The sequence below is a fragment of the Promicromonospora sp. NPDC110617 genome, assembly GCF_055598465.1.
The window spans coordinates 1,909,198-2,365,235 of the sequence record NZ_JBVKBM010000001.1 but is presented as its reverse complement, the minus strand read 5'-3'; the positions used below and the strand labels follow the sequence as shown (position 1 = coordinate 2,365,235).

At 73.1% G+C, this 456,038-nt stretch carries 393 protein-coding genes, 2 tRNA genes, 1 pseudogene and 2 riboswitches (2 of these 398 only partly in view); of the genes and pseudogenes, 149 read left to right on the top strand and 247 right to left on the bottom strand.

Annotated elements, in window-relative coordinates; all coding sequences use genetic code 11:
- Together ACZ7LE_RS10360 and ACZ7LE_RS10355 are read right to left on the bottom strand one after the other, a co-directional pair.
- Window positions 1-488 carry the 5' portion of a RecQ family ATP-dependent DNA helicase gene (locus tag ACZ7LE_RS10360; RefSeq protein ID WP_470403175.1) on the bottom strand. 2,038 nt of this gene lie to the left of the window's left edge, so 488 of the gene's 2,526 nt are visible here — the first part of the coding sequence; it begins with the start codon at window positions 486-488; its stop codon lies beyond the left edge, outside the window.
- A gap of 67 nt (window positions 489-555) precedes the next feature.
- On the bottom strand, window positions 556-1,446 hold the full coding sequence (locus tag ACZ7LE_RS10355; protein WP_470403174.1) for a helix-turn-helix domain-containing protein: 891 nt from the start codon (window positions 1,444-1,446) through the stop codon (window positions 556-558).
- A gap of 102 nt (window positions 1,447-1,548) precedes the next feature.
- Between ACZ7LE_RS10355 and ACZ7LE_RS10350 the strand changes: the two genes are divergently transcribed.
- Window positions 1,549-2,418 carry an oxidoreductase gene (locus ACZ7LE_RS10350; RefSeq protein ID WP_470403173.1) on the top strand — a complete coding sequence of 290 codons (870 nt, stop codon included), beginning with the start codon at window positions 1,549-1,551 and terminating at the stop codon, window positions 2,416-2,418.
- A gap of 68 nt (window positions 2,419-2,486) precedes the next feature.
- Here ACZ7LE_RS10350 and ACZ7LE_RS10345 read toward each other — a convergent pair whose 3' ends face one another.
- Complete coding sequence (locus tag ACZ7LE_RS10345; RefSeq protein WP_470403172.1) at window positions 2,487-3,800, bottom strand: carbohydrate-binding protein; 1,314 nt, start codon at window positions 3,798-3,800, stop codon at window positions 2,487-2,489.
- 130 nt (window positions 3,801-3,930) lie between these two features.
- Here ACZ7LE_RS10345 and ACZ7LE_RS10340 point away from each other — a divergent pair, with 130 nt between their 5' ends.
- The gene (locus ACZ7LE_RS10340) at window positions 3,931-4,335 is read left to right on the top strand and encodes a pyridoxamine 5'-phosphate oxidase family protein (RefSeq protein ID WP_470403171.1); all 405 of its coding nucleotides are present in this window, start codon (window positions 3,931-3,933) and stop codon (window positions 4,333-4,335) included.
- A gap of 92 nt (window positions 4,336-4,427) precedes the next feature.
- Here ACZ7LE_RS10340 and ACZ7LE_RS10335 read toward each other — a convergent pair whose 3' ends face one another.
- Window positions 4,428-4,670 carry an RNA-binding S4 domain-containing protein gene (locus ACZ7LE_RS10335; protein WP_470403170.1) on the bottom strand — a complete coding sequence of 81 codons (243 nt, stop codon included), beginning with the start codon at window positions 4,668-4,670 and terminating at the stop codon, window positions 4,428-4,430.
- 36 nt (window positions 4,671-4,706) lie between these two features.
- Here ACZ7LE_RS10335 and hisD point away from each other — a divergent pair, with 36 nt between their 5' ends.
- The gene (gene hisD / locus ACZ7LE_RS10330; RefSeq protein ID WP_470403169.1) at window positions 4,707-6,032 is read left to right on the top strand and encodes a histidinol dehydrogenase; all 1,326 of its coding nucleotides are present in this window, start codon (window positions 4,707-4,709) and stop codon (window positions 6,030-6,032) included.
- An 85-nt stretch (window positions 6,033-6,117) separates the two neighbouring features.
- Here the strand turns inward: hisD and ACZ7LE_RS10325 are convergent, their stop codons facing one another.
- Window positions 6,118-6,570 (bottom strand): cupin domain-containing protein, encoded by a 453-nt coding sequence (locus ACZ7LE_RS10325; RefSeq protein ID WP_470403168.1) that lies wholly within the window; start codon window positions 6,568-6,570, stop codon window positions 6,118-6,120.
- Window positions 6,571-6,740: 170 nt separating this feature from the next.
- On the opposite strand from ACZ7LE_RS10325, the gene ACZ7LE_RS10320 reads away from it, so the two are divergent.
- Window positions 6,741-11,162 (top strand): S8 family serine peptidase, encoded by a 4,422-nt coding sequence (locus tag ACZ7LE_RS10320; RefSeq protein WP_470403167.1) that lies wholly within the window; start codon window positions 6,741-6,743, stop codon window positions 11,160-11,162.
- A gap of 73 nt (window positions 11,163-11,235) precedes the next feature.
- On the opposite strand, the gene ACZ7LE_RS10315 is transcribed toward ACZ7LE_RS10320, so the two are convergent.
- From ACZ7LE_RS10315 to ACZ7LE_RS10190, 26 genes are all read right to left on the bottom strand, one after another.
- On the bottom strand, window positions 11,236-11,760 hold the full coding sequence (locus ACZ7LE_RS10315) for an NUDIX hydrolase (RefSeq protein ID WP_470403166.1): 525 nt from the start codon (window positions 11,758-11,760) through the stop codon (window positions 11,236-11,238).
- Window positions 11,757-15,305: a DNA polymerase III subunit alpha gene (gene dnaE / locus ACZ7LE_RS10310; RefSeq protein ID WP_470403165.1), complete on the bottom strand. Its 3,549-nt coding sequence runs from the start codon at window positions 15,303-15,305 to the stop codon at window positions 11,757-11,759. Before dnaE ends, ACZ7LE_RS10315 begins: the two co-directional genes overlap by 4 nt.
- Window positions 15,306-15,366: 61 nt before the next feature.
- Window positions 15,367-16,296 (bottom strand): RluA family pseudouridine synthase, encoded by a 930-nt coding sequence (locus ACZ7LE_RS10305; protein WP_470403164.1) that lies wholly within the window; start codon window positions 16,294-16,296, stop codon window positions 15,367-15,369.
- Complete coding sequence (locus ACZ7LE_RS10300; protein ID WP_470403163.1) at window positions 16,296-16,964, bottom strand: signal peptidase II; 669 nt, start codon at window positions 16,962-16,964, stop codon at window positions 16,296-16,298. Before ACZ7LE_RS10300 ends, ACZ7LE_RS10305 begins: the two co-directional genes overlap by 1 nt.
- Window positions 16,965-17,215: 251 nt before the next feature.
- The gene (locus ACZ7LE_RS10295) at window positions 17,216-17,722 is read right to left on the bottom strand and encodes a hypothetical protein (protein ID WP_470403162.1); all 507 of its coding nucleotides are present in this window, start codon (window positions 17,720-17,722) and stop codon (window positions 17,216-17,218) included.
- Window positions 17,723-18,031: 309 nt separating this feature from the next.
- Window positions 18,032-18,499: a TraR/DksA family transcriptional regulator gene (locus ACZ7LE_RS10290; protein ID WP_036966460.1), complete on the bottom strand. Its 468-nt coding sequence runs from the start codon at window positions 18,497-18,499 to the stop codon at window positions 18,032-18,034.
- Between the two features lie 198 nt (window positions 18,500-18,697).
- Window positions 18,698-19,339: a DivIVA domain-containing protein gene (locus ACZ7LE_RS10285; protein ID WP_020016671.1), complete on the bottom strand. Its 642-nt coding sequence runs from the start codon at window positions 19,337-19,339 to the stop codon at window positions 18,698-18,700.
- Between the two features lie 264 nt (window positions 19,340-19,603).
- On the bottom strand, window positions 19,604-19,900 hold the full coding sequence (locus ACZ7LE_RS10280; protein WP_470403161.1) for a YggT family protein: 297 nt from the start codon (window positions 19,898-19,900) through the stop codon (window positions 19,604-19,606).
- 123 nt (window positions 19,901-20,023) lie between these two features.
- A complete protein-coding gene (locus tag ACZ7LE_RS10275; protein ID WP_182614681.1) occupies window positions 20,024-20,494 on the bottom strand; it encodes a cell division protein SepF in 471 nt (156 codons plus the stop codon).
- 270 nt (window positions 20,495-20,764) lie between these two features.
- Window positions 20,765-21,559 (bottom strand): peptidoglycan editing factor PgeF, encoded by a 795-nt coding sequence (gene pgeF / locus ACZ7LE_RS10270; protein WP_470403160.1) that lies wholly within the window; start codon window positions 21,557-21,559, stop codon window positions 20,765-20,767.
- A gap of 22 nt (window positions 21,560-21,581) precedes the next feature.
- The gene (gene ftsZ, locus ACZ7LE_RS10265) at window positions 21,582-22,922 is read right to left on the bottom strand and encodes a cell division protein FtsZ (RefSeq protein WP_470403159.1); all 1,341 of its coding nucleotides are present in this window, start codon (window positions 22,920-22,922) and stop codon (window positions 21,582-21,584) included.
- Between the two features lie 250 nt (window positions 22,923-23,172).
- Complete coding sequence (locus tag ACZ7LE_RS10260) at window positions 23,173-24,264, bottom strand: cell division protein FtsQ/DivIB (protein ID WP_470403158.1); 1,092 nt, start codon at window positions 24,262-24,264, stop codon at window positions 23,173-23,175.
- Complete coding sequence (gene murC / locus ACZ7LE_RS10255; RefSeq protein ID WP_470403157.1) at window positions 24,264-25,766, bottom strand: UDP-N-acetylmuramate--L-alanine ligase; 1,503 nt, start codon at window positions 25,764-25,766, stop codon at window positions 24,264-24,266. Before murC ends, ACZ7LE_RS10260 begins: the two co-directional genes overlap by 1 nt.
- Window positions 25,763-26,917: an undecaprenyldiphospho-muramoylpentapeptide beta-N-acetylglucosaminyltransferase gene (murG, locus tag ACZ7LE_RS10250; RefSeq protein ID WP_470403156.1), complete on the bottom strand. Its 1,155-nt coding sequence runs from the start codon at window positions 26,915-26,917 to the stop codon at window positions 25,763-25,765. The genes murC and murG overlap by 4 nt, the downstream gene beginning before the upstream one ends.
- A 93-nt stretch (window positions 26,918-27,010) precedes the next feature.
- Complete coding sequence (locus ACZ7LE_RS10245; protein ID WP_470403155.1) at window positions 27,011-28,258, bottom strand: FtsW/RodA/SpoVE family cell cycle protein; 1,248 nt, start codon at window positions 28,256-28,258, stop codon at window positions 27,011-27,013.
- 20 nt (window positions 28,259-28,278) lie between these two features.
- Window positions 28,279-29,772, bottom strand: a complete 1,494-nt coding sequence (murD, locus tag ACZ7LE_RS10240) for a UDP-N-acetylmuramoyl-L-alanine--D-glutamate ligase (protein ID WP_470403154.1) — start codon at window positions 29,770-29,772, stop codon at window positions 28,279-28,281.
- Window positions 29,769-30,851 carry a phospho-N-acetylmuramoyl-pentapeptide-transferase gene (gene mraY / locus ACZ7LE_RS10235; protein WP_470403153.1) on the bottom strand — a complete coding sequence of 361 codons (1,083 nt, stop codon included), beginning with the start codon at window positions 30,849-30,851 and terminating at the stop codon, window positions 29,769-29,771. Before mraY ends, murD begins: the two co-directional genes overlap by 4 nt.
- Entirely contained in the window at window positions 30,848-32,320 is a 1,473-nt protein-coding gene (locus tag ACZ7LE_RS10230) for a UDP-N-acetylmuramoyl-tripeptide--D-alanyl-D-alanine ligase (RefSeq protein ID WP_470403152.1), read from the bottom strand. The genes mraY and ACZ7LE_RS10230 overlap by 4 nt, the downstream gene beginning before the upstream one ends.
- Before the next feature lie 88 nt (window positions 32,321-32,408).
- Complete coding sequence (locus ACZ7LE_RS10225; protein ID WP_470403151.1) at window positions 32,409-34,013, bottom strand: UDP-N-acetylmuramoyl-L-alanyl-D-glutamate--2,6-diaminopimelate ligase; 1,605 nt, start codon at window positions 34,011-34,013, stop codon at window positions 32,409-32,411.
- A gap of 187 nt (window positions 34,014-34,200) precedes the next feature.
- Window positions 34,201-34,440: a hypothetical protein gene (locus ACZ7LE_RS10220; protein WP_470403150.1), complete on the bottom strand. Its 240-nt coding sequence runs from the start codon at window positions 34,438-34,440 to the stop codon at window positions 34,201-34,203.
- 222 nt (window positions 34,441-34,662) lie between these two features.
- Complete coding sequence (locus tag ACZ7LE_RS10215) at window positions 34,663-35,751, bottom strand: ABC transporter ATP-binding protein (RefSeq protein ID WP_470403149.1); 1,089 nt, start codon at window positions 35,749-35,751, stop codon at window positions 34,663-34,665.
- Entirely contained in the window at window positions 35,748-36,665 is a 918-nt protein-coding gene (locus tag ACZ7LE_RS10210; RefSeq protein ID WP_470403148.1) for an ABC transporter permease, read from the bottom strand. The genes ACZ7LE_RS10215 and ACZ7LE_RS10210 overlap by 4 nt, the downstream gene beginning before the upstream one ends.
- Entirely contained in the window at window positions 36,662-37,645 is a 984-nt protein-coding gene (locus ACZ7LE_RS10205) for an ABC transporter permease (protein WP_470403147.1), read from the bottom strand. Before ACZ7LE_RS10205 ends, ACZ7LE_RS10210 begins: the two co-directional genes overlap by 4 nt.
- Window positions 37,642-38,754, bottom strand: a complete 1,113-nt coding sequence (locus ACZ7LE_RS10200; RefSeq protein WP_470403146.1) for an ABC transporter ATP-binding protein — start codon at window positions 38,752-38,754, stop codon at window positions 37,642-37,644. The genes ACZ7LE_RS10205 and ACZ7LE_RS10200 overlap by 4 nt, the downstream gene beginning before the upstream one ends.
- Window positions 38,754-40,424, bottom strand: a complete 1,671-nt coding sequence (locus tag ACZ7LE_RS10195; RefSeq protein WP_470403145.1) for an ABC transporter substrate-binding protein — start codon at window positions 40,422-40,424, stop codon at window positions 38,754-38,756. The genes ACZ7LE_RS10200 and ACZ7LE_RS10195 overlap by 1 nt, the downstream gene beginning before the upstream one ends.
- 46 nt (window positions 40,425-40,470) lie before the next feature.
- The gene (locus ACZ7LE_RS10190) at window positions 40,471-43,071 is read right to left on the bottom strand and encodes a beta-d-glucosidase (RefSeq protein ID WP_470403144.1); all 2,601 of its coding nucleotides are present in this window, start codon (window positions 43,069-43,071) and stop codon (window positions 40,471-40,473) included.
- A gap of 91 nt (window positions 43,072-43,162) precedes the next feature.
- Here ACZ7LE_RS10190 and ACZ7LE_RS10185 point away from each other — a divergent pair, with 91 nt between their 5' ends.
- On the top strand, window positions 43,163-43,807 hold the full coding sequence (locus ACZ7LE_RS10185; RefSeq protein WP_470403143.1) for a TetR/AcrR family transcriptional regulator: 645 nt from the start codon (window positions 43,163-43,165) through the stop codon (window positions 43,805-43,807).
- 12 nt (window positions 43,808-43,819) lie between these two features.
- Here ACZ7LE_RS10185 and ACZ7LE_RS10180 read toward each other — a convergent pair whose 3' ends face one another.
- The 4 genes from ACZ7LE_RS10180 to mraZ all read right to left on the bottom strand — a co-directional run bounded on the left by ACZ7LE_RS10180 (window position 43,820) and on the right by mraZ (window position 48,098).
- Entirely contained in the window at window positions 43,820-46,000 is a 2,181-nt protein-coding gene (locus tag ACZ7LE_RS10180; RefSeq protein ID WP_470403142.1) for a peptidoglycan D,D-transpeptidase FtsI family protein, read from the bottom strand.
- On the bottom strand, window positions 45,997-46,425 hold the full coding sequence (ftsL, locus tag ACZ7LE_RS10175) for a cell division protein FtsL (protein ID WP_470403141.1): 429 nt from the start codon (window positions 46,423-46,425) through the stop codon (window positions 45,997-45,999). The genes ACZ7LE_RS10180 and ftsL overlap by 4 nt, the downstream gene beginning before the upstream one ends.
- Window positions 46,422-47,465, bottom strand: a complete 1,044-nt coding sequence (gene rsmH, locus ACZ7LE_RS10170) for a 16S rRNA (cytosine(1402)-N(4))-methyltransferase RsmH (protein WP_470403140.1) — start codon at window positions 47,463-47,465, stop codon at window positions 46,422-46,424. The genes ftsL and rsmH overlap by 4 nt, the downstream gene beginning before the upstream one ends.
- Window positions 47,466-47,627: 162 nt before the next feature.
- Complete coding sequence (gene mraZ, locus ACZ7LE_RS10165; protein ID WP_357484605.1) at window positions 47,628-48,098, bottom strand: division/cell wall cluster transcriptional repressor MraZ; 471 nt, start codon at window positions 48,096-48,098, stop codon at window positions 47,628-47,630.
- Window positions 48,099-48,495: 397 nt separating this feature from the next.
- Between mraZ and ACZ7LE_RS10160 the strand changes: the two genes are divergently transcribed.
- Genes ACZ7LE_RS10160 through ACZ7LE_RS10150 form a run of 3 tightly spaced genes read left to right on the top strand, consistent with a single transcriptional unit; the run spans window position 48,496 to window position 53,167 of the window.
- Complete coding sequence (locus tag ACZ7LE_RS10160) at window positions 48,496-49,545, top strand: AAA family ATPase (protein WP_470403139.1); 1,050 nt, start codon at window positions 48,496-48,498, stop codon at window positions 49,543-49,545.
- Window positions 49,546-49,565: 20 nt separating this feature from the next.
- Complete coding sequence (locus ACZ7LE_RS10155) at window positions 49,566-50,879, top strand: DUF58 domain-containing protein (RefSeq protein ID WP_397393533.1); 1,314 nt, start codon at window positions 49,566-49,568, stop codon at window positions 50,877-50,879.
- Window positions 50,876-53,167, top strand: a complete 2,292-nt coding sequence (locus ACZ7LE_RS10150) for a transglutaminase TgpA family protein (protein ID WP_470403138.1) — start codon at window positions 50,876-50,878, stop codon at window positions 53,165-53,167. Before ACZ7LE_RS10155 ends, ACZ7LE_RS10150 begins: the two co-directional genes overlap by 4 nt.
- A gap of 120 nt (window positions 53,168-53,287) precedes the next feature.
- Here the strand turns inward: ACZ7LE_RS10150 and ACZ7LE_RS10145 are convergent, their stop codons facing one another.
- The 3 genes from ACZ7LE_RS10145 to ACZ7LE_RS10135 all read right to left on the bottom strand — a co-directional run bounded on the left by ACZ7LE_RS10145 (window position 53,288) and on the right by ACZ7LE_RS10135 (window position 55,589).
- Window positions 53,288-53,713 carry a DUF3040 domain-containing protein gene (locus tag ACZ7LE_RS10145; protein ID WP_377231349.1) on the bottom strand — a complete coding sequence of 142 codons (426 nt, stop codon included), beginning with the start codon at window positions 53,711-53,713 and terminating at the stop codon, window positions 53,288-53,290.
- A 106-nt stretch (window positions 53,714-53,819) separates the two neighbouring features.
- Window positions 53,820-55,061 (bottom strand): DNA polymerase IV, encoded by a 1,242-nt coding sequence (locus tag ACZ7LE_RS10140; protein WP_470403137.1) that lies wholly within the window; start codon window positions 55,059-55,061, stop codon window positions 53,820-53,822.
- Window positions 55,062-55,121: 60 nt separating this feature from the next.
- Window positions 55,122-55,589, bottom strand: coding sequence for an SAV_6107 family HEPN domain-containing protein (locus ACZ7LE_RS10135; RefSeq protein WP_470403136.1), 468 nt, complete (start codon window positions 55,587-55,589; stop codon window positions 55,122-55,124).
- Between the two features lie 100 nt (window positions 55,590-55,689).
- On the opposite strand from ACZ7LE_RS10135, the gene ACZ7LE_RS10130 reads away from it, so the two are divergent.
- Window positions 55,690-56,763, top strand: coding sequence for a spermidine synthase (locus ACZ7LE_RS10130; protein ID WP_470403135.1), 1,074 nt, complete (start codon window positions 55,690-55,692; stop codon window positions 56,761-56,763).
- Between the two features lie 73 nt (window positions 56,764-56,836).
- On the opposite strand, the gene ACZ7LE_RS10125 is transcribed toward ACZ7LE_RS10130, so the two are convergent.
- The 5 genes from ACZ7LE_RS10125 to ACZ7LE_RS10105 form a co-directional block, all read right to left on the bottom strand.
- Window positions 56,837-57,040 (bottom strand): cold-shock protein, encoded by a 204-nt coding sequence (locus ACZ7LE_RS10125; protein ID WP_020016705.1) that lies wholly within the window; start codon window positions 57,038-57,040, stop codon window positions 56,837-56,839.
- Between the two features lie 400 nt (window positions 57,041-57,440).
- Window positions 57,441-58,370: a proteasome assembly chaperone family protein gene (locus ACZ7LE_RS10120; RefSeq protein ID WP_285101457.1), complete on the bottom strand. Its 930-nt coding sequence runs from the start codon at window positions 58,368-58,370 to the stop codon at window positions 57,441-57,443.
- 126 nt (window positions 58,371-58,496) lie between these two features.
- Window positions 58,497-58,916, bottom strand: coding sequence for a response regulator (locus ACZ7LE_RS10115; RefSeq protein ID WP_285101664.1), 420 nt, complete (start codon window positions 58,914-58,916; stop codon window positions 58,497-58,499).
- A 106-nt stretch (window positions 58,917-59,022) separates the two neighbouring features.
- Window positions 59,023-60,672, bottom strand: a complete 1,650-nt coding sequence (locus ACZ7LE_RS10110; RefSeq protein WP_470403134.1) for a sensor histidine kinase — start codon at window positions 60,670-60,672, stop codon at window positions 59,023-59,025.
- Entirely contained in the window at window positions 60,669-62,048 is a 1,380-nt protein-coding gene (locus ACZ7LE_RS10105) for a PP2C family protein-serine/threonine phosphatase (protein WP_470403133.1), read from the bottom strand. Before ACZ7LE_RS10105 ends, ACZ7LE_RS10110 begins: the two co-directional genes overlap by 4 nt.
- A gap of 120 nt (window positions 62,049-62,168) precedes the next feature.
- Here ACZ7LE_RS10105 and ACZ7LE_RS10100 point away from each other — a divergent pair, with 120 nt between their 5' ends.
- Both ACZ7LE_RS10100 and serA read left to right on the top strand, forming a co-directional pair.
- Entirely contained in the window at window positions 62,169-64,439 is a 2,271-nt protein-coding gene (locus tag ACZ7LE_RS10100; protein WP_470403132.1) for a HelD family protein, read from the top strand.
- Window positions 64,440-64,578: 139 nt separating this feature from the next.
- On the top strand, window positions 64,579-65,817 hold the full coding sequence (gene serA, locus ACZ7LE_RS10095; protein WP_397393515.1) for a phosphoglycerate dehydrogenase: 1,239 nt from the start codon (window positions 64,579-64,581) through the stop codon (window positions 65,815-65,817).
- Window positions 65,818-65,862: 45 nt separating this feature from the next.
- Here the strand turns inward: serA and ACZ7LE_RS10090 are convergent, their stop codons facing one another.
- Window positions 65,863-66,471 carry a TetR/AcrR family transcriptional regulator gene (locus ACZ7LE_RS10090; protein ID WP_470403131.1) on the bottom strand — a complete coding sequence of 203 codons (609 nt, stop codon included), beginning with the start codon at window positions 66,469-66,471 and terminating at the stop codon, window positions 65,863-65,865.
- A gap of 176 nt (window positions 66,472-66,647) precedes the next feature.
- Here ACZ7LE_RS10090 and ACZ7LE_RS10085 point away from each other — a divergent pair, with 176 nt between their 5' ends.
- A complete protein-coding gene (locus ACZ7LE_RS10085; RefSeq protein ID WP_470403130.1) occupies window positions 66,648-67,583 on the top strand; it encodes an SDR family oxidoreductase in 936 nt (311 codons plus the stop codon).
- On the opposite strand, the gene ACZ7LE_RS10080 is transcribed toward ACZ7LE_RS10085, so the two are convergent.
- A complete protein-coding gene (locus tag ACZ7LE_RS10080) occupies window positions 67,553-68,752 on the bottom strand; it encodes a sulfotransferase family protein (protein ID WP_470403129.1) in 1,200 nt (399 codons plus the stop codon). The two genes, ACZ7LE_RS10085 and ACZ7LE_RS10080, sit on opposite strands and share 31 nt — an antisense overlap.
- Window positions 68,753-68,929: 177 nt before the next feature.
- On the opposite strand from ACZ7LE_RS10080, the gene ACZ7LE_RS10075 reads away from it, so the two are divergent.
- From ACZ7LE_RS10075 to ACZ7LE_RS10045, 7 genes are all read left to right on the top strand, one after another.
- A complete protein-coding gene (locus ACZ7LE_RS10075) occupies window positions 68,930-70,225 on the top strand; it encodes a cytochrome P450 (RefSeq protein ID WP_470403128.1) in 1,296 nt (431 codons plus the stop codon).
- Window positions 70,226-70,443: 218 nt separating this feature from the next.
- Window positions 70,444-71,370: a carbohydrate ABC transporter permease gene (locus ACZ7LE_RS10070; protein WP_470403127.1), complete on the top strand. Its 927-nt coding sequence runs from the start codon at window positions 70,444-70,446 to the stop codon at window positions 71,368-71,370.
- Entirely contained in the window at window positions 71,367-72,296 is a 930-nt protein-coding gene (locus tag ACZ7LE_RS10065) for a carbohydrate ABC transporter permease (protein ID WP_470403126.1), read from the top strand. Before ACZ7LE_RS10070 ends, ACZ7LE_RS10065 begins: the two co-directional genes overlap by 4 nt.
- Window positions 72,297-72,376: 80 nt before the next feature.
- Window positions 72,377-73,690, top strand: a complete 1,314-nt coding sequence (locus ACZ7LE_RS10060; RefSeq protein WP_470403125.1) for an extracellular solute-binding protein — start codon at window positions 72,377-72,379, stop codon at window positions 73,688-73,690.
- Entirely contained in the window at window positions 73,690-75,558 is a 1,869-nt protein-coding gene (locus ACZ7LE_RS10055; RefSeq protein ID WP_470403124.1) for a BNR-4 repeat-containing protein, read from the top strand. The genes ACZ7LE_RS10060 and ACZ7LE_RS10055 overlap by 1 nt, the downstream gene beginning before the upstream one ends.
- 88 nt (window positions 75,559-75,646) lie before the next feature.
- Window positions 75,647-77,932, top strand: a complete 2,286-nt coding sequence (locus tag ACZ7LE_RS10050) for an FAD-dependent oxidoreductase (protein WP_470403123.1) — start codon at window positions 75,647-75,649, stop codon at window positions 77,930-77,932.
- Between the two features lie 47 nt (window positions 77,933-77,979).
- The gene (locus tag ACZ7LE_RS10045; protein ID WP_470403122.1) at window positions 77,980-78,834 is read left to right on the top strand and encodes a LacI family DNA-binding transcriptional regulator; all 855 of its coding nucleotides are present in this window, start codon (window positions 77,980-77,982) and stop codon (window positions 78,832-78,834) included.
- A 31-nt stretch (window positions 78,835-78,865) separates the two neighbouring features.
- Here the strand turns inward: ACZ7LE_RS10045 and ACZ7LE_RS10040 are convergent, their stop codons facing one another.
- Window positions 78,866-79,657: a DeoR/GlpR family DNA-binding transcription regulator gene (locus ACZ7LE_RS10040; protein WP_470403121.1), complete on the bottom strand. Its 792-nt coding sequence runs from the start codon at window positions 79,655-79,657 to the stop codon at window positions 78,866-78,868.
- Between the two features lie 89 nt (window positions 79,658-79,746).
- Between ACZ7LE_RS10040 and ACZ7LE_RS10035 the strand changes: the two genes are divergently transcribed.
- On the top strand, window positions 79,747-80,799 hold the full coding sequence (locus ACZ7LE_RS10035; protein ID WP_470403299.1) for an acetylxylan esterase family protein: 1,053 nt from the start codon (window positions 79,747-79,749) through the stop codon (window positions 80,797-80,799).
- On the opposite strand, the gene map is transcribed toward ACZ7LE_RS10035, so the two are convergent.
- Window positions 80,783-81,559 carry a type I methionyl aminopeptidase gene (map, locus tag ACZ7LE_RS10030; protein ID WP_470403120.1) on the bottom strand — a complete coding sequence of 259 codons (777 nt, stop codon included), beginning with the start codon at window positions 81,557-81,559 and terminating at the stop codon, window positions 80,783-80,785. The two genes, ACZ7LE_RS10035 and map, sit on opposite strands and share 17 nt — an antisense overlap.
- A 67-nt stretch (window positions 81,560-81,626) precedes the next feature.
- Here map and ACZ7LE_RS10025 point away from each other — a divergent pair, with 67 nt between their 5' ends.
- Window positions 81,627-81,899: a helix-turn-helix domain-containing protein gene (locus tag ACZ7LE_RS10025; RefSeq protein WP_470403119.1), complete on the top strand. Its 273-nt coding sequence runs from the start codon at window positions 81,627-81,629 to the stop codon at window positions 81,897-81,899.
- A gap of 199 nt (window positions 81,900-82,098) precedes the next feature.
- Here ACZ7LE_RS10025 and ACZ7LE_RS10020 read toward each other — a convergent pair whose 3' ends face one another.
- The 5 genes from ACZ7LE_RS10020 to ACZ7LE_RS10000 all read right to left on the bottom strand — a co-directional run bounded on the left by ACZ7LE_RS10020 (window position 82,099) and on the right by ACZ7LE_RS10000 (window position 92,978).
- The gene (locus ACZ7LE_RS10020; protein ID WP_470403118.1) at window positions 82,099-83,232 is read right to left on the bottom strand and encodes a hypothetical protein; all 1,134 of its coding nucleotides are present in this window, start codon (window positions 83,230-83,232) and stop codon (window positions 82,099-82,101) included.
- Between the two features lie 87 nt (window positions 83,233-83,319).
- Window positions 83,320-83,955, bottom strand: a complete 636-nt coding sequence (locus ACZ7LE_RS10015) for a hypothetical protein (RefSeq protein ID WP_470403117.1) — start codon at window positions 83,953-83,955, stop codon at window positions 83,320-83,322.
- A 52-nt stretch (window positions 83,956-84,007) separates the two neighbouring features.
- Entirely contained in the window at window positions 84,008-85,951 is a 1,944-nt protein-coding gene (locus tag ACZ7LE_RS10010) for an OmpL47-type beta-barrel domain-containing protein (protein WP_470403116.1), read from the bottom strand.
- Window positions 85,948-88,221 (bottom strand): glycoside hydrolase family 127 protein, encoded by a 2,274-nt coding sequence (locus tag ACZ7LE_RS10005; RefSeq protein ID WP_470403115.1) that lies wholly within the window; start codon window positions 88,219-88,221, stop codon window positions 85,948-85,950. The genes ACZ7LE_RS10010 and ACZ7LE_RS10005 overlap by 4 nt, the downstream gene beginning before the upstream one ends.
- 14 nt (window positions 88,222-88,235) lie before the next feature.
- The gene (locus tag ACZ7LE_RS10000) at window positions 88,236-92,978 is read right to left on the bottom strand and encodes a galactose-binding domain-containing protein (protein ID WP_470403114.1); all 4,743 of its coding nucleotides are present in this window, start codon (window positions 92,976-92,978) and stop codon (window positions 88,236-88,238) included.
- 335 nt (window positions 92,979-93,313) lie between these two features.
- Here ACZ7LE_RS10000 and ACZ7LE_RS09995 point away from each other — a divergent pair, with 335 nt between their 5' ends.
- Window positions 93,314-96,502 carry a family 43 glycosylhydrolase gene (locus ACZ7LE_RS09995; protein ID WP_470403113.1) on the top strand — a complete coding sequence of 1,063 codons (3,189 nt, stop codon included), beginning with the start codon at window positions 93,314-93,316 and terminating at the stop codon, window positions 96,500-96,502.
- A gap of 408 nt (window positions 96,503-96,910) precedes the next feature.
- Here ACZ7LE_RS09995 and ACZ7LE_RS09990 read toward each other — a convergent pair whose 3' ends face one another.
- From ACZ7LE_RS09990 to ACZ7LE_RS09975, 4 genes are all read right to left on the bottom strand, one after another.
- Entirely contained in the window at window positions 96,911-98,905 is a 1,995-nt protein-coding gene (locus ACZ7LE_RS09990) for a glycoside hydrolase family 127 protein (protein WP_470403112.1), read from the bottom strand.
- A 48-nt stretch (window positions 98,906-98,953) separates the two neighbouring features.
- Entirely contained in the window at window positions 98,954-99,847 is an 894-nt protein-coding gene (locus tag ACZ7LE_RS09985) for a carbohydrate ABC transporter permease (RefSeq protein WP_470403111.1), read from the bottom strand.
- Between the two features lies 1 nt (window position 99,848).
- Entirely contained in the window at window positions 99,849-100,778 is a 930-nt protein-coding gene (locus ACZ7LE_RS09980) for a carbohydrate ABC transporter permease (RefSeq protein ID WP_470403110.1), read from the bottom strand.
- 109 nt (window positions 100,779-100,887) lie between these two features.
- Window positions 100,888-102,192, bottom strand: a complete 1,305-nt coding sequence (locus tag ACZ7LE_RS09975; protein WP_470403109.1) for an ABC transporter substrate-binding protein — start codon at window positions 102,190-102,192, stop codon at window positions 100,888-100,890.
- Window positions 102,193-102,386: 194 nt separating this feature from the next.
- Between ACZ7LE_RS09975 and ACZ7LE_RS09970 the strand changes: the two genes are divergently transcribed.
- The 3 genes from ACZ7LE_RS09970 to ACZ7LE_RS09960 all read left to right on the top strand — a co-directional run bounded on the left by ACZ7LE_RS09970 (window position 102,387) and on the right by ACZ7LE_RS09960 (window position 105,205).
- A complete protein-coding gene (locus ACZ7LE_RS09970) occupies window positions 102,387-103,409 on the top strand; it encodes a LacI family DNA-binding transcriptional regulator (protein ID WP_470403108.1) in 1,023 nt (340 codons plus the stop codon).
- Between the two features lie 27 nt (window positions 103,410-103,436).
- Window positions 103,437-104,060, top strand: coding sequence for a trimeric intracellular cation channel family protein (locus ACZ7LE_RS09965; protein ID WP_470403107.1), 624 nt, complete (start codon window positions 103,437-103,439; stop codon window positions 104,058-104,060).
- An 89-nt stretch (window positions 104,061-104,149) separates the two neighbouring features.
- Window positions 104,150-105,205: a hypothetical protein gene (locus ACZ7LE_RS09960; protein WP_470403106.1), complete on the top strand. Its 1,056-nt coding sequence runs from the start codon at window positions 104,150-104,152 to the stop codon at window positions 105,203-105,205.
- Between the two features lie 21 nt (window positions 105,206-105,226).
- Here ACZ7LE_RS09960 and ACZ7LE_RS09955 read toward each other — a convergent pair whose 3' ends face one another.
- Window positions 105,227-106,093, bottom strand: a complete 867-nt coding sequence (locus ACZ7LE_RS09955; protein WP_470403105.1) for an HAD family hydrolase — start codon at window positions 106,091-106,093, stop codon at window positions 105,227-105,229.
- Between the two features lie 69 nt (window positions 106,094-106,162).
- On the opposite strand from ACZ7LE_RS09955, the gene ACZ7LE_RS09950 reads away from it, so the two are divergent.
- Complete coding sequence (locus tag ACZ7LE_RS09950) at window positions 106,163-106,570, top strand: hypothetical protein (RefSeq protein WP_470403104.1); 408 nt, start codon at window positions 106,163-106,165, stop codon at window positions 106,568-106,570.
- Window positions 106,571-106,598: 28 nt separating this feature from the next.
- Here the strand turns inward: ACZ7LE_RS09950 and ACZ7LE_RS09945 are convergent, their stop codons facing one another.
- From ACZ7LE_RS09945 to ACZ7LE_RS09890, 12 genes are all read right to left on the bottom strand, one after another.
- Window positions 106,599-107,792, bottom strand: a complete 1,194-nt coding sequence (locus ACZ7LE_RS09945) for an MFS transporter (RefSeq protein ID WP_470403103.1) — start codon at window positions 107,790-107,792, stop codon at window positions 106,599-106,601.
- Window positions 107,789-108,769, bottom strand: coding sequence for an acetylxylan esterase (locus ACZ7LE_RS09940; protein ID WP_470403102.1), 981 nt, complete (start codon window positions 108,767-108,769; stop codon window positions 107,789-107,791). The genes ACZ7LE_RS09945 and ACZ7LE_RS09940 overlap by 4 nt, the downstream gene beginning before the upstream one ends.
- Before the next feature lie 36 nt (window positions 108,770-108,805).
- On the bottom strand, window positions 108,806-110,365 hold the full coding sequence (locus ACZ7LE_RS09935) for a polysaccharide lyase 6 family protein (RefSeq protein ID WP_470403101.1): 1,560 nt from the start codon (window positions 110,363-110,365) through the stop codon (window positions 108,806-108,808).
- 58 nt (window positions 110,366-110,423) lie between these two features.
- A complete protein-coding gene (locus ACZ7LE_RS09930; protein ID WP_470403100.1) occupies window positions 110,424-112,907 on the bottom strand; it encodes a polysaccharide lyase 8 family protein in 2,484 nt (827 codons plus the stop codon).
- Between the two features lie 131 nt (window positions 112,908-113,038).
- Window positions 113,039-114,373 (bottom strand): GDSL-type esterase/lipase family protein, encoded by a 1,335-nt coding sequence (locus tag ACZ7LE_RS09925; RefSeq protein ID WP_470403099.1) that lies wholly within the window; start codon window positions 114,371-114,373, stop codon window positions 113,039-113,041.
- Window positions 114,370-115,029, bottom strand: a complete 660-nt coding sequence (locus ACZ7LE_RS09920) for a hypothetical protein (protein WP_470403098.1) — start codon at window positions 115,027-115,029, stop codon at window positions 114,370-114,372. The genes ACZ7LE_RS09925 and ACZ7LE_RS09920 overlap by 4 nt, the downstream gene beginning before the upstream one ends.
- A complete protein-coding gene (locus tag ACZ7LE_RS09915) occupies window positions 115,026-117,179 on the bottom strand; it encodes a DUF4962 domain-containing protein (RefSeq protein WP_470403097.1) in 2,154 nt (717 codons plus the stop codon). Before ACZ7LE_RS09915 ends, ACZ7LE_RS09920 begins: the two co-directional genes overlap by 4 nt.
- On the bottom strand, window positions 117,172-119,085 hold the full coding sequence (locus ACZ7LE_RS09910) for a heparinase II/III domain-containing protein (RefSeq protein ID WP_470403096.1): 1,914 nt from the start codon (window positions 119,083-119,085) through the stop codon (window positions 117,172-117,174). The genes ACZ7LE_RS09915 and ACZ7LE_RS09910 overlap by 8 nt, the downstream gene beginning before the upstream one ends.
- Window positions 119,082-119,834: an SDR family NAD(P)-dependent oxidoreductase gene (locus tag ACZ7LE_RS09905; RefSeq protein WP_470403095.1), complete on the bottom strand. Its 753-nt coding sequence runs from the start codon at window positions 119,832-119,834 to the stop codon at window positions 119,082-119,084. Before ACZ7LE_RS09905 ends, ACZ7LE_RS09910 begins: the two co-directional genes overlap by 4 nt.
- Before the next feature lie 89 nt (window positions 119,835-119,923).
- The gene (locus tag ACZ7LE_RS09900) at window positions 119,924-120,871 is read right to left on the bottom strand and encodes a carbohydrate ABC transporter permease (protein ID WP_470403094.1); all 948 of its coding nucleotides are present in this window, start codon (window positions 120,869-120,871) and stop codon (window positions 119,924-119,926) included.
- Complete coding sequence (locus ACZ7LE_RS09895) at window positions 120,858-121,808, bottom strand: carbohydrate ABC transporter permease (protein ID WP_470403093.1); 951 nt, start codon at window positions 121,806-121,808, stop codon at window positions 120,858-120,860. Before ACZ7LE_RS09895 ends, ACZ7LE_RS09900 begins: the two co-directional genes overlap by 14 nt.
- A gap of 34 nt (window positions 121,809-121,842) precedes the next feature.
- On the bottom strand, window positions 121,843-123,129 hold the full coding sequence (locus ACZ7LE_RS09890) for an ABC transporter substrate-binding protein (RefSeq protein ID WP_470403092.1): 1,287 nt from the start codon (window positions 123,127-123,129) through the stop codon (window positions 121,843-121,845).
- A 199-nt stretch (window positions 123,130-123,328) separates the two neighbouring features.
- Between ACZ7LE_RS09890 and ACZ7LE_RS09885 the strand changes: the two genes are divergently transcribed.
- A complete protein-coding gene (locus tag ACZ7LE_RS09885) occupies window positions 123,329-124,381 on the top strand; it encodes a LacI family DNA-binding transcriptional regulator (protein WP_470403091.1) in 1,053 nt (350 codons plus the stop codon).
- Window positions 124,382-124,403: 22 nt separating this feature from the next.
- Here ACZ7LE_RS09885 and ACZ7LE_RS09880 read toward each other — a convergent pair whose 3' ends face one another.
- The 5 genes from ACZ7LE_RS09880 to ACZ7LE_RS09860 all read right to left on the bottom strand — a co-directional run bounded on the left by ACZ7LE_RS09880 (window position 124,404) and on the right by ACZ7LE_RS09860 (window position 128,020).
- Window positions 124,404-125,459 (bottom strand): sulfate/molybdate ABC transporter ATP-binding protein, encoded by a 1,056-nt coding sequence (locus tag ACZ7LE_RS09880; protein WP_470403090.1) that lies wholly within the window; start codon window positions 125,457-125,459, stop codon window positions 124,404-124,406.
- On the bottom strand, window positions 125,456-126,247 hold the full coding sequence (locus ACZ7LE_RS09875) for an ABC transporter permease (protein ID WP_470403089.1): 792 nt from the start codon (window positions 126,245-126,247) through the stop codon (window positions 125,456-125,458). Before ACZ7LE_RS09875 ends, ACZ7LE_RS09880 begins: the two co-directional genes overlap by 4 nt.
- A 1-nt stretch (window position 126,248) precedes the next feature.
- Complete coding sequence (gene modA, locus ACZ7LE_RS09870) at window positions 126,249-127,037, bottom strand: molybdate ABC transporter substrate-binding protein (protein ID WP_470403088.1); 789 nt, start codon at window positions 127,035-127,037, stop codon at window positions 126,249-126,251.
- Window positions 127,037-127,438 carry a TOBE domain-containing protein gene (locus ACZ7LE_RS09865; protein ID WP_470403087.1) on the bottom strand — a complete coding sequence of 134 codons (402 nt, stop codon included), beginning with the start codon at window positions 127,436-127,438 and terminating at the stop codon, window positions 127,037-127,039. The genes modA and ACZ7LE_RS09865 overlap by 1 nt, the downstream gene beginning before the upstream one ends.
- A gap of 69 nt (window positions 127,439-127,507) precedes the next feature.
- On the bottom strand, window positions 127,508-128,020 hold the full coding sequence (locus tag ACZ7LE_RS09860) for a CGNR zinc finger domain-containing protein (RefSeq protein WP_470403086.1): 513 nt from the start codon (window positions 128,018-128,020) through the stop codon (window positions 127,508-127,510).
- Window positions 128,021-128,104: 84 nt separating this feature from the next.
- On the opposite strand from ACZ7LE_RS09860, the gene ACZ7LE_RS09855 reads away from it, so the two are divergent.
- A complete protein-coding gene (locus ACZ7LE_RS09855) occupies window positions 128,105-128,974 on the top strand; it encodes an alpha/beta fold hydrolase (protein WP_470403085.1) in 870 nt (289 codons plus the stop codon).
- Between the two features lie 31 nt (window positions 128,975-129,005).
- On the opposite strand, the gene ACZ7LE_RS09850 is transcribed toward ACZ7LE_RS09855, so the two are convergent.
- The 5 genes from ACZ7LE_RS09850 to ACZ7LE_RS09830 form a co-directional block, all read right to left on the bottom strand.
- The gene (locus tag ACZ7LE_RS09850; protein WP_470403084.1) at window positions 129,006-129,851 is read right to left on the bottom strand and encodes an MBL fold metallo-hydrolase; all 846 of its coding nucleotides are present in this window, start codon (window positions 129,849-129,851) and stop codon (window positions 129,006-129,008) included.
- Complete coding sequence (locus ACZ7LE_RS09845; RefSeq protein ID WP_470403083.1) at window positions 129,734-130,693, bottom strand: FAD-dependent oxidoreductase; 960 nt, start codon at window positions 130,691-130,693, stop codon at window positions 129,734-129,736. Before ACZ7LE_RS09845 ends, ACZ7LE_RS09850 begins: the two co-directional genes overlap by 118 nt.
- 57 nt (window positions 130,694-130,750) lie before the next feature.
- A complete protein-coding gene (locus ACZ7LE_RS09840; protein WP_470403082.1) occupies window positions 130,751-131,629 on the bottom strand; it encodes a cyclase family protein in 879 nt (292 codons plus the stop codon).
- 9 nt (window positions 131,630-131,638) lie between these two features.
- Entirely contained in the window at window positions 131,639-132,286 is a 648-nt protein-coding gene (locus tag ACZ7LE_RS09835; RefSeq protein ID WP_470403081.1) for a cysteine hydrolase family protein, read from the bottom strand.
- Window positions 132,287-132,442: 156 nt separating this feature from the next.
- On the bottom strand, window positions 132,443-133,003 hold the full coding sequence (locus ACZ7LE_RS09830) for a TetR/AcrR family transcriptional regulator (RefSeq protein ID WP_470403080.1): 561 nt from the start codon (window positions 133,001-133,003) through the stop codon (window positions 132,443-132,445).
- Window positions 133,004-133,129: 126 nt separating this feature from the next.
- Between ACZ7LE_RS09830 and ACZ7LE_RS09825 the strand changes: the two genes are divergently transcribed.
- Window positions 133,130-133,855 (top strand): SDR family oxidoreductase, encoded by a 726-nt coding sequence (locus ACZ7LE_RS09825; RefSeq protein ID WP_470403079.1) that lies wholly within the window; start codon window positions 133,130-133,132, stop codon window positions 133,853-133,855.
- Between the two features lie 85 nt (window positions 133,856-133,940).
- Window positions 133,941-135,005 carry an aldo/keto reductase gene (locus ACZ7LE_RS09820; RefSeq protein WP_470403078.1) on the top strand — a complete coding sequence of 355 codons (1,065 nt, stop codon included), beginning with the start codon at window positions 133,941-133,943 and terminating at the stop codon, window positions 135,003-135,005.
- 65 nt (window positions 135,006-135,070) lie between these two features.
- Here the strand turns inward: ACZ7LE_RS09820 and ACZ7LE_RS09815 are convergent, their stop codons facing one another.
- From ACZ7LE_RS09815 to ACZ7LE_RS09795, 5 genes are all read right to left on the bottom strand, one after another.
- Window positions 135,071-135,547, bottom strand: a complete 477-nt coding sequence (locus ACZ7LE_RS09815; RefSeq protein WP_470403077.1) for a flavin reductase family protein — start codon at window positions 135,545-135,547, stop codon at window positions 135,071-135,073.
- Between the two features lie 2 nt (window positions 135,548-135,549).
- The gene (locus tag ACZ7LE_RS09810) at window positions 135,550-136,752 is read right to left on the bottom strand and encodes an acyl-CoA dehydrogenase family protein (RefSeq protein WP_470403076.1); all 1,203 of its coding nucleotides are present in this window, start codon (window positions 136,750-136,752) and stop codon (window positions 135,550-135,552) included.
- A 175-nt stretch (window positions 136,753-136,927) separates the two neighbouring features.
- Window positions 136,928-137,518 carry a TetR/AcrR family transcriptional regulator gene (locus ACZ7LE_RS09805; RefSeq protein ID WP_470403075.1) on the bottom strand — a complete coding sequence of 197 codons (591 nt, stop codon included), beginning with the start codon at window positions 137,516-137,518 and terminating at the stop codon, window positions 136,928-136,930.
- Window positions 137,519-137,584: 66 nt separating this feature from the next.
- Complete coding sequence (locus tag ACZ7LE_RS09800) at window positions 137,585-138,556, bottom strand: class I SAM-dependent methyltransferase (RefSeq protein WP_470403074.1); 972 nt, start codon at window positions 138,554-138,556, stop codon at window positions 137,585-137,587.
- 130 nt (window positions 138,557-138,686) lie between these two features.
- Window positions 138,687-139,337, bottom strand: coding sequence for a TetR/AcrR family transcriptional regulator (locus ACZ7LE_RS09795; protein WP_470403073.1), 651 nt, complete (start codon window positions 139,335-139,337; stop codon window positions 138,687-138,689).
- 236 nt (window positions 139,338-139,573) lie between these two features.
- Between ACZ7LE_RS09795 and ACZ7LE_RS09790 the strand changes: the two genes are divergently transcribed.
- On the top strand, window positions 139,574-140,137 hold the full coding sequence (locus ACZ7LE_RS09790; RefSeq protein ID WP_470403072.1) for a GNAT family N-acetyltransferase: 564 nt from the start codon (window positions 139,574-139,576) through the stop codon (window positions 140,135-140,137).
- 13 nt (window positions 140,138-140,150) lie between these two features.
- Here the strand turns inward: ACZ7LE_RS09790 and msrA are convergent, their stop codons facing one another.
- Together msrA and msrB are read right to left on the bottom strand one after the other, a co-directional pair.
- Window positions 140,151-140,705, bottom strand: coding sequence for a peptide-methionine (S)-S-oxide reductase MsrA (gene msrA / locus ACZ7LE_RS09785; protein ID WP_470403071.1), 555 nt, complete (start codon window positions 140,703-140,705; stop codon window positions 140,151-140,153).
- Complete coding sequence (gene msrB, locus ACZ7LE_RS09780; RefSeq protein WP_470403070.1) at window positions 140,705-141,187, bottom strand: peptide-methionine (R)-S-oxide reductase MsrB; 483 nt, start codon at window positions 141,185-141,187, stop codon at window positions 140,705-140,707. Before msrB ends, msrA begins: the two co-directional genes overlap by 1 nt.
- A 183-nt stretch (window positions 141,188-141,370) precedes the next feature.
- Between msrB and ACZ7LE_RS09775 the strand changes: the two genes are divergently transcribed.
- Window positions 141,371-141,592 carry a hypothetical protein gene (locus ACZ7LE_RS09775; protein WP_470403069.1) on the top strand — a complete coding sequence of 74 codons (222 nt, stop codon included), beginning with the start codon at window positions 141,371-141,373 and terminating at the stop codon, window positions 141,590-141,592.
- 132 nt (window positions 141,593-141,724) lie between these two features.
- Entirely contained in the window at window positions 141,725-142,684 is a 960-nt protein-coding gene (locus ACZ7LE_RS09770) for a DUF389 domain-containing protein (protein ID WP_470403298.1), read from the top strand.
- A gap of 232 nt (window positions 142,685-142,916) precedes the next feature.
- Here ACZ7LE_RS09770 and ACZ7LE_RS09765 read toward each other — a convergent pair whose 3' ends face one another.
- Window positions 142,917-144,209 carry an MFS transporter gene (locus ACZ7LE_RS09765; RefSeq protein WP_470403068.1) on the bottom strand — a complete coding sequence of 431 codons (1,293 nt, stop codon included), beginning with the start codon at window positions 144,207-144,209 and terminating at the stop codon, window positions 142,917-142,919.
- Between the two features lie 55 nt (window positions 144,210-144,264).
- On the opposite strand from ACZ7LE_RS09765, the gene ACZ7LE_RS09760 reads away from it, so the two are divergent.
- A complete protein-coding gene (locus ACZ7LE_RS09760) occupies window positions 144,265-145,269 on the top strand; it encodes an ArsR/SmtB family transcription factor (protein WP_470403067.1) in 1,005 nt (334 codons plus the stop codon).
- A 110-nt stretch (window positions 145,270-145,379) separates the two neighbouring features.
- On the opposite strand, the gene ACZ7LE_RS09755 is transcribed toward ACZ7LE_RS09760, so the two are convergent.
- The 3 genes from ACZ7LE_RS09755 to ACZ7LE_RS09745 all read right to left on the bottom strand — a co-directional run bounded on the left by ACZ7LE_RS09755 (window position 145,380) and on the right by ACZ7LE_RS09745 (window position 146,855).
- Complete coding sequence (locus tag ACZ7LE_RS09755) at window positions 145,380-145,607, bottom strand: DUF5302 domain-containing protein (protein ID WP_470403066.1); 228 nt, start codon at window positions 145,605-145,607, stop codon at window positions 145,380-145,382.
- A 120-nt stretch (window positions 145,608-145,727) separates the two neighbouring features.
- Window positions 145,728-146,198 carry a transcriptional regulator NrdR gene (gene nrdR, locus ACZ7LE_RS09750; RefSeq protein ID WP_357463254.1) on the bottom strand — a complete coding sequence of 157 codons (471 nt, stop codon included), beginning with the start codon at window positions 146,196-146,198 and terminating at the stop codon, window positions 145,728-145,730.
- A 162-nt stretch (window positions 146,199-146,360) separates the two neighbouring features.
- Window positions 146,361-146,855 (bottom strand): LysM peptidoglycan-binding domain-containing protein, encoded by a 495-nt coding sequence (locus ACZ7LE_RS09745; protein ID WP_470403065.1) that lies wholly within the window; start codon window positions 146,853-146,855, stop codon window positions 146,361-146,363.
- A 191-nt stretch (window positions 146,856-147,046) separates the two neighbouring features.
- Between ACZ7LE_RS09745 and lexA the strand changes: the two genes are divergently transcribed.
- Entirely contained in the window at window positions 147,047-147,862 is an 816-nt protein-coding gene (gene lexA, locus ACZ7LE_RS09740) for a transcriptional repressor LexA (protein WP_376770121.1), read from the top strand.
- An 85-nt stretch (window positions 147,863-147,947) separates the two neighbouring features.
- Here the strand turns inward: lexA and ACZ7LE_RS09735 are convergent, their stop codons facing one another.
- From ACZ7LE_RS09735 to hflX, 8 genes are all read right to left on the bottom strand, one after another.
- On the bottom strand, window positions 147,948-148,937 hold the full coding sequence (locus tag ACZ7LE_RS09735) for an L-lactate dehydrogenase (protein WP_470403064.1): 990 nt from the start codon (window positions 148,935-148,937) through the stop codon (window positions 147,948-147,950).
- Between the two features lie 9 nt (window positions 148,938-148,946).
- The gene (locus ACZ7LE_RS09730) at window positions 148,947-151,052 is read right to left on the bottom strand and encodes an ATP-dependent DNA helicase (RefSeq protein WP_470403063.1); all 2,106 of its coding nucleotides are present in this window, start codon (window positions 151,050-151,052) and stop codon (window positions 148,947-148,949) included.
- A gap of 49 nt (window positions 151,053-151,101) precedes the next feature.
- On the bottom strand, window positions 151,102-152,010 hold the full coding sequence (locus ACZ7LE_RS09725) for a carbohydrate ABC transporter permease (protein ID WP_470403062.1): 909 nt from the start codon (window positions 152,008-152,010) through the stop codon (window positions 151,102-151,104).
- Window position 152,011: 1 nt separating this feature from the next.
- Window positions 152,012-152,983: a carbohydrate ABC transporter permease gene (locus ACZ7LE_RS09720; RefSeq protein ID WP_470403061.1), complete on the bottom strand. Its 972-nt coding sequence runs from the start codon at window positions 152,981-152,983 to the stop codon at window positions 152,012-152,014.
- Window positions 152,984-152,990: 7 nt separating this feature from the next.
- Window positions 152,991-154,364 carry an ABC transporter substrate-binding protein gene (locus tag ACZ7LE_RS09715; RefSeq protein WP_470403060.1) on the bottom strand — a complete coding sequence of 458 codons (1,374 nt, stop codon included), beginning with the start codon at window positions 154,362-154,364 and terminating at the stop codon, window positions 152,991-152,993.
- Window positions 154,365-154,439: 75 nt separating this feature from the next.
- Window positions 154,440-156,098, bottom strand: a complete 1,659-nt coding sequence (locus ACZ7LE_RS09710) for a glycoside hydrolase family 13 protein (RefSeq protein ID WP_470403059.1) — start codon at window positions 156,096-156,098, stop codon at window positions 154,440-154,442.
- Window positions 156,099-156,151: 53 nt separating this feature from the next.
- On the bottom strand, window positions 156,152-157,171 hold the full coding sequence (locus ACZ7LE_RS09705; protein WP_285104940.1) for a LacI family DNA-binding transcriptional regulator: 1,020 nt from the start codon (window positions 157,169-157,171) through the stop codon (window positions 156,152-156,154).
- A gap of 164 nt (window positions 157,172-157,335) precedes the next feature.
- Window positions 157,336-158,877 carry a GTPase HflX gene (gene hflX, locus ACZ7LE_RS09700; protein WP_470403058.1) on the bottom strand — a complete coding sequence of 514 codons (1,542 nt, stop codon included), beginning with the start codon at window positions 158,875-158,877 and terminating at the stop codon, window positions 157,336-157,338.
- A 188-nt stretch (window positions 158,878-159,065) separates the two neighbouring features.
- Between hflX and ACZ7LE_RS09695 the strand changes: the two genes are divergently transcribed.
- Complete coding sequence (locus ACZ7LE_RS09695; RefSeq protein WP_470403057.1) at window positions 159,066-159,650, top strand: hypothetical protein; 585 nt, start codon at window positions 159,066-159,068, stop codon at window positions 159,648-159,650.
- A gap of 39 nt (window positions 159,651-159,689) precedes the next feature.
- Here ACZ7LE_RS09695 and ACZ7LE_RS09690 read toward each other — a convergent pair whose 3' ends face one another.
- Window positions 159,690-160,274 (bottom strand): GNAT family N-acetyltransferase, encoded by a 585-nt coding sequence (locus ACZ7LE_RS09690; protein ID WP_470403056.1) that lies wholly within the window; start codon window positions 160,272-160,274, stop codon window positions 159,690-159,692.
- Window positions 160,275-160,326: 52 nt separating this feature from the next.
- On the opposite strand from ACZ7LE_RS09690, the gene ACZ7LE_RS09685 reads away from it, so the two are divergent.
- Entirely contained in the window at window positions 160,327-160,926 is a 600-nt protein-coding gene (locus ACZ7LE_RS09685; RefSeq protein WP_470403055.1) for a class I SAM-dependent methyltransferase, read from the top strand.
- Window positions 160,927-160,949: 23 nt separating this feature from the next.
- On the opposite strand, the gene dapF is transcribed toward ACZ7LE_RS09685, so the two are convergent.
- The 3 genes from dapF to ACZ7LE_RS09670 are packed head-to-tail and all read right to left on the bottom strand — an operon-like array spanning window position 160,950 to window position 163,597.
- Window positions 160,950-161,915, bottom strand: a complete 966-nt coding sequence (dapF, locus tag ACZ7LE_RS09680) for a diaminopimelate epimerase (RefSeq protein WP_470403054.1) — start codon at window positions 161,913-161,915, stop codon at window positions 160,950-160,952.
- Window positions 161,912-162,916, bottom strand: a complete 1,005-nt coding sequence (gene miaA, locus ACZ7LE_RS09675; RefSeq protein WP_470403053.1) for a tRNA (adenosine(37)-N6)-dimethylallyltransferase MiaA — start codon at window positions 162,914-162,916, stop codon at window positions 161,912-161,914. The genes dapF and miaA overlap by 4 nt, the downstream gene beginning before the upstream one ends.
- Window positions 162,917-162,925: 9 nt before the next feature.
- Complete coding sequence (locus ACZ7LE_RS09670; protein ID WP_470403052.1) at window positions 162,926-163,597, bottom strand: hypothetical protein; 672 nt, start codon at window positions 163,595-163,597, stop codon at window positions 162,926-162,928.
- Window positions 163,598-163,655: 58 nt separating this feature from the next.
- Between ACZ7LE_RS09670 and ACZ7LE_RS09665 the strand changes: the two genes are divergently transcribed.
- From ACZ7LE_RS09665 to ACZ7LE_RS09645, 5 genes are all read left to right on the top strand, one after another.
- Window positions 163,656-164,255, top strand: coding sequence for a type III secretion system chaperone family protein (locus ACZ7LE_RS09665; protein ID WP_285104952.1), 600 nt, complete (start codon window positions 163,656-163,658; stop codon window positions 164,253-164,255).
- Window positions 164,252-164,827 carry a type III secretion system chaperone family protein gene (locus ACZ7LE_RS09660; protein WP_470403051.1) on the top strand — a complete coding sequence of 192 codons (576 nt, stop codon included), beginning with the start codon at window positions 164,252-164,254 and terminating at the stop codon, window positions 164,825-164,827. Before ACZ7LE_RS09665 ends, ACZ7LE_RS09660 begins: the two co-directional genes overlap by 4 nt.
- A gap of 112 nt (window positions 164,828-164,939) precedes the next feature.
- The gene (locus ACZ7LE_RS09655; protein WP_470403050.1) at window positions 164,940-165,848 is read left to right on the top strand and encodes a WXG100 family type VII secretion target; all 909 of its coding nucleotides are present in this window, start codon (window positions 164,940-164,942) and stop codon (window positions 165,846-165,848) included.
- 73 nt (window positions 165,849-165,921) lie between these two features.
- Window positions 165,922-166,584, top strand: a complete 663-nt coding sequence (locus ACZ7LE_RS09650; protein WP_470403049.1) for a hypothetical protein — start codon at window positions 165,922-165,924, stop codon at window positions 166,582-166,584.
- The gene (locus ACZ7LE_RS09645; protein ID WP_470403048.1) at window positions 166,581-166,874 is read left to right on the top strand and encodes a hypothetical protein; all 294 of its coding nucleotides are present in this window, start codon (window positions 166,581-166,583) and stop codon (window positions 166,872-166,874) included. The genes ACZ7LE_RS09650 and ACZ7LE_RS09645 overlap by 4 nt, the downstream gene beginning before the upstream one ends.
- A 74-nt stretch (window positions 166,875-166,948) precedes the next feature.
- Here the strand turns inward: ACZ7LE_RS09645 and miaB are convergent, their stop codons facing one another.
- The gene (gene miaB, locus ACZ7LE_RS09640) at window positions 166,949-168,610 is read right to left on the bottom strand and encodes a tRNA (N6-isopentenyl adenosine(37)-C2)-methylthiotransferase MiaB (RefSeq protein ID WP_470403047.1); all 1,662 of its coding nucleotides are present in this window, start codon (window positions 168,608-168,610) and stop codon (window positions 166,949-166,951) included.
- Window positions 168,611-168,748: 138 nt separating this feature from the next.
- On the opposite strand from miaB, the gene ACZ7LE_RS09635 reads away from it, so the two are divergent.
- The 4 genes from ACZ7LE_RS09635 (at window position 168,749) to ACZ7LE_RS09620 (ending at window position 172,210) form a co-directional block, all read left to right on the top strand.
- On the top strand, window positions 168,749-169,564 hold the full coding sequence (locus tag ACZ7LE_RS09635; RefSeq protein WP_470403046.1) for an amino acid ABC transporter ATP-binding protein: 816 nt from the start codon (window positions 168,749-168,751) through the stop codon (window positions 169,562-169,564).
- A 64-nt stretch (window positions 169,565-169,628) separates the two neighbouring features.
- Complete coding sequence (locus ACZ7LE_RS09630; protein WP_470403045.1) at window positions 169,629-170,483, top strand: glutamate ABC transporter substrate-binding protein; 855 nt, start codon at window positions 169,629-169,631, stop codon at window positions 170,481-170,483.
- Between the two features lie 141 nt (window positions 170,484-170,624).
- The gene (locus tag ACZ7LE_RS09625) at window positions 170,625-171,314 is read left to right on the top strand and encodes an amino acid ABC transporter permease (RefSeq protein WP_470403297.1); all 690 of its coding nucleotides are present in this window, start codon (window positions 170,625-170,627) and stop codon (window positions 171,312-171,314) included.
- A complete protein-coding gene (locus ACZ7LE_RS09620) occupies window positions 171,311-172,210 on the top strand; it encodes an amino acid ABC transporter permease (RefSeq protein ID WP_470403044.1) in 900 nt (299 codons plus the stop codon). The genes ACZ7LE_RS09625 and ACZ7LE_RS09620 overlap by 4 nt, the downstream gene beginning before the upstream one ends.
- A 191-nt stretch (window positions 172,211-172,401) precedes the next feature.
- Here the strand turns inward: ACZ7LE_RS09620 and ACZ7LE_RS09615 are convergent, their stop codons facing one another.
- The 3 genes from ACZ7LE_RS09615 to ACZ7LE_RS09605 form a co-directional block, all read right to left on the bottom strand.
- Window positions 172,402-173,067 (bottom strand): regulatory protein RecX, encoded by a 666-nt coding sequence (locus tag ACZ7LE_RS09615; protein ID WP_470403043.1) that lies wholly within the window; start codon window positions 173,065-173,067, stop codon window positions 172,402-172,404.
- Between the two features lie 34 nt (window positions 173,068-173,101).
- A complete protein-coding gene (gene recA, locus ACZ7LE_RS09610) occupies window positions 173,102-174,322 on the bottom strand; it encodes a recombinase RecA (protein WP_470403042.1) in 1,221 nt (406 codons plus the stop codon).
- A 261-nt stretch (window positions 174,323-174,583) separates the two neighbouring features.
- The gene (locus tag ACZ7LE_RS09605) at window positions 174,584-174,820 is read right to left on the bottom strand and encodes a DUF3046 domain-containing protein (RefSeq protein WP_285104967.1); all 237 of its coding nucleotides are present in this window, start codon (window positions 174,818-174,820) and stop codon (window positions 174,584-174,586) included.
- Between the two features lie 59 nt (window positions 174,821-174,879).
- On the opposite strand from ACZ7LE_RS09605, the gene ACZ7LE_RS09600 reads away from it, so the two are divergent.
- Window positions 174,880-180,009 (top strand): Lhr family helicase, encoded by a 5,130-nt coding sequence (locus ACZ7LE_RS09600; protein WP_470403041.1) that lies wholly within the window; start codon window positions 174,880-174,882, stop codon window positions 180,007-180,009.
- Here the strand turns inward: ACZ7LE_RS09600 and ACZ7LE_RS09595 are convergent.
- The gene (locus tag ACZ7LE_RS09595) at window positions 179,975-180,751 is read right to left on the bottom strand and encodes a DUF998 domain-containing protein (protein ID WP_470403040.1); all 777 of its coding nucleotides are present in this window, start codon (window positions 180,749-180,751) and stop codon (window positions 179,975-179,977) included. The genes ACZ7LE_RS09600 and ACZ7LE_RS09595 overlap by 35 nt on opposite strands.
- Before the next feature lie 211 nt (window positions 180,752-180,962).
- On the opposite strand from ACZ7LE_RS09595, the gene ACZ7LE_RS09590 reads away from it, so the two are divergent.
- Entirely contained in the window at window positions 180,963-181,757 is a 795-nt protein-coding gene (locus ACZ7LE_RS09590) for a DNA-formamidopyrimidine glycosylase family protein (RefSeq protein WP_470403039.1), read from the top strand.
- A 118-nt stretch (window positions 181,758-181,875) separates the two neighbouring features.
- On the opposite strand, the gene ACZ7LE_RS09585 is transcribed toward ACZ7LE_RS09590, so the two are convergent.
- From ACZ7LE_RS09585 to pgsA, 3 genes are all read right to left on the bottom strand, one after another.
- Complete coding sequence (locus ACZ7LE_RS09585) at window positions 181,876-182,229, bottom strand: helix-turn-helix domain-containing protein (RefSeq protein WP_182614568.1); 354 nt, start codon at window positions 182,227-182,229, stop codon at window positions 181,876-181,878.
- Window positions 182,230-182,476: 247 nt separating this feature from the next.
- Complete coding sequence (locus ACZ7LE_RS09580) at window positions 182,477-182,998, bottom strand: CinA family protein (protein WP_470403038.1); 522 nt, start codon at window positions 182,996-182,998, stop codon at window positions 182,477-182,479.
- Window positions 182,995-183,585 carry a CDP-diacylglycerol--glycerol-3-phosphate 3-phosphatidyltransferase gene (pgsA, locus tag ACZ7LE_RS09575; RefSeq protein WP_470403037.1) on the bottom strand — a complete coding sequence of 197 codons (591 nt, stop codon included), beginning with the start codon at window positions 183,583-183,585 and terminating at the stop codon, window positions 182,995-182,997. The genes ACZ7LE_RS09580 and pgsA overlap by 4 nt, the downstream gene beginning before the upstream one ends.
- Window positions 183,586-183,677: 92 nt before the next feature.
- On the opposite strand from pgsA, the gene ACZ7LE_RS09570 reads away from it, so the two are divergent.
- On the top strand, window positions 183,678-184,967 hold the full coding sequence (locus tag ACZ7LE_RS09570; RefSeq protein ID WP_470403036.1) for a CapA family protein: 1,290 nt from the start codon (window positions 183,678-183,680) through the stop codon (window positions 184,965-184,967).
- A 3-nt stretch (window positions 184,968-184,970) separates the two neighbouring features.
- Here ACZ7LE_RS09570 and ACZ7LE_RS09565 read toward each other — a convergent pair whose 3' ends face one another.
- Window positions 184,971-187,580, bottom strand: a complete 2,610-nt coding sequence (locus ACZ7LE_RS09565; RefSeq protein ID WP_470403035.1) for an FtsK/SpoIIIE family DNA translocase — start codon at window positions 187,578-187,580, stop codon at window positions 184,971-184,973.
- Between the two features lie 287 nt (window positions 187,581-187,867).
- Window positions 187,868-188,278 (bottom strand): hypothetical protein, encoded by a 411-nt coding sequence (locus tag ACZ7LE_RS09560; RefSeq protein ID WP_470403034.1) that lies wholly within the window; start codon window positions 188,276-188,278, stop codon window positions 187,868-187,870.
- A gap of 88 nt (window positions 188,279-188,366) precedes the next feature.
- Here ACZ7LE_RS09560 and ACZ7LE_RS09555 point away from each other — a divergent pair, with 88 nt between their 5' ends.
- Window positions 188,367-188,954, top strand: coding sequence for a TetR/AcrR family transcriptional regulator (locus tag ACZ7LE_RS09555; RefSeq protein ID WP_470403033.1), 588 nt, complete (start codon window positions 188,367-188,369; stop codon window positions 188,952-188,954).
- Window positions 188,955-188,988: 34 nt separating this feature from the next.
- Here the strand turns inward: ACZ7LE_RS09555 and add are convergent, their stop codons facing one another.
- Complete coding sequence (add, locus tag ACZ7LE_RS09550; RefSeq protein ID WP_470403032.1) at window positions 188,989-190,002, bottom strand: adenosine deaminase; 1,014 nt, start codon at window positions 190,000-190,002, stop codon at window positions 188,989-188,991.
- Between the two features lie 66 nt (window positions 190,003-190,068).
- Between add and ACZ7LE_RS09545 the strand changes: the two genes are divergently transcribed.
- On the top strand, window positions 190,069-191,928 hold the full coding sequence (locus ACZ7LE_RS09545) for an HSP90 family protein (RefSeq protein WP_470403031.1): 1,860 nt from the start codon (window positions 190,069-190,071) through the stop codon (window positions 191,926-191,928).
- Window positions 191,925-194,294, top strand: coding sequence for a hypothetical protein (locus ACZ7LE_RS09540; RefSeq protein WP_470403030.1), 2,370 nt, complete (start codon window positions 191,925-191,927; stop codon window positions 194,292-194,294). The genes ACZ7LE_RS09545 and ACZ7LE_RS09540 overlap by 4 nt, the downstream gene beginning before the upstream one ends.
- 60 nt (window positions 194,295-194,354) lie before the next feature.
- Here ACZ7LE_RS09540 and ACZ7LE_RS09535 read toward each other — a convergent pair whose 3' ends face one another.
- The 5 genes from ACZ7LE_RS09535 to ACZ7LE_RS09515 form a co-directional block, all read right to left on the bottom strand.
- Window positions 194,355-195,011 (bottom strand): DUF998 domain-containing protein, encoded by a 657-nt coding sequence (locus ACZ7LE_RS09535; RefSeq protein WP_470403029.1) that lies wholly within the window; start codon window positions 195,009-195,011, stop codon window positions 194,355-194,357.
- 41 nt (window positions 195,012-195,052) lie between these two features.
- Entirely contained in the window at window positions 195,053-195,820 is a 768-nt protein-coding gene (locus tag ACZ7LE_RS09530) for a DUF4328 domain-containing protein (protein ID WP_470403028.1), read from the bottom strand.
- Between the two features lie 243 nt (window positions 195,821-196,063).
- Complete coding sequence (locus tag ACZ7LE_RS09525; RefSeq protein WP_470403027.1) at window positions 196,064-197,749, bottom strand: ribonuclease J; 1,686 nt, start codon at window positions 197,747-197,749, stop codon at window positions 196,064-196,066.
- Window positions 197,750-197,782: 33 nt separating this feature from the next.
- Window positions 197,783-198,751, bottom strand: coding sequence for a 4-hydroxy-tetrahydrodipicolinate synthase (dapA, locus tag ACZ7LE_RS09520; protein ID WP_470403026.1), 969 nt, complete (start codon window positions 198,749-198,751; stop codon window positions 197,783-197,785).
- A gap of 27 nt (window positions 198,752-198,778) precedes the next feature.
- The gene (locus ACZ7LE_RS09515; protein WP_470403025.1) at window positions 198,779-199,288 is read right to left on the bottom strand and encodes a P-loop nucleotide/nucleoside kinase family protein; all 510 of its coding nucleotides are present in this window, start codon (window positions 199,286-199,288) and stop codon (window positions 198,779-198,781) included.
- An 80-nt stretch (window positions 199,289-199,368) separates the two neighbouring features.
- Here ACZ7LE_RS09515 and ACZ7LE_RS09510 point away from each other — a divergent pair, with 80 nt between their 5' ends.
- The 7 genes from ACZ7LE_RS09510 (at window position 199,369) to ACZ7LE_RS09480 (ending at window position 205,166) form a co-directional block, all read left to right on the top strand.
- Entirely contained in the window at window positions 199,369-200,841 is a 1,473-nt protein-coding gene (locus ACZ7LE_RS09510) for an NAD-dependent succinate-semialdehyde dehydrogenase (RefSeq protein ID WP_470403024.1), read from the top strand.
- Window positions 200,842-200,931: 90 nt separating this feature from the next.
- Window positions 200,932-201,723, top strand: a complete 792-nt coding sequence (locus ACZ7LE_RS09505; RefSeq protein WP_470403023.1) for an AzlC family ABC transporter permease — start codon at window positions 200,932-200,934, stop codon at window positions 201,721-201,723.
- On the top strand, window positions 201,720-202,040 hold the full coding sequence (locus ACZ7LE_RS09500; RefSeq protein WP_397393302.1) for an AzlD domain-containing protein: 321 nt from the start codon (window positions 201,720-201,722) through the stop codon (window positions 202,038-202,040). Before ACZ7LE_RS09505 ends, ACZ7LE_RS09500 begins: the two co-directional genes overlap by 4 nt.
- Window positions 202,041-202,154: 114 nt before the next feature.
- On the top strand, window positions 202,155-202,658 hold the full coding sequence (locus ACZ7LE_RS09495; protein ID WP_470403022.1) for a GNAT family N-acetyltransferase: 504 nt from the start codon (window positions 202,155-202,157) through the stop codon (window positions 202,656-202,658).
- Between the two features lie 103 nt (window positions 202,659-202,761).
- Window positions 202,762-203,229, top strand: a complete 468-nt coding sequence (locus ACZ7LE_RS09490) for a hypothetical protein (protein ID WP_470403021.1) — start codon at window positions 202,762-202,764, stop codon at window positions 203,227-203,229.
- 75 nt (window positions 203,230-203,304) lie between these two features.
- Window positions 203,305-203,871 carry a GNAT family N-acetyltransferase gene (locus tag ACZ7LE_RS09485; RefSeq protein ID WP_470403020.1) on the top strand — a complete coding sequence of 189 codons (567 nt, stop codon included), beginning with the start codon at window positions 203,305-203,307 and terminating at the stop codon, window positions 203,869-203,871.
- Entirely contained in the window at window positions 203,868-205,166 is a 1,299-nt protein-coding gene (locus ACZ7LE_RS09480) for an MFS transporter (RefSeq protein WP_470403019.1), read from the top strand. Before ACZ7LE_RS09485 ends, ACZ7LE_RS09480 begins: the two co-directional genes overlap by 4 nt.
- A gap of 89 nt (window positions 205,167-205,255) precedes the next feature.
- Here the strand turns inward: ACZ7LE_RS09480 and ACZ7LE_RS09475 are convergent, their stop codons facing one another.
- The 11 genes from ACZ7LE_RS09475 to ACZ7LE_RS09425 form a co-directional block, all read right to left on the bottom strand.
- The gene (locus ACZ7LE_RS09475) at window positions 205,256-205,699 is read right to left on the bottom strand and encodes a hypothetical protein (RefSeq protein ID WP_397393847.1); all 444 of its coding nucleotides are present in this window, start codon (window positions 205,697-205,699) and stop codon (window positions 205,256-205,258) included.
- A 119-nt stretch (window positions 205,700-205,818) separates the two neighbouring features.
- Window positions 205,819-206,592: a 4-hydroxy-tetrahydrodipicolinate reductase gene (gene dapB, locus ACZ7LE_RS09470; protein ID WP_470403018.1), complete on the bottom strand. Its 774-nt coding sequence runs from the start codon at window positions 206,590-206,592 to the stop codon at window positions 205,819-205,821.
- A gap of 89 nt (window positions 206,593-206,681) precedes the next feature.
- Entirely contained in the window at window positions 206,682-208,010 is a 1,329-nt protein-coding gene (locus ACZ7LE_RS09465; RefSeq protein WP_470403017.1) for a M16 family metallopeptidase, read from the bottom strand.
- A 1-nt stretch (window position 208,011) separates the two neighbouring features.
- Entirely contained in the window at window positions 208,012-210,258 is a 2,247-nt protein-coding gene (locus ACZ7LE_RS09460; protein ID WP_470403016.1) for a polyribonucleotide nucleotidyltransferase, read from the bottom strand.
- A 221-nt stretch (window positions 210,259-210,479) separates the two neighbouring features.
- A complete protein-coding gene (gene rpsO / locus ACZ7LE_RS09455) occupies window positions 210,480-210,749 on the bottom strand; it encodes a 30S ribosomal protein S15 (protein WP_020016810.1) in 270 nt (89 codons plus the stop codon).
- 248 nt (window positions 210,750-210,997) lie between these two features.
- Window positions 210,998-212,911 carry a peroxidase family protein gene (locus ACZ7LE_RS09450; protein WP_470403015.1) on the bottom strand — a complete coding sequence of 638 codons (1,914 nt, stop codon included), beginning with the start codon at window positions 212,909-212,911 and terminating at the stop codon, window positions 210,998-211,000.
- A gap of 107 nt (window positions 212,912-213,018) precedes the next feature.
- On the bottom strand, window positions 213,019-214,590 hold the full coding sequence (locus tag ACZ7LE_RS09445; RefSeq protein ID WP_470403014.1) for a DUF6297 family protein: 1,572 nt from the start codon (window positions 214,588-214,590) through the stop codon (window positions 213,019-213,021).
- Window positions 214,587-215,267, bottom strand: a complete 681-nt coding sequence (locus tag ACZ7LE_RS09440; RefSeq protein WP_470403013.1) for an ABC transporter ATP-binding protein — start codon at window positions 215,265-215,267, stop codon at window positions 214,587-214,589. The genes ACZ7LE_RS09445 and ACZ7LE_RS09440 overlap by 4 nt, the downstream gene beginning before the upstream one ends.
- Window positions 215,268-215,314: 47 nt before the next feature.
- Window positions 215,315-216,748 carry an ATP-binding protein gene (locus ACZ7LE_RS09435; RefSeq protein WP_470403012.1) on the bottom strand — a complete coding sequence of 478 codons (1,434 nt, stop codon included), beginning with the start codon at window positions 216,746-216,748 and terminating at the stop codon, window positions 215,315-215,317.
- 70 nt (window positions 216,749-216,818) lie between these two features.
- Complete coding sequence (locus ACZ7LE_RS09430) at window positions 216,819-217,838, bottom strand: bifunctional riboflavin kinase/FAD synthetase (protein ID WP_470403011.1); 1,020 nt, start codon at window positions 217,836-217,838, stop codon at window positions 216,819-216,821.
- A 122-nt stretch (window positions 217,839-217,960) separates the two neighbouring features.
- Entirely contained in the window at window positions 217,961-218,554 is a 594-nt protein-coding gene (locus ACZ7LE_RS09425) for a TetR/AcrR family transcriptional regulator (RefSeq protein ID WP_470403010.1), read from the bottom strand.
- 116 nt (window positions 218,555-218,670) lie between these two features.
- On the opposite strand from ACZ7LE_RS09425, the gene ACZ7LE_RS09420 reads away from it, so the two are divergent.
- Window positions 218,671-219,849: an ABC transporter permease gene (locus tag ACZ7LE_RS09420; protein ID WP_470403009.1), complete on the top strand. Its 1,179-nt coding sequence runs from the start codon at window positions 218,671-218,673 to the stop codon at window positions 219,847-219,849.
- A 25-nt stretch (window positions 219,850-219,874) separates the two neighbouring features.
- On the opposite strand, the gene truB is transcribed toward ACZ7LE_RS09420, so the two are convergent.
- The 7 genes from truB to ACZ7LE_RS09385 form a co-directional block, all read right to left on the bottom strand.
- Window positions 219,875-220,942 carry a tRNA pseudouridine(55) synthase TruB gene (gene truB, locus ACZ7LE_RS09415; protein ID WP_470403008.1) on the bottom strand — a complete coding sequence of 356 codons (1,068 nt, stop codon included), beginning with the start codon at window positions 220,940-220,942 and terminating at the stop codon, window positions 219,875-219,877.
- A 5-nt stretch (window positions 220,943-220,947) separates the two neighbouring features.
- Window positions 220,948-221,496 carry an orotate phosphoribosyltransferase gene (gene pyrE / locus ACZ7LE_RS09410; RefSeq protein WP_470403007.1) on the bottom strand — a complete coding sequence of 183 codons (549 nt, stop codon included), beginning with the start codon at window positions 221,494-221,496 and terminating at the stop codon, window positions 220,948-220,950.
- On the bottom strand, window positions 221,493-221,933 hold the full coding sequence (rbfA, locus tag ACZ7LE_RS09405; protein ID WP_470403006.1) for a 30S ribosome-binding factor RbfA: 441 nt from the start codon (window positions 221,931-221,933) through the stop codon (window positions 221,493-221,495). The genes pyrE and rbfA overlap by 4 nt, the downstream gene beginning before the upstream one ends.
- A 106-nt stretch (window positions 221,934-222,039) precedes the next feature.
- Window positions 222,040-225,015, bottom strand: a complete 2,976-nt coding sequence (gene infB, locus ACZ7LE_RS09400) for a translation initiation factor IF-2 (RefSeq protein ID WP_470403005.1) — start codon at window positions 225,013-225,015, stop codon at window positions 222,040-222,042.
- Window positions 225,016-225,192: 177 nt separating this feature from the next.
- Complete coding sequence (locus ACZ7LE_RS09395) at window positions 225,193-225,468, bottom strand: YlxR family protein (protein ID WP_182614532.1); 276 nt, start codon at window positions 225,466-225,468, stop codon at window positions 225,193-225,195.
- Window positions 225,469-225,546: 78 nt separating this feature from the next.
- Window positions 225,547-226,596, bottom strand: a complete 1,050-nt coding sequence (gene nusA, locus ACZ7LE_RS09390; protein ID WP_470403004.1) for a transcription termination factor NusA — start codon at window positions 226,594-226,596, stop codon at window positions 225,547-225,549.
- Window position 226,597: 1 nt separating this feature from the next.
- Window positions 226,598-227,191, bottom strand: coding sequence for a ribosome maturation factor RimP (locus tag ACZ7LE_RS09385; protein WP_470403003.1), 594 nt, complete (start codon window positions 227,189-227,191; stop codon window positions 226,598-226,600).
- Between the two features lie 195 nt (window positions 227,192-227,386).
- Here ACZ7LE_RS09385 and ACZ7LE_RS09380 point away from each other — a divergent pair, with 195 nt between their 5' ends.
- Entirely contained in the window at window positions 227,387-228,448 is a 1,062-nt protein-coding gene (locus tag ACZ7LE_RS09380; RefSeq protein ID WP_470403002.1) for a DUF4439 domain-containing protein, read from the top strand.
- A gap of 21 nt (window positions 228,449-228,469) precedes the next feature.
- Here ACZ7LE_RS09380 and ACZ7LE_RS09375 read toward each other — a convergent pair whose 3' ends face one another.
- Entirely contained in the window at window positions 228,470-230,296 is a 1,827-nt protein-coding gene (locus ACZ7LE_RS09375; protein ID WP_470403001.1) for a proline--tRNA ligase, read from the bottom strand.
- 93 nt (window positions 230,297-230,389) lie between these two features.
- Between ACZ7LE_RS09375 and ACZ7LE_RS09370 the strand changes: the two genes are divergently transcribed.
- Complete coding sequence (locus ACZ7LE_RS09370; protein ID WP_470403000.1) at window positions 230,390-231,304, top strand: Fpg/Nei family DNA glycosylase; 915 nt, start codon at window positions 230,390-230,392, stop codon at window positions 231,302-231,304.
- Between the two features lie 11 nt (window positions 231,305-231,315).
- On the opposite strand, the gene ACZ7LE_RS09365 is transcribed toward ACZ7LE_RS09370, so the two are convergent.
- From ACZ7LE_RS09365 to ACZ7LE_RS09355, 3 genes are all read right to left on the bottom strand, one after another.
- Window positions 231,316-232,278, bottom strand: coding sequence for a GNAT family N-acetyltransferase (locus ACZ7LE_RS09365; RefSeq protein WP_470402999.1), 963 nt, complete (start codon window positions 232,276-232,278; stop codon window positions 231,316-231,318).
- Between the two features lie 60 nt (window positions 232,279-232,338).
- On the bottom strand, window positions 232,339-233,481 hold the full coding sequence (gene ispG / locus ACZ7LE_RS09360; RefSeq protein WP_285105307.1) for a flavodoxin-dependent (E)-4-hydroxy-3-methylbut-2-enyl-diphosphate synthase: 1,143 nt from the start codon (window positions 233,479-233,481) through the stop codon (window positions 232,339-232,341).
- A 72-nt stretch (window positions 233,482-233,553) separates the two neighbouring features.
- Window positions 233,554-234,876, bottom strand: coding sequence for a M50 family metallopeptidase (locus tag ACZ7LE_RS09355; RefSeq protein WP_470402998.1), 1,323 nt, complete (start codon window positions 234,874-234,876; stop codon window positions 233,554-233,556).
- A 139-nt stretch (window positions 234,877-235,015) separates the two neighbouring features.
- Here ACZ7LE_RS09355 and ACZ7LE_RS09350 point away from each other — a divergent pair, with 139 nt between their 5' ends.
- Both ACZ7LE_RS09350 and ACZ7LE_RS09345 read left to right on the top strand, forming a co-directional pair.
- Window positions 235,016-237,322, top strand: a complete 2,307-nt coding sequence (locus ACZ7LE_RS09350; protein ID WP_470402997.1) for a hypothetical protein — start codon at window positions 235,016-235,018, stop codon at window positions 237,320-237,322.
- 47 nt (window positions 237,323-237,369) lie between these two features.
- Window positions 237,370-238,773 carry an aspartate aminotransferase family protein gene (locus ACZ7LE_RS09345; RefSeq protein ID WP_470402996.1) on the top strand — a complete coding sequence of 468 codons (1,404 nt, stop codon included), beginning with the start codon at window positions 237,370-237,372 and terminating at the stop codon, window positions 238,771-238,773.
- Between the two features lie 27 nt (window positions 238,774-238,800).
- On the opposite strand, the gene ACZ7LE_RS09340 is transcribed toward ACZ7LE_RS09345, so the two are convergent.
- Together ACZ7LE_RS09340 and ACZ7LE_RS09335 are read right to left on the bottom strand one after the other, a co-directional pair.
- On the bottom strand, window positions 238,801-239,799 hold the full coding sequence (locus tag ACZ7LE_RS09340; protein WP_470402995.1) for an SDR family NAD(P)-dependent oxidoreductase: 999 nt from the start codon (window positions 239,797-239,799) through the stop codon (window positions 238,801-238,803).
- Between the two features lie 34 nt (window positions 239,800-239,833).
- Entirely contained in the window at window positions 239,834-240,862 is a 1,029-nt protein-coding gene (locus ACZ7LE_RS09335; protein WP_470402994.1) for an aldo/keto reductase, read from the bottom strand.
- Window positions 240,863-240,986: 124 nt separating this feature from the next.
- Between ACZ7LE_RS09335 and ACZ7LE_RS09330 the strand changes: the two genes are divergently transcribed.
- The 5 genes from ACZ7LE_RS09330 (at window position 240,987) to thiD (ending at window position 244,850) form a co-directional block, all read left to right on the top strand.
- Window positions 240,987-241,592, top strand: coding sequence for a TetR/AcrR family transcriptional regulator (locus tag ACZ7LE_RS09330; RefSeq protein ID WP_470402993.1), 606 nt, complete (start codon window positions 240,987-240,989; stop codon window positions 241,590-241,592).
- Window positions 241,589-242,185: a GNAT family N-acetyltransferase gene (locus ACZ7LE_RS09325; protein WP_470402992.1), complete on the top strand. Its 597-nt coding sequence runs from the start codon at window positions 241,589-241,591 to the stop codon at window positions 242,183-242,185. The genes ACZ7LE_RS09330 and ACZ7LE_RS09325 overlap by 4 nt, the downstream gene beginning before the upstream one ends.
- 54 nt (window positions 242,186-242,239) lie before the next feature.
- Window positions 242,240-242,337: riboswitch (TPP riboswitch) on the top strand.
- A complete protein-coding gene (gene thiM, locus ACZ7LE_RS09320) occupies window positions 242,327-243,160 on the top strand; it encodes a hydroxyethylthiazole kinase (RefSeq protein WP_470402991.1) in 834 nt (277 codons plus the stop codon). (Overlaps the previous riboswitch by 11 nt.)
- Entirely contained in the window at window positions 243,157-243,861 is a 705-nt protein-coding gene (thiE, locus tag ACZ7LE_RS09315; RefSeq protein ID WP_470402990.1) for a thiamine phosphate synthase, read from the top strand. The genes thiM and thiE overlap by 4 nt, the downstream gene beginning before the upstream one ends.
- 122 nt (window positions 243,862-243,983) lie before the next feature.
- A complete protein-coding gene (gene thiD / locus ACZ7LE_RS09310) occupies window positions 243,984-244,850 on the top strand; it encodes a bifunctional hydroxymethylpyrimidine kinase/phosphomethylpyrimidine kinase (protein ID WP_470402989.1) in 867 nt (288 codons plus the stop codon).
- 60 nt (window positions 244,851-244,910) lie between these two features.
- On the opposite strand, the gene dxr is transcribed toward thiD, so the two are convergent.
- On the bottom strand, window positions 244,911-246,080 hold the full coding sequence (gene dxr, locus ACZ7LE_RS09305; RefSeq protein WP_470402988.1) for a 1-deoxy-D-xylulose-5-phosphate reductoisomerase: 1,170 nt from the start codon (window positions 246,078-246,080) through the stop codon (window positions 244,911-244,913).
- A 38-nt stretch (window positions 246,081-246,118) separates the two neighbouring features.
- Entirely contained in the window at window positions 246,119-247,915 is a 1,797-nt protein-coding gene (locus ACZ7LE_RS09300) for a RyR domain-containing protein (protein WP_470402987.1), read from the bottom strand.
- Window positions 247,916-248,069: 154 nt separating this feature from the next.
- On the opposite strand from ACZ7LE_RS09300, the gene ACZ7LE_RS09295 reads away from it, so the two are divergent.
- Window positions 248,070-251,102: a TIR domain-containing protein gene (locus ACZ7LE_RS09295; RefSeq protein ID WP_470402986.1), complete on the top strand. Its 3,033-nt coding sequence runs from the start codon at window positions 248,070-248,072 to the stop codon at window positions 251,100-251,102.
- Between the two features lie 78 nt (window positions 251,103-251,180).
- On the opposite strand, the gene ACZ7LE_RS09290 is transcribed toward ACZ7LE_RS09295, so the two are convergent.
- The gene (locus ACZ7LE_RS09290; protein ID WP_470402985.1) at window positions 251,181-251,855 is read right to left on the bottom strand and encodes a hypothetical protein; all 675 of its coding nucleotides are present in this window, start codon (window positions 251,853-251,855) and stop codon (window positions 251,181-251,183) included.
- Between the two features lie 127 nt (window positions 251,856-251,982).
- Between ACZ7LE_RS09290 and ACZ7LE_RS09285 the strand changes: the two genes are divergently transcribed.
- Window positions 251,983-254,133: a DEAD/DEAH box helicase gene (locus tag ACZ7LE_RS09285; RefSeq protein WP_470402984.1), complete on the top strand. Its 2,151-nt coding sequence runs from the start codon at window positions 251,983-251,985 to the stop codon at window positions 254,131-254,133.
- Window positions 254,134-254,176: 43 nt separating this feature from the next.
- A complete protein-coding gene (locus ACZ7LE_RS09280; RefSeq protein ID WP_470402983.1) occupies window positions 254,177-255,460 on the top strand; it encodes a DUF418 domain-containing protein in 1,284 nt (427 codons plus the stop codon).
- Window positions 255,461-255,479: 19 nt separating this feature from the next.
- Here ACZ7LE_RS09280 and ACZ7LE_RS09275 read toward each other — a convergent pair whose 3' ends face one another.
- Window positions 255,480-255,752: a hypothetical protein gene (locus ACZ7LE_RS09275; RefSeq protein WP_470402982.1), complete on the bottom strand. Its 273-nt coding sequence runs from the start codon at window positions 255,750-255,752 to the stop codon at window positions 255,480-255,482.
- A gap of 198 nt (window positions 255,753-255,950) precedes the next feature.
- Here ACZ7LE_RS09275 and ACZ7LE_RS09270 point away from each other — a divergent pair, with 198 nt between their 5' ends.
- Window positions 255,951-257,237: a hypothetical protein gene (locus ACZ7LE_RS09270; protein WP_470402981.1), complete on the top strand. Its 1,287-nt coding sequence runs from the start codon at window positions 255,951-255,953 to the stop codon at window positions 257,235-257,237.
- Between the two features lie 60 nt (window positions 257,238-257,297).
- Here ACZ7LE_RS09270 and ACZ7LE_RS09265 read toward each other — a convergent pair whose 3' ends face one another.
- Entirely contained in the window at window positions 257,298-258,551 is a 1,254-nt protein-coding gene (locus ACZ7LE_RS09265) for an MFS transporter (protein WP_470402980.1), read from the bottom strand.
- Window positions 258,552-258,611: 60 nt separating this feature from the next.
- On the opposite strand from ACZ7LE_RS09265, the gene ACZ7LE_RS09260 reads away from it, so the two are divergent.
- Entirely contained in the window at window positions 258,612-259,010 is a 399-nt protein-coding gene (locus ACZ7LE_RS09260; protein ID WP_397393260.1) for a MerR family transcriptional regulator, read from the top strand.
- Between the two features lie 60 nt (window positions 259,011-259,070).
- On the opposite strand, the gene ACZ7LE_RS09255 is transcribed toward ACZ7LE_RS09260, so the two are convergent.
- The 7 genes from ACZ7LE_RS09255 to rpsB form a co-directional block, all read right to left on the bottom strand.
- The gene (locus tag ACZ7LE_RS09255) at window positions 259,071-259,613 is read right to left on the bottom strand and encodes a DivIVA domain-containing protein (protein ID WP_285105094.1); all 543 of its coding nucleotides are present in this window, start codon (window positions 259,611-259,613) and stop codon (window positions 259,071-259,073) included.
- Between the two features lie 5 nt (window positions 259,614-259,618).
- Entirely contained in the window at window positions 259,619-260,779 is a 1,161-nt protein-coding gene (gene rlmN / locus ACZ7LE_RS09250; RefSeq protein WP_470402979.1) for a dual-specificity RNA methyltransferase RlmN, read from the bottom strand.
- Complete coding sequence (locus ACZ7LE_RS09245; RefSeq protein ID WP_470402978.1) at window positions 260,779-261,615, bottom strand: phosphatidate cytidylyltransferase; 837 nt, start codon at window positions 261,613-261,615, stop codon at window positions 260,779-260,781. Before ACZ7LE_RS09245 ends, rlmN begins: the two co-directional genes overlap by 1 nt.
- A 50-nt stretch (window positions 261,616-261,665) precedes the next feature.
- A complete protein-coding gene (frr, locus tag ACZ7LE_RS09240; protein ID WP_397393258.1) occupies window positions 261,666-262,223 on the bottom strand; it encodes a ribosome recycling factor in 558 nt (185 codons plus the stop codon).
- A 107-nt stretch (window positions 262,224-262,330) separates the two neighbouring features.
- Window positions 262,331-263,086 carry a UMP kinase gene (gene pyrH, locus ACZ7LE_RS09235; protein ID WP_182614512.1) on the bottom strand — a complete coding sequence of 252 codons (756 nt, stop codon included), beginning with the start codon at window positions 263,084-263,086 and terminating at the stop codon, window positions 262,331-262,333.
- Between the two features lie 289 nt (window positions 263,087-263,375).
- Window positions 263,376-264,215, bottom strand: a complete 840-nt coding sequence (gene tsf / locus ACZ7LE_RS09230) for a translation elongation factor Ts (protein ID WP_470402977.1) — start codon at window positions 264,213-264,215, stop codon at window positions 263,376-263,378.
- A gap of 105 nt (window positions 264,216-264,320) precedes the next feature.
- Window positions 264,321-265,268, bottom strand: coding sequence for a 30S ribosomal protein S2 (gene rpsB, locus ACZ7LE_RS09225; protein WP_397393255.1), 948 nt, complete (start codon window positions 265,266-265,268; stop codon window positions 264,321-264,323).
- A 556-nt stretch (window positions 265,269-265,824) separates the two neighbouring features.
- Between rpsB and ACZ7LE_RS09220 the strand changes: the two genes are divergently transcribed.
- Window positions 265,825-266,577, top strand: coding sequence for a murein hydrolase activator EnvC family protein (locus ACZ7LE_RS09220; RefSeq protein WP_470402976.1), 753 nt, complete (start codon window positions 265,825-265,827; stop codon window positions 266,575-266,577).
- A 97-nt stretch (window positions 266,578-266,674) separates the two neighbouring features.
- On the opposite strand, the gene ACZ7LE_RS09215 is transcribed toward ACZ7LE_RS09220, so the two are convergent.
- Window positions 266,675-267,628, bottom strand: a complete 954-nt coding sequence (locus ACZ7LE_RS09215) for a tyrosine recombinase XerC (protein WP_470402975.1) — start codon at window positions 267,626-267,628, stop codon at window positions 266,675-266,677.
- A gap of 153 nt (window positions 267,629-267,781) precedes the next feature.
- Here ACZ7LE_RS09215 and ACZ7LE_RS09210 point away from each other — a divergent pair, with 153 nt between their 5' ends.
- On the top strand, window positions 267,782-268,741 hold the full coding sequence (locus ACZ7LE_RS09210) for a quinone oxidoreductase family protein (protein ID WP_470402974.1): 960 nt from the start codon (window positions 267,782-267,784) through the stop codon (window positions 268,739-268,741).
- Between the two features lie 155 nt (window positions 268,742-268,896).
- Here ACZ7LE_RS09210 and dprA read toward each other — a convergent pair whose 3' ends face one another.
- From dprA to ftsY, 17 genes are all read right to left on the bottom strand, one after another.
- On the bottom strand, window positions 268,897-270,183 hold the full coding sequence (gene dprA, locus ACZ7LE_RS09205) for a DNA-processing protein DprA (protein ID WP_470402973.1): 1,287 nt from the start codon (window positions 270,181-270,183) through the stop codon (window positions 268,897-268,899).
- The gene (locus ACZ7LE_RS09200) at window positions 270,176-271,723 is read right to left on the bottom strand and encodes a YifB family Mg chelatase-like AAA ATPase (protein ID WP_470403296.1); all 1,548 of its coding nucleotides are present in this window, start codon (window positions 271,721-271,723) and stop codon (window positions 270,176-270,178) included. The genes dprA and ACZ7LE_RS09200 overlap by 8 nt, the downstream gene beginning before the upstream one ends.
- Complete coding sequence (locus tag ACZ7LE_RS09195) at window positions 271,723-272,169, bottom strand: YraN family protein (protein ID WP_470402972.1); 447 nt, start codon at window positions 272,167-272,169, stop codon at window positions 271,723-271,725. The genes ACZ7LE_RS09200 and ACZ7LE_RS09195 overlap by 1 nt, the downstream gene beginning before the upstream one ends.
- 182 nt (window positions 272,170-272,351) lie before the next feature.
- Complete coding sequence (locus ACZ7LE_RS09190) at window positions 272,352-272,651, bottom strand: DUF2469 domain-containing protein (protein ID WP_020016858.1); 300 nt, start codon at window positions 272,649-272,651, stop codon at window positions 272,352-272,354.
- Window positions 272,652-272,658: 7 nt separating this feature from the next.
- The gene (locus ACZ7LE_RS09185) at window positions 272,659-273,348 is read right to left on the bottom strand and encodes a ribonuclease HII (protein WP_470402971.1); all 690 of its coding nucleotides are present in this window, start codon (window positions 273,346-273,348) and stop codon (window positions 272,659-272,661) included.
- Window positions 273,349-273,351: 3 nt separating this feature from the next.
- Window positions 273,352-274,020: a signal peptidase I gene (gene lepB, locus ACZ7LE_RS09180; protein WP_397393248.1), complete on the bottom strand. Its 669-nt coding sequence runs from the start codon at window positions 274,018-274,020 to the stop codon at window positions 273,352-273,354.
- A gap of 317 nt (window positions 274,021-274,337) precedes the next feature.
- On the bottom strand, window positions 274,338-274,685 hold the full coding sequence (rplS, locus tag ACZ7LE_RS09175; RefSeq protein WP_397393247.1) for a 50S ribosomal protein L19: 348 nt from the start codon (window positions 274,683-274,685) through the stop codon (window positions 274,338-274,340).
- A 259-nt stretch (window positions 274,686-274,944) separates the two neighbouring features.
- Window positions 274,945-275,733: a tRNA (guanosine(37)-N1)-methyltransferase TrmD gene (gene trmD / locus ACZ7LE_RS09170; RefSeq protein WP_470402970.1), complete on the bottom strand. Its 789-nt coding sequence runs from the start codon at window positions 275,731-275,733 to the stop codon at window positions 274,945-274,947.
- A gap of 1 nt (window position 275,734) precedes the next feature.
- Window positions 275,735-276,310, bottom strand: a complete 576-nt coding sequence (rimM, locus tag ACZ7LE_RS09165; protein WP_470402969.1) for a ribosome maturation factor RimM — start codon at window positions 276,308-276,310, stop codon at window positions 275,735-275,737.
- 145 nt (window positions 276,311-276,455) lie between these two features.
- Window positions 276,456-276,695, bottom strand: a complete 240-nt coding sequence (locus ACZ7LE_RS09160) for an RNA-binding protein (RefSeq protein ID WP_020016864.1) — start codon at window positions 276,693-276,695, stop codon at window positions 276,456-276,458.
- Window positions 276,695-277,120 carry a 30S ribosomal protein S16 gene (gene rpsP / locus ACZ7LE_RS09155; protein WP_285105130.1) on the bottom strand — a complete coding sequence of 142 codons (426 nt, stop codon included), beginning with the start codon at window positions 277,118-277,120 and terminating at the stop codon, window positions 276,695-276,697. The genes ACZ7LE_RS09160 and rpsP overlap by 1 nt, the downstream gene beginning before the upstream one ends.
- A gap of 178 nt (window positions 277,121-277,298) precedes the next feature.
- Entirely contained in the window at window positions 277,299-278,420 is a 1,122-nt protein-coding gene (locus ACZ7LE_RS09150; RefSeq protein ID WP_470402968.1) for an amidohydrolase family protein, read from the bottom strand.
- A gap of 145 nt (window positions 278,421-278,565) precedes the next feature.
- Entirely contained in the window at window positions 278,566-280,206 is a 1,641-nt protein-coding gene (gene ffh, locus ACZ7LE_RS09145; protein WP_470402967.1) for a signal recognition particle protein, read from the bottom strand.
- 34 nt (window positions 280,207-280,240) lie between these two features.
- Complete coding sequence (locus tag ACZ7LE_RS09140) at window positions 280,241-282,046, bottom strand: [protein-PII] uridylyltransferase family protein (protein ID WP_470402966.1); 1,806 nt, start codon at window positions 282,044-282,046, stop codon at window positions 280,241-280,243.
- A gap of 21 nt (window positions 282,047-282,067) precedes the next feature.
- Window positions 282,068-282,406, bottom strand: coding sequence for a P-II family nitrogen regulator (locus tag ACZ7LE_RS09135; protein ID WP_357484250.1), 339 nt, complete (start codon window positions 282,404-282,406; stop codon window positions 282,068-282,070).
- Window positions 282,407-282,448: 42 nt separating this feature from the next.
- On the bottom strand, window positions 282,449-283,747 hold the full coding sequence (locus ACZ7LE_RS09130; protein WP_470402965.1) for an ammonium transporter: 1,299 nt from the start codon (window positions 283,745-283,747) through the stop codon (window positions 282,449-282,451).
- Window positions 283,748-284,036: 289 nt separating this feature from the next.
- Window positions 284,037-285,206, bottom strand: a complete 1,170-nt coding sequence (ftsY, locus tag ACZ7LE_RS09125) for a signal recognition particle-docking protein FtsY (RefSeq protein ID WP_470402964.1) — start codon at window positions 285,204-285,206, stop codon at window positions 284,037-284,039.
- A 193-nt stretch (window positions 285,207-285,399) separates the two neighbouring features.
- Here ftsY and ACZ7LE_RS09120 point away from each other — a divergent pair, with 193 nt between their 5' ends.
- Genes ACZ7LE_RS09120 through ACZ7LE_RS09105 form a run of 4 tightly spaced genes read left to right on the top strand, consistent with a single transcriptional unit; the run spans window position 285,400 to window position 289,341 of the window.
- Entirely contained in the window at window positions 285,400-286,449 is a 1,050-nt protein-coding gene (locus ACZ7LE_RS09120; RefSeq protein ID WP_470402963.1) for an ABC transporter substrate-binding protein, read from the top strand.
- Window positions 286,446-287,465 (top strand): FecCD family ABC transporter permease, encoded by a 1,020-nt coding sequence (locus ACZ7LE_RS09115; RefSeq protein ID WP_470402962.1) that lies wholly within the window; start codon window positions 286,446-286,448, stop codon window positions 287,463-287,465. Before ACZ7LE_RS09120 ends, ACZ7LE_RS09115 begins: the two co-directional genes overlap by 4 nt.
- Window positions 287,462-288,532, top strand: coding sequence for a FecCD family ABC transporter permease (locus tag ACZ7LE_RS09110; protein WP_470402961.1), 1,071 nt, complete (start codon window positions 287,462-287,464; stop codon window positions 288,530-288,532). The genes ACZ7LE_RS09115 and ACZ7LE_RS09110 overlap by 4 nt, the downstream gene beginning before the upstream one ends.
- Entirely contained in the window at window positions 288,532-289,341 is an 810-nt protein-coding gene (locus tag ACZ7LE_RS09105) for an ABC transporter ATP-binding protein (RefSeq protein WP_470402960.1), read from the top strand. Before ACZ7LE_RS09110 ends, ACZ7LE_RS09105 begins: the two co-directional genes overlap by 1 nt.
- 28 nt (window positions 289,342-289,369) lie before the next feature.
- Here ACZ7LE_RS09105 and ACZ7LE_RS09100 read toward each other — a convergent pair whose 3' ends face one another.
- The 10 genes from ACZ7LE_RS09100 to ACZ7LE_RS09055 form a co-directional block, all read right to left on the bottom strand.
- Entirely contained in the window at window positions 289,370-289,900 is a 531-nt protein-coding gene (locus ACZ7LE_RS09100) for a hypothetical protein (RefSeq protein ID WP_470402959.1), read from the bottom strand.
- Between the two features lie 170 nt (window positions 289,901-290,070).
- Window positions 290,071-293,907, bottom strand: a complete 3,837-nt coding sequence (smc, locus tag ACZ7LE_RS09095) for a chromosome segregation protein SMC (protein WP_470402958.1) — start codon at window positions 293,905-293,907, stop codon at window positions 290,071-290,073.
- 118 nt (window positions 293,908-294,025) lie between these two features.
- A complete protein-coding gene (ndk, locus tag ACZ7LE_RS09090) occupies window positions 294,026-294,499 on the bottom strand; it encodes a nucleoside-diphosphate kinase (RefSeq protein WP_285105149.1) in 474 nt (157 codons plus the stop codon).
- A gap of 87 nt (window positions 294,500-294,586) precedes the next feature.
- Complete coding sequence (locus ACZ7LE_RS09085) at window positions 294,587-295,027, bottom strand: DUF4233 domain-containing protein (RefSeq protein WP_470402957.1); 441 nt, start codon at window positions 295,025-295,027, stop codon at window positions 294,587-294,589.
- Window positions 295,024-296,721: an MDR family MFS transporter gene (locus ACZ7LE_RS09080; protein ID WP_470402956.1), complete on the bottom strand. Its 1,698-nt coding sequence runs from the start codon at window positions 296,719-296,721 to the stop codon at window positions 295,024-295,026. Before ACZ7LE_RS09080 ends, ACZ7LE_RS09085 begins: the two co-directional genes overlap by 4 nt.
- A 57-nt stretch (window positions 296,722-296,778) precedes the next feature.
- Window positions 296,779-297,477 (bottom strand): TetR/AcrR family transcriptional regulator, encoded by a 699-nt coding sequence (locus tag ACZ7LE_RS09075; RefSeq protein WP_470402955.1) that lies wholly within the window; start codon window positions 297,475-297,477, stop codon window positions 296,779-296,781.
- A gap of 58 nt (window positions 297,478-297,535) precedes the next feature.
- On the bottom strand, window positions 297,536-298,282 hold the full coding sequence (locus tag ACZ7LE_RS09070) for an HPr family phosphocarrier protein (RefSeq protein ID WP_470402954.1): 747 nt from the start codon (window positions 298,280-298,282) through the stop codon (window positions 297,536-297,538).
- The gene (dhaL, locus tag ACZ7LE_RS09065) at window positions 298,279-298,962 is read right to left on the bottom strand and encodes a dihydroxyacetone kinase subunit DhaL (RefSeq protein WP_470402953.1); all 684 of its coding nucleotides are present in this window, start codon (window positions 298,960-298,962) and stop codon (window positions 298,279-298,281) included. Before dhaL ends, ACZ7LE_RS09070 begins: the two co-directional genes overlap by 4 nt.
- 20 nt (window positions 298,963-298,982) lie before the next feature.
- Complete coding sequence (gene dhaK / locus ACZ7LE_RS09060) at window positions 298,983-299,978, bottom strand: dihydroxyacetone kinase subunit DhaK (protein WP_470402952.1); 996 nt, start codon at window positions 299,976-299,978, stop codon at window positions 298,983-298,985.
- Window positions 299,979-300,172: 194 nt separating this feature from the next.
- Window positions 300,173-301,417, bottom strand: coding sequence for a bifunctional folylpolyglutamate synthase/dihydrofolate synthase (locus ACZ7LE_RS09055; RefSeq protein WP_470403295.1), 1,245 nt, complete (start codon window positions 301,415-301,417; stop codon window positions 300,173-300,175).
- On the opposite strand from ACZ7LE_RS09055, the gene ACZ7LE_RS09050 reads away from it, so the two are divergent.
- The 3 genes from ACZ7LE_RS09050 to ACZ7LE_RS09040 all read left to right on the top strand — a co-directional run bounded on the left by ACZ7LE_RS09050 (window position 301,316) and on the right by ACZ7LE_RS09040 (window position 306,176).
- Window positions 301,316-303,481: a hypothetical protein gene (locus ACZ7LE_RS09050; RefSeq protein WP_470402951.1), complete on the top strand. Its 2,166-nt coding sequence runs from the start codon at window positions 301,316-301,318 to the stop codon at window positions 303,479-303,481. The genes ACZ7LE_RS09055 and ACZ7LE_RS09050 overlap by 102 nt on opposite strands.
- Window positions 303,478-304,743 (top strand): folylpolyglutamate synthase/dihydrofolate synthase family protein, encoded by a 1,266-nt coding sequence (locus ACZ7LE_RS09045; protein ID WP_470402950.1) that lies wholly within the window; start codon window positions 303,478-303,480, stop codon window positions 304,741-304,743. Before ACZ7LE_RS09050 ends, ACZ7LE_RS09045 begins: the two co-directional genes overlap by 4 nt.
- A gap of 200 nt (window positions 304,744-304,943) precedes the next feature.
- Window positions 304,944-306,176 carry a chymotrypsin family serine protease gene (locus ACZ7LE_RS09040; RefSeq protein ID WP_470402949.1) on the top strand — a complete coding sequence of 411 codons (1,233 nt, stop codon included), beginning with the start codon at window positions 304,944-304,946 and terminating at the stop codon, window positions 306,174-306,176.
- Between the two features lie 39 nt (window positions 306,177-306,215).
- Here the strand turns inward: ACZ7LE_RS09040 and ileS are convergent, their stop codons facing one another.
- Complete coding sequence (gene ileS / locus ACZ7LE_RS09035) at window positions 306,216-309,527, bottom strand: isoleucine--tRNA ligase (RefSeq protein ID WP_470402948.1); 3,312 nt, start codon at window positions 309,525-309,527, stop codon at window positions 306,216-306,218.
- Window positions 309,528-309,853: 326 nt separating this feature from the next.
- Here ileS and ACZ7LE_RS09030 point away from each other — a divergent pair, with 326 nt between their 5' ends.
- The 5 genes from ACZ7LE_RS09030 to ACZ7LE_RS09010 all read left to right on the top strand — a co-directional run bounded on the left by ACZ7LE_RS09030 (window position 309,854) and on the right by ACZ7LE_RS09010 (window position 313,788).
- The gene (locus tag ACZ7LE_RS09030; RefSeq protein WP_470402947.1) at window positions 309,854-310,489 is read left to right on the top strand and encodes a SigE family RNA polymerase sigma factor; all 636 of its coding nucleotides are present in this window, start codon (window positions 309,854-309,856) and stop codon (window positions 310,487-310,489) included.
- Entirely contained in the window at window positions 310,486-311,280 is a 795-nt protein-coding gene (locus tag ACZ7LE_RS09025) for a hypothetical protein (RefSeq protein WP_470402946.1), read from the top strand. The genes ACZ7LE_RS09030 and ACZ7LE_RS09025 overlap by 4 nt, the downstream gene beginning before the upstream one ends.
- A 152-nt stretch (window positions 311,281-311,432) precedes the next feature.
- The gene (locus tag ACZ7LE_RS09020; RefSeq protein ID WP_470402945.1) at window positions 311,433-312,434 is read left to right on the top strand and encodes a type IV toxin-antitoxin system AbiEi family antitoxin domain-containing protein; all 1,002 of its coding nucleotides are present in this window, start codon (window positions 311,433-311,435) and stop codon (window positions 312,432-312,434) included.
- A 168-nt stretch (window positions 312,435-312,602) separates the two neighbouring features.
- Window positions 312,603-313,250, top strand: a complete 648-nt coding sequence (locus ACZ7LE_RS09015; protein WP_470402944.1) for an FMN-dependent NADH-azoreductase — start codon at window positions 312,603-312,605, stop codon at window positions 313,248-313,250.
- An 85-nt stretch (window positions 313,251-313,335) separates the two neighbouring features.
- A complete protein-coding gene (locus tag ACZ7LE_RS09010) occupies window positions 313,336-313,788 on the top strand; it encodes a MarR family winged helix-turn-helix transcriptional regulator (protein WP_470402943.1) in 453 nt (150 codons plus the stop codon).
- 57 nt (window positions 313,789-313,845) lie between these two features.
- Here ACZ7LE_RS09010 and ACZ7LE_RS09005 read toward each other — a convergent pair whose 3' ends face one another.
- The gene (locus ACZ7LE_RS09005) at window positions 313,846-315,435 is read right to left on the bottom strand and encodes a molybdopterin-dependent oxidoreductase (RefSeq protein WP_470402942.1); all 1,590 of its coding nucleotides are present in this window, start codon (window positions 315,433-315,435) and stop codon (window positions 313,846-313,848) included.
- Window positions 315,436-315,538: 103 nt separating this feature from the next.
- Window positions 315,539-316,342 (bottom strand): SDR family oxidoreductase, encoded by an 804-nt coding sequence (locus ACZ7LE_RS09000; protein WP_470402941.1) that lies wholly within the window; start codon window positions 316,340-316,342, stop codon window positions 315,539-315,541.
- Between the two features lie 239 nt (window positions 316,343-316,581).
- Here ACZ7LE_RS09000 and ACZ7LE_RS08995 point away from each other — a divergent pair, with 239 nt between their 5' ends.
- The 6 genes from ACZ7LE_RS08995 to ACZ7LE_RS08970 all read left to right on the top strand — a co-directional run bounded on the left by ACZ7LE_RS08995 (window position 316,582) and on the right by ACZ7LE_RS08970 (window position 321,019).
- The gene (locus ACZ7LE_RS08995; protein WP_470402940.1) at window positions 316,582-317,592 is read left to right on the top strand and encodes a putative F420-0 ABC transporter substrate-binding protein; all 1,011 of its coding nucleotides are present in this window, start codon (window positions 316,582-316,584) and stop codon (window positions 317,590-317,592) included.
- Window positions 317,589-318,638: a putative F420-0 ABC transporter permease subunit gene (locus tag ACZ7LE_RS08990; RefSeq protein ID WP_470402939.1), complete on the top strand. Its 1,050-nt coding sequence runs from the start codon at window positions 317,589-317,591 to the stop codon at window positions 318,636-318,638. Before ACZ7LE_RS08995 ends, ACZ7LE_RS08990 begins: the two co-directional genes overlap by 4 nt.
- Before the next feature lie 80 nt (window positions 318,639-318,718).
- Window positions 318,719-319,483, top strand: a complete 765-nt coding sequence (locus ACZ7LE_RS08985) for an ATP-binding cassette domain-containing protein (protein ID WP_470403294.1) — start codon at window positions 318,719-318,721, stop codon at window positions 319,481-319,483.
- Between the two features lie 58 nt (window positions 319,484-319,541).
- The gene (locus tag ACZ7LE_RS08980) at window positions 319,542-319,937 is read left to right on the top strand and encodes a PNPOx family protein (RefSeq protein ID WP_470402938.1); all 396 of its coding nucleotides are present in this window, start codon (window positions 319,542-319,544) and stop codon (window positions 319,935-319,937) included.
- Window positions 319,938-320,028: 91 nt separating this feature from the next.
- A complete protein-coding gene (locus ACZ7LE_RS08975) occupies window positions 320,029-320,511 on the top strand; it encodes a GNAT family N-acetyltransferase (protein ID WP_470402937.1) in 483 nt (160 codons plus the stop codon).
- Between the two features lie 19 nt (window positions 320,512-320,530).
- Window positions 320,531-321,019 (top strand): GNAT family N-acetyltransferase, encoded by a 489-nt coding sequence (locus tag ACZ7LE_RS08970; protein ID WP_285105181.1) that lies wholly within the window; start codon window positions 320,531-320,533, stop codon window positions 321,017-321,019.
- 301 nt (window positions 321,020-321,320) lie between these two features.
- Here the strand turns inward: ACZ7LE_RS08970 and ACZ7LE_RS08965 are convergent, their stop codons facing one another.
- Window positions 321,321-321,599 (bottom strand): hypothetical protein, encoded by a 279-nt coding sequence (locus ACZ7LE_RS08965; RefSeq protein WP_470402936.1) that lies wholly within the window; start codon window positions 321,597-321,599, stop codon window positions 321,321-321,323.
- A gap of 36 nt (window positions 321,600-321,635) precedes the next feature.
- On the opposite strand from ACZ7LE_RS08965, the gene ACZ7LE_RS08960 reads away from it, so the two are divergent.
- From ACZ7LE_RS08960 to ACZ7LE_RS08940, 5 genes are all read left to right on the top strand, one after another.
- On the top strand, window positions 321,636-322,133 hold the full coding sequence (locus tag ACZ7LE_RS08960) for a GNAT family N-acetyltransferase (RefSeq protein ID WP_470402935.1): 498 nt from the start codon (window positions 321,636-321,638) through the stop codon (window positions 322,131-322,133).
- A 76-nt stretch (window positions 322,134-322,209) separates the two neighbouring features.
- Window positions 322,210-322,731 (top strand): alpha/beta fold hydrolase, encoded by a 522-nt coding sequence (locus tag ACZ7LE_RS08955; protein ID WP_470402934.1) that lies wholly within the window; start codon window positions 322,210-322,212, stop codon window positions 322,729-322,731.
- Between the two features lie 152 nt (window positions 322,732-322,883).
- A complete protein-coding gene (locus tag ACZ7LE_RS08950) occupies window positions 322,884-324,425 on the top strand; it encodes a hypothetical protein (protein ID WP_470402933.1) in 1,542 nt (513 codons plus the stop codon).
- Between the two features lie 76 nt (window positions 324,426-324,501).
- Window positions 324,502-325,131, top strand: a complete 630-nt coding sequence (locus tag ACZ7LE_RS08945; RefSeq protein WP_470402932.1) for a ClpP family protease — start codon at window positions 324,502-324,504, stop codon at window positions 325,129-325,131.
- A complete protein-coding gene (locus tag ACZ7LE_RS08940; protein ID WP_470402931.1) occupies window positions 325,128-325,715 on the top strand; it encodes a ClpP family protease in 588 nt (195 codons plus the stop codon). The genes ACZ7LE_RS08945 and ACZ7LE_RS08940 overlap by 4 nt, the downstream gene beginning before the upstream one ends.
- 79 nt (window positions 325,716-325,794) lie before the next feature.
- Here the strand turns inward: ACZ7LE_RS08940 and ACZ7LE_RS08935 are convergent, their stop codons facing one another.
- Complete coding sequence (locus tag ACZ7LE_RS08935; RefSeq protein ID WP_470402930.1) at window positions 325,795-326,166, bottom strand: helix-turn-helix domain-containing protein; 372 nt, start codon at window positions 326,164-326,166, stop codon at window positions 325,795-325,797.
- 324 nt (window positions 326,167-326,490) lie between these two features.
- On the opposite strand from ACZ7LE_RS08935, the gene ACZ7LE_RS08930 reads away from it, so the two are divergent.
- Both ACZ7LE_RS08930 and ACZ7LE_RS08925 read left to right on the top strand, forming a co-directional pair.
- Complete coding sequence (locus ACZ7LE_RS08930) at window positions 326,491-326,970, top strand: DUF4265 domain-containing protein (RefSeq protein WP_470402929.1); 480 nt, start codon at window positions 326,491-326,493, stop codon at window positions 326,968-326,970.
- A 19-nt stretch (window positions 326,971-326,989) separates the two neighbouring features.
- Complete coding sequence (locus ACZ7LE_RS08925; RefSeq protein ID WP_470402928.1) at window positions 326,990-327,583, top strand: HhH-GPD-type base excision DNA repair protein; 594 nt, start codon at window positions 326,990-326,992, stop codon at window positions 327,581-327,583.
- 46 nt (window positions 327,584-327,629) lie between these two features.
- Here ACZ7LE_RS08925 and ACZ7LE_RS08920 read toward each other — a convergent pair whose 3' ends face one another.
- Entirely contained in the window at window positions 327,630-328,733 is a 1,104-nt protein-coding gene (locus ACZ7LE_RS08920) for a pentapeptide repeat-containing protein (RefSeq protein WP_470402927.1), read from the bottom strand.
- Between the two features lie 201 nt (window positions 328,734-328,934).
- On the opposite strand from ACZ7LE_RS08920, the gene ACZ7LE_RS08915 reads away from it, so the two are divergent.
- Window positions 328,935-329,582: a TetR/AcrR family transcriptional regulator gene (locus ACZ7LE_RS08915; protein ID WP_470402926.1), complete on the top strand. Its 648-nt coding sequence runs from the start codon at window positions 328,935-328,937 to the stop codon at window positions 329,580-329,582.
- 32 nt (window positions 329,583-329,614) lie between these two features.
- Complete coding sequence (locus tag ACZ7LE_RS08910; RefSeq protein ID WP_470402925.1) at window positions 329,615-330,901, top strand: glycosyltransferase; 1,287 nt, start codon at window positions 329,615-329,617, stop codon at window positions 330,899-330,901.
- Window positions 330,902-330,920: 19 nt separating this feature from the next.
- On the opposite strand, the gene ACZ7LE_RS08905 is transcribed toward ACZ7LE_RS08910, so the two are convergent.
- The 6 genes from ACZ7LE_RS08905 to ACZ7LE_RS08880 form a co-directional block, all read right to left on the bottom strand.
- Window positions 330,921-332,024, bottom strand: coding sequence for an alpha/beta hydrolase (locus ACZ7LE_RS08905; RefSeq protein ID WP_470402924.1), 1,104 nt, complete (start codon window positions 332,022-332,024; stop codon window positions 330,921-330,923).
- A 140-nt stretch (window positions 332,025-332,164) separates the two neighbouring features.
- Entirely contained in the window at window positions 332,165-332,587 is a 423-nt protein-coding gene (locus ACZ7LE_RS08900) for a PIN domain-containing protein (protein ID WP_470402923.1), read from the bottom strand.
- A complete protein-coding gene (locus ACZ7LE_RS08895; protein WP_470402922.1) occupies window positions 332,584-332,751 on the bottom strand; it encodes a CopG family transcriptional regulator in 168 nt (55 codons plus the stop codon). The genes ACZ7LE_RS08900 and ACZ7LE_RS08895 overlap by 4 nt, the downstream gene beginning before the upstream one ends.
- A 4-nt stretch (window positions 332,752-332,755) precedes the next feature.
- A complete protein-coding gene (locus ACZ7LE_RS08890; protein WP_470402921.1) occupies window positions 332,756-333,622 on the bottom strand; it encodes a putative RNA methyltransferase in 867 nt (288 codons plus the stop codon).
- A gap of 37 nt (window positions 333,623-333,659) precedes the next feature.
- Window positions 333,660-334,730 carry a diaminopropionate ammonia-lyase gene (locus ACZ7LE_RS08885; RefSeq protein ID WP_470402920.1) on the bottom strand — a complete coding sequence of 357 codons (1,071 nt, stop codon included), beginning with the start codon at window positions 334,728-334,730 and terminating at the stop codon, window positions 333,660-333,662.
- A 41-nt stretch (window positions 334,731-334,771) separates the two neighbouring features.
- A complete protein-coding gene (locus tag ACZ7LE_RS08880; protein WP_470402919.1) occupies window positions 334,772-335,227 on the bottom strand; it encodes an anthrone oxygenase family protein in 456 nt (151 codons plus the stop codon).
- Between the two features lie 181 nt (window positions 335,228-335,408).
- On the opposite strand from ACZ7LE_RS08880, the gene ACZ7LE_RS08875 reads away from it, so the two are divergent.
- The 3 genes from ACZ7LE_RS08875 (at window position 335,409) to ACZ7LE_RS08865 (ending at window position 337,875) form a co-directional block, all read left to right on the top strand.
- A complete protein-coding gene (locus ACZ7LE_RS08875) occupies window positions 335,409-336,032 on the top strand; it encodes a DUF4126 domain-containing protein (RefSeq protein ID WP_470402918.1) in 624 nt (207 codons plus the stop codon).
- On the top strand, window positions 336,016-337,119 hold the full coding sequence (locus tag ACZ7LE_RS08870) for a winged helix DNA-binding domain-containing protein (protein ID WP_470402917.1): 1,104 nt from the start codon (window positions 336,016-336,018) through the stop codon (window positions 337,117-337,119). The genes ACZ7LE_RS08875 and ACZ7LE_RS08870 overlap by 17 nt, the downstream gene beginning before the upstream one ends.
- Window positions 337,120-337,191: 72 nt before the next feature.
- Complete coding sequence (locus ACZ7LE_RS08865) at window positions 337,192-337,875, top strand: SIMPL domain-containing protein (protein WP_470402916.1); 684 nt, start codon at window positions 337,192-337,194, stop codon at window positions 337,873-337,875.
- Here ACZ7LE_RS08865 and ACZ7LE_RS08860 read toward each other — a convergent pair.
- Complete coding sequence (locus tag ACZ7LE_RS08860) at window positions 337,845-338,933, bottom strand: P1 family peptidase (protein WP_470402915.1); 1,089 nt, start codon at window positions 338,931-338,933, stop codon at window positions 337,845-337,847. The genes ACZ7LE_RS08865 and ACZ7LE_RS08860 overlap by 31 nt on opposite strands.
- Before the next feature lie 87 nt (window positions 338,934-339,020).
- Between ACZ7LE_RS08860 and ACZ7LE_RS08855 the strand changes: the two genes are divergently transcribed.
- A complete protein-coding gene (locus tag ACZ7LE_RS08855) occupies window positions 339,021-339,470 on the top strand; it encodes a TIGR03668 family PPOX class F420-dependent oxidoreductase (protein ID WP_470402914.1) in 450 nt (149 codons plus the stop codon).
- Window positions 339,471-339,601: 131 nt separating this feature from the next.
- On the opposite strand, the gene ACZ7LE_RS08850 is transcribed toward ACZ7LE_RS08855, so the two are convergent.
- A complete protein-coding gene (locus ACZ7LE_RS08850) occupies window positions 339,602-339,979 on the bottom strand; it encodes a VOC family protein (RefSeq protein WP_470402913.1) in 378 nt (125 codons plus the stop codon).
- 91 nt (window positions 339,980-340,070) lie between these two features.
- On the opposite strand from ACZ7LE_RS08850, the gene ACZ7LE_RS08845 reads away from it, so the two are divergent.
- A complete protein-coding gene (locus ACZ7LE_RS08845) occupies window positions 340,071-340,793 on the top strand; it encodes a TetR/AcrR family transcriptional regulator (RefSeq protein ID WP_470402912.1) in 723 nt (240 codons plus the stop codon).
- A gap of 64 nt (window positions 340,794-340,857) precedes the next feature.
- On the opposite strand, the gene ACZ7LE_RS08840 is transcribed toward ACZ7LE_RS08845, so the two are convergent.
- The 5 genes from ACZ7LE_RS08840 to ACZ7LE_RS08820 form a co-directional block, all read right to left on the bottom strand.
- Window positions 340,858-341,442, bottom strand: a complete 585-nt coding sequence (locus tag ACZ7LE_RS08840) for a 1-acyl-sn-glycerol-3-phosphate acyltransferase (protein ID WP_470402911.1) — start codon at window positions 341,440-341,442, stop codon at window positions 340,858-340,860.
- Window positions 341,443-341,556: 114 nt separating this feature from the next.
- Complete coding sequence (locus ACZ7LE_RS08835) at window positions 341,557-342,825, bottom strand: NAD(P)/FAD-dependent oxidoreductase (protein ID WP_470402910.1); 1,269 nt, start codon at window positions 342,823-342,825, stop codon at window positions 341,557-341,559.
- 51 nt (window positions 342,826-342,876) lie between these two features.
- A complete protein-coding gene (locus ACZ7LE_RS08830; protein ID WP_470402909.1) occupies window positions 342,877-343,260 on the bottom strand; it encodes a DUF1232 domain-containing protein in 384 nt (127 codons plus the stop codon).
- An 81-nt stretch (window positions 343,261-343,341) separates the two neighbouring features.
- Window positions 343,342-344,025 carry a YdcF family protein gene (locus ACZ7LE_RS08825; RefSeq protein ID WP_470402908.1) on the bottom strand — a complete coding sequence of 228 codons (684 nt, stop codon included), beginning with the start codon at window positions 344,023-344,025 and terminating at the stop codon, window positions 343,342-343,344.
- 189 nt (window positions 344,026-344,214) lie between these two features.
- Window positions 344,215-344,502: a helix-turn-helix domain-containing protein gene (locus ACZ7LE_RS08820; RefSeq protein ID WP_470402907.1), complete on the bottom strand. Its 288-nt coding sequence runs from the start codon at window positions 344,500-344,502 to the stop codon at window positions 344,215-344,217.
- A 206-nt stretch (window positions 344,503-344,708) separates the two neighbouring features.
- Between ACZ7LE_RS08820 and ACZ7LE_RS08815 the strand changes: the two genes are divergently transcribed.
- The 3 genes from ACZ7LE_RS08815 to ACZ7LE_RS08805 are packed head-to-tail and all read left to right on the top strand — an operon-like array spanning window position 344,709 to window position 350,985.
- Window positions 344,709-346,223: a DUF3375 domain-containing protein gene (locus tag ACZ7LE_RS08815; protein WP_470402906.1), complete on the top strand. Its 1,515-nt coding sequence runs from the start codon at window positions 344,709-344,711 to the stop codon at window positions 346,221-346,223.
- Window positions 346,220-346,945, top strand: coding sequence for a DUF4194 domain-containing protein (locus tag ACZ7LE_RS08810; RefSeq protein WP_470402905.1), 726 nt, complete (start codon window positions 346,220-346,222; stop codon window positions 346,943-346,945). The genes ACZ7LE_RS08815 and ACZ7LE_RS08810 overlap by 4 nt, the downstream gene beginning before the upstream one ends.
- A complete protein-coding gene (locus ACZ7LE_RS08805) occupies window positions 346,942-350,985 on the top strand; it encodes an ATP-binding protein (RefSeq protein WP_470402904.1) in 4,044 nt (1,347 codons plus the stop codon). Before ACZ7LE_RS08810 ends, ACZ7LE_RS08805 begins: the two co-directional genes overlap by 4 nt.
- A 116-nt stretch (window positions 350,986-351,101) precedes the next feature.
- Here the strand turns inward: ACZ7LE_RS08805 and cofE are convergent, their stop codons facing one another.
- Window positions 351,102-351,890: a coenzyme F420-0:L-glutamate ligase gene (gene cofE, locus ACZ7LE_RS08800; protein WP_470402903.1), complete on the bottom strand. Its 789-nt coding sequence runs from the start codon at window positions 351,888-351,890 to the stop codon at window positions 351,102-351,104.
- A 107-nt stretch (window positions 351,891-351,997) separates the two neighbouring features.
- On the opposite strand from cofE, the gene ACZ7LE_RS08795 reads away from it, so the two are divergent.
- The gene (locus tag ACZ7LE_RS08795) at window positions 351,998-353,566 is read left to right on the top strand and encodes a protein kinase domain-containing protein (RefSeq protein ID WP_470402902.1); all 1,569 of its coding nucleotides are present in this window, start codon (window positions 351,998-352,000) and stop codon (window positions 353,564-353,566) included.
- Between the two features lie 42 nt (window positions 353,567-353,608).
- Here the strand turns inward: ACZ7LE_RS08795 and ACZ7LE_RS08790 are convergent, their stop codons facing one another.
- From ACZ7LE_RS08790 to ACZ7LE_RS08780, 3 genes are read right to left on the bottom strand one after another with little or no spacing between them, the layout of a single operon-like run.
- Entirely contained in the window at window positions 353,609-354,601 is a 993-nt protein-coding gene (locus ACZ7LE_RS08790; RefSeq protein WP_470402901.1) for a TIGR03557 family F420-dependent LLM class oxidoreductase, read from the bottom strand.
- Between the two features lie 32 nt (window positions 354,602-354,633).
- Window positions 354,634-355,509 carry a hypothetical protein gene (locus ACZ7LE_RS08785; protein WP_470402900.1) on the bottom strand — a complete coding sequence of 292 codons (876 nt, stop codon included), beginning with the start codon at window positions 355,507-355,509 and terminating at the stop codon, window positions 354,634-354,636.
- 10 nt (window positions 355,510-355,519) lie between these two features.
- The gene (locus tag ACZ7LE_RS08780; protein WP_470402899.1) at window positions 355,520-356,248 is read right to left on the bottom strand and encodes an AraC family transcriptional regulator; all 729 of its coding nucleotides are present in this window, start codon (window positions 356,246-356,248) and stop codon (window positions 355,520-355,522) included.
- Between the two features lie 125 nt (window positions 356,249-356,373).
- Between ACZ7LE_RS08780 and ACZ7LE_RS08775 the strand changes: the two genes are divergently transcribed.
- Window positions 356,374-359,946, top strand: coding sequence for an ATP-binding cassette domain-containing protein (locus ACZ7LE_RS08775; protein ID WP_470402898.1), 3,573 nt, complete (start codon window positions 356,374-356,376; stop codon window positions 359,944-359,946).
- A gap of 72 nt (window positions 359,947-360,018) precedes the next feature.
- Here ACZ7LE_RS08775 and ACZ7LE_RS08770 read toward each other — a convergent pair whose 3' ends face one another.
- The 4 genes from ACZ7LE_RS08770 to ACZ7LE_RS08755 form a co-directional block, all read right to left on the bottom strand.
- Window positions 360,019-361,779 carry a dipeptide ABC transporter ATP-binding protein gene (locus tag ACZ7LE_RS08770; protein ID WP_470402897.1) on the bottom strand — a complete coding sequence of 587 codons (1,761 nt, stop codon included), beginning with the start codon at window positions 361,777-361,779 and terminating at the stop codon, window positions 360,019-360,021.
- Window positions 361,776-363,482, bottom strand: coding sequence for an ABC transporter substrate-binding protein (locus tag ACZ7LE_RS08765; RefSeq protein ID WP_470402896.1), 1,707 nt, complete (start codon window positions 363,480-363,482; stop codon window positions 361,776-361,778). The genes ACZ7LE_RS08770 and ACZ7LE_RS08765 overlap by 4 nt, the downstream gene beginning before the upstream one ends.
- A 105-nt stretch (window positions 363,483-363,587) precedes the next feature.
- Window positions 363,588-364,595, bottom strand: coding sequence for an ABC transporter permease (locus tag ACZ7LE_RS08760; RefSeq protein WP_470402895.1), 1,008 nt, complete (start codon window positions 364,593-364,595; stop codon window positions 363,588-363,590).
- Window positions 364,592-365,575 (bottom strand): ABC transporter permease, encoded by a 984-nt coding sequence (locus ACZ7LE_RS08755; RefSeq protein WP_470402894.1) that lies wholly within the window; start codon window positions 365,573-365,575, stop codon window positions 364,592-364,594. Before ACZ7LE_RS08755 ends, ACZ7LE_RS08760 begins: the two co-directional genes overlap by 4 nt.
- A 285-nt stretch (window positions 365,576-365,860) precedes the next feature.
- On the opposite strand from ACZ7LE_RS08755, the gene valS reads away from it, so the two are divergent.
- Window positions 365,861-368,626 carry a valine--tRNA ligase gene (gene valS / locus ACZ7LE_RS08750; RefSeq protein WP_470402893.1) on the top strand — a complete coding sequence of 922 codons (2,766 nt, stop codon included), beginning with the start codon at window positions 365,861-365,863 and terminating at the stop codon, window positions 368,624-368,626.
- Window positions 368,627-368,705: 79 nt separating this feature from the next.
- Here valS and ACZ7LE_RS08745 read toward each other — a convergent pair whose 3' ends face one another.
- From ACZ7LE_RS08745 to ACZ7LE_RS08735, 3 genes are all read right to left on the bottom strand, one after another.
- Window positions 368,706-369,212 (bottom strand): DUF1877 family protein, encoded by a 507-nt coding sequence (locus tag ACZ7LE_RS08745; RefSeq protein WP_377235377.1) that lies wholly within the window; start codon window positions 369,210-369,212, stop codon window positions 368,706-368,708.
- Between the two features lie 175 nt (window positions 369,213-369,387).
- Window positions 369,388-370,566 carry a baeRF2 domain-containing protein gene (locus ACZ7LE_RS08740; RefSeq protein WP_470402892.1) on the bottom strand — a complete coding sequence of 393 codons (1,179 nt, stop codon included), beginning with the start codon at window positions 370,564-370,566 and terminating at the stop codon, window positions 369,388-369,390.
- 201 nt (window positions 370,567-370,767) lie between these two features.
- Window positions 370,768-371,115, bottom strand: a complete 348-nt coding sequence (locus ACZ7LE_RS08735; RefSeq protein ID WP_470402891.1) for a chorismate mutase — start codon at window positions 371,113-371,115, stop codon at window positions 370,768-370,770.
- Window positions 371,116-371,267: 152 nt separating this feature from the next.
- Here ACZ7LE_RS08735 and ACZ7LE_RS08730 point away from each other — a divergent pair, with 152 nt between their 5' ends.
- A complete protein-coding gene (locus ACZ7LE_RS08730; RefSeq protein WP_470402890.1) occupies window positions 371,268-373,100 on the top strand; it encodes an AMP-dependent synthetase/ligase in 1,833 nt (610 codons plus the stop codon).
- Between the two features lie 106 nt (window positions 373,101-373,206).
- Here the strand turns inward: ACZ7LE_RS08730 and clpX are convergent, their stop codons facing one another.
- From clpX to ACZ7LE_RS08690, 8 genes are all read right to left on the bottom strand, one after another.
- Window positions 373,207-374,496, bottom strand: a complete 1,290-nt coding sequence (clpX, locus tag ACZ7LE_RS08725) for an ATP-dependent Clp protease ATP-binding subunit ClpX (RefSeq protein ID WP_397393154.1) — start codon at window positions 374,494-374,496, stop codon at window positions 373,207-373,209.
- A 289-nt stretch (window positions 374,497-374,785) separates the two neighbouring features.
- On the bottom strand, window positions 374,786-375,499 hold the full coding sequence (locus ACZ7LE_RS08720) for an ATP-dependent Clp protease proteolytic subunit (protein ID WP_377232454.1): 714 nt from the start codon (window positions 375,497-375,499) through the stop codon (window positions 374,786-374,788).
- A gap of 43 nt (window positions 375,500-375,542) precedes the next feature.
- The gene (locus ACZ7LE_RS08715) at window positions 375,543-376,178 is read right to left on the bottom strand and encodes an ATP-dependent Clp protease proteolytic subunit (RefSeq protein WP_377232455.1); all 636 of its coding nucleotides are present in this window, start codon (window positions 376,176-376,178) and stop codon (window positions 375,543-375,545) included.
- A 231-nt stretch (window positions 376,179-376,409) separates the two neighbouring features.
- Window positions 376,410-377,798 (bottom strand): trigger factor, encoded by a 1,389-nt coding sequence (tig, locus tag ACZ7LE_RS08710; RefSeq protein ID WP_397393150.1) that lies wholly within the window; start codon window positions 377,796-377,798, stop codon window positions 376,410-376,412.
- Between the two features lie 202 nt (window positions 377,799-378,000).
- Window positions 378,001-378,810 (bottom strand): carbohydrate ABC transporter permease, encoded by an 810-nt coding sequence (locus ACZ7LE_RS08705; protein WP_400539717.1) that lies wholly within the window; start codon window positions 378,808-378,810, stop codon window positions 378,001-378,003.
- A complete protein-coding gene (locus ACZ7LE_RS08700; protein WP_470402889.1) occupies window positions 378,807-379,730 on the bottom strand; it encodes a carbohydrate ABC transporter permease in 924 nt (307 codons plus the stop codon). The genes ACZ7LE_RS08705 and ACZ7LE_RS08700 overlap by 4 nt, the downstream gene beginning before the upstream one ends.
- On the bottom strand, window positions 379,727-381,031 hold the full coding sequence (locus ACZ7LE_RS08695) for an ABC transporter substrate-binding protein (protein WP_470402888.1): 1,305 nt from the start codon (window positions 381,029-381,031) through the stop codon (window positions 379,727-379,729). The genes ACZ7LE_RS08700 and ACZ7LE_RS08695 overlap by 4 nt, the downstream gene beginning before the upstream one ends.
- Before the next feature lie 73 nt (window positions 381,032-381,104).
- Window positions 381,105-382,247 carry a flavin-containing monooxygenase gene (locus tag ACZ7LE_RS08690; RefSeq protein WP_470402887.1) on the bottom strand — a complete coding sequence of 381 codons (1,143 nt, stop codon included), beginning with the start codon at window positions 382,245-382,247 and terminating at the stop codon, window positions 381,105-381,107.
- A gap of 65 nt (window positions 382,248-382,312) precedes the next feature.
- On the opposite strand from ACZ7LE_RS08690, the gene ACZ7LE_RS08685 reads away from it, so the two are divergent.
- Window positions 382,313-382,993, top strand: a complete 681-nt coding sequence (locus ACZ7LE_RS08685; RefSeq protein ID WP_470402886.1) for a hypothetical protein — start codon at window positions 382,313-382,315, stop codon at window positions 382,991-382,993.
- A gap of 9 nt (window positions 382,994-383,002) precedes the next feature.
- Here the strand turns inward: ACZ7LE_RS08685 and ACZ7LE_RS08680 are convergent, their stop codons facing one another.
- Window positions 383,003-383,392, bottom strand: coding sequence for a cupin domain-containing protein (locus ACZ7LE_RS08680; protein WP_470402885.1), 390 nt, complete (start codon window positions 383,390-383,392; stop codon window positions 383,003-383,005).
- A gap of 361 nt (window positions 383,393-383,753) precedes the next feature.
- Window positions 383,754-384,860, bottom strand: a complete 1,107-nt coding sequence (locus ACZ7LE_RS08675; RefSeq protein ID WP_470402884.1) for a glycoside hydrolase family 5 protein — start codon at window positions 384,858-384,860, stop codon at window positions 383,754-383,756.
- Window positions 384,861-385,049: 189 nt separating this feature from the next.
- On the opposite strand from ACZ7LE_RS08675, the gene ACZ7LE_RS08670 reads away from it, so the two are divergent.
- The 3 genes from ACZ7LE_RS08670 to ACZ7LE_RS08660 all read left to right on the top strand — a co-directional run bounded on the left by ACZ7LE_RS08670 (window position 385,050) and on the right by ACZ7LE_RS08660 (window position 389,351).
- The gene (locus tag ACZ7LE_RS08670) at window positions 385,050-385,346 is read left to right on the top strand and encodes a hypothetical protein (protein ID WP_470402883.1); all 297 of its coding nucleotides are present in this window, start codon (window positions 385,050-385,052) and stop codon (window positions 385,344-385,346) included.
- Window positions 385,347-385,419: 73 nt separating this feature from the next.
- Window positions 385,420-387,828 (top strand): 7,8-didemethyl-8-hydroxy-5-deazariboflavin synthase CofG, encoded by a 2,409-nt coding sequence (gene cofG / locus ACZ7LE_RS08665; protein ID WP_470402882.1) that lies wholly within the window; start codon window positions 385,420-385,422, stop codon window positions 387,826-387,828.
- Between the two features lie 5 nt (window positions 387,829-387,833).
- A complete protein-coding gene (locus tag ACZ7LE_RS08660; protein WP_470402881.1) occupies window positions 387,834-389,351 on the top strand; it encodes a flavin-containing monooxygenase in 1,518 nt (505 codons plus the stop codon).
- Here ACZ7LE_RS08660 and ACZ7LE_RS08655 read toward each other — a convergent pair.
- From ACZ7LE_RS08655 to ACZ7LE_RS08645, 3 genes are read right to left on the bottom strand one after another with little or no spacing between them, the layout of a single operon-like run.
- Window positions 389,324-389,983 (bottom strand): response regulator transcription factor, encoded by a 660-nt coding sequence (locus ACZ7LE_RS08655; RefSeq protein ID WP_470402880.1) that lies wholly within the window; start codon window positions 389,981-389,983, stop codon window positions 389,324-389,326. The two genes, ACZ7LE_RS08660 and ACZ7LE_RS08655, sit on opposite strands and share 28 nt — an antisense overlap.
- Window positions 389,980-391,347 carry a sensor histidine kinase gene (locus ACZ7LE_RS08650; RefSeq protein WP_470402879.1) on the bottom strand — a complete coding sequence of 456 codons (1,368 nt, stop codon included), beginning with the start codon at window positions 391,345-391,347 and terminating at the stop codon, window positions 389,980-389,982. Before ACZ7LE_RS08650 ends, ACZ7LE_RS08655 begins: the two co-directional genes overlap by 4 nt.
- A gap of 9 nt (window positions 391,348-391,356) precedes the next feature.
- The gene (locus tag ACZ7LE_RS08645; protein ID WP_470402878.1) at window positions 391,357-393,408 is read right to left on the bottom strand and encodes a serine hydrolase domain-containing protein; all 2,052 of its coding nucleotides are present in this window, start codon (window positions 393,406-393,408) and stop codon (window positions 391,357-391,359) included.
- Window positions 393,409-393,707: 299 nt separating this feature from the next.
- On the opposite strand from ACZ7LE_RS08645, the gene ACZ7LE_RS08640 reads away from it, so the two are divergent.
- Window positions 393,708-394,244 carry a hypothetical protein gene (locus ACZ7LE_RS08640; protein ID WP_470402877.1) on the top strand — a complete coding sequence of 179 codons (537 nt, stop codon included), beginning with the start codon at window positions 393,708-393,710 and terminating at the stop codon, window positions 394,242-394,244.
- A gap of 21 nt (window positions 394,245-394,265) precedes the next feature.
- Here ACZ7LE_RS08640 and ACZ7LE_RS08635 read toward each other — a convergent pair whose 3' ends face one another.
- Window positions 394,266-395,024 carry an SDR family NAD(P)-dependent oxidoreductase gene (locus ACZ7LE_RS08635; protein ID WP_470402876.1) on the bottom strand — a complete coding sequence of 253 codons (759 nt, stop codon included), beginning with the start codon at window positions 395,022-395,024 and terminating at the stop codon, window positions 394,266-394,268.
- Between the two features lie 248 nt (window positions 395,025-395,272).
- Here ACZ7LE_RS08635 and ACZ7LE_RS08630 point away from each other — a divergent pair, with 248 nt between their 5' ends.
- From ACZ7LE_RS08630 to ACZ7LE_RS08585, 10 genes and pseudogenes are all read left to right on the top strand, one after another.
- Window positions 395,273-395,710, top strand: coding sequence for a helix-turn-helix domain-containing protein (locus ACZ7LE_RS08630; protein ID WP_470402875.1), 438 nt, complete (start codon window positions 395,273-395,275; stop codon window positions 395,708-395,710).
- Between the two features lie 369 nt (window positions 395,711-396,079).
- On the top strand, window positions 396,080-397,102 hold the full coding sequence (locus tag ACZ7LE_RS08625) for a proline racemase family protein (protein ID WP_470402874.1): 1,023 nt from the start codon (window positions 396,080-396,082) through the stop codon (window positions 397,100-397,102).
- A complete protein-coding gene (locus tag ACZ7LE_RS08620) occupies window positions 397,099-398,073 on the top strand; it encodes an ornithine cyclodeaminase family protein (RefSeq protein WP_470402873.1) in 975 nt (324 codons plus the stop codon). Before ACZ7LE_RS08625 ends, ACZ7LE_RS08620 begins: the two co-directional genes overlap by 4 nt.
- Before the next feature lie 109 nt (window positions 398,074-398,182).
- Window positions 398,183-399,532 (top strand): FAD-binding oxidoreductase, encoded by a 1,350-nt coding sequence (locus ACZ7LE_RS08615; RefSeq protein ID WP_470402872.1) that lies wholly within the window; start codon window positions 398,183-398,185, stop codon window positions 399,530-399,532.
- Window positions 399,533-399,750: 218 nt separating this feature from the next.
- Window positions 399,751-399,904, top strand: a riboswitch (cyclic di-AMP (ydaO/yuaA leader).
- Between the two features lie 3 nt (window positions 399,905-399,907).
- Window positions 399,908-400,747, top strand: coding sequence for a C40 family peptidase (locus tag ACZ7LE_RS08610; RefSeq protein ID WP_470402871.1), 840 nt, complete (start codon window positions 399,908-399,910; stop codon window positions 400,745-400,747).
- Between the two features lie 87 nt (window positions 400,748-400,834).
- Complete coding sequence (locus ACZ7LE_RS08605; protein WP_470402870.1) at window positions 400,835-402,262, top strand: purine-cytosine permease family protein; 1,428 nt, start codon at window positions 400,835-400,837, stop codon at window positions 402,260-402,262.
- Window positions 402,259-402,870, top strand: coding sequence for a cysteine hydrolase family protein (locus ACZ7LE_RS08600; protein ID WP_470402869.1), 612 nt, complete (start codon window positions 402,259-402,261; stop codon window positions 402,868-402,870). The genes ACZ7LE_RS08605 and ACZ7LE_RS08600 overlap by 4 nt, the downstream gene beginning before the upstream one ends.
- A 31-nt stretch (window positions 402,871-402,901) precedes the next feature.
- Window positions 402,902-403,836, top strand: a pseudogene (locus tag ACZ7LE_RS08595) (SMP-30/gluconolactonase/LRE family protein).
- A gap of 166 nt (window positions 403,837-404,002) precedes the next feature.
- Complete coding sequence (locus ACZ7LE_RS08590) at window positions 404,003-404,554, top strand: hypothetical protein (protein WP_470402868.1); 552 nt, start codon at window positions 404,003-404,005, stop codon at window positions 404,552-404,554.
- A 37-nt stretch (window positions 404,555-404,591) separates the two neighbouring features.
- Entirely contained in the window at window positions 404,592-405,101 is a 510-nt protein-coding gene (locus tag ACZ7LE_RS08585) for a hypothetical protein (protein WP_470402867.1), read from the top strand.
- Between the two features lie 27 nt (window positions 405,102-405,128).
- Here the strand turns inward: ACZ7LE_RS08585 and ACZ7LE_RS08580 are convergent, their stop codons facing one another.
- Together ACZ7LE_RS08580 and ACZ7LE_RS08575 are read right to left on the bottom strand one after the other, a co-directional pair.
- Window positions 405,129-405,623, bottom strand: a complete 495-nt coding sequence (locus ACZ7LE_RS08580) for a YbaK/EbsC family protein (RefSeq protein WP_470402866.1) — start codon at window positions 405,621-405,623, stop codon at window positions 405,129-405,131.
- A gap of 90 nt (window positions 405,624-405,713) precedes the next feature.
- Complete coding sequence (locus ACZ7LE_RS08575; RefSeq protein ID WP_470402865.1) at window positions 405,714-406,916, bottom strand: alpha/beta hydrolase family protein; 1,203 nt, start codon at window positions 406,914-406,916, stop codon at window positions 405,714-405,716.
- A 401-nt stretch (window positions 406,917-407,317) separates the two neighbouring features.
- Between ACZ7LE_RS08575 and ACZ7LE_RS08570 the strand changes: the two genes are divergently transcribed.
- Window positions 407,318-408,820, top strand: coding sequence for an RNA polymerase sigma factor (locus tag ACZ7LE_RS08570; RefSeq protein WP_470402864.1), 1,503 nt, complete (start codon window positions 407,318-407,320; stop codon window positions 408,818-408,820).
- A gap of 18 nt (window positions 408,821-408,838) precedes the next feature.
- Here ACZ7LE_RS08570 and ACZ7LE_RS08565 read toward each other — a convergent pair whose 3' ends face one another.
- Window positions 408,839-409,969 carry an AI-2E family transporter gene (locus ACZ7LE_RS08565; protein WP_470402863.1) on the bottom strand — a complete coding sequence of 377 codons (1,131 nt, stop codon included), beginning with the start codon at window positions 409,967-409,969 and terminating at the stop codon, window positions 408,839-408,841.
- 126 nt (window positions 409,970-410,095) lie between these two features.
- Window positions 410,096-411,319, bottom strand: coding sequence for an ROK family protein (locus ACZ7LE_RS08560; protein ID WP_470402862.1), 1,224 nt, complete (start codon window positions 411,317-411,319; stop codon window positions 410,096-410,098).
- Between the two features lie 88 nt (window positions 411,320-411,407).
- Between ACZ7LE_RS08560 and ACZ7LE_RS08555 the strand changes: the two genes are divergently transcribed.
- Window positions 411,408-413,090 carry a glycoside hydrolase family 13 protein gene (locus ACZ7LE_RS08555; RefSeq protein ID WP_470402861.1) on the top strand — a complete coding sequence of 561 codons (1,683 nt, stop codon included), beginning with the start codon at window positions 411,408-411,410 and terminating at the stop codon, window positions 413,088-413,090.
- Window positions 413,091-413,190: 100 nt separating this feature from the next.
- On the opposite strand, the gene ACZ7LE_RS08550 is transcribed toward ACZ7LE_RS08555, so the two are convergent.
- The 6 genes from ACZ7LE_RS08550 to ACZ7LE_RS08525 form a co-directional block, all read right to left on the bottom strand.
- Window positions 413,191-414,177, bottom strand: coding sequence for a glycoside hydrolase family 130 protein (locus tag ACZ7LE_RS08550; protein ID WP_470402860.1), 987 nt, complete (start codon window positions 414,175-414,177; stop codon window positions 413,191-413,193).
- An 8-nt stretch (window positions 414,178-414,185) separates the two neighbouring features.
- On the bottom strand, window positions 414,186-415,019 hold the full coding sequence (locus ACZ7LE_RS08545) for a carbohydrate ABC transporter permease (protein WP_470402859.1): 834 nt from the start codon (window positions 415,017-415,019) through the stop codon (window positions 414,186-414,188).
- A gap of 1 nt (window position 415,020) precedes the next feature.
- Complete coding sequence (locus tag ACZ7LE_RS08540; RefSeq protein ID WP_470402858.1) at window positions 415,021-415,944, bottom strand: carbohydrate ABC transporter permease; 924 nt, start codon at window positions 415,942-415,944, stop codon at window positions 415,021-415,023.
- Between the two features lie 5 nt (window positions 415,945-415,949).
- Complete coding sequence (locus tag ACZ7LE_RS08535) at window positions 415,950-417,236, bottom strand: extracellular solute-binding protein (protein WP_470402857.1); 1,287 nt, start codon at window positions 417,234-417,236, stop codon at window positions 415,950-415,952.
- Window positions 417,233-418,270, bottom strand: a complete 1,038-nt coding sequence (locus ACZ7LE_RS08530; RefSeq protein WP_470402856.1) for a LacI family DNA-binding transcriptional regulator — start codon at window positions 418,268-418,270, stop codon at window positions 417,233-417,235. The genes ACZ7LE_RS08535 and ACZ7LE_RS08530 overlap by 4 nt, the downstream gene beginning before the upstream one ends.
- A 203-nt stretch (window positions 418,271-418,473) precedes the next feature.
- On the bottom strand, window positions 418,474-421,383 hold the full coding sequence (locus ACZ7LE_RS08525; protein ID WP_470402855.1) for an ATP-binding protein: 2,910 nt from the start codon (window positions 421,381-421,383) through the stop codon (window positions 418,474-418,476).
- A gap of 148 nt (window positions 421,384-421,531) precedes the next feature.
- Between ACZ7LE_RS08525 and ACZ7LE_RS08520 the strand changes: the two genes are divergently transcribed.
- Entirely contained in the window at window positions 421,532-425,383 is a 3,852-nt protein-coding gene (locus tag ACZ7LE_RS08520) for a S8 family serine peptidase (RefSeq protein WP_470402854.1), read from the top strand.
- Window positions 425,384-425,489: 106 nt separating this feature from the next.
- Here ACZ7LE_RS08520 and ACZ7LE_RS08515 read toward each other — a convergent pair whose 3' ends face one another.
- From ACZ7LE_RS08515 to ACZ7LE_RS08505, 3 genes are all read right to left on the bottom strand, one after another.
- Window positions 425,490-428,900, bottom strand: coding sequence for a S8 family peptidase (locus tag ACZ7LE_RS08515; protein WP_470402853.1), 3,411 nt, complete (start codon window positions 428,898-428,900; stop codon window positions 425,490-425,492).
- Window positions 428,901-429,202: 302 nt separating this feature from the next.
- Window positions 429,203-431,437, bottom strand: a complete 2,235-nt coding sequence (locus ACZ7LE_RS08510) for a YhgE/Pip family protein (RefSeq protein ID WP_470402852.1) — start codon at window positions 431,435-431,437, stop codon at window positions 429,203-429,205.
- Window positions 431,437-434,157, bottom strand: coding sequence for an MMPL family transporter (locus ACZ7LE_RS08505; RefSeq protein WP_470402851.1), 2,721 nt, complete (start codon window positions 434,155-434,157; stop codon window positions 431,437-431,439). The genes ACZ7LE_RS08510 and ACZ7LE_RS08505 overlap by 1 nt, the downstream gene beginning before the upstream one ends.
- A 107-nt stretch (window positions 434,158-434,264) precedes the next feature.
- Between ACZ7LE_RS08505 and ACZ7LE_RS08500 the strand changes: the two genes are divergently transcribed.
- Window positions 434,265-434,867 carry a response regulator gene (locus ACZ7LE_RS08500; RefSeq protein WP_470402850.1) on the top strand — a complete coding sequence of 201 codons (603 nt, stop codon included), beginning with the start codon at window positions 434,265-434,267 and terminating at the stop codon, window positions 434,865-434,867.
- 37 nt (window positions 434,868-434,904) lie between these two features.
- Here the strand turns inward: ACZ7LE_RS08500 and ACZ7LE_RS08495 are convergent, their stop codons facing one another.
- Window positions 434,905-435,774, bottom strand: a complete 870-nt coding sequence (locus tag ACZ7LE_RS08495) for a hypothetical protein (RefSeq protein WP_470402849.1) — start codon at window positions 435,772-435,774, stop codon at window positions 434,905-434,907.
- 185 nt (window positions 435,775-435,959) lie between these two features.
- Here ACZ7LE_RS08495 and ACZ7LE_RS08490 point away from each other — a divergent pair, with 185 nt between their 5' ends.
- Window positions 435,960-436,484 (top strand): MarR family winged helix-turn-helix transcriptional regulator, encoded by a 525-nt coding sequence (locus tag ACZ7LE_RS08490; protein ID WP_470402848.1) that lies wholly within the window; start codon window positions 435,960-435,962, stop codon window positions 436,482-436,484.
- A 91-nt stretch (window positions 436,485-436,575) separates the two neighbouring features.
- Window positions 436,576-437,334 (top strand): Atu4866 domain-containing protein, encoded by a 759-nt coding sequence (locus ACZ7LE_RS08485; RefSeq protein WP_470402847.1) that lies wholly within the window; start codon window positions 436,576-436,578, stop codon window positions 437,332-437,334.
- 46 nt (window positions 437,335-437,380) lie between these two features.
- Here ACZ7LE_RS08485 and ACZ7LE_RS08480 read toward each other — a convergent pair whose 3' ends face one another.
- Together ACZ7LE_RS08480 and ACZ7LE_RS08475 are read right to left on the bottom strand one after the other, a co-directional pair.
- A complete protein-coding gene (locus tag ACZ7LE_RS08480; protein WP_470402846.1) occupies window positions 437,381-437,770 on the bottom strand; it encodes a DUF2255 family protein in 390 nt (129 codons plus the stop codon).
- Window positions 437,767-438,240, bottom strand: coding sequence for a MarR family winged helix-turn-helix transcriptional regulator (locus ACZ7LE_RS08475; RefSeq protein WP_470402845.1), 474 nt, complete (start codon window positions 438,238-438,240; stop codon window positions 437,767-437,769). The genes ACZ7LE_RS08480 and ACZ7LE_RS08475 overlap by 4 nt, the downstream gene beginning before the upstream one ends.
- A 101-nt stretch (window positions 438,241-438,341) precedes the next feature.
- Between ACZ7LE_RS08475 and ACZ7LE_RS08470 the strand changes: the two genes are divergently transcribed.
- A complete protein-coding gene (locus ACZ7LE_RS08470) occupies window positions 438,342-439,253 on the top strand; it encodes an alpha/beta hydrolase (RefSeq protein ID WP_470402844.1) in 912 nt (303 codons plus the stop codon).
- A gap of 407 nt (window positions 439,254-439,660) precedes the next feature.
- On the opposite strand, the gene ACZ7LE_RS08465 is transcribed toward ACZ7LE_RS08470, so the two are convergent.
- Window positions 439,661-439,737, bottom strand: a tRNA-Pro gene (locus tag ACZ7LE_RS08465).
- A gap of 191 nt (window positions 439,738-439,928) precedes the next feature.
- Between ACZ7LE_RS08465 and ACZ7LE_RS08460 the strand changes: the two genes are divergently transcribed.
- Window positions 439,929-440,429, top strand: a complete 501-nt coding sequence (locus ACZ7LE_RS08460; protein ID WP_470402843.1) for a hypothetical protein — start codon at window positions 439,929-439,931, stop codon at window positions 440,427-440,429.
- Here ACZ7LE_RS08460 and ACZ7LE_RS08455 read toward each other — a convergent pair.
- Complete coding sequence (locus ACZ7LE_RS08455) at window positions 440,424-440,972, bottom strand: VOC family protein (protein ID WP_470402842.1); 549 nt, start codon at window positions 440,970-440,972, stop codon at window positions 440,424-440,426. The genes ACZ7LE_RS08460 and ACZ7LE_RS08455 overlap by 6 nt on opposite strands.
- Window positions 440,973-441,082: 110 nt before the next feature.
- Between ACZ7LE_RS08455 and ACZ7LE_RS08450 the strand changes: the two genes are divergently transcribed.
- On the top strand, window positions 441,083-442,051 hold the full coding sequence (locus tag ACZ7LE_RS08450; protein ID WP_470402841.1) for a helix-turn-helix transcriptional regulator: 969 nt from the start codon (window positions 441,083-441,085) through the stop codon (window positions 442,049-442,051).
- A 49-nt stretch (window positions 442,052-442,100) separates the two neighbouring features.
- Here ACZ7LE_RS08450 and ACZ7LE_RS08445 read toward each other — a convergent pair whose 3' ends face one another.
- Together ACZ7LE_RS08445 and ACZ7LE_RS08440 are read right to left on the bottom strand one after the other, a co-directional pair.
- Window positions 442,101-443,093, bottom strand: a complete 993-nt coding sequence (locus tag ACZ7LE_RS08445; RefSeq protein WP_470402840.1) for a family 43 glycosylhydrolase — start codon at window positions 443,091-443,093, stop codon at window positions 442,101-442,103.
- A gap of 275 nt (window positions 443,094-443,368) precedes the next feature.
- On the bottom strand, window positions 443,369-444,400 hold the full coding sequence (locus tag ACZ7LE_RS08440) for a LacI family DNA-binding transcriptional regulator (protein WP_470402839.1): 1,032 nt from the start codon (window positions 444,398-444,400) through the stop codon (window positions 443,369-443,371).
- Window positions 444,401-444,606: 206 nt separating this feature from the next.
- Between ACZ7LE_RS08440 and ACZ7LE_RS08435 the strand changes: the two genes are divergently transcribed.
- From ACZ7LE_RS08435 to ACZ7LE_RS08420, 4 genes are all read left to right on the top strand, one after another.
- On the top strand, window positions 444,607-446,538 hold the full coding sequence (locus ACZ7LE_RS08435) for a glycoside hydrolase family 127 protein (RefSeq protein ID WP_470402838.1): 1,932 nt from the start codon (window positions 444,607-444,609) through the stop codon (window positions 446,536-446,538).
- A gap of 158 nt (window positions 446,539-446,696) precedes the next feature.
- Window positions 446,697-448,010: an ABC transporter substrate-binding protein gene (locus ACZ7LE_RS08430; RefSeq protein ID WP_470402837.1), complete on the top strand. Its 1,314-nt coding sequence runs from the start codon at window positions 446,697-446,699 to the stop codon at window positions 448,008-448,010.
- On the top strand, window positions 448,007-448,960 hold the full coding sequence (locus ACZ7LE_RS08425; RefSeq protein ID WP_470402836.1) for a carbohydrate ABC transporter permease: 954 nt from the start codon (window positions 448,007-448,009) through the stop codon (window positions 448,958-448,960). The genes ACZ7LE_RS08430 and ACZ7LE_RS08425 overlap by 4 nt, the downstream gene beginning before the upstream one ends.
- A gap of 1 nt (window position 448,961) precedes the next feature.
- Window positions 448,962-449,879, top strand: coding sequence for a carbohydrate ABC transporter permease (locus ACZ7LE_RS08420; protein ID WP_470402835.1), 918 nt, complete (start codon window positions 448,962-448,964; stop codon window positions 449,877-449,879).
- A gap of 5 nt (window positions 449,880-449,884) precedes the next feature.
- Here the strand turns inward: ACZ7LE_RS08420 and ACZ7LE_RS08415 are convergent, their stop codons facing one another.
- Window positions 449,885-450,832, bottom strand: a complete 948-nt coding sequence (locus tag ACZ7LE_RS08415; RefSeq protein WP_470402834.1) for an EamA family transporter — start codon at window positions 450,830-450,832, stop codon at window positions 449,885-449,887.
- Between the two features lie 70 nt (window positions 450,833-450,902).
- Here ACZ7LE_RS08415 and ACZ7LE_RS08410 point away from each other — a divergent pair, with 70 nt between their 5' ends.
- The 6 genes from ACZ7LE_RS08410 to ACZ7LE_RS08385 form a co-directional block, all read left to right on the top strand.
- The gene (locus tag ACZ7LE_RS08410; RefSeq protein WP_470402833.1) at window positions 450,903-451,823 is read left to right on the top strand and encodes a LysR family transcriptional regulator; all 921 of its coding nucleotides are present in this window, start codon (window positions 450,903-450,905) and stop codon (window positions 451,821-451,823) included.
- Window positions 451,824-451,835: 12 nt separating this feature from the next.
- Window positions 451,836-452,204, top strand: coding sequence for a nuclear transport factor 2 family protein (locus ACZ7LE_RS08405; RefSeq protein ID WP_470402832.1), 369 nt, complete (start codon window positions 451,836-451,838; stop codon window positions 452,202-452,204).
- 131 nt (window positions 452,205-452,335) lie between these two features.
- Window positions 452,336-452,406, top strand: a tRNA-Gly gene (locus ACZ7LE_RS08400).
- Window positions 452,407-452,598: 192 nt separating this feature from the next.
- Entirely contained in the window at window positions 452,599-453,984 is a 1,386-nt protein-coding gene (locus ACZ7LE_RS08395) for a tyrosine-type recombinase/integrase (protein ID WP_470402831.1), read from the top strand.
- A 95-nt stretch (window positions 453,985-454,079) separates the two neighbouring features.
- Window positions 454,080-454,454, top strand: a complete 375-nt coding sequence (locus ACZ7LE_RS08390; RefSeq protein WP_470402830.1) for a helix-turn-helix domain-containing protein — start codon at window positions 454,080-454,082, stop codon at window positions 454,452-454,454.
- A gap of 1,299 nt (window positions 454,455-455,753) precedes the next feature.
- Window positions 455,754-456,038: the start of a helix-turn-helix domain-containing protein gene (locus ACZ7LE_RS08385; protein WP_470402829.1), read on the top strand. The gene runs 3,801 nt beyond the window's last position; only the first 285 of its 4,086 coding nucleotides appear in the window; it begins with the start codon at window positions 455,754-455,756; its stop codon lies beyond the right edge, outside the window.

Sequence of the window (456,038 nt, the reverse complement as noted above, 5' to 3'; positions counted from 1 at the left end):
GCCACGAAGTACACGGCCGACTTGCCCCACCCGGTGCGCTGCACCACGAGCGCCCGACGGTGGAACGCCGCGAGCGCCTCGATCGCCGTCCACTGGTCGTCCCGCAGCCGTGCGTCGTCGCGGCCGACCAGCTCCCGCAGCGCGGCCTCGGCCTCCTCGCGGAGCGAGGCGCCGGGCGTCGCGGCCGGGATCGCGCGGACCTCCGGGGCGACTTCCTCGGCCTCGGCCCCGGCACTGCCCTCGGGCACGTCCGGCGCCTCCGCACCCGGCTCGTCCGCCTCGGCCGGCGGCCACCGGCGCACGGGCGCCGCGGCCGCCACGCCGCCGTCGGGCAGCAGGCCCCGCAGCATCTGCAGCTTGGCCGCCTGCGCCTCGGGCGTGTTGCGCGCCGACGGGGGCAGCCCCGGGTCACCGACGTCGATCAGGTGGGCGTCGTCCGGCGGCTCCTCCATGGCGAAGGGCAGGTCTGCGAAGGGGTCCTTGGTCACGTCATCGATCCTAGGAGCAGCCACCGACACCGCGAGCCGGTTATCCACAGCCGACGCGCTTGGCACACTATTCGCCGGAGGTTCCCGACGACGTCCCGGCGCGCGCCGCCGCCGCGTCGTCGGGCCCACCGGCCGGAGCCACCGACGCCGCGAGCGACGCGAGCAGCGCCAGCCGCTCCCCGCTCGGCGAGTCGGGGGCGGCGTGCAGCAGGACGACCATCTGCCGGTCGGTGCCCATGATGGCGAGCTTCTCCATGTCGAGCTCCAGCTCGCCGACCTGCGGGTGCAGCATGTGGGTCACATGCGGCCGTCCGAGGTTCACGTCGTGCCGCGCCCAGAGGGTACGGAACCGCTCCGAGGCGAGCGAGAGCTCCCCGACGAGCCGTTCGGCGCGCTCGTCGTCCGTGTCCGTGCCGACCGCCTCGCGGAACCGGGCGACGATCTGGGGCGCCACGTCGGGCCAGTCCGGGTGCATCGCCTGCTCGGCCGGGTCGAGGAACAGGTCGCGGAGCCGGTTACGCCCCACCCGCAGGGTCGGCGACAGCGCCTGCGCCAGGTCGTTGACCGCGAGCACGTCGAAGTAGCGCCCCTCGACGTACCCCGGGATGCCCACCCGCTCCAGGAGCCGCAGCGTCCCGGCGGGCACCACCTCGCGGCGCGGCCGACGACGCCGCCTCCGCGGCGCGGGCGCCGCCAGGTCGAGCAGGTGCCGCGTGGCCGGCTCGTCCAGGAGCAGCACGCGGGCCAGCGACTCCAGCACCTGCGCCGACGGGTTGCGGTCACGGCCCTGCTCCAGCCGCAGGTAGTAGTCGGCGCTGATGCCCGCGAGCAGCGCCACCTCCTCGCGGCGCAGGCCCGGCACGCGCCGCACGCCGCCCTCCGGCAGCCCGACATCGGCGGGCCGCACCAGCTCGCGGCGCGCCCGCAGGTACTCGCTCAGCTGGGTCTCCCTGCTCATGCCCACCACGGTAGGCCGGGCGGCACGCGCGTGCCTGGTCCCCGTACTCCCAGGATCGCCCGGGCACTGCCTGTCCGCGCCGGGCCGCCGCACCGTGGAGCCATGACCACACAGACGCTCCCCGGCGGCACCTTCACGCTCGCCGACCACCTGACCCTCAACCGCGTCGGCTACGGCGCCATGCAGCTCGCCGGCCCCGGTGTCTTCGGCCCGCCCGCCGACCGCGCGGCGGCCGTCGCCGTCCTGCGCGAGGCCGTCGCGCTCGGCGTCAACCACATCGACACCGCCGACTTCTACGGCCCGTACGTCACCAACGAGATCATCCGCGAGGCCCTGCACCCCTACGCCGCGGACCTGCACATCGTCACCAAGGTGGGGGCGGTGCGCGACGCCGAGGGGCACTGGGTGCTGGACCGCGAGCCCGGCCAGCTCCGGCGCCAGGTGGAGCAGAACCTGGAGCACCTCGGCCTGGACCGCCTCGACGTGGTGAACCTGCGCGTCGGCGGGCTGGAGTCCCCGGAGCCGGGCTCGCTCGCCCCGCAGTTCACCGAGCTGGCACGGATGCGCGACGAGGGCCTGATCAGTCACCTGGGGGTCAGCACCGTCACGGCGGAGCAGGTCGCCGAGGCGCAGTCGATCGCGCCGGTCGTGGGCGTGCAGAACATGTACAACATCGCCAACCGGCACGACGACGCGCTGATCGACTCGCTGGCCGAGCAGGGCATCGCCTACGTGCCGTACTTCCCGCTCGGCGGCTTCTCTCCGCTGCAGTCGGCGGAGCTGAACGCCGTGGCGGCCCGGCTGGGCAGCACCCCGGCCGCCGTCGCGCAGGCCTGGCTCCTGCAGCGCTCGCCGAACATCCTGCTGATCCCGGGGACGTCGTCGGTGGCGCACCTGCGCGAGAACGTCGCGGCGGCGGGGCTCACACTGCCCGCCGACGAGGTCGCCGTGCTGGACGCGATCGGCGCCTGACACCCTCGCGGCGTCGGGCGGGCGGACCCCCGAGGTCCGCCCGCCCGGCGCCGTCGTCCCGACGGGCCCTACCGGCCCTGCAGGGCCTTGACGTTGTCGGCGAAGGTCCAGCCGCGCGACCCGTCCCAGTTGATGGACCAGGTCATGAGGCCCTTGAGCGCCCCGTTGTACGAGCCGTACGCCTGCGAGACCAGCGCGGGCGCCATGTACCCGCCGCCCGCGCCCTGCTGGGCGGGCAGCCCAGGCACCTGCTTCTCGTACGGCACGCGGATCGTGGTGCCCTGGATGACGAGGCCGTCGTCCAGGCAGTCGGTCTGGGCCTGGAAACCGGCCACGGTCCCGGCCGCGTACGAGTTGCCGGAGCAGTCGTACATCGAGCCGTTGTAGTACTGCATGTTGAGCCACCAGAGGCGGCCGTTGTCCGCGTACTTCTTGATGATCGGCAGGTAGGAGCCCCAGATCGAGCCGTAGGTGACGCTGCCGCCGGTCACGTACGCGGTCTCGGGCGCCATCGTCAGGCCGAAGCCGGCCGGCATCCCGGCGAGCACCCCGTCGATGATCCGGATCAGGTTGGCCTGCGACGTCGAGAGCTGCGTGATGGAGCCGCTGCCCGTCAGGCCCGTCTCGATGTCGATGTCGATGCCGTCGAAGTTGTACTCCCGCAGGATCGGCACGATGGTGGCGACGAACCGGTCCGCCACGGCCTGCGAGGACAGGTCGATCCCGGCCGTCGCGCCGCCGATCGACATGAGGATGGTCAGTCCGGCCTCCTTGGCGGCGCACATCTCCTCGGGGCTGGGCACCTGGACGCCGGAGTCCATGCCGTCCTCCCACAGCACCGTGCCGTCGGAGCGGATCACCGGGAACGCCAGGGTGGCCACGTTGTAGCCGTGCTGCGTGATGCGCGCGTCGGTGACCGGGATCCAGCCGAGGCCGGGGTGCACGCCGTTGCTCGCGCCGTCCCAGTTCTCCCAGTAGCCCTGCAGCACCTTGCCCGACGGGCGCGGACGCTGGCTGCAGTCCGTCGGCGTGGGCTCGGGGTCGGGCGTCGGGTTGGTGGGGTCGGGCGTGGGATCGGTCGGGTCGGGGTCGGGCTGCGTGGCGCACGCGCCGTCGTCCGACCAGAGGCTGGGCGTGGTGTCCGGGCTCCAGCCCGCGCCCACGTACGCGGTGTGCGCCACGAGGGCCGTGTAGGCCCGGCCGCGGTGCGTCACGTGCGCACCGGCGGCGTAGGAGCTGCCCTCCGCCCAGGCGGACGCCGCGCAGTCGGCGGCCGCGGCCTGGGCCACCGGCCCGGCCTGCGCGACGACGACCGGTACCGCCAGTCCGGACACCAGCAGAGCGGCGATCCCCGCCGCCAGGAACGATGTACGCCGTCTCATGGCACTCCCTAGGGCCGTGGTATTTGTCAGGAACGCTAGCCAAATACCGGACCTCCGGGAATACGGGGAACCCACACCCCGACCACACGCCGACGCCGGGCACTCACCCGCCCCGACCTAGACTCGCGGCGTGATCCGACTCAACCCCGAGCAGCTCGTCTTCGTCACCGAGCGCCACCTCGCGACCCTCACCACCCTGCGCCCCGACGGGACGCCGCACGTGGTCCCGGTGGCCTTCACCTGGGACGCCGACGCCGGGGTCGCGCGCATCACCACCAACCGCGCGTCCTTCAAGGCGCGCCACTCGGCCCCAGGGCCCGACGGCGGGGCGCCCCGCGCCGCCCTGTGCCAGGTCTCCGGCGGCCGGTGGATCACGCTGGAGGGCACGATCGCCGTCAGCGAGGACGAGGCCGAGATCGCCGACGCCGTCGCCCGCTACGCACGCCGCTACCGCGAGCTGGGACCGAACCCGGACCGGATCGTGCTGCGCGTGACCGTCGACAAGGTGATGGCGTCGACGTACATGGCGTCCTGACGCTCAGCTCTACCTTCTGTCGGCCGAGCCTGCGGTTCCGCTCCGGGCGCGTGCCTCGTTCCTCGGCCCGCACCCTGCGCTGCACCTCCGGTTCAGCCGACCTGGGCCGACTCCTCGCCGGCAGGCATCAGCACGCTGACGCGGTCGCCGCGCACGAGCTGGCGGCCGCGGCGCGTCTCGACCTCGCCGTTGACCCGCACCTCGCCGTCGGCGATCAGGTCGCGGGCCTGCGCGCCGTCCTCGGCGAGGTCGGCGAGCTTCAGGAACTGGCCGAGGCGGATGACCTCGTCGCGGATCGGGACCTCAGGGACGTTCGACTCAGAGTTGGACACCACAGCATTGTCTCCCGCCCGCCGCCATAGACTGGCCGGGTGATCCAACGTATCGACCTGCGCGGCCGGTCCCTGGGCCGCCGCGCCCTCCTCGACGTCCTTCCCCGTGCCGAGGTCGGAGTGGACGAGGCCATCCATGCGGTCGAGCCGCTGCTGCGCCAGGTCCGCGAGGGCGGCGCCGCCGCCCTGCGCGAGATCGCGCTGCGGTTCGACGGGATCGCACCCGAGCACCTGCGGGTTCCCGCGAGCGCCCTGACCGACGCGCTCGACAGCCTGACGCCGCTGGTCCGCGCCGGCCTGGAAGAGGCGATCCGCCGCGTGCGCCGGGTGCACGCCGAACAGCTCCCGGCCAACCACGTCACCGAGCTCGCGCCGGGCGCCGTCGTGCGCCAGCGCTGGATCCCGGTCCAGCGGGTCGGCCTGTACGCGCCGGGCGGGCTCGCGGTCTACCCGTCGTCCGTGGTGATGAACGTGGTCGCGGCCCAGGAGGCGGGCGTGCCCGGCCTCGCGGTGGCGTCCCCGCCGCAGAAGGACAACGGCGGCCTGCCGCACCCGACCATCCTGGCGGCGTGCGCCCTGCTGGGGGTCGACGAGGTCTACGCCGTGGGCGGTGCGCAGGCCGTGGCGATGTTCGCCTACGGCGCCGCGGGCAGCGCGGAGCAGGACGGCGAGACCCTGTGCGAGCCCGTCGACGTCATCACCGGCCCGGGCAACGTGTACGTCGCGGCGGCCAAGCGCCTGGTGCGCGGCGTCGTGGGCATCGACTCCGAGGCGGGGCCCACCGAGATCGCCGTCCTCGCCGACGCCACGGCTGACGCCGGGCACGTGGCCCTCGACCTGATCAGCCAGGCCGAGCACGACCCGATGGCAGCGTCCGTGCTGGTCACCGACTCGGTGGAGCTCGCCGCCGCGGTCGAGGCCAGGGTGGTTGACCTCGCGTCGGCCACCAAGCACTCCACCCGCGTGGCGCGCGCCCTGGACGGCCCGCAGTCCGCGATCGTCCTGGTGGACGACGTCGAGGCCGGGCTCGCCGTCGTGAACGCGTACGGCGCGGAGCACCTGGAGATCCAGACGGCCGACGCCGCCGCCGTGGCCGCGCGGGTGCACAGCGCCGGCGCGATCTTCGTGGGCCCGTGGTCGCCGGTGTCGCTCGGCGACTACATGGCCGGGTCCAACCACGTGCTGCCGACGGGCGGCACCGCGCACTTCGCGAGCGGCCTGGGCGTGCACGCCTTCCTCAAGTCGGTGCAGCAGATCGAGTACACGCGCGACGCGCTCGAGGAGCTCGCCGACCGCATCGTGGCCGTGGCCAACGACGAGGACCTGCCCGCGCACGGCGAAGCGGTCCGGGGCCGGTTCCACTAGCAGCTCTGCCCTTTGAGGCCCGGGTTTCTTCGCTTTGGCGTGCGCCAAAGCGAAGAAACCCGGGCCTCAAAGGCGAGCAGCGAAATCAGGCCCCCGGCCGCGGCGCGCGCAGGTGTGCCCGCTCCGCCAGCTCCGACTCGGAGACCAGCTCCAGCATCGGCTTACCCGGGGCGCACATCATGGTCACCACGAACTCGGTGCGCGCGTCGTCCAGCGCGTTGCCGTCCTGGTAGTGGATGACGTCGCCGCCCGGCTCCCAGAACGTCCCGCCGGCCTCGACGACCCGCTCGGGCTCGCCCTCCAGCTCGAACCGGACCGCGCCCTGGATGACGTACCCGAAGGCCGGCCCGGAGTGCCGGTGCGGCGGGGTGCCCGGGTCGCCCGGCTCCCACTGGACGTGGATCGTCATCGCCGAGGCGCCCTCGGGGACGGTGATCGGCTTCGCGTCCTGCAGCATCGTGGCGGCTTTCATCCAGCTCGCCACCGGGCCGGAGTGCTCGCCCGCCCCGTGCAGGTGCTCCGCGTGGTTCTCAGTCATGGTGCTGCGCCTTTCGTCGTGGTCGTCTCGACGTCTCGACCGCGCACCCTCCTGATCTGTGACTGGGTGAATCCTGTACAGAAGCATTGACATGGCACCGGGCGGTAAGCGAGGAATGTCGCACACCTGCACGTTGCTCGTTCCATCGCTGCCGTACCGAGGGAGCCTCCATGTCATACAGGTCCAGAACGCCCCTGCTCGCCGTAGCCGCGGTCACGGCTCTCGCGGCGGCGTTCACGCCCGCGGCCGCCGCCGTGATACCCGCGGCGCCGCCGTCCACCGACAAGGTCGATCCCCGCGACCTCCTTGCCGAGGACCTGGTGCCGGCGGAGACCACGCCGCAGGCCGGGGTCGAGCGGGACGCCGGGATCCAGAAGTTCGCGCTCGGCCGCGGCAAGGCGGAGCGCACCTACCTCATCCGCCTGGCCGACGCCGCCGTGCCCACTTACACCGGTGGCGTCGAGGGCCTGGCCGCCACGGCGCCTCGCGCGGGCCGGACGCTCGACCCGTCGGCCACCCGGGTGCGCGAGTACACGGAGTTCCTGGAGGCGGAGCAGGACGACTTCGTCACCCGCATGGAGCGGAAGGTCGGCCACGACGTCGACGTGCCGTTCACGTACCAGTACGCCGCCAACGGCCTGTCCGCCGTCCTGACGCCGCAGGAGGCGGCGGAGGTCGCCAAGGACCCGGCCGTCGCGTACATCGCGCTCGACAAGGAGCACGAGCTGCACACGGACGCCGGTCCGGCCTGGAGCAACGCCGACGCCCTGTGGAACGCCGTCGAGGAGCTCGACCTGCCGGAGAACTACCAGGGCGAGGGTGTCGTGATCGGCACCATCGACACCGGCATCCACCCCTCCAGCCCCTCGTTCGCCGAGACCGGTGACGACGGCTACACGCACACCAACCCGCTCGGCGCGGGCAACTACCTGGGTGTCTGCGACCCGGCGAACACCGACCAGTACGACCCCGACTTCCCGTGCAACGGCAAGCTCATCGGCGCCTACGGGTTCCTGAGCGCCGCCGACCGCAGCGCCCTGGACGAGGACGGCCACGGTTCGCACACGGCCTCCACCTCGGGCGGCAACGTGGTCGACGACGTGACGCCGACGGCGCCGGAGGGCACGAACCCGCCGACGTTCGACGTCTCGGGCGTGGCCCCGCACGCCAACGTGATCAGCTACCGCGGCTGCTGCACCACCGCGGGCCTGACGGCGTCGATCGACCAGGCCATCGCTGACGGCGTCGACGTCATCAACTACTCGATCGGCTCCTCGTCGCCGTCGGACCTGTGGAACGACTTCGACGCGCTCGGCTTCCTCAACGCGCGCGCCGCGGGCATCTTCGTGGCCACCTCCAACGGCAACGACGGCCCCGGGTTCGCCACGACGGGCTCCCCCGCCGACGCACCGTGGCTCACGTCGGTCGGCGCCTCGACGCACAACCGGCACATGCTCAACACCCTGGGCGACCTGACCAGCAGCGCGGGTGACCTGGCGGACCTGAGGGGCAAGTCCCTGACCGGCCCGCTGCCCGCGACCGGGATCATCGACGCGGCCTCCGTGGGCGACCCGCAGTGCACCACGACCACGGGCCACGAGGCGGACTACGCCGACAAGATCGTGGTCTGCGCCCGTGGCGGCAACGGCCGCGTCGAGAAGTCGGCCAACGTCGCGGCGCAGGGCGCCACCGGCTTCGTGCTGACGAACGACGAGGTCAACGGCGGCTCCCTGCTCGGCGACGCGTTCGCCGTCCCGGGTGTGGCGATCAGCTTCGCCGACGGCGAGACCCTGCGCGACTGGCTCGCGGAGGGCTCGGACCACACCGGCACGATCGCCGGCACCACGTTCATCACGGACGACGCGCTGGGCGACACCATGTCCAGCTTCTCCTCGCGCGGCCCCAACCGGGCCGTCGACACGATCGTCCCGTCCATCACCGCACCCGGCGTCGACATCCTCGCCGCGTACGGCGTGGCCGACGGCGCGTACGACCACGTCGAGTACGGCATCATCTCGGGCACCTCGATGTCGAGCCCGCACGTGGCCGGCGCCGGCGCCCTGCTCACGCAGGCCCGGCCCGAGTGGACCCCGGCGCAGCAGCAGTCGGCCCTCATGACCACGGCGCGCACCACCGTCAAGGACTTCGACGGCTCGCCCGCCACCCCGTACGAGCAGGGCAGCGGCCACATGGACATCGGGGCGGCCGTGCAGGCTGCCCTGCTGTTCGACGAGACCGGCGCCAACTACCTGGCCGCCGACCCGGAACAGGGCGGCGACCCGAGCACGCTCAACCTGCCGTCCTTCGCCGACACCCAGTGCCTCGCCACCTGCTCCTGGGAGCGGACGGCGGTCGCGCCGCCGTCGGCCCCGGCGGACGTCACGTGGACGGCGTCCGCCGTCTCCGACGACGGGCTGTCGCTCTCCGTCGACCTGTCGGCGGAGACCGTCTCCCCCGGCGACTCGCTCGGCATCTCCGTCACGGCGGACGTCGACGGCGCCCCCGACGGCGAGACGCTGTTCGGGCGCATCACGCTCACCCCGAGCAACGAGGACGTCCCCGCGGTGACCCTGCCGGTCGCCGTCGTCCCGTCCGGCGCGATCCTGCCGAGCGAGATCGACGTGACCACGCGCCGGGACACCGGCTCCCAGGCCGTGACCGGCCTGAAGTCCATCGCGGTCAGCGACTTCACCGGCTCGGTGAAGGGTCTCGTCGAGGCCGACCTGCACGAGGGTTCGCTCAGCCAGGACCCGACCAACGCCGACGCGTTCGACGACCTGAGCCAGGTCGAGGTCACCACGCTGGAGGTGCCCGACGGCGCCGCGCGGCTCGTGGCCGAGATCACCGCGGCCGAGGCGCCGGACCTCGACATGTTCGTCGGCACCGGGGACACGCCGAGCCCGGCGACCCAGGTGTGCGCCTCCACGACGTCGTCCGCCGCCGAGGCGTGCGACATCCCCGACCCGGAGGCCGGGACGTGGTGGGTGCTGGTCCAGAACTGGACCGGCACCGGCGACCAGCCGGACGCGCACACGCTGGCGACCGCCGTCGTCCCGACCGAGGACCTCGGCAACGCCGGAGTGGCCGGGCCCGACGGCGAGGTGCCGGTGGGCGAGCCGTACGACGTGCGGCTGCACTGGAACCTGCCCACGGCCGCCGCGGGCGACCTGTTCTTCGGCACCGCGGTGCTCGGCACGTCGCCCGACAGCCCGGGTGACATCGGCGAGATCCCGGTCCGTATCTCCCGGGTGGCCGACGACGTGACCAAGACGGCCTCGGTCGAGGCCGCCGGGATCGGCGACACCATCGGGTACGACATCACCGTCCAGCCGAACGTGACGCCCGAGGACCTCAGCTACACGGTCACCGACACGGTGCCGGACGGGCTGAGCATCGACGAGGCGTCGGTGACCGGCGACGGCGTCGTCGACGGGCAGACGATCACGTGGGAGGTCGACCTGCCCACCCAGGTGGGCGCGGTGGGCGCCTATGAGGCGTCCACGCCGGCGGACGACCCGCAGTGTGCGGCGTGGGCGGGGTTCCTCGATCTGGCCACCGTCAACAACGGCGAAGGCATCCCGTTCAGCTCGCTCGACGGCGACACCGTCGCCGTGAACACGTTCGCCGAGATCGGCCCGTTCTCGCACTACGACCAGCAGTCGCCGGGCCTCATCGTCTCCGACGACGGCCTGATCACGATCGCGGGCGGATACGGAGGGAGCCCCTGGGAGCCGCAGGAACTGCCGAGCACGGCCGCACCGAGTGGTGTCATCGCGCCCCTCTGGTCGGACCTGTCGCTGTCGGTGGCGAACAACCGCGGCGTCCGGCTGGCGACCACCCCGGACGGCGAGGCCGCGGTGGCCCAGTGGGACGACCCGTTCCCGTACGGCGCGGATCCGGCCGACCTGTCCAACTCCGTCGGTACGTTCCAGGCCTGGATCTACAAGTCCGTGTCGGACGACCGGCCTGAGATCACGTTCGAGTACGGCGAGGTCGGCGATCTTCCCGACCTGACCACGATCGGGATCGAGAACCTCGCGGGCACGCTCGGCACCGCCGTCGTGAACGCGGGCGACCCGTCGTCGGCTCTGACCGAGGGTGGCTCGATCTGCCTCGACTACGTGGCGCCGGATCTCGACCCGGTCGCCCTGTCGTACGAGGTCACGGTGGCCCCGGACGCCGTCACGGGCACGTACACCAACTCCGCCGAGCACGTCACCGACAACCCGTTCGACGAGCCGGCCGTGACCTCGGTCGACGTCGACGTGACGGGTGTGCCGGACATCCCGGCCTGGGACCGCAAGGCGATCTACACCGCTGGTGACGAGGTCCTCTACGACGGCTCCGTGTGGGTCGCGCAGTGGTGGACCAAGGGCCAGAAGCCGGGCGCCACGCCGTGGGGCCCGTGGGCCGAGGTCGGGGCCGACGTCGTCTGCGGCGACGAGACGTACCAGGCCTGGACCGACTCGTGGATCTACACGGGCGGCGAGACCGTCGAGCACGAGGGCAAGCTCTGGCGGGCCAAGTACTGGACCCGCAACCAGGAGCCGGGCATCCCGTGGGGCCCCTGGCAGAAGGTGGGCACCTGCTGACGTAGCCCACCCGTGATGTGTCAGGCGCTCAGGTCACCCCGGTGACCTGAGCGTCTGACATGTGGGGCGAGGCTCAAAAGCCGAACGTCATGAGTCGTGGCATCTCGGTGCCGTGGCGGCCCGCGTCGTGGACCGCACGCAGCACCGCGAGCTCGTGCGGCACGACCGGGTCCGGCAGCCCCACGAACGGGAACCACGCCAGGTCGGCGGCCTTGTCGGGCTCCTGGATCGACGGCGTCCCGGTCCAGCGGGTCACCTCGAACATGAAGTCGACCCGCTGCTCGATTGCGGGCCCGCCCGGCTCGCCGCGGTGCAGCACGGTGAGCGGCCGGACATCCTCGGGCGCGACCTCGACACCGAGCTCCTCACGAGCCTCGCGGACGGCGGTCTCGACGACCGACTCGCCCTCCTCGACGTGGCCGGCGGCCGCGCAGGCCCAGTGGCCGTCGCGGTAGCCGGTGCCCTGCCGGAGCTGGAGCAGCACCTGGCCCTCGCGCCGGAAGTAGAGGTAGGCCGCCGGTACGAGCGTGAACCGCTCGTGGTCACGCTCGTCGTAGCGGTCGGTCTCGGCCGGCGCTGCGCCGGGAGCCTCGGTCACGACAGGCAGCCCTGGCCGAGCAGCGCCTTGAGGTCACCGAACAGCGCGGGCGACTTCTCCACCCGCAGGGTGTCGGCGGCGCGCACGATGGTCCTCTTGCCCGGCTCCGCTACCGCGATGTGCACCTCGGCCGATCCGGGGTGGGTGGCCAGCACCTCGCGCAGCCGCACGATGACGGGCTCGACCGCACGGGTGTGCGGCACGGTCACGGCGAGCGGCGAGTCGGACCCCGCCGTGATGTCGGGCAGAGCCACCTCCATGGCCTGCAGCGACATCGACTCGTCACGGCGCCGGACCTTGCCGCGCAGCACCACGACCTGGTCCTCGGCGAGCATCGTCGAGTACGCCAGGTAGGTCTCGCCGAAGAACATGACCTCGACGGCGCCCTCCAGGTCCTCGACCGTCACCGCGGCCCAGGGGTTGCCGTTCTTGCTCATCTTGCGCTGCACCGAGGTAAGGAGGCCGGCCACGGTCACCACCGAGTTGTCCGGCCGGTGCTCGTCGGCGAGCAGCGACGCGATCGAGGTGTCGGCGGACCGCTGCAGCACGTGCTCCAGCCCGGACAGCGGGTGGTCGCTCACGTACAGGCCGAGCATCTCGCGCTCGAACTGGAGCTTCTGCTTCTTCTCCCAGTCCGGCAGGTCCGGCACGTCGACGGAGAAGCCCATGCCCTCGTCGTCGCCCCCGCCGCCGAAGTCGGCGAAGAGGTCGAACTGGCCCTCGGCCTCCTTGCGCTTCACGCCGATCACGGAGTCGACGGCCTGCTCGTGGATCACGAGCAGCGAGCGCCGCGTGTGGCCGAGGGAGTCGAACGCGCCGGCCTTGATGAGCGACTCGATGGTGCGCTTGTTGCAGACGGGCGCCGGGACCTTGTCCAGGAAGTCCTGGAAGGACGTGTAGGTGCCCTTCTCCTCGCGCGCCTCGACGATCGCGTCCACGACGTTGCGGCCGACGTTCCGCACGCCGGTGAGCCCGAAGCGGATGTCGCCGCCGACGGCCGTGAACTTGGCGGCGGAGTCGTTGACGTCCGGCGGGAGCACCGTGATGCCCATGCGACGGCACTCGTTGAGGTAGAGCGCCATCTTGTCCTTGTTGTCACCCACCGACTGCAGCAGGCCGGCCATGTACTCGGCTGGGTAGTTCGCCTTGAGGAACGCGGTCCAGTAGGCGACGAGGCCGTAGCCGGCGGAGTGCGCCTTGTTGAACGCGTAGCCGGCGAACGGGACCAGGGTGTCCCACACCGCCTTGATCGCGGCCGCGCTGTAGCCCTTGTCCTTGGCGCCCTTCTCGAAGTTGACGTACTCCTTGGCCAGCACCTCGGGCTTCTTCTTGCCCATGGCGCGGCGCAGCAGGTCGGCCTGGCCGAGCGAGTAGCCGGCCATGATCTGGGCGGCGCGCTGGACCTGCTCCTGGTAGACGATCAGGCCGTAGGTCTCGTCGAGGATCTCCGCGAAGTCCTTGACGACCTCCGAGTGGATCGCCTCGATCTGCTGCTGCCCGTTCTTGCGCATCGCGTAGTTGATGTGCGAGTTCATGCCCATCGGCCCGGGCCGGTACAGGGCGATGACGGCGGAGACGTCCTCGAAGTTGTCGGGCCGCATCTGACGCAGCAGGGCGCGCATGGCGCCGCCGTCGAGCTGGAACACGCCCAGCGTGTTGCCGCTGGCGAGCAGGTCGTAGGTGGGCTTGTCGTCGAGCGCCACCTTCTCGATGTCGATCGGGTCCTTGCCGTTCATCACGATGTTCTCGAGCGCGTCGTCGAGGATCGTGAGGTTGCGCAGACCCAGGAAGTCCATCTTGATCAGTCCGAGGCCCTCGGACGTCGGGTAGTCGAACTGCGTGATGATCGCGCCGTCCTGCGGGCGCTTCATGATCGGGATGATGTCGATCAGCGGGTCGCTCGACATGATGACGCCGGCCGCGTGCACGCCCCACTGGCGCTTCAGGCCCTCGATACCGCGCGCGAGCTCGACGACGCGCTGCGCCTCGGGGTCGGCCTCGTGCACCTGGCGGAACTCCGCCGCCTCCGAGTACCGCTTGTCCTTGGGGTCGAAGATGCCGCCGAGCGAGATGTCCTTGCCCATGACGGCGGGCGGCATGGCCTTGGTGAGCTTCTCGCCCATGGCGTACGGCATGCCGAGCAGCCGCGCGGAGTCCTTGAGGGCCTGCTTGGCCTTGATGGTGCCGTAGGTGACGATCTGGGCCACGCGGTCGTCGCCGTACTTCTCCGTCACATACCGGATGGCCTCACCGCGCCGGCGCTCGTCGAAGTCCACGTCGACGTCGGGCATGGAGACGCGCTCCGGGTTGAGGAAGCGCTCGAAGATGAGGCCGTGCTCCAGCGGGTCCAGCTCGGTGATGCCCATCAGGTAGGACACCATCGACCCGGCGGCCGAACCACGGCCCGGTCCCACGCGGATGCCCTGATCCTTGGACCAGTTGATGAAGTCGGCGACCACGAGGAAGTACCCCGGGAAGCCCATCTGGATGATGATCTCGACCTCGTAGTCGGCCCGCTTGCGCACCTCGTCCGAGTACCCGTTCGGGTACCGGCGGCGCAGGCCGGACTCGACCTCCTTGATGAACCAGGAGATCTCGTCCTCGCCGTCCGGCACGGGGAAGCGCGGCATGTAGTTGGCCGAGGTGTCGAACGAGACCTCGCACTGCTCGGCGATGAGCAGCGTGTTGTCGCACGCCTCGGGCAGCTCCTTGAAGACCTTGCGCATCTCGGCGGCGGACTTCACGTAGTAGCCCGAGCCGTCGAACTTGAAGCGGTTCGGGTCGTCCAGCGTGGAGCCGGAGTTGATCGCCAGCAGCGCCTCCTGGCTGGTCGAGTCCTCCTCGCGCACGTAGTGCAGGTCGTTCGTCGCGACGAGCTTGGCGCCGATCACCTTGGACAGCTCGAGGAGCTCCTTGGTCACCCGGGTCTCGATGTCGAGCCCGTGGTCCATCAGCTCGACGTAGTAGTTCTCCTTGCCGAAGATGTCCTGCAACTCGCCGGCCTGCCGGACCGCCTCGTCCCACTGCCCCAGCCGCAGCCGCGTCTGGATCTCGCCCGACGGGCAGCCGGTCGTCGCGATGAGCCCGTCGGAGTACTTCTCCAGCAGCTCCCGGTCCATGCGGGGCCACTTGCCCATCTGGCCCTCCAGGGAGGCCAGGGAGGACGCCCGGAACAGGTTGTGCATGCCGGTGTTGTTCTTGCTCAGCAGCGTCATGTGCGTGTACGCACCGCGCGCCGAGACGTCGTCCGACTCCTGGCCCGCCTCGCCGTAGCGCACGCGCGTCTGGTCGAACCGGCTGGTGCCCGGCGTGATGTACGCCTCGACGCCGATGATCGGCTTGATGCCCGCCTTCTGCGCCTGCGCCCAGAACTCGTGCGCGCCGAACAGGTACCCGTGGTCCGTCGTCGCGATGGCGTGCTGTCCCTGCCGCGCGACCTCCCCCATGAGGTCGCCGATTCTCGCCGCGCCGTCCAGCATCGAGAACTCGGTGTGGACGTGGAGGTGGACGAAGTCGTCGCTCTTCGAGGCGGTGGCGGTGGGCATGTCCAGATCTTAGGCACGGGACACTGACACTCCGACGCCAAACGCCGAGCGGAACCTCACATCACGTGTACGCGCCCCGCACCACGTCCAGCGCGGCCTCCAGATCGGCCGGGTACGGCGACTCCACCTCGACCCAGCGGCCGGTCACGGGATGCTCGAAACCCAACCGATGCGCGTGCAGCCACTGCCGCGTGAGCCCCACCCTGGAGGCCAGCACCGGGTCCGCGCCGTAGGTCAGGTCGCCCACGAGCGGGTGGCGCAGCGCCGCGAAGTGCACCCGGATCTGGTGGGTGCGCCCGGTCTCCAGGTGCACCTCCAGCAGCGACGCCGCGGACAGCATCTCCAGCGTCTCGTAGTGCGTCACCGACGGCTTGCCGTCCGCCGTGACCGCGAACTTCCAGTCCGAGCTGGGGTGCCGACCGATCGGCGCGTCGATCGTGCCCGTCGTCGGGTCGGGGTGGCCCTGCGCGAGCGCGTGGTAGACCTTGTCGACCGTGCGCTCCTTGAAGGCGCGCTTGAGGCCCGTGTACGCGACCTCCGACTTCGCCACGACCATCAGGCCCGAGGTCCCGACGTCGAGCCGGTGCACGATCCCCTGCCGCTCCGCCGCGCCCGAGGTGGAGACGCGGTAGCCCGCGGCGATCAGGGCCCCGACCACGGTGGGCCCGGTCCAGCCCGGCGACGGGTGCGCCGCCACGCCGACGGGCTTGTCGATCACGACCAGGTCGTCGTCGTCGTACACGATGCCCATGCCGGGCACGGGCTCGGCCACGACCTCGACGGCGGGGCGCTCCTCCGGCATGTCCACCTCGAGCCAGCCGCCTGCGACCACGCGGTCCGACTTGCCCACCTGCCGACCGTCGAGCGACACGGCTCCCGCCTCGGCGAGCTCCGCGGCGCGCGTCCGCGAGAAGCCGAGCATGCGGGCCAGCGCCGCGTCGACGCGGTCGCCGGCGAGCCCGTCGGGGACGGGCAGGGTGCGCAGCGCCATCAGGCGGGGTCGCCCTGCTCGCCGGCGGGCTTCGGGGAGGGCTTGTCGGACGCCGCGTCCGGCGCATCGTCCGGCACGTCGTCCGCCGATGCCTCCGCGGCCTCGTCACCCGTGTGCTGCTTGCCGTCCAGGCCGATCCCCCGCAGCGAGAGCAGCGCGATCAGCACGGCCGCGGCGACGACGGCGATGTCCGCCACGTTGCCCACGAAGAAGCCGGCGTAGTCGATGAAGTCCACGACGTGCCCACGCGCGAACCCGGGCTCGCGCGCCAGGCGGTCGATCAGGTTGCCGACCGCGCCACCGAGCAGCAGGCCGAGGGCGACGGCCCAGCCCCGCGACCCGAGGCGGCCGATCGCCCGGACGATGAAGATCACGACGACCGTCACGACGATGGTCAGGATCCACGTGTAGCCCGAGGCGATCGACAGGGCGGCGCCCGGGTTGTAGATGAGGCGCAGGCCGAGGAGGTCGCCCACGAGCGGGATCGGCTCGGCGTTCGGCGTCAGCGCGGACTCGGCCCACCACTTCGTGAGCTGGTCTGCGGCCAGGACGAGGGCCGCGAGCACGCCGGTCCAGGCAACGAGCCTTCGGCTGCCGGACGGCGAGGGCGTGGCTGCGGGACTCGTCTCGTCGCCGGCCACGGCGGAGGGTTCAGCGGGAGTAGACATCAGGCAAAGTCTCCCATGCCGCGGGCCCTGCCCGACCCAGCGTCCGACGCCGCGCCGGAGAACCGCGGAAGGGCGCGGAAAGATCACGCGCCGCACACCTCGAAAAACGGAGCCTATGGACAAAGATCCGCAAATGCGCAACGACGGCACAAAAATCAGCGAGGCCCTTTCCCGAAGATCCGGGAAAGGGCCTCGCCAGGTGTGACATCACCGCGTCACCGCGCGGCGACAGTCACTATGACGTCAGAGCGTCAGCAAGCGGTGTAGCCGGTCACGTTGCCGGTCTGGAACAGGTTCAGCGGGCCGTCCCAGTGCCACGGCGCGACGCACACGTTGTTCAGGACGTTGACCGAGCCGTCGCCACCGATGACGGCGTCGCCGTCGTCGCAGGCCATGTAGTCGGTCAGGTTCGCGGTGCTGCCCACGTTGCCCGGGCCCTCCCAGTACCAGGGAGCGACGCACACGTTGTTCAGCGCGTTGAAGCTGCCGTCGCCACCGATCTCGACGACTTCACCAGCCGTGGCGACCTCCTCGGGGACCATCACGCCGTCGATCCCCTCGGGGAGCTCCGCGTTCTGGGTCGCGCCGAGCACGTCCAGCGCACCGTCGGCGCCGACGACGCCGACGGCACCGTCGATCCCGCCGAGCACCTCGCTGGTCTCGGCCGAGCTGATCACGTGCGCCTCGGGCGAGTCGCCCTGGGTCAGCGCGCTGGCGCCCGTCGCCGCGGCGACGACCAGACCGGCCGACATGGCCACGGCCGCACCCGCACGACACGTTGCACGGAATCCTCGGATCATTGTGTTTTCCCCCTCGAATAGCGTCCGTCGAAATAGCGGTGAACCACACGTGTGTGATTCACCTGGACGAGCATCCGGGGTGAAATTCACCCTGTCAATCGGAACGTGACGTGCCGCACGGAGCGCCCGGAGCGGGAAATGCGACATTCCAGGATCGAACTCCATGGCAATGCATGAGGTATGCACGTAACTCAGACATCACAGCGTTGATATCCGGTGCAGGATCCAGTGCAAGGTCCGGCGCGACCCCCTCGTCACGCCGGCCGCTCAGGCCCCGCGGCGCTCCTCGCGCGCCTTCGCCTCGACCGACAGCGTGGCCCTCGGGAACGCCTGCAGCCGGGCCTTGCCGATCGGCAGGTCCGTCAGCTCGCACGTGGCGTAGGTGCCCTTCCGGATCCGGTCGAGCGCGTGGTTCGTCTGGTCCAGGAGGTCACGCATGTTGTTGACGAGCGTCAGCTCCTGCTCGCGCTCCAGGGCGCTCGAGCCGTAGTCGGCCTGGTCGTCGCCCGCGCCGTCGCCCGAGTTGCGCAACAGGTCCGACAGCTCACGGTCGGCGACGTGCAGCTCGCGCTCCAGCCGCTCCTTGTCCTCAAGGAGCAGCGCCGCCAGCTCCTCCGCCTCGCGGACGGTCCAGGGTTCTTCACCGTCACGGACGGGAAACTTCTTCACGTCTCGTGTCAGGTTCGGGAACTCCTGCTTGATCGCCGCTCGCGTCGCAGTCGAGATCTTGGTCATGGGTTCCCCTTCGCGGTCGCCCCCGGTGGTCAAGTGCACGAAGCGTAAGCACAAGCGGCCAGACGCACAACGGGGCGCGCCGGTGTGGCGCGCCCCCATGATGTGCGCATGCCGCACAACTCGCACGGCGGCCGGACGTGAGGTGGGGACGTCCGGGCCGCCGTGCGTGTCGAGCGGTGCTCTGCTGTCAGATCGCCGTCAGATGCCCTGGGCCATCTCGGCCGGCCGGCCGGACTGCTGGTTGTTCCGCGGCGGCAGGGCCGAGCCCCGCGCGTCCAGGTCGCCCAGCAGGTTCTGCAGGAAGCTCTTCAGGCGGGTGCGGTAGTCGCGCTCGAACAGGCGCAGCTCGTCGATCTTGCGCTCCAGCAGCGAACGCTCCTGCTCGAGCTGCGACAGCGTGCGATGCGACGTCTCCTCGGCGTCGCGCACGATCCGCGCGCCCTCGGTCTTGGCCTCCGTGATGAGGCGGTCGCCCTCCTCCTGGCCGGAGCGCACGTAGTCGTCGTGCAGCTTCTGGGCCAGCTGGAGCATGCCGGTCGCCGACTCGGGCTCCGGGCCGTTGCCCTTGGGGCCGGCGGGGCCGGTCGGCATGACGGGCGCCGCGACCGGCGCGGCCTGCGCGCGGGCGGGGGCGGCGGCGTCGCTGCGCGACAGCTCCGCGATGCGCCGCTCGGCGGCCGCGACCTTCTGCCGCAGGCCTTCGTTCTCCTCCTGGACGTTGGTCAGCGTCCGCACGACCTCGTCGAGGAAGTCGTCGACCTCCTCGACGTCGTAGCCCTCGCGGAACTTCGTCGCGGAGAACTTCTTGTTGAGGATGTCCTCTGCTGTAAGCAGTGCCATCGTGTCACCTCGAAAGTTAGAACGTAGGAACGCTGAACTCGGACGTCGGCGCTAGCAAGCCGCGCGCCCTTCGCCGAAGCCCACGGTAGCGGACGACATCGGCCCGGGACACCGGGAGCACCCCCGGGCACGATTTCCTCACAGAGTGTGCCGTGTCACCCCAGCCCGGATCCATGCATCGGTCAATATTCTTGCGCCTCACCTCGGCAGATCGTGGACCACCCCGCCGAGAACCGGCACATCTCCAACACTTTTCCGACGGCGTCAGACCATCCTCGCCCAGGATCCGACGAGCTGGGACAGGATCGAGACGCCGAAGAACAGGACGATGAAGGCCAGGTCGAGCTGGATCTGGCCCAGCCGCAGCGGCGGGATCAGCCGGCGCAGGAACCGCAGGGGCGGATCCGTGACCGTGTAGACCGCCTCGGCGACCACGAGCAGAACACCACGCGGCCGCCAGTCCCGGGCAAAGAACTGCACCCAGTCGAAGATCAGCCGTCCGATGAGGAACAGGATGAAGAGCCACAGCAGGAAGCCGATGAACTGCAGGATCAGAGTCACACGCACAACTTAACGTGTTCGCACCCCGGATCCCATGAGCCCGTGCGGATGCGATGTACGGACAGACGTGAGCGGGGAGCGTTCGCCGTGTGGCGACCGCCCCCCGCTCAGGTCTCGTGGTGATCAGCTCTGGTTGTAGAAGCCGCCGCGTCCGTTCGGCTTCTCGGTGGCGACCTGCTCCTCGGCCGCGATCTCCACGTGCTCGGGAGAGAGCAGGAAGACCTTGTTGGTCACCCGCTCGATCGAGCCGTGCAGGCCGAAGATGAGGCCGGCCGAGAAGTCGACCAGGCGCTTGGCGTCGGCGTCGTCCATGTCGGAGAGGTTCATGATGACGGGAGTGCCGGCGCGGAAAGCCTCGCCGATGCTCCGTGCGTCGTTGTACGAGCGCGGGTGCACGGTCGTGATGCGGCGCAGCTCCCCGGTGGAGAGCGCCTGGTGGGGCACGCCATCGCGGTGCAGCGGCGTGACCTGCGCGTGTCGGTGGTCCTCCACGTTCTCCTCCAGGCCCTCGTCGTACTCGTCGAGGTACTCCTGCTCGCCCTGATCGTCGGCGAGGCCCAGATACAGCATGGTCTTGCGAAGCGCTCCGGCCATCGCTCACTCTCCGTTCGTCGCCTGCTGTGCGTCCTTCTGTCTGTGTCCCAGCGGGCCCGTACAACAGGTCCGACCTTGACCTCCGACCGAGGTCGTCTTGACAAAAGTAGCCCGGCGCAATCCGACCCGGAAGTGCGACACGCCGTGCCACGAACAACTTTGCCAAAGTTGTTCAGCGATTGCTCGCTAAAAACGACATCCGTGTGATTTCGCAGGTCAGGGCACTGTTATCGGCGTGTCGTGGAGCTGGCGGAAATCCGCCACAGCGGCTCAGGACAGCGCCACGACGCCCGCCTGCCGGCCGGTCGTGACGCCGGTCACGCTCGCGCGGCGGTGGGAGAACAGCTCCGGGTCCTCCAGCGTGCAGCGCTCGACCCGCGTCACCGCCACCCCCCGGGAGGCGAGCTGGGCGACCACCCCGGCGGGCAGGTCGAGGCCAGGTGTGCCGTCGCTCGTGGTCGCGAACGTCTCGGGGACGGCGGCGGCCACCTCGTCGCGCATCGCCGCGGGCACCTCGTAGCACCGCCCGCACACCGCGGGCCCGACGGCGGCGTGCACGCGTGCGGGATCCGCACCCCGAGCGACCAGCGAGTCCAGGGCCCGGTGCACCACGCCGGCCAGCACCCCCTTGCGCCCGGCGTGCGCGACGGCGACGACGCGGGCGACCGGGTCGGCGAGCAGCACCGGGACGCAGTCCGCGACCAGCACCCCGAGGCCCAGCCCGCGCTCGGCGGTGACGAGCGCGTCGCCCTCCCCCGCGGAGGCCGGCGGCCGGGACGCGGCCCACAGCGCGCGCTCGGCCGCGCCGAGCTCCAGCACGACGTCGCCGTGCACCTGGGTGGCGAACGCGACGGGCGCGCCGAGGTGCTCGGCGGCCCGGGACCGGTTGACCGCGACCCGCGCGTCGTCGTCGGACACGTTCAGTCCCAGGTTGAGGCCGCCGCCGCCGTCCGCCGCCGCCCACGGGGCGGGCGAGACGCCGCCCGCGCTGGACGTGAAGAAGGCGTGCACCCCGTCGCCCAGGTCGACGGGGTGCACGCCTGCAAGAGTCCGGGTTTCGCTCACGGGTGTGAGGTTACCCGGCCGGTCACTTCAGGAAGTCGGGGACGTCCAGGTCCTCGGCCGTACGGCGCGGGTTCTCGTCGTACAGCGGCGGGACCTCGACACGCTCGCCCTGCTCGCGGTGCACGTCCTGCCGGTTGAACGAGCCCTGCACCACGACCGCCGGCTCGTCCAGCGTGCGCGGCACGTCGTCCGAGCCCTCGTCGTCGATCACCCGCGGGAGCGTCGAGACGGGCGCGGGCTGGTGCGCCGGCGGCACCGACGGCGGCATGCCGTTCACCCCGGTGTGCTCGGGCGCGCGGCGGGCGGCGTCCGACACGTCGGGCAGCGGGACCGGCGCCGTCGCGGGGCTGCGCGAGCCCGTCCCGACCGCACCGGCGACCTGGCCGAGCGCCCGGTTGTCCTTGCGCTCCTTGGGCAGGCCGCCGTCGAAGCCGGCAGCGATGACGGTGACCCGCACCTCGTCGCCCAGCGCGTCGTCGATGACCGTACCGAAGATGATGTTCGCCTCCGGGTGCGCGGCCTCCTGCACCAGGCGAGCGGCCTCGTGCACCTCGAACAGGCCGAGGTCGCTGCCACCCTGGATCGAGAGGAGGACGCCGTGCGCGCCGTCGATCGAGGCCTCGAGCAGCGGCGACGAGATCGCCAGCTCGGCGGCCTGCACCGCGCGGTCCTCGCCGCGTGCGGAACCGATGCCCATGAGCGCCGAGCCCGCACCCTGCATGACCGACTTCACGTCGGCGAAGTCGAGGTTGATCAGGCCGGGCGTGGTGATGAGGTCGGTGATGCCCTGCACACCGGAGTGCAGCACCTGGTCCGCCGAGTGGAACGCCGCGATGGCGGAGACGTTCCGGTCCGACATCGACAGGAGCCGGTCGTTCGGGATCACGATCAGCGTGTCGACCTCGTCGCGGAGGTTCTCGATGCCGCTCTCGGCCTGGACCGCGCGACGCCGGCCCTCGAACGTGAACGGGCGCGTCACCACGCCGACGGTCAGCGCGCCGAGCGAGCGCGCGATGCGCGCCACGACCGGGGCGCCACCCGTACCGGTGCCGCCGCCCTCGCCCGCGGTGACGAAGACCATGTCGGCGCCGCGCAGGACGTCCTCGATCTCCTCGGCGTGGTCCTCGGCGGCCTTCTTGCCGACCTCGGGGTCCGCGCCGGCGCCGAGGCCGCGCGTGAGCTCCCGGCCGACGTCGAGCTTGACGTCGGCGTCCGACATCAGGAGTGCCTGTGCGTCGGTGTTGATCGCGATGAACTCGACGCCCTTGAGGCCGACCTCGATCATGCGGTTGACGGCGTTCACACCACCGCCGCCGATACCGACCACCTTGATTACTGCCAGGTAGTTCTGCGGAGTTGCCACGTCGTCGCCTTTCGATTCGGGTCCCGAGTCCCGACTCTCATCCCTCCCAAAGTCTCAGGTTGAGGTAGAGGGTTAGAGTTATGTCAGGTTGTTGCTGAGTTCGACGGTAGGTGTGCCGCCGGGGTGTGTCGAAGACATCGTTGCGCGTGTCGCGCAACGATGCACGCGAGAAATCACAGCGATGTTATTCCTGGTCGCCGCGTGCGTCGGTGCGTGGGTTCGTACGCGTCCCGCCCGGCACGTGACCTGGTCAGTGCGTGACCGGCAGACCGGGCGACGACACGTCGACGGTCGTCGCCGTCGGCTCCGCCCGCAGCAGCGTCTGCGCGACCTTCGTCTTGAGCGGCACGTCCGCGCCGCTCCCCCACCGGATCACGCGCCCGTCGGACAGCGTGGTCCGCACGTCGTCCTGCGTCGCCGCGCTCACCGTCGTGATGTCGGCCGCCAGCTTCGGCGGCAGCGCGCCGAGCACCGCGAGGGCCGCGTCCAGGGCGCGGCGGCCGGCACCGGCGTCGGACAGCGAGGTCACGATCGAGGGCAGTCCCTCGGGCACCTCCTCGGCGGTCGCGACGCGGACGCCCTCGGCGTCCATCAGGGCGTACACGTCGCCCGGCTGCGGCACTGCGGCGACCGGCTCGCGCGAGGTGAGCTCGACCGTGAGCCCGTCCGGCCAGGCCCGCGTGATCCGCACGTTCTTGACGGCGTTCATCGCGAGGATCTCCTCGCGCAGGCCCACGGTGTCCAGGCGCGGCAGCGGCACGCCCGCCTCGTCGGTCACTGCCTCGCGCACCTCGCCGACGTCGACCGTGGTGCCCTCCCCCGTGACCCGGACCTGCTCCGCGTCGAGCGCGAACAACGGCGAGAAGAACGTCGCCCACGCGAGGCCCGCGGCGACCGCGACCGCGAACGTGGTCCAGCCGATCCGACGCCACACGCGGTAGCGCGCCATCGCGGTGCGCTCCGCGAGGCGGTCGGCGAGCTGGTCCGAGACCACGCCCACCCGTCCGCCCGCCGACGGCGTCGCGCCGGTCGCGGGACGCTCCTGCCCGTCCGGACGCGGCCGGGCGGAGCCGGCCTCGGCGGGACCTCGCTCGGCCGAGCCGCTCCGCGCCCGCCCGGCCGGCCCGGTACCTGGCTGGGCCGAACCCGCTCGGGCCGATCGCGCCCGGCCGGACTCGGGCCTCTCGCCCGCCGGCCGGTCCCGCCGGGCCTCGTCCTGCAGGTCCCGGCCCCGCCGGGCCTCGTCACCCGCGATCCGGGCCTGGTCCTGTGCGGCCGCGCCCTGGTCCGCCGGGCGCGGCCGTGCCGTGCCCGCGGCGCGAGGGCGCGCGGGCGGGCGCATCAGTCCTCGCCCAGCCCCGGCGTACCGGTCGCCACGCGGCCCGCGAGGCGCGCCAGGACGGCGGGTCCGAGCTGGGTGACGTCGCCGGCGCCCACCGTGAGCACCACGTCGCCCGGCCGGGCGAGGTCGGCGACGACGTGCGCGGCGTCGAGGCGGTCCGGCACCGCGTAGGCGGCGCCGTGCTCGGTCATGAGGTCGGTGATCGTGTTCGGCGTGACCGTCGGGTCGAGCTCCTCGCGCGCCCCGTAGATGTTCGTGACCACCACCTCGTCGGCGGCGGACAGCTCCTGCGCGAACCGGTCGGCGAACGTCTTGGTGCGCGAGTACAGGTGCGGCTGGAAGAGCACGAGCACGCGGCCGCCGTCGGCGATCTCGCGGGCGGCGGTCAGCACGGCCTTGATCTCCGTGGGGTGGTGGGCGTAGTCGTCGACGACGAGGACGCCGTCGGCCCGGCCCTTCTCCTCGAAGCGGCGGCCCGTGCCGATGAAGGCCTCGACCCCGGCGACCGCCTGCTCGGCGGGCACGCCCAGCAGCACCGACGCGATGACGGCGGCGGTCGCGTTGAGCACGTTGTGCTTGCCCGGGACCGACAGGCGCATCGGGATGCCGGGGACGGTGCCGGACACGCCGGCGCCGTCCGCCACCTGCTCGTTGGTGCCGAGCACGTCGCCGCGCAGCACTGCCGTGGTGCCCTCCGGCGTCGTCGAGATGTCGGTGACCCGCACGCGGGCGGTGTCGTTGGTGCCGTAGGTGATGACGTGGCCGCCGGTGGCGCAGATCGTGGCGCCCACGGACAGCGAGCCCTCGTCGTCGGCGCAGGCGATGAGCCAGCCCTCGGGCACCAAGCGGCGCGCGAACCGGATGAACGCGCCGTTGAACGCCTCCGGGGTGCCGTAGTGGTCCAGGTGGTCGGCCTCGACGTTGGTCACCACGGCGATGGTCGGCGTGTAGTTGAGGAACGAACCGTCCGACTCGTCGGCCTCCGCCACGAGCACGTCGGACGAGCCCAGGTGGCCGCCCGGCGTCGAGCCGTTGGCCGTGCGCACCGTGCTGCCGATCGCGTACGACGGGTCCAGGCCCGCCTCGCGCAGGATGGTGGCGACCATGGCGGACGTCGTCGTCTTGCCGTGCGCGCCCGCGACCGCGACGCCGCGCGAGCCCTCCATCAGCGCGGCCAGGGCCTGCGACCGGTGCAGCACGTTGAGGCGGCGGGACCGGGCCGCGGAGAGCTCCGGGTTGTCCTCGTGCACGGCGCTGGAGATCACCACGGTGTCGACGCCGCTCAGGTGGGCCGGGTCGTGGCCGACCCACACCTGGACTCCCTCGGCGCGCAGGGCGGCGAGCGTGTCCGACTCGGCGGCGTCGGAGCCCTGCACGGCGACCCCGCGCCCCGCGAGCAGCCGCGCGACGACGGACATGCCCGCCCCGCCGATGCCGATCATGTGGACGCGGCCGAGCTTCGCGACCTGATCCGCCATCTGATCCGTGACCGTGGTGCTCATGACCTGACCTCCGTGGTGTCGGTACCTGCTGACCGTACGGCTTGCTCGACGAGATCGACGACACGAGCCGCGCCGTCGCTGGTGCCGGCCGACCCCGCGGCCTTCGCCATGACACCGAGCCGCTCGCGGTCCGCGAGCAGCGTGGGAACGTTCTGGGCCACCCAGGCGGGCGTGACGTCGGCGTCGTCCACCAGGAGGCCGCCCCCGGCCTCGACCAGCGGGGCCGCGTTCAGCCGCTGCTCGCCGTTGCCGATCGGGAGCGGGACGTAGACGGCGGGGATGCCGAGCGCGGCCAGCTCGGCGACGGAGCCGGCGCCGGAGCGGCAGACGACGAGGTCGGCCACGGCGTAGGCGTGCTCCATCTGCTCGAGGTACTCGCGCACCTGGTAGCGCGCCGCGTCGACGCCGGCCACCGTCTCGAGCACCTCGTCGCTCTTGCCCTTGCCCGTCAGGTGCAGCACCTGCGCGCCCGCCGCGAGGATCTGGGCAGCGGCGCCCGAGACGGCACGGTTCAGGCTCAGGGCGCCCAGCGAGCCGCCGGTGACCACGAGGGTCGGCAGCGTCGGGTTGAGGCCGAGCTCGACGGCGGCCCGGGCGCGCACACCCGCGGCGTCGGCCTCGCGCGCCTGGACCAGGCCCGCGATGGCCTGCCGCAGCGGCAGGCCGGTGAGGATGCCGCCGCGCAGCGGCGTGCCGGCGAAGGTGAGGCCCACCCGCGAGGCCCACCGCGCGCCGAGGCGGTTGGCGAGGCCCGGCCGGGCGTTCTGCTCGTGGATCACGATGGGCACGCCCTTGCGCTTGGCCGCGAGGTAGGCCGGGGTGGCGACGTACCCGCCGAACCCGATCACGGCCTGCGCGTCGATCTCGTCGATCGCGTCCTCCGCGGCGCGCACGGCGGCCGTCAGCCGGCCGGGCAGCCGCAGCAGCTCGGGGCTGGGGCGGCGCGGCAGCGGCACGCGCGGGATCGGGCGCAGCTCGTAGCCGCGCGACGGCACGAGGTCGGCCTCCAGGCCGGTCGTGGTGCCGAGCGCGAGCACGCGCGCGCCGGGCTGGCGGCGCCGCACCTCGTAGGCCACCGCGAGCAGGGGGTTCACGTGTCCCGCGGTGCCGCCTCCGGCAAGCACCACCGACACAACTGCTGAGCTCATCATCACCTTCTCGTCGTCGCCCGGGCCCGGGCGAATCGATCGCGACGCGGCCTGCCGTGCAGGATCTGTTCACAGATCAGGCCGCCGTGCACCTTTCTACCGTCTCCGGACCGCGCCGCCCAGCACGGCCAGTGACTTGCGGACGACGCTACCGCGTGCAGCGAGGGCCTTGGCAGCCCCCGGCTCCGTCCTGGCGAAGGATATGACCATCCCGAGCGCGGCCATCGTCGTGATCAGCGCCGAACCACCCGCGGACACCAGGGGTAGGGGCACACCGATCACCGGCAGCACCCCGATGACCACGCCGATGTTCACGAACGCCTGGCCCACGATCCAGCAGCCGACGGCGGCCGTGGTCACCTTGACGAACGGGTCCTTGTGCCGCTGGATCACGCGGCTCATCGCCAGGCCCAGCACGGCGAACAGTGCGAGCACCAGCACCGTGCCGAACAGGCCGAGCTCCTCGCCGATCACGGCGAAGATGAAGTCGTTGTGCGCCTCGGGCAGGTAGTTCCACTTCTCGCGGCTGCCGCCCAGCCCCACGCCCCACAGTCCACCGGTGCCCAGGCCGAACAGGCCGTGCAGGGACTGGTAGCACTCCGAGGCCGCGTCGCACTCGGCGCCGTAGGTCGCGATGATGCGCTGCAGCCGGTCCCCGCCGTCCTGCTGCAGGATGAACACGTACCCGACGACGAACGCCGCGATCGCACTGCCGAGCCCCATCAGCGAGAGGGGGACGCCCGCGACGAGGAACGCGCCGGCCACGAGCAGACCGATCACCAGGGCCGTACCCAGGTCGCCGCCGCCCAGCACCAGGCCCATGACCACGACCGCCCCGGGCACCGCGGGCATGATCGCGTGCGACCAGCTCCCCAGCAGCGCCTGCTTGCGGCCCAGCACGGTGCCCAGCCAGACGGCGAGCGCGAGCTTGGCCAGCTCGGAGGGCTGGAAGCGGACCGGCCCGAAGGAGAGCCAGTTCTGCTGGCCGTTGGTGACCTCACCCATGAAGATCACGGCGACGAGCAGCACCAGCGCAACCAGGAGCGCGGGCAGCGCGAGCCGCTTGTACCAGCGGATCGGCAGGTGGGCGGCGACCAGCAGCACGGGCAGGCCCATCAGCGCGTACTGCGCCTGGACCAGGAACGCCGCGTACGGCGACTGCCCCTCCGCGATGGAGGTCACCGTCGAGCTGGAGAGCACCATGATCAGGCCGATCACGGTCAGGAGGCCGGTGGTGCCCACCAGGAGGTAGTAGCTGGTCACCGTCGAGTTCCACTGGCCGAGCCAGGGCCTGTCGGGCGTCTTCCGGTCGGGCGCCCTGCGGCTCGTGGTCGTCGTGGCCATCCCCTGCCCCCTCCCCGCGCTCAGCGCGTGGCGGTGAGGTCACGCACCACGCGGACGAACTCCTCGCCGCGCTGGGCGTACGAGACGAACTGGTCCTGCGACGCGCCCGCCGGGGCCAGCAGCACGGTGTCCCCCGCCTGGGCGAGGTCGCGTGCGGCCGTCACCGCCCGGCGCATCACGGTCTCAGTGTCACCGGGATCGATCACCACAACCGGGACCTTGGGCGCGTGTCGGGCCAGCGTGTCGGCCAGCGGTCCCGGGTCGGCGCCGATCACGACGGCGGCGCGCATCCGGTCCGCACGCGAGGAGACGAGGTCGTCGAAGGTGGCGCCCTTGGCCAGGCCGCCGGCGATCCACACGACGGTGCCGTGCGCGAAGCCCGCCAGGGACGCGGCCGCGGAGTGGGCGTTGGTCGCCTTCGAGTCGTTCACGTAGGTGACGCCGCCCGACTCCGCGACGCGCTGGATCCGGTGCTCGCTGGGCCCGAAGGACCGCAGGCCGTCGCGGACGGCGGACGCGGGCACGCCGTGCGCCCGGGCCAGCGCGGCGGCGGCCAGGGCGTCCGCGACGATGTGCGTGGGCACGACGCCGTTGTGGTCGCCGAGCTGCTTGAGGTCCGCGAGCGTGCCGAGCTCCGCGGCGCTCTTGCGGCGGTCCGGGTCGTCGTGCTCGGCGTGGAAGGCGCGGTCCACGAGGACGTCGTCGACCAGCCCGAGGTCGCCCGGCCCGGGCGTGCCCACCGCGAAGCCGACGGCGCGTGCGCCCTCGACCACGTCGGCCTCGCGCACCAGGTCCTCGGTCGTCGGGTCCGCGACGTTGTAGACGCAGGCGACCTGGACGCGCTCGAAGATGCGGCCCTTGTCGCGGGTGTAGGCCTCGAGCGAGCCGTGCCAGTCGAGGTGGTCGGCCGACACGTTCAGCACGGCGCCGGCCTGGAGCGACATGGTGTGCGTGAAGTGGAGCTGGAAGCTGGACAGCTCCACGGCGATCACGTCGAGCGCGGGGTCCAGGGCCGCCTCCACCAGCGAGCGGCCCACGTTGCCGACGGCGGCGGTGCGCAGGCCCGCGGCACGCAGGATCGCGGCCAGCATCTCGACGGTGGTCGTCTTGCCGTTGGAGCCGGTGATCCCGAGCCATGCGGCCGGCTCGTCGGCGCCCAGGCGGTTCGTGCGCAGGCGCCAGGCGAGCTCGACCTCGCTCCAGACGGGCACGCCCGCGGCGAGCGCCGCGGCGACCAGCGGGTGGTGCGGGGGGAAGCCGGGCGAGGCGACGAGCAGGTCGGCCTGCGCGATGACGGCGGCCGCGCCGTCGGCGTCGAGCCGTCCGTGGTCGGCGTCGTGCGCCTTGTCGTCGACGGTGACCAGGGAGGCCACGCGCGGTTCGAGCACGCGCTGGAGCGACCGGCCGGTGACGCCGAGGCCCGCCAGGACCGTGCGGGCCTCCGCGAGGGGGACGCGCGGCTCGACCGTGCCGTAGGTGTCGGCCGTGCCGTCGGCGCCGGGGGCCTCGGTCACGAGGCCACCCACTCGGCGTAGAAGATGCCCATGCCCAGGCCCGCGAGCAGGCCCGCGATGAGCCAGAACCGGATGACGATGGTCACCTCGCCCCACCCGGACAGCTCGAAGTGGTGCTGCAGCGGCGCCATCTTGAACACGCGCCGGCCGGTCATCTTGAAGAAGCCGACCTGGATCACCACGGACGAGACGATCAGCACGAACATGCCGCCCAGCAGCACGGCCAGCAGCTCGGTACGGCTCAGGATCGACAGGCCGGCCAGCGCGCCACCCAGGGCGAGCGAGCCGGTGTCGCCCATGAAGATCTTGGCGGGGTTGGCGTTCCACCACAGGAAGCCGACGCAGGCACCCGTCACGGCGGCGGCGACGATCGCGAGGTCCTGCGGGTCGCGCACCTCGTAACACCGTGGTCCGGCCGTGGCCAGGAACTGGCAGGACTGGTTGAGCTGCCAGATGCCGACCAGCACGTAGGCGCCGAAGGTGATGATCGAGACGCCGGTGGCCAGGCCGTCCAGGCCGTCGGTCAGGTTCACCGCGTTGGACCAGGCGGAGACCAGGAGGTTGGCCCAGATCACGAAGAGGATCAGGCCCACGGTCGCGCCGGCGAACGCCAGGTCGAACTCGGTGTCGCGCAGGAACGAGATCTTGGTCGACGCGGGGGTGCGCGAGTTCTCGTTGGGGAACTGCAGCGCGAGCACGGCGAACGAGATGCCGACGATGCCCTGGCCGATCAGCTTGGCGCGCGCCGTCAGGCCGAGCGAGCGCTGCTTGCGGATCTTGGTGAAGTCGTCGAGGAACCCGACCAGGCCGAGGCCCGCCATGAGGTAGAGCGCGAGCAGCGCGGAGACGCTCGGCAGCCGCCCCGACACCAGCATGGAGGCCGCGACACCGATCAGGGTGGCCGCGATCATGACGACGCCGCCCATGGTGGGGGTGCCACGCTTGGTGAAGTGCCCCGTGGGGCCGTCCTCGCGGACGAACTGGCCGTAGTTCTTGTGGACCAGGAACCGGATGAAGACCGGCGTGCCCAGCAGGGCCACGAGCAGCGCCACCGCGGCGCTGACCAGGATCGCGATCACTTGTTGTTGTCCTTAGCGGTCAGAGCCATCGACAGGTGGTCGCCGAGCTCCCAGAGTCCGGAGCCGAGCGAGGACTTCACGAGCACGACGTCGCCGGGCTCCAGCGACTCGTCCAGCAGGGTGCGGGCGGCGTCCAGGTCGGGCACGAAGATCGACTCCGACCCCCAGGACCCCTCCTGCATGGCGCCCTCATGGATGTGATAGGCGCCGTCGCCCACGACGACGAGCTGCTTGATGTTCAGCCGTACCACGAGGCGGCCGATCTCGTCGTGCGCGGCGCGCGCGCCTTCACCGAGCTCACGCATCTCGCCGAGCACCGCGACGGAGCGGCGGGTGCGCCCGGCCATCACGGCGAGCGTGCGCAGGGCGGCCTTCATCGAGTCCGGGTTCGCGTTGTACGCGTCGTCGATCACGGTGACGCCGTCGGGCCGCTCGGTGACGGCCATGCGGTGCGGGCTGCGGGCGGTCGCGGCGGAGAGCCGCTGCGCGACGTCGGCCACGGACACCCCGAGACGCAGGGCGACCGTCGCCGCCGCGAGCGCGTTGCTCACGTGGTGGGGGCCGACGAGCTGGAGGGCGACGTCGGCGCGCTGCTCGCCGTCCCCGGACGGCGCGGCACCCGGCGCGACGCGGAGCGTGAAGCTGGCGCGGCCCGTGGCGTCGACCGTGATGTCCTCGGCGCGGACGTCGGCGGCCGGGATGGTGCCGAAGGTCTGCAGCGTCGTGCCGGGCGCGGTCTGGCCGGCCATCGCGGCGACGCGCAGGTCGTCGGCGTTGAGCACCACGGTGCCGCCGTCGACGACGCCGGAGACCATCTCGGCCTTGGTCTTGGCGATGGCCTCGACGCTGCCGAAGTGACCCACGTGCGCCACGCCCACGGCGAGCACGACGCCGACGTCGGGCGGCGCGATGCGCGTGAGGTAGGCGATGTTGCCGATGTGGTCGGCGCCCATCTCGGCCACCAGGTACCGGGTGTGCCCGGTGACGCGGAGCACCGTGAGCGGCAGGCCGATCTCGTTGTTGAACGAGCCGGTGGGGACGATGATCGCGTCCTCGCCCGCGCCTGCCTCGGGCGTGAGGAGCTGGCCCAGCAGGTCCTTGGTGGTGGTCTTGCCGACCGAACCGGTCACGCCGATCACCCGCGGCGCCTCGCCGTCGGACGCGGTCTCGCGGACCGTCGCCAGGACGTATCGGGCGAGCTCGCCCAGGGCCGCCTGCGGGTCGTCCACCACGACGGTCGGCAGGCCGTCGAGCTCGCGGGCCGCCAGCACCAGCGCGGCACCCGCCGCGACGGCCCGGCCCGCGAAGTCGTGCCCGTCCACCCGCTCCCCCGGCAGAGCCACGAACAGCGCCCCCGGCCCGGCCTCGCGCGAGTCGATGATCACCGCCCCCGTGACCGTGACGTCCGGGTCGGCATGCAGCCGCCCGCCGGTGGCTGCGGCGACCTGTGCCGCAGTCAGCTCGATCATGCCTGTGTCGTCCTCTCCTGCGTGGGTCCTGCTGGGGTTGCACGTCCTACTGCTGCGCCGACGGTACGCACGGCGCGTCCTGCTCGGGTCACGCGCCGCGGGCCGCCAGCGCGGCGCGCGCCTCGACCCGGTCGTCGAGCACGTGGTCCACGCCGGCGATCTCCTGGATCGTCTCGTGCCCGCGACCCGCCACCAGCACGGTGTCGTCCGGGCCGGCCGCCAGGATCGCGGTGCGGATGGCATCCGCGCGCGGGGCGACCTCGTGGACCTCCACCGTACGCGAGCCGCCGTCGTCCCCCGTCTCGACGGTGCCGGGCGTGCCGCTGCCGGGGGTGCCGTCGCCCGGCTCGTCGACGCCGGTGCCGGCCAGGACCTCGGTCCGCACCTTGGCGGGGTCCTCGTCGTGCGGGTCGTCGTCCGTGACATAGACGACGTCGGCGCCGTGCACCGCTGCCGCGCCCATGAAGGGGCGCTTGCCGGGGTCGCGGTCGCCGGTGGCGCCGAAGACGACGGCCAGCTTGCCCGCCGTCGTCGGGCGCAGGGCCGCCAGGGCGAGCTCCAGGGCCTCGGTGTTGTGCGCGAAGTCCACGACCACGCGCGGGGCGGTGGCCAGCACCTCCATCCGGCCGGGCACGGTGGCGCTCAGGCCGTCGGCGGCCGCCAGCGCGTCGGTGACGTCGCGGATGTCCGAGCCGCCCTCCAGCACCATCGCGACGGCGAGGGCCGCGTTGGCCACGTTGTAGCCGCCCGGCAGCGAGGTGGAGGTGCGCAGCGTGCGGCCGTCGCGGTGCGTCAGCGTGAAGGCGGACCCGGTGCCGTGCGGCGCGACGTCGGTCACGACCCAGTCGGCGGCCTTGCCCGGCAGCGTGGTCAGTGTGGCGACGGGGATCTGGGCCTCGTTCGCCATGCGCTCGCCCCAGGCGTCGTCGACGGTGACGACGCCGCGACGGGCACGGGCGGGCGTGAACAGCTCGGCCTTGGTGGCGAAGTACGACTCGAAGTCGCCGTGGAAGTCCAGGTGGTCCTGGGTCAGGTTGGTGAACCCGGCGACGCCGAACACGATGCCGTCGACGCGGTGCTGCGCCAGGGCGTGGGAGGAGACCTCCATGGCGAGGGTGCGCACGTGGTCCTCGCGCATCGCGGCCAGGAGCGCCTGGAGGTCGGCGGCCTCGGGCGTGGTGAGCGTGCTGGCGATCACGCGGTCGCCGGAGCGGGTCTCGACGGTGCCGATCAGGCCGCCCGTCCAGCCCAGGGCCCGCAGCAGGTGGTCGAGCTGGTAGGTCGTGGTGGTCTTGCCGTTGGTGCCGGTGACGCCGAACGTCATCAGATCCTCGGCCGGGTTGCCCAGCACCCAGGCGGCGACCTGGCCGAGGATGCCGCGGGGGTCGTCGGCGACGAGTACCGGGGTGGTGCTGTCGGCCCCGATCAGCTCCGCCCCGCGCGCGTCCGTGAGGACGGCGACGGCCCCGCGCCCGACGGCGTCCGCGGCGAACTGCGCGCCGTGCGCGCGGGCGCCGGGCAGGGCCACGAACAGGTCCCCGTCCTGGACCACCCGGTTGTCCGAGGCCACGCAGGTGACCGCGGCGTCGGCGCCGTGACCTGGGGCGATGGTGAGGCCGAAGGCGACGGCGAGGTCCGAGACCTGGCGCGCTGTCGTGGCGGCCGGGCGGATCCGGTCGATCGGGGATGTCACGGAGAAGAACCTACCGTCTCCAGCGACGGGGTCTCGTCCTGGGTGTGGGCCTTGGGTGGTGGTTGTGGGGTGGTCCGGTTGCCCTCCGGGCAAAGGTGAGGTGATCTGTCGATCCTGAAGCCGACAAGCGAAAACGACACCGACGTCGTCGCCCGTCATTCTCACGATGCCCTCGGGCCCGTTCGAACTACAGAGCTGTGCGAGCCAATTCGGCCGCCCACTCAACGACAGACAACGGTATCGCCCGGGACAGCGGATCGATCATCAACTGCGCCTCGTCCGCCGGCTCATCCTCGCCTCTGAAGATCGCGAACCAGAGCTTCTGACCAGCCCCGTCACTCACCTGGAACTCCAGGGAGAGCTCGTCGCCACCGGCAGGCCCGACGCTCTCGATGGGCTGAACCTCAATCTCGAGCCCAGAAACCATGTATGCCATCTCGCCCCCCACCAGAATGAGCGCTCACGGCACCGCGAGAACCGCGATGAGATCGAATGTCAGGTGCCGGGGAAACGCGATGTGTACCGCGAGCGCCGCAGCCGGAGGGAGCGTACGCGAGCAGGGTGTGTTGCCGTGCGTAGACATTGTCCACGCACGGCAACACACCCCCGTGACCAACCTTTTTCCTGGCTGGTCAACCTACCCAGACCACTACCGCGCCACCAGGTCCGGCAGCTTCTCTCCCGCGGACAGCGAGGTGTGCAGGTGGCACGCCACCAGCCGCCCCTCCTCGGCCTGCGCCGTCCGCCCCAGCACCGGCAGCTCCGTGCGGCACACGTCCATCGCGTGCGGGCACCGCGGCGCGAACGGGCAGCCTGGCTCGCGCTGGGACAGGTCCGGCGGGGCGCCGGGGATGCCCGAGAGGTCGCGGCGTGGCCCGTGCAGGGGAGGGAACGACCCGAGCAGCCCCGCGGAGTACGGGTGCCGCGGGTGCGTGTACACGTCACGCGCCGCCGCCGTCTCCACGATCTCGCCCGCGTACATGACCGCGATGCGGTCGGCGACCTCCACCAGCAGGGACACGTCGTGCGTGATGAGCACCACGGAGAAGCCCAGCCGCTCGCGCAGCTCCATCACCTGCTCCAGGATTTGGCGCTGCATCACCACGTCGAGTGCCGTGGTGGGCTCGTCCATGATGAGCACCTGCGGCTCCAGGGCCAGCGCCATCGCGATCATCACGCGCTGGCGCATGCCGCCGGAGAGCTGGTGCGGGTAGGCCCGCAGCCGGTCGGCCGAGATGCCGACGAGGCGCAGCAGCTCCGCCGCCCGCTCCCGGGCCTCCCCGCGTCCCATCCTGGGCCGGTGCGCCAGGATGCCGTCGACGAGCTGCTTCTCCACCCGGAACACCGGGTTGAGCGAGCTCATCGCGCCCTGGAACACGATCGCGATGTCGCTCCAGCGGGCGGCCCGCAGCTCGGCGTCGGACAGGGCGAGCAGGTCCGCCCGCTTGCCGTCGCGGTTCGTGAGCCACACCTCGCCGCCCGTGATGAGGCCGGGCGGGGCGAGCAGCCGCGTCGCGGCGTAGGCGAGGGTCGACTTGCCGCAGCCCGACTCCCCCGCCAGCCCCAGCACCTCGCCGCGGCGCAGGGTCAGGGAGACGTCGCGCAGCACGTGCGTCGGGTCGTCGCCGAACCCGTAGTCGACGCTCAGGTTCCGGATCTCGAGGACCGGGTCCTCCGCCGTCGGCCCGACGCCGGAAGCAGCGCCCACGACCGGATCGGTAACTGCGCCTGCGCTCATGACCGCACCTCCCGCACCACCGGGGTGAACCCCACGCGCGGCCGGATGCCCCGGCGGCGCAGCGAGCGCGCGTGCAGGCCGGTGGACCGCAGGCGGGGGTTGACGATCTCGTCGATACCGAAGTTGACCAGGGTCAGCGCCATGCCGAGCAGCGCGATGCACGCCCCGGCCGGCACGAACCACCACCACGCGCCACGCTGCAGCGCGAGGTTGTTCTGCGCCCAGAACAGGATGGTGCCCCAGTTCCAGTCGCTGACCGGCGTGATGCCGATGAACGACAGCGTGACCTGGGACAGCACCGCGAACGTCACGGTGCCCACGAACCCGGAGGCGATGACGGCCGTCAGGTTCGGCATGACCTCGGCGAGCACGAGGCGCCACGTGCGCTCCCCGTTGGCCCGGGCCGCCTCGACGAAGTCGCGCTTGCGCAGCGACAGCGTCTGGGCGCGCAGCACGCGAGCACCCCAGGCCCAGCCGGTCGCCCCGATGACCAGCGCGACGGTGAGCCCGCCGGCGGACGGGAGCTGCGCGGCGATCAGGATGATCAGCGGCAGCTGCGGGATGACCAGGAACATGTTCGACAGCGCGGACAGCGACTCGTCACCGATGCCGCCGACGAACCCGGCGGTCACACCGACGAGCACGCCCACCACGGTGGCGCTCACGCCGGCCACCAGGCCGACGACGAGCACGCCGCGAGCGCCCACGATGATCTGGGACAGGATGTCGCGCCCGGTGTGGTCGGTGCCGAGCCAGTGGGTGGCGGACGGCGGGCTGAGCAGCGCGTCGCTCACCTGGTTGGGGTCGTACGGCGAGAGCCAGGGACCCACCAGGGCGAGCAGCGTGAAGAAGCCGAGGATGACCAGGCCGGTGACGACCTTGCCGTTGCGCAGGAACAGCAGCTGGTTCTTCATCGGTCCTCCGTCCGGGTGCGGGGGTCGAGCAGGGCGTAGGCGAGGTCGGCCACCATGTTCGCCACGAGGACGGACAGGGTGATGACCAGGAAGCAGCCCTGCATCAGCGGGTAGTCGTGCGTGGAGACCGCCTGGTAGAGCGTGTAGCCGATGCCCTGGTAGGAGAAGACCATCTCCATGATCAGCGTGCCGCCGACGACGAAGCCGAGGGACAGCGCGAAGCTGGAGACCTGCGGCAGCACGGCGTTGCGCGCGGCGTAGCCGAGCATGACCTGCCGCTCGGGCAGGCCCTTGGCGTGCGCGACGGTGACGTAGTCCTCGGACGAGACGGTCACCATCATGTTGCGCATGCCGAGCACCCAGCCGGCCACGGACGACAGCACCACGGTCAGGGCGGGCAGGAACCCGTAGTAGACGACGGACCCGATGAACTCACCGGTGAACGCCGGCACGAGCCCGCGGTCGTAGCTGCCGCTGGACGGGAACCAGCCGAGGTTGACCGACAGCACGGCGATGGTGATCAGGCCCAGCCAGAAGTACGGCACGGCCTGGAAGAACGTCGCCACGGGCAGCAGCCCGTCGGCCCAGGTGCCGCGGCGCCAGCCGAGGAACGTGCCGATGAGCGAGCCGATCACGAAGGCGACGATCGTGGCGACGCCGACCAGTCCCACGGTCCACGGCAGCGACTGGGCCACGATGTCGGCCACGGGCGTCGGGAAGTGCGTGAAGGACAGCCCGAGGTCGCCCCGCAGGAGCAGGCCCCAGTAGTCGACGTACTGCTGCCAGAGGCTGGTGTCCTGGTCCAGGCCGAACAGCACGCGCAGCGAGTGCTCGGCGTTGCTGTCGATCCGGCCCTGCATGCGGCCCAACAGGGCCGTCACGGGGTCGCCCGGCAGCAGGCGCGGGATGAAGAAGTTGATGGTGATCGCGGCCCACGCGGTCAGCGCGTAGAACACGATCCTGCGCAGCAGGAACCTCATGCGGCCACCTCCCCGTTCCCGGTCGCATTCCCGCCGGCCCCGTGACCGGCGTGGCGGACGGCGGGCCCGACGTCGGGCCGCCCCTCCCGCCGGCTGTACCCCCAGCACGCGGCGGACCGCCCGGGGGCGACCTCGATGAGCTCGGGGGTCTCGGTGCGGCACAGGTCGGTCGCGTACGGGCAGCGCGGTGCGAACCGGCAGCCGGGCGGCGGGTCCACGAGGCTCGGCGGCTCGCCGCCGGTCCCCTGCTCCCGGACGGCGGCGGCGCCGGTGCCCGCCAGGTCGTCGGGGTCGGGCGCGGAGGCGATGAGCAGCCGCGTGTAGGGGTGCAGCGGCTCCTGGGTCACGGACTCGGAGTCGCCGGTCTCCATGACCTGCCCCGCGTACAGCACGGTGGTGCGGTCGGCGAAGTACCGCGCCGACGCGATGTCGTGCGTGATGTACAGGACGGCGATCCCGAGCCGGTCGCGCAGGTCGGCCAGCAGGTTGAGGATGCCCAGCCGGATCGAGACGTCGAGCATGGAGACGGGCTCGTCGGCGAGCAGCACCTCGGGGTCGGCGGCCAGGGCCCGCGCGATGGCGATGCGCTGCCGCTGCCCGCCGGACAGCTCGTGCGGGTACTTGTCCACGTACCGCGCCGCGGGCGTGAGGTGCACGCGCTCCAGCAGCTCGGTCAGCGCCGCCTCCAGCTCGGGCCCGCGCAGCGTGCCCCCGCTGGACTGCTTGCGGTGCAACCGCAGCGCCCGGGTCAGCGTGTAGCGCACGGGGTGCACCGGGTTCAGGGAGCCGAACGGGTCCTGGAAGATCATCTGCACGCGTCGCACGTACGCGCGGAAGGCCCGGCGGCCCCGCAGGCGGGCCTCGGCGCCGTCGAGCAGCACCTGCCCGCCCGTGATCGGGATCAGTCCGGCCAGCAGCCGGGCGACCGTGGACTTGCCGGACCCCGACTCCCCCACCACGGCCAGGACCTGGCCGCGGTGGAGCTCGAGGTCCACGCCGTCCACGGCGTGGATCGCCCGGGCGGGCGAGCGGCCGCTGACGCGGCGCCCGCCCGCTCGGAAGTGCTTGGTGAGGCCGTGCGCGGCCAGCACCGGTGTCGTCTCGCTCATCAGCCTTCCGCAGGCTTGAGGTGCATCAGGATCTGGGCGGCCTGCACACCGGTGGGCTGGGGCTGGTTGTACGGGTCCTCCTCGGACGGCCAGCCCACGTAGTTCTGCGTCGAGTACTGCGCGGTGGCCGGGCGGGTCCAGATGGCGATGCCCGGCACCTCCTCGACGAACACCTTCTGGATGGTGTCCAGCGCCTCGGTGCGCGTGGCGTCGTCCGGCGCGGCGGCGTAGTCGGCGAGCGCCTGGGTGGCGTCGTCGTTCTGGAAGCGGCCGAAGTTCCAGGTGGCCGGCTCGCCGAGCTTCTTGTAGTGGGCGCCGTCCAGGATGTCGGAGTACATGTCCCAGGGGGTGGCGCCGCCGTCGGTCCAGTGCAGGGTGGCCTGGAAGTCACCGCCGGGGATGATGTCGGCGAACCAGCCGTCCTGGTTGACGGGGTTGACGGTGGCGGTGGCGCCGAGCTCGGCGGCGGAGTTCTTGATGAGGTCCAGGGCGGTCAGGTAGTCGTTCCAGCCGGCCGGGTTGACCAGCTCGAACGTCACCTCGTCGCCGTCGGGGTCGACGAGCTTCTCGCCCTCCCAGGTGTAGCCGGCGTCCTCCAGCAGGGCGCGGGCGCCCTCGACGTCGACCGCGTACTCCTGGTCGGCGTAGTCGGCGGAGAGGAACTCCTCGCCGGCGGGCAGCGGCAGGCCGGTGACGCTGGTCAGGGCGGGGTTGACGCCGGAGGTGGCGACGTCGACGAGCTCCTGGCGGTCGATGACCATGTTGAGGGCCTGGCGGAACGCCTTGTCGTCGAACGGCTTGGTCTCGTTGTTCAGGTAGAGCACGTCGATGCCGAGGCCGCCGGCGGCGTACTGGTGGTAGTGCTCGGGGTCCTGGGCGATGTAGACGTTCTCGTAGTCGGCGATGAACGTCCAGCCCCACTGCGCCTCACCGGTGGTCAGGGCCGTGGTCAGGGCGTTGTTGTCGTTGTACGACGAGTACCGGATCTCGGGGACGGCGGGCTTGCCGCCCCAGTAGTCGTCGCGGGCCACGACGGTGGCGGCCTGCGGTGTCCAGGACTCCAGCGTGTACGGGCCGGTGCCCACGGGGTCGGGGTTGGTGTCGGTGGTCGGGTCCTTCACGTCGGCCCAGATGTGCTCGGGCACCATGACCAGGTCGTACAGCTTGGACTGGTTGACGAACTGCCCGGCGGTGAACGTGACGGTCACGGTGGACCCGTCGGTCTCGACGGTGTCGTAGGGCAGGGCGCCGGTGTTGAGCGCCTCGAAGTCCTTGCGGAGCTGGATGGAGAACGCGACGTCGTCGGCGGTGAACTCCTCCCCGTCCGACCAGGTGACGCCCTCGCGGGGCGTGATGACGGCCTCGGTGAAGTCCTCGTTCCACTCGATGCTGTCGGCGAGCCAGGGCTCCGGGTCCTCGGAGGGCCGGGCCTGGTTGCGCATCATCAGCGGCTCGTAGATCGTGAACGCGTAGCCCAGCGAGAGCGCGGACGAGCCCGTGGCGAACGGGCTGTGGTTCTCGGTCTGGACGCCGTTCGGCATGCCGACGGTCAGGGTCTCCCCGCCGCCCGCCTGGGTGGCGGTGCCGCCACCACCACCGCCGCTGCAGGCTGCCAGCAGCGCGACGGCTGCCGCGGCCGCCACGACGGCGACGTGCTTGTGAATCCTCACGGTGTGCCTCCTTGCACTCGTCCCGGTCGGGACAGATGGGGTCTGATCAGTGGGCTCCGGCGCCGGGTTCCTCCCCGGGCCGGACGGTCAGCTCGTTGGTCAGGCGCAGGTCCGCGACGGACCTGCCCGTACGCAGCCGGTAGATTCCCGGCGGCGTGGTCCAGCCCTTGGCCTGCGGGTCCCAGACCTGCAGCGCCCGGGTGGGAACTGGTACGCGCACGGTGGCGCTGCCCATGGCGGGCACGTCCGCCACGGCGAAGCCGCCGAGCCACCGCACGGGGCGGCTCGGTCCGCCCGCGGGTGCCTCGACGTAGACCTGGACCACCTCGCGGCCCGCGCGGGACCCGGTGTTCCGGACGGTCACGTACGCGGTCAGGGTCGCGGGCGCGTCGTGGGACTGGCCCCAGGCGAGGACGGCGTCCTCGTACTCCCAGGTGGTCCAGCCCAGGCCGTGCCCGAAGGGCGCGGCGGGCACGGGCGCGCCGGCCCCCGCGGCGTCCGGCCCGGCGGCCAGGCGCCGCTCCCAGGCGCGGTAGCCGACGTCGGTCCCCTCGGTGTAGTCGACGACGCCGTCCACCGGCCGCGCGTGCGGCACCGGGACGTCCTCGAAGCGTGCGGGGAGCGTCCACGGCAGGCGGCCGGACGGCTCGGTGACGCCGGTCAGCACGTCGGCGAGCGCCGTGCCCGCCTCCTGCCCGGGCAGCCAGCCCCACAGCGCGGTGGGCACCTCGTCCAGCCAGGGCAGCAGCACGGGCGCGCCCGCATTGACGACGACGACGGTGCGCGGGTTGGCCGCCGCGACGCGCCGCACGAGCTCGTCCTGGTTGCCGGGCAGGTCCAGGTCCGGCCGGTCGTAGCCCTCGGACTCGACCTCGGCGGTGGTGCCGACGAGCACCACGGCGACGTCGGCGGCGGCAGCGGCCTCGACGGCGGCGGCCAGCTCGTCGGCGGACGAGGGGCCGGGCAGCCGGTGCACGAGGGCGGCGCGCACGAAGTGCCCGTAGCCCACGGCGTGCACCACCTGGACGGTCGCGTCCAGCGCGGCGGTGCCGCTCGCCTGCGCGAGGGCCGCGATCGGGTGGTTGTGCCCGGAGGAGAGCACCACGTCCTCGTTCACGACGGTGCTACCCGTGGCGACCTCGGCGCCGTCGACGAGCACGCGGTGCACGCCGACGGTGCCGACGCCCAGCTCGTGGGCGCCCGGCTCGTCCAGCCGGACGGTCGCCCGCAGGCGGACGGCGTCGGCGTCGGGCCGCACGTCCTCCAGCCAGCCGGTCCACTCCCGGGCGGTGCGCTCCTCGAGCGTGCTGCCGTCGGCGGCCAGGAGCTCGACGCGCAGGCCGGGCTCGCCGGTGACCGGGTCGGTGCATCGGTCGACGTCGAGCTCCGGCGGGTTGTGCAGGGCGCGGGCGCCGGCCAGCACGGTCAGCTCGGAGCCGGCCGGCAGCGCGGCACGCAGCTCGTCGGCGGGGTAGGTCAGATGGTCGGGCTGCACGAACGAGGAACCGCCGCCCTGGAAGAACGGCTCGATCGCGGCCGGCCCGAGCAGCGCGACCCGCAGCGGCCGGGTGCCGTCCTGCACCGGCACCAGGCCGGCGTCGTCCTTGAGCACCACCACGGACCGGGCCGCCAGCTCGCGCAGGAGCTCGCTCGACGCCGCGGCCGGGGCGGCCGCCTGGTCGGGCACCGCCTGGAGTGCGAGGTGCGCGACGCCGTTGCCGGTGCCGGTGCCGTCGGCGGCGCCGGGCAGCACGAGGCGACCGGTGCGGTGGGCGAGCCGCAGCAGACGCAGCACCTTGTCGTCCAGCTCCGACTCGGCGACCTCGCCGGAGCGGACGGCGTCGAGCAGTCCGTCGCCCCACGCGCCGTCGGGCCCGGGCATCTGCAGGTCCAGGCCGCCGCGCACGGCGGGCACCACGGACTGGGTGGCGACCCAGTCGCTCACGAACAGGCCGTCGTAGCCCCACTCCTCCTTGAGCAGGTCGACCACGAGCGGCCGGTGCTCCAGCAGGGGCGCCGCGAGGCCCTCAGTGTCGGCGCCGTTGTAGGCGCCCATGACGGACCACGGGTTGACGTCGCGCACGAGGCGCTCGAAGGGCGCCAGGTAGGCCTCGCGCAGCGTCCGCTCGTCGAGGCGCGCGAAGTAGCGCGTGCGCTCGGTCTCGGAGTCGTTGGCGACGTAGTGCTTGACGCACATCCCGACGCCCCGCTCCTGCGCGGCGCCCACGAGCGCCACCGCGATCTCGGCCGTCAGGTGCGGGTCCTCGGAGTAGCACTCGAAGTGGCGGCCGCCCACGGGGGTGCGCTGGAGGTTGACCTGCGGGGCCAGCACCACGTCGACGCCGTGGCGCCGGGCCTCGGCCGCGAACAGCGACCCGGCGCGGCGGGCCAGCTCCAGGTCCCAGGTCGCGGCCAGCGCGGACGGCGCGGGGAACATCGCGGACGTCCCGCCGTTCGGACCACGCACGCCGACCGGACCGTCGGACAGCACCACCGGCTCCAGCCCGATCCGCGGCACCCCCGTGGTGGTCCACATGGACGCGCCCACGACGAGCGACACCTTCTCCTCGGCGGAGAGCCCGTCACGGAGCCGGAGCAGCTCGGGCTCCGTTGCGACGACCTGCGCGGTAACTGCCTGCGATGACAAGTGCTTCTCCGTTCGGCGGTGGACGGCTGAGCGCATTCAACCACACTTACTTACTGGTTAGTAAGCCCGGATTCTCGGCTATCGTGAGCCCATGCCAGAAGCGACCGGGCAGGCTGCCCCCAAGGCCAAGCGGCCCACGCGCGACCAGCGGCGGGAGGAGATCCTCGCCGCCGCGACGCGCGTGTTCGGCTCCAAGGGCTACCACCAGGGCTCGCTCGTCGACGTCGCCGCCCAGGTGGGCATCACGCACGCCGGGGTGCTGCACCACTTCGGCAGCAAGGACAAGCTGCTGTGGGAGGTGCTCGAGTACCGCGACCGCGTGGACGTGCAGCACCTGGAGGGCAAGCACATCCCGGGCGGCATGGAGCTGTTCCGCCACCTGGTCACCACCGCGCGGCTGAACGCCGACCGGCGCGGCATCGTGCAGGCCTACGCGGTGCTCACCGGCGAGTCCGTGACCGACGGGCACCCGGCGTCCACCTGGGTCGCCGAGCGGTTCTCCGTGCTGCGCGGCGAGATCTCCCAGGCCGTCCGCGAGCTGGCCGCCGAGCGGGACGTGACCCTGCCCGAGGGCGAGCCCGAGCGCGCCGCCGCCGCGGTGATCGCCGTCATGGACGGCCTCCAGCTCCAGTGGCTGCTGGACCCCGCGGCGGTGGACCTGGCGTCGGCCACGGAGTTCGCCATCGAGTCGATCCTGACCGCGACCCTGGGCGCCGCGGTGCGGATCACGACCTGACCCGCGACCGCCTCACCACTCGGTCTTGAGCCGCCGCTTCGGGTCCTCGCTGGGCGGCACGTCCATCTTCTGCAGCGTGAAGCCCATGACGTCGCTGAACACCGGCGCCGCGACGTCGCCGCCGAAGATCGAGCTGTGCGGGCTCTTGAGAAACACTGCCACGGTGTACCGGGGGTCGTCGGCCGGCGCGACGCCGATGAACGACGCCATGTACGTCCAGCCGCCCCCCGCGGGCATCTGCGCGGTACCGGTCTTGCCGGCCACACGGTAGCCCGGCACGGCCGCGTTGGTACCCGTACCGCCGTCCTCGGTCACGGTCTCCATCATCTCGACCAGGGTGTCCGCGGTCTTCTGCGAGATGACCCGCTCCCCCGGCTCGCGCTCGGCCGGCGTCGTGACGCCGTCGGGGCTCGTGGAGCCCTCGAAGAGCGTCGGCGTCATCCGCACGCCGCCGTTCGCCACGGTCGAGAACACGCTCGTGGCCTGCATCGCGTTGACGGACAGGCCCTGCCCGAACAGCACCGCGTACTGCGTGCGGCCGTCCCAGTCGGCGACGTCGGCGGGCGGCATCAGGCCCACGGACTCGCCAGGCAGGCCCAGGCCGGTCGGCTCGCCGAACCCGAACTTGTACAGGTAGTCCTGCCGGGTCTGCAGCGGGATCTTCTCCCCGGCCTGCACGGTGCCCGTGTTCGACGACTGCGCCAGCACGCCTGTCAGCGTGAGCTTCTGCACGGGGTGCTCGTGCGAGTCACGGAAGGTCTGGCCGTTCGGCGTCGTGTAGGTGTACGGCACGGTGAACCGGCTGTTCGGGTTCCAGTAGCCGCCCTCCAGTGCCGCGGCCATGGTGACCACCTTGCCGGTCGAGCCCGGGTCGAACACGTCCTTCACGGCGCGCGAGCCGCCCGCGACGGCCGACGTCGACCGGTCGTTCGGGTTCACCGCCCCCGAGTCCGCGAGCGCCACGATCTCGCCCGTGCGCACGTCCTGCACGATGGCGATGCCGTACTCGGCCCCGGTGGACCGCTTGGCCTCGTCGATGGAGTCCTGCGCCTTCCACTGGATGTCGTGCACCAGCGAGAGCTGGATGCTGTCGCCCGGGACCGCCGGGACCGACTCCTGGCCGGCGGCCGGGATGCGCAGGCCGTCGAGGCTGCGCTCGTAGGTGTCCGAGCCCGCGGTGCCCGCCAGCAGGTCGTCGTACGCGGCCTCGATGCCGCCCTGCCCGGTCTGCTCGTCGTCCACGAAGCCGACCAGCGAGCCCGCGACCGTGCCGGACGGGTAGGTGCGCCGGGAGGTGAGGTCGGTCCGGATGTACGCCCTGATCTGCAGGTCCGCGATGGCGCGCTGCACCTGCGGCACCACGTTCTTGGCGAGCACCTTGTAGCGGGACTCGCCCACGAGCTTGGCCGCCAGCTCGTTCTTGGGCTCGTCCAGGATCGGCGCGAGGAGCTGGGCGATGCCCAGGGCGCCGTCCTGCACCTTGTGGCCGTCCGCGTCCACCCGGCCAGAGCCGCGGAAGTCCTCGATCGCCACCGGGTCGCCCACCACCGTGTACCGGTCCACCGAGGTCGCGAGCACGACACCGTTCGCGTCGGTGATGTCGCCCCGGTGCGCGGGCGTGACCGCGGTGGCCGTGCGCGCGGCCTCGGCCTCGGCGGCCAGGCTCGGCCCCTCGATGAGCTGCACGTGCACCAGCCGCACCAGGAAGACGAGCACCACCACGGCCGCGATGCCGACCAGCCAGCGCTGCCGCACCTCCGGCCGGCCCGGCCGCGGCGGCAGCGGGCGCGCCACCCGGGACCGGGCGGGGCGGGACGGGGCGGACGCCGGGCGCGGGGCGCCGGGTGCCTGAAGGCCCAGCCGGGTGCTGGTCGCACGGGGCTGGGCCTGGGCGGGCCGGGTCTTCGCCGGCCGGGCCTTGGCCGGCTGAGCCTTGCCCGGCTGAGCCTTGGCCTGGGTGGCGCGGGCCTTGGCCGGCTGGGGCTTGGCCGCGCGGGCCTTCTGCGGCGGCGCACCGCCCTGCTTGCGCTGCGGGCTCCCGCCCTGTGCCGGCTTGCCCTGTGCCGGCTTGCCCCGTGCCGGACTACCCTGCGCCGCCTTGCCCTGCCCGCGGGCGGGCTGGGCGGAACGCGGGCCGGCAGCGCGCCCCGACGGGGTGCGCTGCCGGCCCGAGCCCGACGTCTGACCCGTCACTGGTCCGTACCCTTCACCACCTTGCCGGTAAGGACACTGACCATGGTCGGGTTCTCCGCGGGCACCATGCCGAGGCTGCGGGCCTTCTCCGGGAGGTCCGTGTGGGCGGCGCTCAGGTCCTCCTGCAGCACCTGGACGTCCTGGGCGGTCTGCGCCACGTCGCCCTGGAGCTGCGACATCTCGTAGGAGCCGCGCGCGAGCGTGGTGTTGAGCACCAGCACGGCCACGAGGGAACCGACCATCAGCGTGGCGCACAGCACGAAGAAGGGCACCCGGCTCTTCGCGTGCAGCGGCGCGCGGACCACGTCCAGGCGGCGGCCGCGCTGCGCGGCGCCCCCGGAGATCGCGGTCAGCGGTGCCCTGCGGGTGCGGGGCAGCTCGGCCGGACGGACTGCGCGGGCCGTCGCGGCGTGGGTAGCACTCATCGGCGGTCCTCCTTCGCTGTGTGGTGCCTGTTGGTGCGGTTCAGCAGGTGCTCGGGCGTGGGGCGCACGCGCCGGGCGGCGCGCAGCCGGACCGATGCCGAGCGCGGGTTGCGCTCCAGCTCGGCGGCGTCCGCCTCCTCCGCGCCCCGGGTGAGCGCCTCGAGATAGGGCCGGTGGGTCTCGGGCTCGACGGGCAGGCCGGGCGGGGCCGACGACGTGGTGCCCTGCGCGATGGCCCGCTTGACGATCCGGTCCTCAAGGGACTGGTACGACTCCACGACGATGCGGCCGTCCACCGCGAGCGCCTCGATCGCGGCGGGTACGGCCCGCTCGAGCACCTCGAGCTCGCCGTTCACCTCGATGCGCAGCGCCTGGAAGGTGCGCTTGCCCGGGTGGCCGCCGGTCTTGCGGGTCGCGGCAGGGATGACGGCGCGCAGCAGGTCGACGAGCTCCCCGCTGCGGTCCCACTCCCGCTCGGCCCGACGCCGGACGATCGCCCGCGCGATCTTGCCCGCGAAGCGCTCCTCGCCGTACTCCCGCAGGATCCGCGCGAGGTCGCGCTCGTCGTACGTGTTGAGCACGACGGCCGCCGTCAGCTCCTGGGTGGAGTCCATGCGCATGTCGAGCGGGGCGTCCTGCGCGTAGGCGAAACCACGGTCGGTCTCGTCGAGCTGCAGCGAGGACACCCCGAGGTCCATGAGCACGCCCTGCACGGCGCCGCCGGCGTGCGCGTCGACCACCTCGGTGATCTCGTCGTACACCGCGTGCACCGGCGTGAACCGGTCGCCGAACCGGGCCAGCCGCTCGCCCGCGAGGGCGAGGGCCTGGGGGTCGCGGTCGATGCCGATGACGCGGGCCGCCGGGAGCTGCTTGAGCACGGCCTCGGTGTGGCCGCCCATGCCGAGCGTGCAGTCCACCAGGACCGAGCCGGGCTCGGCGAGCGCGGGGGCCAGCAGGTCGACGCAGCGCTGGAGCAGCACCGGGAGGTGGCGGTCGGCGGCGTCACTGCCGGTGCCGGGGCGGTCGTCGGTCGCGTTCATCGGTGTCTCCCTCCTGCGTGGTGCTGGCCCTGCGTCGTGCTGGTCGTGCTCCGGCGGGCGGGGCCGCCCGGTCAGGTCTCCCTCCGCACGGTTCCGGCGGCGGGGAAGTGCGCCGGATCCTGCGGGAGGAGGCCTGGCCGTACGGCCGTCCCCTCGCCCTGCCTAGAAGCTCAGCCCGGGGAAGATCTCCTCGGCCTGATCGATGTAGTCGGGTTCGGTCTGTTCCTGATATGTGGCCCACGCCTGCGCATCCCACACCTCCACGCGGGTTCCCACCCCGATCACGACCACATCGCGGTCGAGACCGGCGTACGCCCGCAGGTGCGTCGGGATGGAGACCCGGCCCTGCTTGTCCGGGACCTCGTCGCTCGCTCCCGCCAGGAAGTTTCGCGTGTAGTCCCGTGCTGCCTTGCTCGTCACCGGCGCCTGCCGGATCTGGGTGTAGATCTGCTGGAACTCGTCCATCGGAAGAAGAAAGAGGCACCGCTCCTGCCCTTTGGTCATCACCAGTCCGCCGGACAGTCGCCCCCGGAACTTGGCGGGAAGGATCAGGCGCCCCTTCTCGTCGAGCTTCGGGGTGTACGTGCCGAGGAGCAGACCCAGACCTGCGAAACCTTCTGCCATCGCAGTCATGGGCCGACACCTCCTTCCGCTCCCGCATACTCCACGCTACTCCACTTTCCACCACCACACTCGGAAAAACCATGGGGAGAACTGCCCACCGGCCCTCAATGCGCAGGTCAAAGAGGTAAAGAGCAGGTGGAGTAAATTCATGTCCGGCGTGGCGTGGAATGTCCCGGTAGGCACCTCCGGTCCGCGGTCTCGCGCGGGTCCCCCGCCGGGCGAGACGTCGTTTCACCAGGGCGAAACAAGCCCTGGGATGTGTGAAGACCGCGTGATGCACACAACAGAGTGCTTTACATCTCTACTAGGCTGGTCCAGCCGGGCGAGCGACAGTCGCCCCGGCTTCCGAAGAGCGCGTACACGCGCGAGATACCGGCCTGACTCCCGGCCCGATGGAGGTCCCCCAGTGCACACGGAACGCGCCACGTCCGGCCTCACGGATCCTCGGTTCGGCGGAGTACCCGCTCCCCAGGGAGCGCCCGGACCAGCCGCGCTCGACGAGCTCGTGGAGACCATGGCCCGCGTCCGGGGCGCCGTGGAGTCCGTCGTGACGGGCCGGCCCGGCCTGGCCGACATCACCCTCGCCGTCCTGCTGGCCGAGGGCCACCTGCTCGTCGAGGACGTGCCCGGCGTCGGCAAGACCACCCTCGCCAAGGCCGTCGCGCGCAGCATCGACTGCCACGTGGGCCGTATCCAGTTCACGCCCGACCTGCTGCCGAGCGACCTCACGGGCGTCAACATCTTCCGCACCGGCAGCCACGAGTTCGAGTTCCGGCCGGGGCCGGTGTTCAGCAACATCGTGATCGGCGACGAGATCAACCGCGCCTCGCCCAAGACGCAGTCCGCGCTGCTGGAGTGCATGGAGGAGGGCCAGACCACGGTCGACGGCACGACCCACCAGCTCCCCCGGCCGTTCCTCGTGGTCGCCACCCAGAACCCGGTGGAGATGGAGGGCACCTACCCGCTGCCCGAGGCGCAGCGCGACCGCTTCATGGCCCGCATCACCGTGGGGTACCCGGACATCGACGCCGAGATGCTCATGCTCGACCGGCAGGAGGCCAGCACGCCGCTGGCGCACCTGGAGGCCGTGACCGACGGGCACACGCTGCTGCGGTTCGCGCAGCTCGTGCGGTCGCTGTACGCGTCACCCTCGGTCAAGCGGTACGTCGTCGGGCTCGTCGGCGCCACGCGTGAGCACCCGGGCCTGCGGCTGGGCGCCTCGCCGCGCGCCTCGCTGCAGCTCCTGCGCGCCGCCAAGGCCATCGCCGCCATGGCGGGCCGCGACCACGTGCTGCCCGACGACATCCAGCGGCTCGCCCGGCCCGTGCTGGCCCACCGCCTCATCCTCACCACCGAGTCGCGGCTCGGCGGGGTCACCCCCGAGACGCTCGTCGACGAGATCGTGCAGCGCACCCCGGTGCCGGCGCTCGAGCCCGCTGACCGGCGCCAGTTCTGAGCGGCCGGGACGGCACGGTCATGAAGTGGCGTGACACGCTCGCACGGATCAGCCGGGTCCGGCTCACCCCGCGGGGCATCGGGGCGGCCTGCGTGGGCGGGGTGCTGATCCCGCTCGGGCTGGTCCTCACCCTGCCCGACCTCGTCGGCCTGGGTGCCGCGGCGCTCATCGCGGTGGCCGTGGCCTGGCTGGTGATCGGCACCCAGCGGCTGGAGTCCGGCCGGGGCGCCCTGCACGTGACGCGGTCCGTCGCGCCCAACCCCGTGGTGCGCGACCGGACGGCGGACGTGAGCCTCCTGGTCGCCGCGCACCAGGCCTCCGGCGCGGCGTACGAGCGGCTGTCCCGCCTGCGCCTGTCCGAGCAGGCGGCGCACGAGCTCGCCGGGCACCAGGGCATCCGCGCCCGGGTCTCCGCGCGGGCCGACCGGATCACCGTGCACTACTCGCTCACGCCGATGCGGCGCGGGCGCTGGTCGCTCGGCCCGCTGCTGACCACCCGGACCGACGTGTTCGGCCTGGTCCGCGCCACCCAGCCCCTCGGCGCCGCCACGCACGTGCCCGTGTGGCCCCGGACCGTCGAGCTCGCCGTGCGCACCCGGTCGGTGGGCGACGTCGACCACTCCGCCACGGGCGCGCGCCTGCAGTCCAGCGACGACTCCGTGCTGCGGGAGTACGTCGCGGGCGACGACCCGCGCCGCGTCCACTGGGCGAGCGCGGCACGCCGCGGACAGCTCATGGTCCGCGCCGACGAGAGCGCCGGGGTGCGCCCCGTGACCGTCCTGCTCGACCGCTCCCTCCTGCCCCACTGGCAGGAGTCCGGGAGCCTGCGCCGTCCCGCGGCGGTCGACGACGGCGAGTGGGCAGTCGAGCTCGCCGCGTCGATCGCCACCTCGTTCCTCGACGCCGGTCACCCGTCCCGCCTGGTGACCACCAGCGTGGCACCCAGCGTGGACGGCGTCCGCTTCGCCATCACCCGCGCGAGCCGGTCCGCCCTGCTGGACGCCTGCGTCGACATCCGCGGGCACCGCGGCGCGTCGGAGGGACAGCACGCGACGAGCACCACCGCGCGGGCGCTCCGGCTCGCCCGCGCCCCGGGCGAGATCGTCGTGGCGGTGCTCGGCCCGCAGGGACCCGACGCGAGGCACGACCTCGCCGCGCTCGGCGCCGAGGGCACCTGCTGGGGGTTGCTGGTGGCGCCGCGCGGCGCCGGGTTCCAGCACGAGCTGGACCAGACGGCCGCCGAGCTGCGCGCCTCCGGCTGGCACGTCAGCACCTGCGAGGCCCGCACCGACCCGGAGCGCGCCTGGGCCCTGCTCGCGGAGCGTGCGCCGTGATCCCCGCGCACCGCGGCCCGCTGGTCCGCACCGTCGCGTCCGGAGTGCTCGTCGCGATCGCCGTGATCGCCTCCATGCACGCGCTCACGCTCGTCATCGACCCCGGGCCCTGGCTCACGGCCGGCACCACCGGCGTCGTCCTCGTCTCCGCCACCACCTGCGTGGTGCGGTACCTGCTGCTGCGCAACGCCGTCGACCGCGCCGCCGCCCGGCGGGCGGCGGGTCAGGGGCCGAGCGCGGACCGGGCCGCCGACCGCGCGGCCGGCAGCGCCTCGTTCTTCGCGACGGCGGCGGGCCTCCTCGTCGCCGTCTGGTTCGTCCTGGCCCGCTACGGCGGACCGGGCCAGCGGTTCGAGCCCTTCGTGGGGCCCGACTCCGTGGAGCAGGCCCTCGAACGGTTCCGCCAGGCCACCGAGCTGATGAGCACGCAGGTCGCTCCCGTCGACCCCGGCCCGGCCATCAGCATGGTCGCCGTCGGCGGCACGCTGCTGGTGCTGCTCGTGGTGGACTCCCTCGCCGGCGCCCGCATGCCGGGCTTCGCCGGGGTGCCGCTGCTGCTCCTGTGGACGCCGTCCCTGACGATCATCGGGGACGTGCAGTGGCCGGTCTTCGTCATCAGCGTCACCGCGATGCTCCTGCTGCTCACCGTCGACCCGGTGGGGCTGACCCCGGGCCGGCGCAGCGACGCCGACTCCGCGGCGGTGCGGCGGGCGCAGCGGTTCCGCTCCGGGATCACGGCCCTGACGTCGGTGGCGGTCGCCGCCACCTCGCTCGGCGTCGCGACGGGCATGGCGGCCCTCCCTGCGCTGGCCGGGACGTGGAACCAGCTCATCTCCACGCCGTCCGACACGGTGGAGCTGTCCTCCGAGCTGGACATGCGCCAGCCGCTGAGCGCCCGGTCCTCCAACACCGTGCTGACGTACACGATGGCCGAGGGCGAGCCCGCCGGCCCCCTGCGCGTCATGACCCTCACGGCCTTCGACGGCGTCCAGACCAACCGGAACGTGCCCACCGGGGGCCTGGCCGAGTTCGACCCGTCGACGGTGCTCGCGCCGCCCGGCGAGGGCGCCGACGGCGAGCGCCGCCGGATGAACCTGCGGATCGGGCAGCTCGACGGCGCGGAGCTGCCGCTGCCGCTCGAGCCCCGCACCGTCGACGTCGAGGGCGACTGGGCCTACGACGCGCTGCGGGACGAGGTGCGCAGCGGCGAGGGCACCCAGCAGGGCGCCCCGTACACCGTCGAGATCGTCGACCGCGGGCTCACCCCCGAGCTGCTGCGGGCCACGCCCACGGCGGGCGACCCCCGGTCGGCCGGCTACACGGAGGTGCCGGACACCGAGCACCGGGACGACATCGCCACCTACGCCCAGGACATCGCCGGCGACGCGCCCACCCGGTTCGACGCCGTGGTCGCGCTCCAGAACCACCTGCGCTCGGGCGCCGGGTTCGTGTACAACCCGGACGCCGACTACCGCGGCTCGTCGGACACCGTCTGGGACTTCCTGCAGAACAAGGAGGGGTACTGCACGCAGTACGCCCTCTCGATGATGGTGATGGCCCGCAGCCTCGACATCCCTGCCCGGATCGGCGTCGGCTGGCTGCCCGGCCGGCCCGACGGCGACGGCAGCTACCGGGTCACCGGCCAGGACTCGCACGCCTGGCCCGAGATCTACTTCCCGTCCGTCGGCTGGGTCCGCTTCGAGCCGACGCCGCAGGTCCAGACCGGCCCGCTGCCCTCGTACGCGAACCCCGGCACGGGCACGGCACCCAGCGCCTCGCCCACGCCGTCGCGCGCCAACGAGGTGCCCCCGCAGCAGCCGACCCAGCGGCCGGAACAGTCCGAGGCGGGCGCCACGGACGACGCGTCGTCCGGCAGCCAGGTGTCCGACCGGACCCTGCCCGGCTGGGCCTGGGTGGTCGCGGTCATCGTCGCCCTCGGGGTGCTCGGGGGCGCCGCGTGGCTGCTGCTGCGCCGTCGGACGGAGGTCGAGGAGCTCGACCCCGAGCGGGCGTGGGCCCGTGTGCTGGCGCTGCTCGCCGAGCGGGAGGTGCGGCTCGGCCCGTCGGTCACGCTGCGCCGCGCGCCGGAGGTCATCGCCGACCAGGTGCGTGCCAGGACGGGCACGCCCCTGCCCGACGACGTCGCCGAACGGCTCACGGCCCTGGCCGACGCCGCCGAGGACGAGCGCTACGCCCGCGACTCGACACCGCCGACGGCCGCCGAGCTCGAGGAGCTCACGGCCACGGTGACGGCGGAGCTGACGGAGGTGCTGGCCCGCAAGCCCTGACGATCCTGGTCGAGTACCGGAAGTCGAGTACCGGGACGAAAGACAGGAGCCGGGCCCCGCGGGGCCCGGCTCCTGTCATGTGCGGTCGTCCGGTCAGGACCACCGGGAACGGTCGGCCGGCTAGCGGCCGCCCTGGTTGCGCCGGTTCTCCCAGCGCTCTTCGAGGCGGGCGAGGAAGCCGGAACGACCACCACCACCCTGCCGCTTGCGGGCCTTGCGTGCTCCCCCGTTCGAGGGCTGGACGGTGCCGTCTTCGCCGACGACGCCGACCGGACCCTCCTGCTGCTTCTTGCGCGGTCCGAGGAACGCGAAGACCACACCCGCGAACATCAGCACGAAGCCGATGGCCCCGAGCCACGTACGCGACGTCGCTGCACCGACGACAAGAAGAAGCAGGCCGACGACTACGCCGGCCCCGGACAGCACATAACGGAGCGCGTTACCACGGCCTGTGGACTGGAGCGTGTTCGCCAGCCGCGGGTCGTCTGACGTCAGAGCACGCTCCATCTGCTCCAGCACCCGCTGCTCGTACTCGGACAGAGGCATCGAGACCCCCGGATCTCGCAAAGGAACAGTGTCCCTTCCAGGATAGGACGACCCGGCCGTCGGTGGTAGTCGACATCCCGGGCATACCCATGACTATAGGGGCAGATCAGTAAAGATGCGTGCCGTTCTTGCGATGTACACCCAGGTCGATTGCTGTTTTTCCAAACTTCTCCCGCACCGCGTCGAGCGCGAGCTCGGCCTCGCGTTGCGCCCCGGAGCGTGGATCGACTGCTTCCTCGAGCGTCGGCTGCTGCATGGACCCGTCCCGTTCCCGGAGGTTTTCACCCCGCACGCCGACCAGCCGCACCGGGAGACCGCCCAGATCGACCGCCGCCACGAGCTCGCGCGCCACCAGATAGATGTCCCGTGCGACGTCCGTGGGCCCGTCCAGCGTGCGGGACCGGGTGAACGTCGCGAAGTCGCTGGAGCGCACCTTCACCGACACCGTGCGCGCCAGCACGCCCTGGTGCCGCAGCCGCGCCGCCACCCGGTCGGACAGCTCCAGCACCCGGCGGTTCACCGCGTCGGCGTCGTCCTGGTCGGTGCCGAAGGTGGTCTCGGCGCCGATGCTGTGCTCGCGCTGCTCGGGGACGACGGGGCGCGGGTCGCGGCCCCAGGAGAGGTCGTGCAGGTGCGCGCCGCTGACCCGGCCGACGGCCGCCTGCAGGCTCGGCAGGTCCGTGCGGGCCAGCTCCGCGACCGTGGTGATCCCCCACGCGGCGAGCGACTTCTCGGTCTTCTCCCCCACCCCCCACAGGGCGCCGACAGGCAGCGTGTGCAGGAAGTCGACGGTGGCGTCCACGGGAACGAGCATCAGGCCGTCCGGCTTGGCGTGCGTGGAGGCCAGCTTGGCCACGAACTTGTTCCGGGCGATACCCACCGAGGCCGTCACGCCGTGCTCGGCCTCGATGCGGCGGCGCAGCTCGGCGCCGATCATCGTGGGCGGGCCGAGGCGCCGCCTGGCCCCGCTGACGTCCAGGAAGGCCTCGTCCACGCTGATCTGCTCCACGAGCGGCGTGACCTCCTGCAGCAGGCCCATGACCGAGCGGGACACGTCGCGGTACAGCTCGTGGTCGGGCCGGACCACGACAGCCTGCGGGCACAGCAGGCGCGCTCGCGTCATCGGCATCGCGGACCGGACGCCGAACGCGCGCGCCTCGTAGGTCGCGGCCAGCACGACGCCGCGCTCCTGCGCGCCGACGATGACCGGCAGGCCACGCAGCTCCGGCCGCCGGGCCAGCTCGCAGGACGCGAAGAACGCGTCCATGTCCAGGTGCAGCACCGAGCAGCCGGACTCGTCCGACCCCCAGTCCCGCCTCGCCGCCGCTGACCGCGGCCCCTTGCTCACGAACGTGCTCCGTTCCCGTTCTTGCCCAGTGCTTCTCTGCCGGCACCCGCCGGCGGCCGGTCAGGACGCCTCGGGCACCAGGGACAGGCGCTGCGTCGCGAACCCCGTCTGCGGGTCCACGAGCATCGCCACCTCGTCCCGGAAGTCCTCGGCGCACGCGAGCAGCTCGTCCGCCCGCGCGGGCTCGACCTGCTCCGGGCGCCCGGCGTCCACCGCGGCCCGCAGGGGTGCGCCGGACGCGAAGTAGCCCGACCAGGCCGCGAGGTCCGGCTCCGCGTGCGCGAGCATGTCCCACACCGTCCGCGCGCCGGAGCGCGCCGACGGGCGGCCTCGCAGGGCCACGACGGCCGCGGCGGACCGGATGGCCGCGAGGTGCGCGTGCACGAACCGGTCGCCCGGGTCGGCCGCACGCGCGGCCTCGGCGAGCTCCGCGTCCGCCTTGCGCAGCAGGGCGCTGACGCCCGGCGGGACGGCGCGTGGCACGAGCATGCGTGCCGAGACCACGTCCCGCCCGCTCTGAGACTGCATGGTGCCCATCTCGAACCTCCGATCGAACCCCTTGTGCGACACTATCGAACATACGTTCTATCCTGTCAAGCGCACCGCCGGCCCGGGAGACACTGTGCTCATGGCCCGCCGCCCCGCCCGACGCCGCCCATCCTCCTCCGCACCACTGACACTCCCCGCCGAGCTGCCCGTCGGCCCCGTGCCGATCAGCACCGGCACCGCCGAGGTGGTCCGCGACCCCGACTTCCCTCAGCGGGTGACGCTGCACGTCAACGGCGTGCCGAGCTCCAGCCTCGACCTCGCCGACCCCGGTTTTCTCGACTTCGAGTACATGCAGCAGATGGCCACGTTCGTGGCGCTCCTGCCGCCCGGGCCGCTGCGGGTGCTGCACCTCGGGGCGGCCGGCAGCGCCTTCGCGCGGCACGTGGAGCACGAGCGGCCCGGCTCCCGCCAGCTCGGCGTCGACCTCGACCCCCGCCTCCTGGAGCTCGTGCGCGAGTGGTTCGCCCTGCCGCGCTCGCCCCTGCTGCGCCTGCGCGCCGACGACGCGGGGCGCGCCCTGGCCTCCGCCCGCGACGCGTCCTACGACGTGGTGGTCCGCGACGTGTTCGCGGGCGACCGCACGCCCGCCCACCTCGTAGGCACGGGCTTCGCCGCCGAGGCGCACCGCGTGCTGCGCCCCGGCGGCATCCTCCTGGTGAACTGCGCCGACCGTCCACCGCTGACCACCGCGCGCCGCGAGGTCGCGAGCCTCGCGGAGGCCTTCGGGCCGGACGCCGCGGCGCAGGGCCGGCTCGCCGCCGTCGCCGAGCCCGCGATCCTCAAGGGGCGCCGGTACGGCAACCTGGTCCTCGCGGCCGTCCGAGCGCAGCCCGCGGACCCGCCGCAGGACGACGGCCGATCGGACGGCAGGGACGGCCGCCGCGAAGGAGACCAGGACAGCAGCCGCGAGGACAGCCAGGGCGGCACCCAGGACGACGCCGGGGCGGAGAGTGCCCACGAGGGCGCCCAGGACGCCGCACAGGGCCCCCTGGAGGCCCGCGACGCCGTCGAGCTCCCGGACCTGCGGAACGCCCGCCTGGGGCGCGCCCTGCGCACCCTGGCGGTGCCCGCCACCCTCCTGGCCGGCGACGACGCTGCGGCGTTCGCCGGCACGGCGGCCCCGCTGGAGACACCCGCGCCCGACCCGGCCTGACCGCCCACACGTGCTGGAGGGCGCGAAGAAGGCCGCCCTCCCCGGAGGGAGGACGGCCTTCTCACGAGTTACGTCAGAGCGGCACGACTGCTTCCGCCTGCGGACCCTTGGGACCCTGCGTGATCTCGAACTCGACCCGCTGGGCCTCCTCGAGAGACCGGTACCCGTTGGACTGGATTGCGGAGTAGTGCACGAAGACGTCGGCGCCGCCGCCGTCCTGGGCGATGAACCCGTACCCCTTCTCCGCGTTGAACCACTTCACAGAACCCTGCGCCATGCTGTCCTTCGACCTTCCGTCCGGGATCCGACGGCGAGCCCGTTGCCCGCCCCCGTGCCGCAATGCTTTCCCGACTTGCTCACGACACGGCGGACGTGGCCTTGGTACGTCACTGCAACGTGCGCCAGTGTGGCATGGACCACTCAAATGTGCCACGGAACACGCACATTTCTGCCGCAGCTATGACACACCGGGCCGCAGAGTTACCCGAAACACCCCTCGCGACCAGCGGCGTTGTACGGTTCCGCCACCGTCTCGGAGGGCCGTTGTGCGGCATGCAACCCAGCTCAGCAGGTCGGCAGTTTCCGCTGAGGTCGGCACTCTGCGTCGAGGTCGGCACAGGCCTGGCCCGACCTCGATGCAGACTGCCGCCTCGGAGGATCGGGGTCCCGCTGCGGGCTCAGTCGCCGTTCTGCTGTGCGAGGAACCGCTCGAACTCCGCGCCCAGCTCCTCCGCGCTCGGGATCGGCGTGGTCTCCGCGAGGAGGCTCGGCCGGCCGATCGACCGGGCGAAGGCGTCGTACTGCTCCTCCAGCGCCTTGACCACGGCGGCGATCTCGGTCGACTCCGCGACCTGCTTCTCCACCTCGATCTTGGCGTCGGTGGCGGCCTCCTCCAGGGCAGGGACCGCCAGGTCGAGCCCGGTCGCCCGCTCCGTGTGGTGCAGCGCGACCACCGTGGCCGGCGGGTACTGCGACTGCGCCAGGTAGTGCGGCACGTGCACCGTGAAGCCGAGCGCGTCGTGCCCCGCCTCACCGAGCCGGTACTCGAGGAGCGCGGACAGCGAGCCCGGCACCTTCACGCTGCCGAACCACGACGTGTAGTCGTCGACCAGCCCGGGCCGGGTGGCGTGCGCCGTGAGCGACAGCGGGCGGGTGTGGGGCAGCCCCATCGGGATGCCCTGGATGCCCACCACGAGGCTCACGCCGAACCGCTCGACGAGCTGGATCAGCCCGGCCACGACGCGTTCCCACTGCAGGTCCGGCTCGGCGCCGTGCAGCAGCAGGAAGCCCGTGCCCTCGGCGTCGGTCAGGTGGTCGACCGCGAGGTAGGGGGCCTGGTAGTCGGCCCACCGGTCGGAGTCGAAGGTCATGGTCGCCCGCTTGGAGCGGTAGTCCAGCAGCTGGTCGACGTCGAACGTCACCAGACGCTCCACGCGGAACTCGTCGATCAGGTGCTCGACAGCGAGGTCGCCCGCGCTGCCGGCGTCCACGAAACCGCGGACGGCGTGCAGGAGGACGGGCCCGTCGGAGCTGCCGGGCACGCTGCGACCCAACGTGCGCTCCACCGCTGCCTCGTCGACGTCGTAGATGCCCTGGGGGTCAAGCACGTGCGCTCCCTCGCTCGTCGGAGTACTGCCGATCACCCGATCCGAAAGGGGTGTCTGCTCTGGTCCAACGTCGGGACGGCCGGGTGTCTTCCCGTTACGCCCACAGCGTCGCGAGCAGTTCCGACCTCACCTGCCGGGCAGGCGCACCACGGACACGAAGAAGTCGTCGATCTGGCGCACCACGTCGATGAACCGGTCGAAGTCCACCGGCTTGGTCACGTAGGCGTTGGCGTGCAGGGAGTAGGAGCCCACCACGTCCTCCTGGGCGTCCGACGTGGTCAGCACCACCACGGGGATGTGCCGCAGCATGGGGTCGCCCTTGGCGACGGCGAGCACCTCGAGGCCGTCCATCTTCGGCAGGTTGAGGTCGAGCAGCACCAGGTCAGGGGTCGGCACCTTGGCGTACTGCCCCTGCTTGCGCAGGAACTCCAGCGCGCTCACGCCGTCGCCGACCACGGAGACGTTGTTCGCGACCCGGTGGTCCTCGAACGCCTCACGCGTCATCAGGACGTCGCCCGGATCGTCCTCCACGAGGAGGATCTCCATCACCTTCTGACCGCTCACGTTGACCACCCGGCCCGTACCTGTCCCATGGAGTCCTCACCGGCGGGCCCCTTCGTCGCGCCCCGCCGTCGGCCCTGGTCAGGCCGCTTCATTGAAGCGTAGTCGACTGGGCCCGTTCGGTCGAAAGGCGCCCCGTGGCAGGTTGCCCCTGCCGCCGGGCCAGGGTGAACCGCACGATGGTGCCGCCGCCGTCCGCCGGCTCGATCCAGATGCGGCCCTTGTGGTACTCGACGATCCGTTTGACCAGCGAGAGGCCGATGCCGGTGCCCGCGTACTGCTCGCGCGAGTGCAGGCGCTGGAAGATGACGAACACCCGCTCCGCGTACTGGGCGTCGATGCCGATGCCGTTGTCCACCACGGAGATCTCCCAGTGCGCGCGCATGCTGCGCACCTCGATCCGGACGTTCGGTGTGCGCTCGGGGTCGCGGAACTTGAGCGAGTTCCCGATCAGGTTGACGAAGATCTGCTGCAGCAGGGCGCGCTCGCCGTGCACCACGGGCATCGGGTCGTGGACGATCTCGGCCCCCGACTCCGCGATCCGCTCCGACAGCTCGGACAGCGCCGCCGTGAGCACGCCCTCCAGCTCCACGTCCTCGCGCGGCACGCCCGTGCGGCCCACGCGCGAGAAGCTCAGGAGGTCCTGGATGAGCCGCTGCATGCGCTTCGCGCCGTCCACGGCGAACTCGATGTACTGGTCGGCGCGCTCGTCGAGCGACCCGCCGTAGCGCTTCTGCAGGAGCTGCGTGAAGCTCGCGACCTTGCGCAGCGGCTCCTGCAGGTCGTGCGAGGCCACGTACGCGAACTGCTCCAGGTCGCGGTTGGACCGCTCCAGCTCGCGCGCCTGCTCGCTGAGCAGCGTGTGCGCGTTCTCCACCTCCTGGTGCGACAGGCGGATCTCCTCCACCTGGTGCACCAGCTCGCGGCGCATCGTCTCCACGTGCATGGCGAGCAGGGCCACCTCGCCCGTGCCGGCGGGCCGGATCTCGCGCCCGAGCACGCCGCTGCTCACCACCCGGACGGCGGCCGTCAGCTCGGTCAACGGCCGGATCACCCAGGACTCCAGGGCGAGCCACATCATCGTGCCCATCAGCACGACCACGAGCACCAGCGTGGCGACGGCACCGAGCAGCAGCCTCTCCCAGACGGTCCGGGTCTCCACGATCGCGTCCCGCTGCGCCCCCAGCACGGCCAGGTAGTGGACGACGGCGGCGTTGGCGTCCGCGTACAGGGCGTCGCCCTCGACGGTGGGCGGGGCCGTGCTCAGCAGCTCCGTGCGGCAGGCCACCTGGCCCGACGGCGCCGCCTCGACGGCCGCCACCACGGGTTCGGCGTACTCGTCGAACCAGGCGTCGGTGCGCCGCACCGCCTCCTCGTAGGCCAGCGTCACCTCGGCGTCCGACTCCAGGGCGCGCCGCTCGACGGGGGCCAGGAGCATGATGCGGCCGGTCGAACCGACGGCGCGCGTCCAGGGTTCGAGGGCGGCCTCGTCGCACGTGGCACGGTAGGCACGCAGCGACGAGTCGGCGTCGGCGAGGGCCAGGGAGGCCCGCTCGCCGTCGACCAGGGCCCGGTAGTACGGGCCGTCGGCCCGGGCGTCCAGGCCGCGGGACTGGACCAGGGCGAGCACCGCGACGGCGAGCGCCAGCACGAGCATGGCGGCGACCGCGCCGAGCAGCCGCGCGAGGCGGCGACGCATCGACACACCGGTGAACCGGTGCTCGTCCGGCACCAGAGTCATGCCCGCGACCACTCCACCGAGTCGGCCAGGGTCGAGGTGCGTTCGCCGGGCTCCGTGGCGCCGGCGCCGGCCCAGCCGACGAAGAGCAGCGCGGCGTCGTCGACCAGGGGGCCGCCGTGCAGCGAGCGCACCCGGCGCAGCACCCGGGTCACCACCTCGTCGGTGCCCTGGTCCATCTCGTGCTCCACGACGGAGCGCAGGCCGTGCGCGCCGAGGCGCGGCATGCGGCCGTGGGCGCTGGGCGGCAGGACGGGCGTGCCCCCGGGGTCGGCGCCGACGGCCGCCTCCACGAGCCCGTCGGTGTAGAGCACCGCGGTCCACACCTCGGGCAGGCGGACGCGGTGCGCGGTCCAGGTGCCCTCGACGGGGATGCCGAGCGCGCGGCCGCGGTCGGACGAGGGCAGCTCCTCGCAGCGGTGGGTGGCGGTGGTCCCGCCGTCCGGCGCCTGCGGCACGACGAGCAGCGGCGGGAGGTGTCCGGCGAGGTAGACGTCCATGTGCGCGCGGTCGGCCGAGATCACGGCCTGGCAGATGGTGACGAACACCTCGGGGCGGCCGCGTTCGGCCAGGAGCACGCGCTCCAGCAGGGGCAGGACGTCGTCCGCGGGCGTGTCGGCGAGCACGAGGGTGCGCCACGCCGTCCGCATGGCGGCACCGAGGGCGGCCTCGTCCGGACCGTGCCCGGCGACGTCGCCGATGACCGTGACCAGGGTGCCGTCGGGGCGCTCGACCGTGTCGAAGAAGTCGCCGCCGAGCAGGCCGTTGCCGCCCGGCAGGTAGCCGACCATCACCGAGACCCGCTCGTCGGTGACGAGCTCCTTGGGCAACAGCGCGCGCTCCAGCCGCGTGGTCTCGGCCGCACGGACCTCGCTGCGGAACAGCGCGATCTGCTGGGCGGCGGAGCGGCGGCGCAGCGTCGCGTAGCGCAGGCAGCGGGCGAGCCCGTCGCCGTCGACGTCGCCCTTGACCAGGTAGTCGTCGGCGCCGTTCGCGACGGCGGCGGAGCCCAGGTCGTTCGACGTGTTCCCGGTCAGCACCACGACGGCGGGCTGGACGGGCAGCACCTCGATGCCCTCGATGACGCGGCGCAGGGCCTCCAGCCCCTCGGCGTCGGGCAGGCCCAGGTCCAGCAGCAGGCAGTCCACGGAGACCATGGACAGGATGCCGAGCGCCTCGTCCACGGAGCGGGCGCGGTGCAGGTCGGCGCGGAGGTCGGCCTCGACGTCCGCGTCGGCCAGCAGCTCGCTCACGAGGAACGCGTCGGCGTCGTCGTCCTCGACCAGGAGCACCGAGATGGGGCCGTCGAGCCGGGCCGGGCGCGCCTCGGGTCCGGGCCCGCCTCCGGGCCTCGCCGATCCTGCCCCGCCCAGTGCCATGGCGGCGATCCTATCCAGCGAGATGACGCCGTGTCAGCGGACAGGCCGACGGGTGGGCAATAATGGTCGGCCGGTTGATTACGACCGGAGTTTCTCGCTGGTGGAACACGGAGGTAGGGCGTGACGGGAATCGCGGGCGAGCTCGCCCACGAGCAAGCAGTCGTCGACACGATGTACGTCCGCTTGGACACCCTGCGCGGCACCACCGCGAACCGCCTGCGGGACGTGCGCCTGGCGGGGGCCTCGGGCACGCACCAGAACCGTTCCGAGCGGGACGCGTTCGCCACGCTGTACGAGGACCGGGCCGCGCAGCTCGACGCCGTCGAGGACCGGCTGGTCTTCGGCCGGCTCGACCTCGCCGAGGGGTCCGGCGACGGGACGGTGACCCGGTACGTGGGGCGCATCGGGCTGACCGACGCCGAGCACAGGTCGATGCTCACCGACTGGCGCGCCCCGGCCGCCGAGGCCTTCTACCGGGCCACGGCGCTGCACCCGGGCGACGTGCGGCGGCGGCGGCACCTGGTGACCAAGGGCCGTTCGGTCACGGGCCTGGAGGACGAGGTCCTGGACCTCGACGGCGACATCGACGCGGACGCGCTGTCCGGCGAGGGCGCGCTGCTGGCGGCGATGGCCCAGGGCCGCACCGGCCGGATGACGGACATCGTCGCGACCATCCAGGCCGAGCAGGACCGCATCATCCGCTCCGACCTCAGCGGGGCGCTGGTGGTCCAGGGCGGTCCCGGCACCGGCAAGACGGCGGTCGCGCTGCACCGCGCGGCGTACCTGCTGTACGCCCACCGGCGCCTGCTGGAGCGCTCCGGCGTGCTGGTGGTCGGCCCGTCGAGCGCGTTCCTGCGGTACATCGACCAGGTGCTCCCCTCGCTGGGCGAGACCGGCGTGGTGTCCACGACGATCGGCAGCCTGCTGCCGGGCGTCCGCGCGACCGGCGTGGACGAGGGGCAGGTGGCGCGGCTCAAGGGCCTGCTGCTGTGGCGCAAGGTGATCCGCCGGGCGGTACGGGCCCGCGAGCGCGTGCCCCGGCACGACGTCGAGGTGCGGGTCGAGGGGCACGACTTCGTGATCCGCCCGCGCGACGTCGCCGACGCGATCGCGCGCGCCCGCCGCACGCACAAGCCGCACAACCTGGCCCGTGCGTCGTTCGTGCGCGACATGCTCGGCCGGCTGGCCGACCAGTACCGCGACTTCGACGGCGCACCGCTGTCGTCCGAGGACCGCGCCTCGGTGACCGAGGACCTGCGCTCCGACCGCGACGTCCGTGTCGCGCTCAACCTCGCCTGGCTGCCGATCACGCCGGAGAAGCTCGTCGCGGACCTGTACGCCAAGCCGCACCGGCTGGCCGAGGCCGCACCGGAGCTGTCCGAGCGCGAGCGGCGCCTGCTGGTCCGGGAGCCGGGCGCGCCGTGGACGGAGTCGGACGTGCCGATCCTCGACGAGGCGTACGAGCTGCTGGGCGAGGACGACTCCCTGGCCCGGGCCGAAGCCCAGCTCCGCGATGCCGAGCAGGCGCGCGAGGTCGAGTACGCGCGCAGCGTGCTCTCGGCCACCGGCGCGGGCGGCGGCCTGGTCGACGCCGAGACGCTCGCGTCCCGCTTCGCCGCGAGCGGCCCGTCCCTGACGACGGCGGAGCGCGCGGCCGGCGACCGCTCCTGGACCTACGGCCACGTGGTGGTCGACGAGGCCCAGGAGCTCTCCCCGATGGCCTGGCGGGCGCTGGTGCGCCGGGTGCCGACGCGGTCGATGACCATCGTCGGCGACGTGGCCCAGACGTCGTCGGCGGCCGGCGCGCGCAGCTGGGACCGCATGCTCACCCCGCTGCTGCGCGACGGCTGGCGCCTGTCGGAGCTCACGGTCTCCTACCGCACGCCGGCCACGGTGGCCGACACCGCCCAGCGGGTCGCGCGGGCCGCGCGGCTGCCCGTCTCGGACCTGCGGGCCGCGCGCGACGTCGAGGGCTCCCTCGACGTCGTCCCCACGCCGGCCGGCCCGGACGGCCTGCCGGACGACGGCGTCGTGGTCGCCCAGGCGCTCGGCCTCGTCAAGGAGCTGGTGGGCCCCGACGCCGGCCGGGTGGCCGTCGTCGCGCCGGCGGACGGCGTCGCGCGCCTGGCCGACGCCGTGTCCGCGGCGCTGGCCTCCGCCGTCGGCGCCGAGGAGGCCGCGCGCCTGTCGGCCCAGCGGCCGGAGGACGCGCAGGTGACCGTCCTGGCGCCGCGCGAGACCAAGGGCCTGGAGTTCGACGCCGTGGTCCTGGTGGAGCCGGCGGCGATCGCCGAGGGCGCCGGCGGGACCAGCGACCTGTACGTGGCGATGACCCGCCCCACGCAGCGCCTCGTGGTGGTGCACGCGCGCGACCTGCCCGAAGGGTTCTGACCCGCGTCCACCGCGAACGGCCGGCCGTCGGCCCGCGCCCGCCTGCCGTCCCACCTGCCGTCCCACCTGCCGTCCCAGCAGGCGGGACGCGGGCCCGATCCGTTTGTCGCCACCGCTCCCCCTGGCGCACCATGGGTGCGTGCAGCGAGCCCTTCTCCTCGAGAACGTCCACCCCACCTCCGTCCCGATCCTCGAGTCGGCCGGGTACGAGGTCGACTACCGCAAGGGAGCGCTCGACGAGGACGAGCTCATCGCGGCGCTCGACGGCGTCCAGCTCCTGGGCATCCGGTCCAAGACCGAGGTGACGGCGCGGGTGCTGGCCGAGTCCGACAGCCTGGTCGGCGTCGGCGCCTTCAGCATCGGCACCAACCAGATCAACCTGACGGCGGCCGCGCACCGCGGCGTCGCGGTGTTCAACGCGCCGTTCTCCAACACCCGCTCCGTGGTGGAGCTGGCGATCGCGGAGATCATCTCCCTGACGCGCCGCATGACGGAGCGCGACCGCGCCCTGCACGCGGGCGTGTGGGACAAGTCGGCGGACGGCTCGCACGAGGTGCGGGGCCGCACCCTCGGCATCATCGGCTACGGCAACATCGGCTCGCAGCTCTCCGTGCTCGCCGAGAACCTGGGCATGTCCGTCGTCTTCTACGACACCGCGGAGAAGCTGGCGCTCGGCAACGCGCGGCGGCTGGAGACCCTGGACGAGCTCCTGGAGACCGCCGACATCGTCACGCTGCACGTGGACGGCCGCTCCGGCAACGCCGGCCTGTTCGGCGAGAAGCAGTTCGCCCGCATGAAGCCGGGCGCGATCTTCCTCAACCTGTGCCGCGGGTTCGTGGTCGACGTCGACTCGCTGGCCGAGCACATCACGTCGGGGCACCTGTCGGGCGCCGCGGTCGACGTCTTCCCGGAGGAGCCCAAGAAGCGCGGCGACACCTTCGAGTCCGTGCTGCGCGGCCTGCCGAACGTGATCCTCACGCCCCACGTCGGCGGCTCCACCGAGGAGGCGCAGGAGGCGATCGGCCAGTTCGTGGCCAAGAAGCTGAGCGACTACGTGACGACCGGCTCGACGATGCTCAGCGTCAACCTGCCCAACCTCCAGCTCGAGCACACGGGCGTGGGCCGCATCAAGCTGCTGCACCGCAACGTGCCGGGCGTGCTGGCCACCGTGAACCAGATCTTCGCCGACCACGGGGCCAACATCGAGGGCCAGATGCTCGCCACGCGCGGCGACATCGGCTACGTGGTCACGGACATCTCGGACGTGACCGAGCGCGGCGCCTCGAAGAAGCTCCAGGCCCTGGAGTCGACCATCCGCCTGCGGATCCGTGACGCCTTCGAGCGCCCCGAGTTCCCGCCGGGGCCGGCCGCCCGCTGACCCTCCCGGCGGCGCCCCTGGCGCCGCCGGAACCGTTCGCACCGGTCAGGCCGACGACCCGGGCACCGGCAGCGGCCGCACGCCGTCGATCGCGAGGGAGACGAGGCGCACGGCCTCGTCGGCCGCGTCGACGGCCCCCTCGGTGACCAGCGAGACCGCGTTGACGAGCGTCAACAGGTCGATCATCGACGTCTCGCGCCGCACGGCACCGGCGTCCTGGGCGCGCCGCAGCAGCTCGCCGCCGGCGTCGAGCAGCATCTCCCCGCACCCCGGGCCCGACGGCGGGTGCGGCGGCCCCATCATCAGCGACGCCGCCAGGCCGCGGGTGGTCGCGCCGTAGACGGCGACCGCGCGCAGCCACGTCACGAGCGCCTCCCCCGGATCGTCGCCCGCCGCGAGGACGCGGGCCTGGGCGCACAGCGCCTCGACGCGGTCGTGGAAGACCTCCTCGAGCAGCGCCTGCCGGGTCGGGAAGTGGCGGTGCAGGGTGGCGGAGCCGACGCCTGCCTGCCGCGCGATCTCCTCGAGCGACGCGTTCGCCCCGGAGCGCGCCACCTCGGCCTCGGCGGCCGCGAGGATGCGGTCGTAGTTGCGCCGGGCGTCGGCCCGCAGCGGTCGTGCCGACGCCGCCGAGGCGGCCGTGGTGTCTGCCACACGAGCTCCAACCAGTGATCGACCGGGGTGACCCTCCACATCGTAGCCGGGCCGCTCGTTGACAAACGGGGTGCCCCTCCATATGTTGGAGACAACTGGGGTGTCACCCCACTTGAGCGACGGAGATCCCGGCGACGGAGATCTCGGCGAAGGAGATACCTGCGATGGAGATGCTGATGAGCGATGTGACCACCGAACCGCGCGTGGTGCTGGTGACCGGGGCGAGCTCCGGGTTCGGCCGCCTGACCGTGGAGTCCCTGGCCCGGCGCGGCCACCGGGTGATCGCCGCGCTGCGCGACGCGAGCGGCAGGAACGAGCGGGCCGCCGCCGAGCTGACCGCGTTCGCGGACGCCGAGGGGCTGGATCTCCGGGTCGTCGAGCTCGACGTGACGGACCAGGGCTCCGCCGACCGTGCCGTCGCCGACGCCCTGCGGACGGCGGGGCGGATCGACGTGGTCGTCAACAACGCCGGTGCGATCTTCCCCGGACCCGTCGAGGCGTTCTCGGCCGACGAGGCGCAGCGGCAGCTCGACGTCAACGTGCTCGGCGCCCTCCGGGTGAACCGGGCCGCCCTCCCGCACCTCCGGGAACAGGGACACGGTGTGCTCGTCCAGATCGGCTCGGTCTCGAGCCGGGCGACCCTCCCGTACAGCGGCCTGTACGCCGCGAGCAAGGCAGCGCTCGGCAGCCTCACGGAGGCGTGGCGCCACGAGCTGGCACCCTTCGGCGTCGAGTCGGTCGTGGTCGAGCCCGCCCCCTACCCGACCAGCATCGGGACGAACGCCATGCCGCCCGCGGACCCGGACCGGATGGCGGCCTACGGCGACGGCATGGGCCGCTTCGTCGCGGAGCTGACCGGGCGCCAGACCGAGACGGCGGAGGACCCGCGGGCGGTCGCCGACGCCGTGGTCGAGCTCGTCGAGCTGCCCGCCGGCACCCGGCCGTGGCGCACGGTCGTCGCGCCCGAGGCGCAGCGCCAGGCCGTCGAGGCCGCCGGCCGGGCGGCGGACGACGCCACCCGGGCCGTCAGCTCGGACATGGGCGTCGCCGCCTTCCTGGCCTCCGGTCAGCCGACCAACGGTCAGCCGAGGACGGAGGCCGGGATCTTGTAGGCCGAGAACGCGTCGGCCACCTGCGCCTCGTCCAGGCCGTACCGCTCCAGCGTGTACGCGTGCGGACGGTGGCCGCTGCGGTCGAGGGCCGCGGCGAGGTTGGCGTCGTCCGTCGCACCCCAGTCGAGGCCCAGGGTCTCGAACAGCCCGTGCACCACCGCCCCGGGGTCCTTCATCAGGTCGTCGTAGACGACGTCGATCACGGCGTCGTCGGGGAGCTGCTCGCGCAGCGCGACGGCGCGCTCCACCCCGCGGGCGGAGATCTCCAGCCACTCCTGACCGATCCGCTCCAGGTCGATGCGGCCGGGCTTGATGTACATGACCTGCGTCGCCTCGGCCATGGAGCAGCCGGAGGCGACGGTCGCGCCCGGCGCGCGGTGCGTCCAGACAAAGCGCGCGCCGGGGAACGCCCGCAGGATCTCCGGCATCCGCCACAGGTCCATGGGGTGCTTGAGCACCCAACGGTCCGGCGCCTCACCGGCGGCCATGATCTGCAGCGCGTCGTGCAGGAACCGGTAGTCCTCGGTGAGGTCGGCGGACCCGACCCAGTCGAGGTAGCGCGGCGCCGGACCCCAGGTGGCGAACATCTCGGTGTGCGCGCGCAGCATGAAGTCCTCCTCCTCGCTGTCGGCGACCAGCGGGTGCAGGTGACCCCAGGTGGGGCTGAGCTTGGCCACCGTGGCATACCGCTTGCGGGCCTGCGCGATCAGCTTCTCGCGCTCCGCCGCGGGGCGCGGGAGGCCCAGGTTGTCCATCTCCCACAGCTGGGGGCCGCGGTGGCCGGGGTGCCGGGCGATCAGGTTGTACGTGAGCGTCGTGCCGGTACGCGGCAGCCCGACGACGAACACGGGCGCCGTCACCGGCTCGTCCCGCACCTCGGGGCGGCTCGCCTGGATGTCGCGGACGATCGCGCGGTTGGTCAGCCGGGTCCGGATCTGGTCCTGCGTGCTCGACCAGCCCATACCGCTCAGGTCGGGGTTGGCGGCGTGGTCGGCCAGGAGCAGGCGCAGGGCGTCGAGCGCCGCGAGCTCGTCGGCACCGAGCGCGACGCGCCCGCGCTGGGCGTCGGCGAGCAGGCTCGCGAAGACGGCGTCGGGGTCCTTGCGGGTGCGCAGGCCGGGGGCGAGCAGCACGTTGAGGATACGGAGCAGAGGTGTGGCCTGGGGCATAGCGCACATCCTGCCGAGGTGACCGGGCGTCGACAAGCGCCGTGGAGCCCCTTGCCGGATCGTGACCTGCGGCATTGCCACTGGCAAACTCCGACCGCTCGCCGTTAGCATCCCGAGCGAGGGCTTGTGCCCGGCGTCACGAACGACCCGGGGCCGGCCGCCGACGAGAGGGGAAACGTGACCGCATCACCGCCGTCGGGTCCAACGGTGCGCCTGGACGACGTGGCCGACCGTACGCTGCTCGTGGAGACGACGGCGGCGGCCGACGCGAACGCGGTGTACGAACGCCTGCGGGAACGGTGGGGCTCGGTCGCGCCGGTCGACCTGGAGCCCGGGGTGCCGGCCTGGCTGGTGCTGGGGCACTCCGCGGCCGTGGGCGTGCTGCGGGACGACCACACGTTCATCAAGGACCCGTCGATCTGGAACGGGCACGGCAAGGACCTGCTCGGCCCGGCGTCGACGCTGCATCTCGTGCTGGCGAAGACCCCCAAACCCACGCTGGCCGACGCCGACGGCCCCAAGCACGCCCGCCTGCGGCCCCCGGTCGACGACGCCCTGGAGCAGATCGACGAGACCCGGGCCGGTGCGATCACCCGCCGGCTGTGCGGCATGCTCATCGACCGGTTCCAGGACCGCGGCCGCGCCGACCTGGTCGCCGAGTACGCAGCGGTGGTGCCGTTCCTCGTGCTGTCGGAGCTGGACGGTCTGGAGCCTACCCAGGCGCAGCGGCTGCAGGAGATCACCCGGGCGATCTTCGAGGCGGGCGCGGACGCCCGCGCCCTGACCGACGAGCTGCGCGAGATCGTCACCGGCCACATCGCCTTCAGCCGCGAGCGCGGCACACGCGACATCGCCGGCGTCCTGTCCGTGCACGACAACTTCGAGAACGACCTCGAACGGGCCCAGACGCTGACGGCCATCACCGCCGCGGCGACCGAGGCGCTCATGGCGTGGATCGCCCAGACGCTCGTGCTGGTGCTGAGCGACCCGCGGTTCTCGCACCGGATCTCGGGCGGCCGCCTGCACATCGACGACGCGCTCGACGAGGTGCTGTGGCGCTCCACGACCAACCCGAACCTGATGCCACGGTTCGCGGTGCGCGACGTAATGATCGACGACAAGCTGATCCAGCGGGGCGACACCGTCGTGGTCGCCGTGCACGCGGCCAACCACGACCCGCTGGTGCAGTCCGACGACCCGTGGGACACCGTCGGCAACCGCGCCTACCTCTCCTTCGGCGCCGGCGTGCACCGCTGCCCCGCACCACGGCTGGGCCGGGTGGTCTCGCGGATCGCGGTCGCCGAGCTGCTGCAGCGCCTCCAGGTCACGCTCGTCGGCGACCCGGACGACGTCGAGTGGGCCACCAGCCCGTGGATGCGGTTCCCCGCGCGGCTGCCGGTCACGTTCCCCTCCCCGCGCGAGCAGGCACCGCCTCGGCCCCTCTTCCCGACGACGGCGCCGCCGCGCGGGTAGCGCGGACAGACCCGCAGGTCAGCCCGTCGCGCCGGTGATCAGCCGGCACGGCGGGCTCCTCTTTGTTCAGATCATCTGATCGCTTGTGTGATCTTCTGTGACGTCTTCAGTTCCGCAGTTCGGAACGTTCGCGCACGCCGATTGACAGAACCGCACAGAGTCGGCCATTGTTGCGCTCACATCCGGCAGCCCGCCCTCGACGACGAGGAACATCAGCGATGTCCGCTTCACAACTTGAAACTCTTCAGCACACTAGTTCACATTCCCCACCACGGCGGCTCAGCGACGGCCAGTTCGCCCTGCTCCTGCTCCTGCCCGGCGGCGCCCTCCTGCTGGGCGTGGTGCTCTACCCGCTCGTCGCGGCGCTGGTCGCGGCGTTCTTCGAGCAGAGCCTGGTCGTGCCGGGCCGCACGTTCGTGGGCCTGGCGAACATCGTCGACGTCCTGACCGGCGACTTCCCCCGCCTGCTGGGGCAGACCCTGGTGTTCACGGTCGGCACGACGATCTTCCCGTTCGTCATCGGCTTCGCGCTGGCCCTCGCCCTGAACACCCGCATCCGCGGCGCCAAGGTGCTGCGCGGCCTCATGCTCATCCCCTGGCTGGTGCCCGGCGTCGTCGTCTCGTTCCTGTGGATGTGGATCTTCAACGCCAACTACGGCGTGCTGAACGCGCTCCTGGAGACGCTCGGCCTGATCGACGGCGCCGTGCCCTGGCTGGCCCAGCCCGGCACCGCCATGACGGCGGTGATCGTGGCCAAGACCTGGCAGTCCTTCCCCTGGATGATGGTCATGCTCCTGGCCGGCCTGCAGACCGTGCCGCGCGAGCTGCACGAGGCCGCGGAGATGGACGGCGCCGGCACCGTGCGGCGCTTCTTCTCGATCACGCTGCCGCAGGTCAAGGGCATCGTCGGCCTGGTGCTGCTGCTGGAGCTCATCTGGAACTTCCAGCACTTCGACATCATCTACGTGCTCACCGGCGGCGGGCCGGCCGGCTCCACCCAGACCTTCGCGACCGCCGTCTACGAGACCGCCTTCCACGGGTTCGACCTCGGCCACGCCGGCGCGCTCGGCCTGCTCTGGATGGTGCTGCTGATGGGCCTCGTCGTCGTCTACATCCGCTTCTCGGAGAAGGGAGAGGCGAAGTGAGCGCGCTGACGCCGACCCGCACGCCCGCCCCCCGCACGCCGGCCGACGCCGACGCCGCGACGCCCGCGCGGCGCGCCGTCCGTCGGAGCCCGCTGCGCTCCGAGCGCCGCGGCGTACGGATCGCGGCATGGACCACCGTGGTGGTCTTCGGCGGCTTCGCCCTGGCGCCCGTCTACTGGCTGCTCGCCACCGCGCTGACCCCGCGCGACCAGGTGTTCGCCTACCCGCCCCGGCTGTTCCCCGCGACGCCGACGCTCGACGCGTTCGCCGCGCTGGCCGGCAACGAGCAGCTGTTCGTGTACCTGCGCAACAGCCTGCTGGTCTCGGTGCTCACCGCCGTGCTTTCCGTGCTGGTCTCCGCGTACATGGGCTACTCGTTCTCGAAGTTCCGCTACCGTGGGCGCCGGTCCCTGATGTACTTCGTGCTCGCGTCGCAGATGTTCCCGCAAGCCCTGCTGCTGGTGACGCTCTACTCGCTGTTCAGCGCGTACGGGCTGCTCAACACCTACACGGCGCTGGTCCTGAGCTTCACCACGTTCACGCTGCCGCTGTGCGTGTGGATGCTCAAGGGGTTCTTCGACACCATCCCCGACGAGCTGATCGAGGCGGCCCGGGTCGACGGCGCCTCACGGCTGCGGATCATCCACTCGATCGTGCTCCCGCTGTCGGCCCCCGGGCTCATCGCGGCCGGGCTGTTCGCCTTCGTGCGCGGCTGGAACGACTTCATCTTCGCCCTGACGCTCGCCGGCCCTGAGAAGCAGACCCTGCCGCCCGGCCTCGTGAACACCTTCGTCGGCGAGGCGTCCACCGCCTGGCCGGAGCTCATGGCGGCGTCCCTGGTGGTCTCGCTGCCCGTGGCCATCGCCTTCATCGCCCTGCAGAAGTACCTGGTCGGCGGCCTCACCGCCGGCGCGGTCAAGGGCTGACGGCGCGGGTGGCCCCGCCGCCCGCGCCCCGGCCCGTCAGCACCCTCTCGTTCGCCCACCCCTCATCGTGGAGGATCCCCATGCCCGTCTACCCCGCAACCGACACCAACCTGTCCCGCCGCCGCCTGCTGCAGCTCCTCGGCCTCGGCGCGGGCACCCTGACCCTCGCGGCCTGCGTCCCCGAGGCCGGTCCCGCCGCCCCGGAGGCCGCGAGCACCGCGGCGGCCGGGGCCAGGACCGACTTCAGCTTCGCCTCCTGGTCGCTCACGGAGGAGACGGCGGCGCCCGCGATCCGCGAGCTGCTCGGCCAGTACGCGACCGACAACGACGTCACGGTCCGCGAGGTCTCCTACCCGTACAACGAGTACATCAGCCAGCTCACGCTGCAGGTCAAGGGCGGCCAGGTCACGGGTGCCGTGCACGTGGACGTGGCGTGGCTCGGCTCGCTGGCCGCGCTGAACAAGCTGCAGGACCTCGGCCCGCTCGCGCAGGGGGTCGACTACACGCAGGCGGGCCTGCAGGCCGCGTCGTTCGACGGCGTGCAGTACGGCCTGCCGTGGAACATCGGCGCGATCGGGCTGCTCGCCAACGCCGAGCTGCTGGAGAAGGCGGGGATCGCCGAGCCGCCGACCACGATCGAACAGTTCGAGGCGGCGCTGAAGGACCTCAAGAAGCTCGGGGGTGGCGTGGTCCCGTACGCGGCGTCCACCAAGGCGGCCCAGCTGAAGGACGTGCTGATCTGGATGGAGACGTTCGGCAGCCCGCTGCTGGACGGCGGCACGGTCACCATCGGCGACGCCGCCAGCGTGGAGGCCGTCACCTGGTACAAGTCGCTCTACGACCAGGGCCTCATCGCGCCCGACGTCGACCGGTTCGACGCCCGGTCCCTGTTCGCGCAGGGCCGGGCCGCGATCTACGACGACGCGATCGTCGGGCGCGACGCCGTGGTCACCGAGTCGCCCGACAAGAAGCTCGCCGACAAGCTGACCGCCTGGTCGCGCCCGGTCCTGGCGGCGGGCGACACCCCGCGTGCCCTGGTCTGGGGCGGCGCGCTCGTCGTGGTCGACGGTGACGGCGCCGGGACCGCCGCCGACTTCGCGAAGTGGATGACGTCGGACGTCGACGTGGCCAAGCAGTACTTCGCGGCCCGTGGCCTGCCGCCGGCCACGGAGTCGGCGCTGGCCCTGCCGGAGGTGGGGGCCGACGCGTTCGGCGCGCAGTTCGCCGAGCGGATCACCGCCACGGCCACCACCAACCCGTTCTGGGTCTACCCGCAGTACGCCCAGATCGAGACCGTGATCGCCGAGCAGATCCAGGCGGTCCTGGTGGGCAGCGCGGAGCCGCAGGCCGCGATGGAGAAGGCCGGCGCGGCCGCCCAGAAGCTGGTCGACTGATGCGGCGGCCCCACACCCCCGGCCCCCGCGCCGTCACGGCCGCCCTCGCGGCCGCCGTGACCCTCGGCACCGCCCTGCCGGCGTCCGCCGCCGGAGCCGCCGCCGGACCGGTCGACGCGGCCGCGGCGCGGCACGCGGCGCAGGTCGACGAGCTGCCCTTCACGGTCGACTCGTCCAACCAGGCGGGCTGGTGGAAGCCGATCGACGTCGTCGGCGGCGTCACCTACGTGGCGTTCAACGCCCCCGGCCCCACGGCCGCGACGCACGAGGTCCACGTGGCCGCGCGGGGCGCGGACGGCGTCTGGACCGACGGCTGCCTGCGGGCGGCCGACGGCTCGTGCGCCACGTTCGTGGACGACAACGGGCACAACCAGCCCTCGATCGTGGTGGACGGCGCAGGCAACGTGCACGCGTTCGTCTCGATGCACCACGAGCAGTGGAACTACTTCCGCACGACGACGCCGGGCGACGTCACGTCTCTCGTGGACGTCTCGGCGCAGATGCCGGACCAGGACCTGGCCATCACCTACCCGGTGACGGCCCGCGGCGCGGACGGCGACGTCTACGTCATGGCCCGTGCGGGCGCGGACCAGCGCCAGGCCCGCACCGGCAACCTGTACCGCTTCGACACCGCGGCCGGCAGCTGGTCGCGGGTCGCCGTCGTCGCCGACGCCGTGGGGCACTCCTTCTACCCGGACGACCTCAAGGTGGGCACCGACGGGCGCGTGCACGTGCTGTGGGAGTGGGGCCCGTGGCCCGCCGACCCGTCGCGGCACCTGGGCTCGTACGCCGTGTACGACCCGGCCGACGGCTCGTTCCGCGACGTCGCGGGCGCCGCCCTGGCGACGCCGATCACGCCGTCGACGCCGGGGGCCGTCGCCTACCAGCCGTACACGGCGGGCGAGGACATCGGCTCCTACTGGCCCGCCCTGCAGACCGCGAAGCTGTCCGTGCACGGCGACCAGCTCGACGGGATCGCCTACCGGTTCCGCACCGAGGGCGTCACCGCGTTCGACGGCTACGACGTGCGGTTCGCGCACTGGGACGGCGCCGCGTGGCAGCGCGAGACGGTGCTCGACGTCGCGGAGCTCGGGCCGGGCGTCGAGACGTCGGCGGCCATCGAGACGACGTCGGCCGGCGCCACGACGCGGGTCTTCGCCGTGGTGGAGACGACCTCGTGCGTCACGGGCCAGCAGAGCGCCGTCGTGCGCGCCGAGCGGGTGCGCGGCGGGAGCACGTGGCGGTTCGGCACGGTCGGCGAGCCCCGGACGGGAGCCCAGCGGCTGAGCGCCGTGACGGCACCGACCGGCACGGACCAGCTCTACGTCACGGTGCCGAGCGCCGGGCAGCTCTTCCACGCCACGCTCCCCCGCACGGGCGGCACCCCGGCCGGCACCACCGCGGCCGAGGTCGTGGCGGACCTGCGCGGCGAGGCCACCGGAGTGAACGTCGCCCGCGGCGCCGCCGTCACCGTCTCCTCGACGCTGCGCGCCGACACCGGCGGCGAGCTCGCCGTCGACGGCTCCTGCACGGACGCCAGCCGGTGGATCTCCGCCCTCGGCGACACCCAGCCGGTGCTCACCGCCGACTGGGGCACCGCGACCGCCGTCGACACGGTGCGCGTGCGCAGCGGCTACAGCAAGGCGACCGGCACGGCCGACGTGCTGCGGGACTTCTCGGTCGAGCTGCACACGGCCGCCGGCTGGGTGCCCGTGGGCCAGGTCACGGGGAACACGCAGGGCACGGTGACCCTCACGTTCCCGGCCGCCCCGGCGGACCAGGTCCGACTGCTGGTCACCGACCCGTCGGCGTCGGCCACCGACGTCGCCCGCGTCTACGAGGTCGAGGTGCTCGCCGTGGACGGCTAGACCCGCTCCGCCCCCGCACGCCCGCCCCGCACAGCCACCAGCACGCCTGAACAGCACGCCTGAACAGCACTGAGGAAACAAGGAGAACATGCGCACCCAGACGGTAGAAGCCGACATCGTGGTCGTCGGAGGGGGCCTGGCCGGCGTCTGCGCCGCCGTCGCGGCCGCCCGCATGGGCCGGCAGGTCGTGCTGATCAACAACCGGCCCGTGCTCGGCGGCAACTCGTCGTCCGAGGTGCGGGTGTGGGTGTGCGGGGCGACCGCCCACGGCAACCAGCGGTGGGCCCGGGAGACCGGGATCGTCGGCGAGATGTACGTGGAGAACCAGTACCGCAACCCCGAGGGGAACCCGGTCTACTGGGACGACGTGGTGCTGGACACGGTGCGGCGTGAGCAGAACATCCGGCTCTTCCTCAACACGGACGTCCGCGAGGTGCGCGCCTCGGGCCCGGACGACGCCCGACGCATCGAGTCGGTGACCGGCTGGACCATGGCGTCGGAGATCCTGACGACGTTCACCGCCCCGGTCTTCCTGGACTGCACCGGCGACGGGCTCGTGGGGCACCTCGCGGGCGCCCGGTACCGGCTGGGCAAGGAGAGCCACGCCGAGTTCGGCGAGGAATGGGCCCCGCCGGAGGCCGTGCGGGAGTTCCTGGGCTCCACGCTCCTGTTCTACACGAAGGACCTCGGGCACCCGGTGAAGTACGTGGCGCCCGAGAGCGCCATCGACATCACGAACACCCCCATCCCCGAGCACCGCATCATCCGCAGCGGCGACTCCGGCGCGCACTACTGGTGGATCGAGTGGGGCGGCGAGCTCGACACGGTCGACGACAACGAGCGGATCCGCGACGAGCTGCGCGGCGTCATCCTCGGCATCTGGGACCACATCAAGAACTCGGGAAAGTTCGACGCCGACAACCTCACCCTGGAGTGGATCGGCAACGTGCCCGGCAAGCGCGAGTACCGCCGGTTCGTGGGCGACTACACGCTGCACCAGGGCGACATCGTGGACCAGACGCGGTTCGACGACGGCGTCGCGTTCGGCGGCTGGTCCATCGACCTCCACCCCGCGCAGGGCATGTACGCGCAGGGCGCGGGCGCGCTCCAGCGCTTCTCCGACGGCGTCTTCGAGATCCCCTACCGGTCCCTGTACTCGGTCAACGTGGAGAACATGCTCTTCGCGGGCCGGGACGTCTCGGCCACGCACATCGCGTTCGGCGCCGCCCGCGTCATGGCCACGTGCGGCGCGATGGGCCAGGCGGCGGGCACCGCGGCGGCCCTGTGCGTCGAGCACGGCACCACGCCGCGCGGCGTGTACACCGATCACCTCGACGAGCTGCGGCAGACGCTGCTCGCCTGGGACGCGCCCGTCGTCGGCGTGGCGAACACCGACCCGCGCGACCTGGCACGGCGCGCCCGCGTCACGGCGTCGAGCACCACGACGAGCATCGCCGCCCCCGTCTCCGGCTCGACCGGCGACCCCTACGACGACTTCGACGTGCACGACCTCGACGTCGACCTCGGTATCGCACTCCCCGTCGACCCGCGCCTGGACAGCGTGGACCTGCTGGTCTCCGCCCGGCGCGACACGACCCTGGCCGTCGAGGTGTGGTCCACGGGCAAGCCGCAGAACGTGGTGCCCGCCCGCCTGGAGGGCAAGACCGACGTGGCCGTGCCCGCGGGCGACCACCGCTGGGTCACGGCACACGTGCCGTTCGCCCCGGACACCCCGCAGAACGCCGTCGTCGTGCTCCGGGCCAACCCCGACCTCGCCGTGCACACCACCGCGCCGCTGCCGCCCGGGGTGCTCACCCTGGTGCACCGCGTCGACAGCGACGACCAGAACGTGCAGGTCAGCACCGACGAGCTGCTCGTGCAGTGGCCCACCAAGCCGCTGCGCGGCCGCTCGGTCGTGTTCCGGAGCGCGCCGGAGACGCGCGCCCTGGCACCCGAGCGGGCGACGTCCGGCCACCACCGCAACCACGGCGGGCCGAACATGTGGGCCTCCGCGCCCCTGTCCCCGGGGCGCGAGGAGTGGCTGCGCCTCGACTGGGACGAGCCCGTCACCGCGCGCGAGGCCCGGATCGTGTTCGACGACGACCTCGACGTCGAGCTCAACACGCTGCACCACCACCGCACCCCGGACGAGGTGCTGCCGACCCTGGTGAAGGACTACCGCGTCGACGTGCGGCCCGACGGGCCCGGCCAGGACTGGGTGACCGTCGCCGCCGTCACCGACAACCGGCAGCGGCTGCGCGTGCACCCCCTGCCGGACGACCTCGGGCCCCTGCGGTCCGCGCGCCTCGTCGTGGGCGCCACCAACGGCGCCGCCCAGGCGCGCGTCGTGGCGTTCCGGGTGCAGGAGCGATGATGGCCGCGACGCCGCGCCGGCGGGCCGGCACCACTACGCTGTCGGTCGTGCACAGGAAAGAGCGCACCGGCATCGTGGCGCTCGCCGTGCCCGACCTGGAGGAGCCGTACTTCGCCGAGCTGACGGCGCTGCTCGTGCGCCGCGCCGACCAGCGCGGCCTGTCGGTGCTCATCCAGCTCACCGCGGGCGACCACGAGCGCGAGGTGAACGTCGCCAACGGCACGGGCCTGCCGCCGACGGACGGGCTGATCCACATCCCGCGGGCGCTGTCGGTCGCCGACCTGACCCGGCGCGCCACGCCCGGGCCGCTCGTGCTGCTGGGCGAGCACATCCTGGTCAGCCCGTTCACGCACGTCACCATCGACAACCGCGCCGCGTCCTACGCCGCGACCGAGCATCTCGCGCAGGTCGGCTGCACCCGTGTGGCCTACGTCGGCACACGGGACGCGCGCCCGTCCGACGCCGCCGACCGGCGGTACACGGGCTACCGCGACGCCGTGGCCGCCCTCGGGCTGGCGGCGGACGCCGAACTGGTCGCTCAGGTGGACGCGTTCACCCCGGACGAGGGCCTGCGCGCGGTCGCGGACCTCGTGCGGCGCGGGATCGCGTTCGACGGGCTGGTGTGCGCCAACGACTCCGTGGCCTTCGGCGCGCTCGTGGCGCTGCAGGCGGCAGGACGCGCGGTGCCGGACGACGTCGCGGTGGTCGGCATCGACGACGTGCGCGGCGCGCGGTTCACGGCGCCCGCGCTCACCTCGGTCGCCCCGGACAAGGAGGCCCTGGTCGAGCGCGCGCTGAGCGAGCTCGAGCGCCAGATCGCCACCCCGCCCGGCGCGAACCTGCCCGTCGAGCACGTGGTGGTCGGGGCGCACGTCGTGCCCCGGGCCAGCACGGCCCGGTGAGCCCGGGCTCAGACCCGGCCCCGACGACGGCTCAGCCGACCGCGACCACCTGGAGGTCGCCGACCTGGCCCGCGAGGGTCGTGCGCGCCTCCGCGTCGAGGCCGTCGTCCACGACGAGCCGCTCGACGTCGCGCAGGTCGACCACGGTGGTCAGCCCGACGACGCCCCACTTGGAGTGGTCGGCCAGCACCACGGCCCGGCCGCCCGCCGCGAGCAGCGCGCGGTCGGTCTCGGCCTCCAGGAGGTTGGGCGTGGTCAGGCCGGCCTGGAGGTCGATGCCGTGGGCGCCGAGGAACGCGATGTCCAGGTGCAGGTGCTCCAGCGAGCGCACGGCGACCGGCCCCACCAGGGAGTCGGACGGCGTCCGCACGCCGCCGGTCAGCACCACGGACTGCGTGTACGGCTCGTCGGAGCGGTCCGGACGCCGGAAGACCTCGGCCACCGGGAGGGAGTTGGTCACCACGGTCAGCTCCGGGACCTCGCGCAGCTCCTGGGCCAGCACCCACGCCGTCGTCCCGCCGGACAGGCCGACCGCCATGCCGGGCTCGACCCACGCCGCGGCGTGCTGCGCGATGGCGCGCTTCTCCGCGACCTGGCGGTGCATGCGCGTCACGAAGGTGCGGTCCTGCCGGGTCGTGTCGGTCTGCCGAGCCGTGGCGCCGCCGCGCACCTTGTCGAGCCGGCCGTGGTCCGCGAGCACCTCGATGTCTCGGCGCACCGTCATGGCGCTCACCCCGAGCTCGTCGGCGAGCTCGGCGATGCTCGCGGCTCCGCGGCGCGCCACCTCGTCGACGATCCGCGCCCTGCGCTCAGCGACCAGCACACCTACCCCTTTCGACGACCGGCTCAGTGTGCCACGAGCCACGCGCCACGCCGTCGAACCGCGCCCTGCCCGAGGAGTTCCGTGTGACCATGACCGCCCCCGCCGGCCTGCCGAGCCCGTACGACCGGTGGTTCCCCGGCAGCCTGATCGACGGCACCTATGGGTACGACCGGGACGCGCTGCTCGGCGTCGAGCCGGCCGCTGAGCCGGACAGCTTCGCCGACCTGTGGCGGTCCTGGTACGCGGCGGCACGCGACGTCGCGTCCGACGTGGTGGCCGGGCCCCCCGTGCGTCAGGGTGCGCACGACGTCTCGGTCGTCACGTTCACGGCTGACGGCGGCCTGCGGCTGCGCGCCTGGGTGGCGTTGCCCGTCGGCCTCGAGCCGCGGGTGGGCGTGGTGCACAGCCACGGGTACGGCGGCCGGCAGGCGCCGAGCTTCGAGCGGGTGCCGAGCGACGCCGCCGTCATCTTCCCCGTCGCGCGGGGGCTCGGCGCGCTCAACGCGGGCGTCGGCGCCCCGGACACGAGCGCGCGGCACGTGCTGCACGGTTTCGGGTCGGTCGAGACGTACACGGTGGGCCGCAGCGCCGTGGACCTGTGGCACGCGGCGTCAGCCCTGCTGGACGTGCTGGCCAGGCGTGACGCCGCCCTGGGCGGCCTGCCGCTGTACTTCGTGGGCACGAGCTTCGGCGGCGGCATCGGCGCGCTCGCCGTGCCGTGGGACGACCGGTTCGTCGGTGCCACGCTGGAGGTGCCGACCTTCGGGCAGCACGACCTGCGCCTGCGCATGCCGTGCACCGGGAGCGGCGAGGCGGTGCGCCACCACGTGGCCGAGCACCCCGAGGCCCGCGCGGTGCTCGCGTTCCACGACGCGTCCGTCGCTGCCAGCCACCTGCGGGTGCCGACCCGTGTCGAGTGCGCCCTGTGGGACGTGCACGTGCCGCCGCCGGGACAGTTCGCCGTCGCGGCCGGGGTTGCACGGGCCGAGGCCGCGGGCACGGGGGCGAGCCTGGAGCTCGCGGTGCACTCCGCCGGGCACGCGGAGTACCCGGGCATGGCGCGCGAGCTGGCCACGGCGTTCGCGGCGACGCGGGCGCACATCGGGGCTTCTGTCGCTGCCGCCGCTACCTCGGGAGGGTGAGGATCTCGGCGCCGTCGTCCGTGACGGCGATGGTGTGCTCGCTGTGCGCGGTGCGGCAGCCGGTGGCGCTGCGCAGGGTCCAGCCGTCGGCGTCGACCACGAGCTCGTCGGTGTCGGTCATGACCCACGGCTCCAGCGCCAGCAGCAGCCCCGGGCGCAGCCGGTAGCCGCGGCCGGGCCGCCCCGTGTTCGTGATGTGCGGGTCCTGGTGCATGGTCGACCCGATGCCGTGCCCGCCGAACTCGGTGTTGATCGGGTACCCCGCCCCGCCGAGCACGGTGCCGATGGCGTGCGAGAGGTCGCCGATGCGCGCCCCGGGCCCGGCGGCGGCGATGCCCGCGGCGAGCGCACGCTCCGTCACCTCGATGAGCGCGCGGCTCTCGGCGTCGGCTGCCTGCGCCCCGCCCACGACGAAGCTGATCGCGGAGTCCGCGGCGATCCCGTCCAGGGACACGGCCAGGTCGAGCGTGAGCAGGTCGCCGTCGGCGAGCCGGTAGTCGTGCGGCATCCCGTGCAGCACGGCGTCGTTCACGGCCGTGCAGATGTAATGGCCGAACGGCCCGCGGCCGAAGGACGGCGCGTAGTCGACGTAGCAGGACTGCGCCCCGGCATCGGCGATGAGGTCCCGGGTCCAGCGGTCGATGTCCAGGAGGTTGGTGCCGGGCGTGGCGCGGTCGCGCAGCGTCCGCAAGAAGCCGCCGACGAGGGCGCCCGTCTCCCTGGCGCGGTCCAGCTCGGTGGGGTTGAGGATCTCGATCATGGGGTGCCCTTCGCACGCGTACCAATAACTATCCCGGCAATGTTATACCGGTATTAGAATCGGTGTCATGGTCAGGCTGCCGCTCACCCCCGCCGACGTCGAGCGCGGACAGCGCCTCGGCGCCCTCCTGCGCCGTGCCCGCGGGGACCGCTCGATGTTGGAGACCGCGCTCGACGCCCGCGTCTCCCCCGAAACCCTGCGCAAGATCGAGTCGGGCCGGGTCGCCACGCCCGCGTTCTCGACGATCGCGGCGATCGCCGATGTGCTGGGCCTCTCCCTCGACGAGGTGTGGGCCGAGATCAGCCGCCCCGAGGACGCCCGGAACCGCCTGGTCTCCTAGGCGCGCAACGGCCGCGCGCGACGCCCGCGCACGACGCCCGCGCACGTGATCGGTAAGAGGTCAGGTGGTCGGTAACTCGAGTTGCCGACCACCTGACCTTTTGCCGATCACCTGGGTGCACGGCGCGGGACGCAGGACGCACGACGCATGACCCGTGGCACCAGACATCGAGCAACCGGACCCCGCCCGGGCCGAGCGCTCAGCCCCGCGCGGCGAGCACCTCCGCCCGCCCCTCCGCGCGGGCACGCTCGATGAGCCGGTCCAGCCGCGTCCGGCGCGCGCGCAGCGCCCGGCGCACCGCCCAGCCCGCCAGCACCAGCACGAGCAGCACCAGGACGTGCAGCAGCGGCAGCGCCCACGCCGTGTCCGTCAGCGTGACGTCGGCGGGCACGTCGCCGCCGCCCGCCCCATCGCCCGCCCCACCGACCCCACCGACCCCGCCAGCCGCACCAGCCCCATCGGCCACGACCGCACCAACCACCGCCTCCACACCGAACGGTCCGAGCGGCCACACCCCGGGCACCTCGACGCTGACCTCGCGCCGCCCGCCGGGCAGCACCTCCAGGGCCTCCCCCTGCGGCGCGGAGGCGTCCGGCCCGCCCAACCCGCTGTCCGCGTCGACCCGCGCGGTGGTGTCCAGCGCGACCGTCCCGTCGTTGACGACGGCGTACCGCACCACGAGCGACCCGGGCTCCAACAGGCCAGCCCCCTGGGTGAACGACACCCCGAGCAGCTCGGCGTCCAGGGCGGCGACCACCTCCCCCGGGACCCGCAGGTTCACGCGGACGCCGACCCGCGACTCGACCTGCATCTCCCCGCCCGAGCGCACCGAGGCGGCGACGCCGGCCGGGTGGTCGCCGGGCAGGGCGTCGTCGGGCGCCACGACCTCGAACGGCACCACCTCGGTCTCGCCCGGGCCCACCACGACCTCGTCGGGCAGCGTGACCCACGCGCCGCCGTCGACCGGCGGGACCGACGAAGGCCGCATGTCGAAGCTGCCCCGGTCGGTCAGGTAGCCGTCGTTGGCCGACAGCGCGAACGTCACCTCCTGCGCCGAGTGGTTGCTCACGGCCACGTGCTCGGTCGCCCGCTCGCCGGGCGCGAGCTCCAGGTCGACGACGCGGCGCCCGTCCGGTCCCGCGGCGTCGGCGGGCACGACGGACCAGGTGACCCGGCCGTCGCCGTCCGCCGCGAACGCGGCCGCCGTCACGACAGCAGGCGGCACGACGGCAGGCGTCACGACGGCAGACCCAGTGGCAGCAGGCGCCGACCAGGCGGTGGGCGCGAGGGTGGCGAGGGCGAGGATCGTCGCGACCTTCGTGGGGATGCGCATGCACGGATCTTCCTGGGTTGGTCGGTACAGGCGACGTGTCAGACGCACAGATCACCCGGGTGACCTGTGCGTCTGACACGGCGGGGGTCAGCCCTCGAAGAGGGACAGGGTCAGCACCGAGCTGTAGTCGCCCGGCGCCACGTCCGCGGGGGTGCGCAGCGTGAGGTCCGCGTTCACGCCCCACGGCCCCGCCTCGGAGCCTGCGGCCCACGTGGACAGGAGCAGCTCCTGTCCCTCCAGGCCGACGGCGGCGCCGCCCGATCCGTCGGGGAGCACGCTGGACACGGGCTCGCCCGCGGCCACGTCCCCCGACGGCGACGGCGTCAGCAGGCGCGGCGCCCACCCGAGGTACTCGGGCCCGATCGGGTCCCGGCCCTCGGCCGTGAACTCGCTCGCCTGGCCGACGACGGCCCAGTACGAACCCTCGGGGACCTCCTCGGCGTCGCGGGTGTCAGCCACGGTGACCGTGGGCAGGGTGCCGACGAACTGGCGCGCCTCGGCGTCGGAACCGTCCTCGGCGAGGACGACGCCGTCGTTCGGCGCCACGGACATCGTCAGGGCGCCCGGGGTGTTGTCCTCGATGGACACGGACAGGTCGACGCCGGTCTCGTCGCCGTCGGCGGCCGTGGCCGTGGTGGCCGTGACCGCGAGCGCCCCGACCGTCGCGACGGCCAGGCCCGCGGCGGCCGCCGCGATCCGCTGGGTGGTGCGGTGGTTGTTCATGTCGTCTCTTCTCTTTCGTGCTGGTTCTCGGTCAGGTGCGTGTCAGGTGCAGTCACGAGCAGGACAGGGCGGGGACGGTGAGGTCGTGGCGCACGGTGACCTCCTCGCCGTCGACGGTGCCGGTGGCGGTCACCGAGGCGGCGCCCTCGGGGACCGACGCGGCGCGGGTGGCGAACGACTGGTACGCGGCGGCGCCCGGCTCGACCCCGGCGAGCCGGCGCGTCCCGTGCTCGGTGGTGAGCACCACGTCGACCGGGACGTCCGAGCCGTTGACGGCGCGGACGGCGACGTGCACCGTGCCCGCCACGCAGCGGGCGGAGGCCTCCGCCGTCACGGGCAGGTCCGCCCCGGCGGCCGGCAGGGTCAGCGACCGGCGTTCCTCGGTGTTGCCCGCGGTGTCGGTGGCGGCGAACTCGATGACCTGCTCGGTCTCCGTCAGCGCCCGGGTGAACGGCCCGGTGTAGGTGCCCCAGAACGTCCCGGGGCCCTCCCACTGGATGCGGTCGACGCCGGAGCCGGAGGCGTCGGTGGCCGCCAGCGTGATCTCGACGCTCGCGCCCAGGTTCTCGACGGACGCCGTGGTCACGGGCGCGGCCGAGTCGACGCGCAGCTCGCGCTCCGCCTCGCCGGTGTTGCCCGCCGCGTCGGTGGCCACCACACGGACGGTGTGCGTGCCGTCCTCCAGCGTGAACGGCCCCTCGTACGGGACGGGCGCGCCGCCGTCGAGCGCCACCTCGACCCGCGGGTCCGGATCGCGGTTGTCGCTCGCCCGCACGGTGACCGTGACGGGCTCCAGGTACCAGCCCGACGGCGCGGCGGCCGGCGTCGTGGTCACCGTGACGGACGGCGGCGCGGTGTCCTCGGCGTCGTCGGGCTCCAGCACGAACACCACGGCCTCGGCCGGGACGTCCGTGCCCTCGACCTCGCCCGCCACCAGGAACAGGCCGCCGGCCTCCGCGAAGTCCGCGGGGTCGACGTCGGCCCAGGTGACGGGGATGCGGCTGTCCCGCGTGCCGTCCGCGTACTCGGCGGTGACGGCGGGCGGCAGCACGGGCGCGGTGCCCGCGAGGGTGACCACGGCGACGTTGTCGACCCCGACGACGTCGCCGGGCGCGCCGTCGCGCACGTACACGGTGCCGGTCACGGGCTCCACGAGGTCGGGCGAGGTGCCCGTGACCTCGAACGAGCCGGGCTCGGCGACGTCGTCGGCCGTGACCTCGGCCCAGGTCACCGCGACCCGGACTACGCGCCCGTCCTCGTAGACGGCGTCGAGCCGGTCCGGCAGGTCCGGCAGCTCGCCCACCCGCGTGGGGATGTGCACCGGCGTGTGGTCGATCGGCCCGAACGGGTCCTCCGGCTCCGGCTCGACCACGCCGCCCGTGCCCCAGACCTTCCACTCGGAGACGCCGACGGCGGAGTAGGTGTTCTCGGCCCCGCCCCGCAGGGCCTGGAACGTGGCCCGCAGGCGGGTGGTCTCCACGGGCTCGAAGGTGGTCGCGTTGACGCCGAGCCGGTCGGTCGGGAACCCGCTGGGCGTGGGCAGGTCGGCGAACGCCCCGGCGTCGGCGTCCCAGTACTGGATGGTCCAGGACGCGGGGACACGCACGTTGTCGCCGTTGGCGTCCGCGCCGTCGGACCAGAACCGCAGGGCCGACCGGTCGACCCGGACCGGCGCCTCCCACGTGTACTCCAGCCACTGGCTGGCGGGTCGCGGGTCCTCGCCCCAGGTGGCCCAGGTGGCGTCGTGCGCGCCGCCGGTGCTGACGCCGGCGCCGTCGTTCACGGCGGCGACGCGGTTCCAGGACGCGGTGTAGCTGGCGGTGGGCACGGCCAGGGGTGCGACGTTGGCGGGTTCGGCGTCCGCGGCCGCGGCGGGCGCCAGGCCCGCGGAGGCCGGCACCAGGCCCGCCAGGGCCAGGACCAGCGCCCCGACGACGGCGGCGGCGGCGCGGAGGCCCCGGACCCGACGCCCGGGCAGCATGCGTGTGGTCGTCATGCCATGTCCGCCTTTCCCGCGGTGAGCAGGACGCGCTGCGCGTCCCGGCGGCTGAGCAGCCCGTCGGCGGTGAACCGCTCGGTGGTGCGCTGCACCTGGGCGAGGAAGTCCGCCCGGGTGGCGAACCCGCCGTCGGCCCAGACGGCATCGAGCAGGGTGGTGCCGTCGGGGCGGGCCGCGTTGGCCACCCCGCTGTCGAGGCCCGCGAACACGACGCGCGGCTCCGCCCGCCGCACGTACATGTGGTAGGTCGTGTGGTCGCCGGACCAGGCGGGTTCCAGCACGCGGTCGCCGAGCCGGAAGTAGCCGTCGCCGGTGGCCTCGAACGCGCTGTCGAGGGTGCCGTCCAGGCCCATGTGCCCGTACAGGGAGATGTCGAGGTAGCTGGTCGACGGGTCCCGCACGAGCAGCACCGTCGGGCCCCACTCGATGCTCTGCACCGCCGGGTCGTCGATCGTCGGCACGGCTCGGATGCTGAACGGCATGTCGACGTCGACCACGTCGCCGGACGCCCAGGTGCGGTCGACGCTCACGTACGTGCCGGGGACGGCGTCCACCTCCTGGGCCACCCCGTTGACCGTGACCGTGAACCCCTTGCGCACCCAACCCGGCACCCGCAGCCGCAGGTCGAGCTCGCCCGAGCCCTCGATCGTCAGCCGCGAGGACCCGGCCTTCGGGTACTGCGTCTCCTGGACCACGCGCAGCCCGCGCTCGGGCCAGTCCAGGGTCGAGGCGAGGTAGAGGTTGACGTGCAGCGCGGCGCCGTCGGCGGACCGCAGGTACACCGTGTCGGCGTACTTCACGTGGTTCTCCAGCCCGGTGCCGCCGCAGCACGTGCCGGTGTTGCCGTACTCGCGGCGGGTGCCGGGGTTGACGCCGTACATGTAGGTGACGTCGGGGCTGGTGTCGGACTGCGTGTTCCGCTTGGAGCCGACGATGTGGTTGAGCAGGCCGCGCTCGTAGAACTCCATGTACTTCGGGTCGAGCGTGTGCAGGTACAGCAGCCGCGACAGCTTGAGCATGTTGTACGTGCCGCACGTCTCGGCGTTGCGCGCCCCGATGTCGCCCGCGACGGTGCCGGGCGGGCCGAACAGCTCACCCTCCCCGTGCCCGCCGTGGGCGTAGGTGCGGCCGGGCACGACCATGCCCCAGAACCCGGTGACGGCGTCCAGGTACCGCTCCTCGCCGGTGTGCTCGTAGGCCTTGAGGTAGCCGGGGAACTGCGGGATGTGCTGGTTGGCGTGCTTGCCGTTCAGGGTGTCCCGCCCCTCGGCGCAGGCGTCGACCAGCGGGTTCAGGTCGAACTTCCGGGCCGTGGCGAGGTACTTCTCCTCCCCCGTGATCGACGCGAGGTCGCACAGCACCTCGTTCATGCCGCCGTACTCGCCCGCGATGTAGATGCCCCACATCCGTTCGAGCTGGTCGGCGGGCAGCGGGTCGAGGCGGCCGGAGACCCAGTCGGCCATCGGAGCCCAGATCTCCAGCGCCTGGTCGCTGTCGGCGAGCTGGTAGGCGTCCCGCAGGCCCGCCATGATCTTGTGGCAGGTGTAGTACGGCGCCCAGATCTCGCCGTACGGCGCGTACCCCTCCAGCCGGCTGAACTGCCACTCGCCGTACGCGGCGAGGAAGCCCGGGTGGCTGAACCGGTCCATGGCCGCGAGCGCCGCCTGCACCTCGCCCAGCCCGGCGACGACCTGGTCCACCTTGTCCTTGAACGTCTGCTCCCCGGTGGACGCCCACGCGAGCGCGAGCGCGGACAGGAAGTGGCCGCCGTAGTGGCCACGCAGCAGGTTGGCGGTCTGCACGTTGGCCCGGCCGGGGTAGTCGTCGGGGCCCCAGGGCTGCTCGTTGGCGTGGCCGAAGCCCTCCCAGCCGCCCGGCGGGTTGGCGCCCCGGGTGTCGAGGCCCGCGTTCCGGCGGAAGACCGCCAGCACCCGGTCGACGGGGTAGACGCGCAGCAGGTGCAGGAGCTGGTCCTGCGACCGGGTGGCCACGCTGGGCGCGAGGTTCACGTCGGCGAGCGGGAACGGGGTGGCGAGCCAGCGGTCGGACGCCGGGGTCCGGTCCAGCAGGCGCAGGTACCGGCGCGGCAGCCGGGCGGCGGCCGCGGCCAGGCCGGTCCCGGCGGGGCCGGCCCCCAGCGGGGCGGCCGAGGCCGCCCCGCCGGTGAGCCCGAGGGCGGCGACGCCCCCGGCGAGGCCGGCCGCTCCGAGGCGGAGCAGGGACCGGCGGGAGACCTCGGTGGTCGTGCTGCGGATGTCGCGGTGCATGGTGCTCCCTTCCGTCAGCCGCACGTGAGCGCGGGGTACTCGACGCTGATCTGCGTGGTGCGGCCGGCGGCGTCGGACGCCGTGACCGTGACGGTGCCCGCCGTGACCGACGCCGCGCGCGTGGCGAGCGACTGGTAGGCCGCACCGCCCGGGGCGACGCCGGTGAACGACTTGTCGCCGAACGCGGAGGCGAATCCGATGTCCAGCGGCTCGTCCTCGTCGTTCACCGCGCGGACCGCGAGCGTGGCCCGGCCCGCGAGGCAGCGTGGTTCGGCGGTGGCGGTGACCACCGGGCCCTCGGCGGGGTCGCCGAGCACGGTGAGCGTGAGCGTGGTCTGCGTGGTGCCGGCCTCGCTCACGTAGTCGGGCAGGATCAGCCGCCCGGTGATCACGTGCACACCCGGCGTCTCGACGAGCGACTCGTCGAAGTCCCACTCGACGCCGATGGCCTGGTTGTCGCGCGACCCGTCGTTGTAGGACACGGCCACGCGGGTGGGCAGGTGCGGCAGCTCGCCCACCTGGACCTCCCGCTCGAACTGCTCCGCGCCCTGGATGGCGATGCCGTCCTGCGCCGTCTCGGGCCGCACGTACACCTGCGCCTGGGCGATGAGCCCGTGCTCGGCGTTGGTGCCGTAGACCGTGAACGGCTCGACGTTGGTCTCGGCGACCATCGCCGGGGTGACCTCCTGCCAGGTGAACGGCAGGGTCCCGCGGGTACCGCCCGAGTAGACGACGTCGAGCGCGCCGGGCAGGTCGGGCACGACGCCGACCGTGGTGCGCAGGACCACCGGGCTCGCGACCGTGTCGACCGTGTCGCCGCCCACCCGCCAGCGCAGCACGCCGGTGCCCGCGCCGCCGGACTGCACGCCCGAGATCCGGATGCGCAGCGCGCTGGCCTCCACCGGCTCGAACGCGAGGTGGTTGTACGCGTTGCGGGCGAGCGCGCCCGCGTAGGTGGAGCCGTCGGTGAGGGTGACCGGCGTCCAGGTCGTGCCGTCCGTCGTGTACTCGACCACGTACGTGTCGGCGCGCGGGGTGCGGGTGCCGCCGTTGTCGTCGTACCAGTAGATGTCCGTCGAGCTGAGCAGCACCGGTGCGCCCCACGAGTAGCGGATCCACGCGGCCTGCGCCGCGCTGGTGCCGTTCTGGGTCTGGCCCCAGGTGCCCCAGCCGTTGCCCGCGCCAGGGTTCGAGCTCGCCGGCGTGCTCTCCGCGTTGACCCGGGCCGGGTTCTCCCACGACGCCGAACCGCTCGTCGTGATGGTGGCCAGCCGCCCGAACTCGGCGGTGGTCTCGCGCTCGGCCAGCGTCACCGTGACGTCGCGCGACGTGCTGAGCGCCCCGTCGGTCGCGGTGAGGCGGAAGGTGTACTCGCCCTCGACGGTGCCGGTCACCCGGGTGGTCAGGGCCGCGTCGTCGGCGAAGATCACGCCCGCGCCCTCGGGCGCCGACACGGTCTCCCAGCCGTAGGTGAGCTCGCCGTCCTCCGGCACGCCGTCGTCGGTGGCGGTGGCCACCAGCACGGCGGACAGGTTGCCGTTCGCGGCGTCGTCCGACGTCGCGGTGACCGTCGGCGGGTCGTTCTGCACCGGCGGCACGGGCCGGCCGGAGTCGAACACCTGGACCTCGGAGATCGCCGTCCACCGGCCGGGGGCGTTGGTGAACGCGACCCGCACCTTGTCGGTGGTCGCCTCCGGGAAGAGCGCCTCGTTCGCCTTGGGGCCGGGCACCTTGGGCGCCTTGGCCTGCTCGGGCACCGCCGTCCAGCCGCCGTCGCCGTCCGGCACCTGGATCGAGTACCGGCGCGGCGGGCCGTAGCCGTTCGCCTGCCGGTCGTCGACGAACCAGACCTTGACATTGTCGACCGGGACGGCCTCGCCCAGGTCGAGCTCCACGTACCCGGTGTCGCCGTCGGTGCCGTAGTTGCCCCAGTAGGGCTCGTTGACCGTGACGCCGTCCGTGACCGCGTCCAGGGACACGGGCCGCTCGGTGGTCGCGATCGCGCCCGGCGTGTAGTTCATCGAGCTGGTGGAGAAGCCGGGCGTGTGGAAGTTCCGCCACGCGGCGGGGCGGGCGCCGTCCTGCGTCGCGGACGAGCTCAGGGTCGCGCCCTGGGCCAGGTTGTCGGCGTCCTGGGTGAGGTCGATGCCCGCGGTCTTCAGGTACGAGACCACGCGCTCGTCCTCGATCGGCGTGTCGACCGCGGACGGCAGGTCGGCCCCCTCGTCCGCCACGACCGTGACGTCCAGGCCGTCGTCGGACCCGACGATCTCGTTGGCGGCCGGGTCGTAGACGAAGCCGCCGATCGCGTCGGCGCTCGCCTTGCGGTCACCGTCGACGAACAGAGAGTAGCCGGCGCCGAGCCCATAGTGCGTGCCGTCCGGGTCCCAGACGATCGTCAGGTCGTGCCCGTGGTAGCGCAGGTTGTTCACCATGAAGTGCTCGTAGCCCAGGTCGATCGGGTCGAGCTCGATCAGGTCGTCGGACCGGGGCTGGATGCCGCCCATGTCCTCGACGAAGATGTAGCTCATGTTGCCGAGCATCACGTGGTTCGGGTTGTTGCGGTTGAAGGTCTGGTTGGCCGCGTTCCAGCCCGAGTAGTACTCGGCCTGGTTCGCCACCCGCGCGTCACCGTTCGGGTAGATGCTCCACGCCATCCAGTCGAGCAGCTTGGCCGCGTACTCCGGCGTGATGTAGCGCCCCTCCGGGTCGTAGTCGCGGAGCGCGGCGCGCACCCCGCGGTACTGGACCGTGAAGTTGATGTTCGAGAAGTTGTTGGACCCGCCGATCGAGAACTTGGACCGGTCGTACTGGTTGGCCGTGTAGAACGGGAACACCGGGAAGTTGTCGCCGTAGCGCAGGAACCGGAACCCGTCGACGTACGTCTCCCACTCGTCCGCGGGGATCAGGTTCTCCGCGTAGACGTCGTACAGGTTGGACTCCTTGGCCGGGATCAGGTCCCGCTCGCCCGCGGGCAGCGGGTTCGCGCTTCCGCCGGACGACGCCGCCGACGTCGCGCCGTGCGACGTGCCCGCGAGGAACATCTGCGTCTCCTCGCTCCACAGGCGGTCGAGCACGGCCGCCTGGATGCGGTCGGCCTCGGCCGCCGTGCTGCTCACGCGCTCGGGGTCCGCCCCGGCGATCTCGTAGAGCTTGCTCGCGGCGTCGAACGCGCCCCACACGTACGCCGACTCGGGCCGCTCGATCGTGCGCGCACCGGGCGCGCCTCCGTTCGCCTTCGGGTAGCCGAAGCTGATCGCGTCGGCGTCGTTGCCCGGCATGTAGTTGGTGTCGTAGGCGATCAGGCCGTCGTCGTTGCCGTCGTAGTGCTCGAGCTGGCCCACGCCGTCCTGCTCGAAGTAGTAGGCGAACCGCTCGGCGACGTCGGCGCCACCGCCGTGCACGTTGTACGCCTCCAGCCCGGCGGTGCCGAGGTACTGGGAGTAGTGGTTGTTCCAGCTCGTGTGGCCCGGGCTGTCCAGGAACGCCGACGAGCCGGACAGCTCGCCGACGTTCAGCACCTGCCCGTAGGCGAGGTACGGGTTGCGGATCCACTTGGTGTCCTGCAGGTGCATCGGCTGCGTGAGCACCACCGAGTTCTGGTAGAGGTTCACACCCTCGATGGTGGTCGGGTACTGGTAGACGTAGCCGGGCTCGTTCGCGTCCAGGCTGTTGTACCGCTCGCCCCACCAGCGGTACACGATCGCCTTCTCGATGGCCGGGTCCGGCACGTCGATGTACGGGATGTCCTGCGCCCAGCGCTCGTTGAACGCCGTCACGCCGGTGCGGAACGCCTCGTCCGGGGTCAGGGCCGCGTACTCGCGGAGCTGGTCCTGCCCGGCGGGCAGGCCCGCCGAGTACAGGGAACCGACGACGGAGAGGTCCACCGTGCCGCCGGCCGGCACCGTGACCTCGCGGTCCAGGGTGGTGCCGTTGCGCGCGAAGCCGTCGGCCTTGAGGCCCACCGTCACGGACGACCACGGCGTGTCGACCAGCCCGTTGTTGGCGCCGCTGGTCAGGGTGCGCGTGCCGGTCAGCTCGTCGTCGGCGTCCGCGGCGCCCCGGGCGGTCGGCGAGGCGGCCCGCACCGTGAAGGTGACGTCGGCGGCGCCCGGGTTGGTGAACGTGAGCGCGGACAGCGCGGTGTTGTCGTAGGTGATGAGCTTGCGCAGGTCCGCCGTCACGCCCGTGGAGCCGATCGTGTAGCGGGCCTTGGCGTGGCTCGGCGCGTTGAACCGCGCGCTGCCCACCTCGGCCACGGTCTGCCCCGGCACGGTGATCGTGTAGAGGGCGCCCAGGTCGTTGGGGCCGCCCGCGAACGCGTTGCCGCCGAAGCCCATGGTGCTCCAGCTCGCGCCGCCGGCGCCGCGCAGGTACAGGGTGCGGCCGCGGGTCTGCAGCACGTTGTTGCCGGAGGCCCCGGTCACGCCGAGCACCCGGTCGAGGTAGAAGTCGGTGCCGCCCGCCGCCACGTCGGCGTCGAAGATCGAGCGGTACATGCTGTCCGCGGTGTATGGGACACCGGGTTCCAGCGCGTCCTCGACCGCGTCCAGGTTGCGGTAGACCGGGTCGCCGATGTCGAGGGAGTCCGTCAGGCCGTCCGTGTAGACGCCGACGTCGTCCTCGTTGCCGGGCAGCACCGCCGCGCGGACCGCGGGTGCCGCGTGGGCCGCGGGCAGCACCGCCGCGCCCCCGCAGACGACCATCGCGGCCGCGGCGAACGCCGCCACCGCGCCTCTTCGTGTTCGTGCCGACATCACATGTCCTCTCCGTCGACGGCCAGGCACTCGGACGGACGAGGTGTGCCGCACGGGCGGAGGCGGCGCATCGCTGCGCACCCCACCCTGGCTCGCGACGTTGTCCGCCAGGTGGTGGTTCCCGCCGGCCCGCTCACCATCGAGGGGCCCGGCGCGGACCAGTGAAGCATCACCCCTCCGGCTCCGGCAATGGTTTTCGGTGTTTTCGGTATGAGATCACCCATTGCAGCCTCATCCATACCGAAAAACACCGAAACCCATTGTTGGCCGCACGGCCGTGTGGGAAGGTCGGCCCGTCAGTGCGCCACGACGAAGTGCCACGACTGGAGGACAGGATGAGACAGGTCCGAGCAGGACGGCCGGCCGCTGCCGGCACGCTGGCGGTGGCGGTGGTCGCCGCCGCACTCACCGTTCCGGGGGCCCCGGCGAGCGCCGCGGACTCGTACGACTTCACGAGCACGCAGAACCCGATCCTGGCCGACGGGAGCTATTACTCCGCCGACCCCGCCCCGCTGGTCGTCCCGGCCGGCGCCCCCGGCAACGACACCGGGGCCGACCAGCTCTACGTCTACACCGGCCACGACGAGGCCGGCGAGACGCGCAACGACTTCATCATGAACGAGTGGGGCGCCTTCGTGACGGCCGACCCCGACGCGGGCGAGTGGACCCACCACCCGTCCCTGATGCGCCCCGAGGACGTCTTCGACTGGGCGAGCCCGGGCCGCGCGTACGCGGGCGAGGTCCAGGAGGGCTTGGACGGCCGCTACTACTGGTACGTCCCGGTGCACGAGGCGGCCAGCCCGGCGAGCGACAAGTTCGGCATCGGCGTGGCCGTGTCCGACTCCCCCACCGGCCCCTGGACCGACCACGCGGGTGGGCCGATCGTCTCGCAGCGGCTGCCGACGTCCAACACCATCCACAACATCGACCCGACCGTGATCGTGGACGGCACCGGCGCCGACGCCCGCGTGTTCATGTACTGGGGCAGCTTCGGCAACCTCCGCCGCGTCGAGCTGGCGCAGGACATGCGGACCACCGTGGGCGACGTCCGGACCGTCACGGGCCTGACCGGGTTCTTCGAGGCGCCTTGGCTCTTCGAGCGGAACGGTACCTACTACCTGGCGTACGCGGGCAACAACGCGGGCCCAACCAGCGCGTGCACCCCGGCCAACTACCACGCGTGCATCGCCTACGCGACGGCGCCGTCGGCCGAGGGGCCGTGGACCTACCGGGGCACCGTCCTGCGGCCGGTCTCGTCCACGACGAGCCATCCGGGCATCGTCGAGCTCGACGGCCAGTGGTGGATCGCGTACCACACGGCCGACGCCGTCGGGGGCAACCACTTCCGCCGCTCGGTCGCGCTCGACAAGGTCGAGTGGGACGACACCCAGACCCCGCCGCGGATGCTCCCGGTGACGATCACGCCGGAGCGGCAGCCCGACCGCACGCCGCGCGCGAACGTCGCGCAGGAGGCGCGCGTCACGGTCTCCAACGACCCCGTGCCGACGCAGTACTGGATCAAGGCGCTGAACGACGAGATCGTGCGGCCCAACCCGCTGCCCCCGGACATGTGGGGCACGTGGACCGGCAACAACCCGCCGCAGCAGTGGGTGCAGTACACCTGGGACCAGCCCGTGCGGGTCTCCGGGTCGCAGATCGAGTTCTGGAACGACCAGCCGCGAGGCTCGGGGGTGGGCGTGGCCGCGCCGGACTCCTGGCGCATCCAGTTCTGGGACGCCGACGACGGCGCCTGGGCGGACGTCCCGGGTGCCTCCGGGTATCCCACCGGTACCGCGGGCTTCCAGTCGACGTCGTTCGACCCGGTGAACACCACCCAGGTCCGCGCGGTGTTCGACGCGTCGACCAACGGGTCCACGTACTCCGCCGTCGCCGTGGAGGAGTGGAAGGTGCTGGCCGAGCAGGCCGACGCGGTGGTGCCTGGCCGGATGACCGTGGAGGTGGGCGAGACCGACCTGCCCGGCACGGTGCGCGCCGACTATCCGGGCGGTGTGTCCCTGCAGGTGCCGGCGTACTGGGACGTGCTCACCGCGGACGACGTCGCCTCGCCGGGTTCGCTGGAGGTCGAGGGCTCGGTGCTCGGGTACGCCGCAGGGCGCGTGACGGCGACGGTGACCGTCGTCGACCCGTCGGGGACGGCCGGTGACGAGACGCCGCCGGAGGTGACCCTCACCCCGAGCGGCAGCGCCGGCACGGGCGGCTGGTTCCGTTCGGCGGTACGCGTCCGGGTCGCGGGCGCCGACGACGGCGGCGGCCGGGTCACGCTCGCGACGACGGTCGACGACGGGGAGCCGGTCGTCACCGACCCCGTCCGGTACACCGACGTCGAGGTCGCGGGCGACGGCGAGCACACCGTCACGGCGACGGCCACCGACCGCGCAGGGAATGCGTCGGCCGAGGCTGCGCTGGACGTGCGGATCGACGCGACGGCGCCGCGCAGTACGGCAACCGTGGACGAGCGAGCGCGTTCCGTGGCGGTGACGGCCGCCGACGCGACGTCCGGCGTCGCCCGGATCGAGGTCGCGGTGGACGGCGGCGGGTTCGAGCCGTACTCCGGCGCGGTCTCCGCCCCGGACGGCGACCGGCACGACGTGCGGTACCGCGCCGTCGACCGGGCGGGCAACGCCGAGACCGCCCGCACGGTCACGATCCCCGCGGACCTGAGCGGGCCGCTGACCGGCAACGTCGCAGGTCTGGCCACGCCCACGGCGTCGTACACCGCGGGCTGGAACTCGGTGCTCGCGCTCAACGACGGGCTGGATCCCACGAGCCCGCCGCAGGCGCAGCTCTGGGGCACGTGGTCGGGCAACCACCCGGCGACCCAGTGGGTGCAGTACGTCTGGCCCCGGGCCATCCGGCTGACGGCCGCCGAGATCAAGTTCTGGAGCGACCAGCCGCAGGGCACCGGAGCGGGCGTGGCCGAGCCGGACTCCTGGGGGCTGTCGTACTGGGACGAGGCGGCGCAGGAGTGGGCGCCGGTGCCCGACCCGTCGGCGGCCGGGACCAGCACCACGGCGTTCAACCGCATGTCGTTCGCGCCGGTCACGACGTCACGCCTGCGGGCGACGATCCAGGCGAACGGCGACGGCTCGCAGTACGCCGCCGTGGCCGCGACCGAGTGGCGCGTGATCGCGGACGACCCGGGGTCCGGGCCGGCGGGGCCCGCCGTGACCGTTACCGCCGATGCGCGCTGCGTGGGCGGCAGCGCCGCCCTGGCCGTGCGGGCGGTGAACGACCACGACGGGCCCGTGGACATCACGCTCAGCACGCCGTTCGGGACGCGTTCGTTCAGTGGTGTGGCGTCGGGCGCGGCGGCGTACCAGTCGTTCGCGGTGCGGGCGGCGTCGGCCGAGGCGGGGGCGGTGACGGTGCGGGCGGCCGTGGCCGGCGGTGCCGGCGGTGGCGGCGGTGCTGGCGGTGCTGGCGGGGCTGGTGCTGATGCGGGTGTCGCGGCACTGTCGAACGAGGTCACGGTGGAGTACGAGGCGGTGAACTGCCACCCCTGACCCGCGGACGGAAGGGACGGTTCGACCAGGTGGGGCGGGGCGGGCGGGCCGGGCGAACGTAGGTCGTCGGGGTGTGTTGCTCTGAGTCGACAACGTCTACGCAGAGCAACACACCCTGCGCGCGAAGGTCCTCCCCGCCAAGCTCCCGGCCCGATCGCTGTGGACGGCAGCACAACGGACGTGCTCGGCTCGGGGTGACTGTAGATCCCCGGGGTGTGTTGCTCTGAGTCGACAATGTCCACGCAGAGCAACACAACTCGCGCGCGAAGGTTCTCCCCGGCGCGTGGGGCGGCCAACCGGGGACCGGGCTGGCTGGCGTCATCCGGCGCGCATGTGCCCGACGTCGTGGCTGCCCCGAGTCCGGTGCGTCGCCGGAGCCCGGGGACAGGGCTGACCTGCCAGGGGTTGTCAGAGGGCCGGGAGCCAGACGCGCATCGTGGCCGGGCCTCGGTTGGCCCAGTCGTGGTACGCGACCAGCGGCACGTCGTGGAGCTCGGGACGCGGTGCCGGGTCGACGTCGGCGGCCGTTGCGTACGGCCAGCCGACGACGTTGGTGTCACCGCTGTCACCAGCACCAGCACCCCGGCGTCCCGCGCGGACGTGCACCACACCGTCCACCTCCCAGGGCGGGACCGAGGCGTCGACCACGATGTCGTCCACACCGCCGTCCGCACCACCGCCGTCAAGACCACCGCCGGCAGACCCCAGCCCCACCGCCTCAAGATCCACGGACTCCAGGCACAGCACCTCCGGGCCGCGCTGCACCGCGACGCAGCCTCGGACGGCGTCGATGTGCGGGTCGGGCACCACGAACCGCGGGGCAGCGTCGAGGTCGAGCACGACCACGCCGCCGGTCCGCGGGCCGGCCACCTCGACCAGCCCGGGCCCCACCTCGCGCACGGCCCCGTCGTCCACGCGCACGCGCGCCGAAGCCGACCACGCCGGCACCCGCAGCGTCAGCGTCCAGTCGCCCGCGGGCGCGGCCACGACCCGCACCTCGACGCGCCCCTCGGCCGGATAGTCCGTGACCACATCGAGCCCCACCCGCTCCCCCGACGGCAGCTCGGCCCGGATCTCGGCGGGGGCGTACTGGTGGAGCTGGACCCCGCCGTCGTCCACCGTGGCGACGTATGCCGCGAGGCTCGCGAACGTGCGCGCCACGTTGGGCGGGCAGCACGAGACCTCGAACCACGGCGCGCGCAGCGACGCCTCGGCGCGCTTGCTGACCACGTCGTCGGCGACGTGCTCGGCCGGGACTCGCTGGTGCAGGGTGTTGGCGTAGAAGAACGACTGCCCGTCGTGGGCCGGCGAGGTCGCGACCACGTTGGTCAGGGCGCGCTCGATCGCGTCGGCGTACTCGGCGCCGCCGCGGGCCAGCAGGAGCCGCCACGACACCATGACCGAGCCGACGCTCGCGCAGGTCTCCGAGTACGCGCGGTCCGGGGGCAGCACCCAGTCGTCACCGAACGCCTCGTCCTGGTGGTGCGAGCCCTGCCCGCCCGTCACGTAGGTGCGCCGGGCCTGGGCGCGGGCCCACTGGCCGGCGACGGCGTCGAGCAGCTCGGCGTCGCCAGTCTCGACCGCGACGTCGACCGCGCCGGCCGCGAGGTAGTTGGCCCGGACGGCGTGCCCGTGCAGCACCTCCGACTGCCGCACCGGCACGACGTCCTGGTAGTAGGAGCGGCCGAACTCGATGTCGGCGAGCACGCCGTGCCCGTGCCGCTCGACGAACAGCGCCGCCTGCGCGAGGTACCGCGGCTCGCCGAGCGCCCGGCCGAGCTCGGCCAGTCCGACCTCGACCTCGGAGTGCCCGCAGATCCCCTGGTTGCCGTCGGGACCGAAGGTGGCGCACACGTGGTCGGCGCTGCGCCGGGCGACGTCGACCAGGAGGTCGTCGGGCTTGCCGGTGCGGGCCCGGGCCGCGGCGGCCTGGTACAGGTGGCCCTGGCAGTAGAGCTCGTGGCCCCACTCCAGGTCGGTGTACCGCGGCTGCTGCCCCGGGCGGCCGAACCGCGTGCCGATGTACCCGTCCGGCTCCTGGGCGGCCGAGACCCGGAGCACGATCGCGTCGAACCGGCTCCTCAGCTCGTCGTCGGGCTGCCGGCCGAGCTCCCAGGCCATGGCCTCCAGCAGCTTGTACACCTCGGAGTCGCTGAACTCCCGGCCGCGCCGCCCCTCCGCGAGGCCGCCGGACACCGCCAGGTCGAAGTTGCCCAGCCAGCCCTCGCGCTCGAGCCAGTGCTCGATGTGCGCCAGGGTGGCGGTCGCGTTCACCTCCTGACGGCGGGCCCAGGGACCCCCGGTGATGCGCACCTGGTCGAGGCCGAGGGGCGTCAGGCGGCCGGTCGAGGGCACGACGGGCGTGGGCGTGGCGGCGCCACGGTGTCCGGTCGGGAAGAGCATGCGGAGACCTCCGGGAAGTGGTGGACGGGCTGAACGGGGCACGGGCGGTCAGCCCTTGAGCGCACCGGACATGAACCCGCGGACGTAGTGCCGCTGGAGCAGGAGGAACAGGACGACGCACGGCAGGGCCATGACGACGACGCCGGCCTCGGTGGCGCCGTAGTCGACGATGCCCATGACCTGCGCCCGGAGGTTCGCCACGGCGAGCGGGAGCGGGATCTTGGTGGAGTCGGAGATGAGGATGAGCGGTGCCACGAAGTCGTTCCACGCCGCGAGGAAGGCGAACAGGCCGACGGTGATGATCCCGGGCTTGACCGCCGGGAGCAGCACGGTGCGCAGCGCGCGGAACGAGGAACAGCCGTCGACGAGGGCGGCCTCGTCGAGCTCGCGCGGGACGGCGTCGAACGAGATGCGCATCATGAACGTCGCGAACGGGAGCTGGAACACCGTGAGCACCAGCGCGAGGCCCACCAGGGTGTTCTGCAGGCCGATCGCGTTGAGCATCACGTACAGCGGGATGAGCAGCGTGGCGTACGGGACCATCAGGATCGCGAGCGTCAGCAGGAAGAGCACGTCGCGGCCCGGGAACGTGAAGCGCGAGAACGCGTACCCGCCGAGCACCGACGCGACCAGCGTGAAGAGCACCGTCATCCCGGACACCAGCGTGGAGTTGAGCAGGTACTGGGGCAGCCCGGCCTGGTACTCCATGAGGGTGGCGTAGTTGCCGAGCCCCCAGCCGTCGACCTGGCTGCTGCCGGGCTGGGGCGCGACGGACGCGACCCCGGCCCAGATCAACGGGAAGACGAAGACGACGGCGAGCGCGCCGGTCAGCACCCAGTAGGGCGTGCGCAGGGCGATCCCCACGAGGCGGGCCCGGGGCGCGCGCGGCCGGCGCCGCACCTGCGGCCGGGGCGGGCTGACGGGGAGTGCGGTCGTGGTCATGTCAGTCCTCCTGGCCTGCGCGCATGGCACGCATCTGGGCCACGTTCACGACGACGAGCACGACCAGGACGACGATCGACAGCGCGGCGGCGACGCCGAGGTCGTTCTGGCCCTGGAAGGCCACGTTGTAGATGAGCTGGACGACCGTGAGCGTGCTGTTGTCCGGCCCGCCCTTGGTCAGGATGTAGAACTGGTCGAACGCCAGCAGCGAACCCGTGACGCACAGGACCGTGCACAGCGCGAGCGACGGGCGCAGCAGCGGCAGCGTGACGCTCAGGAAGGTCTGCCACCGGTTCGCGCCGTCCATCCGGGCGGCCTCGATCACCTCGTGCGGGATGCCCTGGAGCCCCACCATGAGGAGCAGCATGTAGAAGCCGGCGAACCGCCACACCACCAGGAACACGGTGGACCAGAGCGCGCTGTCGGGGGTGCCGAGGAACGACACCGGGCCGTCGGCCAGCCCCAGGCGCTGCAGCAGCGGGGACAGAGGGCCGACCTGCGGCGAGTACAGCGCGTAGAAGAGCAGCGACGCCGACGCGAGGCCGAGCGCGCTGGGCACCAGGATGGACGTGCGCAGCACCGCGGACCAGCGGCCCGACTCCTGGACGAGCAGCGCAAGGCCCAGGCCGAGGCCGATGAGCAGCACGGTGGCGATCACCGTGTACTTCAGCGTGAAGACCACGGAGTCCCAGAAGAACCGGTGCGTCAGGGCGTCCGCGTAGTTCTGCGGCGCGTTGATCCCCTGGTTGCCGGCCAGGAGCGGCCAGTCGGACAGCGACATCTGGCCCACCAGCAGCACGGGCAGCACGAACAGGCCCACCACGAGCAGGGCGGTCGGCGCGGCGTAGGCCCAGCCGTGCAGGGCACTGCGACGCGCGACAGCGACGACGGCGGGTCTGGTGGGCGGACGGGCGGAGGTTTTCGCGGGCACGGCAAGGCTCCTTGTTCACACGGCGAGGTTCACGCGGCGAGCTCACGGGGGGCGCGTGGTCCCGCCGCCCGGTGCGGCGGCGGGACCACGCTGACGTCGGCCGGGGCGGCTACTGCCCCAGCACGGCGGTGATCTCCTCGTTGTCCGGCTCCACGGTGCCTCCGGGGCCGAACACCTCGTTGCGGATCATGGTCATCCACGGGCTGCCGGGGGCGTTGAACGCCTGCTGGAAGTTGATCGCCAGCGGGGTCCTGCCCTGGGCCGCGACCTCGTTGACGGCCAGGACGCGCGGGTCCTGGGACGAGTACTCGTTCTCCGCCAGGTCGGCGCGCGAGACCACGTCACCGTTCTTGGCCAGCACCTGGACCTGCGCCTCCTCCGACATCAGCCAGGACATGAAGTTCCAGGCCTGGTCGGCGTTCTCCGAGTCCTTGGAGATGCCGATGCCGTCGCCGCCCACGAAGGTGGACGCCCCGCCGTCGGGCCCCGGGATGGGGGCCACGCCCACCTCGCCGAGCGCCTCGTCCGCGGTGGCGAGCATGGTGGCCGGGAACGGCATCACGCCCACCTCGCCCTCCAGGAACGGTCCGGTCCAGGTCGCGCCGGTCTCCTCCTTGGAGCCCTCGCCCACGGCGTCGGAGTCCACGAGGTCCTTCCAGACGCCGTACACCTCCTGGGCCGTGTCGCCCGCCAGGAGCGACTCGGTGCCCTCGGCGTTCATCACGTCCTCTCCCCCGGCCCAGATCTGGGGGAACCACGTGAACACGAGGCAGCCGCCGCAGTTGCCGCCGAAGTAGGTGCCGTTCACGCTGCCGCCGAGCTCGTCGACGGCCTTGGCCTGCTCGGAGAACTCGGCCAGCGTCGTCGGCCCCTGCTCGGGGTCCAGGCCGGCCTGCTCGTAGAGGTCCTTGTTGTAGAACATGACCGAGACGTCGAGCACGAACGGCAGCACGTGCTGCCGGCCGTCCAGCGTGCCCCCGGCCAGGTGCCCCTGGTTGATCTGGTCGGCGTGGTCGAGCTCGGCGATCGCGTCGGTCACGTCCGCGAACAGGCCCTGCTGCACCCAGTTGGGCACGTACACGATGTCGGCGGCGAACAGGTCGGGCAGGCCGCCGCTGCCGGCGGCGGCGCCGACCTTGGCCACGTAGTCGTCGTTCGGCACGACCGTGAGCTCGACCTGGTTCTCGTGCGACGCGTTGTACGCCTCGACCAGCAGGTTCGCCTGCTGCTCCAGCGGGGCGCGGGTCCAGAGCGTGAGCTCGGTGCCGTCGTCCACACCCTCGGCCGAGACCTGCGCCTCCTGTGCGGCGCCGTCGCCGTCCGACGCGCTGCAGGCGGCGAGCGCGGTGCTCGCCAGGCCGGCCGCGAGGAACGAGGCCACGAGCCTCGCGCTCGCCCTGCGGTGGGTAGCCATCATCCGTCTCCTTGACTTCGTCGTCACTCGGCCGTTCGACGAGGATGGGACACCCGTTGCCGAAACCGTCCGAAAAGGCTTTCTGCGACTGTAGGGTGGGCGTGCCACCGCGTCAAGGACGAACCTTCGTCACGTTTGTGTTACACCTTTTCGGTATTCGGTACTGTTCGACATCGACACTCCAGGAGGAAGCCATGGCCTCGGGCGAAACGCCGCGCAACGCCACACTGACCGACGTCGCCCGGCTCGCGGGCGTCTCGATCGCCACCGCGTCCAAGGCGATCAATGGTCGTGCCCAGGTGCGCGCCGAGACCCGCACCCGGGTGCTCGAGGCCGCCGAGCAGCTCTCGTTCGCGCCCAACGCGCTGGCCCGCGGGCTGCTCCAGGGCCGCACGGGGACGGTCGGCCTGCTCACGTCCGACCTGGAGGGCCGGTTCTCGATCCCCGTGCTGATGGGCGCGGAGGACGCGTTCGGCGCCGGCCAGGTCTCCGTCTTCCTGTGCGACGCGCGGGGCGACGCGATCCGCGAGCAGCACCACATCCGTGCGCTGCTGTCCCGCCGCGTCGAGGGGCTGATCGTCGTGGGCTCGCGCACCGACCCGCGTCCGCCGCTGGCCGGCGACCTCCCGGTGCCCGTGGTCTACGCGTACGCGCCGTCCGAGAACCCCGAGGACATCTCCATCACGGCGAACAACGTGGAGGCCGGCGGGCTGGCGATCGACCACCTGATGGCGTGCGGACGCCGCAAGATCGCGCACGTCACGGGCGACGCCTCCTACGCGGCGGCGCAGGACCGCAGCCGCGGCGCCGAACGCGCGATGGCGGAGGCCGGGCTGGAGCTCGTGGGCGGCCGCACGTTCTTCGGGTCGTGGAGCGAGGGCTGGGGCCGCGGGGTGGCGGCCATGATCCTGGACCAGTACCCGGACGTCGACGGCTTCTTCTGCGGCAGCGACCAGATCGCCCGGGGCGTGCTCGACACGCTGCGCGAGTCGGGCCGCGACGTGCCCCGGGACATCTCCGTGATCGGGTTCGACAACTGGGCGGTGCTGACCACGAACACCCGGCCGCAGCTCACGAGCGTCGACATGAACCTGGAGCAGGTGGGCCGGGTGGCCGCCCGCCGGCTGTTCGAGGCCATCGAGGGACAGGCGGCCTCGGGCATCGAGGAGCTACCGTGCCGCATAGTGACCCGGGAGTCGTCGGTCCCGGTCCCGTGACCTCGCTGCCGCCGGAAGGAACCTGACGTGGAGTGGACGCAGCTCGCCGGGGACCTCCTGGGCGTCTTCTTCTTCGCCGTCTCGGGCTCGCTGCTCGCCGCCCAGCGGCAGTTCGACATCGTCGGGTCGCTGCTGCTCGGTACCTGCGTGGGCCTGGGCGGCGGCATCCTGCGCGACGTGATCCTCGACGTCGGCGTGCCGCGGGCCTTCGACTCACCCGTCTACCTGGTCCCGCCCGTGGTCGCCGCGGTGGTCGTGTACTTCTTCGCGCACGTCGTGCGCCGCTTCCACGACCTGCTGATCACGTTCGACGCCGCCGGCATGGCGCTCTTCGCGGTCACCGGCACGCTCGTCTCGCTGGCCGCGGGCATGAACCCGGTGGCGTCCGCGATCCTCGGCCTGGTGACGGCGGTGGGCGGCGGCGTCATCCGCGACGTCATCGCCAACGACGTGCCGCAGATCTTCCGCGCCCGCGGCCTGTACGCCATCCCGGCGCTGCTCGGGGCCGCGCTGACCAGCGCGCTGGTGTGGGCGGGCTGGTTCAGCCTCGGCACGGGCGCGGCCGTCGCGGCGCTGGTGTTCGCGCTGCGGATGGTCTCGCTGCGCTACCGCTGGCAGGCGCCGCCGGCGGGCAGCCCGGGCACCGTCTGAGCCGACCGGCCTCCGCCCACGGGCGCGCCGCGGTACGGAAGGATGGACCCGGAGCCGGCGCGACCCGTGCCGGGCCGAGGGGAGGCGGCATGACGAACGATCGCACGACCGGGACGGGCGGCCTGGCGGGCCGCGGCCACCTGCTGCGGCTCGGGGCGCCGCGCGACACGGCGGCGGTGCGCCACCTGGTGACATTCCTCGTGGCGAGCGTCGTGACCGTGCTCGCCACCCGGGCGTACCTGGCCGCCACGGGCTACCCGCAGATCGGCGGCGGCGGGCTGCACCTGGCCCACGTGCTGTGGGGCGGGCTTCTCATGGCCCTGGCGATGATGCTCCTGCTGTCCTACGTCGGTCCGGTGCCGCGCTCGCTCGGCGCCCTGCTCGGCGGCGTGGGCTTCGGGCTGTTCATCGACGAGGTCGGCAAGTTCGTCACCTCCGACAACGACTACTTCTACGCGCCCACCGCCGCCATCATCTATTTCGTCACGGTGGTGCTCGTGCTGGTCGTCGAGGGCCTGCACGGCCGCCGGGCGCACCACCCCGCCGAGTACCTCGCCGTGGCCGCCGACCGGCTCGCCGCGGGCCTGGCCGGCGGCTTCACGCCCGCCGCGCGGGACGAGGCCCGCGGGCTCGCGGCGAAGGGCGCCGGAGAGCCCGGCGCCCGGCTGGTCGCCGACCTGGTCGAGACCGTGCCCGCCGACGACGCCGACGTGCCCGACCCGGTCCGCGCCGGGGTCCGGGGCGTCGTCCGGTGGCTGGACGCGCTCGTGGACCGGGCGTGGGCCGCGTGGCTGGTCATCGTGCTGCTCCTGGCGGTCGGCGCGGCCGAGGCGACCGTCGGCGTGCGCGTCCTGGCCGGGCAGGTCCCCGGCGTGCCCACGTGGACGGGCGCCGCGATCCTCGCGGCCGTGGGCGTGTCCGTCGTGCTGCTGGGCGTCGGCGTCGTGGTGGGCCGCCGCAACCACCTCCAGGGCGCCGTCTGGGTGCGCCGGGCCGTGCTCGTGAGTCTCCTGTTCACGCAGCTCCTGGTGTTCCGGGCCGTGCGGTGGACGGCGGCCTTCGGCCTGGTCCTGGACGTGCTGGCCTTCGTGGCGCTGGAGGTCCTGCTGCGTGAGGAGCGCGGGGTGCGGGCCCGCACGGCGTGACCCGCACCCGTCGGACAGACCTCACCTCAAGGTGCTCAGGACCGCCACCACGCCGTGTTCCTCGATCCGCCCGGTCACCTCGTCCGCGGCGTCGAGCACGGCCGCCGGGGCGTGCCCCATCGCGACGCCGCGCGCGGCCCAGGCGATCATCTCCAGGTCGTTGACGCCGTCCCCCACCGCGAGGGTCGCGCCCGGGGCCACCCCGACCCGCTCGCGGATGCGTTCGAGCGCCGTCGCCTTGCTCAGGGACCGCGGCGTGACGTCGACCCAGTCGGGTCCGGCGGGGGTCGCCGTCACGCCCAGCTCGCGCAGCGGCTCCAGCAGGGTCAGGACGCCGTCCCCGCGCAGGATCACGCGGGCGGACGGCACGTTCCACAGCTCCGTGTCCGAGACCTGGCGCTGCTCGCCGTTGACCAGCCCGCGCTCGAAGACCCGGTTGACCCGGTACCCCCAGCCCACCTCCTCCACCCCGACCTGGACCGCGGGCAGGGCGGCGCGCGCGAGCCGGACCACCGGCCCGACGTCGAACGAGTGCATCGTCTCGATCCGGTAGCCGCTGGGCAGAGCGGTGTCGACACGGGCGACGACCGCGCCGTTGGATGCGACGGCCCAGCCACGGTCGATGCCGAGCTGCCCGGCGACGGGGAGCACCCCCACCAGCGACCGGCCCGAGGCGAGAACCACGTGGTGTCCCGAGCGCCGCACCCCCTGGACGGCTCCGACGGTCACGGCCGGGACGATCCCGTCGGCCCCCAGGAGCGTTCCGTCGATGTCGAGAGCGACCAGGGTGCGGGTCACGGTGCTCTCGTGGGGAGCGGCCACGGGGGCCGTCCGCAGGTCGGTAGCGGTGGTGGAGGACGACGTCACGGTGCCGGTCGTGTGGGTCATGCACCTCAGACGCGCGGCGCGCCGGGATGTCACAGCATTTTCGTGACCAGTTGTTGGCAGAGTGGAAAGATGACACGGACACCTCCCCGCACCCTCACCACGCTCGCGCTCGTCCTGCTGACCGTCGCGGCCTGGTGGATCTTCCTGGGCCGCGACACCGTGCGGGACGTCGACCCCGCGACGGGCGCCGTCACCGGCCCCTACGGGGCGCCCCAGGTGGTGGCGTGCGCGCTCGTGCTCGTCGCGCTCGTGGTGGTCGGCGCGCTGACCGTCCCCGCGTGGGTGGCGGTGCTCGCGGTGGCCCTGCCGTTCACGGTCGCGTGGACCGTGCAGGCGGCGTCGGACGACGACTCCGGGCTCTGGGCCGTGGGCGCGCTGCTCGTGCTGGTGGGCACCCTCGCCGGGGGCGCCGTGGTCGCCGCCGTCACGCGGGCCGTGGCACGTGGCCGGGCGCCCGGGGGCACGACCGCGCCGTAGCCCGGCCGCGCCGTAGCCCGGCCGCGCCCTACCCGATCCGCGCCCGCGCGTACCCCGCCGCGAGCAGGGCGCCGGCCACGGCGAAGCCCGCCCAGGCCCAGCCGTCGCCGGCGAGCGGCCCGGCCAGCAGCGCCCCGACCAGGGACGATCCGACGACGCCGCCGAGCGCGAGCGCGAGCCCGTTGACGCCGAACCGGGTCGCGACCGACCCCGCCGGCGCACCTGCGGCGACCACGGCGCTCATCGCCGGCTGGAACACCATCTGCCCGAGCGTGAACACCGTCATCCCGGCCACCAGGGACGCGAGCCCCGGGCCGCCCCCGAGCAGGGCGATCCCGGCGCCCATCGTCCCGGTGCCGAGCGCGAGCACCACGGGCAGGCGGAGCCGCGCCTGGAGCCACCGGGTCACCGGCACGGTCGTGGCGAGCACGAGCACGGCCGCCGCCGCGTAGGCCGCCCCGACGCCGACGCTGCTGCCGAGCGCGCTCTCCAGCCGCAGCGGCACCACGAGCTGGAGCTGGGTGAAGATCGCCCACGACCCCGCGTTGAGCAGCAGCAGGACGACGAGCCCGCGGCGCGCGTCGCGCATCGCCCCGCCGCCGGGTCGCCCGGCGGGTCGACCCGCGGGCGATGTCCCGGTCGGGCCCGGTTCCACCGCCCGCCCGAGCCCCCACCAGGTGAGCGGCGCGGCGGCGAGGAACAGCGCCGCCGCCACCGCGCACACGACGTCGAACCCGGCCGTGACCAGCAGCCCGCCGAGCAGCGGGCCCACGACGAACCCGGCGTTGCTCAGCGCCTCCCGGCGTGCGAAGACGTCCGGCCGCGCGCTGCCGAGCCGGGCGTACGCCGCGTAGCTCGCCGGGTGGAACAGCGCGCCCCCGAGCCCGATCGCCAGCCCGGCCGCGCCGACCGCGAGCGGCGTCGTCGCGAGGGCCAGCGCGCCGAAGCCCGCCGCCCGCACGAGCACTCCGGCCACGATGGTCCGGCGCACGCCCCACCGGTCGGCCAGCATCCCGGCGGGGAGCTGGAGCCCCTGCTGCGCGGCGGCACGGATCCCCGCGAGCAGGCCCACCAGCGCGAGCCCGAAGCCGAGCCGTCCGGAGAGGTGCACGGCGAGCAGCGGGACCAGCAGGTAGAAGCCCGTCGCCATGACGAACGTGTTGACGTACAGGGCCACCAGCACGCGCGGCGCGGCGGACGGGGACCCGGGAAAGGAGGTCACCGGGGGCCGAGCACCTCCGCGAGCGCCGCGAGCTTGCGGGGCGTGTCGTACGCCCCACCCCCCTCGTGCTCGTTGTAGGGGAACACCTCGATCTGCGCGGGCCCGCCGTACCGGTGGTAGGCCGCGAAGACGGTGGACGGCGGGCAGACCTTGTCCATCAGCGCCACGGAGAACCAGCCCGGGCAGCTGGCGCGGGCGGCGAAGTTCGTGGCGTCGAAGTAGGAGAGCGTGCGCATCGCCGTCTCGATCTCGAACCGGTGGCCCTTGAGCCAGCGCGCGATCTCGGAGTAGGGGCCGAGGTCCGTGATCTGGGAGGCGCGCCGGTAGTGGCTCAGGAACGGCACGTCCGCGATCATCCCGGCCAGGTCGTCGCGCAGGCCGGCGACGGCGAGCGCGAGCCCGCCACCCTGGCTGCCGCCCAGCACGGCGACCCGCTCGGGGTCCACCTCGGGGAGCTGCCTGACGGCGTCCACGGCCCGGACGGCGTCGGTGATCAGCCGCCGGTAGTAGTGCTTGGCGGGGTCCTCGATGCCGCGCGTGAGGAACCCGGGCGACGAGGACCCGTGGCCGTCGGGCGCGACGTCGGGCGTGTCGGCCGTCGTCTTGCCGCCGCCGCCCTGCCCGCGGTTGTCCATGACCAGGTGGGCGTACCCGGCGGCGCTCCACGTGAGCCACTCCCACGGGACGCCGCGCCCGCCGTTGTACCCGATGTACTGCACGACGGCGGGCAGCGGCCGGGTGCGGTGGCGCGGCAGCAGCAGCCACGCCTTGACGGGTTGGCCCGCCCACCCGGAGAAGGTCACGTCGTGCACCTCGACGGTCGCCAGCCCGGCGTCGTGCGGCACGGTGACGGGCTCGGTCGCGACGGCCGCGGCGGCGTCGAGCGTCTGCTTCCAGAACGCGTCGAAGTCCGCCGGTTCCTCGGGCTCGGGGCGGTAGGCGCGCAGCTCGTCGAGCGGCTTGTCGAAGAGGGCCATGGATCTCCTCCGGAGGGTGGGTCGGGGTGGGGGTGGTCAGAGGTCGGACGCCGGCCCGACGTCGGACGTCGTCAGGGGGTGCCGCAGCACGGGCGCGGTCGACACCTCGTCCGCGCCGACGTCGGGGCGCTGGTCGCGCGGCTGCCCGTCCAGGTCCTCGACGACGAAGGGGTAGGTGCCCACGGCGGTGTCGACGGCCGGGCCCTGGCGCAGCCGCCAGAGCCCGCCCGACCGGACCAGGAGCGGGTCGGCGACCCGGATCTGGCCGGGCTGGGCCGCGATGCCGAGGGTAGCGCTGCCCTGCGGGTACGCGATGTTGCCGGCCAGGGTCAGCCCGTCGGTCGCCTTGTGCTCGGCGAACAGCTGCCCGGTCGAGCCGACCACCACGTTGTTCGCGAGGGTCACGTCGGCGGGCGGGTAGACGTAGTTGGCGCCGAGCTCGACGTTCGAGACGTTGTCGACGAACGTGTTGTGCACGATCGTCGCCCGGTGCACGCGCCAGTGGGCCGAGGTGGAGCCGGACCCGTCGACGTCGCCGCCGTCGACCTGGAGGGCCGCCGTCCAGCCGGAGCCCGCGAGGCCCTCGAAGTAGTTGTCGAACACCCGCTGGTCGTCGCCGTACAGGCGCACCCCGCCGGTGCCGGCCTTGCCCCCGCCGAGGAACACGTTGCCGTGGATGGCGTTGCGGTCCCCGCGGCGGGCGACGACGGAGCCCGCCGAGGCGCGGAACGTGTTGTACCGGACGGTGTTGTCGTCGCTCTTCAGCGAGACGATCTCCGGGTCGGAGTCGCAGTTCTCGAACAGGTTGTGCTCCACGACGGCGAACGAGCTGGAGTCCGACAGCGCGGAGACGCCGAGGCGGATCGCCTCGCCGCCGTTGACGGGCTGGGCGGGGCTGTCCGAGAAGTAGTTGTGGTCGATCCGGTCGTGCTGCGAGATCTGGGTCGCGCCGCCGTAGACGGTGACGTAGTTGCCCAGCACCGTCTTGCCCGCGAACGCGTTGTGGTCCACCCGGTTGTACTCGCTCCCCTCGCCCGCGATCGACACCCAGTGCCGCGAGGAGGACGGGTCGGCCGGGGGCGCGAACGCCAGCCGGAAGTCGTTCCGGGTCAGGCGCACGTGCGTGGACGCCTCGATCTTGAGCGTCACGGCGTTGCGCCAGGCCAGGCCGCGCACCACGACGTGGTGCGACCGCGTGACCTCGAGCTGGCCGCCCGTGACGACGGCGCCGCCGAGGGTGGCGCCCTCGATGACGACCGGGTGCTCCTCGGTGCCGGTCTTGTCGGCCAGCTTGACCATCGAGTACTCGCCGTCGGCGAGCACGATGCGGTCGCCCGCGACGGCGCCGGCGAACGCGGCCGCCAGCTCCGCGCTGGTGCTCACGCGGACGGTGCGCAGCGGGGCGGGGTCGGCGGCGCGGGCGGCGGCGGTGCCGACGGCGGTGGTCGTCAGGCCCGGCGCGACGCCCCCGGCCGCCGGGACGGGTCCGGCACCGGCGGGTGCTGCGACGGCGGTGCCCGCGAGCGCAAGGCCGAGGGCCGTGGCGACGGCGGCGCGGCGGGCCCACGTGCGGGATCGGACGGAGTGCAGGTTCATGGTGCTACCTCCTGGATCGGCGAGCTGATGGGGTGGACGTGCTCGGTGGACCGGACGCTCAGACGAACGACGCGGTCACGGTCGCCCCGCGCAGGGCGGCGCCGTCGACGACGAGCCGCCAGCCCACGCCCCGCCGCGTCACGGTCACGGCCGCGTCGGCGCCGGCGAGGCGCAACCCCGGCACCTCCAGGTCGACGACCACCTGCTCCCGGGTCTGCGTCGGGTCGCTCACCGCGATCCGGGTGGGCCGCTGCCCGTCCGTGGCGGGGTCGGCGTGCAGCACGACCGACGCCGCGCCGTCGGCCACGAGCGCGCCGGTGACACCGACACCGGCACCGGGCGCGCCGAACGTGCCCGCGTCCAGCGCGACCCGGCCCACGCCCCAGAAGTTCGCCGCGACGGTGCCGCCGAGCGCGACGGCGTGCGCCGCGGCGTCCTGCGCGAGGACCCGCAGGCCGTCCGCCGTGCCGCACGCCGCGGAGAACAGCCGCGTCTCCTCCGACGACGCGGCCGGCAGCAGCACGTAGGCGTAGGCGGCGTCGGCGGGCGCGGCGCCGTGGTCGAGCCAGGCGGTCAGGTACGGGCGGGTCACGGGGGTGTCGGTGCCGTACTTGACGTTGATCTCGCGCCAGGTGTGGGTGCGGTCCTCGCGCAGCGCGCGCAGCGTGGCGCCGCCGGGGAAGACGTAGCCGGACGTCCCCGCCAGGTGGCACCAGCGCACGTCGGCCAGGGTCGCGGACCAGCCGGGGGTCACGTGCTGGTCCACGCCGTCGACCACGAGGGCGGCGCCGGCGCGCAGCTTGCGGTTCTCCACCACGGTCTCGGCGCCTGCGGCGCCCGGCGCCGTGATGCCGGAGCCGAGGCAGACCACGACGTCGTCGAGCAGGAACCAGCTCTTGAGCGCCCGCAGGTCGGAACCCTGCGCGCGCAGGTCCTGCCCGTAGCTGCCCAGCGTGCTGCCGGGCAGTGTCGCGCCACCCACCCACGTCGCGTCGTTCGTGGCGCGGTGGTCCGACCCGTCGGCGCGGCGCACGGTGTCCACGGTCGTGCCGGGCAGGCGGTACGGGTCCACGGTCGGCCAGTAGTCCTCGCTGTAGTGCCCCAGGTCGTCCGTGTACAGCAGCACCATGCCGTCGGAGAGGTGCCAGCCGTGCAGGTTCTCGTTCTGGATCGACTCGTAGTTGTAGACGCGGGCGGAGTACGCGCTGACGCTGACCGCGAAGCCGGGGCGGTGGTGCACCACCTTGTCCATGGCCGGGTACTGGTGCTGCGCGACGAGCGGCCCGCGCGGCGTCGGCCCCGCGGCCAGCAGCGCCTTGGCCGCGACGACGGACGCGGGCGTGGTCCCCGCGAGGAAGTCGCGGTAGGTGTCCTCGGTGATCCACTGCGCCACCAGGGCGGTCAGGGTCGCCGCCTGCGCCGCCGGGGCGGACGGGATGAGCCGGAGCGTGCCCTCGACCACCGTCTGCGCCGAGGCGTGGCCCTGCTTGCTCGGGCGCGCGATCTCCCGCCCGCACACCGAGGCGACGACGTCGCCGCTCACCATGAGCGGGTCGAACCCGTCGGTCACCCACGCGTAGACGTTGGCCAGGGCCGGGTCGGTGACCTGCCACGGCGAGTCGCCCAGCAGGTGCAGCAGCGAGGACAGGGTGCCGAGCAGCTCCTTGCCGTAGCCGCCGTTGTACGGGTGCTTCCAGTGCTGCAGGAACGAGCCGTCCCGGAAGAAACCCTCCCCCGTGCCCGCCGCGGCGGCCGCGTCGTCCACGAAGGCGAGCACGCTGTTGGCGCCCCCGCCCTCGACGTCGCTGAGGGCGTCGCGGACCCGGAGCAGCGCGTCGCCGTCGCCGTCGAGCGCGGCGCGGACGGCGACCACGGTGGCGATCCACACGCGGTTGGCGCCCGTGGCGATCTGCCGGTCGGCCCGCCACAGGTTGGGGTCGGGCGTGTAGTGGTGGACGGCGGCCGTGGACCGCGCGAGGTCGGCGCCGAGGTGCTCGCGCAGCACCACCAGGGTGTCGACCAGGGCCGAGGCGGAGCCGATCTCCCAGTCCCAGTCGTTGTCGAAGCGCGCCAGGCCGGGGCCGTAGAGGTTGTCGTGCATCCAGCCGAGGCCGTCGGCCACGGCGTCGGCCACCGCCGGGTCGCCCGCGACCGAGGTGCCGGGCGTCGCCCAGGCGACGGCGATCGACCGCAGCCGCTTGAAGGTCGTGGTCACGTTCGTCGACCGGGTCCGGTCGGCGAGGTCGGCCCACAGGGCCGTGCGGCCCGCGGTCCGGTCGAGGGTGGCCAGGACGGTGGTCGCCGCCCGGTCCACGCGCCGGACGGCGGCCGCCACGTGGGTGTCGGCGAGGTCGAGCCCCGGGCCGCCGGTCTGGAGCACGGCCCAGCGCTCGACCAGCTCCGTGGTCGTGGCCGCGGGCAGCGCCCGGGCGGGCAGGGCGGCGTACGGCGCCAGGGCGGCCACGCCCGCGAGCGCGCCGAGGCCGAACAGGACGGTACGCCGGGTCGGGCCGGAGCCCTCGGTTGCGGTGTCGTTCTCCATCACGGTCCCTCTCGTCGTTGAGCTGGTGCGTCGTCGGGCTGGTACGTCGTCGGGCTGGTGCGGTGCGGTGGATCGGCCGCGCGCGGGCGCGCGGCACCCGTTCGTCGCGGGGACGAGCGGAGTCGGGAGGATCAGCCCAGCAGCGCGCGGCGGCCGATCGCCGCCGCCAGCGCCGCCGCGCCGGCGGGGCTCGGGTGCAGGCCGTCGCCGCTGTCGTACGCGGGCAGCAGCCGGGCCGGGTTCGCGGGGTCGGCGACGGCGGCGGCGACGTCGGCCACGGCGTCGAACGCCCCGGCGTCGGACCGCCCGTCCCGCGCCCCGGCGAGCAGCGCGGCGTTGACGTACCGCCGCTCCTCCTCCAGGGCCGGCGTCCAGCGCTGCCAGCCGCCGAAGGGCGTGATCGTGGTGCCGACCACGCGCAGGCCCCGGTCGCGGCCGCGCAGCACGAGCTGCCGGTACCCGGCGAGGATCACCTCGGGGTCGGTCTGGCTGGGCGGCTGCTGCAGGTCGTTGACGCCGAGCACCACGAGCAGCGTGTCCACCCCGGGCAGCGCCAGCGCGTCCCGGTCCAGACGCGCCTGGCCGCTCGGCCCGAAGCGCTCGTCGTCGAGCAGCACCCGGTTGCCGCTGATGCCGAGGTTCGCGACCCCGACCGGCCCGCCGCGCTCCGCGAGGCGCCGTGCGAGGTGGTCGGTGAGCCGCTGGTCGGCGTCGTCGGGCGTGCCGACGCCCTCGGTGATCGAGTCGCCCAGCACGGCGACGCCGGGGACGCCTGGGCGCTCGACGTCCACGCCGCACAGGAGCACCGCCGACCGGGTCGTGACCGCGCCCTCCGCGGCGAAGGCGTCGCCCGCGTCCGCCGTGCGGTCCCCCGCGGCGACGTAGCCGGTCGCGTGGATGTTGCGGTGAAAGCTCAGGCTCCCGGTCGGCCCGGGCAGGTGCAGGCTCACCACGAGGTCGCCGCCGTCGGGCACGGCGAGGGACACCGGGTCGCTGACGAGCGTCGCACCGGCGGCGAGCAGGCCGCCGCTCGCGCCGTCGAAGGTCACGGGGGTCACGGTCGCCGGGTCGACGCCCGGCCCGGCCCCGGCCGGCCCGGGGGCGCGGCGGGCCACGGTCACCGTGCCCACCAGCGTGGGCCGGGCCGAGAAGGTCCCGGCGAGGCGGACGCGCAGTCTTCCTCGCCCGCCAGGGAGCGTCCCGGCGCTCAGGCGGAGCACGTGCCGGACCGTCTGGTCCGTGACCCCGGTGGCGACCAGCGGGTCGGTCGCCGTGGGGCGCGTGTGGGCGGTGGCCCAGGACGGCACCCAGGTGACGGGACGGCGGGCGGCGGACGCCGGGGCGACGTCGGCGACGGCGTCCGCGATCGTGCGGGCGGCCGCGCCCGGGGCGACCAGGAGCGCCCCGGTCGAGGCGAGGGCTCCCGTGAGCAGGGTGCGGCGGGCGAGCGGGGCGGTGCCGGTCATGCGTCCTCCGTACGGTCGGGTCCTGCGGTCTGGTCGGGCACCACGGCCTGGTCGAGGATCACGAGCCCCACCAGCGCGGGCACGCTCGCGGACAGCAGCAGGGGCCCGGCGGGGATCACCAGGGAGAAGACCGGCGTCGCGACGACGGCGCCCAGCAGCGCCGTCCCCCGTGCCACCGAGCCGAAACCGAACCACAGCGCGTCCCCGACCCAGCCGCGCGCCGTGCCCGCGGGGTCCGCGCCCGCCACCACGGCGAGCGCCAGGTGGTAGGGCACGGCCACGAGCAGGAGCCCCAGCGCGAGCAGCGCGAGGACGACGGCGGCGGGGCCAGTCCGCCCGGTGAGGAAGACGACGTCGACCACCAGCAGGGCCAGCCCGGCGGTCGAGACGGCCGCGTGGGCCAGCAGCGGCCGCAGGTACGTGCCGAAAGCACGGAAGACGCCGGTGAACGTGCGGGTCTCGCCCTCGGTCCGCCAGGCGCGCAGCGCGTGGGCCGTCGCCGCGAGCGCGGGGAGCCAGGTGACCACGCCGACGCACAGGACGGCGAACGCCGCGCCCGCGAGCACGGGGTGCGCGAGCCACTCCAGCCAGCCCAGCAGCGTCCGCGACCACTGGCGAGAGCCGTCGGGGCGCACCGGTGCCGCGGCGGCGGTCATGCGTCCGTCCCGAGCACGCCGGTGAACGCGCCGTCGTCTGCCGCGTCCGTGCCGCTGCCGTCGGCCGCCGCGCCCACGCCGCGCAGCGCGTGCCCGTCGACCGCGACCTCGTGCGCCGTCACGACGGCGACCCGCCGGTCCGGCCCGGTGCCCGCGACCAGGACCGCCCGGGCCCGGGCGCGCACGCCCTCGGCGTCGAGCACGCCCTCCGGGTCCGCGAGGTAGGCCCGCTCCCCCGCCCCGAGGTCGACGGCCACCCCGGCGCGTGCGGGCAGCAGCCGCGCCACCGGGGTGGCCGCGGCGTCCGTACGGAAGGCGTCGAACGGCTCGATCACAGTCACCGCGAGCAGGTCGCGCGCCGCGGGCGGCGTCACGCGCAGGGTGTGCATCCGGCGCGTGACCACGAGGTCCGGCGTGCTGGAGGTGGGGTTGGCCTCGACCTCCGTGACGACCCGCTCCACGGTGCTGACGCTGCCCGGCACACCCGGGGCGTACGTGGTGAGCCACGCGCCGGCGCGGCCGTTGCGCAGCACGTGCCGGACGGCGGCGACGTCGTCCGGCCCCGGCGCCACCTCCTCGGCCGGGTGGTCGGCGTGGAAGAGCAGGGTCCACGACCGGGGCTGCGCGGCCCGCCCCCGGTCGACCACGACCGCGCGCCCCGAGGGCAGGACGGCGACGGTCCGCTCCAGGCTCTCGACCCCGAGCTCCTCCGGGTACATGCGCCCGGTCCGGGCCCGGCCGTGCAGGAACCCGCCATCGGCCAGGACGTCGACCATGTCGGCGGTGCGGGTCGGGGGCGCGTCCGCGTACACGTGGTACCGGCCCTCCCCGGCGAACCCCTGGCCGTCCACCAGCACCAGGTTGTGGTGCCCGGCGCGCTTGCGGTTGGAGTAGCCCTCGTCGACCAGCAGCCACGCGCCGCGCGAGGCGAGCACGAAGGAGCCGGCGTCGGGATGGTGGTGGCCGGCGCTGAGGGTGTCCCACCCGCGCTCGGCGTCGAGGCGGCGCGAGGTCTCCCACGCCGTCCGGCCGCCGCCGGGCGACGACTTGAACGAGAGCAGCGTCGCGTCGTCGTCCCACGAGGTGCGGTGCACCAGCAGGCCGAGGTCCTCGAACGCGGCCTGCGCCGGTACCGTCCCGGCCGGGTCGACGGGCGCGACGGCGGCGTCGTACCAGAGCAGCTCGGCCCACGCCTCGGGCAGCACGCCCGGGCGGACGCCGCTCTCGTACGCCTCGCGCCAGAAGAAGCGGTCGGTGACCGTGTCGGCGAGCCACTGCGCCTCCCCGATCCCGTACCGCGCGGCAAGGATCCGGTAGAGCGCCACGCTGTGCCCGGAGCGCCGGTCGTGGCAGTCGCCGTGGTCCACGATCTCCTCGTAGCCGGGCGCCGCCTGGTGCAGCCGGTAGAAGAAGGTGTGCGCGAGGAACCGGCAGCGGTCCCACCAGTCGACGCCCTCGGCGTGCTGGAGCAGGTCGAGGTAGGTCGCGAGCCACGGCACGCCGTACCGCCAGTAGACGACGCCCTCCATGTCGGAGCCGTCCGCCGGCAGCACGTCGACGACGGTGGCGAACACGTCCTTCGCCCGCTCCGTCCAGGCGCGCTCCCCGAGCGCGTAGCCCACGGTCGCCAGCCCCGTGTGGCAGATCCAGTGGTGGTTCTGCCAGTACGAGCTGCTCCACCAGGAGCCCTCGTTCGCCACCGCGAAGTCGTACAGCCGCTCGCCCTGGAGGGACAGCTTGGCGCGGAGCGCCTCGGCGCGCTCCGGTCCCAGGTCGTCCCCGAGCCAGGTGTACGCCAGGGACAGCCCGTGCAGCAGCCATCCCGCGTCGAGGTCGTGGTCGGGCAGGTGCGCCCGGCCCCAGTGCTCGAAGGACACGGCGGCCGAGATCCAGCGCCACGCCTCCTCCAGGTAGTGCCGCTGCCCGGTGAGCCGGTACGCGAGCGCCAGGTTGGCGGCGGCCGGCCCCAGGTAGGTGATGCTCGCGAGCGGGTGCTCCGTCGGCGGCGCGGTGCGCCGGTACAGGTCGCACTGCTCGGCCAGCCGGCGCCACTGGGGCGCCAGGTCGCCGTCGAGCCGGGAGCGCAGGTCGGCCAGGCGCGCGTCGTCCAGCAGGAGCCGGGACGGCGCCACCCGTATCGCGTCAGCCATGGGTCACCTCGTGCGGCAGCGGGTGGACGTCGACGACGCCGTCGGCGCGCCGCACCCGGACCTCGGCCGCGTCCAGGCCGAGCAGCTCGATGCCGGAGGCCTCGGCGCCGGTGCGGAACACGGACACCCACAGGGCCGACGTCGCGGCGTGGGCCGTCCAGTCGACGTGGGCGCGCTCGCGCTGCGGGTCGTCGGCCGGCCCAGGCCCGGGGCGGACGACGGCCCGCACCGGTACCGGCCCCTCGGCCCCGGCGGCACGAGCGGCGTGGACGCCGTCGAGCCGTTCCGCTCCGCCCCACGCGGTGCGCACCACCTCGCCGTCGAGGCGCACCTCCAGCGGGACGTCGGGCCGCAGCCCGAGCGTCAGCCGCCGGGGCCGGTCCGCGGTCGCGGCCACGACGTCGAGCAGGTAGCCGTCGCCGGCCACGAGCCGCCGCACCGCGCGGACACCGTCGTACCAGGACGTCGCGTCGCCACGCACCTCGACGGTCAGCGACCGCTCGTCGCGGTCGACCAGGCGGCCGGTCGCCTCGGCGGGGTCGCCGTCGTCCACCCGCACGCACGGGTGGGCCGCGGCCGACGCGTAGTGCTCGCGCCACGCCGGATGACCGTAGGGCACCTGTCCCGGGTCGGGCTGCCACGGCGTCTGCCGCCCGTAGAGGTGGAGCGCGAGCTTGTCGTGGTGCCCGTGCCCCGCGCCGTGCGGCCCGTGGTCGAGCACGGCGTGGATGCCCGCGGCGCGCACGACGGCGATGCCCACCTCCTCGTCGAGGCTCACCGCCGGACGGGCCGGACGGGCGCCCGCCAGGGGCACGCCGGCGAACCAGCCGCCGGGCAGGTCACGCAGGTCGTCCGCCAGCGTGTCGCCGTCCGCCGCCTCGCGGCGGGCCCGGGCGGCGACGGCCGCGAGCCCGGCGTCCGTCACGAACCCGTCGGCGAGCGCGCACAGCTCCGTCCACTCCAGTGCGAGGGCCGGGCGGGTGTAGGGGCCGTCGTGGACGGCGGGCAGGATGCCGTCGTCCGTGGCCAGGCCCGCGAGCACGTCGACCATGGCGACGAGCCGGTCCCGGGCCGCGGCCGGCAGGTCCGCCGGGTCGGTCCCGCGCAGGGACAGCAGGTAGGCCCGCAGCACGAAGCCGTGGTAGTACGTGCTGGCCTCCCACTCCCAGCCGCCGCGGGTGGTCGCGGCGAGCACGTGGGCGAGCTGCCCATGCTCCCCGGCCAGCCACTCGTCGTCGGCCACGGACACCGCCGGGGCGCCGTCGCCGCCCGCGCGGACGAGGGCGGCGGCACGGGCGCACACCCGGCCGGCGGCGTTCAGCCAGGCCGTGTAGTTCGAGGTGAACCGGCCCTCGCCCACGAGCCGGTCGCGGGCCGCGCGCGTCGCCTCGGCGGTCGCGTCGAGCACGGGCAGCACCGGACGCAGGTCCGCGGCCCGCTCGGGCGCCGACGCGGCGAGCGACCACACCGCGTGCCCGATCGAGACGGACCAGATCGCGTCGGTCAGCGCCTGGTGGAACAGCCGGCCCCGGAGCATCCAGTCCTGCGCCCGCTCGTGCTCGCCGCCGCCGGTGACCTCGGCGTAGACGTCGGCGTACGCGGCGAGCAGCGCGACGGCCTCGTCCCGGTCGGCGTCCGACCCCGTGCGGGCGGCGCGGTGCGCGAGCACCCGGATGCGCCGCGCCCACGCCTGGTGGCTCAGCACCAGCCAGGCGCCGCGCACGGGTTCGGAGTCGACCCGGCAGCCGTGCGGGCACCGCACCCCGCCCGCGGGCGGTACGGGACCGGGGATGCCCTCGTGGGAGAGCTCCGTGCCGTGCACCGGGCAGACGAAGTTGTGCCACCAGCCGCCGCGCTCGCGCGGCAGCCCGGCGTAGACGGCATGCTCCGGGGCCAGGGAGGTCATCGCGGCCAGGTCCCGCCGTCGACGTCGAGTGTGGTGCCCGTGATGTACGACGCCTCGCGGGAGGCGAGGTACAGCACTGCCGCGGCGACGTCGTCCACGGTGCCGGGCCGGCCGACCGGGGTGCCGGCGACCATCTTCTGCTGCGCCTCGGCGGTGCTGAACGTGCCGTGGAACGCGGTGTCCGCGATGTATCCCGGGGCCACGGCGTTGACCGTGACGCCCTGCGGCCCGAGCTCCTTGGCGAGGCCCTTGACGAAGCCGCGGATGCCCGCCTTCGCCGCCGCGTAGACGACCGACCCGGGGCCGCCGCCGTTGTGCGCCGCGAGCGAGGACATCGCGACGATCCGCGGCCGGTCCGACTCCAGCAGGTGCGGGATCGCCGCCCGGCACGTGCGGAACGTCGCCCCGAGGTTGACGTCCACGACGGAGGCGTAGTGCTCGTCGCTCATCTCGGCCACCGGCACGCGGCCGATCAGGTGCCCCGCGTTGCAGACCACCACGTCCAGCCCGCCGAGGAAGGCCACGGCCTCGGCGACGAGCCGGTCGACGTCCTCGGTGACCGTCACGTCGGCGCGCAGCGCCACGGCCTTGCGGCCCAGCGCCTCGATGTCTGCCACGGTCCGCGCGGCCGCGTCGGCCGAGCTCCCGTAGTGCACCACGACGTCCGCCCCCGCGGCCGCCAGAGCCAGGGCGATCCCCCGGCCGATGCCGTGCCCCGCGCCCGTCACGAGCACCCGTACGTCCGTCATGTCAATCGCCATCTGCAGTCCTCTCTCTCCGGCACGCGGCGCCCTGCCGCGTGTCGTCTGGTGCCCCCGTGTCACGTGGTCCCCGGGTGTCACTTGATGCCCGCGTTCGCGAACCCGCGGACGAAGTACTTCTGGCCGAGCAGGAACAGCACCACCATCGGCAGGGTCGCCAGGGTCGTCCCCGCCATGAGGAAGGCCCACTGGGTGTCGTTCTCCGTGCGGAAGACCGAGAGCCCGACCTGGATGACCCGCATCGAGTCGCTCCGCGTGACCAGCAGCGGCCACAGGAAGTTGTTCCAGGAGCTCTCGAAGGTCAGCAGCGCCACCGTGATGAACGCGGGCTTGACCAGCGGCGTCATGATCCGCGCCCAGATGCCCAGCTCGCTGACGCCGTCCAGACGGGCCGCCTCCTCCAGCTCCACCGGCAGGTCCAGGTAGAACTGGCGGAACAGGAACACCGCGAACGGCGTCACCGCACCGGGGACGATCAGGGCCCACCAGGTGTCGAGCCAGCCGGTGCCGCCCTGCCCCAGGATGTCGTTGCCCCCGAACAGCGGCATGAACCGCACGATGAGGAACTCGGGGATGATCTTGGTGTAGGTCGGGATCATCAGCGCCGCGACGAAGCCGAGGAACACCAGCTCCGACCCGCGGAAGCGCAGCCGGGCCAGCGCGTAGCCCGCCATGGAGGCGACCACCAGGTTGATCGCCGTGTGGCTCACGGCGATGACCAGGCTGTTGCGCGCGTACGTCAGGAACGGCGCGGCCGCGAGCGCCTCGGTGTAGTTGCTCCACGCCCACTGGGTCGGCAGGATCGCCGGCGGGTTGGCCGCGATGTCCTGGGGCGTCTTGAGCGAGGTGAGGATCATCCACACGAAGGGCACCACCATCACCACGGCGATGACGGTCAGCGCCACGTAGAGGGTGCCCCGTTCGATCCGGCGTCGGGCCGCCGGGGTGCGGCCGAGGCCGCCGCTGGTGCGGGCGCTGCCGCGGGTGGTGCGCGGCGGGGCCGCGGCGAGATCAGTGCCGGCCACTGTCGCCTCCGTTGAGCCGTCGGTTGGCGAGGGTCAGGACCAGCAGGAACACGAACAGGACGATCGACTGGGCGCACGCGTAGCCGACGCGGAACTCCCGGAAGGCCGACTTGTAGATCTCGTACGTCATCATCGTGGTCGTGTTGGCCGGTCCGCCGTCGGTGAGGATGTAGATGAGGTCGAACGCCTGGAAGGCGGAGATGACCGAGGTGACGAAGACGAAGAACGTGGCGGGCCGCAGCAGCGGCAGCGTGAGGCTGAAGAACTGGCGGGTCCGGGAAGCGCCGTCGACCGACGCCGCCTCGTAGACGTCCTTGGGCAGGGACTGGAGGGCGGCCAGGTAGATGAGCATCTTGAGGCCGATGCCCTGCCAGATGCCGACGGTGATGACCGCGGGCATCGCCCACGTGGTCGACGACAGCCAGTTCTGCGCGGGCAGCCCGAAGAAGCTGAGCACCGCGTTGAGCAGGCCGCTGCGCGGGTCGTAGATCCAGAGCCAGACCAGCGCGACGGCGATGGTGGCGGTGACCTGCGGGATGAACACCGCGGTGCGGAACAGCGCCCGGGCCCGCAGCTGCGTGTCGAGCATGAGGGCGATGAGCAGGGCGACCGCCATCGCGACCGGCACGGTGAAGAACGCGTAGACCAGGGTGTTGAGCATGCCCCGGCGGAAGACCGGGTCGCCGAACGCGTCCAGGTAGTTCTGGATGCCGATGAACCGGGGCTGCGTGAGCACGTCGTAGGACGTGAACGACAGCACGAACGCGGCGATCACGGGGATGCCGATCCAGATCAGGGCGTGCAGGAACGCGGGCGCCACCATGAGCATCCCCGCGCGACGGCGGGCCGCCCCCGCTCGTCCGCGCCGGGGCGCGGACGAGCGGGGCGGGGCGGAGGGCGGCGCGCTCACGGCGCGCGGCGCGGAGACAACGGCCACGACGGACCCCTCTTCCTCGAGTGGACGGACCGGGTCACAGGCGGGCGATCGCGTCGTCGGCGATGCCGGCGAGCTGGGCGATGGCCTGCTCGGCGGTCTGCTGGCCGACGACGGCGGTCTCGAGGGTGGGCTTGATCTTCTCCCGGATCTCCATCCAGGCCGGCGTGCCGCCCTCGGACCGCGCCTTGCCGAGGTTCTCGAGCGCGAACGCGACCATCGGGTTGCCCTTGACGTAGTCGCTGTCCCGGAGGTCGGAGATCGCGGGGACGGAGCCGCGCTGCTCGGAGGCGACCAGCACGGCGTCGGGCGAGCCGAGGAACTCCACGAGCGCCCGCGCGGCGGCCGGGTTCTTGGAGCTCGCCGACTGCGAGATCATCGTGCCGCCCTGGAGCATCGCCGGTGCGGTGTTCCCGAGCACGAAGGTGCCGACCTTGTCGACCAGCTCCGGGTTCTGCTGCTGGAGCTGCACGTAGAGCGAGTTGTTGGTCATCATGATCGCCGAGGTGCCCTGCTGCAGGGTGGTCGGCTGGCCCGCCTCGGTCGTGAGGGCGAAGTCGGCCGAGCCGTCCGCCACCACGTCGAGGAAGAGCTGCAGGGCGGCGACGCCCTCCGGGCTGTCGAACAGCACCTCACGCCCGTCGGCGGAGAAGAGCTCGCCGGAGTTGCCGAACAGGAACGTCTCCCAGCACTGGCGCAGGTCGATGGAGAACGGGTCGAACCCGGCCCGCTGGAGGGTCCCGTCGTTGTCCCGGACGGTGAGCTCCTTGGCGATCTCGCGCAGCTCGGCCCAGTCCTTGGGCGGGGCGGTGATCCCGGCCTCCTCGAAGAAGTCCTTGCGGTAGGCCACGATGCGCGTGTCCAGCACCATGGGCAGCGCGTAGAGCTTGCCGTCGAACCGCGAGGGCTCCAGCACGCGCTCCTCGTACGTGTAGCGCGTGGCCAGCGACTCGGGCAGGGGGGCGATCGCGTTCTTGTACGCGAACGGCGGGATCCAGCCGACGCCGAGCGTGACGACGTCGGGCATGAGGCCGCTCGCCAGGCCGGTCGTGATCTTCTCGTTGAGGGAGCCGTAGTCCGTGTAGTCGACGGTGACATTGACGTCCGGGTACTTCTCGTTGAACTGCTTGAGGAGCTTGCCCTCGAGCGTCTCCTTGCCCGTGGCGCCCTCGAACAGGGCGCACAGGAAGGTGATGTCGCCCTCCGCGGGCCCTGTGACGTCGGCGGCGGGTGCGCCGCTCCCGCTCGTCGTGGCGCAACCCGCCATGACGGTCGCGGTCCCGAGGCCCATGGCCGTGAGGAAGCTGCGACGGCTGAGTTCCATGACTTGCCCTTTCGATCGGCACTGATCTCCACGCAGGGCGGGAGTCTGCTGTGACTCCCGGTGTAACGATGCACTGACGATAGGGGGCCATCAGGCAGGGGTCAAGTGTCCGTTTATGGACTATGCTCGACGCTGTTCAGTCCATCGATGCACTGGAAGATGGGCCTGGATCCCGATCCGGAGGGGGCCGCACGCGCACATGGCTGGAGTCACGATCCTTGACGTCGCACGAGCGGCGGGGGTGTCCACGAGCACGGTCTCGAACCTGCTCAACGGCCGGACCGACCGGATGCTGCCCGAGACGCGGCACCGTGTGGAGTCCACCATCCGCAAGCTCGGCTACCGGCCCAACCGGGCCGCCCGCCAGCTGAGGACGGGCAAGCCGCAGGTCATCGGCCTGGTGGTGCCGTCGGTCGGCAACCCCTACTGGGGCGCGCTCGCGCGCCACGTCGAGGCGGCGGCGCTGACCCAGGGCTACCACGTGCTGCTCTGCAACTCCGAGCGTGACCCCGAGCGCGAGCGCCAGTACGTCGACGAGCTCGTCTCCGACGGGATCCGCGGCATCGTCCTGTGCTCGTCCCTGCCCTCCCTGGAGCACGTCGCGAGCCTGCTGGACGACGGCCTGCGGCTGGTCGCCTTCGACCGCACCGCCCAGGCGGACGACCCGGCGGGCCTGATCAACGTGAGCGTCGACAACACGATCGGCGCCGAGCTCATGGGCGACCACCTCGTGTCGCTCGGCCACCGCCGGATCGCGTTCGTCTCGGGGTCCATCCGGTCGGTCAACCGCACCGAGCGGTTCCAGGGCTTCCTGCGCGCGCTGGAGCGCGCGGGCATCGCGCGGCCCGACGTCGTGACCTGGCCCGGGAGCATCGTGGACAGCACGTTCGGCGACGTCGAGGCCGCCGAGCTGGGACGCGTCGCCACGACCGAGCTGCTCGCCGGGCCGAATCCCCCCACCGCGATCTTCGCCGTCAACGACATGACCGCGATCGGCGTGTGCCGCGCCGTGCGCGACGCCGGGCTGGAGGTGGGCCGGGACGTCTCGGTCGCGGGCTTCGACGACATCGTGCTCGCCGAGCTGTACTCACCGGCCCTGACGACCGTGCGGCAGCCGATGAAGGAGATGGCCGCCGCCGCGTTCCGCGCCCTGCACGAGCCGGAGGGCGACGACGCGTCGAGCCGGGGCAGCTCGCTGCTCTTCCGGCCCGAGCTCGTGGTCCGCGACTCGACCGGGCCTGCGGCGTCCTGACCGCGTCGCCGGCCCCCCGCCGTCAGGTGGCGTAGACCGCGATCTCGGTCGCCTTGACCACGAAGTAGGCCGGTGACCCCGGGGCGAGGTCGAGCTCGGCGGCCGCCTGCGGCGTGACGTCGGCGCTCAGCTCCTCGGTGCGCACCCGGATCTGTCCGCCCTGCGGCTCCAGGTGGGTGATCGTCACCGGGAGCGCGTTGCGCGGGCTGCCGCCCGGGTCGTCGAGGAAGACGGACACGGCGCTGGGCGGGAACACCGCCACCGCGGCGTCGCCCGGGCGGGGCGCGGGCCCGTCGGGCCGCCCCTCGATCCGGAGGCCCGCCGGGGTGAGCACGGCCCCGTCCCGCCAGGTGCCCGTGATCATGTTCAGCCCGGCGATCTGGGCGGTGAACCGGCTGCGGGGCTGGGCCAGCACCTGCGCGGTCTCCCCCCGGTCGACGATCCGGCCGTCCTCGACGACGGCGACCTCGTCGGCGAGCAGCAGGGCGTCCAGGACGTCGTGGGTGACCAGCAGGACGGTCCGGTCGGCCAGCACCCGGCGCAGGGTCTGGCGCAGGGCCGGGGTCACGGCGACGTCGAGGGCGGCCATCGGCTCGTCCAGCAGCAGCAGCCGCGGGTCGGCGGCCAGCGCCCGGGCCACGGCCGCGCGCTGCGCCTGCCCCCCGGAGACCTGGGCGGGACGCCGGTCGGCGAGCTCGGCGATCCCGACCTCCCCCAGCCAGTGCCGGGCGACGGTGCGGGACGCGGCGCGACCCGCACCGCGGCTGCGCGGTCCGAACGCGACGTTGTCCAGCAGGCTCAGGTGCGGGAAGAGCAGCGGCTCCTGCGCCAGCAGCGAGACCTGTCGGTCGTGCGGGGCGACCAGGACGTCCCGCTCGTCGTGACCCGTGACGGTCAGGGGACGCCCGTCCAGCTCGACCCGGCCGGTGTCGGGGCGCAGCAGCCCGGCGGCCACGGCCAGGACGGTGGACTTCCCGGCGCCGTTCGGGCCCAGCAGAGCGAGGGTCCGGCCGGGGGCGATGTCGAACGCGAGGTCGACGCCCCGGCCGGCCACGGCGGCGGTGTAGTGGAACGTCACAGGCTGCTCCTGCCCTGCCGGGCGAACCCGATGACCAGGATCGCGACCACCACCAGCACCAGGGACAGTGCCACGGCCGCCTGGGCGTCGGTCTCCCGGCGCAGGTAGATCTCCAGCGGGAGGGTGCGGGTGACGCCCTGCAGGCTGCCGGCGAACGTGATGGTGGCGCCGAACTCGCCCAGCGACCGGGCAAATGCCAGCACGGCGCCCGAGACCAGGCCGGGCAGCACGAGCGGCAGCGTGACGCGCCGGAAGACGGTGGTCGGGCCGGCGCCCAGGGTGGCGGCCACGACCTCGTACCTCTGGCCGGCGGTGCGCAGCGCGCCTTCCAGGCTGACCACGAGGAACGGCAGGGCGACGAACGTCTGCGCCAGCACCACGGCGGTGGTGGAGAACGCGATCTGGAGGCCGAGCACCTCGAACGTCTCCCCGAGCAGCCCGCGCCGTCCGAACGTGTACAGCAGGGCGATGCCGCCGACCACGGGCGGCAGCACCAGCGGCAGCAGCACCAGCGAGCGCAGCACGCCCTGCCCGCGAAAGCTCGTCCGGGCCAGGACCAGCGCCATGGGGACGCCGAACACCACGCACAGCAGAGTGCTGGTGCCGGAGGTGCGCAGGCTCAGCAGCAGCGCCTCGACGGCGGCCGGCGAGGCCAGCAGGTCGAGGAACCGGCTCCACGGCGTGCGCAGCACGATCGCCGCGAGCGGGAGCAGCACGAAGGCCGCTCCCGCCACGGCGGGGACGAAGATCCAGGCCGGGACACCGACCCGGCCGGGCGAGGCGGCCACGTCAGGGAGCCGGCGCGAACCCGGCGTCCCGCAGGACGGTCTGCCCGGCCTCGGCGAGGACGAGGTCGACGAACTCCTGGGCCAGGTCCGCGTTCGCGCTGTCGGCGACGGGCGCGATCGGGTAGACGTTCACCGCGGCGGCGGCCTCGGGGAACTCGATGCCCTCGACGCCGTCGCCCGCGCCGATCACGTCGGTCACGTACACCAGCCCGGCGTCGGCCTCGCCGGTGGTGACCTTGGCGAGCACGTCGGTGACCGACTGCTCCTCGCTCACCGGGGACAGCTCCACGCCGGCCGCCTCGGTGACCTTCCGGGTGGCGGCGCCGCACGGCACCTCCGGGGCGCAGACGACCAGGTTGAGGTCACCGGCCAGGTCGTCGAAGTCGGCCACTCCGGCGGGGTTGCCCGGGGGCACCGCGATCTCCAGCGTGTTGGACGCGAACGCGACCGGTTCGGCGCCCTCCAGCCCGTCGGCGGTGAGCTTCGCCATGTTGGCCTCGTCCGCCGAGGCAAAGACGTCGGCCGGGGCCCCCTCCTGGATCTGCGCCACCAGGTCCGAGGAGCCCGCGAAGGCGAGCTCGACCTGCACACCCTCGTGCGCCTGCTCGAACTCCGCGCCGATCTGCTCGAACGTCGCGGTCAGCGACGCGGCCGCGTACACGGTCAGGGTCGTCTCCTCCGCGGCTGGGCTGTCCGCGCCGCCTGCGTCACCGGACCCGCCAGATCCGCACCCGGCCACCACGGTGGCCAGGACCAGTGCTGCGGTCGTGATCGAGAGCGTTCGCCTCATCATTCTCCTTGGGCTGTTTCGACGATCACCGTCGTGGACTTGATGACGGCCACCGCGACCGACCCCAGCTCCAGGCCCAGGTCGCGCACCGCTTCGCTGCTCATGAGGGACACCACCCGGAACGGCCCGCACTGCAGCTCGACCTGGGCCATCACCGCGTCGGTCCGGATGTCGGTGACCAGCCCCACGAACCGGTTGCGTGCCGAGCTCGCGGTCCCGCCGGGCGGGCCGGGCAGGGTGGCCTGCTGGCGGGCGACCAGGGCCACCTCGTACCCGTCCACGACCTTGCGGCCCGACTCGTCGGCGGTCGCCGTCAGCAGGCCCTTGTCGACCCACCGGCGCACGGTGTCGTCGCTCACCCCGAGGTAGGTGGCGGCATCTCGGATCCTCATGTGCGGCACATTGCCGATCCTAGTGCCGAGAAGTCGGACGGCGGGACCCCTTGGGGTCACGATCTGCGGCGATGTGCCCTACTGCTCGGCGCGGGTGCGCTGGTAGTGGCGCCGAGCCTTGAACCGGTTGCCACAGAGCGCCATCGAGCACCAGCGGGCGGTGTTCGCGTTGCTGCGGTCGAGCAGGAACCGGCGGCACTCAGGATTCGCGCACGGCCGCAGCCGCCCCGGGTAGCGCTCGCCGATCGCCACCCAGGCGAGCAGCGCGCGCGCCGCGAGCCGGTCCTCCGCGGACGCCTGCAGCTCCCAGCGGACCACGTCGTCGCGCACCCGGGGACGCAGCACGATCCGCTCGACCTCCACCGCCAGCGCCTGCGGGCCGGAGCCGTCGCGGACGGCGCGCTCGATCGCGTCCCGGACGCGCCGGAGCGCCGCGGTCTCCTCGGCGGATCCCGCCCCGTCGCGCGCCGCGGCCCAGCCCACCGCGGCTCGCGGGTCCGCGAGCTCGTCGACCCGCTCGCCGTCGACCACGGGCGCCGTGTTCAGCAGGTCCAGCAGCAGGTTCTCGTCGTCCCGGGTGATCAGGTCCATCTCTAACCTCCTCAGTCGGTGTTGACAGGTTAGCACCGACGGTGCTGTCATAACCAGACAACGCCGACTGAGAGGGGTAGCATCATGGTCGCCATCCACCACCGGTTCACCGACGTCGACGGGCACCGGATCTTCTACCGCGAGGCCGGGCCGGCGGACGCACCCACGGTCGTCCTGCTCCACGGCTATCCGACGAGCTCGCACATGTTCCGCGCCCTGATCCCCCGGCTCGCCGAGGACTACCACGTCGTGGCGCCCGACCACCTCGGCTTCGGGCTGTCGGACGCACCGGGCGTCGACGAGTTCGAGTACACCTTCGACGCGCTCGCGCGGATCACGGCCGGGCTGCTGTCGAACCTGGGCGTCACCCGGTACGCGATCTACGTCCAGGACTACGGCGCGCCGATCGGCTGGCGTCTCGCGCTGGCGGACCCGACCGCGATCACGGCGATCATCAGCCAGAACGGCAACGCCTACGAGGAGGGGTTCGTCGGGGGCTTCTGGACGGACGTGTGGGCCTGGGGGCAGGAGCAGAACGAGCGGACGGAACCCGGCGTGCGCTTCGCGCTCAGCCGTGAGGCGATTCGGTGGCAGTACCTGCACGGCGTGCCCGACCCCACGCTGGTGGATCCCGGCACCTGGGAGCACGATCTCGCACTGGTGTCCCGCCCGGGCAACGACCTGGTCCAGCTCCAGCTCTTCCGCGACTACACCACGAACCGGCCGCTGTACCCCGAGGTGCAGAAGTACTTCCGCGACTCCCAGGTCCCGCTGCTGGCCGTGTGGGGTGAGAACGACGAGATCTTCGGCCCCGCCGGCGCCCAGGCCTTCGCCCGGGACCTGCCCGGCGCGCGGATCGCCCTGCTGGACGGCGGGCACTTCCTGCTCGAGTCCGCCCTCGACGAGGTCTCCGCCCTGGTCCTCGACTTCCTCGGGACGGCCCTGGCCCGGTGACGCCAGGCCGGGACGGGGTCGCCCGAGCAGCTCACGCCATGGCTGCTCGCGCGCTGCTCCACAGGGCGCCGGGATTCGCACGGCGGGGATAGAGCGAGAGCATGCGGTCGTACACGTCCTCCGGGGTGCGGGACACCTCGGCGACGGCGCCGAAGGCGCGCAGGTACTCCGCGGTCTGCGCCAGGATCGCCGGCCGGTCCGGTGCTTCCGGCTTCTTGTGGCCGGCGACGACGACCGCCGGATCGAGCCCGGCGAGCCGTTCGGCGGCTCGGGCCCACTGCTCACGCGTGGCCGCGGTGGTCTCGGCGGTGTGCAGGTGCGTGTCGTTGTAGGCCACGTCCCCGGCGACGACGAGGCCGAGGTCGGGCACCCACAGCGCGGTCGTGTCCCGGGTGTCCGTGAAGCCCGTCTCGATCACCTCCAGCCGGTGCCCCTCGAGCGCGAGGTGGTCGCCGTCGAGCGCCTCCGGACAGGAGATCGGCGGGATCTGGCCCGGGAAGAGCCTCCCCCAGGATCCGTCGCGCACCTCCGACCGACCCCGGACGAGCGCCTCCCTGGCCGTCCCCGCGGAGGCGACCGCCCGGGCCCCCGGGAACGCGTCCAGGACCTGCCGGAGCCCGAAGAAATGGTCGCCGTGCCCGTGGGTGACGAAGACATGGGTCAGGTCACGGCCGAAGGACCTGACCCACTCGACCAGCTCGTCGTTCTGGTCAACGGAGAGATAGGTGTCGACCAGGACGGCGTGGTGGTCGCCGAGGATCAGCGTGGCGGAGTTCGCGACCCACCGGAGGTCCTCGGGACCGTACGGCAGGTCCCTGGTGAGCCCCGGTCGCGTCGCGGTGCGCACGGCGTGGGCGAGGCCGGTTCCACCTGACATCCCGGTTCCCTCCGTCGGGTGCGGACCACCGATACACCCAGCATCGGCGCGCGGGCCGGACGGCGCACCCCCGCGAGCTCGGGGACCAGCCGGGTCGCCCGGGCGAGCATCGCGGCCGCGTCGTCGTCATGGACGGTCGCGTCGGACGAGCCCTCGACCGCGACCCCGCCGACCACGACGTCGTCCTCCCGGGGAAAGACGTACGTGAGCCCGTCCGGGTTGTCGTCGTCGGTGATCCAGTCGGTGAGGCCGGGGTTCGCCAGCCGCACGACCTGCCCACGCACCGGCATCACGGACCGGTCGTCGCCCAGGAGCTCGCCGGAGCGGAGCCCCGCGGCGACCACCACCGCGTCGGCAGAGCCGGCCAGCTCCGCGACGGAGGCGACCGCCCGGCGCTCGAACGCGACCCCGAGGCTCTCGAGCCGCCGCACGAGCCAGGGCAGGTAGTCCGGGACGGTGATGAACGGGACGGCGACCCGGACGCCGGACAGGACCCCCGGCGGGAGCAGGTCCGGCGGCACCTCGGCCGCGTCGGGGAACAGGCGCGCCCAGGAGCGGTCCGGGTCCGCCGTCCGCTCCAGGACGGTCCCCGGACGCCGCGCCACCCCGGTCTCTGGCACGAGGAGCAGCTCCTCGAACCGGGCGAGGGACCGTTCGAGCAGCAGGCCCGCGCCGACGGACCGCTCGCTCCGGTACGGGAACCAGAGCGCGGCGGACAACGCGGAGACGGTGTCGGCCGTGTCCGCGTCGGCCACGACCCGCACCCGGTGGCCCGCCCGCGCGAGCTCGTGCGCGACCGAGAGCCCGACGACTCCCGCGCCGACGACGATCACCTGGGGCATGCCCGTCTCCTCTCCTCTCCTCTCCTCTCCTCTCGTCGAGGATGACAGACGACGACGTCAGAAGATCGCGACCGGGTTGACCGGGACTCCCGTCATGCCGTGGATACGCGGCGGTGCGGCGACGAGCAGGAAGCTGTACCGGCCGAGCTCCGCGCAGGCGACCGCCAGCTCGTCGGCGTCCACGACGTCGATCAGCGGCATGCCCAGCCGAGGCAGGGCGACCCCGTGCATCGCCGGGGGGCTACCGGGCCGCACGGGCGGGAGGGCGTCGGCGAGATCCCCCGCGTACACCGACACGCCCCGGTCGTGCATCCAGCGCACCGCGTCGATGCTCATGCCGGGCATCGGATTGCCCCGGTAGCGGGTCTCCACCCACCCGAACCGCACGACCAACGCGTCGCCGGACTCCAGCCGCACGCCGTGGCGCTCCTCCGCGGCATCCAGGTCCCGCCCCGTCACGGCGTGGTCCGCGGGCACCGCGCCGTCGATCGCCAGGTCGAGCAGGACTCCCCGCGTCACGATCCCCGCGGCGAACGCCGTGGTCGACCCGTGCCGGACCCCGTCCATGGTGACGCTCTCGTTCACCGCCCACCCGGGGTACACCTGGCCGTCCTGCACGATGTGCCCCAGCGCGTCGAGGTGCGTCGACAACGGGTGATGGTTGGTGACCATCATGACGTCCGCGCTCGCAGACGCAGGGCTCCCCGTGTACGCCATGATGAGCTGGACCGCCGAGGGCTCGGCTCCGAGCGCCGAGAACGGACCCTTGACCACGGGCGACGGTTCGACCGGCACGGCGAGGGATACCGCGCGGCCCTGGCGCACCTCCTGCGCCGCCCGTGCGCGCGCCTCGTCCGTGATCAGGTTCAGGGTCCCCAGCTCGTCACCGTCGCCCCAGCGACCCCAGTTGCTCGGCAGTGCGTTCGTCTCGCTCATGTGGTGGAACTACCTCCAGACTGACGGCTGGCCGCGCAAGGCACCTCGCCCGACGAGCTCACCGAGAAGATCGTCGGTGGTCAGGATGTGATGGGCGTAGCGCGGCCAGTCCTGCTCGATCGTCGAGCGGTGCGCATCCATGGAGAAGGCACCCGTGGCATCGGTGACGAAGGTGACGTCGTAGCCTCGCTCGACGGCGTCACGGCCGGTGGAGTCGACACAGGTGTTGGTGGTCAGGCCGCACACGATCACCCGGTCGAAGTCGCGCTGGCGCAGCTGGATGTCGACGTCGGTCCCGTGGAAGGCGTCGAAGGTCTTGTGGGGCGTGGCGACGACCTCCCCCGGTGCGGGCACGAAGTCGGGATGGAACTTCGCTCCCCAGCTGCCGGCCTGGAACAGCTGCGACGACCACATCCCGGCGTGGCTCGGGGAGCGGTGCTTCCACTGCCCGTAGTCCCACGGCTGGGTCACCATCGGGGCGTGCAGCACCTGGATCCCGGCCGCACGCGCGGCAGCGAGCACGCGACGCATGTTGACCACGGTCCCGACCTCGTCCAGGACCTCGCGGAGCCCCGGCCAGGCCTTGCCGCCCTCGGAGATGAAGTCGTTGGTGGCGTCGACGACGATCAGGGCGGTCCTGTCCTGCGGATAGAGCATGAAAGCTCCCCTTCGATCAATGCCGCCACCGGTAGGGCGGTCACGGCCGAGCAACGCTGATGTCTAGGTAGACCGACCAGTCACTCTACCGCTCGCGACAGTACACAGCACCGATTGCCCGGCGCAACCGAGCGCTCTGGAGCGGCCCGGTGACCCCTATCGCCGCAGACCGTCGACGACGAGGGCGAGCAGCCGGTCGAGCTGAGCACGCCTGGCGGGCGCGCCGGCCACCGAGAGCGCCCCGGCGAGCAGCGCGCTGACGTCGAGGGGCTCGACATCTCTCCGCAGCACCCCCGCGTCGGCGCCGGACTCGAGCAGCATGGCAAGGACCTGCAGGACCTCGTCGCAGACCGGCCCGGACCCGAACCTGCCCGTGGCGCTCATCACCACGAGCGTCTCGAAGACCCCGTGGCGCTCCGCGGCCCAGTCGGCGAAGTACCCCATCCAGCTGCACAGGGCCTGCGCCGGGTCCGCCACGCCCCGGAGCCGCTCCGCCTCGTCCCGCAGCGGGCGCACCTGATCGCGGTACACCTCCTCGACGAGTTCCTCCCGCGTCGGGAAGTGCCGGTACAGCGTCGCGCTGCCGACGCCGGCGCGCCGGGCGATCACCTCCAGGGATGTCGGCCCGTCGGCCGCGAAGGCCTCGGCAGCCGTCGCGATGATGCGCTCACGGTTGCGCCGCGCGTCCGCCCGGAGCGCGCCCGATCGATCCTGCATCCCCACCCTCCCCTCCCGGCGACCCAAACGGTAGCCACTCTCACTTAGGGTATCGTGATCGTAAACGGAGGGGCCCCCACTTATGGCGGCCGACCCCGTGTCCCCACATCCCAGGAGGAGAGAGTCATGCCCTCAGCACTCATCACGGGCGGCACGTCCGGCATCGGGCGCGCGACCGCCGTCGTCCTGCACGGCCTCGGTCATCGCGTGGCGGTGACCGGCACGAACCCGGCCTCGCTCGCCCGCGCGAGGGAGGAGCTACCCGGCGACATCACCGTGATCCAGGCCGACGCCGGTGACGTCTCCGCGATCGACGAGCTCCGGAGGACGGTCGCGGAGCGGCTCGGTCCGCTCGACCTGCTGTTCCTCAACGCGGGCACCTTCGAACCGGCCCCCCTGCCCGAGGTGACCGAGGCGTCGTTCGACCGCCAGGTCGACGTGAACCTCAAGGGGCCGTACTTCACGCTCCAGGCACTCCTGCCGCACCTGGCCGACGGCGGCTCCGTCGTGCTCACGGTCGGCATCGGGGCGCGACGCGGCAGCGTGGGAGCGTCGCTCGGTGCGGCGACCCGCGGCGCGCTCCTCGCCATGCTCCCGTCCCTCGCCCTCGAGCTGGCCCCGCGCCGGATCACGGTCAACTCCGTCAGCCCCGGCCCCATCGACACGCCCCTGTTCTCGAAGCTCGGCCTGCCGGACGAGGCACGCGAGGCGATGCGCGAGCGCGTACCGCTCGGGCGGCTCGGATCCGCCCAGGACATCGCCGAGACCGTGGCCTTCCTCGCGTCGGACCGGGCGCGGTTCCTCACCGGGCAGGACATCACGGTCGCCGGCGGGTACGGGCTCGGCGCGTGAGCGCCGTCGCCCGGGAGCACCCCGACCCGACCCCCGCCACCCGCACGCCGGCCGGAGCCGGCAGCAGCATCGAAGGAGACCTGACATGCCCTTGACGCTCGACACCTACCGCCAGCTGGGCCGCTCCGGCCTGCGGGTCTCTCCCCTGGCCCTCGGGACGGCCACCTTCGGGAACGACTGGGGCTGGGGAGCCGATCAGGACGAGGCCCGCGCCATGTTCGACCAGTACGTGGACCGGGGCGGCAACTTCGTCGACACCGCGGTCACCTACACCGACGGCACCTCCGAGAAGTGGCTCGGGTCGTTCGCGCGCGGCAGGCGGGACGCGCTGGTGATCGCGACGAAGTACACGACGCTCCGGGACCCGAGAGACCCCAACTCCGGAGGAGCGAGCCGCAAGAACCTGTTCACGTCGGTGGAGACGAGCCTGCGCCAGATCGGCACGGACTACATCGACCTGCTGTACCTGCACGTGTGGGATCCCGGCACGCCGGTGGAAGAGATCCTGCGCGGGCTGGACGACCTCGTCCGCCAGGGGAAGGTCCGGTACGTCGGGATCTCCAACGCGCCGGCCTGGCAGGCCTCCCGCCTGCAGACCATCGCCGACCTCCGGGGCTGGTCCCCGCTCGTCGCCCTGCAGCTGGAGTACAACCTCGTGGAGCGCACCGGCGAACGCGACCTGCTCCCCATGGCTCAGGAGCTGGGGCTCGGCGGAGTGCTCTGGTCCCCGCTCGCCGGTGGGGTGCTGACGGGGAAGTACTCGCGCCAGGACCTGGCCGGGACGTCACGAGCCGAGGGCGGGAGCGTCCGCAAGCAGTTCAACATCGCGCTCGGCGGGGTGAACGAGCGCAGCCTCGCGATCGTGGACACCGTCAAGGAGGTGGCCGCCGAGATCGGCCGGACACCCGCCCAGGTCGGCCTGGCCTGGGTGCTCGGGCGACCGGGCGTCACCGCTCCGGTGGTCGGCGCGCGCACGGGGGCGCAGCTCGCCGAGAACCTCGAGGCCCTCGACGTCGACCTCGGCGCGGCCCAGCTCGCGAGGCTCGACGAGGTGAGCGCCGTCGACCTCGGCTTCCCGCACACGATGCTGGCCGGCGACCACATCCGCGCCCAGGTGCAGGGCGAGCTCACGATCGAGCGTCGCCGCTGACCAGCACGTGCGCCGGGCGCCACCCGAGCCGGGGCGCCCGGCGCACGGCCGGTTCCTGACGTCGGTCAGGCGAGCTGCCGGAAGCCGCTCCGGTGGAAGATCAGCGGCTGGGCGGTCGCGCGCAGCTCGACCGCGGTGACCTGGAGCAGGGCGATCAGATGGTCTCCCGCCGGCAGCTCCTGGTAGTGCGTGCCGTGGAAGTACGCCGACGCGTCGTCGACGAGAACGGCTCCGGACTCCGTCGCCGTCCACCTCGTGCCGGCGAAGCGGTCACCCGGACCGGACAGCCGCCGGCCCAGCTCGCCCTGGTGCTGGGCGAGCACGCTGACCCCGAGCGACGGGGCGGTACGGAGAAGCGGCCACGTCGACGACGTCCGCTGGACGGAAGCTGCGATCAGCGGTGGGTCGAGCGAGATCGGGGAGAACGAGCTCACCGCCATTCCGGTGGGCTTTCCGGAAACCATTCCGGAAATCACCGTCACGCCACTGGGGAAACGAGAAAAAGCCGCACGGAGCGTCTTCTCGTCGAGATTCTCGCTCATCGTCAGATCCGAAAGTAGTCCGAGACGTCCGGGAGCGAACCGGACAGCTCAAAGGCTCCGACGAACACATTCTTTGCGTCGAGCGAGTCATGGGTGGACCACGTCCGGGCGTTGCGCCAGTACCGGTCGAACCGGTACCGGTTGGAGGTGCTGCGCGCACCGGTGAGGTCATGGATGCGCGAGGTGACGTCGAGGCTCGCCCGCGTGCTCGCGACCTTCGCCCGGAAGCCGCGCACGCCCAGCTCGTCGGGGCGTGCCGTGGCGGCCTCGAGGTCCGACGCGACAGCCAGCAGGAGGGCCCGCGCCGCGGCCAGCTCGCTCGACATCTCACCGAGCTGCCGGTGGATCAGCGGGTCCTCCAGCGCGTCGGCGTACTTCGGCATGCTGGCCCGGTTCACGCTCCTGAGGTAGTCGATGGTCGCGGCGAGAGCACCCTCACCGATCCCCTGCGAGATCGCGGCGTGGGTCAGCACGACGGCGCCGAACAGGTTCGGGTCGACGGCGGGCGGCGCGAAGTGCCAGCCGTCCGGCACGAACACGTCCTCGTAGGTGATGGTCTGGCTGTCCGTCCCGCGCTGGCCCATGTTGTCCCAGTCGTGCGCCTGGCGCAGCCCCGCGTCGTCGAGCCTGACCAGCGCGAGGTGCGGCTCGCCCGCGTCCGTGTCCGACCCGGACAGGGTGAACCGGACCTGCAGGATGTCGCGCCCGCCACCGCCGCTGTTGGAGTTGAACGTCTTGGTGCCGTTGATCACGACCCCGCCGGGCACCCTGCGGCCGGTCACCGGTCCCGTGCCGCCCGCCTCGGAGACCGAGGAGACCAGGCGCAGGCCGTCGTCGATCAGCTCGTCGGCGAGCCGCCGCTTGGTCTCGTCCGGTATGTCCGAGACGAAGAGCTGGCGGGCCATCAGGACGTTCGCGCTCCAGTTCTGCGCCGTTGAGCTGTCGGCCGCCGCGATCTCCACCATCGCCTCGATCGTGCCCCGGAAGCCGGCCAGCATCCCGCCCTCCCACAGGCCGCCGTACCCGGTCGGCACATGGAGCAGGTTCGCGCCCGCCTGGTCCAGCAGCCGCATGTTCGGCCCGGCGTCGATCCCTTCGGCGTCGATACGGATGCCGTTCTCCGTCATCTCCGCACGCAGTACGCGAAGACGGGCCAGGATTTCCTTGCCGCTCGCCGGCAGGACCTTCTCGTCCACTACAGCCACGATTCCTCCATGCTTTCTTTCGCTTCAGCACCGCGAGCCCCGACGAAGGGCCCCGTGCACACGAAATTAGCAGCGCAAAACCCGCGGACGGCCTGCACGGGACGAGATGAGAACTACTGGCACGAGTTCGTCTCACTTCGATCGGAGCCGGCCCGGTGGAGTGCCCGGACGCGGGCTACGTGAACTCGACGCCGAGCACAGCGATCGGCACAGCGGCCGGCAGCGCGGAGGCACGGGAGGTGAACGCCTGCAGGAGGAGCGCGACCAGCCGCCGCGAGGCCTCCGGCGAGATCGCCATCAGGCTGTCGCTCGCCCGGATCAGCATGATGAGGTCGCTGGACGCGAGGTCGGGGCGCAGGTCGCCGGACTCCTGGGCGCGGCCGACCAGCTCGCGGAGGTTGTGCAGGGTCCTGGTCCGCTTGTCGGTCGCCTCAGGCGTGTCCGGGAGCTCGCCGAAGAGCGCCGCGGCGAAGCCCCTGCTCGCCGCCTGGAGCAGCGTGACCTCGTGGATCACGGCCTGGAGGGCGCGCCACGGATCGGGGTCGGCCAGAGCCTCGTTCGTGAGCATCTCGCAGATCGAGATCTCCTCGGTGAAGGCCGCCCGGACCAGGGCCTCCCGGGTGGGGAAATGGCGGTACAGCGTGGCAGGACCGACCCCGGCGTGCCGGGCGACGGCCCGCATGGTGACATCGACGCCGCGGGCGGCGAACAGCTCGCGCGCAGCGCTCACGATGCCGCTTCGGTTGCGCGCCCCGTCGCTACGCACACGCACTCCTTCCGTCCTGGCCCCCGGCGCACCCGGCCACCCGCGACGTCACGCTCCGTCGCGTCATCACGCTCGGTCGCGCCGCGCCGCGACGAGCACCGGCCCGCCGGGCACCGTGGGGAACTCTCGCCCGTCCACCAGGCCGTGCGCGGCGAGCGAGCCCGCCATCCGGTCGGCGTCGAGGTCGTTGCCGCCGTTGCGGACGGCGTTCCAGCCGGCGACCGCCCGGCGCAGCGGGTCGGACGCCGCCGGGTTGGTGCCGACCACGATCCAGGCCCCGGGCTTCAGCGCCTCGACCAGGCGCGGCAGCGCCGCCGCCAGGGCGGACCCCGACAGGAAGGGGGCGGGCAGCCAGACCAGGTCGTACGCCGCCTGCTCCGCCACGTCGGCGACGTCGCCGTGGCGCAGCGTCACCCGCCCGGCCGCCGACGAGCCGGCGTCGGCCAGCTCCTTGCGCGCCAGGTCCAGGACCCGCTCCAGGACATCGAGGCCGACGACCTCCGCCCGGGGGAACGCCTCCGCGAGCGTCAGCGCGAGGGCCGCGATGCCGGTGCCGACGTCCAGGATGCGGCCGCCGGGTGCGTCCAGCCGGTCCGCGAGGCCGGGCAGGGCCGGGACGACCTGGGACGCGATGGCACGGCCGGTGCCCGCGGACGCGCGGCCCTGGTTGCGCAGCACCTCGTCGTCCAGGTCCGCCCAGCCGCCGTCCTGGCCCTGACTGCCGGAGGCCGCCGCCACGGCCTGCCGCAGGGAGCTCAGCCGCGCCTGCGCCGCGCTGCGGTACGACGGTCCGTCGGGGTACCGGTACGACGGGTGGAGCGTCGTTGCACCGCCGACCCGACGGACCAGGCCTGCCTCCTCCAGCACGGCGGTGCGTCGGGGGTCGGCGGCGAGGACGTCGGCCAACGGCGTGGTGGCGGCGGCGTCCAACGTGCCGACCAGGGCGGCCATCACCCAGGCGGCGGCGTCCAGCGTGCCGGCCGGATCGGGGTCGTCCGAGGCCGGGACGGAAGGCGGGGTGGAGGGGTGTACGGACACGCACGTTCCTTTCCTGCTCGACGCCGCGCGGCCGGTCCGCCCGCACGACACCAAGAGAGTTACTAGTACGTCTACGTCGTCACCGTAGACCTCCCGGCCCTCGTCACACAACCGGCCGTCGGCCGCGCCGTCAGGACGCGGCGCGGCCCGGCGTGGCGAGGCTTTCCAGGTGGGCGAGGGCGACGTCGATCGCGATGCCCATGGGCTCGACGTCACGTGCCGTCTGGGCGAGAAGGTAGCCACCCTGAAGCGACGCGAGAAAACCGACCGCGAGGCGGGCGGTGTCGACGGACTCGTCCAGCACCCCGGTGCGCTGGATCCGGACCAAGGCCCCGTCGATCAGGCGCTGCCAGGCCTGGAACAACTCGTCCAGCATCTGCCGGGCAACGGCATCATGGTCGGAGACCTCACTCGCCAACGAGCCCAACGCACACCCATACATGCCATGCCGCAACGCATTGGCCTTGACCAGGGAATCACGCCAGCGCCGCAGCCCAGCCAGCGTGGAGACCTTTCCCAGCATGTTCGTCTCCCGGGCGATGACGAACTCCCCCACATGCACCACCACCGCCCGGACCAACGCGTCCTTGTCCTCGAAGTGCCGGTAGAGCTGAGACTTGCTCACGCCGCTGGCGACCATCACGTCGTCCAGGGTCGTCCCACCGATCCCCTGCACACGCATCAGGTCCGCGGCCGCAACGACGATACGGGCTCTCGTCCTCAACCCCCGCGCCGTCAGCCGGACGGCCGGGCTCTCGTCCGCGTTCGCGTTCGCGTTCACAGCGCCATCGTACTGAGCGGGCTTGCCGGCCCGTCGGTCACCCTGGCCTCCCGGGCCCTCGGGGCGCGACCGGCCGGACGATGTGCGGCCCGTCACCGCGGCGCCACCTTCCCGATGCGGTCTCATTCGATTCGGCCCCGGCCATGTGCGAAGCGTGCGCGGGCGTGCGATCCGCGATGGAATGTCATTCCGAAGTGACGTCAGGCCCTCATGCCTCGGCCCACCCAGGAGGAGAGATGAGCCATCGAGTCACGATCGACGGCACCACGATCGAGACGCAGCACCTTCGTCTGCGGCCCTGGCAGCCGGATGACGCCGTCGGGGCGCTGGCGATCTACGGGGAGGCCGACGTCGCCCGTTGGCTGGCACCCGCCATGGGGAGGATCGACGAGCCCGGGCAGATGCGGACGATCATCGAACGCTGGGTCGCCGAACAGTCCGGGACGGGGCGCCCGACGGGCCGCTGGGCGATCGACGACCTCGACAGCGGGGAGCTGATCGGTTCCGGGCAGATCCTCGGTCTCCCCCCGGAGGGGGAAGACCTTGAGCTCGGCTATCAGTTCGCGCCGACCGCCTGGGGTCGGGGGCTGGGGTCCGAGGCCGGTCACGCGCTCGCGCACTACGCGTTCTCCCGTGACGAGGAGGAGGTGTTCGCCGTCGTCCGCCCCGGCAACGAGCACGGGATCGGGACGGCGCGCGCGATCGGCATGGAATGGGTCGGCGAGACGACGAAGTACTACGACCTGAGGCTTCAGGTCTTCAGGCTGCGCAAGGGCGATCTCGACGTGCCCGGCCGGTAGTCAGGCGTCGCGGTCAGCTGGCGGCGGCGTTGCGCCGGGGAAGCACCCAGTTCGGGCGCGGGTAGTGGCAGGTGTAGCCGTTCGGATAGGTGATCAGGTAGTTCTGGTGCTCGGCCTCGGCCTCCCAGAAGGGTCCTGCGGGCTCGATCGTCGTCACCGCCTTTCCGGGCCAGAGGCCCGACGCGTCGACGTCGGCGATCGTGTCGCGAGCGACCTTGTCCTGGTCAGGGGTGAGCGGGAAGATCGCCGAGCGGTAGCTCGTCCCGACGTCGTTGCCCTGACGATCGAGGGTCGACGGGTCGTGGATCTGGAAGAAGAACGCCAGGACGTCGCGGTACGTCGTCGCACTCGGGTCGAAGACGATCTCGACGGCCTCGGCGTGCCCCGGGTGGTTGCGATAGGTCGCATGGTCGTTCCGGCCGCCGGTGTAACCGACCCGGGTCGCGAGGACGCCGGGCTGCCGGCGAACGAGGTCTTCCATCCCCCAGAAGCACCCGCCGGCGAGCACGGCCGTCTCGGTCCCGGGCGTACGCGTGACCTGGCCGGTGTCGTGTGTTCCGCTGCTCATCAGTTCTGCGCCTCTCCGCTGGGCTCGGACTCCGACGTGGACTCGAACAGGGCCAGGTACTCGCCGTAGCCCTGTGCCTCCAGCTCGGCGACCGGGACGAACCGCAGTGCCGCCGAGTTCATGCAGTAGCGCTCACCTCCGCGGTCCGCCGGACCGTCGCCGAACAGGTGCCCGAGGTGGCTGTCCGCGGCAGTGGACCGCACCTCGGTGCGCACCATCCCGAACGACCTGTCCGTCACGGCCCGCACCGTGCCTGCGCCGATCGGCCTGGTGAAGCTGGGCCAGCCGGTGCCGCTGTCGTACTTGTCCGTCGAGGAGAACAGAGGCTGGCCGGAGACCACGTCGACGTAGATGCCGGGCTCGTGGTTGTCCCAGTACTTGTTCCTGAACGCCGGCTCCGTGCCGCCTTCCTGCGTGACACGGAACTGCGTCGTCGTCAGTCGGCGCAGGGCCTCAGGCGAGGTCTTGTAGTCGTGTGCCATGTCGCTTTCCTTTCTGACACCGGTGAGGGGTGTCGTCATGGAGCACAACACCGTGGTGCCCGGTTGTGGTCCCGGCGTTCGATGGTCGTCACGGTCTTGTGGGTGTCACCATCCGCGCTCGTCTTACCCCGGCACGAAAGACATCGGCGTCTCGTGCCGCTCACCCTGGTGAACCGAAATACGGTGAGACGCACCGCCGACCGGCAGGCCGCCCTCGACCTCGACCTCGGTGCCCAGGAGTTCGTCGAGGCCGACCGCGCGCAGCTGAGCGAGCTCGCCCAGCGCGTCCGCGACTCACGCCTGCGCACGAACATCGCCCACATCGCGAGCCTCGACGAGGCAGTCGCCGCGTTCAACCCGACAGAGCGTGCCACAGGCAAGACTATCATCCACGCGCGCCCGTAAGGTTCGACCGATCGGCCGCACCGCACGGCCGCGGCGACGGTGCTGCGACGCCCGCGCCGCCACATGTCCAGCCCCGGCCCGGACAGGTTCGACGGGGTCGTGGCCCAGGCGGCGGGTACGGTTTCCCGCGTGATGCAGCACCTGCGCGTGATCAGCCCGCCCGCGACCACGGACGACGTCGTGGACCTGTTGCGGTCCGACCCTGCCGCCACCAACGTCGTGGTCCTGACCGGGAGCGCGATCGACCCGCCCGGCGATGTGGTCATGGCTGACGTCGCCCGCGAAGGGCTCAACCCCGTGCTGGACCGCCTCACGGACATGGGTCTGGACCGGGAGGGCTCGCTCGCCGTGGAGTCGGTGGACACCTCGCTGTCGCACCACGCCACGCGCGCGGAGGACGCCGCGCCGGGGCTCTCCGAGGACGCGCTGGTCTGGCACGAGGTGGTCGACCGCACAGAGGCCGAGTCCCGCACGTCCCTGGGCTATCTCGCGCTCATGGCGCTGGCCACGACCATCGGCATGATCGGCGTCCTGTTCGACCAGCCGATCCTGGTCGTGGGCGCGATGGTGGTCGGGCCGGACTTCGGCCCGCTCGCCGCGATCTCGGTCGCGCTGGTGGGCCGGCGCTGGCGCAGCGCCGGCCGCGCCGTCGGGACCCTGGCCGCGGGCTTCGGCGCGGGCTTCGGCGCGTCCGTGCTCATGGCCCTGCTGCTCCAGGCCTGGGGCCTGGCTGACCAGGCCACGCTCCTTGCCGACCGCCCGCAGACGTCGTTCATCTGGGCACCCGACGCCCTGAGCTGGATCGTCGGCGCCCTCGCCGGAGCCGCCGGCATGATCTCGCTCACCTCCGGCCGGTCCGGCGTGCTGGTGGGCGTCCTGATCTCGGTGACCACCGTGCCCGCCGTGGGCAACGCCGCCGTCGCGCTCGCCTACGGCGTCGGGGAGGAAGCCACGGGGTCGCTGGCCCAGTTCGCCATCAACGTCGCCATGATCGTGGCCGGCGCGGTGGTCTGTCTCGTGATCCAGCGCACCTGGTGGCGCTTCCAGGGCCGGACCGCGCCCCGCCCGGCCACGGCGACCAGCGGCCGCTGAGCCGGAGATCCTCCAGCTGGAGCGAGGGCCCCACCGCTCGACGGGCGAGCAGGCTCAGGGAGTGCAGGACGGCGGGCACGCGCCGCGCCGACTCGTCGTCGGTGTCGTGCAGCGCGAGCGACGCGTTGGCGTGCTCACGCACCGCCGCCAGCGTCTCCGCTCGTTCGCGCGGGTCGGAGGAGGCCAGGGCACGGTCGTGGCCACGCCCGCGTCCGTGGCCCTCGGTCACGAGCTACGGCCGGAGGACGACGTCGGGGCGCGTGCGATGGCTGCGGGCCACGGCGGCAGCGCCGGTACCGGCGGCGACGAACAGGACGGCCAGGCCGAGCCAGCCCACGGTTCCGTGCGCGATGGCGGTGGCCGTGACGAGCGCGGGGGCGACCATCGACGCGAGCGCGTATCCGGTCTGGCTGAGGCCCTGATAAGCCCCTGCGTGGCGAGGATCGGCAAGCTCGAACGCCATGCCCCAGCCGCCGGCCTCGCCCAGGACCTCTCCAGCGGAATGGGCGAGCGCAGCGACCACGAGCAGGACGCAGGCCGTCACGAGGTCGCCGTACCCGGCCAGCGCGTACAGCACGCACGCACCCGCGAGCAGCCACGACGCGCGCCGGACCGTGATCCCCGCCCGCCGCACGTCGTGGGTGCCGCGCGATGCGCGCACCTGGAGCGAGGCCACCATGACGGTGTTCAGCACGAGCAGCACCGCGACCATCGCCTTCGGCGCGTCAGTGGTGGCGACCCAGAGGGGGACGCCGACGGTCTGGAGGCCGAAGTGCAGGGCAACGACGCTGTTGCACGCCACGCTCGCGACGTAGGTGCGGTCCCGGAGCGGTGACGGCCCGCGGCCGACGTCGGCCGGCTGCTCGTCCACGGCGTGCTCGGACACCGTGTGCTCGGACACCGTGTGCTCGGACATCGTGTGCTCGGACATCGTGGCGGCGAGCCCGGGCACGCGGCGGCCGAGCCGTGCGAGCGGGACTGTGGCCACCAGCAGCAGCAGGCCGACGGCGAGCATCGCGGCCTGGTAGGCGGCGGGCGTGTCGGCGAGGAGCGCGGCCGCGCCGGCCAGCGTGCCGAGGCCGATGAAGACGTTGGTGACGACACGGAGACGGGCCCGGACGTCGACCCGCTCCGGCCCGGTGTACCACCGGGCGAGAATCGCCTGCTTGGCCGAGCCGCTCGCGGAACGCATGCCGACGGCGACGCACGCGACGAGCGTGAACACGACGGCGTCCGCGGCGAGGGTGTACGCGAGCATGGCGATCCCGTTCAGGGCCGTGGTCCAGGCCTGGACGCGGTAGGCACCGACGCGGTCCGAGAGCCGTCCGGCGGTGTAGGCCGACAGGACGCCCACACCGCCGGCGACACCCAGACCGAGACCCACCGTCGTGGCGTCGAGTCCGATCACCCGGGTGAAGTACAGCGCGCTCACGGTGTAGAAGACGCCGCTGGACAACGCGAAGGCCATGGTGCTGAGCGTCAGGGAGCGCGCGACGCGGTCGCGTGGGAAGAAGGTCTGTTGCACGCCCCTTTGTCCGCCGCGGACGGTGCCTCGGGCAATTGATGTAGCCTCCGGCTTCATGGAGCGTGGACGTCCCGGCGGGCTGATCGAGTACGAGCTCGCCGGTATGGACGTCGCCGACGTGCGGTTCGCCGTGTCGCCGCTCACCGAGCTGACGCTGTCCCTGCGTACGTTCCGCGACCCTGGCCGGTACCCGGTCCACCTGCCGTGGCTCCAGCTCACCGAACGCGCGCGCTCGGAGCTGGACCTGCCCGTGCTCCGGTCGCTGACCAACGCCGCGCTGTGGACGCCCGACTACCTCACGCCCCGGCCGCACAGCCCGCTCACCCGGATCGGGGACGAGCTCTCCGCCGTCGACGACGTGCCCGTCGGGCGGATGCTCGACGATCTGCGCGCCGTCCATCCCGGCACGTTGCCGGCGCCGCTGCGCGGCGATCCCGGGACGGTCCGTGACCGCATCGCGACAGCGCTGCGGACGTACTGGCACACCTGCTTCGAGCCCTGGTGGCCGCGCATGCGGGCCGTGCTGCAGGCCGACATCGTGCACCGTGGACAGGTCATCTCCGCCTACGGGACGGCGTCGATGTTCGCCGACCTCAGCGACCGCGTGCGGCTGGTCGACGGCGTGGTACGCGTGCGCCTGGGCTCCGACGCCCGGTTCCGCCGACCCACCACGGGCGAAGGGCTCACGTTGGTGCCGACGCTGTTCACCCGGGGCGCGACGACCCCGATCTCGCCCGACGAGCCGCCCGTGATCATGTACGGCGCGCGCGGCGTGGGGACACTCTGGCAGGCGGAGCCCCGCCGCTCGCCGAGAGCGCTCGCGGGGCTGGTGGGCGCGACACGTGCCGGCCTGCTCACGGTCCTGGCGACGCCGGCGTCGTCGACGGAGCTGTCGGGACGGCTCGGGGTGACCACGTCCGCCGTCAACCAGCACCTGCGCGCGCTGCGGGACGCGGGCCTGCTCACCAGTGCGCGCCATGGGCGGTCGGTCCTGTACATGCGCTCGGAGGTCGGGGACGCCCTGGTGGCCGGCGTGCTCGGTGTGCACGGTGCCGACTGACCGGACGAGCATCCCGGCGCGTGCGCGGCGGTCGTCAGACCTCCGGGGCGCGCACGGCAAAGGCCGCCGACCAGGTCAGACACCCGGTCGGCGGCCTCGGTCGAGCAGGCTCAGCCGGACTTGCGGCGGAACATCTTCTGGACTGGGCCCGTCGTCTCCGAACCGTGCACAGCACCCGTGTTCTCGCCACCGGCGGCAGAACGGCCGCGTGCGGCGTTCTTCCGGTCCAGCGCTTCCTTGAACCGCGCCTTCGCGTCCACGCTCGGCGCGGTCGCGGCCTTGGGCGCCTCAGCGTCCTGAGCCACTGCCTCCTCGGCACCAGGCTTCTCGTCCGTCACACCGATCACCTCCTCCTGTTTCGGGGGTCCCTCGATCGGGTCCGTCGTCGGCCCCAGCCTGCCCCACGGCGCCGCCAGGTGCCAATCGCTTTTCTCACCCCGTCAGCGACGGGGGCGCAGCTAGGCCTGGGCGGCAGCGCGCTCGGCGCGCTCCGCGCGCAGGGAGGTGATGGCGCTCTCGAAGTCCTCGAGCGAGTCGAACGACTGGTAGACGCTCGCGAACCGGAGGTAGGCGACCTCGTCGAGCTCGCGCAGGGGGCCGAGGATCGCGAGGCCCACCTCGTACGCGTCGATCTCGGCGCTGCCGTTGCTCCGCAGGGTCTCCTCGACCCGCTGCGCCAGGATGGCCAGGTCGTCGTCGCTGACAGGGCGGCCCTGGCAGGCCTTGCGCACGCCCGCGGCGACCTTGTCGCGGCTGAACGGCTCGGTCGCGCCGGACCGCTTGACCACCGACAGGCTGGCCGTCTCGACGGTGGTGAACCGCCGGTTGCAGTTCGGGCACTGCCGCCTGCGCCGGATCGACAGGCCGTCGTCGGCGGTCCGCGAGTCCACCACGCGCGAGTCGGCGTGGCGACAGAACGGGCAGTGCATGCTGACTCCTGCGTGGTCGGCCACGGACCGGAGAGATCCGGTCGCGCCCCGACCGTAAGCGGGCAAACCACCCCCATGCAACATCGCCGCAACATTTGACGGCGAATCGTGGCCTCCGTCCACTTCGTCGGGGCGTCCGGCCACTTTTCGAGGGCGTTCCGGTCAGTCCTTCGGGAGCAGGAGGAGCTCGCCGACGCGCACGGTGCCCGACGTCATCTCGTTGAGGTCCTGCAGACGCGCGACCGCCTGCCGCACGTCCTCCCCGGGCCTCGCGACCTGCTCGGCGAAGCCCCAGAGCGTCTCCCCCGGCTGCACCGCGTGCACGCGGACCTCGGTGGGCTCGCCCGGCGCGCTGGCGACGGCGGTCGCTCCCCACGTCGCCATCGGGGCGATCACGAGCATCGCCAGCAGCACCAGCACGACCCGGCCGCGCCGCGTGAGCCGCAGCCCGGCGAGCCCGAGCCGGTCGGCGACCGTGCGCGGCCCGCGGGGCGCGTACGAGTGAGCCGCCGGACGGGGCCGGGGCGGTGCGGACGCCCGGCCCGGGGTGTATGCGGTGCCCGGCCGGTAGGCCCGGACCGTGCTCGATCCGGACGCCGTCGCATACGCCGGCCCGTACGCCGACGTGTACTGCCGCAGCGGGATCACGTCCCCCATGGCCCCTCCTCGAAAGGTGACTCGAACTCTTGTCCGTCATACACACGTTCGTCGAACGCTCGTACCATTGTGTAGCACGGGACACCGTAGAAGTCGAGACACGCTCGAACATTCGTTTGAGCCGAGCACATTTGTGATCTAGAGTGGGCAGCGCACAGGAGAACATTTGTCGGAACGGGAGGGGCACGGGCATGACGGGACGGGACGGGACCAGCGACACGAGAGCCGTCGACACGGCACTCTCGGGTGTCGCCACGTTGGACGCGCCGGGCGACGGGGCGGTCGCCGACGTGCACGCGATCTCGCCGGCAGACCGCCTCACCGAGCGGCAGCGCCTTGTGCTGGACACGATTCGGCAGTCGTTCGAGACGCGCGGATACCCGCCGTCGATGCGCGAGATCGGCGAGGCCGTCGGGCTGGCCAGCCCGTCGAGCGTCAAGCACCAGCTCCAGATGCTGGAGAAGAAGGGCTTCCTGCGCCGCGACCCCAACCGGCCGCGCGCCATGGAGCTCGTCGAGCCCCTGGCCGAGCAGGTCGAGAAGCCGACGCGCGGCGAGATCCACTGGCCCGAGCCGCGGCGTAGCGGCCAGGTGCACTGGGGCGGTTCGGTGCCGGACGACGCGAGCACCCCGCCGCCGTCGTACGTGCCGCTCGTCGGTCGCATCGCGGCCGGTGGGCCGATCCTCGCCGAGCAGGTCGTCGAGGACGTCTTCCCGCTCCCCCGCCAGCTCGTGGGTGACGGCGAGCTGTTCCTCCTCAAGGTCGCGGGCGACTCGATGGTCGACGCCGCGATCTGCGACGGCGACTGGGTCGTGGTGCGCCGCCAGAACGTCGCCGAGCAGGGCGAGATCGTCGCCGCCATGATCGACGGCGAGGCCACGGTCAAGACGTTCAAGCAGACCGACGGGCACGTGCTGCTGCTGCCGCAGAACCCGGCCTACGAGCCCATCCCGGGTGACGAGGCGCAGATCCTGGGCCGCGTCGTCGCGGTGCTGCGCAGCCTCTGAGGTCTCGACAGGCTCGACCAACGAGAACAGGCTCGACCAGCAGTCGCTGGTCGAGCCTGTTCTCGTTGGTCGAGCGCGTCGGGACCTAGAACCCGAACCGCTTCTGCACCGCGCGCACGCTCTCCGCCGACGCGCGCAGGCCGGCCAGCTCGTCGTCCGACATCGGCACGCGCACCGTGTCGGTGACTCCTCGCCGGTCCACCAGGGACGGCACCGACAGGCAGACGTCGCTGATGCCGTGGTAATCGTCCAGCAGCGAGGACACCGGCATGATCCGACGCTCGTCCTTGAGCACCGCCTCGATGATGCGGGTCGCGGCCAGGCCCACGGCGTAGTTCGTGGCGCCCTTGCCCGCGATGATCCGGTAGGCCGAGTCGACCACCTCGTGGTGCACCTCCGCGCGGACCGCGGCGTCCAGGGGCGCGGCGCCGCCGACCGGCACCCAGTCGAGCAGCGGCACGCCGCCGATCGACGCGGAGCTCCACAGCGCGATCTCGGAGTCGCCGTGCTCCCCGGCGATGTAGGCGTGCACGTTCCCGACGGCCACCCCGCACCGTTCCGCGAGCACCACGCGGAGCCGTGACGAGTCGAGCACGGTGCCGCTGCCGAAGAGCCGCTCGCGCGGCAGGCCTGAGATCTTCAGGGCCGCGTAGGTCACCACGTCCACCGGGTTGGTCACCATGAGGTAGGTCGCGTCCGGCGCGACCTCGACCAGGCCCGGCAGGATGGTGCGCATCAGCCCGATCGTCGCCTCGGCGAGGTCGACGCGGCTCTGTCCGGGCTTCTGCTTGGCGCCGGCCGTGACCACCACGACGTCGGCCCCCTCGCACACCGCCGGGTCGTCCGAGCCGATCACGTGCGCCTGGGACGTGAACATCAGCCCGTGCTGCAGGTCCAGCACCTCGGCGTCGACCTTCTGCCGATCGATGTCGAGCAGGGCGATGGTGCGGGCCGAGCCGCGGGTCAGCGCCGCGAAGGCGAGCGTCGATCCCACGGCCCCCGCGCCCACCACGGCGATCTTGGTGGTGCGGGATCCGGCGGGCTGGGCTGCGGTGACGTCGGAGGGGGCTGCCATGCCCTCAGGCTATGTGTCGAGCCTGGCGAGCGCGGCGCGGACCAGCTTCGGGTCGGTGGTGGGCCAGAACCCGGGCATCGACCGGGTGAGGAACGACGCGTACCGCGCCGTCGCGAGCCGCGGGTCGAGGACCGCCACGACGCCCCGGTCGTCCATGCTGCGCACCAGGCGTCCCGCGCCCTGCGCGAGCAGCAGCGCCGCGTGCTGCGCCGAGACCGCCATGAACCCGTTGCCGCCCGCCTGCTCGACGGCGCGGGCGCGCGCCGCCTTGACCGGGTCGTCCGGGCGTGGGAACGGGATGCGGTCGATGAGCACGAGCTGGTTGGACGGCCCCGGCACGTCGACGCCCTGCCACAGGGACAGCGTGCCGAACAGGCACGTGGCCGGGTCCTCCGCGAACTCGCGCACGAGGGTCGGGAGCTGGTCGTCGCCCTGCGCGAGGATCGGGAAGTCGAGCCGCTCCCGCATGGCCTCGGCGGCGGCGTTCGCGGCGCGCCGGGACGAGAACAAGCCGAGCGTGCGGCCGCCGGCGGCCGTGATGAGCTCGGCGATCTCGTCGAGCTGCGCCTCGGTGGTGGGCTCGCGGCCGGGGGCCGGCAGGTGCCGCGCGATGTAGAGGATGCCCTGCTTCGGGTAGTCGAACGGGCTGCCCGCGTCGAGACCCTGCCACGGTGGGGCGTCCGCACCGTTGAGGCCGAGCGTCCCGGCCACGGCGTCGAACGTGCCGCCCAGCGCGAGCGTCGCCGAGGTGAACACGCCCGTCGACTCGCCCAGCAGGTGCGTACGGATCAGGCCGGCCACGTGCAGCGGCGCGGCGTGCAGGCGCGTCACGTTGTCGCCGAACCCGCCCCAGCCGTTGTCCGGGCGCGAGCACCACAGCACGTCGGCGGTCGTGTCCTGCGCCGCCATCCGCTCGGCCGTCTCGAAGAGCTGGAGCATGGCGCCCTGGGCCATCTTCAGGCCCGGGTCGGGCTGGCCCGCGTCCTTGCCCGGCGCGCCCTTGCCGCCCTCGGGCTTGAGGGTGCTCAGCACCTCGCGCGCGGCGTCCCGCACCGCGCCGACCGCCAGGCGCAGCTCGTCCGGCAGGCCGCTCGGGAACCGCTCGGCCGGCGCGGTGACCAGCAGGGTGCCGAGGCTCTGCGCCGCCGCGTCCAGGGTGTCGGTGTTGGTGCCCGCGTGCCGCCGGGCCAGCCGCGCCGCGCTCTCCACCGACGCCATGGACAGATCCACGGTGGCCGACGACGTCACGCGGTCGGTGAGCTCGTGCGCCTCGTCGACCACCACGACGTCGTGCTCCGGCAGCACACCCGGGCTGCCCGTCGCCGCGATGCCGAGCATCGCGTGGTTGGTGACCACCACGTCCGCCTCGCGGGCGGCGGCCCGGGCCTTGTCCGGGAAGCACTCCGCGAGCATGGGGCACTTGCCGCCCAGGCACTCCATGGCCGTGACGGACACCTGGCGCCAGGCACGCTCCGGGACGCCCGGCACGAGGTCGTCCCGGTCGCCCGTCTCGGTCTCGCCCGCCCACTCGTGCAGGCGCCGGACGTGGTCGGCGAGCGAGGCGCCGTCGTCCCTCCGCCGTGACCGGCCGGCCCCGCCCGAGGCCTCCTCCGTCTTGGGGTGGTCCTCGCCGCCGGGCAGGTCGAAGAGCGTGGTCTCGTCCTCCGGGTAGCCGCCGCCCACCTTGTGCACGCACAGGTAGTTGTGCCAGCCCTTGAGCAGCGCGATGCGCGGCTCGCGCGGCAGCGCCGGCGCGACGGCCTTCGCCACGAGCGGCAGGTCACGCGTGATGACCTGCCGCTGCAGGGCGAGCGTGGCGGTGGAGATGATGACCTTGCTCTGCGCGGCCACGGCGTGCCGGACGGCGGGCACCAGGTACCCGAGCGACTTGCCCGTACCCGTGCCCGCCTGCACCAGCAGGTGCTCGCCCTTGTCGATCGCCTCGCCGACCGCGACGGCCATGCGGTGCTGGCCCTCTCTGCGCCCGCCACCGAGCTGTCCGACGGCGAGATCGAGCAGCTCCTCCACCTCGGGAATCTCGGCGGAATCGGTGCTTGCGGCGGGTGCGTCGGGAAGGCTGGTCACACGCTCGATCCTAGGCCGGACCACCGACATCCACCCTGCCTCGTCCACAGGTCCGAGCGCCGCCGGACGCCGTCCCCGGCTACCCCTTCACGGCCCCACCCAGGCCCGCTCCGCTGAGGAACAGGCGCTGGAACGCCAGGAACAGTGCGATGGGCAGCACCGTCGAGATCGCGAGCGCCGCGAGGAACACGTCGAGCTCCAGGTAGGGCGCGATCGCGGGCAGGCGGACGGACAGCGGCTGGTTGTCCGGGTCGGGCAGCACCAGCAGCGGCCAGAGGTAGTCCTTCCAGGCGGCGATCACGGCGAACACCGAGACGACGCCGAGGATGGGCTTGGACATGGGCAGCACGACGGACCACAGGAGCCGGAAGGGTCCGGCGCCGTCGACCCGCGCGGCCTCGAAGACCTCGCGGGGCAGGCCGTCGAAGAACCGTTTGACGAGCAGCACGTTGAACGCGCTGGCGCCCATCGGCAGCCAGACCGCCCAGAAGGTGTTGAGCAGGCTGATGTGCAGCAGCGGCACGTCGAGGATCGTGAGGTACAGCGGGACGAGCAGCACGACCGCCGGCACGAAGAGCGTCGCCAGCACGAGGCCGAAGATCAGGTTGCCGTACCGGGGCCGCAGCACGGACAGCACGTAGCCGCCCGTCGTCGCGACCAGGAGCTGGAAGAACCAGGCCCCCACCGCGAGGATCAGCGTGTTGACGAAGTAGTGGTCGATCTCGGCGCGGCCCCACGCGGTGGTGAGGTTGGCCCAGTCGATCCCGTTCGGGAAGAGGCCGAGCGGCTGGCGCAGGGTGTCCTGCGTCGGGGTGACGGCCGCCTTGGCGAGCCAGAGGATCGGCCCGAGCCCGGCGAGCACCAGGGTGACCAGGAGGCCACCCTGGAGCACGCCGAGCGAGCCGCGCACGCTCGCCCGCCGCCGGTCGTGGGACGAGACGATGCCCCGTTCGGCGACTGCCGTCGCGGCTGAGTTCTTGACTGCCATGTCAGCTGCTCCAGGGTCGGGTCACGCGGAAGTAGATCGCGGACAGGACGGCGAGGACGCCGGCGAGCATGAGGCTCAGGGCGGTGGCGGCCCCGTAGTTGCCGCCGAGGCTGCTGCCGAACGCGTAGTCGTAGATCAGCATGAGGATGGTGAGGGTCGCGTTGTTGGGGCCGCCGCCGGTGAACAGGAACGGCTCCAGAAATACCTGGGAGGTGCCGATGACCTGCAGGATCAGCGTGATGAACAGGACGCCGCGGAGCTGCGGCAGGGTCACGTGCCAGATCTTGCGCCACACGCCCGCGCCATCCACCTCGGCCGCCTCGTACAGCTCGGTGCGTACCCCGACGAGGGCGGCGAGGTAGATGATGACGGTTCCGCCGGCCGCGGCCCAGGTGGCCTCGAGCACGAGGGACGGCATGGCGCTGGACGCGTTCTGGAGCCACGGGAACGGCCCCAGGCCGACCCAGCCGGCAATGGTGTTGAACACGCCGGTGGGCGAGGCGTCGTAGAAGAACTTCCACAGCAGCACGGCGACGACGGGCGGCACGACGACGGGCAGGTACGCGAGCGCCGAGAACAGCCCCCGCATGCGCCGCACCTCGCTCATCAGCACGGCAGCGGCCAGCGGCAGCGGGTAGCCGAACACCAGCGCGAGCAGCGCGAACCAGAGGGTGTTCGCCACGGCCTTGCCCAGGAGCGGGTCCTGCAGCACGAACACGAAGTTGTCGAGCCCCACGAACTCGGGGGTCGAGATGAGGTTCGTCTGCTGGAGGCTCATGACGAGCGCCCGGCCGATCGGGAACCAGGAGAAGACCCCGAAGACCAGGATCATCGGCAGGGCGATGATCAGGGTGCTCAGGCCGCCGTCGCGCAGCCAGTCCCGGGGCGTGCGGCGGGCACGCCGGCGGGGTCCGGACGACGACGACGGGGCGTCCGCCGTCGCCGCCCGGAGCGGGCTGGACAGTGTCGTCATCCCAGGGTCAGCTGCGGTCGAGCAGTCCCTGGACCTGGGTCTGGGCGTCGGCGAGGAGCGCGTCGATGTCCGCGTTCTCGTCCGTCAGCACCGCCTGGACCACCGGGTCGAGCGCCGCGTACACGTCCTGGGTGGCGACGGCGGGCTCCGGGACGACGGGCTGGTCGAACATCTGGTCCGTCATCGGCGCGAAGTTCTCCAGCGGGACGTTGACGAGGTCCTTGATCCAGCTCTGCTGCTCCTCGTAGGTGGCCTGGTCGAAGATCGGCAGCGCGGGGGCGCCCACGGGCTGGTCGGTCTCGGCGGCGACCTCGGCCTCGGCGACGGCGGCGTCCTGGTCGGTCAGCTTGGAGATGTAGTAGAAGTCGATCCACTTCACGGCCGCGGCCTGCTCGGCCTCGGACGCCGCGGAGCTCACCGCGGCGAGCGTGCCGCCGCCGAGCGTGCCGGCGTCGTCACCCTCCAGGGGCAGCACCGTGACGCCGTACTCGTCCGGGTTCATCTGGTTCTGCGTGAAGAGGTTGGGGTAGTTGGCACCGCCCGAGACGTACATGCCGATCTTGCCGGCGGCGAAGTCCTGGTTGATGGTGCCCCAGTCGTACAGGAAGGATGACCCCATGGAGTTGTCCTCCCAGCGCATCTCGTGGAGCATCTCCAGCGCCGCGACCGTGGCGTCGTTGTCGACGGTCGCAGTGGTCTCCTCGCCCTCGCCCTCGGTCATGCGGCCGCCCAGCGCGTAGGTCTCCGTGGTGAGGATCCAGCCGCCGGTGTTGCTCTGCGTCATGTGGGCGTAGCCGGCCTGGCCGGTCTTGTCCGAGATCGCCTTCGCGGCCTCGCGCACCTCGTCCCAGGTGGTCGGGGGGTTGTCCGGGTCGAGGCCGGCCTCCTCGAACAGGGCCCGGTTGTAGTGCAGGCCCTGGTTGTAGGCGGCGATCGGCACGGCCCACATGTTGCCCTCGGCGTCCTGGCCCGCGGCGGCGATCGTGGGGTTGAACTGGTCCGCGTACGGCAGCTCGGCGACGAGCTCGCTGACGTCGGCGATCTGCCCGCGCTCGATGAGGGCCCGGCCGTCGGTGAACGGGATCGGGAAGACGTCGGGCAGCGTGCCGCCCGCGAGCTCGGCGGCGAACGTGGTGCCGGACCAGGTGAACTCCTTGGTCTCCACCTGGATGTCCGGGTTGGCCTCCTCGAACTGCGCGATGCGCTCGTCGAACGCGTCGATCGCGGCCTGCTCGAGACCGGCGTCGATGGAGACCTCGATGGTCACGGGGCCTTCCGGCTCCTCGGCCGCGTCGGTCGACGAGCCGCAGGCGGTGAGGGTTCCCGCGAGCGACAGGACGCCCACCAGGGCGAACGCCGTGCGCTTGGTTGCTGACTTCATTGTCACTCCTTGGTCGTGTGCCGCTGGGTCGGCACGTCTAGGGGTAAAAGGTGGTTCTCGGCGGGGCGCCGAGGATCAGGACGGCAGGCCGAGCCAGACAGCGATGTCCGGTCCGACGACGCCGTCGACGGGACCGCTCGCCAGGAGCACCGTGGCCCCGGCGGGCAGGGGGACGGGGTTCGTCCCGAGGTTGGCGACGCAGGCGAAGCCGGCGCCGCGGGTGAAGGCGAGGACGTCGTCCCCGCCGAGGTCGAGCCAGGCGAACTCGTCGGCGTGCAGCGCGGGGAGGCCGCGGCGCAGGTGCAGCGCCTGGCGGTACAGGCTCAGCATCGAGCCGGGGTCGGCGTCCTGGGCCTCGACCGAGAGGTCGGCCCAGCCGGCCGGCTGGGGCAGCCAGGGCGCCGCGCCGTCGCCGGGCCCGAAGCCCAGGCTTGCGCCCGCACGCGTCCAGGGCAGGGGGACGCGGCAGCCGTCGCGGCCCGGGTCCACCCCCTCGGAGCGGAAGTGCATGGGGTCCTGGATCAGCTCGCGCGGCACGTCGGCCTCGGGCAGGCCGAGCTCGTCGCCCTGGTAGACGTACAGCGCGCCCGGCAGCGCGGCGACCAGCAGGGCCGCGGCCCGCGCCCGGCGGGTGCCGAGGTCCAGGTCGGACGGCGTGCCGAACCGCTTGGCGGCGAAGTCGAAGGACGAGTCCTCGCGGCCGTACCGGGTCACGGGCCGCGTGACGTCATGGTTGGAGAGCACCCAGGTGGCCGGCGCGCCGACCGGGGCGTGCGCCTCGAGCGTGGTCCGGATCGACTCGCGCAGCTCCTTGGCGTCCCAGGGACGCGCCATGAAGTCGAAGTTGAACGCCGTGTGCATCTCGTCCGGACGCAGGTACTGGGCGAACCGCTCCTGGTCCGCGAGCCACACCTCGCCGACCAGCACGCGCGGCTCCGCGTAGTCGTCGGCGACGCGCCGCCAGCCGCGGTAGACGTCGTGGATCTCGTCGCGGTCCAGGTGCGGGTGCTCCCCCGGGCCGGGGGTCGCGGGCACCTCGCGCAGCTCCGGGTCCTTGATGATGAGCGCCGCCGAGTCGATCCGGATGCCGGCCGCGCCGCGGTCGAACCAGAACCGCAGCACGTCCTCGTGCTCCCGCCGCACGTCGGGGTGGTTCCAGTTGACGTCCGGCTGCTCCGGGGTGAACAGGTGCAGGTACCACTGGCCGGGCGTGCCGTCCGGGTTCGTGGTGCGGGTCCAGGTGTCGCCCTGGAAGCTCGAGACCCAGCCGGTGGGCATCTGCTCGCCACCGGAGCCCTTGCCGTCGTGGAACCAGAACCGCTCCCGCTCGGGCGAGCCCGGCCCGGCCGCCAGCGCGGCCTGGAACCACTCGTGCTCCGACGAGATGTGGTTGGGCACCACGTCGACGATCGTCCGGATGCCCACCTCGCGGGCCTCGGCGATCAGCGCCTCGGCGTCCGCCAGCGTGCCGAACGCCGGGTCGATCGTGCGGTAGTCGCGCACGTCGTAGCCGCCGTCCGCCAGCGGCGAGGCGTACCAGGGCGTGTACCAGATCGCGTCGACGCCGAGGTCGCGCAGGTACCCGAGCCGGGAGCGGACGCCGGCGAGGTCACCGGTGCCGTCGCCGTTCCCGTCCGCGAAGCTGCGGGGGTAGATCTGGTAGATCACGGCGCTGCGCCACCAGTCGCTGGGGGCTGGGCGCGGTTCGAGGGGCGCGTCGGACGTCGTCGTCATGCCGTGAACCGTAAGTCACGTGACAACGACCGCGCAAGAACTCGACAACAAGTTTATCGTTTCGCGACAACCTTCGTCGCGGCGGTGGAGGCACGCACCACGAGCTCCGGCTCGAAGAGCAGCTCGTCGCGCGGCACGTCGTTGCCCGCGATCAACCCGGCCAGCAGGTCGACCGCGGCCCGGCCCATCGGCTCGATGGGCTGGCGCACGGTGGTCAGCGCCGGGTCGGTGGAGTTCATCAGCGCGGAGTCGTCGAAGCCCACGACCGACACGTCGGCCGGGCACGACAGCCCGGCCCGGCGCACCGCCCGGATCGCGCCGAGCGCCAGCGGGTCGCTGGCGCAGACGATCGCCGTGGCCCCGGCCTCGATGAGGCGGTTGGCCGCAGCCTGGCCGCTCTCCAGGGAGTACTGCGAGTGCACGACCAGGCCGGGGTCGAGCTCCAGGCCCTGGCGCTGCGCGAACCGCTGGGCGGCGGCGAGCTTGCGCTCCGACGGCACATGGTCGGCCGGGCCGAGCAACAGGCCCACGCGCCGGTGTCCCAGCGAGGTGACGTGGCCCATCGCCTGCTCCATGGCCACGAGATCGTCGCAGGCCACGCGGGGGAAGGCCAGGTCCTCGATCGAGGCGTTCATGAGCACCACCGGCAGCCCCAGGTCCTCCAGCCGCCGGTAGTGCGCGTGGTCGGCCTCCCGCTCGGCGTAGAAGCCGCCCGCGAAGATCACGCCCGAGACCTGCTGCTGGAGCAGCAGGTCGATGTACTCGGCCTCGGTCACGCCGCCGGCCGTCCGGGTGCACAGCACGGGGGTGAACCCCTGCTGGGCGAGCGCCCCGCCGATCACCTCGGCGAACGCCGGGAAGATCGGGTTGACGAGCTCCGGCAGGACCAGCCCGACGAGCTTGCCGCGGCTGCCCCGCAGCTTGGTGGGCCGCTCGTAGCCCAGCACGTCGAGGGCCGTGAGCACGGCGTCCCGCGTGCCCTGGGACACCCCGGGCTTCCCGTTGAGCACGCGACTGACCGTCGCCTCGCTCACGCCTACCTTCTTCGCAACATCCGCCAGCCGTCTCGACATGCATCGATCCTAGCCACGCGGAACGCAAATCGCTTGCAGTGGTTGCGTGCCACTGCAAGCCGCTTGCGTAGCTCGTCACGCTGCCGGGGGACGGTCCCAGGAAACGCGTCAGACGCCCAGTTCCCCGGAGGGATCTGGGCGTCTGACAGGTGGAGCAGGACGGGTCAGTGCGCCACGGCGACCTGACGCAGCTCGGTGGCGAGCTGCTCGTCGACCCTGCCGCGCAGGTGCGTGCCGGCGGCGACGTGCTCGGTGAGCTCGATGTCGCCGTGCTCGTGCACCCGGTGCACCAGGTCGCCCCGCTCGTACGGGACCACGAGGTCCACGTGGACGCCGGGCCGCGGCAGCTCGGCCGCGATCCGGGCACGCAGCTCGGCGATGCCCTCGCCGGAGTGCGCCGAGACGACGGCGGTGTGCCGCTCGCGCCGCTGGATCCGGCCGACGACCGTCGGGTCGGCGACGTCGGCCTTGTTCAGCACCACGATCTCGTGGACGTCCTCGAACGCCGGGATCTCGGACAGCACCTCGCGGACCGCCGCGATCTGCCCCTCCGGGTCCGGGTGGGACGCGTCGACCACGTGCAGCAGGATGTCGGCGTCGCCGACCTCCTCCAGCGTGGACCGGAACGCCTCGACGAGCTGGTGCGGCAGGTGCCGGACGAACCCGACGGTGTCCGTGAACGTGTAGACGCGGCCGTCCTCCGTCCTCGTTCGCCGGACCGTCGGGTCCAGCGTGGCGAACAGCGCGTTCTGCACCAGCACGCCCGCGCCGGTCAGCGCGTTCAGGAGCGACGACTTGCCGGCGTTGGTGTAGCCCGCGATCGCGACCGCGGGGATCGCGTTGCGCTTGCGGCTGAGCCGCTTGGTCTCGCGCGCCGGCTTCATCGCGGTGATCTCACGCCGCAGCTTGGCCATGCGGTCGCGGATACGCCGCCGGTCCAGCTCGATCTTGGTCTCACCAGGACCGCGCGAGCCCATGCCGGCGCCCGCGCCGCCCACCTGGCCACCGGCCTGGCGGGACATCGACTCGCCCCAGCCGCGCAGGCGCGGCAGGAGGTACTCGAGCTGGGCGAGCTCGACCTGGGCCTTGCCCTCACGGGACTTCGCGTGCTGCGCGAAGATGTCCAGGATCAGGGCCGTGCGGTCGACGACCTTGACCTTCACCACGTCCTCCAGCGCACGGCGCTGGGACGGGGCGAGCTCGCTGTCGACGATCACGGTGTCGGCGCCGGTCGCCAGCACCACCTGGGCCAGCTCCAGCGCCTTGCCGGAACCGAGGTACGTGCCGGGGTCGGGCTTCTGCCGTCGCTGCAGCAGGCCGTCCAGCACCTGGGAGCCGGCGGTCTCGGCCAGCGCGGCGAGCTCGCGCAGCGAGATCTCCGCGTCGCGGGCCGCGTGCTCGCCGCCCGAGAACAGGCCGACGAGCACCACCTTCTCCAGGCGCAGCTGCCGGTACTCGACCTCGGTGACGTCCTCGAGCTCGGTCGACAGGCCGGCCACGCGGCGCAGCGCGGTGCGCTCCTCGAGGTCCAGCTGGTCGCCGTCGGCCTCGGTGTGCACCGTTCCGCCGTCGGCACGTGCGGTCCCCGCCCGAGCGAGAACCCGTGCCACGACATCGTTCGCGATCGCCTGGGCGTCTGCCTGGGCCGCGCGGAGTTCGGGCGTCTCCTCTGCGGGGAGCTCGGGCTCTGTCGGGGTGTGGGTCATGTATTACCTAACTCTCGATGGTTCGTGCTCTCGTAGAACAAGGATCCCACGCCCGAAAGTCCCGCGGCCATGTCTTTCCGCCGAATGCTGCCGCCGGACCCCGCGCCTGTGGACAACCCCTGGCCGACGACGGCCGCTGCCAGACTTGAAGGCGCACACCACCACCGCACGCAGGGGACGGTACGACCATGCCTGAAGAGCCCGAGGGACCCGACCGGACCGGCCGTCCGTGGACGGACGAGGAGACCACGCAGATCGTGGCCTGGGTGCGCGACGGCGCGGACGAAGCCTCCGTCACTGCCAAGGCCCGACGGTCCAGCGGCTCCGTGGTGAGCCGGCTGCGGCGGATGCTGCCCCTGGAGCACCGCTCGTGCCCCACCGACATGGTGGTGGCCGCCCTGCGGGGCCACCTGCGCGACCCGGACTACAACTGGCGGGCGACGATGCTCCTGACGCCGCCCCCGCGGCCGGTGGTCCGCCCGCCCGACATCGTGCGGACGGGCATGGCCGGGCTGACGGACGGCGATCTCGTCGGCATCGCGCACAGCGTCCTGCTCGACGACCGGGCGGCCACCGCCGACCTCCGCGAGCGCCTCGTCGGCGAGGTCCGGGAGCGCGGGCTCGGCCGGGCGGTCGTCGACTCGCACGAGACCTACCTGACCACGCTCAGGGAACCGGTCGGCATCCGGGACCTCGACGAGTGGGTCCATCGCTGGTCCAGGGCGGTGGGTCTCGGCGTGAGCCGGTACGCGGGGTACCCGCCGTGGGAGTGACGCGGCGCGGCCCGGCCGCCGGGCCGCCGGGCCGGCGGCTCAGAAGTCGCGCCGCATCACCCGGCGGCGTTTGGTCGGCCTGCTGACCTCCGTCAGCCCTGCCGCCGCGAACGGCCCGGGCGTGCCCACGTTGACCTCGCCCCAGGGGATCTGCTGCCCCGGGTCCGGGGCGATGGGGTAGCCCTCGACCGCCTGCGCGCCACGCTCGCGCGCGTGCTCGACGGCGGCCGCCGCGAGCTCGTACATGAGGCCCTGCTTGCGGTAGCCCACGCGCACGGCGAAGCACGTGATGGACCACACGCCGGCGTCGTCCTTGTCCTCGTGCCGGCCCGCCCACGGGACCTGGCTACCGCGGTAGCGGACGAACTCGGTGCGGGGCGCCACCGCGACCCACCCGGCCGGCTCACCGTCGACGTAGCCGAGCAGGGCACCCGACGTCGGCGCCCCCGGCGGCGGGTCGAGCTGCTCCCGCAGCGTGTGCGTGCGCTCCTCGACCGGCATGTACCACCAGGCGCGGTCGCCCAGCCGGATGCGCTGGCACTGGCAGTGGTGGGCGCCGCCGCGCGTGCCGAACACCGCCTGCACGTCGTCCCACCGCTCCACGGTGGCCTCGGCGATCTCCATGCCCGCAGGCTGGCACCGGTCGTCACGGGCGGCAACCGCCTAGGATCGTCCGGTGTCCAGCGACCACTACTTCACCGCACAGCCCGCCTCGGACGACGAGCGCCGCACCCGGACCGTCCGCCTCTCCGGGCGCGAGCTGGAGGTCGAGGTGGCGGCCGGCGTCTTCTCCCCCGGCGGGCTCGACAAGGGCACCGCGGTGCTGCTGGACCACGTCCCGGCTCCCCCGGCGTCAGGCGACCTGCTCGACCTGGGCTGCGGCTGGGGGCCGATCACGATCAGCCTGGCGCTGGCGGCGCCGGAGGCCACGGTCTGGGCGGTCGACGTCAACGAGCGCGCCCTCGACCTGGTGCGGCGCAACGCCGAACGGCTCGGGTTGACCAACGTCCGGGCGGCCCTGCCCGACGACGTGCCCGGCGACATCCGGTTCGCGGCCTGCTGGTCCAACCCGCCGATCCGCATCGGCAAGGACGCGCTGCACGACCTGCTGACGCGCTGGCTGCCCCGGCTGGAGCCCGACGCGGCGGCCTGGCTCGTGGTGCAGAAGAACCTGGGTTCCGACTCGCTGGCCCGCTGGATCACCGAGGCGCTCGGGCTCCCGGTCGAGCGGACGGCGTCGTCCAAGGGCTTCCGGGTCCTGCGGGCGGCGGGCTGACCTGTCAGACCCGCGTCGATGTGTCAGAGCGCGACGCGGCCCGAGTAGACCAGCTCGGCCGGGCCCGCGAGCTCGACGTTGCCGCCCGGCAGCACACGCACGCGCACCTCGCCGCCCGGCACCTCCACCATCCACGTGTCGGGGGCGCCGTCACCGGACGAGCCACCCTGCCACGTCCGCACCGCGAGCGCCGCGGCGCAGGCGCCCGTGCCGCAGGACGGCGTCTCGCCGACCCCGCGCTCGTGCACGCGCATGCGCAGGCGGCCGACGACGCCGTCGGGCCCCTCCTCCTCGCCGAGCGGCACCACGAGCTCGACGTTGGTGCCGTGCGGCGGCACGGGCGCGACCTCGGGGGCGTGGAAGAGCTCCAGGGCGGCGAGCTCCTCGACGCTCGCGAGGGCGACGACGGTGTGCGGGTTGCCGAGGTCGACGCTCAGGGCGGGCCGGGGTGCGGTCCAGCCGCGCACCGCCACCGCGGCGTCGTAGCCGTCGGCCGCCGCGCTCTCACCGCCGGGCAGGAACCAGCGGCCCATGTCGACGGCGTACCAGCCGTTGGCCTCCTTGGTCACGCGCTTGACGCCGGCGCGCGTGCCGAGGCTGAGCGGGCCGGCGGACAGGTCGGCCAGGCCTTCCTGCTCGGCGAACGCGGCGAAGACGCGCACGCCGTTGCCGCACATCTCGGCCACGGAGCCGTCGGCGTTGCGGTAGTCCATGAACCACTCGGCCGTCGGGTCCTGGGCCAGGGCGACCTGGGCGGCCTCCTCGCCCGCGCTCGCCAGGGCGGCGGTCGGCGCGAGGCGGATCACGCCGTCGCCCCCGATGCCCGCACGGCGGTCGGCGAGCCGGCGCACGTCGGCCGGCGTCAGGTCGAGCAGCCCCTCGGGGTCCGCGATCAGCACGAAGTCGTTCTGCGTGCCGTGGCCCTTGGTGAAGGCGAGGGTCCCGGGGGTCGGGGTGGAGGGCACGGGGCTGGTCGCGGGCTGCGTCATGACCCCAGGCTACGGCGCACCGGCTCGGTCCCGGCAACCGCCAAGGTCCCGGCGTCGGCGGCGGCCACGACCGCGAGGGCGTCGTCCAGCAGGTGGGGCGAGGCCGCGTCGAGCCAGTGCACGCGCGGGTCACGGCCGAACCAGCCCATCTGCTTGCGCGCGAGGCGCCGCGTGTTCGCGGTGACGGCCTCCCTGGCCTCGGCCTCCGTGGACTCGCCGCGCCACCAGGCGAGCACCTCGGCGTAGCCGACGGCGCGCGCGGCGGTGACGCCGAGCCCGCTCCCGGTGCCGCCCTGCTCGGGGCTCGCCAGGCCGCGCACCTCCTCGACCAGGCCGCCGGCCCACATCCGGTCCACGCGGCTGCCGACCCGCGCGTCGAGCACCTCGCGCGAGCAGTCCAGCCCGATCTGCACCGCGGGGCGCACGTACTCCTGGCGCGGCAGGTTGGCCGTGTAGGGGCGGCCGGTGATCTCGATGACCTCCAGCGCCCGCACGATGCGGCGGGTGTTGTGCGGCCCGATGCTGTCGGCGGCCTGCGGGTCCAGCCGTTCCAGCTCGGCGTGCAGGGCGCGCCGGCCCTCGGTCTCGGCCCGCGCCTCGAGCCGTTCCCGGACGGCCGGGTCCGTCCCGGGGAAGTCCATCTGGTCCAGCAGCGCCCGCACGTACAGGCCCGACCCGCCGACGACGACGGCGCGCGCGCCGCGGCCGGCGATCGCGTCCAGGTCTGCGCGCGCGGCCTCCTGGTAGCGCGCCACGGACGCGTCCTGCGTGGGGTCGAGCACGTCGAGCTGGTGGTGCACGATCCCGCGTCGCTCGGCCGGCGGGACCTTGGCCGTGCCGACGTCCATGCCACGGTAGAGCTGGTAGGCGTCGGCGTTGACGATCTCGCCCGCCACGGCCTCCGCCCCGGCGTCGGGCGCGGCGCCCAGGGCCTGGGCCAGGTCGAGCGCGAGGTCCGACTTCCCGGTGGCGGTGGGCCCCACGACGGCGACGACGATCACCCCGATACCTTAGGCCAGCACGGTCACGCGGTACTCGGGCGGCAGGTGGTCGTGCGACTGCGCGAAGACCTGGACCTGCGGCGTCCACGCGTCGGCGCCCGCCGCGCGCAGGGCGGCCCGGACGCCGTCCGTCAGCGCCCCGGGGTCGGTGTCGAGGCCGCCGGGCGTTCCCCCGCCCGCGACGACCAGGCCGGCGGCCTCGCACAGCAGGGGGTCGGGCCCGGCGACCGGTCCGGGCCAGGACGGCGGGACCTCCAGCACCTCGACCTCCGCGACCCGCTCCCCCAGCACGTCCGCGAGCGCCAGCAACGCCACGGAGGCGCCGGTCCCGGCGACCGGACGGATCTCGTCCGTCCAGGACCAGGCCCCGCCGACGCGCCGTCCCGCCCCCGGCGGAGGGTCGGGCAGCCAGCGGTCGCCGATGCCGGAGCCCGCCAGCGACGGGCGCATCCGGCCGTGCCGCAGGGCGAGGCCGTGCGCCACGACCAGCGGGACCCGGCCGTCCTCGGTGAGCCGCACCAGTGCGGCGGCGACGGCGGCGCGGACGTCCACGAGCGGGTCCGTCCGCAGGCCAGGGGCCGTCCCCGGGACGAGGAGCAGGGTGGCGGGCAGGATCACGGCGTGCACGATGGATGAAAGTAGCACCGGGCGCGGCACCTGGCCGTTCCTGAAGGATTCCACCCGGCTTTCCGGACGAAGGGCGCAGCGGGACCGGGTGTCTGGCGGGTACTGTGGTCAGGTGAGGTTCTTCGGGTCACGACGCCGGAACACGGCGGGCGACGGCGACCGTGCGGCCACCGGCCCGCAACAGCCCGAGCCCAGGGAACTCGACGACGACGAGCTGCGGGCGCAGGTGGAGGGCGTGCTGCTCCGCGAGCTGACGGGCGGCCTCGACGATCCCTCCTCCGTTCCCGAGCCGCTCACGCGCGACCGCGTGGTGGAGTGGCTGGGCGAGAACGGGTTCAGCTACTTCGTGGACTCGGAGGGCGACGTCGGCGGGCTGTGGCACGGCTGGCTGTTCTACTTCCTCATGGTCGGCGAGAGCTCCGAGGTGCTCCAGGTGCGCGGGCAGTGGCACCGCGACCTGACCATCGAGCGGCTCGAGGAGATCCTCGAGCTCTGCAACGAGTGGAACGCCGAGCGCATCTGGCCCAAGACGTACGTGCGCGTGCGCGACAACGGGGCGGTGCTGGTCTACACCGAGGTGACGGTCGACCTGGAGCACGGCGTGACCGAGGACCAGCTCGACCAGCTGCTGCAGTGCGGCCTGACCACCGGCTCCATGTTCTTCGAGCATCTCGACGAGACGTTCCCCGACCCGCTGAGGTCCGCGCCATGAGCCCGCCCCGGAACGGTGGCGGCGCCGGGCGCTGGCTCGCGCGCCTGCTCAACCCGCGTCCCCCGGCGGCCCGGCGCCCTGCGGGAGCGCAGGTCCGCACGCTGGCGAACCCCCCGGTCGAGAAGCCGCGGCCGCTGACGACGCAGCGGGTCGGCGACGACCTGTCGCGCCGCGGCTACCGCTTCCGCATCGACGACGACGGCGACGTGACCGGCACCTGGGACGGCAACCGGTTCTGGTTCCTGCTGCTCGGCGAGCACGACGAGATCCTGCAGGTGCGGGGCCGCTGGGCAGGCGCGCTGCCCGCGGCGGCCCGGCTGGCCGTGCTGCAGGCAGCGAACGACTGGAACCGCGAGCGCATCTGGCCCAAGGTCTACACCCGGGAGGAGGGTGCGGGGCTCGCCCTGTACGCCGAGGTCTCGGTGGACTTCGAGCACGGCGCCACCGAGGAGCAGCTCGCGCAGACGGTGTCGTGCGGGCTGGTCACCGCGAGCCAGTTCTTCTCGACGGTGGCGTCGCTCGCCCCGCCGCCCGACGCCGAGCCGGACGAGGCGTCGTCGGACGAGGCGTAGGTTCGCCGCACCCGGTCCATGGGGACTTCTCCCCACCCCTTTGCTCGTCCCGTTGTCGCAGGTCAGTTACGGTTCTCACCAGTTGACGGCGGACGAACGGGTGGGAGAACCGATGGGTGAGATGTGGGGTGCTGATCTCGAGCAGCTGCGCACCCTCGCGAGGGAGTTCGACGCGGCGGCACAGTCGCTCGACAACACCATCAGCGAGGTCACGTCCGTGCTGTCGAGCGTGGACTGGCTGGGACCGAGCGGCGACCAGTTCCGCGAGGAGTGGGACGGGCACCACGTGCCCGCGATCCGCGTCGCCGCGGACGGTCTCGCCGGCGCCCGGAGCGCGGTCGAGCGCAACGCGGACGCCCAGGAGGAGACCAGCGGCGACTACGCGGGCGGCGGGCCCGGCGGAGGATCCGGCGCCGGCGTCTTCGCCGGTGCGTCAGCGGCCGGCGTCGGCACCCTGTCCGGCGGCGGCGACGGCGGGAACTGGGCCGACACGGTCCTCGACGTCGTCGGCGAGGCCAACTGGGCGGCGACCGTCGGCGGCCTGATCCACAACGGCATCGAGCTCGGGGCGCGCTGGGGCCAGGGCATCTGGGGTGTCGCCGACGCGCTCCCGGGCGGCTGGGGCGGCGCCATCGGCACGGCGGGCAAGGCCTTCGCCTGGGGCTCGGTCGCGTTCGGCGCGTTCCAGATGGGCCAGGGCATCGGCTCCGGCGACTACTGGATGGCGGGCGACGGCGCCATCAGCGCCGGTCTCGGCGTCGGCGGCCTGCTCGTCGCCGCCGGACTCGTCTCCAACCCCGTCGGCTGGGCGATCCTCGGTGCGGGCGCGGCCTGGGCCGTCACCGACCTCCTCGTCGACGGCAACATCACCGAGGGCGCCTGGAACGTCGCCTCCGACGCCGCGGGCTGGGTCGGGGACACGGCCGGGGACATCGCCGGCGGGGTGGCCGACGCTGCGGGCGACGTCCTGGACGCGGGTGGCGACCTCATCGACGGCGCGAAGGACCTCTTGCCGTGGTGACAAGCCCCCGGTTGGAGAGCACCGACCTTGACCTGGAAGAATTGCGGCCGACCGGCCCGACGAGGAGGAACCGATGACTGAGCAGGACACCACAACGGCCCCCGACCGCCGCGCCGAGCAGACGATCGAGCTGACCGGCTTCGAGCTCCTCAGCCTGCTGTCGCTGGGTGACGACGCCTCGGCCCGGAAGACCCGCGAGTCGCTGCGCCTGCCCGAGGTGCCCGAGGGCTCCCCCCTGCTCGGCGCCGGCCTCAGCTCGCTGATCGTGCGGAAGATGGCCACGGTCGACGCCGCCGGGACGCTGACCCCGCAGGGTCCCGTGCTCGCGCTGGCCGCGGTGCTGAACCGCGCCACCGAGTGGATCGAGGCCGCCGGGGTGTCCGGGGAGACCAACCACGTGGCGCTCCTGGTCAAGTCCCCCGACGGCGCCGCGCTGATCGAGCCCAAGGAGTACGGCATCTGGCAGGCGCTCCCCGTGCCCGCCGGCGACCGCCTGATCGACGTCGCCTCCCGCTACGTCCGCGCCACGTTCCAGGACGTCACGACCCTGCCGTTCGCCGGGAGCATCAAGGTCATCGCGCAGCCGGGTGCGCCGACCGGGGACCGCGCCGCGGCCGTCCGGATCGGCGAGGACAAGGCCTGGGAGATCTCCAGCGGCCCCGTCGAGCGCCTCCCCCAGCCCGTCCCGGTCGCGGCAGACCCGACGTTCGGGCTCCTGGCCAAGGCCCTCGCATGAGCTCGCCGACCAAGGACCGGTGGTCCGACGGGGGCGACCCCGCCAAGGCGCACCGCCTCGCCTCGATGTGGGTGGTCTTCGCCGTGGTGGCGTGGGCCGGGGCCGGCCTCACCTGGCTCGCGTGGTGGGTCGCCCAGGCCGGCGACTACCAGGACAACTTCCGCGGCTTCAACGCCGGGGACGACTTCCCCTGGGTGTTCATCGGCCTCTGCGTCGTCGCGGGCCTGTGCTGCCTGCCGGTCGCCCGCGCGCAGAAGGTCCGGGCGAACTACCTCGAGCAGAACCGCTGACCGAGCGACACCAGGCCGGCCCCGTCATCAGACGGGGCCGGCCTCGCCGTCTCAGCAGCGCAGGTCGGGTCGCATCAGCGGCGCAGGGTGGGCAGGCCCAGCGAGACCGGGCCCGACGGCGCCGGCGTGCCGTGCGAGTGCTCGTCCTCGCCCCCGCCGAGCCGCGCCTTCTCCCGCGCGGCCCAGGCGTCACCCGACCGGGTGCGGCGCACCACGAGGCCCGCGGCGTCGGCGGGTTCGGCGATCAGGTGGTGCGGCGCCGCCTTCGTGACCGTCACGGTGACCGTGTCGCCGGGGCGCGGCACGCCCGCGGGCACGACGTCGGCCAGGCGCGGGTCGTCGAGGTCGGCCGGCGCCTGCGTGAGGTCCACGCCCGTCACAGCCGCGGCGCCGGGCCCGGTGGTGAGGCCGAAGTGGACGAGGCGGTTGTCGGCCGCGCGGCCCGAGAGGCGGTGCGTGGCGCCGTCCTTGCGGCCCGAGCCCTCGGCGACGAGCACCTCGAGCGTGCGCCCGACCTGCCGGTCGGCCTCCTCGGCCCCGATGCGCTCCTGGAGAGCGAGCAGGCGCTCGAACCGCTCCTGCACGACCGCCTTCGGGAGCTGGTCCTCCATCGTCGCGGCGGGCGTGCCCGGGCGCGGCGAGTACTGGAAGATGAAGGCCGAGCTGAACCGGGACGCCTCGACCACGCGCATGGTCTCGGCGAAGTCCTCCTCGGTCTCGCCCGGGAAGCCCACGATGATGTCGGTCGTGATCGACGCGTCGGGCATCGCGGTACGGACCCGGTCGAGGATGCCGAGGAACTTGTCCGAGCGGTACGAGCGGCGCATCGCGCGCAGGATCCGGTCGGAACCGGACTGCAGCGGCATGTGGAGCTGCGGCATGACGTTCGGGGTCTCGGCCATGGCGGCGATCACGTCGTCGGTGAACGCGGCCGGGTGCGGCGACGTGAACCGCACGCGCTCCAGGCCCTCGATCCGGCCGCACGCGCGCAGCAGCTTGGCGAACGCGCCGCGGTCGCCGAACTCGACGCCGTAGCTGTTCACGTTCTGGCCCAGCAGCGTCACCTCGATGGCACCGGCGGCCACGAGCGCCTCGACCTCCGCGAGGATCTCCCCCGGACGGCGGTCGCGCTCCTTGCCGCGCAGGTGCGGCACGATGCAGAAGGTGCAGGTGTTGTTGCAACCCACCGAGATGCTGACCCAGCCCGCATAGACGGACTCGCGCTTGGTCGGCAGCGTGGACGGGAAGACCTGCAGCGACTCCGCGATCTCGACCTGGGCCGCCTCGTTGTGCCGGGCGCGCTCCAGCAGCACGGGCAGGGCGTCGAGGTTGTGCGTGCCGAACACGACGTCGACCCACGGGGCCTTCGCCACGATGTCGCCGCGGTCCTTCTGGGCCAGGCAGCCGCCGACGGCGATCTGCATGCCCGGCCGGGTGGCCTTGATGCCTGCGAGCTGCCCGAGGTTCCCGTAAAGCTTGTTGGCGGCGTTCTCGCGCACGGCGCAGGTGTTGATCACGACGACGTCGGCGGCGTTCGCGGCCTCGTCCTGGCTGGACGCGCGCGTGTAGCCGGCCTGCTCGAGCATGCCGGCCATGTGCTCGGAGTCGTGCACGTTCATCTGGCACCCGAGGGTGCGGACCAGGTAGGTGCGGGGCTGCTCGGACGCGGCGTCGCCGACGGCGGTGTCGGTCGCGGCGGCGTCGAGCGGGACTGTGGGCAGGGCGGTCGTGGACATCGTCCTCGATTTTACGACCCCATTCGGGGCGCGACGAACGGTTGATCCAGGCACATTACGGGCATCTGTTACCGAAACGTTGTGCCGGGATGACCCGTCGACTTGGTCCTTGAAACATCGGATCGTTAGGTTCAAGGGATGGACCAGACCACCTCGGCCACCGGCCAACCGGCGGCCGACAGCTCCGCGGACGCTCCGACGTCGGACCGTGCCCTCGGGGCACCCCTCGTCGAGCTGAAGCGCGTGAACAAGCACTTCGGCGCGCTGCACGTGCTGCAGGACATCGACCTCACCGTCCGCAAGGGCGAGGTGCTGGTCGTCATCGGCCCGTCCGGCTCCGGCAAGTCCACGCTGTGCCGGGCGATCAACCGCCTGGAGACCATCGACGACGGTTCGATCACCGTCGACGGGAAGACCCTGCCCGAGGAGGGCAAGGCCCTGGCGCAGCTGCGCGCCGAGGTCGGGATGGTCTTCCAGTCGTTCAACCTGTTCGCGCACAAGACCGTGCTCGACAACGTGACGCTCGGGCCGCGCAAGGTCCGCGGGCTGTCCAAGAAGGCCGCGGAGGAGCAGGCGCGTGCCCTGCTCGACCGCGTGGGCGTCGGCAACCAGGCCGGCAAGATGCCGGCCCAGCTGTCGGGCGGCCAGCAGCAGCGCGTCGCGATCGCGCGGGCCCTGGCGATGCAGCCGAAGGTGATGCTGTTCGACGAGCCGACGTCGGCCCTCGACCCGGAGATGGTCAACGAGGTGCTCGACGCCATGGTCGCGCTCGCCCAGGAGGGCATGACGATGATCGTCGTGACCCACGAGATGGGCTTCGCCCGGAAGGCCGCCGACCGCGTCGTCTTCATGGCGGACGGCCAGATCGTCGAGGAGGCTCAGCCCGAGGAGTTCTTCACCGCGCCCAAGAGCGAGCGGGCCCGGGACTTCCTGTCCAAGATCCTGACCCACTGATCTTCACCGACCGATCCCACCCCCTCGGGGCCCCGACCGGGTCCCGCACTACCGAAGGGCAATCATGCGCAAGCACACCATGGGCCTCCTGGCGATGGCGGCTGCCTCGACACTCGCACTTTCCGCGTGTGGCGGCGGCGAGGTCGGCGAGCCGACCGGCGGCGACGACACCGCCGCGGGCGGCGGCGACACCATCCGCATCGGTATCAAGTACGACCAGCCGGGACTCGGCCTGCAGGAAGGTGACACGTTCACGGGCTTCGACACCGACGTCGCCCGTTACGTCGCCGACAAGCTGGGCTACTCCGAGGACCAGATCGAGTTCGTCGAGACCATCTCGGCCAACCGCGAGACGGCGCTGCAGAACGGCGACGTCGACATGATCTTCGCGACCTACTCGATCAACGACGAGCGCAAGGAGCTCATCTCCTTCGCCGGCCCGTACTTCGTCGCCGGCCAGGACCTGCTGGTCGCGGCTGACAACACCGACATCACCGGCCCCGAGGACCTGGAGGGCAAGAACCTCTGCTCGGTCACCGGGTCGACCTCCGCCGAGAACATCAAGACGCAGTACTCCGAGGGTGTGCAGCTCGTGGAGCGCGGCGGCTACGCCGAGTGCGCCACCGCTCTCGCGTCTGGTGCCGTCGACGCCGTGACCACCGACGACATCATCCTCGCCGGCCTGGCCGCGACCGAGGAGAACGCCGGCAAGTTCAAGGTCGTCGGCGCGCCCTTCTCGGAGGAGCGCTACGGCGTCGGCCTCCCGAAGGACTCCGACCAGTGCGAGGACATCAACGCCGCGATCACCGAGATGATCGAGGACGGCACGTGGGACGAGCTGGTCGCCGCCAACACCGAGGGCGCCGACTACACCCCGAACGCGGACCTCAACCCGCCGACGCCGGACGCCTGCGCCTGACCCTGCAGCATCTCGTCTGACCACAGTGGCTGACGCCGGACCGACTGCCTCCCCCGGGGCGCGGTCGGTCCGGCGTCAGGCACGTCCGGCGTCGTCGACAGGTGTCGCACGCCGCCCCTGACCTATCCCTGAAAGGTGACCGTGGACGACTTCTTCTCCGGGTTCGCCGAGCTCTTCGCTCAGTACGACGTCCTGGGCGCGTTCTGGGTCAACATCCAGCTCACGTTCTGGGCGGCGCTGCTGTCCCTGCTCCTCGGTACCGTGCTCGCACTGATGCGTATCTCGCCGATCGCGTCGCTCCAGTGGGCAGGCACCGCCTACGTGACGATCTTCCGGAACACACCGCTGACGATCATCCTCACGTTCACCTACCTCGTGCTGTTCTCGCAGCTCGGGCTCTCCCTCACCGACAACCTGAACACCACGTTCTTCTGGTACGCGGTGCTGGGGCTGGCCGTCTACCACGCGGCGTTCGTCTGCGAGGCCATCCGCTCCGGCGTCAACACCGTCCCGGTGGGGCAGGCCGAGGCCGCGCGCGCGATCGGTCTCTCGTTCCTGCCGGCGGCCCGCCTGGTGATCCTGCCGCAGGCGTTCCGCGGGGCGATCGCGCCGCTGGGCAACACGCTCATCGCGCTGCTGAAGAACTCGACCGTCGCCGTGGCGGCGTCGGTCGCGACGGAGACGTCGTCACTGATGAGGACCATGATCGAATTCCGGCCCGACCTCATGGTCGCGATCTTCCTGCTGTTCGCCGTCGGCTTCGTGATCCTGGTGATCCCGATCGGTGTGGGCACCACCTGGCTCTCCCAGCGACTGGCGGTGAAGCGATGAGCTCGTCCGTCCTGTTCGACGCTCAGGGGCCTCGCGCCCGGACCCTGTCCATGGTCGGCAACGTGGTCGCCGCCGTGGTGGTCCTCGGGGGGCTCGCCTGGATCGCGTCCGTCCTGTACGAGAAGGGGCAGTTCGCGCCCACGCTCTGGCAGAACGCCGTGTCCGCCGAGGCGTGGCAGTTCTACTACCTCCCGGGTCTGCAGAACACCCTGCGCTCGGCGGCGTTCGCCACGGTGGGTGCCATCGTGTTCGGCATCGTCTTCGGCATCGGCCGGCTCTCCCACAACGGGGCGGTCCGCTGGGTGTCCGGTGTGGTCGTGGAGTTCTTCCGCGCCGTGCCGGTCCTGCTGATGATGATCTTCTTCTACATGTTCTTCTCGGCGCAGGCGCAGTGGATCGCCGACCGTCCGTTCGCCGCGGTGGTCGTCGCCCTGGTGCTGTACAACGGCTCGGTCATCGCGGAGCTGGTCCGGGCCGGGGTCGGGAACCTCCCGAAGGGGCAGGGTGAGGCGGGCCTGGCGATCGGTCTGACGCGGTCGCAGACCCTCCGGTCGATCCAGCTCCCGCAGGCCCTGGTCGCCATGCTGCCCGCGATCGTCTCGCAGCTGGTGGTCGTGCTCAAGGACTCGGCGCTGGGGCAGATCATCCTGTACCCCGAGCTGCTCCGGTCGGCCCAGATCCTGTCGTCCAAGGAGCAGAACCCGCTGCAGGCACTGGTGGTGGTGGCCATCGTGTTCATCATCATCAACTGGCTGCTGACGTTCGCGGCGCACCGGTTGGCGAAGCTCCTGTCCAGCCGTACGGCGGGAGCCACGATCGAGGGCACCGGCATCGGCAACCCGACCGCGGCCGGCGGGTTCGTCGGCGGCGGCCCGGGGCCGGGCACCGGCACCTAGCCCACCTCCCTCGTCCAGACAGCCAGAGGCGCCCCCACAAGCTGTGGGGGCGCCTCTCTGGCGTCCTGCTGGCCCGGACAGCATCTCCGAGCCCGTCTCTCGCCGGTCCCCGGCTCAGTCCCCGAGCTCAGTCCCTGAGCTCGGTCCCCGGCTCAGTGCTCAGGCTCGGTCCCCGGGCTCGGCCCTCCGACTCAGTCCTCGGCGTAGCCGAGGTCGTCCGTCTCCTCGCCCTCCGCGGCGAGCGCGTCCTTGACCAGCTCGAAGGCCAGGCCGGGCGCGTAGCCCTTGCGCGCGAGCGAGCCGACGGCGCGGCGCACCCGCACCTGGCGGTCGAGGCCGCGCGTGCGGGTGACGAGCTTGCCGGCGAGCCGCGCGCCCGCCGCCCGCTCGTCGTCGGAGTCGAGCTGCTCCAGGGCCTCGACCGCGGTGTCCTCGTCGATGCCCCGTCGGCGCAGCTCCGCGGCGATGCCACGGCGCGCCAGGCCACGCTCGGCGTGCCGGGTGCGCACGATGGTCTCCGCGTAGGTCGCGTCGTCCACGAGGCCCACCTCGCCGAACCGGTCGAGCACCTGGACGACGACGTCCTCCGGGTAGCCCTTGCGGGCCAGCGACTGTTCCAGCTCACGGCGGGACTTCTGCGCCGCCGTCAGGATGCGAAGAACGACCTCGCGGGTCTTCTCGACGGCGTCGTCCCGGCTGATCTCGCCGGCCTCCAGGCGCTCCGCGACGGTCTTGCGGGGTGCCCGCTCGCCGCCACGACCGCCGCCGTAGTGACCGTTCCGGCGCCCGCGGCCGCCCGTCCTGCGGTCCTCCTGGTCGCCCCCCGCAAAGGCCGGATGGCCCCGACGCTTCCCCACGCCGGGACCATCCGCTGGATCACCGTACTGCACGTCAGAACGGAGCCTTCTCGGCGGCCGCCTCCGCCTTGGCCGCGGTCTTCGCCGCCGTCGTCTTGACGGCGGTCTTCGCACGCGCCGTCGTCGTCTTCGTGGCCTTGGCCGTGGTGGTCGTCCGCGAGGACGAGCTGGCCGCCGCGACGGTGCCCGTGGGCGGGGTGGCCTCGGTCGCCGACGGTGCAGGAGCACCCGCGGCCGGGTCCGCCGGGGCGTCGACCTTCGGTCCCACGCCCAGCTTCTCCTTGACCCGCTTCTCGATGTCGTTGGCGAGGTCGGGGTTGTCGCGCAGGAAGGACCGCGCGTTCTCCTTGCCCTGGCCGAGCTGGTCGCCCTCGTAGGTGAACCACGAGCCGGACTTGCGCACGAAGCCGTGCTCCACGCCCATGTCGATGAGCCCACCCTCGCGGGAGATGCCGTGGCCGTACAGGATGTCGAACTCCGCCTGCTTGAAGGGCGGCGCCATCTTGTTCTTGACGACCTTCACGCGGGTGCGGTTACCGACCGCGTCCGTACCCTCCTTGAGGGTCTCGATGCGGCGGATGTCGAGACGGACCGACGCGTAGAACTTCAGCGCCTTTCCACCGGTGGTGGTCTCGGGTGAGCCGAAGAACACGCCGATCTTCTCGCGCAGCTGGTTGATGAAGATCGCGGTGGTGCCGGACGCGCTGAGCGCGCCGGTGATCTTGCGCAGGGCCTGCGACATGAGGCGGGCCTGGAGACCCACGTGGCTGTCACCCATCTCGCCCTCGATCTCGGCCTTGGGCGTCAGGGCCGCGACGGAGTCGATGACGATGATGTCGAGCGCGCCGGAGCGGATCAGCATGTCCGTGATCTCCAGCGCCTGTTCGCCGGTGTCCGGCTGCGAGACCAGGAGGGCGTCGGTGTCGACACCGAGCTTCTTGGCGTACTCCGGGTCGAGCGCGTGCTCGGCGTCGATGAACGCCGCGATACCGCCCAGGCGCTGGGCGTTGGCGACGGCGTGCAGCGCGATGGTCGTCTTGCCCGAGGACTCGGGGCCGTACACCTCGACGATGCGGCCGCGCGGGAGGCCGCCGATGCCGAGGGCCACGTCGAGGGCGATCGAACCGGTGGGAACCACCTCGATGGGCGCGCGGGTCTCGTCGCCGAGGCGCATGACCGAGCCCTTGCCGAAACTACGGTCGATCTGTGCGAGAGCGGCCTCGAGGGCCTTGTCGCGGTCTGCTGGTGCGGGCATGTGCAACACCTTCGGTCTCTGGGCGCTCTGTGCGCCGACATGGATGGCTCGGTACGTCGTTGCCGACCGTACGCGGAGCCACTGACACGGACGCCTGCTCCGGCCGCCGCCTGTGGACGACGTTCCGAAATCCGTGCCTGTGGTCAAAGTCTAGCCGAACGCGTGTTCGAGGCAAGGCAGGACACACCGGTGTGTCGCAGGACATCTCACCGGAGCGGGCAGCAGGGCCGAAGACGCCCCGAGGAGCGTGCCGGGACGCCCTCAGCGACGCGGCGGCGGGGCCTGCCGGTACTTGTCGGTGCCCCACCGGTCGGCGTCGGGCACGTCCAGCGCGTCGCACAGCGCGTGCCACACGTCGCGCGGCTCGTCGCCGTCCGCCAGGGCGACCGCCGGGGTGCGCCCGTCGAGCGCCGGGAGCACCTGCTCGCGTGCCAGCGCACGCCCGTAGGCGGGGCCGAACACCTCGTCGACCAGCTGCCAGAAGTCCCGTTCACGCACCCGTCAACCCTACGACGCCCCGGCACCTCCCCCGGCCCGTGTCAGTGGTCGGGGACAGAATGGGGACCATGCCCACGCCCGACGACCCGCTCTCCCGGTTCGGACCGGCCACCCGCACGTGGTTCACCGGTGCCTTCGCCCAGCCCACCGCCGCCCAGGCCGGCGCATGGGACGCCGTCGCGCGTGACCAGCACGCGCTCGTGGTGGCACCGACCGGGTCGGGCAAGACCCTCGCGGCGTTCCTCTGGTCGATCGACCGGATCATGTCCGAGCCCGTGCCCCAGGAGCGGGCGCGCCGCTGCCGCGTGCTGTACGTGTCGCCCCTGAAGGCCCTGGCCGCGGACGTGCAGCGCAACCTGCGCTCCCCGCTGACGGGCATCCGGCAGGCCGCCGCACGCGACGGCATCGAGGTGCCCGACGTCACCGTCGGCATGCGCACGGGCGACACGCCCGCGAGCGAGCGGCGCGCGTTCGCCACGCGTCCGCCGGACATCCTGGTCACCACGCCGGAGTCCCTCTTCCTCATCCTCACCTCGTCGGCCCGCGCCGGGCTCGCGGGCGTCGAGACCGTGGTGCTCGACGAGATCCACGCCGTCGCGGGCACCAAGCGCGGCGCCCACCTCGCCCTGAGCCTGGAGCGCCTCGACGCCCTGCTCGACCGGCCGGCGCAGCGGATCGGCCTGTCCGCCACGGTGCGCCCGGTCGAGGCCGTCGCCCGGTTCCTCGGCGGCGGCCGCTCCGACGAGTCGGCGCGCGAGGTCGTCGTCGTGCAGCCACCGTCGCACAAGGAATGGGCCATCGACGTCGTCGTACCGGTGCCAGACCTCGCGGACCTGGGGAGCGCGCCCAGTGCAGGCGTGCCGGACCCGGGCCGCGACGACGGGGCCGGGCCGGGCACGGGCGACGACGAGATCGACCTCTCGGGCGAGGCGACCCAGCCCCTGCGCAAGGCCTCGGTCTGGCCGCACGTGGAGGAGCGCGTGGTCGACCTCGTGGCCGACCACACCTCCACCATCGTCTTCACCAACAACCGGCGCGGCGCCGAGCGGCTGACCGCCCGGATGAACGAGGTCTGGGCCCAGCGGCAGGGGCTCGACATCGCCGACCCGGCCAGCACCTGGGCCGCGCTCGTTCCCGGGCAGTCCGGCACGGCCGCCGGGATCCCCCGGCCCGTACCCGGCGAACGCGGCATGCCCGAGGCCGTCCCCGGACAGCCGCCGTCCCCGGACGGGGCCGACCGGGCAGAGGCCGTGCTCGCGCGCGCCCACCACGGGTCGATGAGCCGCGCGGAGCGCACCCGCACCGAGACGGAGCTCAAGGAGGGCCGGCTGCCCGCCGTGGTCGCGACGTCGTCCCTGGAGCTCGGCATCGACATGGGCGCCGTGGACCTCGTGGTGCAGGTGGGCGCGCCGCCGTCGGTCGCCAGCGGGCTGCAGCGCATCGGCCGTGCCGGCCACCAGGTGGGCGCAGTCTCCAAGGGCGTGGTGTTCCCGATGTTCCGGGGCGACCTCGTGCCGGCGACCGTCATCGCGCAGCGCATGCGCACGGGTGCCATCGAGCACATGCACGTGCCGGCCAACCCGCTCGACGTCCTGGCGCAGCAGGTGGTCGCGGCGCTGGCCGTGGACGACTGGGACGAGGCCGAGCTGCTCGCGCTGGTCCGCCGGGCCGCGCCGTTCGCGCACGTCGGCGACGCCACCTGGCGCGCCGTGCTCGACATGCTCGCCGGGCGCTACCCCAGCGAGGACTTCGCGGAGCTGCGGGCTCGCATCACCTGGGACCGCGCCACGGGTCTGCTGCGGGGCCGACCCGGCGCCCTGCGCCTGGCCGCCACGAGCGGCGGCACCATCCCCGACAAGGGCGCCTACGGCGTCTTCCTCGCCACCGACGCGACGGACGGCGGCGTGCTCGCCGACGGCACCTCCGGCGGGACGAGCAGCACCAGGCCCCGCGGAGGCCGGCGCGTGGGCGAGCTCGACGAGGAGATGGTCTACGAGTCCCGGGTGGGCGACACGTTCACGCTGGGTTCGAGCACCTGGCGCATCGAGGAGATCACCACCGACCGGGTGCTGGTCACCCCGGCGCCCGGCCTGCCTGGTCGCCTCCCCTTCTGGAAGGGCGACGCCCCCGGCCGCCCGGCCGAGCTCGGGCGCGCGGTCGGCGCGTTCGTCCGCGAGGCCGACGCCGCTCTGGCCGCCGACGTCGACGCCGGGCGCAAGCACCTGCGCGAGGCCGGGCTCGACGACTGGGCCGCGGACAACCTCGCCGCCTACCTCACCGAGCAGCGGCTCGGCACGGGCCGGGTGCCCGACGACCGGACGGTCGTGGTCGAGCGGTTCCGCGACGAGCTGGGCGACTGGCGCGTGGTGATCCACTCGCCGCTCGGGGCGCGCGTGCACGCGCCGTGGGCGCTCGTGATCAGCGCCCGCCTGCGGGCCCGGTTCGGCCTGGACGTGGCCGCCATGCACTCGGACGACGGGATCGTGCTGCGGCTGCCCGACTCGGGCGGCGGCTGGGACGGCGACCCGTGGGGCACGGACGGGGCCGGTACCGAGGAGCTGGACGGGCCGGCCACCGGGGCCGGTCACGGGGCCCTCGACGGCGAGGCCCACCCGCAGCACGTCCCGGGCCGGGTCACGCTCGAGGACCTGCTGCTGGACCCGGACGAGGTGCTGGGCGCCGTCCGCGACGAGCTGGGCTCCTCGGTCATGTTCGCCGCGCGGTTCCGGGAGGCAGCAGCGCGCGCCCTCCTGCTCCCGCGACGCCGGCCGGACAAGCGGCAGCCCCTGTGGCAGCAGCGCCAGCGGTCGGCCCAGCTCCTGGAGGTGGCCAGCCAGTTCCCGGACTTCCCGATCGTGCTGGAGGCCGCCCGCGAGTGCCTCCAGGACGACTTCGACGTGGCGGCGCTGGCCGACCTCATGCGCGAGATCGGCCAGGGCGGCGTCCGGGTGGTCGAGGTCACGACCCCGACGCCGTCGCCGTTCGCCCAGTCGCTCCTGTTCGGCTACACCGCGCAGTTCCTGTACGACGGCGACGCGCCGCTGGCCGAGCGCCGCGCGGCAGCCCTGTCGCTGGACCCGGAGCTGCTCGCCGAGCTGCTCGGGGAGCAGGGGTCCGCCGACCTGGCCGACCTGCTCGACCCGGGGGCCGTGGAACGCACCGAGGCCGAGCTCGCCGGGCTCGCCCCGGACCGGCAGGCCCGCGACGCCGAGGGGCTGTGGGACCTGCTGCGGCGCACGGGACCGCATCCGCTGGACGCCCTGGAGGCACGTACCCGGGAGGACGCCCGCCACGCCGTGGCGCACTGGCTCGAGGAGCTGGAGGCCACGCGCCGGGTGATCCGGGTCCGGTTCGCCGGCCGGGAGCAGTGGGCGGTCGCGGAGGACGCGGGCCGGCTCCGCGACGCGCTCGGCGTGGCGCTCCCGGTGGGCATCCCCGAGACGTTCACCGAGCTGGTCCCCGACCCCCTCGGCGACCTGCTGCGCCGCCACGCCCGCACGCACGGGCCGTTCGGCGCGCAGGCCCCAGCCCAGCGGTTCGGGCTGGGCGTCGCGGTCGTCGCCCAGGGCCTGGCCCGGCTGGAGGCGGACGGCGCGCTCGCCCGCGGGCGGCTGCGGCCCGGCGCGCTCGGCGGCACGGGCGACGAGTGGTGCGACCCCGGGGTGCTGCGCCTGCTGCGGCGGCGGTCCCTGGCGGTGCTGCGGGCCGAGGTGGAGCCCGTGGAGCAGGAGGCCCTCGGCGCCTTCCTCCCCCGCTGGCAGAACGTGTCCACGGGCCTGCTGCGCGGCGCGGACGGGCTGGTCCAGGCGATCGAGCAGCTCGCGGGGGCGGCGGTCCCGGCGTCGGCCCTGGAGACCCTGGTGCTGCCCGCCCGGGTGACCGACTACTCCCCCGCCCTGCTCGACGAGCTGACGGTGGCGGGCGAGGTGCTGTGGGCCGGGCACTCCCGCCTGCCCGGCTCGGGCGGCGGGGACGGGCTGGTCTCCCTCCACCTGGCGGACGGCGCCCCGCTCACCCTGCCCCCGCTCGAACCGGTCGAGGAGGAGAGCCCGCTCGACTCCGACCTGCACCGCGCGGTGCTCGACCTGCTGACGGGGTCGGGCGGGTTCTTCCTCCCGCGCGTCGCCGAGCTCACGTCCGCCGAGCCGGACGCCGTGCTGGAGGTGCTCTGGGACCTCGTCTGGGCCGGCCAGGTCACCAACGACGGGCTGGGCGCGCTGCGCGAGCGGGTCAGCGGCGGCGGCGCCCACCGCGCGCCTCGCACGGCCGCCCGGGCCCGTCCGGTGCGCCGGTCCCGGTTCGCCGTGTCCCCCGGACGTCCCGCCTCGGCCCTCCGGACCGGCGCCTCGACCGTGGGTGGCGGCGGCCGCTGGGCCGCCCTGCCGATGCGCGAGGCGGACCCCACGCTGCACGCCCACGCCCTGACCCAGGTGCTGCTCGAACGGCACGGGGTGCTGACCCGGTCCGCCGCAGCCGCGGAGGGCGTCGGGGCGGGCTACCGAGACGTGTACCGCGTGCTGTCCGGCCTGGAGGAGCGCGGCGCGGTGCGCCGCGGGTACTTCGTGGAGCACCTCGGCGGGTCGCAGTTCGCCCTGCCCGGCGCCGTCGACCGGCTGCGGGTGGATGCCGCCGACCGCACCCGGATCGTCGAGTCGGAGCTGGAGGTCGCGGAGCGGACGGCCGCCGTCGCGGCCCCCACCGGCGCCGCCAGCGCGAGCGGCGTCGTCGTGCTGGCCGCGATGGACCCGGCCAACCCCTACGGCGCGGCGCTCGCCTGGCCCACCGGCCCGGCGGCGGACGCCGGAACGGCGGCAGCGGGACCGGGCACCGCGGAGCCGAACCCCGCGGAACCGGGTACCGCGTCCGACGGCGCCCCCGGCAGCAGGCCCACGCACCGGCCCGGCCGCAAGGCCGGTGCCGTCGTGGTGCTCACCCACGGCGACCTGACCCTGTTCGTGGAGCGGGGCGGGCGCACGGTGCTGTCGTTCACCGAGAACCCCGCCCGGCTCACGACGGCGGCCGCCGCACTGGCCAGGACCGTCCGGGAGGGCCGGCTCGGGCGGCTGGTGGTCCAGCGCGTCGACGGCGTACCCGCGCTGGAGGCCGCGCGGCACCGTCCGACGGCGCGCGCGCTCGTCGAGGCGGGCTTCGCGATCACTCCACGCGGTCTGCGGATCTCGGTCCGCTGAACGCCAGCGCGGGGCTCGCGCCGTCGAGCGGTCCGACGGCGTCGAGCGGCCCGATCTCGTCCAGCACCCCGTCCGGGCCCTCCCGGTCGATGGTCGCCCCGAGCAGGAACAGGTAGGCGATCATGATCACGAACCCCACCCGCTCGATGAGGCCGAACGCCGCGATGCCCGAGTCGGCGAGGTAGACCAGCGACAGGTGGATCACCAGGAACAGCCCGACCGCGACGCCGAGCGCGCCGGCCGCCGACCGCAGGGCACGCGGGAAGGCCGAGCGCGGCCGAGTGATCGACCGTTCCAGGCTCAGCCCGACCACGGGGAGCACGCAGAAGGCCGTGGCGGCGCTGACCCGGTGGATGACGGCGGACAGCGATGCGTCCGTCCCGGGCGGGTCCGTGGGGAACGCCCCGACCAGGACCATCGCGACGGCGAAGACGATCATCGCGCCCGCGGGCACCGGGCCGACGGCGAGGCCGGTGCGGTACATCCGCACGGTGAGGATGAGGCCGAGGACGGCCAGGATCACCCCGCCGGCCAGGATCATCTCGCCGCCGCCGGGCACGAAGGCGTACCAGCTGATCGGGTCGAGCACCGGGTCGACCACGGACGCGCCCAGCACGTGCGCGGCGATCATCGGCAGCAGAGCGGTCGCGCCGAACCAGCTCACGGTCCGGGTGTTGCGGGGGTCTGGGGAGGCCATCGGCTGGTCCGGGCGTTCGCCCAGGTCAGCGGTTACAACGGTCATGGGACAAGAGTTGCCGAGCGGACGCCGGAAAGCCATCGGGTTTACCCCCGGTCACGCCCTGACCCGCACTGGGGGCCATCCCTGACCGACCGCCCGCGGCCCGGTGCCTCGGTTCCGGCCCCATCCAGATCACATGGGTGATATGCCGGTTGTGCCGCCTTCCTCGGCCGACCGCGCACTACGCTGAAGCCCCACGACGAGGGGAGCGCCCGTGCCCGAGGGGGATGTCCTGCGCCTCACCGCCGAGCGCCTCACCGCGGCGCTGCGCGGCCTGCCGCTCGTCCGTGCGGAGCTGCGCTGGCCCAGCGCCGGCGCCGCCAACCTGACCGGGGCGACCGCCCTGGAGACCAGCGCGTACGGCAAGCACCTGCTCACCCGGCTCGACGACGGCCGCACCCTGCACACGCACCTGCGCATGGAGGGGCTGTGGAAGGTGCACCGAACCGGCTCCCGGGACGCCTCGGCCCGCAACCCCGCGATCCGCGCCGTGCTCGCCACCGACGCCTGGACCGCCACCGGGTGGCACCTCGGCATGCTCGACCTGCTGCGCACGCACGACGAGAGCCGCATCCTCAACGGCCTGGGCCCGGACGTGCTCGGTGCCGACTTTCCCAGCACCGGGCTGGCGGACGGCGTGGCGCGGCTCGTCCGCGAGCCCGAGCGGCCCCTGTGCGCCGCCCTGCTGGACCAGCGCACCGTCGCGGGCATCGGCACCATCTGGATGGCCGAGTCGCTCTTCGCGCGACGGCTGTGGCCGTGGCAGCCGGCCGGCGCGCTGCCCGAGGGCGAACGCGCGGTGCTGCTGCGCACGGCGCGCCGGCTCATGGAGCGCAGCGTCACCGTCGGACGGGCGCGCGGCCTGGGGGCCGTCGAGATGCACGTGCACGGGCGGGCGGGCCGGCCGTGCCACCGGTGCGGTACCCCGGTCGCGGTCGGCACGGCGAACGAGAAGCCCTACGAGCGGCCGGTCTTCTGGTGCCCCACGTGCCAGGCCGGTCCGGCCTAGGGCGACGCCCGCCCGGCACCGGCGCCAGCCCAAGGCCCGAACGCAGCGGAGCGGGGCACCACCTCGGTGGTGCCCCGCTCCGGTTCTGCCCAGCTGTGGCTCTCGCCCCGCCGGCCTGTCAGCCGACCGGTGCCAGGTCGGACGGGTCGACCTCCCGCCGCGCTGCGGTCCGGTCGCCTCCCCTGGCCAGCAGCCCGGCGACGAAGTCCGCCGGGATCGTGTCGGGAATCTGGAATCCTTCGGCCACCGCGACGCGGTCGCTCACCTCACGCAGCACCAAGGACAGCGGCACGTCGAGCGCCTCGCAGATGGAACCGAGCAGCTCGGACGACGCCTCCTTCTGCCCGCGCTCCACCTCACTGAGGTAACCCAGCGACACCCGCGCCGCCGACGACACCTCACGGAGGGTGCGCCCCTGACGCTGCCGCGTGTCTCGCAGCACGTCTCCGATTTCTCGCCGTAGTACGACCATCTCGCGCCCCCTTTCAGTGCCTGTCCCTGACCTCACGCCCTGCCCTGCCTGGACCGGACGCGCCTTGCGTGTGGTACGGCCTCCGTGCGCGGAGGTCGTTCTACCGTACCCCGCGCCCGAAGAGTTCTTCCGCCGGCCCCGAGTGGTCGGCCTGTTCGTGATCACACCGGGACCAACGCTGTTGGTATGAGCCTTGTTCCCGAAGTGTTCCCGCGTCAAGCCCTGTGCAAGATTAAGCCAAGAAGTTTCACTTGTCTGTAACTTCAGGGAACCTATCTGGGTAGGAGTCGGTTTTTTCACCCGCCGCCTCGCTGACGAGCACCGACGCGAGCTCGATGACCCCGCGCGCCGCGTCGCCGATGATCTGCGGCCGGTCGCCCGTCAGCTCCAGCCGGTGCACCTCGGAGGCGACCGGGGTGCTCACTGCGACGAAGACCACACCCGGCGGCTGCCCGTCCTGCGGGTCGGGGCCCGCGACCCCGGTCGTGGCGAGGCCGACGTCGGCCCCCGTCGCCCGGCGCACGCCGTCCGCCATCTGGGCGGCCACGGCCTCGTCCACGGCCCCGCGCTCGGCGAGCAGGTCCGCGTCCACGCCGAGCAGCGCGGCCTTGAGGTCGGTGGCGTAGGCGACGACGCCGCCGCGCAGCACCTTGGACGCGCCCGGCACCGACACGAGCGTGGCCGTGACCAGCCCGCCCGTCAGCGACTCGGCCACGCCGATGGTCCAGCCGCGGGCGGCCGCCGCCGCCAGCAGGCGCGGCGCCGTCATGCCTGCGGCGTCCGGGCCCGGGCGTCGCGCCGGATCTTCCAGCCCTGGTAGACGTACTCGACGCCGGTCACGACCGTCACGACGAACGCCGCCAGGAGTACGACCCACGCGATCACGGTGAGCCAGTCGAGACCCTCGCGCGGGAGCAGGAACAGCGAGATCGCCACGGTCTGCAGCACGGTCTTGAGCTTGCCGCCCCGGGACGCCGGCATGACCTCGTACTTGACCATGCCCAGGCGCATGAACGTGATGCCCAGCTCGCGCACCAGGATCACCACGGGGATCCACCAGGGCAGCTCGCCGAGCGGGATCCAGAGCAGGATCAGGGCCGCGCCCACGAGCAGCTTGTCCGCGATGGGGTCGAGCAGCTTGCCGAGGTCGGTGATGAGGCCGCGCGACCGCGCGAGGTAGCCGTCGACCTTGTCCGACACCGCCGCGACCACGAAGATCGCCGTGGCCACGAGCCGCCACGTCGTGTCGTCCCCGCCTTCGACGAGAAGTGCCCAGGCGAAGAACGGGACCATGGCGATGCGAATCATCGTGACGATGTTCGCAATGTTCCAGGGCGACGGAGCGTCGTTGACCATTGCTCAAGCCTAGCCGCGGTTCACCCGCGCCCCGGACCGAGCACCGTCGACGCCCGGTCGCTCCTTCCCCCGACCTGCCATAACATCCGGGAGTGGTCAACGTCCGCCCGCTGCGGTTCCTCGCGTCCGCCGCGGTGACCTGTGCCCTCGCGGCCACGTCGACAGGCTGCACGCCCGCCCCCGGCGTGCCGGTGCCCACCGGCTCCGGCGGCGCCTCCACGACGTCCTCCGTGACGTCCTCCCCCGCGGCGCCTCCGGCGTCCGCCACCCCCTCCCCGGAGCCCACGCCCACGCCGCAGGACGTCGAGCTCACGCTGCTCGCCGCGGGCGACGTCCTGACCCACGACCCGGTCAACGACTCGGCGGCGGGGCCGGACGGGTTCGACTACTCGCCGCTGCTGGCGGGCATCGACCCGTGGGTCGCCCGCGCGGACCTCGCCCTGTGCCACCTGGAGGTGCCGGTCGCGCCGCCGGGCACGCAGCCGGCGGGCTACCCCGTGTTCCGCGCGCCCAAGGAGATCGTCCGCGACCTGGGCGAGCAGGGCTGGGACGGCTGCTCGACGGCGTCCAACCATGCGGCCGACTCCGGCTACGACGGCATCGCCGCGACGCTCGGGGCGCTCGACCGGGCCGGGATGGGTCACGCCGGGACCGCGCGCAACAAGCGCGAGTCGAGGAGCCCCCAGCTCTACGAGCTGCGGCGGGAGGGCCGGACCGTCACGGTCGCCCACCTGTCGGCGGCCTACGGGCTGAACGGGCTGGAGCCGCCCCACGGCCCCTGGTCGGTGGACCTCATCGACGCCGGCCGGATCATCGAGCAGGCCAAGGCGGCGCGCGCCGCGGGAGCGGACCTGGTGGTGGTCAGCCTGCACGACGGCACGGAGTACGTCACCGCACCCACCGACCACCAGAAGGAGACCGCCAAGGCCCTGGCCAGGTCCCGCCAGGTGGACCTCGTGATCGGGCACCACGCCCACGTGCCGCAGCCGCTGGAGCACCTGCGGGGTGGCCCGGGCGGCGACGGGATGTGGGTGGCCTACGGCCTCGGCAACCTGCTGTCCAACCAGGGCACGCAGTGCTGCGTGGCGGCGTCCGCCGTCGGCCTGCTGCTGGTCGCGGACGTCGTGCAGCGCCCCGGCGGGCCGGCCCGGGTCACGGACGCGCGCTGGGCGGCGACGACGGTCGACCGCGGCGCCGGGCACCGGCTGCACTGGACCCGTGACGCGCTGGCCCACCCGGACCGCGGAACGCTCGGCACGGGCGAGCTCACCGGCCGCCTCCGGATCGCCCAGGAGGCAGCCGGGGACGCGGCGGAGGAGCAGCGCCGCCCGCCCCGGGAGCCCGCGGGCGAGCCGCCCGTGGTGGTCAGGCGCGCCGGCTGACGGTCAGCGCACGGCCTCGGCGTCGTCGTGGTAGTCCCGGGCGACCGGCGGCATGTGCCCGTCCGTGCCGTCGGCGTACTGGTCGGCCGAGCCGTAGGACCCGCCGTCGTCCGGCTCGGCGTCGGGCGACGCCTGGTCGAAGACCTGGGCCGGCTGCTCGCCGCGGATCAGCGCGAGCGCGGAGGGCAGGTCGTCGGCGGCCACGAGCACGTCGCGCGCCTTGGAGCCCTCCGAGGGCCCCACGATCTCCCGCGACTCCAGCAGGTCCATGAGACGCCCCGCCTTGGCGAAGCCCACGCGGAGCTTGCGCTGGAGCATGGACGTGGACCCGAACTGGGTGGTGACCACGAGCTCGGTGGCCTGCAGCAGCAGGTCGAGGTCGTCGCCGATGTCCTCGTCGACCTGCTTCTTGGCCGCGGCGGGCGCGGCGACGTCCTCGCGGTAGATGGGCTTGAGCTGGCCCTTGACGTGCTCGACCACCTGGTGCACCTCGGACTCGGTGACCCAGGCGCCCTGCACGCGCATCGGCTTGGCCGCGCCCATGGGCAGGAACAGGGCGTCGCCCTGGCCGATGAGCTTCTCCGCGCCGGGCTGGTCCAGGACCACGCGCGAGTCGGCGAGCGAGGACGTGGCGAAGGCGAGCCGCGAGGGCACGTTCGCCTTGATCAGGCCGGTCACGACGTCGACGGACGGGCGCTGCGTGGCCAGCACGAGGTGGATGCCCGCGGCGCGGGCGAGCTGCGTGATGCGCTGGATCGAGGCCTCGACGTCGCGCGGGGCGACCATCATGAGGTCCGCGAGCTCGTCGACCACCACGAGCAGGTACGGGTACGGCGCGATCTTGCGCTCCGAGCCCGGCAGCGGCTTGACCTTGCCGGCGCGGACGGCGACGTTGAAGTCGTCGACGTGCTTGTAGCCGAAGGTCGCCAGGTCGTCGTAGCGGGCGTCCATCTCGCGCACCACCCAGTCGAGGGCTTCGGCGGCCTTCTTGGGGCTGGTGATGATCGGCGTGATCAGGTGCGGGATGCCCTCGTAGATCGTGAGCTCGACGCGCTTGGGGTCCACCAGGATGAGACGCACCTGCTCCGGCGTCGACCGCATGAGGATCGAGGTGATCATCGAGTTGATGAAGCTCGACTTGCCGGCGCCGGTGGCGCCCGCCACGAGGATGTGGGGCATCTTGGCCAGGTTCGCGACCACGTAGCCGCCCTCGACGTCCTTGCCCACGCCCATGACCATCGGGTGCTCGGTGCGCCGCGCGGCGCCGGAGCGCAGCACGTCGCCCAGCACCACGGTCTCGCGGTCGGAGTTGGGGATCTCGATACCGATCGCGGACTTGCCCGGGATGGGCGACAGGATGCGCACGTCCGCGCTCGCCACCGCGTACGCGATGTTGTTGGACAGCGACGTGATGCGCTCGACCTTGGTCTTGGCACCCACCTCGACCTCGTACCGGGTGACCGTCGGGCCGCGGCTGAAACCGGTGACCTTCGCGTCGACGCCGAACTGCTCGAAGACGCCCGTCAGCGACTCGACCACCCGGTCGTTCGCGGCCGACCGCGCCTTGTGCGGCGGCCCCTGGACCAGCAGCTCCTCGTCGGGGAGCAGGTAGACGGTGTCGCCCTCGAGCATGGGCTGCACGCCCCGCGGCATGGGCTCGCCCGCCCGGGGTGGCTTGGGCCCGTCGTTCCTCGCCGACGCCGGCTCGCCGTCCGGCCCGAGGACGCCGGGGCCGATGGCGGGGGCGCCGGTGACCTTGCCGGCGGACTGGCTGGTGGGGATGCGCTGGGTCGTGGCCTTCCCGGCCTTGCCGGCCCGCTGCTCGACCTCGGCGGCCTTCTCGAAGGCCTCGTCGCCGGTGAACCCGGCCAGGCGCTCCTTCTCGGCGGCGATCTCCTGCTTGGTGCGGCGCTTGCGGCGCCTGGGCTCCGGCGTGCCGTCGTGGGCGGAGACGCCGTCGGCCAGGGCGAGCCCGTCCTCGCCGACCTCGTCCGCCTCGCGGTGGTTGCCCGTGAGCCGGTCGTAGAGGCCGCGCAGGCGGGCGGGGATCCGGTGCACCGGCGTGGCGGTGACGATGAGGACGCCGAAGAACCCGGCCAGCACGTAGAGCGGGATGGCGAACCACTGCGTGAGCCCCGTGACCACCGGGGTGGCGAACAGGAACCCGATCACGCCCCCGGCGTCCTGCACGGGGGTGAACCCGTCCGCGGGCGAGGGCAGGCCGGCGCTGATGTGCACCAGGGAGCACGTGGCGACGACCAGGAAGCTGAGCCCGATCGCCACCCGGCCGTTCTGCTGGGTGCGCTCCGGGTGGCGCATGACGCGGAAGGCGAGCCACATGAGCAGCACGGGGAGGGCCACGCCCGCGACGCCGAGCGTGCCCGCGACCACCGCGTGCACGCCGTCGCCGAAGGGGCCGTCGATCCCCCACCACTCACGCGCCGCGACGATGACCGCCACGGCGAGAAGTGCGAAGCCGACGCCGTCGCGCCGGTGGTCCGGTTCCAGTTCCTGCCCTCCCTGCCCTTCCGCGTTCTGCGTGCCCGTGCCGGAGCCGTCGGGCGCGGTCCGCGGTCCGGCGGCGCGGGTGGCACCGCCGACCGCGTGCGCCATGCCCATCCAGAGTCCGCGGACCGCCCGGACCGGCCACGGCGGGCGGGACGGTGCGGCCGCAGCCTTCGGCGCCGGGCGGGTAGCCCCCCGGCGCTGTGTCGATCGCTTCGACGCTGCGGCCCGGGGCTTGGCGCTCTTCGCGCCCTGCCCGGAGCTCTTCCCGGAACCTCGCCGGGCCGACGTGCGGGTCGCCATGATGTCGCCACCGTAACCGGATGCGACGGCCCGGCCCAGGACCCCTTGCGGTGTGTCCCGGACCGGGCCGTCGTCCGGTATGTCTGATCCGCTCAGGCCAGGAGCAGGCCGATCGCGAGCATCACCACGCCCGCGCCCAGGACCACGGCACCCACGGGCAGCAGCACGACGGCGCGGTTGGGGCGGGTACGCCCCTGCCCGATCGCGGAGAGGAAGAACCCCGCGGGCAGGAGGATCGCGGCGCACAGCACGCCGGTGGCGGCGAGCCAGCGGGCGAAGCCGGTCAGGTCCGTCGCCTCCGTCAGCAGCAGGCAGAGCAGGCCGAGGATCACCAGCACGCCCGCGTGCGCGTGGCCGGCCCGGAAGAAGCTCTTCTGCAGGTCGGTGGTGGGAAGCCGGCCGCCGAAGACCTTGAGCAGGAAGAAGCCGCCGGACTCGATCCCGACGACGGTCAGCAGCACGATGCCCGCGGTGATGCGGGCCGGGTCCGAGAGCTCGAGCACGACGTCCTCCTGGGCGTGGTTCGTTGTTCTGTAACAGTGTTATCAAACATCGTTCGCAAACTCGCGTCAAGACTTCTAGACTCGCGGCATGGCCCGACCCCGACTGCACGACGACGCCCTGCGCACCCGCCTCCTGGAGGTCACCTCCCAGGTGGTCTCGTCCGACGGCGAGGGCGCGGTCACCGTACGCAAGGTCGCGGCCGAGGCGGGGACCAGCGCGTCGGCGGTCTACGCGCTGCTCGGCTCGCGCGAGGCGCTGGTCGGGGCGGTCGCCGAGGAGGGGTTCCGGCGGTTCGCCGAGCACCTGGCCGCCGTCGGGCAGGGCGAGGATCCGGCGGCGGACCTCCGCGACCTCGGCCGTGCCTACCGGAGGTTCGCCCTGGCGGACCCGCACTTCTACCGCGTCATGTTCTACCGCGGGGTGGCGCCGGCGGACCGGGAGCCGGCGGCCGCCGTCGACAGCCCGACGTTCCGCGTGCTGCACGACGCCGTCGCCCGGGTCCTGCGCGGCGCCCCGCCGGAGCACGTGCTGACCGCCGCCCTGGGGCTGTGGGGCCTGGTGCACGGGCTGGTGTCGCTCGAGCTCGCCGGGCTGCTGCCGGGCGACGAGGTGGCACGGGCGGCCGCGTTCGACGCGGCCGCCGGGACGGCGGGGTCGGCGCTGCTGCGCGGCTGAGGGCTCGGCGCCCGCCCGCTCAGCGCCTGAACCCTCAGCCCTGGGCCACGCGCCAGGCCTCGACGTCGGCCAGGTAGGCCGCGACCCGGTCGCCGGGCAGGAACGAGCCCCGGAAGGACGCCGCCGCGAGCGCCGCCCGCTGGTCGCGCGTCAGGGCGAAGGCGGCGGTGACGGCGTCGTCGACGTCGTCCACGTAGGCGCCGAAATACGGCGGGTCGTCGGAGTTGAGGCTGACGAGCATGCCGGCGGCGATCGTGTCGGGCAGCGGGTGCGCGGCCAGGGAGGGGACGGCGCGCAGGCGCACGTTGGACACCGGGCAGACGGTGAAGGGGATCTGCTCTGCGGCGACGCGGGCCACGAGGGCGGGGTCCTGGACGACGGCGATGCCGTGGTCGATCCGCTCGGCGTGCAGCAGGTCGAGGGCGTCGCGGACGTTCGCGGCCGGCCCCTCCTCCCCCGCGTGGGCGGTGCGGCGCAGACCGGCCGCCTCCGCGCGGGTGTAGAGGTCGGTGAACAGGCCGGGCGGGTAGCCGATCTCGGCGTTGTCCAGGCCGATGCCCACGATCGGCGCGTCCATGGCGAGCAGGCGCTCCAGGACGTCGAGCGCGTCGACGACGGGCCGGTCGCGGTGGAACGCGGCGATGAGCAGGGTCGAGACGCCGTGGTCGGCGGCGCTGTTCGCCAGGACGCCGGCGATGCCGCCGACGACGTCCTCCAGCGGGACGCCGCGCGCGAGGTGGGCCTGCGGGTCGAAGCTGATCTCCGCGTGCCGTACGCCCGCGCGGGCCGCGCGGGTCAGGTAGGCGCGCGTGAGGTCGGCGAAGTCGGCCGCGGTGCGCAGCACGGCCATGTTCGCGGTGTACAGCTCCAGGAAGGCGGGCAGGTCCGCGAAGTCGTAGGCGGCGCGCAGGCTCCCCGGGTCCGGGTAGGGCAGGACGACGCCGTTGCGAGCCGCGAGCTCGAAGGCCAGCTCCGGCTCCAGGGTGCCCTCGACGTGCACGTGCAGCTCTGCCCGCGGCGGGCGGGACGACGGTGCGCTCGTGGTCATGACGGCAGGTTACGTGCCGGACTTTCCTGGGGAGTGTCAGAGGGCGCTACTAGCATCGCGCCCACCATGACGACGCAAGAGACCCCGACGGATTCACCGCACACGTTCCAGGTCGACCTTCGTGGGTTGGTGGACCTGTTGTCCCAGCACCTGTACGCCAGCCCCCGCGTCTACGTGCGCGAGCTGCTCCAGAACGGCGTCGACGCGATCACCGCGCGGCGCGCCCTCGACCCCGGCGCTCCCGGCACGGTGCGCATCCGGGCGACCGGCACCGCGCTGCGGGTCACCGACTCCGGGATCGGCCTGACCGAGCCGGAGGTGCACCTGCTACTGGCCACGATCGGCCGCAGCTCCAAGCGCGACGGCCTCCAGGAGGCCCGCAAGGAGTTCCTCGGCCAGTTCGGCATCGGCCTGCTGGCCTGCTTCGTCGTGGCGGAGACCATCCGGGTGGTGAGCCGTTCGGCCCGCACGCCCGGTGCCCTGCCCGTCGAGTGGGTGGCGCGCGGCGACGGCTCGTACACGGTCCGTACGCTCGACCCGGCCGAGCACCCGGAGCCGGGCACCACCGTCCACCTCGAGGCCCGCCGCGGGAGCGAGCAGTGGTTCGAGGCCGACCGGGTGGCCGACCTCGCCGCCGACTTCGGCGCGCTCCTGCCGTACGACGTCCGCGTGGGCGACGAGCCGATCACCGGGCAGCGGCCGCCGTGGGAGTCCGAGCACCCCAGCCCGACGGCGCGGGCCGCCGCGCTGTCCGCCTACTGCCAGGACACGTTCGGCTTCGCGCCGCTCGACTCGGTCGAGCTGGACCTGCCGCTCGTCGGCATCCGCGGGGTCGCCTACGTGCTGCCGGGCGTGGTCAGCCCCGCGCAGCGCGGCGGGCACCGCGTGCACCTCAAGGGCATGCTGCTCACCGACCGCGCCGAGACCCTGCTGCCCGACTGGGCGTTCTTCGTGCGATGCGTGCTCGACACCGACACGCTGCGCCCCACGGCCAGCCGCGAGCAGCTCTATGAGGACGAGACGCTGGCCGCCGTCCGCGAGGCGCTGGGCGACCGAGTGCGCGGCTGGCTCGCGCAGGTCGCGACCACCTCGCCGGAGCGCCTGCGGCGCTTCCTGGCCGTGCACCACCTGGGGGTCAAGGCGCTCGCCCTGCACGACGACGACGTGCTGCGCACCATGCTCCCGTGGCTGCCCTTCGAGACGTCGGAGGGCGAGCTGACGCTCGACGACCTCGCCCGCCGGCACCGGACCGTGCACTTCACGCGCACGGTCGACGAGTTCCGGCAGGTCTCGGCGATCGCCGCGGCGCAGGGCATGGCCGTGGTCAACGGCGGGTACACCTACGACGCCGCGCTGGTCGAGGCGCTCCCGCTGGTCCGGCCCGAGGTCGCCGTCGAGGAGCTGGACGCGTCGGTCGTCACCGCGCACCTCGACCACGTCGACCCGGCGGCCGAGCTCGCGTTGGCCCCGTTCCTCGCCACCGCCCGGGTGCGCCTCGACCCGCTGGACTGCGACGTCGCGGTCCGGGCGTTCCACCCGGCGTCGCTGGCCGCGATCCACCTGGACGACCGGTCCGCCCGGCACGAGCGTGCCCGTGCCGAGGCCGAGAGCCAGGCCGACGACCTGTGGGCCGGCATCCTCGGCTCCCTGCGCGACGAGGCGCCCCGCGCCCGGCTCGTGCTGAACCACCTCAACCCGCTGGTGCGCCGCATCGCGGGGCTGTCCGAGCCCGACCTGGCCGGCGTGGCCGTCGAGGCCCTGTACGGGCAGTCGCTGCTCCAGGCCCGCCGTCCCCTGCGCCCGGTGGACCAGGCGCTCGTGAACCGCGCGTTCGGCGAGCTGCTGGAGTGGGCCACGCCCGTCGTGCCACCAGCCCGCGACGACCGGCCGGACGACCGGCCCGACACCCAGGAGACCGACCGATGACCGAGATCACCGACCTCGCGACGCTCCAGGAGGCGATCTGGGAGAACAACCAGCGTCCCCACGGCACCTCGCAGGCCGCAGCGGCGGAGAACATCCTCGCCCAGGCCGAGCTCCTCGGGCCGGCGGCCGAGATCAAGGCGGTCTTCCACCTGATCAGCGCGTACGAGTTCAGCGCGGACCGGCACAAGGTGCTGGTCCCGTTCGCGCGCGCCCTGCGGCTGTGGGACCAGGACCCGAGCGCCTTCGACCACGCTGCCACCCACGCACTGTTCTGGGACTTCAAGTGGGTGACCACAGGCATGCTCGACCTGCCCCGGGTGCCGCTCGCCGCGATCGAGAACTGGCTCACCGAGATGGACCGCCGCTACCGGCTCGCGGGGCACACCGACCGGGCCGTGCGGATGTCGGAGTTCTACATCGCCGACCATGTGGGCGACACCGAACGGGCGCGGCGGGCGTTCGACGGCTGGCTCGCCGCCGAGCGCGGCGAGATGGCGGACTGCCACGCCTGCGAGACCGCCCGGCAGGGCGAGTTCTACTCCGACGAGGGTGACGACGCCAAGGCGGTCCGGCACTGGGCGCCCGTGCTCGACGGCCGGCTGACCTGCGCCGAGGAGCCGCACCGTGCGCTGGCGCGCTCGCTGCTGCCCCTGGTCCGGCTGGGCCGCCTCGACGAGGCGCGGACCAACCACCTGCGCGGCTACCCCATGGTCAAGGGCTCGGAGAGCCTGATGCACTCCGTGGCCAAGCACATCGAGTTCTGCGCGCTGACCGGCAACGAGGCGCGCGCGCTCGAGCTGCTCGCCGACACCCCCGGCTACTTCCAGGCCGACGGCGAGCCCGAGCCCCGCATGGGCTTCTACGCCGTGACCGCGCTGCTCATGGACCGCCTCGTCGCCCTCGGCCGCGGCGACCTGCGGGTCACCGGACCCGCCGGCCGCCCGTGGACCGCCGCCGAGCTGGCCGGGCACGCCCGGACCGAGGCCCTGACGCTGGCCGGCCGGTTCGACGCGCGCAACGGCACGACCGCGGTGAGCGAGCGGGTGCGGGCCGGCCTCGACGCCCGGCCGCTGCTGGACCGGCTGCCGCTGGGCCTGCGCGCTGTGCTCCCGACGGCCGGGGCCGGCGCGTCCTCGGCCGGCGAGGCGCCCGAGTCGGACGTGGGGCCGGCGTCCGGCGTCACGCCGGGCAGGATCGCCCCGCCGGAGCGCGCGGCCGGTGCCACGCCGGCCGATGCCGACGACGCGGGGGAAGCCGAGGGTGCCGGCGACGCCGACGAGATGCCCGCCGCCGTCCGCGCGGCGCTCGACCGGTACGACAAGGCCCGGGAGAACGAGGACCTGGCCGGTATGCGAGCGGGCATGTCGGAGGCGATCGACCAGGCCGGCGAGGCCGCGGCCCCCGGCTGGCGCGCAGGCGCGCACCTGCAGCTCTCCGAGGTGCTGGCCGCCGAGGAGGACCTGCCCGGCGCCGTCCACCACGCCTACGAGGCCGTGGCCTGGGCCGACCTCGCCGACCGGAAGGTCGCGGTCGTGGCCAGGACCCGGCTCGGCGCCCACCTGATGGCGGGCCGCCGGCTCGCCGAGGCTGCCCCGGTGCTGGAGCAGGCCCTGGCCGACCTGGACCCCTCCCTCGAGGTGCACGGCGAGGGCACCCTCGTGCAGGTCCGCTGGTGGCTCGGCGACTGTGCGGCCGACCGCCACGAGCCCGCGGAGGCCGCCAAGCACTGGCTCGCCGCCGCGCAGGTCGCGCAGCACTGGCCGGAGCAGGACGACCACGCGATGCTCGCCACCCTCGCCGCGGAGGCCCTGGAGCGGGCCGGGGAGAACCTGTCGGCGGAGCTGGCGTACGAGCGGGCGGCGGACCTGTGGGCCGAGACGGGCGACGCACTCCGTCAGGTGCGCACCACCCGCGCGTGGGCGTGGGCCGTCCGCGGCCGCGACGTCGCCGAGGCGGGCCGGATCATGACCGGCGCGACCCGGGTGTGCGAGGCCGCGCTCGCCGACTCGACCGACCCCGACGAGCTCGCCGAGCTGCGGCTCCAGCTTCCCGAGACGCTCGAGCAGCACGCTCGGGTGATCGCCGACGAGGACGTGGAGACCGGCCGCTTCGGCGGGCTCTACGCCGGCGCCCTGGAGGAGGCGTACGCGCTCGCGAGCCGCGCCGAGTCCCTCCTGCGGGAGTCCGACGACGTCGCCCGCTGGTGCCGCGGCGCCCTCCTGGCCGCGGAGCTCGCAGTCGAGTCGGGCAGCACCGCGAGCGGCCTGGAGCTGGTGGCGGCTGTGGAGGCGCGGATCGAGGGCGACGACGAGCTCAGCGGCTTCCGCGGCCACGCGGGCTGGATCCGCGACCAGGTCACCGCCTGACCCACGCACTGTGCGTCCGGCCGGCCCACCACGGGCCGGCCGGACGCGCCGGGCTGCCGGTCAGCGACGCGCCACGACCGGGTGCGGCACCGTCCGGTACAGCCGCACCGAGGCCAGCAGCAGCCAGGCGAACCCGGCCACCACGGCCAGCCACAGCCCGGCCATGCCCGCGGGGCCCAGCGCTACGCCGCCCACGAAGCCCACCAGGACCACGACGCCCGCCACCCGGGACCACGCCGCGGCCCGCCCGTCGCCGCGCCGGGCGAACCACCCGCCGAGCAGCAGCGCCGCCACCCCGAGCGACACGAACCCGACACCGCCGAACGCGAGGTGCAGGATGCCGGAGGTCCCCGGCGTCGTGGCACCGTCCTGACCGGGCGGGAACCCGGGCATCGGGTCGGGCGGGAAGACCGCGCTCGCGATCATCGCGATGCCGTAGATCCCCACGGCGATCCCCGTGCCGCGCGCGTGCGCCCGCGCCATGCCCACGCCGGCGACGAGCACCATCAGGCCGCTCAGCGCCAGGTTGGTGACCTGCATCCAGCCGAGCTCGCCCAGCATGAGCACGCTCAGCGGGTGCCGCGAGAAGTCGAAGCCGTCCCGGGTCAGCGCCAGCATCAGCCCCACCACCAGGTAGAACGGCCCCGCCACCACTCCCCAGCCGAGCATCGACCGCGTCACCGCGGCCGCCGTGTCGAACTCCGTCTCCTGTGCCATCTCGTCCTCCGCAACCGTCGCGCCGGCGGGGTGCCGGCGTCCTACCCCATAGACGGCGGCGGGAGCACGGACTGAGCGGCGATGGCCAACTGCCCGCGTCGGATGCGCATCACGATCACCGTCCAGGCCCAGCAGGAGAGAGCGGCCAGGACCGCACAGATGATGTACGTCCCGCCGAGGAGCAGGGCTTCTTCGCCGAGGACGTCCCCACCGAGGACCCCACCCCGCCAGCTTTCGGCCGTCCAGGAGAACCAGAGCATCATGAGCCAGCAACCCCACCAGGGCAGAAGGATCCAGCCCAGCTTCCGGCGCAAGGTGGCCCGCCAGACATCCGTGACGGCCAGTGCCGGGAACCAGAGCGACAACAGGGGAAAGACCCAGCCGAGCCAGGTCCATGCGACGGCGAGCCGGAAGCGGTGCCCAGGAACGTAGGTCTCGGCGAACCTCCTGCTCCGGTGCAGCCAGAGCGCCACCACGACGAGCGCCGCGAGCAGGTAGACCCGCACCGGAATGTAGGCGAGGTCGAACACGGTCGGATCCGTGTCGTCGTACGAGAGGCCTTGTGCGACCGCGCCACGCCACGTCTCCTCGGATGCGAGGGCCGCAAGACCGAGGACGATCAGCCAGCCAACCCAGATCCAACCCATCACGACCACGGCGACGGCCAGGCCCGCAGGCGGCTGGAGCGGCGGGGGCGCGTCGTAGGTCTGGTACAGGAGCGGCACAGGGCCGGGCGCCGGGCCTGACGGTGACCCGGCGGGCGGCGTCGGACCCGAAGGCGGGGCATACGGGTCAAACGGCTGCGTCATGGGTGGTGTCCTTGGTGGTGCGACGGGAGAGCAACCGAACGCTAGTCCCGGTAAACCCGGACGTTGAGCCAATATGCGGGTGAACTTCGCGGATCGTGACACCCCCCGGCGGGGAGACGACAGCACGACGGGCGGGGTAACGCTGACGTAGAGGTGCTACGTCAGCGTTACCCCGCCCGAGGGGTAGTGCTTACCTGCCGGCCCCGGGCCACGACCATGCGGTCGCGGCCCGGGCCGTGCCGATCATGCTTCGACGACCACCGGGACGATCATCGGCTTGCGGCGCAACCGCGTCGCCACGTAGCGCCCGATGGTGCGGCGCATGATCTGCTGCAGCTGGTGCGTGTCCGTGGCCCCGCCCGCGATCGCGTTCTCCAGCGCCGCGGTGACCTCCGGCATCACCTTGTCGAACACCGAGGCATCCTCGGCCATACCTCGCGCCAGCACCTGCGGCGGTGCCAGCACCTTACCCGTCGCCGTGTCGATCACGGCGAAGACTGAGACGAAACCCTCCTCGCCCAGGATCACGCGGTCCTTGAGCTCGGCCTCGGTGATCTCGCCCACCGAGGAGCCGTCCACGTACACGTACCCGCAGGGCACGGCGCCGACCACGGAGGCCTTGCCGTCCACGAGGTCCACGACGACGCCGTCCTCGGCGAGCACCACGCGGTCGGCCGGCACGCCGGTCCGGACCGCGAGCGCCCCGTTGGCCACGAGGTGGCGCACCTCGCCGTGCACCGGCATGACGTTCTTGGGCTTGAGGATGTTGTAGCAGTACATGAGCTCGCCGGCCGAGGCGTGCCCGGAGACGTGCACCTTGGCGTTGCCGCCGTGCACGACGCGCGCGCCGAGGCGGGTGAGCCCGTTGATGATGCGGAACACGGCGTTCTCGTTGCCCGGGATCAGCGACGAGGCCAGGATCACGGTGTCGCCGTACTCGACCTGCACCTTGTGGTCGCCGTTGGCCATGCGCGAGAGCGCCGCCATCGGCTCGCCCTGCGAGCCGGTGGACATGTAGACGATCTGGTCGTCGGGCACCGAGTCGGCCTTCTTCAGGTCGATCAGCACGCCCGGCGGCACGTCGAGGTAGCCGAGGTCGGCGGCGATGCCCATGTTGCGCACCATGGAGCGCCCCACGAGGGCGACGCGGCGGCCGTGGGCGTGCGCGGCGCGCAGCACCTGCTGCACGCGGTGCACGTGGGAGGAGAACGACGCGACGATGATCCGCTTGTCGGCGTGCGCGAACACGTTGTCGAGCACCGGGCCGATCTCGGCCTCGGGCGTCACGAAGCCGGGCACCTCGGCGTTGGTGGAGTCCACCATGAAGAGGTCCACGCCCTTCTCGCCGAGGCGGGCGAAGGCGCGCAGGTCCGTGATGCGGCCGTCGAGCGGCAGCTGGTCCATCTTGAAGTCACCGGTGTGCAGCACGGTGCCGGCGGCGGTGGTGACCGCCACGGCGAGCGCGTCCGGGATGGAGTGGTTGACCGCGACGAACTCGCAGTCGAAGATGCCGAGCTGCTCGCGCTGCCCTTCCTTCACCTCGAGGGTGTAGGGCTTGATGCGGTGCTCCTTGAGCTTCGCCTCGATGAACGCGAGCGTCAGGCGCGAACCCACCAGCGGGATGTCCTTGCGCAGCCGCAGCAGGTACGGCACGGCACCGATGTGGTCCTCGTGGCCGTGCGTCAGCACGATCGCCTCGATGTCGTCGAGACGGTCCTTGATGTAGTCGAAGTCCGGCAGGATCAGGTCCACGCCGGGCTGGTTGTCCTCGGGGAACAACACGCCGCAGTCGATGACGAGCAGCTTGCCGGCATGCTCCAGGACCGCCATGTTGCGTCCCACCTCGCCCAGGCCGCCGAGGGCGACCACGCGCAGACCGCCGTCGGGCAGTGCTGGGGGCAGGGACAGTTCGGGGTGAGGATGACTCACGTGGCCTCCAAGGCCTCGTTCCAACAGAAAGTTTCAGAGCCCGGCGGAGCTCGCCTGAGCGAGCTCGTTCACCTCGGGCTGGTGTGCGGTGACGCCGTCGCGCAGCAGGCCGGCCTCGGCCAGCACCGCGCGCAGGGCGGCGACCTCGTCGTCCGACGCGGCGACGTTCGGCAGACGCAGGAAGCGGTTGTCCGTGACGCCGAGGATCTCGACCGCGGCCTTGGCCATCACGGCCTGGGCGCCCGCGCCGTTGAGCGCGTCGATCACACCGGTCGTGGTGCGGAAGACCTCGATCGCCCCGGCGATGTCGCCGGCGTCGAACCGGCGGACCGTCTCCGCGAAGTGAGCGCCGACCACGTGGGCCGACACGGACACGATACCCGCACCGCCGACGCTCAGGAACGGCAGCAGCAGGCCGTCGTCGCCGGAGTACCAGGCCAGGCCGGTCTCGCCGATGAGCTTGCTCGCCGCGTAGACGTCGCCGGTGGCGTCCTTGTTCGCGACGATCCGGGGGTGCCGGGCCAGGCGCCGGTAGGTCTCGGGCGCGATGCGCACCACGGTGCGGCCGGGCACGTCGTACAGCATCACGGGCAGGTCGGTCGCGTCGGCGACGGCCACGAAGTGCTGGTAGAGCCCCTCCTGGCTGGGCCGCGAGTAGTACGGGGAGACGACGAGCAGGCCGTCCGCACCCGACTCGGCGGCCTGCTCGGCCATGCGGATCGCGTGCACGGTGTCGTTCGAGCCGGCGCCCGCCACGACCGCGGCCCGGTCGCCGACGGCCTCCACGACGGCGGCGACGAGCTCCTCCTTCTCGGGGGTGTGCGTCACGGGCGACTCACCGGTGGTGCCGGACAGGACGATGCCGTCGTTGCCGTCGTCCACGAGCTTCTTCGCCAGCTTGACCGCTGCCTTCAGGTCCACGGCGCCGTCGGGCGTCATCGGGGTGACCATGGCAGTCAGGACCGCGCCGAACGGGCGCGCGGGATCAGTGGGAAGAACCATGGGCCTACCGTACCGTTCTCCGCCCTGTCACCGGGCTTCGACGAGCAGCTCCAGCCGCGCGACGGCGGCGGCGACGTCGTCGTTGACGAGGCGCAGCGGGTCGCCGGTCCGCGCGACGTCCACCAGACCGGCCGCATAGGCGGCCACGAGGTCCGGGCCGAGGTCGTGCCGGTGGGGCGCGGCGTCGGCCAGGACGCGCTCCGCGACCGCCTCCGGAGGCGCCGCCACCAGGACGTGCACCAGCCGGGCGGACGCCGCCTCTGCGGCCCGCTCGAACCGGCGCACCTGGTCTGTCCGTGCGACGAGCTGCGGGACGACGACGTCGTGCCCGCCGCGCAGGTGCTCGACGGCCATCGCGAGCCCGAGCGAACGAGCCGGCCCCGCCGTGTCCCGCGGCGGGCCGCTGATCAGGCCGCGGACCACGTCGATGTCGAGGTTCAACGTGCCCGGCCGCAGAGCCGCCCATGCGGCGGCGAGGGTCGACTTGCCGACCCCGGGCAGCCCGTTGAGCAGGACCAGCCGCGGCGGCGCGGTCATGGCGGTCCCCCGTCCCGTGGCGTGCGCCCGAGGATACCCGGGCACCTGACGGCGCTTGCGCCGACGTGGATACTCGGAATATGACGGCGACGACGCTCTCCCCCGCCCTCGTGGCGCACCTGCCCACCGGACTGCTCATCGACGGGCACTGGGGCCCCGCGTCGAGCCGCGCCACGTTCGAGGTCACCGACCCGGCGACGGCCCAGCCCATCTTCGACGTCTCCGACGCCACCCCCGCGGACGCCGTCCGCGCCCTCGACGCCGCCCACGCCGCGGCGCCGGCCTGGCGCGCCGTGCCGCCGCGCGAGCGCTCCGAGCTGCTGCGCGCCGTCTTCGTCCGGCTCATCTCCCGCGCCGACGACATCGCCGCGCTCATCACCGCCGAGGCCGGCAAGCCCCTGGCCGAGGCACGCGCCGAGGTGATCTACGGCGCCGAGTTCCTGCGCTGGTTCGCCGAGCAGGCGGTGCGCTCCGACGGCCTGGTGCGCACGGCGCCGTCGGGCGGCAACAAGCAGTACGTGAGCCGCCGGCCCGTGGGGCCGTCGCTGCTCATCACGCCCTGGAACTTCCCCATCGCCATGGCCACCCGCAAGATCTCCCCCGCGCTCGCGGCAGGCTGCACCGTGGTGATCAAGCCGGCCGAGCTGACCCCGATGACCACCCTCCTGGTCGCGGAGATCATCCGCTCCGAGGCCGCGGGCCGCGGGCTGCCGACGGGCATCGTCAACGTGGTCCCGACCACGCAGGCAGGCCCGGTGACCGAGCCACTCTTCGAGGACCCCCGCCTGCGCAAGGTCTCGTTCACGGGCTCGACCCGGGTGGGCCAGATCCTGCTGGCGCAGGCCTCGAAGAACGTGCTGCGCAGCTCGATGGAGCTGGGCGGCAACGCGCCGTTCGTCGTCTTCGAGGACGCCGACCTCGACGCCGCCGTGCAAGGCGCCCTGATCGCCAAGCTGCGCAACTCCGGCCAGTCGTGCGTCGCGGCCAACCGCTTCCTGGTGCACGACGCCGTCGCGCGCCCCTTCGCGGAGAAGTTCGCCAGCGCGGTGGGCGCGCTGGTCACCGGCCCGGGCACGCAGCCCGGCGCCCAGGTGGGCCCGCTCATCAACGAGGCCGCGGTCGAGAAGGTGACCACCCTCGTGGACGACGCCGCCGCCCACGGCGCGCAGGTGCTCACCGGGGGCGCGCGCCTCGACCGCCCGGGCCATTTCTACGAGCCCACGGTGCTCACCGGCGTCAGCGCCGACGCGCGCGTCGTCACCGAGGAGATCTTCGGACCGGTGGCCCCGATCGTGGCCTTCGGGTCCGACGACGAGGCATACGAGCTGGCCAACAGCACCCCGTTCGGGCTGGCCGCCTACGCGTACACGACGTCGCTCGCGCGGGCCCAGCGCGCGATGGACGAGATCGAGGCCGGGATGATCGGCATCAACCGCGGCCTGGTGTCCGACGCGAGCGCGCCGTTCGGCGGCGTCAAGGCCTCCGGCCTGGGCCGCGAGGGCGCCGAGGCGGGCATGGAGGAGTACCAGGAGACGGTGTACGTGGCGCTGTAGCCGCCGCGCGGGCGGCGGCCGGCCCGGGCAGCGGTGTCCGGAGCGCGGGCGCCGTGCCGGACCGGGCCGGGGACCACGTAGCCTCACAGCGTGAAGGTCCTCCCCACCGCCCCGGCGGCCCGGGCCGCCGTCCGCCAGGGCGTGAGCGTCTCCGTGGCGACCGGCCTGTACGGCATCTCGTTCGGCGCCCTGTCCGTCGCGGCAGGCGTCGGCCTCGGCCCGACCATGGCCCTGAGCCTGCTCATGTTCTCGGGCGGCTCGCAGTTCGCCCTCGTCGGCGTGATCGGCGCGGCGGGCACGCCCGTGGCCGCGATCGCCACCGCCACGCTGCTCGGCCTGCGGAACACGCTGTACGGCGCCGTGGTCTCGCCGCTGCTCCAGGTGCGCGGCTGGCGCCGCTTGGCCGCCGCGCAGGTCACGATCGACGAGTCGACGGCGGTCGCCGTGGCGCAGCCCGACCCTGCCGCGTCCCGGATCGGGTTCTGGGTCACCGGGGTCGGCGTCTACGTGCTCTGGAACGCGTTCGTGCTGCTCGGCGCGCTCGCCGGCGACGCCCTGGGCGACCCGCGGGCCTGGGGGCTCGACGCCGCCGCTGCCGCCGCGTTCCTCGCCCTGGTCTGGCCCCGGCTGACCCCGCGCCGCGCCCAGCTCGTGGCCGGGCTCGCCGTCGTGGCCACCGCGGCGCTCATCCCCTTCGTGCCGCCGGGCATCCCCGTGCTGGCCGCGGCCGCCGTCGCGATCGTCGTGGGGCTGGTCGCGCCGACGGCGCCCGCCGCTTCACCGACGGCGCCCACCGTCGCACCGCCTGCCGACGGCGTGTTCGTCGACGAGGCATCCACCGACAGCCCCGAGAACGAGACCGACCGGGAGCCCGCCCGATGACCACCGCCGCCCTCTGGACCACCGTGCTCGTGGCCTCACTCGCGTGCTTCGCGCTCAAGCTCGGCGGGCACCTCGTGCCGCGCTCCTGGCTCGCCTCCGAACGCGTCTCGCGCGTCACCACGCTCGTCACCGTGGCGCTGCTGGTCTCGCTCGTCGTGGTCCAGGGCTTCGCCGACGGCCGCACGCTCGTCGTCGACGCCCGCGTGCCCGCGCTCGCCGTCGCGGCCCTGGCCCTCGCCCTGCGCGCCCCGTTCATCCTCGTGGTGGTCCTGGCCGCGGGCACGGCCGCCGGCCTCCGCGCCCTCGGCTGGGGCTGACGCCCCTTGGACCCCGGCCGGTGTTGACCACAGCGGTTGCTGCCACGGGCGGGCCGGCCCTGGCAACAACTGCTGTGGTCAACACCGCCCCGGCGGCGGGCATTAGGGTTGAGCGTGGCCCTTTTCCGCGAGACCGCCGATGTGTCCGTCCGCCCCGCCGTCGCCGGTGACGAGGCGGCGGTGACCGATGTGCAGGTCGCGTCCTGGCGTGCGACCGGCGTTCTCGGCGAGGGGGTGCTCGAGGCGCTCGACGTGCCCGCCATGCGCGAGCGCTGGGCCTCCGCGATCACGTCGCCGCCCGGGCCGGGGTTCGCCGTGCTCGTGGCGCTCGCGGGGCCCAAGGTCGTCGGGTTCGCCGCCGTCTCCCCCGGCCAGGTGCTCTCGCTCGAGGTGCTGCCCGAGGCGCAGCGCGGCGGCCACGGCTCGCGGCTGCTCGCGGCCGCCGTCGACCGGCTCCGTGCGGACGGTTCGGACACCGTCACCACGTGGGCGCTCGTGGACGACACGGCCCGCGCGCAGTTCCTGGAGGCGAGCGGCCTCGGCGAGGACGGCCGCAGCCGGACGCTCGCGACGGGTGTGCGCGAGGTCGTCGAGCACCGCTGGTCCGCCCAGATCTGACGCCGCCCCGGGCACGGCGCCGCGTCACCGTGTTCGGCAGGCGAACCCCAGGTTTCACGCCCGCGTGACAGTCCCGTGACACGACCTTGCGAGCATCGACGGCATGGGGATTCGCACGGAGTACTTCGTAGCCGCCACCGACGAGGTGGCGGCGACGGCGCTCCACGCGCCCGGCGGGCCGTCCGAGCCCGACCTGCGCACCGACCAGCCACGGTTCGACTCGGTCGCGGTGCCGGCCGTGGACCCGTTCGTGATGCTCGGCGGGCTGGCCGGGGTGCTCTCCGGCCGCCCGTACGCCGAGGTCACGGCGCACCCGCGGCACGGTGCGCTCGTCGGCAGCGGCGGCGAGGAGGGGCCCTGGATCGTCACGGTCGCCCAGACCCTCGTGGACGACCTCGCCTCCGCCGGCCCCACGCGCCTCGCCCAGGCCGCCCGCGAGTGGTCGGGCACGACGACGCCCGATGCCTCCCCGCAGGCCCTCGTCACGGCGCTGCTGTCCCTCGGGGCGCTCGCCGCCCGCGCGGCCGACGAGCGGCACGGGATGTACTGCTGGACCAGCCTCACCGACTGAGCCCGAAGCGGAACCGCAGGCTCAGTCGGCAGACAAGCACCGACTGACCTGCCGCGCGACCGGAAGAGCACCACCTTGAACAGCACGGAAGCGCCAGCCGTCGTCGTCCAGCGGTTCGAGCCGGACTCCCCCGGCGACGGGCTCACGGCGCTGCTGACCGCGTACCACCTGCAGACCGAGGCGGAGAAGGGCGTACCGGTCGGCGACGCGGACGCGCTGCCCGCCCGCTACCGCGCGGAGATCGACGACCCCCGCGCCGCGTTCGCCGACGACGTCGTGCTGCTGGCACACAGCGGCGACACCGCCGTCGGCTGCCTCGTGGTGACCACGTCCGGCGGCGGGAGCACCGCGTCCGGCGGTGCACGCGCGGAGCTCAAGCGGCTCTGGACCGCCCCGGAGCTGCGGGGCCGGGGTGTCGCCTCGCGGCTGATCGGCGACGCCCTGGACCACGCGGCCGACGCCGGCGTGCGCACCGTCGCGCTCTCCGTCTGGCGGTGGCGCACCGGTGCGCTCGCCCTGTACGAGCGGCTGGGCTTCGTCGTCGTCGACCCGTGGGACGAGCGGGCGGACCTCGTCTGCATGGAACGCAACGTGGAATCATGGCGCGACCCGGGGCGCGGAGGTGCTTCACTTTCCCGGTGAACCGCACCCGCAACCCGCTCTGGCGGACCTTCGTCGAGCTCCGTGGCAACCCTCGCGCCTGTGTGTGGACCGAGCCGCTGTGGGGGCTGTCCATGGCCCTGGTCCTGCCGTACGCCTCGGTGTTCATGCTGGCCCTGGGCCTGCACGACGAGCAGATCGGCCTGCTCGCGACCATCGCCATGATCTCCCAGGTCGGCTTCGGGCTGGCCGGCGGCATCATCACGGACCGGCTCGGGCGGCGGGCCACGACGGCGTGGTTCGACGTGATCGCGTGGGTGATCCCGTGCCTGCTGTGGGCGTTCGCGGAGAACTTCTGGTTCTTCCTCGCGGCGTCGCTGGTGAACGGCGCCATGCAGGTGACGCAGAACTCGTGGGACTGCCTCATGGTCGAGGACGCCGAGCGGGGCCAGATCACCCGGATCTACTCGCTGGTCAAGGTCGCGGCCGACTGCTCGGCGCTGTTCGCGCCGCTGGCCGCCCTCCTCGTCGCCCAGCTCGGCCTCGAGCCCGCCGTCCGCATCCTGTACGTCAACGCCGCGATCGTGATGGCGGTGAAGATCGTCTGGCTCTACCTGTGGTCCAAGGAGACCCGCCAGGGCGAGATCCGTATGGCCGCCACCCGCGGGCACAGCGTCTGGCGCCTCCTGGCCGGGTACCGCGGTGTGCTCGGGCTGCTGCTGCGCTCGCGCGGGTCGCTGCTGGCGCTGGCCGTGGCCGCGCTGACGGCGGCGGTCACGCTCGTCAACGGCACGTTCTGGCAGGTGGTGGCCAGCCAGCACCTGCACGTGCCGGACGCGCTGCTGCCCTTCTTCCCGATGGTCCGCTCGGTGCTGTCGGTGGTCTTTTTCTTCACGCTCATCCCGCTGCTCACCACCGCCGTGGACCTCCGGCGCGCCACGCTCCTGGGGTTCGGGGTGCACCTCGCCGGCCAGGTCGTACTGGTCGCGATCCCCGCGTCCGCGGGCGCCGCGACGGTGTCCACGTATGCGTTCCTCGGCCTGTGCCTGCTGCTCGACAGCTTCGGTGCGGGCATGCTGTTCATGCTCTCCGAGTCCCTCGTGGCGCTGCACGTGGACGAGGCCGAGCGGTCGCGCGTGATGGCGCTCCAGCGCACGTGCATCATGCTCGCCGCGGCACCGTTCGGCTGGATCTCCGGCTGGCTGTCCGGGATCGACCGCACCTACCCGTTCATGCTCACGTCGGTGCTGCTCGTCATCGGGCTCGTGCTGGTGGCGGTGCGCTGGGTGCCGACGCACCTCGGGACGGAGGCCGTAGCGGCGTCCGAGGCAGCCTGACGCGGGGGCGCCCTCGCGGCGGGTCCGGCCCGGCCGGCGGGACGGCCGGGCCCGGCGGCCGGGCGGGACGCGCCCGGCCGGCGACGCCGTCAGGCGGTGCGGAACAGCCGCGACGCGCGCCGCAGCGCCTCGCGGGCGCGGCGGCGGTCGCCGGACGCATCGTAGGCGAAGGCCAGGTGGTACCAGGCGCGCCAGCTCTCGGGCGTCGCCTCGACGGCCGCGCGGTACGGCTCGAAGGCCGCGTCGGCGGCGGCCCGGTCGATGCGCCCGCCGGGCGAGCGCGGGAGGTCGTCCACGGGGAGGTCGCCCTCGGCGAACAGCGTGTCCGCCATGCGCTGGACGGTCGCCGCGAGCCAGTACTCGCGCGCGATCAGCCCGATGACCAGCAGCGGGATGATCAGCACGCCCAGGCCGATCGCGATGAGGACCGGCTCGCCCGTGCGCATCATCGAGACGCCGCGCCCGGCGATCTGCCACACGTACAGCGCGAGCAGCGCCGTCACGGCGATGGCCCCCGGCAGGCCGCGGGGCAGCCTGCGGCGCGGCTGCCCCGGTGTCGGTTCCGACGGCGCGGGTGACGACGGCGCCGTCGGCTCCGAGGAGGTGGGCGACGGCGGCGTCGGCTCGCCCGGGCGCTCCGCCGCGGGCTCGTTCACGACAGGTCCAGCACGTGCTCGAGGCCCACGGTCAGCCCGGGGCGCGAGACCACGGAGCGGATCGCGAGCAGCACGCCGGGCATGAACGACGCCCGGTCGAACGAGTCCTGCCGGATCACGAGCTGCTCCCCCTCGTTGCCGAACAGGATCTCCTCGTGCGCCACGAGCCCGCGCAGCCGCACGGCGTGCACGCGCACCCCGTCGACGTCGGCGCCGCGGGCTTCCCAGCCCGTCTCGGTCGCGTCCGGTGACGGGCCGCGGCCGGCCTCGGCGCGCGCCCGGGCGATCGCTGCGGCGGTGTGCCGGGCGGTGCCCGAGGGCGCGTCCACCTTGTTCGGGTGGTGCAGCTCGACGACCTCGGCCGACTCGAAGTAGCGCGCCGCCTTCGCGGCGAACGTCATGGCCAGCACGGCCGAGAGGCCGAAGTTCGGGGCGATGAGCACGCCGAGCGCGCCCCTGCTGCCCTGGCCCCCGGGCGACAGCTCCGTGAGGTGGGCCGAGACCCGCGCGCGGGCGGCGTCGTCCCACCCCGTGGTGCCGACCACGGCGTGTGCACCGGCGTCGAGCACCGCGTGCACGTTGGCCTCGGTGACCGCCGGCACGGTGAAGTCCACCGCGACGTCGGCCCCGGCGAGGGTCTCGGCGGAGACGGTGTCGCCGCGCCCGAGCCGGGCGACGAGCTGGAGCCCGTCGGCCGCCTCGACCGCGGCGCAGGCCTGGGTGCCCATGCGCCCGGTCGCGCCGAGCACGGCCACCTTGATGTCACTCACGATCTACACCCTAGTTCCTCGCTGAGTGCTGGATATTTGTCGTCCCGAAGCCTCCGGGACGACAAATACCCAGCACTCAGCGATGCGGTTCAGTTGTCGAACGGGCCCACGCGGACCACCGAGCGCGGCCGCGCCGCGAGGTCCTGCGCCAGGTCCTGCACGTCGGCGGCCGTGACCGCCTGGATGCGCTCGAGCGACTCGGCCAGCGACAGCAGGTCGCCGTACACGAGCTCGGCCTTGCCCAGGCGGCTCATCCGCGACCCCGAGTCCTCCAGGCCGAGCACCGTGCCGCCGGAGAGCTGCCCCACGGACCGCTTGAGCTCGGCCTCGGTGATGCCGTCGTGCGCGAGCTTCTCGAGCTCCTCGACCAGCAGCTCGGTGACCTGGTCCGCCTTGGCGGCCGCGCAGCCCGCGTACAGGCCGAACGTGCCGAGGCCGCCGTGCGCCGAGGCGAACGAATACGTCGAGTACGCCAGGCCCCGCTTCTCGCGGATCTCCTGGAACAGCCGCGACGACATGCCGCCGCCGAGGACGGCGTTCAGCACGGACAACGCGAAGCGCCGGTCGTCCGTGGCCGAGATGCCCGTGGAGCCCACGATGATGTTGGCCTGCTCGACGGCGCGCTGCACGGTCAGCTCGGCACCCGCCTCGGGCACGCCGGCCCGGTCCTCCGTGGCGGGGCGGCGGTCCCGCGGCCGCGTCGCGGCGTCGAGCTCCCAGCCGCCGTCGGTCAGGGCCTGGGTGACCTGCTGCACGAGCTTGTCGTGGTCGATGCCGCCGGCCGCCGTGACGACCAGGGTCTCCGGCCGGTAGTTCCACCGGTAGTGGTCCCAGACGGCGTCGCGCGGGACGGCGTTGATCGTCTCCGGCGTGCCGCCGATGGGGCGGCCCAGCGCGTGGTCGCCCAGCACGACGGCGGAGAACTGCTCGTGCACGACGTCGGTCGGGTCGTCGTCGTTCATCGCGAGCTCTTCGAGGATGACGCCGCGCTCGGTCTCGAGCTCGTCGGCGTCCAGGCGCGCGGACGTGACCATGTCGGAGATGACGTCGACCGCCATCGGCAGGTCGGAGTCCAGCACCCGCGCGTAGTAGCAGGTGTGCTCCTTGCCGGTGGCCGCGTTGGCCTCACCGCCGACGGCGTCGAACGCCTCGGCGATGTCCATGGCCGTGCGCCGCGCCGTGCCCTTGAAGAGCAGGTGCTCCAGGAAGTGCGTCGAGCCGAAGTGGCCGTCGGTCTCGTCCCGCGAGCCGACGCCGATCCAGGCGCCCACCGTGGCCGAGCGCTGGCCCGGCATGTTCTCGGTGAGCACACGGACGCCGCCGGGCAGGACGGAGCGACGGATCGTCGCGCCGTCCTGCCCGGCGGTCAGCTCGGCACCGGGCTCGCCCGTGGGTACGAGCGGCAGGTGCCACGTCATGTCAGGCTTCCGCGGGTGCGGTGGCCTCGGCGGCCGGCTCGGCGGCGTCGGACGAGGCCGACTCCTCCTCGTCGGTGACGGCGACCAGCGAGAGCTTGCCGCGCGGGTCGATCTCGCCGATCTCGACCTGGACCCTCTGGCCGATGGACAGCACGTCGTCGACGTTCTCGACGCGCTTGCCACCCACGAGCTTGCGGATCTGGCTGATGTGCAGCAGACCGTCCTTGCCCGGGGACAGCGAGATGAAGGCGCCGAACGACGTCGTCTTGACGACGGTGCCGACGAACCGCTCGCCCACCTCGGGGACGTGCGGGTTGGCGATCGCGTTGATCGCCGCGCGGGCGGCCTCGGCCGAGGGGCCGTCGGTGGCACCGATGTACACGGTGCCGTCGTCCTCGATGGAGATGTCCGCGCCCGTCTCCTCCTGGATCTGGTTGATCATCTTGCCCTTCGGGCCGATGACCTCGCCGATCTTGTCGGTCGGGACCTTCACCGTGATGACGCGCGGGGCGTTCGGGGACATCTCGTCCGGGACGTCGATCGCCTCGGCGAGGACCTCCAGGATCGTCAGGCGCGCGTCGCGCGCCTGGCCCAGGGCGGCCGCGAGGACCGACGCCGGGATGCCGTCGAGCTTGGTGTCGAGCTGGATGGCGGTGACGAACTCCTTGGTGCCGGCGACCTTGAAGTCCATGTCGCCGAACGCGTCCTCGGCGCCCAGGATGTCCGTCATCGCGGCGTAGCGGGTCTCGCCGTCCACGGTGTCGGACACGAGGCCCATGGCGATGCCGGCGACCGGCGCGCGCAGCGGCACACCGGCGTTCAGCAGGGACAGCGTGCTGGCGCACACCGAGCCCATCGAGGTCGAACCGTTGGAGCCGAGAGCCTCGGACACCTGGCGGATCGCGTAGGGGAACTCCTCGCGGCTCGGCAGGACCGGCACCAGGGCACGCTCGGCGAGCGCGCCGTGGCCGATCTCGCGGCGCTTCGGGCTGCCCACGCGGCCCGTCTCACCGGTCGAGTACGGCGGGAAGTTGTAGTTGTGCATGTAGCGCTTGCGCGTCTCCGGACCGAGCGAGTCGATCTGCTGCTCCATGCGGAGCATGTTCAGCGTGGTGACACCCAGGATCTGGGTCTCGCCGCGCTCGAAGATCGCGGAGCCGTGCACGCGGGGCAGCACCTCGACCTCGGCCGAGAGGGTGCGGATGTCCGCGAGGCCACGGCCGTCGATGCGGACGCCGTCGGTCAGCACGCGCTGGCGCACGAGCTGCTTCTGCAGCGAGCGGAAGGCGGCGGAGAGCTCCTTCTCGCGGCCCTCGAACTGGCCGTCGAGCTGCTCGTGGACGGTCGCCTTGAGCTCGTCGAGCGTGTTCTCACGCTGCTGCTTGTCGGCGATGGTGAGCGCGTCGCGCGTCGGCGCGGTCACGGCCGCCTCGACGGCGGAGTACGCGTCGGGCTGGTAGTCCGGGAAGAGCGGGAACTCCTGCGTCTCCTTGGCGGACTGGCCGGCGAGCTGGGCCTGCGCGTCGCACAGGGCCTTGATGAACGGCTTGGCCGCCTCGATGCCCTCGGCGACGACCTCCTCGGTCGGCGCGGCGACGCCCTCGTTCTTGATGAGGTTCCAGGCACCGTCGGTGGCCTCGGCCTCGATCATGGCGATCGCGACGTCGTCACCGACGACGCGGCCGGCCACGACCATGTCGAAGACCGCGCGCTCCTTGTCGGAGTACTTGGGGAACGCGACCCACTGGCCGTCGATCAGCGCGATGCGGACGGCGCCGACCGGGCCGTCGAACGGCAGGCTGGAGATCTGCGTCGACGCCGAGGCCGCGTTGATCGCCAGCGTGTCGTACGCGTCGTCCGGGTGGATCGCCATGACGGTGATGACCACCTGGACCTCGTTGCGCAGGCCCTTGACGAACAGGGGGCGCAGCGGGCGGTCGATCAGGCGGCAGGCCAGGATCGCCTCGGTCGAGGGACGGCCCTCGCGGCGGAAGAACGAGCCGGGGATGCGGCCCGCGGCGTACATCCGCTCCTCGACGTCCACCGTCAGCGGGAAGAAGTCGAACTGGTCCTTGGGGTGCTTGCCGGCCGCGGTGGTCGACAGCAGCATGGTCTCGCCGTCGAGGTACGCGGCGACGGAGCCGGCGGCCTGCTTGGCGAGGCGTCCGGTCTCGAACCGGACGGTGCGGGTGCCGAAGCGACCGTTGTCGATCACGGCCTCGGCGAACTGGATCTCGGGACCCTCCACGGGTGCCCTCCTTCTCTCGGTGTTCTCTTGGAACGCCCCCGTGCCCGACGGTCATCGATCGAGGCCCACCGAGCCGCTGCTCGCGTGGAGCGGAAGGACTCGGGAAGCCACTACCGAGGACCGGACGAGGTCACGGGCGGCGGTGTTCAGTTGTCGTACTACAGCATCTCACCAGACCAGCCCGGCCCCCGCGACGGGGGCCGGGCTGGTGGGAAGCATGATCAGCGGCGCAGGCCGAGCTTGTCGACCAGGGCGCGGTAGCGCTCGATGTCGATCCCCTTGAGGTAACCCTGGAGACGACGGCGCTGACCCACGAGGAGCAGCAGACCACGACGGCTGTGGTGGTCGTGCTTGTGCTCCTTCAGGTGCTCGGTGAGGTCCTTGATGCGCTGCGTGAGGAGCGCGATCTGCACCTCCGGCGAACCCGAGTCGCCCGGCTTGGTTCCGTACTCGGAAATGATCTGCTGCTTCGTGGCAGTGTCGAGCGGCATGGCTCTCCTTCGGTGTCGTTGCGCGGTGCTCCGGGACTTGATTCACCGGGGCGCTCTGGATCCGCGGCCGTTCTGACGGCGGTACCACATTACCAGTGCTTGACGCCCCCGCCCGACGGTGGGTGGGACGCCACCCGTGACCGGATGTCCGGAAGGTGAGTGGTCGGTAGTTTGTCAGGTGGTCGGCACCCCGGGGTGCCGACCACCTGACAAACTACCGACCACTCACATCACTGGAGTTAGCACGGTCACGCCCCGTCGTGGCCCGCGTAGCCGTCGCCGTTGCGGCGGAAGAGCGGGAGCCCGGCCTCGTCCTCGCCGATCGGGAAGACCCCGGCGAACGCCAGGAGGTCCGAGATGGTCGTGATGAGCCGGCCGTCCTCGAACCGCACACCGTACGCCGGCGTCCAGTCGCCACCGGGGCGGCGCATGAACGACTCCTGGTCCAGCCGCAGCAGGTAGACGAACGTCTCCGCCAGGATGCAGCTGCCCACCTCGCCCAGGAAGTTGCCGTTGCCCTGGACCTCGGCCTCCTTGAGCACGTAGTACCAGAGCGGCGTGCCGTCCAGGGCGTCGAGCGCGGCCACCACCTCGGGCGACGCGTTCTGCCGCAGCTGCGCGGGCGTGAGAGGACGCGCCCGCAGCTCCGCGGCCACGGCCTCGCCCGTCGGGATCGCCAGCATGTAGCCGCGCAGCAGGTTGCGCTGCGCGAGCTGCTTGAGCAGCGCCTTGACCGGCTCGGGTGCCGCGTTGCCCTCGTTGAGCAGGTGGCCCAGCCCGTCCGCCAGGAACGGGTCGATCTTGCGAGCCATGCGGAACGCCAGGGGGTCGCCCTTGTCGGTGAGCCGGGGCCACTCGACCGGCCAGTTGGACGGCAGCGCCGGCGCCGGGTTCGCCGGGTTGGGCGACAGCCCGCCGTTGCCCGTGAACCGGAACAGCAGGTCGAGCGACGCCACCCCGCCCGGGCCGTTCCCGGTGAAGTTGACGTTGAAGTCGTAGGCGCCGCGCACCATCGAGTGCCCGAACCGGAACGCCGCCACCGCGAACTCCAGCGGCATCGACACCCGCCGGGCGGGCCGGAAGAGCGTCGGCCCCGTGGCCAGGACCGAGTCGAGCACCCCGGCCTTCGTGAGCGTGCGCAGGTAGTCGTTGACCACCAGCCACTGGTAGTGGAACCGGACGAGCTCCTGGGCGCGGTCGAACAGCTCGCGCTGCGTCACCGCGAACCACGGCTCGTGCCGCGCGACCCAGTCCACCACCGCGTTGTGGAACCGGATCATGGCCACGTGGAACTGGGCCACGATCAGGTTCTCGTCGTTGCGGCTGTCCGGGATGAGCGGCATGCGCTCGCTGCCCGCCTCGGTGCTGCGGGGCAGGTCGCGCTGCGGGTCGTCACCCGGCGCCACGAGCGAGAACGGCCCGAACGGCTCGGTGCCGATGCGGCCGAGCCGCAGCTTGGCCGAGTCCGGCACGTAGGCCGCCTCGCTGCGCGTGGTGCCGCGGTCCTTCTCCCCCGTGAACCGAGGGCCGGAGCCGTACAGGCTGTCCAGGTCGAGCAGCGGGATGCGCCCGTTGTGCAGGCTGCGGCGCACGACGTCCGGCTCGAACACCCGGAACGGGTCGTTCACGACGTCGCCGAGGGCCTGGTCGCCGTGCGCGCCGCTGCCGTCGTCCGGGCCGTTCGTGTTGAGCGTGATGTCGTGGTCGATGAACTGGCCCCAGTACGTGTAGATGCTGGGGATCGTGGAGTCGCGCGGCGGTGCGGCGGGCGCGGGTGGCGCCCCCGGAGCCGGCGCCGGGGCCTCGATCATGCCGGCGCCCAGCCGCATGAGGGCGTCCCGGGTCGCCGCCACGCGGTCGCCCACGGGCAGGTGCGCGTCCGGGAACTCCCGCGCGAGGTCGCGCAGCAGGTAGTCGAACGACGTCGTCGCGTCGAACCGGTGCTCGCGCAGGTCGCGACGCACCGCCGCCTCCGTGCGCGGCATGAGTGTGGCCGTGCTGTCCTTCGGGTCCTCCGGGGCGTCCGGGTCTGCGGGCACGAACACACCGCCGTGGCCGATCCGCCGGACCGTACGGCCGGCCGGCGTCTGCGCCAGGTCGACCGCCTCGTGCGGGCTGTGGTTCGGGTCGCCCTGCGGCGGCGCCTGCGTGGTCTGGACCATGGGTCTCTCCTTCGCTGGGGGTGAAGGTCCTCCACCAGTGACGGAGTGACGTGGGCCACAGCCACGTACACCTCGGCGGGTGAACCCGCCGCGACCTGCGCGGGCGGTCAGCGCACCCCGTCAGCGCGCGCCGCGCGGTAGACCGCGGCGGCAGCCGCGACCACCTGTGCGACGACGAGCGCGGGCGTCACGCCGGTGACCACCGCCCACGCCAGGGGGATCGTGCCGAGCAACGCGAGATCGGGCCCCTTGAGCCGGTGCAGCACCAGCCCCGTCGGGAACGCGCCGGCCGGGGTGGCGATCATCGGCACGTCCCACCGCACCGGCCCCCGGTACGCCGCCCGGATCGCAGCGGCTCCGAGCACGACGGCGGCGGGAGCCGCGACCGCGAGCCACGGCCCGCCGCCGCTGACCACGGCCACGAGCAGCAGCACGACACCCGCGGCGAAGGCCGGCCACACCGTGCGGACGGCGCGGGTGGTCCGGGCGCCCAGCGGCACGAGGGCGTCCAGCCGCGGGTTCTCCCCGGCCGCCCGCGGTCCGCCGGCCCCGGCGAGCGCGCCGGCGTACCCGGCGCCGGCCAGGACCACCCAGAGGCCGATCCCGTCGGCGAGCGCGGGCACCTGCACGGCCACTGCTCCGGTGCACGCCAGCGCGAGCAGGGCCGCGAGGGATGCGGGCGAGCGCAGCAGGAGGGCGGCGTCCGCGGCGAGCAGGGCGCCCGCCGGGCCGCGCGCCGCCCGGGGCACCCAGCCGAAGGCGCGCGACGCCGTCGGCCCGGTGCCCAGGGCGCGGCTGACGCCGCCGCCGTCGAGCGAGAGCAGGGCGGCCGAGGCCTGCATGGCTGCCGACGCGCGGGCGCGCAGCGCCCCGGCCCGGAGCCGGTCCAGACCACGCGCCCAGGCCACGAGGGCGACGACACCGACGGCGGCGAGCACCGCGGGCACGCTCCACGGCACGGCCCAGGCGGCCCACGCGGGGGCCCAGAGCGCCAGGCCGAGGCCGGCCACGGGCACGGCGGCGAGCAGGAGGTCGAGCACCCGGCCGGGCGTGCTCCCCGGCCCCGTACCCGTGACCTGCAGGACGCCCGCCCCCGCGACGACCAGCAGCCCGACGGCACCGCCGAGCACCGCGTCGACGACGATCCCCGCCGGGTCGACGCCCGCGAGCGCCGCGGGCGCACCGCCCACGACCAGGCCCGCGCCGATGCCGACGAGCACCGAGCGGACCACCGACGGCGACGTGAGGCCGGCCCGGTCGGCGGGGGTGGGCACCCACCAGCGGACTCCGGCGGCGGGCAGCCCGGCCGGGCCGAGGCGCAGCGCGACCGACGCTCCCCCGACGACGGCGAGCGCCAGCACGAGGGCCTGGACCAGGCCCGGGCCGAGTCCGAACGCGGTGGCGTCGGAGCCGAGCAGCTCCCGCACCGGCCCGCCGAAGCCCCAGAGATACAGGACGACCAGGGCGAGCGAGATCACGACCTCGGCGACGTCCAGCGCCACCCGGCCCGGTTCGGCCGGGAGGTTGTGCGCCCGCACCCGCGCGGTCAGCCGCCGCAGCTCTGCGCCGGTGAAGCTCTCCTCGCCGACGCCGACGAGCCGCGGGAGCACCGGAGCGGTCGCGGCGCCCGAGCCGCCGACCTCAGTGGCTCCCTCCGGGCCGGGCGCCTCGCCCGTCACCGGAAGCCCGCCAGCACGCCCGGCGCCTCGGCGGGCTCCAGCAGCACGACGTCGTCGTCGGACAGGAGCACCGCGCTCGCGCCGGTCGCGGCCAGGAGCCGGTCGTCGTGCGTGGCGAACAGGACCGCCGTCCCGGCCTCCGCCTCGGCGCGCAGCGTGTCGCCCAGCCGGGTCCGCATCGCGGTGTCGAGGCGCTGCTCGGGTTCGTCGAGCACGAGCAGGTCCCGCGGCCGCACCAGGGCGCTCGCCAGCAGGAACCGGCGGCGCTGCCCGGACGACAGGGTGTGCGGCATGGCGCTCCCGTGGCGTGTGATGCCCACGTGGTCGAGCACCTGGTCGGTCACGGCGCCGGCGTCCGGCACGCCGTGACCGCGCGCGGTGAGCACGAGGTGCTCGCGGACGGTCACGCCGGGAAAGAACGCGTCGTCGTCCAGCACGCCCGCGACGCGGGCGCGGAAGCGCCGCTCCCGCTCGTCGACGGCCCGGCCGAAGGCGCCCACCGTGCCTGACAGCGGCTCCTGCAGGCCGAGCACGGTGCGCAGCAGGGTGGACTTGCCGGTGCCGTTGGCGCCGATCACGGCGACGATGTCGCCGGCCCCCAGCGTGAGGTTCACGGGTGCGCAGACGGCGTTGCCGCCGTACCCGACCACCAGGTCGGACAGCTCGAGGTACGTCATGTCCACCTCAACGCACGAGTCCGGGAAAGATCTCCCGCCACCGGCGGTCATCGCCAGGCGGCGACGATCTCTTCCGGCCCCCAGTGCTCCGCCAGCGGAAGCCCGGCCTCGAACCCGCTCCGGGCCACGGCGACCAGAGGCGTGTCCTGGTCGGTACCGGGCACGACACCACGTGCACGGGCAAGGTCGTCGAGCTCGTGTCGCCCGAACGTGTCGGCCTCGTACCACTTCACGGAGCCGATGAATTCGACGCGCCGTGCTGTTGGGGCACGGTCGGCCCCCACCAGGTCCACCTCAGGATTGTTCTGCCGGTTCCACCATCCACCGACCGCCTCGATGTCCGACCACCGGGACCCGAGCAGGACCCGCATCAGCGACTCCCGGACGAGCGGTTCCACCGCCCTGCCACGCCAGGTGCTCCACGACCGCTCGATGCGGTCGAGCGCCAGGTCCCCGCGCCCGCGCTCGACGAGTGGGATGGCGCGACGCAGGAAGGCGAGCCAGAAACGCAGGTACGGGTCCCCCAGGCGGTATCGCTTGTTCTTGGTGTCCGACGACGTCGAGAGCGGGAGGTCGGTCTCGACGATCCGCTTGGCCTCCAAGGTCCTGAGCAGGGGGTTCAACGTGCCTGCCGGCAGGGAGCCCGAGTTCCCGGCCGCCGCGGCGATGGCAGAGAACGTCCGCTCGCCGTCGCCCACGGCCTCCAGGATCGCCCTGCTTCGTGAGGACTCCGGGAACTCGCCGAGCAGCGAGAGCTCGCCGGCGACGAGAAGCGGCGCGAGCGGGTCGCCCAGTGCACCGCGAAGGAACTCGACCCGTGACTGGCCGGATGCCCAGGTCCGGACGATCTCGGGGAACCCGCCGGTGATCAGGTGCGCATCGATCGCGTCCGCGGGACCCAGGTCAGCCATCGCCTGGACGTCCGCCACGCTCAGCGGCGCGATGTCGATCTTGGTCGCACGCCCGAAGAACGGACGGCCGTAGGTCTGCAACGCCTCCATGACCGACAGGTCGCTGCCGATGAGGAGCAGCAGCACGGGCTTCTGCGAGAGGTGCTGGTCCCAGACCGTCTGGAGCGCCCCTTCGAACTCCGGGTCCTGCTCGACCAGCCACGGCACCTCGTCGAGGACGACAACGGTCGGCCTGTCGTCCGGAAGTACCTCGGAGAGCGCGCGGAGCGTGCCGTTCCAGTCCGGTGGGCTCAGGTGCGCGAAGATCTCGGGCACCTGCAGGCTCGACTGGGTGAGCGTCGCGAGAAACTCTCGCCGCTCGGCCATCGCATTGCGTCCCCGTGTCGCCTGGAACACGAGGTAGTCACGCCCGCTGCGATCGCAGAACTCCTGCGCCAGGCGCGACTTACCGACACGCCGTCGGCCAGTCATGATCAGTGCCTTGCCTCGCGTGGTGCCCGTTCCTGCCTCAACAACGTCCAGCAGGCCCGCGAGCCGGCGCAGGTCCGGGTCACGTCCGCGAAACTCCATGGCCGGCCTCCGTAAACTAAGATCGAATCTTACTAAGATTGAATCTTAGTTTACGGACCGCAGGCCCGCCCTACGGCCGCAGGATCTTGCGGGCCCGCGCCACGTCGTCGTTCATCTGGGCGATCAGCGGCTCCATGCCGTCGAACCGCAGCGTCGGGCGCAGGTGCGCCACGAACTCGAGCACGACCGTCTGGTCGTACAGGTCGAGGTCGGTGCGGTCGAGCACGTAGGCCTCGACCCGGCGCTCCACGCCGTCGAAGGTCGGGTTGGTGCCCACGGAGATCGCGGCGGGCAGGATCTCCTCCTGCCCCAGGCCAGCGCCGGAGGCGGTCGCCCGGTCGTGCTCCGGCCCGGCGAGGCTCGCGCACGTCGCGGCGGTGCCGCGGCGCAGCCAGCCCGCGTAGACCCCGTCCGCCGGGACCAGGCCGGTGATGTCGCCGAGGTTGGCGGTCGGGAAGCCCATCTCGCGGCCGCGCGCGTCGCCGTGCACCACGGTGCCGCGCACGAGGTGCGGGCGGCCGAGCACGTCGGCGGCCTGGTCGACGTCGCCCTCCGCGAGCAGGGCGCGCACCGCCGTCGAGGACCACCGCTGGTGCCCCTCGCCCTCGCCGGCCGAGTCGCCGACGTCCTCGATCGCGACGACCTCGAAACCGTGCTGCCCACCGAGCTCGACCATCGTGGCGAGCGTGCCCGCGTTCTGCTTGCCGAAGCGCACGTCGTGCCCCACCACCACGGTGCGGGCCCGCAGGCCGTCGACCAGGTACCGGGACACGAACTCCTCGGGCGTCTGCGCCGCGAAGTCGAGGGTGTAGTTGACCAGCAGGGTCGCGTCGAGACCGGTGCGCTCCATGAGCGCCAGGCGGTCCTCCAGGCCCGTGATCAGCTCGGGGGCCGAGTCCGGCCGGTGCACCGCGGAGGGGTGCGGGTGGAACGTCACGGCGACGGCGCGGGCCGCGTCGCTCCGGGCGAGCCGGAGGATGCGGTCGAGCACCGCCTGGTGGCCGCGGTGGACGCCGTCGAAGTTGCCGATCGTCACCACTGATGGCCCGAATCCCGGGGGAACCTGTTCCAGGTCCGTCCACAGCTGCACGCGGGTTGCTCCTCATGAATCGGGTGGCGCGTGTGCCTCCTGCCGCTCGCGCGGCGTCCGGCACCGTCGTCAAGCGTAGCCCGAGCGCGGGGATGTCCTGTCGTCGGCGCGGTCCGGGCGGGTCAGCGCGGCAGGATCCGGCGTGCCCCGTCCAGGTAGGCCCGGCCGTCGAAGCCGTCGAGCATCGCCGACTGGAAGATGAAACCCTGGCCGAGGCCCATCAGCACCGGCACCAGCCGGTCCACGGCCACCTCGACGCCGTCCGGCGCGTGGTCCGGGTGCGCCTCGAACCAGTGCCGCAGGGCGCCGGCGAAGGCCGACCGGAGCGTGCCCACCCCGTCGTTCACCACGGCGCGCATCTCGGGGTCCACGGTGGCCTCGCCCCAGAGCTGGACCAGGAGCCCGAGGTCCATCCCCTCCCCCAGCACCCCGGTGAGCACGATCTCCAGCACCTCGGCGGGATCCGGCGGGTCGCCGTCGGCCGCGGCCTCGACGAGATCGGCGTTCCGGCGCGCCAGCACGGACCGGGCCACGGCGGTGAACAGCTCGCGCTTGCCCTCGAAGTGGCCGTAGACGGCTCCCGTGGACAGCCCCGCCTCCGCGATGACGTCCGCCATCGAGGTGTGCTGGTAGCCCTTGGTCGCGAACGCGCGGCGCGCCGCGTCGACGATCTCGGCGCGGCGGGCGTCCCGGCGAGCGTCACTGATCTTCGGCACCGGCCACCTCCGTCGTCGGGACCTGGGGGATGTCCAGGCGATTGACAAGCATACGGTCGCGGAGCATGGTTGCCCATAAAGAACGAGCGTTCGTTTTTTTAGATATGGAGCAACCCTTGTCCTACGACGCACCAGCGCCCCACACCCCGGCAGGCCGGGTCATCGGAGTGGCCCTGGCTCTCACCCTCGTGCTCACCGTGTTCGTGCTCGCGTTCTCGTGGCCCTCGATCACGGCCGAGCCACGCGACCTGCCTGTCGCCGTCGTCGGGTCCGACGACGCCGTCAGCGCCGTCCGCGAGAACCTCGACGAGGCCCAGCCCGGAGCCGTCGAGCTGATGGAGGCCGACGACCGGGCCGCCGTCGTCGAGGCCATCGAGACGCGCGAGGTCTACGGCGGCATCGTCCTCGGCGACCCGGCCGCGGGCCAGGCGCCCGAGGTGCTCACCTCCTCCGCGGCGAGCGGTGTCACGCACCAGCTCATGACGCAGATCGCCGCACAGCTGCAGGAGGGCATCCGCGCGCAGGCCGACGCGGCCACGGCCGCCGCCCTGGCCGAGGCACAGCAGCAGGCCGCCGCGGCCGTGCAGGCCGCGGTCCAGCAGGCACTCGAGGCCGCGGCCCAGGGTGAGACGCCGCAGGCGCCGCCGGCCGGCGACGCCGAGGCGCCCGAGCTGCCCCAGGTCCCGACGGTGACGGTCACCGACGTGGTCCCGCTGTCCGCCGACGACCCGCGTGGCACCGGCTTCACCGCCGCCCTGTTCCCGCTCCTGCTGGGCGGGATGATCGGCGGCATCGGCATCTCGATCGCCGTCACCGGGGCCCTGCGCCGGGTGCTCGCCGTCACCGTGTACTCGGTGGTCGGCGGCGGGATCCTCGTGGGCATCCTGCACTTCTGGTTCGGCACCGTCCAGGGCGACTGGCTGCTCGACGCCGCCACCCTCGCCTTGTCGATCGCCGCGATCGCGGCCCCCATCACCGGGTTCGTCGCCGTGCTCGGACGCGCGGGTATCGCCCTCGGGCCGGTGGTCATGATGCTGGTCGGGAACCCGATCTCGGGTGCGGCGATGCCGCCCGAGTTCCTGCCCTGGCACTGGGGCGAGATCGGTCAGTGGCTTCCGCCGGGCGCCAGCGCGACCCTGCTGCGCGACGTCTCGTACTTCCCCGACGCCGACGCGTCGGCGGCCTGGCTGGCGCTGGCCGTGTGGACCGCCGCGGGCGTGCTGCTGTCGATCGTGGGGCACGCCCGTGCGACGGGTACGGCACGTCGGGCCCCGGCGCTGACCGGTCCGGCCTGACGGGTCCCTGGTGCTCGTGCCCGGCTCAGGAAGCGGGCGCGAGCACCAGGACCGGCTTGGCGAGGACCTCCCCGCGGCGCCGCGTGTCCTCCAGCAGCGCCACGAGCGTGCCCGACGGCGACAGCGCCGCCACGACCTCGGCCTGCCCCGAGGGCTCGACCCACTGGCCGTACCCGAGCGCGCGCACCTCGGCCTCGTCGAGCTCGCGCACCGGGAAGGTGCCGCGCGCGGCGTCGGCCAGCGGGAGCGTGGCCAGCGTGCCGTCGGCGTCGGCCTGCGCCTCCAGCTCCTGCAGCGTCCGGGCGCCGGCCAGCAGATAGCCGCCCACCCGCGTGCGGCGCAGCGCGGTCAGGTGTCCGCCGGTGCCGAGCGCGTCGCCGAGGTCGCGGGCCAGGGCGCGCACGTAGGTGCCGGACGAGACGGTGACGCGCACGTCGACGTCCACCACGGGCACCTCGCGGGTGGGGCCGTCACCGGGTTCGGCGGCCGTGGGGGCGACGCCGGGCTCGGCAGCGGGGTCGACCTCCGGATCACCGTCCGCGAGGTCGCCGTCGGGCACGACCGCCGTCGTCGTGCGGACGTCCAGGACCTCGAACCGGGACACGGTGACGGGCCGCGCCTTCAGCGCGACCTCCTCACCCGCCCGGACGCGCGCGTAGGCGCGCTTGCCGTCCACCTTGATCGCGGACACGGACGTGGGCACCTGCAGGATGTCGCCCGTGAGATCCGCGATCGCGGCGTCCAGCGCCGCCCGGTCCACGCGCCCCACGGCGTCCGGGCCGGCCACCTCGGCCACCGTCCCCTCGGCGTCGTCCGTGGTCGTGGCCACGCCCAGCCGGATCGTGGCGTCGTAGTCCTTGTCGGCGCCCACCACATAGGTCAGCAGCTTGGTCGCCCGGCCGATCCCGAGCACGAGCACGCCGGTCGCCATCGGGTCGAGCGTGCCGGCGTGGCCGACCTTGCGTGTCCCGGCCAGGCGCCGCATCCGCCCGACGACGTCGTGGCTGGTCCAGCCCTGCGGCTTGTCGACCACGACGAACCCGTCGGCAGCCGTGGGACGGCGCGCGGGAGCCTGCGAGGTGGGAGAGGTCATGGGGATCAGTATCCCGCGCCCGCGGAGCGCCGCGCGGCGTCGAGGTCCGCCTTGGTCAGGACGGCGCGGACCTCCACGCCGACGTCCGCCAGGGGCGTGCTGCCGGCCGGGCTGCGGTCGATCGCGCAGACCACCGTGTCGACGACGGCCCCGGCGGCCCGGAGCGCGGACGTCGCGTCGCGGACGGCGCCCCCGGTCGTGATCACGTCCTCGACGAGCACGACCCGACGGCCCTCGACCGGCGGCCCCTCCGCGAGCTTCGCGGTGCCGTACTCCTTGGCCTGCTTGCGCACGTACAGCGCGCCCGTGCCGGTCAGGCCGCTGAGCACGGTCACGATCGGCACCCCGCCGAGCTCGAGGCCGCCGAGCAGCTCGGCGCCCGCGGGGACCAGCGGCACCATCTGACGAGCGACCCGGGCCAGCAGCGCCGGGTCCGTCTCGAACAGGTACTTGTCGAAGTACTCCGACGCCACCTGGCCCGACCGGAGCGTGAACGTCCCGGTCAGGCGGCAGGCGGCGTCGATGTCACGCGCGAGCGCGGGGTCGGAGGTCACTCGGTCTCGGCGTCGTCCTCGCGCGGCTTCTTGTACGGGTCCTCGTCGCCCGCGTACCGGGCGCCGGCACGCAGTGCCTCGAGCTCGGCGTCCCGCTTGCGCGCCTCGATCAGCGCGGCGTCGAGGTGGGCGGCCGTGTCGGGGACCGAGTCGAGGTGGAACTCGATGGTGGGCGTCAGGCGCACACCGGTCTGCTTGCCCACCTCGGAGCGGATCATGCCCGTGGCGCTCTTCAGCGCCGCGGCCGTTCCCTCACGGTCCTCGTCCGAGCCGTAGACCGTGTAGAACACCGACGCGTTCTGCAGGTCGCCGGTGACGCGGACGTCCGTGACCGTCACGAAGCCGAGCCGCGGATCCTTGATCCGCGAGTCGATCATCTGCGCGACGATCACCTTGATGCGGTCGGCGAGCTTACGAGCCCGCGGATTGTCGACCATGGTCCTTTTCCTTTCCGACTCCGCCGAGTCAGCATGCTGGTCCGCCCGAACCCCGGGAAGTCCCGGGATCTGGACGGACCAGCATGCTGACTCGGCGACAGTGGTGTCAGTCGCGCGGCTTCTCGCGCATCTCGAAGGTCTCGATGATGTCGCCCTCGGTGACGTCGTTGAACGACCCGAGACCGATACCGCACTCGAAGCCCTCGCGGACCTCGGTGACGTCGTCCTTCTCGCGACGGAGCGACTCGATCGTGAGGTTGTCCCCCACGACGGTGCCGTTGCGGAGCACGCGCGCCTTCGAGTTGCGTCGGATGGTGCCCGAGCGGACCACCGAACCGGCGATGTTGCCGAACTTCGAGGAACGGAAGACCTGACGGATCTCCGCGGTCCCGAGCTGGACCTCCTCGTACTCCGGCTTGAGCATGCCCTTGAGGGCCGCCTCGACGTCCTCGATCGCCTGGTAGATGACCGAGTAGAACTTGACGTCGACGCCTTCGCGCTCCGCCAGCTCCTCGACGCGCTCGCCGTACTTCACGTTGAAGCCGATGATCACGGCGCTGTCGACGGTGGCCAGGTTGACGTCGTTCTGCGTGATCGCACCCACACCACGGTGGATGACGCGCAGCTCGACCTCCTCGCCCACGTCGATCTTGAGCAGCGCGTCCTCCAGTGCCTCGACGGCACCGGACACGTCGCCCTTGAGGATGAGGTTGAGGCTCTCGACCTTGCCCTTCTTGAGCTCGGTGTCGAAGTCCTCGAGGCTGATCCGCTTGCGGCGCTTGGCCAGCGTCGCGGCGCGCTCGGCGGCCTCACGCTTCTCGGCGATCTGGCGTGCCGTGCGGTCGTCCGGCGCCACGAGGAACGTGTCACCGGCGCTCGGGACGCTGGTGAGACCCAGCACCTGGACCGGACGGGCGGGCGTCGCGGCGTCGACCGCGTTGCCGTGCTCGTCGAACATCGCACGCACACGGCCGTGGGCCGTGCCGGCGACGATCGAGTCGCCGACGTGCAGCGTGCCCGACTGGACCAGCACCGTGGCCACGGGGCCACGGCCCTTGTCGAGGTTGGCCTCGATCGCGACGCCGCGCGCGTCCTTGGACGGGTTGGCGCGCAGGTCGAGGGCCGCGTCGGCGGTCAGCAGGACGGCCTCGATGAGGTCGTCGATGCCGATCCCCGGCTTGGCCGCGACATCCACGAACATCGTGTCGCCGCCGTACTCCTCGGCCACCAGGTTGTACTCGGTGAGCTGCTGACGCACCTTCGCCGGGTTGGCACCCTCGACGTCGATCTTGTTGACGGCGACGACGATCGGCACGCCGGCGGCCTGCGCGTGGTTCACGGCCTCGACCGTCTGCGGCATCACACCGTCGTCGGCCGCGACCACGAGGATCGCGATGTCCGTGACCTGGGCACCACGGGCACGCATGGCGGTGAACGCCTCGTGACCCGGGGTGTCGATGAACGTGATGGCACGCTCGGTGCCCTCGTGCTCGTGCGTGATCTGGTAGGCACCGATGTGCTGCGTGATGCCACCGTGCTCGCCCGCCACCACGTCCGACTTGCGGATGGCGTCGAGCAGCTTGGTCTTACCGTGGTCGACGTGACCCATGACGGTCACGACCGGCGGACGGGCGGCCAGGTCGTCGTCGGACTCCCCTGCCTCCTCGGCCTCCAGGTCGATGTCGAACGACCCGAGCAGCTCGCGGTCCTCCTCCTCGGCCGAGACCATCTCGATCTGGTAGCCGAGCTCGGTCGCGAGCGTGCCGAACGTGTCCTCGTCGAGCGACTGCGTGGCCGTGGCCATCTCGCCCAGGTGGAACAGGACGGTCACGAGCGCCGCGGGGTTCGCGTCGATCTTGTCGGCGAAGTCGTTCAGCGACGCACCGTGGCGCAGGCGCACGACCGTGCTGCCGTTGCCGCGGGGAACCTGCACGCCGCCGAGCGACGGGGCCTGCATCGCCTCGAACTCCTGGCGCTTCGCCCGGCGCGACTTACGACCGCGGACCGGCTTGCCGCCGGCGCGCCCGAAGGCACCCTGCGTCGCACCGCGACCACCGGCACCCCGGCGCGGGCCGCCGAAGCCGCCGCCACCACCGGGACGGCCCGGAGCACCGGCACCGCCGGCGCCCCCAGGACCGGGACGGCCACCGCCGCCGCCACCGGGGCGACCGCGGCCACCACCCGGAGCCGGGCGGTCGCCCGGACGCGGCATGTTGGTCTTGCCCGGCATCATGCCGGGGTTCGGGCGCGGGCCGCCGCCACCGGTGCCACCGGGACGGGGCGCCGAGGGACGCGGGCCACCGGGACGGGGACCGCCCGGGCGCTCGCCGGCCGACTCGCTGCGCTCGGGGCGCTGCCCCGGACGCGGCATGCCCTGGCTGGTCGCGAAGGGGTTGTTGCCCGGACGCGGGTTACCGCCACCGGGACGCTCGCCGCCACCGGCCGCAGGACGGCCACCACGGCCGCCACCGGGACGGGGCATGCCCTGGCTGGTCGCGAAGGGGTTGTTGCCCGGACGCGGGTTACCGCCACCCGGACGGCCACCACGGCCGCCGTCACGACCACCCGGACGCGCGCCGGAGGGGGCGGCGGCGGGCTTGGGCGCACCGGGCTTGGGGGCCGCGGCGGCCGGCTTCGGCGCACCGGGCTTGGGCGCAGCGGCGGCCGGCGTGGCCGATGCCGCAGGCACCGCAGGGGTCTGCTCGGCCGCCGGGGCCGGGGCGGGAGCCGCCGGCGCAGGGGTCGGTGCCGGGGCGGGCGCGGGTGCGGGTGCCGCCTCGGACCTGGGTGCCGGGGCCGGTGCGGGAGCCGGGGCAGGTGCCGCCTCGGCAGGCTTACGGGCCGCGGGCTTCGCGGCCGGCTTCGGCGCGCTCTTCGCGGCCGGCTTCGCCGCGGCGCCCTTGTCGGACGCGCCAGCGGCGCCACCGACGGGGAACTTGTCGCGCATCGCTCGCTCGACCGGGGCCTCGAGGGTCGAGGAGGCCGAGCGGACGAACTCGCCCGCGGCCTTCAGCTCGCCCATCAGGGTCTTGCTCTCCACTCCGAGCTGCTTTGCCAGCTCGTGAACGCGGATCTTCGCCACATCTCTCCTGTCTCGGTCCGTCCCGGGACAGGGAGGACCACCGTTAGTACTGCGTACTCATCGCTGGGGACTCATCGGGTGCCCATCGGCTTCAAACCCGCTTCCTTGTCGACGAACTTCGTGATTCGGCCGGGTGCTCTGTCGCGCCCGGTCGGAACGGTCTTGCGGTCGGCACCCTCACCGGCCGAGGTGTGCTCGCACCTCGCCGAGGTCGAGAGGCCCGTCGGCGCGCAGTGCGCGGGGGACGGCCCTGCGGCGCTCGGCGAGCTCCAGGCACTGCGGCACCGGGTGGACCCAGGCGCCACGACCCGGCAGACAGGCACGGACGTCGACGACGATGCGCCGTGGCTCTGCCACGTCGACATCATGCATCGGGGTGTCCAGCACCAGACGCAGGAGTGCAGACCGCTGGTCGCGCCCCCGGCATCCGACACACGTCCGCACCGGGCCCATGACAGGCGGAGCGGGGTATGTCGAAGGACGAGCACGCGGCCCAGACTCGGACAGTCTACCGCGCCGACCCACCGGGCGTTACCGACCGCTCTGTGCGTCGGCGGCGGCGCCACCTGCGTCGGCGTCCGCCGCCTCGTCCGAGCGGATGTCGATCCGCCACCCCGTCAGCTTCGCGGCGAGCCGGGCGTTCTGCCCTTCCTTGCCGATCGCGAGAGACAGCTGGTAGTCGGGGACGATCGCCCGTGCGGCACGCGCGTCGGCGTCGACCACTGTGACGGACGACACACGCGCCGGCGACAGCGCGCTGGCCACGAAGGACGCGGGGTCGTCGCTGTGGTCGACGATGTCGATCTTCTCGCCGTGCAGCTCGGCCATCACGGCGCGCACGCGGGCGCCCATCGGGCCGATGCACGCACCCTTGGCGTTGAGCCCCGACACGCGGGAACGCACGGCCATCTTGGTGCGGTGCCCCGCCTCGCGGGCGATGGCGGTGATCTCCACCGAGCCGTCCGCGATCTCCGGGACCTCGAGCTCGAAGAGCTTGCGCACCAGGTTCGGGTGCGTACGGCTCAACGTGATCTGGGGGCCCTTCATTCCGCGGCTGACCTCCACCACGTAGGCGCGCAGCCGCTCGCCGTGCACGTACTCCTCGGTGGGTACCTGCTCGTGCGGGGGCAGCACGGCCTCGGTGCCGCCCACGTCCACGAGCACCATGCGCGGGTCGCGGCCCTGCTGGATGACGCCGGCCAGGACCTCGCCCTCCTTGCCGCGGAAGGTGCCGAGCACCTGGTCGTCCTCGGCGTCGCGCAGCCGCTGGACGATCACCTGGCGGGCCGTCGCGGTCGCGATGCGGCCGAAGTCCTGCGGGGTGTCGTCGAACTCGGGCCCGAGCTCCACCACGGGACGCGCATCCGGGTCCTCGGGGTCCGTGGCGCCGGGCAGCTCCTCGCGCGCCCACACCGTCACGTGGCCCGACGCGCGGTCCACCTCGACCCGGGCCCGGTTGTAGGCGTCCGGGGTGCGGTGGTAGGCCGAGAGGAGCGCCTGCTCGATGGCCGCGACGAGCACGTCCAGGCTGAGGTCCCTCTCGCGCTCCAGCATCCGGAGCGTGCTCATGTCGATGTCCATGTCAGCCTTCCTCGTTGCGGCCGGGGTGACCCTCGGTCGTGTTGTCCGTAGCGGCACCGTCCGAGTCCTCGTCGGTGTCTTCACCTGCACTCTCGCCCAGTTCCGAATCCTCGGCATCCTGGGCGTCCTCGAGCCGTCGCAGCTCGACCTCGACCTTGCCCCGGGCGACGTCGCCGGCGGGGAGCCGCCGGTCGTCGTCGAGCACCAGGACGGCACCGTCGGCGTCGTCGAGCACGTCGGTCAGCCGACCCTCGACCCGGCTGCCGTCGGTGAGCTTGAGCGTCACCATCCGCGTCCGGGCGCGCTTGAAGTGCCGCAGCTCGGTCAGCGGCCGGGAGGTGCCCGGCGTCGAGATCTCGAGCGTGTAGGCGCCGGCGACGACGTCGTCCGTGTCCAGCGCCGCGGAGATCGCGCGCGACACGTCGCCGAGGACGTCGGAGTCCAGGCTGCCCACGGCGTCGTCCGGCAGGTCGACGGTGACCCGGACCACGGACTTGCTGCCCGCCCGGGTGGCGCTCACCTCCTCGAGGTAGAGCCCCGCGGCCTCGACCACCGGTCCCACCACCTCGCGGACCGCATCCGCCTGCTGTGTCATCGACTGCCTCCCGTCGGCTCCCCCGGGCGGGGGCACGGTTCGAGCCGGAACGGTTCGACCGATGTGCTGTTGTTGTCTGCGTCAAGCCTAACGAAGCGTCGGACCTCGGCACTTCGCGAAGAACGTGATGTCCGTGACCCGACCGCAACCGGCCAGGGACGAACGGGGTTCCGGAACATGGCATCATCGGCCACGATGAACGCCTCGAACCGCACGGCCCGTACCCGACGCCGGTCAGGCCTGACCGCGCTGGCCCTGACCTGCGCGATCATTCTCTCAGGTTGCGGGCTGCGGCTCGAGACGCCGCCGCCGACCGAGCCGGTGCCGGACGCGGCGGAGGTCCTGCGGCGCACTGCGGTGGCCGACGCGCTGCTGGTGGCCGACCAGGCCGAGGCCGCCGCGACGTCGGACGGGATCAGGGCCGCCGTCAGGACCGAGCTCACCGTCATCGCCGAGACGGCGACCGTGCAGGCGGAGGAGCTCGGCGGCGAGTACGACTCGGGCCTCGGCGACATCGTGGCCGAGGACTCCGGCTCCTCGCCCTCCGCGACCGCCGAGGAGCCGACGCCGCGGGCCGTCGTCACGTCGCTGCGCGACGCGGCGACGCGCACCCGGGCTGCCGCCGACCAGGCGCAGTCCGGGCCGCTGGGCCGACTGCTCGCCTCGATCTCCACGTCGCAGACGCAGCACGCCAGGACCCTCGCGCAGCTCACCGGCGCCGACGGCCCCGCCCTGCCCTCCACGACGATCCCCGAGCCCGCCGATCCCGCTCCGGAGCCCAGCGAAGGCGACGAGGGTTCGGCGACACCGGCGTCGGCCACGAGCGAGGAGGCGCCCGTGGCGCCCACCGGTCTGGCGGCCGAGGACCTGAGCGCCCTGATCCTGGCCGAGGACACGGCCGCCTACGCGCTCGAGGTACGGGCGGCGCAGGCCGACGAGCCGATCCGCACCCAGGCGCTCGACCGAGCCGTCGTGCACCGCGCGCGGGCCCGGGACTGGGCCGTCCTCGCGGGGACGGCCGGGACCGACCAGGATCCGCGGCGCGTCGCCTACGCGGTGCCCGGGCCGGAGACCACCACGACGGACCTCGCCCGCGACCTCGAGAACGGCCTCGCGCAGAACTACGCCTCGCTGGTGGGCCTCGCCGAGCCGGGCACGCGCGCCGTGCTGGTCGCGCTCCTGACGGACTCCACGCTCGCCGGCGCCCGGTGGGGCGCTCCGGCAGTCCCGTTCCCGGGACTGCCGGAGCTCGCCTGACGGCCGGGCCCGACCTGGGCCTCAGGCCAGCAGGGCGTCGACCCGCTCGACCACGGCGTCCACGATGCCGTCGACAGGGAACTGCTCCGCCTCGCCCGCGCGCGGCCGGACCTCGACCACGCCGTCGGCGAGGGTCTTGCCCACGGTGACCACGAGCGGGGCGCCGAGCAGCTCGGCGTCCTTGAACTTCACGCCGATCGACGTCTTCCCGGCCCGGTCGTCGTAGAGCACCTCGACGCCGCGTGCCGCGAGCTCGTCCGCGATCTTCGCGGACGCCTCGAACACCGCGGCATCCTTGCCCCCCGCGATCAGGTGCACGTGTGCCGGAGCCACGTGCGCCGGCCAAGCCAGGCCGCGCTCGTCGTGGTTGGCCTCGGCCAGCGCGGCCAGGGCACGCGTGACGCCGACGCCGTACGAGCCCATGGTCACCACGGCCTGCTTGCCGTTCTCGTCGAGCACGACCAGACCCAGGGCCTCGGCGTACTTGCGGCCGAGCTGGAAGATGTGGCCCATCTCGATGCCGCGGGCGAGCTCCAGCGGGCCGGAGCCGTCGGGCGCCGGGTCGCCGGCGCGCACCTCGGCGGCCTCGACGGTGCCGTCGGCCGTGAAGTCGCGGCCGGCCACCAGGTCGAACACGTGCTTGCCGGGCGCGTTGGCGCCGGTGATCCAGCGGGTGCCGGGCACCACGCGGGGGTCCAGCAGGTAACGGATGGCCGGGACCTTCTCGCCGTCCTCGCCCTCGACCTGCTCGCCCTGGGGACCGAGCGCCTGCGGCCCGATGTAGCCCTTGACCAGCTGGGGGAACTTCTTGAAGTCCTCCTCGGTGGCGGCCTCGGGCTCGGCCGGCGTCAGCGCCGCCTCGATGCGCTTGAGGTCGACCTCGCGGTCGCCGGGCAGGCCGACGACGACCAGCTCGCGGGTGCCGTCGGGCTGGACCAGCGCGAGCACCACGTTCTTCAGGGTGTCGGCCGCGGTCCAGGCCCGGTCGGGGCGGGGGAACTTCGCGTTGGCGACGTCGACCAGCGTGGCGATCGTCGGGGTGTCGGGGGTGTCCTCGACGTGGGCCGCGGGGGCGTCGTCGTACGGGATCGCCTCGGGGACGGGCGTGACCACGGCCTCGACGTTGGCGGCGTAGCCGCCGGGCGAGCGCACGAACGTGTCCTCGCCGATCGGCGAGGGCGAGAGGAACTCCTCGGAGCGGGAGCCGCCCATGGCGCCCGACATGGCGGAGACGATCACGTAGTCCAGGCCGAGGCGCGTGAAGATCTTCTCGTACGCCTCGCGGTGCTTCTGGTAGCTGACGTCCAGGCCCTCGTCCTTGACGTCGAAGGAGTACGAGTCCTTCATGATGAACTCGCGCCCGCGGATCAGGCCCGCGCGGGGGCGCGCCTCGTCGCGGTACTTGGTCTGGATCTGAAAGAGCGTGACCGGCAGGTCCTTGTACGACGAGTACAGGTCCTTGACCAGGAGCGCGAACATCTCCTCGTGCGTGGGCGCGAGCAGGTAGTCGGCGTCCTTGCGGTCCTTGAGCCGGAACAGGCCGGCGCCGTACTCCTCCCAGCGGCCCGTCGCCTCGTAGGGCTCCCGCGGCAGCAGCGCCGGGAAGTGCACCTCCTGGCCGCCGATCGCGACCATCTCCTCGCGGACGATCGCCTCGATCTTGGCCAGCACCCGCAGACCGAGCGGCAGCCACGAGTAGATGCCCGGGGCGGCCCGGCGGATGTACCCGGCCCGCACGAGGAGCTTGTGGCTGGCGACCTCGGCCTCGGCCGGGTCCTCGCGCAGGGTACGGACGAAGAGGGACGACATGCGCAGCACGTCGCCCTGAGTGAGGCGTGCGGAAGACATGGGGCACAGCCTATCCGCGCGAGGCGCTGCGGCTCGCCTGGAATTCGTGGTCCTTACCTTGCCGTGTCCCGGGAAGTTGCGGAGGATGAGGCCATGCCGGAGCTGCCCGAGGTCGCCGCGCTCGCCGACTTCCTGCGCGCGCGGACCGCGGGGCGCACGGTGAGCGCGGTGGAGGTCGGTTCGATCGCGGCGCTCAAGACGTTCGACCCGCCGCCCGCGGCGCTCGCCGGGGGCCAGGTCACGGACGTGGCCCGGCACGGCAAGTGGCTGGACCTGGCGATCTCCCCGGCCTCCGCCGACGCCGCCCCGCTCCACCTGGTCTTCCATCTCTCCCGGGGCGGCTGGGTGCGCTGGTCGGACGCCCTGTCGACCAAGCCCGTCCGGCCGTCGCTCGGCGGTTCCAGCCGGGGCGCCGTCCTCGCCCTGCGCGTGCGGCTCGACGACGGCTCCGGGTTCGACCTGACCGAGGCGGGAACCCGCAAACGGCTCGCGGTGCACGTGGTCCGTGACCCGGCCGACGTCGAGATGATCGCCTCGCTGGGCGTGGAGCCGCTGGCGCCCGAGTTCACCACCGACGTGCTGGCCCAGCTGCTCGCGGCGAAGAACCAGCAGGTCAAGGGACTGCTGCGCGACCAGCGGGCCATCGCGGGGATCGGCAACGCCTACAGCGACGAGATCCTGCTCGTGGGCCGGTTCAGCCCGTACAAGCTGACCGGGACGTTCACGCCGGAGGAGACCGCCCGGCTGCACACGGCGATCGGCGACGTGCTCACGGAGGCGATCGAGGCGGCGTCGGGCAAGCCGGCCAAGGAGCTCAAGGACGCCAAGCGGGCCGGGATGCGGGTGCACGGACGCACCGGCGAGCCGTGCCCGGGCTGGAACGGCGTGCCGTGCGGCGACACGGTGCACGAGGTGTCGTTCGCCGACCGGTCGATGCAGTACTGCCCCACGTGCCAGACGGGCGGCAAGCCGCTGGCGGACCGCCGCATGTCCAAGCTGCTGCGCTGACGGGGTCGGGGTCAGAACAGGACGGTCGCGAAGGTGCCCACCTGCTCGAACCCGACCCGCCGGTACGCGGCCATGGCCCGCTCGTTGTAGGCGTTCACATAGAGCGAGACGATCGGCGCGACCGACGCGCGGGTCGTCTCGACCACCGCGGCCATGCCCGACTCCGACCAGCCGCGGCCACGGAACGCCGGCTCCACCCAGACGCCCTGCACCTGGGCCACCCCGCCGGCCACCGCGCCGAGCTCGGCCTTGAAGCCCACGGCGGGCCGCCCCGCGCCGTCGGGCACGAGGCGGACGAACGACCGCCCCTCCGCGATGAGCGACTTCACGCGCTCCGCGTAGGCGGAGCCGCCGGAGGCGACAGGCGAGTAGCCGACCTCCTCGGTGAACATGCGCACGCAGGCGGGGAGCACGAGCTCGAGCTCGGCCGGGACCGAGCGGCGGACCGTGGGCTCGGGCGGCACCGAGGGTGCCGTCCCGATGGCCATCGACGGCTGGTCGGCGCGGATGTCCCGGGCCGGTGGCCAGTGCGGGGACAGCCGTTCCCAGAGCGCGAGCGCTGCCCCCTGCTCCCCCACGATCGACGACGACCGGCGCCCGTACACGCGGGCGACCGCCGTGAAGGCGGCGATCGCCTCGGCACGGCGGGCTGGTTCGGTGATCGGGACCACGGGCACCAGGTTGGCGCCGGACCAGCACACCGCCTCGAGCGGGCCGACGGCGGGGAACCCCCACGCCTGGCCCGCGGCGGCGCCGAACCCGGACCGCGCCGCGATCTCCAGCCGGGCCGTGGCGAGCACCGAGGCGACCGGGTCGACGGCGCAGACCGCGAGCGCCGCCGTCAGGTCGGCGCGCGTCAGGGCCCGGGCGAGGACCTCGCCCCGGTCGAGCTGCGCGCGAATGTCCCCTTCGCCCGGTTCGAACGGCCCGTCAGGGCGCGCCCCGGCCGGAACCGGGGTGCGCCACCGAGCCATGCCTTGCTCCGTTCGAGTCCGACCCTTCAGTATCGCCCGAGTCCGAGGTGCTGCTCCGGCTCAGCCGACGGAGACGACCGGCGAACCGGCCTGTGCCTCATTCTCCGGCGTGGGCATCTCGTCCGCGATCCGCATCGCCTCTTCGATGAGGGTCTCGACGATCATCGCCTCGGGAACGGTCTTGATGACCTCGCCCTTGACGAAGATCTGGCCCTTGCCGTTGCCCGACGCCACACCGAGGTCGGCCTCGCGGGCCTCGCCCGGGCCGTTGACGACGCAGCCCATGACGGCGACGCGCAGCGGGACCGTCATGCCCTCCAGGCCGGCGGTGACCTTCTCGGCGAGCGTGTACACGTCCACCTGGGCGCGGCCGCAGGATGGGCAGGACACGATCTCGAGCTTGCGGGGCCGCAGGTTCAGCGCCTGCAGGATCTGGTTGCCGACCTTGACCTCCTCGACCGGCGGGGCCGAGAGGGAGACGCGGATCGTGTCGCCGATGCCCTTGCTGAGCAGTGCGCCGAACGCGGTGGCCGACTTGATGGTGCCCTGGAAGGCGGGGCCGGCCTCGGTGACGCCGAGGTGCAGCGGCCAGTCGCCCCGCTCGGAGAGCAGCTCGTAGGCGCGCACCATCACGACCGGGTCGTTGTGCTTGACCGAGATCTTGAAGTCGTGGAAGTCGTGCTCCTCGAAGAGGCTGGCCTCCCACACGGCGGACTCCACGAGGGCCTCCGGGGTGGGCTTGCCGTACTTCTCCAGGATGCGCTTGTCGAGCGAGCCCGCGTTGACGCCGATCCGCAGAGAGACCCCGGCGTCCTTGGCCGCCTGGGCGATCTGCTTGACCTGGTCGTCGAACTTGCGGATGTTGCCCGGGTTGACGCGGACGGCGGCGCAGCCGGCGTCGATCGCGGCGTACACGTACTTGGGCTGGAAGTGGATGTCCGCGATCACGGGGATCTGGGACTTCTTCGCGATGATCGGCAGCGCCTCGGCGTCGTCGGCGCTCGGGACGGCGACGCGCACGATGTCGCAGCCTGCCGTGGTGAGCTCCGCGATCTGCTGGAGGGTCGCGTTGATGTCGGTGGTGGGCGTGGTGGTCATGGACTGCACGCTGATGGGAGCGTCACCGCCCACCTCCACCTTGCCGACCTTGATCTTCCGGGTCTTGCGGCGAGGGGCGAGGACCGGCGGGGGTGCTGCTGGCATGCCGAGGCTGATTGCGGTCACGGACTCAGTATCCACTCTTCGGAGGGGTCAAAACGCACATCGTGCCCGGCGTCACGTGATCCGCACGGGATCCACCAGGTCAGCCACGACGAGGACGCCGCCCACACCCAGCAGGATCAGGAAGACCACGTACGCCACGGGAGTCATGCGCGCGACGTCGGCCGGGCCGGGCAGGACGGCCGCCCCGCGCACCCGGGCGACCGTGCGCTTGCCGCCCTCGTAGAGGGCGTTGACCAGGTGCCCGCCGTCGAGCGGCAGCAGCGGGATGAGGTTGAAGACGAACAGCGCGATGTTGAGGCTCGCGAGCAGGCTCAGGTAGATCATCACGCGGTCGAGGATCGCCTCGTCCAGCGCCATGATCTCGCCGCTGATCCGGGCCACGCCCACCATCGACTGGACCGAGTCCTGCGAGCGCTCCTCGTCCGTGAAGGCCTGGGTGGCCGCGTCGGCCACGCGGACCGGCAGGGTCGCCACCATGGTCGCGGTCTGCCAGGTCATGTTGCCCACCTCGGGCAGCACGCGGGACAGGGGCTGGCGCTCACGGACCTGGAGCGGGGAGAAGCCCACGAAGCCGCCGGGCTCGACGACGGGCTCGCCGTCGGCACCCAGGACCGCGACACCCTGCTCGTCCACGACCGGGCGCTCCGTGGGGGCGGGGGTGACCTCGAGCGAGACGCGCTCGCCGTCGCGCAGCACCACGACCTCGGACTCCTGCCCGGCGGACTCGTTGATGAGGCCGACCAGCTGCTGCCAGCCGGTCACCTCGGTGCCGCCGAAGGAGACGACCTCGTCGCCGGGCTGGAGCCCTGCCGCGGCGGCGGGGGCGGCGGGCTGCCCCTCGCAGTCGTCACCCGTGGCGGTGGACGTCACGGAGGCGGGGACGCACTCGGAGAGCTGCGCGACCGTCGTGGAGACGGCGGGCAGGCCGTAGCCGATCAGGATGATCGCCATGAGGAACGTGGCGATCACGAGGTTCATGAAGGGCCCGCCGAACATGACGACGAGCTTCTTGGGCGTCGAGAGGTTGTAGAAGGCGCGGTGCTCCTCGCCGGGCCGCACCTCCGCGACCGACGCGTCGCGCGCGTCGGCGACGAGCTCGTTCCAGAAACCCTTGCCGCGGCGGGTGCCGGCGGGGGCGGGCGGCATCATGCCGACGAGGCGCACGAACCCGCCGAGGGGGATCGCCTTGATGCCGTACTCCGTCTCGCCCTTGGTGCGCGACCACAGGGTGGGCCCGAAGCCCACCATGTACTGGCTCACGCGCACGCCGAACTTCTTGGCCGGGATCATGTGCCCCAGCTCGTGCAGACCGACCGAGACCAGGACGCCCACCAGCAGGACGAGCACACCGATGATGTGCGGAACGATGCTCACGGGACCGAGACTACGACACCTCTCTGACAGCCCGGCGGGGACTGCACGGCTCCCCCCGCGACGGCCACCCGACGTTCACCCCATGCCGCCCACATGGTGATTCGTTGAAACATCGGTTACTGATCATTAACCTGTGGGCATGTCGGTTTCGTCCGTCCCTGGGTTTCGGGAGCTGCACGCGCACGGCCCGTCCTCCCTCGCGGAGAGCCTGACCTCGATGTTCCAGACCGAGGCGTGGTCCGCGGCCGACGGCGACTCCCGGGTGGCGCGGCAGCTGCGCGAGATCGGTGTGGACGTCAGCGCGATCTGGGCGGCCTCGCGCTGGAACATGGGCGACGACGGCGACGCGCCCAACCGCCGCCACCCCGTGCCCGGCGACCCACGCGGCCCGGAGACCGCCGCCGCGCTGCGCGCCGTCGTCGAGCGGCCGCGTGCCGCCGCGCTGCTCGGCGTCTACCTGTGGTCGCAGGCGAGCGACGCCCTGCAGTACACCTTCCGGCACGGCCGCATCATCGTGCCGCTGCGCGCCTTCGTCGAGACCTGGGAGACGTGCCGCGACCAGGCGCCCGACGACGTCTGCCGGGCCGAGGGCGACGCCGTCGCCGTGCTGCTGCGCACGCTGATCACCCAGATGCACACGGCGGCCGCGCGCAGCGCGGGCGACCTGCTCCGCGTGGCCGACGCCGCGGGGCGGGCCGGTGAGCGGTGCGGGGAGCTGCTGCAGGCCGCCCGGGCGATCCCCGACCCGACCTCGCCGTTCCGCCGCGCCCTCGTGCCCCAGGCCGTGACCCGCGTGCGGTACTTCCGCGCCCTGGCCGAGGCCGCGCGGGCGGCGTCCGAGGCCATGGCCGGGGAACCCGCCCGGCTGGGCCCCGCGCTGGACGGCCTGCGCGCCGCCGAGACCGACCGGCACCTCAACTACATCCTGGCCAGCGAGCTGCGCTCCTACCGGATGCACCTGACCGAGCTGTACCGCAACCTCGACTCGACCTGGCTCACGCTCGACCGGCTGCGGACCGTCTACGTCTACCCGTTCGGGCTGCGGGACGTGCGGCCCGCCGCGGCGGTCACCGCCATCCGCCGTCTCGCGCACCGGGACGAGCACCCGGAGCTGCTCGGCGTCCAGGCCTTCGCCGTCCGCGGCCGCCTCAAGATGGACGACGTCTGGGCGAGCGTCGACCGGGCCGCCCGCCCCTACGGGGGCGCGTCGCTGTCCATGCCGAACGTGCGCCTGGAGCAGCCCGACGGGACGTTCATCGCGGAGCTGTCCTGCGACGTGCGGTTCACCGAGTTCGGCAACCACTACGTGCGGTTCCGGTACTCGTCGCGCGACCAGTCACCGCAGCAGGTCCGCGACGCCCGGTTCCGCCTGTCCAACCTGCACGCCGACATCCGCGTGCGGTGGATCGCGCTGGACGGATCCCCCGTCGACGTCGACCCCGGCGGCGCACTGCCGCCGGAACGCCTCTTCGACCTGGCCGACCTGCTCCAGCGCGCGACGGCGGACCTGGTCCGCAAGGGCACCGAGATCGCCCAGGGGCGGGCCCACGTGGTCACCACGGTCTACGAGGCGAGCCGGGGCCGCGGCCCGGCCGCGCCCCCGGAGCGCCGGACGCCGGTCACCATGGGCGACGAGATGCTGGCCGCGTTCGGCTCGCAGGTGCTGCTGCAGCCCGTGTCCTACGGCACGGCCACGCTGTGCGACTGGACGCTGCGCCAGCGCAACCCCGTGCTCCTGGAGGGGGTGCGGCACCTGGGCGACGTCGTGGCGGTGGCCACCAACTCGACCACCGTCGCGCTGGTCGGCACGGCGCACTTCAAGATCTCCCAGTACGGCTCGCTCGCCGAGTTCGTCGCCAGCCTCAACGGGCTGTTCAGCGCCTGGAACGCCACCCTGGCGGACCACCTGCGGATCGTCGCGACCATGCTCGCCGACCACGACGTGAACAACGGCGCCGACCTCGCCGACCGCAAGGAGCGGCTCACGCGCGAGCAGCTGCGGCTGCACGAGTTCGCCTCGGAGGTGCGCACGACCCTGACCACGATCACCTCCCCCACGTTCCTCGCCTCCGCCCTGGAGTCGCGGATGCTCAACCAGCTCCTGCACGCGTCGCGGTTCGAGCAGCAGGCCGCCGTCGTCACGGAACGGCTGCGCGAGCTGCTGCAGGAGCCCATTGCGGCCCGGCTGGCCGCGCTCGAGCGCCTGCACGGCGACCGCGAGCGCGCGGCGGAGGCCCGGCGGGAGCGGTCCCGGCGCCGGCTGATGGACGGCACGCTGTCGGCCATCACGGTGTTCGCCGGGGTGTACGCCCTGATCGGCACGGTCCAGGTGGCGCTGGACGCGTCGCTGATCGGCCCGCTCCAGGCGGTCACGGCGACCGCGCTGGTCACCGTGGGGGCGCTGGTGACGGGCTGGGCGGTGTTCAACTGGACGAGCCGCCGCTGACCCACCCGCTTAGCCTGGTCGAGGAGCCGCGACGACGGGGGACGACGATGACCGAGAACGCTGCCCCCGGCGGGGCGAACGTCACGCCGCGGGGAACCCCGCGGGACGACGCCGCCCGGCGGCACCTCTGGGGGCACTTCACGCGGCAGTCGGCCTGGGACGCCGGGGTGCCCACACTGGTGCGCGGCGCGGGCCATCACGTCTGGGACGCGGCCGGACGCCGGTACATCGACGGGCTCTCGGGCCTGTTCGTGGTCCAGGCGGGGCACGGCCGCAGGGTGCTCGCCGAGGCCGCGGCACGGCAGGCGGGCGAGCTCGCCTTCTTCCCGCTCTGGTCGTTCGCGCACCCGCCGGCCATCGACCTGGCCGAACGGCTGGCCGACCTCGCGCCGGGCGACCTGAACCGCGTGTTCTTCACCACCGGCGGCTCCGAGGCCGTGGAGACGGCGTTCAAGCTGGCCAAGCAGTACTGGAAGCTGCAGGGCCGGCCGGGCAAGTACAAGGTGATCTCGCGGACCATCGCGTACCACGGCACCACGCACGGCGCGCTGTCCGTCACGGGTCTGCCGGGCCTCAAGGAGCCGTTCGAGCCCCTCGTCCCGGGCGCCTTCAAGGTGCCGAACACCAACATCTACCGGGCCGCGGAAGACCTCCGTGACGACCCGAAGGCGTTCGGCCGGTGGGCCGCCGACCAGATCGAGGCGCTCATCGAGGCGGAGGGGCCCGACTCGGTGGCGGCCGTCTTCCTCGAACCCGTGCAGAACGCCGGCGGCTGCTTCCCGCCCCCGCCGGGGTACTTCGAGCGGGTGCGCGAGATCTGCGACCGGCACGACGTGCTGCTGGTCTCCGACGAGGTGATCTGCGCGTTCGGCCGGATCGGGTCGATCTTCGCGTGCGACGACTTCGGCTACGTGCCGGACATGATCACGTGTGCCAAGGGTATGGCGTCGGGCTACTCCCCGATCGGCGCGTGCCTCGTCTCCGACCGGGTGTTCGAGCCGTTCGCCCACGGGTCCACGACGTTCGCGCACGGGTACACGTTCGGCGGGCACCCGGTGTCGGCGGCTGTCGCGATGGCGAACCTCGACCTCTTCGACGAGGAGGACCTGACCGGGCGGGTCAAGGAGAACGCGCCCGCCTTCCGGGCCACCCTGGAGCGGCTGCACGATCTGCCGATCGTCGGCGACGTGCGCGGCGCCGGGTACTTCTACGGGATCGAGCTCGTCCGGGACAAGGGCACGCGCGAGACCTTCTCCGGCGACGAGGCCGAGCGCCTGCTGCGCGGGTTCCTCACGCCCGCGCTGTTCGAGGCGGGGCTGTACTGCCGCGCCGACGACCGCGGCGACCCGGTGGTCCAGCTCGCGCCGCCGCTGACGATCGGGCAGCCGGAGTTCGACGAGATCGAGCAGATCCTGCGAGGCGTGCTGAGCGAGGCGTGGACGCGGCTGTGACCGGCCCGCGCACGGATGTGCGCCCGGTCACGCCGCCAGCAGGCGCTCCGTCAGGGCCCACAGCCGGCGGGCCGAGTCCGGGTTGATCGAGTGCGGCACGACGTCGGCCGGCACGTCGTCGGCGTCCGCCCCAGTGAGGTCGACGGGCCGCGGGTCCTCGTCCAGCGGCGAGACGTCGCTGTTGTTGAGGTAGACGCCGCCGACGTCGGCCAGCAGGGGGCTGGTCGCGGCGAACACGATCGTCGCGGCGCCCTGCTCCGGCGTCTTCTTGCCGTGCTCCGGGTCGATGACCGGGTTGCCGGCGTCGTCGATGAGGCGCATCGCGCGCTGCGCGGCCTCGCCCACGGAGCGGTTGAACGCGGTGGCCGGCACGATGCCGGGGTGCGGCGCGTACGCGCGGATGCCCTCGGCCGCCCAGCGCCGGTCGAGCTCGACCGTGAACAGCACGTTCGCCGTCTTGGACTGGGCATACGCCAGCCCCGGGTCGTAGCCGCCGGCGGTGAAGTTCGGGTCGTCCCACAGGATGTCGGACATCCGCTGCGCGCCGGACGTGGTGGTGACCACGCGGGCGCCGTCCGCCGCCCGGAGCGCCGGGTGGAGACCCAGGGTGAGCTGGGCGTGCCCGAGATGGTTGGTGGCGAGCTGCACCTCGTAGCCGCGCGCGTCCCGCTCGACCCGCGCCGGGGCCGGGTGGCCCGCGTTGTTGATCAGCACGTGCAGCGGTCGGCCGGAGCCCAGGTAGCGCTCGACGAACGCGTCGATCGACACGGGATCCAGCAGGTCGAGCCGGCCGACCTCGACCCGTTCGATCCCGGCGACGGCGGCGGCCGCGCGCTCGGGGTCGCGCGAGGCGACCGTGACCGAGGCGCCGGCCCCGGCCAGCGCGCGCGTGGCCACCAGGCCCAGGCCCGAGTGTCCGCCCGTGACGACGACGTTCCTGCCGGTCAGGTCGACGCCCGCGAGGACGTCGTCAACCGTGGAGGCAGCGGTGAAGCCGGTGCCGAGGGGGTGCTGGCGATGTGACATGACGTTTCCCTTCGTGCGGTGGGGCGAGCCCGGGTCAGGCGGCGGCGCGCTGTTCCGCGGGTCGGCGGCGCAGGGTGGGCTGCTGGATGGCCGGCGGGTCGTAGGCCATGTCGAGGCGGCCGATGTCGGTGCCGGGCGGCACGATGGCGTCGATCCGGTCGAGGGTCTCGTCGCTCAGCCTCACCTCGGCGCCCGCGAGCGCGCTGTCGAGGTGTTCCATGGTGCGCGGGCCGATGATCGCGGACGTGACACCGGGGTGGGCGACGGCGAACGCCATCGCGAGGTGGTTCAGCGGGATCCCGGCGTCCTGGGCGACCGGGATGAGCTGTTCGACGACGTCGAGACGCCGCTCGTCCTGCAGGTGCGCGAACCCGTACTGCGCCCGGTGGGCGTCGCTGGCGCGGCCCTTGCGGTACTTGCCGGTGAGCATGCCTCCGGCCAGCGGGCTCCACACGAGGGTGCCCATGCCGAACTGCTGGGCGACCGGCAGGACGTCGCGCTCGATGCCGCGGTTCAGGATCGAGTACGGCGGCTGCTCGGTGCGGAACCGCTCCAGGCCGCGCCGCTCGGCCACCCACTGCGCCTGGACCATGTCGGCGGCGGGCATCGTGGACGACCCGATGGCGCGCACCTTGCCGGAGTTGACCAGGTAGGTCAGCGCGGCCAGCGTGTCCTCGACGTCCGTGTCCGGGTCGGGCCGGTGGATCTGGTACAGGTCGATGTGGTCGGTGCCCAGGCGGCGCAGCGAGTTCTCCACCTCGGCGATGATCCAGCGCCGCGAGTTGCCGCGGTGGTTGGGGTCGTCGCTCATGGGCAGGTGCACCTTGGTGGCCAGCACGACGTCGTCGCGGCGGCCCTTGAGCGCCTTGCCCACGATCTCCTCGGACTCGCCGCGCGAGTAGGCGTCGGCCGTGTCGATGAAGTTGATGCCCGCGTCGAGGGCCTTGTGGATGATCTTGACCGACTCGTCGTGGTCCGGGTTGCCGATCGCGCCGAACATCATCGCGCCGAGCGCGTAGGGGCTGACCTTGATGCCGGTCCGGCCGAGGCTGCGGTACTGCATGGGGCCCTCCTGGGGTCGAGAGGTCTGGTGGGCGTCACCGCGATGCCGTAGTCTTGAGCTAAGCGGAACGCTCTTCCAGAACTATATGGAAAGCCATTCCGGTTAGCAAGAGATCGGGAGCGAAGTGATCCAGAACACAGAGCAGCGGCCGCTGCGCCGCGACGCGCAGCGCAACATCGACGCGCTGCTCGACGCCGCCAAGCAGGTCTTCGGCACGTCGGGCGTGGACGCGCCCGCCAAGGAGATCGCCGACCTGGCCGGCGTCGGGGTCGGCACGCTCTACCGGCACTTCCCCAAGCGGTCCGACCTGGTCAAGGCCGTGTTCCAGGCCGAGGTCGACGCCACCGCCGACGCCGCGCCGGTGCTCGCCGCCGAGCACCCGCCGGTCGTCGCGCTCGAGAAGTGGCTCCACCGCTACACCCAGTTCCTCGTGACCAAGCGCGGGCTCGCCTCGGCGCTGCACTCCGGCGACCCGGCGTTCGACGCCCTGCCCGCCTACTTCATCGGGCGGCTCGGCCCCGCCCTCGGCTCGCTGCTCGACACCGCCGTCGCGGCCGGCGCCGTCCGCGCCGTCGTCAGCCCGCAGGACCTCCTGTACGCCGTGTCCAAGCTGTCGCTGCCCATGGAGGACGAGGAGCCGGACCACGGCCGGCGCATGCTCGACCTGCTCGTCGACGGGCTGCAGTTCCGGGCGGAGCACTCCGCGGACCAGGACGGCAGCTGCGCATGACGGCGGGCGGCCTCACCAGCAGCGAAGACGCCCGGGACTACGGTCGCGGCCTGCTGGTCGGCCGCGCCGTCCGGCTGCGCCCCCTGGCCGAGGACGACCTGCCGCACCTGGACCGGTGGTGGCGGGACTCCGAGTGGCAGCCCTTGCAGCAACCCACCGTGCGTCCCCGGCCGGCTGGGCCGGCCGCCGACCTGTTCCGCGCGTGGAGCGCCAACACCGACCCGGGCGCGGTCGGCCTGAGCGTCGAGACCGTCGAGGACCCGCACCTCGTCGGGCACGTGACCATCCACGGAGCCGGCCTGCCGCAGCGCACCGGCACCCTCGGCATCATTCTCGGGCCCGAGCACACCGGGCACGGGTACGGGTCCGACGCCGTCCGCGTCATGCTCCGGTACGCCTTCCAGGAGATGAACCTGCACCGCGTCGAGCTGAGCGTCTGGAGCTTCAACACCGACGCGCGGCGCGCGTACGAACGGTGCGGCTTCGTCGTGGAGGGACGACGCCGGGAGGCCGTCTTCCACGCCGGCCGCTACCACGACGACGTCGTCATGGGCGTGCTCGCGAGCGAGTGGACCGCGACGGGGTCGAGCTAGCACCGCACCCACGGAGCCGGTTTCGGGCGGACGCCGTCCGCGACTAGGGTGGGCCCACTTGGCGCGGGGCGCCGGGCACCCGCCCGGCTGAGATGCACCCGTGGAACCTGATCTAGGTAGTGCTAGCGAAGGGAACGCCTCATGGGCTCCGTCCTGCCCGACGCCGTCGCGTCGGTCGTCACCGCGGTGCGCGACACCGCACCCCTGGTGCACTGCGTGACCAACGTGGTGGTCACCAACTTCACCGCCAACGTCCTGCTCGCCGCCGGCGCGGCACCGGCCATGGTCGCCGACCCCGAGGAGGCGCCCCTCATGGCCGGCGCCGCCGGCGGCCTGCTCGTCAACCTCGGCACCGTCGAGGGCGGCCAGGCCGACGGCATGCGGGCCGCCGTCGACGGCGCCACCGCCGCGGGCGTGCCCTGGGTGCTCGACCCCGTGGCCATCGGCGCGCTGCCGCTGCGCACCCGACTCGCGGCCGAGCTCTTCGCGCGCGGCCCCGCCGTCGTGCGCGGCAACGCGTCCGAGATCCAGGCGCTCGCCGGCGGCGCCGGCGGCCGGGGCGTCGACTCCCTCGACACGCCCGACGCCGTGCGGGACGTCGCACTGGGCCTGGCCCGGGCCTCCGGGGCGGTGATCGCCGTCAGCGGCGCGTCCGACCTGATCACCGACGGCGAGCGCGTCGTGCGCGTCCAGGCGGGCACCTCCCTGATGACGCGCGTGACCGGCGTCGGCTGCTCGCTCGGCGCGCTGGTCGCTGCGTGCTCCGCCGTCACCGAGGACCGCCTGCTCGCCGCGACCGCCGCGACGGCCTGGCTGTGCGTCGCCGCCGACCGCACCACGTCGACCGCCCCCGGCAGCTTCGCCGTGGAGCTGGTCGACCGCGTGTTCGACGTCGACGCCGAGGCCGTCGGGTTCGGCGCCGGGCTGGTGAACGAGCCCGCCGCCGGGCATGAGCCCGCGCGGGCCGAGGCATGAGCGCCCGGATCCGCCTCGACCCGTCCGTCTACCTCGTCACCGACACCCAGCAGTGCGGCGGCCCCGCCGGGGTCGTCGCCACGGTGGGCGCGGCGGTCGACGGCGGCGTGACCGCCGTCCAGCTCCGCGACCCGGGCGCGACCACCCGCGAGCTCGTGGACCTCGGCCGCGCCCTGGTCGCCCTGCTGCGGCCGCTCGGCGTCCCGCTCGTGGTGGACGACCGGGTGGACGTGGCGCTCGCGATCGACGCCGACGGCGCCCACGTGGGCCAGCGCGACCTCGACCCCGTCTCGGCGCGGCGGCTGCTGGGGCCGGACCGGCACCTCGGGCTGAGCGTCAGCACGCCGGAGGAGGCGCAGGCCGCGGCCGACCTGCCGCCCGGCACCGTCGACCTGCTCGGGGTGGGCCCGGTGCGACCCACCCTGACCAAGTCCGACGCCCGGCCGGCGATCGGCTTCACCCGGCTGAGCGTCGTCACGGCCGCCGCGGCGCTGCCGTGCGTGGCGATCGGCGGGCTGCGGGCCGCGGACGTCGCCGCGCTGCACGGCGCCGGTGCGGCCGGCAGCGCCGTCGTCTCCGCCGTCTGCGGGCGGCCCGACCCGGCCGCCGCGGCGCGGGAGATCGCGCTGGCCTGGGCGGCGGCGCGGGCCGAGAACCGCTCCGGCGTGCGCTCGGGGGCGACGACGGGACCGGCCTCGTGAGCGCGCCGGCGCGGGACGCGGCCCAGGTCGGCGAGGTCTCTCGCGCCATCGAAGCGCGTCCCGCCGAAGCCGCCGCTCGCAACGACACAGCCCCGCGCGTGCGCCCGCCCGGCCATCCCGTCGTGGCTCTGACGATCGCGGGCTCGGACCCGTCGGGCGGCGCCGGGATCCAGGCCGACCTGAAGACCTTCGCGGCGCTCGGCGGCTACGGCTGCGCGGTGCTCACGGGGCTGACGGCGCAGTCCACGACCGGCGTGACGCGGGTGCACCCCGTGCCCGCCGACATGGTGCGCGCGCAGCTCGACACGCTGTTCGCCGACGTCGCCGTGGACGCGATCAAGATCGGAATGACCACGGACGCCGCCGTCGCCCGGGCGGTCGTGGCGGCACTGCGGGACCTGCGGGCCGCCGAGCAGGCCCCGTTCGTGGTGCTCGATCCGGTGATGGTCGCGACGTCGGGCGACCGGCTGCTGGCGCCCGACGCCGAGGCGGTGCTCCGCGACGAGCTGCTCCCCCTGGCCGACCTCGTGACGCCCAACCTGCCCGAGGCCGCCGTGCTGCTCGGCGTCGAACCGGCCCGCGACGGCAGTGAGGCGGCGGACCAGGCCCGGGCGCTGCGGGCGCTCGGGGCGGGGTATGCGCTGGTCAAGGGCGGGCACCTGGACTCGGCGGAGTCGGTCGACCACCTCGCGGGGCCCGGGGTCAGCGGGGACGGCGTCGCCACGGACGGCGTCGTCGCCCTGGTGGCGCTCCGGATCCCCACGCGGAACACCCACGGCACGGGCTGCACGCTCAGCTCGGCGTGCGCGGTGCTGCGACCCGTGCACGACAGGTGGGAACCCGCCGTCCGGGCCGCCAAGGAGTACCTGACCGGAGCGTTGCGCGCGGCGGACGGCCTCGTCGTCGGCGGCACCGGCACGACGACCGGCCCGTGGCATGGTCACGGCCCGGTCGACCACGGCTTCGCGACCCGCGCACCGGCCAGCTGACCGCCTGACCACCCGGCTGACTCGGCCACGTCGAACCGGCGAGTCAGCCGGGTGGTCCGCCTACGCCGACTTGAGGATCTCCGCCGCCCGGGCCCGCGCCCAGGCGTCGGCCTCCAGCACGCCCTCGACCGACGACGCGTCGCCCGCAGCCGTCGTCCCGTGCGCCTCGACGACCGCGGCCACCGTGTCGACGATGTCGAGGAACCCGATCGTGCCGTCGTGGAAGGCGTCCACGCACACCTCGTTCGCGGCGTTGTAGACCGCGGGATGGGTCCCGCCGGCCTCGCCCACCTGGCGGGCCAGCCGGACCGAGGGGAAGGCGTCGTCGTCCAGGGGCAGGAACTCCCAGCTCGCGGCCTGCGTCCAGTCGATCCCGACGTCGACGTCGGGCAGCCGCTCGGGCCACGACAGGCCGAGCGCGATCGGCACGAGCATCCGCGGCGGCCCGGCCTGCGCGATGGTGGAGCCGTCGACGAACTCGACCATGGAGTGGATCATCTGCTGCGGGTGCACCACGACGTCGATCGCGCTGAACGGCAGGTCGAACAGCAGGTGCGCCTCGATGACCTCCAGCCCCTTGTTGACCAGGGTGGCGGAGTTGGTGGTGACCACGCGGCCCATCGCGAAGTTGGGATGCCGCAGGGCCTGGGCGGGCGTCACGTCACGCAGGTCTTCCCGCGAGCGGCCGCGGAACGGCCCGCCGCTCGCGGTCACCACGAGCCTGCGCACCTCGGCCGAGGAGCCCGAGCGCAGCGACTGCGCGATCGCGGAGTGCTCCGAGTCCACGGGCACGATCTGTCCCTCGTGCCGCACGGCGGCCTTGACCAGGGCACCGCCCACCACGAGCGACTCCTTGTTCGCGAGCGCCAGCGTCGAGCCGGCGCCCAGCGCGGCCAGCGTGGGGCGCAGGCCGACGGAGCCGGTGATGCCGTTGAGCACCACGTCGCTCCCCCACCCGGCCAGCTCGGTGGCGGCGTCGGGGCCGGCGAGCACCTCGACGCCGTCGGCACCGGCCTCGCCGAGCAGGGTGGTCAGCGCGGGGCGCGCGGCGGCGTCGGCCACGGCGACGGCGCGGACGCCGAGCGTGGCCGCCTGCCGGGCGAGCAGCGGGAGGTCGGAGCCGCCCGCGGACAGCGCGTCCACGCGGAACCGGTCGGGGTTGCGCCCGATGACGTCGACGGCCTGAGTGCCGATGGAACCGGTGGAGCCGAGAAGGGTGACGCTTCGCATGAGGCCCATCCTGTCAGCCCGGGACGGCCCGGCCGGCGTCAGGACTCGCCCGGCTGCTCCGTCCGGCCCCGGCCGAACATGCGCCAGCCGCGGACCACGCCCCGCGGGTCGGGGACGGGGGCGTCCGCGGGCTCCCAGCCGGCGTCGTCGTCCAGCGGGACCACCCGCAGGCCGAAGTCGGCCAGGATCACCGGGATGCCGCGGATCGCGGCGCGATCCTTCTCCCGGTCGGGCTCGGACAGGTCCGCCCAGGGCCGCAGGTCGGGGTGCAGCCGGCGGGCGTCGTCGCGCTCGGGCCCGTAGGTCCAGCCGGCGGCGACCTTCTCGGCCATCCAGCGGTCGTGCTCGTCCACGGCCCGCGCGTCGACCACCGGCTCCGGGATCCGGCCGTGCTCGACGTCGCCCGCGGGGACGACGGTGCAGCCCATCTGCCGCAGGCGGTCAGGGATCGCGCGCACCTGCGCCCGGTTGGCGGCCCGCAGGTCCTCGGACAGCTCGGACCAGGAGACCATCGCGGGCGTGCTCTGCCACGCCACGCCCCGGGCGCGCTGGTTGCGCAGGTAGGTCAGGTGGGCGGAGACGGCCATCAGGTCGTAGACGTCGTCGTGCACGAGCACTCCCGGCGCGGTGGCCCGGCGCAGGAGCGTCCCGGGCTCGACGATGTCGAGCCGGCCGGCCAGGTCGTCGAGGATGGCGCCGTCGTGCGTGCCGAAGAGACCGCCCAGGCCGGCGAGCCGGTTGAGGCGGAGCACGACGGCACCCTCGCTCGCGCGCCAGAGGTCGCTGTCGTGCAGCGCCTCCCGGAGCGCATCGCCGTCGTCGTCGTGGCACACATAGACGCGCTGCGGGCTGCCGACCGCGCGGACCTCGGCGAACGTGTCCACGGGGACGAGCCGGCACGCCGCGCGCACGCTGGGCCAGCGGGCGCGCAGCGCCTCGGCGGCCTCCCGGGCACCTGGCCCGACCAGGGTCACGGTGAGCGGTTCGCCGCCGTTGGCGATCTCGACGCTGCGCAGGCGCGCGAACGCCACGACCAGCGCCCGGCCGAACGTGCCGTGGCCGACGACGGAGAGGTGCGGCGCGACGCCGCGGGCGAGGACCCGGTCGCGCCGGACCAGGGAGCGGGCGACGAGCTCGCCCAGCGTGAAGAAGTCGACGCCCGGCTGCGGGTGGCTCAGGTGCCGGGCCTGCAGGGCGAGCGCGAGCTCCGGGTCGCTGACGTGGGCGTTCAGGCGCAGGCCGGGCAGGTCGGCGGCCCGGTCCGCGCGGTTGGCCACGGCCACGGTGAGCACGTTGACACCCGGTTCGTCGTCCTCGGCCGCGCAGGCGTACAGGACGGCGGCGCCGGACACCCCCGCGTTGCGCAGGGACCCGGCGTCGCCGGTCGTGGTGCGGGCGACGACGGCGCCGCGGGCGGCGAGCGCCTCGGCGATGAGGTCCGCCGCGGGCGTGCGGCCGACGACGATCGCGTGGCCTCGCATCCGGCGGGTGCGCATGAGCACGAACTGGTCGGCGAAGAGCGACCGCACGGCCTCGAAGACGGCGTAGCCGGTGGCGACCGGGGCGAGGAACCGGGCCGCCTGGAGCTGCCAGGGCAGGTCACCGCCCTGGTTCGTGGCCTCGGCGCCGAGCACGAAGAGCTGGACGGAGTAGTAGACGAGGTCCCAGCCGCTGGTGCCCCACTCGAAGTCGGGCGAGGTGCGGTAGAGCCAGAAGCCCCACAGCCCCAGGCCGAACGCGACGCCGAACAACGCCGCGAAGCCGGTGCGGACCCAGGACCGGCGCACGCGCAGCCGCCGGGGCCCGTCGCGGGGGACGACCAGCTCGGGTGCCATCTCAGACCTTCCTCGTCGGATTGCACGATCCATGCCTAACCGTGCATTTCACCACGAAGGTGACTAGCGTCATGACCTGCGGCGACACTACACACCGAGGGATATGTTTCTCCCGGTCCGCAAACATTCGCCGAGGAAAGGCTGCGGGAGCAGGATGACCGACCGGATTGTCCGCTCCCTGCTCCCGACTGCCCGCGCGCACGCGGCGCCCCGCACCGACGGGTACGACGCCTTCCTGTCGTACAGCCGCGACTCCGACGGCGAGTTCGCGCCCGAGTTCCACACGCAGCTCCTCGACTTCGACAAGCGCGACGACGTACCGGACCTGAACATCTTTCTGGACCGGACCGGCCTGGCGAACAACCCGAGCCTGTGGGACGCCATCGAGCTCAAGCTCGAACGGTCCGACTACCTGATCCTGCTCGCCTCGGAGGGCGCCGCGAGCTCGAAGTACGTGGCCAAGGAGGTCGCCTGGTGGCTCGACCACCGGGGACCCGAGACCCTGCTGGTGGCGCTGACCAGCGGCAAGATCGTCTGGGACCAGACAGCGAACGAGATCGACGCGATCAGCACCACGGCGCTGCCCGCCCCGCTGGTCGAGCGGATCGACCACGAGCCCAAGTGGACCGACCTGACGAGGCTGCGCCAGCGCCGGCGCTGGCGGCACCACCCGGACCTGGCGGGGGTGCTCGCGGAGCTGGTCGCCCCGCTGCGGGGCCCCGACGGCAGCACCGAGGAGATCCTCAGCGCCCACATCGCCCGGCAGAGCTCGGCCGGGATGCGCAACCGGCTGGTGAACATGGCCCTCGGGGTCATGCTCGCCCTGTCCATCGGCGCGTTCGCGTTCGCGGAGCGGGAGGCGGACCGCGCGAACGAGGCGGTGAACGCCAACGCCGCCCACCTCTTGGGCGCGACGTCGCACGTGGTGCACCAGGACGATCCCGCGACGGCACAGCTCCTGGCCGTGGAGGCGGTCCGCCGGCTGCGGGACGGGCAGACCCGGACGGCGCTGTTCAACGCCGTGACGGCCAACGAGCCGGCTGACCCGTACCTGCTGCGCACCGTCGACGTGCCCGAGGAGACCGGCCTGGCCGACGTCGCGCCGACGGGCACCGGCGTCGTGGGCCGGACCGAGACCGGCGACCTGATCCGCTGGAACCCGGACGACGGCGCCCCCACGGTGCTGCGCGGCGACCGCACCCCCTTCGGCACGGTGAGCGGGTCCGGGAGCGGATCCCGGCGCCCGGGCCCCGTCGTGGCCGGCAGCGCCGACGGCTCGGTGGTCGCCGCGGTCGACGACCTGGGCGTGACCGTGGGCCGGTTCGGGCCGCTGCCCGCCGGCAGCACCAGCCGGCAGACGCACCTCGACCTGCCGGGCACGAGGGCGGTGGCGGTCACGCCCGACGGCGGCACCCTGCTCCTCGCGTGGCGGGACGCCGGGACCGGGCGGAACCGGATCGGCAGCATCAACCTGGCCGGTCGCGACCTCGCCGTCCTGGAGTCCGACGACGGCCCGCAGCGCCCGCACGAGCAGCGGCTGGCGTTCCGCACCAAGGCGGAGACGGACCTGGCGGTCACCTCGCTCGCCGTCGGCTCCAGCCGCACCCTCGCCGTGGCCGACGCCGCCGGCGGGATCCTGGAGATCCGCAGCCTCGACTCCCTGGAGCTGACCGGGGCCGCGCCCGTCGAGCTGCCCGAGGGCGGCGTCCCGTCACCCTCCCTGCAGGACTGGGCGACGCTGAGCTCCGACGACGGCGCGACCACCGTGACCCTGCACCACTGGGCGGACGGCTCCGTGCGGTCGGCCGACTGCCCGGTCCCGCGCGTCTGGTCGAACCCCGAGGTGGTGGCGGTCGACGACGCCACCACACGCGCGCTGGTCGCCACGGACGACGGCCTGGTCGCGTGCGAGATCGGCGCCGACACCGACGTGCACCGCACCTGGCACCTGTCGGGCATCCGGCGGCCCCAGTCGCCGGTCCTGGTCGGGGCCGACCGGGTCGCGGCGGCGTCGGACGGCCGCATCGCCCTGTGGAGCACCGCCGACACCCACGGGGACGTGCCCCTGCCGAGCGCGGCAGGTGTGGCGGCGGCTCGCGCGGCGGACGGCGCGGCCGATGCCGACGGGCCGACCGCCGTCCTGGCCACGTACCGGGCCGAACCCACGCGACCGGCCAGCACCGCGGCGTCCTGGTCGGACGGCACCGTCATGATCCACGGCCTCGGCACGGTGGACCTGCCCGCGGGCAGCCCGGACGCCGGACGCCCGCTGCTGCCGGTCTGGCTCGACGAGAGCCGGCTCCTGCTCGTGACCCCCGACGGCGACGCCTACCGCACCCAGGGCGGGACGACGGCGGGGTACGAGGCCGGGTTCCGCGACCTCGTCGGACCGGGCCTGGACCGGGGCGACCCGGCCTGCGCCACGATCGTGAGCGCCCAGCGCACGCGCGACGACATCGTGCTGGTCGACGCGTGCTCCGGGCTGCACCTGCTCGACGTCGGGCTCCAGGAGCGGGCGCTGTACGTGCCGGGGCCGATCGGCAGCACGCCGCGGCTCGCGTCGCCGTGGGTGGAACCCGGCCGGGTGGCGGTCGCCGACGACGGGAGCAGCGTCGCCGTCGCGCCCCGTGACTTCTCGCTCCGGGTGGCCGACCTGGCGGCCGCGGCCGCGGGCGCGAGCGACGTCTGGACGGTGCGCGGCAGCAGCGTGGACCAGGTGCACGTGATCGGCGAGCGCAGCAGCCCCGAGGACACCGCGCTGCCCGAGCAGCTCGTCACGCTGGGCCTGGACTCGAAGGTGCGGCTGCGCGCGGTCTCCGGGCCGAGCGCCCCCGAGAGCCTCGACCTCACCGGCACCTACGGCGACGTGCTGGCCGTGCTGCCGGGGCCCGACCTCGTGGCCCGCAACCAGGGCTCGGCGCTGGCGTTCTTCGACATCGGGACCGGTCAGAAGGTCGGCGCGCTCGCGACCCGGCTCTACGCGCCCGGCGGCGCCGTCGCGCCGGGCGACGTGTACGCCGGCGACGGTCAGCTGCTGGTGGTCCAGGACCACGGCGTCACGACGGGGTGGACCTTCTCGGACGACCAGATGATCGCCCGGGCCTGCGCCATGGCGGGCCGTGAGCCGACGGCGGCGGACATGCCGGAAGGGGTGACCCTCACGGACACCCCGACCTGCACCCCCTAGGTGTTGAGTGCTGGATATCTGTCGTCCTGGCACACGAAAAAGGACAGATATCCAGCACTCAACGGGGGTGGGGTCCGGTCAGGACTCCAGGCGCTTGGCCTCCGACTCGGCCTCGTCCGCCTCGTCGTCGCGGCCCTCCTTGCGCAGCGCGCTCGTGAGCGAGCGCATCGAGGTGGCGGCGTCGGACTTGGCGAGGTCGGACGACGTCCCGCGCAGCTTGGCCCACAGGCCCATCGCCTCCTCGGCGACCTCCAGCACCTGCGAGCGCTCCTTGCTGCCGAGCGCCGACGTCGTCACCGTCTCCAGCGCGTGCTCCAGGGCGACCCGCTGCTTGCCCGGGTCGTCGTCGTCCAGGCTCTTGAAGAGGCCCACGGCCTCGCCGACGAGCGCCGAGGTCGACTTCTCCGGGTCCTTGGCCGCCGCCTGGCTGCCGAACGACAGCAGCGCCACGGCCAGCCGCGACACCGTGCTGCCGGCCTCGCCGGGCAGCTTCTCCGCGCCCGAGGCCACCAGCTGGTGCAGCCGGGCGGCGGTGCGGGTCTCGATGTTGTCCTCGCGCTCCGGACCCTCGTCCTGCTCCGGCGCGGCGGCCGGTGCCGGCGCGGCGGCCGGCTCCGTCCCTGCGACCGGCTGCGGGCCGGCGTCGGGCTCCGCGACGGCCGACGCCGCCTGCGGCGACGTCCCCGGTGCCGGCTCCCCTGTCGCGGCGGCCTGCGCCACCTCTGCCTGCTCCGGCAGTGCGTCCGTGCTCACTCGTTCCTCCTGTTTTTGGTGCGACGAAACTACCAGAATGGGCATTCGGTCCGGTATGTAAGAAACGTCGGTCCACGGCGCGCGTCGGGGCCCTCGGGACGGCCCGCACCCAGTACCGTCGTCGGCCATGAAGACCTGGTCCCGCGGCGAGGCCCGCGACCTGCTCCAGCACGCCGGAACCCGGCACGACCTGGGCTCCCGTACCCTCAGCCAGCGCCGCGGCGCCCCCGCACGCGTCCGTGCGGCCTACCGTGCGGCGCGCGACGCGCGCGTGCTGGACGAGCTGTCCGAGGTGCCCCTCGACCGGATCCGCGAGGTCGGCACGGGGCGCTTGCGCCTCGGCCCGGTGGAGCAGGCGGGATACCGCACGGTCGGCCAGGTGCGGGCGGCGGCCCCGGAGGAGCTCACGGCGATCGCGGGCGTCGGCGCCCGCACGGCCGAGGCGCTGCGCGCGGCGGCCCAGCAGGTCTTCGACGCCGTGGACGCCGGGCTCGCCTTCCGGCTGGACCACGCCCCCGCCGACCCGCTCGCCACCCGCCTGGTGCGCGCGCTGCACGACCACCTGCACGTCCAGCGCTTCTTCCAGACCTGGCAGGACCGGCTCGACGTCGACGTGCGGGAGCTGGCCCGCCTGGCCGAGGCCGGTGCGCTGCGCGCCACGTTCGTGCGGCGGTTCTTCGCCGGCCGCACGCGCACCGACCGCGCCGACGCCGCACTGACCGACCTGAGCACGCTGTGCGACGACCTCGACGCCGTCGGGATCACCGACGACCTGCGCCGCCTGGACGAGGTGCTGACCGCGACGTCCGACGCCGACGTCTGGAGCGACTACGAGGCACGGGCCGCCGCCTACATCACCGCGCTGGGCGACCTGGTCGACCTCGGCATCGACGTCGCGGCCGCCGAGGGCTTCCTGCCCGAGGAGGTGGTGGGCGAGGTCGCGGCGCAGGACCTGGACACCTCGCTGCTGAAGGTCTCGCTGCGCAGCTACCAGGCGTTCGGCGCCCGGTACGCGCTCGCCCAGCGGCGCACGATCCTCGGCGACGAGATGGGCCTGGGCAAGACCGTCCAGGCCATCGCGGTGATGGCCCACCTCGCCGCCAAGGGAGGCACGCACTTCCTGGTGGTCTGCCCGGCGAGCGTCGCGGCCAACTGGGCCCGCGAGGTCGCGGCGCACTCCGAGCTCCCGGTCCGCGTGCTGCACGGCGACGACCGCGAGGCAGGCATCAAGGAGTGGGCGGCCGACGGCGGCGTCGGCGTCGCCACCTTCCCCCAGCTCGGGCACCTGCGCGCCGGCGACCTGCCGCGCCCCGCCCTGCTGGTGGTGGACGAGGCGCACTACGTGAAGAACCCGGAGGCGCAGCGCTCCGAACGGACGGCGGACTGGGCCCGCGCGGCCGAGCGCGTGCTGTTCATGTCGGGCACGCCCATGGAGAACACCGTGGACGAGTTCCGCAGCCTGGTCGGCTACCTCAAGCCCGAGGTCGCCGACGACATCGACCCGGCAGCCGGCCTCGCGGGCGCCTCGGCCTTCCGCCGGTCGGTCGCGACGGTGTACCTGCGGCGCAACCAGGAGGACGTGCTCACCGAGCTGCCCGAGCTGGTCCAGGTCGACGAGTGGGAGCGGTTCGGCAAGCACGACGGCGCCGCCTACCGCCACGCGGTGCTCAAGCGGTCGTTCGCGGACATGCGCCGGGCCGCGTTCGTCGAGGCCCCCGAGCCGACGGCGAAGCTGGTCCGGCTGCGCGAGATCGTCGACGAGGCGGTGGAGAACAACCGCAAGGTCGTGGTCTTCTCCTACTTCCGCGACGTGATCGAGCGGGTGCTCGCCGAGCTGGGCCCGCTCGCCGTCGGGCCCATCACCGGATCCGTGCCGGCGGCCCGCCGCCAGGAGCTGGTCGACGAGTTCACGCAGGCGGCGGAGCCCAAGGTGCTGGTGAGCCAGATCGAGGCCGGCGGCGTGGGGCTCAACATCCAGGCCGCCTCCGTGGTGATCCTGTGCGAGCCGCAGGTCAAGCCGACCGTGGAGGCGCAGGCCATCGCCCGCGCGCACCGGATGGGCCAGGTCCGCACCGTGCAGGTGCACCGGCTGCTCATCGAGGACAGCGTGGACGAGCGGCTCCTGGACATCCTCGGCACCAAGGCCGAGCTGTTCGCGGAGTACGCCGGGCGCGCCACCGTGGCGGCGACGCCCGGGGCGCCGGACGTCGCCGACGCCGAGGTGGCGCGCCGGATCGTCGACGAGGAGCGGGCCCGCCTGGGCGAGCCCGCGGCCTGACGCTTTCCTCGCGGACCGGGCCGCGGGCTGCTGAGATGGGTGCATGACGACCGCCGCCCTCACCCGAGGACCAGTCCAGGCCGCCGAACGTTCCCCCGCACCCGATCTGGCTCGGGGCTTCATGCTCCTCCTGATCGCGATCGCCAACACGCCGTACTACCTGTGGGCCAGCGACATGAGCGGGGGTGCCTCGCACCCGGTGAACGGGTCGGCGGTCGACAAGGCGGCCGACTTCCTGATCATCGTCCTGGTGGACCTGCGGACCTACCCCATGTTCGCGTTCTTGTTCGGCTACGGGATGATGCAGCTCTACAACCGCCAGGTCGCCTCGGGCACCCCGGAGCGGGCGGCCCGGCGGCTGCTGCAGCGGCGCAACTGGCTGCTGCTCGCGTTCGGGTTCGTGCACGCCGCGCTGCTGTGGATGGGCGACGTGCTCGGGGCCTACGGCCTGGCCGGCCTGCTCATGGTGTGGCTGTTCTTCCAGGTCAAGGACCGCACGCTGCTCGTGTGGACCTCGGTGTTCGGCATCCTGCTGACCGTCGGCACGGCCTTCGCCGTGGTCGGTGCCTGGTTCGTGGCGCAGCTTCCCGCGGACGACCCCACGGCCCGCAGCATCGCCGCGGACCTCGCGCCGTCGAGCGAGTCGATGGCCACGACGTCGTACCTCGCCTCGATCGGCGAGCGGCTGACCTACTGGACGCTCGGCACGTTCCTCCAGGGCCTGCTCGTCCTGGTGGTCCCGATGATGCTCCTGCTCGCGTTCTGGGCCGGACGCCGCCGCATCCTGGAGCACCCGGGCGAGCACCTGACCCTGCTGCGCCGCGTCGCCGTGGTCGGCATCACGATCGGCTGGCTCGGACCGCTGCCCTCCGCGCTCGACCACGTCGGCGCGATCGACGTGCCCGACCACGCCGCGTGGGTGTTCTACCCGGTCCAGTTCCTCACCGGGTTCTTCGGCGGGCTGGGCTACGTCGCGTTGTTCGGCCTGATCGGGCACCGCGTCGCGCAGCGGCGCACCGGTACGCCGTCGCGCAACCTCTTCCTCACCGACGGGCCGTTCGCGGGCGCCGTGCAGGCGGTCGGCAAGCGGTCGCTGACCTCGTACCTGCTGCAGTCCGTGCTGTGCGCGCCGGTCCTGGCCGCGTGGGGTCTCGGCCTGGGCCAGTACCTCAGCTCGTGGAGCATGCTGCTGTACGCGGTCGTGGTCTGGGGGCTCACGGTCGCGTTCGCCGTCTGGCAGGAGCGCACGGGCCGCCGCGGACCGGCCGAGGTACTGCTGCGCCGGCTGGTCTACGGCCGGCCGGTGTCAGCCCCGGCGCGGGGCTGACACCGCGCCGACAGCGGGGTCAGGCCGGGAACGAGTCGACGGGCTCGTCGTCGCCGTCGCCGTCGGTGTCCACGGAGATCGTCGACGTGCCGCCGGCGGTCTCCACCACGACGTCGGGCACGCCGTCGCCGTCGGTGTCGTACAGCTCGACGTCGGGCACGCCGTCACCGTCGTAGTCCTCGAACTGGGCGTCCACCACGCCGTCGCCGTCGGTGTCTGCGACCTCGACGTCCGGGATGCCGTCGCCGTCGAGGTCGTACTTGCCGGGCTTGTCGGCCAGGAACTCGGACACGTGGTTCTCCTTGCTGGTCTGGGGACGCCGCTGATCTGGTGTCGCCGCTGGGTGCTCCTCCGATCATGCCCCACACGGGCGGTCCCCCGGGCGTCCTGGGAGGTGCCGCGCTCCATGCCGCCGGACAGGTTTCCGATCGACCGAGATTTCACCCGTTTCCCCTCGCGGGTGAAATAGTCCGTCGCCTACATTCAGCACATGCTGATCCAGGCTCGCAGTCCCCGACGCCGCGCCACGCTCCTGGCGGCCACCACCTGCGCCCTCCTGGTCGTCTCGGGCACGGCCGTCGCCGCCGTCACCCCGGGCACCGGGTCCGGGGCGGACGACGCCGCGCGGGCGTGGTCCGTCGACCTCGCCGACGTCGGCGCGGACGACGCAGGGGTGCGTGCCACGGAGGACGGGCTGCGGCTCGACGCGACAGTCTCGCCCGAGGCGGCCGGCGATGCCGGCGGCGCGACCACGGACCGCGAGGCGTCCGGACAGCTCGTCGCCGAGCCGGTGGAGCTCGACTCCCCCGCGAGCGGCGTCGCCGCCGACGTCGACGCGACGACCCCGGCCACCTCCGTGCTGGTCGACGTCCGCGGCCGGTACGCCGACGAGGGTCCCGACTCCTGGACCGAGTGGGTCCCGGCCGGCACGCCGCTGCCGGTGGCGGCGCGGACCGTCCAGGCCCGCGTCACGCTCGTGGGCGACGGCGAGGCCGGCCCGGTCGTGCGGGGGGTGACGCTCACGCCCGAGACCGTGCAGTCCCGGTCCCTGCAGGAGGTCGAGGCCCGGCCGACGTCGGGCGAGCGGGCGTACACCGTGTACGCGACCCGCGAGGGCCTCGTGGGCGGCACCACCGCCAACGGGCACGTCATCACGTCGCGCGACCACTTCGTCGCCCTGCCGTCCCGGCGCGGGCTGTCGTCGAACAACTCCGGCAGCTACTCGGTGCGGGTCTGCGCCGCGAGCACGGGCCGCTGCGCGTACGCCCCGGTGTGGGACGTCGGCCCGTGGAACACCACCGACGACCACTGGAACGCGTCCGGGACGCGCCAGTCCTGGGCCGACCTGCCGCAGGGCAAGCCGCAGGCGCAGGCCGCCTACCAGGACGGCTACAACGGCGGGCTCGACGGCTTCGGACGCCGGGTGGCCAACCCGGCCGGGATCGACCTCGCGGACGGCACGTTCTGGGACGGGCTGGGGCTGACCGACAACGCCTGGACCACCGTCACCTACCTGTGGACCGGCTCCGGCCCCAAGGGCGTCGTACGGACCAGCGGCGGGCCGCTCACGGTCCGTTCCGGGCCCGGCACCGGCAACGCCGCCGTCGGGCAGGCCGGGAACCACGCGAACGTCGTGATCGAGTGCACCGCCACCGGCACCACCGTGACCGGCTACTACGGCACGAGCAACGTGTGGAACCGGATCGGCCCCGGCAACTGGATCTCGGACGCGTACGTCAACACGGGTTCGAGCAGCCCGGTGGCCCCCGCCTGCTGACGTGTCAGACGTACAGGCCCCTCCGGTGACCTGTACGTCTGACACGTCGCGGGGCGCCGATCAGGCGCGGCGGACCGACACCGCCAGGCCCACGGCCGCCGCGCCGACCACCACGGCCGCCAGCAGCGGCACCGCCGCCACGCCGGACCCCGCCACCACGAACGAGGCGAGCGCCGCCCCGACGGCGATCCCGCCGTTGAACAGCACCGGGATCAGCGCGCCCGCGAACGAGCGGCGCTCGGGCCCGGCCAGCCGCAGGATCAGCGTCTGCGCGAACGGCGGCATGGCGCCCGACACGACGCCCCACGCGACGACGACGGCGACCCCGACCACGGGGCCGGCGTCCACGGCTCCGAGACCGAGCACGGCGAGGGCGGTCGCGGCCACGCTGACGACGAGCGCCGGGGCGCTCCGGTCACCGAGCCGGCCCGCCAGCGCGACCCCGATCGCCGAGGCGAGCCCGAACACCAGGAGCAGGGTGCTCATCCCGCCCGGCAGCGACTGCGCGGGCGCCTCGGCCAGCCGGGTGATGTACGTGTACGCGCCGTAGTGGCCCACCAGGACCAGCGCGACCAGGCCGGTCACGGTCAGCAGCCGCGCCATCCCGCGCCGCGGCCCGGCCGCGGCATCCACGGCGCCCGCCCCACCTGCCGCGGCCGGGTCGTCGGCAACGGCCGTCCGGGCCACGACCAGCCGGACCGCGACCGCGGCCAGCAGGCTCAGGACCGCGAGGGCCCAGAAGGCGGCGCGCCAGCCGGCGGCGTCGGCCACGAGCCGGGCCAGCGGCGTACCCACCACCATCCCGAGGGTCGCCCCGCCGAGCACGACAGCGATGGCCCGGCCGAGCAGGCGGTCGGGGACCAGGTCGGCCACGTGCGCGTTGGTCGTCGCCCACAGCAGGCCGACGGCGGCCGCACCGAGCACCCGCGCGCCGACAGCCACCTGGAACGTCGGGGCGAGCGCGGTGAGCGCGGACGACAGCCCGAGCACCGCCAGACCCCCGGCGATCACCGCTCGGCGGTCCCACCGGCGGGTCAGCCGCACCAGCGGAAAGCTCAGCACCACGACGACGGCCGCCCACATCGAGACGAGCAGCCCGGTGCTGGACTCCGCGACGCCGAGCCCGGTGCTCATCTGCTGGAGAACCGCCGTGGGCAGCATCTCGGCGGTGACCATGAACAGCGTGCCCGCGCCGAGCACGAGCAGCGACGGCCAGGGCAGCACGTCGGTGGGGGGCGCGGGAGGGCCGGCGGCTGTCGCCGGAGCAGTGTTCGTGCTGGTGGGGGCGGCTGGGGTAAGGCCTGTCGTGTCCATGCCTGCCACGCTAAAGTTTGACACTGGTGTCAATGTCAAGCCCCTGCCCGGAGGTGCGTCATGAAGATCGGTGAGCTCGCCACGCGGACGGGGGTCACGACCCGCCTCATCAGGTACTACGAGCAGCAGGACCTGCTCGAGGCAGACCGGGCGGCCAACGGCTACCGCACCTACACCGAGGCTCACGTCGAGCGGGTGAGCCGCGTCGCCGGCCTGGTCCAGGCGGGCATCCCGACCCGGCTGGTCAAGATCCTCCTCGACGCCGAGGACGCCGCGGAGCGCGAGGACCCGACCTGCCCGCGGGAGGTGGCCCAGCAGCTCGCCACGGAGCTGGTCGGGGTCCAGGCACGCATCGACTGCCTCACCCGGAGCCGGGACTCGATCCGCAGGTTCCTGACGGCGACCCAGCACGAGGTGCTGCTCCGGGAAGCACAGGAGCCCGCAGCCGCCGCCGTCTGACCTGCGAACAGGCCGGAGGACGGGGGCCGCGGGCTCTGTGCCGCAGCTCGGGACGAAGGGTCACTCGACCCCGAGCAGCACCTCCACCGCTCGGCTCAGGAACGCGTCGACCGAGGCCTCGTCGTAGGCCTCCGGCCCACGGGCCCGGCCGAACGTCGCCGACCGGATGTCACCGGCCGTCAGCGGCTCCTGCCGGTCGAAGTAGCCGATCAGCCGGTCGCACAGGTCGTCGACGTCGTCCTTGTCGTAGCCCTGCGAACCGCGGTCGGCGGGCGCGAACTTCTCGCCGTCGGGCCGGCCCAGCCGTCCGTACAGCGAACGCGCGCGCTCGGCGAGCGCGTTCATCCAGGCCTGCTGACCGTGCGCCGAGGCGTACTCCGCACGCTGCCGCGCGATGAACGCCGCCTCGAGACGGTCGAGCGCCGCGTCGACCTCGTGGGTGTTGTACCCGCCACGGGTCAGGTCGAACGTCGAGGCCTGGATGTCGGCACTCGTCAGCCGTTCGGCCGTGCGCCCCTCGTACGCCTGCCGGGCATGCTCGAAGAACTCGTCGACCTCGTCCTTGTCGTACCCGGTGCGCATCTTGGGAACGCTGTTGAACATCCCACTCACTCGTCGTCCTCCTCAGCCGCCAGCTGCCCGCAGGCACCGTCGATGTCGCTGCCGCGGGTGTCACGGATCGTGGTCGGGATCCCGTGCCCGCGCAATCGTGCCACAAACTCGTCCTCGACATCCCGGTCGCTCGCGGTCCAGATGGAGCCCGGCGTCGGGTTGAGCGGAATAGGGTTCACGTGCACCCAGCCCTTGCCCCGCGAGTTGAGCTTCTCGCCCAGCAGGTCGGCCCGCCAGGCGTGGTCGTTCATGTCCTTGATGAGGGCGTACTCGATGGAGACGCGGCGCCCGGTCACCTCGAAGTAGTTCCGTGCGGCGTCCAGCGTCTCGTCGACGTTCCAGCGCGTGTTGATCGGCACCAGCTCGGAGCGCAGGTCGTCGTCGGGCGCGTGCAGCGACAGCGCGAGGGTCACCGGGATGCCCTCCTTGGTCAGCTTCTGCATGGCCGGGACCAGGCCCACCGTGGAGACCGTGATGTTGCGCGCCGACATGCCGAGCCCCTCGGGCTGGGGCGCCACCAGCGTGCGCACCGTCTCGATGACCGCCTTGTAGTTGGCCAGCGGCTCGCCCATGCCCATGAACACCAGGTTGTTCAGCCCGGTGACGCCGCCGGGGATCTCGCCGTCCGCCAGCGAGCGGAACGCCGCGCGCACCTGCTCCAGGATCTCCGCCGTGGACAGGTTGCGCGTCAGGCCGAGCTGGCCGGTCGCGCAGAACGGGCAGGCCATGCCGCAGCCGGCCTGGCTGGAGACGCACAGCGTGGTCCGGTTCGGGTAGCGCATGAGGACCGACTCGACCTTGGCGTCGTCGAACAGGTGCCACAGCGTCTTGACCGTGGTGCCGCCGTCGGCCTCCAGCTTGCGCGTGGGGCGGATGAGCTGGGGGAACATCGTGGCCGCGAGGGCCTCCCGGGACTTCGCCGGGAGGTCCGTCATCTGCGCGGCGTCGCTCGTGTAGTGCGTGAAGTAGTGCGTGGCGAGCTGCTTGGCCCGGAAGGCGGGCTCCCCCGCCTCCAGCACCGACGCCACGCGCTCCTCGGGCGTGAGGTCGGCGAAGTGCCTCGGCGGCTTGCCGCGGCGCTTCGGCGCCATCTGCAGCGGGATCGCCGGGGTCTCGTCCGACGGACGCACGACGGGCTGGGCAAGGGGAGTTTTCATCAGGCAACCACCGAGAGCACGAGATAGACGAAGGGCGCTGTGATGACCAGCGAGTCGAGGCGGTCCAGCACGCCCCCGTGCCCCGGGAGCAATGAGCCCATGTCCTTCAATTCTAGGTCACGCTTGAGGAGCGACTCAGCGAGATCGCCGACCGTGGCAGTGACGGCGGTCATGACGCCGAGCGCGATCCCGAGGATCGGGCTCTCGCCCAGGCCGTACACCGCCCCGACCACGCCCACCGCCGTGGCCAGCACGATCGAGCCGGCCAGGCCCTCCCACGACTTCTTGGGGCTCACGGTCGGCGCCAGCGGGTGGCGGCCGAGCATGACGCCGGCGATGTAGCCGCCGGTGTCGTTGGCGACCGCCAGCAGGATGAACAGCGCCACGCGGATCTCGCCGTCGGGCTGCGCCAGCATCAGGACCACGAAACCGGCCAGGAACGGGAGGTAGGACGCGGCGAAGACCGCGGCCGCCGAGTCCCGCACCGCGCTGAGGCCGGAGCCGTCGAGCGCCCGCCACACCACGGTCGCGGCCACGGTCAGCACGAACGCCACGAACAGCGCCTCCGGCCCGCCCCGGTAGGCGGAGACGATCATGCCGGCGGTCCCGACGAACAGCGGGATCATCGGCAGCCGCAGGTCGCGGCGCGCGAACGCCTGCCGCAGCTCCCACAGCCCCGCCCACAGCAGGACGACCACGAACGCCACGAACGGCTCGGGTCGCCAGTACAGCGACGCGCCGACGATGCCGAGCAGGCCGACGCCCACGAGGATGGCGGCGGGCAGGTTACGGCCCGCGCGCGACTTCTTCGCGGCGGGTTCGGGTTCCGGGCTCACGGCGGTGTGCGCGTTGTCTCGCTCTGTCGTGTCTCGAGGCGGTGCGGGCATCAGACCTCGAGCAGCTCGCTCTCCTTGCCGGCAAGCAGCTGGTCGATCATCTCGACGTGGCTCTTGGTGATCTTGTCCAGCTCCTTCTCCGCGCGCACGACCTCGTCCTCGCCGGCCTCGCCGTCCTTGACGATGCGGTCCAGCGTCTCCTTGGCCTTGCGGCGGATGTTGCGCACCGAGACGCGCGAGTCCTCGGCCTTCTGCTTGGCGAGCTTCACGTAGTCGCGGCGCCGCTCCTCCGTGAGGGAGGGCAGCACGATGCGGATGGCGTTGCCGTCCGTCGCCGGGTTCACACCCAGGTCGGAGTCACGCAGCGCCTTCTCGACGGCGGGCACCGAGCTCTTGTCGAACGGCGCGACCAGCACGGTCCGCGCGTCCGGGATGTTGAAGGACGCGAGCTGCTGCAGCGGCGTGGGCGCGCCGTAGTAGTCGACGGTGATCTTGCTGAACATGCCGGCGTTCGCGCGTCCGGTGCGGATGCCCGCGAAGTCCTCCTTGGCGACCTCGATCGCCTTCTCCATCTTTTCCTCGGCTTCGAGGAGGGTCTCGTCGATCACCACTGCTCCTGTCGTTGGTCTACGGGTGGTGCCGGGGCCACTCTACGGACACTTTGCCCGGCTACCGAAAGGTTCGCGCGTTACCCGGCCTGGCCGGGCCGCACAGGTCAGCGCGTCGTGATCAGCGTGCCGATCGGCTCGCCGGCGAGCGCGCGGGTGACGTTGCCCTCGCCCTCCATGCCGAAGACCCGCATCTGGACGTCGTTGTCGCGGCACATCGCCAGCGCCGTGTCGTCCATCACGCCGAGCCGGTTCACGAGGGCGTCGGTGTAGGTCAGGTGGTCCAGCTTCTTCGCGTCCGGGTTGCGGCGGGGGTCGGAGTCGTACACGCCGTCGACCCCGTTCTTGCCCATGACGACCTGCTCGCAGCCCGTCTCCAGGGCGCGCTGCACCGCCACGGTGTCGGTGGAGAAGTAGGGCATGCCGGCCCCCGCGCCGAAGATGACCACGCGGCCCTTCTCCAGGTGCCGGATGGCGCGCAGCGGGATGTACGGCTCGGCGACCTGGCCCATCGTGATGGCGGTCTGCACGCGGGTCTTGACGCCGGCCTGCTCCAGGAAGTCCTGCAGGGCGAGGCAGTTCATGACCGTGCCGAGCATGCCCATGTAGTCCGCGCGGGCGCGGTCCATGCCGGCCACGCTCAGCTCGGCGCCGCGGAAGAAGTTCCCGCCGCCGACGACGATGGCCACCTGCACGCCGTCGCGCACGGCCACGCCGATCTCCTTCGCGATGCGGCGGACGACGTCGGCGTCCAGCCCCACGCTCCCGCCGCCGAACGCCTCGCCCGACAGCTTCAGGAGCACACGCCGCGCCGGCTTGCCCTCCTCGTCCACCGCGAAGTTCTGGGTCGCCTCGTCACTCACTGGTCAGTCACCCTTCGATCGTCACTGCCGGGACACCGCCCTCCCGGAATACTGCGCCCGACTCGCGGGCGACGCACCTCTGCACCGCGCAGAGGCCTCCGGGCCCGACCTCGAGACCCCTGGTGCGAGGTGGAGCCCGCCCCGCTCTACCCCACACCAAAAGTATCGAAGCCGTGCCGCGCTCCTGGTGGAGCGTGGCGTGCGAGCCGGCGTCGTCCCTCGGACGGCCCGGCCGCGTATGCGTCGGCCCGGCCCGCGCCGAAGCGCGGACCGGGCCGAACGAGCTGCGTCAGGAACCGACGCGGAAACGCACGAACGCGGTCAGGGCACCGTTCACCGAGGCGACGTGCTTGGCGACCGTGGTCTTCGGGTCCTTGGCCAGCGGCTGGTCCACCAGGACGACCTCCTTGAAGAAGCCGTTCAGGCGACCCTCGACGATCTTGGGCAGCGCGGCCTCCGGCTTGCCCTCGTTCTTCGAGGTCTCCAGAGCGATCTCGCGCTCCTTCTCGACGACGTCCGCCGGGACCTCCTCACGCGTGAGGTACTTCGGGGCCATCGCGGCGACGTGCTGCGCGACGTCCTTGGCGACGGCCGCACCGGCCTCGTCGGTGACCACGAGGACACCGATCGACGGCGGCAGGTCCTTGGCCGTCTTGTGCAGGTAGGTCGTGACCTTCGGGCCCTCGACGCGTGCGACGCGGCGCAGGACGAGCTTCTCGCCCAGCGTGGCGCCCTGTGCGGCGATGAGCTCGGCGACGGTGCCCTCGCCGGCGGGGGCGGCGGCAGCCGCGACCTCGTCGGCGGCACCGGCGGCCGCGGTGGCCTCCAGGACGGCCTCGGCCAGCGAGATGAACTTCTCGTTCTTGACGACGAAGTCGGTCTCGGCGTTCAGCTCGATCATCGTGGCGACCTGGCCGGCCGCGGTGTCCTCGACCTTGACGGCGACGAGACCCTCGGACGTGGCGTTGCCCTCGCGCTTGGCGGCGCGGGCCAGGCCCTTGGTCCGGATGATCTCGATGGCCTTGTCGGCGTCGCCGTCGGCCGCGTCCAGGGCCTTCTTGACGTCGAGCATGCCGGCGCCGGTCCGCTCACGCAGCGCCTTGATGTCAGCGGCGGTGTAGTTCGCCATTGTTCTGGTCCTCCGTGCAGTCGTGTTGTTCGTGGGAGGTCGTCCGACCCGAGGAACGGTGCGCTGACCGGGCCGACACGAGGTCGGCCCGGTCAGCGCGGCGCGTCACTTCTCGGTGTCGGCCTCGGGGGCGGCGGCCGGAGCAGCCTCGGCGGCCTCGGCGGCCTCCACGACCTCGGCGGGAGTGGCCGGGGTGGCGGCGGCAGCGGCCTCGGCGGCCGCCTCCTCGACGGTGCCCTCGGCGGTCGCGGCCGGCGTCTCGACCGTGCCCTCGGTGGTGTCGCCGGCCAGGAGCTCGCGCTCCCACTCGGCCAGCGGCTCGGCGGCGGGCTCGGTCTCGGCACCGGTCTTGCTGCCACCCGAGTGGCGCTGCATGAGGCCCTCGGCGGCGGCGTCCGCGATCACGCGGGTGAGCAGCGTGACGGAGCGGATCGCGTCGTCGTTGCCCGGGATCGCGTAGTCGACCATGTCGGGGTCGCAGTTGGTGTCGAGGATCGCCACGACGGGGATGCCCAGCTTGCGGGCCTCGTCCACCGCGAGGTGCTCCTTGTTGGTGTCGACGATCCAGACGGCCGAGGGAACCTTGGCCATGTCACGGATACCGCCGAGGGTGCGCGCGAGCTTGTCCTTCTCGCGGCGCAGCACCAGGAGCTCCTTCTTCGTGAGGCCCGAGGCGGCCACGTCGTCGAAGTCGATCTCCTCGAGCTCCTTGAGGCGCTGGAGACGCTTGTGCACCGTGGTGAAGTTGGTGAGCATGCCACCGAGCCAGCGGTGGTTCACGTAGGGCATGCCGACGCGGGCGGCCTGCTCGGCCACCGGCTCCTGGGCCTGCTTCTTCGTGCCGACGAAGAGGATGGAGCCGCCGTGGGCGACCGTCTCCTTGACGAAGTCGTAGGCGCTGTCGATGAAGTGCAGCGACTGCTGCAGGTCGACGATGTAGATACCGTTGCGCTCCGTGAAGATGAAGCGCTTCATCTTCGGGTTCCAACGGCGGGTCTGGTGTCCGAAGTGGACACCGCTCTCGAGGAGCTGGCGCATGGACACGACGGCCATGACACGTCCTTTCGGTGCGGTCCGGGATCGACCCGGGGCTCCGCACGCATTTCAGGCGGCACAGGACGCAAGGCCCTGGACCACGGTTCGGTTGGTGGCACCCTCTCGTGACGGTGCCCCTGGCGCCACGTCGTGCCCGACGCCGACCCCCAGGGGCCGGACCACTGCCGGACGCGACTCGATGTGACGCGCGATGTCGACCAGGTGTTCTCCCTGCCAGGCAAGCAGTCAGCCGAGCTGGACGCCTGCCGGACGGGCAGCACATGCCGGTCGCGGGTTGAAGTCTACCCGACCGGCCCCCGCGGCGAGGACCCGCACGAGGGGCCCCGGCTGTGACGTCGCACGCTCCCTCGCGGACGCTCCTCCGGGCGGCTCCCCGGCCGTTCCCCGGGTCGTTCCTCGGGTCGTTCTCCGCAGCTCGTGACAGCGCCCGCGAGACCCTTGTGACGGTGGCGACGGGGAACGAGCGCGACCACAGGAGGGTCCGGGACGGGTTCGTGCACAGGCGGGCTGTTCGTCGCCGACGCCGTCGGGATCGCGGGGCGATGCTCGAGGCATGACGACGCCTCGCTCTGCTCATGCTCCCCGCCGTGCGGCCCACCGCCGGACGGTCGCCGCGGTCCTGACCACGCTGCTCACCCTCGTGCTGGCCGCGCTCGTGCTCACCGCTCTCGTGCCGGCTCCGCCGGCCGCCGCCCTGCGCTCCGGGCCGGACGTCGCCGTCCGGCTGGGTGTCGACGCCCGACCCGGGGCCGCTGGGGCTGACGGCCCGCCGGGCGACGGGTCGGGTGGCGGGTGGGGCGGCGGGTGGGGCGGCGGCGCGGATGCCCGCGCCGTAGGTACCGGCTACGTGCCGCCCGTCGCGGGCGTGGACCCGCCGGCCGGCGTGGAGCGGCTGTTCGACCCGCCCGCGGAGGAATGGGGCGCGGGACACCGTGGCGTCGACCTGGCCGCCGCGGCCGGCGCGCGGGTGCTCTCCCCCGGTCCGGGCGTGGTGACGTTCGCGGGGCAGGTGGCGCGGCGCGGGGTCATCGTGGTCACGCACGCGGACGGTCTGCGCAGCAGCCTGGAGCCGGTGGCTGCGTCCGTGCCGGTCGGCACCGCGGTCGCCGCGGGGACGGCGGTCGGCGTCGTCGAGGGGAGCCCGGGCACGGACGAGCCGGGCACGGACGGCACCAACCACGGCGCGGCGCCGAACCACTGCGCGCCCCGGTCCTGCGTGCACTGGGGCGTGCGGCGGGGCGAGCGCTACATCGATCCGCTGTCCCTGCTGGACCGTCCGCCGATCGTGCTGCTGCCGGACCGCTGAACCTCAGGTCCGGGCGCCGACAGCAGCACCGCGCGCCGGCCGACCGCGCGCCGGCGCTGACCCGAGGCTCCGCGGGGCGACGCGCACCACCCGCCGCTCAGGCGCGCGGGAAGGCCTGGGCGTAGACGCTGCGCAGCCGCTCGGCGTCCACGTGGGTGTAGCGCTGGGTGGTCGCGAGGTTCGCGTGGCCCAGCACCTCCTGCACGGCACGCAGGTCGGAGCCGCCCTGCAGCAGGTGCGTCGCGGCGGAGTGCCGCAGCGCGTGGGGCGCGACGTCGTCGACGCCGGCCTGGGCCGCGAGCCGGTGCACGGCCTCGCGCACCTGGCGCTGACCCCAGCGTCCACCACGCTCCCCCACGAGGAAGGCGTCACCCGTGGCGGCGGTCATGAACGCGGGCCGGCCGTCGGTCAGCCACGCGTCGACGGACCGCGCGGCGGGGATCCCGAACGGGACGACCCGCTCCTTGCCACCCTTGCCGAGCACCCGTACGAGCCGGTCGCGCGCGTCCACGTGCCCGACGTCGACCGAGACCAGCTCACCCACGCGGATACCCGCGCCGTACAGCAGTTCCGCGGCGACCCAGGAGCGCAGGGCCGCGGGGCGGGACGCCTCGTCGGCCTCGTCCGCGGCGGCCCGGGCGCCGTCGAGCAGCCGGCCGGCGGCGTCCACGTCGAGCACCGTGGGTAGCGTCCGCGGCACCTTGGGGCTCGCGAGCCGCGCCGACGGGTCGACGGGCACGAGCCCGGCGCGGTGCGCCCAGCGCAGGAACGCCCGGGCCGAGGCGCCGCGGCGGGCGAGCGTGGAACGCGCGAGCCCGCGGTCGGACTGCGACGCGAGCCACCCGCGAAGCAGCGTCAGGTCGATCTCGTCGAGGCTCGTGCTCCCGTGCCGCATCGCGTACCGCAGCAGGTCGGTCACGTCCGCCACGTAGGCACGCCGCGTGTGGGCGGAGTGCCCGCGCTGCGCGTGGAGGTAGCCGGCGAAGCGGGACACGGCGTCGGACAACTGCTCGGGCAGCCGAGGCAAGCCGGACAGGTCGGTAAGGTCCACGTTTGCCAGTGTGCAGCCGGACCGCCACGGGGTGAAGCAGGCGCGCCGCGTTGCGCGGTCCGGTGCGTCGCCGCCCCGGGCCGCTCTGCCAGACTGTCGGGTCGGACTGTCCGGTCGGACAGGCTCCCACCGGACGAGTGCAGGAGGACCGCGATGATGCGTGCCGTACAGGTGACCGAGTTCGGTGGGCCCGAGGTGCTGCGGCCCCTCGAGGTGCCGGAGCCGAGCGCAGGACCGGGGCAGGTGCTGATCGAGGTGTCGCGCATCGGCGTGAACTACGCCGACACGCACCAGGTCGAGAACTCCTACCAGACGCCGACCCGGCTGCCGTTCGTCCCCGGGAGCGAAGTCGTCGGACGCACGCCGGACGGGCGGCGGGTCGCCGCACTGCTGACCGGCGGGGGCGGGTACGCCGAACGAGCGGTCGCCGACGCGGCGATGACCTTCCCCGTGCCGGACGACGTCGACGACCTCACGGCGCTCTCCATGCTGGTGCAGGGCACGACCGCCTGGATCCTGCTGCGCAAGAACGCGCACCTCGAGCCGGGCGAGTCCGTGGTGGTGCACGCGGCCGCGGGCGGTGTCGGCACGATCGCCGTGCAGCTCGCGAAGGCCGGGGGCGCCGGCCGGGTCGTCGCCACGGCGAGCACGACCGACAAGCGCATGCTGGCCCTCGGCCTCGGCGCGGACGTCGCCGTCGACTCCCGCGCCGACGACCTGCGGACGGCGCTGCTCGACGCCAACGGAGGGCGCGTCGACATCGTGCTCGACATGGTCGGCGGCACCACGACCGACCAGAGCATGGCCACGCTCGCGCCCTTCGGCCGGCTCGTCTTCTACGGCATGGCGGGGCGCGAGCAGCCCAAGCCCGTCGAGCTGCGCAACCTGCTCGGCCACAGCAGCACGGTCGCGGGCATGTGGCTGCCGCACGTCTTCCGGCTGCCCGGCAACCTCTACGCCCGGGCACTGTCCGAGCTGTTCGACCTCGCCCGCAGCGGCCAGATCCGTGCCGTCTCGGGCGGCGAGTACCCGCTGTCCGACGCACGCGGCGCGCACGAGGCCCTGCGCTCGCGAGGCACCGTCGGCAAGCTCCTGCTCGACCCGACCGTCTGACCGACCAACCGGGCGCCGGCCCGGTCCCGGCGGCCGGACAGGACCGGACCGGACCGGACCGGGCCGGGCCGGGCCGGGCCGGGCCGGGCCGGGCCGGGCCGGGCCGGGCCGTGTTGAGCCAGGCCCCGGCCGGCTCACCGCCTGCCCTGGCCGGCTCACCGCCTGCGCCAGCCTCCGTCCTGCTGCTCGGCCAGCCCCATCAGCTCCAGCAGCCCGAGCGCCCCGGTCGTGTCGGCGAGCGCGATCCCGGCGGTGCGGGCGATCGACCGTGCGTGGGCCGGCTTGCGCACGGGCAGGGCGTCGAGCACCGCCTTGCCCGCCGCGTCGAGGTCGTCGCCCGGCCGGGTCTCGCCGCGGCGAGGCGGTGCGGTCTCACCGAGGTCGCCGACCAGCTCGGCGGCCTCCGCCGCGTCCGTGATGCAGACGGCCGCGCCCCGGCGAAGCAGCTCGTGGCAACCGCCGGACGCCATCGACGTGACCGGCCCCGGCACCGCGCCGAGCGGACGCAGGAGCTTCGCGGCGTGGTTGGCCGTGGACAGCGCGCCGGAACGCAGCGCGGCCTCGACCACCACTGTCCCCGCCGTGAACGCGGCGATCAGCCGGTTGCGCTGGAGGAACCGCTGCTTGCCCGGCACGGAACCCGGCGGCACCTCGCTCACCAGGGCGCCCTGGTCCGCCGCGCGCCGGAGCAGGTCCGTGTTGGCCGCGGGGTAGAGCCGGTCGACCCCGCCCGCGAGGAACGCCACCGTCCGCGCCCCGGAGACCAGGGCGCCCCGGTGCGCCTCCGCGTCGATCCCGTGGGCGCCGCCGGAGACCACGGTGAACCCCCGGTCGGCCAGCCCGCACGCCAGGTCCCGCGTCACGCGGACGCCGTAGCCGGTGCAGGCGCGCGAGCCCACCAGCGACACCGAGCGCGCCGCCAGCCCGGCCAGGTCGGCATCGCCCCGCACCCACAGCGCCAGGGGCGCGGTGGCACCGAGCCCCGCGAACGACAGGGGCCAGCCCGGGTGGTCCGGCGTCAGGAACGTGCCGTCGTACCGGCCGAGCACGACGAGCTCGCCCTCGGGATCGAGCCGGTCGAGCCGGGGCGTCCAGCGCCGCACCGCGGCAACCACCAGCCCTGCTGTCCGGGCCCCGGACGCGTCCGGCCCCTCGGCGACCTCCCCGAGCACGTGGCCGGGGGCGTCGGCGCGCCCACCCGGGGCCTGGACCGCGGCCGACATCCCGCCGATCCGCCGCAGGACGGCACCGGCCCGGTCGGGCGCCCGGGCGGCGTCGAGCAGCCAGTCGAGCGCGTCCACGGGGCCGAGCTGCTCGACCAGCGCGCCGGCCACCGGGTCGCCCGGCTCGGCGATGCGGCTCCACGCGGCGCGCGCCAGCACCGGGTCCGCCGGGTCGAACCGGAGCCGTGCACGGGGCAGTTCGAAGAGCGCCTCAGCCATGGTCGCCTCCCGTGCGCAGCAGCAGCGCATTCCCGACGTCGAACACCGTGGGCGCGTCGCGCCCGGCGAGGTCGGCGATGGTCCAGGCGATCCGCAGCACCCGGTCCACGCCGCGCAGGCTCAGCCGCCCGGCGGTCATCGCCCGCTCGATCGGCGTGAGCAGACCGGGGTGCGGCCGGAGCAGATCACGCAGGAACCGCCCGGGCATCTCCGCGTTGGTGGACCAGGGCGTGTCGGACAACCGGGCGCGGGCGGCCTGCCGCGCGGCCAGCACCCGGGCGGCCACCACCGACGTCGGCTCGGACGTGCCCTCCAGCCGCTCGACGCGGTCCACCGGCTGCACCTCGACCTGCACGTCCACCCGGTCCAGCAGCGGCCCGGAGAGCCGTGCGAAGTACCGGCGCCGGGTGGTCGGCGAGCAGGAGCAGTCCAGGCCCTTGCCGATGGCCAGCCCGCAGGGGCACGGGTTGGCCGCGAGAACGAGCTGGAACCGCGCCGGATAGCGCGCCGAGCCGCCCGACCGGTGGATCACCAGCTCGCCCTGCTCCAGCGGCTGCCGGAGCGTCTCCAGCACCCGGGCGCCGAACTCGGGGGCTTCGTCGAGGAAGAGGATCCCGCGGTGCGCCAGCGACACCGCCCCCGGCCGCGGGATGCCCGACCCGCCGCCCACGACCGCCGCCTGGGTCGCCGTGTGGTGCGGGTCCTCGTACGGGGGCCGGCGGATCAGACCTCCGCCCGGGTCGAACGTGCCCGCCACGGAGTGCACAGCGGTGACCTCGACGGCCTCGCGGTCGGTCAGGTCGGGCAGGATCCCCGGCAGCCGGGAGGCCAGCATCGTCTTGCCGGCGCCCGGCGGCCCGACGAGCAGCAGGTGGTGCCCTCCGGCGGCCGCGACCTCCAGGGCCCTGCGCGGCTCCTCCTGACCCACGACGTCGGCCAGGTCGCCCGGCAGCCGCGCCACCGGCGCCGAGCGGACCGGCCGCACCGCGACGACCTCGCGCACCAGCTCCGGCGGGCCGCCGTGCAGCGCCACCACCTCGGCCAGGCTCGTGGCCCCCACGACCCTCGCCCCCGGCACGAGCCGCGCCTCGTCGGCGTCGCCGGCCGCCACCACGACGTCCGGGTAGCCCGCGGCCACGGCCGCCGCCACGGTCGGCAGCACGCCCCGGACCGGCTGGACGCGCCCGTCGAGGCCGAGCTCGCCCAGGTGCACCACGCGGTCCAGCCCGGTCCTGCTCATCCCCGGGGACGTCGGCCCGTCGGTGCCCGCGAGGATAGCGACCGCGATCGCCAGGTCGTACGCGCTGCCCTGCTTGCGCAGCGACGCGGGCGACAGGTTGACGGTGATCTTCTTGACCGGCCACGGCAGCCCCGTGGAGGTCACCGCGGCCCGCACCCGGTCGCGGGACTCGCTCAGCGCGGCGTCGGGCAGCCCCACCAGCGTGAATCCCGGGACCGACGCCGCGAGGTGCGCCTGCACCTCCACCACGTGCCCCTGCATCCCGACGAGCGACACCGCCCGGGTGGTCGCGATCCCCATCACGCCACCGACTCGAGGTGCTCGACGACGGCGGGCCCCTGCCGCTGCAGCGTCACCGCGACCACGTCGATGCGGATCGCGCCGAACCGGGTGCGCACGTCGGGCAGCACCGGCACCGGGCTGCCCGGGGGCGCCTCCTCCTGCAGCCGCGCCGCGGCGAGGCGGTCAGCGGCCAGCCGTTCCCGGAAGACGGTGAGCCACTGCCCCGTCAGCCGCTTGATCCGGGTCAGCTTGCGCGGCGTCACCGCCTCCGCCGGATGCCCGTACCCCAGCCCCGACCTGGTCTTGACCTCGACCACCACGAGCACGTCGCCGTCCAGCGCGACGATGTCGAGCTCACCCTCCGTGCCGCGCCAGTTCGTGTCGAGCACCTGCCAGCCGCGCGCCTCCACGTGCCGCAGCGCGACCCGCTCGCCGTACCGGCCCACGCCATCCTTCTTCGCCATCGCGTCCACCTCCGTGACCAGCCTTGGTCACGCGGGGACCGCCCGACGGCGTCCGCGGGGTCACCTGTGCACGGATCGATGATCCACAGGGTCGGCGTCGCGCTCGAACCGCTGGAACCTCGTCACGAGGGTCTGTGCCGCTCGACGGGGAATCTCCGCGGGAGCCGCCAGAGCGGGACCCGTCAGAGCGCGAGCTCGGCCTTGGCCAGCTCCTCGACGTTCACGTCCTTGAACGTCACCACACGCACCGACTTCACGAACCGCGCCGAGCGGTAGACGTCCCACACCCAGGCGTCGCCGAGCCGCAGCTCGAAGTACACCTCGCCCGCCGCGGACCGCACCTGCAGGTCCACCTGGTTGGCGAGGTAGAACCGGCGTTCGGTCTCCACCACGTAGGCGAACAGGCCCACCACGTCGCGGTACTCGCGATAGAGCGCTAGCTCCATCTCCGTCTCGTAGTTCTCAAGGTCTTCGGCGCTCACGACGACATCATCCCACCGACGCCGCAGTTCCGGGCAGGTTCCAGGACTTGCGGTGGTGTGGCGTGGGCCCGTGCAGCCCGAGGGCGTCCATGTGCGCCTTCGCGCTGTAACCCTTGTTCTGGTCCCAGGCGTACTCGGGGTGCCGCTGCGCCAGCTCGACCAGGATCGCGTCGCGCTCCACCTTGGCCAGCACGCTCGCCGCCGCCACGGACGTACAGCTCATGTCGGCCTTGATCAGCGTCCGCACGGCGGGCTCCGGCACGTCGTCCTCGGGGGCGTCCGCCGCGGCGAACAGGTCGAGCGCGGGCGTGGAGAGCCAGTTGTGCTTGCCGTCCAGCACGACGACGTCGACGTCGCCGCACACCTGCCGCACCTGGGCCAGCGCGCGCCGGCCGGCCATCCGGAGCGCGGCGATGATCCCGTGCTCGTCGATCTCGGCCGGACCCGCGTGCCCCACGCCCCACGCCACCGCCCAGCGCCGCACGGCGGGCGCGATGGCCTCGCGCGCGCCGGGCGTGAGCAGCTTCGAGTCGGCGACGCCCTTGGGACCGGTGCGCGTGGCCGCGTCGACCACGACGACGCCCACGCTGACGGGCCCGGCGAGAGCGCCGCGCCCCACCTCGTCCATACCCGCCACGAGGCGGGCGCCCGAGGCGAGGAGCGCCCTCTCCTGCCGCAGCGTGGGCACCTTGCGCACCGCCTACTTCTCCGCGGGAGGCGCGTCCGGGACGCCGCTGAAGACGTCGCTCGGGTTGCTGTGCCAGTTCAGGCGGTCCAGCGGCCACACGGTCGCGAACGCCGTGCCCACCACGTTGTCGATCGGCACGAACCCGCCGCCCGGCTTCCCGCGGTTGTACCGCGAGTCCTGCGAGTTCTGGCGGTTGTCCCCCATGACCCAGAGCATGTCGTCGGGCACGGTGACCTCGAACGGGTCCTGGCTGGGGATCGACCCGTCCTTGATGTACGTCTCGTCGATCGGCGCGCCGTTCACCGACACCCGGCCCTCGGCATCGCAGCAGACCACCTTGTCGCCGGGCAGGCCGATCAGGCGCTTGATGAGGTGGTCGCCCGTGTCCTGCGGCAGCAGCCCGACCGTCGTCAGGAACGAGACCGCCGCGTCGCCGACCGGGCCGCGCTCCGGCGGCACGTACGGCGGCAGCCAGTCGCCCGGGTCCACGAAGACGACGATGTCCCCGCGCTCCAGGTCGAACGGGCCGGGCGTCAGCCGCGACGCCATGACCCGGTCACCCTCGGTCAGCGTGTCCTCCATGGACGCGCTCGGGATGTAGAACGGCTGCACCAGCAGCGTCTTGATCAGCCACGACAGGACCAGCGCGCTGACGACGATGATCCCGACTTCCCTGAGCATCGCGAGGACGCCCGACTGCTGCCGGCGCGGCTCACGACCGTGCGCGGCTCCACCCTGACGATGCGCCCCGCTGTTTCCCCACGGATCCTCTGCGCTCAAGGGCGTCCCATCGATAGGGGTGGGCGGTGCCACCCGGTCGAAACTCGTCACGAGCCTAACTCTGTCACCTTGGAGCGCCCCCGGCGAAATGGTCGGGCGGGCGAACATCAAGCCTGCCGAATATCCGCACAGACCGGACGTGATACAACACCGGCCGCCGTCCTCGCTCACGGAGGACGGCGGCCGGTGTCAGGGGAGCGCCGGAGCGCTCAGAACGCTCAGTTCTCGCGCTTCTCGCGGATCTTCGCCTTCTTGCCGCGCAGCTCGCGCAGGTAGTACAGCTTCGCGCGGCGGACGTCACCGCGGGTGACGACCTCGATCGACTCGATGGTCGGCGCGTGCAGCGGGAACTTGCGCTCCACGCCCACACCGAAGCTGACCTTGCGGACGGCGAACGTCTCGCCGATGCCGCCGCCGTGGCGGGAGATGACGACGCCCTGGAACGCCTGGACGCGGGAGCGGTTGCCCTCGACGACCTTGACGTTGACCTTGACGGTGTCACCGGCACGGAAGGCCGGGATGTCGGACCGCAGCGAGGCTGCGCCGATGTTGTCGAGCTTCTGCATCGTTCTCTCCGGGCCTGCCACAGGTCAGGCGCGAATCTCGTGGGCCCTGCCCCGGCCGGACGGCCGTCAGGGTCCCGAAAGGGTGTGGATGGCGGTGCGGCTTGACCCGGTCGGGGGCGGTTGCCCGCCCCGGTCGTCCCCTGTGGCAGAGACCTGACCGGCGACGCACCAACGGGCAATTCTGCCACACATATGTGTTCGAGGGGACACGTACGTGTGCTCTCACCACCTGAATAGGTGTGACCTGAACCCGTCCGGGTTACGCCAGCTCCAGCCCATCGCCGTCCGCCCCCGGCACCCAGCCCAGCTCCGCGAGCAGCTTCAGGTCGTGCTTGTCCAGACCCGCCACGTCCAGGGCCGCGATCATGTCCGGTCGCCGCGCCGCCGTCCGCTCCAGCGCCTGGTCCCGGCGCCAGCGCTCGATCTTCGCGTGGTGCCCCGACAGCAGCACCTCGGGGATCTCGAGGTCCGCCCACGACGGCGGCTTCGTGTACACGGGGTACTCCAGCAGCCCCGCGGCCCCGTGCGACTCCTCCACCAGCGAGTCCGGGTTGCCGACCATGCCGGGGATCAGCCGGGCCACGGCCTCGATCATCACGAGCGAGGCCACCTCGCCGCCGTTGAGCACGTAGTCGCCGATCGACAGCTCGTGCACGGTGACGCCGGCGGACCGGTAGTGCTCGGCCACGCGTGCGTCGATGCCCTCGTAGCGCCCGCAGGCGAACACGAGCTGCTCGGCCGACGCGAGGCTCTCGGCGTGCCGCTGGGTGAACACCTCGCCCGACGGCGTGGGCACGATCAGGTGCGCGCCCTCGGTGGCGGCGCCCAGCACGTCGTCGATCGCCTGGCCCCACACGTCCGGGCGCATGACCATGCCCGCTCCCCCGCCGAACGGGGTGTCGTCGACGGTACGGTGCCGGTCGGTGGTCCAGTCGCGCAGGTCGTGCACCCGCAGGTCCAGCAGGCCGCGCTGCCGCGCCTTGCCCACGAGCGACAGGTCGAGCACGGACAGGTAGTCCGGGAAGATCGAGACGACGTCGACGCGCACGTCAGTCGTCCTCGCCCTCGACGACGTCGCTGTCGTCGGCACGGTCGACGACGGCGGCGTCCGCGTCGCGGGCCAGCAGCCCGCCGGGCGGGGTGAGCACCACACGGCCACCCGGGACGTCGACCACCGGCACGATGGCCAGGACGAACGGCACCAGGGTGCGGGCCGTGCCGCCGTCGGGCAGGGTCTCCTCGACGAGCAGCGCCTCGTGGGCCGGCTGGTACTCCAGCGTGATCACCGTGCCGACCACGGTGCCGTCGGCGAGCTCGACCCGCAGGCCCGCGAGCTCGTGGGGGTACCAGGCGTCCTCCTCGTCGGAGACGTCCGCCTCCACGACGAGCTCGGTGCCACGCAGTTCCTCGGCGGCGTTCCGGTCGGCGATCTCGGCGAACGTGACCAGCCACCGCCCCTGGTGCTCGCGCGCCCGCGTCACCGTCAGCGGACCGGCGTCCGCCGGGACGGTCTCGAGCCGCTCGCCGATCGCGAGCCGGGTCTCCGGGTCGTCCGTGCGCAGGTCGAGGGCCACCTCGCCCTTGAGCCCGTGCGCCTTGCCGACGCGAGCCACGGTCAGCTGCATGTCACTCCTCGAAGATGAAGGTGGGGGTCTCGACAAGCTCGACCAGCGAGGACCAGCAGAGGAGCGCTCGACCGGCTGGCGGGGAATGAGCGAGGCCCGGTCCGCGTTCGGACCGGGCCTCGTCGTCGTGCTGGATGCCGGTGGTTCAGCGCCGGTCGACGTCCACGACGTCGACCCGCACCGGGCCCTCGGTGGCGAGCGCACCGATCACGGTGCGCAGGGCGCGCGCCGTGCGACCACCACGACCGATGACTCGGCCGAGGTCGTCCGGGTGCACGCGGACCTCGAGCAGGTCACCACGGCGGAGCGTCTTCGCGGACACGCGGACGTCGTCCGGGTTGTCCACGATGCCGCGCACCAGGTGCTCGAGGGCCTCCGAGAGCATCAGGCCTCGTCGCCCTCGGCCGGCGCAGCCGGAGCCTCGGCGGCGGCGGCAGCAGCCTTCTCGGCAGCCTTGGCCTTGGCCTTCTCGGCGTCAGCGTTCACGGCCTCGATGGCGGAGGAGGCGTCGGCCTTCTCGCCCTTGACGCGCAGGGTGCCCTCGGCGCCCGGCAGGCCCTTGAACTTCTGCCAGTCACCGGTCACCTTGAGCAGAGCGGCGACCTGCTCGGTCGGCTGCGCGCCGACACCGAGCCAGTACTGTGCGCGCTCCGACTTGATCTCGATGAGCGACGGCTCCTCGGTCGGGTGGTACTTGCCGATCTCCTCGATCACGCGACCGTCGCGCTTGGTGCGCGAGTCGGCGATGACGACACGGTAGTACGGGGCCCGGATCTTGCCGAGGCGCTTGAGACGAATCTTGACAGCCACGAAGTGGTCTCTCCTGGTTCTGATGGGATGGTCCGAGCACCGCGACGTGGGGTGAAGCAGTGTGTGGGACCGGGACACGGCCTGACCAGGTGAGAGGGGTCCGGGCACGCCGAGTACGTCGATATTGTGCCAGACGGCGCGCGGCCCCACCAACCACGCGTGCGTCACACGGGCACGGTCAGCGGGCGGCCGGGTAGACCGTGCCCCGCAGCACGACGGCGGTGGGGTGCCGGAGCACCTCGATGTCCTCGCGCGGGTCCGCCGGGTAGACCACGAGGTCGGCACTGGAACCCTCCACCACGGCCCCGAAGCCCAGGTAGTCGCGGGCGCGCCAGGACGCCATCGCCACGACCTCCGCCGCGGGGATGCCCGCCGCGACCAGCTCGGCGCACTCGTCGGCGATGCGGCCGTGCGAGATGGTCCCGCCCGCGTCGGTGCCGACCAGGAGCTGCACTCCGGCCTCGTGCAGGTCGCGGACCTGCTGGTACCGGCGCGCGTACATGGCCCGCATCCGCTCCGCGTAGCGCGGGTACTTGCCGTCGGCCTGCCCCGCGATGCTCTCGAACTGCCCGATCTGCAGCAGCGTGGGCGTGACCGCGATCCCCCGCCGGGCGGCCTCCGCCATGTGCTCGGCCGTCATGCCGGTGCCGTGCTCGATGCAGTCCACCCCGGCCGCGAGCAGCCCGTCGATCGTCTCCTCGCCGAAGGCGTGCACGGTCACCCGGGCCGCCTCGGCGTGCGCCACGGCGACGGCCTGGCGCAGCACGTCGTCGGGCCACAGGGGCCGGAGGTCGCCGTCGGCCCCGAGCGTGCGGTCGATCCAGTCCCCGACGAGCTTGACCCAGCCGTCGCCGCGCCGGGCCTGCGTGCGCACCTCGTCCGGGAGCAGCTCCGGGGACTCCAGCTCCAGCCCGAAGTTGCGCAGGTACCGCTTGGGCCGCGCCAGGTGCATGCCGGCCCGCAGCAGGTGCGGCAGGTCGGCGCGCTGGTGCACCCACGCGGTGTCCAGCGGCGAGCCGGCGTCCCGGATCAGGAGCACGCCGGAGTCGCGGTCCGCCACGGCCTGCTTCTCGGCCTCCTCCGGGGAGACGGCGCCCTCGGCCGCGAGCCCGATGTGGCAGTGCACGTCGACCAGGCCGGGCAGCGCCCAGCCCTCCAGCACCCGCATGTTGGTGCCCTGCGCCGACGGCCGGGTGAGGCTGACACGGCCGCCGCGGACCCACAGCTCCTCGGCCTCACGGTCGTCACCGAGCAGGATGCGCCCGCGGATCGCCGCGGTCGGACCTTCCAGCGCAGACATGCGGCTCCTTCGCTCTCCCCGTCACCCTGTGGACCTGTCCCCCTGCCACGCCACGGACACCCCGCCCGCCCCGGCGTCGTCGCCGGCCTCCGCCCCCGCCGGCACCGGCCGGCGGCACCGCGTCCGGCCGCCGGCCGGACCACACCTACCGACCCAGGAACTTCTCCAGGCCCGGGGGCAGCTCGATGTTGTTCAGGTCGGGCGCCTCGTCGCTCGGCTTCGGGCCCACCCCGAATGCCGACCCGGCGGGCGCGGCCGGCGTGGCGGCGGGTCCGCCGCCCAGGGCGCGCTGCATGGCTTCCTTCTCCTGCTGGGCGCGCTTGGCCGGGTTCCCGGACTTGCCCTTCTTGCCCTTCTTGGGCGGCGGCGTCTTGCCGCGCGACTTCTTGCCCATGCCCATGCCGGGGCCGCCGGGCATGGCGGGCATCCCGCCCGGGCCCATGCCGCCGCCCTTGGCCATCTGCCTCATCATCTTCTGGGCGTTGTCGAACCGCTCCAGGAGCTGGTTGATGGCCGTCGTCGTGGTGCCGGCGCCCTTGGCGATGCGGGCGCGGCGCGAGCCGTTGATGATCTTCGGGTTGTCGCGCTCCGCCGGCGTCATCGAGTGGATGATCGCCTCGATGCGGCCCACCTCGCGCTCGTCGAACTGGTCGAGCTGGTCCCGCATCTGGGCCATGCCCGGCAGCATGCCGAGCATCTTCTTCATCGAGCCCATGTTCTTCAGCTGCTGCATCTGCACCAGGAAGTCCGCGAGCGTGAAGTCCTGGCCGCTGGCGAGCTTGCCCGCCATCTTCTCGGCCTGCTCGGCGTCGAACGCCTTCTCGGCCTGCTCGATCAGGGTGAGCACGTCACCCATGTCGAGGATGCGGCTCGCCATGCGGTCGGGGTGGAAGACCTCGAAGTCCGTCAGCTTCTCGCCGGTGGACGCGAACATGATGGGCCGGCCGGTCACCTTGGCGACCGACAGGGCAGCACCACCGCGGGCGTCGCCGTCGAGCTTCGAGAGCACGACGCCGGTGAAGTCCACGCCGTCGGCGAAGGCCTTGGCGGTGTTCACCGCGTCCTGGCCGATCATCGCGTCGATGACGAACAGGACCTCGTCCGGGTTCACCGCGGCCCGGATGTCCGCGGCCTGCTTCATCAGCACCTCGTCGATGCCGAGGCGGCCCGCGGTGTCGACGATCACGACGTCGTGCTGGCGCTCCTTGGCGTACGCGACGCCGTCCCGCGCGACGCCGACCGGGTCGCCGATCAGGGGCGCGTCGGCCGCTGGGTCGTCGGCCTCCGAGGTGTTGCCCGGGTGCGGCGCGAACACCGGCACGCCGGCGCGCTCGGCCACCACGGAGAGCTGGGTCACGGCGTTGGGGCGCTGCAGGTCGGCGGCGACCAGCAGGGGCGTGTGGCCCTGGCCCTTGAGCGCGTGCGCGAGCTTGCCCGCCAGGGTGGTCTTACCGGCACCCTGGAGACCCGCGAGCATGATCACCGTGGGCGGCGTCTTGGCCAGCGTCAGCGGGCGCGTGGCCCCGCCGAGGATGTCGACGAGCTCCTCGTTGACGATCTTGACGACCTGCTGGGCGGGGTTCAGCGCACCGGAGACCTCGGACGACAGCGCGCGCTCGCGCACCGCCGCGGTGAACTCGCGCACCACGGGCACCGCGACGTCCGCGTCGAGCAGGGCGCGGCGGATCTCCCGCACGGTCGCGTCGATGTCCGCCTCGGAGAGACGGCCCCGCGTGCGCAGGTTCTTGAACGTCGAGGTAAGCCGGTCGGACAGGGAGTTGAACACGGACACAGCCTAATGGAGTCCTGTCGTCAGGGGTTCATCCGGGGAGGAGGGCCCGGGCCCGGTCGGTGAGCCCGTCCACGAGCTGCGAGCGCCACCCCGTCCACGCCTTCGGCCCGAGGGACGTGGTGTCCGCCTCGGTCAGGGACCGCAGCACGTCGAGCAGGTCGCGCCGGTGGTCCACGGCTTCCAGCAGGGTCGTCAGCGTCGCGGGGTCGTCGGGGTCGGCGCGCGTGGCCAGGTCGGCGAGCGTGAGGTGGTGGCGCACGAGCCGGGTCACGTCGTCGACCACGTCGGGAGCGAAGCCGGCGCGGGTCAGGATGCCCGGGACCAGCCGCGCGCCCTCCACGGAGTGGTCGGCCGCGCCGCGCACCTTGCCGATGTCGTGCAGGAGCGCGGCCAGCAGCAGGAGGTCGCCGGAGCGCTGCCCCGCGACGGTCGAGGGGTCGGGCAGCCGGCGCCGGAGGCGCGCCGCGACGGCGGCCGTCTCGACGAGGTGGCGGTCCACGGTGTGCCGGTGGATCGCCGCGCGCTGCGGCCGGTTGCGCACGTCGGCCCACTCGGGGATCCAGGAGGTGACGACCCCTGCGAGGTCGAGCGCCTCCCAGACGGGCACCTGGGCCTGCCCGGCGGCGAGCAGCGCGAGCAGGCTCTCGCGCGCGGCCGGGGGCCAGGGTTCGGGCAGGGGCGGCGACTTCTCCAGGCTCCGGATCGTCACCGGGGACAGCACGAGCCCGGTCCGCGCGGCGGTCGCCGCGGCGCGCAGGGGCAGCAGCGGGTCCGACGCCGGCCGGGTGCCGACGCCGAGCACGAGCTCGCCGTCGTGCTCGACCAGGCCGTCGCCCACGGAGCGCAGGCGGGGCGGCGTGCGCCGTCCGCGCACCATGATCGGCTTGCCCACGCCCACCGGCCGGGACAGCGCCTGGCGGGCGTGGCGGACGGTGGTGTCGAGCGCGTAGGAGATCACGCGGCCCGACTCGGCGAGGCTCGCCAGCAGCTCGTCGCCGTCGTCGTACCCGGTGCGCTCGGCGACGTCCTCGAGGTCGGCCAGCAGCAGGCGGCTGCTGCGCCGCCGGGTGACCACCTGGAGCGTGTCGCGCACGTCGAGCAGGTGTGTGTAGGCGGTGTCCACGGCCCCGTGCGGGCGGTCGGTGAGCCAGGTGGCGGCGAGCGCGGAGAGCAGCACGGCGTCCCGCATGCCGCCGCGGGCCTCCTTGAGGTCCGGCTCGATGAGGTAGGCGAGCTCGCCCGCCCGCTGCGCGCGGTCGCGCGTGGACGAGATGAGCTCGGGCAGGCGCCGCCGCGCCGCGGCGCGCCAGTCGGTCAGCACGGCGGACGCCGCCCGGTGCACGACGACGGCGTCGCCGGCCACCGCGCGCACGCTCAGCCAGCCGATCACCGCCGGGAGGTCGCTCGCCGCGACCTGCCGGGACTGGCTCAGCGACCGCACGGCGTGGTCGATGTCCACGCCCGAGTCCCACAGCGGGTACCAGAGCTTCTCGGCCACGCGCTGCAGCTCGTCGGGGCCGTGGGTGCGGCCGTCGTGCACGAGCACGAGGTCGAGGTCGCTCAGCGGGCCGAGCTCGCCCCGGCCCAGGCTGCCGACGGCCGCCAGGGCGATGCCCGACGGGTCGACGTCCTCGGTCGCCGCGGCGAACAGGTCCCCGAGGCGTTCGGTGACCCGCTGCCCGACGGCGGACCGCCGGGCCAGGCCGGACCGGCCCGGACCGGTGAGGCCCGTGGCGATGGAGAGGAGCTCGTCGCGGAGGCCCCGCACCCCGACCGGGGGGTGCGGGGCCTCCGCCTGCTCCCGGGTGCCCTCGGGCACCGGGTCACTTGTCATGCGTCGTCAGGCACTCCCGGATCAGAGCGCGGCGTCGCCGTGCTCGCCGGTGCGCACCCGGGCCACGTCCTCGACCGGCACGACCCACACCTTGCCGTCGCCGATCTTGCCCGTCTGCGCCGCGCCGACGATCGCGTCGGTCACCGCCGCGACGTCCTCGTCCGTGACGAGCACCTCGATGCGGACCTTCGGCACCAGGTCCACGGTGTACTCCGCACCGCGGTAGACCTCGGTGTGGCCCTTCTGTCGGCCGTAGCCGCTGGCCTCGCTCACGGTCATACCGCGCACCCCGGCACCCTCCAACGCCGTCTTCACGTCGTCGAGGCGGTGGGGCTGGATGACACCCGTGACAAGCTTCATGCGCTGCCTCCTAAGCAGTCGGGTAGCTGGACCGTAGTACGGTCAGCGCACCTCGGTGATGGTGGAGCCGGAGTTCTCGTACGCCGTCTCGCCGTGGACCGCCAGGTCGATGCCGCTGACCTCGGCCTCCTCGGAGACGCGCCAGCCCAGGGTCGCCTTGAGCGCCAGCCCGATGATGTAGGTGAGCACGAAGCTGTAGAGCACGGCCACCAGCGCGGCGACGATCTGGGTGAGCAGCTGCGTGACGCCGCCACCGTAGAAGAGGCCGTTGAGCGAGCCCTCGAAGTAGAACGAGTCGTAGCGGCCGTTCGTGGCGAAGAACCCGATCAGGATGGTGCCGACCAGGCCACCGACGAGGTGCACGCCGACCACGTCGAGCGAGTCGTCGTAGCCGAACTTGTACTTGAGGCCCACGGCCAGCGAGCACAGGACACCGGCGACGAGGCCGATGACGATGGCGCCCCACGAGTCCACCGTGCCGGCGGCCGGGGTGATCGCGACCAGGCCGGCGACGACACCGGAGGCGGCACCCAGCGAGGTGGCGGCGCCGTCACGGAACTTCTCGGTGGTCATCCAGGCGAGCATCGCGACGGCCGTGGCGACCAGCGTGTTGACCCAGGCGCGGCCGGCGGTGCCGTCCGCGGCGAGCTCGGAGCCCGCGTTGAAGCCGAACCAGCCGAACCACAGGAGGGCGGCGCCCAGCATGACGAACGGCAGGTTGTGCGGACGCATGGCCTCGGTGCCGAAGCCCTTGCGCTTGCCGATCACGAGGGCCAGCGCGAGGGCCGCGGCACCCGCGTTGATGTGGACGACTGTGCCGCCGGCGAAGTCGATCGGCAGCGAGAGGGCCGACGCGAGCCAGCCGGTGGCGCCGAACATGCCGCCGCCCCAGACCCAGTGGGCCAGCGGGGCGTAGACGACGGTGACCCAGATGGCGCTGAAGACGATCCAGGTGCCGAACTTGACGCGGTCGGCGATCGCGCCGGAGATGAGGGCCACCGTGATGATGGCGAACGTGGCCTGGAAGCCGGCGAACACGAGGCCCGGGATGCCGAAGGCAGTCGTGGGGCTGGCCGCGTTGTCGATCGTCAGGCCGATGAGGCCGGCCGGGTTGCCGATGAAGCCGGCGATGTCCGGACCGAAGGCCAGGCCGTAGCCGTAGACGACCCAGATGAGCCCGGCGACGCCGATCGAGGCGAAGCTCATCATCATCATGTTGAGGACACTCTTGCCCCGCACCATGCCGCCGTAGAAGAACGCCAGGCCCGGCGTCATCAGCAGCACGAGCGAGGAGGCGGTGATCAGCCAGGCGGTGTTGCCCGTATCGAGCTCGAATTCCATCGCGGAAAATGCCTCTCTCCCCGGACCGGTCCTGGTGACTCGGCCCACCGCGACTACCGTCGCGGGACGCCGTTACGCGCGGCCCGCATCGGGGTTACGGATGCGTGACGCAGGCGGGTAGCATGTAAACGTCTTATTTCGAGTCCCGCTTGGGCGAATTTTCCGACCCAACCGTGATCGCCCGGTTATTTCGCGGCTATCCACTCGTAACGTGGCGCTTACATGTACTTCTCACATGCTGGACGGCGACTATTGCCGTGCCATTCGAAGAGGCATTCCTGACCCGGGGTCAGCCCAGGATCCCGTCCACGAACTCCTCGACGTCGAACGGCGCAAGGTCGTCCGGGCCCTCGCCCAGACCGATGAGCTTGACCGGCACACCGAGCTCCCGCTGCACCTGGACCACGATCCCGCCCTTGGCGGTGCCGTCGAGCTTCGTCAGGACGATGCCCGTGACGCCGGCGACCTCCGCGAAGACCCGCGCCTGGGAGAGCCCGTTCTGCCCGGTGGTCGCGTCCAGCACCAGCAGCACCTCGCTCGGCGCGGCGACCTTGCTGGCCACCCGCACGATCTTGCCGAGCTCGTCCATGAGGCCGGCCTTGTTCTGCAGGCGCCCCGCGGTATCCACGAGCACGACGTCCGTCTTCTCGTCGCGCCCGCGTGCGACCGCCTCGAAGGCCACCGACGCCGGGTCGGCGCCCTCGCGGTCGGAGCGCACCGTCTCCACGCCCACCCGGTTGCCCCAGGTGGTGAGCTGGTCCGCCGCGGCGGCGCGGAACGTGTCGGCGGCGCCGAGCACCACGCTGCGGCCGTCCGCGACCAGCACGCGTGCCAGCTTGCCGACCGTCGTGGTCTTGCCCGTGCCGTTGACGCCCACCACGAGGGTCACCGCGGGCAGGTGGGTGCCGTCCTCGGCCGTGCGCGGGTCGGTGTGCAGGGTGCGGTCCAGCTCCGGCTGGAGGAGCGTCACGAGCTCGGAGCGCAGCAGGTCGCGGACCGCCGCCGGCTCGCGCACGCCCAGCACGCGGACCTTGGTGCGCAGCGCGTCGAGCAGCTCCGTGGTGGGGCCGGCGCCGACGTCGGCGAGGAGCAGCTCCTCCTCGATCTCGTCCCAGTCGTTCTCCGTGAGCGAGTCCCGGGACAGCACCGAGAGCAGCCGGGCGCCCAGCGGCGAGCCCGACCGCGCGAGGCGGTCGCGCAGCCGCACCAGACGCCCCGCGGTCGGGGCGGGACGCTCCAGGACGGGCGCGGCCGGCGCCTCGGGCGCGGCCTCGGGTTCGGCCGTGGCCGGCTCCGCCGTGCCGGTGGGCGCCGTCGTGGGCTCGGCCGTCGCCGTCGGGGCGCCGTCCTGGTCCTGGGTCCGCCGGCGCCGCCGCGCGACGAGGACGCCGGTGAGGCCGCCGCCGGCCGCGAGGACAGCGAGGGCGGAGATGATCTCGATCCAGGGAAGCTCGTTCACGCCCCAGATTCTTTCATCTTGCGGACGGCACCGTGGAAACCCCTGGCACCCGGCCGTTTCACCGGACGGAGTTAGGGTCCCCTAATCTCCGCGTGTAGTGTGACCTCGCCGAGAGAGCCCGAGCGCGACGACCGCGCCGCCTCAGACCCGCGGCCGTGCAGCATCCTTCGTCCGAGAACCCTGAGGAACAACCATGCCCCGCGCAGTCTCCGCCTCCGTCGCCGCCCTCGTGCTGGGCGCCGCCCTGCTCACCGGCTGCGGTGGCACCGCCGAGTCCGGCACCGGCGACAACAAGTCCAACGTCGCCACCGGCCAGGAGGGGTTCGACGACGTCCGGGAGCTCGCGGGCCGGCTCGGCACGGACGCCGCGCCGGGCGAGTTCCCGCGCACCGTGCGCAACCTCGTGGCCAACGAAGAGGTCGGCGAGACCGAGATCCCCGCGAAGCCCGAGCGCGTGATCGTGCTCGACACCGGTGAGCTGGACAACATGATCTCCCTCGGCATCGAGCCGGTCGGCATCGCCCACCCCGCGGACGCCCAGATGGCGCCCGACTACCTGGACGTCGGCGACGCCGTGGACCTGGGCGCGTACGACGCCCTGGACCTGGAGCAGATCAAGAACCTGGAGCCGGACCTGATCCTCGGTACGTCGCTGCGGATCGACGACGACGGCCTCAAGGCCAAGCTGCAGGACATCGCCCCGACCGTGCTGGCGCCGCGCCCCGGCGTGCTGTGGAAGGAGAACTTCCTGCTCAACGCCGCGGCGGTGGGCGAGGAGGACCGCGCCCAGGAGCTGCTGGACGCCTACGAGAAGCGCGCCGACGAGGTGGGCGCCGAGGTGGTGGAGGCGAACGGCGGCAAGGCCCCGACCGTCTCCATGCTGCGGTTCATGGCCGGGCAGATCCGCCTGTACGCCAACGACTCGTTCGTCGGCATCGTCCTGGCCGACGCCGGCCTGCCCCGGCCGGAGACCGAGGACGTCGCCGACCTCGCCGTCGAGATCTCCGCGGAGGAGATCACCCTCGCCGAGGGCGACTGGCTGCTCTGGGGCACCTACGGGGAGCCCGACGCCACCGAGCAGGCCGCGGTCGTCGACGGCCCGCTGTGGGACCAGGTGCCCGCGGTGGCGGACGGCGGCGTCGTCCGCGAGGTGCCGGACGAGACCTGGTACCTGGGGCTGGGCGTGACGGGGGCCGGGCTCGTGCTCGACGACCTGGAGACCATCGCCGCCGACCAGCGGTGAGCACGTCCCCGACCACGGCGCGCAGCAGGCGGACGGTCGCCGCGACCCTGCTGACCGCGCTCGTGCTGCTCGTCGTCGCGGCGCTGGCCGGCATCACGGTGGGTGCCCGCGTGCTCTCGCCGGCCGAGACGCTCGCGGGGCTGCTCGGCCACGACGGCGTCGCCGCGGCCGTCATCTGGGAGCTGCGGCTGCCCCGGACCCTGCTCGGCCTGCTTGTCGGCGTCGCCCTCGGCGTCGCCGGGGTGCTCGCGCAGGCGGTCACCCGCAACCCGCTGGCCGACCCGGGGCTGCTGGGGATCTCCGCCGGCGGCGCCGTCGCCGTGGTCGCGGGCAGCGTGTTCCTCGGGCTGGGCGCGGGCGCGCCCCGCGTGCTGCTCGCCCTGGTGGGCGCGGCGCTGGCGACCGCCGCCGTGTACCTGTTCTCGAGCCGGTCGCCCGAGGGGCTCACGCCCGTGAACATGACCCTGGCCGGGATGGCGATGACGGCCTTCCTCGGCGCCGCCGTCTCGGCGACCGTGCTGCTCAGCGCCTCGACGATGGACCAGTACCGGTTCTGGGTGGTGGGGTCGCTGAACCTGCCCGACCCCGCCGTGCTGCTGCCCGCGCTCGTGCCGGCCGTGGTCGGGGCGGTCCTGGCGGTGGCGGTCTCCGGGTCGCTCAACGCGCTCGCCCTCGGGGACGACACGGCGGCGGCGCTGGGCGTCCCCGTCGTGCGGACCCGGCTGCTGGCGGGCGTCGCCGTGGTGCTGCTGTCGGGCACCGCCGTGGCGCTGGCCGGCCCGATCGCCTTCGTGGGCCTCGTCATCCCGCACGTCGCCCGGGCCCTGGTCGGCACCGACGTGCGCCGCGTGCTCGCGCTCTCGGCGGTGCTGGGACCGCTCCTGCTGGTCACGGCCGACGTCGTGGGCCGGCTCGTCGCCCGCCCCGCCGAGGTCCAGGTGGGCGTGGTGACGGCGCTGCTCGGCACGCCGTTCTTCATCTGGCTGACGCGCCGCGCGAAGGAGCGTGCCCGATGACCGGCGCCGCGACCCGTACCGCGACCCGGCCCGGTGGCGCCCGCCGGCTGCTCCCCCGCCCCCGGCCACGCGCTCGGGTGGTCGTCGCCGTGCTGGGTGCGCTCCTGCTCCTGCTGCTCGCCGCCGTGCTCGCCCTGAGCCTGGGCGACCAGGCCACGGCGCCCGCCGCCCTCTGGCAGGCGCTGCGCGGGCAGGGGCCGGAGAACACGGTCTACGCCGTGCAGGAGGTGCGGCTGCCCCGGGTGGTCCTGGCGCTGGCCGTCGGCGCCACCTTCGGCGTGGCCGGCGGGCTGAGCCAGAGCGTGCTGCGCAACCCGCTGGCCAGCCCCGACGTGCTCGGCATCAGCGCGGGCGCCTCGGTCGCGGTGGTGGGTGTCATCGCCGTCGGCTCCCTGGGCGGACCCGTGGGCATCGTGCCGATCCCGGTCGCCGCCCTCGCGGGCGGCCTCGCCGCGGCGGGGCTCATCGCGCTGCTCGGGCGCGACGGCGCCCTGCGGGGCCGCCGGATCCTGTTGGTCGGCATCGCGCTGTCCGCCGCCCTGACCGCGCTGACCCAGTTCCTGCTCACGCGCATCGACGTCTACGACGCACAGCGCTCCGCGGCCTGGCTCACCGGCAGCCTGAACGCGCGCGGCTGGGGCGAGGCGACGCCCGTCCTGGTGGGACTGGCCGTCCTGCTGCCCGCTGCGCTCGTGCTGGCCCGCACCAACCGCGCGCTGCTGTTCGAGGACGAGGTGGTGGCCGGCTGGGGCGTGCGCCCGGGCCTGGCCCGCGCCGCCCTGCTCGTGATCGCGGTGTGCCTCGCGGCGCTCGCCACGTCGGCCGCCGGACCGGTCGCGTTCGTCGCCCTGGTCGCCGGGCAGGTGGCGCGCCGGGTCGCCGGCGTGCCCGACATCCCGCCGGTCCTGGCGGGGGCGGCCGGCGCCGTGCTCGTGCTGGTCGCGGACACCGTGGCGCGCACGGCGTTGCCCGCCCAGCTCCCCGTCGGCGTCCTGACCGGTCTGGTCGGCGCGCCCTACCTGCTGTACCTGCTGCAGCGCCGCCGCTCGTCGAGAGGGACCCCCTGATGCCCACCACCGCCACGTCCGCGGCCCGCCTGCGGGCGGACGCCGTCACGCTGGGCTACGGCGACCGGACCGTCGTGCGGGAGCTGTCGCTCGACGTCCCCGACCGGCAGGTGACCGTCATCGTCGGCCCCAACGCCTGCGGCAAGTCCACCCTGCTGCGCGGCCTCGCCCGCCTGATGCCGCCCGCCGGCGGCACCGTGCTGCTGGACGGCAGGGCGATCGCGGAGCAGCCCACCCGCGAGGTGGCGCGCGTCCTGGGCATGCTGCCCCAGTCGCCCGTGCCGCCCGAGGGGATCACCGTGCGCGACCTGGTCTCCCGCGGGCGCCACCCGCACCAGAGCTGGTGGCACCAGTGGGGCGAGGGTGACACCGAGGCCGTCGAGGAGGCGCTGCGCGCCACGGGCACCGCCGAGCTGGCGACGCGCGACGTCGACGAGCTGTCCGGCGGACAGCGTCAGCGGGCGTGGATCGCGATGGCCGTGGCCCAGCAGACCGACCTGCTCCTGCTGGACGAGCCGACCACGTACCTCGACATGGCGCACCAGCTCGACGTCCTGGAGCTGGTCGCCGCGCTCAACCGGGACCATCGCAGGACGGTCGTCATGGTGCTGCACGACCTCAACCTCGCCTGCCGCTACGCGCACCACATCGTGGCGATGCGCGACGGCGAGATCGTGGCGCAGGGCTCGCCCGGTGAGGTGGTGACCCCGGAGCTGCTGCGCGAGGTGTTCTCCGTCGAGGCGACGATCCTCGGCGACCCGCGCACAGGGACGCCCGTCATCGTGCCGCACCACACGGTGCAGGGCTGAGCGGCGGGGGTCACGACCCCCGCCGCGGCTAGCTCGCGGCCTGGGCCGGCCCCTGGTCGGCGGCCGGCGGCTCCTGCGCGACCTTCTGCTGCGTGACCTGGGGCTGCGTGACCTTCTGCGCGGAGCGGACCGGCCGCACCGCACGGAGCTGGCCGGGCACGAGGTTGGCCGGCTTGAGCGGCACGGTGCCCAGCGGCACGTGCAGCGTCTTCTGCGCCTGGTCGCGTGCCCGGTTCAGCACGTCGGTGAGCTCCTCGGCGTCGACGTAGCCCGGCTTGGACTCGATCGTGGCGGCGAAGAACTCGGACATGCCCATGTCCACGGGCGAGGTGTCCGGCTTGACCACGCGCGGCTTGCCGACCCACACGGACGGGGCGCCCACGGCATGGGTCGCGACGGCGGACGCGCCGTGGCGGCGGCCGTCGTTGCGCCGCTGGGCGTCACCGCGCAGGCGGGCGAGGCCCGAGCGGAACCATTGAAGGAACGAGAACTCCTCGGTGTTGCTGCTCGCGGGCGCGTCCATCTGACTGGCGACGACGAAGACACCAACGGCCAACACCAAGCACACCACGAGCAGAATGACCGACCACCACATGGGCCTATTGTGTCGTGTCTTGTCCGGTCCCGCCGCGCGGAAGGCCGCGACACGCCGTGTGACACGCGCCGTTCCGTCAGGAGAAATCCCTCACACCTGGAGGTATCCGACGGCAAGGTGCGAAAAATCACCCTCTATGAGGAGGTGACCACCTCGCGGTCGCCCATGCGCTGGCTGATCAGCGTCGTGACGCCGTCGCCGCGCATGGTCACGCCGTAGAGGGCGTCGGCCACCTCCATCGTTCGCTTCTGGTGCGTGATCACGATGAGCTGGCTGTCCTTCTGCAGCTCCTTGAAGATCTCGATGAGGCGCCCGAGGTTCACGTCGTCGAGCGCGGCCTCGACCTCGTCCATGATGTAGAACGGGCTGGGCCGCGCCTTGAAGATCGAGACGAGGAACGCGACGGCCGCCAGCGACCGCTCGCCGCCGGACAGCAGCGACAGCCGCTTGACCTTCTTGCCCGCCGGGCGCGCCTCGACCTCGATGCCGGTGGTCAGCAGGTTCTCCGGCTCGGTGAGCGTCAGCTTGCCCTCACCACCGGGGAACAGGCGGGGGAAGATCTCGAGGAACTTCGCCGCGGTGTCCTGGAAGGCCTCGGCGAACACCTGCTGCACGCGCTCGTCGATGTCGTCGACGATCTGGAGCAGGTCCTCGCGCGACTTCTTCAGGTCCGCGAGCTGGTCCACGAGGAACTGGTGCCGCTCCTCCAGCGCCGCGAACTCCTCCAGGGCCAGCGGGTTCACCGCGCCGATGCGCGACAGGGCCCGTTCGGCCTTCGCCAGCCGGACCTCCTGCTCCTCGCGCACGTACGGGACGGTCCGGTCCGGCTTCGGCGGTCCGGCGACGTCGTCGGCCGGGGCCTCCGTGACCTCGTCGTCCTCGGCCGCGTGCTCCTCCGGCTCGGCACCGGCCGCCGCGACGATCACGGCGGTGGCCGCAGGGTCGTCGGGCCGGATCCCGGCCTCGTGGAGGGCTCGGGTCCGCGCGATGAGGGCGTCCTCGCGCGCCGCCGCACCGCGGGGCAGCGCCGGGTCGCCCTCGTAGCGGATGGGGTTGCCCTCCTCGTCCCGCTCGACGACGGCGCGGCGCTTGCGCCCGCGCACCGCCACGTCGCCGTCGAAGACCGGGACGGGCTGGTGCGGGCCGAACTCCTCGACCAGCACGTCGGGGTCCGTGCCGAGCTCCTCGGTGGCGCGCGTCTGGAGCTGCTCCAGGCGCAGGAGCTGCTGCGCGCGGGCGACCTCGTCGCGGTGGGCGACGTCGGTCAGCTCGCGCAGCTCGGCCGTCAGGGACTCCACGCTCCCCCGGACGGCGACGAGCTGCTCCGACCCGGCGGCGCGGGCCTCCTCGGCGGCCGCCTTGTCGGCGGCGGCGCGGTCCAGCGAGCGCGCGATGGCCTCCAGCGCCACGGCGACCGCCTGCTGCACCAGCACCGCACGCGACGCGTCGCGGCGCCGCAGCTCCTCGCGCTCGGCGGCGCGGGCCCGGGCCTCACGCTCCTGCTCGGCGGCCGCGGCCAGCGCCTGCGCGCGGCCCGAGACGGCGCGGGCGCGCTCCTCGGCGGTGCGCAGCGCCAGCCGCGCCTCGGTCTCGCGGGCGCGCGCGGCGGAGGCGGCCGCGGCGGCCTCGTCCCGCTCGGCCTGCAGCTCGTCGACCGAGCCCTCGTCGTCGGCGGGCTCCTCCTCGGCGATCGTCATGCGCTCGACAAGCGCCTCGAGCTCCATCTCGTCCTCGGCGCGCCGGGACTGGGCCTGGTCCAGGGCGGCCCGGTGCCGGTCGGCCTCCGCACGGGCGGCCCGCGCGGCGGCACCAAGCGAACCGAGCTGCTCGGCGGCGGCGGCTCGGGCGGCGTCGGCCTCCCCGAGCCGGGCGAGCGTCTCGTCGTAGCGCTCCTGGGCCGCCGCGCGCTCGGCGCGCGCCCGCTCCAGGTGCGCCGACCCGTCGGTGTCGCGCGCGGCGGCCTCGTCCCGGGCCGCCTTGGCCTCGTCCAGCGCGGACTGCAGGTGCAGCACGCTCGGCGCCGCGGCCGAACCGCCCCACGCGCGCGTCGCGCCGAGCAGGTCGCCGGCGCGGGTCACGGCGACGACCGGCTGGTCCCGGACCAGCGCGCGGGCGCGGGCGAGGTCGTCCACCACCACGACGTCGTGCAGGATCGTCCGCAGCGCGGCCGACGCCGGGCCGGCCACCTGGACCACGTCCGTGGCCCAGCGGGCACCAGCGGGCAGGTCGACGGCGGGGCGCTCGACGGCGGACCCCGTCCGGTCCGAGCCCACGACCAGGCTGGCCCGGCCCGCGTCCTCGTCACGCAGCAGACGCAGCGCGTCGACGGCCTCGTCGACGCCCGCCACGGCGACGGCGTCCGCCACCGGGCCGAGCGCGGCGGCGACCGCGTCCTCGAAGCCCGCCTCGATGCCCAGCAGCGCGGCCACCGAACCCAGGACGCCCGGCTGGTGGGACGCGAGCAGCGTGCCCGCGCCGTCCTTCCGGTCCAGGCTCAGCTCCAGCGCCTCGACCCTGGCGGCCGCGGAGCTGCGGTCCCGCTGCGCCGTCGTCACCTGCTCCTGGAGGTGCCGCACCTCGGCCTTGGCCAGCTCCAGCACCTCGGACGCCGCCTCGTGCGCGACGTCGAGCCCTTCGCCGTCCCCCTCGACCCCGCCGACCTCGGTCTCCAGGGCCGAGAGCTCGCGCGAGGACTCCTCCACGCGCTGCTCGGCCTCCAGCAGCGCGTCGCGCAGCCGGTCGAGCTCCGACTGGGCGGCCTCGACCCGGCTGCGGCGCGCGGCGACCTGGCCGGCGAGGCGCGCGAGGCCCTCGCGGCGGTCCGCGGCCGCGCGCAGCAGCGCGGCGTGCGAGCGCTCGGCGGCCTGGGCGGCCGCCTCGGCCTCCGCCCGGACGTCGACGGCGGACTCAACCGTCTCGCGCGCGATGGCGACCTCGGTGGCCAGCTCCTCCTCGCTCGCGCGGGAGCGGGCGGCCTGGGCCTCCAGGTCGTCGGGGTCCTGGCCCTGGTGCGCGGGCTCGGCGGTGCCGAGCAGCCGGGCGCGCTCCCCCGCCAGCGACTGCAGGCTGCGCAGGCGCTCCCTGGTCTGGGACAGCGCGAAGACGGTGTCGCCCGCCTCGCTGACCTGCTGCGACTCGGCCGACGTCGCCGCCTCCAGGCGGGCCAGCAGGCCGCGCGCCTCGGTCAGCGCCGCCTCGGTCTCGGCCTGCCGCTGCTTGAGCGACCGCTCGTCCGCACTCTCCTGCTCGAGCTGCGCGGTGAGCTGGGCCAGGTCGTCGGCCAGCAGGCGGGACTTCGCGTCGCGCAGGTCGCGCTGCACGGTCTGCGCCTTGCGGGCCGCCTCGGCCTGCCGGCCCAGCGGGCCGAGCTGGCGGCGCAGCTCGGCCGTCAGGTCGCCCAGGCGCGCCAGGTTGCCCTGCATCGCGTCGAGCTTGCGGAGCGCCTTCTCCTTGCGCTTGCGGTGCTTGAGGACGCCCGCGGCCTCCTCGATGAAGCCGCGGCGCTCCTCCGGCGTGGCACGCAGCACGGCGTCGAGCTGTCCCTGCCCCACCACGACGTGCATCTCGCGGCCGATGCCGGAGTCGCTCAGCAGCTCCTGGATGTCCAGCAGGCGGCAGCTGTTGCCGTTGATCGCGTACTCGGAACCGCCGCTGCGGAACAGCGTGCGGGAGATCGTGACCTCGGTGTAGTCGATCGGCAGCGCGCCGTCGGTGTTGTCGATCGTCAGCGCCACCTCGGCGCGGCCCAGGGGCGCGCGGCCGGACGTGCCCGCGAAGATGACGTCGTCCATCTTGCCGCCGCGCAGGGACTTGGCGCCCTGTTCGCCCATGACCCAGGAGAGCGCGTCGACCACGTTGGACTTGCCGGAGCCGTTGGGGCCCACCACGCAGGTGATGCCCGGCTCGAGCTCGAGGGTGGTCGCCGACGCGAAGGACTTGAAGCCCCGGAGCGTGAGCGTCTTGAGATGCACTCGGTGAGCCTAACTGTGAACGCGGTCTGAACGTCGGACGTACCGCCGGGATACGCCGAAGCGGCACCCGGATGCCTCGGCAGGGTGCCGCTTCGACGGACGTGCGGTGCGGGGGTCTTCAGCCCAGCTCGGGGAACCAGAGGGAGATCTCGCGCGCCGCCGACTCCGCGGAGTCGGAGCCGTGCACGAGGTTCTGCTGCACCTTGGTGCCCCAGTCGCGACCCAGGTCGCCGCGGATCGTGCCGGGGGCGGCGTCGGTCGGGTTCGTGGCGCCGGCCAGCGAGCGGAAGCCGGGGATCACGCCCTGCCCCTCGGCCACGACGGCCAGGACCGGGCCCGACATCATGAACTCGACCAGGGGGGCGTAGAACGGCTTGCCCTCGTGCTCGGCGTAGTGCGCGGCCAGCAGCTCGGTCGTGGCGTCCTTGAGCTGCACGGCGCGCAGCGTGTAGCCCTTGGCCTCGATGCGGCGCAGGATCTCGCCGGACAGGCCGCGGCGCACGCCGTCCGGCTTGACGAGGACGAGGGTGCGCTCGGCCACGGGCTGCGTCGAGGCCTCCGTGGGCAGGGTCTTCTCTGCGACGTCGGTCATGGCCCAACCCTATCGGGACCACGCACCCTCCCCGAACGCGTCGGACGCTCAGGTCACGGGGGTGACCTGAGCGTCCGACTCGTGCGTTCAGGGGGTGTTCGGGGCCGTCTCGGGGTGGGCGGCGTCGTACTCCGCCCGCTCCCGGTCCACGCGCGCGCCGAGCCGCAGCGCGTAGAACCACAGCACCACGAAGATCCCGCCGACGAAGTACATCATCGGGAGCAGCAGGCCCATAGCGAGCACCGGGAGCTGGGCGAGGGTCCCCGCCGCCCGGCCCGTCGTGCTGCCCTGGGCCCGCGACAGGATCACGAGCACCAGGCAGAGGATCCCGCCGAGCGCCCAGATCGCGCCACTCGACTCGATGCGCAGCGGGCCGCGCCCGAACTCCGAGTCGCGCAGGGCCCACACCACCAGGGTGGCGAACAGCACGAGGAACACCTCGAGCAGCAGCGTGGTGGAGGTGAACTGCACCAGCGCTGACTTCTTGGCCTTGATGCGGTCGCCGGGGGCGGGACGGTCCTTGCTCACCGGTTCAGGATATCCGTCTCCTTGCGGTCCCCGTCCCGACCGGCGTCCCGGCCCGCGTCGGCCGCGGCCTCGCCGTCCAGGACCGCGACCCCGCCGCCCACGGCGACGGGCTCGGCCGCGCCCTCCATGACGGCCTCGCCGCGGGCGACCATGCCGGCCTGGTCGGACAGCTTGACCTCCTTGAGGAACAGCGCGAGCACGAGGCCGACGACGACCAGCGGCACCAGGTACCAGAACGCCGGGGCGAGCGAGTCCGCGAAGGCGTCGACCACGCCGCTGCGCAGCGGCTCGGGAAGCTGCTCGACGATCTGCGGCGTCAGGCCGGAGCCACCGTCCGCGGGCGCGGCGCCCTCGGGGAGGCCCGCGAAGAGCTCCCCCAGGTTGTCCGTCAGGCGCGAGGTGAAGACCGTGGTGAACGCCGCGGTACCCACCGCGGCGCCGATCTCCCGGAAGAAGTTGTTCGACGACGTCGCCGTGCCCAGCTCGTGCGGGTCCACCGAGTTCTGCACCGCGAGCACGATGGTCTGCATGATGAGGCCCATACCGGCGCCGAGCACGAAGATCATGGCGCCGAACAGCCACAGCGACATGCCGCCTTCGAGCCGGGTCAGCCAGATCATGCCGAGGATCGTGATCGCGAGGCCCGCGACCGGGAACAGCTTGTAGCGGCCCGTCCTGGAGATCGCGAAGCCGGAGACGATCGAGGTCAGCATCACGCCGGCCATCATCGGGAGCATCAGCAGGCCGGACTCCGTGACGCCGGCGCCCGCCGACATCTGCAGGAACGTCGGGAGCATCGCCATCGCGGAGAACATGCCCATGCCGAGCACCAGGCCGATGAGCGTGGTGATGGTGAACGTACGGTTCTTGAACAGCCGCAGCGGGATGAGCGGCTCCGCGACGCGGTTCTCGATGACGATGAACAGGCCGACCAGCACCGCTGTGCCGAGCAGCACGCCGAGCAGCGTCGGGTCGGACCAGTCGTAGCCGTCGTGGCCGAGCGACTCCCAGCTCGTCAGCAGCACGATGCCGGTGGTGCCGAGCGCCATGGTCAGGATGCCGCCGAGGTCGGTGGGGCGGTTCGAGCGGTGCGACGGCAGCTTGAGCGCGAAGTACGCGATGAACCACGCCGCGATGCCGATCGGCACGTTGATCCAGAAGGTCCAGCGCCAGCCGGGGCCGTCGGTGAGCCAGCCGCCGAGCAGCGGGCCGGCGACGGCGGAGATGCCGAACAGGGCGCCCATCGGGCCCATGTACTTGCCGCGGTCGGACGCCGGGATGATGTCGGCGATGATCGCCTGCGACAGGATCATCAGGCCACCGCCGCCGAGGCCCTGCACGGCGCGCCAGGCCACGAGGGCCTCGAACGACTGCGCCATGCCGCCGCCGAGCGACGCGACCACGAACAGGCCGACGGCCACGAGGAACGGCCAGCGCCGGCCGTAGAGGTCACCGAACTTGCCGTACAGCGGCATGGCGATGGCGATCGCCAGGATGTAGGCCGTGATGACCCAGCCCTGGTGCTCCACGCCGTTCAGCTCGCCCACGATGGTGGGCATGGCGGTGCCGACGATGGTCTGGTCCAGGGAGGACAGGAACATGGAGGCCATCAGGGCCCCGAAGATCAGCCAGATCGTGCGCTGGTTGAGTACGACCAGCGGCTTGTCCGGCGCCGTGGTCACGGCGTGGCTCATGGAGGTGCCTTTCTGGGGGTCAGGTCGAGCGGGAGGGGAGGGTGCTGCGGAAGGGGTTCAGGACCCGAGGTCGGCCGCGACGAGATCGACGAGCTGCGCGACGGCGGCGGGCAGGTGGTCGGCCGGGTTGCCGGTGTAGCCGGCGTGCTCCCAGGCGACGAGCGCGGTGCGGAGCATGAGCAGGACGAGCATCGTCAGCAGCTCGCTGTCGGTGTCGAACGGGACGGTCGCGCGGCGGGCCTCGAAGAGCTCGGCGAGCCGGCTCTTGTGCCGGTCCATCCAGACCACGTGGCGCCGCAGCAGGGCCGGCTCCTGCTGCATGAGGTCCATGGCCCGCATGACGCGGTCGTGGGCCTCGCCGGCCGGCGCGAGCAGGGCGGCGACGACGACCTGGAGGTCGGACAGCAGGCGGCCGGTCGGGCCGCCCTCGACGAAGGTGCGGATGACGTCCTCCGGCAGGCCGGTGTCCTCCGCGCCGAGCACGGCGTCGTCCTTGGACTCGAAGTAGTTGAAGAACGTGCGGGGCGAGACGTCCGCCTCGGCGCTGATCATCTCGACGGTCACGGCGTCGAGGCCGTGCTCGGCGACGAGGTTCTGCGCCGCGTCGATCAGGGCCGCGCGCCGCGCGCGCTTCTTGCGCTCGCGCAGGCCCTGCTCGGCGGGCGAACCCTCCAGCGCGGACACGAGCTCGCGCAGGTCCGGGCTGGATCCGGGCTCAGCGGGCGCGACGGTCTCGCGCGACGAGGTGGGGGCCATTGGTCAATTCTTGCACCCCGCGCAAAAATTCATCAACTGCAAAAAGATGAGACCGCGATCACACCTCACCGAACCCGGACTCGATCATCTCCACGACGGTCGTCACGGCCTCCGCGGCGCCGTCACCGGTGGCCTCCACGCGCAGCTCGCGCCCCTGCGTGGCGCCCAGCGCCATGAGCTGGAGCACGCTGGAGGCGTCCACGCCGTCGATGGTCACGCTGGCCCCCAGCTCGGCCACCTTGCGCGACACCAGCGCCGCCGGGCGGGCGTGCAGGCCCAGGGGGTTGCGGACCGTCACGGTGCGCAATCCCTCGGCGGCCGGGGCCGACGGGGCCTCACCCGCCGCGGGCGACTGCGCGGCCTCGATCGCCGCGAACATCCCCACCGACGCGTTGGCCGACGCCAGCACGGCATCGCGGTCGGCCCCGCCGTGCGCCGTCACGGCCGCGGCGACCGCGCCCTCGACGAACGGCGCGCGCGCCAGCACCGCGTGCTCGGCCAGCGTGTCGTCCAGCTCCAGGGCCGCCTCGACCGTCAGCACGGAGGACCCGAGGTCCCCGAGCACCACGACGCCGCCTCCGGGGCCGGGCGCGCCGTCGGCGGCACCGGGTGTACCCGCCAGGATCGCCAGGACCTCCTCGAGGGTCTCCTGGATCGCGTCGAGCGAGGTGCCGAGGCCCCCGTCGGGCCCGCCGCCCACGCCGCGGACCAGGACGTCGGGTGCCATCTGACCGGCGAGCTCCGCGGCCCCGCGGGCCAGCTCGGCGGAGTGCGAGACGAGGACCAGCGCGACCCGCGCCGTCATGCCGCGCCGCGGGGGTCGGCCGACTCCGGACCGGCGAGGGCGGCGGCAAGCGCAGCGCCCAGGAGCAGTGCGGTGGAGCGCGCGCCCGGGTCCTCGTGCCCCGCGCTGCGCTCACCGAGGTAGGACGCACGGCCCTTGGTCGCGACCATCGGGATGGTGGCCGTCGCCGCCTTGTCGGCCGCCTCGGCCGCTGCGCGCAGCACGTCCACCTCGGAGCCGCCGTCGCCCGCCGCGGCCTCCGCCGCGTCGACCGCCGCCTGCCACGCGTCGACCATCGTCTTCTCCCCCACAGTCGCCTTGCCGCGCGAGGACACACCCTCGAGCGCGGCCTCCAGCACGGCGACGACGGCCGGCGGGTCGATCTGCGGGCGGCCCGAGACCTTCGCCGCGCGCAGGTACGCCGTGCCGTACAGCGGGCCGGACGCGCCGCCCACCGTGGACATCAGGGTCGTCGCCACGAGCTTGAGCACGTCACCGACGGTCCGCTCGTCCGCGGCGCCGGGCTGGGCCGCCGGGTCGTCGAGCCGCGCCACCACGGCGTGGAAACCGCGATGCATGTTCTCGCCGTGGTCACCGTCGCCGATCTGCCGGTCGAGCTCCGTGAGCTCGTCCTTCGCGTCCGCGATCGCGTCCGCCGTACGGCGCACCCATCGCTCCGCCCAGTCCGCGTCCAGCGCCATGTCTCGGAACCCTTCTCGTATCACCACCGGAGTGCTGCAGTGTTCACCGGCGCGTCCCAGAGGGCCTCCAGCTCGTCGTCCAGCCGGAGGACGGTGACCGATGCCCCCTGCATCTCGAGGGACGTCACGTAGTTGCCCACCAGCGACCGGGAGACCGTGACGCCGCGCTCCTCGAGAAGGCGCCGCGCTCGACCATAGACCACGTAGAGCTCGGAGAGCGGGGTGCCGCCCATACCGTTGACGAACAGCAACACTCGGTCGCCGCCGTCCAGGGCGAGGTCGTCGGCCACGGGAGTCAGGAGCATCTCCGTGACCTGGTCGGCGCCGACGGCGGCCACGCGGTGCCGGCCGGGCTCGCCGTGGATGCCGATGCCGACCTCGATCTCGTCATCGCCCAGGTCGAAGCTGGGCCGGCCCACGTGCGGCACGGTGGGCGCGGCCAGCGCCACGCCCATGGTCCGGACGTTCGCGATCACCCGCTCGGCGACGGCGGTCACGCCCGCGAGGTCCGCGCCCCGGGCCGCGGCGGCGCCCGCGATCTTCTCGACGGCCACCGTGCCGGCCACCCCGCGCCGGCCGGCGGTGTAGAGCGAGTCCTCGACGGCGACGTCGTCGTTCACGAGCACCGACGCGACCTCGACGCCCTCCGCCTCGGCGAGCTCCACCGCGGTCTCGAAGTTCAGCACGTCGCCCGTGTAGTTCTTGACGATCGTGAGCACCCCGGCACCGCCGTTCGCCGCCTGGATCGCCGGCTCGATCTGGTCCGGCGTCGGCGAGGTGAACACGGCGCCCGGGACGGCGGCGTCGAGCATGCCGTCCCCGACGAAGCCCGCGTGCAGGGGCTCGTGCCCCGACCCGCCGCCGCTGACCAGCCCGACCTTTCCGGTGACCGCGCCCCCGGCGCGGCTCACGAAGACCGGTGAGGTACTGACCTGCACCAGTTCCGCGTGCGCGAGCGCGAAGCCGGCCAGGGAGTCGGCGACGGCGTCAGCGGGATCGTTCAGCAGCTTCTTCACGACGACCTCCTCGCGGGACTGTGCGGCCCGGCGACGGCGCCGGGCCCGCGAACACGTCCCCTGGGGTTCATGTAACACCACGCCGGGCCGGGCCGTACAGGAGAGGCGGGGCCGGGCGCACACGTCACCCGGGTGACGTGTGCGCCCGGGGGGGGCGGACGGCGCCCGTGATCGGGCGCGGACGGCGCTCGTGCTCAGGCGCGGCCCACCAGGATGCGGGCGTCCGCGACCGTGACCACGGACCCGGTCACGAGCACGCCCGTGCCGGCGGCGGCGCCCGCCGTCTCGTCGGCCTCCGCCAGGTCCGCCGCGATCTGGAGCGCCTCGTCGAGCCGGTCGGCCACGTGCACGCGGTCCTCGCCGAAGACCTCCCGCGCCACCTCGGCGAGGTCCTCCGGCTCGGCGGACCGGTCCGAGGAGTTCCGGGTGACCACGATCTCGGCGATCGACGGCTCCAGGACGGACAGGAACCCCTCGGAGTCCTTGTCCGCCATGACCGCGACGACGGCCACGACCCGCTCCAGGTTGAACGACTCCCCGAGCGCCTCCACGAGGGCCTCAGCGCCGGCGGGATTGTGGGCGACGTCGACCAGCACGGTGGGGCTGGAGCGCACCAGCTCGAGGCGACCGGGCGCGTCGACGTCAGCGAACGCCGCCTCGACGACCTCCGCGCCGAGCGCTCGGCCGCCGCTGAGCAGGGCCTCCGTGGCCGCGAGCGCGAGGAGCGCGTTGTGCGCCTGGTGGCCGCCGTGCATCGGCAGGAAGATCTCGGTGTAGACACCGGCGGGCGTGCGCAGGTCGAGGAGCTGGCCGCCGACGGCGATGCGCCGGTCGGCGACGGCGAGGTCGACGCCCTCGCGGATCAGGTGGGCGTTGACCGACTGGGCGCGCGCGAGGATCGGTTCGAGGGCGGCGTCGGGCTGCTCCGCGATGACGGCGACGGCGTCCTTCTTGATGATCCCCGACTTCTCGGTGGCGATCTCCTCGATGGTGGAGCCCAGCCAGCGCTCGTGGTCCATGGCGACGGGCGTGATGACGGCGACCTCGCCGTCGACCACGTTGGTGGAGTCCCAGGTGCCGCCCATGCCCACCTCGATGATCGCGACGTCGACGGGCGCGTCGGCGAACGCGGCGAAGGCCATGACGGTGAGCACCTCGAAGAAGCTCAGGCGCGGCCCGCCGTTCTCCTGGGACTCGCGGTCGGCGACGCCGATGTAGGGCGCGACGTCCTCGAAGACCTCGACGAACCGTTCGGGCGTGAGCGGTTCGCCGTCGATCGCGATGCGCTCGGTGACGCTCGTCAGGTGCGGGGAGGTGAACCGGCCGGTGCGCAGCCCGTGCTCGCGCACCAGGCGCTCGACCATGCGGGCCGTGGAGGACTTGCCGTTGGTCCCCGTGATGTGGACGGTCCGGTAGGCGCGGTGCGGGTCGCCGAGCAGTTCCAGGACCCGCTCGACGCGGGCCATGGTGGGGTCGATGTCGAATTCAGGGGCTCGTGCCGCGATCTCACGGCGAACTGCTTCAAAGGCTTCGTCCACGTGACGAGGATAGGGTTCCGAGAACAACGTTGCCGATCTCGTGCGGGGGCTCAGCAGGTGTCGGACGGGCAGCAGGGATCGATGGCGGACGACGACCTCACGGCCCGTTGGCTCGGAATCGAGCAGATCTTCAGCCAGGACCAGTACGAGGGTGGACTGCCGCCCTGGCCCTCGGCGATTGCGGACAGTGTGTCCGAACCGACACCGGGACTGCTGGAGATCGCGGGGACGACGCGGCCGGACGTCGTGGTCACCGCACCGCACGCGACGAATCACGAGCGTGACGGCGCGACGAAGGTCGCCGACCGGGGTACGGGCGGCCTCGCCCTTCTGCTCGCTCAGCTGACAGGTTGCACGGCGCTGGTCGCGCTGAGCACGGCCGGCGACGCGAACTTCGACGAGGAGCATCCGCTCAAGGCGCGGCTTGCCGAGCTGCGGCCGGCGGTCGTCATCGACCTGCACGGTATGCGGAGCCGTCCGGAGTCCGACGTCGACCTCGGGACAGGCACCGGCCTGGCGCCCGCCGACGTCGTCGCCGCCCTCACCGGCTGCGGCCTTCGGGTCACGACCAACGAGATCTTCGACGCCATGCGGCCGACCACCGTCACCTCCTACGCCCAGGCGCGCGGTATCGCGGCGGTCCAGGTGGAGATCGGGGCCCACCTGCGCCCACCGTCCGGTGAACCGCGGTTGCTTGCCCGGCTCGTCGACGCCCTGGTGGGCGCTATCGAAGGTCCGGTCCGCCCGATGAGCTCCGGTCTGGCGACGGTGCCGGTCCGGATCGCCTCCGGGCTGCCGACCGCCGTCGTGCATCCCGACCTCCTGCACGGAACCGACGGTCCGCTCCCCGTCACCGTCACGGCGGACGGCCGCGTCACGGCTGCGTGGGCGTGGAGCGCCGCGGCGGACGGGGTCCCCGCGGAGGCACGAGACCTCTCCCCCGGTCAGCTCGGCGTGAGCCGCCGACTGGGAGCCGCACTGGGCCATGCGCCGTCGGCGTCCGTCCGTGTCCCACCGGTGACACCGCTCCGGACGGTCGCGGCCCTCGTCGACGACATGCCCGGCGTCGACGAGGTACAGGTCAATCTGACGGACGTCCGCCCCGGCACCTACCTGCTGACGCAGCGGGGAGTCACCGCCTGGGTGCGCGCCGTCGCGCGCGAGCACGTGCAACCGGGCACGGTCAGGCTCGCGTACCAGCTCCGTCTCCTCACAGCGTCGGACGGCGACGCCGCGGACCGCGACGTGCTCCTGGTCGCGGCCGCGCCGGAGGTGATCACCCAGGACGTGCCCGCCGGACGGCTGCGGCGAATCCGTGACGCGGTCGACCGGGCCCTGGAACGCCTGTGGCGGGCCCTGTTCCGCGCTCCCGAGTTCTCCGCCCGGGTCGTCCAGGCCCACGCGGGCGACGACGGCGCGTCGATCGTCGCCCTGCACCCGGCGGTGTTCGATCGCATCGGTATCGCGTCCGGCCAGCAGGTGCTCGTCCGCTGGGGCGGTCGCGAGGCGGTCGCGCTGGCGGTCACCGACCATGATCCGCCGGTCGCCGGGGCACGGACGGCATCGATCCGGAGGGTGCAGCGCGTCAACCGGCTGTGGCCGGATCTGCCGGACGGCATGTCACCGCACGTGACGATGCGCCTGTCGACCCGGCTGAGGGAACAGCTCGGTGCGCCGGTGGCCACCGTGGTCACCGTGCGCCGGCGCATGCGGCCGGTGCTGGTGCAGAACCTCAACTCGCTCGTGGTCCCCCTGGCGAGCCTCGTGCTGGCCGGTGCCGCTCTGCCCGATCCGCACTGGCCCACCCTGGGCCTCGGAACGGCTCTGATGTCGGTGTTCGCGTTGGCGCGGTTACGCATACCGGAGCCCCGGAGCCGCGCGCGGGTCGACGAGGGCTGGGTGGCGGAGATGGCCGAGCCGACCGGTCCCGGGGTGAGTCGCGGCGATGAGAGAGTGGGCGGGTGACCGCCCAGCACCTTCCCGGAGACGGCTCCTTCTTCCAGGAGTGGAAGGACAAGGAACCCGGGGCGCGCCGGTCGCTGGACCGCGCGCGGGCCGTCGGCGCAGCGCTGGGCACATGGGACGGCACGCCGCCCGTGCTCACCGTGGTGGGGTCCAAGGGCAAGGGCACGACGGCGGTACATGCCGCCGCGACGCTGTCCGCCGCGTTCGTCGGAGGAGACCGCCCGGCCCACGTGGGTCTGGTCTCCTCGCCGGGCCTGCGGACCAACCGGGAGCGCATGCGGGTCGACGGCCGGGCCATCTCGCCTGAGGACTACGAGGATCTCGCGCAGGCCCTGGCCCGCGCCCGGGGCTCGGTCCCGTCGACCTCCGACGGGTACCTGTCGCCCACCGGGGCGTTCACGATCGCCGGCGCGGCCTGGGCCGCGGACCGGGGCTCTGACGTGATCGTGCTGGAAGAAGGGTTGGGCGGACGGTCCGACGAGGTGAGCCTGTTCGATCCGCATGTGGTCGCGGTGACCAGGGTGTTCTACGAGCACGGCGATCTGCTCGGTCCCACGCTGGGTGACGTGGCGCGCGACCTGCTCGGTGTCGTCGGCGCTTCGACGGGGACGATCGTGACGGTGGCGCAGGACGCCGAGGTGACGGCGATCGTGGAGGAGACCGCCGCACGATGCGGCACGTCGCTCGTGACGGTGCCGGCGGACTCGCCGACGGCCGTCTCCGGGCTGCCACCGATCACCCGGCTGAACGCCGCCCTCGGGGAGGCCGCGGCGCGCGCCATGGCCGCCGCTCTCGGCTGGCCGGTGGACGACGCGACGGCCGGCGCCGCCCTCGCGAGCGTCCGTGTTCCGGGACGGATGAGCCGGCACGTGCACGACGGGGTGCGGGTCATGGCCGACGGCGCGATCTCGCCTGAAGGCGTCGCCGCCGCCGTCGCGGACTACCTCGCCTGGCACGGGCGGCTGGACACCGTGGTCGCCAGCTTCCCGGACACGAAGGACGTCGAGGCCTGCTTCGCGGAGCTGCGTGGGTTCGACCGCGTGATCCCGGCCCGGGCGGACGACTACCTGAGGTTCTCCCGGGCCGAGGCCCTGCACGGCGAGGTGCTGGACGCCCGCACCGCAATCGATCGCGGGGTGGAGATCGCCCGGGCCGAGGGTGGCGGATGCCTGTTGATCGGCACGCAGTCCTACATGGGTCTCGTGCTGGACGTGCTGGACGTCGAGACCGACATCGCGTTCGACAGCCCACAGGTCACCTGAGCAGCTGACCTGCGTTCAGCAGGACGCCCACGACCGTCTGGCCCTGCAAACGGTCGCCTACCGCCTGCTGAACGCAGGTCAGCCCCGGGACGCACCCGGCGATCCACACGTCTGTGTTGCGGCATTTCACCCTGTCGAGAACGATGACATCGCGGCGTCGGACGTGATGCGCAGGGGTTCGTCGAGGGGGAACCAACAGCATGGGACGAAAGAGCACGGTGCACCGCACGATCGTCGTCGGGGTCGCCACGGCGGCGCTCGCCGCGTCGGTGGTGGTCTCGGTTCCGGCGACGGCCGGCGGACTCGACCAGGGTGTGGATCGCGCCGCCCTGGAGTCCGCCGTCGACCACACCGCGCACGCCGCCACGGCGCTGGCCGGCTCGCCTGGCTATGCCGGTGTCGCGGTCGACTACGACGCCGCACGGGTGACCGTCTCGTGGAAGGGCGACGCCCCGGCCTCGGTCGGCGCGCTGGCGACCGCCGCGAACGGCGTCACCGTCGACGTCGCGCGGGCCGCGCTGAGCGAGGCGGACCTGCACGCGGCGAGCACCAGGCTCTTGGACACCCAGCGGGCGGCGCACGGCCCGGATGCCGTGGTCGCGGCGATGCCGGCCGGCGACTACGCCGGCCTGGTCGTCGAGGTCAGCCGGGACTCGGCCGCCGCCCGGACGGCGGACCTGGTCGAGAACCTGACGGCGGCGGCCGGCGTCCCGGTCCAGGTCGAGCTCGTCGACGACGGCGTCCAGCCCACCGCCGTCAGCCGCCGCAACGACGCCGCGCCGTGGAGCGCCGGCGGCGCGATGGCCACCAGCAGCGGCTCCGACTACTGCACCACGGGCTTCTCGATCGTCACGCCCGCCGGCAACCACAAGATCGTCAGCGCGGCGCACTGCAACGCGGGGATCGGCTCCCTGGTGCGCGACGGCGAGGGTCAGCAGCTCGGCAAGGTCACCAACCGCGCCCTCGAGATCGACGCCGAGCTCATCGACCCGGTCGGCGCGCGCGAGACGTCGGGCTCGGTGTTCGGCGGGCCGTGGAACGCGTCGAGCGTCAACGCGCGCTACAAGTTCCCCGTCGTCGGGGTGCAGCAGCCTGCGGTGGGCCAGAACATCTGCTCCTCCGGCGCGGTCACGGGCGAGCACTGCGGGGCCAAGGTCCGCGCCGTCGACGTCGCGTGGAGCTGCGGCAAGAAGACCTGCCACGGCTTCCGGGCCAGCCGGGACGACGGCGGCGTCGTCGTGGGCGGCGGCGACAGCGGCGGGCCGATGTACGCCGTCATCGACGGCAAGGCGTACGCCCGCGGGATGATCGACGGCGGCTCCAACCGCCGCAGCTGCGGCAGCACCTCGGTGACCACGCAGTGCTTCTCGTACGTCTACGGGATCCCGATGGTGGACATCCTCGACAGGTGGGACGCCCGCATCGACAGCTGACGCCGCCCGCGGTGCGCGGGCGGCGTCAGCCGACGCGGATCAGGCCTTGGCGACCGTCACGGCGCGCTCCGGCCCGGCAGTCACGGTGAGCGACTCCGCCAGCGTCTCGCGGGAGACCAGGTCGCGGTGCGCCTCGACGGCGGCGACCCACTCGGCGGGGACCGTGAGGGCCAGCGTGATGCGGTCCGCGACCTGCAGGCCCGCGGCCTTACGCGCGTCCTGCACGTCCCGCACGACGTCGCGGGCGTAGCCCTCGGCCAGCAGGGCGTCGTCGAGCTCGAGGTCGAGCACCACGAACCCGCCGCCGGCCAGAACGCTCGCCGCCGTGATGGGCTCGGCCGCGGTGTCGGCCCCAGCAGTGTCGCCGGCGACGACGGTCGTCAGCTCGTACTCGCTCTCGAGCAGCTCGACGTCGCCGTCCGCCGTCGCGACCACCACGGCACCCGTACCGGACACGGACCAGGCGCCGGACTTCGCCGCCTTGATCACGGCCTGCACGCCGCGGCCCAGCCGCGGCCCGGCCGCGCGGGCGTTGACCGCGAGCCGCTCGGTGACGCCGAACGACGCCGCGACCTCGGGCGAGAACGCGACCAGGCGCACCTCCTTGACGTTCAGCTCGGTCTCCAGCAGCCCGGTGAACGGCGCGACGCCGTCCGGATCCGCCACGGCCACGACGAGCGACCGCAGCGGCTGCCGCACGCGCAGCTTGTTGGCCTTGCGCAGCGCCAGCGTCTGCGACACCACGGCGCGCGCGGACTCGACGGCGGCCACCAGCGCGTCGTCGGCCACCAGGACCTCGCCCTCGCGCGAGCCCGGCGCCAGCGACGGCCAGTCCGTCAGGTGCACGGAACGCTCGCCGGTCAGGCCACGCCAGACCTCCTCCGTCAGCAGCGGCGCGAGCGGCGCCATGACCCGGCACAGCACCTCGAGCGCGGTGGACAGGGTGTCGAACGCGTCGGCGTCCTCGGCCCAGAACCGGTCGCGCTGCGTGCGCACGTACCAGTTGGTCAGGGCGTCGAGGTACTGGCGCACCGAGTCGCAGGCACCCGCGATGTCGTAGGTGTCGAGCTGCTCGGTCACGTCGGCGAGCAGGCCGCGCGTCCGCGCCAGCAGGTAACGGTCCATGACGGGCAGGCCGGCCACGCGCTCCGCCGTCAGCGGCTGGGCGGCGTACCCCGCGCCGTCGTTCCCGGCGTTGGCGTACAGCGTGAAGAAGTAGTACGTGCTCCACAGCGGCAGCAGCACCTGGCGGACGGCGTCGCGGATGCCGTCCTCCGTGACGATGAGGTTGCCGCCGCGCAGGATCGGCGACGCCATGAGGAACCAGCGCATCGCGTCGGAGCCGTCGCGGTCGAAGACCTCGTTGACGTCTGGGTAGTTCTTCAGCGACTTGCTCATCTTGCGGCCGTCGGAGCCCAGCACGATGCCGTGCGAGACCGCCGTCTTGAACGCGGGCCGGTCGAACAGCGCCGTGGACAGCACGTGCATCATGTAGAACCAGCCGCGCGTCTGGCCGATGTACTCCACGATGAAGTCGCCCGGGAAGTGGTGCTCGAACCAGTCCGCGTTCTCGAACGGGTAGTGCACCTGGCCGTAGGGCATGGAGCCGGAGTCGAACCAGACGTCCAGCACGTCCTCGACGCGGCGCATCGTGGACTGCCCGGTCGGGTCGTCCGGGTTCGGCCGGGTCAGGTCGTCGACGAACGGCCGGTGCAGGTTCGGCGTGCCGTCCTGGTCCAGGGGCAGCCGCCCGAAGTCCTTCTCCAGGTCCTCGAACGACCCGTAGACGTCGATCCGCGGGTACGCCGGGTTGTCCGACTTCCACACCGGCACGGGCGAGCCCCAGAACCGGTTGCGCGTGATCGACCAGTCGCGGGCGTTCTCCAGCCACTTGCCGAACTGGCCGTCCTTGATGTGGTCGGGCACCCAGGTGATCTCCTGGTTCAGCTCGCCCATGCGGTCCTTGAACTTCGTCACCTCGACGAACCACGAGGACACGCCCATGTAGATCAGCGGGTTGCGGCAGCGCCAGCAGTGCGGGTAGGAGTGCGCGTACTGCTCGCGGCGCAGCAGCACGGTGCCCGGCGTCGTCCGCCCGGCCTCGTCGTCGCCCGCGCCGCGCGTGCGCGCCTTGAGGTGGTCGATGATCGGGGCGTTCGCCGCGAAGACCTGCAGGCCCGCGTACTCCTCGACCGGGAAGGTGAACGCGCCGTCCGCGCCCACGGGGATCACCGGGTCCACGCCCTCGCGGTCGCTGACCTGCTTGTCCTCCTCACCGAAGGCGCCGGCGTTGTGCACCAGGCCGGTACCATCGGTCGTGGTGACGAAGTCGGCCTCGACCACGCGGTGCGCGCCCGGGTGCCCCGCGTAGTAGGCGAACGGCGGCTCGTAGGCCGCGCCCAGCAGATCGCTCCCCTTGAGGCGTCCGACGACGGTCGGCTCCTCGTTGCCCTCGTCGGTGAGCTCGCGGGCGTACGCCGCGACGCGCGCCTCGGCCAGCACGTACCGCTGCGGGGTGCCGGTGAACGACGACTCGACGATCGCGTAGTCGACGTCCGGCCCCACCATGACCAGCAGGTTGGACGGCAGGGTCCACGGCGTGGTGGTCCAGATCAGCAGGTGGTCGTCCACGCGCAGCGTGTCCGCGCCCGCGGGGACCTCGGTGACCCGGAACCCGACCGTGACGGCCGGGTCCTGGCGCTGCTGGTAGACGTCGTCGTCCATGCGCAGCTCGTGGTTGCTCAGCGGCGTCTGGTCGTTCCAGCAGTAGGGCAGCACGCGGAAGCCCTCGTAGATCAGGCCCTTGTCGAACAGCGACTTGAAGGCCCAGATGACGCTCTCCATGAACGTCGGGTTCAGGGTCTTGTAGTCGTTCTCGAAGTCCACCCAGCGCGCCTGGCGCGTGACGTACGTGCGCCACTCGTCGGTGTACTTGAGCACGCTGGAGCGGCAGGCCTCGTTGAACTTGTCGATGCCGAGCTCGACGATCTCGTCCTTGGTCTTGATGCCGAGCTGGCTCATGGCCTCCAGCTCCGCCGGCAGGCCGTGCGTGTCCCAGCCGAAGCGGCGCTCGACGCGCTGCCCGCGCATGGTGCGGTAGCGCGGCACGACGTCCTTCGCGTACCCGGTCAGCAGGTGGCCGTAGTGCGGCAGGCCGTTGGCGAACGGCGGGCCGTCGTAGAAGACGAACTCGTTGCTGCCGTTCTCGCCGGCCGGACGGGCGTCGACCGACGCGCGAAAGGTGTCGTCCTGCTCCCAGTACGCGAGGATGTCGCGCTCGAGGTCGGGCAGGCTGGGCGAGGCGGGGACGGCGCTCTCGGCGTCGCTGGGACGGTGCAGCGGATAGGCCATGATTCTTCTGGCTCCTGGCGGGTACGCGGTTCGGCAGCAGGTGGACTTCTGTGGTGCTCTGCTGCGAGGACGCCGCACCAAGGTGCGCCGCGGTACCACCCCGCTTGCCGCCCGCATGCACGGTCGGCCGCTCGTTGACGGCTGTGACGGGCCTACCCGTCCGGTTCTACTGGGGCTCCCGCTGCCTGACGGCGGTGGGTGACCTGTTCTTCCGGAGGCTCACCGGTGATGGCCGGGTCGATGCCTGTGGGGCAATGCTACCGAACCTCGGCAACCGGAAAGATCCCGCGTGCAACCTCATCGGACCCGGGACGCGTCCATGGGGCATGAGCACAATCAGCGAAGCGACCGGTCCGCCGGTCCGCACCTCCCGGCAGGCCGGGCCGGCGGCGAGCCCGGACGGCGCCCCCGCGGCGGTCCCGGGGTTCTCGGTGGTCCGCACCGGCGCGTCCGCCGAGGAGCAGTTCCGGCTCTTCGCCGTCGAGCACACCGCGGCGCTGCACCGCATCGCCTACCTCCTGTGCGGTGACGACCACCGCGCGCACGACCTCACCCAGATCGCGCTGGAGCGCACCTACCGCCGCTGGTCCCGGATCAACGGCAACCCGTTCGCCTACGCCCGGAAGGTGCTGGCCACCGCCCGCATCGACGGGTGGCGGCGCACCCGCCGCGAGGTGCTGCGGCCGCCGGAGGACGTGGCCGTCGCGCAGGAGGTGCGGCAGGACGCCGTCGGCGACGGGGGCGACGGCGGTGCGCAGGTCGCGGAGCGCGAGCGCCTCGTGCGGGCGCTCCGGCAGCTCGGACCGGGCCAGCGGCGGGTCGTGGTGCTGCGGCACCTGCTCGACCGCTCGGAGGCCGACGTCGCCGAGGAGCTCGGCGTCAGCGTCGGCAACGTGAAGTCCCAGGGCGCACGTGGCCTCGCCCGCCTGCGCACACTGCTCTCGGAAGGACAGGACGCATGACCAGGAACGACCACACCTCGGAACTGCTCGACGACGGCTGGCTGGCGCACGTGCGCGACGTCGGCGGCGGCGTGGTGCCGCCGACCCCCGCCGACCCGCACACGCTGGCGAGCGTCGCGGTGCGCCGCACGCGCACCCGCCGCGGGGTTCTCGTGGCCGGCGGCGGGGTGACGGCGGTGGCGGCCTTCGCAGGCGCCGCGTTCGCCCTGGGCGGCCCGACGGCGTCCGGGGACCTGCTCCCGGGAGGGTCGACGTCGGTCGCGGCGTCGGCCGACCCGTCGGCGTCTGCGTCTGCTTCTGCTTCTGCGTCTGCTTCTGCTTCTGGGGACCCGGCCTCCCGGAAGGCGCCCGACGGCTGGCACACGCACGAGCTGGCGGGTCTGACGTACTCGTTGCCCCCCGACATCGTGACCAGCGGACCGGTCGAGGACGAGCCCGGCATCACGTCGGACATGTGGCACAGCAGCGTGGACCCCGACTCGCCGCCGTTCCTCTACCTGGCGTACTACGACGAGGGCCCCAGGGGCGAGGCCTGGCCGGGCATCGCCGAGCGGACCGACGGCGAGCCGTTCGACCTGCCAGGGGCCGCGAGCGCCGAGGCGTTCGACGTGGCCGCCGAGGTGGCGGGCCTGCCCGCCGGCACCGACGTGGCTGAGGATCAGGAGGGTCCGACGATGCTGGTCATCGAACCGGCCACCGGCCCGGGCGCGTACATCATCACGCTGAACCTCCCCCACGAGACGGCGGCGGAGTTCGTCGACTCCTTCGAGGCAACCTTGTCGCTCGACTGACCCCAGGGACCTGCAATGGGGACCATGCATCTGCTGCCAGGCCGAGCGCTGATCTGGCAGCAGATGCGTGGTCCCAATTGCCGTCTGTGGATAACAAAATCGACCAAGCCATGTCATAAGATCTAATTGGCTATGTGCCATCGATGATGCCCGTGCCCCGATCCCTGCTGCGCCTGGCCCGGCAGCAGGCCGGCCTGGTGTCCGCCGAGCAGTGCGACGACGCCGCTGTCGGACCGTCGAGGCGACGCAACCTCGTCGCGCGTGGCGGGTGGCGGCGCGTCACGCGAGGCGTCTACGACACCGGCGAGACGCCGAGCGGCCTGCACGCCTACGACGTCGACCGGCTGCGGTCGGCCTGGACGGCACTGCTCGCCAACCCGCGGGCGATCGCTTCCGGCGCCTGCGCGCTCGCGCTGCACGGCGTCCACGGACTGCCACGGCGGATCACACCCGAGGCGACGTTCGCGCACGGGGTCGCCCGCAAGTCCCGCGACGGAATCCGGTTCCGGCAGTACGCGGCCGGGACCACTACGGTGACCATCAAGGACCGCGAAGTGATCACGGCGCTCCAGGCGCTGGTCCAGGCCCTGCCGACGCTGACGCGGGACCAGGCCGTCGCCTGCCTGGACAGTTCGCTGCACCAGGGCCTGATCCGTACGGAGGACCTGGCCGTGATCCGCCGCCGGCTCGTGCGGCGCAGGCAGTCGCGCCGCGCGGTGACCTGGGTGCCGCTCGCCGACGGGCGGGCCGAGTCGCCGCCAGAGAGCTTTGCGCGGCTGCGCTGCCATGACGCCGGGATCGCACCGGACGACCTGCAGCGGGACTTCTTCGACGAGCGGGGCCGCTTCCTGGGCCGTGCCGATCTCGCCTGGCACCTGGGTGACGAGCGTTGGCTGATCGTCGAGGTCGACTCGAAGGAGTTCCACGGCGCCGAGCGTCAGGTGCGCCAGGACGCGACTCGCCAGAACGGGCTGGTCGGCGAGGGCCAGAACATCGTCCTGCGGTTCTTTCCGGGCCAGGTCACGGGTGGGCACATGGCCGGGGACGTCGCCCAGGTGCTGCGGCGGGAGGGCTGGAGCCCCGGCAGGGCCCTGCCCCCCGCGCCCGTCCTGGCCGCCCGGCGACAGACGCGCACACCGCAGCCCGGGCCGTAACCATGCAGTTGCTGCCACGGGGGTCCATGCGTTGGCAGCAGCTGCATGGTCTCGAGCCAGTCAGAGTGAGTCAGATCACATATGGTGCGGAAATACTCTGTGGTTCACAAATGATTGATGCTGGAGGCCGCATCGGCCGGACACGACACCTCCAGGAGGAACCCGACCATGGCAACACTGCTGCACATCGACGCGAGCATCCAGGGCGACACCTCGGTCAGCAGGCAGCTCACCGCCCGGGCCGCGCGCGCCTGGCACGCCGCGCACCCTGGCGGCACGGTGACCTACCGCGACCTCGGCGCCCACCCGGTGCCGCACTTCGACACGGCCGCCAACCTCAGCCGCGGCCTGCCGGCCGACCAGCACACCCCCGAGCAGGCCGAGTCGTGGGCCCGGATCTCGGAGCTCGTGGGCGAGGTCGCGGCCGCCGACACGGTGCTGCTCGGCCTGCCGATCTACAACTACGGGGCGCCGAGCACGGTGAAGTCCTGGGTGGACCACCTGATGGCGCCCGGGCTGTCGATCGACCCGGAGACCGGGAAGGGCCTGCTGGGCGGCCGCGACTTCGTGGTGGTCGTCTCCCGCGGCGGCGGGTACGGCGAGGGCGCGCCGCGGCACGGCTGGGACCACGCGACGGCGTGGCTGCCGCACGGCGTGGCGATGGTGGGGCTGGAGCCGCGCTTCATCACCACCGAGCTGACCCTCGCGGGGACCAACCCCGCGATGGCCGGGCTGGTGCCGCTGGCCGAGGAGAGCCGCCGGCAGGCCGAGGCCGCCATCGACGACCTGTGGGCTCCCGCGGTCGCCACTGCCTGAGCCCGCGCTCACGGCGTAATTCCCCGCGTCGCGACCCCGTGCTCCCGTAGGGTTGCAACGGGGTCGCGACGACGAAGGAGACACCGTGGAGGAGCCGCCGGTGCTGGAGCAGTCGGTACGCCGATCGGGCGCGCTCATCGACTACCTGGCCCGCCACCTGCGTCGGCGCAGCGAGTCGGCGCTGGCGCCGCTCGGGCTGCGCACGCGGCACCTCGTAGCCCTCACCGTGCTCCGCGACCGGGCCGAGATCACTCAGCGGGACCTGGCCGCCGCGCTCGTGCTGGACAGCACCAACATCGTGGGGCTGCTCAACGAGCTGGAGGGCAAGCACCTGGTCGAGCGGCGGCGTTCACCGCAGGACCGACGGCGGCACGTGGTCTCCCTGACCGACGACGGCGTCGCGCTGCTCTGCCAGGCAGAGGCAGCGCTCGCGGCGGTCGAGGACGAGGTCTTCGAGACCCTGCGGCCCGAGCAGCGTGGTCAGCTCCACGAGCTGCTCGTGGCGGCGACGTCGTCGGCGTCCGCGCCGTACTGCTGACGGCCTACCGCTGACTACAGCTGACGGCCGCACCGCGGACGGCCGTACCGCTGACCGTCAGCCCACCGAGACAGTGACGGTGTGCCAGCCCGTCGCGCCGTCGGGGGCGGGCGGGGCCTCGGCCTCGGTCTGGACCAAGCCGTCGGCGTCCGTGGCGCGCACCGCGAGCGTGTGGTTGCCCGCGGCCAGGTCGATCGACGTGTGCCACTGGCGCCACGTGTCGGGACCCACTGTCTCGGCGAGCTCGGCGGTGACCCAGTCGCCGTCGTCGGCCCGGACCTCCACCTTGCCGATGCCCGTGTGCTGCGCCCAGGCGACACCGGCCACGGTCACCGCGCCGGCGGGCGCGGAACCCCGCGGCACGTCGATGCGCGACTCGACCTTGATCGGCCCCAGCGCGGACCAGCCACGCGGCGTCCAGTAGCCCTGGTCGGCGTCGAAAGTGGTGACCTCCAGCGAGGTGACCCACTTGGTGGCCGACACGTACCCGTACAGGCCGGGCACCACGAGCCGCGCGGGGAAGCCGTGCTCGACGGGCAGCGGCTCGCCGTTCATGCCGATCGCGAGCAGGCTGTCGCGGTCCGGGTCCTGGAGCACCTCCAGCGGGGTGCCCGCGGTGAAGCCGTCGTCGCTCCGGGAGAGCACCATGTCGGCGCCGGCGCGCGGCTTGGCGCGCTCCAGCAGCGCGCGGATCGGGTAGCCGAGCCAGAGCGCGTTGCCGATGAGGTCGCCGCCCACGGTGTTGCTCACGCAGGCCAGGGTGACGTGGTGCTCCTCCAGGGGGAGCGCGAGGAGCTCGTCCCAGGTGATCGTGAACGGCTCCTCGACCAGGCCGTGGACCTGCAGCGACCAGTCCTTCGGGTCGACCTGCGGCACGATCAGCGCGGTGTCGATGCGGTAGAAGTCCGGGTTCGGAGTGACGTAGGGCGTGAGGCCGTCGAGCTTCAGGTCGGCGCCGGCGGGCACCGGGGCCGCCGTCGTGCGCGCCGTGGGCAGGCGGAGCTTCTCCCGGACGGCGCTCACCGCCGTCGAACCCGCCGACAGCACGCGCGAGCCGACGAGCGCCAGCGCCGCCACCCCCACGGCGATGCCGGAGACGGTCAGGAACCCGCGGCGGTCCACGTCGCCGTCGTCCACCGCGCCGCCGCCCGGCGCCGTGCGCCGGGCCGGCGCCGGGCGCAGCCGTGCCACGGCCGCCCGCAGCAGGAGCACCCCGGCGCCCAGCCCGACGATGCTGGGCAGCGCCCACATCGGCGTCGCGTCCGGGCGCAGCACCGCGACCATGGCCCCGACCACGCCGACGGCGCCCATCAGCAGCGCGCCGAACGGCGGGCGGCGCAGCTCCAGCCAGCCCGCGAGCGCCGCGCCCGCGGCGAGCACCACGCCCATCGTCGCGAGCAGGACCGCCTTGTCGTTGGTGCCGAACCACTGCACCGCGACGTCCTTGAGCCAGCCGGGCACGACGTCGATCACGGCGGCCCCGCCCGCGAACAGGGTGCTGGCGCCGGGCGCGACGACGGCCGCGACGAGCTCCGCGACGGCGAGCCCCGCACCACCGGCGAGCACGCCGGCCAGGGCGGCCCAGCCCGCATCTCCCGGAGAGCGGTCGGCCCGCGGGGCCGCCGGGCTCTCGGTTGCCTGAGTCATGAGCTCAGCCTGGCACGGGTTGCTGGGAGGACCGAGCCCCGGCGCAGATCATGACGATCCCGTAAGAACTCGCCCGGACGTGCCCGGGGCGTGGTGGCGGCGCTCAGATCCCGGTGTTGCGCACGATCTTCGAGTTGTGCGCCTGCGCGCGCGGCCGGATCGTCACCAGGTCGATGTTGACGTGGTCGGGGCGGGACAGGGTCCAGGCGATGGTGTCGGCGATGTCGTCGGCCACCAGCGGCGTGTAGCCCTCGTAGACCGCGGCGGCCTTCGCGGCGTCGCCGCCGAACCGGACCAGCGAGAACTCCTCGGTCGCGACGGCGCCGGGGGCCACCTCGATGACGCGCACGGGCTCGCCCGCGATCTCCCAGCGCAGCGTCTGGGACAGCATGTGCTCGGCGTGCTTGGCGCCCGTGTACCCGGCACCGCCCTCGTAGGCGCCCTGGGCGGCGGTCGAGGTCACGTTCACGACGTCGGCCACACCCTTGGCGGCGCCCGCCGCCCGCAGCAGCGGCAGCACGGCCTGGGTCACGCGCAGCGTGCCCAGCACGTTGATCTCGTACATCTGCCGCCAGCCGTCGACGTCGGCGGCCTCCACACGGTCCAGCCCGAGCGCGCCGCCCGCGTTGTTCACCACGGCGTCGAGCCCGCCGGTCGCGGCGAGGTGCTCGGCGAGCGCGGCGACGGCGGCGTCGTCGGTCACGTCGACGGCGTAGACCTCGCAGCCGGTCTCCGCCGCGAGCGCCTCCAGGCGGTCCGCGCGCCGGGCCGCGGCCACGACCTCCCAGCCGTCGGCGCGCAGCCGGCGGGTGGTCGCGGCACCGATGCCCGACGACGCGCCGGTCACCAGGGCGCGTCGGGTCGGCGTGGTCTCGGAACCGGTCTGCGGGGCGGTGCTGTCGCTCATGGCCGCACCCTAACGTCGGCGGCGGCTCGCCGTCGGCCGGGTCCGACGCCGAGAGCGAAAGCGCCCGGAACGCGCAGGTCGGCCGGTGTAATGTGGCGGCCGGGTCGCGGGCCACGCTTTGGCCCGCCGATGCGGCTCTCGTCGTGAGCCGCTTCCCCGCCCGGACGCGAGATGGCGCGTCGCTGTGCACCCATGGCATCCACGCCGTGGGCTGTTCGTCGACCCCTGGAGAATCCCGCGTGAACCCCCGCGTCCGTCCTACCCGTCTGTTCGCCCTGCCCGCGCTCGCCGCGGCCGCCGTCCTGTCCCTCGCCGCCTGCTCGGCCTCCGCCCCCGGCACCGCCGACGCCGCGGGCGCGTCCCCGGCGTCGGGCGGCTTTCCCGTCACGCTCGACAACTGCGGGTTCGAGACCGAGGTCACCGCGCCGCCGGAGCGCGTGGTGACCATCAAGTCGTCCACCACGGAGATGCTGCTCGCGCTCGGCCTCGGTGACCGGATCGTCGGCTCGGCGTTCCTCGACGGGCCCGTGCCGGACTCGCTGGAGTCCGTGCCCGCCGTCGACGAGCCGTTCGCCGACGAGGCGCCCGGCTCCGAGGCCACGCTGGAGCTCGAGCCCGACCTGGTCTACGCGGGCTGGGAGTCCAACCTGACGGCCGAGACCGCGGGCGACCGCGAGACGCTCGCCACGCTCGGCGTCGCGACGTACGTCTCCCCCGCCGCCTGCAAGGAGGACGGGTACATGCCGGACCCGCTGACCTTCGACACGGTGTTCGCGGAGATCGAGGAGGTCGGCTCCCTGTTCGACGCCGACGACGCCGCGGCCGCGCTCGTGGACCAGCAGCGCGAGGCGCTGGACGCGATCGAGCCCGACGACCGCGGGCTGACGGCGCTGTGGTGGTCCTCGGGCGACGACACCCCGTACGTGGGGGCGGGTATCGGCGCGCCGCAGATGATCATGGACGCGGCCGGGCTGACCAACGTCTCGGCCGACGTGCACGACACCTGGACCTCGCTGGGCTGGGAGAACGTGGTCGAGGCCGACCCGGACGTGATCGTGCTGGTCGACGCCGCCTGGAACAGCGCGGACGCCAAGATCGAGGCCCTGGAGGCCAACCCCGCCACCCGCGAGATGAGCGCCGTCAAGGCCGGCCGGTACGTGGTCGTGCCCTTCCCGGCGACCGAGGCGGGCGTGCGGAACGTTGACGCCGTGGCCTCGGTGGTGGACCAGCTGGCCGACCTCGACCTGTGAGCGCCGCCGTGCGAGTGGCCGCCGGGCCGCGGCGGTCGGGGAGCTTGCTCGCCCTGCCCGTCGCGACGGTCGTCCTGGCGCTGAGCGTCGGCGTCGCGGTGACGATCGGCCCGGCCGACCTGGCCCTGGCCGAGGTCGGCCGGTCGGTCGCGACGCACCTCGGGCTCGGCGGGCTGCTCGGTCTGGAGCCGCTGTCCGCGCTGCGCGACGGCATGGTGTGGCAGCTCCGGATGCCCCGCATCCTGACGGCGGCGGCCGTCGGCGCGGGCCTGGCGGTCTGCGGCGCGGTGATGCAGTCGCTGACCCGCAACCCGCTCGCCGACCCGTACCTGCTCGGGTTGTCCTCGGGCGCGTCGCTGGGCGCCGTCCTGGTGCTGCTGGCGGGCGTCCCGCTGCTGCTCCCGGTCGCGGCGTTCGCCGGGGCGGTCGGCGCGCTCGCCCTGGCGCTCACCCTGGCCGGGGCGCTCGGCACGATCACGCCCACCCGCACGGTGCTCGCGGGGCTCGCGATCAGCCAGCTCTGCGCGGCGGCGGTGTCGTTCGTGATCTTCTGGTCGGCCAAGGGCGACGCGTTCCGCGAGGTGCTGTCCTGGCTGATGGGCTCGGTCGCGTCCGCGACCTGGACGTCGGTGGCGATCGCCGGCGGCGCCGTCCTGGTGCTCGGCACGCTGCTCGCGCTGACCGGATCCGTGCTGGACGCGTTCACGTTCGGCGACACCGCGGCCGCCGCCCTGGGCGTGCCCGTGCACCGGGCCCGGTGGATCCTGCTGATCGGCGTGGCGCTGCTGACCGGCGCGCTCGTGTCGCAGAGCGGGTCCATCGGGTTCGTCGGGCTGATCCTGCCGCACGCGGTGCGGCTGTTCACGGGCGCGCGGCACCGCCTGCTGCTGCCCCTGTCCGCGCTGGCCGGAGCGTCGTTCCTGGTCTGGGCCGACACGCTGGCCCGCACGGTGTTCGAGCCGCGCGAGCTGCCGGTCGGCATCGTCACCGCGGCGATCGGCGCCCCGGTCTTCGCGTTCCTCCTCTGGAAGGGAAACCAGCGGTGAGTGCTGGACAGGTGCGGGTCTCGACCGCCGCCGACCGACACATACCCAGCACTCAGCGATCAGGGCTGGCGGCCCGGGGTGTGTTCTGGGAGATCGCGTCGCGGGCGATCCTGGACGACGTCGGGGTGGTCGCGCCGGCGGGCGCCGTCACCGGGCTCCTCGGCCCGAACGGGTCCGGCAAGTCGACCCTGCTGCGGGTGCTGGCCGGGGTGCAGCAGGCGGGGCGGGCGCCGTCGTCGGGCACGCAGGCGACGTTCGACGGCGCCGACCTGGCCGCCCTGCCCCGCCGCGAGCGTGCCCGCGTGCTCGCCCTCGTGGAGCAGGACGCCACGACCGACCTGCCGCTGACCGTGCTCGACGCCGTGCTGCTCGGCCGCATCCCCCACCGCTCGCTGCTGGCGGGCGACTCCGACGCGGACCGCGCGGCCGCCCACGCGGCCCTCGACGCCGCGGGCGCCGAGGAGCTCGCGGACCGCGAGGTCGGCACCCTGTCGGGCGGCGAGCGCCAGCGCGTGCACATGGCGCGGGCCCTGGCGCAGCAGCCGCGCCTGCTGCTGCTCGACGAGCCGACCAACCACCTGGACATCTCCGCCCAGCTCCACGCGATGCGGGTGCTGCGCGACCTCGCGGCGGACGGCGTGACCGTCGTCGCCGCCCTGCACGACCTCAACCTCGCCGCCTCGACCTGCGACCACCTGGTGCTGCTCGACCACGGCCGGGTGGTCGCGGCGGGCCCCGTCGGCGAGGTGCTGGTCCCGGAGGTGCTGGAACCGGTCTACGGCGTCCGCGTGGACGTGCTGCGCCACCCGCGGACTGGCCGCCCGGTGCTCTCCTTCGAGCGCTGACACATCGGACGGCGTCCTGGGGCTGACGGATGACCGGACCTGTTCCATGATGGGAGCCATGGCCGCACCAGAGTTCGTCGTCCAGGCAGGCAAGGTTCTCAACCCGTGGGTGCTCCGCGTCGCCGGACGCGTCCCGCCGTGGGTGGTGCTGCACCACGTGGGCCGCCGCTCGGGGGTGGAGTACCGCACCCCCCTGGTCGCGTTCGCGGCCCGGCCCGAGGACGAGGTCCTGGCGGTGCTGCCGCTCCCGTGGGGATCGGGCACCGACTGGGCCCGCAACACGATGAGCGCGGGAACCGTGCGCCTGGAGCGTGGCGGGGCCGACTTCGTGGTCAAGGACGTGCGGCTCGTGCCCGCGTACGAGGCCGTCGGCTGGCTCGGGGCGGTACCGTCGCGGCTCCTGTCGGCGATCGGCATCGAGGAGTGCCTGGTGGGCACCCTGCACAAGGGCTGACGCCCAGGTCAGGCCCTCTTTCCGGCTGGACGGCGGCCGGGTGGTGGCCGTGTGTCATCGGGCACCCCGGCGCGGGAGTATGTTTCGCGTCGTGATCTTGCGCACAGCCACGCTCTCCGACGCCGCCGCGGTCGCCCAGGTGCACCACACCACCTGGGTCACGACCTACGGGGCGATCCTCCCGCCCGAGTTCTGGGCCACGGCCACGCTCGAGCGCCGCATCACGACCTGGGAGCGGTGGCTGTCGAACGGCGCCGCCCCCGTCGTCGCCGACGCCGACGGCGAGGTGGTCGGCATCGCGATGGCCGGCGACGCCGTCGAGCAGGAGGACGTGGTGCCCGTGCGCGCCCGACAGCTCTACCTGCTGTACGTCCTGGCGCCGTACCACGGGACCGGCGTCGGGCAGGCGCTGCTGGACGCCGTGGTGCCGCCCGGGACCCCCGCCCAGCTCTGGGTCGCGGAGGACAACCCGCGAGCCCGCCGCTTCTACGAGCGCAACGGCTTCGTCCTGGAGGGCGCCCGGGTGGTCGACACGAGCACCGCTGACCTGGCAGAGGTCCGGATGGTCAGGTAGTCGGGTTACCGTTCCCCCCATGTCAGACTTCCACGTCCGCGCCTCGACCCCCGACGACGCCGTCGGCATCGCCGCCGTGCACTGGACCACCCGGCGCGCCATGTTCGAGGACCTCCTGCCGCCCGAGCACTGGAAGACCGAGACCCTCGGCACCCGCACCGAGGGCTGGATGCGGATCCTGGCCGCCGGTAACAAGGCGCTCGTCGCCGAGGTGGGCGACAAGATCGTCGGGTTCGCGATGAAGAACCCGTCCGGCCCGCACCTCGGGCAGCCGCCGGCCAAGCCGATCGAGCTGCACGAGCTGTACGTCGACCCGGCCTTCCACGGCACCAACGTGGGCCACGCGCTGCTGGAGAACATCCTCCCGCCCGGCACGTCGGCCCAGGTCTGGACGTTCGCCTCCAACCCGCGGGCGCGCAAGTTCCTGCAGCGGGCCGGCTTCCTGCCCGACGGCGTCACCGCGACGGACCCGGACACGGACCTGCTGGAGGTCCGGCTGGTCCGCTGAGGCTGTGGGCGGGCGCGGGCTGCGGGCGGGCTGAGACGTCGCCGGATTTGGGTGGTCGGCAGAATGTCAGGTGGTCGGCAACTCGGAATGCCGACCACCTGACATTCTGCCGACCGTCCGAAAGCGCGCGGTTGGCGCGGGCGTCATGGCTCGATCTGGGGCGGGCTCCGTGCCAGGATTCCGGGATGACCAGCGCCTACAGCGTCGAGCTGTTCGATGATCCGGGAGCCGTCCTGCACGTCGCGGGCGATCTGCTGGCCGCCCAGCCCGTGGTCTGGAGCGTCGTCGCGTCGGTGACGCATCAGGCCGCCCGGTCGTTCACCCCCGGCGGGCCGCGCCCGGAGCACCCGATGTGGTGGGCCGTCGTCCGGGAGCAGGAGGCCGTCGTCGCGGTGGCCATGCGCACGATGCCGCACGCGCCGCACACCGTCTGGGTGCCCGACCTGCCCGAGGACGCCGCGCGGCTGCTCGCCCGCGCCGCCCTGGACCGGACCGCCCGCGCCGGTGACGCCCCGCTGATCTCGGCGAACGGCCCTGTCGCCGCCGTCCGCGCGTTCACCGACGAGGTGGTGCGCACCACGGGCGGCGCCGTACGCGAGGACCGGCCGGAGCGGCTGTGGGAGGCGACGCGGATCGTGCGGCCCACGCCGCCGTCGGGCCGCGCCCGGCTCGCCACGCTCGCCGACCTCGGCGTGGTGACCGCGTGGTTCGACGTGTTCCACGCCGAGGCCGACGCCCAGTCGGGCCGCGCGCCGGACGAGGACGCGGAGCCGCTGCGGATCGGCGGCGCCCGGCAGCGGATCGAGGACGGCGACGTCTGGCTCTGGGAGGTGGACGGCGAGGTGGTGCAGCTGACCGGCGCCCGGCCGCCGTCGTTCGGGTGGTGCGGATCGGCCCCGTCTACACGCCGCGCGAGCACCGCGGGCACGGTTATGCCCGCGCGCTCGTCGCCGACGTCGCGCAGCGCGTGCTCGACGACGGCCACCGGGTCTGCCTCTACACCGACCGCGACAACCCGGTGTCCAACCGCGTGTACGCGGCGATCGGGTTCGAGCCGGTGCTCGACCAGGTCAACCTCGCCGTGGACCCGGTCGTGCGGCCGGCCGGGCGGTAGCGTCCGTGCCGGAGACCACGCCGGACACCACGCGGGAACGGACGCCGCCGTCCGTTCCCGCGACGAAGGAGAGCTGATGGGACGCAGGGCGATCATCTTCCACGGGACCAACGCCGACCCGGCGTGGATCTGGTACCCGTGGCTCGCGGACAAGCTGCGGGAGCGCGGGTACGACGTCGAGACGCCGCACCACCCCGGGACCAACGTCGAGCCGATCGAGACGTTCCTGCCCACGGTGCTCGCCGCGCACACGTTCGACGAGGACACCGTGCTCGTCGGGCACTCCGGCGGGGCCGCCCTGCTGCTCGCGCTGCTGGAGCACCTCGACGTGACCGTGGCGCAGGCGGTGCTGGTGGGCGGCTACTCGACCAACCCGAACCCCGGCCCGGAGCCGGTGCTCCAGGACTCCTACGACTGGGACGCGATCCGCGCGCACGCCCGGGACCTGGTGTTCCTCAACTCGGTGACGGACGAGTTCGGCTGCGACGCCGAGCAGGGCCGCGCGATGTTCGACCGGCTCGGCGGCACGCTCGTCGTGCGCGACGACGGGCACTTCACCGAGGACACCCTGGAGATCGCGGACCGGCTGATCCCCTGACCGGGACGTGTGAGAGCGTGGGCGCCGCACGACCGACCCGACCGACCCCGACCGCTGAACCGCTCACCGACGAGGACGAGGTACCTGCGACGATGAGACCTGCCCGGCTCACTCCCCACGCCCGTGACCTGACGACACGCTCCCTGGACTGGATGGACCAGCAGTGGGACCCGGAGGTGGGGCTGCTGCGAGCGCCCGAGGAGCCCGGTGGCGGCCACGGCGCGCCGACAGGGCACCTGGTGCGCGAGACCGGCTGGTACGCCGTCGGCCTGCTCGCCCGGAACCTGCCCGCGCGGGACGGCGCGGAGGCCGACACCGAGCGCGCCCGGCATGCACTGGGCCGCGTGCTGGACCACCAGCTCGACGCCCCGGGGACGCCGTTCCACGGCACGTGGCTGCGCAGCCCGCACGAGCCGCGCCCGACGGCGGAGTCCGTCGCGTGGCGCGACTACGACCCGAACTGGCGCGAGTTCATCGGCACGACCCTGGTGGTCGTGGCCGACGAGTTCCCCGAGGCGCTGGCGGGTGACCTGGGCCCGCGCGTGGAGGCCGCGCTGCGGCTGGCCGTCGAGGGGTCGCTCGCGCGCGGCGTCGACGCGCACTACACGAACATCGCGCTGATGGCGGCGTTCCTGCTGGACGACGCCGCCGTCCGCCTGGGCGAACCCGCCTGGGAGACGCCGGCGCTGCGGCTCGCCGAGCAGGTGCTGACCCGGTTCCGGGTGGACGGCACGTTCGACGAGTACAACTCGCCCACCTACTACGGCATCGACCTGTACGCGCTGGCGCTGTGGCGCCGGTACGCGCACCAACCCCTGCTGCGCGACGGCGGCGCGGAGATGGAGGCGGTCCTCTGGCGGGACACCGCGCGGCGGTACCACGCGGGGCTGCGCAACCTCGCGGGCCCGTACGACCGCAGCTACGGCATGGACCTGCGGCACTACGCCTCGGGGATCGGGCTGTGGATCTGGGCGGCCGTCGGGCGCGACCCGGCGCCGTTCCCCGAGACGGACCGGCCGTTCCGGCACGCGTGGGACCTCGCGCTCGGCCCCGTGGTCGCGGTCCTGGCTGCCGAGGTGCCGGACGATGCCCTGACCCACCTGACCGGGTTCCGCGGCGAGCGGCAGGTGGATCAGGTGATCGTGCGCGAACCGCGCCGGGTCGCCACGTCGTGGGTCGGCGAGCGGCTGCTCATCGGCGCGGAGGACGTCGGGGGCGAGCGCGGCAATCTCGCCGACCAGTTCCACCCGGCGACGGTGCACTGGCTGGTGGACGGCGTGTCCGGGGTCGGCGGGCCGGGCGAGGACGCGGGCGACGACGGCACCGACGTCGGCTGGATCCGGCTGGTCAGCGACCTGGCCGTCGACGCCGTCGCCGACGGGCCGTCGCTGACGCTGACCTGCGCCCGGCACGACGGCGGCGACCTGGCGTTCGCGTTCCACGTCCGGGTCCCGGAGGTCGGCCTGGCCCGCGGTCGAACGGCGCGCGACCTCGCCCCCGGCGGCCTCCCGTTCGCCGACCTGACGACCGAGCACTGGGCGCTGCCCGGCCTGGAGGTCACGCTGGACACGGCCGCCGAGCTCGTCGCCGTCGAGCCCGACGCCACGGACGACACCTGGTGGCTGCGCTACGTGGCTCGCCAGATCCCCGCCGACAGCACGGTCCGGTTCGCTATCGCCCTGCGTGTCGGATAGTTCTCGCTGCTCAGAGCAGTGCTGCTCACGGCAGATCCGCCTCCCCGGGGCCCGCCCGGGGAGGCACGGTGAGGTCATGACCGAATCACCGCAGCCCCCGCAGTTCGGCGAGCGCTCCCGGCGCGACCTGTTCGAGCGGCGTGTCCTGGTCCTGGACGGGCCCCTCGACGACGACAACGGCACGCTCCTGATGACGCAGCTCATCACGCTGGCGACGGAGGACCCGTCGTCGGACATCGACCTCTGGATCCACTCCCCGGGCGGGTCCGTGCCGTCGATGCTGGCCATCCGCGACCTCATGCGGACCATCCCCAACGACGTCTCCACGCTCGTGCTGGGCATCGCCTACAGCGCGGGCCAGTTCCTGCTCTCGGCGGGCGCCCACGGCAAGCGGCGTGCGCTGCCGAACGCGCGCGTACTGATGCACCAGGGGTCTTCGGGTATCGCGGGGACCGCCGTCGACATCGAACTGCAGGCAGACGACCTGCGGCACACGCGGGACACGGTGCTGCGCCTGGTCTCCGAGGACACCGGACAGCCGATCGAGCGGGTCTTCGACGACTCGCTGCACGACCACTGGTACACGGCCGAGGAGTCGCTGGAGTACGGGTTCATCGACACGATCGTGGGCGGCTTCGACGACATCCGGCCGCGGGAGCGTGCCCGAACCGGCTTCAGCACGACGACCGAGGGAGACGCACGATGAGCACCTACACCATCCCGAACGTCATCGCGGCGCACCCCCGGGGCGAGCGCATCATGGACGTCTACTCCCAACTGCTCAGCGAGCGGATCATCTACCTCGGCACGGCGATCGACGCCGGTGTGGCCAACGCGCTGATCGCCCAGCTCATCCACCTGGAGTCGAGCAGCCCGGACAGCGACATCCAGCTCTACATCAACTGCGAGGGCGGCGACCCGAGCGCGGGCATGGCCATCTACGACACCATGCGCTACATCCGGCCGCAGGTGTCGACGACCGTCGTGGGGCAGGCCGTCGCCGTCGGCGCCGTGCTGCTCGCCGCGGGGGCCGAAGGCAAGCGGGCAGCGCTGCCGCACGCGCGGGTCATCCTGCACCAGCCCGCGGCGCAGGGCCGCGGGGCGATCCCGGACCTGATCCTGCAGGCCGACGAGGTCGTGCGTATCCGCGCCGACATGGAGGAGGCACTCTCCACGCACACCGGGCAGAGCGTCGGGACATTGCGTGCGGACACGGACCGGGACCGCATCTTCACGGCCGGGGCCGCGCGGGAGTACGGGCTGCTGGACCACGTGATCGAGCAGCGCTGAGCCGGCCGTCGTCCGGGCCTGGTCGCAGTGGCGGCCGGGCCCGGACCGGATCGGCCTGGGCCGGCCCGGTCGGCAGGGCCTACGCCGCCAGCGCGAAGGCTGCCCGGCAGGTCGGCCCGCGCAGGGTGTCCCGCACGGTGACCAGGCGGTCGGCGACGGCGCTGACCAGGTCGACCAGCGTGACGTCTAGCGCGCCGGTGATCGCCGCGATCATCTCGCTCGACGGTTCCTTGACCCCGCGCTCGATCTCCGAGAGGTACTGCGGCGAGATCCCGGCCCGGCGCGCGGTCTGGTCGAGGGTCTCGCCGCGCCCGTGCCGGAGGTGCCGCAGGCGTTCGCCGACGAGGTGCCGCCACAGCGGCTCACGGTCCGTCCGGGTCGACGGCGGCGAGCCGGCATTCGGGCGCGCCCCGTCGCGGGCGGCGGGCTGAAGCGGGGCGATGTCGGCCATGCCATCGAGGGTAGGGGGCGGCGGTTCCCGGGCGGCGGCGGTTCTGCTGAGAGCAGCGGGCGGCGGAGGCTGCCAATGGGACGTCGGGCTTGTCCCGGCTGCCGGTCGGCTGGTCGTGCGACCCATTTACGTGGAGCTCGCGTGTTGGCCCGTTCACAAGGGCACCTCCACTGCCTGACGGAGCACAGCCGACGAGAGCGCCATCTGCGCAACCTCCGATCCGTATACAGAAGGGCCGCACCTGTGGACGGTTAGGAGCACGCGCCGAAGCAGCTCGCACGCGGGCTCATACCGCGTTGAGCGCGAGCGGAGCAGGATGTAGCCATGGAACTGGCGAAGATCCGATTTCGATTGGACCGTGACGCGGACGGTTGGCCGCCGGCAGAGACGGAAGGAGTCTGGGCCGAGCCACTCGGAAACGACCGCTATCGGATCGACACCACGCCGTGGTTCATCCGCGGGACGTCTGCCGAAGACGTCGTTCGGGCCTTCCCCGATGACGACGATGTGCTGTGGTTCTCGGAGACGCTTGTCCAGGGCGGACATCAGACGATCAGAATCATTCCGCGCGACGACGGGCCACTGAACGGTGATCGTCAAGCAGTCCTCGACGTGTTTGCTCCCCTCCATGTCTCAGGCGAAGGCCTGAACGATCAGTTCCGCATCGTCGCGCTCGACGTCGGCCCCGATGCCGACGTGGCTGCCGTCAAGCAGCTGTGCAACGACGGCGAAGCCGACGAACGGTGGTACCACGAGGAGGGCAATGTGACGCCGGAGTGGCTCGCAGTTGGCCTGGGTGACTGACCGCCGTCAGGATGGAGGTATGGCTACCGAGCTCTGGATCACCGGCGACCCCGACACCGACCGGCTGCTGAGCGACGACCCGTTCGCACTGCTCGTCGGCATGCTCCTGGACCAGCAGTTCCCGATGGAGCACGCCTTCGCCGGCCCCGGCAAGATCCGCGACCGCATGGGCTCGTTCGACGTCCGCGCCATCGCCGAGGCGGACCCGGACGAGTTCACGACGATGGCGACCACTCCCCCGGCGATCCACCGCTACGGGCGGTCGATGGCGGGCCGCGTGCTGGAGCTCGCGCACACCGTCGTGGACGAGTACGACGGCGACGCCGCGCGCATCTGGACCGCACCCGGCGCCGACGGCGGTGCCCCGACCGGCCGCGAGGTGCTCAAGCGGCTCAACGCCCTGCCGGGCTACGGGGAGCGCAAGGCCAAGATCTTCCTCGCCCTGCTCGGCAAGCAGCGCGGCGTCCGGCCGGAGGGCTGGCGCGAGGCGGCAGGCGAGTTCGGCGAGGACGGCTCACGCCGCTCCATCGCCGACGTGACCAGCGCGGAGACGCTGCAGGAGGTCCGCGCGTTCAAGAAGGCGCAGAAGGCATCCGCCAAGGCCCAGGCCTGACGCCCGGGCACCGCGGTCCGGGCCACCACCGGACCGCGGTGCGCCGTCACAGGCTCTCGGCCGCGGCGATGTCCTCGCGCGTCCAGTCGGGCAGCAGGTCGTCGTAGAACTCGGCGACCTCCGCGGCGGGCGTGTCCTCCGGCGTCGTCCCCGAGAACCCGGACTCGCACCCGGGGGCCGGCATCTTCCAGACGCCGCCCGCCACCAGCTGCGCGCCCACCTGCGGGAACCGGTCGAAGTCGCACCGCTGCCCGTAGTCGCCGCACTGGACGCGGCCGCCGTCACCCAGGTCGGCGTACGACGCCACCTGCTGCACGTCGCCGCCCCGGCGTGCCTGGGCGAATCCGGACGCGCAGTCGATCGACGTCCATCCCTCCGTGGACTCGTCGCCGCCGGAACCGGTCTGCAGGCCCGTCATCGACACCTTGGCCAGGGTGAACGTCGCCGCCGCCTCCCGACCGGGCTCGGCCCGCTCGACAGGCGCGACGTGCTCGACCTGGACGCCGTCGAGGCTCGTGTCCACGAACGACGAGCTGCCCGACGGCGACCGGAACACCGACCCGAACAGGACCGCCCCGTCGAAGACCGAACCGTTGAGCTGCCCGCCGATCTCCGCCGCCGGCGCGAAGAGGTTGACGGCCGACACGTCCGCCAGCGACCCGTCGACCAGGAGGGCGCCCGTGAGGTTCGCGCCGTCCAGCCGCGCACCGGTCAGGTCCGCGCCGGTGAAGTCCGCGCAGGTCTCCACCCGGTCCCTCGACCAGCCACCGGCGGCGTCGAAGTGGACCGGGCACCCGAGATCCATCCCGGAGAGGTCGGCGCCCCGCAGATTCATCCCGCGGAACGGCTTGACCCCCTCCGGCGCGTCGCGGATCGTCTCGCGGATGAAGGTCACGTTGGCCAGCACCTGGTCCCGCTCGGCCCGCTCGGCCTCGACCGCCTGCGTCCGGCTCTCCCGCTCGTCGTCAATCGAGGCCTGGTAACCGGCGAGCAGCACGCCGACCACGAGGCTGGAGACGACGCCGATCGTCACGTCGATCAGCCAGCGGCGGTCCGGCCGCTCCCGGGTCGGCGGGGCGTCGGACGGCGGCTCGGCCGGCCCGGGCGAAGGCTCGGGCCGCGGCGGAGCCTCCTCGAGAAGTGCGTTCATCGCGTGCGCTGTCTCCAGTCATTTCGAACAAAGCGGACACAGCATGCCCAAGGGCCCGGAGGCGCGCAACGTAAGTCGGGCGGGCCGGGGACGGGCGAGATCCACGGGGAGGACGGCGCTTGACTCCGGTACGTTCCGGGAGGACGCTGTGACAGATATCGTCGCAGTGTCACAGCGCGCAGGGTCACAGCAGGGGGAAGCATGGTCGACAGTTCCAGGCGCCGGGACGTGCTGCTCGACGCCGCCGTCGTCCTGCTGCTGAGCCGCGGCTACGACAAGCTGACCATGGTCGACGTCGCCGAGGCGGCCGACCTGAGCCGGACCATCGTGTACCGACACTTCGCCTCCAAGCGCGAGCTCACCGACGCGGTCGCGGCCCGCGCCCTGGCCGACTACGCCGTCCGCTGGCGCACGGGGCTGCGCGAGGAGCCCACGCCGGGAACGCCGGCGAGCATCTACCGGGCGGGGTTCCGCGTGGTGGCCCGCGACCCGCTGCTCACCGCGATCGCCACCCGGGACCGCGACGTCTTCGGCCGGTACCTGCGCGACCCCGCGGCGACCATGCCCGGCCCCGCGGGCCCGGGGTTCCTCGGCGACTTCCTCGCCCTGCAGCAGCAGGCCGGCGTGATCCGCGAGGGCGTGGACCTCGCGTCGGTCGCCGTGGTCCTGGAGGCCCTCACGGCCGCGATCATGACCGCCATCCAGCACCACCAGGGCCGGCCGGACAGCCCTTCACCCGAGGCGCTGATCGACACGGTCACCGAGATGATCGACCGGATGCTGACGCCCGACGAGCCGGACACCGCGGCCGCCATGGCGCTGCTCGACGGCCTGCTCGACCGGCGCTAGCCCGTCATATCCACCTTCGACGAAGGACGACCATGCAGATCACGATCCTCACCGCCGGCTCGCGCGGCGACGTCGAGCCGTTGCTCGGCCTGGCCGTGGCGCTCCGCGACCGGGGCCACCACCCGACCGTCGTCGGCTCGCCGGACTTCGCGGAGCTCGCCGCGTCCTACGGCACCGAGTTCGAGCCGTTCGGCCCCGTGCTGCCGAAGTACGCGGACAACCCGGAGCTCGTCGAGCTGGTCGAGTCGGGCAACATGCTGCGTTTCATGGCCTACGGCGCGAAGACCCGCAAGCAGATGCTGCCGCAGATCATCCACGACATCTGGCGCGCCACGAAGCACAGCGAGGCCATCCTCTACAAGGGGCCGACGACGCTCTACGGGTACAGCGTCGCGGAGAAGCTGGGCATCCCGTGCGCCGACCTTCAGTTCTTCCCGGTCACGCCCACCCGCGAGTTCCCGACGTTCTTCCTCGGCGACGGGCGCAGCCGCGGCGCGCTCCTGGACCGGGCGGGCTGGTGGGGCACCGACCAGATGATCTGGCGCACCATGCAGCAGCCCGGGGTGAACAAACAGCGACGCGAGGTGCTCGGCCTGCCCCCGCTGCGCACCAACGCGCGCGTGCTCCAGGACCGGCAGAACATGCCGCTGTACTACGCGTACAGCCCGCTCGTGCTGCCCCGCCCGGCCGACTGGCACCCCCGGATCCACGTCACCGGGTACCTGCCCACGAGCGCGCCGGCCGGCTGGGAGCCGCCCCCGGACCTCGCAAGGTTCCTCGCCGCAGGCGACCCGCCGGTGTCGTTCGGCCTCGGCAGCGTGCCGACGGCGCAGCCGGGCCGCCTGGTGGACGCGTTCCTGGAGACCCTCGACCGGACCGGGCACCGGGGCATCCTCATCGGCGGCTGGGCGGACCTCGGCCGGGACCGCGAGCTCCCGGACCACGTGCTGCGCCTTGAGTCCGTCCCGTACGACTGGCTGTTCCCGCGGGTCGCCGCGGCGATCCACCACGGTGGCGCCGGCACGACGGCGGCGGGCCTGCGTGCCGGCATCCCCACGATCCTGACGCCGGTGGCCGTGGACCAGTTCAGCTGGGGCCGGCGGGTCGCCGCGCTCGGCGTCGGGCCGGAACCCGTCCCGGTGAAGGTGCTCGACGCCGACCGGCTCACCGTCGCGCTGACCCGCGCCGTCACCGACGAGCGGATGCGCGAGCGGGCCGCCCGGCTGGGCGAGCGCCTGCGCCAGGAGGACGGCATCGGCCGGACGGCGGAGCTGTTCACGGACTATCTCCGCACCGCCAGGGCCCCGGCGGCCCGCTGACCCCGCCTGCGGACCCCGCCTACCGGACCTGCTGCCGCGCGAACGCCTCCGCCGTGAAGGCCTCCACCGCGTTGACGACGGCCGCGAACCGCGGCGACCAGTACAGGTCGAAGCCGTGGTGGGCGCCCGGGAGCTCGGCGTACACCACGAGGTTCCCGGAGTCCGCGCGGAGCCGCTCGGCGAACCGGCGGGCGTCCGCGACGGGCACCAGCGAGTCGTGGGTGCCGTGCACCACCAGGACCGGCGGGGCGTCCGCCCGGACGTTCTCTGTCGGCGAGGTCTCCGGGCGGCCGTCGAAGTACCGGCCGAGGTACCCGCCGAGGGACACCACGGCGCTCACCGAGGTGTCGGCGTCCTCGAAACCGGGCTGGTAGGTGGGGTCGCCGTCGGTGAAGGCTGCCATCAACGACATGTGCGCGCCCGCCGAGGAGCCGGACAGGACGATCCGCTCCGGGTCGACGCCCCACTCGTCGGCGTGCTCGCGGACCCACGCGACCAGCCGCTTCACGTCCACGAGATGGTCCTCGAACGTCGCGGCCGGGCGCAGCCGGTAGTTCGCGCTGAGGCAGACCCAGCCCCGCTCGGCCAGGCGGTGGAGCATCGGCAGGGACTGGGAGCTCTTGTGCCCGGTGGTGTAGTAACCGCCGTGGAAGTGGATCAGCACCGGGGCCCCGGCAGCCGCGTCGCGGCGGCGGTACAGGTCCATGCTGGTGCGCTTTCCGAAAGGCCCGTAGGAGAGGTTCGCGACCCGCTCGACCGAGCGGGGACGCACCGCGAAGGGGAAGACGAGGACGCGCCACAGCGGGAGCCGACCCGACACGTCGATCGGGCCCATGGCACGCCGCAGGACCGACAGCGCCGCGACGCCGCGCCAGACCTGGAGACCCAGGCAGGCGGCCGCGAGGACCGCCGCGGCGATTGCGACCGGCGAGGCGAGATCGCCCTCGGCGACCGCGAGCGCCGTGCTGGCCCCGAATGCGAGCGCCGCGAGGACGGGCAGCTCGTTGATCGACATGCTGAGGAAGAAGACCGAGGTACCCACCGACATCGGCACGCGCGGCAGGCGCAGCACGGGGAAGGCGAGGACAGCAAGGCCGATCAGATAGCCGACGGGGATGCTCATGGCGCCCAGTCTTCTGGGCACAGAAGTCGGGCACATCGGCCGACAGATCACGGCTGACCTGCCGTGGGAACGGGGTACCCCCTACTTTGGTCGGGTCCCGCCTGCGCCTGCTCGGCCCCGACTTCCGGAGGTACGCCCCGTCACCTCTTGCCGACCCGCTCGACCTTGACGCCGGTGCCGTCGAGCAGGAGATCCAGGTCCCCGTCGTCAGCGGTGAGGACAACCACGGGGCCACGCAGCGCCAGCGCGGTCGCGGCGACGACCGCATCGACGGCCATGTCACGCGCCTTGCGCCGCGCTGAGGCGGCACCCGCGCGCAGGCGTCCGGCGTCGTAGCCGATCTCCGTGGTGACCTCCTCGACCCGGAGGGCCTTGGCCGCACGCCGGACCCGCGCGTCGCGGGCGGTTCCGTCAGTGACCTCGGCGAGCGTGACCGCCGAGGTGTGCAGTGTCGAGTCCGTACGACGCGCGACCGTTGCCCACGCCTGCATCTGCTGCCCGTCGTCGGCGAGCGCGGACAGCGCCTCGGAGTCCAGCAGGATCGAGTGGGGGCCGACGATCACCGGGCGAGCCTGGCCATGATCGCCGCGACCTCGTCCTCGTCCACGGCGCCGTGCTCAGCTTCCATGCCTTGCAGGACGTCGTCGAGGGCGTCCCGCTCGAGCTGCCGGGCGACCGCTCCGGCGACGTACGCGGAGAACCCGCGTGATCCTGCCCGAGCGCGCACGCCGTCATCGCCTGCGGTAGGCAGTGGCCAGGACCGAGACCGTGACCTCCGCCGGCAGGGCATCCTCGTCGTCCAGGTCCGCCTCCGAGACGTGGCGGGCGCTCGGCGTCATGAGCACGAGGTCGACCGCCTCCTGCCGGGTCAGGGGCGTCGTGTACTCGACCCGCTCGGTCCGCACGGCCTCGAAGTACGGGTCCAGCGCCTGGTGCAGGCGCTCCTCCTTGTCCGGGTCGACGGCCACCATCCCGGCGACCTGGCGGCGCAGCTCGGCCAGGTGGCCGCCGAACGGCCGCACCACGACCAGCACGCCGCCCGGGCGCAGCACCCGGTGGAACTCGGCCGGGTTGCGTGGCGCGAACACGTCCAGCACCACGTCGACGTGTTCCGACCCGATCGGGAACGGCCGGAAGACGTCCCAGGTCGCGGCCGCGGCCCGCTCGTGCGCCTTGGCCGCCGTCCGCAGGGCGTGCGCGGAGGTGTCCAGCCCCAGGCCGACGGCGCCCGGCATCGCGTCGAGCACGCCCGCGAGGTAGTAGCCGGTGCCGCAGCCGACGTCGACGACGGTGGCGGGAGGCCTGGCACCGTCCGCCGCCCCCGCGGACTCGCCCGCCAGCTCGGCGACGGTGTCCCGGATCGCCGCGTACCGGTCCGCGGCCAGGAAGTCGCGGCGGGCGCGTGCCATCGGCCCGTCGTCGCCGCTGGTCGCGCGCGTGCCGGTCAGCAGGCTCACGTACCCGTGCCGGGCGACGTCGAAGCTGTGCCGGCGCGGACAGCGCAACGCGCCGGGCGACGTCGCGAGCTCCGCACCGCACGACGGGCAGCGCAGCAGCGGGAGGATCGGGTCGAAGGCGGCGGGAACGGCAACGGGCACGGTCGGTCTCCTGGCAGCGGTGGTGGGGCGGGTCGCGCTAGACGCGGTTCGCCGGGACCGGGTTCGCGGCCCGGCCCTCGGTCGACAGGAGCAGGACGACGGCGTCCGGCCGCAGCCCGATCGCCTCCCGCCACCCGGGCTGGCCCAGCACGAGCCGGGCGGCGGCGAGCGTCGCGGCGCCGCACGGTCCCGCGTCGACGCCGGAGCGCGCCAGGTCGTCGACGGCGGCGGCCGCCTGGTCGTCGGAGACGGTCACGGCGCCGTCGAGCCCGTCGCGCAGCACGGGCCAGGCCAGCGCGGAGACCGTCCCGCAGCAGAGCCCGGTCATGATCGTGTCCCCCACCGGCACGGTGACGGGCCGGCCTGCGCGCAGGGACGCGACCAGCCCCGCGGCGCGGTCGGGCTCGACGGCGAGCAGCGTGCCGCCGTCGACCACCTCGCCGTCGGCCCCAGGAGCGCGGTAGTGGCTCACCACGGCCTGGGCGAACGAGCCGACGCCGACCGGGACGACCACCAGGTCGGGCTCCGCGACGCCCAGGGCGGCGAGCTGCTCGTCGGTCTCGACGCACAGCGTCCCGTAGCCGTCGACGATCCACTGCGGGATGTCCGTGTAGCCGGACCACGACGTGTCCTGCACCAGGACCGCCGCCGGGTCGGTGGCGGCGTCGGCCGTGGCCCGGGCCACGACGTCGTCGTAGTCGCCCTCGGACTCGACCGTCCGAGCGCCCTCCGCCGCGATCGCCTTCTTGGCGGCCTGCGTGATGCCCGGCGGGTAGTAGATCGTCGCGGCGGCGCCGATCAGCGCGGCCACGTGGGCGACGGCGCGGCCGTGGTTCCCGTCGGTGGCGGCGTACAGCCGGACGTCGGTACCGCGGACGGCGTCGCGCACCGCGTCCAGCGAGACGGTCGCCAGCCCGAACCGCTCCCCCAGCGCGCGGGCGATCGCGTACGACGCGCCGAGCACCTTGAAGGCCGGCAGGCCGAGCCGGCTCGACTCCTCCTTGACCAGCACCCGGCCGACCCCCAGCTCCGCGGCGAGCCCCGGCACGTCACGCAGCGGCGTGGGTGCGTAGCCGGGCAGGGTGCGGTGGAAGTCGATGGCGGGCACGTTGACGATTGTCCCCGACACCGCGCCCGAGGACCGACCTGTCAGAGCAGACCGACCGCCGCGAGCGCCGTCGCCGCGACGCCCGCGAGCGTGCGCACGTGGTTCCACGCGGTCCAGGGCCGCCAGTAGGCACGCCAGCCGGCGGCCTTGTCGTGGGCGGCCAGCAGCCGGTTGTTGAGCGGCACGTTCAGGGCCATCGTCACGCCGAAGGTGCCGACCAGGTACACGGCGGCGCCTGCGAGGATCCAGGCGCCGCCGTCGTGGCCGTCGACGAGGCCCCAGATCCCGGTGGCCGCCGGGACGAGGAGCGCGCCGAAGAAGACGCTCATGAAGGCGGGCATCGGCGCGGTCTCGTTGATGCCGTTCATCGCCGCCCCGGCGGCCTCGTCGGAGGCGCGGGCGAGGCCGCTCATGACGAACGACGAGAACCCGAAGAACACCCCGGCCGACAGGCCGAGCAGCACCACCGATGCGACGGCGAAGATCGTCCAGATCATCCGGGCCTCCAGGTCAGCGCGGCGGTGCGGTGGTCGTCGACAACTCTTCCACGAAGGAGGCCGCGCGTTCCAGACCTTCGCCGAGAGAAGAACCGGCGCCTGTGACCCTCGGGTAACAGATCGGGCACACCGGACACGTTTCGCCCACGGAGTGTCGGTGTGCCGTGGAACACTTCGGATCATGCTCGAACTTGCCACCGGTAGCGGGCTCGCCTTGTCGGCGGGCCTCAACGCATGGATCCCGCTCATCTTCCTCGGCGTGCTCTCGCGCTTCACGGACCTCGTGGAGCTGCCGGGCCAGTGGGCGTGGCTGGAGAACGGCTGGGTGATGGCGATCCTGGTCGTGCTCCTGGTGCTCGAGTTCGCCGCGGACAAGATCCCGGTGCTCGACTCGATCAACGACGTGGTGCAGACCGTCATCCGCCCCACCGCGGGCGGCATCGCCTTCGGCGCCGGCTCGATGTCGGAGACGGCTACGGTCACGGACCCGGGTGCGTTCGTGCAGTCGGGTCAGTGGATCCCGATCGTCGCGGGCGTGGTGCTCGCGCTCGGCACGCACGCGGCGAAGGCCGGCGGGCGCGTGGTCGCCAACACGGTCTCGGGCGGCACGGCGGCGCCCGTGGTCAGCGCGGCGGAGGACGCCACGAGCATCGGTGTCTCGTTCCTGGCCGTGCTGGCCCCGCTCGCGATCATCCCGGTGCTGATCCTGTTCGTGGTCGGGGTGATCATGCTGATCCGCAGCCTGGCCAAGCATCGACGCGCCCGAGCGGCGGGGCATGGCGGTGAGGATGCCTATTACGTCTGACGTCCAGGAGATCCAGCGGGCCCGGCTCACCTCGGTCGGCCTGGGCACGCTCGGCCCCACGCACTCCGCCGACGACGGCGCGGTGGCCCGCGTCGTCGCCCGGCTCGGCGCCGTCCAGTCGCAGGAGCTGCACTCGTCCGCGTGGGGTGTGGCGCAGCGCCTGGCCACGCCGGCCACGCTCGAACAGGTGCAGGCGGCGCTGGCCGACGGCTCGATCCTGCGTACCCACATCCTGCGCCCCACCTGGCACTACGTGGTCCCCGAGGACCTGGCGCCGCTCATGACGGCCACCGCGCCCCGGGTCCGCAAGGCCATGGCGTCGACGGAACGGTCCTACGACTTCGACCACTCGGCTCTCCCCCGCCGGCACGCCGTCCTCGCCGAGGCGTTGGCGGACGGGCCGCGCACACGCAAGGAGCTCGGCGTCGCGCTGGCCGAGCACGAGGGCGCACCGCTCGACGCCTGGCACCTGGGCCAGGTCATGATGCACGCGGAGCTGGACCTGATCGTGGCGAGCGGCCCGATGCGCGGCAAGCAGGCCACCTACCGGCTGCTCCCGGAGCAGCGGTCCTGGGACGAGGACGAGGCCCGCGTGCACCTGGCGCGCGCGTACGTGCGAGGGCACGGCCCCTGCCGCGCGGAGGACGTCGCCTGGTGGGGCACCCTGACCAAGACGGCGGCCCGCGCCGCGGTGGCCGACGCCGGGCTGACCCGGCATGAGATGGCCGGCCTGACCCTCTGGACCGACGGCGACCTGCCCGAGCCGGCCCCGGTGGGCACCGTGCGCCTGCTGTCCGTCTACGACGAGTTCTTCTGCCACGACTTCAAGAGCTGGCCCTCCCTGACCAGGGACGGCATGCCGAGCCGCTGGTTGTACACCGGGCTGGTGGCCGTGGACGGCCTGATCGCGGGCGGATGGTCGCGGGTCCTCAAGGCGCAGACCGTGGAGATCACGGTCGAGCTCACGGACGAGCCGTCAGCCACGGTGTGGGCGGCCCTTGAGGCCGAGGCCGCGCGCTACGGGGCGTTCTGCGGGCTCGAACCGACACTGGTCCGGGGCACGGCGGGCAACGGCACCATCGGCTGACGCATCGCCGGGGAGCACGCGGTCGGCGCGGCGGGGTGGCGTGGTCCGCGGCATCGTGGGCAGACTCCGCACATGACTCGCATCGCCGTCGAAGGCCAGGCCAAGCGCACCCATCCCGCCGAGCGCGGGACCGTCAACCTGCACGTCGCGTTCTCCGGCACGCTCCGCAACGACGTCGTGGAGCAGGTGGCCCGCACCCACACGATCCTCGTGGACCAGGCCAAGGCGCACGTCGCGTCGGGCGCGGCGGAGAAGTGGGACTCCGCGTCGGTGCACTCGTACGTCTACGACGACCGGGTCAAGAACTCCGAGACGGGCGGCAAGCAGCGGATCCGGCGGTTCCGGGCCTCAGCCCGCCTGTCGGTGACGTTCCGCGACTTCGAGGTCCTGTCCACCTGGCTCGCCGACATCATGGACGTCGAGGGCGTCGAGATCGACTGGCTCAACTGGACCCTGACCGACGAGACCCGCAAGGCGCTCCAGGCCGAGGCCCGCGTCGAGGCCGCCGAGGAGACCGTGGTCCGCGCCCAGTCGTACGCCGACGCGCTCGGCCTGGGCCCGGTGGCGCCCGTCGCGATCTACGAGGCGGGGCTCCGCGGCGGCAACGACGGCGGCGGCGCCCCGATGTACGCCATGCGGGCCGGCGCGATGGCCGCCCCGGGCGGCGGTGCCCAGGTCGAGCTGCAGCCGCGGGACATCGACGTCGAGATCACGCTGTCCGCCGACTACGAGACGGGCCCCGTCGCCGAGGGCTGAGGCAGCACGCCGGCGGCGCGCAGCCGGTCGAGCACCAGGGCGTGGGGCACCGCGGTCGCCGTACCGCGGTGCCCCACGGTCGTGGTCGCCATGAACAGCGAGTTGAGCAGGGCTTCCTCGACGGCGTCCATCGTCGCCGCGAAGACCGGGTCGAGGTCGCCGTCGTCCACGCCGCCCGTCGACGGCGCCCCCGGCGTGCCGAACGCCAGCGCGTAGTCGCCGCTGCCGCCCGCGAAGTCGGAGCCCACGCGCCCCATCGCGAACACGGCGCGGCGGGCGACGCGGCCGAGCTGACGCGCGTCGAGCGGGGCGTCGGTGGCGACCACGATCATGCAGGAGTTGCCCTCGGGCTGGAGCCCGGCGGCGGGGGCGCCGACGGCGGTGGCCGACGCTCCGCCGTCGTCGTCGGCCCGGAGCGGGACGCCCCGCACCGTGAGCGTGCCGGAGAAGTTGGACTGGACCAGCACGCCCACCGTCCAGCCGCCGACCACCCGCGACGACGTGCCGATCCCGCCCTTGAACCCGAGCGCCATGGTGCCCGTCCCGGCGCCGACGCAGCCCTCCCCGGGCAGGTCGGACGTCGCGCCGTCGAGGGCGGCGAGCACGTGCGCCTCGGTGATCGGCCGCGCGCGGATGTCGCTGAGCCGGCCGTCGTTGGTCTCGCCCACGACCGGGTTGAGCGTGCGCGTCTGCTCGTGGCCCGGCGCGGCGAGCACGTGCGTGACCAGGGCGTCCGCGGCGCGGAACGCGCTCAGGGTGGCGGTCAGGAGGATCGGCGTCTCGATCGCGCCGAGCTCGGCGACCTGGGTGGCGCCGATCAGCTTGCCGAAGCCGTTGCCGACGAACAGCCCGCACGGCAGGCTGCTCCGGCCCTGCTCCAGGGCGTCCGGCACGATCGCCGTGACCCCGGTGTGCAGGCGCGGCGGGTCCACGATGGTGGTGTGCCCCACCCGGACGCCGGGCACGTCGGTGATCGCGTTGAGCGGACCGGTGCGCAGCGGCCCGACCACGATCCCGAGGTCGCGCACCCGCCGGGGCTGCTGGCTGTGGTTCGTCATGCTCACAGCATCCCCGATCGGCGAGGCTCGGCGAACGGTCGAGGATTGAGCCGCGAGCCACTCGCCACTGCGCGACACAATGACGGGGTGCGCCTCGATGTCGATGCCTGCCGGTCGCGGTTCGCCGCGGCCCGCCACGCCTACCTCGCGACGGCCGACGCCGACGCCGTGCCGCAGCTCGTGCCGGTCACGTTCGCGCTGGTCAGCGCCCCGGGCGACCCTGCGACAGACGCCACCGCCGACGAGATCGTCGTCGCCGTCGACCACAAGCCCAAGACCACGCGCGACCTGAAGCGCCTGCGCAACATCGCGGAGAACCCGGACGTCGCGCTGCTCGCGGACCGGTACGACGACGACTGGACGCGCCTCTGGTGGGTGCGGGCCGACGGCGTCGCCGCCGTCGAGCACGACGGCGCACCGCGGGAGGCGGCGCTGGACGCTCTCGCCGCGCGGTACCCGCAGTACCACGAGCGCCGCCCGGACGGGCCGGTGATCCGGGTCCGGGTGACCCGCTGGTCAGGCTGGGCGCACGGCTGACCGTCCGCCCGGAACAGGCCGGACCCGGCACTCCCCTTTGAGGCCCGACTTTCTTCGCTTTGAGCAGCGTCAAAGCGAAGAAAGTCGGGCCTCAAAGGGGAGGTGCCCAGGTCAGATCCGCCAGGGGCGGGTCAGACCCATTGGACGAGCTGCCACACGATCCCGTTGGGGTCGGCGAACTGGCAGTACCGCTCACCCCAGGGCTCGGTCTCGGGCGGCGTGACAACCTCCGCGCCGGCGGCGGCGATGCGGGCGAACTCGGCGTCGAGGTCGTCCACGACGAACGCGATCAGCAGACCCTGCCCCGCGGGGCCGGCGATCCGCTCGGGCTTGAACGTGCCGAGGCCGACCCGCAGGAACACGATGTTGACGCCGGCGGAGTCGTGCTGCAGCGACACGAACCCGTCGTCCGACATGGCCTCGGTGAACCCGAGGTGCTCCTTGGCGAACTCGGCCGACGCGGCGACGTCGGGCACGTTGAGGGACAGGGCGGTACCGGTGATCTTCAAGCTGACTCCTCACATCCAATAACCTTGTACGGCGTACAATGTAAGATGGTTGCAGAATGTTCCCGGCCCGTCACCCGATCCTGGAGACCCGATGCCCCGCGAGCTGATCGACCTGCTCTGGCGCGATCACCCGGCCGCGCCGCGGGGCGGCGCGCGGGGCCCGCGGGCCGCCGTCACGACCGGCGCGGTGGTCGACGCCGCGGGCACGGTGGCGGACGCCGAGGGTCTCGCCGCCGTCACGGTCCGCCGGCTCGGCGACGTGCTGGGCGTCTCGGCCATGTCGGTCTACACGCACGTCAACAGCCGCGACGACCTGCTGGTCCTGATGGCCGACGCCGCGTTCGCGCGCATGCCACGGCCCGCGTACGGGAGTGCCGGGTGGCGCACCCGGGTGCGGCGGGTCGCCGACACGAACCTCGCGCTCCTGCGCGAGCACCCGTGGCTGCTGGAGATCGACGACGACCGCACGGCGTTCGGACCCGGCACCATCGCCAAGTACGACCACGAGCTGCACGCGCTGGACCCGCTGCCCCTGGACGACGTCGCCCGCGACGCCGCGCTCACGTTCGTGCTCGACTTCGTCCGCGCGGCCGCCCGGGCCCAGCGGCCGGACCCGCGGGCGGGCGAGCTGCCGGAGCTCTGGGGGCGGTGGGCCGGGCGGCTCGCCCAGTACCTCGGCGACGACCACCAGCTCGCCCAGCGGGTCGGCGGCGCAGCCGGCGAGGCGATGAACGCCCCCTCCAGCCCCGCCCACGCCTGGACCTACGGCCTGGACCGCGTCCTGGACTCCCTCACCCCGCCCGCCGGTCGTTGAGTGCTGGGTATTTGCGCTCGTCACGGCCTGAACAGCGCAAAAAGCCAGCACTCAACGAAGGGGGTCAGGCGGGGTCTTCCGAGCGGAGGCGGGGTTCCGTGCGGTTGCCCGGCTTGACGCCGGACTTGTCCGCGTAGAACGCGCGGATCACGTCCATGTCCGCGCGCACGTCGCCCGTCAGCTCGATGCTCGGGCCGAGGCCGGCGACCTTGGCGACGCCGTCGACGTAACCGAGCGTGACCGGGAAGCCCGCCTTGAGCGCGATGCGGTAGAACCCCGACTTCCAGTAGCCCGACCCGGCGCCGCGCGTGCCCTCCGGCGTCACGACCAGGTGGAACTCCTCGCCCCGGCCGACGGCGGCCAGGATCTCGTCGACGATGCTGGCCGGGTCCTTGCGGTCCACCGGGATGCCGCCCAGCGACCGCATGACGCCTGCCATCGGACCCTTGAACCAGGAGTCCTTGATGAGGAAGCGGATCTTGAGGTCCATGTCGAACGCGATGGCCAGCATGAGGAAGAAGTCCGTGTTGGACGTGTGCGGCGCCCCGATGAAGACCGTGGGCCGGGTCGGCGCGGGTTCCGAACGCATCCGGTAGCCGGTGGCGGCCCAGATCAGTCGTGCAACGGCCCGGCGGATGGTGCGTGACATCGTCGTCCTCGAGTCAGGTGGAGCGGAGAGAATCTCAGGCGGCGCCGAGCTTCGGGGTCTGCAAGTCTGACAGACCGACCGAGTGGTCAACGATCGCCGTCCGCCGCCCGTTCCTCAGCGCCGCAGCAGCGGCCGCACGCTGTGCGCCGCGAGGCGCAGCAGGCCCCGGGACCCCGCCGACTGCTCGTCGAACAGCATGAGCGCCACGTGCGCCATGGCCTCGTCGGACGCCGCGACGGCGCGCGTCGCGATCCCCGCCCACGTCTTCGAGCGCATGAGCTGCTGCGCCAGGTAGCACTCGCGGTAGTGCCGCGCGAACCGGCGCCGGTGCGCCCGCTCGAACCCCGCCAGCGCCCCGGGCAGCCCCGCCCCGCTCCAGGCCGCGCCGGACCGCTCCAGCTCGCCGAGGTGCTCCGCGAGCTGCACGCCGGCGGCCATCCCGTAGAAGATCCCCTCGCCGCTGAGCGGGTTGATCGTCGCGGCGGCGTCCCCGACCAGCACAGCGGCCCGCCCCGGGGCCGTCATCGGCGTGCGGGCGGCGGCATGCGGGAGCTGGTGCGTGGCGACCCGCTCCAGCCCGGAGACCGAGAAGCCCCGCCGCTCCAGGTCCTCGACGTACAGGTCGAAGAGGTCGCGCAGCTTGCGGCCGTGGCGCGCCGTCTGCCGCTTGAGGTGGTTCACGGGGAGGCCGACGCCGATGTTCGCGCCGTCGTCCGGCAGCGGGAAGACCCAGCCGTAGACCGGCAGGAGGGACTCCAGGAAGTCGAACCGGAGGGTGTCGCTCACGGGCTTGTCCGGATGGGTGACCCGGCCGTAGGCCCGCATCGCGATGTGGGTGTGCCGCATCGCGGGGCGCTCGACGCCGAGGGCGCGGCGGACCGTGGAGTAGGCGCCGTCCGCGCCGACGACGAGGTCGAACGCTTCCTCGGAGCCGGCGGCGCCGGACAGCGTGACCTGCTCGCACGTGCCGCCGGACGGCGCCATCCCCTCGAAGGCGACCCCCTCGCGCACCTCGGCGCCGGCGTCGCGCGCGGCGTTCAGCAGCAGGTCGTCCAGGGCGAGCCGCGGCGTGACGTACCCGGCGAGGTCGCGGCCCTCCATGAGCGGGCCGCGCGCGAGCGCCTCGACGCCGCCCGGGCCGCTGATCGCCACCGACATCGGCATGTGGAACGGCTTGAGCAGCTCCGTCAGACCCAGCCCGTCCAGCACCCGGCGCGCGCCCGGGCCCAGCCCGTCGCCGCAGGTCTTGTCGCGCGGGAACGTCGCCTTGTCGACCAGGGTGACGTGCGCGCCCGGGACCTCGCGCCGCAGTGCGATCGCCGTGGCAGCGCCTGCGGGGCCGCCCCCGACGACGAGGACCCTGGGTGCGTTGTCGCCGGTCACGCCGTCGACACTAGACCCGCCCGGGCCGACAGGCCAGGGCGGGCGAACCGGTCAGCGGTGAGGCTTGCGGTTCGGCGTCACGTCCTCGGCGGTGCCCGGCACGGTCTTGCCGTTGGCGTACCCCGCACCCCCCGCCGTCGTGCCGCCCTGCGTCGTGCCGCCCTGCGCGGGACCGCCCGGCGTCTTGCTCCCCGGGGCGTCCCCGGTCGTGCCCGGCACGGTGCGGTGCTGCCGGAACCGGCGGATGGCCTTGTAGAGGGTGACGCCCGCGATGACGATCGCTATCGCGTCGTCGCCGAGGCCGAGCGGCCCCAGCACGCCCTCGGACAGGAGGTCGATCGGGCTGGCCACGTACCCGGCGCCCGCGACGAACGTGAGGATCTCCTGCCAGGTGAACTTCCTGGGATCCTTGCCCCGCTTGTTTTCCTCGCGCATGCCCGGAACGTAACGGAGAACGGACCAACTCGCCAGGGATGTCCCGGAAGCCCGTTTCGTGACATCGGCCTCAGGCCGCGGTCACACGTCGATCGGACGGCGGTCCTCCACCAGCCGCGACGTGTACCCGGCCGCCACGAGCCGGTCGAAGGCGCCCAGCACGTCGGCGGGCACGTCCTCCTCGTGGGAGATGAACCCGAGCTCGGCGTAGAGCGTGAGGCGCTGCGTCTCGCCCACGAGCATGTCGATCACCCGGTCGGCGTCGCCGATCGTGCGCACGTAGGCGTCGAGCGACATGGGCCGGGACACGCACAGGACGTCGACGTCCGGCCAGACCATCTGGGCCGTCGCGAACGCGCGCCGCCGCTGGTAGGGGTGCGAGACGAGCAGCACGGAGGACGGCTCGACCTCGTTCTCGGCGAGCAGCTTGCGGCTGTACTCCAGGTTCTCGCTCGTGTTGGTGGCGGCCGGCTCGACCAGCACGACCTCCGCGGGCACGCCCTCCGCGATGGCGCGGTCGCGGTAGCCGAGCGCCTCGCCCTGAGGGAACGCGTCGACCGTGGTGGGCGCGTTGGCGCCCGTGAAGACGATCTGCGGGAACAGCCCCGCGTGGTAGAGCTCGGCGGTGTAGACGGCCACGCCGAGGTCATGCCCGCCCAGGCCGATGCCGACGTCGACCGGCCGCGGCACGTGCTGCAGGTCGTGGAACACCCACAGCGTCTCTACGTCCTCCCGCACTTCGGCGGGGATCATGACGTTCGGCATATGACGACCATATTGCTCGGAGGAATGAGGGGCACAACCTGAGTGAGAGTGCACGCCCGGTTTCCACTGGAATTGCGTGCAATGTCACATTCATCGGGAACGCACCGCCGCCGTCGTGCCTCCGCGTCCCCGCGCCCCCCGCACCGACATCCCATACGCAGACAAGGTAGCGGACCGGATGAAACCGCCCTAGTGCGCGGGATCGTCGTCGTCCTCGCCCTCGCCGGCCGGCTCTGCGGCGACCGGCACGACGTCGTCCTCGAGCTTGCCCGAGAACAGGTCGAGGTACTGCACGTGCAGGTGGTAGCCGGCCCCCAGCGCGATACGCCGGATCATTCCGAGCGTCGGTTCGATCTGGCCGGACTCGATACGGCTGATCGTCGACGTGGGCACGCCCGCGAGCACCGCCAGGGAACTCATGCTGAGCTCTCGCTCGGCGCGGATCCGGGCGATGATCTGGGCTGCGTTCGTGAGCAAGGTGCCCTCCCGTCGACGCTCTGCCATCGAAACGTGCCATGACGCACGACAGGGCCCGCCGGAAAGTAGAGATCTGTTTTCCGGCAAGCCCTGTGGGACCTGACTCTATACGTCTATGGCCGTCGCGGCGCAGCGACGGAGCAAGTGTCGCCATGTTTCCCCCGGGGGTGCCGCACCGACACGTTGGCCTACTACTCTCAGCCCCCATGGGTACTGCGAGCTCACCGGGGGACGCCGCGCCCCGGCCGGCCGCCGGGCACGGGACAGGTCGCCGCGGCCAGGCGGCGCGCGCCGTGCGCGCCCTTCTCCAGGAGCATCCCGCCTGGGTGCTGCTGCGGTCCAGGAACGCCGCGGCCGCCGTCGTGCTGCTCGACCGCAACCTCGGCGCGTCCCGCCGCCGGCTGCCCGTGGAGCAGCTCGCCGACCGGATCGACGACGACGTGCCCGAGCTGCGCCGCGCCGGGTTCGAGCTGCCCTACTCCGGTTACTTCTACGTCTCCGAGTGGATCGACGAGGGCGTGCTGGTACGCCGGCGCGCCCCGCAGACCGGGGGCGAGCCCGGCGCGGAGACGGTCGAGCTGTCCGACGGCGCCCTGCTCGCCATCCGTTTCGTCTCCCGCCTGAGGCGGCCCCACCCCGCGGTGACGCCGTCGCGCCTCGGCGCGGTGCTCGACGGCCTGCACCGCCTGGCGGACGAGGCCGACCCCGACCCGGAGGCCCGGCTCGCCGCCCTGCTGGAGCAGCGCGCCGCCCTCGACGCCCAGATCGAGCGCGCCCGGCGTGGTGACTCCGAGGCCCTGCCGGCGGACGTCGCCGCCGAGCGGGCCCGCGAGATCCTGGCGCTGGCCGGCGACATCCCTGCCGACCTGGCCCGCGTGCGCACGGAGCTGGAGCGCACCGACCGCGAGCTGCGCCGCCGGCTCCTGGAGTCCGACGGGTCCCGCGACACCTTCCTCGACGACATCTACCGGGGTGTGGACCACCTCGCCGAGTCCGAGGCGGGCCGTGGCCTGGTCGGGTTCCGCGAGCTGCTGCGGCAGTCGGAGCACACCGCGCAGGACGACCTCGGGCGCGTGCTCGACTCCGTCCACCTGGCACCCGGCGAGGCCTCCGCGCTGCGCCGCCTGCTGCCCACCCTGCAGGACGCCGCCGACGAGCTCACCGACACCATGGGTGTGCTGCGCCGCGCGCTGCAGCGGACGGTGCGCTCGGGCGAGCTCCCGGCCGAGCGCGCGCTGCGGCGCCTCATCGGCGAGGCGCAGGACGCCGCGCTCACCGCGGCCCCCGACGTCGTACCCGGCGCGGAGCTGCGTCTGACCCTGCCGCTGGGCGCCGTGGCCCCCCGGTCCGTGGGCGGCCTCGCACCGCACAACCCCGGTGGGGAGGACGCCGAGGCGCCGCCCGCCGCCCCGGCCCTGCCGCCGCGGCCGGTCTCGCTCACGGCGCTGCGCGCCATGGCCCGCGACTCGGAGATCGACGTGGACGAGCTGCGCGGGCACGTCAACGACGTGGTCGACCGGGCCGGCCGGGCCACGGTCGGCTCGGTGCTCGGCGCACACCCCGCCACGCAGGGCGCCGCGAGCGTCGTCGGCCTGCTGACGCTCGCCGAGCAGCACGGCACCCCCACCGGCGACCGCGAGGACGTCAGCTGGCGGTCCTCGCGCGGCGTCGCGCGCCGGGCCGCACTTCCCCAGCACCAGTTCGAGGAGCATGTCCCGTGACAGAACCCGGCGTACCTGGATCCGGCCCGGCGCGGCCCGACCCGGCAGACCTCCGCACCGCGCGCCCCGGGCGGCCGGCGGGCGCGCCGTCGGGCGGCGGCGGCTCGACGCCGTCGGGCGGCGGCGCAGCCGGAACCGGCGGCGAGGTCGGCAGCCACCTCTGGCCCGGCGACCACGGCACGCTCCCCGCGCCCGCGCGCCTCGCGCTGGCGCGCCTCGTGCGCGGCCCCTACCTGGCGGCCGAGCCCGAGCCCGACACCTGGCGCGCGCTGCTGGCCCACGAGGACGTGGTCCGCGAACGCCTCGCCGACCAGTACCTCGACCTGGTGGTCGACGCCGACGCGCAGGTCGCGTTCGTGCGGGACGTGCCGGCGGCCGACGCGCCGCAGGTGGTGCGCGAGGTGGCGCTGACGTTCCTGGACACGGCGCTGCTGCTGCACCTGCGCGCGCTGCTGCTGGACTCCTCCGACGGCCGCGTGGCGATCAGCCGCGACGAGGCGGCCGACCATCTCGCCGCCTACCGCCGGCGCGGCGGAGGTTCGCCGATGGACTTCAGCCGGCAGCTCGACGCGACGTGGGCCCGGCTGATCGAGTCGGGCATGCTGGAGCCGCTCAGCGGCGACCGGTGCACGGTCTCCCCGGTGCTCCGGACCGTGTTCGGGGCGGACCAGGTCGCGGCGCTGAGCGCCGAGTACGTCCGGCTGGCGAAGGAGAGCGCATGAAGACCCCGCACCCGACCCCCACCGGGCAGTGGCGCCTGTCGCGCGTCGAGCTGGTCAACTGGGGCACCTTCTCGGGCCACCACGTGGTGCCCGTGCCGCGCGAAGGGTTCCTGCTCACGGGCCACTCGGGCTCGGGCAAGTCGTCGCTGGTCGACGCCGTCGCCGCGGTGCTGACCCCGCCCGAGCACCTGCGGTTCAACGTGGCCGCCGCCGGCACGGCCGCCACCGAGCGTGAGGCGGGCGACCGCGACGTCGTCTCGTACGTGCGCGGCGCCTGGCGGCACCGGACCGACGAGAGCACGGGCGAGGTGGTGGCCGACCACCTGCGCCAGGGCGCCACCTGGTCCGGCGTGCTGCTGCGGTACTCGAACGGCACCGACTCCGACGACGGCACCGTGACCCTCGTGCGCCTGTTCCACCTGACGCGGGGCTCGTCGACGCCGTCGATGCTGCACGTCGTGGTGCCGGGCGAGGCGGGGCTGCTGGACTTCGAGCGGTTCGTGCGCTCCGGGCCCGACGTCGCGGGCGTGACCGGGGCCTGGCCCACCGCGACGGTCAGCGAGCGGCACGCGCCGTTCGCGGCGGCCTTCACGCAGGCGCTGGGCATCGGCTCGGAGCAGGCGCTGGTGCTGCTGCACCGCACCCAGTCGGCGAAGAACCTGGGCAGTCTGGACGACCTGTTCCGCGGGCACATGCTGGACGAGCCCGGCACGTTCGAGCTGGCGGCCCAGGCCGTGCACCAGTTCGCGGACGTGGCGCGCGCCTACGCCGACATCGAGACGTCACGCCGGCAGATCGAGCACCTGGGCCGGCTCTCGGCGCTGACCAAGACGTACGACGAGGGTTCGGCGGCGGGGGTGCGCGCGGCGACGCTGCGCGGCTCGCTCGAGACGTTCAAGGACGCGTGGAAGCTCGACCTCGCCCACGGCGCACTCGCGGGCGCGCGGGCGGCGGAGGAGCGGGCGCAGCACCACCGCAAGGCCGCCGACACCGAGGTCGACGTCGCCGCGAACACCCACCAGCAGGCCGTCAACGTGCTGGGCGCGCGCGGCGGGCAGGCCCTGGCCACGCAGGCCGACCGCCTGCAGCGGGCGGGCGAGATCGCCGCCCTGGTCCGCACGCGGCGCGGCGAGCTGAAGACCGACCTCGAGTCCGTGGGCATGAACATGCCCGAGACCTTCGCGGAGTTCGCAGCGCTCAAGGAAAAGGCCCGGTGGGAGCTCGGTGGCGCCAGGCCGCCGGCGACGGGCGCGGTGCCGACCCTGACGGGCGCGGTGCCGGCCGTGGCCGCCCCGTCGACCGGGCAGGTGGCCGCCGTCGCGACCGGCGCCGTCCCGGCGGTCACCACGGAGGCGCTGCCGACGGTGGCCGCGGCAACGGGTGCCGTGTCGACGGGTGCCGTGGCCACGGTCGGCCGCTCCCGCGCGCCCGAGGCGCTGGACGGCAGCATCCGGGAGGCCCTGGCGGCGCGGTCCGCCGTCGGGCAGCAGCACGAGGCCGTCGCCACGCGGATCCAGGCCGTGCGGCAGACCCAGACGAACGTGCCGGCCGCGCTCGCCACGGCCCGCCGGGCGGTGGCCGAGGCCGCCGGGCTCGACGTCTCGATGCTCCCGTTCGCGGCCGAGCTGCTGCGCGTGCGCGAGGAGGACGCCGCCTGGCGCCCCGTGATCGAGGAGATCCTGCGCCCGCTGGCCACGCTCGTGCTGGTCTCCCCCGCGCACCGCGCCGCCGTCGCGCGGGCCGTGGAGGCCGGGCCCGGGCTGCGGTACCGCGTGGTCGGGGTGCGCAACGACGCGCCACGGTCCACCGACGACTCGTCGCTGGTGCACAAGGTCGAGGTCAAGGACGGCCCGGCGTCGGGCTGGCTGCACCGCCGCCTGTCCGAGCAGTACGACTACCTGTGCGTCGAGGAGCCCGCCGGGCTCGACCTGCACGAGCGCGCCGTGACCCGCGAGGGCCTGGTCAAGCACGGGCCCGAGGAGATCGAGCAGCCGCTGCTGCCCGGCGTCGAGGACTGGGCGCTCGGCTGGGACGCCGACGACCGGCTCGACCAGCTCCTGGAGCTCGCGCGCGCGACGCAGGCCCGCCTGGCCCAGGCCGACGAGGCCGTGGCCGACGCCGTCGCCGAGCAGCGCGAAGCCGTGCGCCGCCAGCTCACGCTGCGGCACGTGGCGCGCCGGGAGTGGCGCGAGGTGGACATCGAGACCGCGGAGGCCGACCTGACCGACGCCCAGGCGTCGTTCGACCGGCTGCTGGACGGCACGATGGACCTGCTGCAGGCGTCGCAGGACGTCGCGGCGGCCGAGACCCGGCTCGACCAGGCGCGCGCCGCCGCCGCCGAGGCCGCGGACGCGCTCGCCGAGGCCCGCGCGCACCGCCGGTCCCTGGAGCACGTGGTCGCCGAGCTCGGCGACGCCCCGACCAACGCGATCCCCCTCGCGCACCGCCAGGAGCTGGAGAAGCGCTACGCCGCCGTCCGCAAGACGGTGACGCACGAGGTGATCGACGACGTCTCGCTGACCGTGTCGCGCACGCTGGACGCGGAGCGCGAGGCCGGGCTGCGCACGTCCGGCGCGGCCGAGCGGGAGATCGTCGGGCTGCTGGCTGAGTTCCGGCGCCGCTGGCCCGCGATCACGCGCGACCTCACGGCGCAGGTAGGGGACCGGGCGCGGTACCTGGAGGTGCTGGAGCGCATCCGGACGTCGCGGCTGCCCGAGCAGGAGGCCCGGTTCTCGGACCTCCTGACCGACCAGGCCCGCCGCGCGCTGCGCAAGCTCGCCGCCGAGATCCGGCAGGCGCCCGCGACCATCCGCGAGCGGATCGTCGGGGTGAACACGTCGCTGCGCCGGTCCCCGTTCGACACCGACCGGTTCCTGGAGATCCGGGTGAAGGAGCGCCGTCCGGCGGCTGTCGAGGAGTTCCTGACCACGCTCGACACCCTGACCGGCGACACCGAACCCGAGTACGAGGTGCTGGAGCGGCTGGTGCGCCGGCTCGGGTCCAGCGACCCCGCCGACCGAGCCTGGCGCTCCCTGTGCCTGGACACGCGCCGGCACGTGCACTTCACGGGCGTCGAGGTCACGGCGGGCGGCATCGCGCTGGCCGTGCACGACTCCTCCGCGGGCCTCTCCGGCGGTCAGCGGCAGAAGCTCGTGGTGTTCTGCCTGGCCGCGGCCCTGCGGTACCAGCTTGCCGGCGCCTCCGACTCGGCGACGCCCGCCTACGGCACCATCCTGCTGGACGAGGCCTTCGACAAGGCCGACACGGCGTTCACCCGCACCGCGATGGACACGTTCACGGCGTTCGGGTTCCACATGATCCTGGCGACGCCGCTCAAGCTGCTGCAGACCCTCGAGGACTACGTGGGCGGCATCGGCCTGGCGACCTGCCGGGAGATGCGGGAGTCGCGCGTGGACGTGGTGCTCCTGGAGAACCCGCTGCCCGACGTCGACCCGGTCGCCTCCGCGACCCGAGGCGGGTCCGGCGGCGGGTCGGGCTCCGCGGGTGGCGGTGCCGACTCCGCTGCACCTGTCCAGACCGGTCCGGCGCCCGGCCCGACGCCGACCCCTGGCCCTGCGGTTCCGGGGCCTGCAGTTCCGGGGCCTGCGGCTGCTCCGGGGAGGAACCCCGGCGACGTGGCGGGCACGGCCGGAACGGCGGGCGACGCTGCGGGCACGCCGGGCGCAGGCGGCACGGCGGGCGACGCTGCCGCCACGCCGGCGCGCGGGGTTCCCGCCGTACCGCCGCCCCCGCCCGGACCAGCCCCGAGGGGTCTCCAGCCGCTGGCCTCGGCCGTGCCCCCGCCGCCGTCCGCCCCGGCCGAGGGGCAGGCGCCGTCCGAGAGGCAGGCTCCGGCCCCGGGACCAGCTCCGACCCCGGGACGCGCGCAGACCGACGGGCAGGCTCCGACCCCGACCCCGACGCCGTCCGACGCGAGCGACGACGAGCCGGCGCCGGACTGGTCCGCGACGGTGACCGCCGAGGAGTCCGACGGCGCGTCGCCCGTCGTCCGGATGACGTCGCGTCGTCCGTCGCTGTAGCGAGGCCGGACCACGCCCCTGACTCCGCACACCGCGTCGGCCGAGTCAGGGGCGTGGTCCGACCAGCCGGCTGACCCGGCACACCGCGGGGTGCGAGTCAGCGGGCTGGTCGGCCGTCAGCCGGCCTGTGCCTCCGCGCGGCCGTCCGCCAGCCCGCGAGCGTAGGCCTCCGCCGAACCCTCGCGGAACAGGTCGTCCGCGCTGGCCCGCACGAGCGCGCGGGCACCGGGGCCGTCCCCGGTGGTGACGTGGCGGCCCATGCCGCGCACGACGGCGACGGCCCGGCCCGCGGACTTGCCGCGCACCAGTTCGGACGCCGCGGCGATCTCGTCGACGACGGCGGTGACGGTCACGTTGAGCGGCCGCCCGTGCGTGTCCGTGCTGCCGCGGAGGTCGTCGGTCGGGCTGATGCCCGCGCAGCCGATCGCGATGTCGACCAGGGCGTCGCGCCAGGGCCGGCCGGCGGTGTCGGTGACGACCACGCCGATCCGCTCCAGGCCCAGCCGCTGGGTGAGCACCGACCGGACGGTGCGGGCCGAGGCGTCGGGGTCCACGGGGAGCAGCAGCACCGTGCCCTCCGGCGTGTTGCTGGCGTCCACGCCCGCCGCGGCCATCACCAGGCCGAGCTTGTTCTCCACGATCCGCAGGGGCGGCAGCCCCGGCCGCGCCCGCTGGGCGACCACGCGGACGGTCTCGTCCGTGATCGCCTGCTCGCGGTCGTCGGCGGCCACGACGCGGCCCTCCGCCTTGGACACGATCTTCGAGGTCACGACGACGACGTCGCCGTCGCGCGGCCGGTCCTGCTCCTCCAGGCCCGCCAGGAGGTCGGCGATCAGCTCGCCGAGGTCGTCGCCGGGGGTGATCTCGGGCAGCCCGTCGGGGGCCCAGACGCTGAGTCGTTCCACGGGTCCATCCTCACATCGACCAGCGGGCGGCCATCTCGGCGCGATACCCTGCCAGGCGTTCGTCACAATTGTCTGTTTGATACCGCGATCGATGGGGGAAACGTCCGGTGTTGCACGACCCGCCCGCACGAAGGACGGCGCCCGTACCGGAACCGGCAGCCCTGCGCCCCGGCGAACCACGCGCTATCGGACCGTTCCGGATCCGCAACAGGCTCGGCAGCGGCGGCATGGGAGACGTCTACCTCGGGACCACCCGCCGGGGTCAGCAGGTCGCCATCAAGCTGATCCGCGGGGCCCAGCTCGACGACGACGAGTTCCGCACCCGGTTCCGGCGGGAGGCACGCGCCGCGGCCAAGGTGCGCAGCCGGTTCATCGCGAACCTGGTGGACGCCGACGCCGACGCGGACCTGCCCTGGCTCGCGACCGAGTACGTGGCCGGGCCGACCCTCTCGCAGGAGCTCGCGGCCAACGGGCCGCTGCCCGAGGCCGACGTGCTGAACCTGGTCGCGGGCGTCGCCGAGGCGCTGTACGAGATCCATCGCGCCGGGCTGGTGCACCGCGACGTCAAGCCCGCCAACGTGATCCTCGGACCGGACGGGCCGCGCCTGATCGACCTGGGCGTGGTCGCGGCGATCGACGCGACGCGGCTGACCCTGACCGGGCAGCCCGTGGGCACGCCGATGTACATGGCGCCGGAGCAGGCGACCGGCAGCCGAGCGACGTCGGCCGCCGACGTCTGGGCGCTCGGCGCCCTCGCCTACTACGCGGCCACGGGCCACCACCTCTTCGAGGGCGACCACCCCGCCGTCGTCCTGTACCGGGTGTCGGCGGAGGACCCCTCCTACGCCGACAGCCCCGCGTACCTGCGCCCGTTCCTCGACGCCCTCCTGGTCAGGGACCCGGAGCTCCGGCCCTCCCTCGACGCGATCCTGCGGTCGCTCGGCGTGCCGCAGCCCGGTGGTGCCGCGCCGACGCTCGTCACCCCGGCGAGCAGCGCTTCGGCGTCCGTGCGTGGGCCGGCCGCGGGTACCGGGCCCGGGGCGGCCGCGGCGGGTCGCTCCACCCGGCGGACGCGCGGGCGGCTCCTCCTCGCGGTGAGCTCCGTGACGGCGGGGGCGCTGGTGCTGGCCGGCGCCGGCTTCGGCCTCTGGAACTCGCTCACGGGGGACGACGCGGCGCGCGACGACCTGGGCCAGTCCGAGACGACCGGTCCGCAGGACCCCGCGGAGCAGTCGCCGGGCGGGAGCGCGAGCCCCGGCTCGGGCACGGGCACCCCGACCACGGAGCCGGCAGCGGACGGCGACGGCAGCGCCCGCGACCCGTGGGCACCAGGCACCCCGCGACTCCTCGCGGAGGGCTCGTGCTGGACCGTCAGCGTCGACCGGGTCCAGGACCGGCAGGCCACGCTCACGTTCTCGTGCAACGGGGTGGGCACCGCCGAGTACCAGTACCCGACGCCGAGCACCTGGCTGCGGGTCTACGCCGTGGGGGCCGACGGCACCGTCCGCCGTGCCACCGCCGCGGACGCCGGGGCGCAGGACACGTTCTGGGCGTACGGCAACCTCGCGGACACGGCCGACGTGACCGCCACCGTCAGCCTGCCCGACGTCGGGCCGATCGCGTCGGTGGCCGTGCAGAACAAGGACAGCGAGGGCTGGTACTGGGCCGCACCGTGACGGCGTCGCGGGGGCCTGGGAACAAGGTGCGCGGGCGGCCCGTCAGCGCACCAGCTTGGGCAGCACCTCGCGTCCGAACGTCTCGATCCACTCGCGCTGGTTGCGGCCCGCGTTGTGGAGGTAGATGCGGTCGAACCCGAGGTCGACGTACCGCTGGATCGACGCGCGGTGCTCGTCGGGGTCGGCGGAGACCAGCAGGCGCCCCTCGAAGTCCTCGGGCCGAACCATCCGGGCGAGCTGGGCGAAGTCGTGCGGCGAGCGGATGTCGGACCGCGGGAACCGCATGCCGCCGACCGGCCACTCGGTCAGGGCGTTGGCGACCGCCTCGTCGTGGGTGGGCGCCCAGGAGAGATGGAGCTGGAGCGCCTTGGGCATCCGCGCCGGGTCGCGGCCCGACTCACGGGCGCCGTCCGCGAACCGGGTCAGCAGGGACGCCATCCGGTCCAGGGGCGCGGCCTGCGTGATCAGCCCGTCCGCCGTCCGCCCGGCGCGGCGCGCCGTGACGGGGCCCGCCGTGGCGACCAGGATCTCGGGGGCGACGTCCGGCATGGTCCACAGCCGGGTCGACTCCAGCTTGAAGTAGGTGCCCGCGTGCTTGACGTCGCGACCCGCGAGGGACCCGGCGAACAGCTTCCGGATGATCTCGACGGCCTCGAACATGCGGTTGATCCGCTCGGCCGCCTCGGGCCAGTAGCCGCCCACGACGTGCTCGTTGAGCGCCTCCCCCGAGCCGACGCCGAGCCAGTGCCGACCGGGGTTCATGGCCGCGAGGGTCGCCGACGCCTGCGCCACCACCGCCGGGTGCCACCGGAAGGTCGGCGCGGTCACCGGCCCGAGGTCGCCCGTGGTGTGCTCCGCGGCGGCCGCCAGCACGTTCCAGACGAAGCCTGCCTGGCCCTGTTGCGGGGTCCACGGCTGGAAGTGGTCGGCGGCCATGACGCCGGAGAAGCCGTGCACCTCGGCGAGCGCCGCGAGCTCCACCGCCTCGCGGGGCGCGAACTGTTCGAGCATCGCGGCATAGCCGATGGTCACCACGCGGGACAGCCTACGGCCCCTGCTCGGCGGGTTCAGATACGGCCGTGCGTCCGGAGCGTGCCGAGTGCGCCGAGAGTGGCGAGGCCGCGCGCGTCCACGGTCTGGCCCGGCGACCAGTGCAGGTAGTCGAAGTCCCAGCCGCCGTCGTCGAGCTGCTCGCGCTCCAGCCGGTCCAGCTCGGCCGCGATCAGCGGCTCGGGGAAGAGCGCCCGGCTGGGCGTTCCGGGCCGCGGCGACAGCAGCAGGGGCCGGAGCTGCTCGTCGTCCTCCCCGCCCGAGACGGAGATCGTCCCGTCGTCGCGCAGGGCGGGCCGCAGGCGCTCGACGGCGGCCGCGACGCGGCCCGGCTCGGGCACCGCGTCGAGGAAGCGGAGCGCGAACATCACCGTGTACCCGTCGACGGGGTGCTCGCCGTCGAGCTGCTTCCAGCACCAGGCGGTCGCGGCGTCGAGCCACGGGTGGTCCAGGCCCAGTTCCCACAGGTACCCGGCGATCGCGTACGTGAGGAAGCCGCCGTCGTTCGGCACCATCCACGGCGCCGCCGGGTAGCCGGCGGCGGTGGGCAGCACGTGCGGCGCGCGGCCGTCGGACAGCGCCACGCCGGCGAGCCAGTCGGCGGTCTCGCGAGCCAGCGTCGCGACCTCGGGGTCGGCAGCCGTGCCCAGCTCCGCGAGGATCTCCAGCGCGGACAGCGCGCCCGAGACCTGGCTGTCCGGTCCGCGCAGGTCGGGCTCCAGGGCGTGGCCCCAGCCGTGGTCGGCGTTGCGGTAGGGGCGGAGGGCGGCCAGGACCCGGGCGGGCGGGGCGCCGTCGAGCAGTACCGCGACGCGGTGCCGCTCCAGCAGCCGGGCGTCGTCGTAGACGAACCGCCGGGCGGCTTCGAGGTCGATGCTCGTCGATGTGCTCATGGCATCGACGCTAGGCGGCGGTCAGGGTCGCGTCTTCCAGAAATCGGACGGGTGTGAGGCCGGTGAGCCGCCGCACCTCGTCCGACATGTGCGCCTGGCTCGCGTATCCGGCCGCCGTGGCCCGCTCCGCGAGGGACGTCGGCGCGGCGGCCGTGAGGGCGATCAGCCGCCGGAGCCGGGCCACGCGCCCGAGCATCTTGGGCCCGTAGCCGACGGCGTCCACCGTGCGCCGGTGCAGGTGCCGCTCGCTGACCCCGAGTTCCCGCGCGACGCCGGCGATGCGCGAACCCGGCACCCCGAGCCGCCGCGCGGCGGCCGCGACGAGCCCGTCCCGTTCCGCCGTGCGCCGCAGCACGGTGCGCGCGAGCAGGTCCAGGCGGCCGGCCGGGTCCGCGGCGTCGAGCGCGTCGGCGAGTGCCGGTCCGACGTCGGGCCACACCTCCGCGAGCGGGACGCGCTGGTCGCGGACCTCGGACGCCGGGATGCCCAGGACGGCGCCGGCCGCGCCGGGCCGGAGCCGGATGCCGCTGGTGCGCGACGTCGGGGCCGCGCCCGAGCCGGAGACGACCGGACCGGTGTCGGCTCCGACGATCACGAGCTCGCCGCCGATCCGCACGAGGTCCACGCAGCCGTCCGGGATGATCCGCTGCTCGTGGCCCGGCGGGGCGTCGTGCTCCCACAGGCAGGCGACGACCGGCAGCAGGCCGGCCGGCGGTGCAAGCTCACGGTAGGGGGTCACGGCGTCCACGCTACGCGCCGCCTCCGACACTCCCCCGTGTCAGACGTACAGGTCACTCGGGTGACCTGGAGGTCTGACAGGTCGGGGCTCGATCGAGTGTCAGTGAGCGGTGGCAGAGTCGGGTCATGCCCCTCGTACCGGCTCGACCGAGCCGCAGGCTCCGCCTGCCCCGCGACCAGCGCCACGACCCGTGGCGCCGTCGCGCGCTGCGGGTCGCCGTCGTGGCGGTCCCGGCCGCGCTGCTGGCGGCGGGCGCGTCGTCGTACGCCGCGGTGGTCACGGGGCACATGGCCGCCGACCCGGCCCGCGACACGCTGATCCTGCTCGCGGTCGTGAGCACCGCGGTCATCGTGTTCGACGCCGTGACGTGGCTGGTGGTGCAGAGGGGCGTCGCCCGCGCGGAGGCCACCCTGCGGTCCGAGCTGGCGGCGGCCGCGCTGGGCCAGCCGCTGCCGGAGCTGGAGGAGCAGGCCGTGGGCGAGCTCCTGGACCGGGTCAACGGCGATCCCCAACGACTCACCCGCGCGATCAGCGGGATCGGCATCACGCTCGGCCAGGCCGCGATCAGCCTCGTGGTGGGCTGGGTGGCCGCCGGTCTCGTGTGGTGGCCCGCCTGGGTGGCCTTCCCGGTGGTCGCCGCGGCGGTGCTGGTGTTCGCGCGCCGGTCGGCGCGCCCGCTGCGCGACCTGAGCCGGCGCAGCTCCGAGGCCGGCTCGGAGCACATGGCGCAGTTCGAGGAGGCCGTGGCGGCCCGGGACGACCTGCGCACCGCCCAGGGGCAGCGGTACGTGCTGCGCCGGTACGCCGAGCTGGCCGCGCGCCAGATCCGGCTGCGGGAGGACTGGTCGGTCGCGTTCTCGCGCGTGCGGCTGCGCACCGAGCTGCCGCTGGACGCACTGGTGGGCGCGGTGCTCGTGGGTGGCGTGTGGGCCGTCAGCGGCGGCGCCCTGGACGTCGCCCGGCTGGTCACGCTGTGGCTGCTGGTGACGGGATTCGTGGGCCGGGTCGACGTGCTGGGCCGGCTGCTGCCCCGGGTCGAGGAGGCGATCGGCACGTTCCACCGGGTGCGCGAACTGCTCGGCGCGCCCCAGGAGCCCGTCGGCGGCTCGCCGTTCCCCGGCCGGTCCGGAACCGGCGGGCACACGTCCGGGTCCGGCAGCCCGGGCGGGGTCGAGGTGGAGCTGCGCGACCTGAGCTTCGCCTACGGCGAGGGCTTCGCCCTGGGGCCCCTCTCCCTGACCGTGCCGGCGGGCACCACCTGCGCGCTCGTGGGGCGCACGGGGTCCGGCAAGACCACGGTGACCAAGATGCTGTCGCGCGCGGTCGAACCGCCCGCCGGGAGCGTGTTCCTGGGCGGCCGGGACGTCACGAGCCTGGACGTGCACGGGCTGCGCACGCGCGTCGGTGTCGTCGGGCAGCGCACCGAGATCCTGGCGGCGACGCTCGCCGACAACATCACGCTCTGGGCACCGGTCCCGGCCGCCCGGGTGGAGCAGGCCGTGGACGCGCTGGGCCTGCGGGCGTGGGTCGCGTCGCTGCCCGAGGGGCTCGACACGCGGCTGGGACCCGACGGCGTGACCCTGTCCGCGGGCGAGGAGCAGCTCGTCGCCTTCGCGCGGCTCCTGGTGCGCGACGTCGACGTCGTGGTGCTCGACGAGGCCACCGCGCGCATGGATCCCGCCACGGCGGAGCGGGTCACCCTGGCCGCGCGCACGCTGCTGGCCGGGCGGACGGCGATCGTCGTCGCCCACCGGCTGCCCACCGCGCGGCACGCCGACACCGTGGCCGTGCTCGACGGCGGCCGTCTCGTGGAGCACGGGCCCTGGGACCGGCTGGCGGCGTCGGACGGGCACTTCGCCCGGCTGGTCGCGGCGGCGGGGCTCACCGACGGCGAGCCGGTACCCGCGCCGGACACCACCGCGCCGACGGACCTGGCCGGGTCTCCTCCCCCCGCGCCTCCTTCCCCGGGGTCTCCGCCCGCCGAGCCGCGCCCCGCCCCACGGCGGCCGTCGATGGTGCGGGCGGTCTGGAGCACGCTGCGCGCCCGGCCGCACGGCATGCTGGTCCCGGCGATCGTGTTCGAGGCGGCCGACTACCTCACCTCGACCGGGCTGGTGGTCGGCTGGCTGTGGGCGTCGGCCGTCGTGGGCCTGGAGCACGGTTCGGCGCCCTGGCTGCTGGTGGGCGCGATCCTCGCGGCGATCGTGACCAACACCCTGCTGCCGCTGACGGTCCGGCTGACGAGCACGCGGTGGTGGGTCGACTCCCGGCTGCGGCTGCACCTCTCCCTGCTGCGTGGGCAGACTGCGCAGCGCCGCACCGTCCGCGACGCCCCGGGCGAGATCGCGGCCCGTGCGCAGGAGGACTACCGGCTCACGGGCCACACCCAGGCCTGGAGCGAGGTGCTGACGGCGCCGGTCACCTTCGCCGTCCTGGTCGCGCTGAGCGGCAGCTGGCTGGCCGGCGCGATCGGGCTGACCATGGCGGGCGTGATGTTCGCGGCGCAGGTGCTGGGCAGCCGGTCGGTCGCCGCGGCGGCACGGCGGGCCGGCGACGCCGCGGCCGAGCTGGGCCGGCTGCTCGGCTCGGCCCTCGACTCCGTACGCACCGTCAAGCTCGCCTCGGCCACCGGGGGCGTGCTTGCACAGGTCGCCCGGGTCGACCGGCGCCGCGTGCACGCGTCCCTGGTGGAGGAGCGGACCAACTTCCTGGTCGGCCTGGCCCCGTCCGTGCTGAGCCGCGTCGCGACGGTGCTCGCCTGGACGCTGCACCTGACGGGGACGTGGTCGCTGGGCACGACGCTCCTGGTCAGCACGTCGATCGGCACGTTCAGCTGGATCGGGTACAGCCTGGGCGCCCTCGTGACCAGCGCCGCGTCCGCCCGCCGCTGGGTCGAGGTCAGCTCCCGGTACGCGGGCACCGAACGCCTCGCCGACGTGCCCGACGACGTCGACCTGTTCGCGGGCACCGCGGTCCCGGCCGGTCCGCGCGCCGGAGCCCTCGCCGCACCGAGCCGCCTGCGCGAACTCCACCTCGACGGCGTCAGCGCGACGCACGACGACGGCACCGTCGGCGTCTCCGGCGTGGACCTCACGGTGCGGCGCGGCGAGCTGGTGCTCGTGGTCGGCCAGGTCGGCTCCGGCAAGTCGTCCCTGCTCGGCGCGCTGTCGGGGCTCGTCGACCTCGGCGGGCGGCTGTCCTGGAACGGTGCCGCCGTCACCGACCCGCAGACGTTCCTGCGCCCGCCACGTGTCGCACACGTCGCCCAGGTGCCGCACGTCGTCTCCGGGACCGTCGCGGACAACGTGCGGCTCGACCACGACCGCCCGGTCGACGGTCCCGTGCGGTCCGCGGGACTCGACCGGGACGTCGCCGATGCGGGCGGCACCGGCACGGTCGTGGGGCACCGCGGCCTGCGGCTCTCGGGCGGCCAGGTCCAGCGACTCGGCCTGGCGCGCGCCCTGGCCACGGGCTCCGACCTGCTGCTCGTGGACGACGTCTCCTCCGCCCTGGACGCCGTCACCGAGGCCGAGGTGTGGACCGGCCTGCGGGCCGCGGGCACCACGGTGCTCGGCACCACGTCGCGCGCCGCGACCCTCGCCGTCGCCGACCGGGTGGTGGTGCTCGACGGCGGACGTATGGCAGCCGTCGGTCGCTGGCGCGACCTGGCGCCGCGCTGGTCCCACCTGGCCGGCTGACCGGTCAGACGGTCACGCACGTGCCAGACGCACAGTTCCCTCGGGTGACCTGTACGTCTGACACGTGGGAGGTCAGACGCGCACGGCCCGGCGGTCCGCCTGCGCGTCCGGGTCCGCCACGGGCGCGGCGGTCACGAGCGCCCGGGTGTACGGGTCGGCGGGCGCACCCAGCACCTGCGCCGTCAGGCCCGTCTCGACGATGCGCCCGTCCCGCATCACGGCGACCCGGTCGGCCACCCGCTCGACGACCGCGAGGTCGTGGGAGACGAACAGGCACGCGAAGCCGAGCTCGGCCTGGAGGTCCCCGAACAGGTCCAGCACGTGCGCCTGGACGGAGACGTCGAGCGCGGACGTCGGCTCGTCCGCCACGAGCACCTGCGGCCCGAGCGCCACAGCCCGGGCGATCGCGACCCGCTGGCGCTGCCCGCCGGACAGCTCGTGCGGGTACCGCAGCCCGTACCCGGGACCGAGCCGGACCAGCTCCAGCAGCTCGCGCACGCGGGCGTCCCGCGCGTCCCGGCCCAGGCCGGAGTGCAGCCGCAGCGGCTCGTCGACCGACTGCGCCACGGTCCAGCGCGGATTCAGCGTCGAGGCCGGGTCCTGGAACACCACGCCCGTGGCCCGACGGCGCTCGGCCCGCTCCCGGCGCGACGCGCGCGCCAGGTCGACGCCGTCCACGACCGCCCGGCCCGACGTCGGCCGCAGCAGCCCCGCGACCACCTGGCCGAGGGTCGACTTGCCCGAGCCCGACTCGCCCACCAGGCCCAGCACCTCGCCCCGGCCGATCGAGAGCGTAACACCATCGGCCGCGACCACGGGATGCCGGCCGCCGTAGGTGACGGTGACGTCGTCGAGCAGCACGGCGGCACCGCCACCGCTGGTCGAGCCGGTCGAGCCGGTCGAGACCTGGTTCCCCACGGACGAGGTCTCGACAAGCTCGACCCGCGAGGTGCGCTCGACCTCGCCCAGCCGCGGCACCGCCGCGAGCAGCGTGCGCGTGTACTCCTCGCGCGGCGCCGCGAAGAGCTCGCGCACCGGCGCCGCCTCGACGATCCGCCCGTCGCGCATCACCACCACGTCGTCCGCGAGGTCGGCCACCACGCCCATGTCGTGGGTGATGAGCAGCACGGCCGTGCCGCGCTCGTCCCGCAGCCCGCGCAGCAGGTCGAGGATCCCGGCCTGGACGGTCACGTCCAGCGCCGTCGTCGGCTCGTCCGCGATGATCGCCACCGGGTCCTGCGACAGCCCCATCGCGACGAGCGCGCGCTGGAGCTGACCGCCGGAGAGCTGGTGCGGGTACGCGGCGGCCACCCGCTCCGGGTCGCGGAGCCCGGCCTCCGCCAGCAGCTCCAGCACGCGCTCGTGCGCCGCCCGCCGGTTGGGCCGGTCCGGACCGCGGCGGTGCGCCCGCAGCGCCTCGGCGACCTGGTCGCCGATCGTCAGCACGGGGTTCCAGGCGCTCATCGGCTCCTGCGAGACGAGCGAGAGCACGGCGCCGCGCACCTCGCGGAAGGTCTCCGGCGCCGCGCCGACGAGCTCGGTCGCCGCCCCTCCACCGGCAAGGGCACCCCCACCGGACCCGGCGCCGCCACCGGCCGCACCACCCAGCCGGATCGACCCGCCGACGGCGGCGGCGTCGGGCAGCAGGCCCAGCACCGCCATCGCGGACACCGTCTTGCCCGAGCCGGACTCGCCCACCAGGGCGGTCACCCGCCCGGGGCGCAGCGCCCAGGACACGCCGTCGACGGCGGGCCGCTCGGCGTCGTCGAACACGACGGACAGCCCCTCCACCGTCAGGAGGGGCTGCCCGTCGGTCACCGGGACGCTGCTCACGGAGCCAGCGAGACCTGGAGGTAGTTCGGGTAGGCCGGGAAGTCCGGGATCCGGAAGTTCTCGACCTTCGAACCGTGCAGGAACGAGTTCTTCGTGTAGATCAGCGGCACCACCGGGGCGTCGCCCAGGATGAGCTGGTCGGCCTCGACCCACAGCGCGGCCGCGGCGTCGGCGTCCGTCTCCTCGGTCGCGCGCTCGATCAGGTCGTCCGCCTCGGGGTTGCTGTACCGGGCCAGGTTGTACCCGCCGTCGCCCACCTGCGAGGAGTCGAACAGCGGCTGGATGTTGCCGTTCGCGCTCGGGAAGTCCGGCTGCCACGACGAGAGCGTGAGGTCGTACTTCGAGCCGTCGCCCTGCGTGACCGTCTCGGTCCACACGTCTTCGGCCTGCGGCACGATCTTGACCTTGAGGCCGGCGCGCTCCAGGCCCTGCTGGATCGCCTGGGCCTTGGCGAGCGTCGGGGCGTCGTCGGTCACGACGAGCCGCAGCTCGCGGCCCGACCAGCCGGCGTCGTCCAGCAGCTGCTCGGCCTGCTCGACGTCGCCCTCCGGGGCCACGTCGTTCACGCCGTTCGAGTACTCCTCGCGCCCCGGGATGCCGGGCGTCACCAGCGTGGTCGCGAAGTCGCCCGCGATCTCGCCGCCGGACGCGACGCGGTACGCGTTCTTGTCCACGGCCAGGCTGATCGCCTTGCGGACGTCGAGGTCGTCCAGGCCGTCGGCGTCGGTGTTGATCGCGAGGTACGCGAGCGCCCCGGGGCCGGAGGTGACCAGGCGGTCCTTGGCCGGGCCCTGCTGGACCTGCGCGAGCTGTGCGGGCGGCACGAACGTGGCGCCGAACGCGGAGGCGTCGGTGCCGGAGTCGGCGATGAGCCGCTGGGCGACGACCGTCTCGTCCTGGCTCAGCTCGAAGACCACCGAGTCCGGGCCGGCGGTGCGGGCGTCGTCCGTGGCCGGGTCCCACTCGGGGTTGCGCTCCAGGGTCACCGAGGTGCCCTCGACCGTGTCGGCCACCCGGTAGGGGCCGGTGGCGACGGGCTGGGTCGTGTAGGTCTGGATGTCGTCCTTCGCCTCGGGGACGGCGCCGAACGCCGGCATCGAGACGATCCACGGCCAGTCGCCGTACGCGCTGTCCAGGTGGAACACGATCGTCTTGTCGTCCGGCGTCTCGATCGAATCGAGCTCGTCGCCCTGGAACGGGCCGCCGTACTCGTCGGCCCCCTCCAGCAGGTTCTTGTGGTAGCTCAGGCCGCCCGACAGCTCCGGGGCGAACGAGCGCTCCACGGAGTACTTGACGTCCGCCGAGGTGATCGGCGTGCCGTCCTCGAACTTCAGGCCGTCCTTCAGCGTGTAGGTCCAGCTCGCCCCGTCGTCCGACGGCGTGCCGGTGTCGGTCGCGAGGTCCGGGACCACCTCGGTGGTGCCGTCCGTGTTGGTCTGCCACGCGGTGAGCCGGCGCTCGACCAAGCCGAGCGTGGTGATCGCGAGGTTCTGGCTGGTGGCCGGGTCCCAGTTGATCGACGGAGCCGCGGTCAGGATGTGCAGCTCGCCGCCCTGCTGGACGGCGGTCGCCTCGTCGCTCGAGGCCGCGCCCGGCTGCGAGTTGGCGTTGCAGGCCGTCAGCGCGAGCGTGGCGGCGACGGCGATGCCGGCGACCGCCACCCTGCGGGCGGGCCTGCGGGTGGGACGTGGTGCGAGGTTCATCTGGTCTTCTCGTCTCTACGAGGTGCTGCGGAGTTCTGGGGTGCTACGGCGGTGCGGGCGGTCCCGCGGGGTACGGGGTCGGACGTCACCGACGACATCGCCGGGTCATCGGGTTCTCCCTCCGCGCCGCACCCGCGGGTCGAGCACGCCGTAGACGACGTCGACCGCCAGGTTCGCGACCACCACGAGGGCCGCGGTGAAGACCGTGACGCCCACGAGCAGCGGCACGTCGGTGGCGCCGACCGCCTCCATGAGCAGGGCGCCGAGCCCGGGCATCGAGAACACCCGCTCGGTGATGACGGCGCCGCCGAGCAGCGCGCCGAGGTCGAGCGCGAAGAGCGTGACCACGGGGATCGCCGCGTTGCGCAGCGCGTGCCGGGTGACGACCCGGCGCTCCGTGATGCCCTTGGCGCGCGCCGTGCGGACGTACGGCGAGCCGAGCTCCTCCAGCATCTGCGAGCGCGTCAGCCGCGTGTAGACGGCCGCCGACAGCAGGGCCAGCACGGACCACGGCAGCACCAGGTGCCACGCCCAGTCCACCGGGCTCTGGGCGAACGGCACGTAGCCGGACACCGGGACCATGTCGAGCGTGAAGCCGAACAGCAGGATCCCGAGCAGGCCCACCAGGTAGCTGGGCGCGGAGACCCCCGTGATCGCCCCGATCATGAGCCCGCGGTCCAGGGCCGTGCCGCGACGCACCGCGGCCACGGCGCCGGCGCCCACGCCGACCACCAGCCAGAGCACCGCCGCACCGATCGCGAGCGACGCCGTCACGCCGAAGCGGCCCACGATCAGCTCGGTGACCGGCGCGTTCCGGACGAAGGAGTAGCCGAGGCACGGCTGCGGGCAGTCGATGGTCGCGCCCGCCGAGCCGAAGGTGCGGCCGGTGAACACGCCGCGCACGAATTCCCACCACTGCTCGACGACGGACTTGTCGAGGCCCATGAACGCCCGCGCCGTCTCCAGCCGCTCGGGCGTGCAGGGCCGGCCGCAGGCGAGCTGCGCCGGGTCCGCGGGCAGCAGCACGAACAGCGCGTAGGTGAGGAACGAGACCGTGAGCAGCACGAACACGAGCGTCGCGAACCGGGTCCCCAGGAACCGGACGAGGTTCATCGCGCACCCCCGCGGCGGCGCCGCCGCCTCGGGCCGCCGCCCCGCGGGTCGAGCGCGTCCCGCAGGCCGTCGCCGAAAGCGTTGAACGCGAGGGTGACGCCGAACAGCGCGAGCCCCGGGAACAGCAGGTAGACGGGGTCCACGGAGAACCACGTGACGGCGTCGCCGATCGACCGGCCCCAGGACGGCGTGGGCGGCGGCACGCCCACGCCCAGGAACGACAGCGCTGCCTCCGAGCCGATGGCGCCCGGGATCGAGATGGTCGCGAACACCACGACGGTCGAGGCCAGGTTGGGCAGCACCTGCCGGAACAGCACGTGCGCGTGCGAGGCGCCCAGCGCCCGGGAGGCGCGCACGAACCCGGCGGCGCGCAGCGCCATGACCTGGCCGCGCACCACGCGGGCGATCGACGACCAGCCGAACAGCCCGATGACGAGCACCAGGAGCAGCAGGCGGGGGAACCAGTCGGGCGCGACGGCGCCGACGGCGATCATGAACACCAGCGCGGGCAGCCCGATGAGGACGTCGATCAGCCGGGCCACCACCCAGTCGACCCAGCCGCCGAAGTAGCCGGCGACCAGGCCCAGCACCGTCCCGACCAGCATGGCCACGACCGTCGCACCGAGACCGACCAGGAGCGACGTGCGCGAGCCCATGACGACGACGGCAAACAGGTCACGGCCGGTCAGCGGCTCGACGCCGAACCAGTGCTCCGCGCTGACGCCGCCCAGCGGCCCGGCGGGCGCACCGGTCGGCCCGAGCGCGTCGAGGTCGTAGGTGTAGGGGTCCACGCCGAGGGCCCGGGTGATCAGGGGCGCGGCCAGCGCCACGAGCGCGTACACCACGACGACGACGGCGCCCACCAGGGCGAACCGGTCCTGGGCCAGGCGGCGCCACAGGGACGCGCGGCGGACGACGGCGGCAGTGCTGCCGGCCGGTGTGGTCGGCGCGACCAGCTCGTCGGAGCGGTCGAGCGACATGAGACTCCTAGGTACGACGGGACATGACGGGGCGGTGCGGCGAGCACCGACAACACGACATGCGCACGATTCGTCTCCTGGGGAGCGTCGGACGGCCGGGATGACCACCCTGACCGGTGTGCCCGGTTCAGGGCCCGGCAGAACGATAGTGCATGCCTCTGGCACCTATCGACCATCTCGAAGAATCTGTGGCGGACGTCTCGCCGGCGCACCCCGTGCGCACGGCCGTCGCAGCCTGTGGAAAACGTGCGCCTCGGGTTGCTCGAATCTGGGACACTGGTGCGCATGAGCATTCCCGCCTCCACCGGGCCGACGGACCCGGCTGCGACCACACCCGCACCTGACACGACACCGACCCCTGCCGCCGCCGCGGTACCGGGCGCCGAGGTCGTACGCGCGGTGGTCAAGGAGGTACCGGACAAGGTCAGTGCGGACGGCCTCGAGGCCAAGTTCGACGAGCGCTGGACCGCCGAGCAGACCTTCGCCTTCGACCGCACCAAGACCCGTGCCGAGGTCTTCTCGATCGACACCCCGCCGCCCACGGTGTCGGGCTCCCTGCACGTGGGGCACGTGTTCAGCTACACGCACACGGACATCGTGGCGCGCTACAAGCGCATGCGCGGCCTCGAGGTCTTCTACCCCATGGGGTGGGACGACAACGGCCTGCCCACCGAGCGCCGCGTGCAGAACTACTACGGCGTGCGCGTGGACCTCTCCCTGCCCTACGACCCCGACTTCACGCCGCCGTTCGAGGGCACCGACAAGAACGTCAAGGCCGCCGACCAGGTCCCGGTCAGCCGACGCAACTTCATCGAGCTCTGCGAGCGCCTGACGGCCGAGGACGAGAAGGAGTTCGAGGTGCTCTGGCGGCGCCTCGGCGTCTCCGTGGACTGGGCGCAGACCTACCAGACCATCAGCGACTCCTCGCGGGCCACGGCGCAGCGGGCGTTCGTGCGCAACTTCCAGCGTGGCGAGGCCTACCAGGCCGAGGCCCCGGGCCTGTGGGACGTCACGTTCCAGACCGCCGTGGCCCAGGCCGAGCTGGAGGCCCGCGACTACCCCGGGCACTTCCACAAGGTCGCCTTCCACAAGCCCGACGGCGAGCCGGTCTACATCGAGACCACGCGCCCCGAGCTGATCCCGGCCGCGGTCGCGCTCATCGCGCACCCGGACGACGAGCGCTACCAGCACCTGTTCGGCACCACCGTGACGTCCCCGCTGTTCGGGGTCGAGATCCCGGTCCTGGCGCACCACCTGGCGGAGCCCGACAAGGGCGCCGGCATCGCGATGTGCTGCACCTTCGGTGACCTCACCGACGTGCAGTGGTGGCGCGAGCTGCAGCTTCCGACGCGCTCGATCATCAACCGCGACGGCCGCATCACGCGCGAGCTGCCGGAGTGGCTCACGAGCGGCCCGGGCGCGGAGCTGTTCGAGGCCGAGGTCGCGGGCAAGACGACCTTCAGCGCCCGCAAGGCCATCGTCGAGGCGCTCACCGCGTCGGGCGACATGCCGACCGAGCCCGTCGCCACCCAGCGCAAGGCCAACTTCTTCGAGAAGGGTGACAAGCCCCTCGAGATCGTGACCTCGCGCCAGTGGTACATCCGCAACGGCGGCCGCGACCAGGAGCTGCGCGAGGAGCTGCTGGCCCGCGGCAAGGAGCTCGACTTCCACCCGGACTTCATGCGGGTGCGCTACCAGAACTGGGTCAACGGCCTGAACGGCGACTGGCTGGTCAGCCGCCAGCGCTTCTTCGGCGTCGCGATCCCGCTCTGGTACCCGGTCGACGCGTCGGGCGAGGTGGACTACGCCCACCCGATCGTCCCGGCCGAGGAGGCCCTGCCCGTCGACCCGACGTCGCAGGCGCCCGCCGGCTACACCGAGGAGCAGCGCGGCCAGGCCGACGGCTTCGTGGGTGACGCGGACGTCATGGACACCTGGGCCACCTCGTCCCTGACCCCGCAGATCGTCGGCGGCTGGGAGCGGGACCAGGACCTCTTCGAGCGCGTGTACCCGATGGACCTGCGCCCCCAGGGCCAGGACATCATCCGCACGTGGCTGTTCTCCACCGTGGTGCGCTCGCACCTGGAGAACAAGGTGCTGCCCTGGAAGAACGCGACGATCAGCGGCTGGATCCTCGACCCGGACCGCAAGAAGATGTCGAAGTCCAAGGGCAACGTCGTGACGCCGATGGACCTGCTCGTGGAGCACGGCTCGGACGCGGTCCGGTACTGGGCGGCCTCGGCCCGCCTGGGCACCGACGCGGCCTTCGAGGTGGGTCAGATGAAGATCGGTCGCCGCCTGGCGATCAAGGTCCTCAACGCCTCGAAGTTCGCGCTGTCGTTCGGCGGCGGCGCGGGCAGCGAGATCGCCCTCGACCCGGCGGCGGTCACGGTCTCCCTGGACCGGTCGATGCTCGCGGGCCTGGCCGGCGTGGTCGAGCAGGCCACGGCCGCGCTGGAGGCCTACGACCACACCCGCGCGCTCGAGCTGACGGAGACGTTCTTCTGGACGTTCTGCGACGACTACCTCGAGCTCGTCAAGGACCGTGCGTACGGCGCGGGCGCCGACGCCGCGGACATCACGCCGGAGACCGCCTCGGCCCGCACCGCCCTGGCCGTCGCGCTCGACACCATGCTCCGCCTGCTGGCGCCCTACCTCCCGTTCGCCACGGAGGAGGTCTGGTCCTGGTGGCGCGAGGGTTCGGTGCACCGCGCGCCGTGGCCCGTGGCCGAGCCGCTGCGCGCGGCCGGCGGTGCCGCCGACCCGGCCGACCTCGCGGCCGCCGGGCACGCGCTCGCCGCGCTGCGCAAGGTGAAGTCCGAGGCCAAGGCCTCGATGCGCACGCCCATCGTGGCGGCGTCGCTGGCCGTTCCGGCCGCCTCGCTGACGGCGGTCGAGACCGCGGTCGAGGACGTCAAGGCCGCGGGCCGCGTCACCGGCCCGCTCGACCTGGTCGCCGCCACGGAGGGCCAGGGCGACCCGGCGGTCCAGGGCGGGATCGTCGTCACCTCCAGCGAGCTGGGCGAGGCCCCGCCGCGCAACAAGGCCTGAGCTCAGGCAGACGGAGCGGGGGCGGGACGCTGATGATCAGCGTTCCGCCCCCGCTCTTTCCCGCCACGATCGTTCTGGCTCAGTTGAGCATCAGCACCACCGCGTCGCCCGCCTCGGCCGCGGCACCGTAGAACGCGGTCAGCTCGCCGTAGGCGACCGCCAGGCGCTCGTGGTCGGTCTCCGCGGCGTGCTCACCCGGATCCGGGCACACGTCCTCGTCGCACACGTGGTCGGCCACGGCCAGCGGCGCCAGGGTGTCGAACGATGTACCCACCAGGAACGCGGCCGCCTTCTCCACCTCCTCCGGGCCCAGGTAGCGCACCGGCGTGATCCCGTCGGTGGAAGCCAGCGCCGCACCACCCTGCACCGGGTCGACGGGCATGCCGCCGTGCACCCGGAGCACCGTGTGGAGCGGACCCCACACGGTGCCGATGCTGAAGTACCTGGCCTCCTGTGCCGGAAGATCCACCTCCACCCATTCGCCGGCGAGCTCGTCGATGTGCTCCAGCGCCCAGGTCAGATCTGTCCGTGCCTTGTCGAAGTCGTCGGCGGCAAGCCGCGCGTACTCACAATGAATCATCCCCATGAGCCGAGACCGTACCGATAATGCGTTTCCGTGTGTATGGGCAAAACGGACACATTCCGGCGCAACAATTTCTCATACGCGGTAAATCGGAAATTCCATCCCGTCAGGCACCCGTTCTGAGCGCCTTTTGTCCGATCAACCGCCCGAGAATTCACATCGAATTCACGTGGGGAGGTCAGTGCAGCCGGCGGTCGTCGCCGGACATGCTCGCGAGCACCTCGGTGGGCGTCCCACCGTCACGCCAGCGCAGGGTCGCGCCGACGCCGTCCATGAGCTCCACCGAACCCTCGGGCGCGAACGTCAGGCCGGCGTCCTGACCCACCGCCGCGCGCACGAGCGCGACGCTGGCGGGCAGCTCCTCCAGCCGTTCCGTCACCCCCATGGCCTCGAGGTCGGAGCGGTCGCCCGCGATGTGCATCGGGTCGGGCCCGATCCACAGCTTCCGCCCGTTCATGCGGCCGGGGCTCGTCCCGTACTCCTCCGCGAGCACCAGCTCCTTGACCTGCCCGCGGGCGAGCACCGCCACGACGTCGTCCACCGAGGTCACGGCGTTCGACTCCCGGCCGAGCTCCTGACGCAGCTCCGCCAGCACCCGTTCGCGCCGCCGCTCCCGGTAGGAGTCCAGGGCGTCGGACACCCGCTCGGCGAAGGCGCTCTCGTTGACACCCCCGTTGCGCCCGCCGCCGGGCACCTCGACGAGCTTGTCGGTCGTCGGCGTCGTGAGCGCGGCCCGGGTGAGCGAGACCGCCCGCTTGTCCCCGGTGAGCAGCACCAGCTCCGGGTCGGACTCCCCCACGTGCCGTTCGATCTCGGCCGCCACGGCGGCGGCGTTGCGCTCCCAGGAGTCCTCGGCACGGGACTCGATCCGCGCGCGCTTGATCCCCGAGGAGCTGGTCTTCTCGATCTCGTCGTGCGGCGCCTGGAAGGTGCTGTGCACCTTGGCGTCCGGCCCCGCGCGGAGAAAGTCCGCGCCCGCCCGGTCCACCGTCACCTTGAGCAGCTCCACCGACTCGTCGGCGGCGAGGGCTGCCTGCAACAGGGCCGGCACGGCCTCCCAGGAGCCGGAGCTCGCGGTCGGCGGGTTGTTCACCACGCGGTCCACCAGCACGCCCGTCTCGTCGGCGATGACGACCCGGCCGTGCGGTCCCGGGACCCTCGTGGGTCGCAGCACCACCTCTTCGATCGCGTCCAGCACGGCGTCCGGGGCCTTCTGCTGCGCCAGGTCCCTGCGCACTGCGTTCCAGCGCCCGCCGACGTCGCGGTCGGCGGCGTGCTCGGACGGCGTCGCGTCCAGGCACAGGGTGGCGAACGGTCCCGGGTGGCCGAGGAGGGGTTTGAGCCAATCGATCTTCATACACACCTCCGTGTCACCCGCCGAGGTCGAGGCGATGCCCTACCGCATGACCTCGCCCCGGCGTTGACTCCAGGAAACGACGGATCCCGGGCACACGCCACCCCTGTGGGGGAAATTTCTGTGACCTGTACAGGAGATATTCGGACCCCATGTCTGCCATGTCTCCGGAGCGGGCAAAATCGGGTCAGGCGCAGGTCACCTTCAAGCGTAGGTGTCGACCTCGGGCAGGTTGTCGCCCTTGTGCTGCGCGGCGATCAGCTCGTGGTGGCGGATCACCTCGCTCACGATGAACTGGCGGAATTGCTCGGCGAACGCGGGGTCCAGGCCGGACTCCTCGGCGATGCTCGTGAGCCGGGCGATCTGCTCCTGCTCGCGGGCCGGGTCGGCCGGGGGCAGCCCGCCGACCGCCTTGAGCTCCCCCACCCGGCGCGTCACCCGGAACCGCTCGGCGAGCAGGTAGACCAGCGCCGCGTCGATGTTGTCGATGCTCCCGCGGAGCCGGATGATCTCGGACGGCACCGGAGCGCTGGTCGGTTCGTTGTCAGACACACGTAGAGGCTAACCGCCCGTGGCCGCCGCGGGCGAAAGACTGTTCCGACCTGAGACGGGGATCCGCTACAGTCTGCCGAGCAGGCCACGCAACTTGGTGAAGACCCGATACCGGGCCTTCACCTCTTCAAGACTTCAACGGAGAGCAGCACATGACACTTGCCACGTCGCCGGCATTGGTGGAGGTGCCAGAGGGCACCAGCATCAACACGATCCTCGCGGACCGCGTGGCCCGCTCCGGAGACGAGGCGCTCATCGAGCGGCGTGACGCACCAGACGGCCCGTGGATCAAGGTGTCGGCGAGCCAGTTCGAGGACGAGGTGCTCGCCGTCGCTCGCGGCCTGGTGGCGCGCGGCATCAAGGCCGGCGACCGCGTCGCGATCATGTCCCGCACCCGGTACGAGTGGACACTGCTCGACTTCGCCATCTGGGCCGCCGGCGCCGTCGCCGTCCCGGTCTACGAGACCTCGTCGGCCGAGCAGGTCCAGTGGATCCTGTCCGACGCCGACGTGCGCCTCATCGTGGTCGAGTCGAGCGCGCACGCGGAGACCGTCAAGCAGGTGCGACCCAGCCTGCCCGGGCTGGAGGACATCCTGCTGCTCGACGAGGACGCCGTGCTCGGCCTGCGCAAGGCCGGCACCAACCTCTCCGCCGGCATCGTGGCCGAGCGGCGCGACGCCGTCCGGCGCGACGACCTGGCGACCATCATCTACACCTCCGGGTCCACGGGCCGCCCCAAGGGCGTCGAGCTCACGCACGGCAACTTCGCGCACCTGACCCTGAACGCCGCCGCCGGCATCCCCGAGCTGCTCGGCGCGGAGAACGCGCGCACGCTGCTGTTCCTGCCGCTGGCGCACGTGTTCGCGCGCTTCGTCGAGGTCGCGACCATCGCCGGCCAGGCCGTGCTGGGCCACGCCCCGGACATCAAGAACCTGGTGGCCGACCTGGGCTCGTTCCGCCCGACCTACCTCCTGGCCGTGCCGCGCGTGTTCGAGAAGGTCTACAACAGCGCCGAGCAGAAGGCGTCCTCCGGTCTCAAGGCGAAGATCTTCGCCTGGTCCGCACGCGTCGCCGAGGACTACTCGCGGGCCCTGGACGTGCCCGACGGGCCGGGCGGCGCGCTCAAGCTCAAGCACGCGATCGCCGACCGGCTGGTGTTCAGCAAGCTCAAGGCCACGATGGGCGGGCAGCTCAGCTGGGCCGTCTCGGGCGGCGCACCGCTGGGCGAGCGCCTCGGCCACTTCTTCCGCGGCGCGTGCGTGACCATCCTGGAGGGCTACGGCCTCACGGAGACCACCGCCCCGACTGCGGTGAACCTGCCCGGGAAGATCGTCATGGGCTCGGTGGGTCCGGCCTTCTTCGGCACGGGGATCCGCATCGCCGACGACGGCGAGGTGCTGCTGAGCGGGCCGCACATCTTCCGGGGCTACCGCAACCAGCCGGAGCTGACCGCCGAGGCCCTCGTCGACGGCTGGTTCCGCACCGGCGACCTCGGCCGCCTGGACGAGCACGGCCACCTGCACATCACGGGGCGCAAGAAGGAGATCATCGTGACCGCCGGCGGCAAGAACGTCGCCCCGGCCGTGCTCGAGGACCGGATGCGGGCCCACCCGATCGTGAGCCAGGTCGTGGTGGTCGGCGACCAGCGCCCGTTCATCGGCGCCCTCGTCACGCTCGACGCCGAGATGCTGCCCGGCTGGTGCGCCGCGAACGGTCTGCCGAAGCTGTCGGTGGCCGACGCGCGCGTGCACCCGAAGGTGCTGGCCGAGCTGGACAAGGTGGTCGCGCAGGCGAACGAGGCGGTCTCCAAGGCCGAGTCGATCCGCAAGATCACGGTGCTCGACCTCGACTTCACCGAGGCCAACGGGTACCTCACGCCGTCCATCAAGGTGAAGCGGTCCAAGGTCATCGCGGACTTCGCGGGCACCATCGACGCCCTGTACGGCGCCCCCGCGCCGGCGGCGAACGCCCTCACGCCGAGGTAGAACCGTGGCGAGATAGAACTGGGGCGAGATAGAACTGGGGCCGGAGCGCTGATCAGCGCTCCGGCCCCAGTTCTATCTCGCCACGGTTCTACCTCGGCACGCGCCGCTACGCGCTCTTCTCGCGCGGCTGACGGCCGCGCACGGGGCTCTTGCGGGGCACGACGGTCGGGTTCACGTTGTCCAGCACCACGGAGCGGGTGATGACCACACGCTCGACGTCGTCGCGGCTCGGCACGTCGAACATGACCTGCTGGAGCACCTCCTCGAGGATCGCCCGCAGGCCGCGCGCCCCGGTGCCTCGGAGCAGCGCCTGCTCGGCGATGGCCTCGACGGCCGGCTCGTCGAACTCGAGCTCCACGCCGTCGATCTCGAACATGCGCTTGTACTGCTTCACGAGCGCGTTCTTGGGCTCCGTCAGGATCCGCACCAGGGCGTCGCGGTCGAGCGACGAGACGGAGGCGATGACGGGCAGACGGCCGATGAACTCGGGGATCAGGCCGTACTTCTGCAGGTCCTCGGGCCGCACCTCGGCGAAGAGGTCCTCGTCCCGGGCGATGGACTCCATGGGGGCGCTGAAGCCGATGCCGCGCTTGCGGGAACGGGCGGCGACGATGTCGTCCAGCCCCGCGAAGGCGCCGGCCACGATGAACAGCACGTTCGTCGTGTCGATCTGGATGAACTCCTGGTGCGGGTGCTTGCGCCCGCCCTGCGGGGGCACGGAGGCCGTGGTGCCCTCGATGATCTTCAGGAGCGCCTGTTGCACGCCCTCACCTGAGACGTCGCGCGTGATCGACGGGTTCTCGGCCTTGCGGGCCACCTTGTCGACCTCGTCGATGTAGATGATGCCCGTCTCGGCCTTCTTGACGTCGTAGTCCGCCGCCTGGATGAGCTTGAGCAGGATGTTCTCGACGTCCTCGCCCACGTAGCCGGCCTCGGTCAGCGCGGTGGCGTCGGCGATGGCGAACGGGACGTTCAGCATCTTGGCGAGCGTCTGCGCCAGATAGGTCTTGCCGGTGCCGGTGGGGCCGATGAGCAGGATGTTCGACTTGGCGATCTCGACCGGGTCCTGGTCGTCGGGGTTGATGGAGCGCCCCGCCTCGCCGGCCTGGATCCGCTTGTAGTGGTTGTAGACGGCGACGGCCAGGGCGCGCTTGGCGGGGTCCTGGCCGATGATGTACTGCTCGAGGAAGTCGAAGATCTCGCGGGGCTTGGGCAGCTCTGTCAGACCGAGCTCTGCAGCCTCACCGAGCTCTTCCTCGATGATCTCGTTGCACAGCTCGATGCACTCGTCGCAGATGTAGACGCCGGGTCCGGCGATCAGCTTCTTCACCTGCTTCTGCGACTTGCCACAGAAGTTGCACTTCAGCAGTTCCGCGCCGTCACCGATTCGCGCCACTACCTGTCTCCTCGCCTTGTGCACCCTCGCGGAGTCCTGCACGGGCCGGCTGGCCCAGCAGATCCGCGACGTCGAGCGGTCTCAGATCCATTCCACACCACCGGTGGCCTGTTGTCAGCCGGGCGGCCCGGCGGGTCGCCTGACCGATTTTCACCAGATCATGACAATTTTGTCAGATTCTGCGCGGCGTGTCCCACAATGCCCGACGCCGGGGCGGATCGTCCACCGGTATTGGTGGCACGGCCCCGGCGTCGGACGCCTGCGGTCTCGACGGACCAGACCTCAGCGGTCAGTTCGTCACGACCGTGACGGGCTTGCGCGACTCGAGCACCTCGTCGACCAGGCCGTACTCCTTGGCCTGCGCGGCGGTCAGGATCTTGTCGCGCTCGATGTCGTCACGCACCTGCTCCTGCGTCTTGCCGCTGTGCGTCGCGAGCGTCATCTCGAGCCACTCGCGCATGCGGATGAGCTCGTTCGCGTGGATCTCGATGTCCGAGGCCTGCGCGTAGCCGCCACCCTCCATCGCGGGCTGGTGGATCAGCACGCGGGAGTTCGGCAGCGCGAGCCGCTTGCCCGGCTGGCCGGCGGCCAGCAGGACGGCCGCCGCCGAGGCCGCCTGGCCCAGGCACACGGTCTGGATCTGCGGCTTGATGAACTGCATGGTGTCGTACAGCGCCGTCATGGCCGTGAACGAGCCACCCGGCGAGTTGATGTACATCATCACGTCGCGGTCCGGGTCCTGGGTCTCCAGGACCAGGAGCTGGGCCATGACGTCGTCCGCGGACGCGTCGTCGACCTGGACGCCCAGGAAGATGATGCGGTCCTCGAACAGCTTGGTGTACGGGTCCTGGCGCTTGAATCCGTACGCGGTGCGCTCCTCGAACTGCGGGAGCACGTAGCGTGCGGACGGCATGGCGCCGGCGGTGGCAAAAGGCATCCGTGCACCCGAACGGGCGCCGGCAAGGCGCTCTGCGGCTGCGACGAACTGGGCTTCAGGACTCACGGTCATCTCCTCTTGAGAAAGCTCTTGATGCGTTTCCGGGCGGTCAGCTGTTCATGCCGCCGCCGCCGGCCAGCGCAGCGGTCTCGACGACGTGGTCGACGAAGCCGTACTCCAGTGCCTCGGAGGCCGTGAACCAGTTGTCGCGGTCGTTGTCCTTGATGATCGTCTCGAGCGTCTGGCCCGTCTGCTCGGCGGTCAGCTCGGCGAGCACCTTCTTCATGTGCATGATGAGCTGCGCGCCGATCCGCACGTCGGTGGCGGTACCGCCGATACCGCCGGACGGCTGGTGCATCAGCACGCGGGCGTGCGGCGTGATGTACCGCTTGCCCTTGGTGCCGGAGGACAGCAGGAACTGCCCCATGGAGGCGGCCATGCCCATCGCGACCGTCGCCACGTCCGGCTTGATGAACTGCATGGTGTCGTAGATCGCCATGCCGGCCGTGATGGAGCCGCCGGGCGAGTTGATGTACAGCCAGATGTCCTTGTCGGGGTCCTCGGCCGCGAGAAGCATCATCTGCGCGCTGATCGCGTTCGCGTTCTCGTCGCGCACCTCCGACCCCAGCCAGATGATGCGCTCCTTGAGCAGCCGGTTGTAGATGGAGTCGTTGAGCCCGAAGCCAGCACCCTCCGTCCGCGCTACCGGCCCAGCATCCATCCGCAGCAGATCGTTCACGTCCATCTCCTCGGTTCTGACTCTCGTCTGTGGACCACGTCCTAAGACGTCGTGTCGCTCGACCCTAACGTGCCTCGTGCCGCCAGAACTTCCGATTCGGCGGCCGTTTCGCCTACAGCGCACCGGTGCTGCCCACGGCGAAGCCGAGGGGAACGCGGACGGCGGTCCGCACCCTCGCGCGAAGGGTGCGGACCGCCGTCGGACGTCCTGCTCCGGCTCTGGCGGGCCGGGGGTGCGTCAGGCCTTCGCGGGCTCCGACGACTCGGGCTCGGCGGCCTCGGGCGCCTCGGCGTCCGCGGCCTCCTGGGCCTGCGCCACGGCGTCGCTCAGCGCGGCCTGGGCCTCGTCGGCCTCGTCCGAGCCGATGAACTCGCTCAGGTCCACGACGTTGCCGTCGGAGTCCTTGACCTCGATCTGGCGCAGGGCGACCGCGAGGGCCTTCGAGCGCGCGACCTCGCCGACCATGGCGGGGATCTGACCGCCCTGCTCGAGGGTCTTGATGAACTCGCTCGGCTCCATGCCGTACTGCTGCGAGGCGCTCACCAGGTACTCGACGAGCTCGCCCTGGCTCACCTGAACCTTGAGCTTCTCGGCGAGGGTGTCGAGCAGGATCTGGTTCTTGATCGCCTTGGTCGCGTCCTCGGTGACCTCGGCGCGGTGCTCGTCGTCCTCCAGGCGGCTCTCGGACTCGAGGTGACGGTGCACCTCGGCCTCGACCACGCCGGACGGCACGGGGACCTCGACGGTCTCCAGGAGCTTCTCCATGAGGGCGTCCCGCGCGGTGACGGCCTGGTTGGAGGTCTTGATGCCGGCGACCTGGGTCTTCAGGTCGTCCTTCAGCTCCTCCAGCGTGTCGAACTCCGAGGCGAGCTGGGCGAAGTCGTCGTCCACCTCGGGCAGGTCGCGCTGCTTGACCGACGTCGCGGTGACCGTGACGTCGGCGTCCTGGCCCTCGTGCTCGCCACCGGCGAGGGGGGCCTTGAACGTGGTGGTCTCGGCGGCGGACAGGCCGGTCAGGGCCTCGTCGAGCCCCTCGAGCATGTTGCCGGAGCCGATCTGGTACGAGACGCCCGACACGGAGTCGACCTCCTCGTCACCGATGACGGCCTTCAGGTCGATGACGACGTAGTCGCCCTCGACGGCCGGACGGTCCACGCCCACCAGGGTGCCGAAGCGCTCGCGCAGGGCGTCCAGGCGCTCGGTGACGTCCTCGTCCGTCACCTCGGTGGAGTCGACGGTCAGCTCGACGTCGGAGAGCTCCGGGAGCTCGATCTCGGGGCGCACCTCGACCTCGGCCGTGAACTTCAGCTGGCCCTCGCCGGCCTTGGCCGGGACCTCGGTCACGTCGACCTCGGGCTGGGCGAGCGGGCGCAGGTCGGTCTCGCCGAGGGCGTCACGGTAGAAACCGGAGAGCCCGTCGTTCACGGCGTGCTCGATCACGGCGCCCCAACCGACCCGCTGCTCGATGATGCGCGGGGGGACCTTGCCCTTGCGGAAGCCGGGGACGTTCACCTGCTCTGCGATGTGCTCGTAGGCGTGATCGATGCTCGGCTTGAGCTCGTCGTAGTCCACCTCGACGGTCAGCTTGACCTTGGTGGGCTCCAAGGTCTCGACGGCGCTCTTCACTTCGATGGTCTCCAGAATGTCGGGGGTGCGCGCACGCCGGCGTACTGCGTCCCGGGTGGCGCGGGGATGCTCTGCTCAGTTGCAGCTGCTCGCTGACAGCGACGTACGACAGGCGCACGGGCAACCCGTCAATAGTACGCCTGGAGTCCACGGGTGCCGAATGCAGTCGGGTGTCGTGCGGCACAGCCCGGGAGGGCCCCGGTCACCGGCCCATGCCGGCGGTGAGACCCGCCACGATCTGCCGCGTCGCGACGAGGAACAGCACCACCAGCGGCAGCGTCGCGATGACCAGGCCCGCGAACAGCGTGGACCAGGAGGTCTGGTACTCCCCGAAGAAGGTGGTCAGGCCGACGGGCAGCGTGTACTGCGTCCGGTCGCGCACGAGGATCAGCGGGTAGAAGAAGTCGTTCCAGATGGGCACGAAGCGGAAGACCACCACGGTGGCGACCGCGGGCCGCACGAGCGGCAGCAGCACGGACCAGAACGTGCGCAGCGGGCCGGCGCCGTCGATCCGGGCGGCGTCCTCCAGCTCGTCCGGGAGCTGGCGCAGGAACGTGGCCAGCACGAACACCGAGAACGGGATCGAGACGGCCGAGTAGACCAGGATCAGCCCGGTCCGGGTCGAGGCGAGCCCGATCGTGTCCAGCAGGTAGAAGATCGGCACGATCATGAGGAACACCGGCATCATCAGGCCCGAGACGAAGACCTGCTCGATCACCGCCATCAGGCGCGAGCGCGACCGCGCCAGGGCGTACGCGGCCAGCAGCGAGACCGCCGTCGACAGCACCACCGAGACCGTGGTGACCAGCACCGAGTTGACGAAGTACGTGGAGAACGACGCCTCGACCCACGCCTCCCGGTACGCGTCCAGCGACGGGCTGTGCGGCAGGCCCAGCGGCTCCACGACCAGCTCCTGGTCGGTCCGGAACGAGTTCCACACCATGATCAGCAGCGGCAGCAGCGCGACGGCGGCGTAGCCCCACAGCAGCGTGCCGACCGCGGCGCGCCTCACGTGAGCCGCCGTTCGACGCGACGGAACCAGCGCGTGAACGCGACCGAGACGCCGACGATCACGACGAACAGCACGATCGCCACCGCCGACGAGATGCCGATGGCGTTGGACGCCCCGGAGTGGAACGCCGTGCGGTAGAAGAGGAGCGACATGACGTCGGTGGCGCCGGCCGGGCTGCCGCTGGACCCGCCCAGGGCGTACGGGATCGGGAACGCCTCCATGGAGAAGATGAACGTCAGCACGCTCACCGTGCCGATCACCGGCGTCAGCAGGGGCAGCGTCACGTGCCGGAAGCGCTGGCGGGAGCTGGCGCCGTCGAGCATCGCGGCCTCCTCCAGCGTCGGGTCGAGCGCGCCGAGGGCCGCGCCGTAGACCAGGAGCGGGAACCCGACCCACTGCCAGGCGGTCACCAGCACGACGACCCAGAGGGCGGTGTCGGGGTCGCCCAGCCACGGCTGGGCCACGGCGTCGAGGCCGACGGCGCGCAGGGCGGCGTTGACCGGGCCGAACAGCGGCGAGAGCAGCAGGGACCAGAGGTAGCCGACCACCAGCGGCGACACGAGGTACGGCATCGTGTACAGCACCTGGAACAGGCGTCGCAGCCGCCCCCGCCGGTGCAGCACGTACGCGAGCAGGAGGCCCAGCGAGTTCTGCACCACCATGGCCCCGGCGAACAGCAGCGCGTTGTGCCCGAACGCGCGCGGGAGCTGGCTGCGGTAGGGCTCGGTGGTGAACAGCGCGACGAAGTTGTCCAGCCCCACGAACGCGTCCTGCGCGGTGCCGCGCCACGAGAACAGGGAGTAGGTCAGCGCCGTGGCCATCGGGTAGAGCACGAAGACGACGAACAGCGCCGCGGCGGGCAGGATGAAGAGCAGCGCGACCGGCGTGGGCAGTGCCGCGGCTCGACGGCGCCGGCTCACTCGCCCGGCGTCCACCAGGCCGACAGGCCGTCCTGGATCACGTCCGCGGCACCCTCGGCGTCGGTGTCGCCGAGGAAGAGCTTCTGCCCCGCCTCACCCATCAGGTCGGTGCCGACAGGGTCGCCGTAGCGGTAGTCGACGAGCAGCAGGTACGGCGCGGGGTTCTCCTGGTACAGGTCCCACATCTCCTGCTGCAGCGGGTCGGAGAACTCGACGCCGGGGATCGGCGAGAACTGCTTGAGCTCGTCGGCCACGAGCTGCCCGAACTCAGGCGTGGCCAGCCAGTTCAGCAGCGTCTCAGCCTCCTCGGGGTGCTCCGTCGAGGCCGACAGGCCCCAGCTCCCGTCCGCGTAGCCGGCGCTGACCGGGTGGTCCAGGGCCGAGCCGGGCGGCGGTGGCACCTGGAAGACGCCGAGGTCGAGGTCGGGGTTGGCGTCCTGGAAGAACGCCAGCTCGTACGAGCCGCCGGCGAACATCGCGGCCTGCTCCGAGGTGAACAGCACTTGCGCGTCCGTGTACGGCACGCCGGTCACGTCGTCGGGCATGTACTGCTGCAGGTCCTTCAGCGTCTGGATCGAGTCCACGTAGGCCGGGTCCGTGAAGTCCGTCGCGCCGTCGCGCAGGGCCTGCTGGAAGTCGGCGCCGCCGTACTGGGCGGCGGTCAGCGCGTCGTGCACGGTCGGCACGAACCAGCCGTCGCGCGCGCCGACGGCGAGCGGCGTCACGTCGTGCTCCAGCAGCGTGTCGTTCAGCGCGAGGAAGTCGTCCCAGGTCTCGGGCTCCTGAAGGCCGTGCTCCTCGAAGATCGCGGTGTTGTAGTAGACCTGGATGGTCTGGCTGGCCAGCGGCACGCCGTAGACGGCGCCGTCCTCCCGGCCGCGGGAGCCGTCGAGGATCGCGTCGTCGAAGTCCGCGAGCGCCGGGACGACGTCCTCCAGCGGCTCCAGGTTGCCGCCCTCGACGAGCGGCTGGAGCAGGCCGTAGGAGCGCACCTGCGCGATGTCTGGGCCGTCCGACCCGGTCAGGCCGGTGCGCAGGATCTGGTCGTACTCGGTGTTGAGGTGGGCCTGGAAGCTCACCGTGATGCACGGGTTGGCCTCCTCGAAGACGTCGAAGATCTGCTCGTACGTCTTGACGTCCTCCGTCCGCCAGGACCAGACGTCGAGCGCCACGGCGTCGCCGTCGCACCCCTCCCCTGCCGCCGCGCCCGGCTCGGGGCTGTCCGCGGACGGCGCACACGCGCCGAGGGTCAGCGCCACGAGAGCTGCGGCGGCGGTGGCGAGGGTCGTTCGGCGGCTCATGCGGCGGACGCTGCCGGTCGGAGGTCGAGGTGTCAAGCATTTCGACCGAATCGATCCGTCGTGTCGGATCCGCCTACCTGCCGCGGGTCGCGTGCCGCGCGATCCGGCGGGCGTCGGCCGCCATCTCCAGGAACATGCCGCTGATCGGGTTGGTGAAGCCGGTGAAGTAGAGGCCGGGCGCGGCCGGGCGGCCGTTCGTCGCGACGGGTTTGCCCCGGTCGCCGAGCACGCCCAGGTGGCCCACGACGGGTTCGAGCGCACGCCGGTACCCGGTCGCGGCCAGGACGACGTCGGGGGTGAGCCGGGAGCCGTCGGCGAGGACCACCTCGCCGCCGTCGAACCGCTCGATGGCGCGGACGACGCGCACGGTGCCGGCCTGGACGGCGGCGACGATGCCGATGTCCTGGAGGGGGACGGAGCCCTGGGCGACCCGGGACGCGATGCCGACATCGGGGATCGGCAGCCCGAGGCCGGACAGGTCCGGGATGCTGGCCCGGCGGACAGCCACGCCGACGGCGTCGACGAGGCGGTCGGGCAGGTGGCGCACCAGGACGCCCGTGTACTGCGCGGCCCACGGGCCTTGGTTGCGGGGCACGATGTGCGGCGGCGTCCGGACGGCGAGGTGCACGCTCGCCGCCCCGTGCTCGGCGAGGTCCTGGGCGATCTCGGCGCCCGTGTTGCCCACGCCGGCGACCAGCACGTGCCGGCCCGCGTACGGGGCGGGGTTGCGGTACCGGCTCGCGTGCACGACCTCGCCGGGGAACCCGTCCTGGCCGGGCCAGTCGGGCAGGTGCGGGGTGTGGTTGTAGCCCGTGGCGACGACGACGGCGTCCGCGGCGCGGGTGCCGTCCGTGGTGGTGATCGTCCAGCGGCGGTCCGCGCTGCCGGCCGTACGCTCGCCCGCGGGCCGGTCGAGGCGTGTGACCTCGACGCCGTGCTCGATCCGCAGGTCGTGGTGGGCGGCGTACGCCTCCAGGTAGCGCACGACGTCGTCCCGGGCGACCCAGCGGCCGTAGGCCCGCGGGATCGCGAGGCCCGGCAGCCTGGACAGCCCGCGCGTGGTGTGCAGGTGCAGGCGGTCATAGTGGTGGCGCCAGGCGTTGCCGACGTGCTCGGACTTCTCGAGCACGGTGACGTCGGCGCCGCGGGCCTTGAGGGCGGCAGCAGCGGAGAGTCCGGCGGGTCCGGCGCCGATGACGGACACGGTGAGCACCATGGAGGGAGCGTAGGACACTCGTGGGGCGGGTGGTGAGGGGCATCGTCCGCACCGGAGGGACAGCGATGGCAGAGTTCTGGGACCCGCACGGCAGCCTGGGCCGCATGCTGTGGATCGGCGGCGCGCAGTGGGCCGGCAAGACCACGGTCGCCGACCTGGTCGCCGCACGGCACGGGCTGACGGCGTACCACTACGACTACCACGACTCCCGCGGCCACCAGGACCGCCGCATCGCGCGGCGGCTCGCGCACGGCGAGCCGGTCACAGACCCGGACGTCGAGGACGTGTGGATCAACCACGGCCCGGCGGCGCTGGCGGCGCAGGTCCTGGCCGACTTCCCGGCCCGGTTCGAGTGGACGCTCGACGACCTGCGCGCGTGGTTCACCGGCCGTCCCGCGATCGCCGAGGGCTGGGGCCTGCGGCCGGAGCTGGTCGCGCCGCTGGTCGACTCGCCGCGGCGCATGGTCGTCCTGGTGCCGACGGAGGAGTTCCGGCAGCACCAGCTCCGCACCGTGCCGCGCGCCCTGGCCGTGGACGCCCCGGTCAGCGACCCGGCGCTCGCCCAGGCCCACCGCATCGCGCGCGACCGCCTCATCGCCGAGGACGCGGTGCGGAACGCGCGACGGCTCGGCGTGCCGGTCATCGAGGTGGACGGGACACGCGATGCGGCGGCGGTCGCGGCCGAGGTGGCCGAGCAGTTCGCGCCCTGGCTGCGGGATCTGCCCGTGCGAGCGCCTCTCGCGTGAGGTCGGGGGTCAGTCGACGGGCGTGCCTTGCAGCACCTCGTGGTCGCGGAAGAGCAGCTCGTCGGCCGTGGTCTCGACGATCACGGCGAGCAGGTCCGTGGTCGCCGTCGTCCGGTGGACCTCGCCGGGTTCCCAGACCGCGGCCTGGCCGGGTTCGATGTCCCAGCGCTCGTCGGCAGCACCGTCCACGCCCTTCGACGTGACGACGCCCTCGCCGGCGAGGACGGCGAACACCTGGAGCAACGTCGCCGGATGCTCGCCCAGTTCGCCACCGGCGATGATCCGGGCGACGTGCACGGTGGTGCGCTCGGCGTCGAGCACCTGCGGCAGGAAGTCCATGTCGACGCCGTCGCTGCCGAACCGTGTGATCTCCCGCGCGGGGAGCTGGAGGATGCGCATCGGATGATCTTCTCGTACCTCCCTCCGGGGGTGCACTGCACGAAGGTGAGGGGTGCCGGGTGTGCTGAACCGCGTACACCTGAGCCCCGCTGAATTCGGCTGGGCGGGATAGTCCTGCGGAGGTGAACTCGGCGGGGCCAGGCCGCACGAAGTTCGGCCGACCCGGCACCCCTGTGCTGGGTGTGCCTTGCCACCCGGGAGCGACATTCGGCTTCCTGTGCCCCGACGTCCGGCGCACCGACATCCGGCGTCCGGCTGCATCGACGTCCGGCGTCCGACGGCACCGACACCCGGCGGCACCGACGTCCGACGTCCGACGTCCCGCACGCGGGGCGGGGTCCGGCCCCGCCCCGCGTGCCGCCTAGAAGTCGTCCGCCGTGCGGATGCGGTCCCGGATCCAGGTACCGGCCTCCTTGAGGCGGTCGGTCCCGTACGAGCCGCTCCCGCAGGTGCCCTGGGTGAAGACGGCGCCGGAGCGATGGTCGTCGGAGAAGTTCCAGTTGACCCAGCTGATCTTCTTCTGTGCCGCGAGGTCGAGGTACCGCTGGGCCATGGTGAAGTCGTTGGCGCCCTCGCCCGCGTAGTCCTGGGTGCCGAACTCGGTGATGAACATCGGGATCTGGTCGGCGGCGCGGGACAGGGTGTCCAGGTACTCCTGGCCGTGCGAGGCGGCGTAGAAGTGGAACGTGTACATGACGTTCGAGGCGTTGACCGGGTTGTTCACGACCTCGGACTCGCTCGCGCCGTCGGAGACCCCCAGCGAGGACCAGGCCCGGGTGCCGAGCAGGATGACGGCGTCCGGGTCCTTGGCGCGGACCACCGGGACGATCTGCTCGTGGTAGCCCTTGATGGTCTGCCACGACACCCCGTTGGGCTCGTTCGCGACCTCGTAGATGATGTTGTTCTTCCCGTTGTTCCGCTCGGCGATCGCCGTGAAGAACGTCTTGGCACGGTCCAGGTTGAAGTGGGGGTCGCCCGGGTCGAGCATGTGCCAGTCCACGATCGCGTACAGGCCCCGCGCGGTGAGCAGGTCGATGTACTGGTTGACCAGCGCGGTGAACCGGGCCGGGTCGGTCTCGTAGCCGTCCTCCTGCACGTACGTCGAGATCCGCATGACGTCGGCGTTCCAGTCGTACGCGAGGGTGTCGAGCGACGCGCCGTCCACGCACTGGGAGTACCACTGGGTGCCGTGCGTGCTCATGCCGCGCAGCTGGATCTGCTTGCCCTGCTCGTTGCACAGGCGCACGCCGCAGACGCTGAGCTGACCGTTCGCCTCCACGGGGGTGGCGGCCTCCGGTGCAGCGGCCCGATCGGCGTCGGCGGGCGCCGCCGCGGCATGCCGGGCCGCCGTCGGCGCCTCCTGGGTGACCACGGCCGTGGCCGCGAGGCTGGGCACGACGGCCGCCCCCGTCGCCAGGAGCGCGGCCGTGGCGACGGCGACGATGATCGGTGCGCGGCGGAGAACCATGGGAGACCACCTCAGTCGGAAAGGAGCCGGAGCAGACCGGCGGCATTGCCCGCCTGCTGGTCCCAGGGACGCTAGCAAGATGATCGAGCGGGTGATATCCGGGATTCCCACACCGCGCATGCAGCCGGATGACCCCCCTTGTGGCCTACGGTGAGCGCGAACAACCACCCGCACACCCCAGGAGACACGATGAGCACGTCCGTGGAGCTGACCCGATTCCGGGTGCTGCCCGAGAGGATCGACGCGATGCTGGCGGCACGGCCGGCGATGCTCGCCGACTTCGAGGCCGACCGCACCGGGTTCCTCGGGGCGCGCCTCGTGCAGCTGCCGGACGACGAGTGGCTCGACATCGTCGAGTGGCGCACGTCGGAGGACTTCGCGGCGTCGCGCGCGAAGGGCGCCAACCTGCCCGGGATCGCTCGGTTCTTCGCGACCATCGCCTCGCTCGTCACCGCCGAGGAGGGCACTCTCGCCGAGCTGGGGTGACACCGCGATGACATAGTGTCGGGCAGTCCCCTCCGGACCATCGCGATCCGGTTCCCGCACCCGAGGTGGGCTCATGACTGTTCCCCTGACACTGCGCATGCCCGCGCGCCCCGACGACCAGCCGCAGCCCCCGGACCCCGCGGTCCTGGCCGCGGCCCTCGACCGGCTGGAGGCGGACGGCGGCAGCGCGCCGACCAGGCCGGACGCCGAGACGCGGGCGGACGCCGAGGTACTGCTGCACGCCCGCGGCGCCGACCTCGACCGGCTGCTCGCCGTCGCGGGTGCGCTGCGTGACCAGGGGTTGGCGGAGGCCGGCCGGCCCGGCGTCCTCACCTACTCCCGCAAGGTGTTCGTCCCGCTGACGCACCTGTGCCAGGACCGGTGCCACTACTGCATCTTCGTGCAGACGCCGGGCAAGCTCGCCAAGGCCGGCATCTCGCCGTACATGTCGGCCGAGGAGGTGCTCGACTTCGCCCGGCAGGGTGCCGCGCTGGGCTGCAAGGAGGCCCTGCTCACGCTCGGCGACCGCCCCGAGAACCGCTGGCCGGTGGCCCGGCAGTGGCTCGACGACCACGGCTACGCCTCGACGCTCGACTACGTCGGCCACATGGCCCGCCTCATCCTCGACGAGACGGGGCTGCTGCCCCACCTCAACCCGGGCGTGATGTCGTGGGCGGAGCTGCAGCGGCTCAAGCCGGTGGGGCCGTCGATGGGCATGATGCTGGAGACCACGTCGTCGCGGCTGTGGACCGAGAAGGGCGAGGCGCACTTCGGCTCCCCCGACAAGGACCCGGCCCTGCGCCTGCGTGTGATCGACGACGCCGGCCGGTCCCGCATCCCGTTCACCACCGGCGTGCTCCTCGGCATCGGCGAGAACTACGCCGAGCGGGTCGACTCGATCCTCGCGCTGCGCGACGCGCACGCCCGGCACGGTCACGTGCAGGAGGTGATCGTGCAGAACTTCCGCGCCAAGTCGGCCACCGCGATGATGGGCGCCGCCGACCTGGGGACCCAGGAGTACGCGGCCGCCGTCGCCGTGACGCGGGTGCTGCTCGGCCCCGGGATGCGCGTGCAGGCCCCGCCGAACCTGACCGACGCCGCCGAGCTGCAGCTCCTGGTGCGCGCCGGCATCGACGACTGGGGCGGCGTCAGCCCGCTCACGCCGGACCACGTGAACCCGGAACGGCCCTGGCCGCACATCGAGGACCTGGCCCGGCTCACCGCAGAGGGCGGGTACACGCTGCGCGAGCGGCTGACCGCGCACCCGCACTACCTGCGCGAGGCGCGCGCGGGCGCGGAGTGGCTGGACGACCGGCTGCGCGACCGGGTCCTGGCCCTCGCGGACGACTACGGCCTGGCCCGCCACGACGCCCTCCTGGGCGAGTTCCCCTCGTCGAGGGACGGACACCCGCCGGTGGTCGAGCTTGTCGAGACCCGGGTCTCGACAAGCTCGACCGCCGACAGGCGGCGGTTGGTCGGGTTGCTGCGCGACGTCCAGGCAGATCCCCGCGGGGCGGACGACGCCGCGTGGGTCGAGCTGCTCGGGGCCGACGGCGCCGACCTGGAGGAGCTCGCCGCGCTCGCCGGCCAGGTGCGCCGCGAGCGGGTCGGCGACGCCGTCACGTACGCCGTGAACCGGAACATCGACGCGTCGCTGGGCCTGCCGCCCGAGCGGGTCGCGGAGCTCGCCGCCGAGGCGGTCGCGCTGGGCGCCACCGAGGTGTGCGTGCAGGGCCTCCCGCCGACGACCCGCGGCGCCGACGCCTACCTCGACCTCGCCCGGGCGGTGAAGCAGGGCGGCCCCGGGCTGCACCTGCACGCCTTCCGCCCCGCCGAGCTGGCCGACGGCGCCGCCCGCGCCGGCCTGCCGCTCGCCGACTGGCTGGGGCTCCTGCGCGAGGCCGGCGTCGACACGGTGCCGGGCACGGGCGCGCGGATCCTCGACGACCGGATCCGGGCCCTGCTCACCGGCGGCACCGACATCCCGGCCGAGCGCTGGGTCGAGCTCGTCACCGCCGCGCACACCGCCGGCCTGCGGTCGACGGCGACGATCGTGTACGGCCACGTCGAATCGGCGCGCGACCAGGTGCGGCACCTGCGCGCCCTGGCCCGGGTCCAGGACGCGACCGGCGGGTTCACGGAGCTGATCCCCATGCCGTGGCTGCCGTCCGAGTCGCCCGTACCGGTGCCAGGCGCCCGCACGGCGACCCAGCGCGAGAGCCGCGCCCTGCACGCCGTCGCACGGCTCCTGCTCGCGGGCCGGATCGACCACGTGCAGGCCGCCTGGACCAAGCTCGGCATGCGCGGCGCGCAGCGCGTGCTCGCGGGCGGTGCCGACGACCTGGGCGGCGTGCTCCTCGACGGGACGCTCGACCCCGACGCAGGACCGGAGCAGGGCCGCGAGCTCACGGTGACGGACGTGACGCGGCTGGCCGCCGAGCTCGGCCGCCCGGTGCGGCAGCGCACCACCACGTACGAGTAGGTGGGGTGACGGCGGCGTACCCGGACAGGCACGACGGCGGCCCGGCGGGCCCGCACGGCCCCGCCCCCGACGTCGACGTGGCGGTCGTCGGCGCGGGGCTGGCCGGCGTCGGGCTCGGCGTGCGGCTGCGGCGCGCCGGGCGCACCGGCTTCACCGTCCTGGAGCGGGCCGACGACGTAGGCGGCACCTGGCGCGACAACGTCTACCCGGGCGTCGCGTGCGACATCCCGAGCGCCCTGTACTCCTACTCCTTCCTGCCGCAGCCCGCCTGGTCGCGCGTGTTCGCACCGGGCGCCGAGATCCACCGGTACGTCCGAGACGTCGTCCGGGCCGAGGGCCTGGCCCCGCACCTGCGCCTCGGCACGGACCTCACGGGGGCGCGCTGGGACGCCGACTCCGCGACGTGGCGCCTGACGACGTCGCGCGGACCGCTGACGGCGCGGGTGCTGGCCACCGCCGTCGGTCGGCTGAGCGAGCCCCGCGTGCCCGAGATCCCGGGACTCGCCACGTTCCCGGGCCGGGTGTTCCACTCCGCCCGCTGGCACCGCTCCTCGCTGGCGGGGCTGCGCGTCGCTGTGGTCGGCACCGGGGCGAGCGCCGTGCAGCTCGTGCCGGAGGTCGCGCGGGAGGCGGCGTCCGTCGTCGTGCTGCAACGCACCCCGCCCTGGGTGCTGCCGCGCGGGGACCGGGCGTACGCGCCCGGCGAGGCGCGGCCCGACCGCGCGGCGCTCGCCGAGGAGGCGGAGCGGCTGTTCGACGCGCGGATCGCGGGGACCACGGCGGAGGCCGAGCTGCGCGAGCGGGCGCAGGCGCACCTGCGTGCCCAGGTGCCGGACCCGGCGCTGCGCGCGCTGCTCACCCCGGACTACGCGGTGGGCTGCAAGCGCGCGCTGTTCAGCGACGACTGGTACCCGGCCCTCCAGGAGCCGCACGTGACCCTGGAGCCGGGCGCACCCACCGCGGTCGACGGGTCCACGGTGATCGCGGCCTCGGGCGCCCGGCACGAGGTGGACGTGATCGTGCTGGCCACGGGCTTCGAGACCACGCGCCCGCCGTTCGCGCACCTGGTCACGGGCCGCGACGGGCGCACGCTCGCCGAGCACTGGTCGGGCGGGATGACGAGCCACGCCTCGACGGTGGTGCACGGGTTCCCGAACCTGTTCGTGCTGGACGGCCCCAACGCGGGGCTCGGCCACCACTCGGCGCTGGAGGTGATCGAGGCGCAGATCGGCTACGTGCTGGGGGCACTCGACCACCTGGACGCGACGGGCGAACCGCTGGAGGTGTCCGCGGCGGCCGAGACGGCCTACACCGCGGAGGTGGACCGCCGCGCGGCGGAGACGGTCTGGCTGCGCGGCGGCTGCCGCAGCTGGTACGTGGACGACCGCTCGGGCCGCCTGACGCTCCTGTGGCCGGGCCGCGCGGCGGAGTTCCGCGCCCGCTTCGGCGAGTTCGACCCGGCCCCGTTCGGCGCGGCCCCGCTGGCCCCGGCGGCTCAGCCCGGGGCCAGGCCGTTCTGGTAGGCCCAGACCACGGTCTGGACGCGGTCGCGGGTGCCCACCTTGGCCATCGCGCGGCCGAGGTGCGACTTCACCGTGCTCGTCTCGACCACGAGCTCCTGGGCGATCTCGGCGTTGGACAGCCCGCGGGCGAGCTGCCGCACGATCTCGGCCTCGCGGGCCGTGAGCTGCGCCGCCGCGGTTGCCTCGGCCGCGGCGGACCGGGGCGGGGCCGTGCGGCGGGCGAACTCCGTGATGACCCGGTGGGTGACCGCCTGGTCGATGAGGCCGTGCCCGTCGGCGAGGCGGCGGACGGCGTCGATCAGCTCCTCGGGCTCGCAGTCCTTGAGGATGAACCCGCTCGCGCCCGCCTCCAGGGCGCCGAACACGTACTCGTCGAGGTCGAACGTGGTCACGACCAGCACGGCGGTGTCCGACCCGCCCGCCACGATCTCGCGCGTCGCGGCGAGGCCGTCGCCGCCCGGCATCCGCACGTCCATGCAGACGACGTCGGGGCGGTGCCGGCGCGCGAGCTCGACCGCCGCCGGGCCGTTGGACGCCTCGGCGATCACCTCGATGTCCTCGGCCTGCTCCAGGAGGAACCGGAACCCCGCCCGGACCACCGCCTGGTCGTCGACGAGCATGACCCTGATCATCCCTGTCCCCCCTCGGCGAGCGCCGGGCGGGCCGGCGTCGCGGTCGTGACCTCGTGGTGCAGCGGGAGCGCAAGCCGCACCCGCCAGCCGCCCGACGGCGTCGGCCCCGTGCCGAGCGCCGCACCCACCAGGTGCGCACGCTCCCCCATCCCGATCAGCCCCATGCCCTGCCGGTCCGAGCCGGGCACGGACCGGGCGGGCGCTCGCCCGGCGGCGCGCTTGTTGGTCACCTCAAGCACCACCTCCCGCTCGTCGAAGCGCACGGCGATCCGGACCGGCGCTCCGGGCGCGTGCTGGCGCGCGTTGGACAGCGACTCCTGGGCGACCCGGTAGAACGCGGCGTCGGCGATGGGGGCCAGCGGCCGCGGCCGCCCCGCCCGGTCCAGGTCCACGGTGTCACCGAGGGCGCGCGCCGTCCGGACCAGGTCGTCGAGGGCGCCGAGCCCGGGCGGCGGCGCGTCGTGCGGGTCCTCGCCGGGACCGCCGGAACCCGGGCGCTCCCGCAGCACGCCGACGATGAGCCGCAGGCTGTCGAGCGTCTCCTTGCCCTGCCCGCGGATCCAGGCGGTGCCCTTCTTCGCGGCCTCGGGGTCGCTGTCGATCTGGCGCTCGACGGCGGCGGCCTGCACGACCAGCCCCGAGAGGTGGTGCGCGGCGACGTCGTGCAGCTCGCGGGCCATGCGGGAACGCTCGGCGAAGATCGCCGCCTGGGTGGTCGCGCGCTGTGTCCGCAGCACCTCCGCGGCCCGGAGCCGGACCAGCTCGGTGTAGTTGCGGCGGGTTGCCACCGCGTTGCCGACCAGCGCGCTGACCACGTAGGTGATCAGGCCGGACACGAGGTGGTTGAGAACCGGCACCAGCAGGTCGTTGCCGGTCGCGAGGGCGGTCCCGGCCGCCGCGAGCGCCGCGACCGGGGCCGCCGCGCCGGTGACGGCCAGTGCACGGCGCACGGGCAGCAGCGTGCCGACGGTGTAGCCGGCGATGATCTGCGGGATGCCGCCGACGGAGAGGTCGTCGGGCGAGGCGACGATGATGACCACCTGGCAGGCCACCACGAGGCCCAGGCAGAGGACCGGGCGGACCCGGCGCAGGACGAGCGGCAGCGCCTGGGCGCACGCGGCGACGGTGAGCACCACACCCTGCACCGGGCCGATCGTCAGGTCCTCGAACCCGAGCACGATCTCGAACAGGCCCAGCATCAGGGCCGCCGTCAGGGTCAGGACGACCGCCGCGAGGAGGGCGTCACGCGAGACCGGGGTGGTGAGGCCCAGCCGGTTCAGCAGGGCGTCGAACCGGCGGGGACGGACCGGGAGCGGAGCGTCGTCGAGCACCGGGTAGCCGTCCGTGGTGGGCCTGCCTGTCATGGACATCGGTCAGTACGATACCGACGGCGCGAGCAGCCGGAACTCGACGGCGAACCAGGCGACGCCGACCAGCGCGAGCACCACGAGGACCGTGCCCGTGATCCGGCGCCAGCCGTGCCGGTGCCGGACGGCGCCGACCACCTGCAGCACGGCCGGGACGATGCCGAGCACGCCGATCGCCTGGGCGACCTGGAGCTGCCGCACGGACGCCTCGGGGATCTCCTGCAGGCCCATCACGGTCGTGACGGTGATGGCCCAGCCGGCGAGGGCGAGCACGGCGCACAGGGCCGCGATCTTCGTCAGGATCCGGGACACGCGCCCGGTGCCCTGCGGCAGCGGCTCCTTACGTGCCCGGCGACGGATCGCGCCGGCCGGCCACGCCACGGCGGCCACCAGCAGGATCAGCGCGGACACCCCGACCACGGGGAGAACGACGGCCTGGGCGCGCTCGGGCTGCCCGGGCAGCAGCGTGAAGGCCCCCTCGTAGACGATCGCCTGGACCTGGTCGCCGGTGACCCGCATGGCGAGGGTGCGCTGGCCGTCGACCTCGCGCCAGACCCACGGCTGGACCTCCTCGTACAGGGCGGGTGTGGTCGCGCCGGGGCCGGGCGTGATCAGCAGGCGGCCGTCCTCCGTGGCGGTGAGCGTGGTGGGGCTCAGGACGTCGAGGGTCGCGAGGAAGTTGCTCTGCACCCCGCGGGAGGAGACGTAGCTGCCCGCGGCGGCCGCGGCGTGCTCGCGTGCGGTGGCCTGGTCGACGGTCACGCCCGCGGCGGGGGTGACCGCGGCGTCGTCGTCCGCCGGGAAGTAGCGGTCGGTGAAGCCCTGCAGGACGGCCTCGCGCAGCGGGAGGGTGGCGTAGCCGCCGGTTCCCGAGCTGTTCAGCGACACGAAGATGCCCGTGCGCTCCTCGGGGTAGAGCTGCAGGTGCGAGTGGAAGAACTGGGTGTCGCCGCCGTGGCCGATGATCCGGTGGCCGTTGCGGCTCTCGTCGAAGAAGCCGAGCGTCATCCGGGGCGCCGCGGCGAGGCCGCCGAGCGTGCCCTCGTCGAGGGCGGGGGCGTGCATCAGGTCGAGCGTGTCGGGTTCCAGCAGCGACCCCGCGCCGGGCGCACCGAGCTGGGCCAGCATGAAGCGCGCCATGTCCGGGGCGGACGACGTGAGCGAGCCGGCCGGCGGCGTCCCGACGATCTCGAACTCCCCCGGGGCGTCCCACGACGTGGCGTACCCCTGGGACATCCGGTCGCTCAGACCGGCGGGCAACGGCTGCACGAACGTGGACGACGTCATCCCGGCCGGCTCGAAGACGTTGCGCTCCACGTACTCCTCGAACGGCACGCCGCTGACTCGTTCGACGACGTAGCCGGCGAGCGCGTTGCCGTAGTTGGAGTAGGCGGGGACGGTGCCGGGCGCGTAGACCTGCTCGGGCGGGTCCTCGGCGAGCGCGTCGCGGAGCACCACGGGCTGGTCGCCGAAGCCGATCAGGCCGCCGACCCGCTCCTCGAACCCTGCCGTGTGGGTGAGCAGGTTCCGGAGCGTGATCGGCTCGTCGAACCGGCGCGGCACGTCGAAGTCGAGGTACTCGGCCACGTCGACGTCCAGGTCGAGGTCGCCGCTCTCGACGAGCTGCATGACGGCCGTGGCGGTGAAGAGCTTGGAGACGGAGCCGGGCCGGAACAGCGTCCGCTCGGCGTCGACCGGCACGGCGTCGCCGCCCGTGGTGCCCGTCTCGGCGTGGCCGTACCCGCGGGTGGTGACCACCTCGCCGTCGTGCACCACGGTGACGACGGCGCCGGCGATGCTCCCGCTCTCGAGGGCGGCGGGCAGCAGACCGTCGAGCCAGGCGTCGACGTCGGACTTCTCGAGGGCGTGCTCGCCGGCGGGGGCGCTGATCGGCGGGGGCGGCGTGGGCTGCTGGGCCGCCGCCGGGAGGGCGGCCGCCGTGGCGGCCGGAGCTCCGGCGGCGACGGTGAGCGCCGCCAGCAGCGCAAGGGTGGCCAGGGCCCGGGGGCGGCGTCGGACAGGCCGCTCGACGGGTGGGTGGACGGGGGTCGAGAACATCGTCGCGCTCCTCGCGCTCGGCAGGTGTTCGGACTGGTCCGGGGGTGTTCTTCCGGACGAGACAACCCTGTCGGGCGGGGCGCGGAGACACATCGCCCGCAAGAACGCACCTGACTTACGACCTTTGGCGGACGCCCCTCCCCCGCAGGACCGTCGACCCACCCGCCGTGTTGACCACAGCGGTTGCTGCCAGGCGGTGTTGACCACAGCAGTTGCTGCCGACGGGGCGGCGAATCCGGCAGCAACTGCTGTGGTCAACACCGGGTCGGAGGCACCTCCGTGTGGATAGGCTTCGCGGCGTGATCCCCTCGGAGATGGTGTCGATCCTGTCGGTGGGGCTGCCCGCGCTCGGCGCCGTGGTCTCGGCGTTCGCGGCGTTCCTCGGTGTCGTGCCCGGCACCGACCGCAAGCTGGCCCGGCTCGTGACCATCCACCGGGACATGCCGGAGGGCGAGGGCAAGGCCGCCCTCGAGAAGGCGGTCAACGAGCTCGCGACCCGCGCGGCCCGCCGGGCGACCGGTACGCGCGTCGCCGCGGACCGCCCCCGCCGCAAGCTGGACGCCGGCAAGGTGATCGGGGCGATCCTCATCGTCCTGGTCGGCGGCGGCCTCGCCTGGCTGTTCTGGTGGCTCGGGTCGCTTGTCCCGTTCGCACCCCTGCAGTGGACGCTGTGGGTCATCGCGATCCTCGTGACCCTGTTCACCACGTTCGTCGTGACGCTCGACAACGTGTTCCAGGACGACGCCGAGGCCGCGGCGCGCAAGGCCCGGCGGGCGGAGAGAAGGGCGCGGACGGCGGAGGACGCCCCGGCGCCCGCGCCCGCCGACAAGTTCTGAGCTCGGCCCGACCCGAGCGGCTCAGTGCGCCGAGTAGCCGCCGTCGACCAGGTGGTAGCTGCCGGAGATGAAGGACGCCTCGTCGCTGAGCAGGAACAGCGTGAGCGCCGCGACCTCCTTGTCCGTGCCGAGCCGCTTGCTGGCGTGCTCGTTCTCGAGCGCCGTCAGCGCCTCGGGGCTCAGCGAGGCGCGGACGAGCGGGGTGTCGATGAAGCCCGGTCCGACGGCGTTGGTGCGCACGCCCTGCTCGGTGTACTCGAGCGCGGCGACCTTGGTCAGGCCCACGAGCGCGTGCTTGCTCGCCACGTACGCGACGTTCTCCGCGATGCCGACCGAGCCGAGCACGGAGGCCATGTTCACGATCGCGCCGCCGCCGGCCGCGACCATCGCGGGCAGCTGGTACCGCAGCCCGTAGAAGACGCCGTCCAGGTCGACGGAGCGCACGCGGTCCCAGGCCGCGACGTCGTACTCGCCGATCTTCGCGGGCGGCGCGCCGATACCCGCGTTGTTCACCGCGAGGTGGAGCGCCCCGTACTGCTCGACGGCGAAGTCCACGGCGGCGCGCGAGTCCTCCGCCTTGGCCGTGTTCTGCGCGAACGCCGCCGCCGTACCGCCGGCGGCGACGATCTGGTCCACCACGCCCTGGGCGGACTCCAGCTTGATGTCCGTCACGACCACCGAGGCTCCCTCGGCGGCGAGCTCGCGGGAGATCTCCGCGCCGATGCCGCTGCCGCCTCCCGTGACGATCGCTACCTTGCCCTGGAAACGGTCCCTGGTCATCGCGCTCACTCCTTGCCTTGGTTCCGACGGCGCCTGCCGTCTCCTTCAGTCCTATCCCATGGTTGCCTCGGGCGACTACATGCATCCGCATGATGTGAGGAGACAGACAGCCGCGTTCAGCACACCACGGCAGCGGCCGGCGCGCCTGCCGCGGAGACCGCCCGCCACCTCACCCCTGGCCATCCATCCGACCTCCGCTTATGCTTCGAATATTGCGTTTGTTTCACTTGTTTCGAATGGAGGATGCGATGTCCGTTGCGACACCGTTCGTCCCCGACCCGTCCGACGCCGAGCTCGCCGCGTCGGCGCTCCGCGATCTCAGGAGCGCCCTGGCCAGCGAAGGCCCGGTCCACCTGCGCTTCGCCGAGGGCGGTGACGTCGTGGTGCCCCGGAGCGCCCTGACCGCCCTCGGGGAGATCCTGTCCACCTTTGCTCAGGGTGAGGGCGTGACCGTCCTGCCCACCCAGTCCGAGCTGACCACGCAGCAGGCGGCGGATGCGATGCGCGTGTCACGGCCGTATCTGATCGGCCTGCTCGAGTCGGGCAAGATCGAGTTCCGCACCGTCGGCAGTCACCGCCGGGTGCAGGCCGCCTCGCTGGTGTCGTACATGCGCGCCGACGAGGCCGAACGGCGCGCGGCCGCCGATGCGCTGTCCGCAGAGGCCCACGAGCTCGGCCTCGCCTGATGGCATGCACGGCACCTACCGTCCTGTACGACGCGAACGTCCTGTACCCCTCCACCCTGCGTGACGTCCTGATCCGGGCAGGCCTGGAGCGACTCGTGACACCCCGGTGGACCGATCAGATCCTGGACGAGGTCTTCCGGAACCTCTTGGCCAATCGACCGGACCTCGCCCCGGAACGACTGGCACGTCCTGACGCAGATCGTTGACGACATCGGTGCGACCTGGCCGGACGGCGCGACGGTCGCCGACGTGCTCAAGAGCCTTGAGGTCGAGGCTCCACGCACCGCACGGGCGATCGCTGCGGCCGACCCAGCCCTGTGACGGCGCCACACCCTTGGCGGCCCCGCGCGGATACCCGAGGATGGCCGCGTGATCACGCAGACCGTCGCCACCACCGACTACCACACCGCGGGTGAGCCGTTCCGGATCGTCGCGAAGCCGCCCGTGCCGCTGCCGGGCGACTCGGTGGCCGACCGCCGCGCCCGCGCCCTGGCGAGCACCGAGGCCCAGGAGCTGCGGCGGCTGCTGTGCTCCGAGCCGCGCGGGCACGCGGACATGTACGGCGGGTTCATCGTGCCGCCGGACGACGACGGCGCCCACCTCGGCGTGCTCTTCTGGCACAAGGACGGCTTCTCGACCGCCTGCGGGCACGGCACCATCGCCCTGGGCGCCTGGGCCGTCGACACCGGCCGGGTGGCGGCGCCCGACGACGGCACCGTCGACGTCGTCGTGGACGTCCCGTCCGGCCGCGTCACCGCCCGGGTGCACCGCGCCGGCGGACGCACGGTCGGCGTCGACTTCGTCAACGTGCCCAGCTACGTGCTGGCCCGCGACGTCGCCGTACCCACGGCGCGCGGCACGGCGTCCGCAACCCTGACCTACGGCGGCGCGATCTATGCGAGCGTCGACGTCGCGAGCCTCGGCCTGTCGGTCGACCCGGCGAGCTACGCGGACCTCATCGCCGTCGGGCGCGAGATCAAGCACGCGCTCGACGCCGACGGGCTCGCCGCTCACCCCACCGACCCGCGCCTGAGCGGCGTCTACGGCACCATCCTGTTCGAGGACCTCGGCACCAGCACCGACGGAACCGTGCGCCAGCGCAACGTCACGGTCTTCGCCGACGGCCAGGTCGACCGGTCGCCCTGCGGTTCGGGCACGTGCGCCCGGCTGGCCGTGCTGGCCGACGACGGCCGGGTCGGCGTCGGCGGCCCCGTGCTGGAACACACCTCGATCGTCGGCTCGACGTTCACGGGCGCCGTCGTCGGGACCACGCGGGTGGGCGACCTGCCCGCCGTGCTCCCCCAGGTCACCGGCACGGCGTACCGCACGGGCGAGCACCGGTTCGTGGTCGACCCCGCCGACACCCTCGTGCCCGGGTTCGTGCTGCGATGAGCGCGCCCCTCGTGCTGGACGCCGCGGCCGTGGCCGCCGCCTGTTCCCCCGCCGACGCCGTCGCCGCCCTGCGCGCCGCCCTCGCGGCCGGACTGAACCCGGCCGTCGACCTGCCCCGCCAGGGCGTGCCGGTGGCGGCCGGCGAGCTGCTGCTCATGCCGTCCGACGGCGGCGGCGACCGGGCGCACGTCGGGATCAAGGTCGCCACGGTCGCCCCCGCCAACGCGGCCCTCGGACTGCCCCGCGTCCAGGGCTCCTACCTGCTGCTCGACGCCGCCACGCTCGGCGTCGTCGCCGTGCTGGACGGCATCGCGCTGACCACGCTGCGCACCCCCGCCGTGTCGGTCGCGGCAGTGCTGGACCGGCTGCTCGACGCCGAGGGCCCGCTCCGCGTCGCCGATCCCCTCCGCGTCGCCGTCATCGGTGCGGGACCACAGGCCCACGGGCACGTCGCGACGCTCGCGGACACCCTGGGCGACCGGCGACCGCTCGACATCACCCAGCTCGTCCGGGACCCGGACCGGGTCGCCCGGACGGAGGGCGCGCGGATCGCCGGCGCCACCGCCGTCCGGCTGGGCGGGCCGGGGACCGACGACGCGCTCAGCGCCGCCGACGTCGTGGTGTGCGCGACGTCAGCCCGCGAGCCGCTGTTCGACGCCGCCCTGATCGCGGACGGTGCGACGGTGATCGCGGTGGGCTCGCACGAGCCGGACGCCCGGGAGCTGCCCTCCGCGCTGCTCGCGCGCGGCACCGTCGTCGTCGAGGACCCGGGCGCCGCGCTGCGCGAGGCGGGCGACGTGGTGCTCGCCATCGCCGAGGGCGCCCTGACGGCCGGGGACCTGGTGCCGATGCGCGACGTCGTCACGGGCGCCGTCCGCCCCGACCCGGGGCGGCCGCTCGTGGTCAAGACCACCGGCATGTCGTGGGAGGACCTCGTCGTGGCCGAGGCGGTGCTGGCCGGGGCGCGCTGACGGGACGGTCCGACATCCGCGTGACCCAGGTCACCCCGCCGTCCGGTCACATCTTCCGAGCCTGGCGAGTCGAGTCGTTGTTCGGCACCCCAGCCTGGAAGGAAACGTCATGACCTCAGCACTCGACACCCTTCGCCGCGACTTCGGCGGCGACATCATCGAGCCGGGCGACGCCGACTACGAGTCGGTGGCGCGCTCGCGCCTCGTCGCGGGCAGCCCGGCCCACGTCCTGCGTCCCAAGACCGTGGGCGACGTGCAGGCAGCCGTCCGCTTCGCCGCCGCATCGGGACTCACCCTGTCGGTCCGCGGCGGCGGCCACAGCTTCCCGGGCTTCGGCACCAACGACGGCGGCATCGTGATCGACCTGAGCCCGCTCGCGAGCGTCGAGGTGATCGACGCCGAGCGCCACCTCGTACGGATCGGCGGCGGCGCCCACTGGGGCGACGTCGCCGAGGCGCTCGCCCCGCACGACCTGGCGATCTCGTCGGGCGACACCAAGAGCGTCGGCGTCGGCGGGCTCACGCTGAGTGGCGGCATCGGCTGGAAGGTCCGGAAGTACGGCCTCGCCCTGGACAACCTGGTGGCCGTCGAGATGGTCACCGCCGACGGCGCGGTCCTGACCGCGAGCGCCGACGAGCACCCGGACCTGTTCTGGGCCGTGCGCGGCGGCGGTGGCAACTTCGGCGTCGTGACGTCGTTCGTCTTCGCGGCACACCGCACCACGCACGTCTTCTTCGGCAAGATCACGTTCCCGGCGGCCGAGGCCGCCACCGTGCTCCAGGGCTGGGCGGACCACCTGCGCACCGCGCCGGAGGAGCTCACCTCGATCACCAACGTCGCCAACCCGTTCGCGGGCGGGCCGGAGGCGCCGGTCGAGGTCCACGTGGCGGTCGACAGCGACGACCCGGAGGTCGCAGCCCGGGCGCTCGACCCGATCCGGCGGCTCGGGACGGTCCTGGAGGACGACGTGGCGCTGACGGCGTACGCGGACGTCCTGGTCGAGGGCGCGACGCCGCCGCCCGGCATCCACGTGCTCGCGCACGACGGGCTCGTGGACCAGGAGTCGGTCGCCGAGACCCTGCGGATCCTCGCCGAGGCCGGCACGTCTCCGGGTGCGCCGTCGATCTCGATCCGGAGCCTCGGCGGTGCGGTGTCCCGGGTGCCGAGCGAGGCCACCGCCTACGCGCACCGCCAGGCGGAGCTCATGGTCACCACCTTCACCGGGGGCCCGGCACCCGTGATCGAGGCCGCCCGGCCGGTGCTGGACGGGCTGTGGGGCGAGCTCGCCCCACATCTCAGCGGTGCGTACGCGAACTTCCTCACGACGGCCGATGAGACGGACGTCACAGCCGTGTACCCGACGCCGACCTACGAGCGGCTCGCGCGGGTCAAGCGGGAGTACGACCCGAGCAATCTGTTCTCGCACAACCACAATGTGCGACCTGGACAGATGTCCTAGTCGGGACCTTCGGCCCGGTGCGGCCCGACGGGCGCCGTCCACGATCCGGACGGCGCCCACCGCACTAGCGCAGGTCGGACATTCCGGTCAATAGCTCCAGCGCCGACCGGGATGTCCGTAACGCGATCGTGACTTTCGCGCCGAGGCGGGCTACGGTCGGTCCCGCTCACGGGGAATTCCGTGGGCACTCGTGGTGGACGCCGAGCCCTGTCACCGCCGCGAGATCTGCTCTGAACAGATGACAGGGACGGGGGAACCAAGTACGTGGGCACCGCGAGGTGCCCTTGGGGTGAAGCCGCAACCAGCACGACGCGGCCGGGTCATTCTCCGATCCGAATCCGACAGCTCACCTCGTAGGCGCCGGGAGAAACTGCTGTGACCACACGCATGCCCGGGCGCCATCGTGCTGCCCACGCACCACTCACCCCGCTGACCCCGATCTCCCGTGCCGCATCCCGCGGCATCTCCGCGACCGCCCGCCGTGGCGCGGTCGTCGCCGCCGGATCGGGCCTCCTCATCTCCCTGCTCGGCATCCCGGCCAACGCCGCCCCCGCGAACGACCCGAGCACCAACACCGCCGAGCTCGAGGCCGTGCGCGACGCCGTCCAGGACGCCACGCAGAAGTCGACCGACGCCGAGGTGGCCACCGCCGCCCTGACCACGGCGAAGGTGGACACCGCCCCCGCCGTGAAGGTCGCCGCCGACAGCGAGTTCGCGCTGGAGACCGGCACCATCAAGGTGACGCCGGCCCCCGAGCCGGAGCCCGAGCCCAAGCCGGAGCCGGAGCCCGAGCCCGTCGTCGAGGCCGAGCCCGCCGCGGCCGAGCCCGCTGCGGCCCCCGTCGCCGAGAAGACCGAGGAGAAGGCCGCCCCGGCCGCCACCTCCGGGTCCAAGATCGTCGACATCGCCATGCAGTACCTCGGCGTCCCCTACGTCTGGGCCGGCGCGACCCCCGCCGGGTTCGACTGCTCGGGCTTCACGTCCTACGTCTACGCCCAGGTCGGCATCACCCTGCCGCACTCCTCGGCGCAGCAGCGCTACTCCGGCACCGAGGTCTCGGCCGCCGACGCGCAGCCGGGCGACATCATCTGGTCCCCGGGCCACGTCGCCATCTACGCGGGCGACGGCATGCAGATCGAGGCGCCGGTCCCCGGCGAGACCGTCCGGTACACCGAGATCTGGCAGGACAGCCCGGTCTACCTCCGGATCGGCTGACTCCCGGGCCGTCCCCGGCCTGCACCACTCGAAGGGCCCGCACCAGGACGGTGCGGGCCCTTCGTGCGTCGTGGCAGGATCGCCACCATGAGCAGCGCGCCCACGAGCGTCGAGACCAATGCCCTGAACACCATCGACGAGGCCGAACGGCGCGGTTCGCCGCGCAACCTGTTCTGGCCGTGGTTCGGGGCGAACGTCTCCGTGCTCGGCCTCGGGTACGGCTCCTACCTGCTCGGGTTCGCCGTGTCGTTCTGGCAGGCGGTCGTGGTCGGCACCATCGGCATCGTGGTGTCGTTCCTGTTCTGCGGGTTCATCTCCCTGGCCGGCAAGCGCGGGTCGGCGCCCACCATGGTGCTGTCCCGGGCCGCGTTCGGCGTGCGGGGCAACAAGCTGCCGTCGCTGCTGTCCTGGGTCCTCACGGTCGGCTGGGAGACCGTGCTCGTCGCGCTCGCCACGCTCGCGACGTCGACCGTGCTCGGCACGCTCGGCTGGGGCGGCGGCACGGTCACCAAGATCGTGGCGCTCGTCGTCGTGGCGGGCATCGTGGTGGTCGCGGGCGTCTTCGGGTTCGACCTCGTCATGCGGCTCCAGGTCGTGATCACGGTGCTGACCGCCGTGCTCACCGTCGTCTACATCATCCTGGTGCTCGACCACATCGACTGGGCCACGGTCGCCGCGATCCCCGCCGGCGGCAGCCCGCAGGTGATCGGCGGGCTGGTGTTCATGATGACCGGCTTCGGGCTGGGCTGGGTCAACATGGCCGCCGACTACTCGCGCTACCTGCCGCGCTCCGCCTCCGGGCGCGGCATCGTCGGGTGGACCACGCTGGGCGCCTCGCTGGCCCCCGTCGTCCTGCTCGTGTTCGGCCTGCTGCTCGCCGGCTCCGACCCGGTGCTCAACGAGGCGATCGGCGCCGACCCGATCGGTGCCCTGTCCACGATCCTGCCCACCTGGTTCCTCATCCCGTTCGTCGTGGTCGCCCTGGCCGGGCTGATCGGGGGCGCCGCCCTCGACATCTACTCCTCCGGGCTCGCGCTGCTCTCCCTGGGTCTGCCCGCCCCGCGCTGGGTGGCCGCCGCGATCGACGGCGCGCTCATGGTCGTCGGCGCGATCTACGTCGTCTTCGTCGCCGACTCCTTCATCGGCCCGTTCCAGGGCTTCCTCATCACCCTGGGCGTGCCGGTCGCCGCCTGGTGCGGCGTGCTGCTCGCCGACATCCTGCTGCGCCGCCGCGACTACACCGACGCCGACCTGTACGACCCGGCCGGCCGGTACGGGTCCGTGAACTGGGCCGCCGTACTGCTCGTCGTGGTCGGCACCGGCATCGGCTGGGGGTTGGTGACCAACACCTACGCGCCCTGGCTGCAGTGGCAGGGCTATCTGCTCGCCCCCCTCGGCGGGGTCGACGGGAACTGGGCGTTCGCGAACCTCGGCGTACTGGTCGCCCTGGTGATCGGGTTCGCCGGGACGCTCCTGCTGAGCGCCCGCGCGGTGCGCCGTCAGGAGGAGCGATGAGCGGCGGCGGGGCGGCCGCCGTCGGGCCGTCCGGGGCTGACCCTGCCGTCGGGCCGGACGCCGCCCTGGTCGTGATCGACATGCAGGACGTGTTCGCCGTCCCGCCCAGCCCCTGGGCCTCCCCCGACTATCCGCGGGCGCTCGCCGGGACGCGGCGCCTGCTGCCCGCGTTCACGGGCCGCACCGTCCTGACGCGGTACGTCGCCCCCGCCGTGCCCGACGGCGCCTGGCGCGCCTACTTCGACCAGTGGCCGTTCGCGCTCGTGCCCGAGGACGACCCGCTGTACGAGATCACCGACCTCGCCGACGTCGTCGCCGCGGGCGCACCCGTCGTCACGCGCACCACGTTCGGCAAGTGGGGTCCGGAGCTGGCGACCGCCACCCGCGAGGCCGGCACGCTCGTGCTCGCGGGCGTCGCCACCGACTGCTGCGTCATCTCGACGGCGCTCGCCGCCGCCGACGCGGGCCGCCGGGTCCTGGTCGTCGAGGACGCCTGTGCGGGCTCGACGCCGGAGAACCACGAGCGCGCCCTGGAGATCATGCGGCTGTACGCGCCGCTGATCGAGGTCACGACGGCGGCCGACGTGCTCGCGGCCGCCGCCCACTGACCATGCACCTGCTGCCAGGACCGCGGCCGCCGTGGCAGCAACTGCATGGTGGTCCATCACGAAGGAGACAGCTGTGACCATCAACAAGATCCGCGCCCGGTGGGAGCGCCATGACGAGCGGTTCGCCCCCGTGCGCGGCGACGCGTTCGCCGACGTGCTCTACGACGAGGGGAGCTGGCTGGAGGGTCCGGCGTACTCGCCGGCCTGGCGGACGCTGCTGTTCAGCGACATCCCGAACGACCGGGTCCTCGCGTGGGACGAGGCGACGGGCGGCGTCGGCGTGTGGCGCAGCCCGGGCGGCTACGCCAACGGGCGGACGATCGACCGCGCAGGCCGGATGCTCCAGTGCGAGCACGGCAGCCGGTCGGTGACGCGCACCGACCCCGACGGGACCGTGACGACTCTCGCCGACCGCTGGGAGGGCAAGCGCCTGAACAGCCCGAACGACCTGGTGGAGCACAGCGGCGGGAGCGTGTGGTTCACCGACCCGACCTACGGGATCCAGAGCGACTACGAGGGCTTCGCAGCCGTCCCCGAGACCGGCGGCACCCACGTCTACCGCCGCGACCTGGACGGGTCGGTCACGCGGGTCGCCGACGACTTCGCCGGGCCCAACGGCCTGGCCTTCTCCGCCGACGAGCGCACCCTCTACATCGCGGACAGCGAGCGCAAGCACCTGCGGCGCTTCGACGTCGCGCCGGACCTGACCCTGTCCGGCGGCGAAGTGCTCGCGACCTGCGACGCCGGCACTTCGACGGCGTCCGGGTCGACGACGGCAGTCGCATCTGGGCGGCGGCGCACGACGGCCTGCACTGCCTCGACCCTGACGGCACCCTGCTGGGCAAGCTGCTGCTGCCCGAGGTCTGCTCCAACCTGACGTTCGGCGGGTCCAAGCGCAACATGCTGTTCGTGACGGCGACCAACCTGCTGCTGTCGATCCGGGTGACGGTGACGGGTCTGCGCTGACCGCCGGCGCCGAGGCCGGTGCTGGTGCTGACTTCGGTTCAGCAGGCTCCGGACGTCCGTAACGGGTGTCGACATGGTCGCGTCGAGCCTGCTGAACCCGACTCAGCTGCCAACCACGCAAAACGGGCGCACTGTTCGCTACCGTTGCGCCGGGAGGTGGTCGGGGATGTTGAACGTCGAATTCGCTCGTGACCTGGTGTTCACCGCGGTGCTGTTCGGCACGGTCACCTTCGTGTGGGCCGGGTGGGCGCAGGAGCGGCCACCGGCCGGCGTCGTCTGGCGGGTGATCCTCGGGGCGCTCAGCGCGGGCGGCCTGGTGCTGCTCGGCCTCGGCCTGCCGACGCTGATCCGCCATTGGGGCACGCCCACGGCGATGGCCTCGGGCAACCCCGCGGTGATCGCCTACATCGTGGTGTTCTGGCTGGAGGTCGCCGTCATTGCCGGGCTCGCGACCTTCTACGCGCGGACCGACCGCCGGCACCTGCTGGCGCCGACCGTGCTCATCGTGGTCGGCACCCACTTCGCGCCGCTGGCATTCGTGTTCGAGCAGCCGATCATGATGCTCGCGGCCGTGCTCATCACCGCGGCGGGCATCGTGAGTCTGTTCCTGCCCAGCCGCGTCGCGGCCCCGAGCTTCTGGTGCGGCATCCTCGCGGCGCCGGTGTTCCTGGTGCTGGGCACGATCTCACTGGTCGCGGGCCGGGGTGCGCTCGGCTGACGGCCGCAGTGTCAGTGGCTCCCGGCAGACTGCCGCCATGACAGTCCTCTTCGACGGCCAGCTCTGGGTCCACTACGCCTACTTCTACGTCGTGCCGTCCGGCGAGTTCGTCGAAGACCTGCTCGCGGCGCGGCGCGGCCAGCGAAACGGCCTGCTCGGCGCCCAGGAGCCGCACCGGCTCTGCGGGGTCACCGGGCTGCACACCGGCGAGGTGCCGTTCCGCGTCGAGTGGACCGAGTCCGAGCCGCCGGTCGGTGCCGGATGGGACGACGTCGTCGAAGCCTCGGTCGACCTTCGTGACGCCGCCTACGCGCTCGACTCGTTCGACCACAGCCACCCGTTGGACATCCCCCGGTCCGGGTGGCACCGAGCCAGATACAACCTCCGAGCCATGGACGCGGGCCACGACCTGGACACGCCCGGCGACGGCGAGACGGCTCCCGACTCGTACCTGCTCCAGCTCTGGCCGGCGCCGCCGACCGACGATGCCATCGTCAAGCAGACCAGCCAGAACGCCGCCTACTGGCACACCGTCCCGGCGCGGTGAGTTCCCTTGATCGGGGCAGGCACGCCCTCAGGCCTCCGGGGTGACCGCCGTCGGGGTGCCGCCCGTGAGGCGGACCAGCTCGTCGAACGTCGTCGGGAAGACCGTCTTGGCGTGCCCGGCCGCGGCCCACACCTCGTCGTACGCGCCGAGCGCGGTGTCGATGTAGGTGCGCACGGGCGCCGGGTGACCCACGGGCGCGACGCCGCCGATGACCTGGCCCGTCGCCTCCCTGACCTGCTCCTTGGACGCGCGCGAGATCGTGGCGCCGACCTGCTCCCCCAGCCAGGTGGTGTCCACGCGGTGGGCCCCGGAGGTGAGCACGAGGGTCGGCGTCCCGTCGAACAGGAACACCAGGGAGTTCGCGATCTGGCCGACGCCGATGCCGAGGAACTCGGCGGCCAGCGCCGCGGTCGTCGCGGCGTCGTCCAGCCAGCGGACCTGGCCCGTGGCGCCCGCCTCGGCGAGTGCTGCGGTGACCTTCTCGACGGCGGGGTGGATCGGTGCGGGCACGGAACTCGACATGCGGAAGATCCTAGACACCGAACCACCCCGGACCCACTCGTTGTGGCCCCGGGATACGAAGGTGCGCTTCTGCCCCGTCGGCGCACCGGGTCAGTCCTCGAACTCGACCTCCGGGTACGCCGGCGACGGGCCGTCGAGCAGCGGCGCGTCGAGGCCGCGCAGGTGCCGGTCCAGGAACGCGCCCACGTACGCGGTCGTGATCCGCACGCCGCGCTCGCCGCCGACGGTGTCAGGGTCCCCCGGCAGCGGTACCCCGAGCTGGTCGAGGAACATGAGCTGATCGGTGAACGAGCCGTGGTTCGCGGTCGGGACCTGCAGCCACCGGCTCGTCGCGCCGAGCCGCGCGAAGTTGTCGGGCCAGTCCGTCCCGTCGCTGCCGCCCGGCTGGTGCGCGGCGCCGCCGAGCATGAGGAACGGCCGGTCCGTCCCCGTCTCGGGAAAGTCCACCTGGAACGTTCCGTCCAGGTTGACCCCCGCGTCCACGCGCGGATCGTCCATGACCGAGACCGCCGCGGAGGCCCCACCGATCGAGTGGCCGACGACGGCGATGCGCCGCGCATCGATCGTCGGCGCATGGCGACCGAGCCGACCGCCGGTGAGCTCGTCCAGCACGAAGCTGATGTCGGCGCTGCGCCCGCGCGCGACCCACGCGCCGAGCTCGGCGGTGTTCTCCCGCTCGCAGAGCAGGCACCCGGCGACCCGGTCGCCCGGCAGCTCCACCACACGGGCCTCGTACGTGTGGTCGATGCCGGCCACCACGTAGCCGCGCGAGGCCAGGTCCTCGGCGAGCGACGTCAGCGACTCGCGGCTGAGACCCGCGCCCGGCGAGAGCACGACGAGCGGACGCCGTCCGGGGAACGCCGGGGCCCGGTCGTGGGCGTGGGTCTCGACCGTCGTCAGGATGTCCGGCGCGACGGGCAGCCGCGCACCCTCGATGATCGCCGTCGACACGGCCTCGGACGTGTACGGCGCGAGCTCGCCACGCGGCACCGCCGGGTACCACAGCGACACCATCAGCTCGCGGCGCGCCTCGGGCAGCCACGGGTCGGCGCGATCCTCGTCGACGAGGTTGAGCGGCGTCAGCCCGACGGGGTACCGCCCCGTCGGTTCGGGCAGCACGAGCGTCGGTTCGTCCGTGTCCGACGCCGGCGCGGCTGCCGACACCGCCACGGACGACGTCGGGCCGGCCGCCGCCCCGCCGAGCGCCACCGCGCTCGGTGCGACGAGGGCCGTGCACGCCACGACCGCGGTGGCGACAAAAGCGGATCTGACCAGGTGCTCAGGTGTCCTCATGCCAGAGTCTTCTCACACCGCGAGGAGCGGGCCAAGGATTCGACAGGGGTTTCAGGGGCGAGCCCGGGCGATCCCTGAAAGGGCCAGGTCGAAATGTCGGGGATGTCCTCTACGGGCATGTTTTCCCGGCACCGCGTGACGCCGCAGGTCAGCGTCCGGACCGCAGGCCTGAGACACATTTCATCCGTAGTCGCGGGCCATATTGAAGCTGCGTTACGTATGCTGGGCGGAACGGGATCGGGCGGAACGTCGCCTTTCACGTGCCATTTCAGACATCAATCACGTGTAGGCCGATCAACGCATTTAGCCCGTATCTCCTACCAGTGCAGCGCACCCCAGGCTGCGCCTCCCGGGATCGTCTGAGTGGGGGACAGCTCTGCGCGGAAAGGGGGTGGATCGGCGTGACCATCGATGACGCACCGGTCGACGACTGGGTGGTGCACCGCCCCAACGTCGTACGCTCCGTCGCAGCACGCGTACCCGGCATCGACGCCGAGGAAGCCACCAGCCGCGCCCTGGAAAAGATGGTCCGGATCGTCTCCACCGGCGGCACCATCGACGACCCAGCCCCCTACTGGCGACGCGCAGCGGTCAACGAAGCCATCAGCATGACCCGCGAGGCCGGCCGCACCCACCCGGTCGAGGACGACACCCTCGACGGCCTGACACCCCCCGCCGCCGGAGCCGAGCTCGACGCCGAACGCGAAGCCGACGTCTCCATGCTCCGCACCGCCCTGTCCGACCTCGGCGACGACGACCGCAAGATCCTCCTGGACCGCCACGTCCACGACATGGCCGTCACCGACATCGCCACCGGCCTGGGCGTACGCCCCCACGCCGTGACCATGCGCCTCCGCCGCGCCGAAGAACGCCTCGCCGGCGCCTTCGCCGCCGCCCACGCACAAACCGTCAACGAACCCGAGTGCCGCACCACCCGCGCCGCCATGCACGACTACCTCAAAGGCCGCCTCCTGCCGCGCCGGCAACGCCGCCTGGAAGTCCACATGGACAGCTGCGGCGAATGCACCCGCGCGTTCATCGACGTCCGCGAGGTCTCCTGGATGCTCCGCGACCTCGGACAACACCTCATCGCCGGCGGACTCCTCACCGGCACCGCCGCCGGCGCCGGTATCGCGGGCGTCGCCGGATCCACGCGCGCGACCAGGCTCCGGTCGTTCGGCACCAAGCACGCCGCGGTCGCCGCGGCCGTGGCCGCCGCGCTCGCCATCGGGGCCGGCGCCATGGCCCTGATCGCCGTCCAGCCCGACAGCCCATCGATCCAGGCCGACGGCGAACCGTTCGACGGCGGGGGCCCGGAGGCACCCCTCGAGTCCGACCCGACGCAGGACCCGGCGCAGCCCGCCGACCCGCCGCGGCGTCCGGCAGCGCCCGCCGAGGAACACACCGACGCCGAGCCGGCTGCGGCACCGGACCCGGTCGCGGCCGCCGTACCCGCGTCAGACGTGGCTGCCGAGACCCCGCGGGATTCCGTCGACGCCTCCGCCCCGCCGCGGACGGTCCCCGCCCCGGCGCCGGACAAGCCCGAGCGGAAGGACCCGAGCCCCGCCGAGCCGGCCGAGCCGGAGGCGCCGCCCGCCCCGCCGGCCCCCGAGCCGGAGCCGGAGACTCCCCCGGCGCCGGGCCCGCCCGACAAGGGCCCCGGCGGCCCGCCCGGCAATCCTTCCAACGACCACGGCAAGGGCCCGGTGAAGGACAACAACCAGGGTCCGGGCAACGGCAACGGCCACGGCCACGGCCACGGCCACGGGAAGGGCCCGGGCCACGGCCACGGCCACGGGAACAACCAGGGCAAGGACCGGGTCGGCGGCAACGGTTCAGGGAACGCCCACGGTCACGGCAACGGCCCGGGCCACCACAAGGCCGCCGGGCCCGCCCGCGGCTGACCGCTGCACCCCTCGCGCTCACCGACCCCGCCGACCGGCACGTCGACCGCGCCGCTCTGCCTTCGCCGCCGTGTCCTGGGCCTCCATGACTCTCCTGGCCTCGTCGAGATCGCCGAGGGCCGGTCGAACCCAGGTCAGGTTCGGGTTCGAGTCCACGACGAGCATCCGCACCAGCAGGGTGAGCGGGATGGCGAGGACTGCGCCCATGGGACCGAGCACCACCGCCCAGAACAGCACCGAGAAGAACGTGAGCGACTGGCTGAGCTGTACCGCGTTGCCGACGACGCGCGGCTGGATCAACGACTGGATCACGGCGTTGACGATGCCGTACACCACGATCACCGTGATCACGAGCGGCCAGCCGCCCACGAGCGCCCCGAACACGATCGGCGGCACGATCGCGATGAAGTACCCGATGTTCGGGATGAAGCTGCACACGAACGCGAGCAGGCCCCAGAGCGCCGCACCGGGTACACCGAGCAGTACGAGCACGATCCAGTTGACCACGCCCTGGGCGACGCCGAGGAGCGTGGTGACCACCATGTACCGGCGGACGCCGACCGTGTAGGCGACGCCCACGCTCGCCAGCCGGGGTCGGCTCGGGGCGAGCCCGCGCACCAGGGTCCTGGCGAACGACGAGTCCATGCCCATGAGCATCACCATCGTCAGGAGGATCACGGCGGCCGTCACGAACCCGCTTGCGCCGCCGACGATCCCACCGATGAACCCCAGTACCTTGTCGGGGTCCAGCCACGACGAGATCTCGTCGACCTGCTGCTGTCCGAACCCGATGCTCGTGAGCCAGGCACCGAGGTCGGCCGCCCAGGACCGGAGCTCGCCCGTGTACTGCGGCAGGAGCGCCAGGAACTGGGCGAACGACACGAACAACGCGCCGACGAACAGCGCGAACAGCAGCAGCGCCGCGAACACGACAGCACAGGTCGCGACGCCCCGCCTCACGCCGAGGCCCTCGAGCCGAGCACGGAGCGGATAGACGCAGATCGTGAGGACGAGCGCGAAGAACGACCACACGAAGATCTCGGCGATGGCCGAGAGCCCGAATGCCGCGAGCACGGCACCCCCGAGTCCGATCATGAGGTAGGCGGTGCGGTGCACCGGCGTCGGCGTGGCATCGACCTCGACGGCCATGACCTCACCCCCGTTCCCGTCGCTCGGGTCTGCTCTGTGACAGTGCCGGGCGTCCCGACGAGATGTGCTCACCCGTTGCGGGTGAGGTGGCCGGGTGGCGCGTCAGAAGAGCAGGGTGTTCGCGACCTACACCGAGAGCCCGGGGCCCAGACGGACGCTGTCGAGCGCCGCCGTCCGCACCCGCTCCAGCGCGAGCGTCGACGCGCCGACGATCACGGCGTCCGCCCCGAACGACGAGGCGACGAGCTCCGGGGCGGGCGGGTGCACCATCCCGTCCAGCAGGGCCGCCGTGCGCCGCAGCAGGTCGCCGACCACGGGTGCGACGCCGCCCGCCACGACGATCCGGTCCACGTCGAGCATGCCGTCGATGACGGCGCACACCCGGGCGAGCCGGTCGGCCAGGCGGTCGACGACGGCGATGGCGCCGGCGTCGCCGGCCGCGGCCGCCGCGAACACCGCCGGGGCGTCGATCGCGCTCACGGGCAGGGCGCCCAGGGGGCTGTCGGCGGGCAGGACGCCGGACGCGTGCGCCTCGCGGCCCCAGGCGCGGGCGAGGTGGCCGAGGCCGTGCGGGCTGCCCACGCCGACCACGTAGTCGAGCAGGCGCATCTCGCCGGCCCCGCCGTTGCTGCCGCGCACGAGGGCGCCGTCCACCACGATGCCGGCGCCGAACCGCTCGCCCGACAGGAGTGCGGCGAACGAGCCGACGTCGCGCCCCGCCCCGAGGGCGCGCTCGGCGTGCGCGGCGAGGTTGGCGTCGTTCTCGACGGTCGGGTGCCAGCCGCGCCGGCGGAAGTGCTCGGCGAAGCCCGGGTTCATGCGCGCCCAGAAGGTGTTCGGGCCCGGCGGGGTCACGCCCTGCGCGTCCGTCAGGGCCGGCACGCCGACGACGATCCCCAGCACCCGCGCGGGGTCGACGCCGGCCGCGGCGAGCGCCTCGTCGATCGTGGTGTCGGTGACGGCGAGCCGGTCGGGCGCGTTGTCGTGCGCCGTGTCGATCGGGTGCTCCCGCCGCCCCACCTCGGCGCCCCGGAGGTCGCTGACGGTGGCGAGCACGCGGTGCTGTCCGGCGTCGACCCCCACGACGTACCCGGCGTCGGCTCGCAGCTGGTAGAGGCGGGCGGGCCGGCCCTTCCCCGCAGGCTCGGGGGCGCGCTCGACCTCGCGCATCCAGCCGAGGTCGATCAGCTCGGTGCACCGGCTGATCACCGTGGAGCGGGTCAGCCCGGTCGCGTCCATGGCCTCGGCCGCGGTGAAGACGTCGGTGGCCCAGGCGAACTCGAGCACGCTCGTGGCGTTGATGCGTCTCAGCAGTCCTGACGACGGCACGTTCCGGGGTGCTCGGCTCACGCTTGACCTTTCGCGTCCGACGCTGGAGGCTCTCTCCAGGGCATTAAATCTAACGCTTGCATAAAATAGACGACGGCCCGCACCCCGCATGACGAGCAAAGGATCCCGCACCGTGACCAGCACCCTCAGCGAGCAGCAGCTCCTCGTCGACGACCCCACCTGGTGGCGGCAGGCCACCGTCTACCAGATCTACCCGCGCAGCTTCGCCGACGCGAACGGCGACGGCATCGGCGACCTGCGGGGCATCATCTCGCGGGTGCCGTACCTGAAGCGTCTCGGGATCGACGCCGTCTGGCTGAGCCCCTTCTACCCGTCGGCCCTGGCCGACGGCGGTTACGACGTGGCCGACTACCGCGACGTCGACCCGCGGATCGGCACGCTGGACGAGTTCGACCAGATGGTGGCGGCCCTGCACGGCGCCGGCATCCGCGTGATCGTCGACATCGTGCCGAACCACTCCTCGGACCTGCACGTCTGGTTCCAGCAGGCCCTGGCCGCGGGCCCGGGCAGCCCGGAGCGGGAGCGCTACATCTTCCGCGACGGCCTCGGCGAGGACGGCGCGCAGCCGCCCGCCGACTGGACGAGCATCTTCGGCGGCCCGTCGTGGACCCGTGTGCCCGACGGCCAGTGGTACCTGCACCTGTTCGCCAAGGAGCAGCCCGACTTCAACTGGGACAACCCCGAGGTCCGCGAGGACTTCCACCGGACCCTGCGGTTCTGGTCGGACCGCGGCGTCGACGGCTTCCGCATCGACGTGGCCCACGGCCTGACCAAGGAGCTCGCGGAGACCCTGCCGAGCCAGGCGGAGCTCGACGCCATCACCGAGCCGGGCGCGCACCCCCTGTGGGACCGCGACGAGGTGCACGAGATCTACGCGGGCTGGCGCCAGGTGTTCGACGAGTACACCCCGCCGCGCATCGCGGTGGCCGAGGCCTGGGTCGACACGCCCCGGCGCCCCCGGTACGCGAGCGCCGACGGCCTGGGCCAGGCGTTCAACTTCGACCTGCTGGAGGCCGACTTCGACGCGGCCCAGTACAAGAAGATCATCGCCGACAACCTGGCGCTGTCCGCCGCATCGGGGTCGTCGACCACGTGGGTGTTCTCCAACCACGACGTCGTCCGCCACGCCACCCGGTACGCCCTGCCGCCACGCGACGGCAAGCCGGGCAAGCAGGGCCAGGCCTGGCTGCTGTCGGGCGGCACCGAGCCCGCCGCGGACGTCGAGCTGGGCCTGCGCCGCGCCCGCGCCGGGACGCTGCTCATGCTGGGCCTGCCGGGCAGCGCCTACCTGTACCAGGGCGAGGAGCTCGGCCTGCCCGAGGTCGCCGACATCCCGGCCGACCAGCACCAGGACCCGGCGTTCTTCCGCAACCCGGGCGTGGACCCGGGCCGCGACGGCTGCCGCGTGCCGCTGCCGTGGACGCGCGGCGGCTCGTCGTTCGGCTTCGGCACGGGGGCCGCGCACCTGCCGCAGCCCGCGGGCTACGGCGACCTGTCGGTCGAGGCGCAGGACGGCGTCGCGGGCTCGACGCTGGAGCTCTACCGGGCGGCGCTCGCGCTGCGCGACGAGCTGCAGACCGACGAGACGTTGGAGTGGGTGGACGCGCCCGACGACGTCGTGCACTTCACGCGGCCCGGCGGCTGGCACGTGGTGACGAACTTCGGCACGGAGCCGACGGCGCTGCCCGACGGCGAGGTGCTGGTCACCAGCGAGCCGCTGGCCGACGGCCTGCTGCCGGGCGCGACGACGGCGTGGGTCCGGACGGCCTGACTCCGCGCGGCGTCGGGTGACCATGCGGTTGCTGCCAGGACGGTACTCGTCCTGGCAGCAACCGCATGGTCCGGACCGGGCCCGGGGACGGCGGCCCGGCTCAGGCGCCCAGCGTCGCGCCCCAGGTCTGCTTCGGGTCTGCCACCGCCACGGCCAGCGTGGTGTCGGACTGGCCGTAGTACGCGAGCCACTTGTCCTGGAAGTGCACCAGGCCCTCGACGAACGTCACGTTGGACACGAGCCCGTTGCGGTCCTCGAACGTCTGCGGCCGCAGCCACGGCTCCTGCAGCCGGGCCAGCACCCGGGTCGGGTTGTCGGGGTCGATCGCGATCTGACCGCAGCGGTAGTCGACGTCGACGCTCCCGTCCGGGTTGATGGTGCGCGTGGCCCCGTTGGTGAGCATGACGAGCAGGCCGTTCTCGGTCAGCACGGGTGACGTGCCGATCTCCACGAGGTCGGCGTCGAACGAACCCGGCGTCGGCGAGTACATGGGCTCGGTGTCGGGGGTGCCGGGCGTCCAGTGGATCAGGTCGTCGCTGGTGGCCCAGTAGATCGCGCCCTCGCCGAAGTACATCCACCACTTGCCCTGCATCCGCACGGGGACGATCACGCCGGCCTTGGACCAGTTGAAACCGCGCGGGTCCACGGTCGCGAACGTGTCGAACGACTCGAACATCGGCCCGTGCCGGGTCCAGTCGTGCAGGTCGGTGGAGGTGGCCAGGCAGAGCTGGGCGCTGTGCCGGTCCCAGCCGGTGTAGGTCAGGTAGAAGGTGCCGTCGATGTACGCGATGCGGGGGTCCTCGCACCCGTAGCGTTCGTAGTCCTCCACCGGCGAGAGGATCGGCTCGGCCTCCCGCTCGAAGTGGAAGCCGTCGCGGCTCCGGGCCAGCCCGATGTGGGACACGATGTCCTCGGCGTGGGCCCGGTACAGGAGCACCACCTCGTCGTCGACCACGAGGGCCGCCGGGTTGTAGAGGTTCGCGGACTCCCAGCTGCCCCCGCGGGGGCGCAGGATCGGGTTGTTCTCGTACGGGACGAACGGCCCGAGCGGGAACGTGGCGTGGGTGAACATGCTGGTGACGTCCATGGTGTGGGTCAGCCCTTCACGGCGGAGCCGATGTTGGATGCGGTGAAGTACCGCTGGAACAGGCAGAACAGGATGACGACGGGAACCGCGAGCGTGGTGGCGCCCGCGAGGATCGCGCCGTTCGGGTTGGCGGTGGACTGGGCCACGTTGGAGATGTAGTTGGCCAGGGAGACCGCGAGCGGCTGCAGCGTGGCGTCCTTGGTGATGAGGAACGGCCAGAGGAACTCGTTCCACGGACCGATGAAGGTGACCAGCACGACCGTCGTCAGGGCCGGCTTGACCAGCGGCACGGCGATCGAGCGCAGGATGCGCAGCTCGCTCGCGCCGTCGATCCGCGCCGCCTCGAACATCTCCTGCGGCAGCGCCCGGAAGAACTGCGTGAAGATGAAGACGGCGGTGGTGTTGATCGCGAACGGCAGGATCATCCCGAGGTACGTGTCCCCGAGGCCGAAACCCCGGGTGATCTGCACGTACAGCGGGATCATCAGCAGCTGGAACGGCACCATCTGGACCAGCAGCATGAGCACCCAGGTGGCGCCCCGGCCGCGGAAGTCCAGCCGGGCCATCGCGTAGCCGGCCAGCAGGCCGAACGTCACCGTGCCCAGCAGCACGCCGGCGGTGAAGATCAGCGAGTTGCCCAGCGAGCCGAGCAGGTCGATCCGCGAGTCGATCGCCGCGAAGTTGTCGAGCGTCCAGCCGGAGGTCGGCAGGAGGTGGTCGGGGGTGTTGGTGGGGCTCTCCTGGAAGGCCCCCACCACCATGTAGTAGAAGGGAAAGGCGAACACGGCCGCCGCGAGGGTCAGCAGCAGGTAGCGCACCCAGGTCCCGCGTTGTCGTCGCATGTCAGCGCTCCCGGTTGATGCGGTTGGCGGCGAGCGAGAGGACGCCGACGACGATGACCAGCAGCATGCCGATCGCCGCCGCGGTGTCCGGGTTCTGCTGCTGGATGCCGCGCTGGTAGATGAGCAGCACCGGGGTCACGGACGCGCCGTCGGGCCCGCCGCCGTTGGTCAGCAGGTAGGGCTCGGTGAACAGGTTGGCCCCGGTGATGATCGCGAGCACGAGCACCAGCACCGTGGTGGCGCGGACGCCGGGCACGGTCACGTTGCGGAACCGCTGCCAGGCATTCGCGCCGTCGGTCGCCGCCGACTCGTGCAGCTCGCGCGGGACGCTCTGCAGCGCCGCGAGGTAGAGCAGGATGTAGAAGCCGAGCTGCTTCCAGGTCACGTAGAGCGCGATCGTCGGCATGGCGAGCGAGGAGTTGACCAGCCAGGACGGGTCCGGCGCGAGCGGCCCGAGGACCGCGTTGACGAGCCCGCCCGACGAGAACAGCAGCATCCACACCCCGACCAGCGACACGCTCGCCGTCAGGTACGGCACGTAGAAGGCGATGCGGTACGCCGCCGCCCAGCGGATCCCCGCGTTCAGGGCCGTGGCCAGCACCATCGAGAGCACCACCGTGAGCGGCACGTTGATGACCAGGAAGACCCCGATGTTCCGGAAGGCCTCCAGCACCTGCGGGTCCGTGAGCACGGCAGCGAAGTTGTCGAACCCCACGAACGGCTTGGGCACGTCGACACCGGGCGCGGTGAAGAAGTAGTCGTGGAACGCGATGTAGACCGCGAACCCGAGCGGGTACGCGAAGATCGCGAGAACGAAGACGAGGTAGGGCAGCGCGAACAGCGTGCCGATCGGCTGCCGCCCCCACCATCTCTGCCGCGTGGTGCGCACCTCGGTGGTGCGCAGCTCACCTGTTGCCGTGCTCACCCGGATCAGCCCTGGACGAGCCCGTTGATGGTCTCCGCGGCGCCGCTCAGGAACTCGTCCACGCTGGTCTTGCCGAAGATGACGGCCGACGAGTAGTCGTCGCGGAAGGCCTGCCACACCTCGACCGAGTTCGGGATGCTCGGCACGTCGCCGGTGCGCTGCGCCTGGTCGGCGAACACCTCGTAGGCGGGGTTCGCCTCGAAGTAGTCGGCGTACGTGGTGGCCAGGTCGGTGCGCAGCGGCATCTGGCCGGTGGCCTCCAGGAGCTGGCCGTCGCTCTCCTCGCTGGTGGAGAACTTGAGGAACTCCCAGGCGGTGGCCTGGTTCTCGCACGACGTGAACATCGAGACGTTCTTGGAGTCGGCGAACGTGATCGGCTCCGCCTCACCGCTCGACGTCGGCACCGGCATGAAGCCGACGTCGACGCTCTCGGCGTACGACGCGATGGCCCACGGGCCGGCGAGCTGCATCGCAGTGGTGCCGGCCGACATGGCGTCGTCCGTCGACGCCTCCTGCGGCGCGAGGCCCTCGGAGTAGATCGTCGCCCAGAAGTCGGCGACGGCCTTGCCGTTCTCGTCGTCGAACGTCGCCTGCTGGTCCTCGACCAGGGACGTGCCGCCCGACTCGGCCAGGTACAGCGGGTAGAAGTCGAACCACGGCTGGAAGAACTCGTTGGTCGGCGAGGGCCAGATGGCGCTGTCCGCGGCGCCCGACTCCACGATCTTGCGGCTGCCCGCGAGGAAGTCGTCGTAGGTGGCCATGTCCGGGTTCTCCGGGTCGATCCCGGCCTTCTCGAAAACCTTCTTGTTGTACATGACCATGACCGGGTTCGACTTCCAGGGGAGCTGGTAGTAGCCGTCGTCGGTGAGGTACGTCTGCGCGCCCTCGCCGACGCGGTCCTCGATGTAGCTCGCGCCGTCCTCGAACTGGGACAGGTTCACGAGCCCGCCCTGGCGGACCCACCCGGGCACCGCGGCGCTGGAGATGTTGTAGACGAGGCAGGGTGCCGTACCCGCGGTGATCGCGGCGGTGATGGCCTCCTCGGACGACGACCCGGCCGGGATCTCCTGGGCGGTGACCTCCTCGTCGGGGTGCTCGGCGTTCCAGGCGTCGACGACGTCCTGCCCCCAGCCGACCTCCTGTTCGTTGTTGGACAGCCAGACCGTGATCGGGCCGGTGCCGGAGGGGCTCTCGCCGCCGCCGTCACCTCCGCCGCCGCCGGACGAGCAGGCAGCGGTCAGGGCCACCGCGGTGAGCAGGGCGGCCGTTCCGGCCAGACGGGGGTGCTTCATGAGAACTCCTCCTCGAGTTCGGTGTGGGGTGCCTCGGGTGCGGGGCCGGCTGTGCTGGCACGCAGGCGAAGCGCGTTGCAGTCGACCGTCACGGACTCGGGCGGCTCGCCGGCGAGGTCGGCCAGCAGCCGCTCGGCGGCCACCCGCCCCCGCCGGAACGGGTCGGTCGAGACACTGGTCAGGGCAGGGCTCAGGTGAGCCGAGAGGTGGTCGTCGTCGAAGCCGGCGACGGCGAGGTCGTCGGGGACCAGCAGGCCCCGGCTCCGGGCGTAGGAATAGCCGGCGATGGCCATCGTGTCGTTGGCGTAGAGGATCGCCGTCGGCCGGTCGGGCAGGTCGAGCAGCTCGGCCGTGAGGGCCCGGCCGCTGCCGGCGGTGAAGTCTCCCTCACGCAGCAGCTCCTTGCTGCCGACGCTGCGGACGTACGCCCCCGCGCGGGCGTGCGAGTGCACGTAGTCGAGCGGACCCGACACGTGGGCGATCCGGGTGTGGCCGAGCTCGCGCAGGTGGGCGACCAGGTCGCGGACCGGCGCGGCGTCGTCCGTGCGGACGGTGGAGAACGGGCTCTCGGCGTCGTAGGCCCCCAGCAGCACCGCCGGGAGGCGGATCTGCTGGAGGTAGCCCACGCGCCAGTCGACGCGGTGCAGGTCGAGGACGATGACGCCGTCCGCCCGCCCGCTCGCCATGGCCCGGTAGGCGCGCTCCTCCGCCGTGCGGGTGCTCGCGACCTGGAGCACGAGAGCGATCTCGTGCTCCGCGAGCACCGCCTCCACGCCGGAGATGAACGCGGGGAAGAAGGCGTCGGACGCCAGGATCGAAGGATCGCGCGAGAGCACGACCCCCACCGCGTCGGTGCGTCGCGCGGCCAGCGCGCGGGCCCGTGAGCTGGGGACCCAGTCGAGCCGCTGCGCGGCGGCGAACACCCGGGCCTTCGTGGTCGCGGAGATCGGCCGCTTGCCGCTGTAGGCGTGGGACACCGTCGCCTTGGTGACGCCCGCCGCGCGGGCGACGTCGTCGATCGTCGGCCTGTCCATAACGCTCCTCCGTCATCGGGGCCGTCAACGTAAAACCGGTTTGACGATTCGGTCAACCGGTTTGACGATCGGGTCCCGAACGCCCGAATCGACCACCCGACTGACCCGCCGATCCCTGGACGCCGAGTCAGCGAGATGGTCGGACCACCCGGCTGACTCGGCGTCCTGGGATGGCCGAGTCAGCCGGGTGGTCGGCGAGTGGGTCAGCCTGCTGCGGCCGCGCGGTCCTCGCCCGCGTCGTCGAGCAGGTGGACGGCGAGGTCGGCCCGGGAGCTGCAGCCGAGCTTGCGCAGGGCGTTGCGGACGTGGCTCTCGACGGTGCGGGGCGAGAGGAACAGGTCGGCCGCGATCTGCCGGTTGGTGCGGCCCTGCGCGGCGAGCAGGGCGACCTCGCGCTCGCGGCCGGACAGCCCGAGCCCGTTGGAGCGCCGCCCGCCGCGCCACGGGTAGGGCACGGGCAGGCCCAGGCGGCGCAGGTTCCGCGTGACCCGGGCGACGTCGTTGCTCGCCGCGCGGCCGCCGTAGCCCCGCAGGGCCTCCTCCAGGAGCGCGGCGCCCTCGGCGTCGCCGTCCTCGGCCAGCCAGACGCCCAGCCGCTCGACCACGCGCGACTCCTCGTGGCGCAGCCCGGCGTCGGCCACGATCGTGCGCGCCTCGCGCAGCAGCCCGACGGCGGCGCGGTGGTCGCCGTCGGCGTGCGCCACGACCGCCCGGCACGAGTGCAGGGCCGCCAGCGCCAGCGGGGCGTCGACCACGCCGAGCCCGGCGGCCAGGCCCGCGACGTGGGCGCGCGCCTCCTCCGTGCGCCCCTGGGCGACGAGCGCGTCGACCAGGCACAGCAGGGGCTCCGCGGCCCACACCCAGTTGCCCTTCTGCCGTGCCGTCGCGACGGCGAGGCCGGCCTGGTGGGCACTGCCCGCCACGTCGTCGAGCGTGAGCAGCAGGCGGGCCAGCGCGCTGCGGCCGGCGAGCAGCGGCCAGACGGCGCCCACGCGGGCGGCGTCCTCCACGAGCGCGGTGAAGTGGGCGACGGCCTCCTGGGTGCCACCGGAGGCGGCCAGCATGATGCCGTGCAGCAGGTGGTCGTCCAGGGTGGCGGCGTCGTAGCCCGGACGGCGGACCACCAGCTCGTGCGCGCGCCCGGCCAGGTCGGACCAGCGTCCGGCGGAGCAGTCGACGGCGGCCGCGACCAGCTCGATCACGTCGGTGACCCGGAGGTACTCCGCGGCCGCCACGACGCGCCGCCCCTCGGCCAGCAGCCGCTCGGCGCGCCGGACGTGCCCCACGTGCAGCGCCGCCTGCGCCCAGTTCACGCAGGCGCGGGCGTGCTCGCGCGGGAAGTCGGCCAGGGCCTCGTCGGCGAGCAGCTCCTCCACGACGGACCAGCCCTCGGGCCGCCCCTGCTCGATGAGCAGGGACGCGTCGGCGATGCGCACCGCGAGCTCCACGTCGGTGGCCCCGCTGCGCCGGGCGGCGTCGCGGGCCTGCTGGCCGCGCGCGGCGTGCACGGTCATGGGGCGGTCGGCCACGGTCTCGGGCGCGGCGAGCACGGCGAGCGCCCGCGCGAGCAGCGCGGGGTTCGCGGCGAGGTCCGGCAGGGCCTGCTCGATCTCGCGGTAGCCGGCGTCGGCCAGGCCCTGCTGCCGGAGCAGCCGGCCCAGGGCGAACCGGAGCTCGCCGCGCACGTCGTCGGGCAGCGCCTCGGCGGCCAGGAGCTGTTGCAGCAGCGGTACGGCCTCGATGTGGGCCAGCCCGTCGACCGCCGCCCGGCCGAGCTTGACCGCCAGCCGCAGCCGCTGCTCGGTGGGCAGGTCGGCCTCCATGGCCTGCACCAGGAGCCGCGCGGCGTGGGCGTCGTCGCCGTGCGAGACGGCGAGGTCGGCGGCGTCCTCCGCGTACCGGACGAACCGGATCGTGTCCCCGGCGCGCTGGTAGTGGTGCGCCAGGCGCGCCACGGGCAGGGGCCCCTCCCGCTCCTCGATGGCGCGGGCGACCGTCCGGTGCAGCAGCCGGCGGGTGGGCGTGGGCAGCGCGTCGTAGACGATCTGCTCGGCCAGCACGTGCCGGAACCGCACCTGGCCGTCCTGCTCGTGCAGCAGGCCCGCCGTGATCGCGTCGACCAGGGCGGCGACGACGTCGGCGGGCGGGAGCCCGGTGACCTCCGCGATGAGGTCGACGTCGACGGGGTGGTCGAGCACGGACGCGACGCCCAGCACCTCGCGGGTGCCCTCGGCGACGCCGTCCAGCCGCCCGAGCACGACGTCGCGCAGGGCGGTGGGCACCGCGAGGTCGGTCAGCACGTCGTCCTGGTGCGCGCCGTCGTGGGGCAGCGGGGTCTCGTGCAGGGTGCCGAGCACCTCCTCGGCCACGAACGGGATGCCGCCGGTGCGCTCGTGGAGCGAGGCGGCGAACGCCTCGGAGACCTGGGTCCCGAGGATGCGTCCGGCCAGCTCCCCCACTCCCGCGGGGTCGAGCGGGCTGAGGCTCAGCGCCAGCGGCGGGCCGGACGCCGCCCGGGCGAACGACTCGCGCACCGGGAGCGCGCCCCCGCCGCTGCGCAGGGTCAGCACGATGCACAGGCCCGCGGGCTGGTGGGCGGCGAGGAAGGTCAGGAAGTCGAACGTGCTGCTCTCGGCCCAGTGCACGTCCTCCAGGACGAGCACCGCCGGGCCCATCCGGTCCAGCAGCTCGGCGGCGGCCCGGAACACCCGGTGCCGGGCGGCGCGCTGGTCGGCCAGCTCGGGAGGCGGCGGCGGGAGCCGGTCGCCCAGCTCCGGCACCAGCGGGGCGAGCGCGCCGACGATCGGGTTGTACTCGCCGGGCGGCACCAGGTCGGCGTGGTGGGAGAGCACGTCGAGCACCGGCGCGAGCGGCAGGGGCTCCTGCAGGTGCTCGCAGTGCCCGATCAGCACGGGCACGCCCGCGAGGGCGGGGTCGGTGGCGAGCTCCCGGACGAGCCGGCTCTTGCCGACGCCCGCCTCGCCGTCGATCACGACCAGCGAGGGGGTCTGCAGGACCTTGCTGACCAGGGACCCGAGCTCGGCGGTGCGGCCCACCAGGACGGGTGAAACTCGGGGCCGCGTGGGTGGAGCAGTCGTCTGGTCAAGACTCAACGGCCGCTCCCTCCGTGTCGTACCCGGGGGCCGGGGTGCCCGTCGTACAGGCAAAAGTCAGTGTATGGCACTGATGTTTCCGATAAACGACGCCATTACCTTCACTGACTAGCCGCGGAGGCACCGCGGCTGATCCAGAGGAGGGCACATGGACCGACGGTCCGACGAACGCCGGCTGTCACGCGGGCATGTGCGCCGCGCGGCGGCGGTGACGATCGCGCTCGCGCTCACGGCGACGGCGACGACCCCCGCGGCCGGGGCACAGCCCGCTGCCGCGGCGAAGAAGAACTACATTGTCCAGATGGCGCTGGAGCCCGTCGCGACCTACGCGGGCGGCGTGGCCGGCCTGGCCGCCACGAAGCCGGCGGAGGGCGAGAAGATCGACCCGGCCGCCCCCGAGGTGGTCGAGTACGCCAAGCACCTCAAGGGCAAGCACCGCGCCGCTCTGTCGAGCGTGGGCGCGAAGGACCCCCTCTACCAGTACGTGTACTCGTTCGACGGGTTCGCGACGTCGCTGACGGCGGCCCAGGCGGCCGAGCTGCGCACCGAGCCGGGCGTCCTGGCGGTCACCGAGGACGTGCTGGTGCAGACCACCGCCGACGAGAAGAGCGCGCCGGCCGCCGACTACAAGGGCGGCGAGGGCGACGGCGACGAGGGCATCACGGTCTGGCGCGAGCCCGCGAGCGCGGCCGACGACGCACCGGCGCAGCTCAAGAGCCCGCAGGGCCTCACCAAGCACGCCGCCGCGGGCGAGGACGTCGTCATCGGCGTCATCGACTCCGGCATCTGGCCGGACAGCGCCAGCTTCTCCGACAAGGACAAGCGCGGCCGCCCCGCCTACCAGCGCCTGCGCGGGTTCGACGGCGAGTGCGACGACGCCGAGACGGTCGGCGACGACTCCTGGGGCGACGAGTGCAACAACAAGCTCGTCGCGGCCCGGCACTTCAACGACGCCTGGGGCGGCGACGCGGGCATCGCGGAGCAGATGCCGTGGGAGTTCCTGTCGGCGCGTGACTACAACGGGCACGGCACCCACACGGCGTCGACCGCGGGCGGCAACAAGGACGTCGCCGTCACGGGTCCGCTGAACAAGTTCAGCACGTCGGTGAGCGGCATCGCGCCGCGTGCGCGGATCGCCGCCTACAAGGCGCTGTGGTCCGCCGAGGACGGTTCGACCGCGAACGGGTACCCCTCCGACATCGTGGCCGCCATCGACCAGGCCGTCGCGGACGGCGTGGACGTCATCAACTTCTCCGTCTCGGGCACCCTGACCGACTTCCTGGACCCGATGGAGCTCGCGTTCCTGGCCGCCGCGCAGGCGGGCGTGTTCGTGTCCGCCTCGGCGGGCAACAGCGGCCCGACGGCCGGCACGGTGGCGCACCCGAGCCCGTGGATCACCACGGTCGCGGCGGCCACGCACTCCACCTCGGCGCGGACCACCGCGACGTTCGGGGACGGCACCACGGTCTCCGGCACGTCCCTGGCCGCCCAGAAGGTGGGCCCGGCGCCGTTCGTCTACGGGCGCGACGTCGTCGCGGCCGGGGCCACGGTCTCGAACGCCGGCATGTGCTTCACCACGGCGGACAACAACGGCAAGCCCGCGCTCGACCCGGCGAAGGTGGCCGGCAAGATCGTGCTCTGCGACCGCGGCGAGAACCCCCGCGTCAGCAAGAGCGCGGCGGTCGCCGAGGCCGGCGGCGTCGGCATGGTCCTGGTGAACACCATCGAGGGCGACACCCTCAACACGGACATCCACGCGGTGCCGTCGGTGCACGTGGCCGAGTCCGACCGCGCCGCGCTGCTCACCTACTCCAAGACGTCGGGCGCCACCGCCACGATCGACGCCGCGGTGGTGGACAACTCGACGCCGGCGCCGTACACGGCGGCGTTCTCGTCGCGCGGTCCGTCGCTCGCGGGCAGCGGGAACATCCTCAAGCCCGACGTCACCGCGCCCGGCCAGGACATCCTCGCCGCCGTGGCACCCCCGGGCCAGCAGGGTCTGGACTTCAACCTGATGAGCGGCACCAGCATGTCGGCCCCGTACGTGGCGGGCCTGGCGGCGGCGCTGGTCGAGAAGAACCCGCGCTGGTCGCCGATGGCGGTCAAGTCGGCGCTGATGACCACCGGCGCGGACGTGCTGGGTGCGGACGCCGAGACCCCGGGCGCCGTCGACCAGCAGGGCGGCGGCCATGTGGTCGCCGACGACTCCACCGACCCCGGCCTCGTGTACGACAGCGGCGTCGAGGACTGGTTCGCCTTCCTGTGCGGGGCGACCGACGGCGTCGAGCAGGACACCTGCGACGCCCTGGAGGAGGACGGGCACAGCCTCGCACCGAGCGACCTGAACACCCCGTCGATCGCGGTCGGCCGGGCCGCCGAGGGCCAGTCGGTCACCCGCACGGTGACCAACGTGGGCAAGAAGCGCGCCACGTACACGGCCGAGGTCACGGGCCTGGAGGGGCTCGGGGTGCAGGTCAGCCCGCGCAAGCTCACGCTGTCGCCGGGGAAGTCGGCGAAGTTCACCGTCACGTTCACGCGTGGCGAGGCCCCGCTGAACGTCCGCCTCGCCGGCCACCTCACGTGGTCCGACGGCCGCGGCGGGCACGAGGTGCGCTCCCCGATCGTGCTGCGGATGGGTTCCGAGGCCTGGACCGCTCGCTACAACGGCGGCGAGAACGCCCTGGGCGCCAACAACGACAACGGCAACGAGACGCTCACCTCGCCCGACGGCACGATCGTCTACACCGCCGGTCAGACCTCGCCCGCGAGCTGGGGCGGGTTCCAGAACTCCCCGGTGACCGCCGCCTACGACGCGGCCACGGGCCGGCGCCTGTGGTCGGACGTGTACGAGGGCCCCACCGGGGTGGGCGGTGACCAGACCGGCTTCGGTCTCAGCCCGGACGGCAGCACGCTGTTCGTGCTGGCCGCGGGCGGCGGCTACGGCAACGAGTCCGACTACGTCACCATCGCCTACGACGCCGCCACCGGCGAGCGCAAGTGGGTCTCGGTGTACGACGCCGCGGGGAAGTCGGACCTGGGCGAGGCGCTGACGGTGAGCCCGGACGGGTCGGCCGTCTACGTCACGGGCATGTCCCTGCTCGACGACGAGGGCGCCGCCGACTACGGCACCGTCGCCTACGACGCCGCCACGGGCGAGGAGCTGTGGCGCACCCTGTACGACGGCCCGGTCAGCGGGACGGACGCCGCCCGGGCGATCGCCGCGTCGCCGGACGGGTCGGCCGTGGTGGTCACGGGGCAGAGCCGCGGCGAGGGCAAGAGCCTCGTCGACTGGGGCACGGTGGCCTTCGACGCGGCCACCGGCGAGCAGCTCTGGGACGCCACCTATGACGGCCCGGACGACAAGGGCGGCTCGGGCGGCGCGGTGGCGATCACCCCGGACGGCACCGTGGTGGTGACCGGCGACAACCAGAGCGCCGCGAACTCCACCGACTGGGTCACCATCGGCTACTCGCTGGAGACCGGCGAGGCACGGTGGACCGAGCGGCTCGACGGCGGCACCGGCGACACGGACGTGCCCCGCACGGTCGTGGTCAGCCCGGACGGCGGCTCCGTCGTCATCACCGGCAACTCGTGGGGCGAGGGCACCGGCAGCGACTACCTGACGGCCGTCTACGACGTCGCGTCGGGCGAGAAGCAGTGGTCGGCGCGGTACGACGGTTCGGGGCACGGGCTCGACGTCGCGTACTCCGCGGCGTTCACCTCCAGCGGTGACCACGTGGTGATCACGGGCCAGAGCAAGGAGGCGGAGACCCAGGAGGACTTCGCGACCGTCGCCTACGCCGTCGCCACGGGCGAGCAGGTCTGGTCCGCGCTGTACGACGCCGGTGGTTCCGGCGACGTGGCCAACGGCGTGGCCGTCACCGCGGGTCCGGGGTCGCAGACGCGCGTGGTGGTCACGGGCCAGAGCAACATCATGCTCGACGAGATGACCAGCGACGCCGACATGGTGACCCTGTCCTACCTGGTCGACCTGGGCTGAGGTAACCGCTGGACGAGCTCCGGCCGCTGGTCGAGCTTGTCGAGACCTCACAAGGTCTCGACAAGCTCGACCAGCGGTAGTGGCTCGACCAGCGGTACGGGTCGGGTCAGTCGACCGCGTAGGCCCGGATCACCGTCTTCCGCACCGAACCGCCGGCCGTGTCCCGGGCCTCGGTCCGCAGCGAGACGTGCTCGGTCCCGGCAGGTGCCCTGACCGAGGCGACGAGCACGCCCTCACCGGCCCGGACCGCCGTGGCCTTGTGCCAGGTGGCGCCGTCGTCGGCCGACCACCACAGCCGCACGTCCTCGACGGCCGACGTGTCGTACGCGTCGACCTGGTGGGCGGCGGTGACCCGCACCCGGGTGTTCCGGGGCGCCGAGCCGGACGGGTCGAGCCCGCGCACGTCCCACGCGGTGTCCAGCAGCGGCGGGCGGGCGACGGCGTCGACGTCGACGTCGGACCGCGCGTGGAACGTCCACTCACCGGTCACGCTGGTCGCGAGCCGGTAGGCGGGATCGTCCGGCGTGCTCTCGAGCAGCATCCGGTAGTCCGCCCCGCCTTCGGGTACCTCGGGGAACGAGTAGGGCTCCGGGACGTCGTCGACCAGCTCGCCGTCCTGCCACACCCGCAGGCGCAGCGCGACGTCGGAACCCCACAGCACGCCGCCGTCGTCGTCGGCGCGGTCCGTGGGCGCGAGGGAGAGGGAATCGCCCCAGTGCTCCACGGGCGTGATGTTCGAGACCGCGGGTGCGAGCACGCCCGCCGCGAGCCCCTGCCGGACACGGCCCGGCTCGCTCCAGACGTGCGTCTCGGCCTCGGCGAGCACCACGCCCACGCCGTCCTCCTGGATCTCGGAGCGGAGGTACCACCGGCCCGGCAGCGCCGTCAGGTACTCGGTGCGCCGCGTGCCCACGGAAACCGCCTCCGTGAGGCCGCCGGCGATGATGGTGCCCGGCTCCCAGTACATGCGCTCGGCCAGGTGCGTGTCGCCGACCGAGGCGCCGTAGGTGGTGTCGACCGCGACCGTCGTGCGGCGGTCGCCCCGCAGCGCCGGCACCTCGACGCCCTCGCTGTGGTGCGCGAGGTCGTAGCGGTAGGGGGCGGCCTCGTCCCCCGTGGTAGGCGGCAGCAGCGTGGCCTGGACGATGGTGTCGTAGTCGCCGTGGGTCGCCGCCGGGACGGGGGTGAGCGCGAGCTCCGTCTCCGGCCCGTACTTCACGTTGATGCTGGCGGTGACCCACTCCAGCGAGTCCTCGGTCTCCAGCGAGAGGCCCAGGCTCGCCAGGTCGGCCGGGCGCTGCGTCGAGGTGGTGACCTCCTGCGCCGTGGTCCCGTCCAGCAGCACCTCGGCGTCAGCGGTGGCGTCGACCTCGCCGCTGCCCAGGAAGAGCGCGTCGGTGACCGCGCCGTCGTCGTCGAGGGTCTCGATGTACGCCACGGGGCTGTAGATGCCCGGGATGACACGCGCCCGGGCGACGCCGTCCTTGAAGAAGAGGTTGGTGGCGTACGGCTCGCCGTTGTCCGCGTCCAGGCGGATCGCGGCACCCCAGGTGTCGGCGCTGACGGGCGCGCCGTCGCGGTCGACGGCGCGCACGGTCAGGTCCACGTACTCGCGCTCCTTGGCCCAGCCGACGGGCGTGCGCACCTCGGTGCCGTCCGGCCCGGTGGCCACGACGTTGCCGCCGATCGCGCCGAGCTCGCCCGGTCCGTCCGTCACGGTCGCGTCGACCTCCGCGGTCCCGCCCGCGGGCACGACGACGGAGTCGGCCGACAGCGTGACCGCGTCGGGCACCGTGCTGCCGGACACGTCGGTGACGTCGGCCGTCAGGGTGAGCGTGACGTCGTCGGCACCCGCGTTCGAGTACGTCAGGGTGCCGGCGGACGACTCGCCGTCGTGCGGCCAGGTGAAGGTGCCCAGCGCGAGCGACGCCGGGGCCGCGGTGACCTCCTGCCCGAGGGCGCCGGGGAGGGTGATGCGTCCCGCGCCCTCGGACCAGACGTCCGTGCCCGTGGGCTCGGCCGAGGCCATCAGCGCGGCCTTGAGGTCCTGGCCGTCCAGGTCGGGCCGGGCCTGCTTGAGCACCGCGGCCGCGCCCGCGACGTGCGGGGTGGCCATGGAGGTGCCGCTCAGCGCGGTGTACAGGTCGTCGACCGGGTCGCCCGCGGTCGTGCCCGTGGCCCGCGCGGCGACGATCCCGTCGCCGGGCGCCACGACGTCCGGCTTGAGCAGCCCCGGGTCGACGCCGCCACGGCTGGAGTACCAGGTGACGAAGTCGTCGTCGTCCACGGCGCCCACCGTGAGGGCCGACGCCGCGATGCCCGGCGAGCCGACGGTGCCGGAACCGAGGTCGCCGTCGTTGCCCGCGGCCACGACGAAGAGCGTGCCGTACCGGGCGGACAGCTCGTCCACCGCCACGGCGTCGGGCGACGGGACGTCGAAGAACAGGCTGCCCAGGGACAGGTTCACCACGTCGGCGCCCTCCGCGGCCGCCCACTCCATGCCCTCGATGACGCCGGACAGCTCGCCGTTGCCGTCGTCGTCCAGCACCTTGCCGACCAGCAGGTCGGCGTCCGGGGCCACGCCCTGGTTCACGCCGTCGGACGCCTCGCCCGACCCGGCCAGGATCGAGGCGACGTGCGTGCCGTGGCCGGCGCCGTCGGTCACGTCGCCCTTGCCGGTGAAGTCGCGCTCGCCGACCACCACCTCGTCGAGGTCGGGGTGCGTCGCGTCGATGCCCGAGTCGAGCACGGCGACCGTGACCCCCTCGCCCGTGAAGCCGGCGTCCCAGGCCTCGGGGGCGCCGATCTGCGGCATGGAGTCGGCGTCCGACGCGCGGACCGGCTGGTCCAGCCAGACGTACCCGACGGCGTCGGGGGCCGAGGTCTTCCGGGCCTGCTCGCCCGGGGCCTCGACCGGGGCGAGGGCGTCGAGCAGCTTCTCCGCCCGGCCCCGGGGCAGCACGTCGGCCACCGCGCCCACGGACTCCAGGTCCCGGTCGGGTGTGACGCCCGCCGCCGCCCAGTCCTGCTCGGCGGGGGCCGCGGCGCGCGCGGCGGCTTCGGAGCCGGCGTCCGAGCCGGCGGCGGCGGCCGCGGCGGTCTGGACGATCACGGGCAGCGAGTCGCGCGAGGCGTCGTCGTACCCGGCCTCGACCAGGCCGGTCACGTCGAACAGCGCACGGTCCAGGCGGCCGGGCACGAGCTGTGCCACGTCCCGCGGGATCACGTAGAGGTGGTCCCCCTCGCGCTGCTGGAAGAACGCCATGCGCTCCCGGCCGGGGCCGGGCCGCACGGTGACGGTCTCGGCGTCCGGCGAGCCGTCGGCCGTGGTCTGCATGGTGACGGCGTCACCCGTCAGGAGCGTCACCGTCGTCGTGCGCCCGGCGGCCGGGGCCGTCGGCTGCTCCGGGGTGTCGTGCGGTGCCGGTGTGTCCTGCGGTACGGCCGCGGTCGCCCACGTCCCCCCGCCCAGGGCGATCGCCAGAGCGACCGCCGCTGCACTTGCTCTCTTGCGCATCGGGTTCTCCCGTCCGAGTCGAGCACGCCGCCTGTGCGGCGCCACGTAACCCAGACGCAGGTGGACCCTCCAAAGGTTGTATGACCAGCGAAAATACTCAGAACGGACTTCTCCGGCGGGCGAGTCCACGGCTGGTCCCACGGTTCGCGGGCGGGCCCTGGCGCGCCGCGCCGAGTCTCCTTTGAGGCCCGGGTTTCTTCGCTTTGAGTCACCTCAAAGCGAAGAAACCCGGGCCTCAAAGGGAAGGTAGGTCGCGAGGCGGGCGACGGCGCCCAGCGCTACGCCTACGGCGCCTGCGCCCCCTACGCGGCGGCCGCGGCGGCCTGCTGCGCCGGAGCGTCCAGCCGCAGCCGGCGCGGGGACACGTACCGACGGCGGTCCGTCACCACGATCGTGGCCAGCAGCCCCACGACCAGCCAGGCGACGAGCGCCGCGACGCCGCCGACGAGGCTCGCGTCGCCGGCCGTCACGGCCCGCAGCGCGACGATCGCGCCGTGCGTCGGCAGCAGGTCGCCGATCGCGTACAAGGGCCCCGGCAACGTCGACACCACGCCCGTCGCCACCGTCAGCACGGCGACCGCGAGCGACGCCAGCCGCCCCGCCGGCCCGAAGATCGCGGCCAGCGCCTGGTTGAGCGCCACGAACGTGGCCGCCGAGAGCAGCGCGACCAGCACGAAGCCCACCGCCGCCGACCAGTGCAGCCGCAGCACCGGGATCGCGACCGCCGAGATGACGAGCGCGGCGCTCGCCGCCGCGACCGCCCCCGGCACCGCGGCCCGCAGCGTGAGCTTCCACGTCGGCTCGCGCGACGTCAGGATCCCGGCCGGCAGGGGGCGCGTGGCCAGGTACGTCACCAGCGCGAGGGCCCACAGCGCCAGCGCGGAGAACAGCGCGATCGACAGCACGCCGAACGCCGCGGAGGTGGTGGTCGACGTCGTCGGGTCGGCCGCCACGGCGGAGAGGTGGTCCTGCTCGTCGTCGGTGTACGTGGGCACCTGTCCGACGGCGTCCGACAGCCCCGAGGCGAGCTGGTGCGCGCCGTCGTCCGCGTCGTGGGCGCCGCTCGCCACCTGGTCCGCACCCGGCACCAGCTCGTCCGCGCCCGTGGCCAGCCCGCTCGCGCCGACGGCGACCTGCTGCGCCGCGGCGTCCGTCTGCGCCACCCCGGTGCCGAGGTCCGCCGCCCCCGCGGCGAGCTGCCCCGCCGCGGCGTCGACCTGCCCGGCGCCCGACGCGACGCCCTGCGCCCCCGCGTTCAGGTCGTCGGCGGCGCTCGCGGCCGCGGCGATCCCGGACGCCAGCTCGGCGGACCGTGTGGCCAGCTTCGCGTTGCCCCGGGCCACCTGCCGCGAACCGGTGCGCAGCGCCTGCACGGCGTCGCGCGCGGCCACGACGTCGTCCCGCACCCGGGCCTTGCCGTCCTCGATCCGTTGCGCGGCGGAGTCGGCCCGGTCGGCAGCGCGCGCCAGCGCGCGGCAGAAGTCGCGGTCGGCCACCACGCTCGCACCGCACCGCTCGGCGAGCCGGTCCAGCTCGGCGACGACGTCCTGCGTGTCCGGGAGCCGGTCCAGGCCGTCGATCGCCCGGTTCGCCACGGGGACCACGCGGTCCGCGAGCCGCTTGTTCCCGTCGGCGACCCGGCCGGCGCCGTCGGCCAGCTCGTGCGCGGCCGCGGGGAGCCGGGCCGCGCGCTGCACGGCGTCGTCCAGGCCGGAGGACAGCGCGGCCGTGCCGTCGGCGACCTGCCCGGCCCCGGCGGCGAGGCTGCCGGTGGCGCCGGCCAGCGCGGCCGCGCCCGAGGTGAGTCCCGCCGCCCCGGCCGCGAGCTGGCCGGTGCCGGCCGCGAGCGCCCCCGCGCCCGCGGACAGCTCGTCGGCGCCGTCGGCGACCTGGTCCACGCCGCCGGACAGCTCGTCGGCGCCGTCGCTGAGCTGGGCGGTGCCGTCGGCGAGCTGGCCAGCGCTGTCCGAGGCGTCCCCGAGCTGCTGGTGCAGCGTGGTGAAGCTGCCGTAGATGGTGCCGAGGTAGGACTCCACGACGGTCTGGTTCAGGGCGTCCTGGGTGTCGTCGGCCACGCCGCCGGCCAGGTACGGGTCCGCGACGCCGGCGGCCGTGGTCGTCCGCACCTCCAGCCCGGCCTGGACGGCGTCCATCGGGTCGTCGGCGGTCGCGGCCGACATGCCCTGGGCGGAGAAGTCCTTCGGGATGGTGACGACGGCGGCGTAGGTGCCGCCGCGGAGCCCGTCGCGGGCGTCGGCGGCGTCCGTGAGCACCCAGGCGTACGCGGAGTCGTCGTCGTGGGTCAGGTTCCCGGCGAGCGTACGGCCGAGCGGGACCTGCTGCCCGTTCACCTCGACGGGCTCGTCGTTGTTCACGACGGCGGCCTGGGCGGTCTGGTGGTCGGTGCCCGGGGACCAGAAGGCCCAGGTGAGCAGGCCCATGACGAGCAGCGGCACGGCCACCAGGGCGGTCCAGGTGCGCCAGGTCAGGGGCCGGGTCGTCAGGGACCGGGCGGAGGCGGCGAACGACATCGTCATCACAGGACCTCTGCGGGTCGGTGGGTCATCGCGTAGAGCTGGGTGGCCTCCAGCGGGAGCAGGTCGACCACCCGGTCGGGGTCCTGGCAGGCCAGGACGAACGTGGCGGGCGAGCCGCCGGAGGTCACGCGGAAGCCGAGCTGGTCGCGCAGCCGGGCGCGGGCCTCGGAGCGGAGCACCAGGTCGGCGTCGTCGACCAGGATCAGCTCGATGTCGCGGGCCAGCGCCTCGGTGACCCGGCCCGCGGGATCCAGGTCGGCGCGGCCGTCGACGACGGCGACGTGCGGCCGCAGAGCGTGCACGTGCTGCGGCAGCACCTGGCCGAGCACCTTCAGGTCCCCGCGGTGCCGGGTCACGCGCCCCGCGAGCGAGAGCAGCAGGGCCGACTTGCCCACGGCACCGGACCCGTGCAGCACGAGCACCTCGCCCCGGGGCACGTGCAGCTCGACGTCGTGGAAGACCGGGCGGCCGCGGTCGTCGTCCAGGCTCAGGGCCTGCGCGCTGATCACCTCGTCGCTGTGCGGGGCGGGCCAGTCCGCCAGGCGCAGCTCGTGCAGCAGGCCGTCACCCTCGGCGTCGAACACGGGCAGCCGACGGTCGAGCGCCGGCGGCAGGCCCCAGGCCCGGTCGCCGAGCAGCGCGAGCACGGCGGGCACGAACGTCATCCGGACCACGAACGCGTCGATGAACACGCCCACGGCCAGGGCGAACGCGATCGGCTTGAGGGTGGCGCTGCCGTCCGGCACGAACGCCGCGAAGACGCCGAACATGATGAGCGCCGCCGCGACGACCACCCGGGAGGCGGAGACGAAGCCCTCCTCGATCGCCTCGTGCGCGTCGCCGTGGTGGGCGTAGTGCTCGCGGATCCGCGAGACGAGGAAGACCTCGTAGTCCATCGCGAGGCCGAACAGCACGCCCATGAGGATGATCGGCAGGAAGCTGACCACGCTGCCCACGTGCGCGACGTCGAGCAGCGCGGCGCCGTGCCCCTCCTGGAACACGAGCGACGTGAGGCCGAACGCCGCCCCGATCGAGAGCAGGTAGCCGACGGTCGCCTTGACCGGCACCCAGACCGAGCGGAACACCATGGCCAGCAGCACGAGCGAGAGCCCGGCCACCAGCAGGCCGAACGGGACCAGCGCCGCGCCCAGCCGGTCCGAGACGTCGATGCCGACGGCGGTCAGGCCCGTGACCGCCGTCTGCGCGTCGTGCTCGGCGAGCCAGTGCGGCTCCTGGTCCCGGAGGCGCTCGACGAGCTCGTCCGTGCGCGCGTCGTCCGGCGCCGTGGTCGGGACCACCGAGACGATGCCCGTGTCGCCCTTCTCGTTGGGTGTGGCCAGGGGCACCGCCGCGACGCCGGGGAGGTCGCGGATCTCGTCCGCGAGGTCGTCGACCAGGCCCGACGGGTCCGTGGACTGGATGACGTCGGCCGTCACCAGGAGCGGCCCGTTGAAGCCGGGGCCGAAGTGCTCGGCCACCACGTCGTAGGTCTCGCGGGCCGCCGAGCCGGGCGGCTGGCTCCCGTTGTCCGGCAGGGCGAGGCGCAGGTTCGCTGCGGGCACGGCGAGCGCCCCGAGCCCCAGGACGACGACGGCGATCGTGATCAGGGGCTTGCGCGTGACGAACCGGACCCACGGCCGGGCGACCCGGGGTGTGCGCGAGCGGCGGCGGCGCTCCTTCCGAGGCTTCCGCACGCTCCGGGGCACCATCCGGCGCCCCGCGAACGCCAGCAGTGCCGGCACGAGCGTCACCGCGACGCTGACCGCGACGGCCACGCCGAGCGCCGCGGCGACACCCATGGTCGTCAGGAACGGGATGCGCGCCACCGCCAGGCCGAGCAGCGCGATGAGCACCGTCAGCCCCGCGAACAGCACCGCGGAACCTGCCGTCGCGACGGCCCGCGCGATCGACTCCTCGACCGACAGGCCCTCGGCGAGCTGGTCCCGGTGCCGCGACAGCAGGAACAGCGCGTAGTCGATGCCCACCGCGAGCCCGATCATCACCGCGAGCATGGGGGCGGTCGAGGAGACCGGCACGAAGAGGGTCCCCAGGTACACCAGCGACACGGACACGCCCACGCCCACCACCGCCGTGATCAGCGGCATCACCCCCGCGATGATCGTCCGGAACATCAGCAGCAGCACCACGAGCGCGATGAGCAGCCCCACGGCCTCCGTGGAGCTCAGCCCCGGGATGCGGTCGGCGAACGCGTCCCCACCCGTGTAGACCCGCGCGCCGTCCCCGACCTCACCCGCGAGATCGTCGGCGATCCCGCTCAGGTCGGTCAGCGTGGCATCGCTGACCTGCGTCGAGTCCACCGTGAGCTGCACCCCGATGTTCGCCGCCAGGCCGTCGTCGGACACGGCGTCGTTGACGTCCGGGTCGAACGGGTCGGACGCCACCTCCACCTGCGCCACGTCCCCGATCCGGTCCACGGCGTCCGACACCGCCTGCCGGGTCGCGGCCGTATCCACCTGCTGCCCGTCCGGTACCAGCAGCACGAGCTGCGCCGACGTCCCGCTGACCTGCGGAAAGACGTGGTCGAGGTGGTCCATCGCGTCCTGCGACTCCGACCCCGGGATCGTGAAGGTGTCGTCCGTGCCCTTGTTCAGGAGGGCGCTCGCGGCCCCGCACACGATGAGCACCAGGACCCAGGCGAGGACGACCAGTCCGCGATGCCGGGCCACCGCGCGGCCGAGCCGATAGAGGAAAGACGACACGACGCACCTCCTGCACGCCGGGGACAGCGCCCTTCCATGCTGGCAGCGCGGGGCGCAGTCGACATGTCGAGTGCCTGGGGCGACGGCGTGCCCCGTACCCTGACCGGATGATCCGAGTGCTGCTCGCCGACGACGAAGGGATGATCCGGTCCGCCCTGGCCGCGCTGCTCGGGTTGGAGGAGGACATCGAGGTCGTGGCCGAGTGCGCCGACGGCGCGGAGGCGGTCGCCGAGGCGGAGCGGCTGCGGCCCGACGTCTGCCTGCTGGACCTCGAGATGCCGCAGCTCGACGGCGTGGAGGTGGCCCAGCGGCTGAACCGCACGCTGCCCACGCGCTGCGTGATCGTCACCCGGCACGCCCGGCCCGGCGTCCTGCGGCGGGCGCTCGCCTCGGGGGCCGTGGGCTTCCTGCCCAAGTCGCGCCCCGCCGACGAGGTCGCGGCCGTCATCCGCCGCGTCGCGGCGGGCGGCCGGTACGTGGACCCGGAGGTCGCGGCCGACGCGCTGCGCGACGAGCGGTCGCCGCTCACGGACCGCGAGCTGGACGTGCTGCGCGCCGGGCGGCACGGCGAGACCACGCGGCAGATCGCGCGCACCCTGTCGCTCGCCCCGGGCACGGTCCGCAACCACGTCTCCGCCGTGCTGGGCAAGCTCGCCGTGGACACGCGTCAGCAGGCGGTGCTGCTGGCGGAGGAGCGCGGCTGGATCTGACCGGCCTTCGCACGCCCGCGAGGCCGGCCGCCCGGGGTCACTCGTACCGCTCACCGAGCGGCGTCGTGCCCGCCGCCTGCGCGACCCCCGCCGGCACCGTGCCGACCTCGACGAGCTCCTCGCGGCCACCCCCGCCCGAGACCCCGAGCGCGAGGACCGGCCCGACGCCGGGCGCGTAGAGCTTGTACTCCAGCACGTCGGGCTCGATGGTGATCGTGTCCTTGGTCAGCAGCGCATGGTCGTAGTGCCCCGCCGGGACCTCGGCCTGCTCGTCCAGGCTGAGCACGGCGCCGTTGTCCTCCGCCTCGCCCCGGTAGAACTCCTGCCGGTACGCCATCCCGACGGCGGGATCGCCGGGCATGATCACGCCCGCGAGGGCGCCGTCGAGCCCCGCCTCGAAGGAGCCCTCGGTGGTGGTGACCTTGCCGTCCTCGAACTCGGCGGTGTCCTCGCCGAGGTACCAGATCGTGCTGTCGGGGTCCTGCGCGTACCAGTCGAAGGTGTCCTCGACCACCTCGCCGCGCCGCGTCACGGTGTCCCGGACGACGCGGGCCGTGGACCCGTCGGCGATCTCCTTGGTCTCGCTGGTGACGGTCACCACCACGCGCAGCTCCTGGCCGTCCTCGTCGGTCTCGCGGTAGACCCACTGCGTGCCGGGCTCCATGGGCCAGAACTCGTTGTCGATCTCGGTGCTGAGGTCCGCCGGGTCCAGGTCGGCCGGCTCGTCCGACTGCGGCAGCCCCGCACCCGCCGGGGCGGACCGGGACCCCATCCCGCCGTGCGGCGGGCCGCCGTCGTTCCCGCCGTCGAACATGGTGCAGCCTGCCGCCAGGACGACGACGGCCGCCGCCGACACCGTCAGGAGCCGGCGCGCGACGCCCGGCCCTTCGTCTCCGCTGTTCCGCACCCGCATGGCACTCCCCGCCCCCTCGCGACGAACCTGCCCGCTTCCCCCTCGACCATAGGCACATCTGGGTGCCGGTCGTGGTATTTTTTCGCTAGCCAGGCTACCTTCACGAGTGGCGAGTAATAGCAGGAAGGGGATCCTCCGTGGTTCCTGAACCCGAGCCGACCCAGCCACCCGCTCCGTCCATGCTGGACCCCCGAGTGCTCGACCCGCAGGAGGAGATCGTGCAGCGTGCGGGGCTCGACGACCGCGACGTCGACCAGGTGGTCCGCGTGCTGCAGGGGCTGCGCGACTGGCGCGAGGCGGAGCGCCGGATGAGCGAGGCGTCGCGGCGCTACATGAAGCTCGGCGAGACCGACATGCGCACCCTGCGGTTCGTCATCGCGGCCCAGCACCGCGGCGAGACCGCGACCCCGGGAGCGATCGCAGCCCACCTGGGCATCACGTCGGCGTCGACCACCAAGATGCTCGACCGGCTGGCCGACGCCGGCCACGTACGCCGGCTCCCCCACCCGACTGACCGCCGCAGCCTGGCTGTCGTGGTCACCGAGGAGACCCGGCGGATCGCCCTGCGCAGCGTCGGCCGCAGCCACGCCCACCGGTTCGAGGCGGTCGCGCGGCTCAAGCCGGAGGAGCGGGAGGTGGTCCTGAAGTTCCTCGACGACCTCGCGGGGTCCGGGGAGCAGTCGATCGGCCCGGCCGCCCCGTAGGGCCGGCCCGGCCGGTCCGTTGCCCAGGTGCGGCGCACCCAGGCACGGCACACCCTTGTCCGGGACGCGCCGGACGACGAGGGTGGCGTCCATGACCACCCCGTCCGGCGCCGCGCTGATCGCGGTGGGCGCCGCGCTCGCCGCCCTCCTGGCGGCGTGCGGCGGCGCCCCGGGGCCGACGCCGGACCCGACCGACCGAGAGGACGGCCCCATGACCGTGCACCCCACCGAGCAGCTCACGATCACCGGAGCGACCGTGCTGGAGACCCCGGGCACCCCGGTCCGGCGGGACCTGCACGTCGCGGACGGCGCGCTCATCGCCGGCCCTCCGGACGGCGAGGTGACCGCCGTCCCCGCCCGGGGCATGTACGCGGTGCCGCTCCTGGTGGACAGCGCCGTGGCCCAGCGGCCCGCGGCGCAGCGCGGCACCTACGACCTGGTGCCCGGCAACGCCGCGACGTTCGCGCTGGTGCGCCGGCCCGTCAGCGAGTCCCGGGTGCGCGGCATGCTCGTCGTCGACCCCGCGGACCTGGCTGCCGTCTACGTGTCCGGCCACGCGGAGGTGCTGGACGGCGCGCCGACGCGCCCCGCCGGCGCGGACCTGGCCGACGCCGCCGCACGCGAGACCTGGGTCGACACCTGGGAGGACCCGAGCCGCGGGCTGGAGCAGCACCTGGGCGCCGACGGGCGGTACGCGGAGACGCGGAATGGCCGCGCGAACGCGTACACCGGCCGGTTCTGGGTGCGCGACGGCCGGATCACCTACCTGGACGACTCCGGGTTCTGGGCGTTCGGCGAGCTGCTGGACGGCACACTGCACCACGCGGGGTTCGTGATGCACCGGCAGTGACCGGGGTGCGCGTGCCGCCTGGCAGCGCGTCGGTCAGCCGCGCCGGTCAGGCAAGCGGGGCCACCCGTAGGGTCGCGTCGCGCGCCGGGGACCGGGTCATGCGGCGGACGCCGGAGTCGTCGCCGTACCGGTCGCGCAGCGCCTGGTCGACGCCCGCCTCGCGGCCCGTGTCCGGAAGGAACGCGACGGCGACCCGCTGGCCGGCGACCTCGATCTGGCCGTGGCCGGTCCGGACGGCGCCGCGGTACCAGGCGCCGTCCGGCCCGTTGAGCGAGCGGACCAGCTCGTCCTGGCCGAGCCGGACGTGCCCGACGAGTGCGAAGGACCGCAGCGTCCCGTCGTCGCGGGCTCCGGCGACACGGATCAGCTCCGTCCGGTCGAGCAGGGCCAGCTCGGCGTCGGTCCACGGCCGGGTCGGCTGCCGGTCGGCGCTCATGGTGCCACCTCCCCGACCGTCGTCTCCTGCGGGGCGGACGCCGGAGCCGATGCGAGCGGGGCGGAAGCGAGGAGCGCCGTCAGGATGCGGGCCAGCTCGGCACGGTCCCCGGGCCCGATGAGCGTGAGCCTGCGCTCGAACGCCGTCGCGAGCGCCGCGAAGGAGCGGTCGCGTGCGGCGACGCCGTCGTCGGTGAGCGCGAGCCGGTGGCGGCGCAGGTCGGCGTCGTCGATCGCGCGTCGCATGAATCCCTTGGCCACCAGGTTGCGCACGTAGACCGTGACGCTCGCCTTCGGGATGACCAGGGCCGCGGCGAGCTGCGCCGGGTACGGCGACGTGGTCACCTCGGCGAGCACGAAGAACTCCTTGGGCTCCAGCCCGAGCGCCTCGAGCTCGGCGCCGGCCTCGTCGAGCACGACGGTGAGCAGGCGGTGGTTCAGCGTCCAGAGCTGCGCGGCGTCGACCGGCATGCGACCTCCATGTGAGGGGTGAATATAGTTCCAGACTGTACTACTACGCATCTCGAACTATGTTAGTCCCGGAACGAATCCGACGCGAGAGGTTCTTCACCATGCTTCAGCACCTCACGATCCCCCGCGGGCCGATCGAGCTCGCGGCCGACCTCCACCTTCCGGACCAGGACGGCGGGGCGCCCCGGCGCGCCGTCGTGCTCTCGACGCCGGGCAGCAGTGTCAAGGAGCAGATCGGCGCGAACTACGCCACGCGCCTGGCCGCCCGCGGAATCGCAGCGCTCGTGTTCGACCCAGCCCACCAGGGGCAGAGCGGCGGTGAGCCCCGCGACCTCGAGGACCCGTACCGCCGCGGCGAGGACATCTCGTACGCGATCGACACGCTGGAGACGCTGCCCGGCATCGACCCGGGGCGTATCGGCGTACTGGGTATCTGCGCGGGCGGCGGCTACGCAGTGCACACGGCCCGGACCGACCACCGCATCAAGGCGGTCGGCACCGTGGTTGCCGGCAACATGGGCACGTCGTTCCGGAGCTTCCAGCCGGACGACCCGGCAGCAGCGCTCGATGCCATGGCCGACGCGCGCACGCAGGAGAACCGCACCGGCGAGCTGACCCGGGACAACTGGCTGCCCGACACCCTGGAGGACGCGGACGTCGCCGGCATGACCGACATCGACACGACGCAGGCGATCACCTACTACCGCACGGAGCGGGGGCACAACGAGCACTCGACCAAGCGGCGCCTCTCCCGGGGCGACTCGCTGCTGCTGGGCTACGACGCGTTCCACCTGGTCGACGAACTGATGACCCAGCCGCTCCAGGTCGTCCTGGCGGGACGCCGTGGCAACACCAACTCCTACGAGGCAGGCATGCAGCTGTGGGAGATGGCGCCCAACCCGGTCGACCTGCTCGTGGTCGAGGGCGCCGGCCACTACGAGATGTACGACGTGCCGGAGTACCTGGACGCCGCCGTGGACCGGCTCGCGACGTTCTACACGGACCATCTGTAGGCGGCCCCGCAGGGAGTGGCACACTCCGGCCACGGCATTCTTCCGGCTCCCGGGCGGCGCCGGCGAGATTGCGACCTACGCGCAGACCCTGATGTGGACAAGCAACGAGTTCCTGAGCCGGCGCGGCCAGGACGTCGGGCCCATGGGCATCCTGATCGTCGTCGGCGTCAAGCCGTCGCAGCAGGTGCGACTCTGGTGCGAGCGAGTCGGTGGCACGTTGCCGGACGACGTCTGGCCGGTGCTCACCGAGCTGCTCGACGGCACCGACGCGCGCGTCAGCGTTCCCGACGGGCTCTTCGCCGGGTCTTCGCCGACTGAGCCCGGGACACTAGGGCTCACGCCCGAAGGCGGGGAATGGCCGGACCGATCTGATCCGTCCGGCCATTCCGATGTCCTGCGACATCACATGGTCGGGGTGACAGGATTCGAACCTGCGACCCTCTGCTCCCAAAGCAGATGCGCTACCAAGCTGCGCTACACCCCGTGGGTCCGCTACGGCCCTGTGACTCCCGGGCCGGACCGGGAGACTCCCGGTAGGACCTGCCGAGTGTATCCGATCGACACGCCCGACGGCCGGGTGTTTCCGGGCCGCGAGCAGCGAAGTAATCCTTTGAACTTTTCTCGGCGCGCCTGCCATCGTCGACGCGACACCACACGCATCGGGAGGGACCGAGCATGCTCCGGCAGCGGACGACGACGCTCACCCTCCCCTGCGTGCTCGGCCTCGCGGTCGTGGTCACGGCCGCGCTCACCGTCGGCCTCGGGGCCTGCGCCGGGAACGACCCCGTCGCGCCGCACGAGGACGTGTCGCGCGACGACGTGCCACGATCGATCGTCGTCGAGAGCTTCCCCGCCGAGCCGGCCGAGGAGTCTCCGCCGGGACCGCCCGTCGAGGGCATGACCAACGCGATCGTCGACGCCACGGTCCGGCCCGCGCGCCTCACCGTGACGACGTGGGGCACCCCCGGCTGCATGCCGTACCCCGTGGCGGTCGTCTGGTACGACCCCTGGACGGTGCACGTCACGACGGCGCCGAGCGACGAGACCAGGTGCTCGGCTGACCACCTGGCGGTGAGCCAGGTCGTCGTCCTGCCGGTCGACCACCCCGCCGACGAGGTGCGGACCGTCCGGGTCGACGACGCGTCGGTCGCCTTCGCGTTCCGGGCCGGGTCATAGCCCGCCGTCGCCCGACGAGGTGCGCGGGTCCGTGAGGGCTGCCATCGCGTCGACCAGGGTCGAGTGGATGTACTCCAGCTCGGGGCTGGTGAGCGACTCCCAGCTCGTGTCGTCGCCGGCCGCATCCGCGTCCCAGTCCTGCGCGGCCGCCGCCGGGGTGTGCCGGTAGATCCACCACAGGTTTGCCTGCGGGTCCTGGAATCGCGCGAGGACGTCTCCGAAGAAGTCCGTCGGCTCGGTGACGACGCGGGCGCCGAGGCGCTCGGCGCGGGCGACGGTCGCCGCGACGTCGTCGACGTAGACGCGGGTGAAGGCCGGGGTGAAGGGCCAGCCGGGCTTGCGGTCCGCGATCGTGAGCATCGAGTCCCCGATGAGCAGCTCGGAGTGCAGGACCAGCCCGTCGGTGTCGACCGTGCGCGCCTCGGCCACGTCGATGGCGCCGAAGACGTCGGTGACGAACGCGATCAGCGCGCTCGCGTCGTCGGTCATGATGAACGGGTTGACGGTGTTCGAACCGGCGGGCCGGGCGGGAGCGGTCGTCATGGTGGTTCCTCTCGAGGGAGCGAAGCCGGGGCTCCGCTGGTGGATGACGCCCTCCACTCTTCCAACCGTTGTGGCCGGCATATGTCCACAAGCCGACCTAGATTGATGGCATGTCAACTGGCACCCGAGCTCTCGAACTCCTCGGCCTGCTCCAGTCGCGTCGCCACTGGCCGGGCGACGAGCTCGCGCGCCGTCTCGGAGTGAGCCGGCGCACGCTCCGTCGCGACGTCGACGACCTGCAGGAGCTGGGCTACCCGATCACCTCGACGCGCGGAACCGGCGGCGGCTATCAGCTCAGCCCCGGCGGGTCGCTGCCTCCGTTGGTGCTCCGCGAGGACGAGGCGGCCGCGGTCATCATGGGGCTCAAGGAGATCGCCACAGGCAGCTATCCGACCTCGGCGGACGCCGCGGTCAGCGCGATGGCGAAGATCGTCCAGGTGCTTCCGGAGCGCATCCGCCACCGCATCGACAGCCTGCGGAACGTGTCCGTCGCACGCGGCGGGGATCCACGGTCGAGCATCACCGAGGTCGCGGCGTTGACCACCGTCGCACTGGCCTGCCGCGACCATGACGCGCTGAGGTTCACGTACCGGGCGCGCGACGGTGAGGTCTCCGAGCGGCACGTCCATCCTCACCGAACGGTCAGCGCGGACTCCTGCCTCTACCTCATCGCCTGGGACCTCGACCGAGCCGACTGGCGCACGTTTCGCATCGACCGCATCGGCAACCCGACGCGCACCCGCCAGAAGTTCGCTCCGCGCCGGCTCCCCTTCGCCGACCCCGTGGAGTACGTCCACGACCAGGTCCGATCCATGCCGGCGAGGTATCCGATCCACGCGACGGTCCAAGCGCCGGCCGAACAGGTCAAGCAGGAGATCGCGCGCTACGGAACCGTCGAAGCCATCGACGACACCTCGTGCGACGTCTACCTCCCCGCCGGTTCCCTCGACTGGGCCACCTTCTGCCTCGCAGCCGTCGGAGCCCCCCTGACCATCCACGGCCCGCCGGAGGCTGTCGACCACATGCGCCGATGGGGTCAGCGGCTCACTGCCGGCACCGCCCCGGCGCCCGCGGTGTGACCAGCGGCAGGCGGCTGCCGTCGACGAGATGCTGCACGGGTGCGCGGGCTCAGCCCTCCCGCAGCGCCGGGCGCCCGTCCTCCCAGACGATCTCCACGGCCGCCAGCAGGTTGGTCCGACCGCCGGTGTCGTTGCCCTGGAAGAACAGGTAGGTGCGGCCGTCGTCGTCGGTCAGGACGCCGGGGTGGCCGCTCTCGGACGAGTTCCACGTGCCCGGCGCGCCGTTCGGGAGGAACGGCTCGGCGGTCCCCCGTGTCCAGGTGACGCCGTCCTCGCTGGTGGCCCAGCCGATCTGCTGCGGCTTGTTGTTGTACGCGCCCGCGTAGAACATGACCAGCCCGCCGTCCGGGCGGCCGCCCGCGCGCACGAAGGCCGGCGCCTCGATGCACTCGCCCTCCCAGTCGAGCTCGGGCCACAGCGCCGGGGCGGCCAGGCTCAGGTCGCGCCAGGCGTCGCAGCCGAAGTCGCTGTCGAGCGGCGCCGCCGCGACCCCGACGAGCTGCTCCCGCATCTCCGGGTCGCGGGTCGCGTAGGCGAGCAGCAGCCGGTCGCCGTCGACGATCACGTCGGCGTCGATCGCGCGGCCGCAGTTCCAGGCGCCCGACGGGCGGAACACCGGGTTGGACGCGTCGCGCTCGAACGTCACGCCGTCGGTGGACGTCGCGTGGCAGATGGAGTCCAGCGGCCCGGTGCCGTAGCTCTGGTAGAAGAGGTGCAGCACGTCCCCGAGGACGACGGCGCCGGGCGCGGCAAGGCCCTGGGCGTCGTAGTCGCCGCCCGGGTGCAGCCGCGCGACCAGCTCCCACGAGCGCAGGTCGTGGCTCTCGGCGATGCCGACGTGCAGGGACTCCTCGGTGTCGGTCTCCGCGGGCGGGACCGTGAAGTACATGAGATAGCGGCCCTGGAACCGCACGACCGACGGGTCCTTGGCCCACATCGTGCCGTTCGCCCGGGCCACGGCCCACGGCTCACCGAGCAGCGGGACGGACCCCACGGTCGGGCCGCTCCTGGCCACATCGGGTGAGGTCGACGGCTGCGTCATGGCGATGACTCTCCTGGGACTCGGCATCCCGGAGAACTCCGGGCCCGGGCGAATTTACAGCGCTGGAATTCCGGAGACAAGGCCGTCGGGACGGCGTCGGGCCGCAATGGGAACCCGGCGGCGCCCTCCCCTTTGAAGCCCGACTTTCTCACTTTTCGAAGCCTGCAAAGCGGAGAAACTCGGGCCTCAAAGGGGAGACAGCCACAGCAGCAAGCGCGACACCGACAGCGCCAGGGACAGCGCCACAGTGCCAGTGCCAGCGCCCGACGACCGCCCTACCCGTCCCCGAGCGTCGACGCGCGCGCCACCAGCCGGGGCGCGAGCCGCTCGACGCCGCGCGCCGGGTCGCCCTCGATCGCCGCGATCAGCAGCTCCGCCGCGCGCTGGCCGAGCCGTTCGAGCTGCATGTCCACGGTGGTCAGGGGCGGGCGGCTGGCCAGCGACATGACCTCCCAGTCGTCGTAGCCGGTCACGGCGACGTCGACGGGCACGCGGACCCCGAGCTCCCGCAGTCGGTCGCACCCGCCGCGCGCGACCTGGTCGGAGGCGAAGACGATCGCGTCCACGGGCAGGGCGGAACCGGGCGAGGCCGCACCCGCGGCACCACCCAGGACCAGGTCGACGGCGCGCCGCCCCCACTGCTCCGACCAGTCGCCGTACAGCGGTGAGCCCACCAGCTCCAGGCCGCGCGCCGCCAGCTCCGCGGCCAGCGTCTCGTACCGCACCAGCGACGCCGCCTGCTCGGCGCGCCCGCCCACGTAGGCGATCCGACGCCGGCCGAGCCCGGTCAGGTGCTCGACGAGCAGCCGCATGCCGAGCGCGTCGTCGGGCACCACGGAGGCGTCCTCGGGGTCGGACGACGGCGCGAACGCGTAGACGACAGGCATCGGCACGCGGATCGGTTCGCGCGGCTCGGTGGTGCGGCCGGTCACGATGATCCCGTCGACCCGCCGGGCCACGAGTGCGCGCACGTGGTGCTGCTCGCGTACCGGGTCGTGGCGAGCCGTCGCCAGCAGCGCCGACAGCTCCCCGCCCACCAGAGCGTTCTCCGCGCCGAGCACCACCGGCAGCGAGAACCGGCCCGCGGAGTCGGTGCTCAGCAGGCCCACGGTGAAGCTGCGCCGGGCCGACAGCGAGCGCGCGGTCGCGTCGGGCACGAAGCCGAGCCGTTCGGCCGCCTCCCGCACGCGCGCCCGGGTGCTCTCCCGCAGCGAGCCGGTGTCGTTGAGCGCCTTGGACACCGTGCTCGGCGAGACGCCCGCGAGCGCCGCGACGTCCGTGATCCGTACGACCGCTCCCCGGTCCATCCGCACCGTCCCTTCCCGAACGATTTTCCTTCCGCGTTTTCCACGACACCAGGCCGGCACCCGCGGAACGCAGCGTCATCTTACCTCCCCCTCCCAGATCAGAGCCCAGTTTGCAGCGAGTTTCGCCCAGACCTTTGACGCCGCCAACACCGGTCCCTACGATCAGGAAATCGGATTCCTAGTTTCCGTCCCGGAGGAGAGCATCGATGACGACCCCGACGCCCAGCCGTACGACGAGCGGACCGGCCGCCCCCACGAGCGATGCCCGGGTGCTGCTGCGGCCCCTTGCTCCAGGACACGTCACCGTGGACGGCGGACTGTGGCGCCGCACGGCCGACGTCAACCGGGCCGCCGCCATCCCGGGCGGGCTCGAGCAGCTCGCCAAGGCCGGCAACCTGCGCAACCTGGAGATCGCCGCGGGCGTGGCGGACGGCGAGGCGATCGGCCCGATCTTCGCCGACTCCGACGTCCACAAGTGGCTCGAGGCCGCCGCGTGGGAGTACGCCCGTGAGCCCGACGAACAGCTCCTGGCCGACCAGCTCCACGTCACGAGCCTGCTCGCGGCCGCCCAGGCCGACGACGGTTACCTCGACTCCGTGCCCGCGCTGCGGAACGTGCCGCGCTACAGCGACCTGCCATGGAGCCACGAGCTGTACTGCGCGGGGCACCTGTTCCAGGCCGCCGTCGCGCAGGTTCGCGGCACGGGCCACCGCGAGCTGCTCGACGTCGCGATCAAGCTCGCCGACCACCTCGTGGCCACGTTCGGCGACGGTCCGGACCAGCTCCGTGAGGTCGACGGCCACCCCGTGATCGAGATGGCCCTCGTCGAGCTCTACCGCGAGACCGGCACCCAGGCGTACCTGGACCTCGCGAGCTGGTTCGTCGAGGCCCGCGGCACCGGCATCATCGAGGCGCACGGCAAGCAGCCCACCTACTTCTCCGACCGGGTCAAGGTCCGCGAGGCCACCACGGTGGAGGGCCACGCCGTGCGGGCCGTCTACCTGGGCGCCGGCGCGGCCGACGTCGCCATCGAGACCGGCGACGCCGAGCTGCTCGCCGCCCTCGACACCCAGTACCGCGCCATGGAGCGCGGCAAGCAGTACCTGACCGGCGGCCTCGGGGCGCGCTGGGAGGGCGAGTCGTTCGGCGACCCGTACGAGCTGCCGACCGACCGCGGGTACGCCGAGACCTGCGCCGCGATCGGCGGCGTGCAGTGGGCGTGGCGCATGCTGCTCGCCACGGGCGAGGCCCGCTACGCCGACCAGATCGAGCGCATGCTGCTCAACGGTTTCCTCGCCGGGGTGTCGCTCACCGGCACCGAGTACTTCTACGTGAACCCGCTGCAGCTGCGCAGCGACGCGCACGCCGAGGAAGACCGCAGCCCGGCGCACGGCCGCCGCGGCTGGTTCGACTGCGCGTGCTGCCCGCCCAACATCATGCGCACCGTCTCCAGCTTCACCGGCTACGTCGCGACGGCGGACGGGCCGGGCCTGCAGCTCCACCAGTACGCACCTGGCACCGTGACCGCGCCGCTGGACGGCGGCACGCTGCGGCTGCGCGTCGAGACCGCCTACCCGGACGAGGGCAGCATCGCGCTGCACGTCGAGGAGGCGCCCGACGGCGAGACGTCCCTCGCCCTGCGCGTCCCCGCCTGGGCCGACGGCGCCACGCTCGACGGCGCACCCGTGACCGCCGGCACCTACGCCCGCGTGCAGCGCCGCTTCGTCCCCGGCGACACGGTGCTGCTCGACCTGCCGATGACGCCGCGGCTCACGACGGCCGACCCGCGGGTCGACGCCGTGCGCGGCAGCGTCGCCATCGAGCGCGGACCCCTGGTCTACGCCCTGGAGCAGCCCGACCAGGAGACCGGCGCCGTGGTCGACGACCTGCGGATCGACGTGGGCGCGGCCCTGTCCGACGAGTTCCGCCCGGAGCTCCTGGGCGGCGTCACGGTCGTCCGCGCGAGCGGCGCCGTCGTCCCCGGGCCCGATGCCGGGGCGACGACACCCTACGGGCCGGCCACGACGCCGCCGTCCGAACCCGTGCGCGACGTGACCCTGACCGCCATCCCCTACTACGCGTGGGCCAACCGCGGCCCGCAGCCCATGCGGGTCTGGGTCCCCACGAACGCCGGTTGAGCCTGTCGAAACCAGCCCTCTCGCTGGTTGAGCCTGTCGAAACCACTCACCAGGTCTCGACAAGCTCGACCAGCGGAACGGGCTCGACCAGCGGAACGGCCTCGACCAGAGGAACCCCCAGCACGTCCCCACGCAACGATGCGTAAGGAAGGAGAGCGATGGAGCTCACCAGACGCCAGCTGCTCACCCTCGCCGGCTCGGCGACGGTCGCGGCCGCGCTGGCCGGCTGCGGCGGCACGCTGCGGCCGCCGGACGTCGAGGCCGCGGGCTTCGGCGAGAACGCGACGGGCACGCTCAACCTGTGGTGCCGGTCCGACACGGTGAACGGTACCCAGGCCGTCGTCGACGCGTTCCACAAGGCCCAGAACCGGATCCGCGTGCAGGTCACGCCCATCCAGAACGGCCAGTACGTGACCAAGCTCGCCACCGCGATCCGCGGCGGACGGGTGCCCGACGTGATCGACATCGACGACATCTACTCGACCCTGTTCGCCTACCGCGGCGCCTTCACGGACCTCACGCCGCTCATCGAGGACCTGGGCATCGGCGACGCGCTGAGCCCGGGACACCTCGCCCTGAGCACCAAGGACGGGCGGCACTACGGGCTGCCGTTCATCGGCGACTTCTCGGTGCTGTTCTGCAACACCGAGCTGTTCGAGCGCGCGGGCCTGTCCGTCGAGGAGCACACGCGCGACTTCGACGGGATCCTGGAGGCGGCCCGCGCGATCACCGCCCTGGACGACGACCTCTACGGCTGGTCGTTCCCCGGCAACGCCTCCGGTGCGCTCGGCTTCACCGTCCAGCCGCACGTCTGGGCGACCGACCGCGACCTCATCGCGGGCGACGTCGGCGACCAGCGCGGCGACGTCGTCGGCAACGACGCGCTGCGCCGCACGCTGGAGCTCGAACGGACACTGTGGGCGGAGCAGCTCGTGCCGCCGGGCAGCTTCTCGGACGACGCCTCGCGGTGGTCGGCCGACTACACCGCCGGCCGCCTGGGGATGTTCCCCGCGGGGTTCGGCGTGGTGGTGCCCAACGCCGACCAGGCGCTGCTGGACCGCACCCAGGTGGTGCTGCTGCCCGGGCCGGACGGCGGCCGCGCCTTCTTCGACGGCGGGGACAACCTCTGCATGCTCAACGGCGCGAAGAACCCCTCCGCCGCCTGGGAGTTCATGAGGTTCGCCGTGGCCGTGGAGCAGCAGACCCGGATGCCGGAGGGCTTCTACTCCCCCGTGCGGTCCGACGTCGTCACGCCGGAGTTCGCGCGGGAGAACCCGTTCGTGCTGCCGCCGCTGGAGTCGCTCGACCGGGGCTACGCGCCCACCACGCTCGCCTACAACCTGATCTACAACCAGCAGGACGGACCGTGGCTGCGCATGTTCCGCTCTGCCGTCTTCGACGGGGAGGTCGATGCCGCCATGCAGGAGGCCCAGACCACGTACGACCGCATCCTGCGGCAGGCGCAGGCATGAGCGCGCAGACGGCGGAGCGCCCGCCGACGTCGGGCCGGTCGACGGCGTCCGCCCCGCAACCGCTGCGGCGCCGCAGGTACGGGACCCTCACGCACCCGAGCCGCACCGGGCTCGCGCTCGTCACGCCGGCGGTCGCGCTGGTGGTGGTGTTCGTGTTCGTACCGCTGGTCGTGGCGGTCTACATCTCGCTGACCAACTTCCCGCTCATCGGGCCGTACCGGTTCATCGGGCTGGACAACTACGCCTCGGTGCTCACGGACCCTACGTTCTGGAGCGCGTTGGGCTACACGCTGCTCTACACGGCGATCGTCACGCTGCCGATCCTGCTGCTCGGGTACGGGCTGGCCGTGCTGGTGCGGTCCAACCGGCGGGGCGCCACGCTGTTGCGGACCATCTTCTTCGTCCCGTTCGTCATCGGCCTCATCACGCTGAGCTTCCTCATGCTGCTGGAGGCGCAGCCGAACAGCGGCCTGGTCAACGTGGCGCTGCGCTTCCTCGGGATCACCGACGGGACGACGGCGTGGCTCGTCGACGGGCCGCTGGCCACCGGGCTGCTGTGCGTCATGGTGATCTGGGGCGTGTCGGGGCTGACGATGGTGCTGCTCATGTCCGGGATGCAGGGCATCCCGCGGGAGGTCTACGAGTCCGCGGAGATCGACGGCGCCTCGTGGTGGCAGCGGGAGCTGCAGATCACGGTGCCGATGCTGCGCAGGACCATCGCGATGACCGTGATCCTGTCGGTCATCGGCTCGTTCCTCGCGTTCACGCAGTTCTACATCCTGACCCAGGGCGGGCCGGGATCCGAGACCACGACGATCGTCATGGCCATCTATCGCCGCGCGTTCGTCCAGCTCCAGCTCGGCGCGGCGACGGCGATGTCGCTCGTGCTCGTCGTCATCACCGGTCTGGTCACCGCGGCCCAGTTCTGGCTGCTGCGGGAGAGGAGCTGACATGGCTACCGTCACTGCGCCCCGGGGCGCTGCCGTTGCCCGGCGTTCTCCCGGTTCCGTGCCTGCCGCCCGTCCCTCCGGGCCCGAGCGGGACACGCGGGTCAAGCGCACGCTCTACGTCGTCGGCGGCACCCTGGCCGCCCTGGTGTTCCTGGTGCCCCTCGTGGTCGCGTTCGTGCGGGCCGGGCAGCCGGGCGACGTCATCGTGGCCGCCCCCGACGGCCGGTTCTTCGACCTGTCCTGGGTCAACTTCCAGGCCGTGGTGAACCAGCCGGAGGTCTGGCGCGGCATCCTCAACTCGGCGATCGTCTCCGTGTCGACGGCGGTGCTCACCGCGGTGCTCGCGACGCTGGCCGGGTACGGCTTCGCGCGGTTCCCGTTCCGGGGTCGCACGGTGCTGTTCGGGCTGGTGCTGGTCACGCTGATGATCCCGTTCCAGGCGATCCTGACCCCGCTCTACCTGCAGATGAACGTCATGGGGCTCACGGACAGCCTGTTCGGGCTCGTGCTCTTCTACACGACGGTGAACCTGCCGTTCGGCATCTTCGTCATGCGCAACACGTTCGCCGCCGTGCCCGCCGAGCTCGAGGACTCCGCGCTCGTGGACGGCGCCGGGACCCTGCGGATCTTGGTGTCGGTGCTGCGGCCGCTGGTGGTGCCAGGCACGGCGACGGCGGCGCTGTACGCGTTCCTCGCGTCGTGGACGGAGTTCCTCGGGGCGCTGACGTTCCTGACCGACTCCAGCCTGTACACGCTGCCGGTGTCGCTGGTGAACCTGCAGCAGGGCGCGTACGGGCAGGTCAACTTCGGGCTGCTGGCAGCGGGGTCGGTGATCGCGATGATCCCGTGCGTGATCCTGTACGTCGCGTTGCAGCGGTACTACGTGGCGGGGCTGGCGTCGGGGTCGGTCAAGGGGTGAGGGGCTCAGGTGCGGGCCAGCTCTTGGCCGGCCGGCTCGGTGCCGGCCGCCTCGGGGCTGATCGGCTCCGGGGCCGGTAGCCCGGTGGGGCGCGTGGTCCTGCGCCGCGCGCCCCACAGCACACCGGCGATCACGAGCGCCGCGCCCACCGCCGTCCACATCCCGATCGCCTCGCCGAGCAGCACCGCCGACGCCGTCAGGCCCACCACGGGCACCAGCATGGAGAACGGCGCGACGACGCCCGCCGGGTGCCGGCCCATGAGCCAGGTCCAGATGCCGGAGCCGGCCAGCGTGCCGATGAGCACCGTGTAGGCGAGGCCCAGGAGTGCGGGGAGCATCTGGGGACCCGGGACGAACGCCTTGCTGATGGCCTCCGGCCCCTCGATGACAAGCGACAGCGCCAGCATCGGGATCGGCGGCACCACGGACATCCACAGCGTCAGGTGCAGCGGGTTGGGCGCCTTGGCCCGCGCGCTGGACACGTTCCCGATCGCCCAGCCGAATCCCCCGGCCAGCACCAGGAGGAACGGCCCGAACGCCGCGGCCTGCGCCTGGGACCAGCCCACGACGGCGAGCCCGAGGGTCGCGACCGACAGGCCCACGACCTGCCGCGCGGACACCCGGTCACGGAACGCCACCGCGCCGAGCAGCACCGTGAACGGCGCCGACGACTGCAGCACCAGCGACGCGAGGCCCGTCGGCATGCCGACCGCCATGCCCCAGTAGAGGAACAGGAACTGGAGGGTGCCGAACCCGATCCCGTAGCCGAGCAGCCACCGCAACGGCACCTTCGGCCGAGGCACCAGCAGGATCGTGGGGACGGCGATGACCGCGAACCGCAGCGCCGCGAGCAGGAACGGCGGGAACTGCCCCAGCGAGGCGTGGATGGCGATGAAGTTCAGTCCCCACATGACCGCGACGGACACGGCGAGCAGGCGGTGGGAGATCGGCATGCCCTGAGCCTCGCGCCAGCGGCGTTGAAGGACAAGCGAAATGTTCTACGCGTCCTTGTAGGCTGGCTACATGAATGACCTGTCGCGAGTGGATCCGCGTCACCTCGAGCTGCTGCGCGAGCTCGCCGACCGCGGGACGGTCACGGCCGTGGCCCAGGCGACCCACCGGACGCCGTCGGCGGTGTCGCAGCAGCTCCGCACCGCGCAACGCGAGCTGGGCGGGGTCCCCCTGGTGGAACCGCACGGCCGGGGCCTGCGCCTCACGGAGGCGGGCCGCCTCCTGGCCGACGGCGGTCGCGAGCTCTCCCGGACCGTCGCCCAGGTGCAGGCGCGGTGGGACGAGTTCATGGGCTCGGCGTCGGGCACGGTGCGGGTGGCGACGCTGCCGAGCGCGGCGACGGTGCTGCTGCCCGGGGTGCTGGACCGGCTTGCTTCGACGGATGTCTCGCTCGAGTGCAGCGATATGGATATCGCCGAGTCGGAGTACTCCGGGATGGTCGCGGACCACGACATCGTGATCGGCCACAGCTTCACCGGCCCCGTGCCGGCGGGTGCCTCGCACCTGGTGACGTCGGCGCTGCTGCGCGAGCCGCTGGACATCGCGCTGCGGGCGAGCCACCCGCTGGCCGCGAAGGCGCGGGTGACCGCGCGGGATCTGGTGGAGTTCGATTGGTACGGCGTGCCGCTGGGGTATCCCTTCGACGGGCTGCGCATCGCCGTCGAGACGGCGGCGGGACAGCACGTCCGGGTGGCGCAGCGACTGCGGGACAACCGGCTCATCGAGGCCCTCGTGGCGGCGAGCGACCGGGTGGCGGTGCTGCCTCGGTACTCGACGGCGCCTGATGCCGGGCTGGTGCTGCGGCCGGTGCACGGGATGGACGCGGCCCGGTGGATCGTGGCGATCCTGCGGCCGGATCACGCCGAGCGGCTGGCGGTGCGGACGGCGCTGGAGGCATTCCGGGAAGTAGGGCGGGAGGTAGGCGAGATGTGACATCCTGCCTGGATGTCGGCACGAGAGGTCATGGAGCGGCTCGCGGACGTCATCGACGGGCACCGGTGGGACGAACTGCCGGGGCTGCTGGACCCCGCGTTCACCTGTCACTACGTGCACACCGGTGAGACGTACGACGCCGACGCGTGGGTGCGGCTGAACGCGGAGTACCCGGGCTTCCAGAACCTGCGGCTCGAGGACTGCGTGGCGGACGGCGACCGTGCTGCGGGCCGTGCGCATGTGACGGGGCTGTCCGACGGCGAACTGCAGCACTTCGAGGTGGCGACGTTCATCACGGTGCGCGACGGGCTGATCGCGGAGATGACGGAGGTGTGGACCGACGTCGGGCAGGCGGCACCGGAGGGGACGCGGCCTTCGTGAGGTGGTCGGCGCATCGGTGGTGGGGCGGGCGGTGCGCGGCGGGCAGACGACGCACGCCACACGGGCGGAGCCGCTGGCAGGGCCCGAGGTTTGCTAAGGTAACGCCCGCACCGTGCGTCGAGCGCGGGCTTGCGGGCGTAGCTCAATGGTAGAGCCTTAGTCTTCCAAACTAATTACGCGGGTTCGATTCCCGTCGCCCGCTCAGAGTGCGGAAGCCCAGGTCAGGATAAGTTTCTGACCTGGGCTTCGTGCATTCTGGGGAGCTGGAAGCGGCGCTGCGTGGGCCCTAATGGGCCCTAAGTCGTGCGCGACAGGGCCCGGAACCGGAGCCGCAATGTCCGCTTCACCCGACCCGCAGCTGCCCGCCCATGGTGATCCGCCCACACCTCGAAGCATGTCCGCCCGCAAGAGCCGCAACAACCGTCGTACGTACGGGAACGTCCGTAAGCGCGCCTCGAACCGCTGGCAGGCCCGGTATACCGGGCCTGACGGGGAGCGGCGCCCGATCGGCACGTTCGAGACCGAGAAGGCGGCGAACGTCGCCCTGGCCCGTGTGCTCAGCGACGTCTACCAGGGCACCTACCGCGAGCCCGAGACGGGCGACGTGCCGCTGCGCGAGTACGCCCGGCGCTGGCTCGCGACCCGTGACCTGAGGCCCTCGACGCGCAGCGGGTACGAGGGGTTGCTGGACCGCTGGATCCTCACACCCCTGGACAGCCCGGGTGCAGCGCGCAAGCTCGACCTCGGGTCGCTGCCCCTGCGTTCGCTCTCGCACACCATGGTGAGCGAGTGGTACGCCGCCGTTCGGGAGGCGACCGCGGCCTCGGCCGCTAAGTGGCTGTCTCGCGGCTCCGGGCCAGGCGATGCCGCACACGTGCGCGCCTGGGCTGGGCAGACCGGGCACCCTGTGAAGAAGTCCGGGCGAATGCCCGCCGCACTGTGGGAGGCCTGGCGTGCTGCCGGCGCGCCTGCAGCTGCGGCGAACGAATCCCGCCGCGACGAAGCAGTGACCGGCCGCACCCAGGCGGCACGCGCCTACGCGCTGCTCCGGACGATCTGTGGCGACGCCGTACGCGATCAGCTGATCGAGGCGAACCCGTGCCGGATCCGAGGCGCGGGTCAGACCCGGCCGGCGGAACGCGTCATCCCCGGTGACTCCGTGGTCGACGCGATCCTGGCAGCCTTCGCGGGGCCGTCGGAGCGGTACCGCGCGGCCGTTGTGGTCGCTGCGCACTCCGGGCTCCGGGCCGGCGAGCTGTTCGCGCTCGAGCGGCAGCATGTCGAACGGACGGCAGCGGGAGGCGTGCGGCTGAACGTGCGCCAGTCGCTCGTGGAGGTGAAGGGCAAGCCGGTCACGTTCGGCCCACCCAAGTCAGACGCTGGACGCCGCAAGGTGCACCTGCCACCGGACGCGGCGCAAGAGCTCCTGGCGCATCTGGACCGCTATACCGCACCCGGACCCCGGGCTCTGGTGTTCGCCACGAAGACCGGGAAGCCGGTTCGGGGCGGCCAGCGGACCGGCATGTTCACGCGAGCCAAGAGGCGCGCCGGAGCGCCCAGCGAGATCCGCTGGCACGATCTACGACACCTGGCCGCGACGCGAGCCGCGGAGGCCGGAGCGACGCTGGCCGAGCTGCAGCGCCGCATCGGTCACTCGACGGTCGCCGCCGCCATGGTCTACCAGCACGCGACCGACGACGGCGACGCGCGCCTGGCCGCGCGGATGGCTGAGATCCAGGCCGCTCGGCGGGCACCGAACGTGCTCCAGTTCCCCGCCTAAGTGTGAGCCGGCCTGCCGTCGCCTAGCGCGGCGGCAGGCGCTTGGTGTTTCGCCCACACCTGTCTGACCAGAGACCGTGATCAGGCAGGAGTGTCATGAGCAACCAGGACATGCTCCCGTTCGTCGTTGATGATCCCCTGCTCACGGCGGCCGAAGCCGCCGAAGCGCTGGGGGTATCTCGCTGGTGGTTCGGCGAGCTCGTCCGCCGGGGCCGCATAGGGCCGTGTGCCCGGATCGGCAATCGTCTGCGGATCCGCCGGTCGGTCCTCGACCGATACCGGGCCGAGCAGGCGGGCGACCCGGAGGACCCGTACCTGACCTACGAGGAAATCGCTGCTTGCCTCGGGGTCTCGTCGTGGACTGCCGGGGAACTGGTGCGGCACGGACTGCTCACGAGTGCGCAGATCGGGCGGCGGGTAGTGGTTCGACGGTCGGTGGTGGACGCCTACATCGAGACTTGTACGGGGTGATATCGACGCTCGGCGTCGGAGCGTTTGCGCTGGTCATATGGTCCTGCCAAATTGGCAGAACCATAATTATCCGTTTTGTTCGCCAGGGCCGGAGCAGGCAGCCGCTCCTCGGCCGTTTCGGGTAGAAGTCCAGGTCACGCGGTGGTGCCAAATTGGCACCACCGCAGATGTCCGGAATAGCCCTGAGGCTGCGGACCGCCCAGCCGTGGCCGCGCGGCATGTCGGAACGAACCCGCAGGTCGCACGGTGGTGGCAATTTGCCACGACCGCGCATGTCCGAGTTAGCCCGCAGCATCTGCGCCTGCCTGTCCCATGCTCACGATTGTGCACGCCACCTGTACCCGTCGAGGTACCAGTTGACGTCCCCCTTGCAGTGTTTCCGAGTAGGTTCCGGGTGGGGGACATGGCGGTGAACAGGGCAAACGCATGTCCCCCAACTTGTGAGAATTGCTCAGAGGCGGGACGTCGGAATCGGAGCGCGCTCCTGCGTGGGCATCGCCCGACGGCGGCTGGGTCAGTCGGCTTCGCCCACTGACCTCCGCCGGACGGCCTGCGCGCGAGTACACATCCATGCGTCGATGGTGACGCACGAGCGCGCGCTCTGCGCACACCCAGATGGCTGCACACCAGGGTGTGCGGAGGTATCCGCGCAGGTGAGAGGCGCGCACCACTTCAACCCGTCGGGGCCAGATCTTGTCGGCGAGGTCGGAGAAAGATGCCAAATGCCAGAATTGGCCTCACGCCGGTTCGAGGTCGCGGAGGAGCTGGACAACAAGGCTGAGCGGTTCGCCGAGCGTGGTCCACCGGGACTTCTCGGCGACGCCCGGCGCGTCGCTGAGCGCCATCGTGAGACCGTCGCGGCGCTGCCGGAAATGGGACCATCCCTCGTAGTGCGCGGGCACGACTGAGACAGGCCGCAGCAGCCGGACGAGCTCGACGGCGCCCTAGGCACACATCGTGTAGGCGAGCGGGTCGGCGATCGGGAACCCGACCTTGCCGACGTGCAGGACGGCGGTACCGATCGTAAGGCGTCGGGTGACGCTCCGAACGTCGTGTAACACCGTGTCGCCCCGCAGTCGCAGCCGCCGCCAATCTCACCAGTAGCTTTCGCGGATCCTCGACCAAGACACGCCGGCTCCGGACGACGGCGCCCAGCTGGAGAGTCGGGCAACCCGTTCAAGCCGGACCGCCTCCTGGGGCGCCTCGTCATCGCGCGGGGGTCCGAAGTCCGCAGTGCGACGCACGCATCAAACGCGTGCGTGGTTGAAAACGCACGCACTCCACGCGTACGATCTCCGTATGTACGCCGCGCTTGGACAACTGATCCGTGAACGCCGCGAAGCTCTTGGGCTTGATCAAAAGGGCCTCGCTGCTCAACTCAGTGTTGGGCAACAAGCGGTCAGTAGCTGGGAGCGAGGCCGATCGAGGCCAAGGCGAGCGACGCTGACTGAAATCGCGGCGGTGCTCGCGGCCGATGAAGCGATCTTCGTCGAGGCTGGCGCGTACCACCGACCCGCAAACGCCGTCGGACCACCGGTCCGGCCGCTCACTCGCGCGCTTCCGCTCGACGAACTCCCTGAGGAC

Excerpts from the sequence above, each read along its gene's own strand:
- ACZ7LE_RS10355 (WP_470403174.1), bottom strand. The coding sequence starts at position 1,446 with ATGAGCAGGGAGACCCAGCTGAGCGAGTACCTGCGGGCGCGCCGCGAG.
- ACZ7LE_RS10350 (WP_470403173.1), top strand. The coding sequence starts at position 1,549 with ATGACCACACAGACGCTCCCCGGCGGCACCTTCACGCTCGCCGACCAC.
- ACZ7LE_RS10345 (WP_470403172.1), bottom strand. The coding sequence starts at position 3,800 with ATGAGACGGCGTACATCGTTCCTGGCGGCGGGGATCGCCGCTCTGCTG.
- ACZ7LE_RS10325 (WP_470403168.1), bottom strand. The coding sequence starts at position 6,570 with ATGACTGAGAACCACGCGGAGCACCTGCACGGGGCGGGCGAGCACTCC.
- ACZ7LE_RS10320 (WP_470403167.1), top strand. The coding sequence starts at position 6,741 with ATGTCATACAGGTCCAGAACGCCCCTGCTCGCCGTAGCCGCGGTCACG.
- dnaE (WP_470403165.1), bottom strand. The coding sequence starts at position 15,305 with ATGCCCACCGCCACCGCCTCGAAGAGCGACGACTTCGTCCACCTCCAC.
- ACZ7LE_RS10305 (WP_470403164.1), bottom strand. The coding sequence starts at position 16,296 with ATGGCGCTGCGCACCCTGCCCGTCCCCGACGGGCTCGCCGGCGACCGC.
- ACZ7LE_RS10300 (WP_470403163.1), bottom strand. The coding sequence starts at position 16,964 with ATGTCTACTCCCGCTGAACCCTCCGCCGTGGCCGGCGACGAGACGAGT.
- ACZ7LE_RS10290 (WP_036966460.1), bottom strand. The coding sequence starts at position 18,499 with ATGACCAAGATCTCGACTGCGACGCGAGCGGCGATCAAGCAGGAGTTC.
- ACZ7LE_RS10285 (WP_020016671.1), bottom strand. The coding sequence starts at position 19,339 with ATGGCACTGCTTACAGCAGAGGACATCCTCAACAAGAAGTTCTCCGCG.
- ACZ7LE_RS10275 (WP_182614681.1), bottom strand. The coding sequence starts at position 20,494 with ATGGCCGGAGCGCTTCGCAAGACCATGCTGTATCTGGGCCTCGCCGAC.
- ACZ7LE_RS10260 (WP_470403158.1), bottom strand. The coding sequence starts at position 24,264 with ATGCGCCCGCCCGCGCGCCCTCGCGCCGCGGGCACGGCACGGCCGCGC.
- murC (WP_470403157.1), bottom strand. The coding sequence starts at position 25,766 with ATGAGCACCACGGTCACGGATCAGATGGCGGATCAGGTCGCGAAGCTC.
- murG (WP_470403156.1), bottom strand. The coding sequence starts at position 26,917 with ATGATGAGCTCAGCAGTTGTGTCGGTGGTGCTTGCCGGAGGCGGCACC.
- ACZ7LE_RS10245 (WP_470403155.1), bottom strand. The coding sequence starts at position 28,258 with ATGGCCACGACGACCACGAGCCGCAGGGCGCCCGACCGGAAGACGCCC.
- ACZ7LE_RS10230 (WP_470403152.1), bottom strand. The coding sequence starts at position 32,320 with ATGATCGAGCTGACTGCGGCACAGGTCGCCGCAGCCACCGGCGGGCGG.
- ACZ7LE_RS10220 (WP_470403150.1), bottom strand. The coding sequence starts at position 34,440 with ATGGTTTCTGGGCTCGAGATTGAGGTTCAGCCCATCGAGAGCGTCGGG.
- ACZ7LE_RS10215 (WP_470403149.1), bottom strand. The coding sequence starts at position 35,751 with ATGAGCGCAGGCGCAGTTACCGATCCGGTCGTGGGCGCTGCTTCCGGC.
- ACZ7LE_RS10210 (WP_470403148.1), bottom strand. The coding sequence starts at position 36,665 with ATGAAGAACCAGCTGCTGTTCCTGCGCAACGGCAAGGTCGTCACCGGC.
- ACZ7LE_RS10205 (WP_470403147.1), bottom strand. The coding sequence starts at position 37,645 with ATGAGGTTCCTGCTGCGCAGGATCGTGTTCTACGCGCTGACCGCGTGG.
- ACZ7LE_RS10200 (WP_470403146.1), bottom strand. The coding sequence starts at position 38,754 with ATGAGCGAGACGACACCGGTGCTGGCCGCGCACGGCCTCACCAAGCAC.
- ACZ7LE_RS10185 (WP_470403143.1), top strand. The coding sequence starts at position 43,163 with ATGCCAGAAGCGACCGGGCAGGCTGCCCCCAAGGCCAAGCGGCCCACG.
- ftsL (WP_470403141.1), bottom strand. The coding sequence starts at position 46,425 with ATGAGTGCTACCCACGCCGCGACGGCCCGCGCAGTCCGTCCGGCCGAG.
- rsmH (WP_470403140.1), bottom strand. The coding sequence starts at position 47,465 with ATGAACGCGACCGACGACCGCCCCGGCACCGGCAGTGACGCCGCCGAC.
- mraZ (WP_357484605.1), bottom strand. The coding sequence starts at position 48,098 with ATGACTGCGATGGCAGAAGGTTTCGCAGGTCTGGGTCTGCTCCTCGGC.
- ACZ7LE_RS10155 (WP_397393533.1), top strand. The coding sequence starts at position 49,566 with ATGAAGTGGCGTGACACGCTCGCACGGATCAGCCGGGTCCGGCTCACC.
- ACZ7LE_RS10145 (WP_377231349.1), bottom strand. The coding sequence starts at position 53,713 with ATGCCTCTGTCCGAGTACGAGCAGCGGGTGCTGGAGCAGATGGAGCGT.
- ACZ7LE_RS10135 (WP_470403136.1), bottom strand. The coding sequence starts at position 55,589 with ATGCAGTCTCAGAGCGGGCGGGACGTGGTCTCGGCACGCATGCTCGTG.
- ACZ7LE_RS10130 (WP_470403135.1), top strand. The coding sequence starts at position 55,690 with ATGGCCCGCCGCCCCGCCCGACGCCGCCCATCCTCCTCCGCACCACTG.
- ACZ7LE_RS10125 (WP_020016705.1), bottom strand. The coding sequence starts at position 57,040 with ATGGCGCAGGGTTCTGTGAAGTGGTTCAACGCGGAGAAGGGGTACGGG.
- ACZ7LE_RS10115 (WP_285101664.1), bottom strand. The coding sequence starts at position 58,916 with ATGGAGATCCTCCTCGTGGAGGACGATCCGGGCGACGTCCTGATGACG.
- ACZ7LE_RS10110 (WP_470403134.1), bottom strand. The coding sequence starts at position 60,672 with ATGACTCTGGTGCCGGACGAGCACCGGTTCACCGGTGTGTCGATGCGT.
- ACZ7LE_RS10105 (WP_470403133.1), bottom strand. The coding sequence starts at position 62,048 with ATGGCACTGGGCGGGGCAGGATCGGCGAGGCCCGGAGGCGGGCCCGGA.
- ACZ7LE_RS10085 (WP_470403130.1), top strand. The coding sequence starts at position 66,648 with ATGAGCGATGTGACCACCGAACCGCGCGTGGTGCTGGTGACCGGGGCG.
- ACZ7LE_RS10080 (WP_470403129.1), bottom strand. The coding sequence starts at position 68,752 with ATGCCCCAGGCCACACCTCTGCTCCGTATCCTCAACGTGCTGCTCGCC.
- ACZ7LE_RS10070 (WP_470403127.1), top strand. The coding sequence starts at position 70,444 with ATGTCCGCTTCACAACTTGAAACTCTTCAGCACACTAGTTCACATTCC.
- ACZ7LE_RS10060 (WP_470403125.1), top strand. The coding sequence starts at position 72,377 with ATGCCCGTCTACCCCGCAACCGACACCAACCTGTCCCGCCGCCGCCTG.
- ACZ7LE_RS10055 (WP_470403124.1), top strand. The coding sequence starts at position 73,690 with ATGCGGCGGCCCCACACCCCCGGCCCCCGCGCCGTCACGGCCGCCCTC.
- ACZ7LE_RS10050 (WP_470403123.1), top strand. The coding sequence starts at position 75,647 with ATGCGCACCCAGACGGTAGAAGCCGACATCGTGGTCGTCGGAGGGGGC.
- ACZ7LE_RS10035 (WP_470403299.1), top strand. The coding sequence starts at position 79,747 with ATGACCGCCCCCGCCGGCCTGCCGAGCCCGTACGACCGGTGGTTCCCC.
- map (WP_470403120.1), bottom strand. The coding sequence starts at position 81,559 with ATGATCGAGATCCTCAACCCCACCGAGCTGGACCGCGCCAGGGAGACG.
- ACZ7LE_RS10025 (WP_470403119.1), top strand. The coding sequence starts at position 81,627 with ATGGTCAGGCTGCCGCTCACCCCCGCCGACGTCGAGCGCGGACAGCGC.
- ACZ7LE_RS10020 (WP_470403118.1), bottom strand. The coding sequence starts at position 83,232 with ATGCGCATCCCCACGAAGGTCGCGACGATCCTCGCCCTCGCCACCCTC.
- ACZ7LE_RS10015 (WP_470403117.1), bottom strand. The coding sequence starts at position 83,955 with ATGAACAACCACCGCACCACCCAGCGGATCGCGGCGGCCGCCGCGGGC.
- ACZ7LE_RS10010 (WP_470403116.1), bottom strand. The coding sequence starts at position 85,951 with ATGACGACCACACGCATGCTGCCCGGGCGTCGGGTCCGGGGCCTCCGC.
- ACZ7LE_RS10005 (WP_470403115.1), bottom strand. The coding sequence starts at position 88,221 with ATGCACCGCGACATCCGCAGCACGACCACCGAGGTCTCCCGCCGGTCC.
- ACZ7LE_RS10000 (WP_470403114.1), bottom strand. The coding sequence starts at position 92,978 with ATGTCGGCACGAACACGAAGAGGCGCGGTGGCGGCGTTCGCCGCGGCC.
- ACZ7LE_RS09995 (WP_470403113.1), top strand. The coding sequence starts at position 93,314 with ATGAGACAGGTCCGAGCAGGACGGCCGGCCGCTGCCGGCACGCTGGCG.
- ACZ7LE_RS09990 (WP_470403112.1), bottom strand. The coding sequence starts at position 98,905 with ATGCTCTTCCCGACCGGACACCGTGGCGCCGCCACGCCCACGCCCGTC.
- ACZ7LE_RS09985 (WP_470403111.1), bottom strand. The coding sequence starts at position 99,847 with ATGACCACGACCGCACTCCCCGTCAGCCCGCCCCGGCCGCAGGTGCGG.
- ACZ7LE_RS09975 (WP_470403109.1), bottom strand. The coding sequence starts at position 102,192 with ATGGCTACCCACCGCAGGGCGAGCGCGAGGCTCGTGGCCTCGTTCCTC.
- ACZ7LE_RS09970 (WP_470403108.1), top strand. The coding sequence starts at position 102,387 with ATGGCCTCGGGCGAAACGCCGCGCAACGCCACACTGACCGACGTCGCC.
- ACZ7LE_RS09960 (WP_470403106.1), top strand. The coding sequence starts at position 104,150 with ATGACGAACGATCGCACGACCGGGACGGGCGGCCTGGCGGGCCGCGGC.
- ACZ7LE_RS09955 (WP_470403105.1), bottom strand. The coding sequence starts at position 106,093 with ATGACCCACACGACCGGCACCGTGACGTCGTCCTCCACCACCGCTACC.
- ACZ7LE_RS09950 (WP_470403104.1), top strand. The coding sequence starts at position 106,163 with ATGACACGGACACCTCCCCGCACCCTCACCACGCTCGCGCTCGTCCTG.
- ACZ7LE_RS09940 (WP_470403102.1), bottom strand. The coding sequence starts at position 108,769 with ATGGCCCTCTTCGACAAGCCGCTCGACGAGCTGCGCGCCTACCGCCCC.
- ACZ7LE_RS09935 (WP_470403101.1), bottom strand. The coding sequence starts at position 110,365 with ATGAACCTGCACTCCGTCCGATCCCGCACGTGGGCCCGCCGCGCCGCC.
- ACZ7LE_RS09930 (WP_470403100.1), bottom strand. The coding sequence starts at position 112,907 with ATGGAGAACGACACCGCAACCGAGGGCTCCGGCCCGACCCGGCGTACC.
- ACZ7LE_RS09925 (WP_470403099.1), bottom strand. The coding sequence starts at position 114,373 with ATGACCGGCACCGCCCCGCTCGCCCGCCGCACCCTGCTCACGGGAGCC.
- ACZ7LE_RS09920 (WP_470403098.1), bottom strand. The coding sequence starts at position 115,029 with ATGACCGCCGCCGCGGCACCGGTGCGCCCCGACGGCTCTCGCCAGTGG.
- ACZ7LE_RS09915 (WP_470403097.1), bottom strand. The coding sequence starts at position 117,179 with ATGGCTGACGCGATACGGGTGGCGCCGTCCCGGCTCCTGCTGGACGAC.
- ACZ7LE_RS09910 (WP_470403096.1), bottom strand. The coding sequence starts at position 119,085 with ATGACCTCCCTGGCCCCGGAGCATGCCGTCTACGCCGGGCTGCCGCGC.
- ACZ7LE_RS09905 (WP_470403095.1), bottom strand. The coding sequence starts at position 119,834 with ATGACGGACGTACGGGTGCTCGTGACGGGCGCGGGGCACGGCATCGGC.
- ACZ7LE_RS09890 (WP_470403092.1), bottom strand. The coding sequence starts at position 123,129 with ATGGAACTCAGCCGTCGCAGCTTCCTCACGGCCATGGGCCTCGGGACC.
- ACZ7LE_RS09885 (WP_470403091.1), top strand. The coding sequence starts at position 123,329 with ATGGCTGGAGTCACGATCCTTGACGTCGCACGAGCGGCGGGGGTGTCC.
- modA (WP_470403088.1), bottom strand. The coding sequence starts at position 127,037 with ATGAGGCGAACGCTCTCGATCACGACCGCAGCACTGGTCCTGGCCACC.
- ACZ7LE_RS09860 (WP_470403086.1), bottom strand. The coding sequence starts at position 128,020 with ATGGACCTGATCACCCGGGACGACGAGAACCTGCTGCTGGACCTGCTG.
- ACZ7LE_RS09855 (WP_470403085.1), top strand. The coding sequence starts at position 128,105 with ATGGTCGCCATCCACCACCGGTTCACCGACGTCGACGGGCACCGGATC.
- ACZ7LE_RS09850 (WP_470403084.1), bottom strand. The coding sequence starts at position 129,851 with ATGTCAGGTGGAACCGGCCTCGCCCACGCCGTGCGCACCGCGACGCGA.
- ACZ7LE_RS09845 (WP_470403083.1), bottom strand. The coding sequence starts at position 130,693 with ATGCCCCAGGTGATCGTCGTCGGCGCGGGAGTCGTCGGGCTCTCGGTC.
- ACZ7LE_RS09840 (WP_470403082.1), bottom strand. The coding sequence starts at position 131,629 with ATGAGCGAGACGAACGCACTGCCGAGCAACTGGGGTCGCTGGGGCGAC.
- ACZ7LE_RS09835 (WP_470403081.1), bottom strand. The coding sequence starts at position 132,286 with ATGCTCTATCCGCAGGACAGGACCGCCCTGATCGTCGTCGACGCCACC.
- ACZ7LE_RS09830 (WP_470403080.1), bottom strand. The coding sequence starts at position 133,003 with ATGCAGGATCGATCGGGCGCGCTCCGGGCGGACGCGCGGCGCAACCGT.
- ACZ7LE_RS09825 (WP_470403079.1), top strand. The coding sequence starts at position 133,130 with ATGCCCTCAGCACTCATCACGGGCGGCACGTCCGGCATCGGGCGCGCG.
- ACZ7LE_RS09820 (WP_470403078.1), top strand. The coding sequence starts at position 133,941 with ATGCCCTTGACGCTCGACACCTACCGCCAGCTGGGCCGCTCCGGCCTG.
- ACZ7LE_RS09815 (WP_470403077.1), bottom strand. The coding sequence starts at position 135,547 with ATGAGCGAGAATCTCGACGAGAAGACGCTCCGTGCGGCTTTTTCTCGT.
- ACZ7LE_RS09790 (WP_470403072.1), top strand. The coding sequence starts at position 139,574 with ATGAGCCATCGAGTCACGATCGACGGCACCACGATCGAGACGCAGCAC.
- msrA (WP_470403071.1), bottom strand. The coding sequence starts at position 140,705 with ATGAGCAGCGGAACACACGACACCGGCCAGGTCACGCGTACGCCCGGG.
- msrB (WP_470403070.1), bottom strand. The coding sequence starts at position 141,187 with ATGGCACACGACTACAAGACCTCGCCTGAGGCCCTGCGCCGACTGACG.
- ACZ7LE_RS09770 (WP_470403298.1), top strand. The coding sequence starts at position 141,725 with ATGCAGCACCTGCGCGTGATCAGCCCGCCCGCGACCACGGACGACGTC.
- ACZ7LE_RS09760 (WP_470403067.1), top strand. The coding sequence starts at position 144,265 with ATGGAGCGTGGACGTCCCGGCGGGCTGATCGAGTACGAGCTCGCCGGT.
- nrdR (WP_357463254.1), bottom strand. The coding sequence starts at position 146,198 with ATGCACTGCCCGTTCTGTCGCCACGCCGACTCGCGCGTGGTGGACTCG.
- ACZ7LE_RS09745 (WP_470403065.1), bottom strand. The coding sequence starts at position 146,855 with ATGGGGGACGTGATCCCGCTGCGGCAGTACACGTCGGCGTACGGGCCG.
- lexA (WP_376770121.1), top strand. The coding sequence starts at position 147,047 with ATGACGGGACGGGACGGGACCAGCGACACGAGAGCCGTCGACACGGCA.
- ACZ7LE_RS09735 (WP_470403064.1), bottom strand. The coding sequence starts at position 148,937 with ATGGCAGCCCCCTCCGACGTCACCGCAGCCCAGCCCGCCGGATCCCGC.
- ACZ7LE_RS09730 (WP_470403063.1), bottom strand. The coding sequence starts at position 151,052 with ATGTCGGTGGTCCGGCCTAGGATCGAGCGTGTGACCAGCCTTCCCGAC.
- ACZ7LE_RS09725 (WP_470403062.1), bottom strand. The coding sequence starts at position 152,010 with ATGGCAGTCAAGAACTCAGCCGCGACGGCAGTCGCCGAACGGGGCATC.
- ACZ7LE_RS09720 (WP_470403061.1), bottom strand. The coding sequence starts at position 152,983 with ATGACGACACTGTCCAGCCCGCTCCGGGCGGCGACGGCGGACGCCCCG.
- ACZ7LE_RS09715 (WP_470403060.1), bottom strand. The coding sequence starts at position 154,364 with ATGAAGTCAGCAACCAAGCGCACGGCGTTCGCCCTGGTGGGCGTCCTG.
- ACZ7LE_RS09710 (WP_470403059.1), bottom strand. The coding sequence starts at position 156,098 with ATGACGACGACGTCCGACGCGCCCCTCGAACCGCGCCCAGCCCCCAGC.
- ACZ7LE_RS09705 (WP_285104940.1), bottom strand. The coding sequence starts at position 157,171 with ATGTCGAGACGGCTGGCGGATGTTGCGAAGAAGGTAGGCGTGAGCGAG.
- hflX (WP_470403058.1), bottom strand. The coding sequence starts at position 158,877 with ATGACCCACACCCCGACAGAGCCCGAGCTCCCCGCAGAGGAGACGCCC.
- ACZ7LE_RS09695 (WP_470403057.1), top strand. The coding sequence starts at position 159,066 with ATGCCTGAAGAGCCCGAGGGACCCGACCGGACCGGCCGTCCGTGGACG.
- ACZ7LE_RS09690 (WP_470403056.1), bottom strand. The coding sequence starts at position 160,274 with ATGGAGATCGCCGAGGCCACCGTGGAGCGGTGGGACGACGTGCAGGCG.
- dapF (WP_470403054.1), bottom strand. The coding sequence starts at position 161,915 with ATGACGCAGCCCGCGACCAGCCCCGTGCCCTCCACCCCGACCCCCGGG.
- ACZ7LE_RS09660 (WP_470403051.1), top strand. The coding sequence starts at position 164,252 with ATGAGCCCGCCCCGGAACGGTGGCGGCGCCGGGCGCTGGCTCGCGCGC.
- ACZ7LE_RS09655 (WP_470403050.1), top strand. The coding sequence starts at position 164,940 with ATGGGTGAGATGTGGGGTGCTGATCTCGAGCAGCTGCGCACCCTCGCG.
- ACZ7LE_RS09650 (WP_470403049.1), top strand. The coding sequence starts at position 165,922 with ATGACTGAGCAGGACACCACAACGGCCCCCGACCGCCGCGCCGAGCAG.
- ACZ7LE_RS09645 (WP_470403048.1), top strand. The coding sequence starts at position 166,581 with ATGAGCTCGCCGACCAAGGACCGGTGGTCCGACGGGGGCGACCCCGCC.
- miaB (WP_470403047.1), bottom strand. The coding sequence starts at position 168,610 with ATGTCCACGACCGCCCTGCCCACAGTCCCGCTCGACGCCGCCGCGACC.
- ACZ7LE_RS09635 (WP_470403046.1), top strand. The coding sequence starts at position 168,749 with ATGGACCAGACCACCTCGGCCACCGGCCAACCGGCGGCCGACAGCTCC.
- ACZ7LE_RS09630 (WP_470403045.1), top strand. The coding sequence starts at position 169,629 with ATGCGCAAGCACACCATGGGCCTCCTGGCGATGGCGGCTGCCTCGACA.
- ACZ7LE_RS09620 (WP_470403044.1), top strand. The coding sequence starts at position 171,311 with ATGAGCTCGTCCGTCCTGTTCGACGCTCAGGGGCCTCGCGCCCGGACC.
- recA (WP_470403042.1), bottom strand. The coding sequence starts at position 174,322 with ATGCCCGCACCAGCAGACCGCGACAAGGCCCTCGAGGCCGCTCTCGCA.
- ACZ7LE_RS09600 (WP_470403041.1), top strand. The coding sequence starts at position 174,880 with ATGGGGACCATGCCCACGCCCGACGACCCGCTCTCCCGGTTCGGACCG.
- ACZ7LE_RS09595 (WP_470403040.1), bottom strand. The coding sequence starts at position 180,751 with ATGACCGTTGTAACCGCTGACCTGGGCGAACGCCCGGACCAGCCGATG.
- ACZ7LE_RS09585 (WP_182614568.1), bottom strand. The coding sequence starts at position 182,229 with ATGGTCGTACTACGGCGAGAAATCGGAGACGTGCTGCGAGACACGCGG.
- ACZ7LE_RS09580 (WP_470403038.1), bottom strand. The coding sequence starts at position 182,998 with ATGACGGCGCCGCGCCTGCTGGCGGCGGCGGCCGCCCGCGGCTGGACC.
- pgsA (WP_470403037.1), bottom strand. The coding sequence starts at position 183,585 with ATGGTCAACGACGCTCCGTCGCCCTGGAACATTGCGAACATCGTCACG.
- ACZ7LE_RS09565 (WP_470403035.1), bottom strand. The coding sequence starts at position 187,580 with ATGGCGCACGCGGTCGGCGGTGCCACCCGCGCCGCCGGACCGCGGACC.
- ACZ7LE_RS09555 (WP_470403033.1), top strand. The coding sequence starts at position 188,367 with ATGGCCCGACCCCGACTGCACGACGACGCCCTGCGCACCCGCCTCCTG.
- add (WP_470403032.1), bottom strand. The coding sequence starts at position 190,002 with ATGACCACGAGCGCACCGTCGTCCCGCCCGCCGCGGGCAGAGCTGCAC.
- ACZ7LE_RS09545 (WP_470403031.1), top strand. The coding sequence starts at position 190,069 with ATGACGACGCAAGAGACCCCGACGGATTCACCGCACACGTTCCAGGTC.
- ACZ7LE_RS09540 (WP_470403030.1), top strand. The coding sequence starts at position 191,925 with ATGACCGAGATCACCGACCTCGCGACGCTCCAGGAGGCGATCTGGGAG.
- ACZ7LE_RS09535 (WP_470403029.1), bottom strand. The coding sequence starts at position 195,011 with ATGGCACAGGAGACGGAGTTCGACACGGCGGCCGCGGTGACGCGGTCG.
- ACZ7LE_RS09530 (WP_470403028.1), bottom strand. The coding sequence starts at position 195,820 with ATGACGCAGCCGTTTGACCCGTATGCCCCGCCTTCGGGTCCGACGCCG.
- dapA (WP_470403026.1), bottom strand. The coding sequence starts at position 198,751 with ATGGTTCTTCCCACTGATCCCGCGCGCCCGTTCGGCGCGGTCCTGACT.
- ACZ7LE_RS09515 (WP_470403025.1), bottom strand. The coding sequence starts at position 199,288 with ATGACCGCGCCGCCGCGGCTGGTCCTGCTCAACGGGCTGCCCGGGGTC.
- ACZ7LE_RS09510 (WP_470403024.1), top strand. The coding sequence starts at position 199,369 with ATGACGGCGACGACGCTCTCCCCCGCCCTCGTGGCGCACCTGCCCACC.
- ACZ7LE_RS09500 (WP_397393302.1), top strand. The coding sequence starts at position 201,720 with ATGACCACCGCCGCCCTCTGGACCACCGTGCTCGTGGCCTCACTCGCG.
- ACZ7LE_RS09490 (WP_470403021.1), top strand. The coding sequence starts at position 202,762 with ATGGGGATTCGCACGGAGTACTTCGTAGCCGCCACCGACGAGGTGGCG.
- ACZ7LE_RS09465 (WP_470403017.1), bottom strand. The coding sequence starts at position 208,010 with ATGACGTGGCACCTGCCGCTCGTACCCACGGGCGAGCCCGGTGCCGAG.
- rpsO (WP_020016810.1), bottom strand. The coding sequence starts at position 210,749 with ATGCCGCTCGACACTGCCACGAAGCAGCAGATCATTTCCGAGTACGGA.
- ACZ7LE_RS09450 (WP_470403015.1), bottom strand. The coding sequence starts at position 212,911 with ATGGTCCAGACCACGCAGGCGCCGCCGCAGGGCGACCCGAACCACAGC.
- ACZ7LE_RS09440 (WP_470403013.1), bottom strand. The coding sequence starts at position 215,267 with ATGACGTACCTCGAGCTGTCCGACCTGGTGGTCGGGTACGGCGGCAAC.
- ACZ7LE_RS09435 (WP_470403012.1), bottom strand. The coding sequence starts at position 216,748 with ATGGAGTTTCGCGGACGTGACCCGGACCTGCGCCGGCTCGCGGGCCTG.
- truB (WP_470403008.1), bottom strand. The coding sequence starts at position 220,942 with ATGACCTCTCCCACCTCGCAGGCTCCCGCGCGCCGTCCCACGGCTGCC.
- rbfA (WP_470403006.1), bottom strand. The coding sequence starts at position 221,933 with ATGGTCGACAATCCGCGGGCTCGTAAGCTCGCCGACCGCATCAAGGTG.
- ACZ7LE_RS09395 (WP_182614532.1), bottom strand. The coding sequence starts at position 225,468 with ATGGGCCCGGTGCGGACGTGTGTCGGATGCCGGGGGCGCGACCAGCGG.
- nusA (WP_470403004.1), bottom strand. The coding sequence starts at position 226,596 with ATGGACATCGACATGAGCACGCTCCGGATGCTGGAGCGCGAGAGGGAC.
- ACZ7LE_RS09385 (WP_470403003.1), bottom strand. The coding sequence starts at position 227,191 with ATGACACAGCAGGCGGATGCGGTCCGCGAGGTGGTGGGACCGGTGGTC.
- ACZ7LE_RS09380 (WP_470403002.1), top strand. The coding sequence starts at position 227,387 with ATGAACGCCTCGAACCGCACGGCCCGTACCCGACGCCGGTCAGGCCTG.
- ACZ7LE_RS09375 (WP_470403001.1), bottom strand. The coding sequence starts at position 230,296 with ATGTCTTCCGCACGCCTCACTCAGGGCGACGTGCTGCGCATGTCGTCC.
- ACZ7LE_RS09370 (WP_470403000.1), top strand. The coding sequence starts at position 230,390 with ATGCCGGAGCTGCCCGAGGTCGCCGCGCTCGCCGACTTCCTGCGCGCG.
- ACZ7LE_RS09365 (WP_470402999.1), bottom strand. The coding sequence starts at position 232,278 with ATGGCTCGGTGGCGCACCCCGGTTCCGGCCGGGGCGCGCCCTGACGGG.
- ispG (WP_285105307.1), bottom strand. The coding sequence starts at position 233,481 with ATGCCAGCAGCACCCCCGCCGGTCCTCGCCCCTCGCCGCAAGACCCGG.
- ACZ7LE_RS09350 (WP_470402997.1), top strand. The coding sequence starts at position 235,016 with ATGTCGGTTTCGTCCGTCCCTGGGTTTCGGGAGCTGCACGCGCACGGC.
- ACZ7LE_RS09345 (WP_470402996.1), top strand. The coding sequence starts at position 237,370 with ATGACCGAGAACGCTGCCCCCGGCGGGGCGAACGTCACGCCGCGGGGA.
- ACZ7LE_RS09340 (WP_470402995.1), bottom strand. The coding sequence starts at position 239,799 with ATGTCACATCGCCAGCACCCCCTCGGCACCGGCTTCACCGCTGCCTCC.
- ACZ7LE_RS09335 (WP_470402994.1), bottom strand. The coding sequence starts at position 240,862 with ATGCAGTACCGCAGCCTCGGCCGGACCGGCATCAAGGTCAGCCCCTAC.
- ACZ7LE_RS09325 (WP_470402992.1), top strand. The coding sequence starts at position 241,589 with ATGACGGCGGGCGGCCTCACCAGCAGCGAAGACGCCCGGGACTACGGT.
- thiM (WP_470402991.1), top strand. The coding sequence starts at position 242,327 with ATGGGCTCCGTCCTGCCCGACGCCGTCGCGTCGGTCGTCACCGCGGTG.
- thiE (WP_470402990.1), top strand. The coding sequence starts at position 243,157 with ATGAGCGCCCGGATCCGCCTCGACCCGTCCGTCTACCTCGTCACCGAC.
- dxr (WP_470402988.1), bottom strand. The coding sequence starts at position 246,080 with ATGCGAAGCGTCACCCTTCTCGGCTCCACCGGTTCCATCGGCACTCAG.
- ACZ7LE_RS09300 (WP_470402987.1), bottom strand. The coding sequence starts at position 247,915 with ATGGCACCCGAGCTGGTCGTCCCCCGCGACGGGCCCCGGCGGCTGCGC.
- ACZ7LE_RS09295 (WP_470402986.1), top strand. The coding sequence starts at position 248,070 with ATGACCGACCGGATTGTCCGCTCCCTGCTCCCGACTGCCCGCGCGCAC.
- ACZ7LE_RS09285 (WP_470402984.1), top strand. The coding sequence starts at position 251,983 with ATGAAGACCTGGTCCCGCGGCGAGGCCCGCGACCTGCTCCAGCACGCC.
- ACZ7LE_RS09280 (WP_470402983.1), top strand. The coding sequence starts at position 254,177 with ATGACGACCGCCGCCCTCACCCGAGGACCAGTCCAGGCCGCCGAACGT.
- ACZ7LE_RS09270 (WP_470402981.1), top strand. The coding sequence starts at position 255,951 with ATGCTGATCCAGGCTCGCAGTCCCCGACGCCGCGCCACGCTCCTGGCG.
- ACZ7LE_RS09265 (WP_470402980.1), bottom strand. The coding sequence starts at position 258,551 with ATGGACACGACAGGCCTTACCCCAGCCGCCCCCACCAGCACGAACACT.
- ACZ7LE_RS09260 (WP_397393260.1), top strand. The coding sequence starts at position 258,612 with ATGAAGATCGGTGAGCTCGCCACGCGGACGGGGGTCACGACCCGCCTC.
- ACZ7LE_RS09255 (WP_285105094.1), bottom strand. The coding sequence starts at position 259,613 with ATGTTCAACAGCGTTCCCAAGATGCGCACCGGGTACGACAAGGACGAG.
- rlmN (WP_470402979.1), bottom strand. The coding sequence starts at position 260,779 with ATGAAAACTCCCCTTGCCCAGCCCGTCGTGCGTCCGTCGGACGAGACC.
- tsf (WP_470402977.1), bottom strand. The coding sequence starts at position 264,215 with ATGGCGAACTACACCGCCGCTGACATCAAGGCGCTGCGTGAGCGGACC.
- rpsB (WP_397393255.1), bottom strand. The coding sequence starts at position 265,268 with ATGGCCGTCGTGTCCATGCGCCAGCTCCTCGAGAGCGGTGTCCACTTC.
- ACZ7LE_RS09220 (WP_470402976.1), top strand. The coding sequence starts at position 265,825 with ATGACGACGCCTCGCTCTGCTCATGCTCCCCGCCGTGCGGCCCACCGC.
- ACZ7LE_RS09210 (WP_470402974.1), top strand. The coding sequence starts at position 267,782 with ATGATGCGTGCCGTACAGGTGACCGAGTTCGGTGGGCCCGAGGTGCTG.
- dprA (WP_470402973.1), bottom strand. The coding sequence starts at position 270,183 with ATGGCTGAGGCGCTCTTCGAACTGCCCCGTGCACGGCTCCGGTTCGAC.
- ACZ7LE_RS09200 (WP_470403296.1), bottom strand. The coding sequence starts at position 271,723 with ATGGGGATCGCGACCACCCGGGCGGTGTCGCTCGTCGGGATGCAGGGG.
- ACZ7LE_RS09195 (WP_470402972.1), bottom strand. The coding sequence starts at position 272,169 with ATGGCGAAGAAGGATGGCGTGGGCCGGTACGGCGAGCGGGTCGCGCTG.
- lepB (WP_397393248.1), bottom strand. The coding sequence starts at position 274,020 with ATGCTCAGGGAAGTCGGGATCATCGTCGTCAGCGCGCTGGTCCTGTCG.
- rplS (WP_397393247.1), bottom strand. The coding sequence starts at position 274,685 with ATGCAGAAGCTCGACAACATCGGCGCAGCCTCGCTGCGGTCCGACATC.
- rimM (WP_470402969.1), bottom strand. The coding sequence starts at position 276,310 with ATGCAGCTGACCGTGGCTCGCGTCGGCAAGGCGCACGGGCTCAAGGGC.
- ACZ7LE_RS09160 (WP_020016864.1), bottom strand. The coding sequence starts at position 276,695 with ATGCTCTCGGAGGCCCTCGAGCACCTGGTGCGCGGCATCGTGGACAAC.
- ACZ7LE_RS09150 (WP_470402968.1), bottom strand. The coding sequence starts at position 278,420 with ATGTCTGCGCTGGAAGGTCCGACCGCGGCGATCCGCGGGCGCATCCTG.
- ACZ7LE_RS09140 (WP_470402966.1), bottom strand. The coding sequence starts at position 282,046 with ATGACAAGTGACCCGGTGCCCGAGGGCACCCGGGAGCAGGCGGAGGCC.
- ACZ7LE_RS09135 (WP_357484250.1), bottom strand. The coding sequence starts at position 282,406 with ATGAAGCTTGTCACGGGTGTCATCCAGCCCCACCGCCTCGACGACGTG.
- ACZ7LE_RS09130 (WP_470402965.1), bottom strand. The coding sequence starts at position 283,747 with ATGGAATTCGAGCTCGATACGGGCAACACCGCCTGGCTGATCACCGCC.
- ACZ7LE_RS09120 (WP_470402963.1), top strand. The coding sequence starts at position 285,400 with ATGCCCCGCGCAGTCTCCGCCTCCGTCGCCGCCCTCGTGCTGGGCGCC.
- ACZ7LE_RS09110 (WP_470402961.1), top strand. The coding sequence starts at position 287,462 with ATGACCGGCGCCGCGACCCGTACCGCGACCCGGCCCGGTGGCGCCCGC.
- ACZ7LE_RS09105 (WP_470402960.1), top strand. The coding sequence starts at position 288,532 with ATGCCCACCACCGCCACGTCCGCGGCCCGCCTGCGGGCGGACGCCGTC.
- ndk (WP_285105149.1), bottom strand. The coding sequence starts at position 294,499 with ATGACCGACGTCGCAGAGAAGACCCTGCCCACGGAGGCCTCGACGCAG.
- ACZ7LE_RS09080 (WP_470402956.1), bottom strand. The coding sequence starts at position 296,721 with ATGAGCCACGCCGTGACCACGGCGCCGGACAAGCCGCTGGTCGTACTC.
- ACZ7LE_RS09075 (WP_470402955.1), bottom strand. The coding sequence starts at position 297,477 with ATGGCCCCCACCTCGTCGCGCGAGACCGTCGCGCCCGCTGAGCCCGGA.
- ACZ7LE_RS09070 (WP_470402954.1), bottom strand. The coding sequence starts at position 298,282 with ATGACGGCGCGGGTCGCGCTGGTCCTCGTCTCGCACTCCGCCGAGCTG.
- dhaL (WP_470402953.1), bottom strand. The coding sequence starts at position 298,962 with ATGGCGCTGGACGCGGACTGGGCGGAGCGATGGGTGCGCCGTACGGCG.
- ACZ7LE_RS09040 (WP_470402949.1), top strand. The coding sequence starts at position 304,944 with ATGGGACGAAAGAGCACGGTGCACCGCACGATCGTCGTCGGGGTCGCC.
- ileS (WP_470402948.1), bottom strand. The coding sequence starts at position 309,527 with ATGGCCTATCCGCTGCACCGTCCCAGCGACGCCGAGAGCGCCGTCCCC.
- ACZ7LE_RS09030 (WP_470402947.1), top strand. The coding sequence starts at position 309,854 with ATGAGCACAATCAGCGAAGCGACCGGTCCGCCGGTCCGCACCTCCCGG.
- ACZ7LE_RS09025 (WP_470402946.1), top strand. The coding sequence starts at position 310,486 with ATGACCAGGAACGACCACACCTCGGAACTGCTCGACGACGGCTGGCTG.
- ACZ7LE_RS09015 (WP_470402944.1), top strand. The coding sequence starts at position 312,603 with ATGGCAACACTGCTGCACATCGACGCGAGCATCCAGGGCGACACCTCG.
- ACZ7LE_RS09005 (WP_470402942.1), bottom strand. The coding sequence starts at position 315,435 with ATGACTCAGGCAACCGAGAGCCCGGCGGCCCCGCGGGCCGACCGCTCT.
- ACZ7LE_RS09000 (WP_470402941.1), bottom strand. The coding sequence starts at position 316,342 with ATGAGCGACAGCACCGCCCCGCAGACCGGTTCCGAGACCACGCCGACC.
- ACZ7LE_RS08980 (WP_470402938.1), top strand. The coding sequence starts at position 319,542 with ATGGCCGCACCAGAGTTCGTCGTCCAGGCAGGCAAGGTTCTCAACCCG.
- ACZ7LE_RS08970 (WP_285105181.1), top strand. The coding sequence starts at position 320,531 with ATGTCAGACTTCCACGTCCGCGCCTCGACCCCCGACGACGCCGTCGGC.
- ACZ7LE_RS08955 (WP_470402934.1), top strand. The coding sequence starts at position 322,210 with ATGGGACGCAGGGCGATCATCTTCCACGGGACCAACGCCGACCCGGCG.
- ACZ7LE_RS08950 (WP_470402933.1), top strand. The coding sequence starts at position 322,884 with ATGGACCAGCAGTGGGACCCGGAGGTGGGGCTGCTGCGAGCGCCCGAG.
- ACZ7LE_RS08945 (WP_470402932.1), top strand. The coding sequence starts at position 324,502 with ATGACCGAATCACCGCAGCCCCCGCAGTTCGGCGAGCGCTCCCGGCGC.
- ACZ7LE_RS08940 (WP_470402931.1), top strand. The coding sequence starts at position 325,128 with ATGAGCACCTACACCATCCCGAACGTCATCGCGGCGCACCCCCGGGGC.
- ACZ7LE_RS08935 (WP_470402930.1), bottom strand. The coding sequence starts at position 326,166 with ATGGCCGACATCGCCCCGCTTCAGCCCGCCGCCCGCGACGGGGCGCGC.
- ACZ7LE_RS08930 (WP_470402929.1), top strand. The coding sequence starts at position 326,491 with ATGGAACTGGCGAAGATCCGATTTCGATTGGACCGTGACGCGGACGGT.
- ACZ7LE_RS08925 (WP_470402928.1), top strand. The coding sequence starts at position 326,990 with ATGGCTACCGAGCTCTGGATCACCGGCGACCCCGACACCGACCGGCTG.
- ACZ7LE_RS08920 (WP_470402927.1), bottom strand. The coding sequence starts at position 328,733 with ATGAACGCACTTCTCGAGGAGGCTCCGCCGCGGCCCGAGCCTTCGCCC.
- ACZ7LE_RS08915 (WP_470402926.1), top strand. The coding sequence starts at position 328,935 with ATGGTCGACAGTTCCAGGCGCCGGGACGTGCTGCTCGACGCCGCCGTC.
- ACZ7LE_RS08910 (WP_470402925.1), top strand. The coding sequence starts at position 329,615 with ATGCAGATCACGATCCTCACCGCCGGCTCGCGCGGCGACGTCGAGCCG.
- ACZ7LE_RS08905 (WP_470402924.1), bottom strand. The coding sequence starts at position 332,024 with ATGAGCATCCCCGTCGGCTATCTGATCGGCCTTGCTGTCCTCGCCTTC.
- ACZ7LE_RS08880 (WP_470402919.1), bottom strand. The coding sequence starts at position 335,227 with ATGATCTGGACGATCTTCGCCGTCGCATCGGTGGTGCTGCTCGGCCTG.
- ACZ7LE_RS08875 (WP_470402918.1), top strand. The coding sequence starts at position 335,409 with ATGCTCGAACTTGCCACCGGTAGCGGGCTCGCCTTGTCGGCGGGCCTC.
- ACZ7LE_RS08870 (WP_470402917.1), top strand. The coding sequence starts at position 336,016 with ATGCCTATTACGTCTGACGTCCAGGAGATCCAGCGGGCCCGGCTCACC.
- ACZ7LE_RS08865 (WP_470402916.1), top strand. The coding sequence starts at position 337,192 with ATGACTCGCATCGCCGTCGAAGGCCAGGCCAAGCGCACCCATCCCGCC.
- ACZ7LE_RS08860 (WP_470402915.1), bottom strand. The coding sequence starts at position 338,933 with ATGACGAACCACAGCCAGCAGCCCCGGCGGGTGCGCGACCTCGGGATC.
- ACZ7LE_RS08845 (WP_470402912.1), top strand. The coding sequence starts at position 340,071 with ATGCCCCGCGAGCTGATCGACCTGCTCTGGCGCGATCACCCGGCCGCG.
- ACZ7LE_RS08840 (WP_470402911.1), bottom strand. The coding sequence starts at position 341,442 with ATGTCACGCACCATCCGCCGGGCCGTTGCACGACTGATCTGGGCCGCC.
- ACZ7LE_RS08830 (WP_470402909.1), bottom strand. The coding sequence starts at position 343,260 with ATGCGCGAGGAAAACAAGCGGGGCAAGGATCCCAGGAAGTTCACCTGG.
- ACZ7LE_RS08825 (WP_470402908.1), bottom strand. The coding sequence starts at position 344,025 with ATGCCGAACGTCATGATCCCCGCCGAAGTGCGGGAGGACGTAGAGACG.
- ACZ7LE_RS08815 (WP_470402906.1), top strand. The coding sequence starts at position 344,709 with ATGGGTACTGCGAGCTCACCGGGGGACGCCGCGCCCCGGCCGGCCGCC.
- ACZ7LE_RS08805 (WP_470402904.1), top strand. The coding sequence starts at position 346,942 with ATGAAGACCCCGCACCCGACCCCCACCGGGCAGTGGCGCCTGTCGCGC.
- ACZ7LE_RS08785 (WP_470402900.1), bottom strand. The coding sequence starts at position 355,509 with ATGAGCACATCGACGAGCATCGACCTCGAAGCCGCCCGGCGGTTCGTC.
- ACZ7LE_RS08775 (WP_470402898.1), top strand. The coding sequence starts at position 356,374 with ATGCCCCTCGTACCGGCTCGACCGAGCCGCAGGCTCCGCCTGCCCCGC.
- ACZ7LE_RS08765 (WP_470402896.1), bottom strand. The coding sequence starts at position 363,482 with ATGAACCTCGCACCACGTCCCACCCGCAGGCCCGCCCGCAGGGTGGCG.
- ACZ7LE_RS08760 (WP_470402895.1), bottom strand. The coding sequence starts at position 364,595 with ATGAACCTCGTCCGGTTCCTGGGGACCCGGTTCGCGACGCTCGTGTTC.
- ACZ7LE_RS08755 (WP_470402894.1), bottom strand. The coding sequence starts at position 365,575 with ATGTCGCTCGACCGCTCCGACGAGCTGGTCGCGCCGACCACACCGGCC.
- valS (WP_470402893.1), top strand. The coding sequence starts at position 365,861 with ATGAGCATTCCCGCCTCCACCGGGCCGACGGACCCGGCTGCGACCACA.
- ACZ7LE_RS08745 (WP_377235377.1), bottom strand. The coding sequence starts at position 369,212 with ATGGGGATGATTCATTGTGAGTACGCGCGGCTTGCCGCCGACGACTTC.
- ACZ7LE_RS08740 (WP_470402892.1), bottom strand. The coding sequence starts at position 370,566 with ATGAAGATCGATTGGCTCAAACCCCTCCTCGGCCACCCGGGACCGTTC.
- ACZ7LE_RS08730 (WP_470402890.1), top strand. The coding sequence starts at position 371,268 with ATGACACTTGCCACGTCGCCGGCATTGGTGGAGGTGCCAGAGGGCACC.
- ACZ7LE_RS08715 (WP_377232455.1), bottom strand. The coding sequence starts at position 376,178 with ATGGACGTGAACGATCTGCTGCGGATGGATGCTGGGCCGGTAGCGCGG.
- ACZ7LE_RS08695 (WP_470402888.1), bottom strand. The coding sequence starts at position 381,031 with ATGAGCCGCCGAACGACCCTCGCCACCGCCGCCGCAGCTCTCGTGGCG.
- ACZ7LE_RS08690 (WP_470402887.1), bottom strand. The coding sequence starts at position 382,247 with ATGGTGCTCACCGTGTCCGTCATCGGCGCCGGACCCGCCGGACTCTCC.
- ACZ7LE_RS08685 (WP_470402886.1), top strand. The coding sequence starts at position 382,313 with ATGGCAGAGTTCTGGGACCCGCACGGCAGCCTGGGCCGCATGCTGTGG.
- ACZ7LE_RS08680 (WP_470402885.1), bottom strand. The coding sequence starts at position 383,392 with ATGCGCATCCTCCAGCTCCCCGCGCGGGAGATCACACGGTTCGGCAGC.
- ACZ7LE_RS08675 (WP_470402884.1), bottom strand. The coding sequence starts at position 384,860 with ATGGTTCTCCGCCGCGCACCGATCATCGTCGCCGTCGCCACGGCCGCG.
- ACZ7LE_RS08670 (WP_470402883.1), top strand. The coding sequence starts at position 385,050 with ATGAGCACGTCCGTGGAGCTGACCCGATTCCGGGTGCTGCCCGAGAGG.
- cofG (WP_470402882.1), top strand. The coding sequence starts at position 385,420 with ATGACTGTTCCCCTGACACTGCGCATGCCCGCGCGCCCCGACGACCAG.
- ACZ7LE_RS08655 (WP_470402880.1), bottom strand. The coding sequence starts at position 389,983 with ATGATCAGGGTCATGCTCGTCGACGACCAGGCGGTGGTCCGGGCGGGG.
- ACZ7LE_RS08650 (WP_470402879.1), bottom strand. The coding sequence starts at position 391,347 with ATGACAGGCAGGCCCACCACGGACGGCTACCCGGTGCTCGACGACGCT.
- ACZ7LE_RS08645 (WP_470402878.1), bottom strand. The coding sequence starts at position 393,408 with ATGTTCTCGACCCCCGTCCACCCACCCGTCGAGCGGCCTGTCCGACGC.
- ACZ7LE_RS08635 (WP_470402876.1), bottom strand. The coding sequence starts at position 395,024 with ATGACCAGGGACCGTTTCCAGGGCAAGGTAGCGATCGTCACGGGAGGC.
- ACZ7LE_RS08630 (WP_470402875.1), top strand. The coding sequence starts at position 395,273 with ATGTCCGTTGCGACACCGTTCGTCCCCGACCCGTCCGACGCCGAGCTC.
- ACZ7LE_RS08620 (WP_470402873.1), top strand. The coding sequence starts at position 397,099 with ATGAGCGCGCCCCTCGTGCTGGACGCCGCGGCCGTGGCCGCCGCCTGT.
- ACZ7LE_RS08615 (WP_470402872.1), top strand. The coding sequence starts at position 398,183 with ATGACCTCAGCACTCGACACCCTTCGCCGCGACTTCGGCGGCGACATC.
- ACZ7LE_RS08605 (WP_470402870.1), top strand. The coding sequence starts at position 400,835 with ATGAGCAGCGCGCCCACGAGCGTCGAGACCAATGCCCTGAACACCATC.
- ACZ7LE_RS08600 (WP_470402869.1), top strand. The coding sequence starts at position 402,259 with ATGAGCGGCGGCGGGGCGGCCGCCGTCGGGCCGTCCGGGGCTGACCCT.
- ACZ7LE_RS08590 (WP_470402868.1), top strand. The coding sequence starts at position 404,003 with ATGTTGAACGTCGAATTCGCTCGTGACCTGGTGTTCACCGCGGTGCTG.
- ACZ7LE_RS08585 (WP_470402867.1), top strand. The coding sequence starts at position 404,592 with ATGACAGTCCTCTTCGACGGCCAGCTCTGGGTCCACTACGCCTACTTC.
- ACZ7LE_RS08580 (WP_470402866.1), bottom strand. The coding sequence starts at position 405,623 with ATGTCGAGTTCCGTGCCCGCACCGATCCACCCCGCCGTCGAGAAGGTC.
- ACZ7LE_RS08575 (WP_470402865.1), bottom strand. The coding sequence starts at position 406,916 with ATGAGGACACCTGAGCACCTGGTCAGATCCGCTTTTGTCGCCACCGCG.
- ACZ7LE_RS08565 (WP_470402863.1), bottom strand. The coding sequence starts at position 409,969 with ATGGCCGTCGAGGTCGATGCCACGCCGACGCCGGTGCACCGCACCGCC.
- ACZ7LE_RS08555 (WP_470402861.1), top strand. The coding sequence starts at position 411,408 with ATGACGAGCAAAGGATCCCGCACCGTGACCAGCACCCTCAGCGAGCAG.
- ACZ7LE_RS08550 (WP_470402860.1), bottom strand. The coding sequence starts at position 414,177 with ATGGACGTCACCAGCATGTTCACCCACGCCACGTTCCCGCTCGGGCCG.
- ACZ7LE_RS08545 (WP_470402859.1), bottom strand. The coding sequence starts at position 415,019 with ATGCGACGACAACGCGGGACCTGGGTGCGCTACCTGCTGCTGACCCTC.
- ACZ7LE_RS08535 (WP_470402857.1), bottom strand. The coding sequence starts at position 417,236 with ATGAAGCACCCCCGTCTGGCCGGAACGGCCGCCCTGCTCACCGCGGTG.
- ACZ7LE_RS08530 (WP_470402856.1), bottom strand. The coding sequence starts at position 418,270 with ATGGACAGGCCGACGATCGACGACGTCGCCCGCGCGGCGGGCGTCACC.
- ACZ7LE_RS08520 (WP_470402854.1), top strand. The coding sequence starts at position 421,532 with ATGGACCGACGGTCCGACGAACGCCGGCTGTCACGCGGGCATGTGCGC.
- ACZ7LE_RS08515 (WP_470402853.1), bottom strand. The coding sequence starts at position 428,900 with ATGCGCAAGAGAGCAAGTGCAGCGGCGGTCGCTCTGGCGATCGCCCTG.
- ACZ7LE_RS08510 (WP_470402852.1), bottom strand. The coding sequence starts at position 431,437 with ATGACGATGTCGTTCGCCGCCTCCGCCCGGTCCCTGACGACCCGGCCC.
- ACZ7LE_RS08500 (WP_470402850.1), top strand. The coding sequence starts at position 434,265 with ATGATCCGAGTGCTGCTCGCCGACGACGAAGGGATGATCCGGTCCGCC.
- ACZ7LE_RS08490 (WP_470402848.1), top strand. The coding sequence starts at position 435,960 with ATGCTGGACCCCCGAGTGCTCGACCCGCAGGAGGAGATCGTGCAGCGT.
- ACZ7LE_RS08485 (WP_470402847.1), top strand. The coding sequence starts at position 436,576 with ATGACCACCCCGTCCGGCGCCGCGCTGATCGCGGTGGGCGCCGCGCTC.
- ACZ7LE_RS08480 (WP_470402846.1), bottom strand. The coding sequence starts at position 437,770 with ATGAGCGCCGACCGGCAGCCGACCCGGCCGTGGACCGACGCCGAGCTG.
- ACZ7LE_RS08475 (WP_470402845.1), bottom strand. The coding sequence starts at position 438,240 with ATGCCGGTCGACGCCGCGCAGCTCTGGACGCTGAACCACCGCCTGCTC.
- ACZ7LE_RS08470 (WP_470402844.1), top strand. The coding sequence starts at position 438,342 with ATGCTTCAGCACCTCACGATCCCCCGCGGGCCGATCGAGCTCGCGGCC.
- ACZ7LE_RS08460 (WP_470402843.1), top strand. The coding sequence starts at position 439,929 with ATGCTCCGGCAGCGGACGACGACGCTCACCCTCCCCTGCGTGCTCGGC.
- ACZ7LE_RS08455 (WP_470402842.1), bottom strand. The coding sequence starts at position 440,972 with ATGACGACCGCTCCCGCCCGGCCCGCCGGTTCGAACACCGTCAACCCG.
- ACZ7LE_RS08450 (WP_470402841.1), top strand. The coding sequence starts at position 441,083 with ATGTCAACTGGCACCCGAGCTCTCGAACTCCTCGGCCTGCTCCAGTCG.
- ACZ7LE_RS08445 (WP_470402840.1), bottom strand. The coding sequence starts at position 443,093 with ATGACGCAGCCGTCGACCTCACCCGATGTGGCCAGGAGCGGCCCGACC.
- ACZ7LE_RS08440 (WP_470402839.1), bottom strand. The coding sequence starts at position 444,400 with ATGGACCGGGGAGCGGTCGTACGGATCACGGACGTCGCGGCGCTCGCG.
- ACZ7LE_RS08435 (WP_470402838.1), top strand. The coding sequence starts at position 444,607 with ATGACGACCCCGACGCCCAGCCGTACGACGAGCGGACCGGCCGCCCCC.
- ACZ7LE_RS08430 (WP_470402837.1), top strand. The coding sequence starts at position 446,697 with ATGGAGCTCACCAGACGCCAGCTGCTCACCCTCGCCGGCTCGGCGACG.
- ACZ7LE_RS08425 (WP_470402836.1), top strand. The coding sequence starts at position 448,007 with ATGAGCGCGCAGACGGCGGAGCGCCCGCCGACGTCGGGCCGGTCGACG.
- ACZ7LE_RS08420 (WP_470402835.1), top strand. The coding sequence starts at position 448,962 with ATGGCTACCGTCACTGCGCCCCGGGGCGCTGCCGTTGCCCGGCGTTCT.
- ACZ7LE_RS08415 (WP_470402834.1), bottom strand. The coding sequence starts at position 450,832 with ATGCCGATCTCCCACCGCCTGCTCGCCGTGTCCGTCGCGGTCATGTGG.
- ACZ7LE_RS08410 (WP_470402833.1), top strand. The coding sequence starts at position 450,903 with ATGAATGACCTGTCGCGAGTGGATCCGCGTCACCTCGAGCTGCTGCGC.
- ACZ7LE_RS08405 (WP_470402832.1), top strand. The coding sequence starts at position 451,836 with ATGTCGGCACGAGAGGTCATGGAGCGGCTCGCGGACGTCATCGACGGG.
- ACZ7LE_RS08395 (WP_470402831.1), top strand. The coding sequence starts at position 452,599 with ATGTCCGCCCGCAAGAGCCGCAACAACCGTCGTACGTACGGGAACGTC.
- ACZ7LE_RS08390 (WP_470402830.1), top strand. The coding sequence starts at position 454,080 with ATGAGCAACCAGGACATGCTCCCGTTCGTCGTTGATGATCCCCTGCTC.